This window comes from Sinorhizobium saheli, from assembly GCF_001651875.1.
GTDB classification, from domain to species: Bacteria; Pseudomonadota; Alphaproteobacteria; order Rhizobiales; family Rhizobiaceae; genus Sinorhizobium; species Sinorhizobium saheli.
Map to the genome: position 1 here is coordinate 115,343 of NZ_LNQB01000083.1, position 372,850 is coordinate 488,192.

A 372,850-nucleotide genomic window follows, 5' to 3' on the forward strand; every position below is an offset into this window, starting at 1 on the left:
CGATGCGGCGTAGCTCGAAGAGCCGTTTCTCGCTGGCAATCAGTTTCGCGACGTCTCCTTCCTGCATGCGCATGGCAAGCTCGGGAGCAACGGTCATCTGCTCGAGCCCATCGCGCTCGGCCCCGAGACGGGCTTTGCGCGCGTAGAGCTCGTCCAGGCTCTTCGCGACGAAAGCAAGGTTTGCTCTCGGAACGACGTCGCTGAGCTGGACCAGGAGATCACCGGCTTTGACGTGGCCGCCATCGCGCACGAAGATCTTGCCGACAATGCCCCCCGTCGGGTGCTGGACCTTCTTCTCGTTGTCGTCCACGACCACCGTCCCATAGGCGATGACGGCTTCCGAAATGTCGGTGGTCGCCGCCCAGCCGCCGACGACGCCGACGAGCAATGCAACAACCGTCGCTCCACCCAGCAGGTTGTGGCGGATGGATCGCCGCGTAGAATGGTGTGCTTTCACCCGGATCTCTGGCATCGTGCCGCTCGCTCTCTCACCGTCTTCAATTCGGCCGCTGTGGCGACATCAAAGCGGGCTTCAGACTGTCGTTGTTGGCGGCCTCCATGGGAAAGAGTTTCGCCAGCACCCGCTCTCGCGGTCCGAACATGTGCATCTGTCCATCCTTTATCGCCAGCAGGAGGTCCAGGGCGGCAAGGATGTTCGGCCGATGAGCGACGACCACGACGATACCATGACGCGCCTTTATTCCCCGGATCGCTTCGGCAAGTGCGGTTTCGCCCTCGACATCGAGATTGGAATTCGGCTCGTCGAGAACGACCAGGAAAGGATTTCCGTAAAGCGCGCGTGCAAGGGCGATGCGCTGGCGCTGCCCGGCTGAAAGCGCGGCACCGCCCTCGCCGATCTGGGTCTCGTAGCCGTTCGGCAGGCTGACGATCAGGTCATGAACGCCGGCCGCGCGCGCGGCCGCAACGACAGCCGTCGCGGTTGCTTCCGGGTCGAAGCGGGCGATGTTCTCGGCCACCGTTCCGGAGAAGAGTTCGACGTCCTGCGGCAGGTAGCCGATATGCCGCCCCAGTTGGTCTGGAGACCACTGGTCGAGCGCCGCGCCATCGAGCTTCACTCGCCCCGCCAAGGGTCGCCACGCACCGACAAGTGCGCGCGCCAGGCTCGATTTACCGGAGCCGCTCGGTCCGATGATGCCGAGGCCCGTACCCGCACCCAGACTGAACTCGATACCCTGAACCAGGATCCGCTGCGTGCCCGGTGCGCCGATTGCCACCCGGTCGACCGCCAGGCTGGAGCGAGGCGCCGGCAGGGCCATCGGCTGCGCCTCCTGCGGCAAGTGCGCCAGCAACTGGCTCAGTCGACGCCAGCTCTGGCGTGCGGCCACGAAGTTGCGCCAATGGGCAATGGCGAGATCGACGGGCGCAAGCGCCCGCCCGGCCAGGATCGAACCGGCGATGATGATTCCGGCTGTCGCCTCCCCGTGGATCACGAGCCATGCACCGACGCCCAGCATCGCCGACTGCAGCATCAGGCGGAGGGCTCGGGAAGCACTGCCGAGCCCGCCGGCGACATCGCTGACGCGCTGCTGCTGGGCGAGGCACTCCCGGCTCGCATTCCACCACCGGTCATGCAAGGGCCCTGCCATCGCCATCGCTGCAAGCACCTCGGCATTGCGGCGGCTGGCCTCGGCCAGGCTGTTGCGCCGAATGCCGGTCGATACCGCGGCACTCGAGGGCCTGCGGGTCAGAGCCTCGGTTGCAGCCGTCAGGATCACCAGCACGATTGCGCCGCAGATCGCGGTTATTCCGAGGATCGCGTGGAAGCTCCAGATGATCGCCAGGTAGAATGGCAGCCACGGCAGTTCGAAAAGCGCGTTGAGCCCCGGTCCGGAGAGAAATGTGCGGATGCCGTCGAGATCCCGCTGCGGCTGCAGCCCCTCCCCCTGCTGGCCGGTCATCAAGGGCAGCCGTGTCATTGCGGCGAACACCCGCCCTCCCACGGCCTCGTCCAGTTCTGTTCCGATGCGGGTCATGACGCGGCCACGCACGAGATCGATCGTGGCCTGCCCGACGAAGAGAATGGCAGCGAGTATCGCGAGACCCGTCAGCGTCGGCACGCTTCTGCTCGGCAGCACGCGGTCATAGACCTGGAGCATGAAGATCGCGCCGTTCAGCATGAGGATGTTGCTGACGCCGCTGAAGATCGCGACGCCGGCGAGCGCCTGCTTGCAGGACCCGAGAGCGCTCGCCAACTCTTTGCCAGGCGCCGGCCGGAAGCCGCCCGCGACGGATTGCGGACGCAGGGTCATGCGCCGTGCGGAATCCGCCGGCCTCCGCCTTGCCGGCGCGGCCACGAGCAGCAGCCCGAGAGCTCCTGCCGCCAGCCAAAGCGGGAGGCCATCCAGGGCGCTGAGCAGGTCTTTGTAAGGCGCCAGATCGGGCCATTGGCCCGTCAGCGCAACGAGAGCGCCAATGCCCTGCCTGACCAGCCGGGCGGGCAGAAGCTGTCCCCAGGAATCGGCCATCCCCCGCAGTCTGCCGATGTCGAACACCCGCGGCAGCAGCTCGAATGCGGCCCGCGCGAGGGTGAGGGCGATCAGTACGAAACCGGCGACCTGCCATTTCGTGACGGCGCGGCCTCGACGATGCCTGCGGCGCGGCGCCCGGCGGCGACCCCCGCCACGCAGAAGCGCCATCGGTTCCGGCTGCGCGACATCGGGCATCGAGCGCGCGCGGCGTGCGACGAGGATCAGGGCGGCTCCAGCGAGCATGACGCCGGCCGCGAGGACGAGATCGGCATCGGCAAAGCCGGCGACTCCTGCTGCCGTAAAATAGGACGTCAGGCGTGTCAGCATTGCCCCGGAAAAGTCGAAAAGCAGGCGCGGCTGAACCAGCGCAGCAAGCCCGGCCACAAATAGGATCAAGCCCGCGCTCGTGCCGAGCGCGGCGAAAGAAACCCGGCGCACGCGCTGCGCTCCTTTGGCTTTTATCGACATCCGCGACCGGTGGCGCCCTGCAAGGTGGCCGCCTGGCTGGCCCTGCAATTCGCATGCGTCGGCGCTCCCACGACTTGAGCGCCGTGATTGACGGCCGATATGGAGTTTCCACAGACCGCAGTACGCTGTTGCAAAATGTTCATTCTTTCTGATTATAATATTATCATAATGCGTTACTTGCGGATGGGCTTGCAGGCCGGTCGCGGTCGTAAGGAGCAGTCGGTGTTAGAACTCGCGGTCCTGTTGACGATCGGCTATCTGGGGGGACGTTTCCAGAGCGTTGCCTGGATCTTTCTTTCATCCGCCCTGGTGCTCGTCACAGCGCCCTTTTATCTGGTCGAGCGGATGGGGATCGCCAGTCCGCTTGCCTTGGTTTGCCTCACGCTCATCGCCATAGCGGCGATCCAGTCGGGCTCGTTGACGGGCCTGCTCAAGACGCACCATCAACCCGACTGATCGCAACGTCTTCATCGCCATTTCCCGAAACCGCTGTACGGGCTTGCGTCAGGTGATGCCCACCCTCGCGGCAAATGTCAGAGGCCGTTGACGCCCGCCTCATGCCCGGACCGATCGGCCTTGCCGGAACCGGCATCGGTTCCGGAGGCTCCCGGAGCGTAAAAGCCCTTGTTTGCGACGACCGAGACCTCGATCACGTCGCCGGCCTTCACTTCGGTGTTTTCGTCCGCCAGGATGTCCTGGCCCGTCTTCTGGCCGCGTCTGAAGATTGCGATCTTGACTGAGCCCTGCAGGTCCTCGAGCGTCCTGTGCTCGCCATATTCGAAGACGAACAGCAGCTTGTCGGTGATGTACCTCAACTGACTCGCAAGTTTTGCGAGCGCCACCTGGGTATCCTGGATATTGGCGATCAGTTCGGACTCGTGGGTCTGCCGTTTTCTCCGCAGCTCGCTCTCCAGATTGAGCATTTCCTGCTCGACGCGCGTCTGCTGCAGCTCGGCCTGGGCGAGGTCCACCCGGTAGTTGTTATGCGCCCGTTCCAGCGCCAGGACGTTGGAATTGGTCATGAGACCTTTTTGACGGAGAGTGCGGATGGAATTCAGCTCCTCAAGCTGGTTCTTGACAGCCTTTTCCCGCTCCTCCCTCGCCTCGGCGACCATGTCCGCTTCCTTCTTCAATCGAGACAGCGAGGCCTCGATGAATGAAACCTCGTCCTGGAAGGCGGAGAGCCGCGCCCTCAGTTGCGCCTGTTCCGAGGCGACGATGTCCGCGATCACCAACTCGCCGAGTTCGACCGGCGGATCCGCCGGGACGGAGAAGGACTTCTCCTGCCGGCTCTCGGCTCGAAGCCGGGCCAGCCGAACCTTCAGACGGTACTCTTCAATGGTGAGGTTTGCGCGTTCACTGCGCAGATCGGCGATTTTGAAGGCGGGTACGGATTCGCCGGCTGTCGTCGGACGGAAGCCGCCTGCCAGGGCAAGGGCATGGCGAACGGTGATGCCCGGCTGAAACGGGTAGGACCCGGGATGCGCGACCGCCCCGGCTATGAAGAATGGCCGGTACTGGCCGATCTCAACCTTGACAAAGGGCTCGAGGATCAGCTTCCGCTCCTTGAAAGCGCGCTGAATGTCCTTGGAAAGCGCGACTGGGGTGAGCCCGCGCGCGGGAACGTCTCCGAGCAGCGGAAGCGATATCGCTCCCCTGTCATCGATGACGACCTCCAGAGGATAGGCCGCTTCGCCGAAGACGGTCACGCGAACCATGTCGCCCGTGTCGAGCACGTACCCGTCTGCGCGAGAGGCGTCCGCACCAAGCAGCGCGACGATGAAGACGAGTCCCCGAAGCACCGCATGCAGGCGATTGACTGCGCTCCAGATGCCGCGCAGTCGCGCCACCGCTCTACCTGTTTGTTGTTGCCGCAGTTCTGCGACGTCGGGCGATTCCGCCCGACTGCAAAATGCTTTAGCGAACCAGTTCATAGCGGTCTTCCTCTGGGTTTCAGAGCTGCTCTGACGGCGGGGGCCTTCACGGGCGCCGGTGTCGACCGAACGGGGCACGTCAGAACGCATTGTCGTGCAGGAGGACCCGCAAGGTCCTGAAGATGATCGTCACGTCCAGCCACAACGACCATGTCCGGATGTATTCCAGATCGGCCGCGACCCGGTTCTCGATCTCGCTTCTCTTCTCGGTCGGGCCGCGATAGCCGCGGATCTGGGCGAGCCCCGTCAGGCCTGGCTTCATCGAGTGCCGTTGCCAGTATGCCGGAACGACCTCCCAATACAGCGCGCCTTCGGCCGATGCGCCGAGCGCGTGCGGGCGTGGTCCAACGAGACTCATTTCGTCGCGCACCACGTTCCAAAGCTGCGGCAATTCGTCGAGGCTGGTGTGGCGCAGGAAGTGTCCGAGCCGCGTGATGCGCGGGTCGTCCCGTTCGGTGAGGCGCGTGCCGGCCGCATCCGCGAGATCGGCCCGCATCGTCCTGAATTTGATGCAGTCGAAATATCTGTTGTTCGCCCCGATGCGCCTCTGCACGAAGAAGACGGGCCCGGGTGAATCGAGGCGAATGAGGATGGCCAGGATGCCGACAAGCGGCAGGACCACGGGCGCCGACACAAGCACCAGCATCAGATCGAACGCACGCTTGAGGGCGCGCTTGCGCAAGGTGAGCGGTTCGGCGGAGACCACCAATGTCGGCGTTGAGTCGAGATAGCGCAGCGACCGCGGATGCAGATCGGCGAGGCCGGGCTCGAGCAATTCGATCTCGAACCCGATCTCGATCAGGAGCCGCGCCCATTGCCGGCGTTCCTCGACATCCAGGAACGACAGGACGATTCGATCCGAACCGGCCACGGCCTCGGAGAGTTCGTTCAGGAAATTCGGATCGCTCTCGACCGGCTGCCAATTGCACGCCCGCACGTTGAAATCTGCGGCGACCCGCCGATCGCGATTCAAGCGGACACTCTCGTCGCCCAACAACACGATTCTCGGCTTCGTCTTCCCGTCCTTGCGCAACATCCCTGCTGCAACGCCCCAGCGCAGCAGTACGAGTCCGGCCGCGGCGAGGGCCGAGAAGAACAGCGTATCCTCGCGCCATACGCTGGCTGTCACGTTGAAGGCGAATGCGGCAAAGAGCGCGAGGCCGACGGCCGCGGCAAGGGACATGAGTGCAGTGCGAAGCGACAGCGAGACGGACCGCAAGGCCCCCAATCGGTAAGCCCCGAGCCGCCAGGCAGCAAGGAGATAGGCCGGCAAGACGACATGGGGCAGATTGGCGTCATCGATGTCGATCGCCCCTGCATGATAAAGTTCCGTGACGGTGGCCGCGGCAAGGATCATGCACAGGTCGCCCACCATAACCGATCCACGGAAGAGGCACCTGATGACATTGCGATTTGCGGCACGCCCGATGCCGAGCAGGCTCGCGTTCCGCGCAGCCCGCGCAGCTCCAATCGGCAATTGCGTATCACTCATGATACACCTCAGAGCCAGTCGATAAATGCCTCGGTGAACTCATCGCGCAAAGGGCATGAAGGCCGATGGAAGCGGCCGGCCAATTCGCGAGCACGCGTCGTTCATGCGTGTCTCGCGCTCACGGCCGTCACGCGAGGCTCGCGAGCGGATCGAAGGACGGAGTGGTAGACCGTCTCGACACTGTCGCACATGGCGTCGAGCCCCCAGGACGTGAGGTCGGTTCGTCTCGCACCTTCGGCCAGTCGGGCGCGATAGGCTCCGTTTTCAAGAAGATCGGCGACCGCTATGGCGGCGCCGCCCACGTCGCCTGCGGGCGTGACGATGCCGTTGACGCCGTGCCTGAGGACTTCCTCCAGCCCCGGCAATTGCGTGGCGATGCAGGGGCGACCGCCGGCAAGATACTGCATGATCACGCGAGGCAATCCTTCCCGCATCGACGTCAGGACGCATACGTCCGCCAGACTGATCAACCGCTCGGGTTCGCTGTGATAGCCGATCAGGTGAATATTGGCTTGAACCGGGGAACGCGCGATCGCCGCCTCCACGGCGGGTCGGGCCGGCCCTTCTCCGGCCAGGAGCAGTTGCACGTCGGGGATGCGCTCGACCACCGGCGCGAACGCCTCGATGAATTCGACATGGCGCTTCCTTGGCTCCAGTGCCGCCAGCATCAGCACCACAGGCGGCTTGGGCTGGTCGGGAGCGGTGCCGAGCAGCCTGTGCGCCTCGCTCGGCCAACGCGCCTCAGCGAAGCGCTTGAGCTCGAAGCCTGAGTGAACGACATGGTGCTGGTCGGGACTGCCGATATGATTGGCGACGCAAATGTCGCGCATCGACTGACTGACATCGATGAAGGCGCGCGTGAACCTCGCGACCACGCGCTCCGCCGCCAGAAACGCCACCTTCCGCACATTGCCGACGTGCAGGAAAGGCAGGATGTGAACGCCGTGAATGATCCCCGGCACGTTGGCCTTTCTTGCAGCGAGGCGGCCGATGATGCCGGCCTTGCTTTGATGCGTGTGCACGATGTCCGGCTGCCACTTGAGCAGCAGCCGCTTCAAATCCCTCAGGGCCAGAGCGTCCTTGGAAGGCGATAGCGGATGAACGAGTGCTTCGAGAGTCGTCACCGGCAGGCTTTCGGCAACCGAGGCCCGCAATGCCGCATCATATTCATTGCCATGAACCAACAGCACCTCGTGTCCGTGTCTCACCTGGGAGAGACAGCACGCAAGCGTATTCTCTTCGGACCCTGCCCGAAGAAGTCGGGTTAGCACGTGAACGATCCTCATTTTTTGATCTCCGCGAGCCTGCGAACGTGCGTGACCGCCCACGCGAAAGGCCGCGTTCGGGCGTCTGGTGTGGCGTCTTGGTGAAAGGGGATGGAGGGGTCGCCGTCCGCTACAGGGACAGCCAGATCTGCCTGAAGAGTTCCCGGTTTACCGCTTCCGCGCTGGCGCTCGCGTCAACGGCCCTGATGTCCTTGTCCCGGTTCCTGAGCTCGGTCATGAGCGCCATCCGCGCCTCAAAACCCTCTTTCCGGATTGCTCCCGGCTTGCGCTTCTCGGAGACGGAAAAATCGGAGACGAGGTGGAGGATCAGATGCGGTCTGCACGCCTCCATGTTGCGGTAAAGCCTTTGCTCGAGCCGGATCAAGGTCGCCAGACCGGGGAACGACGGGAGGTTCGACGGTATCATCGGCCCGTCCAGATATCCCTGGCGAACCATTTGCGGCCACCGGTCTGAGATGACGATCAGGCCGCGCGTTGCCCAGCGGCAGGCCCGTTTCACGACGACGTATCGCTCGACCGCAATGAGGACGCCCCACAATGCGAGCCCGAGCGCCAGCACTTTCCGCTTGGCCCCGCCTCGGGGAGTGGATTCCTCGCCGCCGCGCGCGATGACTGCCTTGAACTCGCGCCTGCGGGGAAAGACCAGTTGCTGCAGGCCTTTGCGGAACCACCATCCGCTCCCCTCACCGGTTCCGACATAGGCCCGCGCACAGCCGAACTTCCATCGAAATCTCCGTGTCAGGAGATCGACCTGGGTGCTCTTTCCCAGTCCATCCGGGGCGACGAGCGCCACGACGAGCCCGCCCGATGAAGGCCGTCTCTTTGGCGGGACGGCGCCGGGCATCAGGCGACCAAGCACCCTCAGCGCCAGGTAGGAAGTCTTGCGGACCAGATGAACCGCGGCGTCCGCCATGCCGCTGACGGTCGAGAAGCCGGCCCGCCGACGGATCGCGCGCCGGAGCCCGGCGAGATCTCCACCATGCACGAGCAGGCCGCGACCGCTCGGCCGCACTCTGCAACTGACGGCATCGCGCCCAAGTTTGAATTCGACGCGGTGGGGAGCGTTCCCGCCTGATGCCGACTCAAGGCGGGACAGTTGCTCTTTCCAGTTGCCGCCGATGGTCACCCATTGTTGCCAGGGCAATCTCCAAAGGCGAAACGCGAAGCGGGCAAGGGAAAGGCGGATCTCATCCTCCACGGAGACGAGGGGGACGGACACCCCGTCGGACGAAGTTCTCTCCCATCGCGCTATTGCCGGATAATCCAGGGCCAGATAGCGCTTGCGAAACTCCCAGCCGACACGAATGCCGACGTGCAGGTCGAGGTGGAGATAGGCGCCTCGCGAAAAATCGGGGACGAACCAGTCCTCTCTGCCGGCGCAGACATTGTCGTAGCAGGAAAGGCTCACGCCCCGCACGCCGTTCAGCTCAGCCATTATCGAACAGAACAGCTGGTAGTCCTGCTTATCGACGAGCAGGTCGATGTCGTCGCGGCCGGCAAGCGCTGCAGGCAGGCTCGCGAGATCCTGGATGATCCCGTAGCGCACGCCGGCGACATCCAGGGCGCCGAAGAGGACGGCTGCAACCGGCAGAGCGGCTGCCCGCTCTCCCATGCTTAAAGGGGCGCCTGTATCCATCCGAGAAGGCGCGGTGTCGTCGAGGGTGGCCGACTTCAAGTGCATCGTCGCCTCACCGAGTACCGTCATTTCTCGCCTGCAAGCTCATATCCCGGACCATTTTTTTGCAAGCTACCGCACCGAGGGTGAGTCGTATCACTCATCACCTGCGCCTTAACCATAAATATCTGCAAAAACGCAACAAAGAAATATAACTCTAGAACAATCTTAAGTTACTATCAAGAATTTATCGCGATCGATGTAGATCGGAACTGCACGGTTCATAATATCAATCAGAATCCTGACAGCACCTGATCGGCCAACGTAATCGAGTGTTCCCAGCTGATCTGTAAACGGGCCGTTAGTAACGCGAATCTTTTGACCAGGCTCCAGTAATTCTTTTGGATGAAGGAACCCCTCATCGTCCGTGGCCGCCAATAGGGACTCGACGACCCCATGGGGGACAGGCAGCGGCGCGTGCTCACTCATGACGAGCCGCCGCACGCCGACCGTCGAATTGATCGGCGACCATCTTTGCTGCCGGATATCCAGGGAAACAAAGAGATAGCAGTCGAAATAGGCGCTGCAGACCGTCCTGATGCTGTGCGCGTGCCGAATGGTACGGCGCCGTCGCGGCAGATAGGTTCGGAAGTTCTGCGACGACAGATGCATTGCAGCCAGGTTCTCGCAGCGCTGGTGCGTCTGAACCACGTACCAACGAGCATCGCCCGCGGCTTGGACGCCGTCCGGCCGCTCGAACACGGCCCCTTGCTGTAAGTCTTCCCTCCGCATCATTACCCCCAAATTTACGTGGGGTCGCATCGCGTATATCTTCTAGTTCTTTCGCAGACACGACCAATAATTACAGGAATAAAATGAATATGTATTTACATGTTTACTTTTGTTACAAAGACACTAAACAACTAAAACTTTGACACTCAGTTTCTGTAGTATCCGCTCGATGCATTCCCTTCGATGGATACGTAGCGGCCATATCTCGGCAGCTTTGGCTCGTCCACCATCGTGAGGGCGATGCCCGCAATTCTGGTCCGGCCGCCCAGGTGCCGAATTCCCTCGAACACCGCCTCGCGTGAGGTTTCACGCCACTTCACGACGAAAACCACCTTGTCGACATATCGCTCCAGGATCGATGCGTCGGCCGCCGGCCCGACGGGCGGGGCGTCGATGATCACCGTGTCGAAATTGCCCCGCAGCTCCTCGAGGACGGCGTGCATGCGCGTTGACGCGATGAGGGCAGGCGGATTGAGCGTCTTTGCGCCGGCGGGAAGAACGTGGATACCGGACCGCTCGTCGAGGTGAATCGCGTCCACCGGCTTCATCGGCAGAGACAGGAGATCGACCAGACCGACATTCTCTCCCATGCCGAAGAAGGCGGTCGCGGCTGACATTCGGAGGTCCGCATCGACGACAAGCACGCGTTCGCCATCCGCGACAGCGGAATAGGCAAGACTCAACGCGAGCGTCGTCTTCCCCTCGCCTTGCATTGCCGATGTGACGAGGATGAGCTGCGGCTGGGGTTCGGTCTCGGGGACTCCATCAATTCCAAGGCGGAGCCGTCGCACGGCTTCGCTGTATCTCGACAAGGGTTTACGCTCGAGATAGGCGACGGGCTGGGCCCTCGTCTTGCTGGCGCCGGACCACTCGGTCATTCGTGGCAGGGAGGCCAGAACCGGTACGGCCAGCGCCTCCTCCACCTGGCGCTTTGCCATGAAGCCGGGTGCGAACAGTTCGCGAAGAAGCGCGCCGGCACCTCCGATGGCGAAACCGAAGACCAGGCCCAACGCAGCAAAAAGCGGTCGGTTCGGGAAGCTTGGGCCGGCCGGGACTTCGGCGCGCGTGATCACGCGTACGCCACTGTTGAGCAGAGTCGATTTCTCCTCGGCGATCTTGGCGCGTGAAAGAAAGGTCTCGAAGAGTTCCTTGTTTGCAGCCGCAATCCTCTCCAGATCGCGCAGTTGCACGGCGACCTGGTCTTCGGCCTCGGACTGGTTGGAAACCGATGCAAGAGCGCGGCTGAGCGCGACTTCGCGCGCTTCCGCCGCTTCGACTTCGTTTTTCAGGTTTCCGATGAGCCGCTGAATTTCCGCGGAGATCTGCTCCTCGATATCGCGGCGCTCCGCCTGGGCAGCCGTCACCTCCGGATGCAGTTCGCCGTATTTCAGCGAAAGATCGGTTTCCTTGCGGGCCACCACCGCTTGCTGGGCGCGAAGCGCGGTGACGACGACCGATTGCAGCACGTCGGGTATTGTCTGCGTATCGCCCCCCGTCCGAAGGAGTTTCTCTGCCTGTTCATACTTGGCGCGTTTCGCCGCCAGCTCGGCGCGCGCGTTGATGAGGGCAATGTTCAACTCCGACAGCTGTTGCCCGGTCAGGCTTCCATGCGTCGTCGCCAGGAGGTTGTGCTCCATGCGGAATTTCTGCACCGCCTCCTCGGAGCGGCTGAGTTCCTCCCGCAGGACGGCCGCCCTTTCGCTGAGCCAGGTGGAGGCTTTCTTGGCGCCCTCATAGCGAGACTCGATGCGATCGAGCACATAGACATCGGCAACGGCGTTCGCGAGAGCCGTCGCCTGCTCCGGATCGTGCGAGGTCACCGACAGTTCGATCACGTCTGCAAGACCGACGCGCGAAACCTCGAGAGCGCCCTTCAGCCACTCGAGCGCGCTTCCGTCGATATTCTCGTCCTCCGTCAGTTTTTGACCATCGACGACCTTCTGGAGCAGCGATGCGGATCGGAGGACCGAAATCTGGCTCTCCACAAAGGTCGTATTGTCGCGAAATTCCGGGGCGAGCTCTTGAGCGGAGATGTAATCTTTGGGCGCGTCGAGCAGGATTTCAGCAACCGCCGTGTACGATGGCGTCACGACATAGGACGCTCCGACAAACGCACCCAGGGTGATCGCCGCAATACAGCTGATCAGTTTCCATCGCCGGAAAAGGAAGTCGATAATCTCTCGCAGATCGAGCAGCGCTGGTTCCGGGGGAACGGGAGTGGCAACCATGCGATCCGTCGAACTCTGCATGTCTTGGATCCCAAAAAAATGTCAACAACAATATATTTCAACGCTTCCGCGGCGGCCGAAGGGCCTGCAGCACACGATCGTTTTGAGAGCGAACCGCTAGCCACCGTCAGGCGCGTGGGCCTTTAAACATTTTGCGCATATTCAATTTCGATCGAGCCACTGCCCGGCTGAAAAACATAGCAGGTTCGCGGATAATCGTTCCATCAGCACTAGGACGTAGCGCGCTGAAGCAACACCGAGCCGACCGGCACCTTTTGCCGATCGACCCCCATGAAAAGGTACAATGGGGATACCACCACAGGGGGATCTGGGTGGAATAGTTACGCCGTTCGGGCCAGGCAGGCCCACGGGTGAACGATGCCGGCACCTAAAGCACGGGCGTGATCATGTGTATCCACGCGACGCGCTTTATGCATGTCGTTTTTCCCAAAACCGCCGCGCGCTTTTGGGAGGCATGCCTTGTCCGATGCCCACCCCCGCGGGTCACCTCCGGGGATCGGCTCGCATGACCATAAAGAGCGGCAGTGAAACTTTCATGACGGTTCGCAGATGGTGTCCCATGGAACTCCGGGGGCAAATGTGTAAAACTCCCGCCATTCATCGATCGGTAGTCGACATGGACACTCTCATCGAATTCACTTTGGAGAGCGCGGACTGGATCGCGAGCAAGGCCGGAGTCATCCTGGTGCTGCTGGCGACCTTGCCATGGGTGCCTTTCCTGAAGGGTGGCCGACTGCCGAGATATGGTGCCATCGCGGTGTTCGCTGGCGCGGCGACGGCGATCCTGCTTGGCATCGAAAGCCTCGCGGCAGCCGTCACCATCGTCATCGCCAATTCGCTCCTGCTTTCAATTGTCGTGCTGTCGACCTCGAGACGGCTGGCACGGGTGGAGGCGCATCTCAAGGAGGTCGCGGCGGCCGTGCAGAGCCTGGAAACCGCGGAACAGAGACGGCAGACCTTCGCCGTCAGGAACCCGCTCAAGGTCGCCTCTCGTCCTCATGCGAATGGTGGCGGCGAGCATCGCGGAAAATTCTGATCCGGGGCTCTTTAGATCGAGTTCGATCAAGGACAGGCAGCAATTCGAGCGCCGACAGGGTCTTTGCGCAAATCGACCCACGACGCTGCAGCAAATCTTATGAAGTCAGGAGTGATTATCGCCCGAAAAAAGGTCGTTCAACTTGCAGGCCACTTCGGTCCGGTTCGTAGCCTTCAGTTTCTTCATGATGTTGCGGATATGAACCTTGACCGTGCTTTCGCGAAGATTGAGTTCATGGGCGATTATTTTGTTTGCCTTGCCCCTTCGCAAGGCCTCGACCACTTCCGCTTGACGGAGGGTGAACATTCCCGCGAGCGGCGAAGCCTGCCGCTTCTCGGTCTCGATCAGGTGGCGCACCGCGAGAACGCTGCTTGCCGGCACGAAGACACCGCCCGCCATCGCCAAGCCGATCGCTTCAATGCACACGTCGACACCGACGGACGCCGGGATATACCCGTGCGCGCCGCTTTCGAGGATCTGCAGGATCTGTGCGATGTCGTCACTGTCGGAGAGGACGACGACGGGAGCGGGGTGAAGCTCGGATGCGAGCGCGGCAATGTCTGCCTTGACGTCCTGCGGGTTGCGGCCGCCTATATTGAGGAGGACGGCACCGACCGGAGGGCAGTCCTCCTTGTTCTCACGCCATTCGTCGATCGAACCGAAGGCGGCGACACTCATGCCGAGACCATGATCGATCAGCGTCCTCGCCAGGCATTCGCGGCCCAACGCCCTGTTATCGAAAATAAGCAGGCACGGTTTCGCTACATTCTCTACGGGCTGCCGTTCCGCTTCCCTTGCCGCTTGTCTGACGCCGTTCGCGCGGTGCGGCTTCTGCGCGGCTGCCGGCACTTTCGCGAAAGAAGCCATTGCCGAAACCCCATTGATCATCGCACACTGACAAACTCGTCCAGGAAGGCTAAGGACAATTTCTGCCGAAGCTGTCTGGAATACTTCTTTTACTGAATACCGTTCGATCTTTGCCCTTTGGGCGAGATCTCGTTAACTCAATTAATAGTTGTACTATCCAAAACAACTGCTCTTCGGAAAGAGAGCGGTCTCTCAAATATGCACCGCGAGGATCAACTACTTTATCCTCATCCTTCAGATTAAGTGATGCGGCGAACCGTTTTGCAATGGGCGAAATGAGAGGATGGCTATCACCTTGGAGGTAGACCATAACCCTTCGCTTCTCCTTTCGGGGGACGGCATCATCCTCCGCCCTGTCAGATCAGCTAGCTGATGCAGGTCTGCGCGAGGCTTTAAGCGATGGGCCCGGCCGAGCGCATCAGGCGCCAGACACCTGCAGCGGAATGGGCAATGGCGTGTGCGCCTGATCGAGGATCTCGAAGCGGTATCTCCCCTCCGGGTCGACGCTGACCGAGTAGCTCAGCCGGTCGCGTATATTGTTTTTCTCGTCGAATGTGAGCACCTTCGGCTTCAGCGAGGTGATCCGGCTTTCTTCGAGATAGACCGAGTTGCAGATGATGATCTGGTCGCCGGGTTGACAGGTGCGCGCCGCGGCACCATTGAGGATGCAGCATTTCGAGCCGCGTTCGCCAAGGATGACATAGGTGGAGATCCGCGCACCGGAATTCTTGTTCCAGATCTCCACGAACTCCATCGGCAGAATCCCGGCTTCCTCGCAGTGATCGGGATCCAGCGTTATCGATCCGTGATAGTTGAGGTTTGCCTCGGTCACATGGATGCCGTGCAACTTGCCTGCGACCAGCTTTCTCATATTCTCTCCCCGTCACTCTCGTCGCGCTTTATTAGAAAAAAGTCAGCCGGACGGGAAGAGCCCAACGTGCCACGGCATGGATCGGCGTGAAACCGGGCCGCTGGTGGCGGCGCCCTTGATTTCGCCTTGACCTTCCAACGGTTGGAAGCTCCATCCTCCTCTCATACCACTTCCGGGCGACATGCATTATATCTCCGGCATGTCCTGCCGCGATCGAAAGGTGATGTCATGAATATCGGCGATGTCGCACGCGCCTCCGGCGTCTCGGCCAAGATGATCCGTTACTACGAGACGATCGGCCTCATTCCGCCGGCCGAGCGCAGCGAATCCGGTTATCGCAATTACGACGACAATGACGTGCACCGGCTGCGCTTCATCCGCCGCGCCCGCGATCTCGGCTTCACCGTCGAGCAGATGGCAGACCTTCTGGCGCTGTGGCGCGACCGCTCGCGCGCCAGCAGCGAGGTCAAGAAGATCGCCCTTCAGCAAGTGGCCGTACTGGAGCGCAAGGCTGAGGAGCTCAAAGCCATGAGCCGGACGCTCAAGCACCTCGCCGCCCATTGCCACGGCGACGAAAGGCCGGACTGCCCGATCCTCGACGATCTTGCCGACGCTGCCGCCGATCCCGGAAAGGCGCCGGAACCGGCGCGGTTCGGTCCCGGCGGCATCGATCCAGTGCGCGTGAGATCATAACGACTGCAGATGCGCCTGCTTAGATGGGATACTACAGCGACCTTTACGCGTCTGACAGGACGCGCGGCGCTGTAGCTACAAAAAGCAGGTCGAAGCCCTTGAGTTCGCGCTTGGCGACGGATTTGCGAATTGCCGACCAGATCGCCGAAGGATTTTCCAGTCGAAATCCGCGGAAGCTCCGGATGAGCCGGAAGGTGGCAAGCGCGGTTCTGAGCAGCCGCAGGATGGCGGGCCCGGTGAGCGACGCGGCGAGGATCTGCGGGTGCACGGCCAGAAGCACGCCGGCGGTTTTCTTCCGATCGATCGCGCGGAACTGGTCTAGCACCTTGTATTCGTAGCCTTCGATATCGACCTTGAAACAGAGGCGCCCGGTCCGCGCCATCGCCTGAAGCGCGTGGATGCTGACCGTCTTCGCAGTGATCGACAGACCGGTGTCATCGGCGATGAGCGCCGAGGTCTCGGAACTGCCGAAGCCGCCGCCGACAGAGTTGAGGACGAGACTGGCATCCTCGGACAGCGCCGCGTTGATGAGCTGCACCTCACCCGCATTTTGACCCTTCATCTCGGAGAGGATGCCGAAGCACACCGGGTCGGGCTCGACGACGATGACGTCGTGCGCGATCTGCGCAGTCCAGTAGGGTGTCACGCCGATCCAGCCGCCGATATCGATGTAGGTCGTATTCTCGTCTACGAGGCGTGCAATGTTGCGAAAGGTGTCGGGCTCCCATTGTCCTGCCTGCAGCCGGGAGAAGAACCGCGCCTTTTCCGGCTTGTCGGGGAAGCAAACGGTCTTCTGGAAATAGGTTATGGCGCGCATCGCGCTTCTCTACCGCATAAGCGCCTGAATCGGAATCGACCTTGAGGAAAAAATTATAGGGCACGCAGAGCTTGGTGGTGCACAACGCCGCGAGGCACATCGTCCAGCCTCGCTGCGCGCGTTCTAAGCGGCGGCGAAAGTCGAATGACGAAGCGTGAGGGCCTCAGGCTTCCGCGCGTTGCGCTCGGCTGCGGGCTTCGGTGAGTTCGGAGGTTGTCTGGCTGAGGCGGTCGGCGAGGACCCGCATGATCTCGACGGCCATCTCCGGAAAGTCGGCGAGCAGTTTCAAAAAATCGTCTTTGCGGATGCGCAGGGCTTCCAGCGCAGTCGCCGTCCGGACGGTTGCCGTTCGCGGCGTATTGCAGAGAATGGCGATCTCGCCGACGATCGAATTCTCCTCCACCTCGGCGACCTTCAACTGGCCGTTCGGCGTCGCCACCAGCACATCGGCCCTGCCCGCAAGAATGACGTAGGCTGCGTCGCCGATATCGCCCTGGTGAAACAGGTTTTCTCCCGCGCTGTACATCACCCGATCGGAGGTGAAAGCCAGAAGTTTGAGCTTAGCAGGCGGCAGTCCGGAAAACAGCGTTATCCGGCGCAGCATTTCCACTTCGTCTTTTAGGAGCATAACAGTCCGTTTCTCCGAATTTCTCGCGGCCGCAACCACGTCCGATCCAAGGAAGCTGGCGATGTGCCATCCTCCTCACGTTATATTACATCAAGATGCCAGCTCCTTATAGTCGCTGTCTTTTGAAGGGATTTTTGGCTCCTGCTGCACCAGCCGCCCATTCTCGAAATGCGCGACGCGGTCGAAGTGTTCCGCAAGAGCCTGATTGGCGAGAACCCAGAGGATCGCCGGCTTGCGCTCGCGCGCCCTGAGAAAGTCGAGCACGTTGCGCATGATCTGGTCCTGCGTGCGCTGGTCGAGTGCCAGCAGCGGCTGATTGAAGATGTAGAAATCCGAGGTGCGGATCACGGCGCGCGCCAGATTGAGCTTTTGCCGCTGGCCGGCCGTCAGCCGCTTGCCACCGGCACCGACGTCGTAGTCGAGCCCAAATGCCAATACCTTGTTGTAGAGCCCGAGCGACTCGAAGAGATCGCGCACGATGGCCCTGATCCGCTCGGAACCGTCCGTATGCTTGTGACCGATACGGCCGAAGAGCACGTTGTCGATGATGCTCGCCGACGCCATGTAGCGGTTCGGCTCGTAGTGTTCGATGATGCCGACGAGGTCGGCCGGCAGTCCGTCGCTGAACTCGCGCCGCGCCACGACGATCTTTTCCATCAGGCCGTCGGTCAGGAGGCCGAAGCGGTGCCGGGGCTCGATATAGCCGAAGCACAGGCGGATGATCTTGATCGTGTCGTCTTCTGAAACCTCCTCGAGCGGTCGCCCCCTCACCTTCTGGAGAAGCGCCTCGTAGACGGGAATTTCCTCGGCGGTCATAAAGGTGAGTTGCTGGAAGAAGGGATGATCGGGCGGCAGGTCGCGGAACAGCTCGACGACGTTCTCGGCAATCTCCAATCCCATCTCGTAGAAGATCTCGTGCAGCCCCGCCCGCTTCAGGACGGTCTTGAAGAAGGGATGACTCTCCAGCGCCTGCTGCCAGCGCTCGGTGTTCGTGACTGTTCCGAAGAGCAGGTTTTCGCCGACCGTCGCCTCGATATTGTACGAGCCCGGCTCGAAGAACACGACGAGATCGCTGAGCTTCTCGGCCTCCAGACGCCGGCGAAGCGCCCCGCGCATCGCCACGATCTCGCCGGCGAAAGCCTCGTGCTCGGCGGGATTGATGGTCGCGCGGACGGCCAGGGCCATGATGTCGTTGGTGAGGAGCGTGACGTCGAGCACGGCCCTGACCTTTGCGAAGAGATCTTCAGGGCCGGTGGCGCCCGCCGCCTGATAATCGATCCAGTCGCTGTTGAGATCGAAACAGGGATTGCCGGCGAGCTTCGCCTCCATGAGCTCCCATCGACGGTGGGCGGCCTTGTCGCCGTCATAGACCACCTCGGTCAGCGGCGCATGCTTGAGCCCGTAAAGCAGGTTGTCGCCGAGGCTGCCCTGGAAGGTGTAGACCTCCGAGGAAGCGTAGGAAATCCGTCGTCCGGTGACGGATTCGGGCAGCGCGTGGAGATCGTCGTCACCGACGACGATCCTGCCGCTTGCGGGCCAGGTCAGCCGGCCGAAAGCCTCCGCCAGCGCCTCGCCACCGCCCGCGGTGCCGCCCGTGACGGCGACGGTCTCGCCGGGCTGGATCTGGATCGAGACGTGTTCGACCAGCCTCGACCCGCCGTCGTCGGCGACCGACAGATTGACGGCGGCAAGCGCGCCGGTGAGCGGTGCCGCCGGGGCCATGGAGATCTCCTGCACCTTGACGTCAATCAGCGGCTCGACGCTGAACTGCTCGACGACCTGGGCATATTTGACCTGCACGTCCTGGCGCGCCTGGTCCCAATCGATCAGTTCCTTCAGCGGACCCGGCAGGTCCTTGTAGGCGCCGATGACCGCGACGAGCTGACCGATGTCGAGTTGCCCCTGCAGCGCGAAATAGCCGCCGATCGAATAGAACAGGAAGGGCGTGACCTGCGCCAGGAAGTTGTTCAGGAACTTGACCAGGAACTTCCATTGATAGAGGTCGTAGCGGATCTTGAAGATCCGGCCGAGCCGCGCGGCGATGTCGGCCCTTTCGTAGTTGGACGTATCGTGACCGCGGATCGTGCCGATGCCGTCGACGATCTCGCTCACCCGCCCGGAGAGCTGGCGTGCCGTCAACTGCCGCTCGCGGCCAAGCACCAGGAGCCGCCGGCGCATGCGCGGAATGATGATCGCCTGCACGGCAACGATAACTGCGGCGACGAGCCCAAGCCAGAAGCTCTGGATGAGAATGAAGATCAGCGCCGTAAGCGCCTGGCCGCCAAGTAGAGCGGGCTGCACGAAGGCATCGCCCGTGAAGCCGCCCATGGGCTCGACTTCATCCTTGATCATCGTCGAGATCTCGGCAGGCTTCACGCGCTTCAAATGGCTGGGCGGGAAGCGCAGGACCAGGTCGACCAGTTCGAAGCGGATGCGCCGCAAGAGGCGTTCGCCGAGCCGGCCCTTGTAGGTGTTGATGTAGAACTTGAAGAGCCCGTTTATGATGACGAGCAGCAGAAACACGAGGCTCAAGCCGAGGAGCATCCCCTCGCGCCCGAGTTCGATGCCCGAGAACAGGTTGACCTCGCCGAAGAACGGCAGGTCGAAGGAGATCGGCAGGAAGGCCTGAGTCGCCTCGGGGCTGTCGAAACCCTCGCCCTGAATCGGTCCGTTGACGATCTGCTTCGGCAGGTCGAAGGACAGAAAATAGGGGACCATCGACAGGGCCACCACCAGCAGGATCCAGAGCTGCTGCTTGCGGGTGTGGCTCCAAATATAGCGGGAAAGACGTGGTTCCATGTGCCGGTAAAGGACCTAACTTGAAATTCGGGACCGTACGGCCGTGGGCTGGCCTCTGTCGCAGATGGTACCCGCACACCTCATCTTCAATGGCCCCGCGCCTAGTCCGCCAAATCGTCACTCACGAAATGAGCGCAGAGCCGTGCGCCATGTCAAGCACCTGACAAATATAAGCAAACGCTCAATTCTGGAAGCGATCGGCCTGTTTCGTGCGCCGCTTGCGCTCGCTCAGGCGCCAGCTTACAACAGCCGCATGATGCATGCCAGCCGCTCGCCGCATTCTGCCGAAGATTGGCGCGAAAACGCCTATGACCTTGCCCGGGGGCTCGCCGCCTATTCCGGCAGCAGGCTGGCGGAAGGCATAGCGCGGGTCATTGCGAGGCACCCGGATGCAAAGATCGCCAACGCCTTCAACCACAAGCAGGTCGGCTGCAAGATCTGGGCCCGCGACAAGCTCTTCGACAGTGTCGGCGCCTCCTGTCGCCGAGTCGTCGTGCTCGGCGGCTGGTACGGCATCTTGCCGGCGATGTTGCTCGAGGACCCGCGTTTCGACATCGAAGCGGCCGACAGCTACGACATCGATCCCGCGGTCGCACCGGTGGCCAGCACGCTCAATGCAGCCTTCGGCGACAGGTTTCATGCGGTGACGGCCGACATGCACGCGCTCGACTATCGCAGCCTGAATGCCGATCTAGTCATCAACACGAGCTGCGAACACATCGCCGACCTCGGAAACTGGCTGGGCCTCATCCCGACCGGCACCCGCGTCCTGTTACAGTCGAACAACTATTTCAGCGAGCCCACCCATATAAGCTGCGTCCCATCGCTTGATGAGTTCCGCGCGCGGGCAGGCCTCGCCAGGGTCGACTTCGCCGGGGCGCTGCCGATGAATAATTACACCCGCTTCATGCTGATCGGGACGGTCTGACGCGCTCGGTCGACAGCAGCCGCTCCTCGAGCACTCTCGCCGTTCCCGCCGCGCCCTCGAGATCGAGCGGCGGCATCGCCGGCTTCGGCCGCGCGAGCATAGCTTCGATCTTCCCGGCGAGAAGCGCGGGCGTGATCCCCTCCTCCGGCAGGACGCCGGCGAGGCCGAGTTTCTCGAGCCGTGCCGCGCGCGTCTCCTGTTCCGTCTCGCCGCCGGCGGTGAAAGGAACGAGGAGGCTCGCGCACCCGGCGCGCAGGATATCACAGACGGTGTTGTAGCCGGCCTGGGAGACGGAAAGACGTGCGCCGGCAAGGAGGCTCGCGAAATCCTTCCGGAACCGGAAGAGGCCGACGCCGTCTCCCGCGGCCGCCGCGAAGGCGTCGAAATCAGCCTCGGGCAGATTGGGGCCGGTCACCAGGCACCAGCGGAGCGTCGCCGGCACGAGCCTTGCGGCTTCGAGCGCCGCGCCGATCAGTTCCTTGCCGACCGCACCGCCACCGGCGGAAACGACGATGTCGTATCTTTCGGCCGGTTCGGCCGGCGGCGGTGGCGCGACGAGGCCCGTGTAGACGACCCGGTCTTCCACCTCGCCGGCAAGCAGAAAGGTCTCTTCAAGCCGTGCGAAGGCCGGGTCGCCATGGACGAGCACGAGATCGAAATGGGACTTGACGAGCTCCACCGTTTCCTCCGCCCGCCCGGGCTTGGTGCGCTCCTGCAGAATGTCGCGCAGCGACGTCGCCACCAGCGGGCGCCGCTCCATCGCCGCAATGGCATCGAGCAAGGGCAGCAGCTCGAAGCGCATCTGCCGGCGCCCGAACGGAAAGGCCTCGATGATGACGATGTCCGGGTCGGTCGCCCGAAGCGCCTCGATCAACAGGCCCTTGCGGCGCTCCTCGAAGGCACGGGTGACCGGATTGCCCTCGCCGTCGACGAGGCCGGAAAAGCCCTTGTCACCGGAAGTCACCGCCGGCAGGGCAATTGTCTTCACGCCTTCGCCGGGAAATCCCGGCACGGCCGTGCCGCCCATGACCATCGTGACCTCGAGACCGCGCTCCACAAGCGCCTTCGCGATGCGGCTCGCCCGGGCGAGATGGCCGATGCCGAGGAGATGCTGCACATAGAAGAAGACACGGCGTCCCATCAAAGGCACCTTTTCCATTCGCTTTCGAAGAGTTCGCCCAACTGGCGGACGCTCGAATGATGGTCGAACTCGGCGCGGACGCGCTGTTCCGCCGCGACGCCGAGCCGCTGGCGCAGCTCCGGATCGCGGATCAGCCGCTCGAGCGCCGCCGCGAAAGCGCGAGGATCCTCCGGCGGCACGACGAGGCCGTTCCGACCGTCTTCGAGCAGTTCCGGAACGCCGGAAACCGCCGTGGAGACGCAAGCGAGCCGCTGGCTCGATGCCTCGACCAGGACGTTCGGCAGGCCGTCGCGATCGCCATCGGCCGCTACCCGGCAGGCCAGGCCGAAGACGTCGGCCTCGCGGTAGCGCGCCAGCACGTCTTTCTGGTCGAGCGCGCCGTTCCAGCGAACGCGGTCGCCGAAGCCCCATCGGTCCGCAAGTTTCTCGAGTTCGCCGGCAAGCCCGCCTGCGCCGATATGCTCGAAGCGCCAGTTGAGATCGGCGGGCAGCAGCGAAAGCGCCTTGAGGAGGATGTCGTATCCTTTCTTGGGGACAGCGCGTCCGACGCTGACGATGCGAACCGGATCGCCCGGATCGGACCCGTCGCGGCGCGAATGATCGCCCGCAAAGGGCGGAAATCGGTCGAGATCGAGGCCGTGGTAGCTCAGATGCACCCTCGACTTCTCGCTGGCGAGGCTCTTCAGATGCTCATGGCCGTTTCGTGTGCAGGTCACGGTCCAGCGGGCGCGCCCCAGCTTTTCCGAAAGCTCCCAGTCGGGAGACGTCCAGATGTCCTTTGCATGGGCGGAACAGGTCCAGGGGACGCCGGTGATGAGGCTCGCATAGGCGGTCACCGAGGCCGGCGTGTGGATGAAGTGTGCATGCAGCCATTCGGCGCCTTCCGGCCATTCGGCGGCGAGCACCAGCGCCTGGCCGAACCGGCGGAAGCGGTTGCGCGTCCTGTCCCGCAGGAGATCCTTGGCGAACGGACCCAGCGCCCGCCAGAAGCCGGCCTTCGGTGCCGTCTTTACGAGCGCCCGCAGGACGCGCCAGGGCTCCTCGTGCAGATATTCCGGTAGGTAGTAGACGGCCGCGCGGACCTCGTCATGAACGGGATGGCGCTTGCGGTCGGTCGGCCGCCGCAAGGCAACGAGGACGAGCTCGTGCCCCCGTTTCTCGAGGCCGAGCAGTTCCTGTGCGATGAACGTCTCGGAAAGACGGGGGTAGCCTTTCAGGACAACGGCGATCTTCTTCTGCGGTGACACGGTTCAGTTTGTCTTTACGATGCTTAGGTGCTCTTTCGACCGGTGATCGAGCCAGTCGCCGACGATGTCGGATATATGGACGAGGCCTTCGAGCCTCAATCCGTTGGCATAGCGCGACGGCGGCGCGCGCCCGGGCAGCGCCTTCAAAGACGCGGCAAGCCGCAGCGGATCTTCCGCTTCCTGCGGTAGCAGCATCTCGACGAGGCCGAGAGCCGAGGCGCGCTGGGCGCGGATCAGTTGCTCCTCTCGCGGCTGGAGGCGCGGCACGATCAGCGCCGGCTTGTCGAAAGAGAGTATCTCGCAATAGGTGTTGTAACCGCCCATTGACACGACCCCCTTGGCGCCGGCGACCAGTTCCTCCATGCGATTGTCGAACTCGATCATCCGGATGAAGGGGATCTTGGCTCCCTTCCTGATCAGCTTGTTGCGCTGCTTGGCCGGCATGTAGGGGCCGAGCACCACCAGCGCGTTGTGCGTGAGCCCGGGGTCCTGCTGATAGGCATGGATCACGTCATGGATGAGATCGGCGCCGTCGCCGCCGCCGCCGGTCGTGACGAGGAGGTAGTCGCCCTCCGGCCTGTGGCTCGGAGCGCCGTCATGCGGGATGCCGCGTTGCAGGAAGCCGACGAAATTCATCCGGTCCCGCACGGCCGCCGGTACTTCCAGCCCCACCAGAGGATCATAGAAGTCGGGCGGCCCATAGACCCAGATCGAGTCATAGAACTGCTCGATCTTGCGCATCGTGTCGCGGCGCTTCCACTCGACCTCGAGCAGATGCGGCGCATCCATGATATCCCGCAGGCCCAGCACCAGCCTGGTGCCGTGCGTCTTCAGATAGGTCAGCGTGTCCTCGACCTCGCCGCGCAGCCCCATCGGTTCTTTGTCGACGATGAAGATGTCCGGCTTGAAGGTTTCCGCGGTCGAGCGGATGATCGACTGCCGCATCTTCAGCGTCTCATGCAGGTCGATATGGCGATCGAGCGAGGTGTATTCGCCGTTCCTGAGCTTGATGACGCTCGGTATCTTCACGAAGTCGACGCGGGCGCGATAATCGAAGGCGCCGGCGATGGTCGCGCCGGAAATGATGAGAATCTGCAGTCCGCTGTAGTCTTCCACCAGCGCATGGGCGATCGCCCGGCAGCGTCTCAAATGACCGAGGCCGAAGGTATCGTGACTGTACATGAGGATCCGGGCATCCTCGAAACGCCGTGTCATGCGAAGGACCTTTCGCTCATGAATGGAAGTATCCGGCCGATTGCAGCGGCTGCTTGCGGACCGCGGTATCGAGGCTATTTGTAGGGATCGGCGGCGTCGCGCAACCCATCTCCCAGGAAGTTGAACGCCAATATCACAAGAATGACCGGTATCGTGGGGAAAAGCAGCCACGGATAAAAGGCGATGACGCTGACGCTCCTGGCTTCGGTGAGCAGAATGCCCCAGCTCGTTATCGGCGGACGAAGCCCGAGACCGAGGAAGCTCAGCGCCGTTTCGCCGAGGATCATCCCGGGAATGGAGATCGTCGCCGTCGCGATCAGGTGCGACATGAAGCCGGGAACGAGATGCCGGCCGATGATGCGGCTGCTCCTGGCGCCCATCAGCTGCGCGGCGAGCACATAATCTTCCTCCCTGAGGGCGAGCAGCTTCGAGCGGACCGCGCGCGCGAGGCCGGTCCAGTCGAGGAGCCCGAGGATGACGGTGATGCCGAGATAGATGAGGATCGGGCTCCAGGTCGCCGGCATGATCGCCGCGAGCGAAAGCCAGAGCGGAATGCTCGGGATCGACTGGAGGACCTCGATCAATCGCTGCACGATGAGGTCGAACACCCCGCCGTGATAGCCGGCGAGCCCGCCGATGACGATGCCGAGCACGAAGCTGACGGTGATCCCGAGCAGGCCGATCGTCAGCGATATCCGCGCGCCATAGATGATGCGCGACAGCACGTCGCGACCGAGCCTGTCGGTGCCGAGGAGGAAGAGCTGGCCGCCTTGCGCGGGACAGACGAGATGCAGATTGTTCTCGAAGAGACCCCAGAAGCGATAGCTGTCGCCGCGACAGAAGAACCGGACCGGCTCGATGTCCGCGGGATTGTCCTGGTAGTTCCGCTTCAGCGTGTCCAGGTCGAGCGTCATTGTCCGGCCATAGACGAAGGGACCGACGAAGGATCCCTCATGGAAGAAGTGGACACGCTGCGGCGGCGTGTAGATGAAATCCATGTTGCGCGTGTGCAGGTTGTAAGGCGCCAGGAATTCGCAGATGAGGATCATGGCGTAGAGCACCGCCAGGAAAATGCCCGAAGCGAGCGCCACCTTGTGCCGCTTGAACTTCCACCACATCAGGCGAAGCTGCGACGCCTGGTTCACCCGCACCTGCTCCTCCGTCATCACCTCGACCGAATAGGGATCGAAGGGGGCGGTCGAAACGTAATGCGGCAGCGGCTCGCCGGGCGCAGGAATCGGTGACGTCACTTGGTGCTCCTGCCTTGCAGGCGAATTCTGGGGTCGAGGACGGCGAGCGCCAAGTCGGAAATCAGCACGCCGATGACGGTAAGGAACGCCAGGAACATCAGGAACGACCCGGCCAGGTACATGTCCTGGCTCTGCAGCGCCTTGATCAGCATCGGGCCGGTGGTTTCGAGCGAAAGCACGATCGCCGTGATTTCCGCGCCGGAGATGATCGCCGGCAGGATCGAGCCGATGTCGGAGATGAAGAAGTTGAGCGCCATGCGCAGCGGATACTTGAGCAGGGTGCGCGTGGGCGAGAGGCCCTTGGCCCTCGCCGTCACCACATATTGCTTCTGCAGCTCGTCGAGCAGGTTGGCCCTCAGCCGCCGGATCATGCCGGCCGTGCCGGCGGCGCCGACGATGATGACCGGAATCCAGATATGTTCGAGGATCGACTTCGCCTTCTCCCAGCTCATCGGCTCAGACAGGTATTTCTGATCCATTAGATGGCCGATCGAGGTTCCGAACCAGATATTGGCGAAATACATGAGGATCAGCGCCAGCATGAAGTTCGGGATTGCAATCCCGATCAGACCGACGAGCGACAGGCCGTAGTCGCCCCAGCTGTACTGGTGGGTGGCGGCATAGATGCCGATCGGAAAGGCGATGATCCAGGTGAAGATGATGGTGAAGAAGGAAACGAGGATCGTCAGCCACAGCCGGTCGCCCACCACCTCGCTCACTGGCAGCTCGTATTCGAAGGAATAGCCGAAGTCGCCCTGCAGCATACCGCCGACCCAGTAGACATAGCGCAGAAGCGCCGGCTGGTCGAAGCCGTACTGCTTGCGCAGCGCCTCGATCTGCTCGTTGTCGACGCCCTCGCCCTGGGCCCGCAGCTCGGCGACGTAGCTTTCGAAGTAATCGCCCGGCGGCAGTTCGATGATGGTGAAGACGAGCGCGGAAATGATGAGCAGCGTCGGAACCATGACCGCGATACGCCAGAGAATGTACCGGAGCATGTCAGGCGCCCTCTTCCAGCCAGAAGGTATCGGTCTTGTAGACGCCGAAGTAGCTCGTCGGGTCAAAGCCGTAGAGCCCCTTTTCGGGGAAATTGCGCAGCTTCGTCGTGTAGAGGATCGGCTGCAGCGACGAGTTGACGAGGCCGATCGAGAAGACCTGGTCCGTATAGATCGACAACATCTGCCTCCAGACGTCGGCGCGCTCGGCATCGTCGCTGGAAAGCCTCCAGCGCTTCAAGAGGGCGAGGAGCTCGATCGCCGGCGGCAGATCCGGTGCCTCTCCCATTTCGCCATGCGAGATATAGTTGAGCCCCCAGACCGGCCATTGCAGTTGATCGTCCGCCGTCGGGGCAAGCTGTCCCGGGTTCATGTCGGGCGTCGGCACGCCGTTGTCGATGCCGAACCACATGGACATGATGATCTCTCCGCCGACCGCGCGGCTGCGGAACGTGTCGCGTTGCGAGGTGCGGATGAAGAGCGATATGCCGACCTTCTGCCAATAGTCGGTGATGAGCTGAAGGACATCCGTATCGAGGTTGCTTTCGCCGGGCGTCTCCACGACGATCTGCGCCCGGCGGCCATCCGGCAGGATGCGGATGCCGTCGCTGTCGCGCCTGGCAAGGCCGGCCTCGTCGAGGAGCGCATTGGCCTTGTCCGGATCGTGGGCGATCCAGGCATTGGCAAATTCGGGACGGAACAGCGGGCTCTCCGGAAGCACCGTATCGGCGCTCTCCTTCGTCAGACCGTAGAAGACGGCCATGTTGATCTCGCGGCGGTCGATCGCCAGCGACAGCGCACGACGGACGCGCACGTCCCTCAGCAACGGACGCCAGACCGGGTCGGCGCAGTTGAGATTGGGGAGCAGCGCCAGGCGCGAACCCGAGGTCTTCTTCCAGAGCGTGACCTTCACCGGATAGCGCTTCTCGGCATCCTTGAGGAAGGTGTAGTCGACGAAATCGATGCCGTTCGCCTGGAAGTCGCTCTCGCCGGTACCGGCCTTCGCCGGAATGAGCGCGGACGAGCTGACGCTGAGCACGAAGCGGTCGATATAGGGCAGTTGCAAGCCGTTCTCGTCGACGCGGTGGAAATAGGGATTGCGTTCGAAAACGAACTGCTCGGCCGGCAGCGGCGTGGTGTTGCGCCATGGATCGAGCGTCGGCAGGTCCGGGTTTTCCGGCCGGTAGGAGCGCGCCATGCGCATGTGCAGCTGGGCCCATCTCTTGAGGCGCTCCTCCTTCAGGAGGGCCTTGAGCTTTCCCTCTTCCTGGTACTTCTCGTGGAACTGCTTGAGATAGGCGGACGGCATGGCAATCACCAGCGGCTGCGGTGCCGCCAGCTTCTGCAGGAAGTCCGGGTTGGGTTTCGACCAGGAGTAACGCAAAGTGCGCTCGTCGAGGACTTCGAATTTCGGCGCCTCGCCGTCGATGACCATCGCGGTCGGCACGCCGGCCGGCGACAGATCCTCGTTCTGGAGCACGTCCTCCCAGCAATAGCGGAAGTCCTCGGCCGTCAGCGGCGTACCGTCCGACCACTTGTGGCCCTCACGCAGATGGAAGGTGAAGACGCGATCCTCCTCCGTCTCGTAGCTTTCGAGAACGTCCGCGTGCAGGTTGAGGTCCTCGTCGTAACCGACCAGCCGGGCATAGCCGTAGATCGTCATGAGGCGGATGTCCTTCGCGCTGCCGATCAGGCTGCGGATCGTGCCGCCGTGCCGGCCGGGCTTGCGTCCCATAGCGGCGACGTTGATGACCCGCGGCGTCTTCGGCAGCCGCTCGCCGAGCGGCGGAAGCTTGCCCTCCTGGACGAGGGAGGCGAGCGCGTCGAGCTCGCCCGCGGCCGCAAGCATGGCCTTGGGGAATGCGGTCGACGCAAGCATGGCAAGCGCGATTCTTCGGGTAATCATGGGCGTAACTCCCTCGCGTCCGCCGACTTGCGGGCGAGGACGAGATGACCGCCGCCCAGATCGGCGGGAACCAGCGCATTTTCCTCGCCCCCGTCCGAGAACTGCGCGCCCCAGCGCTGCTGGTCCGACCCTCCGCTCGCCTGAAGCGACTCGAAATCGAGCTTGCGATCGAGATCGGGATAGGGCACCGCCGCCAGGAGCGACTTCGTATAGGGATGCACCGGATTGCGCATCAGCACCTCGCGCGGCGCCAGCTCGACGATCCGGCCGGCGCACATCACGGCGATCCGATCCGCCATGTAATCGACCACCGCGAGGTTGTGGGAAATGAACAGCATCGTTAGGCCGAGTTCCTTCTGCAGATCCTTGAGCAGATTGAGGATCTGGGCCTGCACCGAGACGTCGAGGGCGGAGACCGGCTCGTCGCAGATCAGAAGTTGCGGCACGAGCGCCAGCGCCCGCGCAATGCCGATCCGCTGCCGCTGGCCGCCGGAAAAACTGTGCGGATAGCGGTTGATGAAACGCTGGTCGAGGCCGACCGCCTGCAACAGCGAACGGACCGTTTCGACACGCGACCGCGGCGTTCCCCGCCCGTGGATTTCGAGCGGTTCGCTGAGGATGTTCTTGATCGTCATCCGCGGCGACAGCGACGAGACCGGGTCCTGGAACACCATCTGGATCTTCGCCCGCAGCGCCTTCAGTTCCGCCCCTTCGAGCTTCAGGACGTCCACCGCCCCCTCGCCGTCGTCGAAGGTGACTGTGCCCGTGTCCGGCGTCACCGCGCGCATGAGGATCTTGCTCACGGTCGTCTTGCCGCAGCCGCTCTCGCCGACGAGCCCCAGGCATTCGCCACGGCGAATGTCGAAGCTGACATTGTCGACTGCGCGATGCCTGAAGGTGGTGTCGGCGCCGAACCAGCCGGAACTGCGCGTCGAAAACGTCTTCGACAGGTGGCGGACGGAAACGAGGACCTCCGGCCCGGAAGCCTTTGCGGCGCGCCGGTCGCCGACAAGCGCGCCGGGCTTGACCGATACTTCCCGCAGCGCCTTCAGCCGCTCGCCCGGCTTCATGTCGAAATGCGGCACTGCGGCCATCAGCCCCTTGAGGTAGGGATGCTGCGGATTGCGGAAGATCGCGTCGACCGGCCCCGCCTCGACGATCTCGCCGTGATAGATCACGACGACCTCGTCGGCCATGTTGGCGACGACGCCGAGATCATGCGTGATCAACAGCATCGCCATGTTGAGCTTGCTCTGAAGCTCCCGCAGAAGCTGCAGGATCTGCGCCTGCACGGTCACGTCCAGCGCGGTCGTCGGCTCATCGGCGACCAGCAGCGCCGGGCGGCAGATCAACGCCATCGCGATCATCGCGCGCTGCCGCATGCCGCCGGAAAGCTCGAAGGGATACATGTCATAGGCCCGCTTCGGCTTGGCAAAGCCGACATAGCCCAGAAGCTGTTCCGTTCTCGCCCGCCGCTCGGCCTTGTCCGCGTCCGTGTGGATCTTCAGGACTTCGGAGATCTGATTGCCGATCGTATGGAGCGGCGACAGCGATGTCATCGGCTCCTGGAAGATCTTGCTGATGCGCGCGCCGCGGATCGCCTGGATCTCTTGTCCGTCGGTTTCCAGCCCCAGGAGATCGACCGGCTTCGTCCCGGCTGCCACGTCGTTGAACAGCACCCGGCCGCTGACCTGCGCGACGCTTGGCAGAATGCCCATGATCGCCTGGCTGATCGCCGACTTGCCGGATCCGGACTCGCCAACGAGCGCAGTCACCTTGCCCGGCAAGATCCGGAAATTCGCTCCCCTGACGGCTTCCACCTCGCCGCCGAGCACCGAGAATGTGATCCGCAGACCCTCAACCCGCAGCAGGTCCGCTCCTGACGTCATTGCAGCACGCTTCCCTCATTACCCCTCCTGCACAACCCAGACCCGAGGGGCGCCCGGATAAAAATCATGCAGCAATTCCCAAGCACTACAGCGGCGTTCTCGCTTCCTCACGGGAATGCATGATGCGCCTGCAGCGTCCGCCACGCAAAAACACTAGCGTAGGTTAAACGGGCTGTCCAGCATACCGCCGGAGGGGGTTGACGGGCGCCACCGGGGCGCCGGCGCCCTTTACGAAAAGGGGCAAACGCTCCCCGTCAGGACGTCGGCGCAACGCGGCGAGCGCCGAAAATCGTCGTAGTAGAGCGTCCAGTCGGTCGTGTCGGCGGCACGATAGGGGCCGAACTTGAAATACTGGTTCGCGCCGAGGCCCTTGTCCGCGTGGCCGATGCGCCCCTTGACGGTGACGATCGGCTGGCCGTTGGCAAAAATCTCGATATGGCCCGAACCGTCCGGCCCGGGTTTGGTAAAGACGGCGAAGTCGATCCAGCCGGATTTCGGATCGGGCAGCGGATTGCCGTGGCTGGTGACGGTGATGGCGTTGGTGCACGAATTGAAGAGGGCGCCGTCTTCGGCCTTCCAGGTTCCGTCGGTCGCCACCAGCATGCGCATCTGGTTGACTTCGGGGCGAACCCACACCGGCACTTCGCCCGCGGCGCAGCGCGCCGCCGCGTTCTCGGGGCCGGTTGAAACGGGCGGCAGATAGTTGGTCTCGACAGTCACGAAGAGCTTGCCGAAATTCATCCGGAAGGCCAGGAAGGGACTGAAGTCGCCATCGGCGCCGGCATCGATCTCACGCTTCCATTGGGCGATGAGGTAGCGGTGGTCGCCGCTCGGAATCGGGTCGGCGAACTTGATAGCAAAGCCGTACCACACGCCCTTGTCATAGGGCACGCGCAGTTCCGTCTTCTCCCAGATTTCCGCACGTTCGCTGCAGCCGTCATCCGTTGCGGGACAGTGGGGGACGATGCTCAGCTTCAAGCCGCCCTTGCCCGTGCGCTTGACAGCGTCCTGGAACTCATAGGTGCCGGCGCTCTGCTCGAAATTCTCGCGGTAGTAGAGCCCGCCCTCGGGGGCGAAGTCCCGCCCCTCGAAACCGTCGACCAACTTCCGTTCCACGGGCGGCTGTTCCGCCGATTGCGCGTGCGCCACACCCGGCGCCGCAAGCGCCGCAGCCAACAGTGCGATACGAAACATCGGGCTCCTCATTGAAGCATCTTGTCGATGAGACCACGCGGTGCCGGCGGTCGCTTGTTGTCGCGGTAGAGGAGCATGACATGCTCCGCCTCCGAAAGTCCATCCTCCGTCGCGTCATAGGCGCGTTCCTCGGCTATGGCCGCTAGGGCCGCGTCCTGCGGAAAGAGGACGGTGAATTTCTGGCGAACGCCGCGCAGCTTCTCCTGTCCGAGCGTCTGCCAATCGCCGCCGCAATAATTGACGAAGGATTCGCTCGCGACGACGCTGTGGGCATATTTCTTGGTGAGGTTCTGCAGCCGCTGCACCTCGTTCACCGCCGAACCGAAGACCGAGAAGGTCAGCCTGTCGCGAAGACCGACATTCCCGAACATCACGTTGCCGACATGGAGGCCGATACCGTAACCGATCGCATCGCGGCCCTGCCTCTTGCGCTCGGCGTTGAGCATCGCCATCCGCGCAGTCGCCGCGCCGACCGCAGCAAAGGCTTCGCGGCTCGCCATCTCCGAGGGCTCCCTGTGCCGGCCGCAGGGATAGACGGCGATGAACCCGTCCCCGACGAAACTCAGGATCTGTCCGCCGTTCCGGTTGAAGGGCGTGGCGATCGCGTCGAAGAAGCCGTTCAGCGATTCGATATAGGCCTGGCGCCCCTCCTTCTCGGCGAGCACCGTCGATTCGCGCATGTCGGCCATCACGAGGACCGCGCGCACAGTCTCGCCGTCGCCGCGCCGCACCTGGCCGCTCATTACCCGCCGCCCCGCATTAGCACCGAGATAGGTGGTCAGCATGTTGTCGGCGAGCTTGCCGAGGACCGCCACCTTGGCGGCGATCGCAAGGTGGTTCTGCAGCCGCAACAGCGCCGCGATGACATCATCGCTGAAGCCGCCGTGGCGGTCGGTGGTCCAGGAGCCCACCATGCCGTGTTCGGACTCCGCCCCGAGCGGCTGCATGAAGGCGATGTAGTCGGTCGCGCCTTGTTCCTTCAGTTCGTCGAAAATCGGAAACTCCGACGGCACCGCCGGATCGATGCGCCGTCTAACATGGTCGAGATTGTTGCTGAGCAGGTAATAGTAGGGGCTGCGCAGAAACCGTTCGGGATTGAGCGCCAGTTCCTCGTGACGCAGGCCGCTCACCTCTATGCCCTTGCCGCGCCACCAGGTGAAGCCGAGGGCGTCATAAAGCGGGTGAAGCATCGAGAAGGACAGATGGACGCGCATCAGCGGCAGGCCGGCCGCGGCCAGCCGCTCGCAGAAACCGCGAACGATGGTCTCCAGCGACTCGTCGCTGAGCGAGGTGCGCATAAGCCAGTCGGCGACCTTGTCCAGCAGGATTTCGGAAACATTGTCGTTGATCTGGCTCATGCCGTGTCCTCTTCGTGGCGGTGACGGGCGCCGCAACACGCCCTCCCGCGAAACCTGGCGATCAAGATCGCCGGCCTCGCGGGCCACTGGTGTGCGCACCCCTCGGTAAAACGGCCCTGCCGGCGGCCCTCTCTCGCAGCGAAGGCGTCGCCACGCTGCCGCCTGCAGATATTCACCGCCGAGCGGGTTTTCCAGAGACGCAACGCGATTTTTCATCGTCGCCCGATGGTACACACAACCGGCTTGTGCATTGCACCCTCAAATTGTCGGGGACGGGCGCCCCCGCGCTGTTTTGTCCCAGAAGCAGCCCTGAACAGCGCGCGAAAGGAGGCAGGCCGCGTTTGATCTGGGGCACGCTTGACTTGGCCGCGCTTTCTCGCCAACAAAACGGGATACATCCGGCGGCCGATGCGGTGAGAACCGCCGCCCGCCCTGAACCTGGAAACGCATCTTGACCTCCCCTCATCACGACAGGCTTCACGAATCGATTTTGGCGCGCAGCGCCCGCGTCGGCGTCATCGGCCTCGGCTATGTCGGCCTGCCGCTCGCGGTGGCCGTCGCGCGCTCCGGCTTCCCGGTGACCGGCTTCGACATAGACCCTGCCAAGATCGTCGCGCTCGACGCCAGCCGCTCCTATATCGAGGCGGTTTCGGACGAGGCCCTCGGCCGCGAGGTCGCCGCCGGCCGGTTCCGCTCGACGACCGATTTCGCCGAGCTGCGGCTTTGCGACGTCATCGTCATCTGCGTGCCCACGCCGCTCACCAGGCACCGCGACCCGGATCTCTCCTTTGTCGAGAACACGGCGCGGGCGATCGCCGCCTGCTTGCGGCCGGGCCAGCTCGTCGTTCTCGAATCGACCACCTATCCCGGCACCACCGACGGCGTCGTTCGCTCGATCCTGGAGGAAACGGGCCTCAAGTCCGGGACGGATTTCTTCGTCGGCTTCTCGCCGGAGCGCGAAGACCCGGGCAACCGCACGTTCGAGACCGCCAGCATACCGAAGGTGGTGGCCGGCGACGGTCCGCTTGCGGCGGCACTGATGGAGCGGTTCTATGCCGCCGTGGTCAAGACGGTCGTGCCGGTCTCCTCGAACGCCACCGCCGAGGCGGTCAAGCTCACCGAGAATATCTTCCGCGCCGTCAACATCGCGCTAGTCAACGAGCTCAAGGTCGTCTACGAGGCGATGGGCATCGACATCTGGGAGGTCATCGAGGCGGCCAGGACGAAGCCGTTCGGCTATATGCCCTTCTATCCGGGGCCCGGGCTCGGCGGCCATTGCATCCCCATCGATCCCTTCTATCTCACCTGGAAATCGCGCGAATACGAGCTGCCGACCCGCTTCATCGAACTTGCCGGCGAAATCAATTCGGCGATGCCGCGCCATGTGGTCTCGCGTCTTGCCGAGGCGCTCGACCGGCGGCAAGGCAAGGCGCTCAGCCGCTCAAACATCCTCATCGTCGGCCTCGCCTACAAGAAGAACGTGCCCGACATTCGCGAAAGCCCCTCCTTGAGGCTGATCGAACTCATCGAGGAGCGCGGCGGCAAGGCTGCCTTCTACGACCCGCACGTGGCGGAGGTCCCCGCGACCCGGGAGCATATGGCGCTCAAGGGCCGCCGCTCGATCGCCTTCGAGGAGGCGACGGTCCGCCGCTTCGATGCGGTGCTCGTCGCCACCGACCACGACGCGGTCGACTATGCGGCGCTCGCCGCCTGGGCGCCGCTGATCGTCGATACGCGCAACGTCTTTGCGCGCCGCGGCCTTGCGGCCGAGCACATCGTCAAGGCTTGACCGCCGTGGCAGCGTCCGCGCCTTGCTCGCGGGCCGCATCGAAAAGCGCAGCCTTGAGGTTTCGCGCCGCCATGGCATAGCCTCCGGCCGCACCATCGATGAAATGCATGTGGTCGCGGCTCATCGGCGAGGGAACGATGCAGGTCATCAGCGCCGAGTCCTGCCGGTGCAGCCCGTAGCGGCAGATGCCGGCGGCCGCCGCCTGGACGAGGCGCTCCTCGATGCGACGCAACCGGTCGGCGCCGATGTCGATCGTCATCTTCAGCCCGTCGTCGAACTTGCGGAAGTCGGAATTGCTGGCGAGGTCACGCGCGTATCGCTTGACGTCGAAGGGTCCGAGATTGATCCCGAGCCGGAAGCAGAGGAACAGGACCAGGCTCTGCACGGCGATGAAGGGCCAGGTGAGCAAGCGCCGGCCCCTCGGCGCGACGGCGCGCGCTTCGATGCTCACGCCTCGCATCGAGAGATGCGGTTCCGGGCCGTCCTCGGGCACCGGATGCCCGCCCCGCTCCTCCCCTTCGGCGAGCGCCACGATATCGCCGATCAGCGCCTGGAAGTCGGGGCCGTTGCCGCGCTCGCCGGGCACCGCGATGATCGACACGATCGCCCCGTGGCGGGCGACGATCGGGTTCCAGCGGCACGACAGGCCGGAGAGGTCCGGCCGCGTGCCCTGAGGGGCCGCCGTGATCTGGTAGCGCCCCGCCTTCATCTGCGCCTCCGCCCAACTGGCGCCGCCGCCGGAAAACATTGCGTAGGACACGCCCTCGCTCGCCCTGAAGCGAGCGACGCGCATGTCGTGGCCATTGGCGCGGACATCGGAAACAGGAACGAGCGCGGCGCGCAGTTCGAGGCCGAGTTCTTCCGCCACCCAGGTCTTGGCGGCGGCAAGCGCCTCGCGCGCCTTTGCCGCCAGTGCCGCCGGCACCGCGGCGAGCGCCCCGTCGCCACCGAACACGAAAGGCAGGTTGCGCTCGTCGAGACCGTTCATCAGCGCCGAGATGACGCTGGCGCCTGCCATGTTGACGCTCTTGTAGCGTCCTTCCGCGATCGCCCCCGTCGAGTTGACGATGTCCGCAACGGCAAGCCACCAGCCCTCCGGCAGGGGCCGGTAATTGGCCTCGTCGGCAACGCCTTCGAATGCCTCGAAAAGAGGAAGGCTCTCGTAGAACCGCATGTCCGGTGCCTGCGCCATGAATGCGAAACCTCTCGCCATGATCAATTTTTGAACTGCGGCGGAGCGACTTGCCGCGCCGGTGGTTGGATCACGTTAAACCTGAAGACAGCGTTTGACATGGGCTTTCTGCCTCGAAACAGGCAATCGACAACAAGGAGATGTTAATTGCATTTGCAGGACCCTCATGATCTGTGCTTGTCTAGGCATAACCCGCAGGCAAGGTGCCGGCGCGGGTAGGACGAAGCCGAAACGGGAATGCAGGAAAACACCTTTCGAGTGCGGTTCTGGGGAGTACGGGGCAGTTTGCCGGTTTCCGGCGAGCAATTCCTGCGCTATGGCGGCAACACACCATGCATCGAGGTCCGCTGCGGCAGCGAGGTCCTGATCTTCGATGCCGGATCCGGATTGCGCGAGGCCGGCCTCACGCTCAAGTCCGAGGGCATCGCCGAATTCGACGTCTTCTTCACCCACAGCCACTACGACCACATTATCGGGCTACCCTACTTCAAGCCGATCTATTCCTGTAGCAGCGCGGTCCGCTTCTGGTCCGGCCACCTTTACGGCACGATGTCCACCCGGGAAATGATCGGCGAGTTCATGCGGCCGCCCTGGTTCCCGGTCGGCCCGGGCATTTGCGAGGCGAGCCTTGACTGCCTCGACTTCCGACCGGGCGACGTGCTGACACCCCGCACGGGGGTTTCCGTCCGCACCATGAGCCTCGTGCACCCCGGCGGCTGCGTCGGTTACCGGATCGATTGGGGCGGGCGGGCGGTCGCGCTGATCTACGACACCGAGCACGAGCCCGGCATTCTCGACCCCGCCCTCCTCGACTTCATCGCCGGGGCAGACCTCATGGTCTATGATTGCACCTATCTCGAAAGCGAGATGCCCGCCTATCGCGGCTATGGACATTCGACCGGCATCCACGGGTCGAAGCTCGCCAAGGCCGCGGGGATTCCGCGGCTCGCCATGTTCCACCACGACCCTTCGCGCACCGATGCGGCACTCGCCGCCATGGAGCAGGAGGTCCAGACCTTCTTCCCGGGCGCCTTCGCCGCCCGCGATCGGCAGGTCATCGATCTATAAGGTCCACGACCTTGCGCCAACGGCAGGCCGGGTGCGCGGCGGTGAACTCGAAGAGCGTCGACAGGAACGCCCACACGCTCTCGTCATGCACGAGATGATGGGTCAGGATGCCGACGGTGCCGCCTTCGCCCAGCTGATCGATGCGCCGGACCGTATCCGCAACGATCGCCGCATGATCGCGGCAACCGCGCGTTCCGCGCCAGTCCATCACGTCCACATGCGTGTTGATGACCTTGATCTCCGCCCGGCGGAAGAGGGCTGCGTTCTTGCCGCTCGCTTCAGGGCCGAACACGGAAAGCGCCCGGAAGCCGATCGTCGGCAGTTCGCCGATGAAGTTCGGCTCGATCCGGTTCCACGGCGGAACAAGCAACGGCACGAAATGGGCGGGGTAAAGCCCGGCAAGGCGGACGAAGCCGGATCGGAGCTCTTCGACGACCGCTTCCCGCGGCCGGTGGGCGCCGAGCTCCTGGTTCTTTTCGCCCGCCGGCGCATGGCTTTGATGCGACCAGCCATGGACGGCGACCTCGATGTCGCCGCGGGCGCGAAGGCGATCGGAAAGGCGCTCGTCCGTATGCGCGGGGATGACGGCGAGCGTCGCCGGAACGGAGAAGCGCTCCGTCAGCTCCAGCAATCGGTTAAGCGCTCCCGTCGGCTCGATCGCATCGTCGTCGCGCAGCCAGAAATCGACCACCTCGCCTGCGGTCCGCCGCCGGTCCAGCGCGTCGACGAGCGGCTGCCAGATCGATGCCGCCGTCATTTTTCCACCCCTGCCAATTCACCGAGGATCTCGCCGAGACGCGCGGCCGCCGCGGAAATCGAACGCCGCTCGAACACGAAGCGCCGTGCACGCTCGCTAAATTGCGCCCTGAGCGCCGCGTCGCCGACAAAGCGCCTGAGCGCCGCGGCGAAAGACTCGATGTCTCCTTCCGCCGTCAGCAGTCCCGTTTCTCCGTCCTGGACGACCTCCGGCACGCCCGCCGTCCGTTGCGCGACGACCGGCAGGCCTGCCGCCTGCGCCTCCAGGTAGGAAAGTCCATAGGCCTCACCGCAGCCCGGCCAGACATAGACATCGCCGCCAGCGAGAATGGCCGGGATCGCCCTCGGCTCTACTTCGCCGCGCCAGTCCAGCCGTTCCGCGGGCAGCGCAGCGAAGGCTTCCACCACGTCCGCCCGGGCGGGACCGTCGCCGACGATCGTCAGCCGCCACGGCAGGCCGACAACGAGAGCGAGCGCGCGCGCGAGCATGCGGTAGCTGTCCGTCTTGTCGCCCGGACGCATCATCGCAACGGCCATGAGCCGGCACGCGTCGGCTGCTGTCCCGGGCGGCTTGCTGAACGGCGACACGTCGATGAAGGGAGGGAGCATCGCGCAGCGCACATTCGCGATCGCCTCTTCGAGACCCTCGCGGTCGCGGTGCGTGAAGCAGATGTTGACTACCGCCTGCCGTGCGCCGGCAGCGACTTCGTCCTGCGCAAGCTTCCAGCCGCCCTTGTTGCGCCGGTCGGAGTAGGAGCTTTCTGCGGTGAGGTAGGGGATCGAGAACTCCGCCGAGAGGCGGGGGCCGATGAGGTCCGGCGCCTTGTAATAGGGATGATAGCAAAACCAGGCGTCGGGTGGCCCGTCCTTCTGCCAAAGTCGCCGAAGGCGGGCAATCTCCTGCTCGGCTTCGTCGCGGCGCGCCGAGAACGCCGTCTCCGAAGCGTCGCGGGAAAACGTGCGCAAGGGCGAGGCGACCTCGGCGTCGTGACCCGCGAGCCGCAGCGCTTCGATCAGCATGCGCGCCATCTGCCTGTCGCCGGAGGGGACAGGATGGTCGGGCGATTTCAACGGCGCATGAAAGGCGATCTTCATTCGGGGGCGAGCTATCCCGCCTTCCTCTCTCCATGTCAACATGGGCCCGCAAGCGAAGCTATTCGGCGGCCGCCTCCCCGCCCTGCGCCGCGGCCGCGTTCTTTCTGGCGATCGCATCGCGGGTCGCGGCGGCGGCCGCCGTCGCCGATTGCGCCTCGTCGCCGGCGACCTGCACGGTTGGCGAGGCGAACTGGATGTTGTTCTCCTTGAAGGCTTCCTTGATCATCGCCTGGGCGCGGCGGCGGACCTGCGTCTGGTTTCCGGGTTTCGTCTTCATCGCGAAGCTCAGGGTCACGCCGTAGTCGCCGAACTGCTCGACGCCCTTCATCTTCACCGTTTCCAGGATCAGCGGCGCGAGTTCGGGATCCTCCAGCAAGGCCGCACCGACGCCCTTCACCACCTTCTTCACCCTGGCGACGTCGGTGTCGTAGGAGACGTTGATCCTGAACTTGTCGATGACCCAGTCGCGGCTCATGTTCTGCACGGCGCCGAGCGAGCCGAACGGCACGGTGAACACCGGACCGCGGTGGTGGCGCAGCTTGACGGAGCGGATGCTGAAGGATTCGACCGTCCCCATATAGCTGCCGCTCTGGATGTATTCGCCGACCCGGAAGGCGTCGTCCATCATGTAGAAGATGCCGCTGATGATGTCCTTGACGAGCGTCTGCGAGCCGAAGCCGATCGCAACGCCGAAGACGCCGGCGCCGGCGATCAGCGGGCCGATCTCGACGCCGAGACCGGAGAGCACCATCATGACGGCGACCACCGCGATGAAGGCCGCGAGGAAATTGCGCAGGATCGGCAGCAGCGTGCGCAGGCGCATGTCGCGGGCAAGCTGCGCCGGATCCGCGGCCTCCGCGGCCGCCTGTCTCATGCGCAGATCGATGAATTCCTTCGCCAGTTGCCAGACGAGATCGGCGGCGAGCAGGATGACGACGCCGGCGAGCACGCCGCGGAAGATGCGGTTGGCGACGTCATCCTGCATCATCGCCGTTCCGTTGAAGCGGAGCACAACGGCGAGCCACGCGGCCGCGAGCGCGATGATTGCGAGCCTTGCGCCGCGGTCGACCAGAACATTGCGCACCACGCGCACATAGTCGGCGGCTTCGGCGTCCCGCATCGACCTCGCCATTGTGCTCGTGAAGCGCAGCAGCGGCGGCAGGCCGAGAATGTAGACGCCGATCCAGAACAGCACTTCCATGCCCGCGACCCAGAGGAGCCAAAGGAGCGCCAGGAAGGCGACGGTCAAAGCGTTGCTGAGGAGCCGACGCGCCGGCGTCATCTCGGCACGCGGCCGTCGCAGCGCCGTATCGATCGCCAGCGCGAGGATGGCGATCCCGAGGACGGCCACCACCAGGTCGCGCACGTCCTCGGAGAATGCGAACGCCCGCATCACGTCGCTGACGGCGAAGACGAAGGCGAGCGCGCAGATGAACAGGACGGATCGCCTGAACCAGAAGCGTGCGGCGTCGGGGGCAAGGGACGACTGCGGCGGCGCGTCGGTCGGCGTGGCTCCCTCGATCGCGGGTTTCAGCGCTGCCGAGGCGATCGCAATCAGCAGGCGCGCCACGATCCAGGCGATCAGCATCGGCGCCACCGCAGCCTCCAACTGGCGCGGCCAATCGGCAAGCACGAAGGCAGCGACGGCGGCGACCGCGAAGACGACGAGCGGCGCGACCCGGACGAGGGCCGCCAGGCCGGCCCCCGCCTGAACCGCATTGCGCGCCGCGCTTCGCCTGAGAAGGTAGCCCAGCAGCAATTCGGCGCCATAGCCGACCAGCAGAACCACGGCAAAGCCCTTGAGGACCGGCATGTTTCCGTAACTCTGCATGTCGCCGGTCACCCGGTCCTTCGCCGCCTGCCATTCGGGCAGCACGCGTGGGACGGCGTCGCGAAGCCCGGTGAAGTGCCTTCTGATCTCCGCGATCCATCGCGAGGCAAATCCGCGCGGCTCACCGAGGACGGCCGGTGCCGGAGCCGCCTGCTTTGCCGCGAGCCATTGGCGCACTTCCGGGTCATCCAGCAACTGGATGAGCTGCTGGACCTTGGCCGGCGGCGCGCCCGCAACGGCGTCCTGCGCTGCCAGTGGTGTGGCGAGACCGAAAAGCGTCAGGAAAAAAAGGAGGGCCGATACGAGAACAGCGCTCCTCCCGGAACGTGTCGAACCTGTATTCATGCATACGGCCCCTGTCGCGCGCCGACTGTCGAAGCGCCATCGACACGTTTTACACGAATTTCATACGACCCGACAGCAGCAGGCTCCGGACGCGTTGTCCGAGATCGGCTCGGCACGACCGGCCCGCTCCAGCGCGGGCGCCTCGTCGGGGCGCACGAAGATCGCCGCCGCGCATCGCCGCATTCACGACTTTCGCCAGGCACGCAGGCGCGCGGCTTTCACCCCTCCGAGCTTTCGATTGAGGGTCGACTTCAGCGATCGAAGCAAGTTCGACACGCCGCGGCGCCAACCTTCACGCCGGACGGCGGAGAAGTTGACGAGAATGCCGGCGACGGGCGCCCGGTTGATGCCAAGGCGTTCGACCGCCTCCTTCAGATCCTGTTCCTGCGTCCGTTCCGCCGCGACGACGACCAGCACGGCGTCGACATGGGTGCACAGCCATACGGCATCGTCGTCACGATCGAAGCTCGGCGCGTCGACGATGATGAGATCAAACCGGCGGCGAAGCTCGTCGAACAGTCGGCCGTGATCATGAAGCCCCATTCGGGAACTGATGACGCGCAGGAAGGGGTACTCGGGCGCCACCGCGATCACCGCGTCGAGGTCTACCGTGCCCTCGGCAACCATTCCGAGCGACAGGCTCCTGTTGGCGATCCCGAGGACGCCCGCCGCCCCGTCCGGTTTCGGATCGATGTCCAATATCACGGAGCGCAGGCCGCTGGTCGTCGCCATCGCGGCCATGCCCAGTGCGCAAGTGGTCTTTCCTTCGCCGGCCGACGCGGAGGTGAGCATGAGGACCTTTGGTTCGGCGCCGGGCTCGAGCGCCCGCCAGGCAAGGCAGAGCGAGCGCATGGCCCGCGCGAAGGCGGCATGAGGATTGGCGAGCATGTGATAGTAGGGGCTCTCGCCCGGCATCAGCACCGATTGCACGTTCGGAACCGACACGAGGTTCGGGCGCTTGACGATCGCCTCGGCGGCACTGGCGGTCCTGACGCTCTTGTCGAGCGCATCCGAGGCGATGGCGACCATGACGGCGACCAGGAGCGATGCGATGGCGCCGACCGGGATGATCAATTCGGGTTGGGGGAAGGACGGCTCCGAAGGTACTTCGGCGAAGGAAGCCATGCGAGCGGTCGCCTTCACCTCTTCCTGCTCGGGGTCGAACGAGCCGAGCCGCAGCACCACCTCGTCATAGCGCTTCTGCTCTGCCAGCAGGTCGCGCTCTAATTCCCTTCGGCGGATCTCGTTCAAGTTGCGATCCTGCATCTCCTTCTGCAACCGGCCGACTTCCTGCTGGAACTTCTTGACCCGCACGCTCGCGACCTTGGCATCGTTCTCGAACTCCTGGACGATGCGCCTGACTTCCTCGTCGATCAGACGGCGGTTGGAGGCGATCTCCGCGTCCGCGTCCATCACCAGCGGGTGGTTCCTGCCGAACTTCGCCGTCAACTGCGCCCTCGTGCGCAGCAGCCGTCCTTCCTCCGTCCGTAAGGTGCTCAACAGATCCGAGGTCAATACGCGCCCGACCGAATCGACGCTGGTCGCGAGCAATTGCTGCGCCTCGTTGAACTTGGCCCATGCACCGGCCTCATCGACCCGCGCGAGCGTGAACTGCTCGTTCAGCTGCTCCATTCGCGCCCGCACCACGTCATCCCTCGGATCGAAGGTCAGATCGCTGCGCGTCGTGAATTCGGCCATCTCGCGCTCTTTTTTCGCGATCGAATCCGCGAGCGTCACCGCCTGAACCCGCAGGTAGCTCAACGTGTTCTTCGCCGCCCGCTCCTTCAGCCTCGACGTCCAGACGACGTAGTCGGATGCGACGCCGTTGGCGATCTCTGCGGCGCGCGCAGGAAGAGCGTGTTGAACGGAGATGGTCATTGCGAGGCTGTCGCCCCTGCGGGCGGCGGAAACGGAGCCGATCAGTCGCGTGATGGCGCGATCACGCTGCGCACCGCTCGCTGCAATTCGCTCGCGCAGGTCCTGGCGGCCCCTCGCGCTCTCGTCCGCGTCCCCGAATGACAGCCATGCCGGCAGCCATGACGACACGCCCTCGGATTGGGCGGCGGGGCGCGGGTTGAAGTAGGGATCCTCGAGGAGCCGCAGGTCGTCGACAACGAACCCCAGGAATTCGCGCGACTCGACCATGTCCATTTCGGTATCCATCGCCGATTTGTCGCGCTCGAGATTCTGCAGTTCCAGCACCGATTCATAAGGGCGCGTATCGTTGCGGTCGAACACCAGCGTGGAGGAGGCGGTATAGGTCTTCGTCAAGGAATACGTGGCGACGACCGACAGGAGCGTGCCGCAGACGGCGATCCCGATGATGAGCTTGGCGTAACGCAGGAATATCTCGAGGAGGTCGGCGAGCGTGTAAGCCGAAGGTTCGCGTGCCGCCACCGCCACGCTCGTCTCAACACCTTGGCGCAGCTGTTCGCGAGCTTCAAATTCCCGATCGAATACCAGCATAACGCTCACCCCCCGCCGGGCATCGACAAGGCCCGGCTCAAAGCTCTGAAAGTTTAGACCACCGTTACCCGCACTGGTTCACTCGGCGAAAGAAGGAACGCCAAGCAACTGAATTTCCTCAAGCTTCGTTACGGTCATCGCCGATAGTACAGCAATAATATTTCCCGTTGATACCGCCGCATTGCGCGGACGCCAACAACCCGCCGCACCGCGCATGCCGGTGCAAGAGCCTCTCCGTCCTGTCGGACGCCGATCCATGTGTTGATGGCAGAACGATCGAAAATGGCCGTATTCGCCTGGCGCACTGCGCACCGCGACCGATGCCGGCCAGCAGGGAGCCCGTCCAACCGAGGGGACAACCGGAGCATGACGAACGGTCCACGACGACTCGGTCATGACAAATCCACTCAAAAATCAATTGCCGACGGCGTTATCGAAATATCAAAACATAAAAAAATCGGAATGCCTTCTTTACCATGCGCGCCCGCCGGGAACAACAGAAACCGTCACCACCATACTGCCTGTCCGGGCACAATATCCGCAAGACTGTGAAATACTGCGCAATTTCTACATTCGAAGTTTAACCGGACGGGTCGCGCCAATTATTGCGGCGAGAACGAGCCTCATCAATGACGGCCGCTGCGGGCGGCAGCCTGCCGCGCTCGGGCGAATTCGAGCAGCAGCGGATACATCACCAGCAGCAGGGCCGTATACCGGTAGCGCTGATAGATATGCGCGTTGGCACTCGCCATCGCGACGAAGACGAGATAGTAGACAAAGACCGCCGTCCTGCTTTGCGCAGCAATGCCTGCGCGCCAGGCGAGCATCCAGAGGATCATCCCGATCGACGAAAGCAGGATCCAGCCGGCAAGGGACAATATGCCCCCTTCCGACCAGACAAGCAGGTAGCTGTTGTGAACCGGCGCTTCCTGCACGCTGTAGAGCCGGAACTGATCGGCCCCGATGCCAAGCCAGGTCACGCCCCTTTGGCCGATCAGATGCAGGGCCTCCACCATCAGCGCGCTACGGTCATTGAACGTGCCGGCCTCCGACAGGTCCCCGGAGACGACCGCTGGCATGACGCGCTTCTGGAAAGTCGCGGGAAGATAGTCGACGCCGCCGAATTGAAGAAACAGGGCCGCGACGATCGCGAGCGGCAGGAGCTTGACCAGGAGACCGACCCGGAACGTCAGCGTCATATAAACCAGGATACCGACCGTGGTCGCGATAAGGCCGGTATTCGAGCTCGTCAGCACCAGAGCCACGACCATGACGGCGAAGAAGCCGACGAAGGGCAGTACGGGCAGCCGCTTGATCGAGCGCAGCCAAAGCGACGCCACGATCGCCATGGCGTTCAAGCAGCCCGCCGCATTGGCATCCCCGACCAGCGTCGCGAGCCGCTTGCCTCCCGTCACCGTCACCGCACCGGGCACATAACCGACGGTATAGAACGTGATGATACCGTGAAGATCCAGGGCGAAGACGCCCAGAAGGAATACCAGAATGCGCCGATATGCCTCGTCCTCGTCGCCAACCATCAGAATATAGGGCAACACCAGGAAGCAGAAGGAATACTGAAGGAGCAACACCAGCCCGCGCACGGGATCGCCGACGAAGAGACTGCTCAAGAGAAGGCCGCCCACGGTCAGGACGAAGGCTGCGATCCAGAACGGCGCCGCCACGCCGAGCGGATCGCGCGGCAGGCGCCCCTTCAAGAGAAGGATTCCGAAGGCCAGGCAGTAAAGTGCGTCGCTGACGGTGAAGTACACGACTTCGGTCTTGAGGTTGAGGAACGGCGCCAGAAACACCGCGAGGTAGACGATGTAACGCTCGACGACGGACTCGGACGACGAGCGCGGCGGCGAGGCGGGAATTGCGGCGCTTGCGAAGCGACCGTTGGCGCGTCCGACAAACCCCTGTGCCATATCTGTCGCTCCCGTCCGACCTGTCACCCCGGTCCCGCGGCCTGTCGCTCAAGGGCCGACGCCGCCACGGCATCCCATTGCGAAAGGATCCGCTCCGGCGCGTATTTTTTCGCGCTCGCCGCGGCGCTGGCGGCAAGGCGCTTGCGCAACGGGGCGTTGCCGAGCACGCTGGAAAGCGCCTCGGCGAGTGCCTCGACGTCGTTGCCTGGGACCAGAATGCCATCCTCGCCGTTTTCCACCATGTCGGACGGCCCCCATTCGCAGGCGAAGGAAACGACAGGGAGGCCGGCGGCCATGGCCTCCAGCAGCACGATGCCCCAGCCTTCATAGCGAGACGACAGGACGAAAACGTCCGCGGTCTCCACCCACATTCCCGGCCGCTCGGTCACCCCGGGCATCTCGACCTTGCCCTCGAGGCCAAATGCATTCCTGAGCGCCTCCAGCGACTTCCTGGCCTCGCCTTCGCCCCAGATGACGAGCTTCCACTCGGGATGCCTGGCGGAAATCCGGGCGAAAGCCTCGATCAGCAGGTCGAAGCCTTTCTGATGGGTCAGGCGTCCGACGGCCGCCAGGATCTTCTTGCCGCGTCTCTTGCGCCATCCGGCCGGCAGATCGACGGCGTTGGCAATCACCCAGCCCCTGGAGCGCATCCTCTCGGGAAAGTAATCGAGTGCTCCCCGTGTCATCGTCACCAGCCCGAATGCGCGCGGATACAAGAGGCGCTGCAGCCATTTCCAAAAAGGGCCGAAGGGTTGCAATGCCGGATTGTTGCGCTCGGAAACGATGACGGGGAATGCCAATCCCATCGTGGCGATGAGCGTCAGTACATTCGTCCGCGTCAGGAAACTCATGACGAAATCCGGCCGGGAGCGCTCGATGGCGGCGCGCAGCCGGCGAATTCGCTGGAGAACGAGCAAGCCGGACCGCAGCTTCGACACTCTTTGCGGCGGCACGCCGAGCCGCTCGATGACGATCCCGGGATCGAAATTATAATACGGCCGGGCACCGGGCGGCTCCAGCGTGATGATCGTTACCGCGCAGCCGATGCTGGTCCAATGATTTGTGACCAGGTTGACGACATGCTCGGTGCCGCCCGCGCCAAGTGCCGGAACGACGATGGTCATCCGCGCGCCGGCGATGCTGGGCACGCCAACCGACCAGGAACTCGCACTCTCATTCATGTTCATGTCGAAATCGCCCTCCCCCGGCCGCCCGATGGCGGCCCGATCGCGTGCCTCGTCGGCGCAGACTCCGTCTGCGCGTCAGCGCATGCGCAGGCTCTTCCCCGCGACGCGCGCTTCAGTCGGTCTCAGGTTCGATGGCAAGTGCGTTATTGACAGGATGCGTGTTTTTCATTTCATATTCAACTTGCTAAAATGTTTTCAAGAAATCGACTTCAAAAGAGACACATTGCAGGCGACAGTTTACTGGAAGAATCCGGAGAATCAATATTAGTTTTCATTAGCATTTCCTGCTAAGACGGGCATTCGCTCGAGAATGGCGAAACCGCGCTGAACAATTGGCGCGACAGAATATTTTTGGCATGACGTCCGCTTGCGCACCGCAGTAGCAATCAAAGCTATTTTCGCCGCAACAATTCAATGGCGTTGCGGCTATATATGTATTTATATTTGGCCTGAGACAGGCGAGGGCAGAACAATGGCAAGCATTTTCGGTCGCGCGTGGCGTCGGATGGAGAAGCGGGTGCGGCTGACCGCGTACGCGGCTCGCGCCGACAGTTTCCTGATCTCCTATCCGAAATCGGGTCGCACCTGGTTCCGCTACGTTCTTTCGCACTATTTCGCCTCGGTTGCCGGCGTCTCCGGGCCGATCGACCTGCACAACATGTTCTCGGTCGTGCCGAATTTCGATCTCGACCCGACGCGCGGAATTCCCGCCTATCGCTTCCGCGACAAGAATGGCGTGATACCGACGGTCCTGGTAAGCCATCTCGGCTATCGCGCGAGCCTGTTTCTCAGGCGCCCGGTCGTGATGATGGTCCGCGATCCGCGCGATGTGATCGTGTCGGCCTATTTCCATGCAACCCGGCACAAACACCGTTTCGAGGGCAGCCTTTCGGATTTCATCAAAGATCGCGACCAGGGCATGCCTGCGATGATCGGCTATCTCAACCGCTGGGCAGAGGGCCTCTCGAACCGCGACCATTTCGTCCTGAGCTATGAGCGCCTCTCGGCCGATACGGAAGGGCAAACGGAAGCCGTTCTCGGGTTTCTTGGCTGCCGCATCGATCGCACGGCGCTTCGGGATGCAGTCGAGGCCGGACGCTTCGAGGCGATGCAGGACCGGGAGCGCGCAGAAGGAATCCCGGCCCACGACTATGATCGCAATGACGTGGAAAGCTTGCGCATGCGGCGCGGCAAGGCGGGGGGGTTTCACGACTATCTCGACGAGGCGCAGATCGCCGAGGTCGAGCGATTGTGCGCCACGCAACTGACGAGCGCCGCCAAGGGCCTTGTCGCGCGCACGGGATTGCATGTCTGACTGCGGAGAAACGGCCTCTCACGGTTTTGACGGAGAAGCCATTGCTTCGGTCTCAATTCTGCTCTACGAAGATTTCACAATATTTCTCACTTTATACAATCCTGTTTAAGATACCTTGGCCTCCTCTACGAGAGAGGCTTGCGTAAAGCTGAGCAAAATCAAGAATTTCCGATCGCGGCTCACCGTTAATCCATCAGGATGTGGCCCCAATGGTTATCGTCAATCGGGCGGGACAAGAGACTGCATTTGAATTCGACATCTGTATCATCGGGGCCGGGGCCAGCGGCCTTACAATTGCTTCTGCGCTCGCCGGCACGCATGTAACCGTCTGCGTGCTCGAAAGCGGCGGCGATGCCAATTTTACGGGCACGTCCGACCTCGCGACCGGCGAGTCCTCCGGGTTGCCTTATGCGCCGCTCGACACCAGCCGCCTGCGCGGCTTCGGCGGCAGTACGCGCGCGGGCGGATGGGGCGGCCTGTGCAAGCCGCTGGATGAGCAGGATTTCGAATATCGCCCTTGGGTGAACGACAGCGGCTGGCCGTTCGGCTACGATCATCTCCACCCATATTATGAGAGAGCCAAGGAGACGCTTGGCGTTCCGGATGTCGACGAGCTGCGTCCGCGTGATACCGTCTTTGCCGGCCGTTCGGCGAAGCTCGCGAGCGACAGGCTGGCGCTCTGCCGCAATTTCCGGCTCGGCGACAGCCTGCGGGCGACGATCGAACGCTCGCCGTCGACGACCATTTTTCTCCATTCGACCGCCCTCTACCTAGAATTCGACAGCGCCCGGCACGCGGTCGCCTCGGTTCTGTTCAACCAGGGTGACGACCGAACCCTGCGGGTCACCGCACATGCCTATGTGCTGGCCGCCGGCGGGCTCGAAAACGCGCGCCTGCTGCTCCTCAGCCAAGGACTCGAAGGTCCGCCGAAGCAACTCGTCGGTCGGTATTTCATGGACCATCCGCGCTTTTCCGTGGGCACGATCTACCCTCTGAAAAAAGATGCCTTCGCCGAACTCTTGAGTTTCGATCGCGTCCGCATCGCCCGCCGCCACACGGTGGAACGGTTGATCTGGCCGGGCTCGCGCCGTCACTTCAGGGTCAAAGGCCTGACGCTGTCCTTCGATGCCCAGAAAGAAGAGCAATTGCTCAACCACCGGGCCTGGGTGGAGCCCGTGTTCTCCGGTCAGGTAGACGAGACAATCGAGGCGCTCAAGTCGAAGATCCTCTCGCTGCGGGACTTGAGCCTGCAAGGACAGCGGCGCCCGCGCGTCTCGCACTCCATTCGCAACTTGCGGACCGTCAACTGGACGACGATCATGCATCTGGCGCGACCGGCGAGGCTCGCGCGCTGCTTCCGCCTACAGCACATCCTCGAGCCTGAGCCGTGCGCCGAGAGCGCCGTCAAGCTCTCGCGGCACCGGGACCGCTTCGGTCTGCGCAAGATCGACCTGCATTGGCGGCTCTCCGAGTCGACTTTGACGTCGCTGCGCCGAACTTTCCAGATCCTCCAGGCAGAGTTTCTGAGAACAGGCATCGCCCGGCTCGAAGCGACACCGGAGGAATGGGAACGGCTCGAGCGGCCGATGTGGACCTGGCATCACATCGGCACCACACGCATGCACGACGACCCCCGCCGCGGCGTCGTCGACGCCCAATGCAGGGTCCATGGTGTCAGCAACCTGTTCATTGCCGGCAGCTCCGTTTTTCCAACTGCCGGCAACGACACGCCGACATTCACCGCCGTGGCGCTTGCGCACCGCCTCGCCGACCATCTGATGGATATTGCTGCGGGATCATGTCCATGACGGCACGCGCTGCACCACCCTGCTCGTGAAACCATTCCCGCGGGATGGCGCGCGGGGGGGCAAAAAGAGAGGGCCTTTCGCCGAGAAAGGCCCTCCGACAACCTAAGGAACTAACAGCGTGCCCAAAATTGCATTTTGCGGAGTGTGCCGGATGTCATGCTACCTTGACGCGTGGCCGTCATCCGTGGTTTCCTCCTCCATGCTTTTCGGTGCCGCTCGCCGAGCGAGCCAGATATCGCCTGAACGGCTAGCGGTGCAGCACATTTGAATTCAACCCATCGCTCGCTTGTATTATACGTGGGCTGTTTTTATTTCGAATTCATATTTTAAATGGTGCTCAAAGGGATACTCAAATGGAGTACCGAAAGGATATTGACGGATTGCGGGCGATCGCGGTCCTGCCGGTCGTTTTCTATCATGCGGGCATTGCCGGGTTTTCGGGCGGGTTTGTCGGTGTCGATATATTCTTCGTCATCTCGGGCTTTCTGATCACGGGCATCCTCCAACGGGAGCTTGCATCCGGACGCTTTTCGCTCGTCAAATTCTACGAGCGTCGCGCGCGGCGGATTCTGCCGGCGCTGTTCACCGTCGTTGCGATCTGCCTCGCGGCCGGTGCGTTTCTCCTTCTGCCGGACATGTTCACCAATCTCGCGCGCTCGGCGTTAGCGACGATGGTGTTCGCGTCGAACATATGGTTCTGGTACTCGACCGCCGATTATTTCGCCCCGAGTGCGGACCTGGAACCTTTGCTTCACACCTGGTCGCTGGCGGTCGAGGAGCAGTTCTACATAGTCTTCCCGCTGCTCTTATGGTGGCTTTTCAGGAAACCTCGGAAGACTGCGGTCGGCGCGCTTGTCGGCTTGTGCATGCTGTCCTTCCTGCTGTCGGTGTGGGCGACGGGCGCCCATCCTCAGGAGAGTTTCTATTCCGCCCCTACAAGGGCCTGGGAGCTTGGTCTCGGCGTCCTTCTCGCGCTCGGCGTATTTCCAGCCAGTCGAAACGCGCGCCTCGTCGAGGCGATCGCCCTGGCGGGGCTCGCCGCCATCCTGGTGGCGGTCGTGTTCTATGGCGATGAGACGTCCTTCCCGGGTCTCGCTGCCGCGCTGCCCTGTCTTGGGGCGCTGGCGTTGCTGTGGTCGGGCGAGCAGCGAACGACGGTGGTCGGCCGCATGCTCTCGAGCCCGATCCCGGTCGCGATCGGGCTCGTCTCCTACTCGCTTTATCTTTGGCATTGGCCCCTCGTCGTCTATTTCAGGCTGACGCTCGGCACGCTGGATCTTCCCCTGGCGCAGGCCCTGCTTGCCGTTGGACTGTCCTTTGCCTGCGCCTTTGCAAGCTGGCGCTTCGTCGAAAGGCCATTTCGCCGACGCCCGCCGGTCGGGTTTTCGCCGCGCTTCATTCTCGTCTCTGCCCTTGCCGGTGTGGCGGGGCTGTCTGCGGTGTCGGCGGTGATAAACGCACGCGAGGGGTTTCCGGGGCGGCTTCCGAAGGATGTTTGGCTTGCCTATTCGGAAAGCCGCGACATCGACACGCGGCGCGGCCGATGCGACGGCAAATTCCCGAAAGACGGGCTCTGCCGCATCGGGGCCGAGGCCAGTGCGGGCGGGAAGCCGACGAACGACGTGCTTCTTTGGGGCGACTCCCATGCGGGAGCGATCATGGTTGGCCTCGATCGGCTGCTGGGCGGAAAGAACCGGGGTGGGGCGGTTGCCTTCAAGGGCGCATGCCCGCCGATCCTCGGCATACAGCGGCTGGACCAGAAAGAGAGCCACAATTGCGCCGCCTTCAACGCGGCCATCATGGCAATGCTGGAGCATGGCAACGATTTTCCGATTGTCATCCTCAGCGGCCGCTGGCCGCTGGTGGCGAGCGGCAAGCGCTATCCCGGGGAGACTGGGCGCGCCGCTATCCTCGACCGCGTCGATTTCGAGGAGACGAGCCACGGTACGGCGCAAAACTACGGAATCTTCAAGAGCGAGTTCTTGAAGACGGTGCGGGCCATTCGCAATACCGGCCGGCGCGTCGTCATCGTCGACGGGATTCCGGAGATCGGCTGGTCGGTCCCCCACGCGCTCGGCCTCAGCCGTTTCATCGACGCCGACCTGCCGCCCGCGCCAACGAAGGAGATGGTCAAGGAGCGGAGTGCCAAGGCGAATGCGGTGCTCGCGATTGCCGATGAGGATCCGGGCGTACAGCGTGTCAGCGCCGTGCCGCTTCTCTGCCGGCCCGTCTGCGCCGTGGAGAAAAACGGCATCCCGCTCTACTCCGACGACGATCATCTCAGCGTTTACGGTGCCATGACCCTGGTACCGATCATGATGAAAGACCTGATGCCGACAGCGGCCGATCGCGGTTTCCAGCCAGGCTGAAGCAGCGCACCGCATCCGTCGACCTTGAGCGCCGAGCGGTGATGTGCGTTCTCTGCAAGCGGCCCGCGGGTCAGCGGGCCTCCGAGGGAGCACTCGCCACAAGAGCGCGGTCGGCGGTTCACGCGGGCTGGTGCGCCACCTGCCCGGCACTTGCTTTTGCAAACACCGCCCTCAGGACATGAGCCGCCTTCTCCATCGCGGCCGTGTCGAGGGCGGGATCGACCAGGAACGTCAGGCTCGTCTCGCCCAGTTCCCGTGCATTCGGCAATCTTTGCGCGGGCGCCATGCCGATGTCGGCAAATGCCTTCTCCAGGTAAATTTCCGAGCAGCTACCGCTGAAGCACGAGACCCCGGCCCCGTTGATCTCCGCAATGATCCTGTCCCTGCTCCAGCCGGGCCTCAAAAACTCCGGACGAACGAAGGTATAGAACCGGTACCATGCGTGCCTTATGCCGCCTGACGGCAGCGGTGTGCGCAGCGCCTCTATCTCCGCGGCCGCCTTGGCGAGGATCCCCGCATTGTGCCCCCGGATGGTGTGCCATTGCGCCAGACGCTGCAATTGCCGCGAACCCAGCACGGCCTGTATCGAGGTCATCCGCCAGTTCGTCCCGATGGACCCGTGCAGCCAGCGGAAGCCCGGCGGGTGCTCTCTGTTGAAAACCGCGTCGTAGGATTTGCCGTGATCCTTCCGGCTCCAGGCCTTTTTCCAGAGCTCGTCGTCGTTCATCGCCACGAGGCCGCCCTCGCCGCCCGTGGTGATGATCTTGTCCTGGCAGAATGAGAAGGCGGCGATATCGCCGAAACTGCCGACCGGCCGGCCGTCGATTTCCCCTCCATGCGCCTGGGCGCAGTCCTCGATGACCCACAGCCCATGCTCGCGGGCAAGCGCCATGATCGCCGGCATGTCACAGGGCCAGCCGGCAAGATGCACGGCGATGATGCCCTTGGTCCTCGGCGTGAGCTTCGCCCTGATGGTCTCTGCCGTGATGTTCTGGCTGTCGCGATCGACGTCAGCGAAGACCGCCACCCCGCCCGCCATCGGCACGGTGGACGCCGAAGCGATGAAACTGCGCGGGGTCACGATCACCTCGTCGCCCGGTTCGAGCGCGAGCGCGAAGAGTGCGAGATCGAGCGCCACCGTTCCGTTCGCCACGGCGACGGCATGCCTGACGCCCAGAAATCGTTCATAGGCGGCCTCGAAGTTGCGCACGTGCGGCCCCGTCCAGGCGTTCACCTCGCCCGATCTCAACACGGACACGACGTCCTCGATCTGCTCCTCATCGTAAACCGGCCAGCGTCCCATCTCTCCCTCCAGGTCCTTGCCTCATTCTTCGCGCCGGGCGCCGTTATGACGCCGCAACAGGCGCAAGCCGCAGGAAAGCATCCCATGCCGGAAGGCGTCCGCCGGCCGGCCTCATCGAAACTCAAACGACGTGACGAACCAGAACGAAGGCCTCGGCCGCGCGCCGCAACACCGTGGCGCCGCGGAGCGTGGCGAGCGCGCTCAGCGTCTCGATCGAGCGCTCGTGCGGGGCCTCGCGCAGTTGCGAAGCGAACATCTGCATCGCCTTCAGCTTTGCTTCGCGATAATCGCTGATGTCGACAAAGACATTCGGCGCGAAGGCCGGAGACAGATAGGGTGCGTTCCAATTCGTCTCCGACAGGGTTTCGTAAGCGAGAATGAGCTTCGGGAATTCCGCCTGGTGCGGCCGGCAGGCGACCAGCGCCGAGGCGAAGGTCAATTGATGATCCATGTGCATGTCGCCGACGAAGGGCAACAGCACGGTTTGCGGCGCCAGGCGGCGAACGAGTTCGAGCAGCGCGGCGTTGACGGTCACGTGCGCCATTTCCGCAAGCTGCGCCGCCGGCAGCCGCAGCCAGAAGGTCTCCTTCACGCCGAGCGCGCGATGCGCCTCCTTTGCCTCCGCCTGCGTCCTCGCAACCTCGGCCGGATCGAAGGCCGGCGGCTTGCCCTCCGTCACGACCGCGACGAAGACCTCCTCGCCCTCCGACGCCAGCCTTGCGATGGTCCCGCCCGCGCCGAGCACTTCGTCATCGGGATGCGGCGCGAAGACCAGAGTGCGTCCGAAAGAAAGGCTCGAACCCGGCATGAAACCTCCTTGAATATCCTTGGTGCCTCACATGCGCTCCGTCGCCTATTGCGATCGGGAGCGCCGCTTGGCGAAATAAATTCAAAAAATACTGCCCGCCGCCGCAGGCTCCGCCCCCGCAGCGGCGCGACGCGCGAGGAACTCCTCGGCCATCTTCAGACGTCCCGCATGGACGCGCTCGCCGGTCACCAGCGTCTTCAGCGTCAACAGCAGGATCCATGCGTCGAGCCTGAGATTGGCATGCGCGACATACCAGAGATCAAGCGCGATCTTCTCCTCGTCCGAAAGCCGCGTGTTGCCGTTCACCTGGGCCCAGCCGGTCATGCCAGGGGCAACGAGGCAGCGCATGCGGCCCAATTCGCCGAAGGCCGCAATCGTCGCCACCGGAAGCGGCCGAGGCCCGACCATCGACATGTCGCCGGTCAGCACGGAAAGCAGTTGCGGCAGTTCGTCGAAGCGCAGCCGCCGCAACAGCCTGGTCGCAGCGGTCTGCCGCAATTCATCCGGCAAGAGCGTGCCGTCGGGGAAACGCGCATCCGTCATCGTGCGAAACTTGGCCACGGTGAAGACACGCATCCCCACGCCCGCGCGCGCCTGGGTAAAGAACAGCGGACGCCCGAGGCTCGCCCGGACCACCACCCCCGTCACAGCCATCAGCGGCAGGCAGAGCACGAAGACGAGCCCGGCGAACAGGCATTCGAGCACTCGCCTGAGGCGGTAGGACCCCAAGGCGGGCGGCAGACCAAGAACGGTGACGGCTTGCTCTCGATTGGGCTTCAACTCGATGTCCCTGGCGCGTCGAACGTGTTTTTCGATAGTGCTTCGAGTGGTCCTTACATCCCGGCAATGCCCACGACGACCACGTCGCCCGGCAGCAGTTCCGTCAGCTGGGAAGCCTGCATGCTGGTCGGCTTGCCGCCGACCGGGTTCCGACGAACCTCGTAGGTATAGGATATCTCGCTCTTCTCACTTTCTTCGGCTGCCACGGCGGCCATGAGGAGAATCTGCTCTTCGGCAGCGTGTTTCTGCGTAATCAGCTTCTTGATTTCGATTTCCCGCAACTGGAGCTGGGTCAGGATATCCTTCTCGCGGTCGGCGGCGAGCTTCGCCAATTGCAGCTTCAGTTCGCTCATCTCCTGGCGCGACCGTGCAAGCGTCGCGAAGATTTCAAGAAGCTGCGCCTTCTCCGCCGATGCGGTGTTCTTGGCACGGGAAAGCTCGCTCTCGGTGTTCAGCTCGCGCTTGCGCAGAGCACCGATGCGCTCCAGATCCTGTTCGCTGTTCTTGATGACTTCCTTCTGCTGCTTGACGAGCTCGTTCAGGATCTCGATCCCGCCCTCGGCCTGGACTATGCCTTCCGAAAGGATCTGTGCCTGGGATTTGTTGGCAGCCAGATCGGCCTTCAGAATCTTCTCCTCGATCTCGATGACGCTATCGAGCGGCACGCCCTTCACATATTCGCTTGCGATCTCCGGAACGTCGTTGAGGTCGATCTTGTCGCTGGACTTCAACTGCGCCGCGAGCCGTGCCGCGTAAACGGCCTCATGGATGATCTGCGCACTGGCGGACTCGATCTCGCCTCGAAGGCGCGCTCGGGCGACGATCCGGTCCGAAGCGTTCGCAGCAACGACCTGCATGCCGCCCGCCAGACCTATGGCCTGCTCGACCGTCAGGCCGTTATAGTAGGGGAACGAGCCGGGGTTCTTGACCTCGCCCAGGACAAAGATCGGCCGGAAGGTGGAGATGTTGAGAGAAATCTTCGGGTCGACCAGAATCTCGCGGCGACGATATTCGCTGCGGAGTTTCTCGAGCGCCTCGGGTATCGTGAGCCCTACGACGCTGACCGCGCCGATCAGTGGAAACTGCCCCTCACCGTCCCCCGAAATCGTGGCAGTCACCGGAAGCTCGGCATCATCCAGGAAATCGAACGTCACGACGTCGCCCGTCGTCAACCGGTATTCGCCGGCATAAGCGCGGGGCGCCAGCGCCACCGAGCATGCGATCGTGAACAGGGTGATCAGCAGCAGGCACATTGCCCAAAGGGTTGAGCTCGTCCTGAGCGTGGCCGGTGATATACCCATCCCGCAGCCTCCGGAAAACCAATAAAAGAAAACGCTACCAAAATATATGCGCCGACTATATTCTTCGACGCGCTACTACGTCAAAGGATTTTACTACTCCCGATGCCAGCAAATGGCGACGGGACGAAATTATGCAGTAATTCAACGCGTTGCAGCTCTTTGCGCAGATTGGGCGTATAGCGCTGAGGGGTTATTGAATCAATTTGTTCGGCAGGCGGACCTTTCGAGGCCTGCTGCAAAGGCCTTGGATGCCGCGGGGATGCAACGGCCGAAGCCCGTTTCAGGCGGACGCGCCGGAGAAGTAACCGACGCCGGCGTTCGAATGCATTTTCATGTGACGATGTCATTGGCGTTCGTGGGAAGGGTCCCATGGGATTTCAAAAGAAGCTTTTCAAGAAAATCAATGGATTGCAGAAAATCCTCAGCCGAGAGGCGAGCCTGCGGGAGCGCCTGCAGCATATTGCGCATCTGCTGACGGGGAACGTGCTGAGCTCGGTCATCGGTCTGGCCGGCTTTGCGCTGACGGCGCGGGCGCTCGGCCCCGAGGGCTATGGCGTCCTCGCCTTGTGCTTTTCCTATACGCGCGCGATCGAAAGGCTCGTCAGCTTCCAGTCCTGGCAACCGCTCATCAAATATGGCGCGGATGCGCAGGCGCGGGGGGCTGAAGGGACCGCCGAATTGCAGTCATTGCTCAAATTCGGCCTGCTGCTCGATGTTTCCGCGGCGGTGGCCGGATGGCTGATCGCCGTCCTGCTGGTGCTCATTGCCGCGCCCTGGCTCGGCATATCGAAGGAGATGTCCGGCCTCGTCATCCTCTATACGACCATCCTGCCGTTCCACATCTCCGGCATGGCCACGGCAGTGCTGCGCCTTTACGGACGCTTCATGGCGATCGCCTATGGCCAGGTCGTATCGAGCGTCGTGCGGGTTGTCCTCTGTGCGGTCGGCGTCGTCGTCGGTGCGGACCTCTTCGGCTTCGCACTGATCTGGATGTCGGCGCAGCTGATCGGCGCGCTCGCCCTCCTCTTCCTGTCGCTCTTCGAACTGCGTCGGCAAGGCCTGCTCGCGGGACTGCCGCGCGCTTCCCTCAGCGGCATCACGTTGCAATTTCCAGGTCTCTGGAAATTCGCGATCTCGGCCAATATCTCGCTCACCATTCGTTCGAGCGCCAACGAGGTCGACACGCTGCTGGTCGGCTATCTCGCCGATCCGACATCGGCCGGCCTTTATCACATTGCCAAGCGCATCGGCCGCATCGCCCAGCAGGCGGGCGTCCAGGTCCAGGCGGTCCTCTATCCGGAACTCGCGCGGGCATGGGCAGCCCGGGCGCTCGGCGCCTTCCACCAGGCGGTCAACCAGATGCAGGGACTGCTTCTCGCCTTCGGCCTGGCCTTGGTCGGCGGCCTCTATCTCCTGATCGGTCCGCTGCTCAACCTGGCCGTCGGCCCCGACTTCGCGGCCGCCGGCCCCCTGGTCATCGTCCAGTCGATCGCCGTCACCATGACGCTCTGCGGCGCGGTCATCCGGTCCGCACTACTGGCGATGGGGCGTGAAAACGAGATTCTCTGGAGCGTGCTGATCTCCACGGTCGCCTTTCACGCAACCGCGCTGACACTCATTCCGGCCATAGGCGCCATGGGCGCGAATATCGCCCACATCGTCATGGCCTCGATCTGGCTGTCGACCATGATGGTGAGCTATCGGCGGAAACCCAGCCTCGTGACCTGAGCACCTCTTGAGGCGCGTCGCATTCAAACCACTTCATGCGACACGCCTATCGCGCATCGGTGTTCCAAGGCCGTCATTGGGGATAGCGTCCGGCGACCCGCTCCTCGGAAAGCCATTGCATGAACTCGTCGAAATTGGTCCAGCCGTCCTCGTCGGAGTCCTCCCAGGCATCGTTCGCGCCGGGCTTGGCGCCGAATTGGCTCTCCACGCCGTCGGCCATCCCGTCCCCATCCGCGTCCACATAGGGCTCACCCTGAGCGATCTCCGGCAGTTCGCCCGGTTCGCGGACCATCTTTCCCCTTCCCTTGGTCCCGATGGGGGCCAGCCCCTCGATTAGCCGCTCGTCCACGCCATCGCGGGGGAAGGCCCCGGCGCGGCGGCTGACCTCCTCGTAGGCCTCTTCCGCGGAAGTGACTTTCGAGATGGCAAGCGGACAGGGCGGCTTGTCGACGAGGTGCTGCTCCGTGTCCGGAGCGATCAGCACGACGGATTTGCCTTTCGGGCTCCAGGTGACGTTCCCGGTCTGGTAGATCTGCGGCGCCGCGGCACTGTTCGTATCGTTCCAGTTGATCGCATAGGTCACGTCATTCGTGCTCGGTCCGGCCTTGAAGTAGTTGCCGACAAAGGCAATCGGCGTGCCGCCGGGGCGTTGCGAGAAGACCTCCCCCCACTCCGATGCCGCATTGAAGAAGACGTTGTTGACGATCTCGATGCAGGACTTGCCGTAGTGATTGTCGTCCGGGTTGCGGTCGCGATTGGAGATGCAGGCGTTGCTCCAGAAGCTGATGTTCTGCGGCATCCGGGGATCGGAACCGAGCAATGCGCATTTGCTGTGCTTGTTGAGGCCCTCGCCGAAAACGGAGTAGGCGACCGTCAGGTCGGACGTGTTCGAATAGGCGTTGAAATTCTCGTCGGTCGCCCAGGATGTGGAGACATGGTCGACATAGACACGCCGGCTGTCTTCGACCGTGAGGCCGTCGACATTGCGCACGGCATTGGAAAAGCGCGGCCGGACACGAATATGGCGGATGATGACGTCGTCGGCTCTCTTGACGAGCAGCGGCGTATGCTGCTTTGCGCTGTTAACCCGATCGATGGTCACGAGGACGCCGCCGCCGGGCGCCGTCTGTCCGAGGATCGAGAGCCGGCCATTGCCTTTGACGGCCAGCGTCTTGATCAGATGGATGACCCCGCTGACGCGAAAGACGCAATTGCGCGGCCCCGGCATTTCGACGCATTCCCGCAGGCTTCCGGGGCCGGAGTCATTGAGGTTGGTGACCGGCACGATCGCGCCGCCCCGGCCGCCGAGAGCCATCTTGCCGTAGCCCTCCGCGCCGGGAAAGGCGATCTGGGACTGCCCTGCTGCGTGGGCGGAGCCGCCAAGCGGGGAGAGGAACGCCACCAGCAGCCAGGCGCAGAGAGCGCGCCGCGAACCGGCGAGCCTCTCCGCATGCTTGCGCAGGCGTTTCTGATGGAGACATATTGAAACGCCAAAATTAGCGGAGTATGTTGCTTCCCGCGTGTTTTTCATGTGAAATCTCCCAAAAGAAATTTTTCATCTCAATTGTTGCTTAGGCTTAACACTTAAACTGAGGTCATTTTCCCTGAATTCTTAGCGCAGTTTCCGCCGCTCCGCCACTTAACAGTGCCAACCGACGCGTTCGCCTGGGCCGAACGGGAATAGCAGCGCTGCATTCGATTAGTAATTGTATTCGCTCGAAAGCAGGTTTGGGCTCGTATTCACCCTCAATCGAATTTCCGATAGGCGCCCAAGCGGACTTGAACTGGTTTCCGAGCGCAGCCTTTAGAAGGAACAGTTGCGTGAGTCTCAGGAAGATCGTCATCGCTTTTCCTTTCGTTGGAGACGACCTCGGCGGGAGCCACATTTCGGCGACGAGTTTGATCGCCGGTCTCGACAGGGCGAAATTCGAGCCCATCGTCGTTCTGCACAAAGGCGGGATGGTGCTGGAAGAGCACTTCAAGGCACATGGCCTCCCGGTCACCTTCGCACCGGACGTGACGGTACTCTCGCGCAGCGACGGCGGCAATACGCCGGCTCGTCTGGCTGCGGCACTGCGGTTCCCGCGGACAACCGCGAGGCTTGCCCGCTTCCTCAGCGATCACAAGGTCGATGTCGTGCACACCAACGACGGCCAAATGCATGCGACCTGGGCGCTGGCCGCGCGGCTGTCCGGCGCCAAGCTGGTGTGGCACCATCGGGGCGCCCCGAAGGCCTGGGGCGTCAACGTGATGGCGCCTCTGCTTGCCAATCACATCGTCACCGTGTCGAACTTCGTCGAGCCAGCCAATCCGATCACGCCGGTCAGGCACAAGATCACCGTGCTGCACAGCCCGTTCGAGCATCCGTCGGTGCTGCCGGATCGCGAGGCCTGCCGACGGCGATTCATCGAAGAGCTGCAGCTCCGCCCCGATACGCGCTTCGTCGGCTATGTCGGGACCCTGGTCGAGCGCAAAAGGCCGCTGCGGTTCGTCGAGGCGGTACATGCGTTCCTGGAGCGCCATCCCGATTTTCCGCTCGCCGGCCTCGTCTTCGGCGCATCCGTAATCAACCTGCCGCCGCTCGAAGGCGCCATCAGGAAGCGGGCGGAAGAGCTCGGCATCTCCGACAGAATCCACCTCATGGGCTTTCGCTCGCCCGTGGCGCCCTGCATCGGCGCGTTGGATGCCCTCCTCGTCACCGCGATCAACGAGCCCTTCGGCCGGACGCTGATCGAGGCGATGCTCCTTGCGACACCGGTGATCGCCACCGATCATGGCGGCAATCCGGAGGCGATCGAGGACGGAGCCACAGGCTATCTCGTGGAGGCGGAACGACCGGAAGCTTTCGTGGCGCCGCTCGAGAAGCTCTTGTTCGATCGTCGGGAATGGACGCGGATCAGCGGTTCGGCGCGGCAGCATGCGCTCGTGAAGTACGGCAGCCGGGCGCATATCGATGGGATCAGCGCGCCTTACGAGACACTCCTTGCGGGAAAGGCGGTGCATGACCATCGCCTTCAGCAAGTCGCTCTGCCCGACAATCCGGCAAAAGGGGCCTGAAGATGGAAATGCGCGACATCGACTTCCTGATCATCGGCGCAACGAAAAGCGCGACGACATGGCTGCAGCAATCGCTGCAGCAGGATCCGGACATATTCATGCCGGATCCCGAAGTGCATTATTTCAGCCGATACTACGACCGCGGCGACGAATGGTACCTTTCCAATTTCGCCGGCCAGGAGCACAGGCGGCTTCGCGGCGAGAAATCAAACTCCTACATGGACGTCCCGGAAGCCGCTGCGCGGATAAAGGAAAAGCTGCCGCACGCCCTGCTCATCGCCCAGCTTCGCAACCCCGTGGACCGGGCATATTCGGACTATTGCATGCTTTATCGCCGTGCGGAGGTCGGGCGCGACATCGCGCAGTACCTCGACCCGCGCAAGGGCGCAGGCGGACGCTTTTTGAACGGCGGCCTCTATTTCCAGCAATTGCAGGCCTATCTCGACCGCTTCCCCGCGGATCGGCTGCTCGTGCTGCTCTACGAGGACCTGAAGGCCGATGCCCGCACCCATCTCGGCCGGGTCCGAAGCTTTCTGAAACTCGAGGACAACCTGCCGCCGCAACCGCTCGCAAAGAAGGTGAAGGACAAGTCCGAACCGGTCGTCAACCCGGCGCTACGCCGTGTCCTGCGCCCGTTGAAGCCGGTCGTTGCACCTTTCAGGCAGAACGCCGGTTTCCGGAAATTGCGCTCGCTGATCGCCGGCGAGCTTCGATACGCACCGCTCAGCCGCGACCTGCGCGAGCGCATGGCTGATTATTACGCGCCCGAAACGGAAAAACTCGGCGCCCTTGTCGGAAGGGACTTGACCGGATGGCTGAGGAACCAAGGCCTTGAGAAATGACCTCATTCAAAGGGCGCGGCGTGCCAGACGACAATCAGGTCAAGCCGCGACGGTGCGCCATTGCCATCCGGAGCAATCACGCCGTTTTCGCGCCCGCCGCCCATTGCCCGAAACGGCGAAACTATCGTGCCCCGACGGACGTTTTCGCGTCTTGCGCCTTGAGGAGTTGAAGCATTGACGTCCTCGACCGTAGTGGATTTTCGCTCTCGAGAGGTCGAGAGCCAGTCGATCGGTAAAGGCGACGACCGGGTTGTCGTATGCTTTCCGTTCATAGGGGATTACGTTGGCGGCAGCCACCTGTCTGCGCTCGGACTGATACGAAACCTCCCGAGATCCCGCTTTCTGCCCCTGGTTGTGCTGCACGACACCGACGGGCCGGTCGCGGATCTGTTTCGCCGCGAGGGCATCGAGTTTGAAGCCGCTCCGGTTTCAAACCGCCTGGAGCGGGCTGGCGCACGCAACGGCGCCGCCGCCGTCAATGTCGTGCGGACCCTGCCCGCACTCGTGCGTTTCCTGCGGGCCAGGAATACCGCAATCGTGCACACGAATGACGGTCGCACACATCTCGTCTGGGGGCTTGCGGCGCGGTTCGCAGGCTTGAAGCATCTCTGGCACCACCGTGGCGATCCGTCTTCCTTCGGGCTCCGGCGCATCGCGCCCTGGCTTCCGAGCCGGGTCGTGGCCGTGTCCCGTTTCGCATCGCCGCGCCCCGGGCTTTTCTCGGCCGCGGACAAATGCAGCGTCGTCCACAGTCCATTCGACATCACGAAACTGCTCGGCGTGGAACGCGAAGACGCTCGCAGCAAGGTCATCGCCGAGGTCGGATGTCCCCCGGACACAAGGCTTATCGGATACGTCGGAACCCTGGTCGATCGCAAGCGGCCGCTCCTGTTTGTCGAAGCCCTTGCCGCCCTTCGACGGCGGGAACCGGAGATCCGGTTCGCGGGTCTGTTCCTGGGGAACGCGCTCAACGGACTTGACGCCGCCGCACGGGCGCGCGCCGAAGCGCTCGGCGTCGGCGAATGCATTCACTTCATGGGTTTCCGCCACCCGGGCGAGCCGTGGATCGCCGCGCTCGATGCCCTTCTCGTGACCGCCGTGAAGGAACCTCTGGGGAGAACCCTCATCGAAGCCATGCTGCTCGGTACACCCGTCATCGCCGCCGACTCGGGCGGCAATCCGGAAGTGGTCGTCGACGGCGAGACCGGCATGCTCGTTCGCCCGGACGACCCGGATGAATTCGCCAGGGCCTGTTCAGACTTATTCAACAATGCCGCCTATCGCGATCACATAGTGGAAACAGCTCGCGCCGAGGCACGCTCCCGCTTCAGTATCGAGCGCCACGTGCTGGCAATTACGGCGGTCTACGACGAACTCGTGGGGATGGGCGCAAGCCCAAGTCCCGCGGGCCTCGGGGCGGCATGAGGCGATCGTGTGGGAACCCGAGGCAATGCTAGCTCGACTTCATATTGAAGGCAGACTCGAACATCACGGAAGGCTTTAAGGATGCCCTCGCAATCGGTTCGCATTGCTTACGTCGCGGGTTACGGACGCAGCGGCACGACCATACTCGACATTGCGCTGGGACAGCATGCCGCCGTGATGGGAGCGGGGGAGATAACGGCGCTCACGCGACACGTCTGGCAGAACAACGAATATTGCGCATGCGGCCGGCCGGTTCGCGACTGTGACTTCTGGAGCGCAGTCGTCCAGGAGTGGTCCGAGGGATGGGATTCGAGACTGATGGCGGATTATTGTGCGCTTCAGGAAAAGTTCGAAGGGCTTCCCGTGTTCATGAAAGCTCTTGGCGGAGCGGAGCCCGGAGAACAACTCACGTCCTATGGACTTCATACGAAGCGGCTGTTCAGCACGGTGCTCTCGCGTTCCGGCAAGCAGATGATCGTCGATTCCTCGAAGTTGCCGGGAAGAGCGATGTCGCTCGCGAAGATCCCGGGCATCGACCTGCGCGTCATCCATGTGGTGCGCGACGGTCGCGGCGTCGCCTGGTCGATGATGAAAAGCTATGACCGCGACGTGAAATCAGGTTTGCAGAAGGAGCTCAGGCCCAAACCCGTGTTCAGGACGGCCTTGCGATGGAGCATCGTCAATCTGGCGGTCGAGTATCTCTCGCGGCAGTTGGGCCCAGATAGGGTCATGCGGGTAAGATACGAGGATTTCGCGTCCAACCCGGCTTTGGTCATGCAGCAGATCGGGGCGTTTCTCGAGCTTGACCTGAGCCAGATCGGTTCGTCGCTGGAAAACGGCGAGCCCATATGTCCGGGGCACCAGGTCGCGGGGAGCCGGTTGCGCATGAATGCATCGATCGCCCTCAGCAAGGACGAGTCCTGGCGAACGCGCATGCCGGCCCGCCAGCAGGTGTCCTTCCAGCGGCTGGGCAGTTGGATGCTGAGACGCTACGGCTATCTGTGAGCCGTCGCCGTTATATCAACAGGATATCGGGTCAACAGGATGTCGGGCAGCATGCGTATCGTTTTCGTTGGTGCCGTCGAAAGCTCGAGGATCGCTCTGGAGGCGCTCATCGAGGCGAAGCGCGCCCCGGCCCTGGTGATAACGCTCCCCCCGGAAGCGGCGGCACGCCATTCCGATTTCGTGGATATTGCCGCCCTGGCGCGGAGCGCCGGGATCGCGGTCTGCCACGTGACCGACATCAATGCTCCGGCGACGCTCGAAGCCATGACAGCGGTCGGTCCGGATCTCACGCTCGTCGTCGGCTGGTCACAAGTCTGTCGGCAGCCGTTCCGGGAGATCGCGCGAAAGGGGACCGTCGGTTTCCATCCGGCGGCGCTGCCGCGTTTCCGTGGTCGGGGCGTTATTCCCTGGACGATCCTTGAAGGCGAGGAGAAGACGGGGTCGACCCTCTTCTGGCTGGATGACGGGATCGACTCCGGGCCTATTCTTCTCCAGCGGCTGTTTGCCGTGGCGGCGGACGAAACGGCACGCAGCCTCTACGCCAAGCACACGGCAAATCTGGCCGAGATGGTCGTCGAAGCAACCGCTCTCGTCGAGGCGGACAGAGCCGGACGGACGGTACAGAACCACGCCGAGGCGAGCTATTGCGCCAAACGCACGCCGGAGGACGGGCTGATCGACTGGCGGCAACCGGCGGCGGCCCTGTTGCGCCTGATCCGCGCCGTCGGCGATCCCTATCCGGGCGCCTTCACGTTCAGGCGGGGTGACCGAATCCGCATCGATGCAGCGGCACAGGTTAAGAATTCCAGGCGGTTCATCGGGCTTGCCGGGCAGGTTCAGGCGCACACGGAGCAAGGCTTCATCGTGCTGTGCGGCGACCGGGAATGCATCGAGGTGCTGGCCTGGGATTCGCCATCCGGCAAACGACCGCCGGTCCATAGCAGGCTTGGCCCTCCGGGCTGATCGGGTTAGCGGGCCGGCCCAAATGCGTACCTATGACTGCATTATCGCAGACGCGCAATCGCCCCTCGAATGCCGCAAACTGCCTATGAAATTCACCTTGTTAGTAGAAAACTATAATTGGGGTGAAGCAGGAAAACTAGTTTACAACTGGTTAATTACGTGCTTTTTTATTATCGAAAACGAATATGCCAGTAAATTTTGCGTCCCGATCTAATCCATCGGGGTCGATTATGTTTTTTTGAATTCAATTTACCAGCCTTTCGAGTCAGTCGACGAGACAAACCAACCAGACGCACCATTCTCGGGCCACCATGGGACTTTGGGAAGGTGCGGTTTCGTTCGGCAGGACGGCAGGCTTAGGGATATTAGGAAGGGGCCGTCATGCAGCGTATTTACGCCGCCGCGAAGGCAGTTCGTGATCAGTTCCTAATGGCGCCGTCGATATTGCGGCGAGAAGGAGCCCGAACATCAGCCAAAGCACTCGGGGCATTATGCGGCGCGGCCATCGATATCTCCCGTCGGCGCATCCGTGCGGCCGTTCGTGGCGTTCAGAAATACGCGGCTCTCTATCTTGCCGATCTCACCTCCGCGGCCATAGCCCTCGCCTTGCCGTTGCTGCTGCGCTATGGCATCGACGGGCTCAAGGCGAGGCCGGACACGATCTCCGTGCTCGTCTGGTCCGGCACCCAATATCTCGCGATCTGCGCGCTCGTTTTCCCCCTGTCCGGCCTCTACAGCCGGAACTGGAAATACGGTTCCATTTCCGACCTCTTCATCATCCTGCGTGCGGTCCTGCTGACATCGCTCCTCCTGATCACACTCCTGTTCTTCTCGACCAGGCTCACCGACATGCCGCGCACGGTCCTGCCGCTGCAGTCGCTCCTGTTGCTTGCATGCCTCGCGGCCGCACGGCTGAGTTTTCGCGCTGAGGAACTTCCGCTGGGGCGGCCCGTCTTCAAGAACAGGCAGGAGGACCATCGCGTACCGGTGCTGCTGGTCGGCGCGGGCGATGCCGCCGAGCTCTATCTCAGGGCGCTCGCCAGGGATCCCAACTCCACACATCTGCCGGTTGCCTGCCTCGACAGGAACAGGGACCAGCTCGGCATGAGCCTTCGCGGCGTGCCGATCGCCGGAAGCGTCGAGGATTTCGAGCAGGTGGTGACCGAGTTGCAGCGGGCCAACAGGCAGCCGCGCCATGTCGTCTTCACGGAAGCGCCGGCGAATTTCGGCGAAAGCGCATCGGATGAGCTGCTGCGGTGCGCCGAGCGGCTCGGAATCGCCGTCTCGCGGCTGTCGCAGATGACCGAGCTCAAGCGCGCCAAGGGCGAGAACCCCTACGAGTTGCGCTCGATCGAACTGACCGACCTTCTGGAGCGGCCGCAGGCGGCCCTCGACCGCGAAGCGATTGCCCGGCTCGTGCGCGGCCGGCGCGTGCTGATCACCGGCGCGGGCGGCTCGATCGGCAGCGAACTGACGACGCAGGTCGCCGCCTGCGAGCCGGCGGAGATCGTCCTGATCGACAACACGGAATACAATCTTTACGCGATCGACATGATGCTTACCGAGGGCTTCCCGGACGTGCCGCGCTGGAGCTATCTCTGCAGCGTCCGCCGCAGCCAGCGGGTCGAGGAGATTTTCGAGCGGCATCGGCCCGAGCTGGTCTTCCATGCCGCGGCTCTGAAGCATGTGCCCATGGTTCAGATGAATCCGTGCGAGGGCATCCTCACCAATGTCATCGGCACCATGAACGTCGCCAATGCGGCGAAAAAATACGGCACGCTCGCCATGGTCCAGGTGTCGACCGACAAGGTGGTGAACTCGACGAGCGTCATGGGCGCGACGAAGCGCCTGGCCGAACTTTATTGCCAGGCCCTCGACCTCGACGGCCTCGAAACGGGCAAGGGCCCGCGCTTCATGACCGTTCGGTTCGGCAATGTGCTCGGTTCGAGCGGCTCGCTGATCCCGCTGTTCAAACGCCAGCTCGCAAGAGGCGGCCCGCTGACGGTCACCGACCCGTCCATGACGCGCTTCTTCATGACGATCCGCGAAGCCGTGGAGCTGACGCTGCAGGCTTCCGCCTACGGCTTCGAGATGCAGCTCGGGCAAGGCGAAATCTTCGTCCTCGACATGGGCGAGCCGGTCAAGATCATCGACATCGCCCGTCGGATGATCCGGCTCGCCGGCTTCACGCCGGACCAGGACATCGAGATCAAGATCATCGGCTGCCGGCCGGGCGAAAAGCTCTTCGAGGAGCTCTTCGATGAAACCGACAAGCGGATCACGTCCCCCGTGCCGGGGGTGCTCGGGGCGGTCCCGGAGCCGATCGCGTTGCCGACGCTGAGGGACGCGTTCGCGCGCCTGCAGCGCCACGCGGAGCGCGGCAACGAGCCGGCGGTCGTCGCGGTCATGCGCGAATTGCTGCCGCGCTACGAGCACGAAGGGAACCACAAGCCCCTTGCGGCAAAACGCCTGCCGCCCCGGGCGAAAAAAGAACAGAGAAGCCGCCTCAAGGCGCGTACGACCCCCGCGGCCTTTCCAAAGGGCAAGCGCAACCATCTCGGACTACCGGGCGCCTGATCGGCCGTCGCCCCCTCAACCGGGATGGTCTGGCCGGGCGGATACGGGCGCGAATGTGAACATTCTGCCCTCCGCCCAGGCAGCGTGCCGCGCCCCGGCAATGACTTTCGAATTGCCGCGGAGGGCGAGCGGAAGCCAGCAGGCTGCGGCTTGAAGAGGTAGGTTCGCCTTGAACGACATCCGCGTTCTCAATTGCATCACGGGACTGAATGTCGGCGGCGCGGAATACATGCTCGCCCGCTTCGTCAAGGGCCTGTCCGACAGCGCCTATCGACCTTCGGTGCTCTCGCTGATGCCGCCCGGGCGAGTGGCGGAATGCCGTGAACTTGCCGGCATTGACATCCAGTCGATCGGCATGCCGCAGGCGCATCCACGCTTCAATTCCCTGTGGCGGTTGTCGAAGGCAGTCCGGCGCGCCGACCCGGCGCTCTTTCACGGCTGGATGTACCACGGCAACATCGCCGCCTCGGTCGGCGCGCTCATGCACCGGCGGACACCGGTGATCTGGAGTATCCACCATTCCGTCGTCGACATCAAAGCGGAAAGGCGCATGACGCAGCGCCTGATTGCGCTCGCCGCGCGACTGTCGCGCTGGACCGCGGCGATTTCCTATTGCTCGCGCGTGTCGGCCGAACAGCATGAGGCGCTCGGCTTCGAGCCGTCGAAGCGGCATATCATCCCCAATGGGATCGACTGCGGCGAGTTCCGCCCGGCCGGGGAGGCCAGGAGCATGCTGCACCAGCTCTTCGACATTCCATCCGGGCGGCTGGTCATAGGGAATGTCGCCCGGGCGCATCCGATGAAGGATCATGCAAGCTTCGTGAAAACCTTGGCGATCCTGCTCGACCAGGGCCATGACGTGCACGGCCTGATCATCGGCGAAGGGCATGAGACTGGCGATGGGCGCCGGACCGCCCGGGCCCTTGGCATCGAAGACCGGCTCACGACTTCGCCCGCCCGATCCGATATCAGCCGGCTGCTGCCGGGCCTCGACGTCTTCATGCTCTCGTCGTCCTGGGGCGAGGCGTTCCCGCTCTCCGTCGCCGAGGCGATGGCCTGCGGCGTGCCGGCCGTGGCGACCGACGTCGGCGACTGCGCCTGGCTGGTCGGCGACGAGGACCTGATCTCGAAACCCAGCAGGCCCGAAGCGCAGGCGGCCATCGTCGGCAAATTGCTCTCCCTCGCCGAGAGTGACCGGCGACAACTGGGCATGGCGGGACGCAGACGCGTCCTCGAGAACTTTTCGATCGAGAACTATGTCGCGCGACATTTGGCGCTTTACGAACAGGCGCTTTACCGACGCACATGACGAAGGAGGGCTCCTTGGAACCGGCAAGCCAGACTTTGAGGTCCACAGCGGAAGTCGCCACCAGGGCTCTCCCCCATGCGGACAAGCCAACCATCTCGCACCCCTCCCACCGAAACAGGCGGGTGATTGCGGTGATCGCCAGTTTCACGCCGTCGTTGACGATCTTTCGGCTGGAGCTTTTGAGAAGGCTGGTCGCCGCCGGGCATCGGGTCGTGGCATTCGCCCCCGAGCAGGATGCAAGGGTCGAACATCAACTCGCCGGGATCGGCGTCGAATTCATTCGCATACCCATGGCACGCACCGGTCTCAATCCGCTTGAAGACGTTGCGACGCTCTGGTCGCTCGTCAAGCACTTCAGGCGGCTGCGGCCGGACATGATCCTGCCCTATACGATGAAGCCGATCATCTATGGCGGCATCGCCGCGCGGGCCCTGGGGATCAAGGACCGTTGCTTTCTCGTCACCGGTCTCGGCCACGTCTTCTCGGAGCAGGCGGACGGTTCGGCGAAGGCGCGGCTGGTGCGGCGTCTGTGCGTCTCGCTCTACCGGGTCGCTTTCGCCGGCGCAAAAGTGGTGTTCGTCTACAATGACGCGGATGATGCGGATATCCGCAACCACCGCATGTTGCGGGACAATGCACTCATCACGATGGTGCCGGGTTCCGGCGTCGATCTCGATCACTTCGCCTTTTCGCGGCCGCCACAGGGCGCACCGGTCTTCCTGATGGTGGCCCGGCTCCTGCGGGACAAGGGCGTCGTCGAATATGTCCAGGCGGCACGGATCGTCCGGCAATCGTTCCCCGAGGCGAGATTCCAGCTCCTCGGCCATTTCGACAGCAACCCGACCGCCATCTCCCGGGAGGAGATCGATGGCTGGGTCCGTGAGGGGGTCCTTGAATATCTCGGCAGCACCGACGACGTCCGGCCGTATCTCGCCGCCTGCTCGGTCTTCGTGTTGCCCTCCTACTATCGCGAGGGCATTCCGCGCAGCATCCTGGAAGCGCTGGCGACGGGCCGGCCGGTCATCACCACGGACCTCCCCGGCTGTCGCGACACCGTGGAGCCCGGCGCCAACGGCTTCGCCGTCAAGGCGCGCGACGCGGCCGATCTGGCGAAGGCGATGATCGCCCTCGCTGAAGATCCGGAACTGGTTGAACGGATGGGCGAGAAGTCACGCGAGATAGCGACGAGCAAGTTCGACGTCCATGCCGTCAACCGGCTGCTGTTCGAGCGCATGCAACTGGAATAGGAAGAACCGCTCACCGCCTGCGGGGAGAAGGTGGCCGACAGGCCGGATGAGCGACCCGACGCATTGCATTAGAAGGGGGATGCGTTCACATACATTAACGCGCAACTATAACTATTTGTTTTTCCCTGCATTTGCGCGACGCCAAGTGATTGCACCCGGCCGCAATATGCGTTAGCCGAAGTCCCCAAGCCCCGTCTCTGCCTTCCACGCTTCGATGCCCTCACGGAGCGAGCGGGGGCTGTATCCTAACTGCTCGACGGCCTTGGCGACATTCAGGGCCGCGAAGCCGATCATCGTCTTTCCCTCCCGCTCGCCTTCGATATTGACGAGGGTCGGCTCCGCGCCGAGGGCCGCGGCGACAATCCGAGCCGCATCCGACGAGTTGCAGGCCTCGCCACTGCCGGCGTTGAACACGCCGGCCTTTTCCTTCTCGACCGCCGCCAGCGCCAGCGAAACGACGTCGTCGACGTGGACGAGGTCGACGCGGTATCGCCCTCCGTCCCGTATGACCACGGAACGGCCGCTCGCAAGCGCGCGAATGAAAGTCGGCAGCATCCCCGTGGCATGCATGCCGGGACCATAGACGGAGGCGAGGCGGAGCACCGTCACAGGCATGGCGTTGGCCGCGCCGAAGGCGAGCAGGCAAATCTCTGCCGAGAGCTTGCTCGCGAGATAATAGCTCGCCCGCTCGACGGGAAAGGTAGGGCTCGTCTCCAGGGCCGGTTCCGCGGCGGGCGTATAAACCTGTCCCGATCCGAAGAAGACAAATCTCTTCACGCCGTGGGCCGCGGCACTCATCGCGACCTGCAGGGCCCCGTTGGTGTTGACCTCGAAGCACCTGGCGGCCTGGTGCGCGTCGCCGAAATCGGCAGGAATATAGGCGGCGAGATGGAAGATGGCATCCGCCCCCGCGACCGCCGGCAAGGGGTCGCCGATCGACCATTTCTCGACGACGAAACGAGAATCTTGTCGCGGCGCGACCCCGTCCGGGTCACGGGCCAGTGCCGTAACCTGGTGACCTCTTGAAAGCGCCTCGGCGATCAGCCTCGAGGCGATGAACCCTGTCGCTCCGGTGACAACGAGTTGCACGTCGAGCCCCGCCTTCCCTACCGTATGCAAAGTGCTGCAGAGACGCTGGCGCGTCTGATCGGACACGCGGCGCCGCAGCAAGCCGCCTACACTTCTTCCTGCAACCGCTCCTTGGCCGTTATCAATTCACCGGGTCTCACGACGGTTTCCGACCAGTGCCGCAAGATCGTCACCGGCACGATCTCCGGCTGCTCGACCGGCTCGCCGAAGAGGATGTGACGGATGCACATCTCGACCTCGTTGAACCCCGCATGGATCCGGACGGCCGTGGTCCCGGAGAACCGTGCATTGATCTCGAAAATACGGGGAACGCCGTCGTCGAGGCGGAACTGGAAGTTCGCAGGGCCATAGGCGCCGAGCGCATCGGCGGCCTGTGCCATCGCCGTATTCAGGGCGGGAAAGGCTTCGGCGAATGCCCTGTAGGTGTTGCCGTCCCGGAGATCCCGGCGCATGACGATCGTCGCGCGGCATTTGCCGTCGAAGGTGAGCGTACCCGCCGTGTATTCGGTCGTTTCGGAACCGACATATTTCTGTATGACAATACCGGGCTGCTCGGCGATCGCGCGCCTCAGTTGCTCCCGGTCGCGCACGATGCCGAAGCCGATCGATCGCGCGCCGACCCTCGGCTTGACCACGAGCGGAAAGCCGCACGCTTCGATCAAGTCCTCCTCGTCGCCCGGCAAACACGAAGGAACGAAACCGAGGCCCCGCTCCCGCAGGAACTCGGACGTGAGCCATTTGTCGTTCGCAATCGAGACCACAGATGGCGAACTGATGATCACCTTGGTCCCATAGGCCCTCTCTATCATCTCGCGATTGGCCGAGAGGATCGGAAGCTCGACATCGGTTCCGGGGATGAGGATATCCGGCCGTTCCGCCACCAGCAAGTCGCCCAGCCGGTCCAGATAGGCCGGGTCCTTCGCCATCGGCACGAGGTGGGCCGCATCCCCCCAGTAGAGCCCGGCCGAGAGCGGACTCGGATCGCCGACGATGATCGTCGCTTTCAGGCTCGAACGCCGCAAGGCGCGGATGATCCCTTGCCCGAGGAGGGCGCCCGCCCCCGTAATGAAGACCTTCATGATCGCCCTATCCCCAATTCAAGCAGTTGATCCCTGCAACGACCGAGTTCGCTCAACCTGTGTGCATCGGAACCGATCGAGACATAGGGATTGATCTCTTCGCAGAGCGCCAGGAATGCAGGCATGTCGACGAGATAGGACGAGTTGATCTCGATCGCGATCCGCCGTTCGAGCGTCGACGTCATCAGCGCGCGAAAATATTCTTCCGGGAAACGGCCATGCCGCCTCAGGCTCATCCCGCCTGGATGGCCCAGGACGTCGATGGGCGCCTTCGCAATCATGCCCAGCGACAGCCGGAACTCAATCTCGGCGGTCTCCTCGAAGGAAAGCTGCTTGAAATCGAGATAGCCGCCCTTGCCGTCCGGCAAACGATGGACGACGCCGAGAACGATATCGCATGCGTCGAGCACCGACTGCGACACATCCAGCCTGCCCTGGTCGTCCATGGCCTTGGTTTCACAGCCGACACAGACCCGTATGTCGTCGAACGCGCCCGCGGCCGAAAGAACCTCGGTCTTGAAATCGGGAAACCAGGCCGTGTCCTCGCGGACATGCTCGGTGAACGCCAGGGCGCCGAGGCCGCGTTCGCGGGCAGTCTGCAGGATTTCGAGGACCGTCGCCTGTCCGTCGGTCCAGGTGGTGTGAAGCTGAAGTTCGACATTCACTTGCTCCCGGCCGAGATCCCGGAACCGAGAGAACACATGCTTGCAGGTGTGCGTCTTGCCTTGCCCGTCCATGCTCAATAGGTCCTTCGATAAGCGCCGCGGCGAATTCCGCGAAGACCGCCGCTCTGCCGAGGCGTGAGCCGCGGAGGCTGCGGCATCAGGCCACCGGAACCGAAGCCATGTCCGCCCAGGCGATGAAATGCGGGTTGGCAAAGTCGCTGTCGCCGTCCTGCCGCGTCTTGCCATAGAGCAGGCGGGCGCCGTCCAAGCGCACCACCGATCCGCCGGCGGCCCTGAGCACGGCATCGCCGGCCGCCGTGTCCCATTCCATCGTCCGGCCGAAGCGCGGATAGACGTCCGCCTTGCCCTCGGCAAGCAGGCAGAATTTGAGCGACGAGCCGACGGATGTGCAGTCCGTGACGCCGTGGCCGACGAGGAAAGCCTCGGTCTCGCTGCTTCCGTGCGAGCGGCTGGCGACCGCCGTCAGCCTCTCGCCGCGTGTCCGCACGCGGATCATCTGCCGCTCCTCGACCGCGAAGGCTTGGCCGAGGACGAGCTTCTGCGCCCGGCCGCTATCGGCGACATAGGCGCAGCGCTGCGCCGGCGCGTAGACGATGCCGGCAATCGGCACATTGCCCTCGATGAGGGCGATGTTGACGGTGAAGTCGTCGCGACGGTTGATGAATTCCTTCGTCCCGTCCAGCGGATCGACCAGAAAGAACCGGCCGCCGTTGATATCGGGAACGCGGCCCGCAGCCACCGCCTCCTCGGCAACGACCGGGATCCCGGGAAAGGCGGCGGCAAGGCGCTCGAGGATGATGGCTTCGGCGCGCTCGTCGGCTTCCGTGACCGGCGACTGGTCGTGCTTGTAGCAAACGCTGGGCCCGGCCTCATAGACGTCGAGGATCGCCGCGCCGGCGTCGAGCGCGATGTGTTCGAAGAGTTCGCAAAGGGGCGTCATTTTTCGTCCATTCTCCCGTCGAGGAATTGCTCGATCCGGAGTGCGAGCTCGATCGGCTCATAGCCGACCGTCTCGAGGTGAAGTTCCGGTTTTTCGGGAGCCTCATAGGGCGAGGAGACGCCGGTGAAATTCGCGATCTTGCCGGCGAGCGCCTTTTCGTAGAGCCCCTTGGGGTCGCGGCGCGCGCACTCGTCAAGCGGCGTATCGACGAAGATCTCGATGAATTCGCCCTCCTCCATCAATTCGCGCGCCATGCGCCGCTCGTCGCGGAACGGCGAGATGAAGGATACGAGAACGATCAGGCCGGCATCGGCCATCAGCTTGGCGACCTCTGCGACGCGGCGGATGTTCTCGACACGGTCCTCCTCGGTGAAGCCGAGGTCGCGGTTGAGGCCGTGGCGGACGTTGTCGCCGTCGAGCAGGTAGGTGTGCTTGCCCCGCGCATGCAGGATCCGGTCGAGCGCATTTGCGATCGTCGACTTGCCGGAGCCGGAAAGCCCGGTGAACCAGAGCACGGCAGGGCGCTGGTGCTTCATCGCGCTGCGGGCGCCCTTATTCACCTCGAGCGCGTGCCAATGCACGTTGTCGGCGCGACGCAGCGGAAAATCGATCATGCCGGCGCCGACGGTGGCGTTCGTCACCCGGTCGACGATGATGAAATTGCCCGTCGCCCGGTTGTCCTTGTAGGCGTCGAAGGCGATCGGCGTCTGCGTCGAGAAGTTGCAGACGCCGACCTCGTTCATCTGCAGCGATTTTGCCGCCTCGCGCAGGAAGCTGTTGATGTTCACCTGATGCTTGAGCGCCGTCACCGTGGCGCTGACGCTGTCCGTCTCGGTCCTGAGAATATAGCTGCGCCCGGGAAGCATAGGGCTCGCGTCGAACCAGATCACATGAGCCTGGAACTGGTCGGCCACGAAGGGCCGCGCGGCGGGGGTGACGAGCATGTTGCCGCGGGAGGCATCGACCTCGTCCGCAAGCACGATCGTCACCGCCTCGCCCTCCGCCGCCGTTTCAAGATTGCCGTCATAGGTGACGATCGCCTTGACCGACGAGCGCTGCCCGGATTTCGCGACGACGACCGGATCGCCGACCGAAACGCTGCCGGAAGCGACCTGGCCGGCATAGCCGCGAAAATCCGCGTTCGGCCGCATCACCAGTTGAACCGGGAAACGGAAAGGCTTCTCCCCGTCGGTCGGATCGAGCTCGACCGTCTCCAGGTATTCGAGCAGCGCCGGCCCCTTGTACCAGGGCGTGTTCGCCGATGCCGAGATGACGTTATCGCCGTAGCGGGCCGAGATCGGGATCGGCTGGACGCTGGCGAAGCCCAGCTCCTTCGCAAAGACCGCGTAATCGGCGACGATCTCGTCGAAGACCTGCTCGCGGAAGTCGACAAGGTCGATCTTGTTGACCGCGAGCACCACGTGGCGGATGCCGAGCAGCGAGGCGATGTAGGAGTGGCGCCGCGTCTGCTGCAGGATGCCCTGGCGGCTGTCGATGAGGATGATGGCGAGATCGGCCGTCGAGGCGCCGGTCACCATGTTGCGCGTATATTCCTCGTGGCCGGGCGTGTCGGCGACGATGAACTTGCGCTTCGAGGTGGCGAAATAGCGGTAGGCGACGTCGATCGTGATGCCCTGTTCGCGCTCGGCCTCGAGCCCGTCGAGAAGCAAAGCGAGATCGATCTCCTTGCCGTTGGCGGCGCCGGGGGCGCCGACGCGCCCGAGATTTGCCAGTTGGTCCTCGAAGATCAGCTTGGCATCGTAGAGCAGCCGTCCGATCAGCGTCGACTTGCCGTCGTCGACCGAGCCGCAGGTCATGAACCTCAGGATCGACTTGTTGTCGTGCTCGGCCAGATGCGTCTCGATGTCATGGGGCGGTATGGATTGGACATAAGACATCAGAAGTACCCCTCACGCTTCTTCTTCTCCATCGCGCCCGCCTCGTCCTTGTCGATGAGGCGGCTCTGCCGCTCGGACGTGCGCACCGTCAACATCTCCCGCAATATGTCCGGAACCGTGGCGGCCTCGGACTCGATCGCGCCCGTCAGCGGATAGCAGCCGAGCGTGCGGAACCGCACCAGGCTTTCGACGACCTCCTCGCCGGGCCCGATCGGCATGCGCTCGTCATCGACCATAATCAGCATGCCGTCGCGGCGCACGATCGGGCGCCGTGCGGCGAAATAAAGCGGTACGATGGGAATGTCTTCACGCAGGATGTATTGCCAGATGTCGAACTCCGTCCAATTCGAGAGCGGAAACACCCGCATCGTCTCGCCCTTGCCGACCCGCGTGTTGAAGGTCTTCCACATCTCCGGGCGCTGACGCTTCGGATCCCAGCCGTGCTGGGCGTTGCGGATCGAGAAGATGCGCTCCTTGGCGCGAGACTTCTCCTCGTCGCGCCGCGCCCCCGCCAGTGCCGCATCGAAGCCGTATCGCTCCAGCGCCTGCCTTAGCGCCATCGTCTTCATGATGTGGGTGTGGACGTTGGAGCCGTGCGAAAAAGGGCCGACGCCCTGATCTATCCCGTCCTGGTTGACGTGCACGAGGAGGTTGAATCCGAGCTCCCGCGCCATCCGGTCACGGAACTCGATCATCTCCCGGAACTTCCATTTGGTGTCCACATGCAGGAAGGGGAAAGGCGGTTTGGCCGGGTAGAACGCCTTCATTGCCAGATGCAAGAGCACGGACGAGTCTTTTCCAATGGAATAGAGCGCGACCGGATTTGAAAACGTTGCAACGACTTCCCGAATGACATGGATCGCTTCAGCTTCAAGCCGCCGAAGGTGAGGAAGAGACATGTGACAATCCCTCTGATTTTAAATAATGAAATGACTTGCTATGCGATGAAAAACATTATCGCCAGCGAAATGCTTGCCGGCGCAATCAAGTAAGCGGCGGGAGCGGCCAAAATTCGCCGCCCGCTGGTATAGGCCGGCATTAAACCGCCTTATCACTAATATTTCAAGTAACAACAGTAACACGCGTTTCCGAACCCGATGCGGCCGCACCGAGGTCCGCCGCTCATCCGTCCATCTGGCGCCCTGCCCCTCGCCGTGGCGATCCCTTATGCTCGCCTTCGCCGACACACTGAGTCGAGAATGCCGGTGCGCCGGCCAGGTCCACACCCGGAGCGAATTGAAATGCGCCCACTTGCAGCCATCGGTAACGTCAATGTCGATCTCATCCTCGGCCCGGCCGAGCCCTGGCCGAAGGCCGGCACGGAGATCATCGTCGATCACGACGAGCTGCGCGTCGGCGGCTGCGCCGGCAACAACGCGCTTGCCTGGGACTCGCTCGGCGTCGATTACGCCATCGCCGCCAATGTGGGAAACGATCAGTTCGGCGCCTGGCTGAAGGAGGCATTCGGCGAACGCTCGCGCGACTGGCCGGTGGAAGCCGTCGCCACGACGCTGTCGGTCGGCATCACGCACCCGGACGGCGAGCGGACCTTTTTCACGACCCGCGGCCACCTGCCGCTCTTCAGCTTTCCGGAAGTGCTGTCGATGCTCGACGGCGACCGGCTCGGCGGCGGCTACGCGCTCGTCTCCGGCTCGTTCCTTACGGACGCGCTGACGCTCGCCTATGACGAGCTCTTCGCCTGGGCGGACGCGCACGAGATCGCCGTGGCGCTCGATACGGGCTGGCCGCTCGACGGCTGGACGGAGACGAACCGGCTGAGGACGCGCGCCTGGCTCAAGCGCTGCCATTGTGCCCTCTTCAACGAGGTGGAGACGACCACGCTGACCGCTGAGGCCGATGTGACCGTGGCCGCGCGCAAGCTGAAGGATGCGATGCCTGCGGACGCCATCGTCGTCGTCAAGCGCGGGCCGCGCGGCGCCTTCGCCCTCGACCGAAACGGGCAGGCGTTCTCCGTTGCGGCCCCACCCGTCGACGTCATCGACACGATCGGCGCCGACGACGTCTTCAATGCCGGATTCATGGCGGCACTTGCCGCCGATATGCCGCTCAAAGCCTGCCTGGAGACCGGCGTCGCCATCGCGTCCGAAGCGATTTCGACGCTGCCGCGCAGCTACGGCAAGCCCCTTACGGCTTTCCTCGAGGGAACCGGCCGATGAGCGCCGTGAACACCGCGGGGGGTTGGCGAAGCCGGAGATAACCGCCCGTATTCCGCCGTTGGGGTCAGCGGCCTGCGGCGGTCCTCGCCGATGGCGCGCGATCCTCGCCGTAGCCGAGCTTCTCCGAAAGCTCGCTTGCCCCATCGATGAGCACGCGAAGATAGGCGTCCCGATTGCGCAGGCCGTCCTCCTTCGGCGCAACGAGGCACAGTGTGGCGACGCAAATCCCATCGGCGTCATAGACCGGTACCGCAAAGCAATGGGTGAAGCTGTCGACGATGCTGTTGAAGGTGAAATAGCCATCCTTCTTGGCTTTGCGGACCTCGGCGATGAACGCGGGGGGATCGAGGCGCTCGCCGCTCGGCAGTACGAAATCCTCTTCAGGGATGAACGCTGATATCTCCTCGTCGCTCATATGGTCGACAAGGAGGCGGCCGGAGGCGGTCCACGGGATGGGGACCGGCTCGCCGATATTGGTGGAGATGCGGAAGGGACGGTTGCCCTCGTTCATGAGAACGACGGCATATTTCTTGCCATCGAGCTGGCACATCTGCGCCGTTTCACGCGTCTCTTCGGCAATCCTCGCCAAGAGATGCTCGCATTCGCGGATGAGATCGAACTGCTCGGCATAGGCGGCGCCGAGGAAGTAGAGCCTGCGGCCGAGAAACACGCGGCCGTCGTCACCACGGTACTCGATCACGCCCCGCCGCAGGAGCAGATTGACGAGCTCATAGACCGACGAGCGCGGCGCGCCGATTCCTTGAGCGATCTCGTTCGGGCGAAGCGGTTGACGCTGCAGGCGCAGGAAGTCGAGGATCTCGAACGCCCGATCGAGACCGCGTGCCCTGCGATTGATGCTGTCGTCCGCGCCCGCCATCGCGCCCTCCTTGCCGCCGAAACCGGCCCTTGCGAATTCTCCTCATTTAGCCTTGTAGGCAACGCAGTCAACTTCGACCTTGCAGTCGACCATCATGCGCGATTGGACACAGGCGCGGGCAGGCGGATGCTTGCCGAAATATTCCGCATAAACGCCGTTGAAGGTCCAGAAGTCGCGCGGATCATCGAGCCAGACACCGACCCGCACCACGTCCTCCACGCCGTAGCCCGCCTCGTGCAAGATGGCGATCATGTTCTCGATCGCCTTGCGGCTTTCAGCGATGATGCCGCCGACGACGATCTCGCCCGCCTCCATCGCGACCTGCCCGGAAACATAGAGCCAGCCATTCGCCTCGACGGCGCGCGCAAAGGGCAAGGCTTGTCTTCCGGCACCGGTTTCACCCGTTCCATAACGCTTGATCGTCACACTTCACTCCATTTCTGTAACTTGGTTGGTCAGTTGAACGTCGATGTCTTCAGGAATTCCGCCAGGCGCTCGGTCTTGGGTTTAAGGAACATTTCGCGTGGATTGCCCTCCTCGCCGATGCGTCCCTGATTCATGAAGATCACCCGGGAAGACACCTCGTAGGCAAAGCGCATCTCGTGGGTGACGATGAGCATGCTCATGCCGTCCTCGGCGAGCCCCTTGATCACCTGCAGCACCTCGTTCACGAGTTCCGGATCGAGCGCCGAGGTTACCTCGTCGAAAAGCATCAGCTTCGGATTCATGGCGATCGCACGCGCGATCGCGACGCGTTGCTGCTGGCCGCCGGAAAGCTGGCCGGGATAGTGATCCTTGCGCGAGAGCAGACCGACGCGGTCGAGCCATTTCTCCGCCAGTCCCCTTGCCTCGTCGCGGCTCATCTTCTTCACCTTGACGAGCCCCAGCATGACATTGCCTGCTGCGGTCATGTGCGGGAAAAGGTTGAACTGCTGGAAGGCCATGCCGGTGAGCGCGCGCTGGCGGGCGATCTCCCGCTCCGGCTTGCGGCGGCGCACGCCGCCCACCGTCTCGTAGCCGATTTCCTGGCCGTCGATCGAGATCGTGCCGCCCTGGAACTCTTCCAGCATGTTGATACAGCGAAGCATCGTCGTCTTGCCGGAGCCGCTGGAGCCGATGATGCTGATTACGTCGCCTTGGCGCATGGAGCAGTCGACGCCCTTCAGCACCTCGACTGTACCGTAGCGCTTGTGAAGGTCGCGGATTTCAAGAAGGTTGGTCATCGGATTGCGAAGCCTCACGACGGAACGGCGGTCTTGCGCTCGACATAACGGCCGAAGCGCTCGATGCCGTAATTGACGACGAAATAGAGAAAGCCTGCGAAGAAATAGAATTCGAGGCTCATGAAGGTGCGCGAGATCACTTCCTGCGTGCGCAGCAGCAACTCGCCGACGCCGATGATCGAAAGCAGGGTCGAGGCCTTGACCATCTCGGCGGCGGTGTTGACCCAGGCGGGCAGCGCCTGGCGCAGTGCCTGTGGGCCGAGCACATAGGCGAAGGTCTGCGGAAAGGTGAGCCCGATCGCCTTGGCGGCCTCGGTCTGGCCCTTGGGGATCGACTGCAGCGCGCCGCGCACCAACTCGCCGACATGCGAACTGCAGAAGACGGCAAGCGCCAGCACGCCTGCCTGGAACGGGCCGAGATCGATACCGACGGTGCTCAGCACATAGTAGCTCGCAAGCACCAGCACGAGCACCGGCGTGCCGCGGATGAAGTCCGTATAACCCCGCACCAGCCACTGAACCGGCCTATAGGCATAGATGAGTGCCAGTCCGACGAAGATGCCGAGGACCGTGCCGGCCACAATCGAGAGAAGCGAGATCGAGATCGATACGCCGAGGCCCTTGAGGAGTGGAATGCGGGCGACCCAGAGTTGATCGAGAAAACCGAAATCCATGGCGATCACCTCGGCACGGCGAGACGCCGCTCGACGGCGCGCATCAGCGCGGCCAGCAGCGAACAGGTTGCGACGTAGAGGCAGCTTGCGACGATCCAGGTCTCGATGACGCGGAAGGTCTCGACATTGATCTTGCGCGCCTCGAAGGTGAGCTCCGGCACGGCGATCGCCGCAGCGAGCGAGGTATCCTTGAACAGCGATATCATCGTGCTGCCGAGCGACGGCAGGACGTTGCGCAACATTAGCGGAATGATGATCGAGGTACGGATCTGCATTTCGGTGAGGCCGATCGCGAGCCCGGCCTCGCGCTGGCCCGGCGGTATGGCGATGAGGCCGCCGCGGAACACTTCCGCAAGATAGGCGCCGGAATAGATCGCCAGCGTCAGCACAAAGCTCTCGATCTTGCCCAGGCGAACGCCGAGTTCGGGAAGCGCGAAGTAACTGAAGAGGACAAGGACGAGGATCGGCGTGTTGCGGATGATCGTGACGTAGAGGCCGGCGGGTTTGCGGAAGAAGCCGCTTTTGGAAACAAGCCCAAAGGCCGTGATCAATCCGATGACGCAGCCGGCGAGGATCGCCACGACGGCGAGTCCCAAGCTAAGCGCCAACCCCTGTAGGAGGAGGTCGAACGAGCGCCAGACGGCCGCGAAGTTCAGTGAATAGGTCATGGGCGAAGCCATTCCAAGCGAAGCGGTCGGCAGCCCCAGCGGTCAAGCGTAGCTGCTGCCGACGGCAAAGGCTTAATTGTACTCGAGCGGAAAACCGATCTGCGGCGGGGCCAGGTCCTTACCGAACCAGGTCTTGAAGGACTTGGCGTAAAAGTCGAATTCGACCCCGGTCATCGCCTCGTGCAGCGCGGTGTTGACGAAGTTCAGCCAGTCCTGATCGCCTCGCTTGACGCCGCAGGCATAGGTCTGCGGGTTCCAGCCGTAACCCGCATCCTTGTAGCGGCCGGGGTTCTGGGTCATGTACCAGGCAAGCGACGACTGGTCGGTTGCGGCCGCATCGGCGCGGCCGGATTCGAGCGCCTGATAGATCAGGTCGACGGATTCATATTGATCGACGGTCGCCTCCGGCAAAGCGGCGTGCACCATGTCTTCTGCATAGACATTCTGCAGCACCGAGACGGTGACCGAGGAGCCCGCGACTTTCAACGCCTCATAGTCTGCATATTTGCCGTCGGCCTTGAGCATCAGGCCCACGCCCTCGCGGTAATAGGGGACGGTGAAAGCGATCTGCTGCGCACGTTCGCCCGTGACCGTCATGAATTGGCAGGTGATGTCGACCTTGCCGGTGGTGATGTTGGGAATGCGCGCATCCGACGACTGGTTGACGAACTCGATCTTCTCGGGATCGCCGAACAGCGCCTTGGCAATGATCCGCCCCATATCCACGTCGAACCCCTGCAGCTTGTCCTCGGCGCTCTTGAAGTGCCACGGCGCATTGGTGCTGCCGGTGCCGACGATCAGATGACCGCGCGCCAGGACTTCGTCGAGTTTGCTTGAAGGCTGCTGCGCCGTGGCCGGCACGGCCGCCAGGGCCGCGACGACAAGGCTCGCGGCAATGGTGAATGTCTTGACCATCGAAGATCTCCCCTGTTTTGTTCCCGTAAATCGTAGTCCACTATACTGGACATGCGTCCTGAATACTGGATTGACCTATCAAAGGCCTCGGTTCATAACTTGTCAAGCGGGATCGGCAAGAATCGCCATCTTCGCTTTCCGAGGAGGATGGAAGCCCCCATGACCCTACCGATCGAAACCCCCGCCGTGCTCGTCGACATCGATGTCGCGCGCCGCAATATCCGGCTATTCCAGGACTATGCCGACCGGCACGGCATCCGCGTGCGTCCGCACATAAAGACGCACAAGCTGCCGCAGATGGCCGAGCTGCAGCTCGATGCCGGGGCGATCGGCATCACCTGCCAGAAGGTGACGGAGGCGGAGGCGATGGTCGACGGCAGCGGGCGCATCACGGACGTGCTGATCACCTACAACATCCTCGGCGAGGCGAAGCTCGCGCGGCTCGCCCGCCTCAATGAACGCGTGAGCTTGAGCGTCGTCGCGGACAATGCAGCCGTGATCGACGGACTCGCTGCGCATTTCGCGCGCGCGCCGAGGCCGCTCACCGTGCTCGCCGAATGCAATACCGGGGCGGACCGCTGCGGCGTCGCGACACCCGTCGAGGCGGCCGCCCTCGCCCGCCGCATTGCCGGGGCCGCCGGCCTGCGCTTCGGTGGGTTGATGACCTATCCGCCGGCCGGCGGCACGGACCGGGTGCAGGCTTTCATGAGCGAGGCGAAGCGGTTGATCGAGGCGGACGGCATCGAGGTCCCGACCATCACTTCCGGCGGCACACCAGACATGATGCAGGCCGCAGAAGCGCCCGTGGCAACCGAGCACCGGCCGGGCACCTATATCTACAACGATCGCTCGCTCGTCGCCCGCGGTGTCGCGACCTGGGACGAATGCGCGCTGACCGTCCTTGCGACCGTCGTCTCCGTGCCTTCGGAAAACCGGGCGATCATCGACGCCGGCAGCAAGGTCCTGACCTCCGATCTTCTCGGTCTCTCCGGCTACGGCCACGTGCTCGGCCGCGACGACATCCGCATCGACCAGCTCTCGGAGGAGCATGGCCGGCTCGTCTCCGACGGCCCGATCGGACTTGCAGTCGGCGAGCAGCTGCGCATCGTGCCGAACCACGCCTGCGTCGTCACCAACATGGTGGACGCGGTTCACATCATCGAGGGTGGCAAGCCGAAAGGACAGTGGCCCATCGTCGCCCGCGGCCGCGTCCTTTGAAGTGCCGCCTCAAAGCATATTGCAGTCAGGCGGCGTCGCACAAATGCGGCAGAACAAGCAGATTGAGCGTTGGCGCGCGTGAAGGTGAGCGCATCCCGCTCTAACGATCGGTATATTTTACTGCACGCTATACCGTGCTATTTTCGCTCCGCGGGAGCCTCGAGGGACAGGATGGGCAAGATTATTCCCGCAAACAGCTGAAGAACGATAGGACATTTCACGAAGCCCGCCCTTGGCGTAATAAGTTTGCGTTGTGGTAGTCGACTAAATTGATAGTTTTATCTGGCAAAGGATGGAGGGTCGAGATGAGCTCGAATAGACTTGCCGGAATAGTGAAACTAGCATTCGTGGTCGGAAGCCTGCAGCTTGGCTCTATCGGCCTCGCTCAAGCGGATACGACGATCCTGAACGTGTCCTATGATCCGACACGGGAACTCTACAAGGAATTCAACGCGGCCTTTGCCGAAAAATGGCAGGCCGATACCGGTGAAACCGTGACGATCCAGACATCGCATGGCGGCTCCGGCAAGCAGGCGCGCTCGGTGATCGACGGCCTCGAAGCGGACGTGGTCACGCTGGCGCTCGAAGCCGACATCGATGCGATCGCCCACGCGACGGGCAAGATCCCGGCCGACTGGAAGGCCCGCCATGAAAACGATAGCGCCCCCTATACCTCGACGATCGTCTTCCTGGTGCGCAAGGGCAACCCGAAAGGCATCAAGGACTGGAGCGATCTCGTCCGCGATGACGTGCAGGTGATCACGCCCAACCCGAAGACCTCCGGCGGCGCCCGCTGGAACTTCCTCGCTGCCTGGGCCTGGGCGCGCGCCGCCAACAATGGCGACGATGCGAAAGCGCAGGAATATGTCGCGCAGCTCTTCAAGCATGTTCCGGTTCTCGACACCGGCGCCCGCGGCGCGACCACCACCTTCGTCCAGCGCGGGCTGGGCGACGTGTTGCTCGCCTGGGAAAACGAAGCCTACCTGTCGCTCGAAGAACTCGGCCCCGATAATTTCGACATCGTCACGCCGTCGATTTCGATCAAGGCCGAACCGCCCGTGGCGCTCGTCGACGGCAATGTCGACGCAAAGGGCACGCGCAAGGTGGCGGAAGCCTATCTGAACTATCTCTACAGCGACGTCGGCCAGAAGATCGCCGCCAAGCATTACTACCGGCCGTTCAAGCCCGAACTGGCGGACCCGGCGGACATCAAGCGCTTTGCCGATGTCAAACTGGTCACTATTGACGAATTCGGCGGTTGGAAGGAAGCTCAGCCGAAATTCTTCGCCGATGGCGGAATTTTCGACCAGATCTACAAGCCGGGACAATAATATTCCATGGCCTTTCGCAGCAGCAGTCGCAGGCGATGGCAGTTTCGGCAGCCGAGCGTCATTCCGGGTTTCGGATTGGCGCTCGGCGTGACGCTGACATGGCTAATCCTCATCGTTCTCATCCCCATTTCCGGACTGATCTGGCGCTCGAGCGGGCTCGGCTGGTCGCAATTCATTCAACTGACGCTCGACCCGCGCACCGTCAACGCACTGACGATCAGCTTCGGCACGGCGTTCATCGCGGCCGTCGTCAATCTCGTCTTCGGCGTCGTTCTCGCCTGGGTGCTGGTGCGCTATCGCTTCCCCGGCAAGCGGGTGATCGACGCCATGGTCGATCTGCCCTTCGCGCTCCCGACCGCTGTCGCCGGCATCGCGCTGACGACGCTCTATGCGCCAAATGGCTGGATCGGCTCGCTTCTCGAACCGCTCGGCATCAAGGTCGCCTTTACGCCCGCGGGCATCGTCGTGGCGCTCGTCTTCGTCGGCCTGCCCTTCGTGGTCAGGACGGTGCAGCCGATCATGGAAGAAATCGACAAGGAGGTCGAGGAGGCCGCGGCGACCCTCGGCGCCAACCGCTTCCAGACGATCAGCCGCGTCCTTCTGCCGGGCCTGTTGCCGGCCGGGCTGACCGGCTTCGCGCTCGCCTTCGCCCGCGGCGTCGGCGAATACGGCTCGGTGATCTTCATTGCCGGCAACCTGCCTTATGTCTCGGAGATTGCGCCGCTCCTGATCATCATCCGCCTCGAGGAGTTCAACTATGCGGCAGCGACGGCGATCGCATCGGTGATGCTGCTGCTGTCCTTCATCATGCTCCTGGTCATCAACATGATCCAGGCGTGGAGCAGAGGGAGGTATGGCAATGTCGCTTGATACCGGCTCCGCGTCGGCGGCGCTCGTCAGGGCGGCAACGTCGGAGACCCGACTTGCCCGCTCGATCCTGATCGTCGTTGCGCTCGGTTTCGTCGTCCTCTTCCTGCTCCTGCCGCTTGCCACGGTCTTCATCGAGGCGTTGCGCAAGGGGCCCGCCGAGTTCGTCGCGGCTCTCGGCGATCCGGAAACCCTTTCCGCGATCCTCCTGACGCTGACGGTTGCGGGGATTGCCGTCCCCTTGAACCTCGTCTTCGGCGTGGCGGCCGCCTGGGCCATCGCCAAGTTCGAATTCAAGGGCAAGGCGTTCCTGACCACCCTGATCGACCTCCCGTTCTCGGTGTCGCCGGTGATCTCCGGTCTCGTCTTCGTGCTGCTCTTTGGAGCAAACAGCGCGCTCGGCCCCATCCTGCAGAGCTACGGCATCAAGATTCTCTTCGCCGTTCCGGGCCTCGTGCTCGCGACCGTCTTCGTGACCTTCCCCTTCGTCGCCCGCGAACTGATCCCCTTAATGCAGGAACAGGGGACGAGCGACGAGGAGGCGGCGCTGTCGCTCGGTGCCACCGGCTGGCAGACCTTCTGGCATGTGACGCTCCCCAACATCAAATGGGGGCTGCTTTACGGGGTCCTGCTCTGCAACGCCCGCGCCATGGGTGAGTTCGGCGCCGTCTCCGTCGTCTCCGGCCATATCCGCGGCCAGACGAACACGATGCCGTTGCAGGTGGAGATCCTCTATAATGAGTATAACTTCGTCGCCGCCTTCGCGGTGGCGGCGCTCCTTGCGCTTCTGGCGCTGTTAACGCTCGTCTTGAAGACGGCTCTTGAACTTCGCTACAGCGACGAGATCGCTGCCAGCCGCAGGCACTGAAAGGTCCAGACCTCATGGAAGTCCGCGTCCAGAACATACGCAAGGAATTCAGCCGCTTCCCGGCGCTCGAAGACGTTTCGCTCAATATCGGCTCGGGCGAACTGATCGCGCTGCTCGGCCCCTCCGGCTCAGGCAAGACGACGCTGCTGCGGCTCGTCGCCGGGCTTGAAAGCCCGACCGAGGGGACGATCTTCTTCGGCGACCAGGACGCGTCGAAGAAGAGCGTGCAGGAGCGAAACATCGGCTTCGTCTTCCAGCACTATGCGCTTTTCCGCCACATGACCGTGCTCGACAACGTCTCCTTCGGGCTGAAGGTGCGTCCCGCCAGCCGCCGGCCGCCCGCCGCCGAGATCCGCCGCCGGGCGCTCGACCTCCTCGATCTCGTGCAGCTCTCGGGCCTCGAAAAGCGCTATCCGGCCCAGCTTTCCGGCGGCCAGCGCCAGCGCGTGGCGCTCGCCCGCGCCATGGCGGTCGAGCCCAACGTGCTGCTCCTTGACGAGCCCTTCGGTGCGCTCGACGCTCAGGTGCGCAAGGAACTGCGCAAATGGCTGCGGGAGATCCACGACCGCACCGGCCACACCACCATCTTCGTGACCCACGACCAGGAGGAGGCGCTGGAGCTTGCCGATCGCGTCGTCGTGATGAGCAAGGGCGCGATCGAGCAGGTCGGCACGCCCGACGAGATCTACGATCACCCCGTCTCGCCCTTCGTCTACGGCTTCATCGGCCAGTCCAACTGTCTCAACGTCACCCTCGCCAGCGGCGAGATCTGGTTCGAGGACCGGCCGATCGGCCTGCGCGCCGCGAACGAGCCGGACGGCGCGGCGACCCTCTACTTCCGCCCGCATGACGTCGAACTCATCGACGGCTGCGGCGGCTGCCTCGCCGGCCTCGTCACCGCGAGCCGGCGGGTCGCCGGCACCCGGCATCTCGAACTCGATCTCGGACGAGGCCACCCCGCCATCGAGATCGAGCTGCCGCCGGAACGCGCGGCCTCCGCCGACCACACCCGCATCGCCTTCCGGCCGACGAGATGGAAACTCTTCCGCAAGGCGGAAAGGCCGCAGGCGCCGTCGCAAAGCGTCGACACGCAAGCACACGAACTCGTGCGTGTCGGGGCCTGATAGGGCGCGCGTTTATGGAGTTGCCGCTCTCCTCGGGTTAGACCCAGGGTTAAACCCGAGGACCAACCCTCTCCCCGTTCTGACGGTGGTCAATAGGGTGGTCAGCGGACGTTCCGGTATATCCAGTACGTGACTGCCGTAAGTGCCAGAACCCACAATGCGGCAATCGCGACGGCTGCCGTAAGGCTTCGGGGGCGGCTTTCACGGAGAGCGGCTTCCCTCCTATATTCGGCCATGAGGTCATGCGGAACAAGGCGGACTGCGAGAGCTATTCCCAATGGAACAATCACGAGGTCGTCCAAATAACCGAGTACCGGGACAAAGTCCGGAATTAGGTCGATTGGACTGAGGGCGTAAGCTGCCACGGCTCCCGCCACAGCCTTCGCATACCAAGGGGTTCGCGGATCACGAGCAGCAAGCCAGAGAGCCAGGACGTCCCGCTTCAGAGCGCGAGCCCATTGTTTCGTTCTTTCCAGTCTGGTCTGCATAGTCAAGATATCCCACGCCGCTTGAACCGCCGCAACGGGCCGGAACAGGTAATTCGCACCGGTTCCAGGCGTCAGATTTTCACCGCCTGGTTCTGACGGGGAGAGGACTGAGGCTGCGCCGCGAGTCCCCTTCGCCCCGCCTGCGGGAGAAGGTGGCCGGCAGGCCGGATGAGCGATTATCTGATCAGGGAAAGTTTTTAGAGCCAGGAAGCGGCCGATTTCGGCAGCCGGGCCTCGGGATCGACGACGGCGAGCCGCGGGTCGCCGGCGCCGTTCCAATGCCAGAGGGCGACGCAGGTGCCGCCGGGCGACATGAAGGATGGGTAGACCGCGCCGTGAAAGCCGCGCGCCCGAAGCTGCGCCTGCAGCGCATGCGTGGGCGGCACGAGGCCCTTATCGAGCCAGTCGCGCCACTCGCACCGATGGATGGTCTCGTCGACGCCGACTTCGGCGAGGACGTTCGCATCCGTCAGATCCGCGAGGGCCGCACCACTGAGTTCCAGCCGCACGATCAGCGCCGGATGCTGGACAAAACCCTGATTGTACTCCGCCCAGGCCGTCGACAGTTCGCGCGCCGCGTAAATCGTCGGCTGGCCGACCGGATTCCACCGGCCGCCGAAACGGGCAGCGCCGTCGCCGGAAAGCGGCATATGCGCCCAGCGTGACACGAAGGCGCGCCACAACGCCACCGGTTCTGGGGCCATCAGGCATAGACGCCGGCGCGGACGGACTCGAGATAGGCGAGAACCTTGTCCGCCTTGCCTTCGCCGACGAGATCGAAGGCCGTCTTGCCGGCCCAGCCGGGGATCGGCTGGTGCTTGAACCAGATGACGGCGCGGGCCTCGTCGCCGGCCATTTCGGTTGCCATGGCAAGGATGCGGACGACCTTGCTCAAGGCACTGTCAACCTTCCGGGCGCCCGACTTCGCCGTCAGCGTGTTGCGGGCGACGCCGATCAGCCTGGCCAGTTCGGCAAGCGTCACGCCCAGCCGATCGGCGACCAGGCGCGCCGACAGGAAGGGTGAGTGGTCCTCCCCGAACTGCGCGGCGGGAATCTGAAAGTCAACGGCCATCATGACGAACCCTGAGCTTGATTTGATCGTCAGATCACAAAGATAGGCTCAATCCTCGATCAATTCATGCGCAGCCGCCGATTCACCGTTGCCACGACGGATCGCGGCGTTCGAAGAAGGCCGAGACGCCTTCCCGGGCCTCTTCGGTCTCCCAGGTATCGGCGAGCTGTTCGATCGTCCGAGCGATCACGTCGTCGGTGATCGCGTTCCCGAGCGATCGTGCCAGCCGCTTGGCGCGGCCGGCGGCGCCGGGAGCCGCGACGAGATAGCTCGCCACTTCGGCCTCGACCGCCGCGTCGAGGCCATCGCCGTCCACGACCGTCGTCACGAGACCGGAAGTGCGCGCCTCTTCGGCATCGAATATCCGTGCCGTCATGAACAGCGGCCGCGCCTTCCCCTCCCCGATCCGGGCGATGACATAGGGGCTGATCGTCGCCGGGATCAGGCCGAGGCGCGTTTCGGTAAGGCCGAATTTTACAGGCGACGCGGCAATGACGGCGTCGCAAACGCTGATCAGCCCGACGCCGCCGCCGAAGGCGTTGCCGTGGACGCGCGCGATCACCGGTTTCGGCACTTCGTTCAGCGCCTTGAACATCATGGCGAGCCGCGTCGCCTCGGCGACCCGCGTCTGCCGGTCGGCCGAGAACTGCTCGCGCATCCAGTCGAGATCGCCGCCTGCGCAGAAACTCTTTCCCTCCGCGTCGAGGATGACGACCCGGACCGTTGCGTCGACGGCGAGCCGGCCGGCCACGTCGGTGAGCTCGCCGATCATGGCGGCGGAGAGCGCGTTGTGCTTGTCCGGGCGGGCGAGCGTCAGCCTAGCAACGCCCCGTTCGTCGACGGCAAGACGGATCGTCCGGGACGTCATGGCTCGCTCCTCAAAGACCGCGCGAAGAGCGCCGCCTGCTCGAGCTTTTCCGCATCGAGCCCGGTTGAAAATCCCCGCGCCCGAAGAAAGTCATCGACCGCCACCGTGTCGACATTTCCCGCCGCACCCGGCGCGTAGGGGCAGCCGCCGAGACCGCCGGCGGAGGCGTCGAAGACCCTGACCCCGCGCTCGAGTGCGGCGGCGATGTTCTCCAGCGCACGACCGGAGGTGTCGTGGAAATGCCCGGCAAGCCCGGTCGCGACGATCTCGCCAAGCACGGCCGCCAGCATGGCGTCCACGGCCTCCGGCGTCCCGCGTCCGATGGTGTCGCCGAGGCTGACCTCGTAGCAGCCAAGGTCGGCAAGCAGCCGCGCGACCCGCGCCGCCGCAGCGGGTGCGATCGCGCCCTCATACGGGCATTCGACGACGCAGCTCACATACCCGCGCATGGGTATGCCTTGGCTGCGGGCGACCTCGGCGACCGGGCGAAAGCGTTCAATGCTCTCGGCGATCGAACAGTTGATGTTCTTCTGCGAGAAGCTCTCGGAAGCGGATGCAAAGATCGCCACCTCATCGGCGCGCGCCGCAAGCGCCGCCGTGAAGCCACGCATGTTCGGCGTCAGCACGGCATAGCGCGTGCCGGGGTGCCGGGCAATTCCGGCCATGACGGCCGGCGCGTCGGCCATTTGCGGCACCCAGCGCGGGCTCACGAAGCTCGTCACCTCGATGCGCTCGAAGCCGCAATCGGACAGGCGGTCGACGAGCCTGATCTTGTCGTCCGTGTCGACGAGCCGGGACTCGTTCTGGAGACCGTCGCGCGGCGCTACTTCGACGATCGTCACGTGCTCGCTTGCCGGCGCGGTCATTCAGCTGCCTCCTCGGTGAGCGTCACGAGCACCGTCCCCTCGCTCACCTGCGTGCCCTCGGCCACATGCACGCCGGCCACCGTCCCCTCACGCGACGCCGACAGCGTCAGTTCCATCTTCATCGCCTCCATGACGACGAGCGGCTGTCCCTTGGTGACGGCCTCGCCGGCGCCGACGCGCACCAGCTTGACGAGCCCGGGCATCGGCGCGACCAGCTCGTCGTCGGCGATCTCGCTCACGTGCCCGCCGCCGAGCGCATCCGGCAGGTGGAAAACGAGGCTCCCTCCATCGTGGAACAGCGTCAACGCCTCGCCCTCCTGCGCGAAGCGGACCGCGCGCTTCTGCCCGGCCACTTCCAGCCGCGCGCCGTTCTCGAAGCGCTCCAGCACCAGGATCGGCAGCGTGCTCGCGCCGGCGCGCACCGCGAACTGGTCGCGCCCGCGCGAGGCGAGCGTCACCGCCACGCGGCTGCCTGCATGGTCGATCGTGACCGTGCGATGGGCGTCGCCCCAGATCTGCCACGAACCGAGCGACGACCACGGATCGGTCGAGTTCATGGGCGCGAGCGCACCGGTCGCGATGACCGCCGCCAGCGCCAGCGCCTCGTCGTCGGGGGCGATCGGCGCCGTCAGCCGGTCGATCGCCCGGTCGATCAGTCCCGTGTCCGGCAGGCCGGAGCGGAAATCATGGTCTTCGGTCAGCCGGATGAGGAAATCGAGATTGGTTGTGGTTCCGGCGATGCGGCACTCCTTGAGGGCCGCCTGCAAGCGGCTGAGCGCCGCCGATCGGCTTGGCGCGTGAACGATGAGCTTGGCGATCAGCGGATCGTAATAGGGGGTTATTCCGTCCCCCTCACGGACGCCGGAATCGATGCGCACCTGGGCGTCGGGAAAGCTCAAATATGCGAGCCTGCCCGTTGCCGGCAGGAAGCCGCGCGCCGGGTCCTCGGCATAGAGCCGCGCCTCGAAGGACCAGCCGTTGATGCCGATGTCGCCCTGCTTCTTCGGCAAGGGTTCGCCGGCCGCGACGCGCAGCTGCCATTCGACGAGGTCGAGACCCGTGATCGCCTCCGTCACCGGATGCTCCACCTGCAGCCGCGTATTCATCTCCATGAAATAGAAATGGTCCGGCCAGAGGCCGTTCGTGACATCGGCGATGAATTCCACCGTGCCGGCGCCGACATAGCCGATGGCCTGCGCCGCCCGGACAGCCGCATCGCCCATGGCGCGGCGCACTTCCGCGGTCATGCCGGGCGCCGGCGCCTCCTCGATCACCTTCTGGTGGCGGCGCTGCAGCGAGCAGTCGCGCTCGAAAAGATGGATGATGTTGCCGTGCCGGTCGCCGAAAATCTGCACTTCGATGTGGCGGGGCTTCGACAGGTATTTCTCGATCAGCACCGCGCCGTCGCCAAAGGCGGCCTCCGCCTCCCGACGTGCCGTTTCCAGCGCCGCGCCGAAATCCTCCCGCCGCTCGACGCGCCTCATGCCCTTGCCGCCGCCGCCCGCCCGCGCCTTGATCAGCACGGGATAGCCGATTTCCCCCGCCTGCTGCTCCAGGAAGGCCGCATCCTGCCTGTCGCCGTGGTAGCCGGGGACGACCGGCACGCCCGAGCGCTCCATCAGCGCCTTGGCGGCATCCTTCAGGCCCATCGCCCGGATCGCAGACGGCGGCGGCCCGACGAACACCAGCCCCGCATCTTCCACGGCCTCGGCGAAATCGGCATTTTCGGAAAGAAAGCCGTAGCCCGGGTGGATGGCATCCGCGCCGACGCTCCTTGCCGCCTCGACGATGCGCGCGATTGAAAGATAGCTCTCGGCGGCGGGCGCCGGCCCGATCCGGATGGCCTCGTCGGCGAGGCTCACATGCAGCGCGTCACCATCCGCGTCGGAGTAGACAGCGACGGTGCGGATGGCGAGCCGCTGCGCGGTTCGGATGATGCGGCATGCGATCTCACCGCGATTGGCAATCAGGAGCTTTGCAAACATGCCTCTTTCCATCTATTGCGCCGCCACCACTTCGACTTCGAGGAGCCAGGCGGAATCGAAGATGCCGGTGATCACGACCGTCATCGCCGGCGCCAGGGAGCCGAGGTAATCGGTGCGGATCTCGCGGTTCGCGGCGACATGACGCCTGTCGGCGAGGTAGGTCGTCACCTTGACGATATCCGCCTTCGTCATGCCGGCGGCCTTGAGCTGGGCGTCGACATTCAGCCAGACCTGGCGCGCCTGCGCCTCGAAGCCCTCGGGCAGGACGTCATCCGACGTCATCGGTATCTGGCCGCTGACGAACAGCAGGCGCCGGAAGTTCTCGATGCTGACGGCTTGCGAATAGCCGCCGCGCGGCTGTGGTGCGTGTATGGCGTTGATGTTGTCGCGCTTCATATCAACCCCTCTCGCTACATCCTGAACAGTCCGAAGCGCGTCTCCTCTATCGGCGCGTTCAGAGCGGCCGAGAGCGACAGCGCAAGCACGTCCCGGCTCTTGCGCGGATCGATGACGCCATCATCCCAAAGGCGCGCCGACGCATAGAGCGGATGGCTCTGCCGCTCGAAAAGATCGAGCACCGGCTGGCGGAAGCGAGCCTCCTCCTCTTCGTTCCAAGGTGTTCCCGCCCGCCTCAAGGCTTCGCCGCGCACCGTCGAAAGCACGCCCGCCGCCTGTTCGCCGCCCATCACCGAGATGCGGCTGTTCGGCCAGGTCCAGAGGAAGCGCGGCGAGAAGGCGCGCCCGCACATGCCGTAGTTGCCGGCGCCGAAGGAGCCGCCGACGAGCATGGTGATCTTCGGCACCTTCACGGTCGCGACCGCGGTTACCAGCTTGGCGCCGTGCCTGGCGATTCCCTCGGTCTCGTATTTGCGGCCCACCATGAAGCCGGTGATGTTCTGCAGGAACACGAGCGGGATCTTGCGCTGGGCGCAGAGCTCGACGAAATGGGCGCCTTTTACGGCCGACTCCGAGAACAGGACGCCGTTGTTGGCGATGATGCCGACGGGCATGCCATGCACATGGGCGAAGCCGCAGACGAGCGTGGTGCCGAAACGCGCCTTGAACTCGTCGAAACGGGAACCGTCGACGATCCGGGCGATCACCTCGCGGATTTCATAGGGCGTGCGGAGGTCGGCCGGCACGATGCCCGTGATCTCCTCCGGGTCGTAACGCGGCGGCTCCGGCTTCACCCGTTCGATCGGCCACGGCTTTTCGCGGTTCAGGGCGGAAACGGCGCGCCGCGCCAGCGCCAGCGCGTGGGCGTCGTCGCGCGCAAGGTGATCGGCGACCCCCGAAAGCCGGGTGTGGACGTCGGCGCCGCCGAGGTCTTCGGCCGACACCACCTCGCCGGTCGCCGCCCTCACCAGCGGCGGGCCCGCGAGGAAGATCGTGCCCTGCTTTTCGACGATGATCGTCTCGTCGGACATAGCCGGCACATAGGCGCCGCCGGCGGTGCACGAGCCCATCACCACCGCGATCTGCGGGATGCCGGCGGCCGACATGTTCGCCTGGTTGTAGAAGATGCGGCCGAAATGATCGCGGTCCGGAAAGACCTCGTCCTGGTTCGGCAGGTTGGCGCCGCCGGAATCGACGAGATAGACGCAGGCGAGCCGGTTCTCGGCAGCGATCTCCTGCGCCCGCAAATGCTTCTTGACGGTGATCGGATAGTAGGTGCCGCCTTTGACCGTCGGATCGTTGCAGACGATCATGCATTCGCGCCCGGAAATGCGGCCAATGCCGGTGATGAGCCCCGCGCCGGGCGCCTCGCCGTTGTACATGCCGTGCGCGGCGGTGGCGCCGACCTCGAGGAAAGGCGTCCCCTGGTCAACGAGCGAGGCGATCCGATCGCGAGGCAGGAGCTTGCCGCGGCTGACATGGCGCTCGCGCGCCGTCTCGCCGCCGCCAGCGGCCGCGAGCCGCACCGCCTCCTCGATCGTCGAGATCGCTTCCCCCATGGCGGCGCGGTTCGCCTTGAACATCTCCGAGGATGGCGAGATATGCGATCGCAATATTGTCATGGTCCCCCCAGGATGCACTTCCGTCGGCCGGCGGCGCGGCTACTTGGTCTCGGCAAAGAGTTCCCGGCCGATCAGCATGCGGCGGATCTCGCTCGTGCCGGCGCCGATCTCATAGAGCTTGGCGTCGCGCAGCAGCCGGCCGGCGGGATAGTCGTTGGTGTAGCCGTTGCCGCCGAGCGCCTGGATCGCCTCGAGCGCCATGGCGGTCGCCTTCTCGGCCGCATAGAGAATGCAGCCGGCGGCATCCTTGCGCGCCGTCTCGCCGCGGTCGCAAGCCGCCGCGACGGCGTAGACAAAGGCGCGCGCGGCATTCATCGTCACATACATGTCGGCCAGTTTCCCCTGCATCAACTGGAATTCGCCGATCGGCTGTCCGAACTGCCTGCGCTCATGGAGATAGGGGACGACGACGTCGAGGCAAGCGGCCATGATGCCGAGCGGCCCGGCCGAAAGCACCACCCGCTCGTAGTCGAGGCCGGACATCAGCACCCTGACGCCCTCGCCGACCTTGCCGAGCACGTTCTCCTCCGGCACCTCGCAATCCGCGAAGATCAGTTCCGAGGTGTGCGAGGCGCGCATGCCGAGCTTGTCGAGCTTCTGGCCGGCCGAGAAACCGGCAAAGGTCTTTTCCACGAGGAAGGCGGTGATGCCGCGCGGGCCGGCGGCGGAATCGGTCTTGGCGTAGACCACCAGCACGTCGGCGTCGGGGCCGTTGGTGATCCACATCTTGCTGCCGTTGAGGAGATAACGGTCGCCGCGCTTGTCGGCACGCAGTTTCATCGAGACCACATCCGAGCCGGCGCCCGGCTCCGACATGGCGAGCGCCCCGACATGCTCGCCGGAAATGAGCTTCGGGAGGTACTTGGCCTTCTGGTCCGCATTGCCGTTGCGGTTGATCTGATTGACGCAGAGGTTTGAATGGGCGCCGTAGCTCAGGCCCACCGACGCGGATGCGCGGCTGATTTCCTCCATCGCGACGCAATGGGCGAGATAGCCCAGTCCCGCGCCGCCATGGGCCTCGTCGGCGGTGATGCCGAGCAGGCCGAGTTCGCCCATCTCCGGCCAAAGCTGCATCGGAAAGGCATTGTTGCGATCTGCTTCGTCGGCGAGCGGCGCGATGCGCTCGGAGGCGAACCGGCGCACGGTTTCGCGCAACGCATCGACCTCCTCGCCAAGAGCGAAGTTCAATCCACCTTGAAACATTCCATTCTCCTCCCGACACGCTGCCCGCGATCTCCTCATCGACAAGGCAGGGACGAACGGCGCGCCACCAGGACATGTTAGCGCTCAGCCGCCGTCGTCGCGAACGATAACATCGCCGCCGGCTAATTTCCTTCCAAAGAGCCGGGCCGCCAAGCACGATCTGCAAAGGCGGGCGCGGGCATGCCGCAACGCTTCCGCACGGGCAGCCGCTGCCCGTCGCGGCTCATGCTCGTGGGTCCGAGCCTTCAGAACTTCCGCGGCCAGATCTCCTGCGCCGCGTTGACGTCCGCCACGCCGCGCAGCGCGTCGCTGTTGCCCGTGGCCGCGACGGCCTCGAAGATGCGCTTCGCTTCGGCGAAACGCTTGAGGTTCATGTAGGCATAGCCACGCAGGACCATGAGGTCGGTTCGTTCCGAGGCGATCCGGCTCCGCTGATCGAGGTAGAGGAGCGCCTCCCTGTAGCGGCCGGCATCGAAGGCTGCGATCGCCCGGTCCGCGAGAATGGCCGTCTGCAGTTCCACGGCGCGGGCGCGGCTTTGCGGCGACTTCGTCGCCGCGACGGCCGCCTTGTTGGTGAGGCCCGCGCGCAGATAGGCCAGGCTCTGCCCGTAGGCGGCGTCCTGCCGCAATCGCGATGCCGGCGCCCGAAGCGCCACCGCAAACGCATCCGCCGCCTCTATCGGACGGTTCAGGTCCATCAGGCACCATCCTCGGGCGAGCGCCGTCTCGGGCGAAAGGCCGCTGGGGTCGAGCGTCGTCCGGCAGCCGGCCACGCCGCGTACGATCCTGCGCGGTGCCGTGCTCGCGGGCGCCGGGCGAACGGCCTCTCGCCTGATCGCCTCTCGGCTGATCGCCTCTCGCCTGGCCGCCTCGATCGAAACCGCCGGCCGCGGCTCGGCGGTCTTCGGCCGTTCCTTCGCCGGCTCCGGCATCGGCAAAGTCTCGTTCTCGGCCGTCTCCTCGGTCTCGCCCAGCCGCGCGATCCGCTCCGACCGCCCGGCCCAAAGGCGCTGGATTTCGGCAACGCCGGCGGCGTCTCCGACCTGATGGCGGGTGATCGCCAGGCCATAGGCCGATGGCTCGTCGTCGGGCTTCCAGCGCAGCGCCGTCGCGAACCATTGCAGCGCCGTTTGCGGCTGGCCGAGCGCGCGCGCATACCAGCCGAACTGCTGCGCGGTCGCCGGATCGCGCACCTTCACCGTTTCGGCCGCAATGCGCCGGAGCACGTCGCCGGACAATGGAACCGGCGGTTCGATCGCCAGCAGGTTGGCGGTCGCTGCCATATAGGTCGCATGGGCTTCCGCCGACGCATCGCGCCACGGATAAAGCACCCTTTCGGCCTCTTCGGGCGCCTTGCGATCGATCAGGGCCAGCGCAAGGCCTTGCGCGGCGGAGGCGGATTCCTGCTTCTCATAGGCGCTTCGGAACCATTGCTCCGCCGCCGCCATGTTCTTGCGGCGCAATTGGTACCAGCCGAGCAGCAGGGCGTCCGAGGCCGCTTTCTCCGTCTCGACCAGCCTCTCGAGGCGCCGCAGATATTTCGGATCGACCTCGATCGTCGCGTCGCGCTCGCCTTCGGCGACGAAACGTCGGGCGAGATCGTCGCGGATGCTTTCGAATTCGAGCGCGCCGGCCGCGTTGCTCTTCTCATAGGAAAGCAATTCCTGAACGGTCGCATAGGGTAGAAGCGCGGCCGCCTTCTGCACGGTCGCGAGACGCTCCGGCCCGTCGTCGCAATTCTTCAGTATATAGAGATAGGCGTCGCGCGCCCGCCCCGACCGGTTCGTCTCCGCAAAGGCCTCGGCGACGCGCCAGAGAATGTCGATCTCGCTGCAGGTGAGGAGGCTCGGCGTCCCTGCCCCCACCTCAATGACGGTTTCGTACTGCTTGAGATCGGATGCGTTGACGAGCCGCGCCCTTGCTTCGGCGACCTCGAGGCGTTCGATGAGGTCGGCAGGCGGCTGCCAGCCCGCGTCGCCCGCCTGCCGCTCGGCGATTGCCCGGCGGACCTCGGCATAGCGCCCCTCGGCGTAGAGCCGCCACATGGCCTCGAGCCCGTCATCCTTGTTGCGCGGAACGGCGAGCGGGTCCTTGGGCGGCGTCCAGTCGGGATAGAGCGCCCGCAGGCGCGAAATCTCCGCCTGCAGCCGCGCCGTGTCGCCCTTGCTCGCGAAATAGCGCAAAGCGGATTCATCGACGGCCGGCGGCTGCTCGGCCGGCGCCGGTTTCGTCTCCGCTGGCTCAGCCTGCGCGAACTCGGTTCCGGCGCCGCCGCTGCCCCTTGCTCCTTCGCCGCGGAAGGTGGCTGAGAGCTCCGGAGCCGTGCGGTCGATCATGTTTCCGAGACGCTCGCGCAGCTGGTCGCCGTCGGCGAACCCGGCAATGCCGACTGCCGCGACCGTCACACCCGCAAAAGCGATGAGCGGAAACTTCATAAGCACTCCGGATGCTTTTCCTCCACGAAAGACAGTCCCAGCAGATGCAGCGTCGAGGGGTAATATTGCGTCGGTCGAAACGTTGCCGCGCCGTCTGGCAGCTTCGTCCCATCAAGCACACAGGCCAGAATATGGTTAATAAACCGATAACCGGGGTCGGAGAGCGTGTCGTTCGCAGCCCCGGTCTCAAGGTCGCTGATGACGAGCGATCCGTCCGGCGCGAACATGCCGCGCTGCAACTGCAGGAGCAGGTCGCGATCCGCGCGGCCGGCTCTCATGAGATAAAGCGGGATGCGCAAGGCGTTGTAGCCGAAGGTGCGCGGGAAGCCCGCCGCCGGCTTGAGCGCGGTCCGGGCGCTCACCCAGTCCGCCGGCAATTGCCGCGGCCCGAACTTCAGCCGGGCGATCATCGCCTCGCCGTCGGCGGCGAGCGCCTGCCACTTCGGGGACGGGACCAGACGATCGAGGACCGGAAGCGCTTCGAAGATCCAGTAGGACGGGTTGATGACGGGCCCGTCGGCCCGATCGCTGGCGGAGAAACCCTCGACGCCCGGCATCAGCAACGTCCGCCCGCCGTGTTCGATCACCGTCTTGTCCAGGATTGCCCTCGCGACCGTCGCGGCGGCGCTCGAATAGTCGCTGCGTTCCCAGCGGTCGGCCGCCAGCGCGAGGGCATAGGCGATGAGGATATCGCCATCGGTCGCGTTGTTGACGTCGACGACATGCGGTGTGTCGGCGGGGCTCCACTTCCAGGCGGCAAGCCCGTCGTCGCGCAGGAGGAGCTCGCGGCGGGTGAACGACCATATCTGCTCGAAATCGGCGGGCTTATCGGCAAGGAATGCCAGCAGCAGGCCATAGCCCTGTCCTTCGCTGTGGCTGATGCCGCCATTGCCGTCGTCGACCACCCGGCCGGTCGGATCGAGGAAACTCGCCTTGTACGCCGCCCAGGCGCTGTCTTTCACGGCTGCCCGTCCTTCCTCGGCCCGGAGCGGACCGCTCGGGATCATCAACAGGGCGATCAGGCAAAGGAGGTATCTCATGAACGGCGCCCCAGCTTGCCGAGCAGGATCGCCGTCGCCAGCCCGAGCAGGGTGGCGAGGCTCACGAGCAGCACGGCGTAATAAAGAATGTTGGTCGACAGCCAGTTGGCGGCGATCAGGCGATAGTTCCAGAAAGAGGGCGGCGTCGTCGGCACGAAGTCGAGACGCTTCGCCGCGATTGCCGTCACCTTGTCGTTTGCCGGCTCATAGATCGAGATATGCCCGGCGAGCTGCCCCCATTTCGACACGTCGGCGATGGCAGAGACGCCCTCCCGCAACAGCTCCGGCGACGGCGCCGTCACGACCGTCCACGCAGCATTCGCCGTCGGATCGGCCGCTTGCGCCACGAGCAGGGTCGCCGTATCGGGCGGTGCGAATGGAGCTTCCTCGCTCGGTATGAGCTGCAATGAACTCAGTGAAATATCGAACCTGTCCTTGATCCATTGCTCGACTGAAAGGAGGACGCCTCCCCCTCCCTTGAGCCGCGTCTGCCATTCGTTGAAGGCCATCTGGGTCCTGCGGCCCGGGACGCCGGCCGCCGCGTTCCCCCAGGAAAGCTGGCTGTCCGTGTCGATGCCGGCCTGGGTCAGGAGCGCCTTCGGAAGCTGCGGGATCGCGCCGACGAACAATGTGTTCCTGTTGGCCGCCGCGAGCGGCGATGTAAGCGTCTCGATCGGGATAGGGCGACCGCCCGAAACGGCGAGGCGTGCGACGAAGGTTGCGGCCGCCGAAAGCGTGTCCGCGTCCGTCCGGTCGAGGTAGAGCGCGATCGGCCTGCCGCCGCCATATGGATAGGCGGATCCCGCGGTCGCCGCGAGGTCCGGGCGGCGGGCGATCCGGGCGAAGTCCGGCATCTCGAATTCCGAGCTGTCGAAGAGTGCGAAGCGCGGCTCCGGCGAGGCGGCGCTCCCCGGCGCGCAGGCACGGTCGGACTCGGTGAGAAGCACCGCTTCGAGCTCAATGAGATTGGGTCCGGGCCGGAAATGACGGAGCGTCACGTTGATCGGAAGGTGACGCATGATGCCGCCGCGGGCGGAATCGAAAGGCACGGTGGTGGCGATGCTGCCGTTGACATAGATGTCGATCCGGCTACCCGGACGGACCACGTCGGTATAGGCGGCGTCGAGGAGGACCCTGGCCTCGCCATAGGCGTCGGCATAGAAGTCGGAAGGAATGGCCACGGCGAATGCCGTGCGGAAGCGGCGGCCGGAGAACTCGCTGGTTTCGACGCCGAGTTCGGAGAAGGACAAGCGCTTGCCGGACAACACCTGCGGCGTCTCCGGCAGGCGCCAACGCTCCGTATTGATGACGTCGCGCGCGACACCGACCGGACGATCGGTCGCCTTGGCGATCATCTCGATGGCCTGCTCGACGCCCGGCCAGTCCGGCCCGCTCACCACGAGAAGCGGTGCGCGATCCGCGCCCTCGCGGACGAAGGCGGCAACCGGCGTCGTCGACGCCTCCGGGGGCAGTGAACGCAGGACGGGCGCGAGTTCGGAGGCGGTGCCGGCAAGAACCATGAGTTCGCCCGGTTCGCCGGCCGCCGGCAGGTCCTGCCGGAAAAGCACCGTTTGCGTGGGCATATGGCCGAAGAGGGCCAATCCCTCTGCCAGCCGCATCAGCGCCGCGGTGCGGCTCGGCTGCTCGAGCGCAGGCGCCACGATATTGAAGCGCGTGCGCCCGGCCCCGTCCTGGCCTACCGCCTGGATGTCCTCGAGCGCGGTGAGCGCCCGGGCTGCGCCGTTCCCGAAACTGATGAAGGCCGAATCCGAGGCGATTTCGGTCCACAGCTCATAGGTCGACTCGATCGTGCAGTCGGTGCGGTGGCGCTGGCGGACCTGGAACCGGATCTCGTTGGAGCCGGTGCGCAGAAGCCCCGCAGGAAGCGCGTAGCTGCGCATCTGCGGCGCGTCGGCCGCCTGCACGGGACCTTCGCCGATGAGTGTGCCATTGACGAAGACCGAAAGGAGCGACGTTTCCGGCGCGACGACGATCGCGTTCTGATAGGAAAAGGTAAGTGCCCTTGCGCCCGCCGCCTGCCCCGGCGTGAGATAGACGGACCATGTCCGCCTGTCGGTCTCGCCGGTGAGCGAGAGCGACCGAAATGGGATGATGTAGCGCCGGAATGCCTCGTCCGAGCGGTCGGGCTCTGGCGCCGTGGCGGCCGGGCGACCGGCGTTCCCGGCGTCCGGCTCGGCCGCTTCCGGGCGTTGCGGCGGAGCCGGCTCTTCGGCCGGTCGCTCGCCGGACATGTCGAAAGGCGCCGGCTGCGCGGCAAGCGACCCGCAGACGAGAAGCGCGATCAGGAATGCCAGCGCCCTCGTCATCGCGTCGCCCTCGCCTCGCGATCCGCCGCCATGCTGCGGAAAAAATAGGTGAGGCCACGGCTCGTCTGGTAGAACGCCAGCCAGAGGAACCAGAGCGTGCCGCGCAGCAGGCCGGGATTGTACCGGCGCATGTGCTGAAACTCGCTCCACTGCTCAGAGTTCGCGAAGATGAGGTCGGCAACCAGGCTGTGGTGGCGGGCAGCTTCCGGCGTGTAGCGGCAGCCGATGATCGTCAGGTCGCCGGAGACTTCGACATTCCTGATCGTAAGCGGCAGCGTCTCGGGCGTGCCGTCGCCGCTATAGGGCTCGAAGCGGATCCGCGCTCTCGTATCGATGGCAAGGCCATCGCCGGGCAGGCCGTAGACCTGGACGCGGGCGCCGTGCGCCGAGACGTCCTCGACCGTCGCGGGATACCATTCCTCGCCGACCGCGAACTCGCAGCGCCGGCTCACCTTGACGCGTCGCGAGGCTGCCCGCTCGCCGCGCTCGGAGACGACGCCGAGCGCGCAGCCGGCGAGAATGAGGTTGAGAAGGTTCCAGCCGCCGACCACGAGCGTCACATCCGCCTTGTCGGGCTCGCTGTAGACCCGGTAGACGGTGATCAGCACGGCGGCGAAGAGCACGGCGAAGATGACGAAGAACGGCCGGCTGATCTCCGACAGGCGGCTTTCGCGCACCGACTCGTCCTTTGCCGTCACCTTGAACGTGGGCTTGCGCGGGTTCGCCAGCACCGACACGACCGCCGGCAACAGGTGAACGGTCTGGGCATATTCATAAAGCTCGGAAATCCACGGCCACCGGAACGATCCGTAGAGATAATTCTGCATCGTCAGGTTCACGAGCATGTAGACGAGCGTATAGGCCAGGAATTCGCCGCCGGATGCGGTGAAGATCTGCAGGTCGAAGAACAGGTAGAAGAGCGGCGCGAACAGGAAGATCGTGCGCGAGAACGGGAACAGCCAGAACAGCGTCGACGACATGTAGCAAAGGCGCTGCGGGATCGACAGGCCGCCCTTGAACAGGGGCATGCGGAACATCAGGATCTGCATCATTCCCTGCGCCCAGCGGCTGCGCTGGCCGATGAAGCTCGCAAACGTCGCCGGCTGCAGCCCGGCGATCAGCGGGCGATCCACATAGACGCTCTTCCAGCCGCGGCTGTGCAGCGCCAGCGCCGTCTCGCAATCCTCGGTGATGCTGAGCCCGCTGAAGCCGCCCGTGTCCTCGAGCGCCTTGCGCCGCAAGACGGCGGCCGAACCGCAGAAGAAGGCGGCGTTCCACTTGTCGAGACCGCGCTGGATGATGCCGTAGAACATCTCGTTCTCGCTCGGCATCTTCTCGAAGGTCCTGAGATTGCGCTCGAGCGGATCCGGGTTGAGGAAGAAATGCGGGGTCTGCACCAGGAAAAGGCGCGGATCGTCCTCGAAATAGCCGACGGTTTCCAAGAGGAAGTCGCGGGCCGGCGCATGGTCGGCATCGAAAACCGCGATCAGGTCACCGTTGGAATGCTGCATGCCGTTGTTGAGATTGCCGGCCTTGGCATGCTCGTTGCGCTCGCGCGTCAGATAGCGAACGTTGAGGTCGGAGCAGAGCTTCTGCAGGTCGCGATGCCTCTGCGCGGCGCGCTGGGCCTCGATGAGATTGGTGGAATTGCGCTTCTGCAGCGTGCCGCCGTCGTCGAGCAGCCACACGGTCAGCTTTTCGGCCGGGTAATCCATGCCCTTCGCCGCCGCCAGGGTATTGGCCAGCAGGCCGATATCCTCGTTGTAGGACGGCACGAAGACATCGACCTTGGGATATTTGCCCGGCGTGGCTGCGCGCGAGGGCCGCGACGGCAGCGGCATGGCGACGACGAACAGGCTCAGCGCCAGCATCATCACGTTGTACAATTCGGCGAGGTAGAGCAGGAAGCCCGGAATGAAGTTTTCCGGCTGGTTGAACGGCGGCAGCGTCTCGGTCGTGCGCCAGTAGATATAGCGCAGCACCATCGCGCTGCCGAAGGCCAGAGCGATCAGCCGCCATTTGCCGCCCGCCTTCATGAGCTTGATCAGGGCCATGAACGTCACCACGAGGACGCTCGCGATCAATTGCGTCTGCAGATTGACGGGCAGCGTGATCAGCGCGACCAGGCAAAGGGCAATCAGAGCCCAGGCGGCAAGAGTAACGATCTTACTCATACATTCGCTTTCCAGCGGCGGCCTCATACCGCCGGCGTCGATTCAAGAGTTCTGCGTCCCTTGCGGACGCGGCCGCCTTACCAGAGGCTGGTTAGCGGCGGATTAAGGGCAGGCATCGCCTCCCTGCGGCACACAGGTCGGCATCGGAACGATCACGGCGCCGGCTCCACCGGCCGCAGTCGCGGGCGTGGGGAGCCCGCCCTGCCCCGCCGATACGGGCGGCGCTTCCCTCGGCTGCGCCGGCTGCTTGGCCTGAACGGCGGTCGGGCGCACGGCTTGCGCGCTCACCCGCGGCGCCGGCCGCCCGGCGGCGGGCCGCAAGTTGGGTTCGGCGAGAAGAGGTTCGCGGTAAATCGGATTGCCCGGGCGGCCGATACCGGCATCCACGGGCGGTGGCTCGCCGTAGGGGTTCCAGTCGGGATCGGCGAAGGTGCCGCTGATCGTGTAGCCGTAGACCGGCGCCAGAAGCTCGCTTTCCGTGGCGCCCGCCGCACAATGGCGCAGCCGCACCTGGATCGTGCCGTAATCGCGCAGCGGTCCCCGCTGGCTCGCGGGCGGACGTATCTGCTGCCAGCCATAGAGGCATGCATCGCCGCCGCGGCCATGACCGAAGGCGTAGCCGAACGGGCCGTAATTGTTCTGCAGGAAGTAGGGCGATTGCGTCAGCGCGACGCCCGGAAGGGCGCGCTGCGCCTCCCGCATCATGTCCGATGCGCGAACCGGAAGGTAGGCGCTCTTCTTTTGATCGATCCCCGCGCTCACCGGCCCGAACATCTGCACGCGGAGGAAATTCTGCCCGGGCGTCGACGCCGAGGTGTAGAGATAGACGTCCTGCTCGACCGCATTGGCGGAGCGGCGCTCGATGACGTTCAAGACTGCGGGCCCGCCGGGAGGCGGCAGGATCAGCGCGTTCTCCGCCGGAACCGTCGTCGCGGCGCTCGGTATGCGGACGCCTTCGCGAGCCGCGCAACCGGCGGCCGATACCGACAACAGAACAATCAAGCCAGCGGCCCTGCGCGTGCACAGCAATCCGGCGACCTCCAAACTTCGCCCCCGGCGGGATGAGAACATGGCAAGCAGCAATTCAAAGCGCGGCAACGCCACTCCCCAACTGCCTCATCGGTCGACGACCGAATCAGCAGTTCCGCCCTGCTCTCCGACTGCATAGTGCATCAGGGGTATTTCTCAAGTCCGGGCATCGCATGGCGGCGCCCGGATCAACCCGTTCCGACCGAAAGCTGTTGCGGCCGGGCGGGCCGCGCGCAGGGCATCGACCAGCGCATTCCCCTCTAACGCCGCCGTCTTGCGCCCGCCAGGCTCCCGCCCCTCGACAACCGATATGGGTACAATACGAAAATTTCCTCTGTACAGATACACTGTTTCAGCGTATTTTTCTGTTATGAACGACACTGACAGAAAAATCATCGAAATCCTCATAAGGGACGCGCGCACCTCCTTGACCGACATCGGCGCCATGGTGGAGCTCTCGCCCTCGGCGGTCAACGAACGCATCCGTCGGCTGGTGGCAAGCGGCGTCATCCGCCGCTTCACCCTCGACGTGGATCACCGGGCGCTCGGCCTCGACGTGCTTGCCTTCGTCTGGATCGCCCTTACCACCGAGGCCGACGAGGCCGAGTTCCGCACGTTCATGGCTCGCCATCCGGATGTCGCGGAATGCCACCACGTGACCGGGGGATGGTCTTATTGCGTCAAGGTCCGCATGTCGACACTCGGCGACATCGAGCAGTTCCTGGCAGAGTTGAAGGCGCGGCGCTATCTGGCGCGAAGCGAGACGGTCATCGCGCTTTCTACGGTCGCCGAGAATTCCGTCACCTTGCCCGGTGCAAAAGAGATGGAGCGCGAGACGCGATGACCACGTGGATTTTTGTCAAAGGCCTGCTCCTCGGCCTCGCCGTCGCCGCACCGCTCGGCCCGATCGGCACGCTTTGCATCAGCCGCACGCTGGAGCGCGGCTTCTGGGCCGGGGTCGCGGGCGGCCTCGGGACAGCGCTTGCCGATGCCACCTACGCGATGCTGGCGGCCGCCGGCTTCGCCGCCTTCGCCGCGCTCCTTTCGAGGCTCTCGCTTCCCCTCGGGCTGTTCGGCGGCCTCTTCATGCTCTGGCTCGGCTGGCGCGCCTTGCGCCCGAGACCGGTCGCGGCGGCAGCCGAGATCGGCGCGGGCGATCTCATCCGCACGACGATGGCGACCTTTCTCCTGACGATGGCGAACCCCGCCACGATCCTCACCTTCGCCGCCATCTTCGCGGGCTTTGGCCTCGCCGCCGTCGGCGATGGAGCGAAGGCCGCGGTCGTCGTCGCGGGCGTGTTTCTCGGCTCGCTCGCCTGGTGGTTCCTCTTGAGCGGCGGGGTCGCGCTCGCGAAGACACGGCTTCCGGACCGCTTCGCCGCCTGGACATCGCGCATTTCAGGCCTCGTCCTGATCGCCTTCGGCATCACCGCGGTGGTCTCCGCGGCCACCCGCCTGGGCGAACTCTGACCGCGCGCACGATCATTAAATCTGCACCCCCGGCGGCAGAAAATGGCGCGTCCTGATTGCATCCCGATGCCTATTCGAGCAGACTTATATGCGTGAGGTTGAATCGAGCGCGAGGAGAGTGCAGATGAACAAGAAGGATCCAAACCCGATCGATGCCTTCGTCGGGTCGCGTGTCCGCATGCGCAGGCTGATGGTGGGCCTCAGCCAGGAGAAACTCGCCGACGGTCTGGGCATCACTTTCCAGCAGGTCCAGAAATACGAGAAAGGCACCAATCGCATCGGCGCGAGCCGGCTGCAGGCGATTGCCGACATACTCGGCGTGCATCCGAGCTTCTTCTTCCAGCAGGAGGAAGGCCAGCCGCGCGAGACGGCGGCCGATATCCACGAGTCGCAGGAAATCTCGTCCTTCGTCGCCTCGAAGGAGGGCATTGCGCTCAACAGGGCCTTCCTGAAGATTGCCGACCCGGTCCTGCGCAAGAAGCTCATCTCCCTCGTCGCGGCCATGGCGAACACGCCGGAAGCGGAGCATACGCCGATGTCATCGGAAAGGCGCCGCGCCGAATCGCTCCATAACTGACGTCCCGCCGCGGGCCCGCCGCGCGCGTCGCATGGCGAGCCGCATGCCCTATCCGCGCCACGCCGCAGCCTACCGCGCTTGAGGAAGCGGCCGCGGTCTCCGCGGCCGGAGCGCAGGCGCCCTTTGCGGCTGCCCGCCTCGAATCGAGCCTGTCACCCCTCCGATCGGAACCGGGTCAGGCAAATTATCCGCACCGCGAAAGTGCTATAATAGCCCCTGCGCCCTTTACGGGCGTGTGCTGTGGCTGGCAGCACGCTGCACAAATTCACAGCGCAATGCCTATTAGATGAGCATATTATCGTCTCGCAAAATAATTAGGCATATGCGTATTGCGAAAATTGCTGCGCTGCAGGATGATGCGGCAATGACCCACCGCGACCTGACCATTCTTGTGATTGACGAGAACGCCATCCGCGCCTCGATCATCGAGGAAGGCTTGCGCGAGGCCGGCCATCGCAAGGTTACGGTCATCCATGAGGTCCAAGGTGTCGCGCGCATCATCGAGACACTCAAGCCCGACGTGATCGTCATCGATATCGAAAACCCCAACCGGGACATGATGGAGCATCTGTTCCAGCTCACCCGCACGGTCGGCCGGCCGATCGCCATGTTCGTCGACCGGTCCGACACCGCCTCCATCGAGGCGGCCGTCGAGGCCGGCGTATCCGCCTATGTGGTCGACGGCCTGAAGAAAGAGCGCGTCAAGCCGATCCTGGACATGGCGGTCAGCCGTTTCAACGCTTTCAGCCGCCTGCAGCGGGAACTGGCGGACGCCAAGTCCGCACTTGAAGAGCGCAAGCTCGTCGAGCGCGCCAAGGGCATACTCATGAAGATGCGCGGCCTTTCCGAAGAGGAGGCCTTCGCGCTGCTGCGCCAGACGGCGATGAACGAGAAGAAGAAGATTTCGGAAATCGCGCAGAGCATCGTGACCGCCGCCGGCTTGCTGATCCGATGAGCGGACGGGCGCCGCGCCGGCGACATGTCGGGAGACACCGGAAATGAAGATAGTGACGGACGCCGATAATTTCGCAGGCGCGAAACTCGCCCCGGGCGACGCCTTGCCGGCCCCGGTGAGCATCGGCCGCGAGGGAGCGCGCACGCTGCGCGCGGGCTTCATCCCGCTCGTCGATGCGGCCGTGCTGATCGTCGCCGCCGAATTCGGCTTTGCGCAGCGCGAGGGGATCACGCTCGATCTCGTCAAGGATGTCTCCTGGGCGAATGTGCGCGACAGGCTCGCCTTCCGCCAGTTCGACATCGCCCACATGCTCTCGCCCATGCCGGTCGCCGCGATCCTCGGCCTGGGCTCCAATCCCTCGCCGACGATCGCACCCTTTTCGCTCGGCCGCGGCGGCAACGCGATTACGCTGTCGAACCGCATATACGGCCTCATGCAGCGCGAAGGCGAACTTGCCGGCGACGAGGACGCGCTGGCGCATGCCAGGGCGCTGGCCACCGTCGTCCGGAACTTCAGGGCGAGCGGCAAACCGCCGCTGACCCTGGGCGTCACCTATCCCTTCTCCTCGCATAACTACGAATTGCGCTACTGGCTCGCCGCCGGCGGCATCGACCCGGACCGTGACGTCAAGCTGGTGGTCGTGCCGCCGCCGATGACCTCCGATGCGCTTGCTGCCGGTGCCATCGACGGCTTCTGCGTCGGCGCCCCCTGGAACATGGTCGCCTCCGAACGCGGCGTTGGCCGCATCGTCGCAACCAAGCAGGATATCTGGCCGTCGTCGCCGGAAAAGGTGGTCGGCATGCGGCCCGAATGGGCCGAGACGAACCCCGAAACCGTGTCGCGCCTTATCGTCGCGCTCGACCGCGCCGCCCGCTGGGCCGACGCGCCCGAGAACCGCACCGCGCTTGCCGACATGCTCGCCGATCGGCGCTATGTGGGGGCGCCGGTCGACATCATCCGCCGCGTGCTCGCCGGCGAGTTCACCATCGACCGCGAAGGCAATCGGCGCGTCGTCAAGGACTATTTCAGCTTTCACTCCGGTTTCGCCAATGTCCCGCGTCCGAACCAGGCGCTCTGGATCTACAGCCAGATGGCGCGCTGGGGACAGGCGCCGCTCTCGACGGCCGGAATCGAGGCGACCCTGTCCGCCTATCGGCCGGATCTTTATCGCGAAGCCCTCGGGAAGGAGGCGCCGCCGATCGGCTCCGATGCCGCGATCGAAGGAATTGCCCCGGGCGACCGCTTCATGGATGGCGCCGTCTTCGATCCAAAGGGAATGAAGGACTATGTCGCCTCCTTCGCGATCAGGGCGACGGGCCATTCGCAGCTGCCGTCCGAAGACATCTGAACCGAAGATGCTGCTTCTTTGAGCAGCACGACATGGCCGCCGACCATTGCGCCGCACAACAATTCATCACCGGCCAGCGGCAGCCAATTTTTTGGGCGCCTGCTGCACCGTGCATTTTCCTTCGAGACTTCAATGACATAGGTGAGAATAGCCGAGACTGGCACGCGGCTTGCTTTTATAGAATTGCTTCGATCAACGGCGATTGAAGCGGAATCAGGCGCCACAGCGCGCTTGCCGAAGACACCGACGTCGCAAGGACTTTGCCTCAGGCGGGACACCAATCCCGGAGCGCGATTTCCGAGCGGCGTTTATTTTTGCCCGTTTGGACCGGTCACAACCGAGGGAACCTAGGCATGACCCACACGTCGACCGGCGGCCTCGCCCGCCGCAGCCAGTTTAGGACGCAATGTCCCTCCGAGGCATCGCGATGATGACCAACGCGCCGTTTCCACGGATCGACGCGATCCTCGACATGCCTCTCGCCCGCCCGCACCGGCGGGTGAGGCTCGCCGCCGACCGAACCTACCTGAAATGCCGCGAACGCTGCTCCCGTCGCTCGACGAGCGCCCCGTCTCGCGAAGCTGCGGAGTGATTACCCAATGGCCGAACAAACCCCCGAAAAACTCGTCATCATCGGCAACGGCATGGCGCCGGGTCGCATGCTGGAAGAGCTCTTCGAGAAAGCGCCCGGGCGCTATCAGGTGACGATCTTCAACGCCGAGCCGCGCGTCAACTACGACCGCATAATGCTGTCGCCGGTGCTTTCCGGCGAAAAGGACTACGAAGAGATCATCATCCATGGTGACGGCTGGTACATCAAGCACGGCATCACGCTTTACAAGGGCCACAAGATCATCGGGATCGACCGGAACGCCAAGACGGTCACCTCCGACCACGGCGTCACCGAAAGCTACGACAAGCTGGTGATCGCCACCGGTTCGGTGCCCTTCATCATTCCGGTGCCCGGCAAGGAACTGCAGGGCGTCATCACCTATCGCGACCTTGACGACGTGCAGGCCATGCTGCTTGCGGCGCAGTCGCGCGAAAAGGCCGTGGTCATCGGCGGCGGCCTGCTCGGCCTGGAAGCCGCCGCCGGCCTCAAGGCGCGCGGCATGGACGTGACGGTGCTGCACGTGATGCCGACGCTGATGGAGCGCCAGCTCGACCCCGCCGCCGGCTATCTGCTCCAGAAGGCGGTCGAGGAGCGCGGCATCAAGGTCCTTACGAAAGCGAACACGAAGCGGATACTTGGCGAGACCAGGGTCGAGGGCATCGAACTCGAGGACGGCCGGATCATACCGGCGACGCTCGTCGTGATGGCGGTCGGCATCCGGCCGAATGCCGGCCTTGCCAAGGATGCCGGGCTTGCCGTCAACCGCGGCATCGTCGTCGACGCCGGCATGAAGACCTCCGACGGGGACATCATGGCGCTTGGCGAATGCGCCGAGGTCGACGGCATGGTCTACGGCCTCGTGGCGCCGCTCTACGAGATGGCGCGCGTTGCCGCATCCCACCTTGCCGGCGACCGCAAGGCCGCCTTCGTCCACTCGGATACTCCGACCAAGCTGAAAGTGACCGGCATCAACCTCTATTCCGTCGGCGACTTCGCCGATGGCGACGGGCGCGAGGAGATCGTGCTGCGCGATGCCACCGCAGGCATCTACAAGCGACTGGTGCTCAAGGAAAACCGCATCATCGGCTCCGTGCTCTACGGCGACACCGCCGACGGCGCCTGGTTCAACGACCTGTTGAAGCGCGGCACCGACATCTCGGAAATGCGCGATACGCTAATTTTCGGCCAGGCCTACCAGGGGGGTGCGCCCCTGGACCCTACGGCGGCCGTTGCAGCCTTGCAGGATGATGCGGAAATCTGCGGCTGCAACGGCGTCTGCAAGGGCAAGATCGTCTCGACGATCACGTCCAAGGGCCTGACCTCGCTCGACGAGGTGCGTGCCCACACCAAGGCATCCGCCTCCTGCGGCTCGTGCACCGGTCTCGTCGAACAGCTGATGTCGCTCACCCTCGGCGACAGCTACAATCCGACCGCGGTGCAGCCGGTCTGCGGCTGCACCGACCTCGGCCATGACGAAGTGCGCCGCCTGATCAAGGCGAAGGGGCTGAAGACCATTCCTGCCGTCATGCAGGAACTCGAGTGGAAGACCTCCTGCGGCTGCGCCAAATGTCGCCCTGCCCTCAACTACTACCTCGTCTGCGACTGGCCGGACGAATATGCCGACGATTACCAGTCGCGCTTCATCAACGAGCGCGTCCACGCCAACATCCAGAAGGACGGCACCTACTCCGTCGTTCCGCGCATGTGGGGCGGGGTCACGAATTCGCAGGAACTGCGCGCCATCGCCGACGTCGTCGACAAGTTCAACGTGCCGATGGTGAAGGTGACCGGCGGCCAGCGCATCGACCTGCTCGGCATCGAGAAGGAGGACCTGCCGGCCGTCTGGGCCGATCTCGGCAAGGCGGGCTTCGTCTCCGGCCAGGCCTATGCCAAGGGGCTCAGGACCGTGAAGACCTGCGTCGGCTCCGAGTGGTGCCGCTTCGGCACGCAGGATTCGACCGGGCTCGGCATCCGCATCGAGAAGTTCATGTGGGGCTCGTGGACACCGGCCAAGGTGAAGATGGCCGTTTCCGGCTGCCCGCGCAACTGCGCCGAGGCGACCTGCAAGGACGTCGGCGTCGTCTGCGTCGACTCCGGCTACGAGATCCACTTCGCCGGCGCCGCCGGCCTCGACATCAAGGGCACCGAGGTCCTGGGGCTGGTCAGGACCGAGGACGAGGCGCTCGAGCATATCGTCGCGCTGACGCAGATGTACCGCGAGCAGGCCCGCTATCTCGAACGCATTTACAAATGGGCGAAACGCGTCGGCCTCGACGAGATCCGCCGGCAGATCATGGACGATGCGGAAAAGCGCAAGGCCTATTACGACCGCTTCGTCTTCAGCCAGAAATTCGCCCAGGTCGACCCCTGGTCGGAGCGCGTCTCCGGCAAGGACAAGCATGAATTCAAGCCGATGGCGACGGTCGGCTTCAATCAGGCAGCGGAGTGAGATGATGACGATGAACTGGATTGCTATTGGCGACATCAGCGAAATCCCGCTGCGCGGCGCCCGCTGCGTCAAGACGCCGGTCGGCAAGGTTGCCGTCTTCCGCACCGCCGAAAACGAGGTCTTCGCGATCGAAGACCACTGCCCGCACAAGGGCGGCCCGCTTTCCCAGGGCATCGTACACGGCAATGCCGTCACCTGCCCGCTGCACAACTGGGTCATCTCGCTCGAAACCGGCAAGGCGCTCGGCGCCGACGAGGGCGCCGTGCGCACGATCCCGGTGAAGAACGACAATGGGGCGCTGTTCATCGCGCTTGAAAGCCTGGCACTGGCAGCGGCGGAATAACGATGGCGTGCGAGATCAAGACCACCTGCCCCTATTGCGGCGTCGGCTGCGGCGTCATCGCCCGTGTCGGCGATGACGGTGCCGTCAGCATCAAGGGCGATCCCGAGCATCCGGCCAATTTCGGCCGGCTCTGCTCCAAGGGCTCGGCTCTCGCCGAAACCCTCGACCTCGACGGCCGGCTCCTCCATCCGGAAATCGGCGGCCGCCGGGCAGGCTGGGACGAAGCGCTCGACCTCGTCGCCGAGCGCTTCTCGCAGGCGATCGCCGAACACGGACCGGATGCGGTCGCCTTCTACGTCTCCGGGCAATTGCTGACGGAAGACTATTACATCGCCAACAAGCTGATGAAGGGCTTCATCGGCTCGGCCAATATCGACACCAATTCCCGCCTCTGCATGTCCTCCTCGGTCGCCGGCCACCGCCGCGCCTTCGGTTCCGACACTGTGCCGGGAACCTATGACGACCTGGAGCTTGCCGATCTCGTCGTCCTGACCGGCTCCAATCTCGCCTGGTGCCATCCGGTCCTCTATCAGCGCCTCTCGGCGGCCAAGGCCAGCCGGCCGGAAATGAAGGTCGTCGTGATCGACCCCCGCCGTACGATGACCGCCGATATCGCCGACATGCATCTGGCGATCAAACCCGACGGCGACACGGCGCTCTTCAACGGCCTCTTCGCCCATCTCGTGACGAGCGGCGCGGTCGACCAGAACTATATCTCGGCCCACACCAGCGGTTTTGCCGAGGCCTTCGCAGCCGCCTCCGCGCTCGATCTCGCGGGCCTGTCCGCGGCATCCGGCCTCACGCAGAGCGAATTGCGCGATTTCTACCGCCTGTTCGAAACGACCGAAAAGGTGGTGACCTGCTACAGCCAGGGCGTGAACCAGTCGGCCGCCGGCACCGACAAGGTCAACGCCATCCTCAACTGTCATCTCGCGACGGCGCGCATCGGCCGGCCGGGCATGGGCCCCTTCTCGCTGACCGGCCAGCCCAACGCCATGGGCGGGCGCGAGGTCGGCGGCCTTGCCAATATGCTTGCTGCCCACATGGACATCGAGAAGGCGACGCACCGCGACCAGGTTCGCCGCTTCTGGGGCGCCCCGATGGTCGCGAGCAAGCCGGGCCTCAAGGCCGTCGACATGTTCCGCGCCGTGGCCGACGGGCGGATCAAGGCGCTCTGGATCATGGCAACCAACCCGGTCGTGTCGCTGCCCGATGCCGATGCCGTCGAAGCGGCGGTCAAGTTCTGCCCCTTCGTCGTCGTTTCCGACGTGCTGCGTGAAACCGATACCGCGCGCCATGCTCACGTGCTCCTGCCCTCGCTCGGCTGGGGCGAAAAGAACGGTACGGTGACGAATTCCGAGCGGCGCATCTCGCGCCAGCGCCCCTTCCTCGATGCGCCCGGAGAGGCGCGCGCCGACTGGTGGCAGCTCGCTCAGGTCGCGCGGCGCATGGGCTATGCCGAAGCCTTCGACCACGCATCCCCGGCCGCGATCTTCGCCGAGCACGCCGCGCTGTCGGACTTCGAGAACGAAGGGCGCCGCGACTTCGACATCGGCGCCCATGCGACGATCGACCAGCCGGGCTATGACGCTCTCCTGCCGTTTCAATGGCCGCAGCCGAAAGGGAGTGCGCCACAGGTACGGCGGTTCTTCGCAGATGGCGGGTTCTTCCATCCGGACGGCCGCGGCCGTTTCGTCGCCGTCGACGCGCCGAAGGTAAGGCCCATCAACGACGCCTTCCCGCTCACCCTCAATACCGGCCGGGTGCGCGACCACTGGCACACCATGACCCGTACCGGCAAGAGCGCCCGGCTCTCCGGCCATCTCGCCGAACCCTTCGTCGAGATTCATCCGTGCGACGCGCAGACGATCGGGGTCGCGGACGCCGATCTCGTCACGATCGAGAGCCCCTTCGGCGCGGCGATCGTGCGGGCGCTCGTCACCGAACGGCAGGCGCCGGGCAATCTCTTCGTGCCGATGCACTGGAACGACCAGTTCGCCTCGAAGGCGCGCATCGACGCGCTCGTCGCACCCGTCACCGATCCGGTCTCCGGCCAGCCGGCCTCGAAGAACGTGGCGGTCCGGGCCGCCCGCTTCGCTGCGAGCGCGTACGGATTCGCGGTCGCCGCGCAGAAGCCCCGGGCGCTCGACGCCGCCTATTGGGCGATCGCCAGGGCCGAGGGCGGGTGGCGGATGGAACTTGCCTTCACTGACACCGATGGCGACTGGATCGACTGGTGCCGGCGGGCCTTTTCCCTCCCGGCCGATGTCGAGCCGATCGGCTATAAGGATCGGACCTCCGGAGAGCTTCGCCTCGCCTTCTTCGAGGGCGACCGGCTGCTCGCCGCGCTCTTCCTTTCACCCCGGCCGGTCGCCGTCGCGCGCAATTGGGCGGTCTCGCAGCTCGGCGCCACGCATCAGAACCTCGGCCGGCGCTTTGCCGTGACCGCCGGTCGTCCGGGCGCCAACACGCCCGACCCGGGCGCGACCGTCTGTTCCTGCTTCAGCGTCGGCGTCAACCAGATCACCGCCGCCATTCGCGACGGCTGCCACAGCGTCGAGGCCGTCGGCCAGCGGCTGAGCGCCGGCACCAATTGCGGCTCCTGCCGCGCCGAGATCAGGGGGATCATCAATGCCTGCCTTGCCGCCGCTGCCGAATGATCAGGCCCCGAAGCCCCAGCGCGTGAGCGCGCTGGCGACGCTGCCGCTGTTCTGGACGCTCAAGGGCCGGCGCGTCGTCATCGCCGGCGGCAGCGATGCGGCCGCCTGGAAGGCCGAACTCATGGCGGCCTCAGGCGCGGAGGTCCATCTCTACGCGCCGTGTGCCGAACTTGGCGATGCCTTTCTCGACCTTTTCGCCCGTGGCGCCGCCCATGAAGAGGGCCGCTTCGTCCACCACGACGAGGTCTGGCACGCGAACATTTTTGCAGGCGCCGCCATCGCCATCGCCGATTGCGAGGACGATGCCGATGCCCGGGCTTTCTTCGAGGCGGCTCGCAGAGCGGGCGTCCCCGTCAATGTTATCGACAAGCCCGCCTTCTGCGCGTTCCAGTTCGGATCGATCGTCAACCGCTCGCCGGTCGTCGTGGCGATCTCCACCGACGGGGCGGCACCGATCCTCGCGCAGGCGATCCGCCGGCGGATCGAAACTTTGCTGCCGCCGGCGCTGAAGCGCTGGGCGACGGTCGCCCAGGCGATCCGCGAGCAGGTGAATATGCGGCTGAACCCGGGTGCGCCTCGGCGCGCCTTCTGGGAGCGTTTCGCCGACCGGGCTTTCCAGGACACACCGGAGGAGGGTGTCGAGGCGCGGCTGGTGGCGGAGATGGATCGTCTCGCGGCGCACCGTCCGGCCACCGGCCGCGTCACCATCGTCGGCGCAGGGCCGGGCGATGCGGAACTTTTGACCCTGAAGGCCGTTCGCGCCCTCCAGGCCGCCGATGTCATCCTCTACGACGAATGGATTTCGAACGACGTGCTGGAACTCGCCAGACGTGAAGCGAAGCGGATGCTGGTCGGCCCGCCTGCGGACGGCAGCCGGGATCAGAACCGCGACCTGCTGATCGCCCTGGCGAGGCAAGGCAAGCGCGTCGTGCGCCTTCATTTCGGGAACCCGACGGACGTGGAGGTCACCAAGCTCGAGGGCTTCGGCATCGCGGTCGAGATCGTCCCGGGCGTCGGCGCGGAGCCTCGACGGCTCGAGCCGCACGACGTCCCGATCGGCATGACCGAGCCTGGACAATGGAGCCGGTGCGCCGCCAGCCATTAGAGCGGATAAACAATGGCCGTAGAGTGCCGATCCCGATGCCGGCAACCTTTTTTGATCGCCATCAATGCCCTATCTAAAAACTCGCTAAGTATTGCCCTTGCGAGAGCGGGCTACCGTTACCTCGAGAGTGCCTGCTCCCCGCAAGACGAACTGTCTAACAAGGGAGTTCAACCATGGCTCAAGCTGCTCACAAGCAACCTGTCAAACTGGAAAAATCGGTTCCGGCCGAGCCGGCTCCGTTTTCCCTCTTCGAGAACCTCCGCCGCGAGATCGACCAGATCTTCGAAGACTTCAATCCACTAGGCTGGCGGTCCTTCCCGGCACACATGCGCGAGTTCGGCGTGCCGTCCTTCGAAAAGGCCTGGCATCTGTCTCCGGTCGTCGACGTGATCGAGTCGGACAAGGAATACAAGATCTCCGCCGAGATGCCGGGGATGGATGCCAACGAGGTCGAAGTGAAGGTCGCAAACGGCCTACTTTCGATCAGCGGTGAAAAGAAAGAGGAACGGGAAGAACGCGAAAAGGACCGCTTCGTCTCGGAACGCCGTTACGGCGCCTTCCAGCGGACCTTCCAGTTGCCACCCGGCGTCGACGCCGACAAGATCGACGCGACCTTCGCAAAAGGCGTCTTGACGGTGCACCTGCCGAAGAGCGCTGAAGCGGTGAGCAACGAGAAGAAGATCGCGCTCAAGGCAGCTTGAAGCTGCCTCGGCTGCCGAGCCGCTCGGCGCTCTTCGAGCTCAAGACACTCAGCGCGCGCGGCGGCTGCCGCCGCGCGCCTCGAGACGGTCGAGAAACGGCCGCTGCGATGGATTGATCTTCCCGCGCGCCTCCTCCAGCGTGAACCATCCGGCGCGGTCGACCTCCGGGAAGAACTGCATCTTGCCGCTGTGCGGCGGCCATTCCATCTCGAACATGTTGCTGCGCAGGCCGGAGATGTCGAAGTCGCTCTCGCAGGCATAGGCCGTCAAGAGCTTGCCGCTCTTCAGGCGCTCTTCGCCGAGAGACTCCAAAGGCCCGGGCGCCGCAATTCCGGTTTCCTCCAGGAATTCTCGCCGCGCCGCCGCTTCCGGCTCCTCGTCGGGCTCGTACTCGCCCTTGGGGATCGACCAGGCGCCAGTATCCTTGTTGCTCCAGAAGGGGCCGCCTGGATGAACGAGCAGGACTTGGAGCCTGTCGCCCTCATATCGATGGAGCAGGATACCCGCGCTTTTCTTCGGCATGTGCGATCCTCGGATCCCGCGCTGTCGCGATGAGACTACCATTGAAACCCAATAGCGCCGAATGCCCGCCCGCCAGCGTGCATGATATTTCGGCCGTCTCACTCTATTATGTTCGTCGACGACCGGGTGCGGCTTTTGCGAGGCGGATCGACAATGATGCGAGCGATGGTTCTCGAGGAGATCGGAAGCCCGCTGGTGCCGGTCGAGCGACTGCTGCCCGAGCCGCACGCCGGCGAGATACGGCTGAGGGTCGAGGCCTGCGCCGTCTGTCGCACCGACCTGCACGTGATCGACGGCGAGTTGCCCCGCCCGAAGCTGCCGCTCGTTCCCGGCCACGAGATCGTCGGCATCGTCGAGGCGGTCGGCGCCGGCGTGGACGAGGCGCGGATCGGTCGGCGCGTCGGCGTGCCCTGGCTCGGGCATACATGCGGGACGTGCTTCTACTGCCGCTCGAATGCGGAAAATCTCTGCGACGAGCCGCAGTTCACCGGCTATAGCCGGGACGGCGGCTTTGCCACGCATGTGGTTGCCGATGAGGATTACGCCTTCGAGCTCGATCCCGGCGCCGATCCCGTCTCGCTCGCCCCGCTGCTTTGCGCAGGCCTCATCAGCTGGCGCTCGCTGAAGCGGGCCGGCGACGGGCGCAAGATCGGCCTCTACGGATTCGGAGCCGCGGCGCACATCATCACCCAGGTCTGCGCCCGGCAGGGACGGCAGGTCTACGCCTTCACTCGCGCGGGAGACAGGAGCGGACAGCGTTTCGCCCGCGATCTCGGCGCGGTCTGGGCCGGCGGCTCGGACGAGGCGCCGCCGGTGCTTCTGGACGCCGCAATCATCTTCGCGCCGGTCGGCGCCCTGGTGCCCCGCGCGCTCAAGGCGGTGCGCAAGGGCGGGCGCGTCGTCTGCGGCGGTATCCATATGAGCGACATTCCCGCCATGCCCTATGCGCTCCTGTGGGGGGAGCGCGAACTTCTTTCCGTAGCGAACCTCACGCGTGAAGATGCCCGCGAATTCCTTGCCATAGCCGGGCAAGCGGGTGTGCGCACCCATACGACGGCCTACCGGCTTTCGGACGCGAACCGCGCGATTGCCGACCTTCGCACCGGCAAACTCAACGGCGCCGCCGTCCTGGTACCGTGAGCGCGCGAGGAGAAAAAGGAGTGTCCGCCGGATGGAACCAACCTCCTCTTCGCGCGTTCCGGTAGGCCGGTACGGTCTTTGATCGGGATCAACACCATCGCGCGGGATTCCCCTTAGGATTGAGCCACAACGCGACGGAAAAGGAATTTTCCCATGGCATACAGGACCATTCTCAGCGTGATTGGCATCGACCGTTTCGAGGACGATCTGCAGGCGGCCGCCGATATCTGCGGGGCGAGCAACGCTCACTTGTCGGCACTGGTCGTCAAGCTCGCCGCTCCGCCGCCGCTCGGCGACTATGCCGCGACGATGTCGCTTGCCTGGTTCGAGGAGCGGGAAAGGGACATCGCCGAACTTCGGGAAGGGGTGGAAAAGGCCAGGCGCCTGCTCTCGAACACCGGCATCTCATTCCAGGTCGACAGCAACTATACGGAATTCGCCTCGGCCGACTATGCGATAGGCGAGCGCGCCCGCTATGCGGACCTGACATTGGTCGGCGCCGGCCTCTCGGCCAGTCCCGACTTGCGCTCGCATGCCGTCAACGGCGCCCTCTTCAACTCGGCGCGGCCGGTGCTGCTCGTGCCGAAGAACGCGCGCGCCAATCTGGCGCCGAAGTCCGTGCTGCTTGCCTGGAACTCCCACATCGAGGCGGCGCGCGCCGCCCGGGAGGCCCTCGACCTGATGGCCGGCGCCGACATGGTGCACGTGACACTGGTCGATCCGGACGGCCTGCCCGGACGGAACGGCGAGGAGCCCGGCGCCGACATCGCCACCTATCTCGTCCGCCACGGCATCAATGCCACGGTCGATCGCCTGCCGAGCGCCGGCCGCCGTGTGGAGGAAGTCCTCAACCAGCACGCCCTCGACGTGGCGGCCGATCTTCTGGTCATGGGCGCCTACGGCCATTCGCGCATGCGCGAGCGGATTTTCGGCGGCGTCACCAAATCGATGATCGACGCGGCGGTCGTGCCCGTGCTGATGATGCATTGAGGCCAGCCGACCGCTGTAGCCCGATCGGATGCAGGGCGGTCGCGCGCCTCCCAATTCCTGTAGCACCGGCACCAATCCTCGCTTCAAGGGGACACCGGAATCGATTTGCTCGGGGTAAAGCTGCGGAAGGAGGAGTTGCTTTCATGTCCAAGGAGATAGCGGGGAGCCCCTTGGCGCCGTGCCTGCCACGGTGGCCGATGGGTGTCTATGCGCGAACGATGTTCCTGTCGATGGCGCGTATCCAGGCGGCGACGCTGCAATCGATGCTGCGCTGCCAGATCGAAACGCTGACCTTCGTGGAAGGCCGCAGCAAGCAGCACCTGAAGTTCTGGGAGGAGCTGCTCGCAGCCGACTATGCGCGCGACGGCTTCGACCTCTATTGCAGCTTCTGGCGTAACACGTTGCGCGATTATTCGGACGAGGCGGACCGCATGGCTGAAATCGGCAACGAATTGGCCGCCGAGATGGTAAAGCGCACGCGCGTGGAACAGGAAGTCCTCACCAACGAGGTCGCGACGCAGATGGTCATGTGAGCGACGATCCGGCCGCCGCCGGCAAGCCCCCGCACACTATTCGGACGAACCGCCCTTCCTGGCGAGGATCTCGGCGATCTCCATCGGGAAGGGGAAGATGATCGTCGAGTTCTTTTCGCCGGCAATGACGTTCAAGGTGCTCAAATAGCGCAATTGCATGGCCTGCGGCCGCTTGGCGAGAATCTCGGCCGCCTCGAGCAGTTTCGCCGCCGCCTGCTGCTCGCCCTCGGCATTGATGACCTTGGCACGGCGTTCGCGCTCGGCCTCCGCCTGGCGGGCGATCGCGCGGATCATCGACTCGTTGATGTCGACATGCTTGATCTCGACGGTCGCGACCTTGATGCCCCAGGCGTCGGTCTGCACGTCGAGGATTTTCTGGATATCGTCGTTGAGCCTGTCGCGCTCGGCGAGCATCTCGTCGAGATCGTGCTTGCCAAGCACGGAGCGCAGCGTCGTCTGGGCGAGCTGGCTCGTCGCCATCATGAAGTCCTCGACCTGGATGGTCGACTTCTCCGCGTCGATGACCCGGAAATAGATCACCGCGCTGACGCGGACGGAAACGTTGTCGTGCGAGATGACGTCCTGGCTCGGCACGTCGAGCACGCGGGTCCGCAGGTCGACGCGCACCATCTGCTGCACATAGGGAACGAGCAGGATCAGCCCGGGCCCCTTGACGCCGGTGAAGCGGCCGAGCGTGAAGATGACGCCGCGCTCATATTCCCTGAGGATCCTGATCGCATAGGGCAGGATGACCAGCAGGACCAGAAGTGCCGCGGCAAGCGGAGCGAGGCTTCCAAACCAGCCCATGATGTTCTCCTCGTTCAAGACCCCGTTTCACTGCCCCGGCGCGCGACTTTGAGCGTCAAGCCGTCGCGACCGACGACCATCACGTCCTCTCCGGTCGAAAGCGGCTCGGTGCTCACGGCCTTCCAGCGCTCTCCATGGGCGATGACATAGCCGGCAGCCCCGGCCCAGCTCTCGACCGTGCCGGCTATGCCGAGCATTTGCTCCGCGCCGGTCACGACCTTGTGCCGGCGCGAGATGAGAGCGAGCCGGGCGACCAGCACGCTGAAGACGAGACTGGCGATCGCGACGCCGCCGAGCATCGGCCAGGACACTTCGAGACCGGGTACGTCGGTATCGAACAGGATGGCCGCGCCGAGCACGATGGCGACGCCGCCGCCGACCCCGAGCACCCCGAAGGACGGCGCATGCGCTTCGGCCACGAGCAGCGCCACGCCAAGGAGGATCAGGCCGAGCCCGGCATAGCTCACCGGCAGCACCGCAAGCGCGTAGAGCCCGAGCAGGAGGCTGATGCCGCCGATCGTTCCGGGCAGCACCGTCCCCGGCGTCAGGAACTCGAAGATGAGCCCGTAGATGCCGACGATCATCAGCAGCAGGGCAACATTCGGATCGGTGATCACCGAGAGCAGGCGCGTGCGCCAGTCCGGCGGCACGTCCTCGACGGCAAGCCCGGCCGTGTCGAGGCGAATGTCGGCCTGGCCGACCCGAACGGTTCGACCATGGGCCTGCTTCAGCAGGTCTTCGATGGTGCCGGCGGTGAAATCGATGACCTTTTCGCGCACGGCCGCGGATGACGAGAGGCTCGCCGCCTCCCGCACAGCCCGCTCCGCCCAGTCGGCATTGCGGTTCCTGAGCTCGGCCAGTCCGCGAATATAGGCGACCGCATCGTTGATCAGCTTGGCCTCGCCGGCATTGGCGGGCCGCTGCCCGGCTTCCGGCTTTGCAGCCTCGTCGGGCGTGTCCTTGTCGCTCTCCTCGTCGCCGCCGAAAAGCCCGCCGCCGATGGCGATCGGTGTCGCCGCCCCCAGATTGGTGCCCGGCGCCATCGCCGCGACATGGCTCGCATAGAGAATATAGGTGCCGGCACTTGCCGCTCTGGCGCCGCTCGGCGCCACGAAGCTCGCGACCGGAACGGAGGAATCGAGGATGGCGCGGATGATGTCGCGCATGGAGGTATCGAGGCCGCCGGGCGTGTCCATCTCGAGGACGATCAATGCGACCCCGCGCTCATTGGCGCGCTTGAGCCCGCGCGTCACATATTCGGCCGTCGCCGGGCTGATGGCGCCGTTCACATGCAGCACCAACGCCACGCGCTCGGCCGCGGACGCAAGCGGCAGAGGAAACGCGAACGCCGACAGGAGCGTAAAGACCAGGATGAGGATCCGCGACATTCGCCGTCAACACCTCATGGTTCCATTCGCGACCGCTGGCGGGTGGACGGCGCATCGCCGCCCTCGCCCACACTACCTTTCGTCGCAAATAATTGCCCGCTAATCATATGCCAGAACTGCGAAAAGCGTAAGAGATCGATGGCGGGCGCTGCCGTGGAAGTTGAATCGTTGTTCCCCGCGCTTCCCCCTCATCCGCCTGCCGGCACCTTTTCCCCGCAGGCGGGGCGAAGGGATGACGCCGAGGGGCCAACCCGAGCCAAAGTTGTTCGGCCGCGCAGCGGTCCCGAGAGCCACCATTGACTCTGAAATTGTCCCAAGGTAAAAGTGAGTAATCGTTAACCCAAGGAAATTCCCTTGACCATCTCCCTGTCCGACATAGCCGCGCGCGCGGGCGTCTCCGTGAAGACGGTTTCCGGCGCGCTGCATGGCGGCTCGGCGCGCATGTCGGACGAGACGCGGCAGCGCATCAAGGAGATCGCCGAAGAACTCGGCTATGTCACCAACCTCGCCGCGCGCAGCATGCGCCAGGGCTGGATGCCGCTGATCGGCGTCGTCGCCGACGAGTTGATCACCTCGCCTTTCGCGACCGAGATCATCCGCGGCCTCGACGGCGCCGCACGGGCCTCGGACATGGCGGTCTTCGCCATGACGATGAGCGGCCGGCGCGACGTCGGCTCCGTGCTGGAGGAAGTCCGCCGTTTTCGCCCGCGGGCAATCGCTTATGCCGCCATGTACCACAAGGTCGTCTCGCTGCCCGAAGAATTCGCCGGCGCCGTCGGCGTGATGATCAACTGCCGCGAGGCCAACGACCGGGTCACGTCGCTGGTGCCGGACGAGGTCGGCGCCGCCCACGAGATCACCAGCTACCTGATCGAGGCCGGGCGGCGAAACATCGCCTTCATCAACCTGCCGGGCCTGCTCGCCGGCGAGTTGCGCGAAGCGGGGTTTCGCCAGGCGATGACCGAGGCGGGGCTCGACGGCACCGGCGCCCGAGTGCTGCCGGCGGTACGCAACGCGATCTACAGCGACCGCGCGCACAGCCTCGTTCCCTCCCACGTCACCGCGTTGATGAGCGGACCGGTTCGCCCAGATGCGATCCTCTGCGGCAACGATCGTGTCGCCATGGAGGTCTATGCGGCCCTGCGGCGGGTCGGCGCCGAAATCCCGGACGATGTCGCCGTTGCCAGTTTCGACAACCAGGTCGATATCGCCTCCCGCCTCGATCCGCCCTTGACGACCATGGCGCTCCCGCACCGTGCCATGGGCCGGCTGGCGGCCGATATTCTGCTCGCCGAAAAGGCCGTGCCGGGAGAGGTGCGCAAGCTGCCGTTCCAGTTGGTGGAGCGTTCATCCGTGTGAAATTCAGTGACAGCGTGAAAACCCGTTGTGGAGGAGTGATGATAATGGGTAATCGTTTACTTTCGATGCTGATGGCATCCGCCGTGCTCGGCGGCATCGCCGAAGCGAAGACAGTCATCCACGTGATGCATCAGGGCGACCCGGGCTGGGTCTCCACCTATGGCGAAGTCGCCAAGCGCTTCGAGGCCGCCAATCCGGATGTCGACATTGAGCTGATCTACGCACCGCACGACGCCTATAACGAGAAGTTCAGCGCTGCCGTCATGTCCAAGCAGCTGCCGGACGTGATGGAGCTCGACGCACCCTTCCTCGCCAACTACGTCTGGTCGGGCTACCTGCAGCCGATCAAGCCCTTGATCGACCAGGACATCGTCGGCGACATGACGGCGTCCAACATCGCCCAGGGCACCTATCCGGTCGACAAAGAGCTCTATGCCGTCGGCCTCACCGACTCATCAGTCGTGCTCTACGGCAACAGGAAATATCTGGAAGCGATCGGCGCCCGCATCCCGAAGGGAGTGGATGACGCCTGGACGCGGGAGGAGTTCGAGGGCTACCTCCAGAAGCTCTCGAAGCTCGAAGGTGTCAAATGGCCGATCGACACCTTCCGCGGCTACGGCATCAAGACCGAATGGATCACCTATGCCTATGGCCCGATCCTGCAATCAGCGGGCTGCGACCTAATCGACCGCAAGACCTGGAAATCCACGGGCACGCTCGACAGCGACGCTTGCGTCGACGCGCTGACGATGATGCAGAAGTGGGTTAAGAACGGCTGGGTCGTGCCGCAATCCTCCGGCACCAACCAGTTTTTCGCCGAAGGGCACCCAGCCGCGCTTGCGCTCGGCGGCCACTGGTTCTATGCGGAAGCCGCCGCCTCCATGAAGGACGACATCGTCGTCATGCCGCTGCCGAAGTTCGGGCCGAAGGGCGCGAGCCCGAACGGCACCTGGATCTGGGGCATCACCACCGCCTCCGAGCATCCCGACATCGCCGGCAAGTTCGTGAGCTTCATGCTCAAGGACAAGCAGCTCCGCGAGCATGCGAAGGAGACGTCGGGCTATCCCGGCTTGAAGAGCTTCGCCGCCGATTCACCGCTCTACGCCGCCGGCGGCCCGATGGCAGTGGCCTTCGAACAGGCCTCCACGACGGCGGTGGCGCGGCCGCCGCATCCGGCCTATCCGACGATCACCTCGGCCTTCATGGGAGCCGTCGACGAGATCTTCAACGGCGGCGACGTCAAGGCGGCGCTGACGGCCGCGGCCGAGAAGATCGACGAGGACATCGAGGAAAACGACGGCTACCCGCCCTTCGACGAGCAACAGTGATGAGCGAAGGCGGCTCCGCGGCGACTTTTCCCGCGGGGCCGCAGCGATAGCGTCATCGGACGACCATCGCCAGAGGACGCCAGCCCAAGTGGAGGAGATAATGACCTTGCAGCAACCGGCGCTGACCGCGACGGCAGCCCTGGCCCGCCCTGCCCGACGGAAAGGCAAGGGACGCAGGGACAGGGGCCGCCTGTTCCAGGAAATCGGAATGCTCGCGCCGGCGGTGGCGCTTTTGACCGTCTTCCTCATCGTGCCGTTCCTCCTGTCCTTCTGGACGGCGATGACCAACCAGCCGCTGGTGCCGCGCCCGACGCCGGTGCGCTTCATCGGCCTCATCAACTTCCTGCGCATCTTCCGCGACGACCTGTTCTGGACGTCGCTCTGGAACGTCTCGCGCTTCACCTTCTGGATCCTGCCGGTGCAATGCGGCCTCGCCTTTGCAACCGCGCTGCTGCTCCACCAGAAGCTGCCGTTGCGCAACTTCTTCCGCGGTCTGTTCTTCCTGCCCGCCATCACCTCGATGGTCGTCGTCTGCGTGATCTGGGGGACGCTGTTCCAATACCCGACGGGGCCGCTCAACCAGGTGATCGGCTTCCTTTCCGGCGGCCTCATCCAGCCCATCGACTGGCTCGGCGACCCGAACTGGGCGATGTTCTCGATCGTGCTGTTGTCCGCCTGGCAGGCCTACGGCTTCCAGATGATCGTCTATCTCGCCGGCCTGCAGGGCATCCCCGATGAGCTTTATGACGCCGCCAAGATCGACGGCGCCAATGCATTCCAGCGCTTCTGGCACGTCACCATGCCGGGGCTCAGGCCCACGCATGTCTTCGTGCTCGTCATCACCACGATCCAGGCCTTCAAGCTCTATACCCAGGTCGCGATCCTGACCCAGGGCGGGCCGAAGAGCAGCACCGAAACGGTGGTCCACTACATGGTGCGCGCCGGCTTCGAGGAACAGAAGCTCGGACTTGCCTCGGCCGTCTCGGTCATTCTCTTCCTGATCGTTCTCGTCATCGCGCTGTTGCAGCGCCAGCTCCTGAGGCGTTTCGATGTCTGATCTCGCTATTTCCACCTTGCCGGCGGAGGTGACGCGCAAGCGCTCCGCGATCGGCTCGCTGCGCCTCATCCAGACGGCCTCCATCCTCGTCATCGCCCTTGTGATCGTATCGCCGCTCCTGATGCTCATCGTCGCGAGCCTGAAGGACGATCGCTTCCAGATCCTCGCCGACATGGGCAGCTTCCGGGCCTTCTGGGTCCCGAACCCCACACTCGCGAACTTCGCCGAAGTCGGCAATCTCTCGGGCGAACTCGCCTTTGGCCGCTATCTCCTCAATTCGCTCTTCATCCTGGCCGCAACCGTCGGCGCCGGCCTGATCGTCAATTCGATGGCGGGCTTCGTGCTCGCCTGGGGGTCGCTGCGCGGCCGCGCCTTGATCCTGTCGCTCGTCATCGCGCTCTACGTGATCCCGCAGGAGAGCATCATCATGCCGCTGGTCATCATGGTGTCGCGCGCCGGCATGACCGACACTTTCGCCGTGCAGATCGTGCCCTGGATCGCGAGCCCGCTCTACATCTTCCTGTTCTACCAGTTCTTCGCCCAGCTTCCGAAGGAGCTTTTCGAAGCGGCGGAGATGGACGGCGCGTCGGTCTTCCGCATCTACCGCTCGATCTTCCTGCCCTTGAGCCTGCCGGCGCTTGCGACCGTCTCGATCCTGATGGGGATCGAGACCTGGAACCAGTATCTCTGGCCGATCCTGGTGACGCAGACCGCCTATGCCCGGCCAATCGCGGTCGCCATCGCCACCTTCTTCGGCCAGGACAGCATCTACTGGGATCGCGCCATGGCGGCGTCCGTCCTGATGATGCTCCCGATCCTCGCCCTCTACCTAGCCTTCCAGCGCTGGTTCGTCAGTTCCTTCGTTGGCAGTGCCGTGAAAGGTTGATCAATGACGAGCCATGCCAATCCCTCTTCGCTTTTGAACGGCAGCCGCAAGACGCTGAGTGCCGTCATGCCCGCCGGCGCCACACTGCACGCCTGGCTGAAGGCCGCCGGTGCGGAAAGGACCGCCGAGTTGAGAGCGGTCCAGGACGGACGGGAAATCGGCCTGCTGACCGCGCACAATCACGAGGAGTTTCAGTTCCGATCGCTGGTGGTCGAGACGGGCGGCGAGACGTCGTTCACCTTTGACGCGACGAACACGATCGTGTCGGTCGCCTACGTCTTTTCGGAAGAGGACGTCCTGGAGAAGGGCATCACCGTGCTCCACGTCGACGATGCCAATGCGGCGCCGGCCGTTCCGGAGGGCTACCATTTCCGCGCGCCCTTCGGCTGGATGAACGACCCGAACGGGTTCGGCCGGTTCGGCGAGGAGGTGCACCTTTTCTACCAGCACTATCCGCATAGCCTGCGCTGGAACACCATGCATTGGGGTCATGCGGTTTCCGACGACTACCTCCGCTGGCGGCACCTGCCGGTCTTTCTCTTTCCCTCGCCGGAGCTTTCGGTGCGCGCCGACGGCCGCGGCGGCGCCTTCTCCGGGTCCGCGACCCCGCTTCCCGGAGAAAAGCCCGGCATCCGCGTGTTCTTCACCGAACAGGTGAAAGACCGCGAGCCCGAGGAACAGATCCAGCTGACGGCCGTCAGCCACGACCGGATCGCGGCGGGTGCTGCCGAGATCATCCTTCCCGAGCGCCCGGCGGGGCTCGACCTGACGCTGGATTTTCGCGACCCCTATGTCATCAAGGGCCCGGACGGCCGCTGGAAGATGCTCGTCGGCAGCCGTGACCGGGCGGGCGGCGTCATTCTCCTCTACGAGACCGCCGATCCCGACGCTGCGGGGGGCTGGAGCTTCATCGGCATCCTGCATCGCGACAACCGCTTCGGCATGACGGCGGCCGAATGCCCCTGCCTCGTGCCGCTCGACGGCCCTGCCGACGATCCGCGGACCCGCTGGGCACTGATCTTCGGGCTCCTGACGAGCCGCGACCCGGCAACCGGGCGGCGCAACATCACGCTCGCGACCGTCGGCCGTTTCGACGGCCGAACCTTCACGAAGGAATTCGAGCAGGAGCTTGATTTCGGCACCGACGCCTATGCTTTCCAGGCCTTCGTGGACAATGCCGGGCCGGTCGGCATCGCCTGGCTGGCGAACTGGACGGAAATCTCCAGGAAGGTCGATTTTCCGACGGTCATGACGCTTCCCCGCCGTGTTCTCCTCAAGGACGGTGCGCTTCTGACGCCGCCGGTCGAGGCGGTCGAGGACCTGCGCCAGCGGCTTGTCGACGAGATGAGGCTCCTGACCGGCGAGACGGTCGATCTCGGCAACGGTGCGGTCGAGATCGTCATCGATCTCGCAGCCCCCGGCGCCGCCTTCGACCTCGAATTCGACCATCCGGAAGTCGAGCTCGGCGTCAGGCTCGACGACGAGGGCCTGAGCATCGTCTACGACATTCCGGAGGGCAAATCGTTGCCCCGCTATATCGCCGCCGGCGCGCGCCCCACGACGCTACGCATCTTTCTCGATGCCGGCTCGATCGAGATCTTCGCCGACAACGGCCGCTGGACGGGGACGAAGCGCCTGCCCGGCTTCGAGGGCGCGCGCTCGGCTCGCCTCGCGGCACCCGAAGGCAATGTCGCCGCCGCCGCCATCTGGCAGCTCAAGCTCTGACAGGACGAGACAGGGAGGAACCCATGGCATCCGTCACCATTGAACAGGTTCGCAAAGAGTACGGCGCCGTACCGGTCATTCACGGCGTCTCGATGGAGATCGAGGACGGCGAGTTCGTCACCCTCGTCGGCCCTTCCGGCTGCGGCAAGTCGACACTTCTGCGCATGCTTGCCGGGCTCGAGGACATCAGCGGCGGCGAGATCCTGATCGGCGGCCGCGTCGTCAACGACGTGGCGCCGAAGGAGCGCGACATCGCCATGGTCTTCCAGAGCTACGCCCTTTACCCGCATATGACCGTCGCCGAGAACATGGGTTTCGCGCTCAAGCTGAAGGGCGAGGGCAAGGCGGCGATCGACAGGCGCGTGCGGGAAGCCGCCGATATTCTGGCGCTTGGCCCCCTGCTCGACCGCCTGCCGAAGCAGCTCTCCGGCGGTCAGCGCCAGCGCGTCGCCATGGGCCGGGCGATCGTGCGCCATCCGCAGGTCTTCCTGTTCGACGAACCGCTCTCCAATCTCGACGCCAAGCTGCGCGTCACCATGCGGGCCGAGATCAAGGACCTGCATCAGCGGCTGAAAACGACGACCGTCTACGTCACGCACGACCAGATCGAGGCAATGACCATGGCGGACCGGATCGTCGTCATGCGCGGCGGCAGGGTCGAGCAGATCGGCAGGCCGCTCGAGCTATACGACCGGCCGGCCAACACCTTCGTCGCGACCTTCATCGGCTCGCCGGCGATGAACCTCTTCGAGGGCGCCATCGCCGACGGGCGCTTCGTCACCGCCAGCGGCGTCGCGCTGCCACTGCCTCCGGGCTACCGCGGCGAAGCACCGAAGGTCTACGGCATTCGCCCCGAACACCTGACCATTGCGGAGCGCGGCGTTCCCGCGACCGTCGTCGTGGTGGAGCCGACCGGCTCGGAAACGCATGTGCTCGTCAAGCTCGGATCGACCGACGCCAACCTCGTGCTCCGCGACCGGGTCGAGCTGGAGCCAGGCCAGCCGATCGCGGTCACCCCGGACCTTGCGAAAGTGCATCTCTTTTCGGAGCAGGGCATGCGCGTCAATTGAGAGGCAGTGGCTTCGGGGGCCGGCCGCGGAGGAGCGCACTCCTTTGACATTTTCGTTCGGAGCGTTGGCTCACAGCCCCGGGGAGGCTGGCAGGCCGCCTGACCTGCCGCTGTCTCTGCGGCAAGGCCGGCCTGCCGCTGCGTTTCAGTACTGCTTCGACACGTTCAGAAGCACACCATGGTCGGTGTCGCCTTCGCTGCCGAGCATGCCGCGATATTCGACGCGGATCGCGAAGTCCTGGTCGGTCCGAATATTGGCGCCCACGCCGATGATGAAGCGGTCGCGGTCGAGACCATCGATGAAGCCGCGGTAGGTGGGACCGCTGAAGATATCGGCGTAGTTCATCGTGACCGCGCTGTCTCCCTCGAAGTCATGCTGGTATTCGAGACGCAGTTCCGGCGAGACGATGCCGAAGCTGGTCGGCTGGTCGTAACGTATCGTCACGCCCAGGCTGCCCGTCGTGGTGGTGATGTCCTGTTCGCCATAATGGAGGGCCGTCGAAGGATCTCCCCTTTCGGTAAAGGCGTCGAGCGTGGCGCGTGCGATGTCGAGGCGGGCGTAGGGCGAAAGGTGCAGATCGTAGAAGTCGAAAAGCCCGCCGGCCGAAACCGAGACGAACCATTGCTCGCCATCCCGCTCTCCAAATGCGAAGTCCCCGGTCGATGTCACGTATCGCTTGGAGTCGAACGAAAGCCACTGATAGCCAAGCAAGCCATCGATGAAGAAGTTCTCCGCAGGCAGGTAGCTGCCGTAGATCGCCGCGGTGTAGCTGTCGCCCTTGCTGCGGCTCCCGTTGCTGCCGACGTCGCTGTCGTCGTGGCCATAGCCGAGGCCGACGCCGATCGCCAGATCGCGGGAGAGCCGGTAATCGACGCCGCCGCTCAAACCGGTCGTCTCGAACTCGAAGCCATCCGCGCCGTCGCGGTCGCCGACATTGATCGAACCGCCGGTCCAGATCGTCACCTTCGTCGCTTTCGGCTGGGCAGATTGACCGGCGGTCTCACCGGCAAGCGCCGTCTGGAATGGGGCGCTTCCCGGCGTCAACTGTCCTGCGCCGCATTCTCCGTCCCTGAACGCCAGTTCCCGCCCACGGCAGGCATCCGCGAAGGAAAGGGCAATCTCCGGGATGAAGCTGACGCCGTCCGCAGGCTCTTCCGCCCGCCCGCCGGCTTCATGCAGGGCTTCCAGCCGCTGATGGAAATTTTCGATCTGCGTCGTTGCAAAGCGTCGCGTCGCCTCCGTTTGCGCGTTCAATAGGCCCATCACTTCCGGATCGAGCCTCGGATCGGGCCTAGCGGACACATCGAGATAGATTGCCGTCGGCTCGGACGTCGCGAAGGCATTGCTGAGCGTGAATGTCGCCGTTGCCGTGCCCTCGAAATCCCGCTCGGCTGTGAAGGTCAACTGCTGACCGGATAGCGACGCGCTCCCGGCATCCGGCGGTGACAGGGAAATCAACGAGGCGCCGGTGAACGGCCCTCCGCTCGCACCCGCCGCAAGATCGATGGTGACCGTACCGCCCATCACGACATCGATCCGCCGCGATACCGGGATCGGACGCGGATTGACCTCGATCGTGACGGTCGCGGCCGACGAACTGCCCGCGGGCCCAAGCGCCCGGTAGGTGAGCGTATCCGTCCCGTCGAACGACGCCTCCGGGGTATAGGCGATCGCATTGCCGCTCAGGGCGGCGCTGCCATTCGCCGGGTCCTGGACGATCTCGATGGACGAGATCGCCCCCACGTCATTGGCGGTTACATCGATCGTCACCGATTGACCTGCGACGGCCGTCGCCGAGTCCGGATTGGCAACCGGGACCGCATCGGCGACGGTCACGCTGTAGGTGACCGAGCCCGTGAAATTCTGCGCATCTGTCGCAACGACGGTGAAGCCGTAGGTACCCGCCGCGGTCGGCGTTCCGGATATCTCCCCGCCGGCGGCCAGAGACAGTCCCGCGGGCAAGGTTCCGGCGCCGACACTGAAGGAATAGGGCGCGGTGCCGCCGCTCGCCGCAAGCGACTGGCTATAGGATTGTCCGACGACGCCGTTCGCGAGCGTCGCGGGTGTGACGGTAATGGTCGGGCTGGAGACCGCGAGCGTATAGGATACCGTTGCCGTCGACGGCGTGCCGCCGGTCGCGTCTGTAACGGTTACGTCGAAGTTGAAGGACCCTGCCGAAGCAGGCGTTCCGGAAAGCAGGCCCGAGGCGCTAAGGCTCACGCCCGCCGGCAGGGCGCCGCCGGTGACGCTGAAGCTATAGGGGGCGACCCCGCCGCTCGCCGTCAGCGCCTGGCTGTAGGCGACACCTGCAGTGGCCGCGGGCAGCGTCGTCGGCGAAATGCTGAGCCCGCCGGTGCCGACCGTCAGGCTGTAGGCTCTCGCCCCGGTTTGCCCATTCGCGTCGGTCGCCGTCACGGTAAGGCCGAATGTCCCCGACTCGGTCGGTGCGCCTGAGAGCACGCCCGCCGAAGAGAGGGTCAGCCCGGCCGGCAATGTGCCTGCCGTCAGCGCGAAACCATAGGGTCCAACGCCGCCGGATGCCGACAAAGCCGCGCTGTAAGCGGTGCCGGCAGTCGCGTTCGGCAGCGTTGCCGGATCGATGGCGATCGTCGGCGCTCCTACCTGCAGCACGTAGTTCGTGGTTCCGGAGAAGGGCGCCCCGGTTCCGGAAGAGCTGTCTTCCGCCGTCACCGAAATGGCAAAGGTACCTGCCTGAACCGGCGTTCCGCTGAGTGTCGCCGTAGCGGCGTCGAAGGACAGGCCCGTGGGCAGGGTGCCCGTCAGCGAGAAGCTGTAGGGCGCGGTACCGCCGCTCGCGCTGAATGACTGGTTGAACGCCGCCGCATAGGTCAGGTTCAGCGTGCCCGAGGATGGCGAGATGGCGATCGTCGGGGCGGAAACTGTGAGGGTAAACGGCTGCGCCGCGCTGAACGGACCGGTTCCCGTGCTGCTGTCGGTGGCGGTCACCGTCAGGCCGAAGCTGCCGCTCTCGCTCGGCGTGCCGGAGACCGTGACGCTCGTGGTGGAGGTGCCCGTCACCGCCAGGCCGGCCGGCAGGCCGGTGACGCCGATGCTGTAGGGGGCCGCCCCGCCGGAAGCGCTGAATGTCTGGCTGTAAGCGGTGCCGATCTGGGCCGTCAACGAACCGCCGGCGGCGATTGAAAGAGTCGGGTCGGAAACCGTGATGCTGACCGTCGCCGGCGCCGAGGTTCCGGTGCCGTTGGTGGCCGTATAGGTAAAGCTGTCCGCTCCGGCGTAGCCCGCATCAGGCTGATAGGTGATGGTGGTCCCGGAGGCGATCGCCGTGCCGTGCAGGGGTGCGGTGGCGACGGACACGGATGCCGCCGTGCCTCCGGTGATGTTGAGGGTGATCGGGTTGGCGCCGCTGCCATAGGCGACGGTCGCCGAGACCGGGTTTGCAACGGGGATCGCCTCGGCGATGGTAATCGCATAGGAGTTGGACGCCGTGTACGGTCCCGTGCCGGTGCTGCTGTCCGTCGCCGTGACGGTGAAGTTGAACGTTCCCGACGCGGTCGGCGTGCCGGTGATTTGTCCGTCGGTGGCGCCGAGCGCCAATCCGCTCGGCAGCGCTCCGCTCGTCAGCGCATAGGTATAGGGCGCGGTCCCGCCGGTGGCAGCATTGAGCGATCCCGAATAGGCGGTCCCTACGGTTCCGTCCGCAAGCGTCGTCGAAGGCAATGTCATCGCTGGCGCAGCGACCGAAAGCGTGTAGGCCCGTGCTCCGGATACCGACCCGGCATCCGTCGCGGTCACGGTGAAGTTGAAGGTTCCACCCGCCGTCGGCGTGCCGGATAAAGTGCCGGCCGAGGACAGGCTCAGCCCGGAGGGAAGCGCTCCGGCGGTAACCGCGAACGTATAGGGCGCCGTACCGCCGCTGGCAGAAATCGTCTCGCTGTAGGGACTGGCCACCGTCGCCGCCGGGAGCGTCGACGGGCTGATGGTGATCGTCGCGGCCGCGCCGATCGTGACGTTGACCTGAACGTCGTTTCCGAGGCCATCGTCGAAGACGAAGCTGTCGCTCGTCGCCGTGTCGCTGCCGCCGAAATGCGTGTAGGTCACCGACTGCGTTACGATCGTATCGATCGACACCGTGCCGTGGGCAGGCGCGGTCTTGAGCGTACCGATGCCGAAATCGTCCGGCCCGTCGCACATGCTGGCATCGATGGTGATGGAACCGCCATGGGCAACGCTGACATTGAAGGGACCGCAATTGGGCGACGGCGCTGCCGCGGCCGGTCCCTGTGACAGAAGGACAAACAATCCCAAGGTCAGAATTGCCGTCCAGACGGCGACGATCATTCGGCGTCCGGTGGCCCGGTGCGTCAGACCGGTGTGATGCATCGTTTCCCCCGCCAACTATCTTAGCGTGCTCTTAAATAAGTATTCACAACCGAAGCATGTATTTGTCACCTATAGAGACGTGCATCGATTTGCGCAATAACACCCCTGGGTGAATCCGGAAGTGATACGCCGATTAAGAGATTTTTACCCAAGGCCGGGGAGCACGGCTTGAAAGGCCGCATCCATTAGGAGAAGATGCCCGCCATCGGACAACCTGGAATACGTGACGGTTCGGAGGCAAGACCATGGCCGAAGTTTTTCTGGGGCAGATCATGATGGCAGGATTCGTGTTTGCACCGCGCGGCTTTGCTCTGGCCAACGGCGGCGTCCTCCCCATCAACCAGAACAGCGCCCTCTACTCGCTGTTCGGGACCGCCTATGGCGGCGATGGGACAACCAATTTCGCGTTGCCGGACCTGCAGGGGCGCACCCCGGTCGGCTTCGGCACCTCCGTCGATCCGGGCTGGAACCCGACGCCCTTTATCCTGGGCGAAACCGGCGGGTTCGAGAGCGTGACGCTCACGCTCGATCAATTGCCGATCCATGCGCATCAGGCAAACGGCACATCCGCCGCCGGCACCGGACGCAATCCGACGGACGATCTCTTCGCCACGAATTCCGCCGATATTTACGGCCCGGCAAGCGGACCGCAAGTGGCACTTTCCGGCGATACGGTGGCTCCGACGGGCGGTGGGCAGCCCCATGGCAACATGCAGCCATATGGCGTCATCAACTTCTGCGTAGCGATCGCCGGCATCTTTCCGTCGCAAGGCTAGAGCTTTTGCAGTCAGGTGGAATCACCTGACGCGGCACAAATGCGGGCAAAACGAACGGTAATTCAAAGCGCTACAGCGACCTGTGCGCTGTAGGTAACAGGGAGAAGCGGTGATGAGTGCACCCTTCATCGGAGAAATCCGTCTCTTCGGCTTCCCAAGGGTTCCAGATGGCTGGCTGCCTTGCGATGGGTCCAAGCAGTCGATCGCGGTCTACGAGCAGCTGTATGCGCTGCTCGGAACCACTTACGGCGGCGACGGCTTGACAACCTTCGCCGTCCCCAATCTTGCCGGACGCGTGCCCTTGCACTACGGGACCGGGAAGGGCCTGACCACGCGTACTATCGGCGAGACCGGCGGCACGGAAAACATCACGCTGCTCTCAAACCAGATTCCTTCGCATGGGCACGCAATAAATGCGACGACGTCGCCTGCAGCCGCATCCTCGATCTCGACCTCGGTCGAGTTTGGCGCGCTTACGGGCGACACGCTCTACGTCACCGACACCAGCGGATCGTCTCCGTTCGTCACCTCGCCCGCCTCCACGGGCGCAGCCGGCTACACCATGCCGCATGACAACACGATGCCGACGCTTGCCGCGCAATTCTGTATCGCGTGGGCCGGAATTTTCCCAATCCGCAGTTGACCGGACGATGGTCCGCCGCACCCTGCCCTGCTCCTTGCGAGGACACGACAATGACCACACCCTTCATCGGCGAAATCCAGCTTTTCGGCTTCAATTTCGCGCCGCGCGGCTGGGCCTTCTGCAATGGCGCGCTGTTGCTGCTTCGGCAGAACACGGCACTGTTCAGCTTACTGGGGACGGAATACGGCGGCGACGGCGTCACGAATTTCCGATTGCCGAACTTCGCCGCACGCGCCCCCTGCAACCAGGGTAGCGGCACCGGGCTGACCCCGCGCGTCGCCGGTGACGCCTTCGGCGAGGCCGCCGTCACGCTGACCCTCGAGCAGATGCCCTCCCACACGCATGCCTTTACTGTCTATAATCAGAATGACCCAACCAAGCGGGCCAGTTCACCGAGCGCGGGCAATTCGCTCGCTTCGCCGACATCGAGCTCACCATTTGCGAGCGGCGCGGAACCGGACGCGCAATTCGCGCCCGGCATGATCGGACCGGCGGGCGGCAACCAGGCCCATGAGAACCACCAGCCCTACCTCGCCGTCAACTTCAGCATCGCGCTTGCGGGCGAGTACCCTTCGTTCGGCTGATGACGATGGGCAGGGGCTCCGCTCTCCCGGATTTTCCGGCCAGCGAATGGGGGAAAGAAGCCTTGGCGCAAATGGCGGTGCGCCCCGCCTCTTCTGACGACATCCCTTTCCTGAAAGAGCTTTATCGTGCGCTCAGGTTCGATGAAGTAGCGGCCATTTCCTGGTCTCCCGAGGAACGGCAGGACTTCCTGGACAGCCAGTTCGATCTCCAGCACCGCCACTATGTCGCCGCCTTCCCCAGGGCTGATTTTCTCCTGATCCAGAAAGGCGCGGCGCCGGCCGGCCGCCTCTATGTCGATCGAAGCATCGACGCTTGGCACATTCTCGACATCGGCCTGCTGCCATCCTTCAGAAACCGGGGCATTGCCACAGCGCTTCTGACGAGGCTGCAGTCGCAAGCAAGCGAGACGCGCGCATCCGGCATCTCCCTCCATGTCGCTCGCGACAATTCCGGGGCGCTGCGCCTTTATCGGCGCCTGGGTTTCGTTGAGGACGGGGAAAGCGAGACGCACTTTCGCATGCGCTGGGGCGTCCGCTGCGTGTCACCTTGAACCAATCTCAAAGCGCTTCAGCCATCTCCGCGTCCGATAGGACGCGCGCCGGTGTAGGGTTCAGGCCGGCGTGCGGATCAATTGTAGATCGCCTGATAGAGGATGCCGCTCCTGTCGCGAGCGACCGGCACGAGAAACACCTCGATCGATCCGAGCCTGGCATGTTTCAGCCGGTATATCCGCTGGGGCAGCACGATGGGCGAACCGCTGCGGAACAACAGGGAAAAGGGGCTGCGCCTTGCCCTTGAGAGGTTGTGCGCCGGCAAGGGGCTCGCCTCGGCCAAGGTCAGCGCCAGCGACCCCGTACCCATGTCGAGGTCAAATCCCTCTCCCACACACGGCGCAAAGCGATCCAAGCTCACCACATCCATGCGCAACCTCCACAGCCACTTTGGACAGATGCCCTGCCGATGACAGGTCATCAGTTTTCCGCACTCGCGTAAAGTGTGCTTCCAAAAAACTTTCACCGGGACGGTTGCAACATCGTTAACCGCGGAAAAAGCGGAGTGCGCCAGAAGGCAGGGCTTTTGCGCGCCCCGTGCCCGCCAGACAAATACCCCAATCCGAACCAGATCGGCGATTGCGCGTTAATGGAGCGCCGAACTGCGGAGAACTTACAGTGAACCACTTTCTTTTTCGAATGGCCGATTTTCTTTCGCGCCCCCCGGGCTTCTACTTCGTGATCATGGCGATGGTGGGCTGTACCGCCCTGGTGCCGTTCGGGCTGACAAATGTGATCACCTACGCTCTCTCGGTCGCGGCGATCGTGATCACCAGCGTCGTTCTGATCCAAGGCTATCGCGACACGGCGGCGATCCACGCCAAGCTCGACGAAATCATCGTGTCGATGCGTGAAACCCGAAACGAGGTGGTCGGCCTGGAGCACGAGCAGCCGGAGCACATCGCGGCCGCCGTCAAGCAGCTCGAACAGGAAGCCGAAAATCAAGATGCGTGCGATCGCGAGAACACGATCCTGAGGCCTCGCGCGGGCACAAAACCGATTTGATGGGTCGCTTCGATCCCTGGAATTGATAATTCAGGCCTGTATTTCCGCAGAAACTGTGCGGAACCAAATCGCGCCGGATGGGTTACTAGGCGGGGGTCAATCCCGGTCCCCGCAAGAGGTAACCATATGAAAAATCTGACAATTGCCGCAGCAGCGCTGATCAGCGCTGTGGCTACGGCATCGTTTGCGCAAACGACGCCCTCCGCGGAGGGAGACACTCCTGCGGTAGCAACGCCGGACTCGCAGAATCCCGCGGCCCCCGTTGCCGGGGCAAACAGCTTTACCGAAGCCCAAGCCAAGGAACGGATCGAGGAAGCCGGATACACAGACGTCAAAGGGCTGAAGCTCGATGACAAGGGCGTATGGCAGGCAACCGCAATGAAGGACGGCAAGTCCGTTTCCGTCGCACTCGACTACCAGGGCAATGTGACAGCGCAATAAGTCTGCGCCCTCCAAACCAAAGGGAGAATGAATATGAGAACCGTGACAGGTCTCTTCGATGACTATGAGGCCGCCCGAGATGCTGTGAGCGATCTCGAAGCGGCGGGAGTGCCTTCCGAGGACATCAGCATCGTCGCGAACAATTCGGGTAATCGGTACTCGAACGACGGCTCCGACGCAGCCGAAGGTGCCGGTACGGGCGCTGGCCTCGGGGCCGCCGGAGGTGGCGTAATCGGGCTTCTTACGGGACTGGGCCTCATGGCCATTCCCGGAGTGGGACCCGTCGTCGCCGCAGGCTGGCTCGCTTCCACCGCCGCCGGCGCGGCGGCTGGTGCAGTCGCCGGCGGCGCAGCGGGAGGGATCATCGGCGCGCTGACGGACTCGGGTGTCGATGAAGAAGACGCCCATGTCTATGCCGAGGGCATCCGCCGCGGAGGCACCCTGGTGACGGCAAGGGTGGACGACAGCCTTGCGCTCAAGGCCGAAGCGATCCTGCAACAACGAAACCGAGTCGATCTTTCCGGCCGCAAGAGCATCTATGCCCAGGAAGGCTGGTCGCGATTTGACGAAAATGCGGATCCGTACACGCTGGATCAGGTCCAACGCGAGCGCGAGCGTTACCGCGCCATGATGCCGTAGCGGTCGAAATCGGTTTCCGCATCCCGCCGACAGGCGCGACGAAGGCGGCTTCCCGACGTCGGGGAGCCGCTTCCTCACGTGCTATCGTTCACAGAGCGAGCGGACAGCTCAAACCCCGCAGAAGTGCACGCGCCGCAACCGGATTCGCGGCTTTGGCGAAGGACATTTGAAGATAGGCGCGAGCGCCCTTCCCGCGCACGTCAACCAGAAAGCGGCGGCCGCCCTCGCGTGGCCGCAAGCGTGCCCCGTCCAGGAACCGCAGAAAGCCCCATGGGCCGGGTGCGCTCTTCTTCTCGATCGCCGTGCCGTTGTCGAAGGAAATCTCGAAGCCTCGCGCGGGTGCGGGCCCCGGCCAGTTCAACCTCACGGCGTCGCCGGACGTGACGACCGGAGCATGAGCACCGCCGATCGAAATGGTAGCCGCTCCTCTTTGAGCGAGCGCCTCCAGCGTGACCGCTACGTCGGGCTTCGCCCCCTTTTCAAAGAAGGCCTCGCCCACGGCAAGCGCCCTTTGGAAAAAGACCGCGCTTTCCGGTGTGTAGCCGGAAAGGCGCGCTTCCGGCTTCCAGCGCCACGGGGTTGTCGACGTGTCCATCAACGGCGTCAGTTGCGCACGATAATAGCTCGCCACAGGGCCGTCCGGCGCGAAGATCCGTGCCACCGCGTGCATATCCGCGTCGGGGCCATCGAAGAAAGGGTACCGGCCGCTCACGGCCGCCTGGCAGGCGGTCGCGATCTCGGAACCCCATGGCGTCTTCTGCTTCCCCTGTGGCCTTTCTTGCGCTTTCTCCTGGTCCCTCTCCTGGGCCCTCTCCTGCGGCGCAGGCTCCGCCGTAGCCTCAGGCTCCCTTGGCGCGGCCGTCTGGGCAATCACATCCTCGACTATCTGCACCACCAGAAGGGGGGCTTGCTGCAATGCCACGATCGAATTGGCGCGCTCCTGGGCATCCATCAGCGATTTCTTTCCAAGTTCGGCATCTGCATCGAGAACGGAAAGCGCCACGTTCAACGACACGAAGAGCTGAGAGATGTCCGACATCCGCCCCTGTTCGACAAACTGTATGGCCGGTCCCAATGCGGCCGCGACGCGGAGCTGGTTGGCGTGGCTTCGGCTGCGGTCGGTGCCCCCCGACTGGCGCCAGGCCTCCCGGATCAGCGCCGAAAGCGGTGAATTTCTGGCGCTTAGCGCACCGCTGATGACCACGGCGGTGGGTTGGTCGGAGAACGGCCGGACGCGAAGGTCACCGAGATACTGCGACCATTCCGCCAAAGTGCGTTTTTGAAGGAGATCCATGACGGCCTCGGTCGTCGTCGTGTCCTTGGCCGCGAGAAGCGCTGCAGCCTCCGTGCTCGCCCGCTGGATCGCCTGCCTTGCGCCGCCGGAACGCGCATAATTCCATCCAGCCTCCGTATACAGGCCCGATATCGCACGTTCTATCGCCAGGCCCGAACTGTGGATCAGAATCGAGTCAAGGCCAGGGATCGCCTTGTCGAGGGACCATCCCGGGAGCTCCGCCGTATCCTCGGCTCGGGCGAGCTCCAGCAAGGCGCGCTCGCTCGCCGGGCCTTCGGAAGCGAACTGCCGTGCCTGGGCGATCGTCTCGGGATCCGGAGATGGAATGGCGGGCAGCGCCCTGGACATAGCCGCGACGTGCGGGGCGAGATAAGCGAGTTCCGGAAAGGTCTGCGCCCGGTCGGCGACCCAGCCGGCCAGGAAACGCGGCTGCCAATCCGATGTGCCCTTCAGTATCGACCATGCCCGCAGGGAATCGTAAAGCGCGTTCGCCTCGCCTTCCGTGGCAAGCGCCACCGCGAGTGCCTCGGCGAGAGGTGCTGCAACAAGTGCATTCGCCGCCTCGCTGTAGCGGCGGCGCGCGGTCCGGCCGGGATCGACGCTCTCGACATGACGAATAATGCCGAGCGGTGAGTTCGACGCACCCTGCTCCACAAGCCGTACCGCCGCGGCAAAGGCGTCGAGCTGGTCCGCGCGCGCGGCCGGGGTTGCAGCCATGCCCGCTTCGACAACCCGTTCCACGTCTGGCAGTTGCGCCAACAACTGCTCGCGGAACCGCCATTCGGCCCATGCCGCCCAGCCCGCCAATATCGCGAAGAAGCACGCGACGCCTAGAAACACCAGGCCGCGATCCGCTCGCATCCTATGCTGCTCACCCGCCGAATGAGCGACTTGAACCGCTTCGTTGCAGTGACCGAGGAAGCGGGCGAGATCGCGCCGTGACGGACCGCCGCGGGCCGCCTCCGCCGCCCGTTCCGCGAGACGTCTCGACCCAAGCTCCCGGCTGATCGGCAGCGCGGCCGCAAAAGCACGCTCCCATTGTCGCACGGGCAGCGCCGGATTGTTGCGCGCACGGGCATCGAGCAAAATGACGAGCGCGTCGCGTGCGTCGAGAAGCCAGTCCGTCGGAACGTTCTCGCGGCGCGCTTCGATCTCGAAGGCTGCGACGAGCGTGCGCGCGGTCGCGGCCAACTCATTCGCGTCCGGCCGCTTCTCGCTTTCGGCGCGCTTTGCGAGCGCAAGCAGCGGCTGCGCCAATGCAGGGAGCACGTCCGCCCGCATTCCATCCTGACCGGGCGATCGGGCGTGGTCCTTCACAGCTTGCCCTCTGCGGCCCATTTGCGAAGCAGCGCTTCGCCGACTTCGAAATGCATGGAATCTTCGCGGCTGTACCCTGCGCCCCAGTACCAGCCGGCGTCATTGAAGAACTCTGCAAGCACGACGAGGCCGAACTGCGTGCTGCCATCTCCCATCCTGTCGAGGTTCCTCTTGAGGGTCAGGTCGACGGCCGCCCCCCAGGCGTGCGAGGAGACGGATTTGGCAGAACCGCGCACATAACGTGCGCAAAGCGCCCCGGCCGTTCCGATCGCGGCATAGATGTCCGGCTCCTCCTTTTTCAGGCGCGCCAATACCTGGCCCAAGGAGTCGAGTGCGGGCCGGATCATCGTCAGTCGGAAGTTGCCAAAATTGCGCGTCGCCAGCGTTTTGACCAGTTTCGGATTGGTCACCGGCTGGCAGGCCGTGGAATAAGCGGTTCGCGGCTCGCCCAGGATTTCGCGCAGCACCCCAGGCTTCGGACGGATAATGCCGTCATTGAAGCGCTTCTTTGCCAGTTGCATGGGTTCCGTCAGGCCTTCAGTTTCCTGTGGCGGCGCCATGCCGCCGAACTGATCCAGAGAGAACGACTGCTCGCTCGGCGGCTCTTCCGGTGGCGGCACCGGCGGCGATGGCGGAGCGGGTTCAGGGCGAGGGGCGGCCGCCAGTTCCGAAAGCTCTCTCTTGAGTGCGCTCAGTTCGGCGCGCAGCGCCTGAATTTCTCCGTCCTGCCGGGCAAGCCGTTCAGTCAGGCGGTCGATCTTTGCCGCGTTCGGGTCCGGCTCCGTGTTGCGGAGAAGATCAGCGACGAAAGCAAAGGTCGCCGCCGCAAGGACGATGCTCATGCCGATGACGACGGCTGCAATCGGGTTCAGTGGCCTCAAGGCGCTGCAGCTCCGTCAATGCGAACCACGACAACGGAGACGTTGTCCGGAGCACCGTGATCGAGCGCGGCGGCGATCAGCCGACGGCAGGCGGCCTCAGGCGTTGACGCCGCTTTCACGCATGAGGTGATCTCCCCCTCCGCAACGCAGTCGGTCAAACCGTCGGAACAAAGGATCAAGACGTCCCCGGGCTCCAGCGCGACCTCGGTCGTTTCCACATCCAGGCGGTCGCCCGCTCCGATTGCCCGCGTTACAACGTGAGCTTGCGGGTGCTGCCATACTGCGGCTGCCGTGAGGCGTCCGGCATCGATGAGTTCCTGCACCACCGAATGATCGCGTGTAAGGCGTGAGAGCTCCCCTCCCCGCAAGCGATAGGCGCGGCTGTCTCCCACCCACGCGATTGTCGCTGCCTGGCCGTCGACGAGTGCCGCCACCGCTGTTGCGCCCATCTGCTCGACATTGGCTGACGCCGCCCATCGCCGTATCGCGGAATTCGCTGCCTGGAGTGCTCCAACGAGATGAGCGGACGAGATCGGCGCGTGCGGGAGCAATGTCAGCTGCTCGATGACCATGTCGGCAGCGACATCGCCATGGCCGTATCCGCCCATCCCGTCGGCTACCGCCCAAAGCGCGCCCGAGGGATCGGTGAGAATTGCGTCCTCATTGCTGTCGCGCACCTGACCCGTGTGGCTCAGCCCCGCCCCTTCCGGCCTGCCCTGCCGGTTTGGCACACGCGTCGATGAACCGTCGCGCGAATCCTGGGTCATGAGCAGATGAACCCTCTCGTTCGCTCCATCGCGAAGCCGCTACCTCAAGAGTTGCCCCCCAAGTTATCCTATAGTAATTTTGTAGAAGGCGAAACCTCCTCGCCAAAGGGAGCCTTAAGATGATGCGCCCGCCGGCAGCGAATCTAACGGTGTTTCTTGCTCTATTCTTCGTCTCACAAAGTGACTTGGCGGCTCAGGAACTCACCGATTCTACGTTGAAAGAACGCTTTCAGCGCCAAATCCAGTTGTTCAAGGCGGCAGGGAATTCAAAACTCGGCGCCACGCGCGGCCTGGTTCTTACCAATCCCGGACCCAATGCCGTCACGCCGCTGGCAATCGATGCGCATGGGGAAGCAACAGCCGCTCCGCCGTCCCCTCCTGCCACGGCGACCCAAAACATCCAGTCCGCTCCCGATGAGAGCGAAGTGGCTCAGCCTCCGGCAACGGCAGCAAAGGAGGAGTCGCCTTCATCGGCAGCTTCGGCCGAGACGACCGCCGATCCGCAGACCTATTGGAAACTGCCGCCTTCCGACCAGATCAATGTGCGCGTGACCTTTGCCTTCGATTCCGCCGCCATCGCCATGGACCAGAAGCCGGCGCTGCGCCAGCTCTGCAGGATCATGAAGGAGATGGACATCAAGCTCGTTCGCGTCATAGGGCACACCGATGCCGTCGGAGGTGCGGCCTACAATCAGCAGCTGTCTATGCTGCGCGCGAAGGAAGTTGCGCGGTTTTTCACGGACGAATGCCAGGTCCCCCTCGAACGCCTGGAGGCAGTCGGCGTGGGCGAACAGTTTCTTCTCAACGCCAAAAACCCGAAGGCTGACGAAAACAGGCGCGTCGAGTTCCAGGCCGTTAGCTAAGGGTGCCGGCTCAATAATAATAGCCATCGCTATTCGAAGGCGTAGGTGAAGCCTTCCGCAGATGCGCCGACAGTGACCTTGGTCAGGCGCTTGCCTTCGAGCGCGGAATTCAGAATGCCTTTGCTCAAGGCCGGCAGAAGCGTGTTGGTCAGGATCGCGTCGATCATGCGACCTCCCGATTCAACCTCGGTGCAACGCGCCTTGACCAATTGCAGGACGCCGTCTTCGATGACGAGCTCGGCGTCGTGGCTGTCGCGCAGCCGGCGTGCGATCTTGCCGAGGTGATGTCGCGTGATTGCTTCGATCATCGCGTCTGAAAGCGGATAATAGGGCACGACGATAACCCGGCCGAGGAATGCCGGCGGGAACACCTTCAAGAGTTGCGGTCTCAGTACGGCGTCGAGCTCTTCAGGCGGCGGCCGCATCCGGCCGCCGTCGGTGAGCTTCATGATGGCCTCCGAGCCGACGTTCGACGTCAGCAGGATGAGGGTGTTGCGGAAGTCGATCCGCCGACCCTCGCTGTCGTCCATCATGCCCTTGTCGAAAACCTGGAAAAAAATCTCGTGCACGTCCGGATGCGCCTTCTCGACCTCATCGAGAAGAATGACCGAATAGGGTCGCCGCCTGACGGCTTCCGTCAGAACGCCCCCCTTGCCATAGCCGACATAGCCGGGAGGCGCGCCTTTGAGCGTTGAGACCGTGTGCGCCTCCTGAAACTCCGACATGTTGATGGTGATCAGATTCTGTTCGCCGCCGTAGAGCGCCTCGGCGAGGGCCAGGGCCGTTTCCGTCTTGCCGACGCCGGAAGGGCCGCAGAGCAGAAAAACGCCGACGGGCTTTTCGGGAGAGCTCAGTCCGGCCCGGCTTGTCTGCACGCGCCGGGCGATCGCCTCCATTGCCAGATCCTGCCCGACGACACGCGCTGCCAGGACGCCCGCGAGCTGCAGCGCCTTTTCAGTCTGGCTGGTCAGCATCCGGCCGACCGGTATGCCCGTCCAGTCCTGCACCACCGAGGCCACGGCATTCCTGTCGACGGAAAGCAGGATCAGCGGCGTTTCACCCTGCAACTCCGCAAGTTCCGCCATCAGCGTCTTGAGCCGCACGAGATCCGCGTCCCGGTCCGCAACCCCTTCATCGCTGCTTGCCCGCGACGGCTGATCCACGGGGACGTTTTCCGCGACGTTTTCGCCTGCCGCGTCGTCGGCCAATGCATGGTCGAGCTCGACGCCCTTCCCGCGCAGCCGCGCCCTGAGGTCGAGGATTTCCGAGACCATCGACTGTTCTTTTTCCCAGCGAGCCTCTGCTGCGAGCAGGGCGGTTTCGGTTTCGGCGAGAGCGGCCGCAACCTTGGCCTGGCGGTCCTGAGTGTCGATGCCGATCGCGCGCTCGCGCGCGATGATCCCCTCTTCGATCTCAAGAGACTGCTTGCGCCGCAGAAGGTCTTCCACCTCCGCCGGTGTGGCGTGCTGCGATACAGCCACGCGAGCGCAGGCGGTATCGAGGAGACTGACCGCCTTGTCGGGCAACTGGCGGGCGGGGATATAGCGATGTGAAAGGCTGACGGCCGTCTCGATCGCCTCGTCGAGAATCTGAACCTGATGATGCTTCTCCAGCACACCAGCGACGCCGCGCAGCATCAAGACGGCGCCCCCTTCATCCGGCTCTTCGACTTTGACCACCTGGAAACGTCGCGTCAACGCGGGGTCTTTTTCAATGTATTGCTTGTACTCGGCCCAGGTTGTTGCGGCGACCGTGCGAAGCTCGCCGCGCGCCAATGCGGGCTTCAAGAGGTTTGCGGCGTCACCCGTGCCCGCCGCACCGCCAGCCCCGATCAGCGTGTGCGCTTCGTCGATGAAGAGGATGATGGGCGTTTCCGATGCCTGGACCTCATCGATAACGGTCTTCAGCCGCCGTTCGAACTCGCCCTTGACGCTCGCCCCCGCCTGCATCAGGCCGATGTCGAGCATTTGCAGCGACACGCCCTTCAGCGGCGGCGGCACATCGTCCGCTGCAAGGCGCAGAGCGAAGCCTTCGACCACCGCGGTTTTGCCCACGCCGGCTTCGCCGGTCAGGATCGGATTGCTCTGTCGCCGGCGCATGAGGATGTCGACGATCTGGCGTATTTCCGGATCACGGCCCAGGACCGGGTCGATTTTTCCGTCGCGTGCACGTCGCGTGAGATCCACGGCATATTTCGCCAACGCAGAGTCGGCGCCTGCCGGGCGTCTTTTCCTGGATGGCTCCGGCGTCTCCTCCTTGCGGGCGCTTTCAAGCGAGCCAGCGAGCACGTCGTCGAGCCGAGCGACGACAGAATCCGCATCGATCCGATCGAATTCAGCGCTGATCTTCGAAAGGAGCCCGTCGAGCACTGGCACCTTCCTGCAGGCTATGAGCACATAGGCGCCACGCACCTCTTCGGATCCGAATTGCAGGCTCGCCAGGCTCCAGGCCTCCTGGATCGCGTGGAAGATGTGATCGGAAAATTCCTCGATGGAGGTCGCGCCATAGGGCAGCTTGTCTATCGCTCTCGCCATGTCGGCCGCAAGACGGCCGAGGTCGACGCCGGCGTCCCGGAGGATCGACTGAAAGTCGGCACGGTCGACAAGCGTCAGTTGTTCGATCCAGTGGACGAGTTCGACATAAGGATTGCCGCGTAGCTTGGCCGCGTCCGCGGCCGCCTTGAAGGCGCGTAGGCATATCGGGTTGAGCTTGCCGACAAGTTCCTTGCGCTTGAAGCTTGGAGAAGACATGTTCTGCTGCATGTCGGTCGGGCTCCTGCCGGTCTTTTGGAATAGGCGCCTCTGCTGCTCGTCTCCTTCAATCGACCTCAATTTGAGGACAAGGACATGCAGCATTTCAAAGTGCTACGGCGACTTTGCGGGTCTGCTAAGAGGCGCGGCGCTGTAATCTTACATCACTAGTCTCGCTAGTCACAGCGTGCCACATTATAGTATTCTTGACAAATAATCAGGCGGCGCGTTCTTGGTGAATATTGTGGTAGCTGGTTTCCATTGGGTGCGTTTGGAGACGCCATATGCTCGATCCACTGCCCGGGGACATCTTTCGCAAAGGCCAGGTGCTCAACAACACCTACGAGATTGAGGGCGTCCTGGGCCGCGGCGGAACGGGCGAGGTCTATCGGGCAAGCAACCGCATCACCGGCCGCGTGGTGGCGATCAAGGCCCTGAAGCGCGAGCTGTCGGCCAATGCCAGCTATCTCGAGCTGATGAAGCGCGAGGAAGAGGTGCGCAGCATCTCGCATGACGCGGTCGTCCGCTACACCGACTGCAGCCAGACCGGCGACGGCCACGTCTATCTGGTGATGGACTACATAGCAGGCACGCCGCTCAGCGAATGGCTCGAGCGCGGCGGGGCTTCTCCACGTGATCTGCTGGTGGTGGCGCACAGGGTGGCCGAGGGCCTTGTCGCGACGCATGAGCGCAAGATCGTCCATCGCGACCTTTCCCCCGACAACATCATCCTGCGTGACGGCAGACCGGAGGAAGCCGTCATTATCGACTTCGGCATCGCCAAGGACAGCACGGCAGGGGCCCGCACGATCGTCGGCAACGACTTTGCCGGCAAGTACGAATATGCCGCGCCGGAGCAGTTGCACGGCCAGGCGGAGCCGCGCTCCGACCTTTATGCCCTCGGAGCATCGCTGCTCGCGACGTTTCGCGGGAAGATCCCGGACGTCGGCAGGAGCCCGGGCGAGGTCATACGCCACAAGGAACGCCGGCTCGATACTTCCGGTGTTCCGGAACCGCTCAAGGCGTTGATCGACGATCTGACCCAGCCCGAGCCTGCCCACCGGCCGCCGGGTGCGGCCGCCGTCGTCAAGGAAATCGCGCGGTTGCTGCAGCCCGGTGCCGGCGGCGCGGCGCAGAAGGGGCGCTCCGCAAAGGCCGGCTGGAGACCATGGCTTCTGATCCTGCCCCTGGGGGCGCTGGCAGCAATCGCCGGGCTTTGGCTGTTTGGGGCATTCGAGGACTTGTCGACGACACGGCTGCCGATTGCTACGCCTTACAAGCTGGTTGCCGGAGTGGACGGACAAGGGCGCGCCACGCTCACCGGCTTTGCTCCTGATGCCGACCAGCAAGAGGCAATCCTTTCGAAATTCACCCAAGAGGTCGGGCACGCACCACCCGACGGCACCCTCACTCTTGCCGACGGTGCCCCGTCTCAACGATGGGCCGAGGACATGGCCGCCTTTTTCGCGCTCGCCGCTTCGCTCGACGAGTGGAAGCTGGAAGTCGCTGATCGAACGGTTCGCCTGACCGGACTTGCGGGCGATGTCAAAGGACGCGAAGCTGCGGTCGCCCGATTTGCCGAGGCTGCCAAAGCGGCCGGCTATCAGCCCGTCCTACGAATTGCCGCCGGTCCGCGCGATCTGTCGCCGGATCAATTGAATTCGCTGCTGGCGCCGCTCGAGACCTGCGGGCCACTCGTCATTCCGCCTCCGCAGACGGGGTCCTATCCTCTTGGAGCGATGGTCGCGATCCGGGGAAACGTCGCCTCGAGCAAGGACATCGAGGCCGTCCGACAGGCGCTTGCGCCGCATCTCGGGGATCGCGAGCTCCGCTTCGACGCCACGGTGCTCAACAGCCAGCTCTGCGTCGTTCAGGAGCTGCTGCCCGATGCGAGGCAGGGTCCGATGACAATCGTGCTCGGCTACGGGGACAAGTCCGAACCGAATATGTCCGGCATCTATTCGGTCGGCGACAACCCGGTCATCGACGTGCTGGCGCCCGCCGCGCTCGACGAGGGCTACCTGTGGGTCGCGATCGCCGACGTAACCGGCAATCTCTTCAACGTCCTTCCGAACATCAAGAGACCCGACCATGCGCTTGCCGACCTCGGAACGGTGTCCGAGGGAATGCGCACCATCCGGGTCGCCTATCCGACGGCCGAAGGTGCGGTCGACCCGGCGAAGCTCTCCTTCGCCGTCGACAGTACATTCGGCAGAAGCCTGATCATCGTCTTGCAGACGGATAAACCGCTTTTCACCGAGCTTCGGCCTACAACCGAGTCCACCAAGTCTTTCGCCGAAGACTTGCGTGCGGTGATCGCCGCAGGGCGTGTTTCGGTCCTCTCGATCGCTACGAGGCTGATCGATACCAGGAACTAGAAATTCAGTCGCCATCCAGTGACGTTGAAATAGAACAGCTTGAAAAACTGTGGTAAAAGTACAGTCGTGAGGAGAACATTAGTTGGTTACGGGGGGATCTGTTGTTCGACTCCGCTCTCTGGCTAAGTCCGCTGAATGGCAACAACCCCTCTGGCGAAAGCTTGCGGAACGACGGGCGATTCCATGAACTGGAACGCCTCATGCAACCTCAAATCGAGATCAGCCGAGACGAGCGGAACAATCCCGTAGCCAGGGCCGAAGTGCCTGTCGACTGGACAACCGTCCTTCGCAAATCGGAGGAGCTGCGCCAGCACGGGCGGGATCTGCGGCTGCTGGTGATCGTCACGCGCGCCCTTGCGAATGAACAGGGTTTTGCCGGCCTCGCCTCGGGGCTCGGCCTGATCGCCCGGACCTTCGACTTGCATTGGGAGACGATGCATCCGGAACTTCGGCCGGACTCCACGCCCCGGGATGCGGCGCTGCGCCGGACCAACGCGCTTCTCCAGCTTCAAAACGACAAGGACGGGCTGTTGGGCGATCTTCGGAAGATGACCTTTTTCGCGCCCCACGGTGTCGGCCCATTTACCGGCCGGGATCTGGAGCGCGGATCGGTCGACACCCGAACCGCTCTTGCCGAGGCGGCACCCGGACTGAGCGAGGCCGAGAAATCGTCACTCGTCGGCGAGCATGACCGCTTGTTGGATCGCATGAGAATTGGCTGCGCGGCATTTGCGGAGCAATCCTCGGCGGAAGCGGTCGAACTTATCGCCAACGCCCGTGCGGCGGCGGCGGCACTGGGGGACCTCGAAGCATCGCTCAACCGGCAGATGGGCGGCGATGTGCGCTTCACGCTGTCGGATTTGGGCCGGTTCCTCCAACGCGTGATTTCGACGCTCGAGCGGGCGCAACCGGGCTCGCGGCAGGAGGTCGCAAGCGAGGAGCCCATGGTTCGCGACACGACGCCCCCGAAAGCGAACTCCGGCGCGGATGCGACCTACAACGGACCTGCGGCAGCCTTCCCGTCGCGGCTCGCCTCGCGCGAGGAGGTGACGAGATGCATCGACCTTGTGATCGACTTCTACGACCGTACCGAACCGTCGAGCCCTATCCCTCATCTGGCGCGCAGGATCAAACGCATGGTGCCGATGAATTTTCTGGAACTGATGGAGGATCTGGCGCCCTCCGGCCTGAAAGAGTTCCGGCTCTTGGCCGGTGTGCCAGAAAACAAGAAATCCCGGGACGAGAGGTGACCTATGAGCGAAACTAAGGCGAAGGTAATTGAACGAAACCGGGCGCCTCGCGTCCAGATCGCCTATGAGGTGGAAACATACGGCAGCCCGACGACGATCGAACTGCCGTTCGTGATGGGCGTGATGGCCGATCTCGCCGGCGCCTCCGAGACGCCGGAGGCGCGGAAATCGATACGCGACCGTGCTTTCGTCGAGACGGACGCAAACCGGTTCGGCCGTTTCATGGAAGCCCTCAGCCCACGCGTCAAGGCGCGGGTGAAGAACACGCTTCCCCAGCCTCCCGGCGAAGAGCGCGATGAAGAGCTCGCGGTAGACCTGACCTTCACGAGCATGGCCGATTTCGCGCCGGATCGTGTTGCGGAACAAGTCCCCCAGCTTGCCGAACTCCTGAGGATGCGCCGCCAGCTCGAGGAACTGCTCGGCTTCATGGACGGCCGCATCGACGCGGAAAAGCGCATCGCCCAGCTTTTGAACAATGAGCCCCTCCTGGGAAAGATCGCCGACCAGGCGATCGAAGACAGCAGCAAGTCGGAGGTCTGAGCCATGGCCGAACAGGAAAAAGCCGTCGCTGCCGGTGTCGCGGAAGCGGAAGGAGTCGACCTCGGCGAATTCAGCGAGCTTTTGGAAAAGGACTTCAAGGTCAAGAAGGATGACAGCGAGAAGCTTCAGGCCCTCGTTCGAAATCTCGCCCTTGCCGCCCGGTCGCGCTCGGAATCGGCGGTCATCTCGTCGAACGCGATCAAGTCGATCAAGTCCTTGATCTCCGGCATCGACAAGCTTCTGACCGAGCAGGTCAATGAGATCCTCCATGCGCCCGAAGTGCTGCAGATGGAAGGGACGTGGCGCGGATTGTGGTACCTCGTCAACAACACGGAGACGGATCAGAAGCTGAAGATCCGCGTCATGAACATTTCGAAGGAGGAACTGGCCGATACGCTTGAGGATTACGAGGGCCAGATGTGGGATCAAAGCCCCATCTTCAAGAAGGTCTACACCGACGAATACTCGATGCTTGGCGGCAACCCGTATGGATGCCTGATCGGCGCCTACGAGTTCTCAAATCACCCGAAGGATGTCGCTCTCCTTCGCAACATGTCGGGCATCTGCGCGTCGGCGCATACGCCCTTCATAGCAGCCGCCTCCCCGCGCCTGTTCCGGATGGAGAGCTGGCAGGAACTGCCGAACCCGCAGGACCTGCAACAGATCGTGTCGTCCCCGGCCTATGCGTCATGGCAGTCGCTGCGCGAGAGCGAGGACGCGCGCTATATCGGGCTGACGATGCCCCGGGTGCTCGCGAGACTGCCTTATGGAGCAGAAACGGTCCCGGTGAAGGGGTTTGCCTTCGAAGAAGAGGTCCAGGGCGACCATCACCGCTATGTCTGGATGAACGCGGCCTTCCCGATGGGCGTGAACATAAACCGCAGCCACAAGCTCTTCGGCTGGGGCACGCAGATCCGCGGCGTCGAAAACGGCGGCGCCGTCATCAATCTCCCGGTCCACACCTTCCCGACCGACGACGGCACGGTGGCGATGAAGTGCCCGACCGAGGTCGCAATCGACGATCGGCGCGAGGCCGAGCTCGCCAAGCTCGGGCTGATGCCGATCCTGCATCGCAAGAACACCGATATTGCCGCCTTCATCGGTGCCCATTCGCTGCAGGACGATGAGACGCGAGCGGGCCGGCTGGTCGATCCGGACGCCCAGGCCAATGAAAGGTTGAGCGCGAACCTGCCCTATCTGTTCCCGGTTTCCCGCTTCGCCCATTACCTGAAGGCGATCGCCAGGGACAAGATCGGCTCATTCAAGGAACGCGCCGACATGCAGATCTGGCTGACGGAGTGGATCAACCGCTACGTGCTCGCCAATCCTGCCTTTGCCGATGAAAAGGCCCGCGCGAAGCGGCCGCTTGCGGCCGCCGAAGTCCAGGTTGACAGCGTGGAGGGCCGGCCGGGCTGGTACAATGCCCGGTTCTATCTCAGGCCACATTACCAGTTGGAGGGCATCAATGCCTCCCTCCGGCTCGTTTCGGAACTGCCGTCTATGAAGTCGTGAATACACCAGAGAGCCGATGGAGGTTGTTCATGAAAATTGATGGATTTCTCAAGGTCCCCGACATTACCGGGCCGAGCATTCGCGATGGCCACGAAGAAGAGATTGAAGTGCATGGCGTAGAGTTTGAAATGCAGGCCCCCTTCGATCCCAATTCGTTGTCGAGGCGGGGCCGCGTCAGCCTGGGCATGGTGAATTTCATCAAACACTACGACAAGTCTTCGCCGTATCTGAAGAAGGCTCTCTTCGACAACACGCTCCTCGACGAGGTCAAGTTTTCGGCGAGAAGAACGATCGAAGGCGAGACGAGCGACTACCTGGTCATCACCTTAAAAGACGCATCGGTGACCAGCTACATCATGAAGCCGAGTGAGGAAGAGCCGGACCTCATCGAGGAGCGCGTCGGCTTCGCTTACAAGAACATCAATTTCAACTACGACGACAAGGACGAGGTCGAGATGGATGTCTATGTCGGCAAGTGAAGGCTGGCAGAAGAAAGGATTTGGAAGGGAAGCGAGACCGCCCGGGGGGAACCTGCGGGCGACGCGCGAGGCGATCCAGCCATCCTTGTGGGATCGGCTGGTCAACGACCTGCCGGGGCTAAGCTCGGAAATCAAGCAGCTTCGGCAGGCCTTGCAGAACGAAATAGACGTCGAACGCCTCGACGCGCTGATTGCCGGCGGCATTCGCCAGATCGACGCAGCGACGGATCTGAGCGCCGAGCGGAAGAAGAGCCTGCACCGGCTGGTCTCGCTCGACCGGCGCCGGGCGGAACTGGAAAGCCGCGGCGTCGTCGTCTCGGCCGATGTGCTGCGTGAAGCGGTTCGGCGGGACATCGAGGCGCTCTTCAATGCGCAGCGCTTCGAATCCTCGCCGCTGCTGACGGACTTCGAGGTGGACCAGGCCGGGGACAACCCGCCCTCGCTCGAGGATTTTCCGGAGGTCCGCCGCAGCGTGGTCAATTATGGCGTGCCGCCCTTTTCCGGCCGATCGTCTCGCGATTTCGATCGCGACGAATTAGCCAAAGAAATCAGGAACGTGCTCGCGGCTTTTGAACCTAGACTTAAGGAAAGCGCGACGAAGGTGACCGTCAGTCTCGGCGACAGGTCCATTGGACTGAGGATCGACATCGACGCGCTGCTCCTCACCTCGCCAGCGCCCGAACGGCTCCGGCTTCGAACCGTGCTCGATCTCGAGAACGGTTCGGCCCGCACCGAGCTCAAGGACGCCTGAGATGGACCGGGTCTTCCTGGAATATTATGAGGAAGAACTCACACATATCCGCGCCCTCGCCGCCGAGTTTGCGGCCATGCATCCCTCGATCGCCCGCAATCTTTCCCTCGATACGGTGCCCTGCCCCGATCCCTATGTCGAGCGCCTGCTCGACGGTGTGGCCTATCTCGCCGCCCGCACCCGCCAGAAGGTGGACGCGGAGAGCGCCCGTTTCTCAAGAAGCGTGCTCGAGAATTTCTATCCCGATCTCGTCTGCCCCGCGCCGGCGATCGGCATGGCTTTGCTGAAGCCCGGCCAGCAGGTTCAAACGATGGCTGCGGGGCATCTCGTCAACCGTGGGACGCGGCTGGTTTCGAGCGCCCGGCCCGGGATTTCGACACGCTGCATCTATACCACTGCGCAGGACGTGACGCTCTGGCCGCTCACGATCAGCTCGGCCACCTACATCCAGGATCGAAGCGCGCTCGCAGCAGCGGGAATAGGTCCGATCGACGGACAATCCGGCGTGGCCGCGTTGAGCATCGTCTTCAGCCGCACCGGCAAGGGCAGGCTCGGCGATCTGGCGCTCGATCGCCTCGATCTCTATTTCGCCGAGAAGAGCAAGGCGGCCTCGCTCTTCGATACGCTCTTCGGCGGCTGTTGTGCCACGGGCGCTCGCCCGGAAGGCCGCGATCATCCGCTGAGCGCACTCGCCGGGCCGGAGATGGTCGGGATTTCGGACGACGAGGCCTTGCTGCCGCGCACGCGCGAGACTTTCGAGGGCTACAGGCTCTTGCGCGAATACTTCGTCGCGCCGGAGAGGTTCCACTACGTGCGGGTCAGAGGGCTGCAGCCGGTCGTCCGCCGCTGTGAGGCCGGGCTCGAACTGGTGTTTCTCCTGCGGCGTCCCGCCCCCGAGCTCGCCAATATGGCAGCACCCGACGTCGCGCTTTTCGCAACGCCGATCATCAATCTGTTCGAGCGGAGCTGTAACGTCATCGAACTCGACCCGCGGCGCACGCGGCAGGTGCTCCATGCCGATCGGACCCGCCCGAGCGATTTCGAAATCTATCGCCCGATCCGGGTCGAAGATGCTGACGTCGGGGGGCCGGACGCCGAGATACCGGCGCTCTTCAGCCTGGGTCAGGATCGTGGGAACGGCCATGTCTATTTCACCGAACGCCGCCCGCGGCGGCCGAACGAGGACGAACTGCGCCAGGGACAAACCCGGACCTCCTATACTGGCGACGATGTCTTCGTGACGCTTTCGCGTCCCGCCCATTCGAAGGCGGCGCGGCAACCGAAACGAATTGAGGTTACGGCGCTCTGCACAAATCGCGACCTGCCCATATTGGACGACACACCGTCGCTCTCTCTCGAAAGCGGCGATCCGGTCGAGACGATCCGGCTTCTCGGAGCCGTGCGGCCGCCGGTGCCGTCGATACCGGCGACGCTGCCGGCTGGCGCCGTGGATGCGACGCGCGCCGATGAGCTGGCCTGGAGGCTTGTGGCGCAGCTCTCGCTCAACTTTCTCAGCCTGGCAGAGGAAGGCCGAGGGGTGGACCCGCTTCACGCCATTCTCGAGCTTTACGCGCATCGCGGAGATCCGAGCCTCGGCCGGCATGTACGCGCGATTGAAAGGGTCGAGTCGCGGCCGATGATCGAACGCCTCCCCATACCGGGGCCGATGTGCTTCGGACGGGGCACCGAGGTTACCCTCCACATCGACCAGTCTGTGCTTGCCGGGCACAGCGCGTTGTTACTCTCAGGCCTGCTGTCGAAGCTTTTTTCCCGCTATGCGTCGATCAATGCGTTCGTGCGAACCCGCGCCCGCGTGATCCAGAAGCAGGAGGATGTGCCATGGCCAATGACGCCGGGCAATCGCAGCCTGATCTGAGCAAGGACGCCAATCCGCTCCCGACGGAGTTCGACTTTTTCGAGCTTCTGAGGCGCCTGGAAGAGGGCGGAAGGCTGTTCGGCCAGGCCGGTCGACCGGATCGGGAGCCGGCGCGCCTTGGACAGCATGTGCGGCTCGGTTTCGCGGTGCAGGACGTCGCAAGCGTCGAAATGGCGACCGACGAGGCGCCGGCCCGGGTTACCGTCACGAATATCGGGCTCCTCGGACCGGAAGGTCCGATGCCCCTCTACCTGACCCGCTGGGTGCTGGATCGCCTTTCACAACGCTGGTTCGCGACGGCCGACATGCGTGAAATCAGCGATACGACCTTCATCGACTTCGTGAATGTTCTTCAGCATCGAATGATCGCGCTCTTTTACCGCGCCTGGGCGGATGCTCATCCGGCGGTGCAGGTCGGGCGTTCGGGCGGCGGTCGCATCCGCGCATTGCGGGCGGCGTTGGCAGGGCTTGGGCTCAGTGGACAAGGACACAAGACGCCCTCCTTGATCGATGAAACCAAGCTGCGCCATGCGCCGGCGCTCGCCCATCAGATAGAAGGGCCCGAGAGGCTCACGCGATTTCTCGCCGACCTTTTAAAGGTGCCGGTTCGCCTGCGGGAATTTGTCGGCAGCTGGAACCCGATACCGGCAAGACTCCAGTCGCGGCTTGCCGACGCCCATGTTCGACTTGGCCGAAGTGCCACGATCGGCCCGCGCATATTCCAGCGCCAGCAGAGAATAGAGCTCGCCTTGGGGCCGCTGACGATTAGCGACTACATGGCCTTTCTCCCCGGCAGCGAACGGCGCGAAACCTTGAAGAGGGCAATCGGCGACCTGGTGGGATACGGGCTCGATGTCGACGTCAGGCTCGTGCTCAAGCGAGACGAAGTCCCTTCGGCACGGCTGGGAGAAGCGCGCGTCGGGCACACGGCATGGGTCGCTCCAGGGAAAGATCGGAGTGACGCGGACGATCTGTGCATGCGCACGGTCAATGGCTGGCGGCCCGAACTGCTGGAGGCTGCCGAATGCTGATCCTCACTCTCGAGCAGTCCCCGCAAATGCAAGCCGTTCGCCAGATGAGCCTCGTCGAGGGCGCGCTTGTCATCGGCCGCAGCGCCGAGGCCGATTGGCGGCTCGACGATCCCGACATGTATGTCTCGCGGGCTCATTGCACGATCGCCTGCGTCGGCGGTCAGTATCGCGTGACCGACACCTCGAGCGGCGGGCTGTTCATCGACGGCTCGCGAACACCGCTCGGGGCCGGAAATTCCGCCCCGCTGCACGATGGCGCCCGGCTGCAACTCGGCAATTACGTCATCCGCGTCGACTTCCAAACCGTCCCCGCAGAACGGGTTCCCGAACAACGGGCGTCGCCCCCCATCGGCTTCGAGAAGGACGCTTTCTTTTCCGAGCGCAGCGAGCCGCCGCCGTCTCCCCAACGACCGGCCGGGCTGCCGGATCCATTCGAACAACCGGCCGATACACCAGACGAAAGGGATGCGGCGAAACACCCGCCGATGTTTGACGATCCTTTCAGCCTCGACCCGGTACCGACATCGGGCCAGCACGAGCAATCCTGGGATTTTCCCTGGCCCGCTCCTTCACCGCAGCCGCTGGTCCCGGAACCCCGGGCGGCGGCGACGCCCGTCGCGCAAGAGCCGGCGAAGCCGGCACCGACGGTGGCGGGACCTTCCGAAGCCGACCTGCGCGAAGCCTTCCTGCGCGGGCTGGGGTTGAGCGCCGGCGAGTTTCCGGCCGCCGACCCGGTCGCCCAGATGGAGAATTTCGGCCGGGAATATCGGATGATGCTTGAGGGACTGATGCATCTCCTGCGCAAGCGTGCCGAGGAAAAGAATGAGGCGCGGGTCGTCCAGACGGTGGTCGGAGCATCCGACGTCAACCCTCTCAAGTTCCTGCCCACGGTGGACGATGTTATCGCGACCTTCCTGGCCCAACGCAGTGTCGGCTTTCTTCCTCCGCAGGCCGCGATCAGCGGTTCCATCCGCGACCTCGCCCACCACCATGTGAGAACGTGGCGCGGCGTCCAGGCGGCGCTTGCGAGAATGATCGAGCGCTTCGATCCGGCGACCCTCGAAGGCGAACTGAAGTCGCACTCTGCATTGGATGCGCTGCTCGCCGGTGGACGGCGGGCAAAACTCTGGGAGCTCTATGAGAACCGCTATCGAGAAATTGCCAAGAGCGCGACGACGCGCTTCCTCGGCGAGATCGGCAGCGACTTCCGGGACGGTTATGAAGAGAGGGAGAACGACTGATGCTGCATCGACGCGACTTTCTCATGGTGATCGGCGCGACAGGCCTGATATCGGGCTGCATGGGCGGTCCGCCGAAATCCTCGAACGTGACCGTCGCGGCGGTGGGACAGGCGGGCATGAACCTTGCCGCCGACGGCGGGGAGCGTCCGGTGACCCTGTTGATCCTCAGGCTCAAGGATGTCGGGAAGTTCAACGCGGCGGATAGCTTCGCGCTTCAAGACCCGGCGACCGCACTCGGCGCGGACCTCGTGGGGTCCGATCAACTGACGATCGCTCCCGGCAAGACCGCCTCGAAGACAATCGTCTTTCCGCCCGAGGCCACCTACCTCGGCGTCGTCGCTCTGTTTCGCGAACCGGGTGGTCGCACCTGGCGAAGGACCGCCCCGATCAAACCCGAATCGACCGTGACGGCGCAAGTGATCCTCAACCGCGGCGGTATGGCGCTCGCGCTCGCCTGAATGGAGGCGTTCAGCATGACGGACGCGAACAAGGTGGTATGGCTGGAGGGGCTCTTCCTCCGCACGCAGCATTTCCAGCAGCAGGATCGATATACCGAAGCGCTGATGCGCGGGGCGCTGCAGGCCGGCCGGCTCCAGACCTTCGGCTTCAGGTCTCTGACGCTCGATGCCACACAGCTCGAAGCCGGACGGGTTGCCGTGTCATCGGCGCGGGGCATCTTTCCGGACGGCACACCCTTCGCGATCCCTGAAACGATGGACGCCCCGACACCCTTGGCGATAACGCGCGACATGGGCGCCGGCGCGGTGCAGCTCGCTCTGCCGGTGGAACCTCCCGGCGAAGCCAGCTTCGACCCTGCTCACCGGGAACCGACCGGAGCGCGATATCGAGGGCGGATCGAATGGATCCGCGACGCCGTCCATGGCGGCGCCGATCCCGAAGAGATCGAGATCGCCCGGCCGCAAGCGCTGCTTCTGTCGCCGGCCCAGCCGACGGGCGGCTATACGGCAATGCCCGTAACGAGCGTCAATGGACTGCTCGCCGATGGCAGCGTTGCGGTCGCCGAGAACTTCCTGCCGCCGGCGCTGACGACCGGTGCCGTGCCCTTCTACGGCAAGCTCCTGCAGGAGGTCATTACCGGGCTCGACCGCATTGCGGAAGCGCATGGAAAGATGGTGCTCGGCGGCGCCGGCCGCAGCGTGGAAAATCTGCTGGTGCTCGATCTCGCCAATACGGCTCGACCCCGATTGGCACACATGCTGCCACAGGAGGTCTTTCATCCGGCCGAGCTCTTTCTCGAGCTCAGCGGCCTCGCTGGCCGGATGGCGACATACGGCTCAGGCTCCAGGCGACTGACGGAGCTTCCCACTTACGAGCACATGGCGCCCGGGCCGGCCTTTGCCGCGCTGGCGGACACGTTGCGCTCCCTCATCCTGAGCCTGCGTTACGTCGAGCCGAAGTCGAGGGCGCTGCCCGTGGTGAAGCATGCGACCAATGTATGGAAGGTGCGCATCGACAACCCAGAACTCTTGACGTCGAGCCGCATCGTTGTCCGCGTCGGATGCGATGTCTCCGAGGATACGCTCCGCAAGATCTTCGTCGACCAGGTGACCGTCGGCGCCGCGGACGAATTCGAGGCGCTGTGGAAGTCTCGGCTCCCCGGCATTCGCCTCAAGCCCCTTCACTCGCAGCCGCGGGAAATTCCCTATGACGGGGACCGCCTCTGCCTGGAGCTGGACCAGCGCAGCGAGCATTGGGAGTCCCTTCTGCGCTCGCCCGGCTTCGTGATTGGCGTCTCCGGCATTTTGCCCAGCGAGCCGCAGGTAGACTGCTATTCGGTCAGCAGGTAGTGCCATGGCCAGTGAGGACCCATTCGGCCTTTCGGAAGATCAGGGCCGCACGCGCATCCGCCCGCCGCCGGGCGCAATGCGGAGCGTTCCGAACGGCCCATTGACGAGGCGCGCGCGCTACCATCCCAATGCGTTGATCAACGCCTTCGCCATGCTGCTGGAATTTGCGCCGGAACTCGAGAATGCCCTGCCGCCGGGCAACCCCGAAGCGCTCAGGACAAGGCTGATGGAGGAACTGGTCACCGCACGCGATGCCGCCGTCGCCTCCGGGGCGAACCTTGCACGGGCGGACGCGGCCGCGTGGGCCGTCGCCTCGCTTCTCGACGATCTGGCGCTCAACACGCCCTGGGGCGGCTCCAGCGCATGGCCCCGCCAGCCGCTCGTCGTCATGCTTCGCGGCGACGTGGATGCAGGCGCACAGTTCTTCGCCCGGTTGGAGGAACTGGAACGTCATCCCGGCCGCGACCGTGAACTGCTCGAGCTGCACTACTTCTGCCTGGCGCTCGGCTTCCGGGGCAAATATCGCGTGCCGGGGCGTGCCGGTGATCGTTCCCTGAACGCCGTGCGCGCCGCGGCTGCCCGCTTCCTGCGGGACGCGGACGGCGAAAGTTCGAAGCTCTCGCCGCGGTGGGAGGGCGTCATCGCAGCCGACGAACCTTCCCGCTTTGCCGTTCCGATCTGGGTGCTCGCGGTCGTCGCGGTGATGCTCGCGACCGCGATTTACGTGCCGCTGTCGATGCGGCTGGGTTCCAAGGCGGAGGAGCTGGCAACCCTCGTTCGAGCGCTGCCGCCGCCCGAACGGGCCGAAATCTACCGGCCGAACAAGCGCACGCCGGCGCCGGATGCGCCGCCCGTGCAACCGGTCATCTTCGAGCTCTTGCCCGAGTTTCGGACCGCGGCGCCCGCCGCGCTGCGGCCTGCCTTGAAGGGAAACGAAACCGCCTCCTCCGTGACACTCCTGCTGCAATCGAGCAATCCGGAGCTTTTTCAGTCGGCGCGGGCCGAATTGACGAAAAACTTCGAACCGCTCGTCGCCTCGATCGCTGCGGTTCTCAAGGACAATGCCGAACTGATCGGCAGCGTCACCATCGTCGGCCACACCGATAATGTTCCATTGCAGGCTACCAATCCGCTCGCAAACAACCAGCGCCTGTCCGAGGCTCGCGCCGCGACGATTGCCGCCTTGCTGGTGGCCAGCGGCGTGCCGGCCCAAAGCCTGCGCTCGGAAGGACGTGCGGCGACGCAGCCCCTGGCGAAGAACAATACGCGCGAAGGTCGAGCCGCCAATCGCAGGATCGAGCTGCTAATCACAAAGAGGCTCTGAGATGAAGTTCTTCCGGTTCCTCTGGGCTATCCTTACCTCGCGCTGGCTCTGGACTTTCATCGGCCTGGTCCTGCTCTCCCTGATGATCTGGATATTCGGCCCGATCGTCAGTGTCGGGGAGAGCGCGCCGTTGGCATCGGAAACGGTGCGGCTGGTCGTGATCGGCGTTCTGCTCCTTCTGTTTCTCATCTGGTGGATCGCGGCGCAGCGCCGGGCAATCCGCGCCAATCGCATCTTCGTATCGGAGATCGCCGCGCAACCGGAAGCGGCCCCGAGCCCGGCGGAAGAGGGCGTCGCCGCCGTGGGTGCGAGATTTCGGGAGGTGATGGGCGAACTGAAGCGTAGCAAAGTGGGCGGCCGGAAGTTTCTGAGGGAAATGCCCTGGTACGTGATCATCGGCCCGCCGGCGACCGGCAAGACCACGGCGCTGCGGCAGTCGGGACTAAGCTTCCCCATCGACCTCACCGACGATCTGCACGGGGTCGGCGGGACGCGCAACTGCGACTGGTTCTTCTCGGAAGAGGCCGTACTGATCGATACCGCCGGGCGCTACGTTCAACAGGAGAGCCAGCCCGAGGTCGACGCAGCCGAATGGCTGGGGTTCCTCGATCTTTTGAAGAAGCACCGGGGTCGCCGCGCCCTGAACGGCGTCATCGTGGCGCTCTCCATCGAGACGCTTTCGGAAGGCGATGCGGCCATCCGCGCCCATGGTCGCCAGATCCGCAAGCGGCTGACCGAGCTTCAGGAACACCTGAAGATCCGCTTGCCCGTCTATCTGATGCTGACCAAGGCCGATCTGATCAAGGGCTTCGAGACCTTCTTCGGAGGGCTCTCGACCTCCGATCGCGAGCAGGTCTGGGGGGCGACCTTCCCACCCGGGGCACGCATCGACGGCAGTGACGTCTCACGGGAATTCGCGGCGCTGACCGGCGTGCTCGAGCGGCGTCTCATTCCGCTTCTCGAAGACGAGGACAACCTCGCCGCCCGGGCGGAGATCTTCCGTTTCCCTGCCCAGGTCGAGACCCTTTCCGAGCCGGTTCGCGTTCTGGTCGAGACCGTGTTCGGTGAGAGCCGCTATGCGGAAAGCGCCTGGTTGCGCGGTATCTATCTTACCTCCGCAACGCAGGAAGGCACGGCAATCGATCGACTGACGGCCGCCCTCGCATCGTCCTTCGGCCTGCCGGCACAACCGGTCACCCCCATGCCGCGGGTGGAAAAGCGCAGCTTTTTCCTCAAGGGCTTGCTTTCGAAAGTCATCTTCAAGGAAGCCGGCCTCGGGACTTTCGATCCCGCCGCGGAAGAACGGCGCATCTGGATATGGCGCGGCGCCGTTGTGGCCGCAGCCGGATTGGTGCTCGTCGCCGGTCTGGTCTTCACGATCTCCTATCGCAAGAACTACGCGGCGCTGGCTGCCCAGGCAGAACAGCTCGAGGCCTTGCAGCTGCCGCTCACCCCGGTTGCTGCCCGTCAGGCGCCCCTCGAACCACTCGATCTCGACATGGCGCTCGAGGCCGTCACCGAGGTTGCGAATGCCCGCAGCGCGCCGCCGGCCGGAGTTGCGGCGCTGATCGGCCCTTCCGCAGCGACAGAGATCCGGCAGGCTCAGGCTGACGCCTATGACCGCGCCTTACGCAACATACTGGAACCACGCATGGTCGCGCTGCTCGAGGCAACGATGTGGCGCCAGATCCGCGACCCGGAATTCCAGCTCGGCGCGCTCAAGACGTATCGCATGATGACCGGGCTGTCGCCGATGGACCCGGACTTCGCCGGACAATGGTGGACGGAGCAGCTGCCTGAATTCGCGCCGGTGCCGCCATTCCGGACCGAGACGGCTGCCGATCATCAACTCGCGGCGATCGCCAACATGGCTTCGGATCAGAGCCTGATCTCTCCCGACGAGGCGTTGGTCGGCGAGGCATTGCGCAGCATCTGCTCAATTCCGCTGCCGGTTCGCGCCTATAACGCCCTGCTCTCCGATCCGGAAGTCAGGGCGCTGAAGGAATGGATTCCCGCGGACCATGTCGGCCCGAACGGGCCGAAGGTCCTTGCTCGCCGATCGGAGAAGACCTTCCGGGTGGGGATCAGCGGCGCATTCACCTTTGAGGGCTTCCATAACGTGATCCTTGCCAGGCTTGAGGACGTCGCCGCGCAGGCAGCACTCGATCGTTCCGTCTTTGCGGGCGGCTGCTCGGAAAGCGCCAGCCCGTCGGTCGCTTCGCTCGCCCAGGACATTCTCAAGCTCTATTACGACGACTACGTCTCGCAGTGGGACAGCTTCCTGCGCGATGTCCGCCTCGCGCCGCTCAAGGACCTGCAGACGGCAAGCGAGAATCTCAAGGATCTCTCCAGCGCCGATTCTTCCATGAAGCGACTGCTGGACGCCATCGTGCATGAGACGGAACTCACCCGTTCCGAGGCCGACGGCGGCGGCAAGCCTCCGGCCGGAGCATCCAAGCTCCTGTCGAAGCTCGGCAAGATCGGCAAGCTCGCAAAAAAAGGCGTCAAGCTGATGCCCATCGCCGGCTCGAAGTCGGAAGTGGATCTCACGGGCGCAGTGGTCGCCGAGCATTTCAAACCTATCCGGGGCGCGATCGCCGAGGTCGACGGCCAACCGCCGGCACTCAATGATGCAGTCGCGGCGCTGACCGCGCTTTCGAACATGCTGCGGACCGTATCGGCGAGCCCCGATGCTCAGGATGCAATCAAGCGGCAAGGTGGCCTCGCCGAACTGACGGGTGCCGTCGCAAAGCAGGCCTCGACCCTGCCCGACCCGCTCGACGATTGGCTGGCGGGCATCGCCGGGGACACGAGCGGCCTCACGACGGAAGCGGTGACCTCGGAGCTCAACGCCATCTGGCGCGCCGACGTACTGCCCTTCTGCCAGGCTGCGCTCACGAACCGCTATCCGTTCGTTCCGGAGAGCGCAATCGATGTCAACGTCGTCGACTTTGCGCGTATCTTCAGTCCGGGCGGACTGATCGACAGCTTCATAAACAATCACCTGATCGGCTACATCGACGTGACGCGACACCCCTGGAAGTGGCGCTCGGATATCCGGCTCGATTCGTCGGCCCTGGCGGCGCTGGAGCAGAGTCGACTGATCCGCGACAGCCTCTTCCCGGGAGGCGCCGGGCCAATCCTGACCTTTACGCTCGAGGCCAAGGACCTTTCGCCGACCGTCGGCCGCGTCACGCTGAACGTCGACGGCCAAAGTCTCTCCTATTACAACAACCCGACCCGACCCCAGCCGATGACCTGGCCAGGCAAGGATGGCACCGGCGTGATCACCCTTGCCTTCCAGCCGGTCGACGGATCGCCCGAGGTCATGGTCAGCGAGACGGGAAGCTGGGCACTGCTCAGGATGCTGCGTGCCGGGCGCCTAACCAAAACCGAGCTTCCGGAACTCTACCGGCTGCGGCTTGCCGCTCAGGGTCATTACGCGGACTTCGAGCTTCGGGCCGCGAGCGTTGCCAATCCATATGACCTGAAAATGTTCGCGAGGTTCACGTGTCCGACGCGGCTTTGATCCTGCCGGGATTCTTCGGAAAGCTGCCGGCGACCGGAGATTTCGTCACGCGCGGACTGCCTGCCTCGTTTGTCGGCGCGTGGGATCGCTGGATCAGCCGGCATCTGGTTCACCGGTTTTCACCGAGTTCACCCCAGGAGCATCCCGTTCTGCGTTTCATCACCGGGCGCGAGGCCTTCGGGCCCATGACGGGCGTTGTGATGGCCAGTGCCGATCGTGCGGGCCGGCCGTTTCCGCTGACGATTGCTGCCCCGCCTCCGGTTGCAGCGAGCGACATTGCGACTGCGGCCAGGGAGTGGTTCGACGCGTTGGAGACCGCTGGAGCATCGGCGTGCGAGGGTAAACTCGACGGCGACGGCCTCGCCGCGCAGCTGCGCTCGCTACCCTTTCCGGCGGTCGCAGCCAAGGGCAGCCTCGTCCGGCGCATGGTGTTCTGGCTTCGGAGGTCCGAGCCGATCGAGGTTGATCCGGAGGAACCCGAACTGGTGCTCCGCGAGCTCCTTTGCGAAGATCTGAGGTCCGGCTGATGCAGATCTGGAACCAGACTGGCTTCCCGACCGAATTCACCATGGCCATGGACAAGGCCGGGCACGAATACGTCCTCGTCGTCGTCAAGGGGACGTTCGATTTTCCCGAGACGCCGGGCGGTCCTGTGTGCAAATCATCCGAGCAGGTGCCGCTGGTCATGGCCGATACGCATACCGGCAAACCGGGTTTTTCGGCCACGCTCTGGGAGACGGACTTTGCCTTCCGCAAGCCGCGCTGCGACGTGATCGCCAATGGGTGCGCCTATGCACCGGGCGGACGTCCCGCCGAGCGCGTCCGGGTCGGAGTAAAGCTCGGTGACTGGTCGAAGGCCTTCGACGTCGTTGGTCATCGCGAATGGCGCGCCCGCGGGCCGCTCTTTGCCGCAACGGCGCCGCAGCCCTTCCTTCGCCAGCCGTTCTCCTACGATACGGCCTGGGGCGGCACCGACCGCCTCGATCCCGATGATTTTCCGGCGAGCTATCAGCTCAACCCCGTTGGCACGGGATGGGCGCGGCCGAAAAACCAGCATCTGATCCCCGGGCTGAAGTTGCCCAACACGCAAGCCATCGGCGAGGAGATCCGCTCGCCTTTCGGCGACTACCGGCCAATGAGCTTCGGGCCCTATGGGCGCGGCTGGCCTGGCCGCATCGAACATGGCGGAACCTATGACGACAACTGGACCGAACATATCTTTCCCTTCCTGCCGCCGGATTTCGACGAACGCTATTTCCAGATGGCGCCGGCGGATCAGCAAACAGACTCACCGAAAGGTGGGGAAGAGGTGGTGCTCATGAACCTCACCCCGGCGGGCCGCGAGAGCTTTCGCCTCCCGAGCACCAGCCTGCCGATGACGTTGTTCAAGGGATCCGAGGCAGCCTTCGAGGGCGCGATACTGCCGGACACCGTCCTGTTCGATCCGGAGCAGCGGCGCTTCTCGCTCGTGTGGCGGGTCTCCCAGTGCATCCATCGGACGATCCTGGACTTTAGCGAATGCTGGGTCGGGCCGCCGACACAATCCATGCTGCGCGCGCGCGCCACGGGTCGACGCTACATCCGCGCCAATGGGATAGAGGAAATAGAGGACGAAACGGTTTGAGCATCCCGATCGACATCGTCTCTATCGGCATGGTGACCGCCGTCGGCCTCGACGCTCCTTCCGCTTGCGCGGCAATGCGGGCGCGTCTGGACGGCTTTCAGGAGACGCGCTTTCATGGATCTGGCAGCGAGTGGCTGGTCGGTGCGCCGGTGCCCCTGCCGCGCAACTGGATCGGTGAAAAGCGCATTGCCCATCTGGCGGCAGGTGCCATCTGCGAAGCCTTCGAGGCCGTGCCTGAAGCCCGCGGTAGGACCGCGCTCATTCTCTGCCTTGCCGAGGAGGTACGGCCCGGCCGCCCGACCGCCGACGGGACGCGCCTTCTCAACTTGATTGCGGAGATAGCGGAATGTCCACCGCACGGACGCTCGAGGATCGTTGCCCACGGGCGTCCATCGGGACATGTCGCCCTCGAGCAGGCGCGGCGGATGCTCGCGGCCGGCGAGGCTCCTTACGTGATGATCGCCGGCGTCGACAGCTATCTGACGGCAGGGGCAGTTACGCACTACCTCGCCGACAATCGCCTGCTGACCCCGGACAATCCGAACGGCTTTATTCCAGGCGAGGCTGCCGCCGCGGTCCTCTGCGCGCGCCACGGCGCCGGTCCCATCCGCCTCCTCGGCCTTGGCCTTTCCCGTGAAGCCGCCTACCTCTACAACCACGCCGACCTGCCCTTTCGCGGCGATGGCATGACGAGCGCCTACCGTGCCGCCCTCGCCGAGGCAGGCATCGAGATGAACGGCATCGGCTACCGGATATCCGACGTCATCGGCGAAAGCTACTTCTTTAAACAATCTGCACTTGCATCGCTGCGGCTCGTCAGGGGCCATCACGGCTTCCAGGATTTCTGGAGCCCGACCGAGAGCGTCGGCAATGTCGGGGCCGCCGTCGTCCCGTTGATGGCCGGAATGGCGATGACGGCCGCGCGCAAGGGCTATGATGCGGGCGACCCGGTCCTGATCGAAGCCTCGGGCGACGATGGCGCCTGCGGCGCGGCCGTGTTCACCACCGGCAAGGCCAGACGGAGATCGAATAGATGACGGTGTTCGCGAACGGGCTGGAGGTGTCCTGCAAGGCGCAAGCGAACAAGGTGATCGCAGCGTTTCCCTATGTCGCTTTCACGCCGCCGCAGACACCGGCCACCCCCCCCGGCGTGCCCGTGCCCTACCCGACATTCGGCATGGATTCGGACACCGACAAGGGTACGAGCACGGTCAAGATCGGGGGACAAACCGTCAACCAGAAGAACAAGTCCTACTATTCGAGGTGCACTGGAGACGAGGCCGGCTGTGCGCCGAAAAAGAACATCATAACTTCAAAGATAACAGGCAAGGAATACGCGCACGCCTGGTCGAGTGACGTGAAGATGGATGGGGAGCCGGTCAACCGCTTCTCGGACATCGCCTCGAACGACCACACCTCCCCGCAGGGTGGCGGACCACCCATGATCCGCGCAGGAAGGCCGGGCACGAAGGCCAACGCCGGCATAGAATGCATGGTCGGCAGCTACGACGACATCGCCGACAAATGCAACGAGGCCGGCGGCGAGGCCCATCACATCGTGCCCGACAAAGCCTACCGGACGGGCACACGGGACCAGGCCGACGACCCGAAGAAGCGCGTTGCCGGCGCGCCGACACTGGGCGAAGGTGTGTGCATCTGTCTGTCGCCGAAGAACCACGACAAGATCCATGAAGCGGAACGCGAGGGCATGGACGCGATCGGCAAGGCGGGGGCGGTCGACGCCAAGGGCAAGCCGCTCAAGGGCGAAGCGCTGAAGAAGAAAAAGCAGCAACTGAAGAAATCCGGCGAGTGGGGCACCGGCAGCTCGGAGGAGGTCCACGACGTAGCCAAGTCAACGCTCGACGAGCTCGATCTCTCGCCTGAATGCATCCGCAAGGCAAAGCGGGCCGTCACCAAGCAATCCAAGATGCTCGACGGCGACCAGACATTGCGGACGTCTAACGCGCTACCCAGCCGGGCCGCCAAAGGCCGGATGATGAATCGCTAGAGCATTTTGCAGCCAGGTGGATTCACCCTGACGTCGCTCGAATGCGGCAAAAACAAACAGATAGAGCGGTGGCGCGAACGCCTGTGAGTGCGTCCCGCTCCAGAGCATCTTAAAACGAGGAGGCAGCGAAGCTGATGATCAGGATATGGGCGGGGCATGCCGTGTCGCGACAACAGTTCGCGATCTCGATTGGCGAGCTCAGGGACGAAGACCCTCAGAGCATCGTCCTCATGTACAACGAGGGCCACGAGATCTTGTGGGGTTATGCGGAACTGCCGCGTACGATCAAGTCGATCACCTCGATCGTCGACCCCGGCGACGGCAAGCCGGTCTTCGTTCCGATGAGCAACGAGGGAGACGTATATTTCCTGATCGGCGACATCCCGGTCGAAAAGATCGCGGGCGCCGGCGTGCTCAGCGACGACGCCGAAGGCTATGGCGCCATGTCGCGGATCGCAAGCGACAATGGCCGTCTCTATGCCTGCGGTTATGGTTCGCAGCTTTATGAGCGCCGGCACGAGGACGACTGGGTGCGCTTGTGCGCTTCCGACATGCCGGGGGTTGAGGATTGCGCCTTCTTCGGAATGGCAATCCGCCCTGGCAGCGGTCCTCTGGCGCTTTGCGGCCAGAAGCGGGTCCAGTACAACGATCCTACGCCGGAGCAACAGGCACAGATCGACCGCGCGCGCAGGAGCGGCGATGCCGAGGGCGCCGATGCGCTCCAACAACGGTTCCGGACGATCCGCGTGCCGCCGTCAACGGCGCTGTACCTTCGCGATGGTGGCTGGACCGAGGCTCCGACGGACGCACGCGGCGGTCTGAACGACTGTATCGTCATGCCCGGCGGTGACATCGTTGCCGTGGGTGACCACGGGATCATCGTGCGCGCGGGCGGTGTCGCCGCAACGGAGGACCTCTCCTCCATCGGCCTGACCGACGATTTCTACACCATCAGCCCCTGGCAGGGCGAAATCGCCATCCTGGGTGAGGCGGGAATTCATGTCTTCGACACGGCATTCGCCTACAGGCGGTCGATAGAGCTGCCCGCCGATCTTACGACCCCGAACCGGATGGACGTAGTCGGACGCGATATCATCCTCTTCGACTATGGCGGCGTCGCTGTATTCAAGGAGGATCAATGGGAGCGCATCCCGATCCCGGACGACATGTGGCGCCTCGCCAGCGAGTAGCACCCGCTGCCCTCAGCGCGGCAAAGCCCCGTTCACCCTGAGATATTCCCTGACTTTCTCCAGGTCCAGTTGCCTGATCGGAATAGGCTGCGCAGCCTTGAGCATCCGGATCACGAACAACTCGCCAGCCTCCGGGTATTCGGCGTAGCGCTCGCTGGCGATTTCCAGCCCGGCCTCCCCCGCCACGCGCAGACCGTCGAGATGCGCCTCCAATCGCTCGATCAGCCGGTCGAGCCGCTCCTCGTCCATGTCCGGGTTCTCGTCCGGATGCAGCAGATGCCAGTCGTAAACGGTCCATAGGAATGCGGCCATTTCGGCATGCTGCCGGACAATTTCGCGAAGAACGGGTGCAGCGGGCATCAGTTGAGGTTCACCGATCCGCCACGAATGCGGTTTGCGGCGCTGGCGTGGCTGGTCACATAGGTGCCGCGGATGGTGATATGACCATCCTTTTCCATGATGATCGTCGCCTTGCCGCAACGAAGCTCAATGCGCTCCTCGCCGGTGATGCGCACGCGCTCGCCGTCCCGGACGATATTCGGTGTCGAAGCCTTGCGCGCCGGCTCGACGATCCGGCCTACGACGAGCGGCCGTGTCGGGTCGCCGCCTTCGAAGAGCAGCGCGACCTCGGCTCCGATCGTCACCGACGTCAGGTCGGCAAGGCTGCGCGCAGGCATCGCGGTTTCGCGGGGATTGCCGGGAAAGACCACCAGCGCCGCGCCCGCCTCGAAGCCGAGCAAAATCCCGATCACAACGCCCTCAATACGTTCCCGAGTGTCGGACATCTGATTGCCCCTCTAGTTCTGATTGATCTTGCTGCCCTTCCAGGTGACCTCGCCCGAGGCCTTGCCGACAAATTTTCCCTTGGCGTTGACCGAAACATCCTTGCCTTCGATCGTGATCGTGCCGTCCTTCTTCATCACGATCATCGCCGAGCCGGTCTTGATGGTAATTGCTTCGCCTGCTTCGATCACCAGCTTCTTCCCGACGTTCACACCACCATCCTGGCCGATTTCGACCAGGCTGCTCTTGGCAACCTTTACCGATCTCGCACCCCCGATCTCGGTCGCATCGTCATTGCCGATCTTGGCGCTACGGCCCTTGCCGATCTCGCTCGTCTGCCCGCCGCCGATCTGAACACTCTGGTCACTGCCGATTTCCCAGCTGTCGGAGGTTCCGATGTCATGGCTTTGGCTGCTGCCCACACTCACCGACCGCGTCGCGCCGATGGTGTTCATCTGTGCCGCCCCGACCGATCTGGTTTCCGCCGCCCCGACCGTGTCGACGCGGGACGCGCCCACGGTCACGGTCTGGACGATGCCGACGGTCTGGGTGTGGTTGGAGCCGATCGTCTCGGTGGAATTCGAGCCGATGCTGATCGTCTCATCGACTCCCACGGTGAGCGAGCGGTTGAGCCCGACCGTCTCGGTATCGTTGGAGCCGATATCGACCGTGCGGTCGACGCCGACCTTCGTCGTCTTGTCGTTGCCGACATCCTCGTCGAGGTTCACGCCAACGGAATGCTTGGCATTGTTGTCGATGCGGTCCGACTGGTCGTGCTGGACGAGCTTGCTGCGGTCGTTCTTGATCAGGAGGTTGTGGTCCTTCTGGGCCTGGAAGTAGACTTCCTCCGCTCCCGCCTTGTCCTCAAAGCGCAGCTCGTTCCAGCCCCCGCCGCCGGGTGAGGAATTCGTTTTCAGTCCGGATTGCGTGGCGTTTCCCGGCAGCTCGTAGGGAGGCATCTCCTTGCCGTTATAGACCCTGCCGGTGATGATCGGCCGGTCGGGGTCTCCCTCGAGGAAGTCGATGATCACCTCCTGGCCAATGCGTGGGATCTGGATGAAGCCCCAGCCCGCGCCCGCCCAGGTCTGGGAGACGCGCACGAAGCAGGAACTGTTCTGGTCTTTCTTGCCGAGGCGATCCCAGTGGAACTGCACCTTCACCCGAGCATATTTGTCGGTGAAGATTTCCTCACCCTTCGGACCGACGACGGTGGCTGTCTGCGGGCCACGCATGATCGGCCGAGGCGTGATGCGCGGCGGCCGGTAAGTCAGCGACGTCGGCGCGACCTTCAGGCTGGCGCGGAAGGTCTCCTCTTCCGCATAGGCGGCGGGGCGGTAGCCTGGGTCAAAGAGGCGGTAGTCGGCGCGAAGCACGAGATATTCGGCGTTCTGGTCCTTGCGAGGGAAGTCTTCCAGTTTGAACGTGCACCCCGAAGCGAGCCCGCGCACGGTGCCGGCGGCTGCGATCCGCTTGTGCGCAGCCTGAATTTCCTCGCGCCTTACGACGGCGACGGCATCGCCCCGACCGACGGTTAGGTGCGCGCCGGGATGACGGTAGTACTCGCCTTGCGATTCCGAGTGACTGAAGGGCTGCGCCGATTGCGCCATCAGATCGGCGGCGGGCTTTGTGAAATCGTAGTCCGTGTGGGCATAGGTGCCCGGGTGGACGGAGGCTGTTGCCACCCACTCGGTGATATATTCCTGGTCCCGCCGCATCGGCTCGCCTTCCGCGCGGAACTTGACCGTCGCATAGCCGGACGCAGGCTTCAGCTTGTTCATGGCATCGGCAAGGACAAGGGTGTGTTCGCCGTCGCCATATTCGAAGAAATACATGATGCCTTCATGCTCGAGCAGTCGTTGCACGAAGTCCAGGTCGGTTTCGTCATACTGAACGCAGTATTCCCGCGCCTCGTAGGACCCCTGCAGCCGCTTCTCGAACTTGGCAGGCTTGTATTTCGAGAAGATCTCCTCGGCGATTTCCGGAACGCTCATGTTCTGGAAGATTCGACAATCGGTTGTATTCCCCAGCAGCCAAAGCCACGGCCGTACCTCGGCTTCGTAGTAGGCGAAGCCTTCCTGTATCCGGACCAGGCGAAAATCCGTCACCAGCCCACTGAACCACCGCTTCGGATCCCCGGACTCGCCCTCGACCGAAACCGGTTTTCCGAGAAGTTTCAACGGGTCGACGTTCTCATCGGGGCTGACAAATCCAACGGTGAAGGCAAAGCAGCGGCTGATTTCGTCATGGCCGATGAGATGGGTGAAGGTCAGCGCCGCAGGGTCTAGTGGCGTCCGGACGATTGTCTTGCGGTCTTCGGCCATGCGGAGAGTGCCCCCTGTCCTCGTGACGCCGGCAGTCTTCGATGATCAACCTATCATAAACACCAGCCGCCTCGAAAGTCGCATGTCGTTGCATGGCTCTATACTCCCCGGCTGAAGTATCGAGCTCGAATTTCCGCTGCCAGTACTGAGGTCGGGCTACGAATTCATTTACCTTCGACATCCACCCGGAAATGCGGCGGGAGCAACCAGGCACATTGGAAACGCCCCCTCTTTTCCCGGCTGCGAAATTCGAAAATCTGCATTACTATGGCCATGCAAATATTCTCGCTAATCAATCCAACGAAGCAGCAATCAGGCTGACCGGCCAATGGCACAGGATATTTCTTCCTTTCGGCTGAAATGGATTTTCCTGATCCCGCTGGTGGCACTTTTCGTTGCCGCGTTCTCATCGACGGCCTATGCGGAACGGCGAGCAGCGATCGTCGTTGGGAACGGCGAATACGAGTTTGCGCCCCTTCCAAACCCCAAAAACGATTCCAAGCTGATTGCTGCGACGCTGACGGAGCTTGGGTTCGATGTCCTGCTCTTCTACGACATCAGGAAAGCAGCAGTCGACGACCTCCAAAGTGCCATCCGTACGCATCTCATCGGTGCCGACATGGCGATTTTCTACTATGCGGGACACGCCTTGCAGCATGAAGGGCGGAACCTGCTGCTACCCGTCGACGTGAGAACTGGATCGGCCAAGGAGGTTATCGATGACGCCATTGCGCTCAATTCCCTCATCGACATCGTCAAGGACGATCCGGTCGGCGTCAAACTGATCATCCTCGACGCCTGCCGCAACAATCCGCTCACCGCCCAGAAAGGACTGGAGGAAGGCCTGGCGAATATAGAGGCCGGCGCAGGCCAGGTTCTCATCGCCTTCGCTACAGGCGCCGGCGAAGTTGCATATGACGGCACGGGCGTGAACAGCCCCTATTCGTCGGCGCTCGCGAATGCGCTGCAGCAGCCGGGGCTCGACGTCTACGACACATTCAGGACAGTGCGCGGAGACGTCCGCCTCGCCACGAACGGATCTCAGATACCCTGGATCACCGGCTCGATCGAGACCAGGTTCGTCTTTCGCCCGGGAGACGGCAAATCGCCAGCGGGGAGCTCGGGCGAAAATGGGGAGCTGACACTCGATCGGGTGCTCTGGCACTTCATTCAGGACAGTTCCGACCCGAAAGATTTCGAACGCTTCGTCAAGGCGTTTCCCAAGAGCGAGCTTGCGGCGGAAGCACTTGACCGCAGCAAACTCCAGATTGCTGCCCTGCATGAGCGTGGGCTCTTTGTCACCGGCGCTCTCGCTGCCACGCCGATTTCCACCGAGGCGCCGTTGAGCGCGGAGACTGCAGCGGCCGATAAGGAGTTTGTATTTCAGCAAGCGGGCGAGCGCGCCGTAAGCGAGACTTTTCGTATCTGGCCGCGCGAAATGCCGGCGACCCAAAGCGGAATGAAAATGCTGGTGACGGATTGCGACCTCTACGCGGCCGATCCGAACGACCCGCAACGCGTTGTACCCGGTGTCACGAACGGGCTCGTCAATGTCCGCGATGGGCTGCGCGCCTGTGGCTTCGCGCTTGCTGCAGATTCCACAAATCCGCGCCTGCAGTACCAGTTCGGCCGGGTTCTGGAAATTGCCCGGCGCTATGACTGGGCCGAACACTTTTACGAACTCTCCGGCGAGCAAGAATACAGCGCCGCACTTGTCAATCTCGGATATATGGCGCGCGTCGGGATGGGCCGCGAGGTCGATTACAAGCGCGCCTTCGATCTGTACATGAAGGCGGCGTCTCTTGGAAATCTCAGAGCAAGGACGAACATCGGATCAGCCTACATTCGCGGCCAGGGCGTGCCGAAAATCCCCGAGGAAGGGATTCTCTGGTACAAACTTGCAGCATCAAGCGGGTGGTCGAATGCAATCAATGCATTGGGGGACAGCTTCCGCCGCGGCACAGGTGTGAAGCGGGATGATGTCGAAGCGGCAAAGCTTTATGCCGCCGCGGCCGATGCCGGGCAAATCGATGCGATCAATAATCTCGGTCGTGCCTATGTCAGCGGCCAGGGCGTGCCGAAGGACGTCAAACGGGGTCTTGATCTGATGCTCCGCGCAACGGAGATGGGCAACCAGTATGCACCGTTCTACGCTGCTCGCCTGCTCCTGAAGGGCGATGGCAAGGTGTCCCGCGATAGCAGTCGCGCGCTTTCTCTGTTCGAATTGTCCGCGCGCCGCGGCTTTGAAGACGCCTATCTTGAACTTGCGAAAGGCTACGCGCAGGGTTCCTTCGCCCGTGGAAAGCCGGACCTGCGACGGGCCTATTTCAACGCATTGCTGGCGACCCGTTTCAAGGTCGAAAAAGCGGAACAGACAATGACCTCAGTTGGCGAGAAACTTGATGCCGCCGCGCGAACAGCGGTCGAGGGAGAGGTCGAGTTGTTTGTTCAGCAAAACGGCCTCTGAGATTGAGATTAATCAGCAGGTACACCGAGGGGGTGACAGTGCGCGGGATTGTCGACGGAGCGCGATGGTACTTTTCGCTAGTCCGGCCTAAACCAAACACGAGCCTCATCGATGGGACCGCCGAAGAGACGAGCCTGAATTATGTCTTCGACGACGCGACCCTCCAGGCAAAACCAAGAAGCCTGATCTCGGTCCTCGGCACGATGCCCGCCAATCTTGCCGAGGTTCTTGACACGGCGGTGCAGGCTTGTCGGGCCAATGCCGAATTGCCGGTGGTCGTCCTGTCCGAGCTGCGCCTGGATCTGATGGCGGCACGTTCCGCTCCACTGGAATTCATCCCGACGCGCCGGCACCTGCCGTCGCTCCCGGAGGAAAGCTACGGCAGGTATGTTCGCCAGCGCTGGTCGCTGATCATGACAAAATGGGACATATCCCATGAAATCGCGCTGTCGCTGAGGATCGATGAATTTCTTGCAGAACAGGTCGGCGCCGAGATCACGCAGCAGCTTACGTGCGAGCAATCGAGGCATGCAAAGGACGGTCAGCCCGAATACTGAAGACGAGCTGCTCGATCGCCTTCGCGGCATCGACGGCGCCATTGACGAATCCTAACCTCTTTGATCGCCGGCGAACCTCGGCCTGGAAGGGTTCAGACAGCGCCAGGTCGAGGCTCGCCTCCACCCTGTTCAGTTCGGAGTGTCGCAAGCACAGGCCCAAACCCGCCGACTGGGCATAGACAGCGCGAAGGTGCTGGTCGTCCATTTCCGGGGCCTCATTGGGCACGAAAATCGAGGGCACTCCCCCAAAGATGCTTTCGTGGAAGCTGTTATATCCGGCATTGGTCACCAGCAGATCGATCGCCGAGAAACACTCCGCGAGTGGGTAAAGGCTCCTGCTTTGAACCCTCCACCTATCCTCCCTGCGGGGCCTGGCAAGCGGATTGAGGATCTGCACCGTCTGCACGCCCCGCCTTTCCAACCCGGCGAAAATGAGTTCGGGCAGGGCTGCAAAGTCGAAGTTGCGCTGCGAGCCCAATTGTACCGCCACAGTGAAGCGGTTTGGATCGACGCCCAGCTTGGCCGCGGCTTCGCTCCGGGGCAAGCCCGAGCCCGGCTCCAGGAGGAGCAAGGGCGAGACGGCAACCGCGCCGGGCAGTTCGCGTGTCGGCCCGTGGTCCTCGTCATGAGCAAATTCGCCCGGCTCTATCACCATGTCGAATGCGCCTTGGGCGTCCGGATTGAACGCATGATCGACACGCCACAAGGCACGGCGTACCCAAACCCAGGCAATATCAGGCCGGCTTTGGGCAACGGCGATCAGTCCCGGAAACGGCTTGTTCCCATCAAACACCACCGCCGAAACATCGAAAGCCTCCACCGCGCTCAGCAGCTCTTGCGCATACGCCTTGTTCCAGCTTTGGTCGGTAACGCCCAAGGCCAGGCCGCAAGGAATATAGTCCACGGCGTGACCGCGCGCAAAAACCAGGGCGGCTCCTGCTGATCTCGTGAAGAAAATAGGGTCGACGTCTTCGGACATACGCTCGGCGATGGCCATCAGGCGCGTGATGTGTCCCAGTCCTATGCCGTTCGTTGCAACGAAAAGTATCCGTCGCCTTTGGCCCAGACGCCTCGCCGGTGATCGGACCGCCCTGTCGTCGGCGTCGCTCCCATTCGAAAAACCAGTGACTGTCGTCCGGCTGTTTTTGAAGGCCGAAGGCGCGGGCAACTCCAGATCATCATAGAGGCGCCCCATGCGCTCCGGATATCGATCGATCGCAAATTTCCTCCGAACAAGTTCTCTCGCGGCATTCGATTGCTCGACATAAGCGTGAGGCGAGGCCATGAAGCGTTCGATGACGTCCGCCGTTTCAGCAATATCGCAGTAGGCCGCACCCTCTTCGAAGAGATCCTTGAATGAGGGATCGAGCACCGTCACCAGACCGCTGGCCATTGCTTCCGCGGCGCACAGCCCGAACGCCTCCACCCAATGCCTGCTGTGGAAATAGACGTAAAAGTCCAGGCGACTGAGAAAGTCGGGCACGTTGCTTGCCCCAAAGGCACGGATTTCCCAGTTCGAACCGATCCACTGCTGGACTGCGTCGGGAACACCGCCCAAGACTTTGATATTGAAATCCGCCCTCTCGGGATAGGCCGCGCGGAGGTCGCCTGCGCTATCCGGCCATTTCATCGCGTCGGCTCTCGTGTGACGCCCCAGGGTGATTGCGCCTGCTGGCGCCTTTCTCCGGTGTTGCGTCCATTCGGCGAGGTCGACCATGTTCCACAGATCGTGCCGAAGAAGCTTGGGCCCGTGAGGGCCAAGGCCCTCATACTGAGATCTGACCTTTGGACCGACGGGAGCAAACACGACTGGCGCGCCAAAAAGGCGATCCAGAACACGCTCGATCACAGCGGGATCGTATTGCTGAACGTGTTGACCGTTGAACAGAGGATGATGAACCACGCATACGACACGACGGGGTCTCAACCGCACCGGCGACTGCGGCATCCGCTCGAAGACGGCAGGATGGTGCGCCAGAAGAATGTCGCAGGTCGCCTGTTCTGATCCGGCCAGCCAATCGATGTTTGATTGCTCGATTGCCGCTGCCGTACGGCTGTCGAAGGCGCCTACCGGCGATCGTTGAGGTCCAAGAAACGGCAGCAGACCGCAGTTCAACTCCCAACGTCGCGCCGCCTTCAGTTCGGCTCTCAGTGCGCTCGACGTGCCGCCCTGAAATCGTGGATCGGCCGCATGGACAATGTCAAAGTGCATCAGCCAATCCGAAGGATGATTTGAACTCCTGAGGCAACCATGCGCTCCCTGTTGCCGCTCGGCATCGCTCATATTGAAGCAATCCGGTGAAGGGCACCGATCGCCGAATGCTAATAGGCCGTTTGTCCGGACAAAGTCCGCCGATATTGAACCGGCAATTTGCGTACGGCGACAGGTTTCTTTTGGACCGTCGTCTTCAACCGGCTCACGGCCGAAGCTGCGTAGCAACTGCGCGGATACCTGCCGAGGAACGCTCTGTAGGACTCGCGCGTATTCAGCCTTTGGGCACTACGCCAGGCCGCAGATTCGGCGGCAGTGGGAGGCGTGTTTTGACAGTTGGTGCTTTCGGGTAGCGGTGGTGTCGAAGGCCGCCAGGACGGCACGCAGGCCGTCAGAAAGACCGAGAGGAGGACGGAAACACGTTTCAACATACGAGAACGTCTCCTACCGACAATAGTAAAGCACAGGTGCTAAAACTTGAAGTCTAACAGTATAGAAAATGCCTTCGCAAAACAAGCGCCAACCCATAAGTAATGCCGCGACAGACGTCTTTATCCCGGCTGAGCATAGCGCAGTTGAACCCGGATCACCACCGGTGCTGGCAAGGTTATCCCGCTCCGGATGTCAAGCGCCGCAATTCGAATGGCGACCATAAAAAGAATACACCAAAATATACCGGGCGCGCAGCTCGCCGGGATCAGCGGCGACAACGTGCCAAGGGATGACGTTGCAGGCGGCGCGCTCCAACTTTCCCCTCTCTCAGGAAAGCCGCCGGAGCGGCGCCTCGGGCCGCGCCGCCGAATGTCCACGAGCGGAATTGAATCCCGGGGGTTATACGCTTTGAACCGTGCAGGCGTGACTCTCTTTCGCGCCCTTTAGCCGGGTGGCGAGACGCAGGATGTGCGACGCACCAACGCCGCAGCATCCGCCGATGATCGTCGCCCCGCTTTGAGCCCACTCGCAAGCGAAGTGGGAATAACGGTCGGCCGACAGGTCGTCGCGGATCGTGTGCAGGGTCTCATTGGCCGCGCCATCTTCTTCGGCCGCGAAGGCATTGGCATAGACACCGATCTCGATGCGGCGCCCTTCCTTCGCAAAGGCGGCGCTGGCCGCCTCGAGGGCGCGCCGCATCACCTCCGGCCGGCTGCAGTTGAAGAGCAGCGCCGATGCTTCCGATCCGGCGATCCAGCGCGCGGCATCTGCAACGCTTTCGCCGGAACGCAGCGACGCGGGCCGCATCTCCGCATCCGGGGCGTCCTCGAGCGTGAAGGAAATCCAGAACGGTTTGCCGCTTCCAGCCACCGCATTCTGCACCGCCTCGGCCTCGGCCACGAGGCTCAGCGTCTCCCCGACCCATAGATCGACGAAAGGGGCGAGTTCCTCGACCAGGACGCTGAGGTAATCCTGCACCAGATCCGGTTTGAACAGTTGCGGCTCATAGGAGCCGAAGACCGGCGGCAACGATCCGGCGACGAGCACCTTGCGGTCTGTCGCCGCGTCGGCGGCTTCGCGTGCCAGGCGACCGGCAAGGGCGATCAGCCTGCGTCCGTCGGTGCGAAAGCGCTCCTCGCCGATGTGGAACGGCACCAGCGCATAGCTGTTCGTGGTGACGACGTCCGCCCCTGCCGTGATGAATTCTTCATGCACCCGCCTGACGATCTGCGGGCTCTCCATCAGCGCAAGCGCCGACCATTCCGGCTGCCTGAGTTCTGCGCCGAGCCGGACAAGTTCGCGGCTCATGCCGCCGTCGAGGATTCTGATGGGGTTCATGGACTGCCCTTTCGTTTCAGTCAGCGCTATCGCCTGACGCCCTCTATTTGCGCGACAGATTGAGCTTCTTCGTCTCGACGCATTTGCGCCATGTCTTCCGCCCTGCCCGCCGTTCAGCCCGAAAGGGCCTGGTCGAGATCGCCGATCAGGTCGCCCGTCGCTTCCAGGCCGACCGAAAGGCGGAACACGCCGTCGCCGGCAAAGCGGCGGTAGTCCTCGAGCTGGTCGCCGGCGAGCTGATAGGTCGAGGTCATCATCTCCCGGGTGTCGAGCAGCACGACGATCGAACGCTGATGGCCGAGCGAGAAGGCGTAGTGGGCGAGCTCGAGGCGCCTCGCGAGCTGCAGGGCCATCTTGCCCGGTTCCTTCACCTGGAAGGTCAGCATGCCGCCGAACACGTCCATCTGCCGCTTCGCGAGATCATGCTGGGGGTGGGAGGCAAGGCCGGGATAGGTCACGCTCGTCACGCAGGGATGGCTTTGCAGGAAGGTCGCGAGCTGCGCAGCCGATTCCGAGATCGTCCGGATGCGCGGAAAGAGCGTGTCGATGCCGCGCATGATGAGCCAGGCATTCATCGCCGGCATCGATGCGCCGAGATAGACGCCCGCGCGCGAGCGGATTTTCTCCACCAGTTCCTTGCGCCCGCAGACAACCCCGCCCAGCGCATCGCCGTGGCCGTTGATGAATTTCGTGAGTGAATGGATGACGAGGTCCGCACCGAGCGACAGCGGCTGCGTGGCCACGGGCGTGGCCAGCGTCGAATCGACCGACATCAGCGCACCGTGGTTGCGCGCAAGCCCGGCGATCGCCGCAATATCCGTGAGACGCAGGATCGGATTGCACGGACTTTCGCAATGAACAAGCTTCGTGTTCGGCCGGAAGGCGGCCGCCACCTCCTCCGGGCGGGACATGTTCACCGCCGTCACCTCGATGCCGTAGTCCGGGAGGATGCGCCGGGCGAGTTCGTTGGCGCCGGCATAGCAGACATCGCTCAGGATCAGGTGATCGCCCTTCTTGAGGAAGGTGAGGAAGGTGGCGCCGATCGCCGCGACGCCCGTCGCCGTCGCGACCGCGTCGTCCGCGCCTTCGAGTGCGGCAAGCCGCTGCTCGAGCTGCCGCACCGTCGGGTTGGTCCAGCGCGCATAAAGAAAAGGCAGTGCCGTCAGGTCGTCGACACCATCGGCGGAAAAGGCGCCGTCGCCCGGAACCAGCACGTTGTTGACGGACATGGAGACGTTCGGTGCGATCGCCTTCGTCGCGGGGTCGATGACCAATCCGCCACTCAGCGCCAGCGTGTCACGGCTGAACCCGGCGGCAGGCACACTCCTGCGCCGGTCGTAACCGTGATCAGGGAGGTCTGAGAGTTTCGTTGCGGTCATCGGGTCCTCCTGCGATGTCGATCCCGGAATTCTAGGGACATGGCGTCGTTTTCAGCCGCGCAATCTCCCTGTCCGCCGCGGAACCGCGGCGCGGGACAAGCGATTTGCGCTTCAAATGAGCGGATCAGATAGGCGGCCGACCTGATCGGTCTCTGCCTCCACCCGCACGCGGGCGTCAGCGCCGTATCGGCACCTGCATCTCGACGCGGCGGAAGGCGCGCGTGATGATGAGGGTGAGGCAGACATAGAAGAGGGTGACGACGATCAGCGGCTCATAGACGAGCAGCGTGTCCTGCCGGACCTTGTAGGCGACAGCATAAAGATCCATCACCGTGACGGTGAAGGCGAGCGGCGTCGCCTTGAGCTGCAGCACCACTTCGCCGCCGATCGTCGGCAGGGCAATGCGGATCGCCCGTGGCAGCCAGATGCGGCGCAGAAGCGTAGCGGGGCTCATGCCGAAGGCGCGTCCGGCCTCCAGTTCGCCCTTCGGCACGGCGAGCAGCGCGCCGCGCAGCACCTCGGCCTCGTAGGCGGCATAGTTGAGGGTAAAGCTTACCGCCGCGAAGAAGAAACCCTCGCGCAGGACCGGCCACAGGACGCTTGCGCGCAGGCCCGGGATCATCGGGAGGAAGGACCCGACGCCGTAATAGAGCAGCCATAACTGGATGAGCAGCGGCGTGCCGCGCAAAGAGGTGCAGTAGACCTTGGCGCACCACCGCAGCCAGAAAGGGCCGCACACCAGCGCGAGCGCAAGTCCGATTGCCAGGATGAAGCCGAAGCCGACCGAAATGACCAAGAGCAGTACGGTCTGTATCGCGCCTGCGACGATCAGCGGCCAATAGGTGAAGACCCACGAGAAATCCATCGTCCGTCCCCTCAAGCGGCCTTCGGCTGTCCGCGCCGGAAATAGGTTTCGAGGCTGCCGAACACCATGTTCGAGACGAGCGTGATCACCAGGTAGATCACGGCGGCGGCGAAGAAGAACAGGAAGTAATGCTTGGTGTTGCCGGCGGCGAGCCGGGTGGCGAGCGCCAGTTCCTGGTAGCCGACGACGGCGATCAGCGCGCTGTCCTTGGTGACCGACATCCACAGGTTGGCCATGCCGGGCAGCGCGTTCGGCATCAATGCCGGCAGCACGATACGCCGGAAGCGCAGCAAGGGACGCATGCCGAAGGCGCTGGCGGCCTCGATCTGGCCGACGGGAATGGCGAGGATCGCACCGCGCAGCACTTCCGTCGCATAGGCGCCCTGGACGACACCGAGCACCACGACGGCCGCGAGAAAGCCGTTGATCTCGATCGGCGGAAAGCCGAGCGCGGACAACAGTCGGTTGATGCCGTCCGTGCCGGCATAATAGAGGCCGATGATCAGGATCAGTTCCGGAATGGCGCGCACCGCCGTCGTGTAGAAGTCGAGGAGAGCGACGACGGGCCGGCTGCCCTTGAGCTTGCCCGCCGCACCGGCGAGCCCGATCAACATGCCGAGCAGATAGGCGCCGAGCGAGATCAGGATGGTCGAGGCCGCGCCCGAAATGAGCACGCCGCCCCACCCCGGCGGATAGGGCGAGAGCAGTTCCAGGATGGATGGGCTCGTCGGCATGAAGCGGCTCCTCCCCGCATGTCTCCTTGGATCGACCTCGATCCAGGTGCAAAGAGACGGGCGGGCCGCCGTTCCGTCGTCCCGCCCGTCGCGATCATTCGCCGTAAGGGTCGAAGTCGAAGTATTTATTGGAGATTTCGGCGTATTTCCCGCTGGCCCGGACCGCTGCGATGGCGGCGTTCAGCTTGGCCAGAAGCTCGGTGTCCTCCTTGCGCAGGCCGCCGCCGATGCCTTGGCCGAGAACCGCCGGATCGTCCTTGACGTTGCCCTTGTCCTCGCAGCAGCCCTTGCCGAAATCGGACTGGAGGAAGGTCATCAGCGGGATGGAATCGCCGAAGACATAGTCGACGCGCCCGGCGGCGAGATCCTGGAACGCTTCGTCCAGCGTGGCATAGGTCTTTTCAGACGCCGCGCTCGCATAATGCTTCTTGTAATAGTCCGTCTGGATCGTCGAGACCTGGATGGCGATCGTCTTGCCGGCGACGTCGTCGGCGGTGGTGCCGGTCGTGCCATCCTGCGCACCGATCAGCTTGCTCGGCGTGTTGTAGTACTTGTCGGTGAAGGCGATCGTCTTCATGCGCTCGTCGGTGATGGACATGGAGGACCAGATAACGTCGAACTTCTTCGACTGCAGGCCGGGGATGAGGCCATCCCAGGACATGTCGACGATGGAGCAGGTCTCCTTCATCTCGGCGCAGATGGCATCCATCAACTCGATTTCCCAGCCGACCCATTTGCCGGTCGCGTCCTTGGTGAAGAACGGCGGGTAGGCTTCGTTCATGATGCCGAAGCGCACCTCGGCGCCCGCATTGGCGGCAGAGAGCAGGAGCGCGGCTCCGGCGGCAAGATAGATCGCAGTTTTCATGTCAGGTCCCCTTTCCTTTTTCGATTGGCGCGTTCAGTGGCGCGACGAACTGGTGAATTCGCGGCAACGGGCGCTGATGGGCGCGCCGAAGATCTGCTCCGGCCTGCCCTCCTCCTCCACCCGGCCCTGGTGCAGGAACATCACGTGGCTGGAAACGTTGCGGGCGAACTTCATCTCGTGCGTGACGAGCAGCATCGTCCGACCCTCTTCGGCAAGATCGCGGATGACCTTGAGCACTTCGCCGACGAGTTCCGGATCGAGCGCCGACGTCGGCTCGTCGAACAGCATGACGGCGGGATCGACGCAGAGCGCCCGTGCAATCGAGGCGCGCTGCTGCTGGCCGCCGGACATGAAGGCCGGATAGACATTGCGCTTGTCGTAAAGGCCGACCTTCTGCAACAGCGCCTCCGCCTTTTCGGTCGCCTCCTTGCGACTCATGCCGAGGACATGGACCGGCGCTTCGATAACGTTTTCCAGGACGGTCATGTGTGCCCAGAGATTGAAGCTCTGGAAGACCATGCCGAGGCCGGTGCGGATGCGCTCCACCTGCCGCCAACTGGCCGGATGGGCGCGGCCGTCCGCCCCCGTCTTCATCAGCACTTCCTCGCCGTTGACGACGAAGCGGCCCCGATCGGGAATTTCCAGGAAATTGATGCAGCGCAGAAAGGTGCTCTTGCCCGAGCCAGAGGAACCGATCAGCGAAATGACATCGCCCTTTTTCGCGGCGAGGGAGACGCCCTTCAGTACCTCATGGGTACCGTAGCTCTTGTGTACGTCGTCCACGCGCAACGCATGGGAGATATCGTTCGTCATTCCCTTCGTTCCCCACTTTGGCGTGGCTTGTACTGGCGGAGTTTATCGCCCGGCTGCGCCGTTCGGCCGCACAGTTCGCCTCTAATGAAGTTTTTTGCCGCACGGAAGTACGTTCTGCGCCGATTTTCTGCGCCCGAGACCCGAGTAGTGCAGCGGACGGGCGGACGGGTCACGCCTCGCAGGCACAAGCGCACGCCTTCGAGTCCCGAGCTGCGACGATGACTGCATTAGAGCATTTTGCAGTCAGGTGGAATCACCTGACGTCGCACAAATGCGGCAGAAACAAACAGATAGAGCGCTGGCGCGAACGCATGTGAGCGCATCCCGCTCTAGCAGCAGCGCCCCAGGGCAGCAATCGCAGGCTGTGCGGACTGGCGCTCCCGCCACGCAAGTGCGACGAGCGCGCAAAATCCACGTAAGAAATGCCTACGGGCGAGAATAAACGCACAGATCGGCGGATTCTGCAGCTTTGCCGCGCCATATGTGCATAACATGCGCGGAAGCGACCGAGAGGGATTGTACGATGGAGCCGATTGACCAATTCGACCGCAAGATTCTGAACATCATCCAGGTCGACTGCCAGATGAAGGCCGAGGCGATCGGCGACCTTGTCGGTCTTTCGGCCTCCGCCGTGCAGCGGCGCCTCAAGCGGATGCGCGATTCCGGCATCATCACGGCCGAGATCGCGCTCGTCGACCGCAAGGTGGCGGGCAACCCCATGACGTTCATCGCCGGCATGGAGATCGAACGGGAGAATTACGATGCGCTTTCCAAGTTCCGGATCTGGCTGGCCAGGCAGGAGCACATCCAACAGGTTTACTACGTCACCGGGTCGGTCGATCTGATTGCCATCATCACGGCGCGCGACGTCGGGCAGTATGACGAGATCACGGCCAACCTGATGTCCGAGAACCCGCAGATAAAGCGCATTCACACCAATGTCGTGCTGAAGGACGTCAAGCTCGGCATGTTCGTCCCGATTGCTTAGGGCGGGATGCGCTCACATGCGTTCGCGCCGCCCATCCGGGTCGATTGCGGCTGTCAAATAGGCAGCCTCAGTTTTGCACGATCCACGCCGTCACCGAGACCAGTTCCTGTTCGGTTGGCGCCCGCGGCAGGGAACTCCCGGCGTCGAGCATGTCCGCAAGGATTTCCAGCCGGGAACCGTCGATCTCGCGGCCGGAAAGCGATAGCTGGAACATGAGTTGCTTGTCAGGATCGGTCCTGCCGAAGGGGACGGCAGAACCGATGAGATGGCCGGCGGCGGTTCGAAAGCGGATTTCCGCGCCGAGCGGCAACGGGCCGGTGACGATATTGAGCCCCACGGTTTCGTTCGGCCGCGGCGCCCGCGGCAGGGTGATCACAATCTTGCGTCCTTGATCGGCCATCTCCGCTCAAATCCCGCAGCAGGCGCGCTGCCGCTATCCTTTGGAGGCATGCCAGAAACCCTGGGCCCTCTGCCTCGAGCGGCTCAGAACGACCCCACCTCAATGTCGGTCAGCTGTGCCTTGGCCGGCGTGCTGCCTTCGACCCGCTTGCCCGCTTCCGCGACCACAACGGCGAAGTCGATCGGTTCGCCCGCTTTCAGCCTACCATCGTCGATCAGCCTGTCGAGCGCCTGGTCGATCGGTATGGTGAAGCTGACCGTGTCGGTATGATGATGACGGACACCGAAGAACTCGAAACTGCCGGCGAAATCCGGTCCGTCCGGGTTGAGATCAGGCGTCGTTCCCTCGGGGAAAATGAAAACGAGGAAATTCAGTCCGCCAACGTCCATCGGCGGCTTGATGCTCACTTTCGCGAATTGGCGCGATTGTTCCGAAGGCTTGGCGGCGGCATCCACGAGCTCCTGCGAAACGGTGAGCTTGGCAGTCGCCGGTTCGTTTATGGCCACGGCCGCGGAGGTAGGCACGGCGGCTTCCAATGCCGGAATGGGGGCCGAGCGGACGGCGGTTGCAACCGGGATGACCTCTTCGCCGCTGCCAGGCTCGTAATCATAGTCAAAGGCGCCGACTGCGAGGTAATCGGCGGCCCTGGTCTTGTCGGTGACCGGGCTGCCGTCAGCCTTGACATAGAAGAGATAGGGTTCCGGATCGTACTGCGCCTGCTGGTCAGCCGTTGGCCCGATGGGCAGGCCCATCGCCTGCTGCTTGCGGGTCCAGACATCCCACAGCCGGTCGATGTTGCAATGATGCAGAAAGAAGATCGGGTCGATCGGCGACAGGTTCTGTGACATCAGCCCATAGGGAGCGCTCTGGCCGCCGACGCTCATATGCACGCGGTTATGCGGCTGGCCTTCGAGAATAGAGAAGCCGACCGGTGCCACCTGGTGGCTGGACGATACCGGACTGTTGAAAGCGAGACGCGGAGCGCCGCCCACGTCATCGGCGAATGTCGTCGGCGCCAGCGACGCCTTGATGGTGTCGATGTCGACGGCGCGTTGGGTGGCGGGATTGAGTTTCGGATTCTCCGCCGTCAGGAAGCGGGCGTTCGGCCGATCGGCGAAGCTCGCCATCGCGTCGCTCCACAGCGCATCGAAATCCGGGTAGCTGCGCAGCGTCTGCTGCTGCAATTGGGCAGGGCTGAGACTGTCCCAATAGGCCTTGATCGGCTCCTGCATGATCTCCTGGAAGCGGTTGTGGTCCGCAATATAGGCCGGGCTGTTGACGGGATCGAGAATCGTGCCGAACAGCGGCGGCAGCACCTCGGGATTGGCCGTCCAATCCCAATATGGCAGGGCGAAATCCGGATTGCCGCTCAGTTCGCGGCAGGTCTCCTCGAAATAGCCAAGATAGCCGCGGTGCCAGCTCGTGAACCACCAGTCGCCATGGGGGCAATCCATCAGGTGGATGAAGGCATTGCGGTACCAGTTGCGCGGGTCCGAAGGCGGAAGCTTCATCATCGCGGTGACGGCATCCATGTAGGTTTGCAGGTCCTTCTGCCCGCCGGCGCTGGTCATGTTCTTGCGCCTATGCTTGGTCGCCGCCCGCAGAATGCTCGGCGCGAAAAGGGCTGTACCGGCGACAGCCGCTGTGCCTTTGACGAAAGAGCGGCGTGAAACCGTCAGAAATCGCGTGCGTGTCATCGAGATTATCCCCTGAACAGGTGTTGGTCCGAATGTCTCAGCTTTAGGCGGTGTGGAGCATCACTGCCGAACGGCATACCAGGAGGCGACGTAGCCGGCCGTAGCAGTCCCGTGCGAATGGGCGACGTCGCGGACGATGCTGCCGACGATCGCATCTCGCTGGTCGACGCCGTTCGGCCAGTTCGGCACGAGGTAGCCGCGATAACTGTAGGCCCAGGGCTCTCCAGCCACCTCGCCCTTTCCGATGAATTTGAGTTCGACCGGATCGCCCATCCGTGCTGCGCCGGTCAGCTCCAACGACCAGCCGGGCCCGCCGATGGTTCCGCCAATTCTGCCGGGCGCCACCTCGGTCAGCACCAGCGTTCCCTGCCCGAATTCCAGGCTGCTGAAATCGGCCGACAGGTCGGGATTGTTGATCAGGCTGCGATAACTCCAGGTGCCGACGAAGCTCATAATATCCTCCCAAAGCGGTCAGCTTGCCTGCTGCATGTCTCCTTGAATCGACCTCGATTTAAGGCCGAAGACAGGCAGCGATTTCAAAGTGCTACAGCGACCCTCTGCGCGTCTGGCAAGACGCGCGGCGCTGTGGAGCGGATGCGCTCACAGGCGTTCGCGGTTCCGCATTTCTGCGACGGCAGCGATTCCACCTGACTGCGAAATGCGCTAGTGATGGCCGGTAACGGTGCCGCCATGGCCGTCCGGCAGGGTGATCCTGACGTTCTGCATCATTCCCTGGTCCTCATGGTCGAGAATGTGGCAATGCAGAACGAACTCGCCGATGTAGCGCTGGTAGCGTGTCCGCACGGTGATCGTGTAGCGCGTCGAAGGATCGGTGCCGGGATTCTTGATCCACAGCGTGTCCTTCCAGACATTCTTCAGCCCTGGATATTGCGGATCGCCGTCGTCGTCCGCCCCGAGGGCGCTGACATCATTGCCGGCCGCATCGACGATCTTGATGATCTGGAACGGATTGACATGGATATGGAAAGGATGGCTGACGAAATCCGACCTCAGCGTCCACTCGTCCAAGCCGTTCAACGGCAGCGTCCGGTCGATGCGGTTGGCATCATAGGGCTGGCCGTTGATCTCGAAGAAGGTGCCGCCCGGCTGCTTCACATCGATATTGAACACCAGTTGCTGCTGGCCCGTGACCTCGCCCGCTTCGATGTCCGGATGCGGAACAAAGCTTGAAAGCCGCATATCGTTCTTGAGGTCGTCGATGACCTTGCCGGCAACATCCGGCGCCATCGTGCGCTCGGCCGCCGAAATCAGCCAATCCTGCAGATATTTGGCAATCTCGCCATTGACGGCATCGCCGTCCACTGCCGTGACTATGCCGAGAAGTCGGCGGCTCGGAGCCTGCTGGTTGACGCTCGCCGCTGCCGGCGCGGCGGCATCGACGAGGCAGTAGTCACCGGCTGCGGGCAGCACCACCAACGCATCAACCCTGTAGCCCGGCTGCAGCACCGCCTGCTTCCGCATCTGCACCTGCGCCATTGTCAGCCCGTCCTGAGCCACCACGCCGTAGGGAATGACATCCTTGCCGCAATTCTGGTCGATCCATCGATCGGTGTCCGCCGCGGCAAGCGTGCCTAACGCGGCCGTGCCGATCTTCCGCCGGATCTCGAAATTGATGGTGTCGCGAACGCCGGCATGGACCATCCGCCAGCGTTCGACCGATCCCGCCACCGCCGGCGCCAACTGGCCCAGCACCTGGCCGTTGATGCTGGTAAAGCGGCCCGAGGCCGGCCAAGTGCCAGGTCCGAACTGATCGTAGCTTTCGATGCCCCCCACCTGCCCTGGCTGGCAATCATAGGTAATGTTGCCGTTGCTGTCGGTGCAGGCATATTGGATCTGCTGCAGCACCAGGACCCGCTCGGCGATATCGGAGCCGTCCGGCTGCTTCAGCAGGCGGTCGATGTCGCCGGTCTCCGTCGGGGTCGGCATGCGGTCGCCACGGATGATCAGCGCCCCGGACATGCCGCTCGATACCTGCAAAGCGGTCGATCCGTGCAGGTGCGGGTGATACCAGAAGGTGCCCGCCGGATGGTCGGCGGGAATGTTGTATTCATATTGGAAATCGATGCCGGGGCGGATCGAAACGAGCACATTGTCGCCATTGCCCGACGGATTCACCCAGAGACCGTGGGAATGCAGGTTCGTACCGTTGAAGCAATGGGGGGTGTTGGCACTGCCGCCGCCGATGCCGCAGGTCGAATCCTGAGGGAGCTTGTTGTTCAGCGTTACCCGCACCGTCTCGCCCGGGCGCACATCGATGGTCGGCCCAACCAGCGGCGTGTCGGCGCCGGATGGGTCCGTTTGGCGGGCGTCCTGATAGCCGCGGAGCCTCACCCGGTCATAGCGCGCGGTGGCCGGATTGTAGATCTGGCGGTCGAGATATGTGACGTTCATGTCGAGCAGAACCTCGCCCGGAAAAGCCGCCCGGTCCTGCGCGAAGCTTTCCAGTTGCGCCCGCCCCTTGGCGACCGGCTCCAATATGTAGGCCGGCGGGTTGCTCACGGCCCTCGCCTCTTGAGCGGCCGCCGATAGCACATGGGTGGCCGAAAGAATGCTCGCCACGCCGAAGAGCGCGATTTTGTGAGATGCAAACAAACAAACCTCCCCAAGCCTCTGCGTATAATGCGAGAGCGAGACGGGCAGCCTTGACCAAGACATCAGTGATACCGGCAGACCTTCCGCTCGAAGTCCGAATATCACTTGATATCTGCCTGTTTGCAGAAGGTGTTGCCCCACCTATATTCTCGCCGCGGAAAATGTTAGCCGCGAAACCATGGATGGTTACAGGCGCGTTTACTTTTCAGCCTCGCAAACTACATAGCGCAAAGCGGTGTCTGGCGCATCCCTGCAAAACTACTGGTTGCGTCAAAATCCGGCCTGCACATCTTTTAGGATTGGAATTGAGGCAAAGCGAGCTGCGCGGGAGCGGATGCCGGTTCTTCCTGGAACAGCGGTCGATTCAAGCAGACTTGCGGTCGAAGAACGCGCTCAGCGATGGGCCCGAACCTGGCATTTGGAAGGGCGCCGGATTGCCCGTCCGGCGCGTCGCCGGACGGGCGTCGTCGATCAGCCGCTTCGGCCGAATGAAGACCAATGGCGGTAAAGTGCCTCCACGTCACCGCTCGTCAGAATCGGCATCGACGCCTTCAGCTGTTCGTCGGACCAATTCCACCATTTCATCTCCAGGAGCCGGCCGACTGCATGTTCATCGAACCGTTTGCGGATCGTCTTTGCGGGGTTTCCGCCGACGATGGCATAGGGTTCGACATCCCGTGTCACCAAGGCCCGTGTGCCGATCACCGCGCCGTCGCCGATCTTGATGCCCGGCATGATGATCGCTTCCGAACCGATCCAGACGTCGTTTCCAATCACCGTATCCCCGGCCGGTTGGTACCCGTTTTGCGCGCCCGCGAACTCAGGCACTTCGGACATCCAGTAAAATGGAAAGGTGCTGACCCAATCATTCCGGTGGCCCTGGTTGCCTGCCATGATGAACGCCGCCCCTGACCCGATCGAGCAGAAGCTGCCAATGTAAAGCTTATCCGCATCCTCATCGGGGAGCAGATACCGGGCGCAATCGTCGAAGCTGTGTCCGTGGTAATAGCCCGAATAGTAGCTGTAGCGTCCAACGATGATGTTGGGGTTCGTAACCTGCTTGTCGAGCGTCATGCCCCTGAAGGGGCTTTCGAAATAGTTCTCCATCGAGTTTCTTCCTGCATGATCCCGTTGCCGCTCGCATCTGCGCAAGCGGAAGGAAGGCCAGAAGCCTTAAGCTCCTGACCGATGCTCCTCGCGTCAGCGCGGGAGCGAAATGCAGGTGGTACTCGGTGTCGATTTCATACCGTCCCAATAACCGACAATTGGCAAAAAGCCAACGGCCGTCGCGGCATTTTCGGGCTGCGACGCATGCGCCGGTTAGAGATGCGATCGCCGTCGGCTCTCGGTATAGAATGTTACAATGGAAGAAGGGGACGACGTGAAGCGTGGCTGAGCGGTGCCTCACGGGCCGGAGCCGGTTCTTGAAACGGCCCCCACTCGGGACGTCAAGTGCCCGCCACGCCGGGCAATCGCGCATTGAAGGCGCTCTTGACGGTACAATCGCAGCTGGCTATAGCAGCAATATCTTGAGTCTATTACTCAAGATTATATCCGATGCAAAGAGCGAGCGCGAGGCCGGGACCCTTATGGAATATTGCCTTCTCTCACCAGCACGACTAACCCCCACGGAAGAGGTGAGCCTCGACAGGGTCGATGCATTGCAGGCCCAAATCCTGCGAGCGGGCTCATGGACCGCGCCAATAGCGGTCGAGAAACACGCCCTGTTCGTGATGGACGGCCATCACCGGCTGACGGTTGCGCAGCGTCTCAGGCTCGCGATGGTGCCGGTCGTCCTCCTCGACTACGGTTCCGTGCGGGTGGAAGCTTGGCGCCCGGGCGAGAGCGTCTCGCCTGCGGAAATCTTTGCGATGGCCCGCAGCGGCCGCAAGTTTCCCTACAAGACGACCCGGCACATCTTCGCCGACGGCGCGCCGGCCTGCGATGTGCCGCTCGAGCTGTTGACCAGTCCCGCGCCGATGGACGTGGCGCCGCTCCGTTCCGCGGGGGCGCTCTCATGACGCTGCATCCCCACAAGATCGACTCGGGCCTGCCACCGATCCTGCGCGCGGCGACGGCGGACCTTCTCACCCGGCACGCGCCGCGTCTTCTCGACTGGGTCGCCCGCCACGGCTCGCCGCTCAATCTGGTCTGGCCGGACGCGCTCGAGGATAATCTTGCCGCCCTGAAAGACGTGCTGACCGGGCACCGTGTCGAGCACGTGATCTATTACGGGGCGAAGGTCAACAAATCGCCGGGTCTCATGCAGGCAGCGCTCAGAGCGGGCGCCGGCCTCGACGTCTCCAGCCTTTACGAACTCCGGGACGCAAGGAGGCTCGGGGCCGATGGCGCCCGGCTCGTGGCGACGGGGCCCGCGAAGACGAGCGAATTTCATCAGGAGCTGATCGCCTGCAACGCATTGATATCGGTGGACTCGCCGGAAGAGCTTGAGGACCTCATCGAAGGCCTGCCGGCAGACGCCCGCCCGCAGCCGATATTCCTGCGCCTGCGACCGCGGGACCAGAGGAAGAGCCGCTTCGGCATGCCGGCAGATGCGGTCGTTCATTGCCTCACGCGCCTTGCCGGCGAAAACAGGCTGCGCTTCGCCGGGCTGCATTTCCACGTCAGTGGCTATCGCTGGGAGACCCGCGTTGCCGCGCTGAGCGAGGCCGCCGACCTCGTCGCCGAAGCCCGGCGGATGGGATTTTCTCCGCGCATGATCGATATTGGCGGTGGCCTGCCCGTCCAATATGTCGACCAGGCGAGCTACGAAGCGCATCTCGCGGCGCAGGCGCCTGAGGACTACCGCACGGGGAAAAAACCGGACTCCTTCTATCCCTATGGCGGCCCTCTCTCGCCGGCCGATTGGCTGCACCGGCTCCTCGAGGCGGAGCTGCGCCAGGGGCGAAGCGTAGCCGACTATCTGAGGCGCGAAGGCCTCACGCTCGCGATGGAGCCCGGCCGGGCCCTCGCCGACCAGGCGGCGATCACCGTCTTCCGGATCTCGCGGGTGAAGGCGCTCGGCCCGGATTCGCACGTCATCTTTGTCGAAGGCAGCAGCTTCAGCGCCTGCGAAACCTGGTTCGCCTCCGAATTCCTGGTCGATCCGATCCTGGTGCCGGCCACGAGGCCGGCCGCCCAATCGCCGCCGATCCGCGCCTATCTCGCCGGCCACAGCTGCCTGGACGAGGACGTTCTCAGCAACAGATGGCTGCGCTTCCCCGCCGCACCAAACGCCGGTGACCTACTGGTCTATGCCAATACCGGCGGCTACCAGATGGATCTCCTTGAAAACGAATTCCATCGCCACCCCATGCCTGCCCGCCTCTGCGTCATGAAGGACGCGGAAGGTCAACCCATTCTCGTTCGCGACACAATTGGAGAGGTTTAGATGCTGCACACGACCGTAACGCAACTGATCGGCCAGACGCCGGTCATGTCGATCGACGTACCGGGCCGCAACGCCACCCTGGTCTTGAAGATCGAGAAGAACAATCCCGGCGGCTCCATGAAGGACCGCATGGCGCGCAGCATGGTGGTTGCGGCGCTTGAGGACGGGCGCCTCGCACCGGGCGGCACGATCGTTGAATCATCGTCCGGAAATACCGGCACGGGGCTGGCGCTGGCGGCGCTGGAATTCGGCCTGCGCTTCATTGCGGTGGTGGATCACCATGCGGCGCCCGACAAGATCCGAATGATGCGGGCGCTGGGGGCCGAGATCCGCTATGTCGAAGGCGACTTTCGCGAGGATGAGGTCGCCGTCGTCGAGCGCCAGCGCCTGGCCGCGCAGCTCGGGGCGCAGCTTCCGGGCGCGCTGTTCATGAACCAGTCCGACAACCCGGCAAATCCCGAAGGCTATGCCGGCCTCGTGGACGAACTCCTCGCCCAGCTTCCGAACGGCATCGACGCCTTTGTCGGCTGCGTCGGGACCGGCGGCTCGATGACCGGGATTTCCCAGCGCCTCAAGCGCCACAATCCGGCGGTGCGCACCATTGCCGTCGAACCGGCGGGCTCCATCGTCTTCGGCAAACCGGGGCACCCCTATTACCAGTCCGGAACGGGCACGCCAGCCGGCGACGAGGTCGGCAAGGTGCTCGACTATGGCTGCATCGACGAAGGCGTGCAGGTGACCGACACGCAAGCCTTCGAGACGGCACGGTATATCGCCCGGCGCAAGGGGCTGCTCGTCGGCGGCTCGACCGGCGGCGCCATCTACAAGGCACTGGAATTCATTGCTGCGGGCAAGCTCACCGGCACGGTCGTCACCACGGTCGCCGATGGCGGCGAGAAATATCTGGGCACGATCTTCGACGAGGAGTGGATGGCGAAGCGCCGCCTGCTCGATCCGGCAATCGCTGCCCAGCTGGATGGCTGGCTCCTCGCAGAGGCGCGGGCCGCATGAAGGTGACCATTTGCGGCGCGGGCCGCACCGGACATTTGAATGCGGTCCTGTTCAAGCAGGCCCTGGGGATCGAGGTTTCTGTCCTGACCACCTCCACTGCGGTCGCCTCGCGGTGGGCAAGCGGGGACGATCCCTGGCAAGCGGAGACGCGGGACGGCTGCGTCCTGAGTGCCAGGCCGGACTACGTCGGAACCGATCCGAGCGAGGCCCTCGTCAACGCCGACATGGTCCTCATAACGCAACCCGCCCAGGCAAGACCGGCGCTCTTGCAGCGCATGGCACCGTATTTGCCGACGGACAAAAGCGTCTATGTCGGCGCAATTCCCGGCTTTTGCGGCTTCGACTGGCTGGCGGCAAAGGCGCTGTCGGGGCGTGACAACGCGGTGATCTGGGGCATGAAGGACGTGCCCCATATCGCCTATGACCTGGTTGCAGGCCGGCGCGTGCGAATGGGCGGCGCCAAGGCGGAACTCTTCGTTGCCCTGCATCGCCGCGAAAGCGCGGCGAGCGGTGCCGCGCTCGTGGCGATGCTGAACCGCCTCTACGAGGCGCCCGTCACCCTGCTCAGGGACTATCTCGAAATCACGCTGACGCCGGGCAACGCGCTGATGCACCCGGCCGTGCTCTACGCGCTGATCGGCCCCGGCGCGCCTTTTGAAAAGAAACCGTTTGACGAACCCCTGTGCTGGTGGACCGACTGCCCGCAGGCGGGCGCCGAGCTCCTGGAAGCGTGCGACGCGGAAAACCAGGCGATCCGCCGGGCAAGCGAGGCGCGGCTCGGCATTGATCTCAGCTCCGTCAAGCCGCTTCGGCAGGAACTGATCGAGGCCTATGGCGACCAGATCGAGGATGACCGAACCATGTACACGCTTCTGCGCACCAATCGCGCCTATGCGGGCATTCTTGCCCCCCTCGTTCCGAACCCGAATGGCCAGGGGCTCGTCATCGATCGGGAAAGCCGCGCCTTCCATGAGGATATCGCTTTCGGGCAGGCGCTGCTCGTCGCGATGGCGGAGCGGCTCGACGTGGCAGTACCGGCGATCGCAAAGACCTATCGCTGGGCGCGCGACTACCACGGCCAGTTGGCCACGGGCACACCGGACTATGTGCCTGCCCGCTGGCCGGAGGCCGCGTGATGGACGAGAGGACTCCTTCCGTGACGACCCCCGTCGAGGGCGAAGAGCTTGCGCTTTTCAACCGGGCATCACGCAACGCGATCAACCGGTTGGTGCGCTGCCTCTTCGCCGAGCGCCTGCTCGAGCCGGAGGCATTGCTGTGGGCGCGGGACGGCCGCCAGGCCTGGTTCCCGCTCTGGGCCTCGCGGCGTGTGCTGCACTTCACCGATCTCAACCTCGCGCCCGCCGGAACCTTGCGGAACCGCGGGCAGATCGAAGTGTTTGACGGTACCGCAAGGCGGCAAAGGATCGATGGCCCCGCCGCCCTGATGCGCGAGGTCGCCCCCTCGCTTGCGATCATGCCTGCTCCCGATGGTTTGGAGCACCTGTTGCGCGACGTGGATGACAGCATCCGCAACGACATGCTGGCTCGCCGCGAGCGCGAGTGCTGGAGCGCCGCGCTGCGCGACAAGATCGCAGAAGCAGGTGCGTCCGGCTTCCTCGCCTATCTCCAAGTAAGCATGCGGCCGCATCTGGCCGCGATGACCCTCGACCAGTGGGGCGCCCTCGAAGGCCATCCCTTCTACCCGACCTGGAAGGCCAAGCCCGGCTTGCCGCCGCAGGAGGTCGCCGCACTCTCGCCCGAGTTCGGCGCGCGCGTGCGCCTGCGGATCGCGGCGCTGCGCAGTGACTGGGCTTACGTCGAGAAGATGCCGCATGTGCCAAGCTATTCGCACTGGTTCGCCGAGAACTTCCCGGACCTCTGGAGCGATTGGGCGGAGCGCCTGAAGGCGCGGGGCCGGTCGCCCGAGGGCTGGCTGCCGCTGCCCGTGCACGCCTGGCATCTGGAGAACTTCGTGCGGCGCGAATTCGCGGCAGAGATCGCGGCCGGCATCTTCGATCCGGACGGACCGGAGATCGTGACGTTGCCGTCCATGTCGTTCCGGACGATGCTGCCGGAGACCGAAGCGCCGCGCCCCTTCATCAAGCTGCCGGTTGCGATCTGGATGACGAGCGAGCAGCGCACGCTGCAGGCGAAGTCGATCCATATGGGGCCGCGCCTCAGCACGCTGATTTCCGACATTCTCTCGAAGGAGGATGATATTGGAAGCGGGCTGGAGATCTTCACCGAAGAGGTGGGCGCGATCCTGCACCATCCGGAGACGGGCGACGAGCATCCCGGCCGCTTCCTGTCGGTGGTCTATCGCCACACGGATGCTCTCGCCCGCGAGGACGGCCTGCTGCCGGTGACCGTCGCGGCGCTGCTGACGGCGGGCCCGCTCGACGGCCGACCGCTCGTTTGCGAGCTCATCGCCCGAAACGGCGATGAAAGCGAAGCGGCCGTCGCGGCCTTCTTCCGCGCCTATGCGCAGATCGTCGTCCGGCCGGTGATGGCCATGTATCTGCTCTACGGCATTGCCTTCGAGGCGCATCAGCAGAACAGCACGATCCTCTTCGACGATCGCGGCCTGCCGCGCAAGCTGCTGATCCGCGACTTCGGCGACGGCCGCAGTTTCGCGCCGCTCTTCAAGGAGCGCGGCTACGAGCTGAAGCCCTTCAGTCGCAAGGGCATTCTGCCGACCACCTTCGACGACGATATCAGCCTCGTGCGCTCCTTCGTCATCGATGCCTGCTACGTCTGCCACCTTCACGAGGTCGCGCTTTGCCTCACCGAGGAATACACGTTGGCCGGCGACACCCTGTGGGGCATCCTGCGAGAAGAGACGGAAGCGGCCTTCGAGGCGCTGCGGCCGCGCATGCTGTCGGATGCGTTCTGGACCGAGGAGCGCGAGGCCTTCCTCGAACGGCCCTGGCCGACGCGCTCGGTCCTGACCATGCATCTGGAGCGCTATCGCGATTACCGGGTGGAGCATCACCTGCCCAATCCGCTGGCGAGCGCGCAATGACGGGCACAGTCGCCGTCCTGCGCGGCTTCGGACCGGTCTTCGCGCTGCTTTTCGGCCTGCAGTTCATCTCCATGGGCGCGATGGAGATGAGCGGCCCGTTCTGGCCGATCCAGGTCAGGGCCTTGAGCCCCTCCGAAAGCGTCTTCGCCCTCGCCGGCATCGGCGTCTATGTCTGCCCCATGCTCGGCGTGTCGCTGACCAGCGCCTTCTGGGGCCGCATGGGCGACCGCTACGGCAACCGCCTGATGATGGTGCGGGCCCTGGCGGGATTGGCGGTCACGCAACTGCTCGTCGCCCTTGCGCAGGACGTCTGGACCATCCTGGCGTTGCGCTTTCTGCAAGGCGCCTGCGCCGGCTATATCGCCCCGGCCCAGGCCTACGGCGTCGAGGTCACCGCCGGGCGCGATCGGGCCGGCCTCTTCGCCTGGCTCCAGGTGGCGACCAATGTCGGATCTCTCGGCGGCGCCTTCCTCGGCGGCCTCATCCTCGATGCCCTGCCATTCGCGGCCGTCAATCTCACCGCGGGCGTGATCTGCGCCCTCTGCGCCGGCGTCGCCTGGACACGCCTTCCGGTTCCGCCACAAGGAGCAAGCGGCGCCGGACCGAGAAAGGCTGCGGCAGCATCCCGCGCCGCTTCGCCCGGCATATCCGTGCCCGGGATTCTCCTGCTGATGGGATTGCTGCTCATGAGCCGGATGGTGCTGCAGGTGCCGTTCGCCCTCTACATGACCGAGGTCTATGGCGCTCGGCATTGGATCACGGGCCTGAGCTACGGGCTCCTTGCCTTCGGCTTCGTGGTCGGCGCGCCGGTCTGGGCACGGCTGTTTTCGGGACGCGCCCCGGCCTTCGTGCTCGGGTGGAGCGTGCTGATCGCCGCCGCCTGCCTTCTGGTCACGGGCCTCGCCGGCGCGACCCGCGACCTTGGCCTCTTCGCCGCGCTTTATCTTGCCTGGGGCGCGCTTCTGGGGGGAACGACCCCAGTCCTCCTGTCGCTCGTTTCGGCCGCGACGCCGAGCGACCGGCAGGGCTCGATGCTCGGGCTCGCGCAAACCTGCCAGCAAGGCGCTTCCGTGGCGGGGATCATCACCGGCGTCGTCGCGACCCAGCATTTCGGGCTCGAGGTCGCATTCCCGCTCGTTTCAAGCCTCTACGGCCTGTCGGTTCCGGTGGCGCTCGCCCTTTGGCTCAACGCGCGCCGGTCAATAAACAAAGGAGAACAATCGTGAGGAGAATACGCGCGGCGTTTACAGCTGTGATCGCCGTCCTGGTCCTATGGGTCCCCATGGCCCTCGCCGACGAAAGCCAGGCCCCCATCACCGTTACCGACATCGCCGGCCGCGAGGTGACGATAAACGCGCCGGTCAAGCGCATCCTTCTTGGCGAGGGGCGGCAACTCTATCTGATCGCCTCGCTTGACAAGGAAGATCCGTTGTCGCGCGTCGTCGCCTGGCGCAATGACCTGATCGAGGCCGATCCGGCCACCTATACCCAATATCTCCAGGCCTTTCCCAAGCTCGCCAAGCTGCCGGCCTTTCCCGGGCAGGAGAACGGGTTGATCGAAATCGAGTCGACGATCGTCCACAAGCCCGACGTCGTCCTTCTCAATCTCGAGGCCATGCGCGCCAACGAGGATGCCAACTATATCGAGAAGCTGGCGGAGCTGAAGATACCCGTCCTCTACATCGACTTTCGGCATTACCCGCTGAAGAACACGGAACCAACGATCCGCCTGCTCGGCAAGATCATGGGGCGCGAGGCGCGCGCCGAGGAAATCATCGCATTTCGCCACGCGGCGATGGCCCGCGTCACCGACGTCATCGCCCGGGCGAAACCGGAGCGACCCAGGGTTTTCATCGAAAGGATCGGCGGCTATGCCGATGATTGCTGCCTTTCCTTCGGCGCGGAGAACTTCGGCAAATATGTCGAGCTCGCCGGCGGCCACAATATCGGCAGCGACGTCCTTCCCTCGACCTTCGGGCAACTCAACCCGGAGCAGGTGATCGCCGTCAATCCCGAGCATGTCGTCGTCACCAGCGCCGACTGGGAGGCCTATGTGCCCGGCGGCCATTGGATCCCGCTCGGCCCCGGCGCCGACCCGAAGGAGACGCACCGGAAGCTGGAATGGTTCACCACCCGCGACGCCTATACCGACATCGCGGCACAGAAAGCGCGGAATTTCCACGGTATCTGGCACCAGTTCTACAACAGCCCCTACGAGTTCTTCGCCGTCCAGCAACTGGCGAAATGGTTTCACCCGGAGCTTTTTGCCGATCTCAATCCGGACGCAACCTTTGCCGAGTATCACCGCCGCTTCCTGCCGATCCCCTACAGGCCCGGTTACGCCGTCAGCCTTTCCGGCAGCGCCGATTGACGGCATAGGCAAAGCCGAGCCAGCCCTGGTCAAACCCGGTGGGGATCGGGGTTGGGTACAAGCGGACACAACGGTCGCCAACGGGCGAGGTTCTCAATTCCGAGAGCCTCGCCCTTGCTTTGTGCGGCGGCGAGGCAGCGGCACTTTCAGGAAGTCGATGGCCTTCGATTCCCCGTCCATCAAACAGCAGGAAGCGCCGGCCACAGGCCGGCGCTTCCATGGAGATCACCAATAGGGGCCGGTCGCGGCGACCCCCACGATCAGAAATCAGTCGTCATCGATACCTTCACGGTCAGCGGCGCACCTTGCGATATCGTCCCGAAGCTCGCGACGCCGGACCAATAGTCGAGGTCGAAGACATTCTCGACCGACGCGCGGAAGGTGACGGGCTTCTCATGGATCTCGGTCAGGTAACGCGCGCCGAGGTCAAGCCGCGTCCAGGAAGGGATTTCCTGGGTATTCGCGGTGTTCACGAACTGCTCGTCCGTGTGGATGACATTGCCGGTGAGCGTCAGGCCCGGCATGAAGGGCGTATCCCACTCCGCACCCAAATTGACCTGCAGCGCCGGCACGCCGATCGGCGTATTGCCGCGCTCTGTATCGACATTCGTTTTCGTGATCTCGCCATGAATGAGGGTCACGCCGCCGAGTACCCGAACCTCCGGAGTTACTTCGCCGAACAGGTTCAACTCCACCCCGCGGTTGCGCTGTTCGCCGCCTTCGACGAAGACCAGACCGCCGCCGCGCGCCTCGAGCACGCCGAAGGGCTTTTCGATCTGGAAGGCGCTGACGGTCACCGCCACCCGGCCGAGATCGACCTTGGTGCCGATCTCGTACTGCCTGGACCGGTAAGGCGCAAGCGTTTCGCCTGAATTGATCGCCGTCGTCGGTGCGGTATCGCCGACGCTCAAGCCCTCGACGTAGTTGGCGTACAGCGCAACATTGTCCCACGGCTTGACGACAATGCCGGCGAGCGGCGTCAACGCGCTTTCGTCGGAGGAGGAGGAAACGGCGCCGGTGGCCGGGTTGTAGTTTTCGGTGTCGATGTGCTGCCAGCGGCCACCGAGCGTCAGTTGCACCCGCTCGTCGAGCATCGACATCGTGTCGGACAGCGCGAAACCATGGAACATGTTTTCCGATATCCTCGGCACATGCGTCGGCTCCGGCACGTCCTGCTCGGGGCGCGGGAGCGGATCGAAGATATTGGTCAGCTGCGCGGTTCCTGAATTCGAGCCGCGAGCGAGGCGCTGCTGAAGCCCGCTGACCTGGAATGTGACCGAATGGTCTATGGCCGCCGTCTCGAATTCGGCGCGCACGCCCGCCTCCGCCGTCAGTCGGTCGACATCGAAGACGAAATTCTGCGGCGTTACGCTGACGTCGCCGGCGGAGTTAAGAAGGAGTGGCGTGCCGAAAAGCCGTTCGACCCGCGAGTTGCCGCCACCAACGGCGCCGAAAACGGTGACGGAGTCGCTGACGTCGTATTCGACGCGACCCAGCCAGGACAGGTCCTCCGTCCTTGCCCATTCCCAGGATTCCTGGACATTCGAGCGGCCGTCCGGCGCATCGGGGATATCAAAGGTCCCAACGGGAAAGAACGGCCGCAGCGGAGCGTCGATATCCTGCCGCTGGCCGATGACATCCAGGGTCGCCCTGAAGTTCTCGCCCTCGTAGTCGAACGCAAGCGCCCCGACCGCGACGTCGAGCGACTGGTTGTCGATTGCTGTGTCGCCGCCGTGATAGCTGCCGTTGAAGCGGACGCCGAACTGGCGTTCGTCCCCGAAACGGCGGCTGACGTCCACATGGCCGCCGCCGTAAAGATCGGAAGCATAGTCGGTCGTCACGCGGGTCAGGTCGACGTCGGAAGCGCGCTTCGGCACGATATTGATGGTGCCGCCGACGCTGCTGTTCGGGGAGATGCCGTAAAGAAGCGCGGTGGGGCCCTTGAGCACCTCGACCCGTTCGGCATAGTCGGTGAACAGGCGGTAGGTGGGCGCGACACCGAAGACACCGTCGAAGGCGACTTCGCCGAAGTTCCCCTCATTGAGCGGAAAGCCCCTTATATAGAAGGAGTCGAGCATGCCGCCGGATGCGTGCGTGCTCCTGACCGACGGGTCGTTCGCCAAGACGTCGGCTACGGTCTTCGCGTTCTGGTTTTCGATCGTCTCGGCCGTATAGCCGGTGATGTTGAACGGCGTGTCCATGAAGTCGCGGTTGCCGAGCAGGCCCACGCGACCGCCGCGCGCCACCTGCCCCCCGGCATATGCTTCCGGCTCCGTGCCGATCGTCGCATTGGCGTCGCCCGCCCTCACCTCGAGCCGTTCCAGCACCGTCACATCTTGCGCCAATGCGGCGCGACTTACCGTCGCCAGCAAGACAGCCAGCAGTCCAACACGCAATTCCATACGGAGCCCCCTTTGAGAACAATGACCAAAACAGTCGGCTCGCCTGCGGATGCCGAGTGCGTTGGCACAAGGGGGTGTTAGTTAAGTTGATTTTTTGTGTCAAGATTTAGAACGCATTGGCTACAACAAATGCGTGTTGTCGCCGGCGGTCCCTAGGAGGGGTACCCGTCGGGTGCATTTCTCGGCCTTTGCCGGGCGAAACGCTGATCGATTTTTCTCATGCACTCTCTCAGATTGACCGAGAGGACGGTCAGATCATACTTCCATTCCAGGATGAGCAGACGCCACGTCATGCCTTCAGACGCAATGCCCTCGGCGGCGAGCTGCTCGTAAAGCAAATCCATCTTTGCCGTCGGCGAGCAAAAGACGGAGCCGCTGTGGCGACCCCATCCGCCTGCCAAACCGAGGTCTGCTTTCTGCTCAGCGATTTCTCGATGCAATGTGCCCATCTCACATTCTTCCTTTCCGCAGGAGCCAACCGGCCGAGATACAGGTCATCGGTTATATATCGTATTACGATATAAATTCAAGAAGAACAGCGACGCCGACGACGGCGCTTGCCCGTCGCGGCACGCGACCGGCCCGAGAAGCGTCATTCGCTGACGCCGGTCCCTATCTCTGCAAATCGCCGAGGAGTTCGATCAGGCGCGGTGCCATCTCGCGAATCTCGGTGAGGTGAACCGCACTCAACCGCCGCAGCACCTCATCCGCGCGCGCGGTGAGCATGAGCGTTTGCCGGCGCCTGTCGGCAGGGTCGGACTGGCGCCTGACGTAACCGCCGACGACAAGCCGCTCGACGAGCTCGGATGTGCTGTGCGGTGCGATCATCAGGCGTTCCGCCAGCAGGCCGATCGTGATTGGATCGTCGCCGCGATGGCCCTTGATCGCCAGCAAGGCCTGGTGCTGTTGGCTCGGAAGCCCCTCCTTCTGCGCCGCAGACGTCGAGAAGTCCATGAAGCGGCGCAGGATGTAGCGGAGATTGGCGAGTGCCTCGTAATCCGAATCCGTAAGCACGTCTTTTCGATGGGTCATGGCGCGGATCCGGTGTCTTTCGCTGCCATTCTCCATAGCGCTCCGGCCGCGGCCTGCCAACAGCCGCCTTGATTCATATCGTAGACCGATATATTGGCGCTTCCAAAGTTCCACCGGCCCATCGTCACACAGGACCATCGATGTCTCAGAACCTATCGAGCTCACGCCAGCGCGACTTCATGGGCGGCCTCGCCCGCCGCGAAGCGGGCGACTTCACCACCGACAGGCGGGTACTGCTCTTGATCGGCATGGCGCTGGTCGTCGGCACCGGCGGCGCCTTTGCCGCGAGGTTCCTCGTCAGCCTCATCGCACTCGTCACCAACTTCGCCTGGTTCGGACGGGTCAGCATCGAGGAAAGCTCGATCGCGCAGGTCGCCTTTTCTCCCTGGATGGCCTGCATTCCGGTGCTCGGCGGGCTCGTCATCGGCCTGATGGCGCGCTTCGGCTCGGAGAAGATCCGCGGCCACGGCATTCCGGAAGCGATCGAGGCGATCCTCATCGGCGGCAGCCGGATGTCCGCCAAGGTGGCGGTGCTGAAGCCGTTGTCCTCAGCCCTGTCGATCGGCACCGGCGGCCCGTTCGGGGCCGAGGGACCGATCATCATGACCGGCGGCGCGATCGGTTCGCTGTTTGCGCAATTCTTTCATTTGAGCGCTGCGGAACGAAAGACGCTGCTGGTCGCCGGCGCGGCGGCGGGCATGACGGCGATTTTCGGCTCCCCCATTGCGGCCGTCATGCTCGCGGTCGAATTGCTGTTGTTCGAATGGAAGCCGCGCAGCTTCATTCCGGTAGCCGTCTCGGCCTGCGTGTCGATCTCCTGGCGCCCGCTGCTCTTCGGCACGGGCCCGCTTTTCCCGACGCATTTCGAGGTGCAGCTTCCCTGGTGGAATGTGCTGCTGTGCGCGGGCATCGGTATCATGGCCGGCCTGCAGTCCGGCCTGCTCACGACGCTCCTTTACAAGCTCGAGGACATGTTCGAGCGCCTGCCGATCCATTGGATGTGGTGGCCGGCGCTCGGCGGGCTGGTGATTGGCCTTGGCGGGCTCATCGAACCCCGCGCCCTCGGCGTCGGCTATGACGTCATCGAGGGGCTCCTGCACGGCAGCATCCCGGCCCAGGGCGTACTCGGCATTCTCCTGGTCAAGGCCGCCATCTGGCTCGTTGCCCTCTCCTCCGGGACGTCGGGAGGCGTGCTCGCCCCGTTGCTTATCCTCGGCGGTGCGCTCGGATGGCTCGCGGGTCTCATGCTTCCCGGGGACCCCGGCTTCTGGGCGCTGCTCGGCATGGCCGCGATGATGGGCGGAACCATGCGGGCGCCCTTGACCGGGACCTTCTTCGCCATGGAGATCACCGGCGACATCGGCGCACTCATTCCCTTGCTCGCCGCCACCGTCGCGGCCTATGCGGTGACGGTGCTCTTGCTGCGGCGCTCGATCCTGACGGAGAAGATCGCCCGCAGGGGCCAGCACATCACGCGCGAATATGGCGTAGACCCCTTCGAGTTCGCGCGCGCCCGCGACATCATGGTCACCGCCGTCGACACCCTGCCGGCGGCAATGACCGTGACGGAAGCCTGCGCGCATCTGGCGTCAACCGACAAGGCGCATCGGATCTATCCGGTCATCGCAGACGGGGGCGTGCTCATCGGCGTCGTTTCGCGCGCCGATGCGCTCCGTTGGCAGCGTGAGGGCGATAGCGGAGCCGAGACATTGAAGGACAGGGTATCGGACACGTCCATACCGGTGGGCCACCCCGACGACACCGTCGGCCATATCGCCGACATCATGATCGCGGCCGACGCGGCACGGATACCGATCACCGACCTCGCTACCGGCGTTCTGGTGGGCCTCGTCGCCCGGAAAGACCTCCTGCGGCTCAGGCAGTCGCAGAAATCCGCTGAAGTGGAGCGCAGGCCGTATCTGGGGGTAAAGCGAGGAGCCTGATCGAAGCGTCCCTCTTGAAGAGCCGGCCGAAGCGATTTACGCCGCGCCCCTCAGCGAGACGCAAGGCAGGGAATCACATGGTAAAGCTTCTGGGGCTGCGCCAGGCTCAAGGCCAATTTCGGCAACGGTCTGCCATTCGGATGCCAGGCCGGCGACGGACAGCAATGGAAGTGACGGCCAGCGAACGCTGGCCGACTGCGAGCCTCCTTGATCGGCCGCGATTCAAGGAGACATGAGCGGCATGATCTGACCGCCGACCTGATCGGCTGGGCTCTCAGCCGATCTCGGCAAGTCTGCGAAGGCGGGCGAGCGACTCGACCAGCAGCGGCTCGTTCTCGAGCATTGCGCCCAGATGTCTCCGTGCCAGGACTTCCACGACCCTCTCGCCATGTTCGGTCAGGCCGACGAGCACGCTTCGCTTGTCGGAGACGGACGGGATCCGCCGGCAAAGGCCGGCCGCTTCAAGCCGGTCGACCAGTTGCACCGCGCCATTGTGCTGGATCAGCATTTCCCGCGCGAGTTCGCGAAGCATGATCTGGCCCTGCGGGGCGACCTTGATGACCAGCAAGGCCTGGTACTGTTGCGAAGTCACGCCCGCCTCGGAGACTGCCGCCTCGCTGAACGACAGAAACCGGCGCATTGCCAGCCTGACCCCGGCAAGCCCCTCGAAGATGCCCGGCGCGAGGGGCTCGCTGCCGTCAGGCGTTTCGGTGCCGGACTTGGAACTTCCGCCAGAAGGCATTCAATTCATCCTTTATTTATGTCATGGCATGATATACATTGCCGGAAACCCGTGGGGAGGAGGGTCGCGAGCGCGTCGCCATAATAACAAACGGCAAGGCCGTAAAATGTCGCGCTCGCGATTTTCATTGCCGAACGTTTCGCCACCCTCTCAACAGGAGCGGTAAGCTCGTCATTGCCGGAGGTCCAGTGACGGAAATTCACCATCGCGACGACAGCCCGGCGCCTGGCACCGCGCCCGATCCAGCATCATCGAGAAGATGGCCTTGAGACGCAGCCGGCGGCGGGGCCGGACCTCTCCCCTCCCCGACAACCTCCTTACAAAGGCCGATTACATCGCCGGCCAGTTCGGCCTGTCGGCGACCGACTTCGAGCGCTATCGACATCTCGGCCTGATCGTCGTGAGCGTCGAACACGACGGGGATGGCGAGAAAGGCATGAGCCGGGTCACCTGCCGTCTCGGCAATCGCGTATGGACAGCGCTCGTCGACGCCGAGGGGACGGTGCACCATCAGGAAACGACGTTCCTGCGCGGCAAATTGGCAAGGCTGAACAGGGCCGGCGACTGACCATGTAATCACGCATTCAGGCACGCGCTCCGTTGTCGAGGGAAACCGGCTTCAAGGGCGCTCGCCGCGCGGCAGATGTTGCTCGCTTACGAACCGGGCATCGGCCCTGAGCACTTCGGAATAGCCGCTGGCACAGAAGGCGATCTTGCCGCCCTGAGGCGCGTTCAGGCTGATCGTCCACCGCCAGAACTCGAAGGGTCGCGTCAGACGCTCGCGAGTGACCCGGTCGATCGAGAGTTCGGAGAGCGCGGTCCGCCCCTCGCTGTCGCCATGATCGATGGAAAGCTGCAGATCGGCGACGTCGTGGAAAGTCAGCGTGGCCGGCGCAACGCGGAAGCGAACCTCCCCGGCAACTCCACAAAGCCACTCGACGATGAAATCGATGTCGAGCACCAGGTCGCTGCGCCAATCCTGCTTTTCCGGATCGCCGACATCGAACCGTATCCCGTAGATGAGGTTGTCGTGCCACCGCCAGACGAGTTCGTCGTCACGAGTGTCGCCATGCTCGCCGTCAGTCGCCATCACACCGTCCCACACAGACGAGCAACATACATCGGGATGGGCCTACTCCGCCACCGGCGACCCTTCTTTCTGGCGGTCCCTGCTTCTGCGCGCCGGAGCGCGCCGGGCGATCTTCGGTTGGCCGAGCTTCAATGGTCGGGGTGCCTCATCGGAAAGAGCCTCCCGGACAGCATCGGCCATCGAAAACGCGACGAAATCTGCCTGCGTCTCATCGGCGAGTTCGGTCTTCCGCTCCTCTGTCGCCTCGCCGGCGTCCTGCCATAGCACGAGGCCGATCCGCGCCGCGGGCGCCAGGCGCTTCAGCCGGCGCGCCATGAACTTGGCGTGGCGGATCGACTCCAGACCGAGAAAGGTCAGCACGATGGCATGCCGCCCCTCGACCGAAAGGGCCCTGATCTTGGCCGGCTTGAGGGCTTCATGGTCCGCGGATGCAACGTCCGCGCCCTGTATCCACAATACCTGGGAGAGCATGGAGGCGGTCACGTCGTCGAGCGCACCACGCCCGCCGACGCAAAGGACGGACTTGCCGTCTCCGGACGGAAGGTCATATTCGTCGCCCTCGTCGTCGCTTTCGGGCGCGTCGGTGCTCGAATCGTCCTCCTCCCCTTCTTCCTCGGTGGCGATTTCCTCGAGGTTGGCAACGAGCGAACGAGCGCTCGCGACAATCTGCGTCGTCTGCGCTTCCGTCAGTGCGCTGCGCGCTCGATCCCGCTCCGCAAGCAGCAACGCGGGAATCGCCACGACGTCATAGAATTCGACCAGATATTTTTCCTCGAGCATCTCCTCCGCATTGTCCGTCGCCTCATCCGGGTCACCGGCGAGCAGACGCTGGTAGAGGCGCTCCGCCGGATCGAGCACCGGCTCGTTGCCCAGCAATATGTCCAGGAACTCGAACTGCGGCACGTGGCGACCGAGGACGACGAGGCATACGGTGAGTGGTGTCGACAACACCAGCCCGACAGGGCCCCAGAGCCAGGCCCAGAAGATCGCCGCAACGATGATCGCCAGCGGCGACAGCCCGGTGCGCGAGCCGTAGAGCCAGGGCTCGACGACGTTGTTGCTGAGGAGTTCGAGGACGACGAACAGCACCGCCGTCCAAGCCAGAAGGCTCCAGCCGGGTGCCGCCGCGAACGCGAGAAAGAGGGGCAGAGCCGCGGCGAGCACGGGCCCGATATAGGGAACGAAACGCAGCACGATGGCGAGCATCCCCCAGAGGATCGCATTGGGAATGCCCAGCCATGCGAGCCCGATCGCAAGCGGGATGCCGTAGGTGATGTTCACGACCAACTGCATGAGCAGATACCGGCCGACCCGAACGCCGGCATCCTGCAGCGCCTCCGTCGTGCGGTGCAGGTCGCCATAGCCGACCAGCCGGATGAAGCGGTCGCGCAACTCCTCCCTTTCGAACAGCATGAAGATAACGACCACGATGACGAGACCGGCCGTTGCCAAAGGGCCAAGCAATGGCGTGACGATATTAATCAGCGTCTCGATCGGCCGCTGCGGCGAGAAGATCTCGACGAGCAGCGGTTCCGGCTCGGGCCGCGGTTCGGGCGAGACGCGTGTTTCGGTTTCTGGCCGGCTGATCTCGGTACTGATCCTTTCCATCACGCGGCCGAGGCGCTCGAGGATCTGGCTTTCCGATCCGGCCTCCTTCAGGGTCCGGACCTTCTCGACGATGTTGTACTGGTAGGTCGGCAGGTTCTGCGCCACCTCGCTGACCTGCATCGCGACGACGACACTGAACGCGAACAGGAACAGGAAGGCCATCGTCACCGTGCCAATCACCGCGACAGAACGGGGGCAACCGGCCCTGCGCAGCCTCGAAACCAGCGGCGCGAGAGCGAAGGTGAGCAGGATGGCGATGGCGAGCGGCAGGAAGACGTCGCGAGCGAAATAAAGCACCGCTACGGTCGCGGCGCTTGCCGCCAGTGTCGGCAGCCTCGAGGGCGCCGCCTGCGCCGCCGCGCTGCGCGCCCAGGCTGCTGCGGTCGAGGGGCCGGCGGCATTGGCCGGATCGTGCTCAACTCTTCGCGAAAACTTCAGCATCGCACCTCCTGCGATCCTGCTGGCAGCAGGAGCCCCGGGTGCAGCGGTCTTGGGCCAACGACATGCATAAAAACAGGAACCTAAAGCGCGTCGCATTGAATATATTAGACTACATTTAACCGCGACCTGCTTTAAGAGGTAGAGCAGCGCTCACCGTTGAACAGCGGCGCCGCGTTTTTGACCATGCGGCTTGCCCCTCGCGCCCTCGCCGCAGTCGTATCTTCCGTCGCGAGGACCTTGACGATCGGGCAGTTGCTCTCGCTTTCGGTTCGTTGCCTCACCGCGAGGGCGTGCGCGCCGCGCCGAGTTCGGCGTCGCTCCGGAAGTAGCGTGACGCCGCTTCCGTCCGGTTGCGCACATTCATCTTCTTGTAGATGTTGCGCACATGCACCTTCACCGTGTTCTCGGAAAGCCCCAGACGAACGGCGATGATCTTGTTCTGCGTGCCCATGCAGACGAGATCGAGAATCTGGATCTCGCGCATCGTCAGGAGACCGTGACCAAAATCGGACCTGCGTTCCGGATCGGTGTCTTCCGAAAACGACTGTTTCTGGACGACGCCCCCGGAAAGCGCATTCGGCGCCAGGCGCCGGAGCAGCGCCGCGGGAAAATGCTCGCCCCCCTTCATCAACAGGTCGATGGCGGTGAGGCATACGTCGAGATTGATGTTCAAGGGCAGCACGCCGTGAACCAGCCCTTGATCGACAAATCCCGCAATCGACGGATCGAACTCGTCCGCGTTCTGCACCATCAGGCCGATCGCAGCCCTCGGATAACACTCGTGAATCGTCGTCATCACCGACGGAAAGGTTGCCACCGGCAGGCGGTAGAGCATGAACAGGCTGACGTCGCCAAGATTGCCGTCCAGAAGATCGTCGGCATCGGAAAGGCTTACGATGTCCTGATCCTGAAAACGCGCGCTGATCGCCTGCGTCAGACATTCGGCGAACAGGTCGGTCCTGGCGAGCATTACAATCTTGCTTTTCTTCGGCAATACCTTGTTGTTGTCTTCAAAATTGCTCAGGGTCGAGCTCGTGCGGTACATCTGGCCCTCCTAGGCAGTCACTATGTTTGTTGACTCCGTATCGCCGACTGGAATTGTCAAATTTACACTAAGAAAGTTCGTGATTATTTCTTTACATGAAATGCATTGTTACGACAATTCTCCAGTAGACGCCGAAATTGTTGACGTTTGATAAGTTCAGAACGGTAGATTAAGCATTGCAATACTTGGCATTCATTATGATTTATTGATACAACCATCGGGCGCCGCTGTCATTATCGCCCAGTTCAGATAGTTATCTCGCCGTTCATTTCTACTCAAAATGGACTAGCTCGGCTCGCCGAACAGGGTAGATCTCCTGAGTTGCAATGCTTCTTTGGTAGGCAGCCAATAGGCCCGGGCACCGGCCTTCGGCCGGAATGTCGCCTTGACACGGTAGTGTGCTGAAGGTTCTGCAAATTCTCTGGGAAGGGCGGTCGTGGCAGCTCGTGTATCCGGCACGGCACAAGGTCCAGCAATAATCATTCCTCCGCCAGATCCTCATTGACCCGAGTTCTGGCGGTCACCCCCTACCCACCAGCTATCGCTTTGCCCGGGTGCGTGCCGCACGCCGTCGGCCGCGGCCCGCGACATCGAGCGCGTGGGTGCTTTTGTTAACGTCCCTCTTAAGCCGACATTCAGGCGACATGAATTGTCGCGTTCAGGTGAAATGAGGCATGCTCCTGGCAGAGGCCCGCCCCCTGCCGCATGGCACTGTCGAGAGGTTCAAATGATGATCACCGAGCGAGGAAACCAGTTCTATATTGGTGGGGAGTGGCAAGAACAGGCGGACGCACCAAGTCTGCCCGTCGTTGATCCAGCCTCGGAACGAATTATTGGGCGTATCGCCGCCGGGAACGCTCGTCACGTCGATCTTGCGGTCGCGGCAGCGCGCAAGGCCTTCCCCGCCTTCTCTCGAACATCCGTGTCCGAAAGGCTCGAGCTTCTCGGCAGGGTGCATGCGCTGCTGAAGGAGAAAGCGGAACTCTTCGCCGAGACCCTCGTCATGGAGATGGGCGCAGCGATCAGCTTCGCGCGCGCCTCGCAGGTTTCTTTCGCTGCCGAGCACGTTCGCGTCCAGATGGAAGTTCTTCAGAACTATCCGTTCCTGACGATTGATGGGCGCACCGCAACCGCCAAGGAGCCGATCGGCGTTTGTGCTTTGATCACCCCGTGGAACTGGCCACTCTACCAGATCACCGCCAAGCTTGCCCCAGCGATCGCGGCGGGCTGCACCGTCGTCCTCAAACCCAGCGAGCTTTCTCCCTACAGCGCCTTGCTCTTCGCCGAACTGATGCACGACGCCGGTACTCCGCCGGGCGTGTTCAACCTCATCAACGGCACCGGAGAGAGTGTTGGTGCAGCGCTCTCCAGCCATCCGGATGTCGACATGATCTCGATCACCGGCTCGACGCGCGCGGGGGTGCTCGTCGCGCAGGCGGCTGCCCCGACGGTCAAGCGGGTGGTGCAGGAACTCGGCGGCAAGTCCCCGAACATCCTGCTCGATGATGCTGATTTCGCCGAGGCGGTGCCAAAGGGCGTCCTTGCCGGAATGCGCAATGTCGGCCAGTCATGCAGCGCCCCGACGCGCATGCTCGTACCCGTCCATCGGCTCGCCGAAGTCGAAGCTCTGGCCGGCAAAACCGCGGACGCCATCCGCGTCGGCGACCCGCGCGATCCCGAGACCGCCATGGGGCCGATTGCCAATCGCGCCCAGTATGAGCGGGTGCAGGCGATGATCCGGGCGGGAATCGATGAAGGCGCGAAGCTCCTCTGCGGCGGACTGGGCCGTCCAGCAGGTCAGGATCGAGGCTTCTTCACACAGCCGACGATCTTTTCCGAGGTTCGGCCGGACATGCGCATCGCTCGCGAGGAAATCTTCGGGCCGGTCCTGGCGATCATGCCGTACCGGGACGAAGAGGAGGCGATCGCAATCGCCAACGACACCGTTTATGGACTGGGCGCCCATGTCCAGTCCTCGGATCGGGAGCGGGCGCGACGGGTCGCCTCCCGGATCCGCGCCGGGCAGGTTCACATCAACTATCCGGCATGGGACGGGACGGCCGCGTTTGGTGGCTACAAGCGCTCAGGCAATGGCCGCGAATACGGCGTGCACGGGCTCGAGGAGTATCTCGAGACGAAGGCCATCCTGGGCTATTGACCCGGATCCGCGCGAGCGGCTTGCCATGGCGGCGGCTTCAGCGCCTGTCGAAGCATCGTCAGGAAGGCGGCAGTGCGGGCGCTTCGCCCGTGCCGCGAGCCGAGCATCGCGACGATGTCGGCCGGTGGGAGCTTCCAGCTGGGCAGCACCTGCCGCAGCCGTCCGGCAGCGAGATCTTCTGCGACGTTCCACTCGGAACGGATCATGATGCCCTGCCCGGCAAGCGCCCACTCGCGGATGACGGCACCATCGTTGCTCGACATGACCGGATTGACGCGCACCGTCGCAATCTCCTGCCGCGGCCCCTTGAAGCGCCACAGCGTCACGTCCTCGTCGTTTTCCCGAATGGCAAGGCAGCGATGCTGAGCAAGGTCGGCGGGCGCTGAAATGGGCGGTGCCGAGTCGAGGTATGTCGGACTTGCGCAGAGTATTCGAGGGTTCGGCGCCAATGTCGTAACGACCTGCTCCAGATGCCCCGGCGCCCCGATATGAACGACGACATCATAGCTTTCAACGAGCAGAGCCGCCGGGTGATCGGACAGTTGCAGGCTAGCGGTCGCGCCGCCGTGCTCTCGTGCGAACGCTTCGACGACCGGGGCCACATAGAGCCGTCCGAACCCGTGCGGTGCGGCGACCCTGAGGTGTCCGCGAACGACACCCCTGCGATCCGCCAGGGCTTCGGCAAGCGAATCGATGGCCTCGCTGACGATAACGCTGTGCGACGCGACCAGCGAGCCCTCTTCCGTGAGCCGCAGCCGCCGTCCGGACCGGTCGATCAGCCGCACCCCGACTTTCTCTTCGAGGGCGCGCAGGCGCTGTGTCACCGCCGGAGGGGTCACGTTCAGCTTTCTCGCGCTTTCCGCGAGAGATTTCGAGCCTGTCAGCGCCGAAAAGAAGGCAAGATCGTCAGACGTCAACATTAATCACCACCTGAAGCGAACATTCACCAGACATTAATTGTCATCTTCATGGTTTGACTGCAAGGTGAAATCCCGAATTGGAGATCAGATGATGGTCCTAGCGACGACCGACCCCATATCCCGGCTGGCCGCCTCGACAAGCCTCGAGGACCTGGAAACACCCTGCTTGGTCCTGGACGCCGACCGTATGGACAGGAATGTTCAGCGGCTCAGGAGCCGACTTGACGCCATGGGCGTGTCACTCCGGCCGCATTTGAAGACCGCCAAGTCGGTCGAAGTGGCACGGCGGGTGATGAGCTCGCCGGAGGGGCCTGCGACCGTCTCCACCCTGAAGGAGGCTGAACAGTTCGCGGCGGCAGGCGTCCGTGACATGATCTATGCAGTCGGCATCGCTCCAGCCAAGCTCGAGCGTGTCGCGGAGCTGCGGGCGAGCGGCGTCGATCTCGTAGTTACCCTGGATACTGTTCAGCAGGCACGGGCGGTGGCCGAGGCGTCCCGGCGGACCGGAGCGCCCATCCCGGCCATGATCGAGATCGACTGCGACGGCCACCGCTCCGGTGTGCGACCGACTGATCAGCCACAGCTGGTGGAAATCGGGCGGGCGTTGACGGAAGGTGCCGAGCTGCGTGGCGTGCTCACCCATGCCGGCGACAGCTATAAGGGCGGAGGCGTCGAGGCGCTGCGGCTTTACGCGGAGACGGAACGATTGGCCGTCGTCGAGGCCGCGCGCATCCTGCGGACCGCGGGGCTGCCCTGCCCGGTCGTCAGCGTCGGCTCGACGCCGACGGCCCATCACGCGACGGATCTCGCTGGAGTGACGGAAGTCCGCGCAGGCGTCTTCGTCTTCTTCGACCTGGTGATGGCGGGGCTTGGTGTTTGCCAAATCGACGACATCGCGCTCAGCGTGCTTGCGACCGTCATCGGACACCAGCGCGAGAAAGGCTGGATCATAACAGATGGCGGATGGATGTCGCTGTCGCGGGACCGTGGCACTGGCAAGCAGGCCGTCGACCAGGGCTATGGGCTGGTCTGTGACGTGGATGGCACGCCGTATCATGACATCATCGTTTCCGACGCGAACCAGGAACATGGAATCATAGCGGTGCGCCCCGGGTCGGATGCACGGCTCCCGGATCTCGCGGTCGGAGACCGGGTACGGATCCTGCCAAACCACGCCTGCGCGACCGCTGCGCAGCACGAAACCTATCACGTGGTCCGCGGCCGCTCGCACGCTGTCGAGACCCGCTGGACCCGCTTCGGAGGCTGGTGATGCCCGAGTCCAAGACTGTGAACACCGATCGAGTACCAAGCCCGGCGGGCCACTACTCACAAGCGAAGCTCGTCGGTCAGCACCTCTACATTTCGGGTCAGCTACCGATCCGACCGGGTGGAGAGGCCCTGGCGGACGACAGCTTCGAGACCCAGGCGGGGCAGGCGCTCGACAACCTGCTGGCGATCCTGGAAGCCGCAGGCGGAACCCCGGCCGATCTCGTCAGGGTGACGGCCTACATCGTCGGCGTGGCCAATTGGCCTCGCTTCAACCAGGTTTATGCGGCGCGACTGGGGGATTCCCGCCCGGCTCGCACCGTCGTTCCGGTGCCGGAACTTCACTATGGCTATCTCGTCGAAGTCGATGCGATAGCCGTCATTGCCTCAGATGCTCCTGCCGGAGGGGCAGGAAACAGCGCCGTATAGATCGGCCGCCAGAGTTCAGGTCAACCCCCATGTCTCCAATCGTCAAACGCATACACAGCGATCAAGAGCTTCCCGCCAAGGCGGATGTCGTCGTCATCGGCGGCGGCATCATTGGTGCTACGGCGGCATTCTTTCTCGCGGAGCGGGGACTGTCCGTCGCCCTGGTCGAAAAAGGCCATGTCGGTGGCGAGCAGTCGAGCCGCAACTGGGGTTGGTGCCGGCGGCAGAATCGGGATGCCCGCGAACTGCCGCTCTCGGGCATCGCTTTGCAAGCTTGGGATGAGTTTGCGGCGAAGATCGGTGAGGACGTCGGCTTTCGCCGCTGCGGTTTGCTCTACGCCACGGACAATCCCCAGCAGCTGGCGGAATGGGAAGCATGGCGTGAGTTGGCCCGCCCTTTTGACGTCAATACGAAGATGCTGAGCGCCAAGGAAGCGGCTGCGGCAATTCCGGCGAAAGGCCGCCAATGGCTCGGCGGCGTCCATTCGATCGATGACGGCAAGGGCGAACCCGCCATCGCCGCGCCGACGATCGCGAACGGCGCCCGCAAATTCGGGGCGACGATCCACCAGGAATGCGCTGCCCGGGGCCTCGAGCTGGTCAACGGTGCGGTGGCCGGGGTGATCACCGAAAAGGGGCTCATCCGGACACAAGCCGTCCTCTGCGCCGGCGGCGCCTGGACGTCGATGTTTTGTCGCCAATACGGCGTCCTGTTTCCGCAGGCGAGCGTGCGCCAGACGGCGCTTCGTACAAGGCCGACCGCGAATCTGGGTGAAGCGATCTATACGCCGGAGTGCGCGCTGACCCGCCGGTTGGATGGCAGCTACACGCTTGCGATCAGCGGCAGGGCGATGCTCGACATCACCCCGCAAGGCATTCGCTACGCCCGCTGGTTCATGCCGATGTTCCTGATGCGTCTGAAAGCGGTGCAAATAGGTATCGGCGGGTCCTTCTTTCATGGTCCGGAGGCATTCGCTCGCTGGAACAGCGACACGACGTCGCCGTTCGAGCGGATGCGCGTTCTCGACCCGGCGCCGAGCCGCCGGACGATGGCGGCTATTCTGAAAGGTGTCACAAAGCAGTTCCCTGCACTGAAGGGCATCGAAATCGCCGACAGTTGGGGAGCCTATGTGGATTGCACGCCAGACGCGGTGCCGGTCATCTCGCCGGCCGATGTGAAAGGCCTTTACATCGCCGCGGGCGGTTCCGGCCACGGCTTCGGCCTCGGGCCGGGCATCGGCCGGCTCGCGGCCGACCTGGTGGCCAATGATACGCCCTGCGTGGACCCCAGCCCCTTCCGCCTGTCGCGTTTCGTTGACGGTTCGAAGGTCAAAGTCGGAGGAATCTGATCGCCGAGCAGACCAGGAGCAAGCCGTCATGGCGACGCGCAGCAGGGGCCGAGGAGAATGCACTGCGATGCATCGGTTTCCTGACGACCACGCCGAGCCATTCACTCAGCTAAGAAAATGGAGAACCAGATGTCACTACTGAAAACCATCGACCCGAATCCATCGTTTGAACCGAAGCATAGGACTGCCGAGCCGGATCGCCTGATCGCCGGCAGCCCCGCTTTCAAGACCTGGTTGCAGGACACCGCCAAGGAGGGCAGAGTCAATACCGGCGTTTTCGAGGCGACGCCCGGTGAGACGCACTCCATCAAGGGCGAAACGTTTGAATTTTGCCACCTCGTCCATGGTGTGATCGAGTTGACCGAGAAGGGTAAGGAGCCGGTCATCTATCGCGCGGGCGACAGCTTCGTGATGAAGCCCGGCTATGTCGGGGTTTGGAAGACAATCGAGACGGTGCGGAAAATCTTCGTCACGGTCACCTGATCATTCGAGCGAGGGGATGCTGGTTCGACGTGCATAGTTCCTGATTCCAGGGCAAAACGCGATCCGGCAGACACGCCCTTCGATCGGCTCAATCCCGAAATCGGATGGGCGGTTTGTCCGCCCACGCCGTCTTGCAAATCCGGTTCGCGCTCGCAGCGAAAACCGCTTCAAGGGCTCGTGCATCGCTGCTGTCGCGGTACAGCCTGAGGCTCTTCAACGCTTCACCCGGTTTTGCGACAGCCCTTCTCTGCTGTTCCTAGGTGAGCTTAGAGACCAACGAAATGGATCAACCCATGCGAACGGAAACGGTCACTCTCGCGCCTTTCGAGGCTCACCATCTGGATGGTGCTCTGGCGCTGTCGCGGGCAGCGGGCTGGGCGCACAGGAGAGAAGACTGGAAATTGATTTGGTCGATAAGCGAGGGACGCGTTGCGCTCGCGGGTGACCGTGTGGTGGGCACGGCTCTCATGACTCCCTTCGGCGACACCTGCTCAGCCATCAACATGATCATTGTCGACGAAAGCCAGCGTGGCCGGGGACTGGGACGACAACTGACCACCGCCGTGATCGACCTCGCCGGGGATCGGGAATGCCGTTTGACGGCCACGAGTGACGGCTTACCTCTTTACGAGAAGCTGGGCTTCGTTGCGACGCATCAAATCGTCCGCCACCAGGGTGTTGTTGGACGAGTTGGTGCTCCCGAAAATGTTGAGTGGATCGGGGCCGACGCCATGCCGGCAATCAAAGCGCTCGACCGTGCGGCTTTCGGCGCCGATCGCGACGCGCTCCACGATGCGCTGGCGAAAGAGGGGCCGTTTGCCGTTGTCCGGAACGGTGACAATATCGTCGCCTTCGCGGCTACGCGACCTTTCGGGATGGGCGAAGTCGTCGGGCCAGTCGTGGCCGAAAACGCCGAACAGGCGAGGGATTTGATTGCCTTTATCCTCTCCGGCAAGGAGGGTCGGTTCGTGCGCATCGACGTCCCTGAACAGAGCTGCCTTTCGTCGTGGCTCGAAGGCTGGGGGCTGGTTCACGAGGGTGGAGTGATTGCGATGGTTCGGGGTGCTACAGGCGAATCGCAAACGCCGCAGGTTCGAACTTTCGTCCTGGCCAGCCAGGCGCTCGGCTGACTGATCTCCCGGGGATACTGCCGGAAGCACGAGCTTGGAGCGAATAATCCGCCCAAGCATTTTGGGCATTGCCGACCGACAGTCCTCCCCTGCCGGGTCGCCCCACAAGGTGAAACCACTTCATCAGACGGTCTGAGCGACGCCGCGGCGAGCCCGCCTTCCAAGCCGCTGCGGCCTTTCCGCTGCGTCGACCGCGATCTCGAGGCGGCCGCTTTTTAGAAAGACTTCTCCGCCGCTCTCGTGCTGGTATTAGTTCCCGGTCACAATAGTCCGTCGCTGCACCTATCAAACCAGAACTACTGATGGCCTTATTGGTGAACCTGCATCACCAAAAGCCGTCAGCAAAATTCGATAGTCCGGTGCGGTCGCTGGGGTGTATCACCAGGCAGCCGCAACGATGGATCTGGACTATGCAAACCCCTGTCATCCGCCTCGATTTCCGTTCCGATACGGTCACTCGTCCGACCCTTGGCATGCGAGCGGCGATGGCTGCCGCCGAGGTGGGCGACGATGTCCTGGGCGACGACCCCACGGTCAAGGCGCTCGAGGCCCGACTTGCCGCACTCCTCGGCAAGGAAGCCGGACTGTTCGTGCCAACCGGCACCATGTCCAATCTCGCTGCGATCATGAGCCATTGCCAGCGCGGCGAGGAATTTCTCTGCGCAACCGGCGCTCATACCTATCTGTGGGAAGCCGGAGGCGCTGCGGTGCTGGGCTCGGTCCAGCCGCAGCCCTTGCCGGTGCGCGCCGACGGCACGATCCCCCTCGAGGACCTTCACGCCGCGGTGAAGGACGACGATCCGCATTTTGCGATCACGCGACTGGTAACCATTGAGAACACGTTTGCCGGGCGGGTCCTGCCGCGCGATCATCTGGCCGAGGTTGCCGACTTCGCGCGGGAGCGGAAGCTCGCCACCCATCTCGACGGTGCGCGGCTGTTCAACGCGGCCGCGGCGCTCGGCGTTGACGTCGGCTGCCTGGCCGATGGCTACGACAGCGTGTCGCTGTGCCTGTCGAAGGGGCTAGGTGCGCCGCTCGGATCGGTACTGGTCGGGGATGCTCCCTTGATCGCGCGCGCCCGCCGGTTGCGCAAGATGCTCGGCGGAGGGATGCGGCAGGCAGGAATAATTGCAGCGGCTGGGCTGTACGCGCTCGACCATCACGTCGACCGGCTGGTCGAGGACCACGCCAATGCTCGGGTGCTTGCGCAAGCATTTGCGGGAATCGAGGGGATGAAGGTGACCCCGCCGCAGTCCAACGTGGTCTTTGTCGAGCTCGCGCCCGATCTGGCGACCCGGCTGTCCGAGGCGCTACGTGAGCTCGGCATCGCGGCGAGTTTCTGGCCTGGTGGGCGAATGCGCTGGGTCACCCATCTCGATGTGAACCGTGCCGCTGTCGACGAGGCCATCGCGGCAGTGCGCGACATCGCTGAGGGCCGGACGTGAGCCACAAGCTCGCCCGCAGGGTTGTCTATTCCGCCCGCTGGGCCTCGTCGGAGCGGCTCGACGATGCACGACATCGCCTTCGCCACTCCTCCTCGCCAGCAAACGGTCTCTTAGGTCGGAATCAGCCCACCTTGGTATCAGGCTTTAACGATGTCGCGAGTTCAGCTGCACGGTTTTCCGCAGCGACGATGCTTCCTTGTTGCGATCTTTGTGGTCACCTTTGAGCCCGCAGTCGGTGGGTGCCCGAACTTGAGCGCGACGCAAAGGCACGACCGGCTCAGCACTCGAACATTTTGCCGGCACTGAGTTCCTCAGCGCGCTGAAAGGCCAAGGTGGCAATTGCAGTGTCCTGAACACCTGTACCGGTAAGATCGGCTATTGTGATGTCCGCATCGCGACTACGTCCGACCTTCGCGCCTGCAATGATGTGGCCGAGTTCCGGAAAATCCGCGTCGCTCGCAACCACCCCAGCCTCTATTGCATGATGAAGCTCCCCGAGCCTCCGCGTCTGCTTCAGGCTGTCCGCCACATAAATATCTGCGCGCGCAATCGCCATCGGATCGATCTCGTTTTTATGTTCAGCGTCGGAGCCCATGGCTGTGACATGCTGCCCGGGTTCAAGCCAGGAGGCATCTAGGATCGGCCGGTCCGCGGGTGTCGTCGTCACGATGACATGGGAACCCGATACTGCCTCCTTCGGATCGGCGAATGCAGTAACCGGCACGCCGTGGTCGAGCTTCAATTGATCGACGAGCGCCTCCGCCTTGGAGTGATCACGCGCCCAAATACGGACTTCCTGGATCGGTCTCACCAGAGTGAGCGCTTGGAGCTGCAATCTCGCCTGAACACCGGCGCCGAAGACGGTTGCGATCGAAGCATCGTGTCGCGACAGGTGTTTTGCCGCGACTGCACCGGCGGCGGCTGTCCTGACGTCGGTTAGGTAACCATTGTCGAGAAGCAGTGCCTGAACCAGCCCGGTTTTGCTTGAAAGCAAGACCATCATCCCGTTTGTACTCGGAAGGCCGAGCTTCGGATTGTCGAAGAAGCCGGGGCTGATCTTGATCGCGAACCCGCTCAAGCCTGGAATATAGGCGGTTTTCACATCGACTTCGCCCCTGCTCTCCGGCACATCCAGACGCAGAATGGGCGGCATCTCCACCTGTTTGTCGACCGCCAGCGCGCGAAACGCGCCTTCCGTGCATTTGACCGCATCGGCGTCGAGCGGGATGATCTGTCTGAGCTCAGGCTCAGTAAGTATTCTGATAACAGGCATCACGCCACCTCAGTCGCTATATGGTTCCGTTGATGATTTTTCGATGCAACGTCATGTCGATATTCTGGCCCGACAATATGACTGCTACCGGGCCTTTGGGATGAGCCAGCTTGCCGGAAAGCAGCGCCGCGATACCGACTGCGCCAGCGCCCTCGACGAGCTCACGCTCGTGCTCGTAAGCGTGCCGGATACCGGCAGCTATCGCGCCTTCGTTGACGAGGACGATGTCGTCGAGAAGGGCTTTGCACATCCGAAAAGTCCAGCCGTTGCCCAACCCGATTCCGCCGCCGAGCGAGTCGGCCAGGCTGCGATACTCCTTCACTTGCACCGGATGGCCGGCGTCGATGCTAGCCTTCATGGCTGCCCCCCGATCCATGGTGACGCCGATTACCTTGGCCTCGGGCCGCATGGCCTTTACGGCTGCCGCGACGCCTGCGGCCAACCCACCTCCAGAGAGAGGAACGAGAACGGTCGCGACCTCTGGCACCTCCTCGACGATTTCGAGCCCGACCGTTCCCTGGCCGGCGATGACGTGGGGATGATCGAAAGGCGGGATCATGCTGAGCCCATCTTCTGCAACCAGCCGCTCGACTTCCTCTTGTGCGTCGTCCTGCGAAGAACCCACTATGCGTATAGTTGCGCCGAGCCGTCGGATTTCCGAGACCTTGTTTTCCGGCACCAGACGCGACATGCAGATGGTCGCGCAAGAACCGACTGCCCGGGCAGCATGGGAGAGTGCTCTTCCGTGATTGCCGGTTGAGGCTGCGATGACGCCGCGATCGCGCTCCAATCGGCTGAGTTGAAGAACTGCATTTGTCGCACCCCGGAGCTTGAAGCTACCGGTCAATTGGCGATGCTCGAGCTTCAGGCTGACCTGCGCGCCGATGCGTTCGGACAGTGACGTCGATCGCGTTAGAGGAGTACGGAGGACGTGACTGGCGATGCGCTCACGTGCCTGCTCGATCAGGTCTTGGCTAATCATTGCGTTATATTTCACCTGCTTCAAAACCGGTCATGATCGACGGAGTGGTCGCGTACCGGCTCCCCTTATCGGAGGTGCTCAGCGACTCGGCGCGGCGGCCCAGTTCATAGTACTGCACCGAGTCGATGGCACCGGCGAACAGCCAGTTGAGACGTCATCCAATCGGTAGCCTGCTAGCAGGCCAGGTCGTTGCGCGCGCCGCCTTTCACAAAGATGGCGGTCGCGCGCACTTCACCGATTTGCGAAGGATTTCGACGCGCTCAGTCGCGCGCGACCCAAAGTTTGCGCGTGGTCTCGATAACCCGCCATGTGCCGAGGAAGCCCGGATGCATCACAAAAGCATCACCGGCGCTGATCCGGCGGGGTTCGCCTCCATCCTCAGTGAGTTCGGACACGCCGGAAAGGATGACGCAGAATTCGAAGGTTTCGCCCTTGATCGAACGGTAGGCGCCCGGAGTTGCCTCCCATACGCCCGTCCGCATCTTTCCATCTGCGGTCGCGGCGATGTCCCAGGCAAGGAACTGCGGCTCACCGTCGACCAGCCGCTCGGGTGGCGGGGCTCCCTTTCGCGGCGTCGGGAGATTGTTCTGGTCGATGAAGGTCAGTTTTGACATATATCACCTTTCTACTGTAACGTTTATTTTCCGAAAGACAGTTTTCTCTCGATCAGCTTTAGAGAAGTTAAGCTGATCACGTTCATCATCAGGTAAAACGCCGATGTGATGATGAAGATGTCCATGATGGCAAAGGTTTCGCTCATCAACCGTTTGGCATAGCCTGTGATCTCGAGCACCGTGATCGTCGATGCGAGGCTCGATTCCTTGACGATGATGGCCACTTCGCTGCTATAGGCAGGCAAGGCTTGCCTGACCGCCAGCGGAAACTTCACATGGCGAAAGGTGGCCCACACCGACAGGCCGCAGGCTTGCGATGCCTCGATCAGACCCCGCGGAAGGGAAAGGAGTGCGGTACGGAAGATTTCCGCCGTATAGGCACCGGTGTTGAGTACGACGGCCAGGATCGCCGCATGCAGGCTGTGGCCGACGATCCACCAGATCACCGGGTTGCTGCGAATGGCGCTGATCTGGCCCAGCCCATAGTAGATCACGAAGATCTGCACCAGCATCGGCGTGCCGCGAAAGACCGCGCAGTAGATATCCGCGCTCCTGCTCAACATCCGGTTCTTGGATGCGCGGATGACGGCCAATGCAATGCCGAACGGCAATCCGAGAGCGACGCCGAAGACGCTGATCAGCAAGGTCGTCTTGGCGCCTGCCAAGAGGAACGGAACCGCGTATGTGACAAGATCCAGTTCCATCTTATCCCCGACTGAAGCCGCGGTTGAAGAACCGCTCCGTATGACTGAAGAGCGCCTGGCTGATTGCCGTCAGCGCAAAGAACATCCCGGCAGCAGCGCAGTAGAACAACAGCGGAGAGCGCGTAATCCCGGCCGCGATGGCCGCGGAGCGCATCAATTCCTGCATGCCCACGACCGACACCAGCGAGGTGTCCTTGATGGTCATCTGCCAAACATTGTTGAGGCCGCCGAGCGCCAGTCGCAGAGCGATAGGCAGCGTGACGTGGAAGAAGGTGACGTAGCGCGGCAGGGCAAGCGATTTTGCTGCTTCCAGCAAGCCTACCGGCACGGCCTCGAGCGCGCCGCGGAACACCTCGATCGAATAGGCACATGATATGGCCGCGATCGCGACAACGCCGATGACGAAGGGGTAAGCGCTGTCGGCGCTATTCTGGTATCCGAAAGCCGTTGCCAGCCTCTGAACCCACTCGATCGAGCCGAAGAACAAGAGGTAGATGACGAGCAGCCCAGGGACGCCGCGAACAAGAATGCTGTAGCCGTCCACCGCTTGCGAGAATAGGGGAAGGCGTCGCCATCGCAAAAGGGCCAGCGGCACCGCCACGATAACCCCGGCGAGCATCCCGAGGAGGCCGACCGCCAGTGTCACCGTGGCACCGCGGAGAAGGGCAAATCCCCACCCCTGCTCGACCAGAAGAACCCATAGGTCAAAAGACATCGGACATATCTCCCGTGACGTCGTCGCGACTTCGGCCGCGACGACGTGTCGATCTCAGCCTCACTTCGTGCAGGGAATGGTGTAATCGTCCTTGAACCAGCGAAGGCTGGCATTCTTCACCTTGCCTTCTGTGATCATCTTGCAGAGCGCCGCATCCAGTTTTGCCTTGAGCTCGGCATTGCCCTTGCGCATGCCGACGCCCATGCCGTGGCCGAGCGACGCCGGATCGTCCATCGCCATGATCTTGACGTCCACCCGGGTGAACCCTGTCCCGTCCGGAGTGGCGAGGAAATCCGCCCAGGTCGGGGAATCGCCGAAGGCGGCGTCAAGACGGCCGGCAGCGAGGTCAGCCGTCTGCTGCGTCGTTGCGTCGTAGGTTTTCAGATCTGCGCCGGGGACGTGCTTTTGGATGAATCTGGCGTATGTGGTTCCAGTCACCACTCCGAGGCTCTTGCCGTCGAGCGCCTTTACGATCTCATCCAGGCTCTTGAGACCGGCAAGGGGAGAGTCCTTCGCCACAACGAAATAGAGGGGCGTGGTGGCATACGGAATGGAGTAGTCGATTTTCTTCTGGCGTTCCGCCGTGATGCCCAGACCGGAGATGATGACGTCGAACCGGTCGCTGTCCATGGAAGGCACGAGCGTGCTGAAGGATTGGACAACGAACTTGCACTTCAACTTGAGTTCAGCGCAGATGCCGTTCGCTATGTCGGCATCGAAGCCGGTAACGTTACCGTTGGCGTCGGCCATGCTGAACAGCGGCGCGTCTCCTTCAGTGCCGATCCGCAGTACGCCTTCTTCGGCGTGCGATGCCACGGCTGAGACCAGGAAGAGTCCGGATGCGAGAACTGAGCGAAGTTTCGTGATTGTCGACATTGGAGTTACCCCTCTTTTTCGTTTGATAGCGGCCGTCAGGCGGCCAGTGGCATCACGCTGGAAAGGAAACGCGCCACAGCGTCCGACGCTGGGTTGCGAAGCAATTCCTCCGGCGTACCGTCCTGCTCAATTTCACCTTTGTGCAGGAAGATCATTCGGTTCGAGACATCTCTCGCGAACCGCATCTCGTGGGTGACGAGAAGGATGGTGGCTCCCTCATCTGCGAGCCCTCTGATGACCCTCAGAACCTCCCCGACCAGCTCCGGATCAAGCGCGGAGGTGGGTTCGTCGAAAAGCATGATCTTCGGGCTCATCGCGAGCACGCGGGCGATCGCGACACGCTGTTGCTGGCCGCCGGAGAGTTGATGGGGATATCGGTCGCGAAAATCGGCCATGCCGACCTTCGAAAGTGCCGAGAGCGCGATCTCCTTCGCGTCGCACTTGTTCTTTCCGAGCGCGTAGAGCAGCGCCAGGGTCACGTTGCCGAGCACAGTCTGGTGCGGCCACAGATTGAAATTCTGGAACACCATGCCGATGCGACGGCGGAAGTTGTGAATGTTGTGAGCACTGCGGACCACGGTCTTGCCATGATCGTCCACGACCGCCGAAACGGTGTCCGCCATGACCTCGATTTCACCGGAGGTGGGCGTCTCAAGGAAATTCACGCAGCGTAGCGCCGTGCTCTTGCCCGAACCCGACGATCCAACGAGCGAAATGACCTCGCCCTCTGTCATTCGAAAGCTGACGCCGTTCAAAACCTTGGTCGGCCCAAAGGATTTGCAGAGTTCACGGACCTTCAGCACGTTTGCCGTCATCACCAATGCCGTATCCTCAGCCTTTCACCGCACCCTGCGCGTAAAGTTCGCGCAGGACTTCATCCACCGCAGCCTTGGCGATGAAGACCATCTCGTCGATCTCCGCTTCGCTCATGGTGAGCGGTGGTGCGAAGCCAAGGATGTCGCCATGGGGCATGGCGCGAGCGATGAGGTTCCGGTTGCGCGCGGCCTGCGAAATACGCGCGCCTACCTTCAACTCCGGACTGAATGGCACTTTCGCGCCGCGGTCCGGGACAAATTCGATCGCCGCCATCATGCCCACGCCGCGCACTTCGCCGACTATTGGGTTCTGATCGAATTCGGCTTTGAGCCGGCCCAGGAGATAGGCCCCCTTCTTCGCCGCCTGTCCGGGAAGGTCGTCGCGCTCCACGATATCGAGCACTGCGTTTGCGGCTGCCGCGCCGATCGGGTGGCCGGAATAGGTGTAGCCGTGCGAGAAGGCGCCCACTTGAGGCGTAGCTTCCTGCATGACCTCGTAAACCTGTTCGGACACGATCGAGGCCGAAAGCGGCACATATGCCGATGTCAACCCCTTCGCGACCGTGACGAGGTCAGGCACCATGCCGTACAAATCGGAGCCGAACATTGCCCCCGTGCGGCCGAAACCGCAGATCACCTCGTCAGCAATCAACAGGACGTCGTACTTCTTCAGTACCGCCTGGATTCTTGGCCAGTAGCCTGACGGCGGCGGGATAATACCTCCGGTGCCGAGCACCGGTTCGGCGATGAATGCAGCCACCGTTTCCGGGCCTTCCGCCAGGATAAGCGCTTCAAGCTCATTCGCGCGACGTTCAGAAAACGCCTCTTCGGTCTCTCCCGGTAAGGCGCCGCGATAATGATGGGGCACGCCGGTGCGCAGTATGCCCGCTACGGGCAGATCCATGTGGTCGTGGTAGAAGCTGAGCCCGGTCATCGAGCCTGACACGACGGAGCAGCCGTGATAGCCCCGTTCGCGCGCAATGATCTTCTTCTTCGCGGGCTTGCCGCGAAGATTGTTGTAATACCAGACGATCTTAGCTTGCGTCTCGTTGGCGTCCGACCCGGAAAGGCCAAAGAAGACCTTGGACATGCGCCCGGGTGCCATTTTCACGAGCCTATCGGAAAGCCGGGCGAGTTCTTCCGTGGTATGGGCGGCGTAGGAGTGATAATAGGCCAGCTTGTACGCCTGACGGGCGATGGCTTCGGCCACCTCCGTTCGGCCATAGCCGACGTTTACGCAATAAAGACCCGCGAAACCATCGATATATTCGCGCCCGCTCGCATCCTTGATGCGAACACCCTTGCCGGTTTCCACAATGGTCGGCGCGGTCGCACCTTCTGCGTAGTCCTTCAGATATGTGAATGGATGCAGGACAGATCGCCTGTCCATTTCGCCTATTTCAACAACAGTTTTCATTGCAACTTCCTCAGGCGGCGACCGCCGAAACACATGTTTCAAGATTGATGAATGCCTTCTGGGGAGCCGATTGCTGCAAAAGCCAAAGGGATCGGTGCACGCGTCGCCGCGTTGCGGCGGCGCCACCCGACCCATGCCATCTCCCCGCGACAAAAGCCCGGGTGCGGAGAAGCGTCGGATTGCTTCTTGTTTTCAGCGCATTCAGCGCCGACGGCCCATTATTCAGCATATTTTCTCTCGGATTGGCGTGTCCAATGAGCGAGAGCTTATGTGCATCCGAGCGATCGATTTTAACGGACTGAGGGGCCCGCACGCAGGAATCCTGCTTTTGCAGCGCTCAAGCGAAGATAAACTGCATAGGGGAGTGTATGGTGGAACTCGACAGGCTGGACGCTCGCCTCCTGAGCGTTTTGCAGACAAACAACCGGCACAACTATGAGGCGCTCGGTGAAATGGTGGGGCTGTCGCCGACGGCCGTGCAGAGACGTGTAAGACGCCTGAGGGACCAGGGTGTCATCGAGGCGGATGTCTCGATCGTGAAGCCGAAGATGATCGGCCGGCCGATCGCGATGCTGGTGCTCGTGTCCCTGGAGCGGGAACGCGCCGACATAGTGGACCGCTTCAAGCAGTCGATCCGCCAAACACCGGAAGTGATGAACGGCTATTATATTACCGGCGAGTCGGACTTCGTCTTGATCGTGACCGCACGAAGCATGGAGGACTATGAGGTGTTCACCCGAAAGTTCTTCTATGAGAACCCGGACATCAAGGGATTCAAGACTATGGTGATCATGGACAGAGTGAAGGTCGGCTTTGCATTGCCGATCGATCTTACCGCCTTCTGAGTTCTGCTTCGGATCGGGGTAACCAGGTCGCCGGCCTGGTACTGCGGATGTTTCGCCAAATGCTTGATGAACAACGCTCCATCAGCGACTGGTATTCCCATCGCCACGAACCTGACGAGATAGTCGTAGTCGCCCGACATGACGTGGCATTCTATGACTTGCTCTCTATTCTGGATGGCGGGGCGATGTCGGCTCAGCGCCCCCCGGCTGCCACGACCTTTGCATGAGCGGTCGGAGTCTCGTCAGCGGACGAGGCTCGGTGACAATAATCCCTTGAGTCCAAACGGCAGCCGATCTAACGGCTACATCATTTCCGGTCTTCGGATCGCCGAGCCATCGCTGAACCGGTTCAGCCTGTAAGGCGAAATGTCGGTCAGTGGCTCCTTATTCAAGACGATCTCGCTCACCAGCCGGCCAGCCCCCGGTCCGATCGCGAAACCGTGTCCGCTGAAGCCCGCGGCGATCACGTAGCCGGGGAGTTCCTCCACTCTCGAGATAACCGGCACGAGGTCCGGAGAGGTATCGATAAGCCCGCCCCACGCGCGCTCGACGCCGATCCCTTTCAGCGCAGGGTATTCGCTTTCAAGGTTCTTCACTGCGAGCTTGACGAGTTCCGCGTCGGGCGCCGGATCCAGAATGCGGCTCTTTTCAAAAGGCGAGATCTCGTCGTTCTCCCAGCTGCCGAAGGCATCGGGGCCGTTCCAGAAACTGCTGTTGAGGCGGTATTTGAGCTTCTTGCCGATCTTGCTGCGATACATCTCGTAGAATTTGAACGCATACCGCATTCCGCGCGGCGTGATGTCGAGCGTACCATGTCCAGGTACGGCAATGGTGTAGGAACCGTCGATCCGACGCCGCAACACGAAGTTCGAAGCCGATAGGCAGCCTGCTTGAACGATTTCAGGCGCCGGGGTCGTCTTGATCGCCGTCCCCGCGATGTTGGCGACCGGAAGTTCGATGCCGTAGCGATGAGAAAAGCGGGAGGCCCATGCCCCGCCGGCGCAAACGACGGTGCTCGCTTTCACGATTCCCCGCTCCGTCCACACCCCCGTCACCCGGCCATTGGTAATGTCGAGGCCGCGAACGGCGCAGTTCTGATGGAGCGACACGCCGTTCTCCTTCGCTGCCTCGGCGATGGCAGGCACGGCAAGGCTCGGTTCCGCTCTCCCGTCGGTCGGAGACCAGACGCCGCCGACCCAGGAGGACGTGCCGCCCGAGGCCCGCTCGTTCGCCTCGGAAGCAGTGAGTATCTGGCTGTGGAACCCCTGGAGGCGTGCGGCCTGGCCCCACTTTTCCCAACGGGCGACATCCGCCTCGTTCTTGGAGCAATAGAGTATCCCGCTTCGGCGGAACCCGAGATCGCGGCCGATCTCGCTGCCCAGTTCCTCCCAGCGCCGCAGACTGTACATGGCGAGGGCAAGCTCATGGAGATCGCGGTTCTGCTGACGGACCCACCCCCAGTTGCGGCTCGACTGTTCGCCGCCGGCGATGCCCTTTTCGAGCAGAGCCACGGAGACCCCTTGGCGGGAGAGCTCATAGGCCGTGCATGTACCGACGATCCCTGCCCCGATGACGACGACATCCACCTGTGTTGGAAAAGAGGCGCTGTTGCGGACTTTCTGGACCTCGACCGGCATGATCTTTGTATTCCTCTGCAATCGTGTATGCGTTTCTCGAACAGCGCCCCCGGGAGCGCTGGAGTCCTCGAAGTTGATGCCCTCAGGCGGGCGCGGTAGAGTGCGAAGCGGTCCAGCGTCGGCGGTCCTGGATGATAGCCGCCCTTTGAGACTCCGCGGGCTTGGCTTTTCCCTGGTTGCGGCGACCACGCCCCGCACGCCCTTTTCCTCAGCCGTGATCCCCGCGCACATCGAGCGCATCCTGAGCCCGCGGCCGCGCTCAGCGCCACCCGCTACCAATTTCGGATTTGCCGTCCGATCAATATAGAATTGGTCTTGCAATTGGTGTCAACATAGATCAAATTGGTTGCGGCAATTATTTGCGAGGGCTCATGAGCGTGGTCTTGAAGGATTTTATTGAAGCGGAGGGTCTAGAGCCCGGGGATCGGTTACCGCCGGAGCGCGACCTGGCGGTCAAACTCGGGCTGCCCCGCACCGCACTTCGACGGATGCTTGCTTCCCTGGAGAAGGAAGGTCGGCTCATCAGGCATGTGGGCAGAGGCACATTCATCGCCGGCAGCGGGGTGACCTCGACGGCGCTGCGCCACCCGCCGGGGAGCACCGGAGATGCGTTGCGCACCTATCCGGCCGAAGTTTTCGAGACCCGGCTGATCATGGAGCCCAAGATCGCCGCCTTGGCGGCGTTGAGGGCGACCAGCCAGCAGATCGCTGGAATGCAGAAATCGATCGATCGGGGCAGCGCGGCAGAAACTCTGGTCGAATTCGAAAAATGGGACGCTGTCTTTCACCGCATCATCGTCGAAGCTGCCCGCAACGGCCTGCTCGCCTCCCTCTATGAAGGGATTCACGCGGTACGCGCGGGTAATCTCTGGGGGAAAATGAAGGAGCAGTCACTGACCCCTGAACGCATGAAGGCCTATATCGCCAAGCATCAGGCGATTCTTGAGGCGATCAAGGATCGCGACAGCGGGACGGCCGAGCGGAACATGCACGACCACATTGTCGAAGCGAGAGCAAACATACTTGGCCCAAATGGCTGAGCACGCGGTAGCGGTCGACGCTGGACCAATTCGGTCCATGCGCCCGCAACGCGCTCAAGACGCGGCATAGAAATCTTCTTGAATGGCAGCGAGAAGCCAGGACACAAACTGGTCGACCCCTGCCGTCTTCTTCGCCAGCGCGGACCGTATGACGCCGTAATGTGATCCATCCGGCTGAAAGCCGAGCGGCGCGGCGAGGCGGCCCTTGCGGATATCGTCGGTGGCAATGATCCTCGGGCACATGGCCACACCCAGACCGCCGGCGGCCGCCTCGACCATCAGGAAATGATGGTCGAGAAAGCGCGTCGAGCGCGGCTTCGGCGCCTCCGGATGGGCGGCGGACCACTTCTGCCAGCCATCCGGCCGGGTCTTCGCGGCAAGCGCGACATAATCACCGGCCGCGAACCGATCCGTCATGGCGGGATGCATGACTGGACCGACCTCCTCTTCGATCAGCCGTTCGACCTGCCAGTTCGCATCGATCGCGAAATCCAGCCTGCGGATCGCGAGCGTGATGCGGTCGCGGGCAAAATCGAAGCCTCCGCCCCCGACGGAAAGGTGGAGGTCGATCTCGGGATGGCGATCGTGGAACTCCGATAGGCGCGGAATCAGCCAGCGCATGGCGACCGACCGTTCGCAGGAAACGACGATCGGCGGTGACACGTCGACTTTGCGGATATCTTCCAAGGCCGACGCAACGAGCGCCAGCGCGTTCGTCGTCGCCTGCGCCAGGCGCGCGCCCTCCCCCGTCAGCCTCAGGCCGCGCCCATCGGGTTCCAGCAAACGGATATCGAGGTGTTCGGAAAGTTTCGAAACGCGACGGCTGACCGCGCCATGCGTCAGGTTCAACTCGGACGCGGCCGCACGCACGGAACCGAGGCGTGCAACGACCTCAAAGGCACGCAGATCATCGAGGGAAGGAAGGTCAGATCGTTTCATTGGTGACGCTATATCACCAATATCCGTCAGATCATATCGATTTTATTCGCGGAGTTTGCCGGATAGCCTTCAGTTCATGGCAGGCACTATTGACCAGATCAAACACATTGGCGTCGTCGCAGACGACCTGACAAGCGCGGCGGACGGGGCGATCGCTTTCCTGGAACGCGGCTATGTCCCTCGCATCTGCAGGGTGAGTTCGCTCGATACCCATGCCGGTCTCGTCTCCGTCGACACCGGCAGCCGCACGCTCTGTGCAACCGATGCCGCGCATGTGACGCGCCAGGCGGTAACCGCCCTTGCAGACAGACCGGTCCTCTACAAGACGATCGACTCCACCCTGCGCGGCCATATCCGCGTGGAGATTGCCGCCGCATTCCAGGCCAGCGGCCGGCCACGTCTGGTCATCGCACCTGCCTTTCCCGCTGCCGGGCGCACGACGATCGACGGCATTCAACTGCTGCGCGGCAAGCCGGTTGCACAGACCGACTACAGCCGCGACCCTGTCCATCCCGCCCACACCTCGCGCATCGAAGACTTGATCGAGCCCGGCCTCGGCCGGATCGCCAGAATTTCCGCCCGCGCCGAGGACGGCGATATCGGCAAGGCCATTGGCGACGCTCCGGTGGTCATCGTTGATGCATGCGACCAGGGGACGCTCAATCGTCGGATTGCGGGGATTGAGAAGCTCGGCCCGGCGCTTTGGGTCGGCTCGCCGGGCATGGCGGAAGCGTTGGCCTCGGCAGTCGCGCGGCGCACAGGCCAGAACATCTTTACGACCGAAGCCACGCCGAACCGTGTTCTCGTGCTTGTCGGCAGCGCCAACCCAGTCAGCCATTCCCAGTGCGAGACGTTGGCCGCGACAGGCGCTTCCGTCGGAATGCGTGCGACGGACGTCGACGAGGCAGCGTCTGTCGTCTGCATCCGCACACCCCACATCCGAACCGGCGACCCGGCGAAGGCTCTCGCCACTCTGGTGGACGAGGCAGAGATCGCTTTATCCCGGCATCGATACGACGCCATCGTCGCGACCGGCGGCGAAACGATGCACGCGCTTTTGGAGCGGCTCCACATTCACGGCTTCGATTTGATCCGCGAACTCGAGCCCGGCTTCCCGCTCGGCTGCGCTCGTCTTGCCGATGGACGAATGATGCTGATCGCCATGAAAGCAGGAGGCTTCGGTTCCGCCATGACGTTGCGCAATGCCGCCGACACCATTCGCCGAATTGGAAAGGAGCCCGCATGAACACCTCCCTGCCGCTTGCCGTCACCATGGGCGATCCATCCGGCATCGGGCCGGAGATCGTGGCAAAGACGATGCTTGCCTCAAGCGACCTCCGTCGCAATGTCGTCGTCGGCGACCCGGTCGTGATGACGAAGGCCATCGCCAGCCTCGGCGGCAACCTGCGCCTGAACGAGATCCATGACATCGACGACGCGAAGCCGGATGGCGCCCTGAACATCCTCGCCGCGTCCCGCATCGAAACCCCGCCGGCACTCGGCAAGGTAAGCGCCACCAGCGGCCGCATGGCCTATGATGCCGTCGTTGCGGCGATCGATCTCGCGAAGGCCGGCAAAGTCGCCGGTATCGTGACGGCGCCGATCCACAAGGAGGCGCTCGCCGCTGCGGGGCTTCCATACCCCGGCCACACGGAAATCCTCGCGGAGAAAGGTGGCGCCGGGCGCGTGGCGATGATGCTCGCCAATGACGATATTCGCGCCGTCCTGGTAACGATCCACTGTTCGCTGGCAGAGGCGATCCGCCAAGCGGATTTTCCGGCACAGATGTCCGCGATACGCCTCGCCCACCAGGGAGGTCGTGCGCTGGGAATCGCCCGCCCCCGCATCGCCGTTGCCGGGCTCAATCCGCATGCCGGCGAAGGCGGTCGCTTCGGAGACGAGGAAATCCGCATCATCGCGCCCGCCATCGCGGCAGCTCGCGCGGAAGGCATGGACGCCAGCGGCCCCTGGCCCGGCGATACGGTTTTCATGCAGGCGCGAAACGGCCGCTTCGACGTGGTCGTCGCGCAGTATCACGACCAGGGCCTGATCCCGGTCAAGTATCTCGGTCTGGAAAGGGGCGTGAACATCACGCTCGGCCTGCCCTTCGTGCGCACAAGCCCCGACCACGGCACCGCCTTCGATATCGCCGGCCGTGGCATTGCCGATCCGAGGAGTCTCGAAACAGCGATCGACTACGCCCGCCGACTGGCGACCGCACCGTGCCACCAGGAGAATTGAAATGCCCCCCATCGATTTCATCTTCATGCTGACCCGCAACGACCGGACAATTCCGGATGCGCTGGCGCAGCTTCCCCTGGTGCTTTCTGCGGGTGTCCGTCATATCGGCTTCAAGGATATCGGCCTGCCCTTCGAGGTGCTTTCAGAGCTCAACCGGGAAATCCGGGCCGCAGGCGCGAAGAGTTACCTCGAAGTGGTTTCACTCGACCGCGCCAGCGAAATCGCCTCGGTGCGCGCCGCCCTTACGCTCGGCGTCGACTATCTGCTTGGCGGCACCCATGTCGATGACGTCCTTCCCCTCCTCAAGGGAAGCGGTATCCGCTACTACCCCTTCCCCGGTCGCATTGCGGGCCATCCCAGCGTTCTGGAGGGGTCCACGACGGAGATCGTTGCAAGTGCAAGGGACCTGGCCGCCCGCGAGGGCGTCCACGGCCTCGATCTCCTTGCCTATCGCGCTGATGTCGACGTCGCAAACCTCATCCGGTCCGTCTGCGACGCCGTCGCCAAGCCCGTCATCGTCGCTGGTTCGATCGACCGCGCCGAACGCATCCACGCCGTCATCAGCGGCCGGGCCGCCGGCTTCACAGTCGGCACCGCCGCTCTCGAAGGCCGCTTCCCTGCAGCCGTTCCAGGCTTGACGCATCAGCTCCTGACGATCACGTCCATAAAGGACAAGGCGAATGCGTTAATCGAGCAGTAACGGAAAATGCAATTGGCGATCAGCTTGGCAACGACCGCTTGCGACCCCCACGATGGCGAATTGCCTGAATGGCGGCCGCGTTCATCTACGAAGCATCGACTGCCGGAAGCTTCGATCGGGTCCGGTGACCAACGGCGCCCAGGTTCCCCTATGCGCCTTTGAGGATGGAACCGCAACGCCCGCCTTTGCATCGGTTGCGGGACTTGCGTCGAATGCCGCAGCGTTCTCCCCTGATGCGAAAGGGAGAACGCGCGTCGACAGGTTTGACGAGTGCCGGGCCAAAGATCCGCTCAAGCCGGGCGTTCGGATGCGCTCGGGCGCCACTTGATGAGGCGTTTCTCTGCCATGTCCAGGATGCTGTCGATGATCAGCACGAAGATGGCGAGGATGAGAATGCCTGCAAAAACGCCAACTGCATCGAAATTGCCTTCCGCCTGAGCGATGAGGTAGCCGAGACCGGCGGATGAACCGAGGTATTCGCCGATGATCGCCCCAACAACGGCAAAGCCGACCGATGTGCGAAGAGAAGAGAGGATCCAGCTTGCTGCTGCCGGGAAGTAGACGTGACGGAGCAGGTCCGACCGCTTGGCACCGAGAATTCGGGCGTTCGACAGCACCACCGGGTTCACTTCACGGACCCCCTGCATCGCATTGAAGAAGGTGACGAAAAACACGAGCGTCACGGCCAGCGCCACCTTGGACCACAGACCCAGGCCGAGCCAGAGCACGAAGATCGGCGCAAGCACGACTCGGGGGATCGCGTTCAAGCCTTTGATGAAAGGGTCCAGGATGCGCGCCGCCGAACGGCTGAGACCGAGCCAAACGCCCGCCGCAACGCCGAGTGCCGTTCCGACCAGATAGCCGAGCACGGTTTCCGTCAGGGTGATCGCCACATGGCTATAGAAGCTGGCATCCATCACCCAGGAGACAACCTGGTTAAAAATGTCGACTGGCGCCGGGAAAAAGAAGACGTCGATCACGCCTGCCGCGACACCGAGCTGCCAGCCGCCGACAAGTGCCACCAGCAGCACGGCCTGGATTAAGCGTTCAGTCATGGCGTTCATAGCTCTTCTCCACTTCGCCGCGCAGCGATGACCAGATGTTGCGATAAAGATCCATGAAGCGTGGATCGAGCTTGATTTCAGCGACGTCGCGCGGGCGTTCGAGATCGACGGGGAAGCTGTCGATCACCCGCGAGCGCGGGCCGGCGGCAAGCACCACGACCCGATCCCCGAGAGCTATTGCCTCCTCGAGGTCGTGCGTGATCATCACCACGGCGCGCCGTTCCTCCTGCCAAAGCCGCAACAGCTCGTTCTGCATCAGGTGGCGGGTATGAATGTCGAGTGCCGAAAAGGGCTCGTCCATCAGGATGACCTTGGGGCCGGTGATCAGCGCCTGGGCCATCTGCACGCGTTTGCGCTGACCCCCTGAAAGCTGATGCGGATAGCGATGCTCGAACCCCTTGAGTCCGACTTTCGCCAGCCATCTCATCGACTGCTCACGACGTTCGGAGCCGCCAACACCCTTGAACATGGGACCGAGTTCGACGTTCTCGATCGCGGTCTTCCACGGAAGCAATGCATCCTGCTGGAAGAGATAACCGATGTCGTTCTGGATCCCGCGAACCGGCTGACCATCGATGGAGACGGTGCCGCTCGCAGGTTTCAGCAGGCCGGCAATCGCATTGAGTATTGTGCTCTTGCCGCAGCCGGTGGGGCCAACGATGGCGAGGAATTCGCCATCGGAGACTTTCAGATTCACATCCTGCACGGCCACATAGGCGCCGAAGGCCATGGTGACCGAGTCGAGGGAAACCATCGACTTTGCTTGATGCGGGTTGTCCGTCGGGGGTGCGGGTTTTACTACGGCCAATGCCATGACCTCCTCCTGTCAGTTGGCAGCGACGTTCGGGACCTTGCCGACGAACTCGTTCGTGTAGGTTTTCGTAAGGTCGATTTCAGCCGCGGCGACTTTTTCGTTGAAGCTCTTCAGGACGGCGAGCGGAGTCTTGATATCCTGCTCGTTGATATGCCCATCCTTTGAGAAGATTGCCTTCGCGTTCTCGACCGCCTTGATGTAGGTGTCACGATCGCCGGCGATGAACTCCTTCGGCAGCTTGTCGACGATCTCTTCCGCGGAGTGGCTGTTCATCCACTCGAGCGCTTTGACAGTCGCATTCGTGACTTTCTGGATGGTTTCCGGATTGTCTTCGATAAAGCTCTGCGTGGCATAGAGGACCGAGGTCGGGTAGATCCCACCGTAGATCGCCTTGGCGCCGTCGTCGCTGCGCCCGTCGATCAGGATCTTGCCGACGCCCTTGGCCTCGATGAAGGTCGCCGCCGGGTCGTAGTTGACGAGGAGGTCGACCTTGCCCTGTTCAAGCGCCGCGACGGCGGCAGACCCGGAGCCGACGCCGATCAAGGAGACGTCGTCCCCGGACAAGCCGTTGCGCTGCAGGTAATAGCGGACGAAGAAATCGGAAGACGAGCCCGGCGAGGTTATCCCGACTCTTGCGCCTTTGATCGTTTCCGGTCTTGCCGGATCGAAAGTGCTGTTCTTGCCGCGGGCCAGAACGAGCCCGGAATTGCGGGCGAGCTGCACGAAGGCCACGACAGCCTTCCTCTGCGACTGCATCTGAATCGTATGGTCGTAGAAGCCGACGGCGATATCCGTCGAACCGGCAACAAGCGCCTGAAGCGTCTTCGAGCCGCCCGATGCGAAGTTCTCCACCGTCACCTCCAGGCCTTCCTTCTCATAGAGACCGAGCCCCTGGGCGACGGGAAAGGGGAGATTGTTGAGATTATAAGAACCGACGCTGATGCGGACGGGGTCCGCCAGAGCCGAACCGGCGAAGGCGACGGTTGCCGCGAGGGCGAGCATGAGCTTGTGCATGATATTTTCCTCCTGTTGGTGGCGCCCTCCCGGCGGCCACGATCATTATGCCGCGCAACCGAAATGCGTGACAGGTTTAGCGAAGACATGTCCTTCGAACAGCCGCCGGGCGGTGCGAAGGATGCCGGCAACGACCTTGCCGTCCCTTTCATGAAGCTTGACGTCCAGGTGGCCGCTCGGGTGCTCAATCGAAAGAACCACCGGCGGTTCGCGCGTGCCGACGAGAAGGGAAGCAACGGTGCCTTCATTGATGCAGGCCGTGGCAATCCCCACGGCCCCGGTCGTCGCCAGCGAAGGGTGACATTGATGCGGCATGAAATAGCGTACGCTGATATCACCTCCCGACTTTGGCCGGGAAATGAGCACGGGCTTCGGGGTCACCTGGTTCCGCACGTCGCCAAGGCCCATCCGTTCGCCAGCAGCGATGCGCAGCTTTTCCAGCCATCCTAGCAATTCCTTGTCAGCGTTGAGTTCAGCGGCTGACGCGAAGCCGCTTGCGCCGATCGAGTCTGCCTCGACCAACATCATCGGCATGGCGCAATCGATGCAGGTGACAGCCACACCGTCGATCCAATCGATAGGCTTGCCGGTGGGGAAGAGCTGCCCGGTACGCGCCCCGCCTGCGTCCAGGAAGGTCAGTGCAATCGGCGCCGCACGGCCTGGTACGCCGTCGATCGCCGCTTCGCCGAGATAGGAGACGTTGCCATTCGGGGTTGGAACGTCGGCTTCGATCATCTTGCCGGTATTGACGTTGTGGATTCGGACGAGCGTCGTTTCACCTCTGGCCGGGACGAGACCCGCCTCGATGGCGAAAGGGCCGACCGCAGCAAGCATGTTGCCGCAGTTCGGTGAAGTGTCGACGAACTGTTGGTCGACCCGCACCTGGGCAAAGAGGTAATCCACGTCCGCACCGGGGATGGTGGCAGGTCCCACGATAGCCACCTTGCTCGTGACCGGGTTGCCGCCGCCGATGCCATCGATCTGCAACGGGTGACCCGACCCCATGACGGACAACAGGATCTTGTCCCGCTCGCTGACATCTGCGGGAAGATCGCTTGCCAGGAAGAACGGACCTTTCGAGGTGCCGCCTCTCATCAGGACGCAAGGGATCGCCAGCAGGTCGTTCATCGCTTGTGCTTCCATCGGAATTATGTCATCGCCGTATCAATCGGCCGGTTTGATCCAATTATCGGAAGTCCAGTTGATTTGTGAAATGCCAAGAATCGGGGAATTGATGCAAGATGAGCATTAATTGCGAGATCCTTGATCTTCGAGCCTTTCTGACCGTAGTCGAGTTGGAGAGCTTTCATCGCGCTGCCGATGCGTTGCATCTGTCGCAGCCCGCCCTGAGCCGCCGGATTCAGAAGCTCGAGCAGGCGATTGGAGCGCCACTCCTGGAGCGAACGACGAGGCATGTGTCGCCGACGGCGCTCGGAACAGAACTCCTTCCACTTGTGCGGCGCATGTTGGAGGAATTCGACGGCTCCCTGTTCGCCGTACGCGACATTGGTGCCAATCGGGGCGGATTGGTGACGATCGCCTGCCTCCCTACCGCAGCATTCTATTTCCTGCCGACTGTCATCCGCCAGTTCAACGAGGAGTATCCCAACATCCGCTTTCGTATCCTCGACCTGCCGGCAACCGACGGCCTCCAGGCCGTGGCTCGCGGTGAGGTCGAATTCGGGATAAATATCATGGGCACGTCGGATCCGGACTTGATCTTCGACCGGCTTGCGGAAGACCCATTCGTGTTGGCGGCGCGTAAGGATCACCCCCTTGCCGCCAAACCCTCAGTCGGCTGGGCGGAGCTTGAGCCCTACCACCTGATTACCGTTCATCGATCGAGCGGCAACCGAACCTTGCTCGACGCAGCCCTGGCAAAATCGAACATCAAGCTCCGCTGGTTCTACGAAGTGACCCATCTGTCCACCTCTTTAGGCCTGGTGGAGGCCGGCCTCGGAATATCCGTTTTACCGCGCATGGCGACCCCGCAGGACGACCATCCATTCTTGATTACACGGCCGATTGGCGATCCGGCGATATCGCGTACCATCGGCGTGGTCCGCCGTCGGGGGGGCATCCTGTCTCCGGCCGCCGAAAGGTTTCTCGAGATGCTGATGGGCGCATGGGGAAGTGTTTAAAGGACCTCCACAGGGCTTCAACAAACCACTTCACGCTGGCTTCCTTGGCAATGGTCTCGCCAACCGGCGGGGGATCGACCACGGCACTGAGTTGCGCCGAGGGCTCTGCCAGGACGTGCTGAATATGGCCCTTACCGATGAGGCTTGCCCCGACTACCGCCAGCTTGACCCGTTGGGTCACGGTCACCTCAGCCCTTGCCCGCCGCCTTGATCATGGTCGCCGCGCGCCGGATGCCGAGCTGGTATCCTTCCGTTCCAAGGCCGCAAATCACGCCGTCCGCGCGATGCGAAACGAACGAATGGTGTCGGAAGCTTTCGCGCTTGTGCACGTTGGAGATGTGGATCTCGATCACCGGCCCTTCAAATGTGTTCAGAGCGTCGAGGATGGCGAGTGAGGTATGGGTGAAGGCCGCCGGATTGATGACGATGCCCGCACCGTCCTCGCGCGCCTCATGAATCCAATCGATGATCTCGTATTCCCGGTTGCTCTGATGAAAACGGAGTTCATGGCCGAGTTCGGCTGCCAGTTTTCGGCAGTCCGCCTCTACGTCTGCGAGCGTTCCGTGCCCGTAGATGTGCGGCTGGCGTTTGCCAAGCAGATTGAGGTTTGGTCCATTGAGAACGTAGATCAGGCTCATAGCATAGTGTCCTTGTTGAGCACGCCGTCCTGGTCAGACGAACGCGATTGCTTGAACAGCAAAATCAGGGTCCGACTCGTAGAGGTCCGCACGCAAGCCGAGCCTCCCGGCTTCGAGGGCTGGCGCGGCGATCGCCCGCGCGGCGTCGATAACGGCAGTGAGAAGCTTCTGCTTGGTCTCTGGTGTACGGCCCGGTGCCATCCGCACGATGATTTGGATGAAATGATTATCGACATGCTCATCGCCCACGCAGGAGTATGTCGCCTCCCGCGCAAGCGTGCGCACGGCGGAAGGTTTCACAAGGCCGCCATCGCGAACGCAGCGATGGACGGCGAGCGTGAGCCGGTCCATGGCTACATGCTCGCCGGCACCCCGGCTATAGTCGATGACGATATGCGGCATTTGCGATCTCCCCATCAAGCCGACAGGCGGCACAAGTCCGTAAAGTGACGGGACATGCGCTCTGCGTCCGGTGCCATCCCGGTGAACAATTCGAAAGCCGCTGCTGCCTGGTAGACTGTCATGCCGCCGCCACGAAGGGTCCGGCAGCCTTTTCCTTCGGCGAGAGCAAGGAGCTCCGTGACGAGCGGCATATAGACGATGTCGGCGACCCAATGCCGCGGCAGAAGCCATTCCGGGTCGATCGGCAAACCAGGATGGCTCTTCATACCCGTCGGCGTCGCGTGGATAAGGCCGTCCGCGGAGTCGAGGGCCCTGCCGACATCCGTCGTGGCGCGCGCACAACCCCTTGAAAACCGATCGTTCAACTGCCCAGCCAAGGTTTCTGCCCGTTTCGAGTCCTGGTCAAAGATCGACAATGTCTCGATCCCGAGCTTGATTGCGGCATGCGCCACGGCGACACCGGCGCCGCCGGCGCCAAGCAGGACGGCATGCGACTTCGCGACGTCGGGAAGGCCGCGCTGGAAATTCTCGTAGAAACCGTACCAATCAGTGTTGTGGCCGATCCTCTCACCGTCACGAAAGACCACGGTGTTGACCGCACCGAGCATCTCGGCATCTTCGGAAAGGCGATCGAGGTGGGCGATCACCGACTGCTTGCACGGATGCGTAATGTTGCTCCCGGCAAAACCGCGCCGCTCTTCCTCATCGAGGAGGTCTGGCAGCGCCGAGGCGGGAAGGCCCCGCTCGGCCAGGTCGAGAAGCTCGTAGCGATAATCGAGGCCCTGATGTCGAGCCTCCGTTTCGTGGAGCGCCGGGGACTTTGACATCTGAATGTCGGCCCCGATCAGTCCCACGAGGAATTTTCTGTCGTGCATTGGTATCGCTTCCGACGTCAGTGGTGGGCAAGGATTTCGCCGAGGAAGGTTTTCGTGCGTTCGTGCTTGGGAGACTTGAAGAAGACCTCCGGCTCGGCCTCTTCGATGATTTCTCCGGAGGCCATGAAGATGACGCGATCAGCGACCTGACGGGCAAACCCCATTTCGTGCGTGACACAGATCATCGTCATGCCGTCACGGGCGAGCCCGATCATGGTGTCGAGCACCTCCTTCACCATTTCAGGATCGAGGGCAGAGGTCGGTTCGTCGAAGAGCATGACCTTCGGCTCCATGCAGAGCGCACGAGCAATGGCAACGCGTTGCTGTTGTCCGCCGGATAGCTGCGCAGGATACTTTTCCGCCTGATCGAGGATTCGAACGCGCTCTAGATATTTTCGAGCCAGTCGCTCTGCGTCAGTGCGGCTTGCGCCCCGAACACGCATCGGGGCAAGTGTACAATTCTGAAGCACGGTCATGTGCGGGAAGAGATTGAAGCTCTGGAAGACCATTCCCACTTCGCGACGTATCGCATCGATGGATTTGGTGCTTCCGTCGAGTACCTGACCCTCGACGACGATCGTGCCTTCCTCGATCGTTTCGAGGGCATTGATACAGCGGATCAACGTTGATTTACCGGAGCCTGACGGCCCGCAGAGGACGATTTTTTCGCCTTTGCGGACCGACAGGCTGATGGATTTCAAGGCATGGAAAGCGCCGTACCACTTCTGCACGTCCTCAAGGGAAATCAGCGGCGGGTGATCTTTTGCGGAATTGAGCACGGAACCCTCCATTGCAGCTTCAATTGACGGTGAACGGGATGTTCGGAATGGATTCCGGGAACTGCGGCAGGTCGATCGCCATCCACTTCTTCGTGATGGCGGCAAGCTCACCATTGGACTTGATCTTGTCGATGAAGGCGTTGACGGCTTCGTTCCAGTCCTTCTCGCCGAGACGGGTCCCGACGCCGTTGTAGGTCGTCAGAAAGTTAATCTTGCGCTCATAGGTGCCGGCACTCGCCGCATCCAGGCGCTGACCATAGAACTGGTTGCCGCCAACCGCCTTTACCTGCCCGGAGATCAGAGCCTGGATGGTTGCAGCGTCGTCATCAAAGCGGCGAACCGTTGCGGTGGATCCGACGGCGTCCGTTACTGCCTTGTCCTGCGAACTGGACTTCGGAACGCCGATCTCCCACCCCGCAATGTCTTCAGGCTTCGTAACCGTGTCGGACTTCGCGGCATAAAGCGAAATCGTGTTGGCAGCATAGGGCTTGCTGTATTGAATTGATTTCGCGCGTTCTTCCGTCATCGCCATCGTTGCGAACAGGATGTCGACCTTGCCGGTCGTAAGCGCCGGAATTCGGTTGGCAACGGCGAGCGGCTGGAATTGAACCTTCACGCCCAATTCCTTGGCAAAAAGGTTGGCGACGTCAGCGTCGAAACCGTCCTGCACGCCGCTTGTGTTGACGAAGCCCCATGGCGCATTGTCGCCCTGGATGCCGACCACAAGCGTGCCCTTTGCCTTGATTTCCTCCACACTTGCCGCGGAGGCGGTGGCAGCACCAACGGTTGCGAAGGCGACGGTTGCGAGGGCAAGTCCGAGAAAATTCCTACGATTGTTATGCATGCTTCTTCTCCTCCTCAAGAGTTTTGCTTCGAGCGAAGCGGTTAGCGGGCAGCTTTCGCCATCCGTTTTTCGAGGCCGCTTCCTACATGGGAGAGCGGCCAGCAAATGATGAAGTAGATTGCGCCGACGATCCCGAAGACGAGCAGCGGACGATAGGTCTGGTTTGAAATGATCTGGCCGACGCGAGTGAGTTCAATGAAGCCGACGAGTGCTGCGAGCGACGTGCCCTTGATGAGCTGGACAAGGAAGCCGATCGTGGCCGGCAGCGAGATTTTCAGGGCCTGCGGCAAGATGACGTCTTTCATCCGCGAGCCATAATGCAGACCGAGGGCGTTGGCGGCTTCCGTCTGGCCCTTCGGCACAGCCTCGATGGAGCCGCGCCAGATCTCGCCCAGGAAGGCACTGGCATGGAGCGTGAAGGCGATCGCGACCGCGATCCACGCGTTGACCTCGACGCCCAACAGCGCAACGCCGTAATAGACAACGAAGAGCTGCATCAGAAGGGGCGTGCCCTGGAAGATGCCGATGTAGCCTGCGGTGATCGTGCGGGTGACCTTCTTCTTCGAAGTGCGCAGCAGCGCGATCAGGATTCCGAATATCCCCCCGCCGATGAAGCCCACGATCGCGAGCAGCACGGTCCACTTCAGACCCTGCATCAAAAAGAAGAGTTCATCTTCGCCGATGGGACCCATGGCTGCCTCCTATCGCGTCGGGTAGTTGAAGTAATGACGAGAAATGAGGGCAAAGAGGCCCATCATCATCGTCGAGATGACCAGGTAGATAGCGGTCACCATGAAATAGACTTCGAAGCTGCGGAAGGTGTCCGATTCAATGCGCTGAGCGGCCGAGGTCAGTTCGTAGGCGGCGATTGACGTGCAGACGGACGTTGTCAGTGTCAGCATGATGAACTGGCTCGTGAGCGAGGGATAAATCGCCCGCAGCGCCGGCTTGAGCACGATGAGCCGGAAGACATCCGCCTTGTGCAGTCCAAGTGCGAAACCGGCCTCGATCTGGCCGCGCGACACGCTCTCGACCCCGCCTCGGATGATCTCGATTGCGTAGGCCCCACCATTGATGCCGAGGGCCATGATCGCCGTGACGGTCGGATTGAGGCGGATGCCCATGAGAGGAAGGGCAAAATATATGAAGAAGATCTGCACGAGGAATGGCGTGTTGCGCACGACCTCGACGAAGACGATCACTGGAGTGCGCGCGATCTCGCTCTTGGAAGTCCTTGCAACAACGCCGAGGATTCCGATGACGAGTGCGAGGAGCATCCCAGCCAACGCAAGGCCAAGCGTTCCAAGCGAAGCCCATAGCAATTCCGGGGCGCGGTCGAGGACCGCACCGAAATCAAACCTGTAAGACATGTAAGACTTCCTCCCTCCGACCGGCTTACGCCGCGTCGGGCCGGATCACTGATCCGGTTTCAAAATCCCCAGTGCGCTGTCATGCAGATGTTTTAGATGTGCCCCCGGGTCCACCGACCCGACGAGCGGCACTTCGACCGAGACAGCGGTGCCGTATTCGGTTGCAGCCAAGAGCTCCTTCAATGGCAGTTCGCCTTCTCCAGGAGCAAGCCTGCCGCTTCTCGCCTCGGCGATCATTGCGTCCGATGTTTCGGGAGCGGGCCCGCAAACGTCGCAAAGCTGGACGTGTTTTACCTTCCCTGCATTTCCGTGCAGCTCGTCGACCGAAGCGCCGTTGCGGAAGAAGTGAATCCCGTCAACGAGGGCACCGGCGTTCTCTGCTCCACAGGCTTTCACGACCGCCAAGCTGTCGCGGAAGGTCCTAACCGTCCGCCAGCCCATGTTTTCGATGTCGACCGACATGCCATATCGCGCCGCGAGGGCGCAAAACGCAGAAAAGTTTGCGGCAAGGCGGCCGCCGTCTCGATCATCGCCGCAAACACTCAGCCGGCGCGCCCCTATGTTCGCAGCGGCTGCCACGGTCGCCTCATGGGAGACCGCAACGAAGCTCCCGTCGATCACGAAGAACTCGATATCGAACACCTTGACGCCTTCGCCGTCGGCAATTGTCTTGAACTCCCGGGCACTCTCACTGCCCACCGGCAACTCGTAGAAAGGGGCTCCGGGAAAGGCGGGGTGCAGCCGCAGACCTATCGACGCAAAACCCGCCCGAGCAGCCGTCACGGCGAATTCCCTGGGCGGCAGCGCGATGGATGAAAAATGCGCCACGCCAAGTTCAAGGCCCGGTCCTGGCGGCGCGACGGTCATCACAAGATCCCCTTTGTCGCGAGATGATTGCGCAGATTGGTTCCCGTGCGGTGGATATGCTGACGCAACATGTCGCAGGAATAGTCCAGATCCCGCGCGACGGCTCCCTGAGCAATCTCACTGTGCTCCTGGCTGACGTTGCGGTCACCCGACGTGCGGGTCAGGAAAACCCGGCGATAACGGTCGTTGAGATTAAGAAGCAATCTGCAGAAATGGAGCAGGATCGGCTTCCCGCAGCCAGAGATGAGTGTCAGATGAAATTCGCGGTGGAGCTCTTCCCAGCGCTCCAATGTCTCCGGCCGAGCCGCGTCGCGCTCGGTGCGGTTAAGGCGATGCAGCGCGCGCATGACGTTGCCCTCCCACTCCACATCGCCGAGCCGCATGGATTCGCGAAGCGCAAAGACTTCAAACTCTTCGCGCAGGGTGGTGATCTCTTCCAGATTGGCCAGGGAAATTGGTGAAACGCGATAGCCGCGATTGTCCTCGAACTCCACCAGGCCGTCGGATATCAGTCGCGCCAATCCTTCACGCAGCGGACTGAGGCTTACGTTGAACGTCTTGCGCGCCTTGTCGAGATTGATCTTGCTGCCGGCCTGAAGCTCGCCGGAGATGATAGCCTCACGAAGACGGGATGCAAGCTGGCTCCCAATCGTGTTTTTGCCGTCGTCAAGAAAGCCAGAAGACGATGGGGCATCTTCTGTCGTCGGAGCAAATGCGCCGTCGTCATCCGGTACCATTGTTCCTCCCAAGGCTCCCCCGACCCAATTGTCGATGATCGATACAATAAACGATTATTTATGTCAACTTGGGAGCGCCGAAATCTGCAGCAAGTCGAGGCCTCAACTAATTCTTGCGACCAATATCTAGTAAAATCAATGTCGTATGCTGCCAAGTCCTCTTCCTGCCGGCTATTGGCGGCCGCAAGAATATACGACGGCCTTGACAGATAATCGATTATTTGGATAGTCCGGAACCGGGAGGTAGCCCACATGGTGATCAAAACCGAGAGCGATCTGACGCCAGCCGTCCTCGCTGTGATGAATCGCACTGAAGACCCCCGCCTGCGAGAAATCCTCGTCGCGATGGTCAAGCATCTTCATGCCTTCGTGCGAGAGGTTCGACTGACGGAGGTCGAGTTTCGGGAGGCGACAGCCATGCTGAATGAGATCGGGAGGCTGCATACCGATCAACACAACGAGTTTGTGCTGATGGCCGGTTCCCTTGGCGTGTCTTCACTTGTCTGCCTGCTGAACAATGGCGACAGAGGACAGACCGAGACCTCCCAGTCGCTGCTGGGCCCGTTCTGGCGCCTCAACTCTCCGCGAATCGAAAATGGCGGGACGATCATCCGATCCGAGACGCCGGGCACTCCCTTGTTCGTGCATGCCAAGGTCGTTGACCGCGACGGCAAGCCAATTGCCGGCGCCGAAGTGGATGTGTGGCATGCATCTCCGGTCGGTCTTTATGAAAACCAGGACCCGGACCAGGCCGAGATGAACTTGCGCGGCAAATTCATGACCGACGAGCAAGGTCGGTTCTGGTTCAGGACCGTCAAGATGGTCGGGTATCCGATACCGGTCGATGGCGTGGTCGGACGCCTGCTCAAAGCCCAGGGACGCCATCCGTACCGACCGGCGCACCTGCATGCACTGATCTTCAAGCACGGATACAAGACGCTGATTTCCCAGGTCTTCGACCCCAGCGACCCGAACATCGACTCCGATGTTCAGTTCGGTGTCACAGCAGCGCTCACCGGCGACTTCATTCGCCATGAGGAGCCCCATCCGACCGAAGCGGATATTCCCGGTCCATGGTTCTCGCTCGACTACACCTATGTCATGGAGCCCGGCGAAGCAGTCTTGCCGCGTCCCCCGATTAAATAAATCACGATCAGCAGAGCAAACGATATGATCACCGAAGAAGAACGCCGGGCCGCGGCAGACGCGCTGCTCAAAGCTGAAATCGAGCGGAAGCCGATCATACAGCCAAGCAAGACCTACCCGAACCTCGAACTCGAGGACGCCTACCGGATTCAGGCTTTATGGGCGGAGGCGAGGGTTGCCAAGGGCGCACGGATCGTCGGGCATAAGATCGGCCTGACGTCACGCGCAATGCAGATGGCTTCGAAAATGACGGAGCCGGACTACGGCTGCATTCTTGACGATGCGCTCTACAACGACGGAGCGCAGATCAGGGCTGACCTGTTTATCAAGCCGCGCCTCGAGGTCGAGCTGGCCTTTGTCATGGGTGAGGATCTCGTCGGGCCCGCCGTCAGGATCTATGACGTCATGCGTGCGACCGAGTTCGTTGTCCCGGCGCTCGAGATTATCGACTACCGGACCGAAGTCCCTCGGGCGATCACCGATACCATTGCGGACAACGCGGCTTTCGGCGCCCTCGTCGTTGGCGGCCGCATAATTCGCCCGATGGACATCGATATCCGTTGGGTCGGAGCCACTCTTTCCAAGAACGGCATCATCGAGGAGTCCGGCGTGTCGGCGGCGATCATGGGACATCCGGCAGCCGGCATCGCCTGGCTGGTCAACAAACTTCATGCCGTGGGCGGTGGCCTGAAGAAAGGACAAATAGTCCTTGCCGGCTCCTTCACGCGTCCTGTCGATATCGCGAGAGGTGATGTCATTCAGGCCGACTACGGCCCTGTTGGCTCCATCGGCGTGTCGTTCGTGTGAGGTGCTCGATGGAACATCCCGTCAATCGTTTCAAGCAGAAGCTTCTTGCCGGTCAAAGCCAGATCGGCCTCTGGTGTGGCCTGCCGGGAAGCTACGCCGCGGAAATCGTCGCGCCTTCGGGTTTCGATTGGCTCCTGTTCGACACGGAACATTCTCCGGGTGACGTTCTGACCGTCCTGCCACAATTGCAAGCGGTTGCACCATACGAGGTTTCCCCAGTCGTCCGCCCGGCCATCAACGACCCCGTTCTCATCAAACGTTTCCTCGATATTGGCGTTCAGACCCTGCTCGTTCCCTACGTTCAGAACGCGGTCGAAGCGAAAGCCGCAGTCGCGGCCGTGCGATATCCTCCGGATGGAATTCGCGGTGTTTCTGCCCTGACGCGCGCCACTCGTTTCGGCCGAGTTGCAAACTATGCGCAAGATGCGGAACGCGAAATCTGCCTGTTGCTGCAAGTTGAGACGCGGGAAGCGCTTGGCAACCTCGAGTCGATCGGGTCGGTGGAGGGGGTGGACGGCGTATTCGTAGGACCGGCAGATCTGGCAGCGAGTTTCGGACACAGGGGCCAACCGAGCCACCCGGAGGTGGTCGATGCAATCGTCGACGCGATTGAACGCCTGAAAGCATTGGGCAAGCCTGCGGGCATTCTTACCCCGGATGAGAAGTTCGCGGCGCGGTGCATCTCGCTCGGAACACTATTTACGGCCGTTGGTGTCGATGTCGCTGTTCTGGCAAGGGGATCGGAAGCACTCGCGGCACGATTCGCATCGCAAGGAGCGGACCGCGGTGTCGGAACGCGATGAAATCCTCGCTGAAATCGCACCGACGGGAGTGATCAGGGCGGCGGTCAACATGTCGAATGCCGCACTTGTCCGACTCGATCCAGTGACAGGCTCTCTGACGGGGCCGAGCGCGCAGATCGCGCTCGAACTTGCAGCAGAACTCGACTGCGGTTTGTCGCTGGTTCAATACGGATCGGCCGCCGACATTCTTGCGGCTGCCGAAGGCAACGAGTGGGACGTTGCATTCATTGCTTCCGATCCGTCACGTGTCGACAGGTTCTCCTTCTCGCCCTCCTATACCACGGTGACCGCCAGCTTTCTGGTGTCAGACGGTAGCGCGCTCGGCAGCGTGGGACATGTCGATGTCGAAGGGGTGCGCATCGCCGCCGCCAGAACCGCTGCGTATACAAAGCAGCTTGAGCGACGGATCAGAAAAGCAATCCTCCTCCATACCGCAAATCCCGCCTCCGCCCTGGACATGCTTGTATCCTCGCAGTGCGATGCGGCTGCGGGCTTGACCGAGTCCCTGTCCCGTTTCTGCAAAGAGAATCCAGGTTTCCGCGTTGTTGAGGGGTCATTCTCGAAAGTGCCTCAGGCGATCGCCGTGCATCGGAGGTGCGTTCACGCTTCAACCTTCCTGTCGGACTTCGTCCAGCAGCATTGCTGTGCGGACAAGACGGGTAACTGAAGCTGGCGGGACGAAAGCCCCAGGCAGGCAGTCACTATATTTGTTGACTCCGTATCGCTGACTGAAATTCAAATTACACTAATAAATCTTTTGAGCCGAGCACCGGCCTTCGGTCGGAATGTCGCCTTGACACTCGCCTCCAGATCACACGGGCATTGCCATCCCGACGCCTTGGGGAAGGCGCAGCGTGTGCCGCGCAACGGCGCCGTGCGTCGTATCAGACGCGACGCTACACAACGGCGCCCATGGCTGCCTCGGCGGTTCAGTACCGCGATGCTCGCCTCCCATCTTCATTCCTGTGCTTGTCACAGGAATCCAGTCAGCTCAGTCCTTGGACTGAAAAGACCGATTTAGGAAGACATGCAGCAGGCACCGTGGCTCAACGGGTAGAAGACATATATTGCACGTGAAGGGCTGCGAGCGTTGCGCGGTTGCTGATATCGAGCTTCCGGAAAATATTGTGCAAGTGGATGCCGACCGTACCTTCGGATGTTCCGAGTTTCGATGCGATCGTTCTGTTGGACAGACCGCCGCAAATGAGCGCAGCGATCTCGCGTTCGCGCGGCGTAAGAAGGCTGAATTTCTCCAGCGTGGCATCGTGATTGACTTGAGATGCGCTTGCCACGAGGTCGGCCGGAATCCACTTCCCGCCGATCGCCACCTCGCGCATGCAGTCCAGCAGCGCTTCGGGTGCATATTCCTTGAGGAGAAGACCGGAGAGACCCAGCTTCAGCGCTTCGGCGATCTGCGGCCCACTGATCGTTGCGGTCAAGAATATCGCCTTCGTCAGACGCCGGCCGATGCGGATCGCCCTCAGGATGTCCAGGCCTCCCACGCCGGGCATGGCCACATCAAGAACGGCGATATCGGGCTGAAGACGGGACATGAGCGCAATGGCCTCGGTGCCGCTCGCCGTTGCGGCGACAACGTTGAAGTCCGGTGCGCCGGCAATGATGTCCTGCAGTCCCCGCAAGAGCAACGGATGATCGTCGACGAGAAGCACCGAATGCATCACCTCTACTCCGCGTTCAAAGGCAGCGTGACCTGAAGTTGTAAGCCCGGCGAATGCCTGCAAATCGCCAATTTGCCGCCAAGTCGCTCGATCCTTTGCGATAACGAGAAAGGTCGCCTGGCCGCAGATCCATCGGGCATTCCCCTGCCATTGTCGTCGATCGAGAGCTTCAGCAGCCGGTCGCTGCGCTCCAGCGCCATTCGCACCCGTGTGGCCCGCCCATGGCGCACTGCATTGGCGACCGCCTCGGAAATCAACTGCATCAGTTCATGAAGCATCCATCGGGGAAGTGCGAGGTTCGCAGAGGACATCTCGATTTCGCAATTCCATTGTGCTTTCAGCAGATCGAGAAATTCCGGCAGGGCCTCATCGAGCCGGGCGACATTGCCGTCTTCCGCCACCCGGTTTTCATCGACGAATTTGCGGACGCACTGTTGTTGCTCCAGAATGATTGCGCCCACCTCTTCCAGTTCTTCCTTGGCGAGCGCCGGAACCCGTTCGCCGACGAGCTTCAACTTGAAGCGCGCGGCGGTGAGGTTCTGCAGCACGCCATCGTGCAGATCCCGGGCAAGGCGCATGCGCCCTTCGGCTCGGGCCGCCTGGATGAGAGCGACCCGCTCGAGTTCCGTCCCCACGCGCGTGGCGATGATTTGCGTCAAGTCCTTCGTGTCTTCGGCCGGGTTGGCGGCACTGATCACAAAAACGCACCCACGGTATCGCACACTGGAAAATTCGGCCGAGAAGACCTTGCAATCTGCCGGAATATGTCCCGAGAGCTGCGGCAGGTCGGCCAGGAGCCCGCTGAGGGCTTCCCCGCGATCGGGCAGCCGTCCACCTGCGTGGTCGGGATCGTGCCGGCGCCAGAATTCATTGTCCCTGATGTCTACCAACCGGAGCGCGGCATTCGTCCAATAGGCGACGCATCCGGCTTCAAACTCCTGCTCTCGCCAGATGACGAGCAACTGGGCACCTCCAAGAACGCCCGAAGCATGGGCCAAGAGCGCGCTTAGCCAGGACAACCGGTCCTCGGCTATGACGCCTGGCGGCCATTGAGCGAGCTGCGCCAAACGTTGCCGGCTTCGTTCTCTGTAGGCTCCAAAATAGCCGAGCGTCGCCGCGGCGAGCACGAAGTAGATGGACCGCATTATGAAGATGTTGAGCTCGGAATCCCCGTCGAAAAGATCGGGGAGGCCGACGACGAGCTGGACGGCAAGGGCGATAAGCGCTCCAAACGCTGCCCCCTTCAGCCCCCAGCGCATCGTCATCGCCAGGATCACGAATGGGAGTATCGTGAAGAAGGGGCTGGCAAGTTCGTTTGTCAGGAACGTGAGCCAGCCGACGATCGCCGCATCGAGACTGTGAATGACGAGGTGCAGAGGACTGACGAAAGAAACACGTAAGGGAAAAATGACAAGAGCGATGGCAAGGAGAAGGTAGAAGCCGAGCACAATACGGGACTCGTAAAGGAGCGAATTCGGCCGCGTGGGATCGAGATAAATGGCGAGAATTGCGAAAACCGCCGTGATCACTCGACCCAGGCAGATCAGCCGCTCGGGATCCGTACGCAGGAGCCACTCGCGCGCCGAGCCGGCAACGCCCTTACCGGGCCAGTGCGCGTCCGTCAGCGCGCCATTCCTATGCCACCTAATGCTCGCCATGCGCAACTCCGGCACTCGCGAGAGTGGGAAAAATTTATATTAGTATCCTGAAATCTTTCCGCATGATTGGGCGCAGAGTCAACCGCCGGCGCAGATCGATTGCCCGATACATTGGTGCCGCCCGCCCCCCAAACCCCGACGTCGCTCCATCGTGCAGCAGATGCTTCGGTTATTCAGATCGTTGCCGCCCTATACAGTACGATATATTTCAGCTGCCGTCCTTCAGTGGCAATATTGTGCCTATCACAGATAGAGCGGGAGGGGGACGTTCATGTCCGAGATGCCACAAAAGGGACCATCCAAGAGCGAAGAAGACCGTCGAGAATTCCTGAAGAATTGCGGTCGTTTCGCCGTTGTGACACCTCCCGCCGTGACGATGCTGCTTTCTACCAGCCTTACCTCGAAGGCGATCGCCAAGTCTGGGGGCGGCGGCGGCGGAAAAATCAAAGGCAACAATGGTTGGGGCAATGGCGCAGATCCAAGCAACCCCGGCAGCTCCCACGGTAAGGGCGTGGCAAAGGGTGGCCGCGGCGATGGACTGTCGCAAGGCAGCTCCAAGAGCGGTGGCGGCCGCTGAGCCGATCGTTTAGCTTCTGACCCGTCGCTTGTCTCTTGCGCCGCGCGTCGTTCAGACGCGCGGCGCTTTCGCGTTGCGTAATCCCCGCCCTGCCCTCACCAGCACACTCGCGGTAAGGGGTGCACCGCGGAACTTTGCCCCGGAAGAACTGTTTAGCTACGCTTGCACCTTCACGAAAGACCCGCAGACCTCTCGAGACGCCGCCGAGGCGCTCATGGGGTGGGCCCGGTGGCGATTCGAGGAGGTGAGGAATGCGCGCAGGACGGGGCGACCCTTGCGGTAACCCGCCAGGTACGCGTTGACGCGATGGCAGACGCCGCGAACGGCCGCCCACGATTTCCGCGGCAGCCCGATCGCACTGCATCCATCGTTTCAGCGGTGCCCTACACTGACCGGCGCGCATTCATTGTCTGAACTTCGCTTGATCATGGGAGGTCTTCATGAAGATCGCGCAGATTGCACCGCTCTTCGAACGTGTCCCACCGAAGCTCTACGGCGGAACCGAGCGGGTCGTCTATAACTTGACGGAAGAGCTCGTCCGGCAAGGCCACGAGGTCACGCTCTTTGCGAGCGGAGATTCAATGACGTCGGCAAAGCTCGTTGCGTGCTCGAACATGGCGCTGAGACTGGACCCGAGTGTCCAGGATCCAATCCCCTATCATGTCATGATGCTCGAAGAAGTGCGCAGGCAGGCGGCAGACTTCGATTTCCTGCACTTCCATATCGATCTCCTGCATTTCCCGCTCATCCGGGACTTCGCCAACAGGACGGTGACGACGCTGCACGGCCGGCTCGATCTTCCCGACCTCAGGCCATTCTATGCCTCCTTCCCGGATATTCCCCTGGTTTCGATTTCGCACGACCAGCGAAAGCCGATGCCGCCCGTCAACTGGATCGCGACGGTGCATCACGGATTGGCGCTGGACGTGCTACCCTTCACGGACCATCCGAAGGGTGGCTATCTCGCCTTCCTCGGGCGCATCTCGCCGGAAAAGCGGCCGGATCGCGCAATCGAGATCGCTACGCGGCTCAGCGTGCCGCTGAAGATGGCCGCCAAGGTCGACAAGGTAGACGAACCGTACTGGCGCAGTAAAATCGAACCGCTTGTGCGACGAAATCCGAATGTCGAGTTCATCGGAGAGATCGACGAGCGGCAGAAGGCCGAATTTCTCGGAAATGCGCTCGCCCTGCTCTTTCCGATCGACTGGCCGGAACCCTTCGGACTGGCGATGATCGAGGCCATGGCCTGTGGCACTCCGGTGGTCGCCTTCCGCTGCGGCTCGGTCCCCGAGGTCATCGACCACGGTGTCTCGGGCTTTGTCGTCGACAGCATGGAGGAGGCGTTGAAGGCGGTCGAGGATATCGGCCGCATCGACCGCCGCTCCGTCCGGGCCACCTTCGAGAGACGCTTCACCGCACGACGCATGGCGAACGACTATCTCGATATCTATCACGGCCTGGAAGGCGGACGCCAAAGGGTCATGGCGATCCATCCGACCAGCGAAAGCGGCGCCCGCACCGCCTTCACCAGGGTCGCCTGAACCGGACACAACGGAGGCCGAACCTATGGGAGCCGACATTTACGGCGGACCGGCCGAGGCCGGTCCCGACGAAACGAATACGGGCATCCTGGCGCCCGCTGCCGTCTCGCGTTACGAGCGGAGCTCGCGATCCCTTAAGCACGGCGACACCTTCGCCGTGTTCGACCATCTCTGTGATGCGCTCGCCTCTTCGGGCAATCCCGAGGGGATTTTCCACCGCGACACGCGCCATCTGTCACAGTTCGTCCTGACACTCAACGGCGCGCGCCCGCTGTTATTGAGTTCGACGCTCAGGGACGACAATGCCACGCTCGAGTGCGATCTGACCAATCCGACGCTGGTGCTTGATGATGCCGGCGGCGAAGTGCTGAAGCACGACCTCATTCACGTGCGGCGTACACGCTTCCTTTGGAATGAGGCCTGCTACGAGCGCCTCGTGCTGCGCAACTACGATGAGGTGCCGCGGACGCTGAAGGTCGAGGTACAGTTCGCAGCCGATTTCGCCGACCTCTTCGAAGTGCGCGGGACCGCACGGCCTCGCCGCGGGAGACATCATGGCGCGCGCGTGGCCAAGGACCGGGTCCTGCTCGCCTATGACGGTCTCGATGGCCGGACGCGCAGCACGGCGCTGCGCTTCGAACCGGTACCGCAGACACTCTCCGGCGCGAAGGCGAGCTTCGTCGTCGCACTCGCGCCCCATCAGGCGCAATCGATCTTCATCGAAATCGTCTGCCATGACCGGCGGGAGAACCGCAATCCTGCCTCTTTCAACTTCTTCCTGGCGCTGCGCGACGCCAGGAGGGCGCTGCGCTACTCCTCGACGCGCGCCGCCAGGATCGTCACCTCCAACGCGGTGTTCAACGAGGCGGTGAGACGCAGCGTCGCCGACCTCTACGTGCTGCTCACGGAAACGCCTGAAGGCCCCTATCCTTACGCGGGCATTCCCTGGTTCAGCACCGCCTTTGGCCGCGACGCGCTCATCACCGCGCTCGAGACCTTGTGGCTGGACCCGGAAATCGCCAAAGGCGTGCTTGGGCATCTCGCGGCCAACCAGGCCACGGACTTCGACCCATCCGCCGACGCGGAACCCGGCAAGATCCTGCATGAGATGCGCTACGGCGAAATGGCCGAGCTCGGCGAGGTGCCCTTCCGGCGCTACTATGGCAGCATCGATTCGACGCCTCTCTTCGTCATGCTTGCCGGCGCCTATCTCGATCGGACCGGCGATCTGCAGACGGTGCGAAGCCTCTGGCCGAACTTGCTCGCCGCCCTCGACTGGATCGATCGTTTCGGCGACCGCGATGCGGACGGCTTCGTCGAATATGGAAGCCGGACCGCAAAGGGGCTGGTGAACCAGGGCTGGAAGGACAGCCACGATTCGATCTTTCATGCCGATGGAAGGCTGGCCGAGGGGCCGATCGCGCTTGCCGAGGTGCAAGCCTATGTCTTCGGCGCCTGGCAGGCGGCCGCCGGCCTATCGCGCAAGCTCGGCCATGCCGACGACGCGCTGAAGTTCGAGCAACGGGCAGCCGATCTGCGTGCCCGCTTCGACAAGGCCTTCTTCGACGACGACCTTGCCACATACGTCCTCGCGCTCGATGGCGACAAAAAGCCCTGCCGGGTTCACTCCTCCAATGCGGGACATGCGCTCTTCACCGGCATCGCCCTCCCCGAGCGCGCCGGAAAGGTCGTCTTGGCCCTGATGGCGCAATCCTCCTTCTGCGGGTGGGGCGTGCGCACGATTGCGGCCTCCGAAGCCCGCTACAATCCGATGAGCTACCACAACGGCTCCGTCTGGCCGCACGACAATGCGCTGATCGCATCGGGCTTCGTGCGCTACGGATTCCGCGCCGAAGCGTCCAGCATTTTCGAAGGCCTGTTCTCGGCGTCGACCTATATCGACCTCAGGCGCCTGCCGGAGCTCTTCTGCGGCTTCGCCCGCCAGCGCGCCCGCGGACCCACCTTCTACCCGGTTTCCTGCGTGCCGCAGGCCTGGGCGGCGGCGGCACCGCTCTATCTGCTTCAGTCGATGATCGGCCTCGGCTTCGATCCCGACAAGGGACACGTGACCCTGAGCGAGCCGACGCTGCCGCCCTTCCTCGACGAGGTGGTGCTAAAGCACCTGCGTATCGGCTCGGGCGAGGTCGACATAGCGCTGAGGCGCTCGCGATCGCAGGTCGTCGTCGACGTCCTGGAGCGGAAGGGCCGCGTGAAGGTAACGACCACGCACTAACTAATTTAAATGTAGAGACGAGCCGCAATCAACGATATCGGCGATGCAGGGACAGCCAGCCGTCTTCGCCGATGCGGGCCTCGACGTCCGAATAGTGTTCCAGGGTGACATCGGCCGCGCCGCGTCCCACCGCATGCGCCCCGGTGACGACGGCGACCTGTGCGCCTGCCGCGATGCCGGCGAGGACGCCGGCCGGGGCATCCTCGAAAACCAGGCAGTCCGCCGCCCGGACGCCGAGCCTTTCGGCCGCAAGCAGATAGCCCTGCGGATCGGGCTTGCCGCGCGATACGTCTTCGCCGGTTATCATCAGCTGCGGCATCGGAATGCCCGCCGCGGCGAGGCGGCGTCTTGCCAGCGCCAGCGGCGCGGAGGTGACGATGGCCCAGCGCTCCGGCGGCAGCGTATTCAGGAAGGCAACGGCGCCGGGGATTTCCACGACCCCGTCGACATCGGCGATTTCCGCCTCGGCAAGTGCGCGCGCCTCCCGCTCCGGATCGACCGGCAGGCCCAGCCCGCGGATGATGTCGACCGCCCGAACACCATGCGCGGTTTTCAACAGATCCTCGCGGTCGATGCCGAAGCGCGCCGCCCAGGCGGTCCAAACCTTTTCGACCACGGCCATCGAATTGAGCAGGGTGCCGTCCATGTCGAACAGGAGGGCCGCGAAATTCTTCGCAAAGATTGCGGAGGTCGAACTGTCCAAACGGATCCCCCGTGACTGGTGCATTGGCGGAAGGATGCGAGACACGCGCCCGCACCGCGCAGTCCTCATGAAAGCGCGCCGCTACTCGTACCCGTCGGTGACTAGAAAGTCGATCGGCCCACCCGGCACATCATCGTCGAAAACGGCGCAGGAAAGCGCACCGTTGAAGACGGCGCCGGAATCCACATTCGTCCGGCTGCCGACCGTGCGCGGATTCCTGCTGCTCGGGGTGTGCCCGTGGCAGAGATGCTTGCCCCAATAGGTACCGGAATAATCCGGATCCGTCCGCATCCAGAGCAGGATGTCGTCGTCCTGCTCGTCCAATGGAATAGTGTCGTCGACGCCGGCATGCACGAAGATGCGATAGCGCTCGACGATGATCGACGGCAGTTCGGCCATCCACACGAGGTGGCTCAGGGGTATCGCGCCCCCGTAGGAGGCCATGGTTGCGTCGCCGCCGTTCATGAGCCAGAGACCCATATCGGCGTAATCCTTGCGCGCCGACAGCAGCATCGCCTCGTGATTGCCCTTGAGCGTGATCCATTCCCAGCCGGCCTTGCGCGGCCCGGCCATGATCCGCTCGACGACGCCGCGGCTATCCGGGCCGCGATCGACCAGATCGCCGAGGAAGATGACCCTGCCGCCCGGCGCGGCCGCTTCGATGCTCGCCAGCAGGGCTTCGAGCTGCGCAAGACAGCCGTGAATGTCGCCGACCGCGAAAGTGAGGCGCCGTCCGTTCATGAATCGCTTCTCTCGTGCACGTCCAAGACGGCTCTCTCCTTTTTATCCAGCAATTCAAAATGCTACAGCGACCCTTGCGCGTCTGATAGGACGCGCGGCGCTGCAGGGCAACCTCTGCGCGTTTGTCGCACGGCGCTGGAGGGCTCTTCCGGCTGTGTCCCATGCCCATGAAGCGTCGGCTTCACAATGAGCTCTATCGCATTCTTATGGCGAGCGAAATCGCTTTCGGGACAAAGGCGGAATTTCCAGGAAAGGTTAGCTTGGGGCCGGCGCTGCCGACGAGCGCGATTGCTGCGGGATTGGAAAGATGCGCGCCCTTCCTCCCGCTTCAGTGGTGCGGTGACCCCTTCGGGATTGCCGAACTGGTGATGGAGACCGGATCGCTTGCCGGAAAGGTATCTTCGAGCCCCTCTTCCAGTTGCTCTTCCATCGTGTCCCGGTCGTGTGCTTGGCGCGCCGTTGCCAGTGTACCTTCAACGGTGAGATGCGATCGCTTCGTGCCTGTGATGCCGGGGAGCGCTTCGTCCGCCTCGATTGCCGCGGCGAGTATCTCTTTTGCCCGTGCGACCGCGTTCATTCTGTTCAGGGTGCCCTCGGCGTTCTGCGGACAAAAAACCGAAACGATCTCGCCGGTCGTGCCGACGAATTCGACGGCGAAACCCGCCCTGCCGCCGCGCTCCGGATAGACTTGAATCCCGACGAACTGCATCGGTCCCTCCCTGCAGCAGCGAGCTTTGCGCGTCCGATAAGACGCGCGGCACTGTCGTGGGCAGCCGCCGCTACAGAACCCTGATGGCAGCGGCTCCACCCGTCAGCCTAGCAGATTTGGCAGATTGCCGACAGCGTCCCTCAGAGAAGGCCGCTCGACACCCTCGTCCATTCCGGCACGTCGTCGGACAATGGCCGGCCGGAATTTTCGACCGCGCGGTATGTCGGCGCCGTTTTCCTCTCCTCGGGAGCGGGCCGCGTGCACAGGGCAAAGGCGTCGAGCTCGCGGTTGTAGACCTTCGTCTCCACATCCATCATGCCGAGGACGGTGTGGAACAGGTTGTCGTGCGATCGCGGCTTGTTGGCGTCCTTCGCAAGGCAGGCGGTGTCGACGCCCATCGCCGCTTGGTAAGATTGCGAGAACCAGGCAAGGAAAGGCACCTCGGTCTGCTCCTTCGGCGCGATCGCATAGGGCGCACCATGCAGATAGATGCCGTTCTCTCCGAGTGACTCGCCGTGGTCCGACATATAGATCATTGCGCCGGCGATGCGATCCTGATGCTTCTCGAGAAGGCCTGCGACGCTTGCGAGAATGTGGTCGGTATAGAGGATCGTATTGTCATAGGCATTGACGATCTCCTCCGTCGTGCAGCGCATCAGCTCCGCCGTGCGGCAGTCGGGCCTGAAGCGACGGTACGCCTCCGGATAGCGCTGGAAATATGAGGGGCCGTGGCTCCCGAGCTGATGGAGGACGATGACGCTGTTTCCCGTCGCCGCACCGAGTTTCCTGTCTAGCTCATCGAGAAAGATTTCATCAAGGCATTCGCCGTTGTTGCAGAGCCGGCTGTTCCTGCGGCCGGTCATGCTGGCGAAGTTGATGAGGTCGGCGATGCCCTTGCTCCCCGTGTTGTTGTCCCACCAGGTGACGGAGACGCCGGCATGCGTCAGGACGTTGACGAGGTTTTCGGTCGAGCGCGCCTTCCAGTCGCTGTACTCCCGGCGCGGATAGACGGAGAACATGCAGGGAAGCGATACGGCGGTCGCCGTGCCGCAGCTTGTCGTGTTCTGGTAGGCGACGACGCCGAGCGCCTTCAGCTCGGGGTTCGTCTCGCGGGGATACCCGTTGAGCGAGAAATTCATGGCACGCGCCGTCTCTCCGGCCACCACGACAACCACGACCGGCTTGCCGACGGCGGCAATTCGCGGGCCCTGTCGCGCATCGGTTCCGAGCGGCTGCACGACCAGGTTGCGCTCGCGATAGGTGGAGAGCGCGTAGCGTACCGCCGAAGTGACCGGGCCAGCCGGATTGAACCGCACCATCAGGTCACGATGCTCCCGCAGAGCGTAGGCGATGGTGGCGAAGTTGGCGTAGATGAGCGCGCCGCTCAGAACCAGTGCCGGCGCGATGAAGAGGAAATTGACTACGGCCTTCGACAGGAAGCGGCGATGCCTCACCTTGACCCAGGCGATCAGAAGCGACGGAACGATGGCGTAGAGCGCGAGGTGAAGCGCGAGACTGCCCGTGAGGAGGTGGCTCGCCTCGGCCTCGGTCGTGACCGCGGCATTGGCGATCATGCCCTTGTCGATGACCACACCGAAATTGTCGGTGAAGTAGGAGGCCGCGGCCGAAATCGCGATCAGGAGGATCAGCGCCGGCTTCATGACGTATTTGACCGACAGCGACGTCAACACCGCAAATGTCGTGAGGCCGAGCGCGGCACCAAGCGACAAGAGGCCGAGCCAGGCGCGGTCGAAATAGGCCACGGCATGGCCCCAGAAGGCGTTGTTGGTGACAAGCAGCAAATAGAGGGTGGCGATCGCGCTCAGCGTGATGCTGCCGATCTCCGGCCGGGGAATTCTCTTCAAGGCACTCATCTCCAAGGACGCGTGCCCCCTGCTCCTCCACTCTGCCGGGTGCGGCGTCGACTTCAGGTTCCGCCCCGGGCGCAAGGTCGGTGCTCGAATCGACAGCAAACCGCGGCGGCTTCCGGCACTAGCCCGGCCCGGCTGTCGAAATCCTGTCGGGAAAAGGTGGAGCGGTGCGCGCGGCAGAGCGCAATTGCGGCATCTGCGCAAAGACAGCTGTTCGACAGCATCGAGAGTCCAGGCTCCGTTCGCCACTGCTCCGGTGGCTGCAACCGAGGGAGATACCCGTGAAAACGCAACTGATGCTTACGATGGCCGCCGTAATACTGCCGGGCCTTGCCTTTGCCGACGACGACAACGCCTCTTGCACCAAGGAGCCGCAATCGGCGTGGATGAAGCCGCAAGACGCGGCCGCTCAGCTTCAGGAGGCCGGCTATTCCGAAGTGCGCGATATCAAGGTGTCGGGGACCTGCTACGAAATCTACGCATTCACCGCCAAGCATGAACGCGCAGAGGTTTACATGAATCCTGTCACCGCGGAAATCGTCAAGGCGGAGGTCGACGACTGATGCTGAACCTTGCGGCCGGCGGCCGCGGCGTCATTGCCTCCCGCAGGGACGTTCGTGTCTGGGACCCGATCGTCCGGCTTTTCCACTGGGGCGTGGTTGCGTGCTGCACGCTCAACCTCTTTCTCCTGCAGCCGGGAAAGGCAGCGCATCGTTACGTCGGTTATACCGCGCTGGGGCTGGTATCTTTGCGCGTCGTCTGGGGCTTCATCGGCACCAGACACGCCCGCTTTGGGGACTTCGTACGCGGACCGGCGGCCGTGCTGCGATATGTGCGCGCCCTTCCGACCGGGAAGGCGGAGCGATATGTCGGGCACAATCCTGCAGCCGGGTGGATAATGGTCCTCCTGATGGCGCTGCTTGCGGCGGTAGGGCTTTCGGGCTGGCTGACCACGCTCGACGTCTTCTGGGGCAACAGGCTGCTTGAGGAGACGCATGAGTTCCTTGGCAACGCCATCATAGTCATGGCCGGGTTGCATGCCTCGGCTGCGCTTTTTGAAAGTTGGCACCTCAAGGAAAACCTCATATGGTCCATGATCACGGGCCGCAAGAGGGCCTGACCCTGGAAACCAGATGCGCTTGCTCCTCGTCGAAGACAGTCCCCGCCTCATCGAGCTCGTGAGCGAGACCATGCATGAGGCGGGCTGGCGGCTTGACGCGGTGTCGACCCTTCGCGACGCCGAAGCCGCGATCGCCTCCCGGGAGCATGATCTCGTACTTCTCGATCTCGGGCTTCCCGATGGCGACGGACTCGGCCTGTTGAAGTGGCTCCGACAGGAGCATGCCGGCTTGCCGGTGCTGATCATCACGGCGCGCGGCTCGGTCGACGAACGGATCGAGGGACTCGATGCCGGCGCCGACGACTATCTCGTCAAGCCCTTCCATCATCGTGAGCTCCTGTCGCGGTGCCGGGCGATGCTGAGGCGCAATCCCCAGGCGATCCAGCCGGTGCTGGAGGCGGGTTCGCTGCGCTACGACCCGGCGACGGCGGATCTCACCTGCGGCGGCGAAGTCGTGCCGCTGCCGCCGCGCGAGCGTTCGTTGATGGAGATATTGATGCGCGAGGTCGGGCGCGTCGTCCCCAAGCGTCGGCTTGAGACGGCACTTTCGGAATACGGGCAGGAACTGAGCTCGAACGCGCTTGAGCTCGCCGTTTCACGGGTGCGCAAGAAGCTGCAATCGCTGAAGACCGGCGTGCAGATCGAGACCGTTCGCGGCATCGGCTACCTGTTGCGGACGAATTCATGACGCGCGCCAACCCGTCGCTCATCGGCATCGTGGCGCGGCGCATCATCGCCTTCTCACTCTTTGCGATGCTGCTGCAGATCGGCGTGGTCTTCGCCGATTACTGGTTCGACGACGACAAGCTCAGCGTGATGATGCTGCAGCAAGAAATGGGACAATTGTCGCGCGGGATCACGAAAAACGACGGGGTTCTGACCTACCGGCCGGACCACGAACTGCGCGAGCGGTATCTCGACCTCCACGGCGCCGAGGGTGCGATCTATGTCAGGGTCCGCACCGCCTCCGGCTCCGTGCTCTTCTCCAACTGCTCGACAGATTGCGCGGCCCATTTCCTGCCGCTCAGCGTCAACCTGCCGAATTTCTGGAAACGCCTGATCGCGCCCGGCAAGCCTTTCAGCGTCGCCGGCGGCCAGTCCTTCGAGCGCGACGGCGAGGCGGTGCTCGTGGAACTCGCGATCCTCAAGGATCCAAACGGGTTCATGTACAGCGCTCTTCTTCACGAGATGTTCGATTCGATGATCGTGCCGATGACGCTGATGTTCTGCCTCGTCATCGGGGCGACGATCTGGTCGATCCGCAAGGCACTGAAGCCCGTGGCAATGGCGGTGCGAGCCGCCGATGCGCTCGACCCGCGCGACCGGGACGCCCGCCTGCCTTCGGCCCGCATGCCGCAGGAAGTCGAGCGCCTCGTCGCCGCCGTCAACCGCCTGCTCATGCGCGTCGCCGACCTTATCCAGTCGCAGAAGGTCTTCGCCTCTTCGATCGCCCACGAAATCCGCACGCCGGTTTCGATTGCCAAGATGGAATTGAGCCGCATCGCCGACCCCCGGGCGCGCAATGCCGAGCGCGACCTCGACGCGCTGACGCATATCCTCGAGCAATTGACCGCGCTCGCTCGTGCCGACGCGGTCGATCCGGCCGCCTATCAACGCTCCAGCCTTTCGCTGATCGGGGCCGAGGTGACGCAGGCGACGGCGCCGTTCGTCTTCGACCATGAGAAGTCGATCGAATTCGTCGACCATGGCACGCCGCCGGTGACGGTGATTCCGGCTCTCGTCGAGAACATGCTGCGCAACCTGATCGAGAATGCGGTGAAGCACAATCTGCCCGGAACCCGCATCGTCGTGACCTGCGGGCCGGGCCCGCTGGTTGCGGTCGAGGACGACGGCAAGGGTCTCGTCGATCTGCCGGAGCACACCGAGGATCTCGGCTACGTCAAACACTCGGGCCAGATCGGACTGGGGCTCAGGATCGTCCACCGGATCGCCGAGCTTCACAAGGCGAAGATCGCACTCGATACGGCCCCCGGCAAGGGAACCAGGGTGGCGATCGACTTTGCCGCGGCGGCATAGAGGCAAGGCGCTGGTTTCCCGCTAATGCAGCGTCGGAGGCCGCAAAGGGGCTTCCGGTCGAAGATCTCGAAACGATTCGCGGCGACACGCTGCGTCGAACGCGGATGCTGAAGAGCACACGTGACCCTATGGCGCGGTGGCGGTCTCCAGACGCTATGTCGTCGCATAGAACCGCTCTCCCTTTCGCCGCCGGACAGAGCCTGCGCAGTTCGCCCATTCGATAGGCGCGATGCATATTTTTTAATCCGGCGCGTTTTCTTGGGTGTGCGTTTCGTGCCCACCGCGTGATCATGTGCTATTGCCGCGTGCAATTTCCGCCGCCCCCAGCTCTTCCGCCCCGACCCTCCTGCGAGCATCCATGACCAAAGCCACGGCCTTCTTCCGGCGCCTCCTCCCGTCGCTTGCGCCGATCAGCCATTGGGAACGCCTGCGCGCATCCTGCGGCGCGCTCGTCGGAGTGCTGTCGACCGGCTTCATCAGCACGGTGGCCGTCGGCGCCGACGCGAGCCTGCCGCTGCTCATCGCACCGATGGGCGCCTCGGCCGTGCTGCTCTTCGCCGCGCCGTCGAGCCCGCTTGCCCAGCCCTGGTCGATCATGGGCGGCAATATCGTTGCGGCGACCGTCGGCGTGACCTTCGCCTTGCTCATCCCCAATCCGGTGGTGGCGGCCGCCGTCGCCGTCGCCGTGGCGATCGGCATGATGCTGCTCCTCGGCTGCCTGCACCCGCCGAGCGGTGCCGTCGCCCTCACCGCCGTTCTCGGCGGTCCCGTCATCCGCGACGCCGGCTATGGCTTCGTACTCTCGCCCGTCGCCATCAATTCGCTGGTCATCGTCATCGCCGCGCTGGTCTTCAACAATCTCACCGGACGGCGCTATCCGCACCTGGCGCCGGCAGCAAACCCGCACCAAACGCAGGATCCGCTGCCGAGCCAGCGCCTCGGCGTCGTGCCCGAAGACCTGCAGGCCGTGCTGGCGCAATACGGCGAGGTCGTCAGCGTGAGCCCGGAGGAACTGGACGCGTTCATCCACCAGGCGCAGACGCGCGCCTTTACCCGGCGGTCGGGCGAGACCACCTGCGCGGAGATCATGTCGCGCGACGTCCTGACGGTCGCCCCGGATGCGCCGCTGCGCAAGGCCTGGAGGATGCTGCTCGAACACCGCATCAAGGCGCTGCCGGTGGTCACGGATGCCGACGGCCTGGTCGGCATCGTCACCCAGACGGATTTCATGAAGCATCTCGCCATGGCGCCCGACGGCCGGCTGCAGGTCGGCCTGCGGGAGCGCCTCGGCAATATCATCGGGCTTCGCGCCAAATCGCCCCGCCTCGTTTCCGACATCATGACGCGACGCGTGCAGTCCGCCTTGCCGGAAACGATGATCGCGAAGCTGGTGCCGCCCATGGCCGACATGGGGCTCCATCACATGCCCGTCGTCGACGCCGACAACCGTGTCATCGGGATCGTCACACAGTCGGACCTCATCGCAGCCCTCTTCCAGCGTCGCCTCGAGGCCGCGCGAAAGGTCGCCTGACCCGCTTCCTTGGGGAGGCCCGTCCATCGTTTGGTGAGACCAGCCCAAAGGAACGGCCGAACGCGCCAACCGCCTTCGGACGCCCGTTGTCTCTTGTCGAACGCATTTCATTCTTTCGATTGACTTATTCGATCGAATGGCGTAGTGTCGATTTATGGCAAGAAACAACGACAGATCCCCACAGCTTCGGCCCGACCGCGGTGACGCGACACGGGAGAAGCTTCTGAACACCGCCATCGACGTCTTCGGGCGCTATGGTTTCGACGGCGCGACAACCCGGAAGCTCGCCGATGCGGCGGGCGTCAACCTTCAGGCGATCCCCTATTATTTCGGCGGCAAGGAAGGGCTTTTCATTGCCGCGGCCGAACACCTCGCCTCGATCATCGGCGGCCATGTCGGCGACCTGCGCGCGGCGATCCTCACCCGTTTCGCGGAGCTCGACGCCGACGGCGCAAAGATGACCGCCGCGGAGGCGCGGCAGTATCTCACCCTGATCGTCCAACGGATGGTTGTCCTCTTCGTCAGCGAGGAATCCGAAAGCTGGGCGCGGTTCATCATTCGCGAGCAGATGGAGCCGACCGAGGCGTTCAGGCGCATCTACGGCCATATCATGCGACCGATGATCGAGATGGCGCGGCGGCTGATCGGCACGATCCTGGACGACGACCCGGCCTCGGAACACATAGGCCTGAGGACGCTCTCCTTCGTCGGAAGCATTCTGATCTTCCGTACGGCCCATGCCGCAGTCTACGCGCAGCTCGAATGGGAAACCGCGGGCCCGCGCGAAATCGAGATATTGCAGCGTCATGCCGCCGAACTCGTCGCCGTGCTCGGCGCGGAGAAGGACCGCCAATCATGAGGAAAATCGCGATCTTCGTCCTTCTCGTCGCCGCGGCGCTCGCCGGCGGCTGGTGGTTCGACGTGCCGGCGCGCCTCGGCTTCGCGCGTGAGGACCGGCGGGCCGTGCTCTACGGCAATGTCGATATCCGCCAGGTGTCGCTCGGCTTCCGCGTCAGCGGTCGCATTGCGGAACTCCGCGTCGACGAGGGCGATACCGTAAAGGCAGGCGACGTCATGGCACGGCTCGACGCCGAACCGTTCCAGCAGGCGCTCGATGCCGCCGCGGCGGAGGCGGAGGCACTGAAGGCGACGCTGGCAAAGCTCAAGGCCGGCGCCCGCGCCACCGAGATCGCCCAGGCGCGTGCCACGCACGAGGAGCGTCTTGCCGAACTCCGGAATGCCGACCTCGCCTACCAGCGTGCGAAGCAGTTGCGGCCGAACGGCACGATCTCGCAGGCCGAGCTCGACCAGACGAGCGCCAGCCGCGCCGCCGCCGTCGCCCGCGCCGCCGTCGCCCGCGAGGCCCTGGCGCTTCTCGAAGAGGGCAACCGCGTCGAGGACATAGCCGCGGCAGAGGCCCAGCTCAATGCCGCCACCGCCAAGGTCGCGAGCGCCAGGACCTCGCTCAAGGATACCGAGCTCCTTGCCCCGAGCGCCGGCGTCGTTCTCTCGCGCGTGCGGGAAACGGGCGCAATCGTCTCGCCATCCGATACGGTCTATGTGCTTTCGCTGACCGAACCCGTCTGGGTCCGCGCCTATGTCGCCGAGCCGGATCTCGGCCGCGTTCACCCGGGCATGAAGGTCAAGGTGACCTCCGACACCGCGCCCGCCCGTGCCTATGAGGGAACGGTCGGCTTCATCTCGCCGGTCGCGGAGTTCACGCCGAAATCGGTGGAGACGCCGGAACTCAGGACCGACCTCGTCTACAGGCTGCGCGTCGTGATCCGCGATCCGGGTCCGGATCTTCGCCAGGGCATGCCGGTCACCGTGCATCTGCCGCAGGCGGAGGAAAGCTGATGACCGCAAGCGCCAAAGCCGAGCCGGCTCCCTTTGTTCGGCTGACGGCCGTCACCAAGCGGTTCGGCACCGCGGCCCCTGCCCTCGACGCCATCGAAGGCGTCATCATGGGGGGCCGGATCACCGGCCTCGTCGGCCCGGACGGCGCCGGCAAGACGACGCTGATCCGGCTGATGACGGGCCTCATGCTCCCGGACCAAGGCAGCGTCCAGGTGCTCGACTACGACACGCGCCGGAATCCGGGCGCGATCCAGGCGGCGATCGGCTACATGCCGCAGCGCTTCGGCCTTTACGAGGACCTTTCGGTCCAGGAGAATCTCGACCTCTATGCCGACCTGCGCGGGCTGCCGAAGAGCGAGCGCCGCCGCACCTTCAGCGAGCTGCTCGAGTTCACCGATCTCGCCCGCTTCACGACGCGCCTTGCCGGCAAGCTCTCCGGCGGCATGAAGCAGAAGCTCGGGCTTGCCTGCGCACTTCTGCGCAAGCCCCGCCTGCTCCTCCTCGACGAGCCGGGGGTGGGCGTCGACCCGATTTCGCGGCGCGACCTCTGGAAAATGGTCGAGAACCTGACGGCGGAAGGCATCGGCGTCGTCTGGTCGACCGCCTATCTCGAGGAAGCCGAGGCCTGCGATCATGTCTTTCTGTTGAACCAGGGCAGGCTGCTCTTCTCCGGTCCGCCGCAGGAGATGACCGGCCGCGTCGAGGACCGCGTCTATCGGCTCTCCGGCATCGACGGGAGGCGTCGCGAAAGGCTCGCGCGCTTTCTCGACCATGAGGGGGTCGTCGACGGCGTCATCCAGGGCGAGGCGATCCGCCTGGTGATGAAGTCGGGGGCCGTGCCTCCGCCGCTCGGCAAGGGCGACGGCACGTCGTCCGCTCGCGCCGCCGTCACGCCGCCGCGCTTCGAGGACGCCTTTGTCGACATGCTCGGCGGGGGCCCGGGCGGCCGCTCGCGGCTTGCCGAAACGCAAAGGACTTTCGCCGGCGACGCCGGCCGGCCGGTCATCGAGGCGCGGGGACTGACGAAGCGCTTCGGCGATTTCACCGCCGCCGACGGCATCACCTTCGATATTCCGCGCGGCGAGATTTTTGGACTGCTCGGGCCCAACGGCGCCGGCAAGTCCACGACCTTCAAGATGCTGTGCGGGCTCCTGAAACCTACCGCCGGCGAAGGCCGGGTCGCCGGCTTCGACTTGCGGCGCGATGCGCCCGAGGCCCGCAACCGGCTCGGCTACATGGCGCAGAAATTCTCGCTCTACGGCGACCTGAGCGTCATTCAGAACCTGAATTTCTTTGCCGGCGTCTACGGGCTTTCCGGCGCGAAGAAGCGGGAACGGATCGTTCTCATGACGGAGATCTTCGATTTCCGCCCGATCCATGACATGTCCTCCAAGGACCTGCCGCTCGGCCTGAAGCAGCGCCTCGCGCTTGCCTGCGCGGTGCTGCACGAGCCGGAGGTGCTTTTCCTCGACGAGCCGACCTCCGGCGTCGACCCGATCACGCGGCGCGAGTTCTGGACCCATATCAACGGGCTCGTGGAAAAGGGCGTGACCGTTCTCGTCACCACCCACTTCATGGACGAGGCGGAATATTGCGACCGTATCTCGCTCATCTATCGCGGCCGGTCGATCGCGCTCGGCTCGCCGGACGAGATGAAGGCGCGTGTCGCAAGCAAGGACCTGCCCGATCCGACGATGGAGGACGCCTTCGTCGCACTCGTCGAGGGCTCGGAGGCGAGGGAGGCAGCATGAACGTCATGCGCAAGATCGACCTCGAGGCGGAGCGGGCCGGCCGGGCACGGCGCTTCGCCGCCCTGGTCCGCAAGGAAAGCTATCAGATCGTGCGCGATCCGAGCAGCATCCTGATCGCCTTCATCCTGCCGATGATCCTTCTCTTCCTCTTCGGCTATGGCGTTTCGCTCGACACGACGCGGACACGCGTCGCCCTCGTCGTCGAGGAGGCGACGCCGCTGACGCGCGATCTTGCCGCGAGCTTCGAGGCCTCGCGCTACTTTTTTGTCGTCAGCGGCCGTGACCGGCGCGAATTCGAGGACGATCTCGCTCTCGGCCGCGTCCGCGGCATCCTGGTCATCCCCGCAGGCTTTGCCGCCGACCATGCGGCGGGGCGTCATCCGTCCGTGCAGGTGATCGTCGACGGCTCCGATCCGAACACCGCCAATTTCGTGCAGAACTATGCGCAAGGCGCAGTTGCCAATTGGGAGCGTCAGCGCGCCAACGAGGGGCGGAGCCCGCAACCGGCGATCGCCGCCGAACAGCGCTTCTGGTTCAACCCTGAGCTGACGAGCCGCAACTTCCTCGTTCCGGGCTCGATCGCCATCGTCATGACGCTTGTCGGGACGCTGCTCACCTCGCTTGTCGTGGCGCGCGAATGGGAGCGCGGCACGATGGAGGCGATGATGGCGACGCCGGTTTCGGCCGCCGAGCTCCTGGCCGGCAAACTGCTCCCCTATTTCGTCCTCGGCCTGACCTCGATGACGCTTTGCGTCTTGCTCGCCGTCTTCCTCTTCGGCGTGCCTTTCCGCGGCTCGGTCGCGGCGCTCTACGCGCTTTCGGCAACGTTCCTGATGCCGGCCCTCGGGCAGGGCCTGCTGATCTCCGCCGCCACCAAGAACCAGTTCCTCGCCTCGCAGCTCGCGCTGATCTCGGCCTTCCTGCCGGCCTTCCTCCTGTCTGGCTTCCTTTTCGAGATCAATTCGATGCCGACCGTCATCCAGTGGCTCACCTATTTCGTCCCGGCACGCTACCTGATCCCCAGCCTGCAGATGGTGTTCCTCGCCGGCGACATCTGGCCGATGTTCGCCAGGGCGATCGCGGTGATGTTCCTGATCGGCTGCGTCTTCTTCGCGCTTGCGGCGCGCAGCACCAGAAAGAGGATCGGCTGAGCATGTGGTGGACGCGACTGAAAGCGCTGATCGTCAAGGAGCTGCTGGCGGTGCTGCGCGATCCGAAGGCGCGGCTGATCCTGGTCGGTCCGCCGATCGTCCAGCTTCTCGTCTTCTCCTATGCGGCAACGCTCGAGGTGAAGAACGTCGATCTGATGGTGCTCGATCGCGACAATGGTCACTGGAGCCAGGAGCTCATCCAGCGGATCGGCGGATCGCCGACCTTCCGCAGCGTCACGCTGGCCGCCAGCCCGGCGGAAGTCCGTCTCGCCATCGACACCCAGAGCGTGCTCGCGGCACTGGAAATCGGTCCAACCTTCTCCCGCGATATCGAAGCGGGGCAGCCGGCCGAGGTGCAGGTGATCCTCGACGGGCGGCGCTCCAATGCCTCGCAGATCGTTTCCGGCTATCTCGGCCGCATCGTCGGCACGCTCGCCGCCGAAACGCCCGCCGGCAAGCGCACGGGCTCCGAGGCGATCCGGATCGAGCCGCGCAACTGGTTCAACCCCAATCTCACCTATCAGTGGTTCATGGTGCCGAACCTCGTCGCGAGCATCGCGCTCCTGATCGGGCTCATCGTCACCGCCCTCTCCGTCGCCCGCGAGCGGGAGCTCGGCACCTTCGACCAGTTGATCGTCTCGCCCTTGCGCACGCACGAGATCCTGCTCGGCAAGCTCATCCCGCCGATGATGATCGGGCTCTTCCACATCAGCATCTATATCCTTGCGGCGGTCTTCATCTTCGGAGTGCCGCTGCGCGGCTCGCTCCTGCTCCTCTACGGCAGCGCGGTGTTCTATCTCGCCGCGGTCGTCGGCGTCGGCCTCTTCATCTCCGCGCTATCCATGACGCAGCAGCAGGCGATCCTCGGCGCCTTCCTCTTCATGGTGCCGGCAATGCTGCTCTCCGGCTTCGCGACACCGATCGAGAACATGCCGGCATGGCTGCAGCCGGTGACGCTCATCAATCCGCTGCGCTACTTCCTGGTGATCGTAAAGGGAGTATTCCTCAAGGATATCCCGCTCGCCGAGGTAATCCGCCAGACCGTGCCGCTCTGCCTGATCGCCATCGTCACGCTCTCCGCCGCCGCCTGGCTCTTCCGCCGCCGGCTGGAGTGAAGTTCACGCGCTCACGAACCGCTCGGCCGCAGCAATCTCGTTCTGGCGGATCTCGTGGCCGCCGGAATGCCACTCGAGGGCGACGGTCGCCTTCTGCGCCTTGAAGTAATCGGCGAGCGTCTGCGTCAGCGGTGCCGGACAGATCGGGTCGCGTTCGCCGGCGGTGATCAATATCCGGCGGCCCGCGAGCGCCGGATTGTCCCCCGGCCGGAAAGGGATCAGCGGGTGCATGAGCACAGCCCTGTCGAAGACCCCTTCCTCGATCAGCACGTTGGCAAGGATATTGGCGCCGTTCGAGTAACCGACGCCGATGATCTCCGAGGCTTCGTGCTCGCGGGCAAGGGTTTTCACGAAGTTAGTCATCTTCTGCGTGGCGCGGGAAAGGTCCGCCATGTCATAGACCCCCTCGCCGGTTCGCCGGAAGAAGCGGGCGGCCCCGCGCTCGGATACGTCACCGCGCGGCGAGACGACCGTCGCTTGCGGAAGCAACCCCGTGCCGAGATCGAAGAACTGCGTCTCGTCCCCGCCCGTGCCGTGGAGAACGAAGAGGATCGGACGGCCGGGCTCGCCGGCCTTCAACTTGTAAACATAACCATGATCGACCATGGAATTCTCCTTTATCATCAACTGGTCAGACGACGACTATCTCATTTGACTTTAAGACCTTTCGCCTCAGGAAGATGCCTCTACTACGGCCTAGTCCTCGAGTTTCTGCAAATGGCTTTCGAGGATCGGCCGCAGGTGCTTGTGCTGCTGCGGCAGCTTCAGCGCCGAGCCGAGATGGGCGACATCCTCGTCGCGGTCGAAGCCCGGTTCGTTGGTGGCGACCTCGAAGAGCACGCCACCGGGCGTGCGGAAGTAGATCGCCCAGAAGTAATCGCGATCGATGACCGGTGTCACATGGTAACCGGTGTCCATCAGCGCCCTGCGCACCTCGAGCTGCTTCTCGCGGTTGTCGACGGCGAAGGCGACATGGTGCACGGAGCCCGCGCCTTGCGCGGCACGGTTGACGTTCGGCAGCGTCTCGAGGTCGACGAGGCTCGCGCCATTGCCGTCCGGCACGATGAGCCGCGTGACGCCGTCCTTGCGGTCGAGCTCCTGGTAACCCATGAACTTGAGCAGTTCCGCCGTCGCGCCCTCGTCGCGCAGCCGCATGGCGACCGAGTGGAAACCGCGGATCGCGTGGTCCTCGGAAATGCCGCCCGCGGTCCAGGGCGTGCGCGGATCATTCCTGACCTCGACGAGCGCGAATCCGTCACCATCGGGGCCGGCAAAGTACAGCCGTTTCTCGCCGAAGGTCTCCTCTTCCTTGAGACCGGTCACGCCGAGCGCGTGAAGCCGATCGCGCCAGAAACCGAGCGAGCCTTCCTGAACGGAAAAGACCGTCGTGCCCACCTCGCCCGTCCCGGCACGCCCGCGCGGCATCTGCGGAAACGGAAAATAGGTCATCACCGTGCCCGGCGTGCCGATTTCGTCGCCATAGTAGAGATGGTAGACATCCGGCGAGTCGAAGTTCACGGTCTTCTTGACCCGGCGAAGGCCGAGCGTGTTGGTGAAGAAATGGTTGTTCATACGGGCGTCGTCCGCCATCGACGTTACGTGATGCAAGCCTTTGATCTGGTCGAGCATGGTTGGCTACCTCTCTGCCCCGCGTCGATGCGGGCGCTGCTGCCGATTAGATGCGCTCTCGACGCCGATTGCGAAAGGCCGCTGTGGACAACGCATTGTCAACGCCGCATTGACGACTTCTCTTCGCCGTTGAGCACGGCCGCTACGGCTTGCCACGGCTCGGGCCGCCTTTTACGATCTGAGCGCAAGCGCCGTCGGCGCCACGCGCAGACTTTCGGAAAGACGCGAGGGAGGAGGAGCCCGGGCATCCCGTGAAATACCGTTTCCTGCTCGTGCTCTCACTCCTGCCGATCGCCGCGACGATGGTCGCCGTGCAGGGAACGGCGCTCGCCACGCGCAGCTACATGCAGGAGGCATCGGCGCAGGCGAATACGGCGCTCAGGCTCGCCGTTTCCGCCCTCAGCGGCCATCTCAACCGCTATCAGGCCCTGCCGGCGCTGATCGCCGACCATGACGATGTCAAGGAACTGGTCACGCGTCCGCGCGACCGCCGGCTGCGCGCGGCCGTCAACGATTATCTCAAGGAGATCAACGGGCTCCTCAGATCCTCCGACATCTACGTCATCACGCCGGATGGCGACACGATCGCCGCCAGCAACTATGACGGCCCGGCAAGCTTCATCGGTGAGAACTTCAGCTACCGGCCCTATTTCCAGGATGCGCTGCGCGGGGAGCAGTCCCGCTTCTATGCGCTCGGCACGACCTCGCTGAAGCGCGGCTACTATTTCGGCTCGCCGGTCCGCGTCGGCGGCGAGATCCGCGGCGTCATCGTCTTCAAGGTCGACATCGAAACCATCGAGGCGTCCTGGCGGGGCGGCGAATACAGGATCTTCGTCTCCGATCCGGAAGGCATCATCTTCATGAGCGGAAACCCGGAATGGCTCTATGCCGGGATCCTGCCGCTGACGCCGGATCGCCTTGCCCGCACCGAAGCCTCGCGCCGTTATGCCAATGCCGTTCTCCACCCGCTGCCGGCGGCGCGAAGCGTGCTTTCCGGGCACCGGTTGATGACGATCAACACCGGCGGCGAACGCGAATACCTCGTCCTCTCGCACTACATGCCCGAAGCGGACTGGACCGTGAACGTGCTCACCGACACCGCCTCCGTCCGGACGCAGGCGCTGACCACCGTTGCAGCCGCGATGCTGTTCCTCTGCCTTGCCGGCCTTGCCGTCGCGATCATCGTCCAGCGGCGGACGCGGCTCCGCGAGCGCATCCTGATGCAGGAGCAGGCCCAGGAGGAACTCGAGCGCCGGGTCGAGGAACGCACCGCCGACCTCGCGCGCGTCAACGTCCGGATCGAGGCGGAGGTCGCCGAGCGGCGGCTTACCGAGCAGCAGTTGCGCCAGACCCAGGCGGACCTTATCCAGGCGGGCAAGCTCGCCGGACTGGGCCAGATGTCGGCGGCGCTTTCGCATGAATTCAACCAACCTTTGGCGGCGGCCAAAACCTATGCCGACAGCGCCGCCCTGCTGATCGAGCGCGGGCGCACCGCCGAGGCGAGCGACAATGTCCGGCGCATTTCCAGCCTCATCGACCGCATGGCGTCGATCAGCCGGCACCTGCGCAATTTCGCCCGCAAACCCAACGAGAAGCTCGGCGCCGTTCGCGTCGAGGAGGTGATGCGCGACACGGTGGAGATCGTCGCCGCGCGCCTGAAGGCGGCAGGCGCGACGCTGGACATCGATCTCGGGGCCGAGCCGCTCATCGTCCAGGCCGGTTCGGTCCGCCTGCAGCAGGTGCTCGTCAACGTCATCTCCAACGCCGCGGACGCCGTCGAGGGGCTCGACGATCGCCGCATCTCGGTCGAGGCGCGGCGCGAAGACGAAAGGGCCGTCCTGACGGTGCGCGATCACGGCCCCGGCGTCGCAGCCGCAATCGCCGAACGGATATTCGATCCGTTCTACACGACCAAGGGCGTCGGCAAGGGGCTCGGCCTCGGTCTTTCGATTTCCTACAACATCGTCAAGGACTTCGGCGGCAGCCTGGCGGTATCGAACCATCCCGAAGGAGGCGCCGTGTTCCGCATCGAACTGCTCATCACCGACCCGGCCGAACGAGAGGCCGCCGAATGAACGACAGCCGTGTCCTGCTCGTCGACGATGAAGAAGAACTGCGCCGCTCGAGCGCGCAGGCGCTGGAGCTTGCGGGCTTCCGCGTCGACACCTTCGCGAGTGCGGAACACGCGCTGGAACTGATCGGCTTCAGCTTCCCCGGCGTCGTCATCAGCGATATCCGCATGCCCGGCATGGACGGGATGACCTTCCTGCAGCGCATCCGCGAAATCGATGCTGAGGTGCCGGTGATCCTGGTGACCGGCCACGGCGACGTCCAGCTCGCGGTCCGGGCGATGCGCGAGGGCGCCTATGATTTCGTCGAGAAGCCCTTTACCGCACAGGCGCTCGCCGGGACCATCCGCCGCGCGCTCGACTGGCGCGGCCTCGTCCTCGAAAACCGCCGCCTGAGGGCCGTCGCGGGCAAGCGGGACGACATCGAACACCGCCTGCCGGGACGCAGCCAGGTGATGGTCGATCTGCGCTACCGGGTGCGGGCCATCGGCGCATCGGACGCCGACACGCTGATCATCGGCGATACGGGCGTGGGCAAGGAGGTGGTCGCCCGCGCGCTCCATGATCTGAGCAGCCGTGCCAGCGGCCCCTTCATCGCCATCAATTGCGCCGCGCTTCCGGAAAACCTGATCGAGAGCGAGCTCTTCGGCCACGAGCCCGGTGCCTTTCCGGGGGCGATGCGGCCACGCTACGGCAAGTTCGAGCATGGCCGCGGCGGCACGATCCTGCTCGACGAGATCGGCTCCATGCCCTTCGATCTGCAGGCGAAGTTCCTGCGCGTGCTGCAGGAGCGAGTAATCACCCGGCTCGGCTCCAACGAGACCGTGCCGCTCGACGTGCGCTTCATCGCCACCAGCAAGGTGGACCTGGAACGCGAGGTCGCGGCCGGCCGCTTCCGCGCCGACCTGCTCTACCGCCTCAATGTCGCGACGCTGCGCGTGCCGCCGCTTTCCCAGCGCCGCTCCGACATCCCTCTCCTCTTCATGCAACTCGTGCGCGAATCCGCCGCGCGCTACGGCCGCGGCGAGATCGAGGTCTCGCCGTCGCTTGCCTCAGAAATGGCAGCCCGCGACTGGCCCGGAAATGTGCGCGAACTGCGCAACGCCGCCGAGCGGCTGGTGCTCGGCCTCGATGTAGAACGGGACGAGGTCTTGCCGCCGGCCGATACCCAGCGCCTCGCCGACAAGGTGGCCGCCTTCGAAAAAAGCGTCATCGCCAGCGCGCTCGCAGCCCATGGCGGAGCGCTGAAGCCCGTCTACGAAACGCTCGGCATTTCCCGCAAGACGCTCTACGAAAAGATGCAGAAGTTCGGGCTCGACAAGAGAGCACTGACGGACGAGCCGTGAGTGGCGGATCGTGGCAAGGCGGCCCAAGCCATCGGGTTTGGGATGACGAGGCGCCGCCGCGAGTGCCTTCTCCCCATTCACGATGGGGAGAAGGTGCCGGCAGGCGGATGAGGGGCGCTCGCCGGTGAAAACGAACCGACTTACACGTGGAACGCCGCGCCGATCAGCGTCCTCGTATAGGTCTCCTTGGGTGCCTCGAAGATCGCGTCCGTTTCCCCTTCCTCGACGATGCGGCCGTTCTTCATCACGATCACATAGTCCGACATCGCCTTGACGACCGAAAGGTCGTGGCTGATGAAGATGTAGGAGAGGCCGTGCTTTTGCTGCAGGTCGCGCAGGAGTTCGATCACCTGCCCCTGCACGGAGCGATCGAGCGCCGAGGTCGGCTCGTCGAGGATCACCACCTTGGGCTTCAGGATCATCGCGCGGGCGATCGCGATGCGCTGGCGCTGACCGCCGGAAAATTCGTGCGGATAGCGGTTGCGCGAAGCGGGATCGAGGCCGACCTCCTTCAGTGCGGCGATCGCCCGCCGGTCGCGCTCGGCGCGGCCGAGGTCCGGCTCATGCACATAGAGGCCCTCGGTGATGATCTCGCCGACCGTCCGGCGCGGCGACAGGGAGCCGTAGGGGTCCTGGAAAACGAGCTGGAGTTCGCGACGCAGCGGCCGCATCGCACCCCGATCGAAACCGGAAATGTCCGTCGCGCCGAAACGGTAATGGCCGCTGCTCGGCAAGAGCCTCAGCAGCGCCCGTCCAAGGGTCGATTTACCCGAGCCGGATTCGCCCACGATGCCGATTGTCTGGCCTTGCCTGAGGCGCAGATTGACACCGTCGACCGCCCGGAAGACGGAAGCGGCGCCGCGGAAGAGTCCACCGGGGATGCTGTAGTCCACGGCCACGTTGCGCCCCTCGAGGATGATCGGCGCGTGGTCGGCGGGCGGCGCCTTGCGGCCGCTCGGCTCGGCCGCGAGCAGCATCCTCGTGTAATCGGCCTTCGGTCGCTCGAAAATCTCCGCGGTCGTCCCCTCTTCGACGATCTCGCCGCGGCGCATGACCGCGACCCGGTCGGCGAAATGCTTGACGATGCCCAGATCATGCGTGATCAGCACGATCGCCATGCCGAAGCGCTTCTGCAGCGATTTCAGCAATTCAAGGATCTGCGCCTGGATGGTGACGTCCAGCGCCGTCGTCGGCTCGTCGGCGATCAGGATGTCCGGTTCGTTGGCGAGCGCCATGGCGATCATGACGCGCTGCCGCTGGCCGCCGGAAAGCTCGTGCGGATAGCTGTCGATACGCCGCGCCGGCTCCGGAATCCCGACGAGTTCCAGGAGTTCGAGGACGCGCTTCCTCGCCTCCTTTGACGTGCTGTTGCGGTGGTGCACGATCGGCTCGGCGATCTGGCGGCCGATCGTGTAAAGCGGATCGAGCGAGGTCATCGGCTCCTGGAAGATCATCGTGATCTTCGAGCCGCGCACCTTGTTCAGCGCCTTCGGCGCCAGGCCGACGAGTTCCTGGCCGCGATACCGCGCCGAACCGACGACGCGGCCGTTCTTGGCCAAGAGCCCCATGATGCCCATCATGGTCTGGCTCTTGCCGGACCCGGATTCGCCGACCACGGCCAACGTCTCGCCGGAGCGCACGTCGAGGTCTATGCCCTTGACCGCCTCGACCGTTCCGTCCGGCGTCGAGAAATCGACCTTGAGGCCACGCACGGCCAGGATGGAATCGTTGATCTCTGTCATGTCAGCGGTCCTTCGGGTCGAGCGCATCGCGCAGGCCGTCGCCGACGAAATTCAGCGAGAACAACGTGACGACGAAGAAGATGGCCGGGAAGATCAGGAGCCATGGCGCCGACTGGATATTGTTTGCCCCTTCGGAGATCAGCGCGCCCCAGCTCGTCAGCGGCGCCTGCACGCCGAGGCCGAGGAACGACAGGAAGCTCTCGAGCAGGATGACTTTCGGCACGACGACGGTGACGAAGACGATCACCGGGCCGATCGTGTTCGGGATGATGTGCCGGCGGATGATCTGCCAGTCGGTCAGGCCGAGCGCCTGCGCCGCGCCGACGAATTCGCGCCGTTTCAGGGCCAGCGTCTGGCCGCGCACGATGCGCGCCATGTCCAGCCATTCGACTGCGCCGATCACCAGGAAGATCAGGATGAAGCTGCGGCCGAAGAAGACGACGAGCACCACGACGAGGAAGACGAAGGGCAGCGAATAAAGGATCTCGACGAGGCGCATCATGACATTGTCGATGCGCCCGCCGATATAGCCGGAGGTCGCGCCGTAGACGACGCCGAGGCCGAGCGAAACGAGGCTCGCGAGCAGGCCGACGGCGATCGAGATCTGCCCTCCCAGCATGACGCGGACCAGCAAGTCGCGGCCGTTGGAATCGGTGCCGAACGGGAAATATTCGCGGTCGACCTGGCCCTCGACCCTCAGCCTGCGGCCGTCATCCTCGGTGGCGACGACCTTGGTGTTCTCGAATTCGTTCGCCCGGTCGAAATAGCGCGTGGCCCGCGGGTCGATCGGCTGCTCGGACGTCACGGTGGCGGTGAAGGTTTCGCCTTCGACATTGAACTCCTGCAGCGTCACGCGGGCACGTGTCGCCACGCCCTCCATCACGTCCCGGAGCGTCGAGGTATCCGGCCGCGGCTCGAGGCTCGGGCCGATCGAGACATAGGACGGGAAGACCTGGTCGTAGGTATGCGGCGAGAAGAACGGCCCGATGAAGGAGAAGAGCGCGATCAGCGCCAGCATCACGCAGCCGGCCATGGCGGCACGGTTGCGGCGGAAGCGAAGTGCTGCAAGCTGGAAGAGGCTGCGGCCCCTAGTTTCGGGCGCCGATACGGGGGTCTGGACGATCTCAGTCATGGCGAACCCTCGGATCGAGCAGGCCGTAGAGAATATCGACCACGAGATTGAAGACGATGACGAAGATGGCGATGAGGATGACGGTGCCCATCACCAGTGTGTAGTCGCGGTTGATCGCGCCCAGAACGAAATAGCGGCCGACCCCCGGAATGGTGAAGATCGTCTCCACCACGGCCGAACCGGTGAGAAGGGCCGCGGCGCAGGGCGCCAGGTAGGAGACGACCGGCAGGAGCGCGCCGCGCATCGCATGCGTCACCACGACGGCCCGCGGCGGCAGGCCGTAGGCACGCGCCGTACGGATATGGTCGGTATTGAGCGCCTCGATCATCGAGCCGCGGGTAAGCCGCGCGAACACGGCGAGCTGCGGCAGGGCGAGCGCGATCATCGGCAGGATCAGGAAGCGCAACGATCCGTCTCCCCAGCCGCCGGCGGGCAGCCAGGCGAGCACGATGGCAAAGACGAGGGTCAGCACCGGGCCAACGACGAAGTTCGGGACGGTGACGCCGATCGTCGCCACCGACATGATCGTGAAGTCGAGAAAGCTGTTCTGCCGAAGCGCCGCGATGGTGCCGGCGACGACGCCGCCGACCACGGCCAGGACCAGCGCGTAGAAGCCGAGCTCCATGGAATAGGGCAGGCCCTTGCCGATCAGCTGCGCGACATTGTTGTCATGGTAGATGTAGCTCGGACCGAAGTCGCCCGTCACCGCATTGCTGAGATAGGTGATGTATTGGCGCCAGAGCGGCTGGTCGAGGTGATAGGTCCTCATCAGGTTCTCCATCGTGGAGGGGGGGAGAGGACGCTCGAGATTGAAGGGGCCGCCGGGCGCAAAACGCATCAGGAAGAAGGATATGGTGACGACGATGAACAGCGTCGGCACCGCGCTCGCCAGTCGGCGAAGGATGAAGGCGATCATGGACTTGCTCCGGAAACGACGCGCGGGAACCGGTGCCCCGCGCGTCGCTTCAGTTCGTTATTCGGCGATCGACAGGAACTTGCTCAAGTGCGCGTTCGGCGCATTGTCCTGCCAGCCCTTGACGCGGTCCGAGACGAGCCAGAGGTCCGCCTGGGTCAGGAACGGCGCAATCGGCTGTTCCTTCATCAGGAGGGCTTCGGCCTCGTGCAGGATCTTCGCGCGTGCCGCCGGATCCTGTTCCTCATAGGACTTCTTCATCAACGCGTCGTATTCGGCGTTTTCGAAGTGGCCGTAGTTGAAGGTCTTGTTGGTGCTGAGGCTCAGCGCCAGGAAGTTCTCGGCGTCGGCATAGTCGGCCACCCAGCCGGCGCGCGCGACGTTGAACTTGCCGCCTTCCTGCAGGTAGGCATAGTGCGAGGAGACGTCGAGGTTCACGAGCGAGACCTTGGCGCCGAAGGTGTTCTTCCACATGTCGGCTACCGCCGTCGCAACGCGCTCGTGGTTCGGGTTGGTGTTGTAGCGGATTTCGATGTTGAGCGGCTTGCCGCCCTCGCCGTAGCCCGCTTCCTTCATCAGCTCGATCGCCTTGTCCTCGCGGTCGAGCTGCGACATGTCTGCAAAGTCGGCCTTGGCGGGTTCGCCGTAGCTTTCGATGCCCGGCGGGACCATCGAGTAGGACGGCAGCTGCGAGCCGCTGTAGATCTCCTTGGCGAGGAAGTCGCGGTCGACCGCCATCGAGAGCGCGCGGCGGACGCGGACGTCGCTATAGGGCTCCTGGCGCGTGTCGAAGGCGTAATAATAGGTGGCGAGCGTCGGCGAGACGTGCACCTGGTCGTTATAGGACTTGCGCAACCGGTCGATCTGGTCGGCCGAGAAGTTGTAGACGAGGTCCATCTCCTTCGCTTCGAAGCGACGCACCGAGGCGGCCTGGTCGTCGATCGGGTAGAAGATTACCTTGTCGAGCTTGACGTTGGCCGCGTCCCAGTAGTTCGTGTTCTTCTCGACCGTCAGGCTGTCGTTCGGCACATGCGCCATCAGCTTGAAGGCGCCGTTGGAGACCATAACGCCCGGCTTGACGAAGTCGGCGCCATTCTTTTCGACGCTCGCCTTGCTGACCGGAAGCGCGGTCTGGTGCGCGAGCAGCTCGAGGAAGAACGGTGTCGGGCGCTCGAGGGTGACCTCCAGCGTCTTCTCGTCGACGGCCTTGACGCCGAGCTGGTCGACCGGCAGCTCACCCTTGTTGACCTTTTCGGCATTCTTGATCGGGAAGAGGATGTTGGCGTATTCGGCGGCCGTCTTCGGGTCCTCGACGCGGCGGAACGAGAAGGCGAAGTCCTCGGCCGTCACCGGCGAGCCGTCGGACCACTTGGCATCGGCGCGCAGCTTGAACTTGTAGACGAGGCCGTCATCCGAGAGTTCCCAGGTTTCGGCCGCACCGGGCACGATCTTGCCGGCGGCGTCGTAGATCGTCAGGCCCTCATAGAGGTCTTTGAGGATGAACTCCTCGATGTTGATCGAGGTGTGCGCCTGGTCGAGCGTCTGCGGCTCGCCGGCATTGCCGCGATGAAGCACGTTCTCGGCGAGTGCCGGGCTTGCGCCGACGAGCAGCGAGCCGATGAGCGCGGCGCTGAGTGTGAGTTTCAGTGAAGCCATTTTTCTTCTCCTTCCCCTCGTTTTGCGTGTGGTTGATTGCAGGAGAGAAGTGCAATTTCGCAGGAAAGGCAAGGCGATTTCTGCACCCTCCTTTATAAAACGAAATTCTGATTAGCGCTATGGTTGCGGCTCCTTCGCGACGATTTCCAGACGAGGGGGACCGGAGAATTATGCGCCCTGCGCGGCCAACTGCAACGTTTTAGATTTTTTCGAACGGTCACGCCGCGGCTCCCCCGAATGCGATGGTCAGGCTGTCATGCAAACATCATGAAGGGAATCGGCACTTTACGTAATATGCAGAAAAATTCGCCGCCTCTTTCGCAATGATTTTGCGATCCGGGGCTGCGCACGTCTTGAGCCACGACCCGCCGCAGGATCGATCCCGGCCATTTCCGCGACGTCTGGCTCCGCCGAATTTTTCCGTTGGCGAGCACTTCGCGGAAGTCCGACGCCACCAACCAGAAAGCGAGTAGGGCAATCTTCAACGGAACGGCTTTTCATCCACAGCAATTCCGCTGACGCACGTTCATCAACGACACGGCCCCTGCCCGGCGCCGGTTGCCAAAAGGCTTCCATAGATTATTGTGCCCTTGACTTGGGTCCGGCGCACCGGTTTCAGAGGCACTCGAGCGCGTTCACACGCCTCCTCGGGGCCGGTGCGCGGCCCGCTTACCGGCGGCGTCGACCGCTCATCTTGGCGCCTGGAGTGGGCGCGCAGCATCAGGGAGATTTCGAATGGCATTGATCACATTGCGGCAACTGCTCGACCACGCGGCGGAGAACAATTTCGCGCTTCCGGCCTTCAATGTGAACAATCTCGAATACATCCAGGCCGTCATGCGGGCGGCGGACGCGACCGACTCTCCCGTGATCCTCCAGGCAAGCCGCGGTGCGCGCGCCTATGCCGGCGATGCCTTCCTGCGCCACCTGATCCTCGGCGCGGCCGAGGAATATCCGCATATCCCCGTCTGTCTCCATCTCGATCATGGCGATCAGCCGTCGACCTGCATCTCCGCCATCACCAACGGCTTCACCTCGGTGATGATGGACGGCTCGCTCGAAAAGGACGGCAAGACCGTCGCGAGCTATGAATACAATGTCGCCGTCACCGCCGAGGTGGTGAAGATCGCGCATGCGGCGGGTGTTTCGGTCGAGGGCGAGCTCGGCTGCCTCGGCAACCTCGAAACGGGCGCCGGCGACAAGGAGGACGGGCACGGCTTCGAAGGCAAGCTGTCGCGCGAGGAATTGCTGACCGATCCCGACCAGGCCTTCGATTTCGTCTCCAAGACCGGCGTCGACGCCCTTGCGGTGGCGATCGGCACCAGCCACGGCGCCTACAAGTTCACGCGCGAACCCGACGGCGAGATCCTGTCGATCGAGACGATCGCCAAGATCAACAGACGCCTGCCGAACACGCACCTCGTCATGCACGGGTCGTCTTCGGTGCCGGCCGACCTGCAGGAGCTCTTCAATGCCTATGGCGGCAAGATGAAGAAGACCTGGGGCGTGCCGGTCTCGGAAATCCAGAAGGCCATTCCGCTCGGCGTGCGCAAGGTCAACATCGACACCGACCTGCGCCTCGCCTTCACCGGCGAAATCCGCAAGCATCACCTCGAGCATCCGGAGAATTTCGATCCGCGCAACTATCTGAAGCCGGCGATCGCCCACATGACGGAGGTCTGCAAGGAGCGCTTCGAGGCCTTCCGCGCCGCCGGCCAGGCATCGAAGATCCGGGTGCTGAGATTGCCGGAAATGGCGAAACGCTACGCGGCCGCCTAAAGCATTTTGCAGTCAGGCGGAATCACCCGACGTCGCACAAATGCGGCCAAAACAAGCAGATAGAGCGGTGGCGCGAACACATGCGGGCGCATCCCGCTCTAGGTCTTTGTTTCTTACGCATGTCGTTGTCGCAAAACCGCTGAACACTTTTGCGCGACATGCCTGATGCATGTCGCCTCAGGCAAACGACAAGCGATTGCGAGCGCGGTGTACCCGGATGGGTGCACCGCGTTCGCCTTTGCGCGTCCTAACTCCTGGCCCTAACCCTGCCGCTCCATCCGCGTCTCGTGCTCGTAGAGCTGATCCATGCTGAGGGAGGCGACATCGGCGAGCGACGCCCGGCCTTTGACGCGGCCGGAGCCGAGGACAACGACGTCGTCGCAGAACGAAATCGTGCTGCGGTGATGGCTGATGACGATGGTCGTGCGGCGGCCGGCCCTCAATCTCAGCGTCTCGACGATCGCCGCTTCGGAAAGCCCGTCGACCGCATTCGTCGCCTCGTCGAGGATCAGGATTGCCGGATCACGCACGAGGGCTCTGGCGAGCGCGATCCGCTGCCGCTGCCCGGCCGAGAGGCTTGCGCCCCGGTAGCCGACCACCGTCTGATAGCCTTGCGGCAGTTTTTCGATGAAGCCGTGCGCCTCCGCCAGCCTCGCCGCGCGCTCGGCTTCCGCAAGGGTCGCGCTCTGACCGTAGGTGATGTTCTCCAGGATGCTGCCGTCCACCAGTTCGAGATCCTGGCTCGCGACCGCGATCTGGCGCCGCCACGCCCCAGGATCGATCTGGTCTAGCGGCACTCCGTCGATCAGAATGCGCCCCTCGTCGGGCTCGACGAAGCGGCAGAGCATATTGACGATCGTGGTCTTGCCGGCGCCCGAGCGGCCGATGATCGCCGTCGAACGACCGCTGAGGACGTCGAAGCTCACCTCGCGCAGCACCACGGGACGCGCCTCCGATCCGGGATAGCGGAACGTCACGCGATCGAATTTGATGCCCTCGCCCAGGCCGTCGACCGGTTCGCTGCCCGAAGGCGGCTTCGGCTTGTCGGACGAATCCAGCAGCCACCGCACCTCTTCGAGCGAACCGCTCCAGCCCTGGATCTGGCTCCACGACATCTGCAGGGCCCGCATGTGCGGCTGCAGGCGATAGAGCAGCACCACGAAAGCGACGATCACCGGGAAGCTCACGCCGGAGAGCCAGGCGCCGACCACCGCCGCCAGGAACAGCGCGGAATGGAGCACCTCCGTCATCGGCGGCAGGGCGCCCTGGCGGGCCTGCAAGGCAAAGCCCGCACGGCGAACCGCGTCCGAGGCTCCATCGAAGGTGGCCTTCTCGCGTGCCTCCTGGCCGAACACCCGAATGAGCCGCCCGGCATGGACAAGATGCAGCATCCTGGCGGCGAGCTCGCCATTGAAGGACGTCACCTCACGGCTCGGACGCCTGAGCGTTGCCGAGACTGCGGCATGGGCGAGCTGGACGAGAACGAGGCCCAAGGCGACGAACAGGGTCATCTGCCACGACAGGAGAAGCAGGAAAGAAAGCAGGATGACGGCAGCCGAGCCGTGCACGATCGCCGCGAGCACGGTCTGGATCGCGTCGGAGGCGCGCCATGACTCGTTGGAGATGATGTTGAGCAGGCGGCCGGGGCTATGCTGCAGGAAAAACGGATAGCCGATCCGCAGGAGCTGATCCGAAAGGGCGCTGCGGATGGAATGGCTCGCCTTGCCGTAGATGAAGGTCGTAAGCAGCGTGTTGGCGAAGGCGAGCACATTCTTGAGCGTGATCAGCGCCAGGACGGCAGCGGCGATCACGAGCAGGCGCTCGCCGTCGCCCAGCCCTTCGCCGATCTGCTGGAAGACCGCGGAAATCCCGCTCAGGCCGGCCGGCTGGTCATCGCCGGCGATGATCCCGAGCATCGGGATGATGAGGCCGATGCCGGCGCCCTCGAGCGCGGCGCTGGCAAGACCCAGCACGACCACCGCCGGCAGCAGGCGCAATTGCCGCCCCAGCGCGTCGCGCAGCAGTTGCAGACCGGGCACCAGGAATTTGAGCATGGCCCTCACCTCGGTTTTGCCGCTGCCTGGTCGATCGGACAGGCTTCTGCCCGCGGCGCCGGCCCGGTCATGGCAAGGCGCACGAAACGGGCGGCGCCGAGCAGGTTCATCGAAACGATCGGCCAGTGCGACAGTTGCAGTTCGGGGTCGAATCTCGCTCCGCCGCAGGCTTGGCAGCAGGCCGATCTCACCGTCCAGCAGAAATGCTTTAAAAGCCAGGGCGCGGTGAAAAGATGCTTCAGGCACAATCCGCCATTGCCGAGACTATAGTCGCGGTGAAGCCTTTCGATTGCCGCGCGCGCCCGCCGGCCGTGGTGATGATGGACGAGCATGTCCGGTACGTATTCGACCGGGATGCCGAGATTATAGGCGCGCACCAGGTAATCGGTGTCCTCCGCCGCTTTCAGCGGTGCGCCGGCGCCGAAGCGTGTGTCAAAGGGGCCGATGAGTGCGGCCACGTCGCGGTGCATGGTCATGTTGCATCCAAGCACGAAACCGCCGGGATGGATATCCGGGCTCAGACGCGCCGCCACTCTCGACCGTTTGACGGTGAACGGCAGGTCCAGGGAATTGCCGAGTTCGACGCGACCGCCGCGGATGACGCGCTCTTCGCCGTGGCCGTAGTGCCGCTGCAGGTCGGCGAGGTAGTGTGCGTCCACCTCGCAGTCGTCGTCAATGAAGACCAGCACTCGGCCGCGTGCCCGCGCCATGCCGGCGTTGCGCGCCCCGGCCAGTCCCGGGCGCGGCTCGGCGACGAGGGCGACGGCAATCGGCGACGCGGCTGCGATGCGCACCAGTGCCTCCGCAGTGCCGTCCGTCGAACCGTTGTCGACGATCACGAGCTCGCTCATGACGGCCGGGTGGGCGCGACATGCGGCCTCGATCGAGCGGATGCAGGCTCGAAGCGCAGACACGCGGTTGCGCGTGCAGACGATGAAGCTCGCGAACGGCCGTGAGCCGCTCGACACGGCAGCGACCGAGACCGGCCGCGCGGCCGTCGGCTCCCTTCGCCTTTGCGTTGTTGCGGGATGATCAATCATTTCAGGTTGAGCCTGTCCTGGAAAGCACGCTCGCGGCGGGCACGGATCGCAGGTAGCGCGCCAGGCGATCCACCCGCTGCGCCGCCGCCAACGAAAGGCGGCTGCACCAGGGCGCGCGCGCGCCCGCGAACAGTCCGTATCGTTCGCGGCGGCGGATGAGGCCCCACCGTCCCGTCCGCGTCAGGAACAAGTGCGTCAGTTGCGGCCGCCCCTCATCGGCGATGAGCTGGTAGAGGAAATAGAAGAAACACCGAGCGCCCTCCTCGTAGACGCGGCGCAGCTCACTCGGCCGCGACGCGATCTCCCGCTCGAGCGCGAGCACCCACTCGGCGGCGCACTCGACCGTCTCCTTCGTTACCGCGAAACCTATTTCGTCGAGCGCGCCGGTATCGTCGAGGAGGCCGTCCCGCTCCAGGTTTTCCGCCACGATGCGCAAATGGGTGCGGCGCATCTGCCGCTTGTGCTTGTTGGTGACGCTGCCGTCGTGGATCCGGTAGGCGACCAGCGCATCGTCGATCATCGCGGCCGGGAAGCGATCGGTGATCCGCCTGAAGAGGTCGAAATCTTCCGCGTGCACATAGTTCGCGTCGTAGCGGAGCAAGGCCTCCGGTATCACTCTCCGGTCGTAGACGACGGTCGGATGCATGAAGACGGTGAAGAACATCGACAAAATGCGCAGGCTGCCCAGCCGGTAGATCGGGTTGGGCTCGCCGCGGACGATGCGGTTGCCGATCAACATATCGACGCCGCTGCCGCAGAGCGCGAGGCCGGGTTGCTCGGAAAAGAGCGCGACCTGCCGCGACAGGCGCGACGGATAGGCGATGTCGTCGGCATCCATGCGGGCCACGAGTTCGCCGCTTGCGAGCTCCAGGCCCTCGTTCAGGGTCGCTATGAGACCACGGTTCTCCCGGGAAACGATCAAGACGCGGCGATCGGACTTGCCATAGCGCTCGAGGATGCCGAGCGAGCCGTCGGTCGAGCCGTCATCGATCGCGATCACTTCCAGGCGTTCATGGTCCTGCCGCAGGATGCTTTCGAGCGCGGCGGCCAGATAGGGTTCCGCGTTGTAGATCGGCAGCAGGACGGAGACGAGTGGTATCGGCATGGTTCGGCTCCCGCGCTATTGAAGGTCCGAGGTGCGGAAGGATTTGCCGCCGCCGACCGGATCGCCGAGATAGGCGGCGTAGCGATCCGCGCGCGCCTCTCTTCCGAGGATCGGACGGACATAGGGAAAATGGCGCTTCAGGGCATTGAGCGGCTTTTCGAAGAAGAGCCATGACAGGCAAGCGACGACCAGCGTCAGCGCTCCGGCGACGACGAACCGCCCGATGCCCTGCTGCGAGACATTGACGGGAATGAAGCGCTGCGCCTCGACGACAAGGGCGAGGATCACCGCATGAAAGAGATAGACGCCATAGCTGATGCGTCCGAGCGCCGTCAGCGGCGGCAGCTCGATCAGTCGTCCGAGCGACCCGCCACGCCCCCTGGAACAGGCGCCGACCAGCATCGCGAGCGGCAGGATCGGAAAAACCTCCAGTCCGACCCATGCGAGCCATGCCAGCGACGGCGTCATGGCAGCGGGTTTAAGCCACAGCAGGGCGAGTGAGAGGAGCGACAGCGGCAACCAAGAGAGCTGCGCCCAGCGCGGCCAGCCCTTGCGCCAGGACGGACTGGCAGCCAGGAGCGCGCCGGCGCCGAGCGCATCCATCGAGGCCGGAGGCAGGAGGTCGCGTGCGAGCGACGGCGTGGCCGTGAGCGGCCAATAGAGGCGGAAGGCAAGCGAGCAGGCGATGACGCCGACGCAAATCCGGGCGATCGACCGGCGCGGCGCCAACAGGATGATGAGCGGCCAGGCGAGGTAGAACTGCTCCTCTATGCTGAGGCTCCAGGTGTGACAGAGAACCCAGGGCACCCATTCGTTTTGCAGCGCGTACCAGAAGTTCGAGAGGTAGAGCGCGTGCCACGCCAATACCTTTTCGGAGCGCTCGAGATCGAGGAGCCAGACGAGGCCCAGGACCAGGAAATAGGGAGGAAAGATGCGCAATGCCCGGCGGATGTAGAAGGCCTTCAGCACGGTCCCCGATTCAAAGGGGGCGGCATCCCGCGCGTCGAGCAGCAGCCGGGTAATCAGGAAACCGCTCAGGACGAAGAACAGCCGCACGCCGATGTGGCCCCAATGCGAGCCGTCGACCGCCAGGAAATGCGCGTAGAGCACCAGCATGACGGCGACGGCTCTCAGGCCATCCAACTGGCGGTCGCGCAAAATCCGCATGGTCATCCCCTCTCCCCGTCAATCATCGCGGGGTCCTCTGCGACGGCGCCTGAAACAGCGATGCCTCGCCGGGTTCTCTCTGGCAAAAGGCCGTGGACCGGGTAGGTGAAAGAACGCTTAAACGTCGTAAAGGTAAATCGGGCTAAACTTTGGCCGCCCGATCACAAGCATTTCCCACCCGCGCGGAAGGCGATGCATGTGTGCCTCTTTGGCAATACGACATGACAAATGCCGATCGACTTGAACGCCGCGCCCGGCGATCATCCGCATTAGTTGTATTAAATGTGGAACTACATCAAAAAGACTGCAATCGGAGAGAAGTAATTCAGTTCGATTGCGCGCCGCAAGCGCCCCGTATCGCTTGCTAAAAGGTCGGCGGCGTGTTGATCCACAACAGGACCGTCTCGCCGTCATGCCTGTTCGACCAGGCATGGCGGCGGCGGCTCTCGAAATAGAGAGAGTCGCCCGGATTTAGATCGTAGAACTGATCGCCATCGAGCACGAACTCCACATGGCCGGAGAGCACATAGACGAATTCCTCGCCCTCGTGCCGGTAGGCGCCCTCGCTCGAGGCGCCGGGTGCCAGCACGAAGCGATGGCAATCCATCTGGTTGTTGCCTTCGGCAAGCAGCTGCACCGTGACGCCGGGCGTCGTGCGCGGCCAATTGTGCCATTCGCCGGCACGGACGAGCGCCCGCACTTGCGGCTGCTCTTCCCCGGAGAGGCTCGACACGGTCGTTCCGAAATATTCCGCGAGGTTGTGCAAGACGGCGACGGAGACACCCTGGGAGGTCCGCTCTAGCGTCGACAGGACCGATGCGGCGATTCCGACGTCACCCGCCACCTGCTCCAGCGTCTTGCCCGCCGCATGCCTGAGGCTGCGCAGCTTCCGCCCGACCTGCACGTCGGCGCTGTTTTCCGGCGCTGCTGCCGCGTTGTTCTCGTCGGCTGCACTTTCCGCTTCGAGCGCCTGCCGTATCGCCGCCGGGTTCAGGCCGCGTTCGGCACGGAACCAGGAGATGCGCTTCAGGCGCGCGAGATCGGCCTCGGTATATTGCCGGTGGCCGGTCGCCGAGCGCTCGGGCACGACGAGTCCCTGCGCTTCCCACAGCCGAAGCGTCGAGGCCGATACGCCGGCGAGCCTTGCCGCCTCGGCAACCTTGTAGCGTACGGTATCGGCACCGCTCATTTTTTCCTGTCCTCATTCCGGCTTCGGGTGCGACGCGGTTCGGAGCCCCCTGTCGCTGCCCGGCAATCTACCCGTGCGGCTCGCCGCTTTACAAGGAGCGCCCGACGGCTTCGGCTCTCATTAGCTCTGCCTCGCATTAGCCTCGGCTGTGTCCCGATCAGCAAATTTGATTTGCATTCCATTCCAAAAGATGTACCACTTCCGAGGAAAAGTTGCAGAAAAAATGCAAACTATTCCTCTCGAAAACAGGACGACGACGATGACGAGCCTCCCCGATCGCAAGAACGCAGCCATCTCCCGCGGCGTTGGAATGACCACGCAGATTTACGCCGAGCGCGCCGAAAACGCCGAGATCTGGGACAAGGAAGGCAACCGCTACATCGATTTCGCCTCCGGCATCGCCGTCGTCAACACCGGCCACCGCCATCCGAAGGTGATCGCCGCCGTCAAGGCGCAGCTCGACCGCTTCACCCACACCTGCCATCAGGTCGTTCCCTACGAGAACTACGTTCACCTGGCGGAGCGCCTGAACGCGCTCGCGCCCGGCAAATTCGCGAAAAAGACGATCTTCGTCACGACCGGCGCCGAGGCCGTGGAAAACGCGGTGAAGATCGCCCGCGCCGCGACGGGGCGCCAGGCGATCGTCGCCTTCGGCGGCGGCTTCCACGGCCGCACCTTCATGGGCATGGCGCTGACCGGCAAGGTCGTGCCCTACAAGGTCGGGTTCGGCGCGATGCCGGGCGACGTCTTCCATGCCCCCTTCCCGATCGAGCTCCACGGCGTCACCGTCGAGCAGTCGCTGGCGGCATTGAAGAAGCTCTTTGCCGCCGACGTCGACCCTGCCCGCGTCGCTGCGATCATTCTCGAACCCGTCCAGGGCGAAGGCGGCTTCTATCCGGCGCCGACCGCCTTCATGAGGGCGCTGCGCGAAATCTGCGACCAGCATGGCATCCTGCTCATCGCCGACGAGGTGCAGACCGGCTTTGCCCGCACCGGCAAGCTCTTCGCCATGGAGCACCATGACGTCGCGGCGGACCTGATGACGATGGCGAAGAGCCTCGCTGGCGGTTTCCCGCTTGCCGCCGTGACCGGACGCGCCGAGATCATGGATGCACCCGGACCGGGCGGACTTGGCGGCACCTATGGCGGCAACCCGATCGGCATCGCCGCCGCCCATGCCGTGCTTGACGTCATAGAGGAGGAGAAGCTCTGCGAGCGCGCCAACCAGCTCGGCAACCGGCTGAAGCAGCGCCTCGCCGCCATTCGCGAAAAGGCGCCGGAGATCGCCGACATTCGCGGCCCGGGCTTCATGAATGCCGTCGAATTCAACGACGCGACGACGAACCTGCCGAGCGCCGAATTCGCCAACAAGGTCCGCCTGATCGCCCTCGACAAGGGTCTCATCCTGCTCACCTGCGGCGTCCATGGCAACGTCATCCGCTTCCTGGCGCCGATCACCATCCAGGACGGGGTCTTCGCCGAGGCGCTCGACATCCTCGAGGCATCGATCCTTAAAGCCCGCGGTTGACGGCGGGCCGGACGGCCGCTATCGCGGTCGTCCGATGCCCAGGGGGCGCCCACGATGCGGCGCGCTCCCAACACAACAGAAAAGAAGCGAGGCTTGCGGCCGCGGCAGGCGTCGCCGGAGGACGCTGATGGCCTTGACGCCCGCACTGACCAAGCATCTCAGGGCTGCCGAGCGCTTCGCTGCGCTCGACCGTGTCACCCGGCCCGCCGGCGATTGGTCCGGTGCAACCTTCGACGTCTTCAATCCGTCGACCGGCGAATTGCTGGCGACGCTTCCCGACATGGGGATCAACGACGCACATCGTGCGATCGAAGCCGCTGCCAAGGCCCAGCCGCTGTGGGCGGGCAAGCCCGCCAAGGACCGCAGTGCCATCCTGCGCCGCTGGCACGACCTGATCGTCGAGCACGCCGACGATCTCGCCGCCATTCTGACGGCCGAAATGGGAAAGCCGCTCGGCGAGGCCAGGGGCGAGGTCCTCCATGCCGCCTCTTACGTCGAGTGGTATGCGGAAGAGGCCAAGCGCGTCTACGGCGAGACCTTTCCGGCGCCGGCCAATGACCGCCGCATGCTCGTCATCAAGCAGCCGGTCGGCGTCGTCGGCACCATCACGCCGTGGAATTTCCCGGCCTCGATGGTCGCGCGGAAGATTTCGCCGGCGCTCGCCGCGGGCTGCACGGTCGTGCTGAAGCCGGCGGAGCAAACCCCGCTCGTGGCCGGCGCGATGTTCGTGCTTGCGCAAGAAGCGGGGTTCCCGGAGGGCGTCCTCAATCTCGTCTACGCCTCGGAAGGTGCGCCGATCGGACGCGAGCTCTGCAGCAACCCCAAGGTGCGCAAGATCAGCTTCACCGGATCGACCGAGGTCGGCCGGCTGCTGATGCGGCAATGCTCCGACCAGATCAAAAAGGTGAGCCTCGAACTCGGGGGCAATGCCCCCTTCATCGTTTTCGACGACGCGGATATCGACGAGGCCGTCGACGGCGCGATCCAGGCGAAGTTCCGCAACGCCGGCCAGACCTGCGTCTCGGCGAACCGCATTTACGTGCAGGCGGCGGTTCATGATGCTTTCGCCGAGAAGTTCGTGGCCGAGGTGCGCAAACTCACCGTCGGCGACGGCTTCTCCCCCGGGATCACGATCGGCCCGATGATCGACAGCCATGCGATCGAGAAGATCGAGGCGCATGTCGCCGACGCGCTTGCCAAGGGCGGCAGGCTGCGCTGCGGCGGCAGGCGGATCGGAACGAACGGCACGTTTTTCGAACCGACCGTGCTCACCGGCATCACGCATGACATGCGCGTCGCCCAGGAAGAGACCTTCGGCCCGATCGCCCCGATCATCCGCTTCGAAAGCGCCGAGCAGGTGGTGGCCGAGGCGAACGACACGATCTACGGCCTGGCCGCCTATTTCTACGCCGAGAACCTGAAGCGGGTCTGGCACGTCGCCGAGGCGCTGGAATACGGCATGGTCGGCATCAACACCGGTCGCATGTCCTCCGAGGCCGCCCCCTTCGGCGGCATCAAGCAATCCGGCATCGGCCGCGAGGGCTCGCGCCACGGTCTCGAGGATTATCTCGAGATGAAATATCTCTGCATGGGGAACATCTGAGCGCCCGACGTCGATCAGCTCTTACGGCCACGGATCTCGCAGGCCAGGCACGCCGGCATCCTCGCATCGAAGCCGCAACGCGACCCTTGAAATTCAGGCTGCGGCTTGCCAACTGGGGGCAAATATCAAAGGAGGTCCGCAACACGATGAGCGAAGTCGAAATGTCCGTCGAGAAACATGTCTTTGAAGCCGATGTGGCGAAGCTGCTCCATCTCATGGTGCACTCGGTCTATTCCGACAAGAACGTCTTTCTCCGCGAACTGATTTCGAACGCGGCGGACGCCTGCGAGAAGCTGCGCTACGAGGCGATCGTCGCACCCGAGCTGCTCGGCAGCGATCCGGCCCCCCGCATCACGCTGACGCTCGATGAAGAAAACGCCCGCCTCATCGTCGAGGACAACGGCATCGGCATGAGCCGCGACGAGCTGGTCGAATCGCTCGGGACGATTGCGCGCTCCGGCACGCGGGCCTTCATGGAGCGGATCGAGGCGGCGCAGGGCAAGGACGGCGCGCAGCTCATCGGTCAGTTCGGCGTCGGCTTCTATTCCGCCTTCATGGTCGCCGACAATGTCGACGTCGTTTCCCGCCGCGCCGGCACGGACAAGGCCTGGCACTGGGCATCGGACGGCAAGGGCAGCTACACCGTCTCCGCGGTCGAGCTTGCCGATGCGCCGGCACGCGGCACCCGCATAACGCTGCATCTGATGGACGACGCCAAGAACTACACGTCGCGTTGGACGGTCGAGCGCATCGTCAAGGATCAGTCCGGCCATGTGCCCGTCCCGATCTCGATCGTCGAGAAGCCCGGCGCCGAGCCGGCCCAGGTCGCCGACGGCACCGCCCTCTGGACGAAGCAGAAGAGCGACATCAGCAAGGAGGACTATGCGGATTTCTACCGCGGCGTTGCCGGGCAATATGACGAACCGGCATTGACGGTGCACTTCCGCGCCGAGGGCCGCCACGAATACACCGCGCTTGCCTTCGTGCCCGGCTCCAAGCCCTTCGACCTTTTCGACCCCGACCGCAAGGGGCGGATGAAGCTCTACGTCAAGCGCGTCTTCATCACCGACGAGGCGGAATTGCTGCCGCGCTACCTGCGCTTCGTGCGCGGCCTCGTCGATACGGCCGATCTGCCGCTCAACGTCTCGCGCGAGATGATCCAGGAAAGCCCGCTCCTCGCCAGCATTCGCAAGGGACTGACGAACCGCGTCCTGACGAGCATCGAGAAGCTTGCGGAAAGCGACCCGGACACCTTTGCCAAGCTCTGGGACAATTTCGGCAGCGTGATCAAGGAGGGCATCTACGAGGATTTCGAGCGCCGCAACCAGCTGCTGGCGCTGTCGCGCTTCCGTACGACCGCCGCAGATGACAAGCCGCGCGCCTTGAACGACTACGTCAAGGCGATGAAGGACGGCCAGACGGCGATCTACTATCTGACGGGCGACAACCTCGCGCAGTTGCAAGCCTCGCCGCAGCTCGAGGGTTTCCGCGCGCGTGGCATGGAGGTGCTGCTGCTGACCGACCCGGTCGACAGTTTCTGGGTGACGACGGCGCCCGATTTCGAAGGCAAGCCGTTCAAGTCGATCACACAAGGGACAGCCGATCTCGCCGGCATCGCCAAGGAGGATGGTGCGTCTGCCACCGAGCCCGAAGCGGCCGCCTCGGTGACCGAATTCGTGAGCTTCGCCAGGACGACCCTTGGCGAGGCGGTGTCGGACGTCAGGGCCTCCGATCGTCTCACGGAAAGCGCCGTCTGCCTGGTCGCGCCGGAACACGGTCCCGACCGCCAGCTCCAGAAGATGTTGCAGGGCGCCGGGCGCATCGACAGCGCGGCGAAGCCGGTTCTCGAGATCAATCCCGGCCACCAGCTGATCGCCGCGCTCGCCGCATGCCCGGCGGAGGACAAGACCTTCCGCGAGGACGCGGTGAAACTGCTGCTTGACCAGGCGCGCGTTCTCGACGGCGACAAGCCCGAGGACCCGCGTGCATTCGCCGAGCGGCTATCACGTGTCTTCGACCGGGCCTTGAAGGGCTGAGGGACGTCTCCGCCCATAGCCGGCGCGGCAAAGACAAACAGATAGAGCGGTGGCGCGAATGCATGTGAGCGTATCCCGCTCTATAGGAGTTCCGGGGGCGGCGGCTTCGCCGCCGGCATCGTGCCAGATGAGCGATAGATATCGGATGGAGCTCGTTGCCGCCCGATCCTACGAGCCGCTGACGCCGGCGGATCTCGAAGCGATCGCTGCCGTCGCAGTGCGCACGCTCGCCGACATCTTCGATCGTGCGCCGGTCGCCGGTCTCTATCGCGATCGCCTCGTCCTGCTGGCGCTGGCCCAAGGCAGCGCCCTTCACTATCTCGACGGCAAGAGCGGGATCAAGGACTTCGACGTCTGGGCCTTCTTCGAAGGCGGGCCGCCGAAACCGTTCCCGCATCGGAAGCGATGGTCCGTCGATCTCGGGCCCTCGCGTTTCGGCCGACACCCGGACGATAGAGGCTATTCCGGCCGTCGCCTGGACATCATGGGCCGCTCGATCGCCGTCATCGGCGGCGAGGCGGCGGAAGATGCCGTGCGGCGCTGGCTGGGTTCCCGCGCGAAGTCGGCCATTGCCCTTCGCAGGAAGCCGATGTTCTGCCTTCTCCCCCACCGCGCCTTCGGTGAACGGATCATTTGAGCGTGACCGAAGCGCAAGCGCGCTTCAGTTAGAGCGGGATGCGCTCACATGCGTCCGCGCCATCACTCTATCTATTTGTTTCGGCGGCATTGCGACGTCAGGTGGTTCCACCTGACTGCAAAAATGCTCTAATCGCGACGCGCTTCAGTCATCCTCATGCTGGCACGGCCATTTGGCCGGCGTCGAAAGGCCGGCCGGCAGTTTGGTCGCCGCATCGCCGCAGGCAAGGTCGACCTGTTCTTGCGTGAGACCGGTCGCGGCCGAGAGGTCGAGGCCCTCGATCCGTGTCAGGAAAAGGAAAGCCCGGTCGAAGCCGATCGGCCCTTCAAAGACGGCGCCGCTCAGGTGGGCGCGCGAGAGATTGGCCATGGAAAACCGCGTGCCGGTCAGGACCGCCCTGGTAAAATCGGCGCGGCCGAGTTCCGCTTTCTCGAAATCGGCACCGGTCAACCGTGCACCGGTGAAGTTCGTGCGCTGCAGTTCGGCACTGACGAAGGAGGCGTTTTCGGCCGAAATCGCCGAAAAGTTGCCGCGATAGGCCTCGACCCTGGTGAAGTTCGCCTTGTTGGCCTGGGCGCCGGCGAGCGAAGCGCGCACCAGCGTCGCCTTTTCGAGATCTGCCGAGGTGAGATCGGCACCGCGCAGGTCCGTCATCGTAAAATCCGTGTTTACCAGATTGCTCCCCTGCAGATCGCTTCCGCCGAGCATCAGCTGCCTCTTGTTGCAATCGTGCCAGTCGGTTTCCGGTCGCGACGAACTCTTGCAGTCCGCGGCATCGGCGGCGCTGCCGGCGAAGGCGGTTACTGCGATTGCCACCGCGAAGCCCGCGGCGCCGAGCGTGAAAGACGTCGTGCCGATCGAACCATGCCCTGCCCTGCCAGGCTTCCTCATCTCATCGCTCCCCGGCTCCCAGCACCGGTCTGCCCTAAAGGAACCGTCCTTGATTTCAATATGTTACGTCGCCGACGCGACTCTGAAAAGAGCCGCAAAGCCCCGCACCGTCAAGATCCGGCCCGTGCGATTCACCCTTGAAGATGGCGTCGGAACAAGGACAAGGGCGAGCCGGCCCTCGCTCACAGGAAAGGGACACGCGCCTCCCGCACCCCGTCGGGTCAAACAGCCGTGCCCTGGATGGCCGAAACCTGCCAGTCCGTACCGGGCTTGCGCTGGAAAGTCCAGACCTCAACCGCTTCGGTCAGCCTGTCCGCCTCGCCGCTGACGACGCGCCCGGTCGCCCGCTCGCGCATCACGTCGACGCTTTCGTAGCGCATGGCGACGGTCGCGTAATCGGCACCGTTCTCCCTCCAGGCCTCGGCCACGTCGCCCTGGACGAGATGGACGTCGCGCACTTCGTTCTTGAGCCCCCTGGTCGCGTTCTCGCTTAGTTCCTCCGCGAGATAGGACATGGCCTCAGGCGTCGTCAGCCGGCGCAGCGCCGCATAGTCTTCTGCTCCATAGGCCGCCTGCACCTCCTTCAACATCGCCTCGAAACGGTCGAGGTCGCGCTGGTCGATGCCGATTTCCTCCGCCCCGCCCACGGCGGCCGAGGTCGCCGTCGCAGCCGCAGCCGCTCCGCCGATCCCCTCGCCGATGCGCGGGATTCGGAAAGACGGCGCCCCGCTGGTCGCGGCCGACGAGCGCGGCGATCCCGACGGCGCCGAATAGGCCGGGCTCCCGCTGCGGCCGAAGAACCGCATCGCAAACGAAATCAGCAGGACGACAAGCCCGACCTGCAGCAGCAGGCCGAGGAAGCCGATGCCGCCCCCGAGACCATGGCCAAGCAGCATGCCGACGAGCCCGCCCATCAAGAGGCCGCCCAGCATGGAGCCGCCGAACCCGTTGAAGAAGCCCGGTCGCGGACCGGTCGGCCGGTTCTGCGCTGCCGGATTCGTGATTCCCGGTTGCCCGCTGTTCGGCCGCGGCGTCATGGTTCGATCGATCGGCGCAGCCGGCGCCGGCGCCGTGCGGGTCACCGGCGGCGTCGAAAAGGTCCGGCTCCCGCGCGAACCGAAACCGCCACCCGCGCGCCTTGCCTCGGCGACATCGACCACCGTCAACATCACCATGAGACCTACCGCCACTGTCGCCAGAACCCGTCCGAAACGCTGCATTCCATCAATTCCCTCTATCATTCCCGGCCGCAAGCAGCCGCCAGGGGCATATAGAGCTTGCGGCGCGGAAGTTTAAGGGCACGGCGGGATTAATTGCTTGTACCGGAGCGCGACCCGGCCACCGGCTAAAGCCTTCCGAGAATGTAGTAACCAGTCTTGCGTCGGGCGTCGTTCCAGCACATGAGCCAAAAGCGCGAGCGCCCATACCAGGACATCGGCGGCAGCCTGTCGCGGAGCCGGTAGCAGCCCATGGTATAGATCCAGCGCTGCTGCAGCTTGTCCCGCAAGGTTTTGGCTGCATGAATATTTTCAGAACCGGAACCGGCGAAGAAGTGGTAGGCGGGCCCGTCGACATAGGCGGCGAGGTCGCGAATGACGAATTCGGCAATGGTGTAGGAGGCCGCGCACCACGCGCGTCCGAGTTCCCGCCATCGTCTCATAAGGATTTCCGTCGCGCCGTTGGAGCGGAAGAGCCCGTATAGCCATTCGGCCGGAAACGTCAGGTTGCGCGGCAATTGGCCGGAGGCGGCCTTCTGCGCAAAGTCGAAGATGTTTCCGTTCGGCTTTACGAGCCGGACATCGTCGCCATCGATCCGCTTCGTCGCGCCAGCCGCCAGCATTTTCGAAGGCTGCGCCTCGAGGGCAGCAAGAAGCTTCGACAGGTAGTCGGGCGTCGACAGGTCATCGCAAGCCCTGAGGCAGAAATATTCGCCGCGCTCGCTCGCAAGCGTGATCGCATTTGCGAAATTATCGAGCGCGTTTAGATGTTTGGAGTTTTCGATGATCTCGAACCTGTCATCCTTCTCACAAAAGGCTCGGGCGACTTCGAGGGTGTTATCGGTCGACTTGTTTTCGACGATAATGGCGCGAAAGTCCCTATAGTCCTGATCGGCGATGCATTGCAGGCTCTGTTCGAGCGTCCTTGCACCGTTATAGACAGGAAACGCCACGACCAGTTTGCATTTCGTCATTGTGTCCACCCCAAAGGCCGCGATCTCGCGTTTCCGAACTGCTTCTCCATATCACCGCCTGTTCGCCTCGGCGAAGGCAATGGGCGCGATAAAACCCAATTCGCGCAATTGCTCAGACCCCGAAAATCGCAGCGAATGCTCGTTGGCGAAATCGAATTCACCGGTCTTCTGCAGATCCTCGAGCATCTTGCGATAAGCGGCGGCGCCGTCGAAATATTGTCCGTCGACCACCGCCTGCTCGATCTTTTCCTTGTAGTCGGAGAAGAACTTGAAGTGCAGCAGCACCCCGGAGACGGCGAGGAAGTTTCTTTCGCACGGCAGCGGCTGGTGGATGCTGACGCTGAGGCTGCAGTCCTTGTCCCAGAAGATCACGGGATATTTGATAAGTTCCAGCTCATGCGCGAACTTGCGCTTGCGCGGGCCGCCCGTGATGCTGATTGCCCGCTTCGTATAGGTTATCTCGTATCCGGAACCGTCGAAATGGTCGGCAATTTCCCACGGCATGCGCTGGTCGTCATCGTCGAGCGTCGCCGCACCGAGCGACCCGACCGGGTACATGTCGAGCATCGGCGCCGCCAGCCGCCTCTCGCCGCGGCTCTCCAGAGCCTGGAGAAGGTCCCTGAGCGGCCGACGCTCACAATCCTCGTAGATCAGGAATTCGTCGGAATCGACGTTGAGATACCACCGATCGGTGCCGTAGCGCCCGAAGAGGGCCTCGCGCCATTCCCGCCCGCGCCGGGCATCGCGATAGCGAAGCGGCGAGCTCCACACGTCGACGTCCGCTTGCGAGAGCAGATATTCGCGCGTGCCATCGGATGAAATGTCGTCGACGCAGATGAAGCGGGACACCCCGAGCCTGCGGTAGTGCGCCAGAAACGACGGCAGGAGCTTCCGGTCGTTGCGCGTATTGAACACGAGCGGGATATCTTCCGGGCCGAGCGGCCGCTGTCCGCCTTCCGTCAGGCACGTCATTTCGATCGCGCGCTTCCGCTTGCGGACGCGTGCCTGCAGCTTGTAGGTCTCGTATCGCGTTATCAGTCGATCGAGAACCCCCCTGCGGACCCACCCACTCTCGATTTCCGAAAGGCGAAAAGGGTAATGTAGCTCTTTCAAAATGCGCTCCAATCGACCGCCGCGAAGCTCGCGTTTATCGGCACCAACGCGGGAATTCAACTCTGCAAAAGGGCGTTCCGGTCGCCGCTTGGCCGCGGCGATCTCAAAATGCGAAAGGATATCGCGGCTGGAGGCTCCGGGTCGCCAGCTTGTAGAAGTTCTTGATCTTTCCGGGTATGTGCTCGCGGCGGTCGTAGGCGCCAAGCAGATCCGCCGATCGGCTATCCTGACGAAAGCGGGCGATCCATTCCTCGGTCAATTCGTCGCGCTGCACCGCCATCGACGTTCGCAATTCCGCCGGAGGCGCTACCTGCAGATGTTCGGCTATGTGGCCAACGAAAGGAGAAGGGTCTGCAACGAGATCCTCGTAGACGAATTGGGCGAACGGAAGCCCGGTCAGTTCCAGATAGCTCTGCCAGAAGACGTAGCTGTCGCGAATGTAGAAGAAGCATCGCGCGATCTGTTCGAAATCATATACCGGCTCAGCCTTGCCCCCGATATGCGCGGCAAAGCTGCGCGTTTGCCTCGCGCGCGCATAGGAAATGGCCTGCCTCAGCGTGTCGCTGCGCCGCAGGAAGACGAGCGCCACGTCATGGACGGAAAGGCAATGTCGAATAAAGTCCTTTCCATAGATTTCGCGCGTCAGGAAGAGGTGGTTCGGAAATATCTTCGAGCCGAAGTTGCCATTTGGCGTGGAGCTCTTCTTGATGATTTCGGCGAAGAATGCCTCCCACGACAGGGCGCTCATATCGAGACAATGGATCTTCGGCGACAGCCATTCGCTCGATTGACCCATGTTCCCCGCATGATTGATGAGCGAACCCAACCAGTTGGACCCGCTTCTCGCTTCGGTCAGAAGTAAATAGCCGCGCATAGATTCTCCGCTCGGTCTGCCCCTGCCCAGCCGAACGGTTCGTTAGAGAGGAATATGGGCCTTTTTTAGCGCTAAATAAGCATCCTCTATTTCTCCCTGCTCGCGGACCCTGCCATGCCGATCTCCGCCAGCACCTCGGCGGTATGCTCGCCGAGCCGCGGAACGCCGCGCTCGATCGCCAGGGAAGCTCCGGAGAAGCGGACGGGAGTCCTGACCCCGGGGGAAGTACCGTTTGCCGCGCCGGTATGAGGCGTATCCACCCGCATCTGCCGGTGCAGGATCTGCGGATCGGCGAAGACATCGGCTACCGTATTGATCGGACCGCCCGGCACGCCGGCCGCCTCGAGCTTCGCAAGCAGCACATCCCGCTCGAACTTCGCCGTCTCCGCCGCGAGTTCCGGCGTCAGGCTGTCCCGGTGCTGCACGCGCCCGGCATTGGTGCGGTAGCGCTCGTCGGCGGCGAGGTCCGCGCGGCCGAGCACGTCGCAGAACTTCGCGAATTGCCGATCGTTGCCGACTGCGACGATCAGGTGGCCATCGGCAGCCGGGAAAACCTGGTAAGGCGCAATGTTCGGATGGGCATTGCCAAGGCGGCGCGGCGCCTTGCCGGAGACGAGGAAATTCAATGCCTGGTTGGCAAGCACGCCGGTCATGCAGTCGAGGAGTGCCATGTCGATCTGCTGCCCGCGGCCGGTGCGTTCGCGCTGCGCCAGCGCTGCCTGCACGGCGATCACGCCGTAGAGACCGGTGAAAATATCGGCGAAGGCAACGCCGATCTTCTGCGGCTCTCGGTCCGGCTCGCCGGTCAGGTCCATGATGCCGCTCATGCCCTGGATGATGTAGTCGTAGCCTGCCCGGCTCGCATAGGGTCCGTCCTGGCCGAAGCCGGTGACGGAGCAATAGATCAGCCGCGGATTGATCTTTCTCAGGCTCTCGTAGTCGAGCCCGTATTTGGCGAGGCCGCCGACTTTGAAGTTTTCGAGCAGCACATCGGATTGCGCCGCCAGCCGGCGCACGGCCTCCTGCCCCTCCTCCGTGGTGAAATCGAGGACGACCGAGCGCTTGCCGCGGTTGCAGGCGTGGAAATAGGCGGCATCGAGCTTCTTGCCGCCTTCCCCTTCCACGAAGGGCGGCCCCCAGCTCCTCGTGTCGTCGCCGGCCGGGCTCTCGACCTTGACAACGTCGGCGCCGAGGTCGGCGAGCGTCTGGCCGATCCAGGGCCCGGCGAGAATGCGGGCGAGTTCGAGGACGCGGATACCCTTGAGCGGCGCTTCCATCGTCGTGCCGCTCAGAAGAAGGCCTGCAGCCCGGTCTGGGCGCGGCCGAGGATCAGCGCATGGACGTCATGCGTGCCTTCGTAGGTATTGACCGTCTCCAGATTCAGCATGTGGCGCATGACCTGGTACTCCTCCGAAATGCCATTGCCGCCGTGCATGTCGCGGGCCTGCCTCGCGATGTCGAGCGCCTTGCCGCAATTGTTGCGCTTGACGATCGAGATCATTTCCGGCGCCATCCGTCCCTCGTCCATGAGCCGGCCGACACGCAGCGAGCCCTGCAGCCCGAGCGCGATCTCGGTCTGCATATCGGCGAGCTTCTTCTGGAAGAGCTGGGTCTGGGCAAGTGGCCGGTTGAACTGCTTGCGATCGAGGCCGTATTGACGCGCGGCATGCCAGCAGAATTCGGCAGCGCCAAGCGCACCCCAGGAGATGCCGTAACGGGCGCGGTTGAGGCAGCCGAAGGGACCTTTCAGGCCTTCGACATTCGGCAGCAGCGCCTCCTCTCCCACCTCGACATTGTCGAGCACGATCTCGCCGGTGATCGAGGCGCGCAGCGAAAGCTTGCCGACGATCTTCGGTGCCGAAAGCCCCGCGAGCCCCTTCTCGAGCACGAAGCCGCGAATGGCGTTGCCGTGCGCCTCCGACTTCGCCCAGACGACGAAGACATCGGCGAGCGGCGCGTTCGAGATCCACATCTTCGAGCCGATCAGGCGATAGCCGCCCTCGATCTTCACCGCCCGCGTCTTCATGCCCGCCGGATCGGAGCCGGCATCGGGCTCGGTAAGCCCGAAGCAGCCGATCCATTCGCCGCTGATGAGCTTCGGCAGGTATTTCCGCTTCTGCTCCTCCGAGCCATAGGCGAAGATCGGGTGGATCACGAGCGAGGATTGCACGCTCATCATCGAGCGATAGCCGGAATCGACGCGCTCGACCTCGCGGGCAATGAGCCCATAGGCGACGTAGGAGGCGCCGACGCCGCCATAGGTTTCGGGCACGGTGACGCCGAGCAGGCCGAGATCGCCCATCTCGCGGAAAATCGCCGGATCGGTCTTCTCCTCGCGATACGCTTCGATCACCCGCGGCTGCAGCTTTTCCCGGGCATAGGCGCGCGCCGTGTCGCGGATCATCCGCTCGTCCTCGGTCAGTTGATCCTCTATGAGGAACGGATCGTCCCACTGGAATTGGCTCTTGCCGCCCATGTCTCTCTCCCGTCGGAATTTCGCACCCTTGTTATCGCAAGCCGACTCCAGGCTTTCAAACGAAATTGAGACACTGCCTCATGCGTGGGGGGAATGGACCTTGCGGCCCGCTCGCCCGCGCCCCGCGAAAATGTCGCCCGACTTTTGCTTTTGATCTTGATGGTTGTCTTCATTTTCGACAGCATCTCGAACGCGTGCCGATCGCCCTTGCGGGGTGGCGGCATTTTGCGCGGCCGATCATGATGTTGTCACGCGAATCGGATAGCTCGCGCATCTTGCCCCTCGATTGGCCGAGCAGCCGCATCGGCGGCCTGGCTGGAAAGAAAGTGAGACCCGTGCGCTACGCAATCTACTTCGCGCCGCCGGCGGATGATCGGCTGTCGCAGACCGCGGCGCGTTGGCTCGGTCGGGACGCCTTCAATAACGGCGCGCTCGCATGGCCGGAAAGCCCCGCGCTCGAGCGTGAACGGCAGATGGCGCTTACGGCCGAGCCTCGCCGCTACGGCTTTCACGGAACGTTGAAGGCGCCGTTCGAGTTGGCGGCCGGGCGAAGCGAAGGCGATTTGATCGCAGCCTTCGACGAATTCGCGGCGGAGATCGAGCCTTTCGAAGTGCCGGAGATCACGCTCAGTGAGATTGGGCCCTTCTTCGCGCTCGTGCCGACCCGGTATTCTGCGCCGCTGCAGGAGCTGGCGGAGCAGGCGGTTCGCCGTTTCGAACCATTTCGCGCGCAACTCGCGGAGACCGACATCGCCCGCCGCAATCCCGAAAGGCTGACGCTGCGTCAGCGCGAGTACCTTACGGCATGGGGCTACCCTTATGTCTTCGAGGAATTTCAGTTTCACCTGACGCTGACCGGCCCGGTGCCGGACGATATGCGCAGCATCATGCGAAGGACGCTCGAAGCCGCCTTCGATGATTTCATCGGCAAGCCGCTTGCCGTTTCCACGGTTGCGCTTTTCGTCGAGCCGCATCGCGGCGCCCCCTTCACCGTCCGTTCCCTGCTGCCGCTTGGCAGCGCGTCCACACGAAAGATAGCGTGACATGAGCAGCGAACAGGTTCTGACCAACGCCCGCATCGTTCTCGAAGACCGTATCGTCGACGGCTCGGTGCAAATCCGCGACGGCAGGATTGCCGACATCTCGGAAGGGACAAGCCGCGCCGGCGAGGACTTCGAGGGCGACTATCTCTTGCCCGGGCTGGTCGAACTCCACACCGACCATCTGGAGGCCCACTACTCTCCGCGCCCCGGCGTCCGCTGGCTGAAGATCGCGGCCATCCAGGCCCATGACGCCCAGGTCGTCACCTCCGGCATCACCACCGTGTTCGACTGCCTGCGTCTGGGCTCGGACGCGGACAGCGGCTTCCCGAAGGGCGAGATGCGCAGCATGGCCGACGCGCTGGCCCAGGCCAAGGACGAAGGCCGCCTACGGGCCGACCACTTGATCCACCTGCGCTGCGAGGTTTCCACTGCCGACGTTCTGGAGCATTATGAGGACTTTCGTGACGATCCGCAGGTGCGTCTCGTCTCGCTGATGGACCACGCGCCCGGGCAGCGCCAGTTCCAGACGATGGATCAGTACACGCTCTACTACAAAATCAAGCGCGGTCTCTCGGACGAAGCCTTCGCTGCCTTCATCGAGCGTCAGCAGGCGCTTTCCGCTCGCTACGCCACGCCGCACCGCCGGGCGCTCGCCGAGGCCTGCGCCGAACGCGGCATCACCATCGCCAGCCACGACGACGCCACGCTCGCGCATGTCGAGGAGTCGATCGGCTACGGTATCCGGCTGGCGGAGTTTCCGACGAGTTTCGAGGCCGCCGAGGCGTCGCACCGCGCCGGCTTGAGCGTTCTCATGGGAGCGCCGAATGTCGTGCGCGGCAAGTCGCATTCCGGCAATATCGCCGCGCGCGACCTCGCCAGTCGCGGCGTCCTCGACGTCCTTTCCTCCGATTATGTTCCCTTCAGCCTGATTCATGCGCCCTTCATTCTGGCGGACGAGGTCGAGGCGATCGATCTTCCCGCGGCGATCGCCATGGTCACCGCGACGCCGGCGCGCACCGTCGGGCTCGACGACCGCGGCCGGATCGCCGTCGGCCTGCGCGCCGATATCGCGCGCGTCCATCGGCCCGAAGGCATTCCGGTCGTCCGCTCCGTGTGGCGCGAAGGGCGGCGTGTCGCATGACGGCGCGCGATGAGACGCCGGGCACGCTCATCGTCGTCGTCGGGCCGAGCGGGGCCGGCAAGGACAGCGTCATGGGCTTTGCCGCCCGTCATTTCGTTGAACAGCCGGACATCCTCTTCGTCCGACGGGTAATCACGCGCCCCTCGGACGCCGGCAGCGAGGTGCACGAAAGCGTGTCCGCTGCCGAGTTCGAGGACATGCGCCGCGCCGGAGCCTTTGCCATTTCCTGGCAGGCACATGGCTTGAGCTACGGCATTCCGGTCGAGATTGCCGGCAAGGTCGCGAGCGGCATGACGGCGATCGTGAACGGCAGCCGCGCCGCGCTGCCCGCCATTCGCGCGGCGTTTGGCGACATCGCTGTCGCAGTGATCACCGCTGACACGCTGGTCTTGGCGAGGCGCCTTGCCCAGCGCGGGCGGGAGAGCGAGGAGGAGGTGCTGCGCCGGCTCACACGGCAGACGCCCGATATCCTCGCCGGCCCCGACGTGACCCTGATCGACAATAGCGGCCGACTGGACATCGCCGGGCGCGACTTCATCGCACTCGTCGAACGCCATCGCGCGAAGACCCATCACTCCGCCTGAGTGCATGTCTTTCGCATTATTCATGTGAGCCCCGGACCGGCGGTCCGGGGTTTTTTCGTTCCGCTTGCTGGCGGTTGCAAGCGCGTTACCTCACCGGTGCCGCGATTTTTTGCTTGTCACCCCGAATATTATGTATATACATTATCTTCAATGAAAGGCGGAGCGGATGAACGGAAACGACACCTTCAACGGCGAACGGACCAGCCTCTGGCGCAATGCGCGGCTTGCAACGCTCGAGGATCTGGGGTCGCTCGGGATTGTCGAGAAAGCTGCGGTCGCAATCCGTGGGGAACGGATCGTCTTCGCGGGCGCTGAGAGCGAGCTGCCCGCCGACCTCGCCAAGGCCGACCAGGTGATCGACTGCGACGGCCGCTGGATCACGCCGGCGCTGATCGACTGCCACACTCATCTCGTTCACGGCGGCAACCGAGCCCGTGAATTCGAGCTGAGGCTCGAAGGGGCGACCTATGAGGACATCGCCCGCGCCGGTGGCGGCATCGTATCGACGGTAAAGGCGACCAACGCGCTCTCCGTAGACGAACTGGTGCAAGCCGCGCTTCCGCGGCTCGATGCGCTGCTTGCCGAGGGCGTCTCGACGGTCGAGATCAAATCGGGCTATGGCCTCAACATCGAGGCCGAGTTGAAGATGCTGCGCGCCGCACGCGTCTTGGGACACGTCCGCCCCGTCCGCGTCGTCACGAGCTATCTCGCCGCCCACGCGACGCCGCCGGAATATAAGGGCCGTCACGGCGATTACATCGCTGACGTCGTTCTGCCGGGCCTCGCCCGGGCGCATGCCGAAGGCCTCGTCGACGCCGTCGACGGTTTTTGCGAAGGCATTGCCTTCTCGCCGGCCGAGATCGCCACTGTCTTCGACAGGGCCAGGTCGCTCGGCTTGCCGGTGAAGCTCCATGCCGAACAGCTTTCCAACCTCGGCGGTGCCAGGCTTGCCGCCTCCTACGGTGCGCTTTCGGCCGATCATCTCGAATATCTCGACGCCGAGGGCGCAGCGGCGATGGCAAAGGCCGGGACGGTCGCCGTGCTCCTGCCCGGCGCCTTCTACACGCTCCGGGAAAAGCAATTGCCGCCGGTCGAGGCGCTGCGGACGGCCGGAACGCGGATCGCCGTCGCCACGGACTGCAATCCGGGCACCTCGCCGCTGACCTCTCTGCTCATGACCATGAACATGGCGGCGACGCTCTTCCGGCTGACGCTGGAGGAATGCCTCGCCGGCGTCACCCGTGAGGCCGCCCGCGCGCTCGGCATACTCGACCAAACCGGCACGATCGAACCGGGCAAGTCGGCGGATCTGGCGATCTGGGACATCGAGACGCCGGCGGAACTGATCTACCGCATCGGCTTCAACCCACTCTCCGAGCGGATTTTCAAGGGCAAAAGGATTCCCCGATGACCATTGTTCTCAAACCCGGTTCCGTTCCGCTCAAGGATCTGGAAACGATCTACTGGACGGGAGAGCCGGCGCGGCTCGACCCCGCCTTCGACGCCGGCATCGAAAGGGCCGCGGGGCGCATCGCCGAGATCGTCGCGGGCGATGCGCCCGTCTACGGCGTCAACACCGGCTTCGGTAAGCTCGCCTCGATCAAGATCGACAGCGCCGATGTGGCGACCCTCCAGCGCAACCTCATCCTCTCCCATTGCTGCGGCGTCGGACAGCCTCTGCCGGAGAACGTCGTGCGCCTCATCCTGGCGCTAAAGCTGATCTCGCTCGGGCGCGGCGCCTCCGGCGTGCGCCTCGAACTCGTGCGCCTGATCGAGGCGATGCTGGAAAAAGGCGTCGTCCCGCTGATCCCGGAAAAGGGCTCCGTCGGGGCTTCCGGCGACCTCGCGCCGCTTGCCCATATGGCCGCCGTGATGATGGGGCACGGCGAAGCCTTCGTCGCCGGCGAGCGCATGAAGGGCGAGGCCGCCCTGGACGCCGCCCGACTGTCCCCGGTCACGCTCGCCGCCAAGGAAGGCCTGGCACTGATCAACGGCACCCAGGTTTCGACGGCGCTGGCGCTCGCCGGCCTCTTCCGCGCGCATCGTGCGGCGCAGGCGGCGCTCATCACCGGCGCGCTCTCGACCGATGCGGCCATGGGCTCATCCGCCCCGTTCCATCCCGATATCCATACGCTGCGCGGCCATCGCGGGCAGATCGACACGGCCGCCGCCCTGCGCCGGCTGCTTGAACACTCGGCGATCCGCGCCAGCCACATCGAAGGCGACGAGCGGGTGCAGGACCCCTATTGCATCCGTTGCCAGCCGCAGGTCGATGGCGCCTGCCTCGACCTGCTGCGGTCCGTCGCCGCGACGCTGACGGTCGAAGCCAACGCCGTGACCGACAATCCGCTGGTGCTCTCTGACGACGCCGTCGTCTCCGGCGGCAATTTCCACGCCGAGCCGGTCGCCTTCGCAGCCGACCAGATCGCGCTTGCGATTTGCGAAATCGGGGCCATCGCGCAGCGTCGCATCGCGCTGCTCGTCGACCCGGCTCTGAGCTACGGCCTGCCGGCCTTCCTTGCAAGGAAGCCCGGCCTCAATTCGGGACTGATGATCGCCGAGGTCACCTCGGCCGCGCTGATGTCGGAGAACAAGCAGCTCTCGCATCCCGCTTCCGTCGACTCGACGCCGACCTCGGCAAACCAGGAAGACCACGTGTCGATGGCCTGCCATGGCGCCCGCCGCCTCCTGCAGATGACCGACAACCTGTTCTCGATCGTCGGCATCGAGGCGCTCGCCGCCGTGCAGGGCATCGAATTCCGCGCACCGCTTGCGACCAGTCCGGAGCTCCAGAAAGCTGCGGCCGCGGTGCGGGCGGTCGTCCCGGCACTCGAGGAAGACCGGTATATGGCCGACGATCTCAAGGCGGCGGGCGCGCTCGTCGCCTCCGGCCGTCTCGCTGCCGCCGTCTCGAGCGGAATCCTCCCGGGCCTGGAGCGCTGAGATGGCTGTCGTCGAAGTCCGGCAAGGCACCTCGCCCGTCATTCTCGGCTTTCCGCACACGGGCACCGACGTGCCCGCGACGATATGGGAGCGGCTGAACGATAACGGCCGCTTGCTTGCCGATACCGATTGGCAAATTCACGAGCTCTATGAAGGCCTGTTGCCGGAGGCGACCACCGTCCGCGCGACCTTCCACCGCTACGTCATCGACGCCAACCGCGACCCGGCAGGCATCAGCCTCTACCCCGGCCAGAACACGACCGGTCTCGTGCCGGAGACGGACTTCGACGGCGTGTCGATCTGGAAGGAGGGCGAAGGCCCGATGGCGGCCGACATCGCCGCAAGGCTCAGGGACTTCCACGCCCCCTATCACGCGGCGCTTGCCGCCGAGATCGCCCGCGTCAAGGCGATCCATGGCGTGGCCGTGCTCTATGATTGCCACTCGATCCGCTCGCGCATTCCCTTCCTCTTCGAGGGCAGGCTGCCGGACTTCAATATCGGCACTGATATGGGCAGGACCTGCGCACCGGCGATCGAAAAGGCAGCCGTCGAAATCGCGGCAAATGCAGATGGTTACAGCCACATCCTCAACGGTCGCTTCAAGGGTGGCTGGACGACGCGCCACTATGGCCGGCCGCAGGAAGGCATGCACGCGATCCAGATGGAACTGGCGCAATCGACCCATCTCGCAAGCGAAGCGCCACCCTTCGCGCTCGATGCGGTCAAGGCCGAACGGCTGCGCCGTCATCTCAGAGGCATTCTCAAAGCCATCGAAACACAGGCATTCGACCTAAAACGGACAGGAAGCGAGGCATGAACATGGACAACCCGCGCCACAATATCCGCGAAGTGCGCAGCCCGCGCGGAACCGAGCTCAGCGCCAAGAGCTGGCTGACCGAAGCGCCGCTCAGGATGCTGATGAACAATCTCGACCCGGACGTCGCCGAGAATCCGCACGAGCTCGTCGTCTATGGCGGCATCGGCCGGGCCGCCCGCACCTGGGCGGATTTCGACCGGATCGTCGCGACGCTGAGGGACCTCAACGAGGACGAAACGCTTCTCGTCCAGTCCGGCAAGCCGGTCGGCGTCTTCCGCACCCACAAGGATGCGCCGCGCGTCCTCATCGCCAATTCCAACCTGGTGCCGCACTGGGCGACCTGGGACCACTTCAACGAGCTGGATAGGAAAGGTCTTGCCATGTACGGCCAGATGACCGCCGGCTCCTGGATCTATATCGGCACGCAGGGCATCGTCCAGGGCACCTACGAGACCTTCGCCGAGGCCGGCCGCCGGCATTATGGCGGCAACCTCAAGGGCAAGTGGATCCTGACCGGCGGTCTCGGCGGCATGGGCGGCGCGCAGCCGCTCGCGGCCGTCATGGCCGGCGCCTGCTGCCTGGCGGTCGAGTGCAATCCCGACTCGATCGACTTCCGCCTGCGCACCCGCTATCTCGACGAAAAGGCGGAAACGCTCGACGAGGCCCTCGCCATGATCGACCGCTGGACCAAGGCCGGCGAGGCGAAGTCCGTCGGTCTCCTCGGCAATGCCGCGGAGATCCTGCCGGAAATGGTTCGTCGCGGCATCCGCCCGGATATCGTCACCGACCAGACCTCCGCGCACGATCCGATCAACGGCTACCTTCCGAAGGGCTGGACGATCGCCGAATGGAAGGCGAGGCGCGAGAGCGATCCGAAGGCGGTCGAAAAGGCGGCACGCGCCTCGATGCGCGACCACGTCGAAGCGATGCTCGCCTTCTGGGATGCCGGCATCCCGACGCTCGACTACGGCAACAACATCCGCCAGGTGGCGAAGGACGAGGGCCTGGCCCGCGCCTTCGACTTCCCGGGCTTCGTCCCGGCCTATATCCGCCCGCTCTTCTGCAAGGGGATCGGCCCGTTCCGCTGGGCGGCGCTCTCCGGCGATCCGGAGGATATCTACAAGACCGACCGCAAGGTGAAGGAACTGCTGCCCGACAACGAGCACCTGCACAACTGGCTCGACATGGCGCGCGAGCGCATCGCCTTCCAGGGCCTGCCGGCGCGCATCTGCTGGGTCGGTCTCGGCGACCGCCACCGCCTCGGCCTCGCCTTCAACGAGATGGTGCGCACCGGCGAATTGAAGGCGCCGATCGTCATCGGCCGCGATCATCTCGACTCGGGCTCGGTGGCCTCGCCGAACCGCGAGACCGAAGCGATGCAGGACGGCTCGGATGCGGTTTCCGACTGGCCGCTCCTCAACGCTCTCCTCAACACCGCCTCGGGCGCTACCTGGGTGTCGCTCCACCACGGCGGCGGCGTCGGCATGGGCTTCTCGCAGCATTCCGGCATGGTGATCTGCTGCGACGGCACCGACGATGCGGCCCGGCGTATCGAACGCGTGCTCTGGAACGATCCGGCAACCGGCGTCATGCGCCACGCGGATGCGGGCTACGACATTGCGCTCGGCTGCGCCAGGGACAAGGGATTGCGGCTGCCCGGCATTCTCGGAAACTGACAAGAGCGCTGCATGTCACCTCAAATCGACCCTGGTTCAGGGGCAAGACATGCAGCAATCCCAAAGTGCTGCAGCGACCTCCCGCACTTGTTCAAATGCAATTAGTGCGGGAGAGTCTTTCCTTTGGACATTCCCTCCATAGTTAAAGCCTTGTGGCCGCAAGGCATTCATGGGAGTGGGGATAAATGTCCGTATTGATCAGCATACTGATTACGTTTCTGGTCGTCGTTCTGGTGCTTTACCTCGTCAACCGCCTGCCGATGGACGGCCGCACCAAGCAGATCGTCCAGGTCATCGTCATCATCATCGGCATCCTCTCGCTGCTGAGATATCTCGCCGTATTCTGATCAGGAGAACATTCAGGTCCAGCGCGCCGAAAGCCGTGCGCGCGGCTGAAAATCGAAATCCCGATCGAAGGGAAAGACCGGTCGCCGCCGGCGCTCGCTCGGCAGGTGCTCGATGTCCTGATTGACGACACCTTCGGTCAGCGCCATCAGGTTGGGGTTGGCGATCGGCGCGAGTTCCGGCGAAAGATAACCGGACTTGACGACGAGCAGGCGCACACTCTCCGGGTCGAGACCGAGGCGGCGGAAGTCGTCGATAGCGTGATAGGGGCGCCGCCGCGCCGCCAGCACGGCGACGATGCCGCCGACTTCAACCACGGCCTGGCGTTCGGCCGCTGGTCCCGGATCGTCGAGGCGGATGACCTTTGCCGTGACGTCCACGGCCGGGCTCGACGGGTCGAGACTGCCGCCAATTCTCAACGTCAGCGATCCCCCCGCGCCACTCGCGAAGCATGCCTCGACCGCCGGCCGGTCGGTAATGCCGGCGATCAGCGCATCCCTCCAGCCGCGACTGATGAGCGCCTTCAGCACATCGGCGCGGTCGCCGACGCCGCCACCCGTCGGGTTGTCGCCGGAATCGGCGAGGATGACGGGCTTGGTCGTCGCCCGTTCGGCGACATCGAGCATGGCGTCGAGCGATCCGGCCACCGGCCCGAAACGGAATTTTTCCCGTGCATTCCAATAGGCTGCGGCAATTTCCTCCGCCGCTTTCGAGGCTGCCGCCATGTCCGTTCCGGTCACGACAGCAGCGGCCGTCGCCCGCGGCTCGTCCGCCCAAACATAGCCCACCATCAGGCTTGCATCGAGAATGCCGGGGCGGCGGTCGAATTCCGGCAGGGCGAGGTAAAGGCTCTTCGCCGGCTCGTCCTCGGTCGAGGTGCGCTCGCCCGGCAGAAGCAGCGGCACGGGCACCCAGGCGATACCGGGCCGCGTGCCGGTGCGCAGCGCCTCGACGACCATCGACCATGCCCGAACCATGGTTTCGTGCGTATCGATATGCGGCGCAGTGCGGTAGGCGGTGAAGATGTCGATCTGGTCGATGATCCGCTGACTGACATTGCCATGGAGATCGTAGCTGACCGCCAATGGACAATCCGGCCCGACGACGGCGCGCGCGGCCGAGATCCAGTCGCCCTCGGCGTCGTCCATGCCATCGACCTTCACCGCTCCGTGCATGGCGAGATAGAGCCCGTCGAGCGGCAGGGCTGCCTCCAGCAAGGCAAGGAACTCCGCCTTGAAGGCGTCGTAGGCGGCGCGCGAGACCGGCCCGCCCGGAACGGCGCGCGCATGAAGGAGCGGAACAGGCTCGATCGCCTCCGCCGACAGAAAGCTGAAGTAGTCCGACCTCAGGAGGTCGCTCCCTTCAAGAACCCGGAAATCGTCGACCGTCATCAGGACGGGCGAATAGGTGCTGCATTCCGTATGGATTCCGCCGACGGCGATCCGCATGGTTCTGCGCCTCACAGCATGGGGCCCAGGGGCGCGATTGCGGCGAAGCGCAGCCAATCCTTCTGCGCCTTCGGCGTCCAGGCCGCCTCGGCGATCGCCGGCAGGCGGGGGAAGACCAGGCGGTTGAAATAGTCGCGCGACAGGAAATGCTCCGACCAGATGCAGGCCTGCACGCCCTTCATGCGGCTCTTCAGTTCTTCCGGGAACTCACCCTCCGCCTCGTAAGCGTAGGTATGCTCCGGCGTCGCCGTGCCGGCCCAGCTGGCACCCGGCTCCTGCCAGGCATCGGCCTGCGCCATATCGAGGTAATAGGCCTGGCCCGGCGTCATCACCACGTCGTATCCCTCGCGCGCGAGTTCGATCCCGACCCTGGGGTTCTCCCAGGCCATCAGCAGCGTGTCCTCGGTGCCGACGCCGCCGCCATGGGCGACCTCGTTCCAGCCGACGAGCTTGCGGCCGCGCGCCGTCAGCATCTGCTTCACCTTCTTCAGGAAGTGGGATTGCAGCGCGAAGGTGCCGGAAATGCCCTGCACTTCCATGAGCTTGCGCGCCAGCGGCGAAGCAAGCCATGAACCATTGGCCACCTCGTCGCCGCCGACATGGACGTAGCGGCTCGGGAAGAGCGCGACCATTTCGTCGAAGACCTTTTCGAGGAACTCGTAGGTAAACGGCACCGCAGGATTGAGCGCATTGTTGGGGTAGCCCTGGACCGAATGGTAGCTCTCCGGCGCCTCCTGCCCGTCCGCAAGCTCGGGAAGCGCCACGAGGGCCGCGGTGCTGTGGCCGGGAATGTCGATCTCCGGAACCACCTCGACATTGAGTGCTGCGGCATGGGCGACGATCGCCTTGACCTCCTCCTGGGCGTAGAAGCCGCCGACCGGCGCGGCGCCATTGCCGAGTTGCGGCAGCAGCGGCTCGTCCGGCCCGCGCATGACGCCGAGCGTCGTCAGCGTCAGAAAGGCCTTGATCTCCAGCCGCCAGGCCTCGTCATCCGTCAGATGCCAATGGAAGACGTTGAGCTTGAACCAGGCAAGGATGTCGATCAGCCGCATCACGTCGGCGGTCGGATAGAATTGCCGCGCAACGTCGAGATGGCAGCCGCGCCAGCCGTAGCGCGGCTGATCGGCGATCGTGCCCGCGGCGGGAAAGCGGAACCTCGCCGCATGACGGCGGGCGCCGTCGAGAAGCTGCGCGAGCGTCGTCAACCCATATTGCCGTCCGGCGGCTTGACCGTATTCGAGCCGGATTTCCCGGCCCGAGAAGGCAAGCCTGTAGGCTTCGCCACCAAGCTCACCGCTCTTGGCGAAGACGATCGGCCGGCCCTGCCCGGACGGTGCCAGGCTGAAGGGGGCGTGGCCGGCGGGGAAAAGGCGATGGTGGAGCGCGAGCACATTGTCGATCGCCTCCATATCCTCTGCGCTGCTTCCGGCGGCCGGAAAGAGCACGTCGGGCAGGCCTTCTCCGGCCACCGCATCGATCTTCGCCGGCCAGGGCTGCAACGCGAAGGGCAGACCGACCCGCCCCTCCGGCAGCCGCGCCGGCGGCGGCTCGCTCGTGGCTCCTTCCAAACGCAGGTCCGACACGGCGACCGGCACGTGCCGCCCATCGGAAAGCGTCAGATAGGCCGATTTCGCCCCGTCGGTGCAGTGCCTCGCCTCCCGGTTCAGGCCGCTGACGGAGAAGGTCCAGCTCTCCCCGCGCGCAAGAACCAACCCTTCAGGCGGCGCGAACTCATGGAAATTGGCGTTGCGGCGCAGGAAGGTTGCATTCTGGCAGGCGGCGGGATCAACGACGCGGGTGAGCGAGGTGTAGACCAGGCGGAAGCCGCTGAGGGGCAGTTCCGAAAGGTTGAAGAGCACGAAGGTGAGGCGCCCTTTGGGGCCGCCCTCCGGCTGCCACGCGGATTCAAGGCGATAAGAGACCGGCTGCATGGGAATCCTCCCGAAAGGGATTGGTCAATAATGGCTGGATTGCGAGAAGGTGCGGGCGATTTCCGCCTGGCCGGCGGTCAGGCCGCAATCGACCGGCAGGCAGACACCGGAAATGGCGCTCGCCTGCGGGCCGGCCAGGAAGTGAACGGCATTGGCAACGTCCTCCGGATCGACGATGCGCTCGAGCGGATACCAGCGCTTCGCCTCATCGAAGACCTGCGGATTGGCCGCCGCACGCGCCTTCCAGGCCTGCGTGCGGACCGTGCCCGGCGCAACCGCATTCGCGCGGATGCCGAACTTGCCGTATTCGACGGCGATCAGCCGCGTCAGATGCAGGAGCCCCGCCTTGGCGGCGCTGTAGGCCGGGTGGCCAAAGACGGCCATGCCGTTGACGGAGGCGATGTTGACGACCGAACCCCGGCTCCGCTTCAGCATCTCCTCGACCGCTCGGAAGCAGAGGAAGGCCGCCTCGAGATTGAGCGCATTGTCCATGCGCCAGATCTCCGGCGTCGTATCGTGCAGGCTGACGGCGCGTGCCGCTCCGGCATTGTTGACGAGCGTGCGGACGAGGCCGCGCGACGAGGCCGCCTCCGCCATCGCCGCGACGCTACGGGCATCCGTCACGTCGCAGGCAACGGCGACAAAACGCGCCTCGTCCCCGAGATCGCGCGCCGCCCTTTCCGCGGCCCCGCCATCGATGTCGGCGAGCACGACGACGTCGTGCCCCTCGGCGAGGCGCCTGGCAATGGCGCGGCCGATATCCCCGGCGGCCCCGGTGACGATCGCGATGGCTTTGGGCGCAGGCGTTTCCTGTGGCACGTCAGTCTCCGAGTAGCTGGCGATCGTCGCCGTCCCTGTGCACGACGAGCTGCTGCTTGATCCGCCGGAGCGTCGCCGTCGCCTGCGGCTGGACGCGGTAGGCGACGAGGCTCGCGACGATATCGAGCAGCGCCACATAGGCGATGCGGGTGGAGGTCGGTCGATAGATGTTGTTGCCTTCCGGCAGGTCGACCGGAACGGTGATATCGGCGGCGCCGGCGACGGGACTGCCGCTCTGCGTCAACGCGATCGTCGGCACCTGTGCCTCGCGGGCGAGCGTGAAGGCGCGCACCAGTTCCGTGTTGCGGCCCGAAAACGACGAGCCGATGATGACATCGGCGGGCCTGGCCGCCGCCGCCATCATCAACTGCATGCTGTGGTCGGAACTGGCGGTGATGCGCAGCCCCAGGCGGAACAGCCGGTTCTGCAATTCCCCGGCGATCATCGAGGAATTGCCGCCGGAACCGAAGGCGTAGATCATTTCCGCCTGCGCCAGCCGGTCGGCCGCCTGCTCGATCGCCGCGAGGTCGAGCGAGCGGTGAAGCAGAAAGAGTGCGTTCTGCGCCTTGGTGATGATGTCCTGCGCCACGTCGCCGGGCTCCTGGCTCTTCGGCTCGGGCTTCAGGTAGCGCATGCCGATATACGGCGTGCGCGCCAGTCGAACCTTGAAGTCGGAAAAGCTTTCGCAGCCGAGCCGCCGGCAGAAGCGCGTGACCGTCGGCGGCGAGACATCGGCCTTGGCCGCGAGCTCGATGATCGATGCATTGACGGCGAACTCGAAATCATTGAGCAGGATGTCGGCGATGCGGCTTTCAGATGGGGACAGCCGCCCCTTCTCCTCCTGCAAGGTCGCGAAAATATCCATCGAACGGCGCCCCTCTTCCCTCAGGCGTCCTTCGGCTTGTAGGCGACGCAGTCGATCTCCACCTTGCAGTCGACCATCATGGAAGATTGCACGCAGGCGCGTGCCGGTGGATGAGCTCCGAAATATTCCTGATAGATCCTGTTGAAGCTCCAGAAATCGCGCGGATCGTCCAGCCAGACGCCAACTCTTACCACGTGCTCGACACCGTAGCCGGCCTCCTTCAAAATGGCCAGAACATTGCCGATCGCCTTGTGCGTCTGCACCACGATGTTGCCGTCGATGACCTCGCCATTTTCCATCGCCACCTGTCCGGAGACGTGGAGCCAGCCGCCCGCCTCGACGGCACGCGCGAATGGCAGTGCTTTTCCGCCCGCGCCAGCCTGTTCGGCGCCATAGCGTTTGATCGACATGAGAGCCTTCTCTGCAAATTATTTTCTTTATCCGTTGACAAGTCACCACAGAACGCGGAATTTTGCCAGAGAAAATCCTGATTTATGAAAAGAATTTAAATCCGGCGGACACATGCGCGATCCCTTCCACAATCCCTTTCCCGCAGCGGACACGGCCCGGCACTCGATCTGGGAAATGCTGGTGACGCGGGATATCGACGCCTTCCTGGCCGCCGACTGGTCGATGGTGGCCGGCGATTTCATCGAAGAGGGCTTCATCGGCATCGACGGAAGAGCGGAGACAAGCCCGGATGAATGGCGGCTGGCCTTCCCCTCGCTCGCCGCCTATCGTGACGAGTGGCTGCGCCAGGCGCGCGACTTCGCCGGGGAGTCCTTTGCCGAGGATCCAAGGGCGGCGATTTTCAAGACCACCAGGCTCGAGGACATCGAAATCAATGGGGAGCGCGCGCTTGCCCGCAAGAAGTTCGACGGGGGCCTCAGGAAATCGGACGGCACTTTCGTCGCCATGAAGTGGCAGACGGTCTATTATTGCCGCTTGCAGGAAGGCCGCTGGAAGATCTGCGGCTTCACCGGCTATCTCCCGAACCCGATGGGGTCGAACTGAGGTGAAGGGAAAGCCATTGCGCATCTTCACCGCGGCGCTCGCGACCGAAACCAACACCTTCTCCCCGATCTGCATCGACCGGCGCGCCTTCGAGGCCTCGCTCTACGCGCCGCCCGGCAAGCATCCGCAAACGCCGACGCTCTGCACCGCGCCGATCACCGTCGGCCGGCGCGTGGCGGCGAAAAAGGGCTGGCAACTGATCGAGGGCACGGCCGCCTGGGCGGACCCGGCCGGCCTCGTCAACCGGCAGACCTACGAAGACCTGCGTGACGAGATTCTCGGTCAACTCCGCGCAGCGCTGCCCATCGATGCCGTCGTTCTCGGCCTGCACGGGGCGATGGTCGCGGACGGATACGAGGATACCGAAGGCGACCTGCTTCAGCGCGTGCGCGAGATCGTCGGTCCGGAGGTGCTCGTCTGCGCCGAACTCGACCCGCACAGCCACCTCACTGAGAAAAGAGTCGCGGCAGCGGATTTCTTCGTCTTCTTCAAGGAATTTCCGCATACGGATTTCGTCGATCGCGCCGAAGACCTCTGGCGGATCGCGGTCGACACGCTCGAGGGTCGGGCCACACCGGTGATGTCGATTTTCGATTGCCGCATGATCGACGTCTTCCCGACATCGCGCGAGCCGATGCGCAGCTTCGTCGACAAGCTCGTGCGACTGGAACGGGACGACCCCGATCTGCTGTCGCTCTCGGTCGTGCACGGCTTCATGGCCGGCGACGTGCCGGAGATGGGCACGAGGATGCTCGTCGTCACCAACGGCAAGGCCGAGAAAGGCGAGGCGCTCGCCCGCGAATTGGGACTCGAGCTCTTCGCCGGACGCGGCACCTATCGCATGCCGGAAATCGACGAGCGCCGGGCCGTCGCGCAAGCGATCGCTGCGCCGGCAGGCCCGGTGGTGATCGCCGACATGTGGGACAATCCGGGCGGCGGCACGGCGGGCGATGCCACCGTGGTGCTGGAAGAGCTGCTCGCCAACAACGCCACCGATGCGGCGATCGGCACCATCTGGGACCCGATGGCCGTACAGATCTGCATGGCCGCCGGCGAAGGGGCGGAAATCCCCTTGCGCTTCGGCGCGAAGTCGGCGCCCGACACCGGCCGGCCGATCGACGGCATCGTCAGGGTCGTCAGGCTCGTGCGCAATGCCGAGATGCGCTTCGGAGAAAGCTTCGCCCCCTTCGGCGATGCCGCGCATATCAAGTTCCGCGGCATCGACATCATCCTGAACACGACGCGCGCCCAGAGCTTCGACCCCAGCCTTTTCTCGGTCATGGGCATCGACCCGCTGTCGAAGAAGATCCTCGTGATCAAATCCACCAACCACTTCTTCGCTTCGTTCTCGAAGATCGCCTCCGAGATCATCTATTGCTCGGCGGGAACCCCCTACCCCAACGACCCGGCGAGGACGCCCTATCGGCGGGCAAGACGCGACATCTGGCCGATGGTCGCCGACCCGCATGGGGCGGAGCGCTGAGGGCTTGAGGATCGCCCCTGACGTGCAGAATCTCAATGGTTTAAAGAGCTCCGCCCCCTCCCCGCACGCGGCCGCACGCGGGGAGAGGGAGTCGAGCGGCGCCGCGACTCTCCTTCGCCCCGCTTGCGGGGAGAAGGTGGCCGGCAGGCCGGATGAGGGGCGATCGCGCGTCCGCCAGTCAATTGACGATGCGCTTCGCCATCAGCACATCGTCGACTTCCCGGCCGTCACGAATGCAGCCGCCCGGGATGCGGCCAATTTCGGTAAAGCCCATCCGCTGATAGAACCGGATCGCAGCCTCATTCTCCGCGCTTGCGGCAAGCTCCAGCTGCCGGACGCCGATCTCTCGCGCATGATCCGTGGCGGCGTCCAGGAGACGCGAGGCGAGGCCGCTGCCGCGCAAGTCGCGGCGTACATAGACCATGACCAGCGTCGCGCGGTGCGCCATTTTGCTCGGCCGCTGGCGCAGCAGGCCCATGAGGCCGACCGGGACCTCGTCATCAAGGGCCACGAAGACGGGATTGTCGAGCATCCGCCGCCGCCATTCGTCCTCCGGCAGGCTTTCCCAATCTTCGGCACTGCTGGCAAAGGAATCGGGTTCGGCCCTGAGCGATTCCAGCCGGATAGCACGAAAGGTGTCGAGATCGCCGAGACCGAGCAGCCGGATGGTTGCAGCCATGATCAAGCCACCGCCGGATCGAACAGGCTCATGTCGAGGTCCGTCATCTTCACCCGACGCTCGAACGCGGTGCCGTTTTCGTCGAAGAGGTGGCAATCGCCGGCGCGGATGCCGGTCAGGACCTGCTGGTCGGCGCGGATGGCGATATTCCCCGGCAGCATGGCGCAATAGTTCTCGCCTTCACCGCCAAGCGAAGCATAGGCAACGGTGTGCGCGCCTAGGCGCTCGATCACCGAGGGCGTCACCGTCAGCGTCAGGTCGGCGGCGCCCGTCTGGACGTGCTCGGGCCGGACCCCGAGCGTCAGCGTGCGGCCGGCCATGCTGCCGCGCGGGACGACCGGAATGCGTGCGGTGTGACCGCGATAGTCGACCTCAACCCCGGCATCGTTCACGCCGGTGCAGACGACCGGAAGGAAATTCATCTTGGGATGGCCGATGAAGCCGGCGACGAAGACATTGGCCGGCTTGTGGTAGAGTTCGAGCGGCGCTCCCGTCTGGGCGATCTCACCGGCATTCAGAACGACGATCCGGTCCGCCATCGTCATCGCCTCGACTTGGTCGTGCGTGACGTAGATCATCGTCGCCTTCAACTGCCGGTGCAGTTTCGCAAGCTCGATGCGCATGTCGGCACGCAGCGCCGCGTCCAAGTTCGAGAGCGGCTCGTCGAAGAGGAAGATCTTGGGCTCGCGCACGATCGCCCGGCCGATCGCCACGCGCTGGCGCTGGCCGCCCGACAGCATGCCCGGTTTCTGCTGCAGGCGCTGGTCGAGATGCAGGATGCGTGCTGCATGCTCGACCCTGGCCTTGAGCTTATCCTCAGGCATCTTCTCGACCCTGAGCGGAAAAGCGATGTTCTCGAATACGCTCATATGCGGATAAAGCGCATAGGACTGGAAGACCATGGCGATGCCGCGCTTTACCGGCGGCAGGTCGTTGACGCGCTTGCCGTCGATGACGATGTCGCCCGCCGTCGTCTCGTCGAGGCCGGCGATCATCCGCAAAAGCGTGGACTTGCCGCAGCCGGAGGGGCCGACGAAGACGACGAACTCGCCGTTCTGCACCTCGAGCTCGATGCCCTTCAGCACCTCGTAGGTGCCGTAGAATTTCTGAACCTTGCTGAGTTTGAGCTGTCCCAAGAACTGTCTCCGGCAACACAGGAGGGGACCGCGAGCCGTCCCGCTCGCGGTCCCTATCGGTTTACTTATACTGCTCGAGGTCGGCGGCCGCCTTCTTCAAGGCGTCGGCCGGCTCGGCCTTGCCGGTGACGACCGACTGGACCATTTCGATCATGGTATTCTGCAGGCCCTTGTAGTCGGTGAAAAGCGGCTCCGGCCCGCCGAAGGAAATGCCGTCGATGAACGGCTTCCAATAGGGATTGGCGGCGACCATCTCGTCGACGGCCTTGCCCGGACGCAGCGGCGTCAATCCTTCCTGTGCCTCGTAGATCGGCTGGTTCTCCGGATTGGTCAGGAACTTGGCGAACTCGATCGCCTTTTCCTCGACGCCGGTGCCGCTGAAGACGGCAAGGCTGTCGGTGATCAGGAGCGTGCCCGGACCCTTGGCGCTCGGACCGAGCGGCAGCGGCGCGACGCCCCATTCGATCTTGGTTTCCTTCAAGCGGTTCACCGCGCCGACCGACGCATGGATCATGCCGAGCTTGCCGTCGAGGAAGATCGCACGCACCTCGTTCTGCTCGTAGGAGGTCGGGCCCTCCTCGGCATAGGGCGTGATGTCCTTCAGCGCCGTCAGCGCCTCGAGGTTCTCCTTGCTGTCGAGGGTGATGTTGCCTTCGGCGTCGATCACCGAACCGTTGTTCGTGTAAACCCAGTGCAGGAACTGGTGCATCGTGTTGTCGAAGGTCTTGGCGACCACGCCGAAACCCGGAATGCCGGTCTTCTCCTTGATGATCCTGGCGTATTCGAGCTCCTCCGCCCAGGTCTGCGGCGGCTTTTCCGGGTCGAGACCGGCCTGCTTGAACAGCGCCTTGTTCCAATAGAGCGACTTGGTGGAGAAGGCGACCGGCACGCCCCATTGCTTGCCGTCGGACGTCACCGTGTCCATGATGTAGGGATAATAGGATTTCTTCTCCTCGTCCGTGAAGGGGATCGGCACGATCAGCTCGTTCTCGGCAAATTCCTTGAGCGTGCGCGAGCCGACATAGGCGAGCGCCACCGGCGTGCCGGAGGCGGCAAGCGTCGTCACCTTGTCCTGGCACTGGCCCCAGCCGACCACTTCCGAGGCGATCTTGTAGCCCGGATTGGCTTCCTCCCATTTCTTGATGAACTCGGCGTGCGCCGGCTGCATCTTGTCGCCGCAGGCGAGGAAGGTGATTTCGGTGTCGGCGAGCGCCGGCAGTGCGGTCGTGGCGAATAGCGCAAAAGTCCCGGCAATCAATGAGGCATGCTTTGTCATGGTTATTCCCCTCGCTTGTGAAGCTCGTTGTTGCGGTTACTGTTTCACGGCGCCGGCGGTCAGGCCCGCGACGAGATAGCGTTGCATCAGGAAGATGAGAATGACGGCCGGCGCGATGCCGACGAAGCTTGCCGCCATCAGTTCGTTCCAGATCACTTCCTGCCTGCCGAAATAGGCGTAGAGCCCGATCGGCAGCGGCATGTATTCGGTCTTCGAGTTGAAGGTCAGCGCAAAGATGAACTGCTGGGCATAGGAGCCGATGAAGGTGGTGATCGCGACCACGGTGATGCCGGGCATGGCGATCGGCAGGATCACCCGGCGCAGCGTGTAGAAATGGCTGGCGCCATCGACGAAGGCGGCCTCGTCGAGCTCGCGCGGGATGCGCATCATGTAGGTGCGCAGCAGCCAGATCGCCGACGGGATGAGAAAGGCGACGCCCGGCACGATCATCGCGAAATAGGTGTTGAGCACGCCCATGCTGCGCATCAGCCGGAAGAGCGGGATGAGAAGCACGGCGCCGGAAAACATGTTGACCGCCAGGAAGGCCGCCAGCAACGCGCCGCTGCCGCGGAATTGGAAGCGGGCAAAGGCGTAAGCCGACGGCACCACCAGCACCAGCACCACCGCCGTGACGATGGTTGAGATGAAGAAGGAGTTGAAGATATAGCGGGCAAAGCCCGGCACGCTGACCCACATGGTGCGGTAGGCCTCGAAGGAGCCGTTCTCCGGCCAGAACCGGTAGGGCGAGGAAAACAGCAGCCCCAGCGGTTTCAACGACACCGAGAAGCCTTCGACGAAGGGGGCAAGGATGAAGGCCAGGAAGACGAAGATGCCCGCATAGATGCCGACGAGTTCGTACCAGCGATAGCGGTTGATCATGGCGGGCTGGCTCATCGGCTTTCCCCGGAGGCGAGGCGATGGGTGACGCGGAAATAGACGATGCAGAAGATCGACAGGAAGATGCAGATGAGCACGGCCCGGGCGGCGCCCTCGCCGTATTTCTTCGAGCCGATCGCGGTCCGGTAGGTGTCGATGATCATCGTCGTCGTGTCGCCGTTCGGGCCGCCCTGGGTCAGGATCCAGATGATGTCGAAGGAGTTGAAGGTGGCGATCAGCGACAGCATCGACATGGTGATCATCGCCGGCACGAGCAGCGGCAGGGTGATGCGGCGGAACCGGTAGAAGCGCCCTGCCCCGTCCGTCCAGGCGGCCTCGTAGAGGTCCTGCGGGATCGCCTGCATGGAGGCGAGCATATAGAGCGTCACCATCGGCACGCCGATCCAGACGTCGGTGATGATCGTCGCCCAGAAGGCGGTGGAGCCGTGGGCGAGGAAGGCGACGGGGCCATCGACGAGGCCCCAGTTCTGGAGCATGCCGGAGATCATCCCGAACTGGCCGTTATACATCCAGCCCCACATGAAGATGCCGATCGCCATCGGCACGATCCAGGGCGGCATGGTGAGCACGCGGAAGAGCGCCCGCCCGGGCACGGCGGCGTTGAGCATGACGGCGCCGAAGGTGCCGATGATCATCTTGATCGCCACCGAAAAGGCGGTCCAGACGAAGGTTCGGATGATGACTTCGGCAAAGGTGGCGTTGAAGATCTTGTCGTAATTCGCCGTGCCGACCCATTTGGTGGTCTTCTTGAGCGAGGCATCGGTGAAGGAGAGGATGAGCGTATCGACCAGCGGATAGGCGACGATCACCGTCACATAGAGAACGGCTGGAAAGAGAAGGATCCAGGCGAAGACGACGGTGCTGCGCCGAACACTCATGCCCCTCCCCCTCAGGCCGCCCGGGCGTGCAATGCTTCGTCGAAGCTATCCCAGAGCGGCCTGAGATCGACGACCGCCTTCTTCGTCCGCGCCTCGTCCATGGAGAGCGCCAGGATGCCGGCCTCCAGCGCATCGAGCGGCGAGACCGGCAGCGGACCGCCATCCCTCACGTGGGCAATGATCTCCGCCGCCATCTGTTCATCGGCGCCGTAATGCTGCGAGAGCGCCGTCTCCTTGACGTAGCGCTTCTCGACGACCCTCCTGCCCGAGAGCGCCTCGTGCACGTCGAGGTAACCGCGGATGAAATCGCCCTCCGCCATGCCGCGCGAACCGATCACGCAGAAGCGGCGGAACTGGTCCGGCACGTTGAGATTGGTGTGGAAGTTCATGGCGACGCCGTTGGCGTATTCGATGAGCGCGACCTGGTAGTCGATGATGTCGCCGTCGCTGTCGAAGACCTTGTCCGTGGCATTCCAGCCGCTCGGCTTGCGGTGGAAAAGCTCCAGGTCGTTGATGCCCTCGCGGGCCGGATCATTGGCCGGGGTGAAACTCTTGCGGCCGCCGAAGCTCGCCACCCGCTCGGGCCTCGCGCCGACGACGCCGTTGTAGAGGTCGAGGTCATGGCAGCATTTCTCGAGCATGAAGCTGCCGGCGTAGCGCCCGTAGCGGCGCCAGTCGCGCATGAAGAAGGCACCGTGATAGGGTTCGATGTGCTCGGCCGCCTCGATCGAAACGATCTCGCCGAGCGTCCCCGCCGCCTGGGCGGCACGAAGGTCGCGATACATCGGTGCGTAGCGCAGCACGAGGCCGACCATCAGCCGGTCGTGGCCATGTTTCGCGAGCAGCGCCGCGAGCTCCAGGCTCTGCTCGATGGTGCTGACGATGGGCTTCTCGCAAAAAACCTTCAGCCCCGCCTCGAGACCGATGCGGATATGGTCGAGATGCATGTGGTTCGGCGAGCCGATCATCAGGAGATCGAGCTTCTCGTTGGCAATCAGTTCCTGGGGCGAGGCATAGGCTTTGCCGGCGGAGATGCCCTTGTCCGCGAGCGTCGAAAGACCGGCCGGCGCCGGGTCGACATAGCCCGCGACCTCGAAACCCTCATCGATCGCCTTGAAGACATATCCCAGATAGCCCAGGCGGAATCCGAGTCCGATTATCCCGACTCTCATGCTCTCGCTGTCCCCTTGCCTTTTTGGCGTAATTTATTTTCGTAGACTGAGATAGAATTCGCGCTGCGTCAACCGCAATCCGAATATTTCGGCAAAATGTGAAATTCATTTTCATGGCCCTTGCGTCACGCGACCGAACGGCGACGGCAGCGCTGTGAGCACGCGAAGCGAACCGTCTTGCTGAATCAGAATATCTTTTGCGTCGTGGCCGGTTCCTTGGGTCCACGTGTGCACCTAACACGGCCGACTTTTTGTGCCTGGCAACAGAAACGAGCCCGCTAAAGCTCCATTGACTCTGGTAGCGGGCACAATCTACTCGTGCAAAGCGCGCCCCGGGGGCGACAAAGTTACCGCGACGAAAACTGCCCGGCACTTTCGTGACGATAATGAAAAATGGCATCAGCAAGCCCTCTGTGCAAAGGGCGCGAGGGACCTATGACCGGAGAGTTGGCGGTGTGGGCAAAAAACGCGTTGAATTCGACCTTAGCGCGTGTCGATGGCAAAATATTCGCACATCGGGAAAGTCTCGATTTTGCGCGTCCTCAGGCTGTGCGGCTCCGGTTCAGCGGAACGGAGGGAATTACCTTCTTTTGCCACAGGGACGGCGAAACCCTGACGTGGGATACGTCAGAATTGTCGGACGTCAACTTGGGTGAGTATGGCAAAGAACTGGTGGTGAATCTCGCAGATCACACCCCTTGGTGCCGCTTGATTGGAAGGACGCTCGCGAGCGTTAGCGACATTGTCTCTCCAGATGGCCATGTCGCTGGGTACGAGTTCACCTTCAAGCCTGATGGGTATGTTCTATTGTTGAACCTGGGCACGACATGGTCGTGTTCGAAGAACCGCAGGACGTTCTTTGTAAGGAGGAGTCGTTCCTTAGCCGGCGGTTGGCTTAGGTACCAGATGGAGTTTCCTCCACCAACGACGGCGCACGAAGTCTTGACGCACTTCGGTATTTCTGTCGTCTCCGTCGTTCAAGCGGCTGAACTCAAGAGCGCTGAACACGCTCTCAGACATGCGCGCGGCCGGCGAGGGCCCGCTCCAGGCCTTGGAGCGCGTCATGGATGAGAACGGCGAGGACGGCGACGATGAGGCCGCCCTGGAGCACGAAGGCGAGATTGTTCGACTGCAGCCCGGCGATGATCACCTCGCCGAGCGTTCTCGCCGCCACCGTCGAACCGATCGTCGCGGTGGCGAGGCTGATGACGACGGAAAGGCGGATGCCGGTGAGGATGACCGGCAGCGCCAACGGCAGCTCGATCTTGAAGAGTCGCTGGCGTTCGGTCATCCCCGCGCCGCGCGCGGCCTCCATCACCGCCGGCGGCAGGGTCGTGAGCCCCGTCAGCGCATTCTCGAAGATCGGCAGCAGGCCGTAGAGGAAGAGCGCGATCAGCGTCGGCTTCTCGCCGAAGCCGAAGATCGGGACGGCAAGCGCGAGCACCGCTACCGGCGGGAAGGTCTGGCCGATATTGACGAGGCTGCGCGACAGCGGCAGGAACTCGGCGCCGGCCTCGCGCGTGACGAGGATGGCGAGCGAAACGGCGACGAGCGCCGCGGCGAGCGTGGCGACGAAGACGGTGCGAAGGTGCAGCATCGTCAGCCAGAACAGATTGCCGCGGTCGTAGATCGCCGGCGCGTTCGCCTGCACCAGCGGCCTCAAGAGCGGCTCGAACCAGGCTGGCTGCAGGAAGAACGCCAGCAGGACGAGAAGCGCCGCCAGTCGAAGGAGAGTGGCGAGCGATGGCATCAGCGCGGCCTCGCAGCGCGCTTCACCAGGCCTTCGAGGCTGACCTTGCCGAGGATCGCGCCGTCGGCCGCGGCGACGGGCAGCGCCGGCCGGCCGGACCACAGCAGTTGCGAAAGCGCGTCGCGCTGGCTGAGGCTTGCCGGGATCGGCGTACCTTCGGCCGCTCCCGGCTCGACCGCATCCCCGGCCCTTTCGATCGCCAGCAATCGAAAGGGCCTCTCGCTGGCGCCGATCAAGGCCTCCACGAAAGGGGTGGCCGGCCGCACCAGCATTTCGGCCGGGTTCGCATATTGCAGCACCTCGCCCTTGTCCATCACGGCGATCCGGTCGGCGAGGTGGAACGCCTCTTCCATGTCGTGGGTCACCAGGATGATCGTGGTGCCGAAATGTTTCTGGATCGCCAGGAGGTCGTCCTGAGCCTTGGCGCGGATGATGGGATCGAGCGCTCCGAAAGGCTCGTCCATCAGGAGCAGGTTCGGTTCCGCCGCAAGTGCCCGGGCGACCCCGACCCGCTGTTGCTGCCCCCCGGAAAGCTCATGCGGATAGCGCTCTGCGAAGAAAGACGGATCGAGCTGGAAGAGCGTCAGCAGTTCCTCGACCTTGGCCTTGACCCGCGCCTTCCCCCAGCCAAGCAGGATCGGGACGGTGGCGATGTTCTGCGCGACGGTGCGGTGGGGAAAAAGCCCGTGACCCTGGATCGCATAGCCGATGCGGCGGCGCAGTTCGAAGGCCGGTATCGAGCGGTTGTCCTCGCCATCGATCCTGATGACGCCGGATGTCGGCTCGACCAGGCGGTTTACCATCCTGATCAGCGTCGTCTTGCCGGAACCGGAGGTGCCGACGACGACGGTGATCGTGTGCGGCTCGACGGTGAGCGAGACGTCGCTGACCACTTCCGTATCGCCGTAGTGTTTGGTGATCTGGTCGAATTCGATCATTGAACCTTGCCCCGGCCACGGGTCGCCTCGACAAGCGCATCGAGCACGATGGCGGCGACGAAAGCGAGGACGACGGTCGGCACCGCTCCGAGAAGCACGAGATCCATCGCCGTCTGGCCTATACCCTGGAAGACGAAGACGCCGAAGCCGCCGCCACCGATGAGGGCGGCAATGGTGGCGAGCCCGATGTTCTGGACGAGCACGATGCGAATGCCCGCGAGGATCACCGGAAAGGCCAGCGGAAACTCGATGGCGACAAGCCGCTGCCGATCGGTCATGCCGAGGCCCCGGGCCGCATCGTTGGCGGCATGCGGGACCCCGGCAAGCCCGACCACCGTGTTGGCCACCATCGGCAGCAGTGAATAAAGGAAAAGCGCGACGAAGGCCGGAGCTACGCCGATGCCGCGAATGCCGATCGCCGCCGCACCGGGGACCTGCGCGGCGATCCAGCCGAGCGGTGCGATCAGAATACCGAAAAGTGCGAGCGACGGGATCGTCTGGATGGCGTTGAGCACGCCCAGCACACCGGCGCGCAGGCGGTCGACGCGATGGCATAGTATGCCGAGCGGCAAGCCGATGGCGGCCGCCGCGGCGAGGGACCCGAGCGCGAGCGTCAGATGCCGCCCGGCCTCCGCCCGGAAGCTGGCCGCCCGGCTCGCATATTCCCTCATGATCGAAAGCCCGTCCCAGTGGCCGGAGGCCAGCATTGCCCCGAGGAGCGCCAGGATGCCGACGAGAAGGAGGACCCGGACGCCCGGCCCGGGGTTCAGCCGCGTCAAGGCGTCCGCAAGGAGCAGCGCGAAGGCGAAGACGAGCAGCCAGAAGCCGGAAGCCGGCGAAACCCGTGCATAGCTGCTGCCCGGCGGCGTGAGGCTGTCGGCGGCGATGCCGATCAGCAAACAAAGCGCGACGAGCGTCGCGAGGGCCGCAGCGACACGCACCGACACGGAACTTTTCACGAACGCAAGGATCGCGGCCAGTGACACGAGGGCGAGCAGCCCGTAGCCGAGCGCCGTCGGCAGGGCCTCCCAGATGGCCTTCGCCTCGCCCTGCACGATGCGGTTTGCCTTGAAGGTGGCAAACGGGGCAAGAAAAGCGCCGTAAGCCGCGAGCGCGGCGATGATGATGCCGAGCTTGTCGAGACGGAGGCCCGAGCGTTCCTTTTCCTCAATAGTGCCGATCGCCATGGAGCCGTCCGTTCGACGCAAGATGGGAGAAAGCGCGGTCCGGCGCCATCGGACCAGCGCCCTCTCCTCCCGTCAAGCTATTTAAGGAAGCCGTTCTTCTTGAGGAAATCCTCGGCCACGGCCTTCGCCGGCTCCCCGCCGACCTGTACGCGGCCGTTGAGCTCCTGCAGCGTCACCAGATCGAGCTTTTCAAACACGGGCTTCAGGAGGCTCTCGATCTCCGGATTTTCCTTCAGTACCGCCTCGCGGATGATCGGCGCCGGCTGGTAGACCGGCTGGACGTTCTTGTCGTCCTCGAGAACGACGAGACCGGAGGGCGCGATCCCGCCGTCGGTGCCGTAGACCATCGCCGCATTGGCGCCATTCGTCTGGTTTGCGGCAGCCGCAATCGTCGCGGCAGTATCACCGCCCGAAAGCGTGATGAGCTGTTCCGGCTTCAGCTTGAAGGAATAGGCCGTCTGGAACGCCGGCAGGGCGGCAGCCGAATTGACGAACTCGGACGAGGCCGCGAGCACCACTTCGCCGCCGTCGGAGACATATTTGCCGAAGTCGCTGAGCGTCATGAGGTTGTTCTTCTCGGCAACCTCCTTGCGAAGCGCGATCGCCCAGGTGTTGTTGGCGGGAGACGGCGTCAGCCAGACGATCTTGTTGGCGTCGTAATCGAGCTTCTTCGCCTGTTCATAGGCCTTGGCGGCATCCTTCCAGGCCGGATCGTCGGCCTTTTCGAAGAAGAAGGCGGCATTGCCGGTATATTCCGGATAGATGTCGATCTCGCCGGCGGTGATCGCCTTGCGCACGACCGGGGTGGCGCCGAGCTGAACCCGATCCGTGGTCTTGATGTCGTTGGCGTTCAGCACCGCAAGAATGATGTTGCCGAGGACGCCGCCCTCCGTATCGATCTTGGAGGAAACGACGACGTCCGCCATGGCCGCGGCGGAACTGAGCGCAAAGGCGAGCGCGGTACCGATAAGTGTCTTCATCAGGCGCATGATGTTCTCCCTCGATGGTCCGACGACCGGTCGCGGATTCCCCGGCTGCGTCCGGTCTGACCATCCCATATATGTCAGGGTTCGGCAAAGAATAGAGCGGGACCGCATATAGGAACCATCGGTTGAACTCCGGCGGCGCCCGAGGTCGCGCGGGCGTTGCAGGTTGCAATCGGCTTGGAAGTCGGTCACTCTTCACCCGGGTTCCGCCGCCGCAGTCGAGGTCCGCCGGACCTTGTTCGATCGATCCGCCACTGTTTCTTTTTGCAACGCGTGCATGATCCGCCGGCTGAAAGCCCGCGTACTTGACCAGCAGCCGTGCGTGCAGTCCTTTGAAACCGCTCGGGGGCACAGGATGTCGACCTATATTCTTGCGCTCATGATCGGCGTCGTCGCGGGTCTGCGGGCGATGACCGCGCCGGCGGCCGTGAGCATCGGTGCCGCAGCCGGCTGGTTGCCGGTCGCCAACAGCTGGGCGGCCTTCATGGGCTTCCGCTTCACGCCGTATTTTTTTGGCCTGCTGGCGCTCGTCGAGTACGTAACCGACCAACTGCCGCGTACGCCGAGCCGCAAGGTTCCGCAGCAGTTCGGCGCACGCATCGTCAGCGGGGGTTTTAGCGGGGCGGTGATCGGTACCGCTCAAGGCTCGCCGGTCGGCGGCGCAATCGCCGGGGCCGTCGGCGCTGTCATCGGCACGCTCGGCGGCTATGAAGCGCGCAAGCGTCTCGCCGCAATGATCGGCAAGGACCTGCCGGTCGCGCTTCTCGAAGACCTCGTCGCCATTCTGCTGGCGCTTTGGGTGGTGTCATCATGAGCAGGCATTTCGACGCGATCATCATCGGCGCCGGCCAGGCGGGACCATCGCTCGCCGGTCGCCTGACGCAAGTCGGCAAGTCCGTTGCACTCATCGAACGCAAGCTCTTCGGCGGCACCTGCGTCAATACCGGCTGCATGCCGACCAAGGCCATGGTCGCAAGCGCCTACGCCATTCACACGGCCCGGCGCGGCGACGAATACGGGATGACGACCGGTCCCGTTTCCGTCGATTTCGCCCGCGTCATGGCGCGCAAGGAAAAGGTTCGCCTCGATGCCCGCAAAGGCGTCGAGACCTGGCTCAAGGGCATGACGAACTGCACCGTCTTCGAGGGTCATGCGCGCTTCGAAAGCCCGACCGAAATCCGGGTCGGCGACGATCTGATTTCCGGCGAGCAGGTTTTCCTCAATGTCGGCGGACGTGCCGCCATACCCGATTTTCCGGGCGTGAACGACGTGCCCTTCCTCACCAACAGTTCGATCATGGAGCTCGGCCATCTGCCACGCCATCTCGTGGTCATCGGCGGAAGCTATGTCGGGCTTGAGTTCGCCCAGATGTTCCGCCGCTTCGGCTCCGAGGTGACCGTCATTGAAAAAGGCCACCGCCTGATCGCACGGGAGGACCCCGACGTTTCCGATGCGATCCGCGCGATCCTCGAGAACGAAGGTATCCGCATTCGCCTCGGCGCCGAATGCATCCGCTTCGCCAGGCACAAGGACGGTGTCGCCGCCGGTGTCGACTGCACTTCGGGCGCGCCGGAGGTGATCGGTTCCGACGTGCTGCTTGCCACCGGACGGCGCCCCAATACGGACGATCTCGGGGTCGACAAGGCGGGCGTGAAGACCGATGGGCGCGGCTATATCGAGGTCGACGATTTCCTGCGCACCAGCGCGCCGCATATCTTCGCACTCGGCGACTGCAACGGCCGCGGCGCTTTCACCCACACTTCCTACAATGACTTCGAGATCGTTGCCGCCAATCTCCTCGACAACGACCCGCGCCGGGTGAGCGACCGCATCCAGGCCTATGCGCTCTATGTCGATCCCCCGCTCGGCCGCGCCGGCATGACGGAAACGGAGGCGCGCAAGATCGGCCGCAAGCTTCTGATCGGCACCCGTCCGATGACGCGTGTCGGGCGCGCGGTCGAGAAGGGCGAGACGCAGGGCTTCATGAAAGTGATCGTCGATGCCGTGACCGAAGAAATCCTCGGCGCCTCGATCCTCGGAACGGGTGGCGACGAAGCGATCCAGAGCATCCTCGACGTCATGTATGCGAAGAGGCCTTACACGACGATCACCCGGGCGATGCATATACATCCGACCGTGTCGGAGCTGATCCCGACCGTGTTTGGCGACCTGTCGCCGGCGACGTGATGGCGAAGGCCATTGGCTGACCCGGCACTATCAGGCCGGTCACCTCAAACTTCCGGGCGCGAACTGCCGTCTGCGCCCGCGAGCTTCGCAATCGCTATTTCACCGGTATCATGAGGTGGGCGTAGGGCGTGCCTGCCCACATGACATATGGCCGGGACGTATCGGGCTTGGGATCCGTCGGATAGCCTTGCATCATGTCCATCGCATTGACGATCATGACATGCGGTCCGGTCTCCACCCAGTTGTTTCCCTCTTCGGGTTTGGTCGCGTAAGGATCGGTGTTGCTGGCGTCAGTGCCGCCGGCCAGCATATACATGAAGCCCACCTTGCCCTTGGGCGGCTCCTTTTTCTGGATCCATGCCATCGCCCATTCCATCGCGTTGGCATCTCCGCACATCGGGTCGGGGCCCGGCGTTGCCGGATTGTCCGGCATGCACCAGAAGCCGTTCGTGCCCTCCCTCAAGGTGCGCATGCTGCCCTTCTCGTCGATAGCGTGGATCGCAGCGCCGCTGCCTACCCCAGCGGGCGCGGCGGATTCAGCGCTCTTGATCAGTGCCGCGTCGTCGGCGGCCCTGCCCTGCCCTGCAACCAGACTGCTCGCTGCCAATAGTGCCGCCACCGTCAGAAGCCGTTTCATGGCCGTTCTCCCGGATCGCGTTCATCGTTGTCATTATATCCGCCGGCGGCCGTCTCCAGCCGCATTAGCCGAAACTAAAATGATAGCAGATCGGGCGCACCTGAACAATTGAAGGGCGCGGCTCAGCCGGTCTACGGCTCGTCGGAGACGCCGACCCGGTGGCGGTAAACCATCTCCCAGCCCTGCCAGCCGGTGAAGAGGAAAATTCCGACGACGACGAGGGAAATCAGCAGTCCCTCCGGAACCACCGCCTGGTCGCCGTTCGCATACCGCAGATAGAAGTTGATCGCCGTCAGCACGATTGCCGCCGCATTGCCGATGAAGTGGTACCAGGCGGCCGTCAATCTCCGCACGAGCGGTTCGCCCACGAAATCCGTCAAACCGGCGAGTGCTGCCAATGCACCGAACACCAGCGCTCCTCCCAGCAACCACAGCGCCGCGGCGGACCAGGATGACGAACCGGTCTGCCAGAAGGCGAGATCGCAGAAGAACGCGGTCACCACGAAGACGACCGGAAACGGAATGAGCATCGGGTGGATCGGATGGCCGGCAATCTGCAACGTGCTGCGGGGGTTGCGGGTGGCACGCGCCATTTCCGGCGTTGACGCGACTTCTTGAGCCGCGGTCGACGTTTCACTGTTGCCCAAGGTCATGGCGCTGCCTCCTCAAGCGGGACGGCGGCGGGCGTCGACGCCGCGGTTCAATTCGGCTCGGGGCCGGAACCGCGTAGAGGTGTCCGTTGAAACGCTCGACAACCTCCCGAAGATCGCTGCACCTCCGTTTCCGCGGCCGCGGATTGCCCGCAGTCGCGAAAATCGCAGGCAGCGACTACAAACGCCGCTTGATAGGGGAAGGTTCCCACGACCGCAGGTACGCTCTCCTGCGACCCCGCCCGAGGCAGGGAATGTTCGCTCTCAGGCCGATTCCGGCGGGATGACGCCCTTGGTCAGGAGGAAGCAGCCGTAGAAGCGCGTCTCGCCCGTGGTGATGACGCAATAGGCCTTCTTCGCTTCCTCGTAAAAGGCGAAGCGCTCGATGCCGTACATGGGGGCGGGCTTGCCTTCGGCGCGGTCGATCTCGGCCTGCACCTCCCGCTGCACCGGCGGGATTTCGTCGGGGGCTCCCATGACTTCCATCCGGCCCACGGAAGGTTGAAGCGGCGTGTCGAGGGGCAGCACCGAAAGGATCGCCCTCATCGCCCGCGCGGCCGAGACATTGTCGATGTGGAGCAATTTCCCGAGCGTCGTCTGCCGGGCAATCGAATCCGATGGGAAATTGGTGTCGGAAATCACCAATGTGTCGGCGTGGCCCATGGACCGAAGCGCATGCAGCACGTCGGCGTTCAGAGCCGGGTCGAGGTTCTTGAGCATTCCTGTTCTCCTGCAAGCCACCGCCGGCAATATCCCGGCAGCGCGGATCGCATCAGGCCGTTTCCGGCACCGCTCGTCAACAGGTTGCGCGACTTTCTCCACGCTTCCGGCGGTTCCCGCCGCCGCAAGAATGAGATCCCCTACTCGCCATAGGGAATCCAGATGTTCTTGACGTCGACCGCCCGGCGCAGGAACGCGAGCCCCTCGGCGGCCGAACGATCCATCCAGTCGATCGCCTTGCCATAGTCGACAAAGGTGCGCTTCAGATTGCCGACCGACAGCTTTTCGACCAGCGTCGAGAGTTCCGCCGAGCCGAAGGCCCAGACCGCGTCGACGTCATTGTGGGCAGCGAGCGTCTTTGCGAGGTCGATCACCGAGCCGGTGACGATGTTGATCACGCCGGCCGGCACGTCGGAGGTTTCGAGCACCGAGTAGAAATCGGTGGCGGCCAGCGGATGTGGTTCGCTCGGGACGGCAATCACACGGTTACCCATGGCGATGAGCGGCGCAACGAGGCTGACGAGCCCGAGCAGCGGCGCCTCCGGCGGGCAGACGACGCCGACGACCCCTTGCGGCTCCGGCATGGCGAGCGCGACGCCGCGCAGCGGCGGCTGGTGCACGACCCCCTCGTATTTGTCCGCCCAGGCGCCATAGCTGAAAAGGCGGGTGATCGAGGCGTCGACCTCGGCTTTCGCATGCGCAGCCGTTGCTCCGGTCATCGCGGCGATGCGATCGGCGAATTCCGCGGCGCGGCCGCTCAGATTCTCGGCGATGTAATAGAGGATCTGCGCGCGGTTGTGGGCCGTGGCCGACGACCAGGCGGAGGCGGCACCGGCGGCGGCGACGGCGTTTCGGATGTCCTTGCGGTTACCCTCGCCGACCTCGCCGATCGCCTTCCCCTTGGGCGAAAGCACGGGCCGCGAATAGTTGCCGTCCGGCCGCGCCTGCTTGCCGCCGATGAAGAGCTTGGCGGTGCGGTCGAGCGCCGGAATGGCGAAATCGCCCGCAACCGGCTTCAGGACCGGCGGGCTCTGTTCGGCGCGGAGCTTGCGGCCGGTCCAGGCCTTCGGCTTCAGATATTCGTAGCAGCCTTCCTTGCCGCCTTCGCGGCCGAAGCCGGATTCGCGCTTTCCCCCGAAGCCGCTCGAAGCATCGAAGAGATTGGTGGCGTTGACCCAGACGACGCCGGCCGCAAGCCGCGCCGCCACATGCAGCGCCAGTCCGATCGTCTCGCTCCAGACGCTCGCGGCAAGGCCGTAGCGGCTATGGTTGGCAAGCTGGATCGCCTCTTCGGGTGTGCGGAAGGTCATGGATACGGCAACAGGCCCGAAGATTTCCTCCGTCGCAACGACGGAGGTCGGCTGGACGTTGGTCAGCAGCGTCGGCGGATAGAAGCTGCCGCCTTTCGGCAGCTCGATCTTCGGCTGGTGCAGCGACGCGCCTTCGGCGACGCCCTTTGCGACGAGACCCTCGATCCGCTGCAATTGCACCGGCGCGACGATTGCCGCCATGTCGATTGCCTTGTCGAGCGGATGGCCGACGCGCAGCGTTCCCATCCGTCGCGCCAAGCGTTCATGGAAGAGCGGCGCCACGCCCTCCTGCACCAGCAGGCGCGACCCGGCGCAGCAGACCTGACCCTGATTGAACCAGATCGCGTCCACGACGCCCTCGACAGCGCCGTCGATATCGGCGTCGTCGAAGACAATGAAAGGCGACTTGCCGCCAAGCTCCAGGGTCAGCGACTTGCCCGAACCGGCGGTCTTCTCCCGGATCAGGCGACCGACCTCGGTCGAGCCGGTGAAGGCGATCTTGTCGATGTCCTCGTGCTCGACGATCAGCGCACCCGTCTCGCCCTCGCCCGTCACGATGTTCAGAACACCCGGCGGAAGGCCTGCCGCAGCGGCAAGTTCGGCAAAGAGCAACGCGGTCAGCGACGTGAATTCCGCCGGCTTCAGGATGACGGTGTTTCCGAGCGCCAGCGCCGGCGCGACCTTCCAGGCGAGCATCAGGAACGGGAAATTCCAGGGAATGACCTGGCCGACGACGCCGACCGGCACCTGATCGGCGAATTCCGTCTCCTGCAACTGCGCCCAGCCGGCGTGATGGTAGAAATGGCGGGCGGCAAGGGGGATATCGATGTCGCGTGTCTCGCGGATCGGCTTGCCGTTGTCGAGCGCTTCCACCACCGCTATCAGGCGGGCATGACGCTGGATCAGGCGGGCGAGCGCGTAGAGATGGCGGGCTCGCGCGTGGCCGGGCAATTTCGCCCAGGGATCCTGTGCCTTGCGGGCCGCGGTGACGGCCGCGTTCACGTCCTCGCGGCCGCCGATCGCGACTTTCGCAAGCAGCGCCCCCGTGGCCGGCTCGAACGTGTCGAAGGTCGTGCCCGAGACCGGATCGACGAAGCCGCCGTTGATGAAATGGCCGAACCTGCCCTTGTGCCGCGCGAGCCACTGGCGCGCTTCCGTGTCGGCTTCGGGCGCGGGCCCATAGGACATTTCGTCGAAGAATTTGGCGACGCTCATCGGATTATCCAATCGGGTGTCTGTTGAGGGCGGAATAGGCACCGCTGACATGATGTTCGAGCTGGCGCTCGATGTCGGCGAGCAGGCTCGATGCACCGATGCGGAAGAGGTCGGGCTCCAGCCACTCCCGCCCGAGCTCCTCCTTCATGAGCAACTGATAGTTGAGCACGTCCTTGGCGGCGGAAATGCCGCCAGCCGGCTTGTAGCCGACCTTGATGCCCGTGCGCTCCTCGAAGGCGCGGATCATCCGGAGCATCACCAGGGTGACGAGCAGCGTCGCGTTCACCCCCTCCTTGCCGGTCGAGGTCTTGATGAAGTCGGCGCCGGCCATCATGCAGACGAGCGAGGCGCGCGCCACGTTGCGGAGCGTCTTCAGGTCGCCGGTGGCGAGGATTGCCTTGACATGGGCATCGCCGCAGGCGGCGCGGAAGTCGCGCATCTCGTCATAAAGCGCCTGCCAGTTGCCGGTCAGCACATGCTCGCGGGTGATGACGATGTCGATTTCCCGCGCCCCGTCGGCGACCGAAGCCTCGATTTCGCGGAGCTTGACCTCATGCGGCACGAGACCGGCGGGAAAGCCGGTCGAAACCGCGGCGACCGGAATGCCGGAACCTTCCAGCGCCTCGGCCGCGGTCGAGACGAAACGATGATAGACGCAGACCGCGCCGGTGGTGATGCCGCGATCGCCCATGCCGAGCGCGTCGAGAATGTCCTGGCGCACCGGCTGGCGTGCCTTGGCGCAAAGCCGCCTGACGCGCTCCGTCGTGTCGTCGCCGTTGAGCGTGGTGAGATCGATGCAGGTGACCGCCTTCAGCAGCCAGGCGGCCTGCGCATCCTTCTTGACCGTGCGCCGCCCCGGCAGCGTGACGACCCGCCGCTCGGCGGCCGAGAGATTGACGCGCTGGTCGAGCACCCAGGAAAGGTCGAGGTCGAGGCCGTCGTTGCGCGGCCAGTTGTGGCCCGCGCCGGCGGGCTCATCGGCCATCGCCGTCGCGCTTTTCACAGCAAGGTCTGCCAACCGTTTTCTCCTCCTTGGATCGCGAGACTTGGACGCTGCGCCCGGAAGGCGCGACAAGCTGTTAACTTTGTGACGCGAACAATGTTAGGATTTCAACATTTCTCCGGTTATGTCAAGCAAAGGCGCGCGCTCCGTAGTAAACTATCATATCCGTCCGGAGAGCGGCATCAAATCGCCGACGGGCGAGGTCTCGCCGTCCTCCGTGATCACCGAGCGGAACGCATCCAGCGGCGCGAAAAAGGCCGCCTTCAGCCGGCCGATCTTGCTCTTGTCAACGACCAGGTGGTTTTCGCGCGCGAGCGATATGACCCTTTGCTTGACCGGCACCTCATGGAAATGGACGCAGGTCGCCCCCCTTGCCGGATCGACGCCGGCCGCCGAGAGGAACGCGACGTTGATCCCCAGTTCGTTCAGCGTGTCGAGCCCGGAGCCGCCGGAAAAGGAAGCCGAGGACGGATGATAGACGCCGCCGAGCATGACGATCCGGACATTCGGCCTGCGGGTCAGCCGCTCGGCCGCGTTCAACGAGTAACATACCGCGGTAATTGAATAATTTTCCGGTATCAGATCGACGAGATATTCGAGCGTCGTGCCGCAATCGATGAAGATCGTCTCATCGGGGCGGATGTGTCTCGCGGCATGGGCGCAGGCCTCCCGCTTGGCCGCGGCATGGCTGTCGGCCGCGCGCGCAAGCTCGTAGGGCGCATCGCCCTCGATCTCGGCGGCCGAAACGATATGGCCGCCCAGGTATCCAAAGAGACCGGGATTGTCGGCCACGTCGCGTCGGATCGTCATTTCCGATACGCCGAGCAGCGCTGCCGCCTCTTTCAAATGCAGCACCCGTCGCGCCGAAAGCGCGTCGGCCAATGCGATGATGCGTGTCGACTTGCGATTGGCCATGGTTTTACCGTACCAGCGACTTGCGAACGTGGCGCAACATTTTTGTGAGAAATATCACAAATCGAGCTCCGCCCGCAAGGCATGCGCCGGCACAACGGTCGAGAGAGTGCCAATCAACAGGCCGCGCACCGCGCGCCATCACAACTGCAGGGCGTCCCTGAGATCGCCGCCCTTCTTCGTCGTTCGCAAGTCGAGATCCGCCTCGATGTGATCGATATGCTTGAGCATCAGCGCGCAGGCGCTTTCGACGTCCTTTTTCTCCAGTGCATCGACGATTTCCTGATGTTCGTTGTGGCCGCAGCTCGAGATCACCGACTGGCCGTAGAGCGCGATCACAAGGGAAGAACGCGCGATGAGTTCGTCCATAAACCGCTTCAGAATGGCATTGCCGGTGATGGCGGCGATCGCCAGATGGAAATCGCCCGACGCCTTGATCTCGGCCCGGCGAGCGGTGGCGCCGCGCTGGTTCGTCAATCGCTCCTCTTGCGCCAGCAGCTCTCGCAAGTCTTTGATCTCAGCCTTTTGGATGTGACGCGCCGCATCCCGGATCACACTGGGTTCGATAAGCCGGCGCGTCGCGAAGATCTGCTGCGCCTCGGCGACGGAAGGATGGGCGACGAAGGCGCCGCGGTTCTTCTCGACATTGACGAGCCCTTCATATGCCAAGGCCTGAAGGGCGGCACGCACGAGCGTGCGGCTGACATTGAACAGGCTGCCGACGTCATTTTCGGAAAGCTTCGTCCCGGGCGCCAGACGTCTTTCAACGATCGCCTCGCGCAACGCGTCGCGAATCTGCTGGGCGCCGAAGTCGATGGCGTTTTCCGCCGCGGTGAAGTTGGCTGAAGTCATGAGGCTGGGAATCCGAACAGTAGCGACACTCTAGCGCGCGGCACGCTCGAAGTTAACTACTAATTGTGCTCAACTCCTGCCTAGATTGTATACGATAATAGGCATTCTTTGCTGACAAACGCCCATTAAATGTGCAGGCAATTTCGGCTGCGGGCGCGACGGACCGGCTCGTTCGACGAAGTTAGCCGCGAAATCAGCCTTTTAGCAAAACTGGCATGCTTGATGCTTCTTGTCCGCTGCAAGGAGAAAGCGGGCATGTCCAAAGCAGCAGAAATCGATATCGCCTCCGTTTCAAAGGTCTATGGCGCCACGACTGCTGTTCACGCCATCAGCCTGAAGATCCCGGCCGGCAGCTATTGCTGCCTTCTCGGTCCCTCGGGCTGTGGCAAGACTTCGACGCTGCGCATGATCGCCGGACATGAAAGCATCTCGTCGGGCGATATCCGCCTCGGCAACGTCGTCGTGACCGACTTCCCGCCGGCAAAGCGCGGCACCGCGATGATGTTCCAGTCCTACGCGCTCTTTCCCCATCTCGACCTTGTCGACAATGTCGCCTTCAGTCTGAAGATGAAGGGCGTCGAAAAGCAAGAACGCCGGGCCAAGGCGCTCGAAATGCTCAAGCTGATGCAGATGGAGGCCTATGCGACGCGCCGTCCAGCACAGCTTTCCGGCGGCCAGCAGCAGCGCGTGGCGCTCGCTCGCGCTCTCATCACCGATCCGGAGGCGCTGCTCCTCGATGAGCCGCTCTCAGCGCTCGATCCCTTTCTGAAGATCCGCATGCGCGCGGAACTCAAGAAACTGCAGAAGACGCTCGGCATCACCTTCGTGCACGTCACGCACAGCCAGGAAGAGGCGATGGCTCTCGCCGACGCCGTCGTCATCATGAACAACGGCCGGATCGAACAGGCGGCAGCGCCCCGCACCGTCTTCGAAAGGCCGGCGACCGCCTTCGTCGCCCGTTTCATGGGCGACCACAACGTGCTTTCCGGCCGCGTGACCGCGATTGAGGATGGCGTTGTCACACTGGCTGTGCCGGAAGGCCAGACGTTCGCGGTTCGCGATATCGCGCAGGAGGTTGGGAAGCCCATCGATATCGGCATCCGTTCAGATCGTGTGCGGCTTGGGCCCGCTTCGGAGAAATCGCTCGGCTTTGAGGGCGTCGTTTCGAATGTCGAATATCGCGGCGCCTCCGTGAAGATCACCGTGATCGGAGCCGGCAGCGACGACTTCACCGTCCTCGTCTCCGACGCCGAATACTTCAAGAAACCCGTGTCGACCGGCGACGCAGTATCGCTCAGTTGGGCCTTGGAGGATGTCATCCCTCTCGGCCGCATGTCCGCCTGAAGCGGGTTGAAAAAAGCGGCTAACCGCCGGTCTGTTCAAGAATAAATAGATCAAGCACCACCAAAAGGGGAACGAAAGCATGACCACTGAAACAAAGACTGCCACGCCCGGAAAGGGCATCTCGCGGCGTTCGTTGCTGAAGACCGGGGCGGCCGCCGTCGGCGCCATTGCCGGTTCGGGCGCGATCACTGGCTTCCCGACCATCTGGGCGCAGAACCCGATCACACTCCGCCAGTTCGGCACCGGCGTCTCGAACATCAATGCGATCGCGGAGAAGTGCAAGGAAGACCTCGGCATCACGCTGGAGATGACCGCGACCGATTCCGACGCGGCTGCACAGCGCGCTGTCACCCAGCCGGACTCCTACGACATCGCCGACATCGAATACTGGATCGCCAAGAAGGTCTTCCCGACGGGCGTCATGCAGCCGATGGATGTTTCGAAGATCAAGTATTACGACAAGATCGTGCCGCTCTTCATTAATGGCAAGCTGAAGCCGGATAGCGTGGTCGCGCAAGGGACGGCGCCGCACACGGTCGGTTTCGTGGATGCACAGGACTCCAAGACCTTCGCCAAGGAGCCGACGCAGTGGATGACGCTGATCCCGACCATCTACAATGCCGATACGCTGGGCATCCGCCCGGATCTCGTCGGCCGCGAGATCACCACTTGGGCCGACATCATGGACCCGGCCTTCAAGGGCAAGACGGCGATCCTCAACATTCCGTCGATTGGCATCATGGACGCCGCGATGATCATGGAGGCCATGGGCAACATCAAATATGCCGACAAGGGCAACATGACCAAGGACGAGATCGACCAGACGATCGATTTCCTCATCAAGGCCAAGCAGGACGGCCAGTTCCGTGCCTTCTGGAAGTCCTTCGACGAGAGCGTCAACCTCATGGCCTCGGGCGAGGTCGTCATCCAATCCATGTGGTCGCCGGCCGTCGCTGCCGTCCGCTCGAAAGGCATCGCCTGCAAGTACCAGCCGCTGAAGGAAGGTTACCGCGCCTGGGGCGGTGGTCTCGGCCTTGCCGCTCATCTCCAGGGCGCGCAGCTCGACGCGGCTTATGAATATATCAACTGGTATCTCTCCGGCTGGGTCGGCGCCTACCTCAACCGTCAGGGCTACTACTCTGCAGCCATGGAAACCGCGAAGGCCCACATGTCCGAGGACGAATGGGGCTTCTGGGTCGAAGGCAAGCCCGCCAAGGGCGACATCCTCTCGCCGGAAGGCAAGGTTATGGAAAAGGCCGGCGCCGTGCGCGACGGCGGCTCCTTCGAGGAACGCATGGGCAAGGTCGCCTGCTGGAACTCCGTGATGGACGAAGACCGCTATATGGTACGCCGCTGGAACGAGTTCATCGCGGCTTAGGCTGCACCATCGCATTCCCCTCCCCAACCCTCCCCACAAGGGGGAGGGAGTCCGGCGAGGGCGCGGCACGAAAGCTCCCTCCCCCTTGTGGGGAGGGTTGGGGAGGGGTCTTCGACTTCTCCTCCATAGAGATTTCTGCAATGTCTGGAAGAATGGCAGATGGCAACGGTTGCTTCAACAGAACCAAATGAGACGAGCGGACGAACGCGAAGCCGCAGCCTTGGATGGCCAGTTGCCGCCATATCCTATCTCCAGGCCACTCCCCTTCTCCTAATCCTCGGCTTCTTCTTCATCCTGCCGATCCTGACCATCGTCGTCGTCAGCTTCTGGGACTACGACTTCGCGGGCCTCTACCCCGATTTCCTGACGATGAACTATACTGACACGCTCGGCTCCTGGGTGACCTGGAAGACCTATCTCAACACGCTGAAGTTCACCGTCCTTACCTGGGCGCTGACGCTCGTGATCGGCTTCTGGGTCGCCTATTTCCTCGCCTTCCATATCCGCACGACCACGATGCAGATGGTGCTGTTCCTCGTCTGCACCGTGCCGTTCCTCACGTCGAACATCATCCGGATGATCTCCTGGATCCCCGTTCTCGGACGCAACGGCCTCGTTAATTCGGCTTTGATCAAGCTCGGCGTCATTCCCGAACCGATCGAATGGCTGCTCTATTCCGATTTTGCCGTGGTCCTCGCCCTAGTGCATCTCAATACGCTCTTCATGGTGACGCCGATCTTCAACACGCTGATGCGCATCGACCGTTCGCTGATCGAGGCCGCGCGTGACTGCGGCGCAAGCGGCTCGCAAATCCTCTGGAACGTGATCCTGCCACTCGCAAAACCGGGCATGGCGATCGGCTCGATCTTCGTCGTGACGCTGGTCATGGCCGATTTTTCGACAGTTCAGGTCATGTCCGGCGGCCAAAGCGCATCCGTCGCGCTGATGATGAAGAACCAGATGTCCTTGCTGCAGTATCCGGCAGCCGCCGCCAACGCGGTCGTGCTCTTGGTCGTGGTCCTTCTGATGGTCGCGGCGATCCTGAGGGTCGTCGATATCCGCAAGGAGCTCTGACATGAATCGCGAAGCACGATCCAAGGAATTCTACGTACTTGCCGCCTTCTTCGCGCTCTTCGTCCTGTTCCTCTATGGACCGCTCTCGGCCGTCCTGATCCTCTCCTTCCAAGGGCCGGATGGCGGCCTAACTTTCCCCATGAACGGGGTTTCGCTGCGCTGGTTCTACAATCTCTTCGAGAAGCAGGCGGTCGGCGATTTCGGCGCCTCGTTCCGCCGCTCCTTCATGCTCGGACTGATGGTCATGGTGGTGAACGTGGTCGTGGCGCTCCTTGCCGGGCTTGCCTTCCGCCACCGTTTCCGCGGCTCGACAGCGCTGTTCTACATGACCGTCGCGAGCCTCGTCGTGCCTTCGATCATCATCTCGCTCGGCATCGGCGTCGTCTTCCAGCAGTTCGGGCTCAAGCCCGCCTGGTATTCCTCGGGGTTCGGCGCGCACCTAACCTGGACGCTGCCCTTCGGGGTACTGATCATGTTCGCGGTCTTCAACCGCTTCTCGCCTGCCTATGAGGAGGCCGCGCGCGATCTCGACGCCTCGTCCTGGCAGACGTTCCGCTATGTCGTGCTGCCGATGATCGCTCCGAGCCTCGTCGGCGTCGGCCTCTTCGGCTTCACCCTCTCCTATGACGAGTTCGCCCGCACGCTGATGACGTCCGGCACCTACAATACGCTGCCGCTCGAAATCTATGCGATGACCACCAATGTGACGACGCCGGTGCTCTATGCGCTGGGCACCGTCACGACGCTCTTCTCCTTCACAATCATTCTCATCGCACTCGCCGTCATCCTGGTACTCAGGCGCCGGCAGGCAAGAATAAGCTGACATCCATGCGCATTCTGATCGTCAATCCGAATACAACCGTCTCGATGACCGAGAAGGCAGCGGCAGCGGCGCGCGGGGCGGCCGGGCACGGCACAGAAATCACCGCCGCCACGTCGAAGGGCGGACCGGCCTCGATCGAGGGGCACTATGACGGGGCGATCGCCGTGCCCGGCCTGCTTATGGAAATCCGTGATGGTCAGGCGGCCGGGGCTGATGCCGCGATCATCGCCTGTTTCGACGACACCGGGCTGGAGGCAGCCCGCACACTTGCCGCCATTCCCGTGCTCGGCCTTTGCCAGTCTGCCGTGATGACGGCCGCGCTGCTCGCCGAGCGCTTCACCGTCGTCACAACTCTCGAGCGCTCCCGCGTGCTCATCGAGAACCTAGTGCGCCGTTACGGCGCGGGCGAACGGGCGAAGGTCCGCGCCGCCGACGTTCCGGTGCTCGAACTGGAGCACAAGGCGTCCGCGGCGCTCTTCAAGCTGAAACGCCAGATCGAACTCGCCCTCGATCAGGACGGCGCCGAGGCGATCGTTCTCGGCTGTGCCGGCATGGCCGACCTCGCCCAGTCGCTCCAGCGCGAATATGGCGTGCCGGTCATCGACGGCGTATCGGCCGCCGTCAAGCAGGCCGAGGCGCTGGTGGCGCAGGGACTAAAAACCAGCAAGCGCGGCTCCTACGCCTCGCCGCTCGCCAAGCCCTATAGCGGCGCGATGAGCGCCTTCACGCCGATACTCGCCTAAGCCTTCGAACGAGTGCCTCCGGTTGCAGCACCGATCGGTCGGCGGGCTATTCCCTCCTCCTCGCTGCTCGGTTGACAACGCCGGAGGAAGGTTGAAAGAGTGATGCTCATTCGAAACGGGCAGCGTTGGGGAGGACTTCATGTCTATGCGCGCGTCTTTCGGCCTTTCGACCCTTCTTCTCACGCTCGTTTCCCTTGGAACGCCCGCCGCGGCGGCTGAAACCGACCGCAGGATCGAGGTCACGCGCGATGCCGACTATTTCGGCTTCGACCTCCGCACTGAGCAGAACGTCTCGCTCGATCAGTGCCAGAACGCCTGCGTTGCCGATCGATCCTGCCGGGCCTTCACCTACAATCCAAAGGTGAAGTGGTGCTTCCTGAAATCCGACTTCAATCAGTTGAACAGCTTCAAGGGGGCGATTGCCGGCAAGATCGTCGAGACGGCGACGGGCGAGCCCGACATCGGCGCCCCGCCTAGCCTCTCCTTCGTCTCGGACGACCTCCTGCAGCAGGCCCGCGACGTCAAGGCGAACCTCGCATTGGCCGACGACCAGCTCGGGTTCGGCGTCGGTGGATTGATCGAAACCGCCCGCAGGGAAACATCCTCAGGGAACTTCGTCCAAGCGCTGAAGGCCTACCGCGGCGCGCTGGCGATTACGCCCGACGACGGCGCGCTCTGGCTGGAGACCGCCGAAACGGCCAACCGCTTCAGCAACGGTGCGGACGTGGCAAGCGAGGCTGCCCTTGCCGCCCTCAATGGCTATCAGCTGACGCGGACGACCCAAAGCCGGGCGCATGCGCTTGGCGTTCTCGCTCGCGCGCTCGAAAACCTTCAGAACTACCGCGCCGCGCTCAGCGCCTACAAGGCAAGCCTCGACCTCGTGCAGGCCAAGACGGTCGAAACCGCCTATCTCGATCTGAAATCCCGGCAGGGCTTCCGCGTCACCGGCCACACGATCGATGCCGACAGCGCGAGCCCGCGCGCCTGCGTGCAATTCTCCGAACAACTTCTGAAGAACGGTCCGGATTATGCCTCGTTCGTGACGCTCGACGGCACCGCGCCGAAGGCGGTCGAAGCCAAGGGCAGCGAAATCTGCGTCGAAGGCCTGTCGCACGGTGACCGATACAAGCTAGTCCTGCGGCAGGGCCTGCCTTCCTCGGTCGACGAAGTCATCGAAACGCCGGTGAGCCTCGACATCTACGTCAAGGATCGCGCGCCGATGGTACGCTTCACCGGCGACAGCTTCGTCCTGCCATCGACGGCGCGCCGCGGCATCCCGATCGTCTCGGTCAATACCGAGAGCGCCAATCTCAAGCTCTACCGCATCGGCGACCGCAACATTCCGTCGCTTCTCACCAATTCGCAGTTCCTGACCCAGATCGACGGTTACAACGAAGAGCTCATCCGGGACCAGAGCGGCGAGCTCGTCTGGCAGGGCAGCATCGACATCGATACCGAAATCAACAAGGAAGTGGTGACGAGCTTCCCGGTTGACGAGGTTCTGCCCAAGCGCAAGCCGGGCGTCTACGTGCTGACGGCGAGCACGGGCACGGGTGTCACCCAGGACTGGGATGCGCGGGCCACCCAATGGTTCGTCGTCTCCGATGTCGGCATCTCGACCTATGCCGGAACGGACGGGCTCACCGTCTTTGCCCGCTCGCTCGCGAGCGCAAAGCCGCTTGCGGAGGTGGAGCTGCAGCTGGTTGCCCGGAACAACGAGGTGCTCGGCACCGCGACGACCGACGCGGAAGGCCGGGCGACCTTCGCCGCCGGGCTGATCCGCGGCACGGCCAGCATGACGCCCTCCGTCATCACCGCGCGGAAGGGCGAAGACGACTACGTCTTCCTCGACATGACGCGCGCCGGCTTCGACCTCTCCGACCGCGGCGTCACCGGCCGCCCCGCACCGGGCGCGATCGACGTCTTCGCCTGGACCGAGCGCGGCATCTACCGCGCCGGCGAAACCGTGCATGCGGCGGCACTCAGCCGCGACGTCAGCGGTCAGGCGATCGAAAACCTGCCGCTCACCTTCGTCTTCCTGCGCCCCGACGGCGTCGAAGACCGGCGTCTCGTCAGCAGTGGCGGCAGGCTCGGCGGCCACACGCTCGATCTGCCGGTCCCGGAGAACGCCATGCGCGGCACCTGGACGATGCAGATCTTCACGGACCCGAAGGGGACTGCGATCAGCGAGAAGCAGTTCCTGGTCGATGATTTCGTCCCCGACCGCACCGAGTTCGAATTGACCAGCGCGGCCAAGGCGATCGAGGTCGGAACGCCGATAGAGGTCGCCGTCGACGGCCGCTTCCTCTATGGCGCCCCGGCCGCGGGCCTGACGCTCGAGGGCGAGGTTTCCGTCAAGCCGACGCGCGAGGCCGAGGCCTTCAAGGGCTATTTCTTCGGCCTTGCCGACGAGGAGGCGAGCGAGGACACCCGCCTGCCGCTCGAAGCGCTCACGCCGCTCGACGAGAACGGCAAGTCCGTTTTCGACGTCGACCTCACCGAGGTCCCGGCAACGACGCAGCTCCTCAACGCCAATGTGACGGTCCGCATGCGCGAGTCCGGTGGCCGGGCGGTCGAGCGCAGCCTGACGCTCCCCGTCAGGCCGGAAGGACCGATGATCGGGATCAAGCCGGAGTTCTCCGGCGACCTCGCCGAAAACGCCGTAGGCAAATTCCATGTGATCGCCGTCGATGCGGACGGGGCAAAGGTCGCGCTCCCCGGCCTCACCTGGAAGCTCATCAGCGTCGAGCGGAACTATCAGTGGTACCGTGACGGAACCGCCTGGAAATACGAGCCGGTCATCTCCACGAAACAGGTGGCGAACGGCAAGGTGGACGTGACGCAGGACGGAGCGGAGATCGCCGTGCCGGTCGGCTGGGGCCGCTACCGGCTGGAGGTCGAGACGTCGGCGGTGGATGGCCCGGCCTCCAGCGTCGAGTTCGACGCCGGCTGGTATGTCGAGGCCACCTCGACGGAAACGCCGGACGGGCTCGAGATCGCTCTCGACAAGGAGAACTACGCGGTCGGCGAGACCGCGAAGCTCAAGGTGTCGCCGCGCTTTGCCGGCGAACTCCTGGTGACCGTCGGCACGGAGAACCTGATCACGACGACGACCGCAAGCATCGATGAAGGCGGCGGCGAGATCGACCTGCCGGTCACCGCCGACTGGGGTGCCGGCGCCTACGTCACCGCGACGCTCTACCGGCCGGGCGATGCGGAGCAGAGCCGCATGCCGATGCGGGCGATCGGCGTCAAATGGCTCGCCGTCGACCCGGCGGAGCGCAAGCTCGCGGTGACGCTCGACACGCCGGAGAAGACGCAGCCGCGCCAGCCGCTCGACATCAACCTGAAAGTGCGGGGCGCCGGCGCCAACGAAGACGCCTATGTCACCATCGCCGCCGTCGATGTCGGCATCCTCAACCTCACCCGTTACGAGGCGCCCGACCCGGACGGCTGGTATTTCGGCCAGCGGCGGCTCGGCCTCGAGATCCGCGATCTTTACGGCCGGCTGATCGACGGCTCGCTCGGGGCCACGGGGCGGCTGCGCACCGGCGGCGACGGCGGGCAGATGCCCCTGCAGGGCAACCCGCCGACGGAAAGGCTGGTCGCCTTCTTCTCCGGTCCGGTGAAGCTCGATGCCGACGGCGAGGCGAAGGTCAGTTTCGACATTCCGCAGTTCAACGGAACGGCGCGCGTCATGGCGGTCGCCTGGACGCGGTCCGGCGTCGGTCACGCCGCGAAGGACGTGGTCATCCGCGATCCGGTCGTCGTGACCGCGAGCATGCCGAAGTTCCTTGCACCCGGCGACCGGGCGGACCTCAGGCTCGATGTCGCCAACACGGACGGGCCGGCCGGTGACTACCGGTTGCAGGTGACGACCAACGGCGCGCTCACCCTCGAACAGACGGGCACGGAAACCATGCATCTCGAAGCCGGCGGCAAGTCCGCCCTGACGCTGCCGCTCGTCGGCCAGTATCCGGGCAGCGGCCTCGTGACCGTGACGCTCGCCAGCGCTGGCGGCCGGTCCCTCGAACAGACGCTGGACATTCCGGTGCGCCCGGCGGCGCTTCCGGTCACCGCGCGCCAGGTCGTCAGCATCGCCGCCGGCACGAGCCTGACGGTCGATGACCAACTGCTCGCCGATAGCGTCCTGCAGGGCGCTTCCGTCAGTCTCAACGTCACGCGTTCGGCCGCCTTCGACATCCCGGCGCTGTTGATGACGCTCGACCGCTATCCCTATGGCTGCGCCGAACAGACGACGAGCCGCGCCATGCCGCTTCTCTACCTCAGCGAACTCGCGAAGCAATCGGGGCTTGCCGACGACGAAGGCGTGAAGCAGCGGGTGCAGGAGGCGATCTATCGCGTGCTCTCCTACCAGTCCTCCTCCGGCTCCTTCGGCCTCTGGAGCCCCGGCTCCGGCGATCTCTGGCTCGATGCCTATGTGACCGATTTCCTCACCCGCGCGCGGGAGCAGAAGTTCGAGGTGCCCGAGCAGGCGATGGTGCAGGCCCTCGAAAACCTGCAGAATGCGCTGAGCTACGAGGTGAACGTCAAGGATCAGGGCGACGAGATCGCCTATGCGCTCTACGTGCTCGCGCGCAATCGCAAGGCGGCGATCAGCGACCTGCGCTATTACGCCGACACGATGCTCGGCGAGTTCCCGACACCGCTCGCAAAGGCCCATATCGCGGCAGCGCTTGCGCTCTATGGCGACGCCGACCGGTCGCAGCAGATCTTCGCCGCCGCCGCCGACATGTCGACCGGGCTCGTCAATGTCAGCCTCGCCCGCTCCGACTACGGCTCTTCGCTGCGCGACGACGCGGCGGTATTGGCGCTTGCCGCCGAAAGCCGGCCCGTGCCGCCGATCATTCCGGAGTTGTCGAAGATCGTCGCCCAGGAGTGGCAGCAGGCGCGATATACGAGCACCCAGGAACAGACCTGGATGCTGCTCGCCGCACGCGCCATACAGGGCGGCGACGAAGACATGCGGCTCGAGATCAACGGAGCGAAGCGCAGCGGCAGCTATGCCGCGCGGATTGCCGGCGACGCCCTCATCGAACATCCGGTCGTCATTCGCAACGAAGGCAGCGACCCGGTCTCCGCCGTGGTCACTACCGTCGCGGCGCCCGCCCAGCCGCTCTCGGCCGGCGGCGAAGGCTTCGCTATCGAGCGCACCTACTACACGCTCGACGGCGCCGAGGCCAATGTCAGCGAGGCGCGGCAGAACGAGCGCTATGTCGTCGTGCTCAAGGTGACCGAAAGCAACGACTGGCCGTCACGTGTGCTGATCACCGACCTGCTGCCCGCCGGCTTCGAGATCGACAATCCGAGCCTGGTGGACAGCGCCCAGCTTTCCAACTTCGAGTGGATCGGCGATGTTGAGGCCGCCCATACCGAGTTCCGTAGCGACCGCTTCGTCGCCGCCTTCGACCGGCGGACCGGCGACAACCGCGAGATCACGCTCGCCTATGTCGTGCGCGCGGTGACGCCCGGCACCTACGACCATCCGGCCGCGAGCGTCGAGGACATGTACCGGCCGCAATTCTCGGCGCGTACCGCGACGGGCCGCATGGAGGTGCTGGCAGCGCAGTAAGTGACAATGGTCCTGCGGCGAAAACTTGGGCAGTTGCTTGAACGTCGACGGGTGCGCCGCAAAGGCGCGGTCGGGGCGGCACACCCTCCAGCTTCACGTCTCAAAGCGACCGTCCTGGTCACCCTGCCGACCGCCCTGGTCCTGGCTGGCCTCGCAGTCCTCGGCCTCGAATGGGCGGACAAGGCCTTCCCGCCGCCGCTCGACAAGGCCGAAGACGTCTCGGCCGAGGTCCTCGACAAGGACGGGCATCTGTTGCGCGCGTTCGCGACGAAGGACGGCCGCTGGCGGCTGAAGACGACTGTCGGCGATGTCGACCCGCGCTTCGTCGAATTGCTGATCGCCTATGAGGACCAGCGCTTTCGCGAGCATAGCGGCATCGATCCGCTGGCGCTTGGCCGCGCGGCGCTGCAGTTCGTCACCAACGGCCGCATCGTCTCCGGCGCTTCGACGCTCTCGATGCAGGTCGCAAGGCTGATCGAGCCGCGCGAGCGGCGAACACTGGCGGCGAAACTGTTGCAGGTGGCGCGCGCGATCCAGATCGAGCGCCGCCTCAGCAAGAATGAGATCCTCAACCTCTACCTGACCCACGCCCCCTATGGCGGCAATCTCGAGGGCGTGCGCGCCGCAAGCCTCGCCTGGTTCGGCAAGGAGCCGCGCCGTCTCTCGGTTGTCGAGGCCGCCCTGCTCGTCGCCTTGCCGCAATTGCCGGAGAAACGCCGCCCGGACCGCAACCTCTCCGGTGCGCAAGCGGCCCGAAAACGCGTGCTCGCCCGCGCGGCCGTCGCCCGGGTGATCGGCGAAGGCGAGGCGGAGCGGGCCGCGACGACCGCCATCCCGGCTCGCCGATTGCAGCTCCCGGCCCATGCCGCGCATCTCGCCGAGGCGGCCTTGCGCAAGGAGCCGAAGGTGCTCCGGCATCAGACGACGCTCCGCCGCGACATTCAGCGCGCGCTCGAAGACGTCGCGCGCGAAGGGGCCGCACGGCTAGGCCCCAGAGTTTCGGTTGCGATGGTGATGGCCGATGTCAGAACCGGAGAGATCGTCGGCGAAGTAGGATCGGCGGACTATTTCGACGCCAGCCGCTCCGGCTGGATCGACATGACGCGGATCACCCGCTCGCCCGGATCGACGCTGAAGCCTTTCATCTACGGCCTTGCCTTCGAGGAGGGGCTGGTCGCGCAGGAAACGATCATTGAGGACCGCCCGGCCGATTTCTTCGGCTATCGGCCGCGCAATTTCGACATGACCTACCAGGGCGACGTCAGCGTGCGGCAGGCGCTGCAGTTGTCCCTCAATGTGCCGGCGATCCGGCTGCTCGACGCGGTCGGGCCCGCCCGGCTGATGGTGCGTTTCCGCCGCGCCGAGGTCAGGCCGAAGCTGCCGCCGAACGAGGCGCCCGGCCTTGCGATCGGCCTCGGCGGCGTCGGCATCACGCTGCGCGAACTCGTCCAGCTCTATGCCGGCCTTGCCAATCGCGGCTGGCCGGTGCGTCTCGGCGACGGCATCGAGGGCAAGGCCGGGCTGATCGACGGCGAGCCGATCCTCTCGACCGTTGCCGCCTGGCACGTCGCCGACATCCTGTCCGGTGTTCTGCCGCCCGCCGGCAGCCGCCAGCGCGGCATCGCCTACAAGACCGGAACCAGCTACGGCTACCGCGATGCGTGGTCCGTCGGCTTCGACGGTCGCCATGTGCTTGGCGTCTGGGTCGGCCGGCCCGACAATGGCGCGGTGCCGGGCCTCACCGGCTACGGCGCGGCGGCACCGATCCTGTTCGAGGGCTTCGCCAGGAGCGGCATCGCCATCGCCCCGCTGCCCGACGCGCCCGGCGGCGCGGTCCGTCTTTCCCAGGCCGATCTGCCGATCAGCCAACGGCGCTTTTCCATGACCGCAAGCGGCCTGCTTTCGGCGTCGATCCGCGAAGCGGCACCGCAGATCGTCTTCCCGCCGGAAGGTGCACGGGTGGAACTTGGTGCCAGAGGCGGCGCGATGATGCCCCTGACGCTGAAACTGCAGGGCGGTCGGGCGCCCTTTCGCTGGCTTGCCAACGGACGGCCGCTGCCGGACGTCACCCGTCGCCGCGTCAGCCAGTGGCTGCCCGACGGCGGCGGCTATTCGACGCTGACGGTCATCGACGCGCTCGGCCGCGCGGCCAGCGTTCGCGTGTTCGTGGATTGAACGGCATTCCGCTGGATTTGGAAATGGGTGAGGAGCCCGCCAGTCCACCGATCGGATGTACCCACATCCGACCGGTGGACGGTCGGTCCGATCAGGCCGTCCGCGCCGCTTCCGGCCCGGTATCCTTGCTCTTCTGCTTATAGGGCGTCATGACGACGGGCATGCCCGCCTCCAGGCAGGCGGCAACGAAGGCCTCGCGCGCAACGGCTGCCGGCGTCATTCGCTTCAGCGCACGCCGGCACGTGCGCACTGCCCGCTCATAGCGTTCACCCTTACGCTGGGGCCATTCATGTCCCAGAAAGTCGAGAGCCTCGTAAACCGAGGTGAAGGTGCGCATCAAGCCGTTCGAGAGACGCACGGTGAGAGGGATCGCCCACGGAATCTCATTGAGAAGCATGTTTCCTCCTTTCCCCTGCTATCAATGGATTACACATGGCTGAGATATTGGCGCCGAACCCTGAAATTCAAGGGGTCAGAAATGGCCCGGCCGGCAAGAAGTCGGCCGGCCCTGAACTTATGGGCTTCGGCCCCTCGGAACGGCGTTTCCGGCACGGCCGAAAAGGATGAGAATCGGCGCAAGAGACCCCTTGAATCGACGGTTCGCCTGACTAAATCGTTTACGGGAGCCGCCTCGCGAGGGGCCCCAGTCGAGGAGCCCGCCTCTTCGGCGCTCCTCATCGTCATGTTGCTCAAGGAGGATATGGCTATGAGAACAACGATCGATTTCTCGCCTCTGTCACGCTTCAGCGTCGGCTTCGACCATCTGTTCGACGTGCTCGATGCAGCAAGTCGCATGGCGCCGGCCGATATATGGCCGCCCTACGACATCATGCGGCTCAATGAGAACGAGTATCGCATCGTCATGTCGGTGGCTGGCCTTACGCCGGACGAAATCACCATCACGCATGAACCGCCGTTGCTGACCGTCAGCGGTGAGAAGGCTGGAGAGGACAAGACCGAGTACCTCTATCGCGGCATTGCGGGCCGCAATTTCGAGCGCCGCTTCCAGCTGGCCGACTACGTGACGGTGACTGGCGCGAACCTCGCCAACGGTCTCTTGACGATCGATCTCGTGCGCGAACTTCCCGAGCAGATGAAGCCGCGCCGGATCGAGATCCAGCAAGCCGAGGCATTGCCCTCGGGCGATGCGAAAAAGCAGATCGAGGGCAAGAAGCACGCTGCGTAGCAGCGGCGCATCCGGTCGATCCAGAAATGTGGCGAAAACAAACGATAGAGCGGTGGCGCGGACGCATGCGAGCGCATCCCGCTCCAGGGGGCCGGGCAGCCGGCCCTCCTGCCGATCGGACAGCCGGGCTGCCGGCCTCGCCGTGGGGGCTATTTCTCGATCCTGCGCCCCAACCAGTGGACGAAAGCCGTTGGAGAACAGTCTTTTAGCACTCTCCGTACTAGAGTGCCAAAATTCTGCGCGCGACCTCTTGAATTCAATTTTCCGCGCAACCAGATCATCATCGCCAGTTGCTCACACCAGTTGCTCACAAGGGGGCTGGCCCGTCCGGACTCCGGTCCGGCGGAGCGGATTTTGTTTGTCCAGGAGGAAGACATGAAGTTCCAACCGCTCCATGATCGTATTCTCGTCCGCCGCGTCTCGTCCGAAGAGAAGACCAAGGGCGGCATCATCATCCCCGACACAGCCAAGGAGAAGCCGCAGGAAGGCGAAGTTATCGCCGCCGGGCCGGGTGCGCGCAACGAGCAAGGCCAGCTCGTCGAACTCGACGTGAAGGTCGGAGATCGGGTGCTCTTCGGCAAATGGTCCGGCACCGAGATCAAGATCGATGGTGAGGACCTGCTTATCCTGAAGGAGGCTGACGTGCTGGGCGTCATCGAGGCCGTGGGCATTGAAGAGAAGGCGGCGTAAGCCGCTTCGTTGACGAGGACCAGTCGTAGCCAGCTGCTGACGAAGGAGTGAACCATGGCTGTCAAAGACGTAAAATTCCATTCCGATGCCCGCGAAAGGATGCTGCGCGGCGTCGACACGCTTGCCAATGCAGTGAAGGTGACGCTCGGCCCCAAAGGCCGCAACGTCGTCATCGACAAATCTTTCGGGGCGCCGCGCATCACCAAGGACGGCGTCACGGTCGCCAAGGAGATCGAGCTCGAAGACAAATTCGAGAACATGGGCGCGCAGATGCTGCGTGAAGTGGCATCGAGGACGAGTGAAATCGCCGGCGACGGCACGACGACCGCCACCGTACTCGCACAGGCGATCGTCAAGGAAGGCGCCAAGGCCGTCGCCTCAGGCATGAACCCGATGGACCTCAAGCGCGGCATCGACCTTGCCGTCGATACGCTCGTCGCAGAGCTGAAGGCCAATGCGCGTCAGGTTTCCAAGAACGAGGAAATCGCCCAGGTCGGCACGATCTCGGCCAATGGCGACGCAGAGATCGGTCGTTATCTTGCCGAGGCGATGGAGAAGGTCGGCAATGAAGGCGTGATCACGGTCGAGGAGGCAAAGACCGCCGAGACCGAGCTCGAAGTGGTCGAAGGCATGCAGTTCGATCGCGGTTACATCTCGCCCTATTTCATAACGAACCAGGATAAGATGCGGGCAGAATTCGAGGATCCCTACATTCTGATCCACGAGAAGAAGCTCTCCAATCTCCAGGCGATGCTGCCGGTCCTCGAAGCGGTCGTGCAATCGGGCAAGCCGCTGCTGATCATCGCCGAAGACGTCGAGGGCGAGGCCCTGGCGACGCTCGTCGTCAACAAGCTGCGCGGCGGCTTGAAGGTGGCGGCCGTCAAGGCCCCCGGCTTCGGCGACCGGCGCAAGGCGATGCTGGAGGATATCGCGATCCTGACCGGCGGCTCGGTAATCTCGGAAGACCTTGGCATCAAGCTCGAGAACGTCACGCTCGACATGCTGGGCCGTGCCAGGAAGGTTTCGATCGAGAAGGAGAGCACGACCATCATCAACGGCGCCGGCGCGAAGACCGACATCGATGGCCGCATCGCCCAGATCAAGGCACAGGTCGAGGAGACGACCTCCGACTACGACCGGGAGAAATTGCAGGAACGGCTGGCGAAGCTCGCCGGCGGCGTCGCCGTGATCCGCGTCGGCGGCTCGACCGAGGTCGAGGTGAAGGAACGCAAGGACCGCGTCGACGATGCCCTGCATGCAACCCGCGCGGCAGTCGAGGAAGGGATCCTTCCGGGCGGCGGCGTTGCGCTGTTGCGTTCGGTCAAGGCACTCGACAGCGTCAAGACCGCCAACGACGACCAGCGCGTCGGTGTCGACATCGTCCGCCGGGCAATCGAGGCGCCGGTCCGCCAGATCGCGGAAAATGCAGGCGCCGAGGGTTCGATCATCGTCGGCAAGCTGCGTGAAAACACGGACTTCTCCTGGGGCTGGAACGCCCAGACGAGCGAGTTCGGCGATCTCTTCACCATGGGCGTGATCGATCCGGCCAAGGTCGTCCGCACCGCGCTGCAGGACGCCGCCTCCATCGCCGGCCTGCTCGTCACGACCGAGGCGATGATCGCCGAGAAGCCCAAGAAGGAAGCCCCGCCCGCAATGCCGCCCGGCGGCGGGATGGACTTCTAGAGTTGCGCCCCTCATCCGGCCTGCCGGCCACCTTCTCCCGCGAGCGGGGGGAAGGGGTATGCCGCGCCGCCTCAGCTCCCTCTCCCCGCCTGCGGGGAGAGGATTATGGTGAGGGGCAATGTTACGATAAATCAGCCTCTTAAGCGATATTCTTTATCCATTTGAAGAAGCTGTCCGCGTCCTTCATGCTAGGCCATCACCAGTGCCGTTGACGACTCGCCGCCTGTCTTCGCCCGGCTTCCCTTCATCGCACGCCCGGCGACATAGACCTCCGCCACCGAGCGGTCATCGCCCATCGTCTGCAGCACGAAGAGCTCCTCCCCCAAGGTGGACGCAACCTGCATCCTGAGTTCCATCGCCGGTTTCGCGCGACTGTCGAGCACGACGATGTCGGCGTCCGCACCGACATGGAGCGAGCCGATCCGATGATCGAGTTCGAGCGCGCGGGCATTGCCGAGCGTCATCATGTAGAAGGAATGGAGCGGCGAGAGCCGCTGGCCCTGCAGGTGGAGCACCTTGTAGGCCTCGTCCATGGTCTCGAGCATCGAGAAGCTCGTGCCCGCGCCGACGTCGGTTGCGACCGCATGGCGGGCGCCGTGCCTTGCGAAGCGGTCACGGTCGAAGAGGCCGCTGCCGAGGAAAAGGTTGGAGGTCGGGCAGAAGACGCCGACGGCGCCGGTTTCGGCGAGCACCGCTATCTCGCGATCGCTCAGATGGATGCAATGGCCGAGCAGCGTCTTTCGGCCAAGCAGTCCGTAGCTCGCGTAGATATCGGTATAGTCCTTCGCCTCCGGGTAAAGCGAAGTGGCGAAGGCGATCTCGTCGAGGTTCTCGGAAAGATGTGTCTGCACGTAGCAGTCCGGATGCTCGGCGACGAGCGCGCCGCTCATCTCCATCTGCTCCGGCGTCGAGGTGATGGCGAAGCGCGGGCTGATCGCGTAGTGGCCCCGGCCGCGACCGTGCCACTTCTCGATGAGCCGCTTCGTCTCGTCATAGCCCGTCGCAGGCGTGTCGCGCAGCGCCTCGGGAGCGTTGCGGTCCATCATCACCTTGCCGCCGATCATCAGCATGTTGCGTTCGGCGGCGGCCGCGAAGAAGGCATCGACGCTTTGCGGGTGTACCGAGCAATAGGCGACGGCCGTCGTCGTGCCGTTCGAAAGAAGCTCATCCATGAAGCGGCCGGCGATGAAGGCGGCGTGCTCCGGCGCCTTGAACTTCTGCTCCTCGACGAAGATGTAGGTATTCAGCCATTCGAGAAGCTGGGCGCCGTAGGAGGCGATCGCCTGCGTCTGAGGGAAATGCAGGTGGGTGTCGATCAAGCCGGGCAGCACGAGATGCGGCCGGTGGTCGGCGATCCGCACGTTGCCGCCCGCCTGTTTCGCCACCTCGCCATAGGCGCCGAGACCGGTAATCTTGCCATCGGCAACGAGAACGGCGCCGTCCTCGTGGAAGCGATAGGCGGCGGTGTCGTCGATGCCCTCCGGCTCCCGAACGAAGGTCAGCACGCGGCCGCGGATCAGCAAATCGCTCATTGAATTTTTCCTTCCTTGACGGCCGTTTCATACCAGGTGGCGAGCAACTGCCGTTCTTTCTCGGTGACACCGGTGACATTGGCCGGCGGCATGGCATGCGAGCGCCCGGCCTGCAGGTAGATTTCGCGGGCATGGGCGACGATATCGCCGTCGCTTTCCAAAACGACCCCTCTTGGCGGCACGATGATGCCCTCCCAGCCGGGCTCCCGCGCATGGCACATGGAGCAGCGGCCGAGCACCGTGTCGCGGACTTTCGAGAAGTCCGCCGATGCGACGACGGCTTGCGTCGCCGTCGAAGCCCTCGCCTCCCCGCCCTCGGAAAGCACCTTCGGCACGGTGGAAAGCCACATGATGACGATGAAGAGGAGAACGGTGACGAGCCAGGTCCAGGTCGGGCTGCCGTTGCGGGCGTGGCGGGTGTTGAACCAATGGCGGATCGTGACCCCCATCAGGAAGACGAGCGAGGCGATGATCCAGTTGTACTGCGTGCCGAAGGCGAGCGGATAGTGGTTCGACAGCATCAGGAACAGGACCGGCAGCGTCAGGTAGTTGTTGTGCGTCGAGCGCTGCTTCGCCTGCTTGCCGAGGGCCGGATCGGGCGCGCGGCCGGCGATCAGGTCGGCGACGACCTTCCGCTGGTTCGGGATGATGATGAAGAAGACGTTCGCCGACATGATCGTCGCCGTGAAGGCGCCGAGATGCAGATAGGCGGCGCGGCCGGTGAAAAGCTGGGTGTAACCCCATGCGACGGCGACGAGAATGAAATAGAGGAGCACCATCAGCCGTGTATTGTCCCTGCCGAGCGGCGAGCGACAGATCGTGTCATAGGCGAGCCAGCCGAAGGCGAGCGAGGCGAGCGAGAGGGCGATCGCCGTCGGCTTCGACACATCGAGCACGCTCGGGTCGATCAGGTAGAGGTCGGCGCCGGCATAATAGACGAGCGCCAGCATGCCGAAGCCGGAAAGCCAGGTGACATAGGATTCCCATTTGAACCAGGTAAGGTGCTCGGGCATGTTTTCCGGCGCCACCAGATATTTCTGGATGTGGTAGAAGCCGCCGCCGTGCACCTGCCATTCCTCGCCATAGGCGCCGACCGGCAGGTCGGGGCGCTGCCTCAGGCCGAGGTCGAGCGCGACGAAATAGAAGGAGGAGCCGATCCAGGCGATGCCGGTGATGACATGCAGCCACCTCACCGCAAATGTCAGCCAATCCCAGGCGATGGCGTATTCGTACATGCGTCTCTCCCATTTCGCCAAGGCGCGTCGCGTTCGACGCGCTTTGGTTCGTTCCCTTTTTGCATGTCGTGCCCCGAGAACCGCTGTAGAGTTCCGGCGACATGCATCGGGCGGCATTATGTGTCATTGCTCGAGGGGACGAGAACGGCGCGAGATCACCAACTCTTTCAAAAAAAACTATAAAATGGCCGCGCCGGGAGTACGGTAATTTAGGCCCGGAGGAGCAGAGGCGGGAGCATGTCCTATCTCGATAATGTGCGCGTCTTCGTGCGCGTCGTGGAACTTGGAACGCTGTCGGCCGCGGGCCGCGACCAGCGCGTGACGCCGGCCGTCGCCAGCAACAGAATCAAGGAGTTGGAGCGGCACATGGGGGTGCGCCTCTTCAACCGCACCACCCGCAAGCTGACGCCGACGGAACATGGCCGCGTCTTCTACGCGGGCGCCGTCAAGATCCTCGAAGCAGTCAACGAGGCCGAAAGTGCCATCGCCGATCTTTCGCGCAATCCCAAGGGCGCGTTGAAGATCACCGCTCCGCTCGGCATCGGCCGGCGACTGATCGCCCCCGGCATCCCGGAATTTCACGACCGCTACCCGGACATCGAGGTTCGGCTGCGGCTCTCCGACCACAATGTCGATATCCTGAACGAGGGCGTCGATGTCGCCTTCAAGCTCGGCATCCTCGAGGACTCCAACCTGCGCATGCGCGGCATCATGAACTGCGATCGCGTGCTCTGCGGGTCGCCCCGTTATTTCGACCGGCGCGGCGTGCCCTCGACGCCCGACGAGCTCATCACAGAGCGCCACGACTGCCTGCTGCTGCGCTATCCGGGCTCGAGGGAATATTACTGGACGCTGCAGACGCCGGAGGGCGCGCAGAAGCTCGAGGTCGCCGGACCTTACGATTCCGACGACGGCGACGTGCTGACCCAATGGGCGCTCGATGGACGCGGCATCATCAACAAGCCGCTCTTCGAAGTGAAGCCCTATATCGACGAGGGTTTGCTCGTGCCGATCCTCCAAGAGACGCCGCCCTTGAGCGCGCAACTCGCGGCCATCTATCCGCACAAGCGTTTTCAGGATCCGAAGGTGCGGTTGATAATCGACTTCATGGCGGAGCGCTGCCAGCGGCTGATCGGCAAGATCCTGGCCGAGCCTGATGCGCTGCGCGAACAGTCGAGTGCCCTGTAGGAGCCCGCGCCCCTTTCTGATTGTCTTTGCCGCATGATGCGACGTCGGGCGATTCCACCTGACTGCAAAATGCGCTACCCCGCCTTCGCCTCCTCCGGTCCACGCAGCATGCGGATCAGCGCCGAGAAATCCTCGCCGCCATGGCCGAGCTTCTCGAACAGCGCGTAGAGCTGCGCCGCCTGGGCGCCCATCGGCGTCGCCGCACCGCTGGCGCTTGCCGCCTGCTGCGCCAGCTTCAGGTCTTTCAGCATCAGGCTTGCCATGAAGCCTGGTTTGTAGTCGTTGTTGGCGGGCGAAGTCGGCACGGGACCGGGTACCGGGCAATAGCTCGTGAGCGACCAGCACTGGCCGGACGAGGTCGAGGCGACGTCGAAGAGCGCCTGATGGGAAAGGCCGAGCCGCTCGGCAAGCACGAAGGCCTCGCAGACGGCCGCCATGGAGACGCCGAGGATCATGTTGTTGCAGATCTTGGCGGCCTGGCCAGCGCCGGTATCGCCGCAATGGACGATCTTCTTGCCCATGGCCTCCAGAATGTGCTTGCCGCGCGAGAAGGCGCCGTCGCTGCCGCCGACCATGAAGGTGAGCGTGCCGGCCGCCGCCCCCGCCGTGCCGCCGGAAACCGGCGCGTCGAGCGAGGGGCAGCCCGCCTTTTCGGCAAGGCCGTGGACCTTGCGCGCGCTTTCGACGTCGATGGTGGAGCTATCGATCAAGAGCGTGCCCGGATCGACGAAGCCGAGCAACTCGTCCCAGACGTAGAGGACATGCGAGCTTGCCGGCAGCATGGTGATGACGCATTCGGTCTCGCGCACGACCTGGGCGATCGAGCCGGCGATCGAAACGCCCGTCCTGGCGGCGGCGTTGCGCGAGGCTTCCGAAAGGTCGAAGCCGGTGACCGCGTGACCCGCCTTCACCAGATTTGCGGCCATCGGCCCGCCCATGTTGCCAAGCCCGATAAAGGCGATCTTCGTCATCTTGCCTCTCCTCCTTGCATCTACCGTAGAGGCGCGTGCCGCGCCCAATTTGAAAATAATCGTCACCGCTCGCCAAAGAGTGGCGCGCCATCGTGCCGCTCGAAACGCGCAAGCGCTTGCGGCCTCACCTCATCGAGTGCGACCGACCATTTCGGATTGCGGTCCTTGTCGATCACCGCGGCGCGCACCCCTTCATAGAAATCAGGATTTGAAAGCATGCCGATCGTCGCGGCATATTCCCTTTCCAGGCATTCGTTGAGCGTCGCGCTCGCGCGACCGGCCCTGAGCAACGACAGCGTCAGTTTGAGGCTGATCGCGGAGCGGCTGCGCAAGAGATCGAGCGTTTCGCGCGCGAAGTCCGAGCCGTCCTTCTCGAGCGCGCCGAAGATCTCCTCGACCGTGTCGAAGGCGAAGCAGCGATCGATGAGCGCCACATGGTCGAGGAGGGCCGAAGCCGGTGCCTCGCTGGAGAAGGTAGCGATGGTCGCCGAGATATCCTTCGCTGTGGCGGAGACGGAAAGCGAGGCAAGCGCTGCAACGAGTTCGTTGAGCCTGTGCGAGGAGACGAAACTGTCGGCAAGCCGCGCATGGATCGCCGCCGCCGCGCCGATGTCGCGTCCGGTCAATCCGAGATAGGTGCCGAACTCGCCCGGCGCGCGCGGCAGGAGCCAGGTGGCGCCGACATCGGTGAAATAGCCGATCCCCGTCTCCGGCATGGCGAGCCGCGTCTTCTCGGTGACGACGCGATGGCTGCCATGGGCGGAGACGCCGACGCCGCCGCCCATGACGATGCCGTCCATGATGGCTACATAGGGCTTGGAATAGGCCGAGATGCGGCTGTTGACGATGAACTCCTCGCGCCAGAATTGCGCCCCCTCCTCCGGTCGTTCGCGCCCGCTCTCATAGATCATGCGGATATCGCCGCCGGCGCAAAGCCCGCGCTCGCCTTCGCCGGTGATGAGCACGGCGGCGATCGTCGGGTCGCGTTCGAAATCGGAAAGTGCCGCGGCAATCGCCCGGACCATCGCCAGGTTGAGGCTGTTCAGCGCGCGCGGGCGATTGAGCCGGAGCCTGCCGATCGCGCCCTGGCGCTCGACGATGACCTCCGGAAGCGTGGTCTGCATCTCCATGGAATCCCCTTCCTACTTCCGTCCCATGATCGCGCGCGAGACGATCAGCCGCATGATCTCGTTGGTGCCTTCGAGTATCTGGTGCACCCTCAGGTCCCTGACAATCTTCTCGACGCCGTAATCGGCGAGATAGCCGTAGCCGCCATGCAGTTGCAGCGCGTCGTTGGCGACGGCAAAGCAGCGGTCCGTGACGAAACGCTTGGCCATGGCGCAGAGCTTGGTCGCCTCCGGGTCCGCCGCGTCGAGGGCTGAGGCCGCCCGCCAGAGGAAGGTGCGGGCGATTTCGAGATCGGTCGCCATGTCGGCGAGGCGGAACTGCAGCGCCTGGAACTCGCCGATCGCGCGCCCGAAGGCTCGCCGTTCCTGGGCATAGGCGAGCGCCTTGTCGAAGGCGGCCTGCGCGCCGCCGAGCGAGGCGGCGGCGATGTTGAGCCTTCCGCCGTCGAGGCCGGCCATGGCGATCTTGAAGCCCTCGCCTTCCGCTCCCAGCCGGTTTTCCGCCGGCACGCGCACATTGTCGAGCATCACCGCACGGGTCGGCTGGGCGTGCCAGCCCATCTTCTTCTCATTGGCACCGAAAGTGAGCCCGGCCGCATCCTTCTCGACGACGAAGGCGGAGATGCCCTTCGGCCCCTCCTCTCCCGTCCGCGCCATGACGACGTAGAGGCCGGATTCGCCGGCACCGGAGATGAACTGCTTCTGGCCGGTAAGGAGATAGGCGTCGCCCTCGCGCAGCGCCCTGGTCTTGAGCGCGGCCGAATCCGAGCCGGAGCCGGGCTCGGTCAGGCAATAGCTCGCCAGCGTCTCCATGGTCAAAAGCCGCGGCAGCAGCCGCTGGCGCTGTTCCTCCGTGCCGTAGCGGTCGATCATGCCGGCGCACATGTTGTGAATCGAGACGAAGGAGGCGATCGCGGGGCAGCCGGTCGCCAGCGCCTCGATGATGATCGCGGCGTCAAGCCGCGTCAGCCCGGTGCCGCCGACGTCGTCGCGGACATAGATGCCGGCCATGCCGAGGGCGGCGGCGGCGCGCAGCGTCTCCACCGGGAAGTGCTTCCGCTGGTCCCAGTCGACGGCGTGGGGTGCAAGCTCGTCCCGCGCGAAATCGAGCGCCATCGTGCGGATGGCCTCCTGCTCCTCCGACAGGCTAAAATCCATATGCATGTCCTCCCTGCATACTGATGGTGTGGCGTGTAGTTACACCAAATCCCGTACAGGCACAGGCGCAAATTCTCACAAGCTCTGTTCAAAAACGAACAGGGCGTGAGGGTCACACCTCGCTTAGACGATACGGCAGGGCGCCGCGCATGTCATGATCGACGATCAGCTTGCGCTTCAATGGCGGTACGGCACGGCTTGCGCATTTGGTGCGCTCGCAGATGCGGCAGGAGATGCCGATCGGGTCGAAGGCGGCGCGGTTGCCGAGATCCATGTCGTCGGCATAGACGAAGGCGTCGGCGTAGGAGATCTCGCAGCCGAGCGCGAGCGCATAGCGCGGATGGGTGGCGCGATAGCCGCCGCCGCCCTTGGTGATCTGGGTCGCGAGACAAAGGTAACGCACGCCGTCCGGCGTCTCGGCGAGCTGGCGGATGATCCGGCCGGGCGCCTCGAAGGCCTGGTGCACGTTCCAGAGCGGACAGGCGGCGCCGAAGCGGGCGAACTGCAGCTTGGCGGCGCTGTGGCGCTTGGTGATGTTGCCGGCCCGGTCGATGCGGGCGAAGAAGATCGGAATGCCCTTCTGCCCCGGCCGCTGCAGCGTCGAAAGCCGGTGACAAACCTGCTCGAGCGAGGCCCCGAAGCGGGCGGCGAGGAGCTCGATATCGTGGCGCAGCTCGCGCGCGGCTCTCAGGAAGGACTGGTAGGGCAGGATCAGCGCGCCGGCGAAATAGTTCTGCAGTCCGATGCGGCAGATCTCATAGGCTTCTTCGGTGCGGAAGCCGGCGCTGCCGGCGACCCGTTCGATCTCTTCCCGGGCATGGAACTGCGCGATCTGCAGCGCCAACTGGAAGTCGCGCGTCGCCGCCGGCGCATAAGGGTTGAGGGTGAGGATGCGGGCGCGCGGATCGAAGCGGCGGATCGCCTCGTCGCCGGCCGCTCCGCGCACGACGCGCACGCCGTGGCGTTCTTCGAGATAGGCTGCAAGCGCCGCATGGTTGTCGCCGTCGCCGAGCCCGAGCTCGCCGGCCAGCGTCTCGGCAAGCACGTCGATTTCGTGGATGTAGTTGTCGACGAAGTGGAAGAAGTCGCGCACCTCCTCGTAAGGCGTCGTCTCGACGAAGGAGGCGCCGCGGCCGATCGTGTCGTCGATGCTGGCGAGCTGCTCGCTATTGCGGCGATAGGCCTGGTGGCAGCTGATCAGCGCATGCGCCAGCCCCGGCGCGTTTTGAGCGACGAGCTTCAGCTCCTGCAGGCTCGGCGAATAGGTCTCGAACAGGGGATCGCTCAAGGCCTCCGCCAGCGCCGAAAGAAGCCGGTCGCTCTCGCCGGATGAGAGCTCGGCGATGTCGATCTGGAACTTTTCGGCCAGCGCCAGGAGCACCGCCGCCGAGACCGGCCGCTGGTTGTTCTCGATCTGGTTCAGGTAGCTCGTCGAGATACCGATGCGCTCGGCGAACTGGCCTTGGGTCAGCCGTTTCGTCTCCCTCAGATCCCTGACCTTGCGGCCGATATATAGCTTGCCGATCGCCATGTTCGCAAATTCGCAAATCGCGTTTCACATTTTTATATATTCCACATTTGCACATCATCGACCGTTTTGCCAGCCGGCCTTCAGCGCTATTGCGATCCTACAGCGCCGCGCGTCTGATCAGACGCGCGAAGGTTGCTGTAGCACTTTTGAATTGCTGCATGTTTTTATCCGTAAATCGGCTACGATTTAAGGAAGCATGCAGTAGAGGACCCTCTGCACAATCAGCAAAAACCGGGAGGAGACCGATGCGCGCGATACTGGAACAGGTGGAGGCCCGCCGGGCCGAGGCCAGGGCCGGCGGTGGCGAACGGCGCGTCGCCGCACAGCACGCCAAGGGCAAGCTGACCGCGCGCGAGCGCATCGACGTGCTGCTCGACGAGGGCTCCTTCGAAGAATACGACATGTATGTGACGCACCGCTGCGTCGACTTCGGCATGGAGAACCAGAAGGTGGCGGGCGACGGCGTCGTCACCGGCTGGGGTACGATCAACGGCCGCCAGGTCTATGTCTTTTCCCAGGACTTCACCGTGCTCGGCGGCTCGCTCTCCGAGACGCATGCGCAGAAGATCTGCAAGATCATGGACATGGCGGCGCGCAACGGCGCGCCGGTGATCGGCCTCAACGATTCGGGCGGCGCGCGCATTCAGGAAGGCGTCGCCTCGCTCGCCGGCTATGCCGAGGTCTTCCGCCGCAATGCGGAGGTCTCCGGCGTCATCCCGCAGATCTCGGTGATCATGGGGCCCTGCGCCGGCGGCGCGGTCTATTCGCCGGCGATGACCGACTTCATCTTCATGGTGCGCGACAGTTCCTACATGTTCGTGACCGGCCCGGACGTCGTGAAGACGGTGACGAACGAGATCGTCACGGCGGAAGAACTCGGCGGCGCCCGCACCCATACGACGAAATCCTCCGTCGCAGACGGTGCCTACGAGAACGACGTCGAGACCCTCGAGCACGTGCGCCTGCTCTTCGACTTCCTGCCCCTGAACAACCGCGAGAAGCCGCCGGTGCGGCCCTTCCATGACGATCCGGCACGCACCGAGATGCGCCTCGACAGCCTGATCCCCGACAGCGCCACCAAGCCCTACGACATGAAGGAACTGATCCTCGCGGTGGCCGATGAGGGCGACTTCTTCGAGCTGCAGCCGGATTTCGCCCGCAACATCATCATCGGCTTCGTCCGCATCGAGGGCCAGACGGTCGGCGTCGTCGCCAACCAGCCGATGGTGCTCGCCGGTTGCCTCGACATCGATTCATCGCGCAAAGCCGCCCGCTTCGTGCGCTTCTGCGACGCCTTCTCGATCCCGATCCTCACCCTCGTCGACGTGCCGGGCTTCCTGCCGGGCACGAGCCAGGAATATGGCGGCGTCATCAAGCACGGCGCCAAGCTCCTGTTCGCCTACAGCCAGGCGACCGTGCCGATGGTGACGCTGATCACCCGCAAGGCCTATGGCGGCGCCTATGACGTCATGGCCTCGAAGCACATCGGCGCCGACGTCAACTATGCCTGGCCGACGGCCGAGATCGCGGTAATGGGCGCCAAGGGCGCCACCGAGATCCTCTACCGCTCGGAACTCGGCGATCCCGAAAAGATCGCCGCGCGGACAAGGTCGTACGAGGAGCGCTTCGCCAACCCGTTCGTCGCCGCCGAGCGCGGCTTCATCGACGAGGTGATAATGCCGCACTCCTCGCGCCGCCGCATCGCCCGCGCCTTCGCGTCGCTGCGCAACAAGCAGGTGGACACCCGCTGGCGCAAGCACGACACGATTCCGCTCTGAGGGAGCGCGCCATGGAACCGGCACGACAAACAGAGATGACGCCCGAAGCCGCCCGCCGCGACCACCGGCAGATGCTGCGCTACATGGCCGTCAACAGCCTTTACGGCTTGCTCGTCGGCGTGGCGACGGCAGGCGCGCTGATCGCAATCGACATCGGCACGGTCGGCACGCTGATCGCACGCTCGAACGATCCCCTGCTTGCCACGGCCATGGTGGTTGTCCCTTTCGCCGTTGTTTTTGGCGGCGCCGCGGCAGCCTCCTCGATTGCCTTGCTGCCCTACCGGCGGAATTCAGGCGCTGACGCGACGGAAAGGGTTGAAAGAGAAACGCATGTTCAAGAAAATCCTCATCGCCAATCGTGGCGAAATCGCCTGCCGCGTCATCCGCACCGCCAAAAAGCTCGGAATTGCGACCGTCGCGGTCTATTCCGATGCCGACCGTGACGCCATGCATGTGCGCATGGCGGACGAGGCCGTGCATATCGGCCCCTCGCCTTCCAGCCAGTCCTATATCGTCATCGAGAAGATCCTGGGCGCGATCCGCAAGACCGGCGCGGATGCCGTTCATCCCGGCTATGGCTTCCTCTCCGAAAACGCCGCCCTCGCCAAGGCGCTGGAGAAGGAGGGCGTCACCTTCATCGGCCCGCCGGTCAAGGCGATCGAGGCGATGGGTGACAAGATCACCTCGAAGAAGCTCGCAGCGAAAGCCGGCGTTTCCACCGTCCCCGGCCATATGGGGCTGATCGAGGACGCGGACGAAGCCGTTCGCATCGCCGCATCGATCGGTTTTCCGGTGATGATCAAGGCGTCGGCCGGCGGCGGCGGCAAGGGCATGCGGATCGCCTGGAACGAACGGGAGGTGCGCGAGGGCTTCCAGTCGTCGAAGAACGAGGCGAAAAGCTCGTTTGGCGACGATCGCATTTTCATCGAGAAATTCGTGACCGAGCCCCGCCATATCGAGATCCAGGTGCTCGGCGACAAGCACGGCAACACCGTCCATCTCGGCGAGCGCGAATGCTCGATCCAGCGGCGGAACCAGAAGGTCATCGAGGAGGCACCCTCGCCCTTCCTCGACGAGAAGACGCGGCGCGCCATGGGCGAGCAGGCGGTCGCGCTCGCCAGGGCGGTCGGCTACCATTCGGCCGGCACGGTCGAGTTCATCGTCGACGCGGAGCGCAAGTTCTACTTCCTCGAGATGAACACAAGGCTGCAGGTCGAGCATCCGGTGACGGAGCTCGTCACCGGCCTCGATCTCGTCGAGCAGATGATCCGCATCGCGGCCGGCGAGAAACTAGCTTTCGGCCAGGACGACGTGAAGCTCGCGGGCTGGGCGATCGAAAGCCGGCTCTATGCCGAGGATCCCTATCGCAATTTCCTGCCCTCGATCGGCAGGCTGACGCGCTACCGCCCGCCGGAAGAAGGCCGGCAAGACGATGGCACGGTCATCCGCAACGACACCGGCGTCTTCGAGGGCGGCGAGATCTCGATGTATTATGACCCGATGATCGCCAAGCTCTGCACCTGGGGACGGGATCGGACGACTGCGGTCGAGGCCATGGCGGACGCGCTCGACGCCTTCGAGGTCGAAGGCATCGGCCATAACCTGCCCTTCCTCTCGGCCGTCATGCAGCAGGCGCGGTTTCGCGAAGGGCGGCTGACGACCGCCTATATTGCCGAGGAATTCAAGGACGGCTTCCAGGGCGTGGCGCCGGACGAGCCCGCGGCCCTGAAACTCGCCGCCGTCGCGGTGACGATCAACCAGGCGCTGCAGGAGCGCGCCAGCCGGATCTCCGGCACGATCGGCAACCACCGCCGCATCGTCGGCCATGAATGGGTGGCGACCCTCGGCGAACGGGACTTCGCCGTCACCGTCGAGGCCTCGGCCGACGGCACCTATGTGCGCTTCGCCGACGGGACATCCGTTTCGGTCGCAACGGACTGGATGCCCGGCCGCACCGGCGCCATCTTCAACATCGACAGCCAGCCGATCAACGTGAAGATCGACCTTGCCGGTACCGGCATCCGGCTACGCTGGCGCGGTATCGACGTCGTGGCGCGGGTCAGAAGCCCGCGCGTCGCCGAGCTCGCCCGGCTGATGCCGAAGAAATCGCCGCCGGACACGTCGAAGATGCTGCTCTGCCCGATGCCCGGCGTGGTGACATCGATAGCCGTCAAGGCCGGCGACACGGTCGAGGCAGGCCAGGCGATCGCCGTCGTCGAGGCGATGAAGATGGAGAATATCCTGAGGGCGGAAAAGCGCGCGACGGTAAAGCGCGTCGCCATCGATGCCGGCGCAAGCCTGGCGGTCGACGAGTTGATCATGGAGTTCGAGTGATGGGGGCGGATTGGGCGGAGATCGCGATGGGCTCGTCGATACCCCTCGACCGCACCGTTGCCGGAGAGCCGTGACTGCCCCTCACCCTAGCCCTCTCCCCACAAGCGGGGAGAGGGGAGCTGGACGGCGCGACATCTCCCTTCTCCCCGCAAGCGGGGAGAAGGTGGCGGCAGCCGGATGAGGGGCCGTCCGCCCAACAAACCGGCTGGACGACGAAAGGTCCCGTGAAGAGCGCGCCCGACGAAACGTAATGCGGAGCAATGCGATGACCGAGAGAAAGACCATCAACGACTGGGAAGCCCTCGCGGCGAAGGAGCTGAAGGCCGCCCCCGCAAGCCTCGCCTGGCACACGCCGGAAGGCATCGAGGTCAAGCCGCTCTATACCAGGGACGACCTTGAAGGCATCGGCCATCTCGACTCGCTCCCCGGCCTCGAGCCTTTCCTGCGCGGCCCCCGCGCCACCATGTATGCCGGCCGGCCCTGGACGCTCCGGCAATATGCCGGCTTCTCGACCGCCGAGGCCTCGAACGCCTTCTACCGCCGGAACCTTGCTGCCGGCCAGCAGGGCGTCTCGGTCGCCTTCGACCTCGCCACCCATCGCGGCTATGACAGCGACCATCCGCGCGTCGAGGGCGATGTCGGCAAGGCCGGCGTTGCGATCGACTCGGTCGAGGACATGAAGATCCTCTTCGACGGCATCCCCCTCGACAGAATCTCCGTGTCGATGACCATGAACGGCGCGGTGATCCCGATCCTTGCCTCCTTCATCGTCGCCGGCGAGGAACAGGGCGTGTCGCGGGAAAAACTCTCCGGGACCATCCAGAACGACATCCTGAAGGAGTTCATGGTCCGCAACACCTATATCTACCCGCCGGAACCCTCGATGCGGATCGTCGCCGACATCATCGAATATACGGCGAAGGAGATGCCGAAGTTCAATTCGATCTCGATCTCCGGCTATCACATGCAGGAGGCCGGCGCGACGCTGGTGCAGGAGCTCGCCTTCACGCTCGCCGACGGGCGCGAATATGTGCGCGCGGCGCTCGCCAAGGGGCTCAACGTCGACGATTTCGCCGGCCGGCTCTCCTTCTTCTTCGCGATCGGCATGAACTTCTTCATGGAGGCGGCGAAGCTTCGCGCCGCGCGGCTCCTCTGGACGCGGATCATGAAGGAGTTCAAGCCGCAGAAGCCGTCGTCGCTGATGCTCCGCACGCACTGCCAGACCTCGGGCGTCTCGCTCGCCGAACAGGACCCCTACAACAACATCATCCGCACCGCCTTCGAGGCGATGTCGGCGGTGCTCGGCGGCACGCAGTCGCTGCATACCAATTCCTTCGACGAGGCGATCGCGCTGCCGACGGATTTCTCCGCCCGCATCGCCCGCAACACCCAGCTGATCCTGCAGCACGAGACCGGCGTGACGAAGGTGGTCGATCCGCTCGCCGGCTCCTACTATGTCGAGAGCCTGACCAACGAGCTGGCGGAGAAGGCCTGGGTCCTGATCGAGGAGGTTGAGGCGTTGGGCGGCATGACCAAGGCGGTCAATGCCGGCCTGCCGAAGCGGCTGATCGAGGAGGCGGCGACACGCCGGCAAGCGGCCGTCGACCGCGGCGAAGAGGTCATCGTCGGCGTCAACAAATACCGGCTCGAAAACGAGCACCCGATCGACATCCTGCAGATCGACAACGGCGCCGTCCGCTCGGCACAGATCAAGCGAATCGAGGAGACCAGGCGCCGCCGCGACTCGCAGAAGGTGAAGGAAACGCTGGATGCGCTGGCCGAGGTCGCGCAGACCGGCAAGGGCAATCTGCTGGCCGCCGCGGTCGAGGCCGCACGGGCGCGCGCAACCGTCGGCGAGATCTCCGACGCGATGCGACGGGCCTTCGGCGACTACACCGCCGTCCCGGAAGTCGTCACCGATATCTACGGCAAGGCTTATGACGGCGATCCGGAGTTCGGCGTCCTTTCAGGGCGGCTCGACGCAGTCACCAGGCAGCTTGGCCACAAGCCGAAGATCATGGTCGCCAAGCTCGGCCAGGACGGGCACGACCGCGGCGCCAAGGTGATCGCCTCGGCCTTCGGCGACATCGGCTTCGACGTCGTTGCCGGGCCTCTGTTCCAGACGCCGGACGAGGCGGCCGATCTTGCGCTTGCCGAAGAGGTCACGGTGATCGGCGTTTCCTCGCTTGCCGCCGGTCACATGACGTTGATGCCGCAACTGGCAGAAGCGCTGAAGAAGCGTGGCGGCGAGGGCATCATCCTCGTCTGCGGCGGCGTCATCCCGCGGCAGGACTATCAGTTCCTGAAGGACAACGGCATCTCCGCCGTCTTCGGCCCCGGCACCCACGTCCTCGACGCCGCCCGCGCCGTGCTCGACCTGATCGAGGGCAAGCGGCGGAACGTCTAGTCAGGTCGGGGCCGGTGCACGACATCCAATGCCGCCCGCGCCCCGCATTGCCACTTGCCTTCTCTCCAGCAGAGGAGAGAATCGAATCCAGCCGCACACCCATGGGGCTGCGACGGGATCATCAGGGAGGACGGCAATGCGAAAGCTTCAGTCGCAAGGGGTCCATCACATCACGCTCGTCGGCGCGGACCGGCAGACATCGATCGATTTCTGGGAGGGCATTCTCGGTATGCCCTTCATCTTCGAGCAGCCGAACCTCGACAGGGCGTCGGAAAGCCATCTCTATTTCGACCCGGGCGACGGCCGGCTCATCACCGTCTTCACCGACGAGACGCGCAAGCCGGACCCGAAGCGGACCGCGACGGATATCGGCTGCGTCCATCACATCGCCTTCGCCGTCTCGCGCGCCACGTTCCAGCAGACGGTCGAGCGCCTTGACGAGCGGGAGATCAGGCACAGCGGCGTCAAGGATCGCGGCTTCATGGACTCGATCTATTTCGAGGACCCGCTCGGCCTCCTGATCGAACTCGCCTCCTATCGTTTCGAGCCCCCAGCCGGCCACAGCCATGCCGAGGTGCTGATGGAGGCGCACAAGATCCGCGTGGCGCGCGGCGACTACGCGATCGCCGAGGTGCATCTCGCCGATGCGATCGAGGCGCTCATCGAACGCTCGCGTCCGACGCTGTCGCCCGACCGCATGCCGAAAAACCCCTATTAGAGCGGGATGCGCTCACATGCGTTCGTGCCACCGCTCTACCGTTTGTTTTTGCCGCATTTGTGCGACGTCAGGTGATTCCACCTGACTGCAAGGCTCTAGCAGGCTGCTGAAAAAGCCCTCTGGCTTTTGGGTTTTCGCCGTGATTCCCTACGGCTGCAACAGAGGGACTGATTTGC

Annotated in this window: 317 protein-coding genes (1 of these 317 only partly in view); 147 read left to right on the forward strand and 170 right to left on the reverse strand. The window is 63.8% G+C overall.

What is annotated here, in order from left to right:
* Both ATB98_RS20375 and ATB98_RS20380 read right to left on the reverse strand, forming a co-directional pair.
* Positions 1–472, reverse strand: partial view of an HlyD family type I secretion periplasmic adaptor subunit gene (locus ATB98_RS20375; protein WP_066876816.1) — the beginning only. Its footprint begins 848 nt before the window's first position; only the first 472 of its 1,320 coding nucleotides appear in the window; the start codon lies at positions 470–472; its stop codon lies beyond the left edge, outside the window.
* A 25-nt stretch (positions 473–497) separates the two neighbouring features.
* The gene (locus ATB98_RS20380; RefSeq protein WP_066877393.1) at positions 498–2,270 is read right to left on the reverse strand and encodes a type I secretion system permease/ATPase; all 1,773 of its coding nucleotides are present in this window, start codon (positions 2,268–2,270) and stop codon (positions 498–500) included.
* A 909-nt stretch (positions 2,271–3,179) separates the two neighbouring features.
* Between ATB98_RS20380 and ATB98_RS20385 the strand changes: the two genes are divergently transcribed.
* Complete coding sequence (locus ATB98_RS20385) at positions 3,180–3,413, forward strand: hypothetical protein (RefSeq protein WP_153435414.1); 234 nt, start codon at positions 3,180–3,182, stop codon at positions 3,411–3,413.
* A 77-nt stretch (positions 3,414–3,490) separates the two neighbouring features.
* On the opposite strand, the gene ATB98_RS20390 is transcribed toward ATB98_RS20385, so the two are convergent.
* The 6 genes from ATB98_RS20390 to ATB98_RS20415 form a co-directional block, all read right to left on the reverse strand.
* Positions 3,491–4,807, reverse strand: coding sequence for a polysaccharide biosynthesis/export family protein (locus ATB98_RS20390; protein ID WP_234781958.1), 1,317 nt, complete (start codon positions 4,805–4,807; stop codon positions 3,491–3,493).
* A gap of 163 nt (positions 4,808–4,970) precedes the next feature.
* Positions 4,971–6,248, reverse strand: coding sequence for an exopolysaccharide biosynthesis polyprenyl glycosylphosphotransferase (locus ATB98_RS20395; RefSeq protein WP_192933981.1), 1,278 nt, complete (start codon positions 6,246–6,248; stop codon positions 4,971–4,973).
* Between the two features lie 236 nt (positions 6,249–6,484).
* Entirely contained in the window at positions 6,485–7,669 is a 1,185-nt protein-coding gene (locus ATB98_RS20400) for a glycosyltransferase (RefSeq protein ID WP_066876820.1), read from the reverse strand.
* Between the two features lie 109 nt (positions 7,670–7,778).
* The gene (locus tag ATB98_RS20405; protein WP_174551911.1) at positions 7,779–9,374 is read right to left on the reverse strand and encodes a hypothetical protein; all 1,596 of its coding nucleotides are present in this window, start codon (positions 9,372–9,374) and stop codon (positions 7,779–7,781) included.
* 138 nt (positions 9,375–9,512) lie between these two features.
* Entirely contained in the window at positions 9,513–10,076 is a 564-nt protein-coding gene (gene nusG, locus ATB98_RS20410; protein ID WP_153435413.1) for a transcription termination/antitermination protein NusG, read from the reverse strand.
* A 146-nt stretch (positions 10,077–10,222) separates the two neighbouring features.
* Positions 10,223–12,325, reverse strand: coding sequence for a GumC family protein (locus tag ATB98_RS20415; RefSeq protein ID WP_084435628.1), 2,103 nt, complete (start codon positions 12,323–12,325; stop codon positions 10,223–10,225).
* Between the two features lie 616 nt (positions 12,326–12,941).
* Here ATB98_RS20415 and ATB98_RS20420 point away from each other — a divergent pair.
* Positions 12,942–13,361 (forward strand): hypothetical protein, encoded by a 420-nt coding sequence (locus ATB98_RS20420; RefSeq protein WP_066876822.1) that lies wholly within the window; start codon positions 12,942–12,944, stop codon positions 13,359–13,361.
* Between the two features lie 105 nt (positions 13,362–13,466).
* On the opposite strand, the gene ATB98_RS20425 is transcribed toward ATB98_RS20420, so the two are convergent.
* Both ATB98_RS20425 and panD read right to left on the reverse strand, forming a co-directional pair.
* A complete protein-coding gene (locus ATB98_RS20425; protein WP_066877401.1) occupies positions 13,467–14,228 on the reverse strand; it encodes a LuxR C-terminal-related transcriptional regulator in 762 nt (253 codons plus the stop codon).
* Positions 14,229–14,646: 418 nt separating this feature from the next.
* Complete coding sequence (gene panD / locus ATB98_RS20430; protein WP_066876823.1) at positions 14,647–15,099, reverse strand: aspartate 1-decarboxylase; 453 nt, start codon at positions 15,097–15,099, stop codon at positions 14,647–14,649.
* Between the two features lie 228 nt (positions 15,100–15,327).
* On the opposite strand from panD, the gene cueR reads away from it, so the two are divergent.
* Positions 15,328–15,792 (forward strand): Cu(I)-responsive transcriptional regulator, encoded by a 465-nt coding sequence (gene cueR, locus ATB98_RS20435; protein WP_066876824.1) that lies wholly within the window; start codon positions 15,328–15,330, stop codon positions 15,790–15,792.
* 43 nt (positions 15,793–15,835) lie between these two features.
* On the opposite strand, the gene ATB98_RS20440 is transcribed toward cueR, so the two are convergent.
* From ATB98_RS20440 to ATB98_RS20450, 3 genes are all read right to left on the reverse strand, one after another.
* A complete protein-coding gene (locus ATB98_RS20440; protein ID WP_066876825.1) occupies positions 15,836–16,609 on the reverse strand; it encodes an FkbM family methyltransferase in 774 nt (257 codons plus the stop codon).
* A gap of 163 nt (positions 16,610–16,772) precedes the next feature.
* The gene (locus tag ATB98_RS20445; protein WP_066876826.1) at positions 16,773–17,237 is read right to left on the reverse strand and encodes a cyclic nucleotide-binding domain-containing protein; all 465 of its coding nucleotides are present in this window, start codon (positions 17,235–17,237) and stop codon (positions 16,773–16,775) included.
* 90 nt (positions 17,238–17,327) lie between these two features.
* A complete protein-coding gene (locus ATB98_RS20450; protein WP_066876827.1) occupies positions 17,328–20,036 on the reverse strand; it encodes an ABC transporter ATP-binding protein in 2,709 nt (902 codons plus the stop codon).
* A gap of 253 nt (positions 20,037–20,289) precedes the next feature.
* Here ATB98_RS20450 and ATB98_RS20455 point away from each other — a divergent pair, with 253 nt between their 5' ends.
* Positions 20,290–20,964: a hypothetical protein gene (locus ATB98_RS20455; RefSeq protein ID WP_066877403.1), complete on the forward strand. Its 675-nt coding sequence runs from the start codon at positions 20,290–20,292 to the stop codon at positions 20,962–20,964.
* Here ATB98_RS20455 and ATB98_RS20460 read toward each other — a convergent pair.
* The 9 genes from ATB98_RS20460 to ATB98_RS20500 form a co-directional block, all read right to left on the reverse strand.
* On the reverse strand, positions 20,942–22,123 hold the full coding sequence (locus ATB98_RS20460; protein ID WP_066876828.1) for a glycosyltransferase family protein: 1,182 nt from the start codon (positions 22,121–22,123) through the stop codon (positions 20,942–20,944). The two genes, ATB98_RS20455 and ATB98_RS20460, sit on opposite strands and share 23 nt — an antisense overlap.
* Positions 22,105–23,352: a glycosyltransferase family 4 protein gene (locus ATB98_RS20465; protein WP_066876830.1), complete on the reverse strand. Its 1,248-nt coding sequence runs from the start codon at positions 23,350–23,352 to the stop codon at positions 22,105–22,107. The genes ATB98_RS20460 and ATB98_RS20465 overlap by 19 nt, the downstream gene beginning before the upstream one ends.
* 3 nt (positions 23,353–23,355) lie before the next feature.
* Positions 23,356–24,567 (reverse strand): glycosyltransferase family protein, encoded by a 1,212-nt coding sequence (locus ATB98_RS20470; protein WP_066876831.1) that lies wholly within the window; start codon positions 24,565–24,567, stop codon positions 23,356–23,358.
* A 74-nt stretch (positions 24,568–24,641) separates the two neighbouring features.
* Complete coding sequence (locus ATB98_RS20475; protein ID WP_066876832.1) at positions 24,642–25,817, reverse strand: ABC transporter permease; 1,176 nt, start codon at positions 25,815–25,817, stop codon at positions 24,642–24,644.
* On the reverse strand, positions 25,814–26,812 hold the full coding sequence (locus ATB98_RS20480) for an ABC transporter permease (RefSeq protein WP_066876833.1): 999 nt from the start codon (positions 26,810–26,812) through the stop codon (positions 25,814–25,816). The genes ATB98_RS20475 and ATB98_RS20480 overlap by 4 nt, the downstream gene beginning before the upstream one ends.
* Before the next feature lies 1 nt (position 26,813).
* Positions 26,814–28,715 carry an ABC transporter substrate-binding protein gene (locus ATB98_RS20485; protein ID WP_066876834.1) on the reverse strand — a complete coding sequence of 634 codons (1,902 nt, stop codon included), beginning with the start codon at positions 28,713–28,715 and terminating at the stop codon, positions 26,814–26,816.
* Positions 28,712–30,604 carry an ABC transporter ATP-binding protein gene (locus ATB98_RS20490; RefSeq protein ID WP_066876835.1) on the reverse strand — a complete coding sequence of 631 codons (1,893 nt, stop codon included), beginning with the start codon at positions 30,602–30,604 and terminating at the stop codon, positions 28,712–28,714. The genes ATB98_RS20485 and ATB98_RS20490 overlap by 4 nt, the downstream gene beginning before the upstream one ends.
* Positions 30,605–30,832: 228 nt before the next feature.
* Positions 30,833–31,798, reverse strand: coding sequence for a polysaccharide lyase (locus ATB98_RS20495; protein ID WP_084435630.1), 966 nt, complete (start codon positions 31,796–31,798; stop codon positions 30,833–30,835).
* Positions 31,799–31,806: 8 nt separating this feature from the next.
* Positions 31,807–33,156 carry an adenylate/guanylate cyclase domain-containing protein gene (locus tag ATB98_RS20500; RefSeq protein ID WP_066876837.1) on the reverse strand — a complete coding sequence of 450 codons (1,350 nt, stop codon included), beginning with the start codon at positions 33,154–33,156 and terminating at the stop codon, positions 31,807–31,809.
* Between the two features lie 451 nt (positions 33,157–33,607).
* On the opposite strand from ATB98_RS20500, the gene ATB98_RS20505 reads away from it, so the two are divergent.
* Positions 33,608–34,945, forward strand: a complete 1,338-nt coding sequence (locus ATB98_RS20505; RefSeq protein WP_066876838.1) for a nucleotide sugar dehydrogenase — start codon at positions 33,608–33,610, stop codon at positions 34,943–34,945.
* Here the strand turns inward: ATB98_RS20505 and ATB98_RS20510 are convergent.
* Complete coding sequence (locus ATB98_RS20510; protein WP_066877404.1) at positions 34,935–36,137, reverse strand: DUF3095 domain-containing protein; 1,203 nt, start codon at positions 36,135–36,137, stop codon at positions 34,935–34,937. The genes ATB98_RS20505 and ATB98_RS20510 overlap by 11 nt on opposite strands.
* Positions 36,138–36,374: 237 nt before the next feature.
* Between ATB98_RS20510 and ATB98_RS20515 the strand changes: the two genes are divergently transcribed.
* The gene (locus ATB98_RS20515; protein ID WP_066876839.1) at positions 36,375–37,205 is read left to right on the forward strand and encodes an MBL fold metallo-hydrolase; all 831 of its coding nucleotides are present in this window, start codon (positions 36,375–36,377) and stop codon (positions 37,203–37,205) included.
* Here ATB98_RS20515 and ATB98_RS20520 read toward each other — a convergent pair.
* The 6 genes from ATB98_RS20520 to ATB98_RS20545 all read right to left on the reverse strand — a co-directional run bounded on the left by ATB98_RS20520 (position 37,192) and on the right by ATB98_RS20545 (position 46,804).
* The gene (locus ATB98_RS20520) at positions 37,192–37,962 is read right to left on the reverse strand and encodes a polysaccharide deacetylase family protein (RefSeq protein ID WP_066876840.1); all 771 of its coding nucleotides are present in this window, start codon (positions 37,960–37,962) and stop codon (positions 37,192–37,194) included. The two genes, ATB98_RS20515 and ATB98_RS20520, sit on opposite strands and share 14 nt — an antisense overlap.
* On the reverse strand, positions 37,959–39,056 hold the full coding sequence (locus ATB98_RS20525) for a glycosyltransferase family 4 protein (RefSeq protein WP_066876846.1): 1,098 nt from the start codon (positions 39,054–39,056) through the stop codon (positions 37,959–37,961). Before ATB98_RS20525 ends, ATB98_RS20520 begins: the two co-directional genes overlap by 4 nt.
* Positions 39,057–39,114: 58 nt before the next feature.
* Positions 39,115–41,232 (reverse strand): mechanosensitive ion channel family protein, encoded by a 2,118-nt coding sequence (locus ATB98_RS20530; protein WP_066876847.1) that lies wholly within the window; start codon positions 41,230–41,232, stop codon positions 39,115–39,117.
* A 183-nt stretch (positions 41,233–41,415) separates the two neighbouring features.
* On the reverse strand, positions 41,416–43,698 hold the full coding sequence (locus ATB98_RS20535) for a GumC family protein (protein WP_066876848.1): 2,283 nt from the start codon (positions 43,696–43,698) through the stop codon (positions 41,416–41,418).
* A gap of 626 nt (positions 43,699–44,324) precedes the next feature.
* Positions 44,325–45,623 (reverse strand): O-antigen ligase family protein, encoded by a 1,299-nt coding sequence (locus ATB98_RS20540; RefSeq protein WP_084435632.1) that lies wholly within the window; start codon positions 45,621–45,623, stop codon positions 44,325–44,327.
* A 23-nt stretch (positions 45,624–45,646) separates the two neighbouring features.
* Positions 45,647–46,804, reverse strand: coding sequence for a glycosyltransferase family 4 protein (locus ATB98_RS20545; RefSeq protein WP_066877406.1), 1,158 nt, complete (start codon positions 46,802–46,804; stop codon positions 45,647–45,649).
* A gap of 478 nt (positions 46,805–47,282) precedes the next feature.
* Between ATB98_RS20545 and ATB98_RS20550 the strand changes: the two genes are divergently transcribed.
* The 3 genes from ATB98_RS20550 to ATB98_RS20560 all read left to right on the forward strand — a co-directional run bounded on the left by ATB98_RS20550 (position 47,283) and on the right by ATB98_RS20560 (position 52,302).
* Positions 47,283–48,125 carry a sulfotransferase domain-containing protein gene (locus ATB98_RS20550; RefSeq protein WP_066876850.1) on the forward strand — a complete coding sequence of 281 codons (843 nt, stop codon included), beginning with the start codon at positions 47,283–47,285 and terminating at the stop codon, positions 48,123–48,125.
* Between the two features lie 209 nt (positions 48,126–48,334).
* Complete coding sequence (locus tag ATB98_RS20555; protein WP_066876852.1) at positions 48,335–49,933, forward strand: FAD-dependent oxidoreductase; 1,599 nt, start codon at positions 48,335–48,337, stop codon at positions 49,931–49,933.
* A 353-nt stretch (positions 49,934–50,286) separates the two neighbouring features.
* Positions 50,287–52,302 carry an acyltransferase family protein gene (locus ATB98_RS20560; protein WP_066876854.1) on the forward strand — a complete coding sequence of 672 codons (2,016 nt, stop codon included), beginning with the start codon at positions 50,287–50,289 and terminating at the stop codon, positions 52,300–52,302.
* Between the two features lie 118 nt (positions 52,303–52,420).
* On the opposite strand, the gene ATB98_RS20565 is transcribed toward ATB98_RS20560, so the two are convergent.
* The 4 genes from ATB98_RS20565 to ATB98_RS20580 form a co-directional block, all read right to left on the reverse strand.
* Positions 52,421–53,605, reverse strand: a complete 1,185-nt coding sequence (locus ATB98_RS20565; protein WP_066876857.1) for a DegT/DnrJ/EryC1/StrS aminotransferase family protein — start codon at positions 53,603–53,605, stop codon at positions 52,421–52,423.
* Positions 53,606–53,726: 121 nt separating this feature from the next.
* The gene (locus tag ATB98_RS20570) at positions 53,727–54,413 is read right to left on the reverse strand and encodes a PIG-L deacetylase family protein (protein WP_066876859.1); all 687 of its coding nucleotides are present in this window, start codon (positions 54,411–54,413) and stop codon (positions 53,727–53,729) included.
* Positions 54,414–54,494: 81 nt separating this feature from the next.
* Positions 54,495–55,193 (reverse strand): sugar transferase, encoded by a 699-nt coding sequence (locus ATB98_RS20575; RefSeq protein WP_066876861.1) that lies wholly within the window; start codon positions 55,191–55,193, stop codon positions 54,495–54,497.
* Between the two features lie 53 nt (positions 55,194–55,246).
* A complete protein-coding gene (locus ATB98_RS20580) occupies positions 55,247–56,494 on the reverse strand; it encodes a polysaccharide biosynthesis/export family protein (RefSeq protein ID WP_066876863.1) in 1,248 nt (415 codons plus the stop codon).
* 369 nt (positions 56,495–56,863) lie between these two features.
* Between ATB98_RS20580 and ATB98_RS20585 the strand changes: the two genes are divergently transcribed.
* On the forward strand, positions 56,864–58,222 hold the full coding sequence (locus ATB98_RS20585; protein WP_066876864.1) for a lipopolysaccharide biosynthesis protein: 1,359 nt from the start codon (positions 56,864–56,866) through the stop codon (positions 58,220–58,222).
* Positions 58,223–58,295: 73 nt separating this feature from the next.
* On the opposite strand, the gene ATB98_RS20590 is transcribed toward ATB98_RS20585, so the two are convergent.
* Positions 58,296–59,753 carry a pectate lyase family protein gene (locus tag ATB98_RS20590; RefSeq protein WP_084435634.1) on the reverse strand — a complete coding sequence of 486 codons (1,458 nt, stop codon included), beginning with the start codon at positions 59,751–59,753 and terminating at the stop codon, positions 58,296–58,298.
* A gap of 290 nt (positions 59,754–60,043) precedes the next feature.
* Here ATB98_RS20590 and ATB98_RS20595 point away from each other — a divergent pair, with 290 nt between their 5' ends.
* The 8 genes from ATB98_RS20595 (at position 60,044) to ATB98_RS20630 (ending at position 70,647) form a co-directional block, all read left to right on the forward strand.
* Positions 60,044–61,279, forward strand: a complete 1,236-nt coding sequence (locus ATB98_RS20595) for a glycosyltransferase (protein ID WP_153435395.1) — start codon at positions 60,044–60,046, stop codon at positions 61,277–61,279.
* 2 nt (positions 61,280–61,281) lie between these two features.
* A complete protein-coding gene (locus ATB98_RS20600) occupies positions 61,282–62,121 on the forward strand; it encodes a sulfotransferase family protein (RefSeq protein ID WP_066876866.1) in 840 nt (279 codons plus the stop codon).
* A 174-nt stretch (positions 62,122–62,295) separates the two neighbouring features.
* Positions 62,296–63,546 (forward strand): glycosyltransferase family 4 protein, encoded by a 1,251-nt coding sequence (locus tag ATB98_RS20605; protein WP_066876868.1) that lies wholly within the window; start codon positions 62,296–62,298, stop codon positions 63,544–63,546.
* A gap of 81 nt (positions 63,547–63,627) precedes the next feature.
* Positions 63,628–64,551, forward strand: coding sequence for a sulfotransferase (locus ATB98_RS20610; protein ID WP_066876870.1), 924 nt, complete (start codon positions 63,628–63,630; stop codon positions 64,549–64,551).
* A gap of 51 nt (positions 64,552–64,602) precedes the next feature.
* A complete protein-coding gene (locus tag ATB98_RS20615; RefSeq protein ID WP_066877411.1) occupies positions 64,603–65,514 on the forward strand; it encodes a methionyl-tRNA formyltransferase in 912 nt (303 codons plus the stop codon).
* Positions 65,515–65,943: 429 nt separating this feature from the next.
* Positions 65,944–68,091, forward strand: a complete 2,148-nt coding sequence (locus ATB98_RS20620) for a polysaccharide biosynthesis protein (RefSeq protein WP_066876872.1) — start codon at positions 65,944–65,946, stop codon at positions 68,089–68,091.
* A gap of 169 nt (positions 68,092–68,260) precedes the next feature.
* Positions 68,261–69,400 (forward strand): glycosyltransferase, encoded by a 1,140-nt coding sequence (locus ATB98_RS20625; RefSeq protein WP_084435640.1) that lies wholly within the window; start codon positions 68,261–68,263, stop codon positions 69,398–69,400.
* A 92-nt stretch (positions 69,401–69,492) separates the two neighbouring features.
* A complete protein-coding gene (locus ATB98_RS20630) occupies positions 69,493–70,647 on the forward strand; it encodes a glycosyltransferase family 4 protein (RefSeq protein WP_157111061.1) in 1,155 nt (384 codons plus the stop codon).
* Positions 70,648–70,818: 171 nt separating this feature from the next.
* Here the strand turns inward: ATB98_RS20630 and ATB98_RS20635 are convergent, their stop codons facing one another.
* The 6 genes from ATB98_RS20635 to cysD all read right to left on the reverse strand — a co-directional run bounded on the left by ATB98_RS20635 (position 70,819) and on the right by cysD (position 77,238).
* The gene (locus ATB98_RS20635) at positions 70,819–71,736 is read right to left on the reverse strand and encodes an NAD-dependent epimerase/dehydratase family protein (RefSeq protein WP_066877416.1); all 918 of its coding nucleotides are present in this window, start codon (positions 71,734–71,736) and stop codon (positions 70,819–70,821) included.
* 86 nt (positions 71,737–71,822) lie between these two features.
* The gene (locus ATB98_RS20640; RefSeq protein ID WP_066876876.1) at positions 71,823–72,815 is read right to left on the reverse strand and encodes an ATP-grasp domain-containing protein; all 993 of its coding nucleotides are present in this window, start codon (positions 72,813–72,815) and stop codon (positions 71,823–71,825) included.
* On the reverse strand, positions 72,812–73,552 hold the full coding sequence (locus tag ATB98_RS20645) for a PHP domain-containing protein (protein ID WP_066876878.1): 741 nt from the start codon (positions 73,550–73,552) through the stop codon (positions 72,812–72,814). The genes ATB98_RS20640 and ATB98_RS20645 overlap by 4 nt, the downstream gene beginning before the upstream one ends.
* Positions 73,553–73,637: 85 nt before the next feature.
* Positions 73,638–74,441, reverse strand: a complete 804-nt coding sequence (cysQ, locus tag ATB98_RS20650; RefSeq protein ID WP_066876880.1) for a 3'(2'),5'-bisphosphate nucleotidase CysQ — start codon at positions 74,439–74,441, stop codon at positions 73,638–73,640.
* Positions 74,438–76,339 (reverse strand): bifunctional sulfate adenylyltransferase/adenylyl-sulfate kinase NodQ, encoded by a 1,902-nt coding sequence (nodQ, locus tag ATB98_RS20655; RefSeq protein WP_066876882.1) that lies wholly within the window; start codon positions 76,337–76,339, stop codon positions 74,438–74,440. Before nodQ ends, cysQ begins: the two co-directional genes overlap by 4 nt.
* Entirely contained in the window at positions 76,339–77,238 is a 900-nt protein-coding gene (gene cysD / locus ATB98_RS20660; protein WP_066876884.1) for a sulfate adenylyltransferase subunit CysD, read from the reverse strand. The genes nodQ and cysD overlap by 1 nt, the downstream gene beginning before the upstream one ends.
* 342 nt (positions 77,239–77,580) lie before the next feature.
* Here cysD and ATB98_RS20665 point away from each other — a divergent pair, with 342 nt between their 5' ends.
* The gene (locus ATB98_RS20665) at positions 77,581–78,516 is read left to right on the forward strand and encodes a PfkB family carbohydrate kinase (RefSeq protein WP_066876885.1); all 936 of its coding nucleotides are present in this window, start codon (positions 77,581–77,583) and stop codon (positions 78,514–78,516) included.
* 64 nt (positions 78,517–78,580) lie between these two features.
* Here the strand turns inward: ATB98_RS20665 and ATB98_RS20670 are convergent, their stop codons facing one another.
* The 6 genes from ATB98_RS20670 to ATB98_RS20695 all read right to left on the reverse strand — a co-directional run bounded on the left by ATB98_RS20670 (position 78,581) and on the right by ATB98_RS20695 (position 82,873).
* A complete protein-coding gene (locus ATB98_RS20670; RefSeq protein WP_066876887.1) occupies positions 78,581–79,393 on the reverse strand; it encodes an IclR family transcriptional regulator in 813 nt (270 codons plus the stop codon).
* 42 nt (positions 79,394–79,435) lie between these two features.
* On the reverse strand, positions 79,436–79,819 hold the full coding sequence (locus tag ATB98_RS20675) for a RidA family protein (RefSeq protein WP_066876889.1): 384 nt from the start codon (positions 79,817–79,819) through the stop codon (positions 79,436–79,438).
* A gap of 29 nt (positions 79,820–79,848) precedes the next feature.
* On the reverse strand, positions 79,849–80,616 hold the full coding sequence (locus tag ATB98_RS20680) for an amino acid ABC transporter ATP-binding protein (protein WP_066876891.1): 768 nt from the start codon (positions 80,614–80,616) through the stop codon (positions 79,849–79,851).
* Positions 80,617–80,630: 14 nt separating this feature from the next.
* A complete protein-coding gene (locus ATB98_RS20685; protein WP_066876893.1) occupies positions 80,631–81,290 on the reverse strand; it encodes an amino acid ABC transporter permease in 660 nt (219 codons plus the stop codon).
* A 5-nt stretch (positions 81,291–81,295) separates the two neighbouring features.
* Positions 81,296–81,958, reverse strand: coding sequence for an amino acid ABC transporter permease (locus ATB98_RS20690; RefSeq protein WP_066876895.1), 663 nt, complete (start codon positions 81,956–81,958; stop codon positions 81,296–81,298).
* A 72-nt stretch (positions 81,959–82,030) separates the two neighbouring features.
* Positions 82,031–82,873 carry a transporter substrate-binding domain-containing protein gene (locus ATB98_RS20695; RefSeq protein WP_066876897.1) on the reverse strand — a complete coding sequence of 281 codons (843 nt, stop codon included), beginning with the start codon at positions 82,871–82,873 and terminating at the stop codon, positions 82,031–82,033.
* A 159-nt stretch (positions 82,874–83,032) separates the two neighbouring features.
* On the opposite strand from ATB98_RS20695, the gene ATB98_RS20700 reads away from it, so the two are divergent.
* From ATB98_RS20700 to ATB98_RS20720, 5 genes are all read left to right on the forward strand, one after another.
* On the forward strand, positions 83,033–84,091 hold the full coding sequence (locus ATB98_RS20700; protein ID WP_066876899.1) for a D-TA family PLP-dependent enzyme: 1,059 nt from the start codon (positions 83,033–83,035) through the stop codon (positions 84,089–84,091).
* Between the two features lie 305 nt (positions 84,092–84,396).
* Positions 84,397–85,422 (forward strand): sulfate ABC transporter substrate-binding protein, encoded by a 1,026-nt coding sequence (locus tag ATB98_RS20705; protein WP_066876900.1) that lies wholly within the window; start codon positions 84,397–84,399, stop codon positions 85,420–85,422.
* Between the two features lie 6 nt (positions 85,423–85,428).
* Positions 85,429–86,292, forward strand: coding sequence for a sulfate ABC transporter permease subunit CysT (gene cysT, locus ATB98_RS20710; protein WP_066876901.1), 864 nt, complete (start codon positions 85,429–85,431; stop codon positions 86,290–86,292).
* A complete protein-coding gene (gene cysW, locus ATB98_RS20715; RefSeq protein ID WP_066876902.1) occupies positions 86,282–87,157 on the forward strand; it encodes a sulfate ABC transporter permease subunit CysW in 876 nt (291 codons plus the stop codon). Before cysT ends, cysW begins: the two co-directional genes overlap by 11 nt.
* A 14-nt stretch (positions 87,158–87,171) precedes the next feature.
* Complete coding sequence (locus ATB98_RS20720; protein WP_066876903.1) at positions 87,172–88,281, forward strand: sulfate/molybdate ABC transporter ATP-binding protein; 1,110 nt, start codon at positions 87,172–87,174, stop codon at positions 88,279–88,281.
* 101 nt (positions 88,282–88,382) lie between these two features.
* Here the strand turns inward: ATB98_RS20720 and ATB98_RS20725 are convergent, their stop codons facing one another.
* The 14 genes from ATB98_RS20725 to bcsN all read right to left on the reverse strand — a co-directional run bounded on the left by ATB98_RS20725 (position 88,383) and on the right by bcsN (position 105,861).
* Positions 88,383–88,769, reverse strand: a complete 387-nt coding sequence (locus ATB98_RS20725) for a YkvA family protein (RefSeq protein WP_066876904.1) — start codon at positions 88,767–88,769, stop codon at positions 88,383–88,385.
* A 197-nt stretch (positions 88,770–88,966) separates the two neighbouring features.
* Entirely contained in the window at positions 88,967–89,473 is a 507-nt protein-coding gene (locus tag ATB98_RS20730; protein WP_066876909.1) for an RES family NAD+ phosphorylase, read from the reverse strand.
* A complete protein-coding gene (locus ATB98_RS20735; RefSeq protein WP_066876914.1) occupies positions 89,473–89,844 on the reverse strand; it encodes a DUF2384 domain-containing protein in 372 nt (123 codons plus the stop codon). The genes ATB98_RS20730 and ATB98_RS20735 overlap by 1 nt, the downstream gene beginning before the upstream one ends.
* Positions 89,845–89,923: 79 nt before the next feature.
* Positions 89,924–90,709 (reverse strand): crotonase/enoyl-CoA hydratase family protein, encoded by a 786-nt coding sequence (locus tag ATB98_RS20740; RefSeq protein WP_066876917.1) that lies wholly within the window; start codon positions 90,707–90,709, stop codon positions 89,924–89,926.
* Complete coding sequence (locus ATB98_RS20745) at positions 90,706–91,575, reverse strand: hydroxymethylglutaryl-CoA lyase (protein ID WP_066876918.1); 870 nt, start codon at positions 91,573–91,575, stop codon at positions 90,706–90,708. The genes ATB98_RS20740 and ATB98_RS20745 overlap by 4 nt, the downstream gene beginning before the upstream one ends.
* On the reverse strand, positions 91,572–93,560 hold the full coding sequence (locus ATB98_RS20750; RefSeq protein ID WP_066876920.1) for an acetyl/propionyl/methylcrotonyl-CoA carboxylase subunit alpha: 1,989 nt from the start codon (positions 93,558–93,560) through the stop codon (positions 91,572–91,574). The genes ATB98_RS20745 and ATB98_RS20750 overlap by 4 nt, the downstream gene beginning before the upstream one ends.
* Before the next feature lie 12 nt (positions 93,561–93,572).
* The gene (locus tag ATB98_RS29665) at positions 93,573–93,956 is read right to left on the reverse strand and encodes a RidA family protein (RefSeq protein WP_066876922.1); all 384 of its coding nucleotides are present in this window, start codon (positions 93,954–93,956) and stop codon (positions 93,573–93,575) included.
* Between the two features lie 14 nt (positions 93,957–93,970).
* Positions 93,971–95,578 carry a carboxyl transferase domain-containing protein gene (locus ATB98_RS20760; RefSeq protein ID WP_066876924.1) on the reverse strand — a complete coding sequence of 536 codons (1,608 nt, stop codon included), beginning with the start codon at positions 95,576–95,578 and terminating at the stop codon, positions 93,971–93,973.
* Between the two features lie 39 nt (positions 95,579–95,617).
* Positions 95,618–96,781: an isovaleryl-CoA dehydrogenase gene (locus ATB98_RS20765; RefSeq protein ID WP_066876925.1), complete on the reverse strand. Its 1,164-nt coding sequence runs from the start codon at positions 96,779–96,781 to the stop codon at positions 95,618–95,620.
* A gap of 245 nt (positions 96,782–97,026) precedes the next feature.
* Positions 97,027–99,216, reverse strand: a complete 2,190-nt coding sequence (locus ATB98_RS20770; protein WP_066876936.1) for a hypothetical protein — start codon at positions 99,214–99,216, stop codon at positions 97,027–97,029.
* A complete protein-coding gene (locus ATB98_RS20775) occupies positions 99,213–100,256 on the reverse strand; it encodes a glycosyl hydrolase family 8 (RefSeq protein ID WP_066876938.1) in 1,044 nt (347 codons plus the stop codon). Before ATB98_RS20775 ends, ATB98_RS20770 begins: the two co-directional genes overlap by 4 nt.
* Entirely contained in the window at positions 100,253–102,583 is a 2,331-nt protein-coding gene (locus ATB98_RS20780) for a cellulose biosynthesis cyclic di-GMP-binding regulatory protein BcsB (protein WP_066876943.1), read from the reverse strand. The genes ATB98_RS20775 and ATB98_RS20780 overlap by 4 nt, the downstream gene beginning before the upstream one ends.
* Positions 102,580–104,757: a UDP-forming cellulose synthase catalytic subunit gene (gene bcsA, locus ATB98_RS20785; RefSeq protein ID WP_066876945.1), complete on the reverse strand. Its 2,178-nt coding sequence runs from the start codon at positions 104,755–104,757 to the stop codon at positions 102,580–102,582. The genes ATB98_RS20780 and bcsA overlap by 4 nt, the downstream gene beginning before the upstream one ends.
* Before the next feature lie 102 nt (positions 104,758–104,859).
* The gene (bcsN, locus tag ATB98_RS20790) at positions 104,860–105,861 is read right to left on the reverse strand and encodes a cellulose biosynthesis protein BcsN (protein WP_234781965.1); all 1,002 of its coding nucleotides are present in this window, start codon (positions 105,859–105,861) and stop codon (positions 104,860–104,862) included.
* 295 nt (positions 105,862–106,156) lie between these two features.
* Here bcsN and ATB98_RS20795 point away from each other — a divergent pair, with 295 nt between their 5' ends.
* The 11 genes from ATB98_RS20795 to ATB98_RS20840 all read left to right on the forward strand — a co-directional run bounded on the left by ATB98_RS20795 (position 106,157) and on the right by ATB98_RS20840 (position 118,007).
* Positions 106,157–106,630, forward strand: coding sequence for an Lrp/AsnC family transcriptional regulator (locus ATB98_RS20795; protein WP_066876948.1), 474 nt, complete (start codon positions 106,157–106,159; stop codon positions 106,628–106,630).
* Positions 106,627–107,256, forward strand: a complete 630-nt coding sequence (locus ATB98_RS20800; RefSeq protein WP_066876951.1) for a LysE family translocator — start codon at positions 106,627–106,629, stop codon at positions 107,254–107,256. Before ATB98_RS20795 ends, ATB98_RS20800 begins: the two co-directional genes overlap by 4 nt.
* Positions 107,257–107,380: 124 nt before the next feature.
* Positions 107,381–107,833 (forward strand): helix-turn-helix domain-containing protein, encoded by a 453-nt coding sequence (locus tag ATB98_RS20805; protein ID WP_066876953.1) that lies wholly within the window; start codon positions 107,381–107,383, stop codon positions 107,831–107,833.
* 364 nt (positions 107,834–108,197) lie between these two features.
* A complete protein-coding gene (locus tag ATB98_RS20810) occupies positions 108,198–108,788 on the forward strand; it encodes an ANTAR domain-containing response regulator (protein ID WP_066877418.1) in 591 nt (196 codons plus the stop codon).
* A 43-nt stretch (positions 108,789–108,831) separates the two neighbouring features.
* The gene (locus tag ATB98_RS20815) at positions 108,832–110,136 is read left to right on the forward strand and encodes a CmpA/NrtA family ABC transporter substrate-binding protein (protein ID WP_066876958.1); all 1,305 of its coding nucleotides are present in this window, start codon (positions 108,832–108,834) and stop codon (positions 110,134–110,136) included.
* 406 nt (positions 110,137–110,542) lie between these two features.
* On the forward strand, positions 110,543–110,728 hold the full coding sequence (locus ATB98_RS29105; RefSeq protein WP_210178137.1) for a hypothetical protein: 186 nt from the start codon (positions 110,543–110,545) through the stop codon (positions 110,726–110,728).
* A 7-nt stretch (positions 110,729–110,735) separates the two neighbouring features.
* Entirely contained in the window at positions 110,736–113,198 is a 2,463-nt protein-coding gene (gene nirB, locus ATB98_RS20820; RefSeq protein WP_066876960.1) for a nitrite reductase large subunit NirB, read from the forward strand.
* Between the two features lie 4 nt (positions 113,199–113,202).
* On the forward strand, positions 113,203–113,541 hold the full coding sequence (nirD, locus tag ATB98_RS20825) for a nitrite reductase small subunit NirD (protein ID WP_153435926.1): 339 nt from the start codon (positions 113,203–113,205) through the stop codon (positions 113,539–113,541).
* A gap of 2 nt (positions 113,542–113,543) precedes the next feature.
* Positions 113,544–116,201 (forward strand): nitrate reductase, encoded by a 2,658-nt coding sequence (locus ATB98_RS20830; protein WP_066876962.1) that lies wholly within the window; start codon positions 113,544–113,546, stop codon positions 116,199–116,201.
* The gene (locus ATB98_RS20835; protein WP_084435642.1) at positions 116,173–117,306 is read left to right on the forward strand and encodes a siroheme synthase family protein; all 1,134 of its coding nucleotides are present in this window, start codon (positions 116,173–116,175) and stop codon (positions 117,304–117,306) included. The genes ATB98_RS20830 and ATB98_RS20835 overlap by 29 nt, the downstream gene beginning before the upstream one ends.
* A gap of 173 nt (positions 117,307–117,479) precedes the next feature.
* Entirely contained in the window at positions 117,480–118,007 is a 528-nt protein-coding gene (locus ATB98_RS20840; RefSeq protein WP_066876964.1) for an Hsp20/alpha crystallin family protein, read from the forward strand.
* A 48-nt stretch (positions 118,008–118,055) separates the two neighbouring features.
* Here ATB98_RS20840 and ATB98_RS20845 read toward each other — a convergent pair whose 3' ends face one another.
* Entirely contained in the window at positions 118,056–118,529 is a 474-nt protein-coding gene (locus tag ATB98_RS20845) for an NUDIX domain-containing protein (RefSeq protein ID WP_066876966.1), read from the reverse strand.
* 156 nt (positions 118,530–118,685) lie between these two features.
* Between ATB98_RS20845 and ATB98_RS20850 the strand changes: the two genes are divergently transcribed.
* The 3 genes from ATB98_RS20850 (at position 118,686) to ATB98_RS20860 (ending at position 121,192) form a co-directional block, all read left to right on the forward strand.
* The gene (locus ATB98_RS20850; protein WP_066877422.1) at positions 118,686–119,669 is read left to right on the forward strand and encodes a zinc-dependent alcohol dehydrogenase family protein; all 984 of its coding nucleotides are present in this window, start codon (positions 118,686–118,688) and stop codon (positions 119,667–119,669) included.
* Positions 119,670–119,822: 153 nt separating this feature from the next.
* A complete protein-coding gene (locus ATB98_RS20855) occupies positions 119,823–120,659 on the forward strand; it encodes a universal stress protein (protein ID WP_066876971.1) in 837 nt (278 codons plus the stop codon).
* A 143-nt stretch (positions 120,660–120,802) separates the two neighbouring features.
* Positions 120,803–121,192, forward strand: coding sequence for a hypothetical protein (locus ATB98_RS20860; RefSeq protein WP_066876973.1), 390 nt, complete (start codon positions 120,803–120,805; stop codon positions 121,190–121,192).
* 36 nt (positions 121,193–121,228) lie between these two features.
* On the opposite strand, the gene ATB98_RS20865 is transcribed toward ATB98_RS20860, so the two are convergent.
* Positions 121,229–121,999, reverse strand: coding sequence for a slipin family protein (locus tag ATB98_RS20865; protein WP_066877424.1), 771 nt, complete (start codon positions 121,997–121,999; stop codon positions 121,229–121,231).
* A 14-nt stretch (positions 122,000–122,013) separates the two neighbouring features.
* Positions 122,014–123,387, reverse strand: a complete 1,374-nt coding sequence (locus ATB98_RS20870) for an NfeD family protein (RefSeq protein ID WP_066876975.1) — start codon at positions 123,385–123,387, stop codon at positions 122,014–122,016.
* A 354-nt stretch (positions 123,388–123,741) separates the two neighbouring features.
* Between ATB98_RS20870 and ATB98_RS20875 the strand changes: the two genes are divergently transcribed.
* The 6 genes from ATB98_RS20875 to ATB98_RS20900 all read left to right on the forward strand — a co-directional run bounded on the left by ATB98_RS20875 (position 123,742) and on the right by ATB98_RS20900 (position 130,812).
* Complete coding sequence (locus tag ATB98_RS20875) at positions 123,742–124,746, forward strand: LacI family DNA-binding transcriptional regulator (RefSeq protein WP_066876977.1); 1,005 nt, start codon at positions 123,742–123,744, stop codon at positions 124,744–124,746.
* A gap of 44 nt (positions 124,747–124,790) precedes the next feature.
* A complete protein-coding gene (locus ATB98_RS20880; protein WP_066876979.1) occupies positions 124,791–126,074 on the forward strand; it encodes an ABC transporter substrate-binding protein in 1,284 nt (427 codons plus the stop codon).
* 100 nt (positions 126,075–126,174) lie between these two features.
* The gene (locus ATB98_RS20885) at positions 126,175–127,131 is read left to right on the forward strand and encodes a carbohydrate ABC transporter permease (protein WP_066876981.1); all 957 of its coding nucleotides are present in this window, start codon (positions 126,175–126,177) and stop codon (positions 127,129–127,131) included.
* Positions 127,124–128,017 carry a carbohydrate ABC transporter permease gene (locus ATB98_RS20890; protein ID WP_066876983.1) on the forward strand — a complete coding sequence of 298 codons (894 nt, stop codon included), beginning with the start codon at positions 127,124–127,126 and terminating at the stop codon, positions 128,015–128,017. The genes ATB98_RS20885 and ATB98_RS20890 overlap by 8 nt, the downstream gene beginning before the upstream one ends.
* A gap of 3 nt (positions 128,018–128,020) precedes the next feature.
* Positions 128,021–129,742 (forward strand): beta-fructofuranosidase, encoded by a 1,722-nt coding sequence (locus ATB98_RS20895; RefSeq protein WP_066876985.1) that lies wholly within the window; start codon positions 128,021–128,023, stop codon positions 129,740–129,742.
* Positions 129,743–129,765: 23 nt separating this feature from the next.
* The gene (locus ATB98_RS20900; RefSeq protein WP_066876987.1) at positions 129,766–130,812 is read left to right on the forward strand and encodes an ABC transporter ATP-binding protein; all 1,047 of its coding nucleotides are present in this window, start codon (positions 129,766–129,768) and stop codon (positions 130,810–130,812) included.
* A gap of 144 nt (positions 130,813–130,956) precedes the next feature.
* Here ATB98_RS20900 and ATB98_RS20905 read toward each other — a convergent pair whose 3' ends face one another.
* Positions 130,957–135,174 (reverse strand): putative Ig domain-containing protein, encoded by a 4,218-nt coding sequence (locus ATB98_RS20905; RefSeq protein WP_066876989.1) that lies wholly within the window; start codon positions 135,172–135,174, stop codon positions 130,957–130,959.
* Positions 135,175–135,419: 245 nt separating this feature from the next.
* On the opposite strand from ATB98_RS20905, the gene ATB98_RS20910 reads away from it, so the two are divergent.
* The 4 genes from ATB98_RS20910 (at position 135,420) to ATB98_RS20925 (ending at position 137,728) form a co-directional block, all read left to right on the forward strand.
* Complete coding sequence (locus ATB98_RS20910) at positions 135,420–135,950, forward strand: phage tail protein (protein WP_066876991.1); 531 nt, start codon at positions 135,420–135,422, stop codon at positions 135,948–135,950.
* A gap of 112 nt (positions 135,951–136,062) precedes the next feature.
* Complete coding sequence (locus tag ATB98_RS20915) at positions 136,063–136,593, forward strand: phage tail protein (protein ID WP_066876993.1); 531 nt, start codon at positions 136,063–136,065, stop codon at positions 136,591–136,593.
* A 50-nt stretch (positions 136,594–136,643) separates the two neighbouring features.
* Positions 136,644–137,177: a phage tail protein gene (locus ATB98_RS20920; RefSeq protein ID WP_066876995.1), complete on the forward strand. Its 534-nt coding sequence runs from the start codon at positions 136,644–136,646 to the stop codon at positions 137,175–137,177.
* A gap of 71 nt (positions 137,178–137,248) precedes the next feature.
* Positions 137,249–137,728 carry a GNAT family N-acetyltransferase gene (locus ATB98_RS20925; RefSeq protein WP_234781977.1) on the forward strand — a complete coding sequence of 160 codons (480 nt, stop codon included), beginning with the start codon at positions 137,249–137,251 and terminating at the stop codon, positions 137,726–137,728.
* Positions 137,729–137,805: 77 nt separating this feature from the next.
* Here the strand turns inward: ATB98_RS20925 and ATB98_RS20930 are convergent, their stop codons facing one another.
* The gene (locus ATB98_RS20930; RefSeq protein ID WP_066876999.1) at positions 137,806–138,099 is read right to left on the reverse strand and encodes a DUF6916 family protein; all 294 of its coding nucleotides are present in this window, start codon (positions 138,097–138,099) and stop codon (positions 137,806–137,808) included.
* 248 nt (positions 138,100–138,347) lie between these two features.
* Between ATB98_RS20930 and ATB98_RS20935 the strand changes: the two genes are divergently transcribed.
* From ATB98_RS20935 to ATB98_RS20945, 3 genes are all read left to right on the forward strand, one after another.
* A complete protein-coding gene (locus tag ATB98_RS20935) occupies positions 138,348–138,734 on the forward strand; it encodes a low affinity iron permease family protein (protein ID WP_066877001.1) in 387 nt (128 codons plus the stop codon).
* 126 nt (positions 138,735–138,860) lie between these two features.
* Positions 138,861–139,175 (forward strand): PepSY domain-containing protein, encoded by a 315-nt coding sequence (locus ATB98_RS20940; RefSeq protein WP_066877002.1) that lies wholly within the window; start codon positions 138,861–138,863, stop codon positions 139,173–139,175.
* A 33-nt stretch (positions 139,176–139,208) separates the two neighbouring features.
* A complete protein-coding gene (locus ATB98_RS20945; protein WP_066877004.1) occupies positions 139,209–139,814 on the forward strand; it encodes a general stress protein in 606 nt (201 codons plus the stop codon).
* Between the two features lie 88 nt (positions 139,815–139,902).
* Here the strand turns inward: ATB98_RS20945 and ATB98_RS20950 are convergent, their stop codons facing one another.
* Genes ATB98_RS20950 through ATB98_RS20960 form a run of 3 tightly spaced genes read right to left on the reverse strand, consistent with a single transcriptional unit; the run spans position 139,903 to position 144,073 of the window.
* On the reverse strand, positions 139,903–142,389 hold the full coding sequence (locus tag ATB98_RS20950; RefSeq protein ID WP_066877006.1) for an ImcF-related family protein: 2,487 nt from the start codon (positions 142,387–142,389) through the stop codon (positions 139,903–139,905).
* Positions 142,390–142,421: 32 nt separating this feature from the next.
* Complete coding sequence (locus tag ATB98_RS20955; protein WP_066877426.1) at positions 142,422–143,267, reverse strand: M15 family metallopeptidase; 846 nt, start codon at positions 143,265–143,267, stop codon at positions 142,422–142,424.
* Positions 143,268–143,302: 35 nt separating this feature from the next.
* Positions 143,303–144,073, reverse strand: a complete 771-nt coding sequence (locus ATB98_RS20960; protein WP_066877008.1) for a PP2C family protein-serine/threonine phosphatase — start codon at positions 144,071–144,073, stop codon at positions 143,303–143,305.
* A 119-nt stretch (positions 144,074–144,192) separates the two neighbouring features.
* Here ATB98_RS20960 and ATB98_RS20965 point away from each other — a divergent pair, with 119 nt between their 5' ends.
* On the forward strand, positions 144,193–144,936 hold the full coding sequence (locus tag ATB98_RS20965) for an OmpA family protein (RefSeq protein WP_066877010.1): 744 nt from the start codon (positions 144,193–144,195) through the stop codon (positions 144,934–144,936).
* Between the two features lie 29 nt (positions 144,937–144,965).
* Here ATB98_RS20965 and tssH read toward each other — a convergent pair whose 3' ends face one another.
* Complete coding sequence (tssH, locus tag ATB98_RS20970) at positions 144,966–147,698, reverse strand: type VI secretion system ATPase TssH (protein WP_066877428.1); 2,733 nt, start codon at positions 147,696–147,698, stop codon at positions 144,966–144,968.
* Positions 147,699–147,970: 272 nt separating this feature from the next.
* On the opposite strand from tssH, the gene ATB98_RS20975 reads away from it, so the two are divergent.
* The 18 genes from ATB98_RS20975 to ATB98_RS21060 all read left to right on the forward strand — a co-directional run bounded on the left by ATB98_RS20975 (position 147,971) and on the right by ATB98_RS21060 (position 170,227).
* Positions 147,971–150,064, forward strand: coding sequence for a serine/threonine protein kinase (locus tag ATB98_RS20975; protein WP_066877012.1), 2,094 nt, complete (start codon positions 147,971–147,973; stop codon positions 150,062–150,064).
* 101 nt (positions 150,065–150,165) lie between these two features.
* Positions 150,166–151,314 (forward strand): type VI secretion system protein TssA, encoded by a 1,149-nt coding sequence (locus tag ATB98_RS20980; protein WP_066877014.1) that lies wholly within the window; start codon positions 150,166–150,168, stop codon positions 151,312–151,314.
* Positions 151,315–151,317: 3 nt separating this feature from the next.
* Complete coding sequence (gene tssB / locus ATB98_RS20985) at positions 151,318–151,854, forward strand: type VI secretion system contractile sheath small subunit (RefSeq protein ID WP_066877017.1); 537 nt, start codon at positions 151,318–151,320, stop codon at positions 151,852–151,854.
* Positions 151,855–151,857: 3 nt separating this feature from the next.
* The gene (gene tssC / locus ATB98_RS20990; protein ID WP_066877019.1) at positions 151,858–153,366 is read left to right on the forward strand and encodes a type VI secretion system contractile sheath large subunit; all 1,509 of its coding nucleotides are present in this window, start codon (positions 151,858–151,860) and stop codon (positions 153,364–153,366) included.
* A 29-nt stretch (positions 153,367–153,395) separates the two neighbouring features.
* A complete protein-coding gene (locus tag ATB98_RS20995) occupies positions 153,396–153,845 on the forward strand; it encodes an Hcp family type VI secretion system effector (RefSeq protein ID WP_040962197.1) in 450 nt (149 codons plus the stop codon).
* Complete coding sequence (gene tssE / locus ATB98_RS21000; RefSeq protein WP_066877021.1) at positions 153,832–154,596, forward strand: type VI secretion system baseplate subunit TssE; 765 nt, start codon at positions 153,832–153,834, stop codon at positions 154,594–154,596. The genes ATB98_RS20995 and tssE overlap by 14 nt, the downstream gene beginning before the upstream one ends.
* A gap of 1 nt (position 154,597) precedes the next feature.
* The gene (gene tssF / locus ATB98_RS21005; RefSeq protein WP_066877023.1) at positions 154,598–156,472 is read left to right on the forward strand and encodes a type VI secretion system baseplate subunit TssF; all 1,875 of its coding nucleotides are present in this window, start codon (positions 154,598–154,600) and stop codon (positions 156,470–156,472) included.
* Positions 156,436–157,503 carry a type VI secretion system baseplate subunit TssG gene (tssG, locus tag ATB98_RS21010; protein ID WP_066877025.1) on the forward strand — a complete coding sequence of 356 codons (1,068 nt, stop codon included), beginning with the start codon at positions 156,436–156,438 and terminating at the stop codon, positions 157,501–157,503. Before tssF ends, tssG begins: the two co-directional genes overlap by 37 nt.
* Positions 157,497–158,744, forward strand: a complete 1,248-nt coding sequence (gene tagH, locus ATB98_RS21015) for a type VI secretion system-associated FHA domain protein TagH (RefSeq protein WP_066877027.1) — start codon at positions 157,497–157,499, stop codon at positions 158,742–158,744. Before tssG ends, tagH begins: the two co-directional genes overlap by 7 nt.
* Positions 158,744–159,202 carry a type VI secretion system lipoprotein TssJ gene (gene tssJ / locus ATB98_RS21020; RefSeq protein ID WP_066877029.1) on the forward strand — a complete coding sequence of 153 codons (459 nt, stop codon included), beginning with the start codon at positions 158,744–158,746 and terminating at the stop codon, positions 159,200–159,202. The genes tagH and tssJ overlap by 1 nt, the downstream gene beginning before the upstream one ends.
* Before the next feature lie 15 nt (positions 159,203–159,217).
* Entirely contained in the window at positions 159,218–160,552 is a 1,335-nt protein-coding gene (gene tssK, locus ATB98_RS21025) for a type VI secretion system baseplate subunit TssK (RefSeq protein ID WP_066877430.1), read from the forward strand.
* A 4-nt stretch (positions 160,553–160,556) separates the two neighbouring features.
* Positions 160,557–161,876, forward strand: a complete 1,320-nt coding sequence (gene icmH, locus ATB98_RS21030; RefSeq protein WP_066877031.1) for a type IVB secretion system protein IcmH/DotU — start codon at positions 160,557–160,559, stop codon at positions 161,874–161,876.
* A 1-nt stretch (position 161,877) separates the two neighbouring features.
* Positions 161,878–165,405, forward strand: coding sequence for a type VI secretion system membrane subunit TssM (tssM, locus tag ATB98_RS21035; RefSeq protein ID WP_066877034.1), 3,528 nt, complete (start codon positions 161,878–161,880; stop codon positions 165,403–165,405).
* A complete protein-coding gene (tagF, locus tag ATB98_RS21040; protein ID WP_084435644.1) occupies positions 165,387–165,932 on the forward strand; it encodes a type VI secretion system-associated protein TagF in 546 nt (181 codons plus the stop codon). The genes tssM and tagF overlap by 19 nt, the downstream gene beginning before the upstream one ends.
* Positions 165,932–167,029, forward strand: coding sequence for a DUF2169 family type VI secretion system accessory protein (locus tag ATB98_RS21045; protein WP_066877036.1), 1,098 nt, complete (start codon positions 165,932–165,934; stop codon positions 167,027–167,029). Before tagF ends, ATB98_RS21045 begins: the two co-directional genes overlap by 1 nt.
* Complete coding sequence (locus ATB98_RS21050) at positions 167,026–168,066, forward strand: beta-ketoacyl synthase N-terminal-like domain-containing protein (protein WP_066877038.1); 1,041 nt, start codon at positions 167,026–167,028, stop codon at positions 168,064–168,066. The genes ATB98_RS21045 and ATB98_RS21050 overlap by 4 nt, the downstream gene beginning before the upstream one ends.
* Entirely contained in the window at positions 168,063–169,037 is a 975-nt protein-coding gene (locus ATB98_RS21055) for a PAAR-like domain-containing protein (RefSeq protein ID WP_066877040.1), read from the forward strand. The genes ATB98_RS21050 and ATB98_RS21055 overlap by 4 nt, the downstream gene beginning before the upstream one ends.
* A 134-nt stretch (positions 169,038–169,171) precedes the next feature.
* Positions 169,172–170,227, forward strand: coding sequence for a hypothetical protein (locus tag ATB98_RS21060; RefSeq protein WP_234781967.1), 1,056 nt, complete (start codon positions 169,172–169,174; stop codon positions 170,225–170,227).
* A gap of 12 nt (positions 170,228–170,239) precedes the next feature.
* On the opposite strand, the gene ATB98_RS21065 is transcribed toward ATB98_RS21060, so the two are convergent.
* From ATB98_RS21065 to ATB98_RS21075, 3 genes are read right to left on the reverse strand one after another with little or no spacing between them, the layout of a single operon-like run.
* Positions 170,240–170,587 carry a hypothetical protein gene (locus tag ATB98_RS21065; protein ID WP_066877042.1) on the reverse strand — a complete coding sequence of 116 codons (348 nt, stop codon included), beginning with the start codon at positions 170,585–170,587 and terminating at the stop codon, positions 170,240–170,242.
* The gene (locus tag ATB98_RS21070) at positions 170,587–171,012 is read right to left on the reverse strand and encodes a DUF6484 domain-containing protein (protein WP_066877044.1); all 426 of its coding nucleotides are present in this window, start codon (positions 171,010–171,012) and stop codon (positions 170,587–170,589) included. The genes ATB98_RS21065 and ATB98_RS21070 overlap by 1 nt, the downstream gene beginning before the upstream one ends.
* 12 nt (positions 171,013–171,024) lie before the next feature.
* The gene (locus tag ATB98_RS21075) at positions 171,025–173,331 is read right to left on the reverse strand and encodes a type VI secretion system Vgr family protein (RefSeq protein ID WP_066877046.1); all 2,307 of its coding nucleotides are present in this window, start codon (positions 173,329–173,331) and stop codon (positions 171,025–171,027) included.
* 328 nt (positions 173,332–173,659) lie between these two features.
* Here ATB98_RS21075 and ATB98_RS21080 point away from each other — a divergent pair, with 328 nt between their 5' ends.
* Both ATB98_RS21080 and ATB98_RS21085 read left to right on the forward strand, forming a co-directional pair.
* Positions 173,660–175,798 carry a caspase family protein gene (locus ATB98_RS21080; RefSeq protein ID WP_066877048.1) on the forward strand — a complete coding sequence of 713 codons (2,139 nt, stop codon included), beginning with the start codon at positions 173,660–173,662 and terminating at the stop codon, positions 175,796–175,798.
* A 203-nt stretch (positions 175,799–176,001) separates the two neighbouring features.
* Entirely contained in the window at positions 176,002–176,355 is a 354-nt protein-coding gene (locus ATB98_RS21085) for a hypothetical protein (RefSeq protein WP_234781968.1), read from the forward strand.
* Here ATB98_RS21085 and ATB98_RS21090 read toward each other — a convergent pair.
* The 7 genes from ATB98_RS21090 to ATB98_RS21120 all read right to left on the reverse strand — a co-directional run bounded on the left by ATB98_RS21090 (position 176,306) and on the right by ATB98_RS21120 (position 184,993).
* On the reverse strand, positions 176,306–178,639 hold the full coding sequence (locus tag ATB98_RS21090) for a glycosyltransferase (protein WP_234781969.1): 2,334 nt from the start codon (positions 178,637–178,639) through the stop codon (positions 176,306–176,308). The genes ATB98_RS21085 and ATB98_RS21090 overlap by 50 nt on opposite strands.
* A 759-nt stretch (positions 178,640–179,398) precedes the next feature.
* Positions 179,399–180,337, reverse strand: a complete 939-nt coding sequence (locus ATB98_RS21095) for a homocysteine S-methyltransferase family protein (protein ID WP_066877056.1) — start codon at positions 180,335–180,337, stop codon at positions 179,399–179,401.
* A gap of 113 nt (positions 180,338–180,450) precedes the next feature.
* Complete coding sequence (locus ATB98_RS21100) at positions 180,451–181,716, reverse strand: trans-sulfuration enzyme family protein (RefSeq protein WP_066877058.1); 1,266 nt, start codon at positions 181,714–181,716, stop codon at positions 180,451–180,453.
* 175 nt (positions 181,717–181,891) lie between these two features.
* Complete coding sequence (locus ATB98_RS21105; RefSeq protein WP_066877060.1) at positions 181,892–182,581, reverse strand: ABC transporter permease; 690 nt, start codon at positions 182,579–182,581, stop codon at positions 181,892–181,894.
* Between the two features lie 11 nt (positions 182,582–182,592).
* Positions 182,593–183,315 (reverse strand): ABC transporter permease, encoded by a 723-nt coding sequence (locus ATB98_RS21110; RefSeq protein WP_066877062.1) that lies wholly within the window; start codon positions 183,313–183,315, stop codon positions 182,593–182,595.
* Between the two features lie 94 nt (positions 183,316–183,409).
* Complete coding sequence (locus tag ATB98_RS21115; RefSeq protein WP_066877065.1) at positions 183,410–184,180, reverse strand: transporter substrate-binding domain-containing protein; 771 nt, start codon at positions 184,178–184,180, stop codon at positions 183,410–183,412.
* A 33-nt stretch (positions 184,181–184,213) separates the two neighbouring features.
* Complete coding sequence (locus ATB98_RS21120) at positions 184,214–184,993, reverse strand: ABC transporter ATP-binding protein (protein WP_066877067.1); 780 nt, start codon at positions 184,991–184,993, stop codon at positions 184,214–184,216.
* A 523-nt stretch (positions 184,994–185,516) separates the two neighbouring features.
* Here ATB98_RS21120 and ATB98_RS21125 point away from each other — a divergent pair.
* On the forward strand, positions 185,517–185,981 hold the full coding sequence (locus ATB98_RS21125) for an Lrp/AsnC family transcriptional regulator (RefSeq protein ID WP_066877069.1): 465 nt from the start codon (positions 185,517–185,519) through the stop codon (positions 185,979–185,981).
* A 67-nt stretch (positions 185,982–186,048) separates the two neighbouring features.
* Here the strand turns inward: ATB98_RS21125 and ATB98_RS21130 are convergent, their stop codons facing one another.
* The 5 genes from ATB98_RS21130 to catB all read right to left on the reverse strand — a co-directional run bounded on the left by ATB98_RS21130 (position 186,049) and on the right by catB (position 191,798).
* Positions 186,049–186,381, reverse strand: a complete 333-nt coding sequence (locus ATB98_RS21130) for a hypothetical protein (RefSeq protein ID WP_066877071.1) — start codon at positions 186,379–186,381, stop codon at positions 186,049–186,051.
* Positions 186,382–186,464: 83 nt separating this feature from the next.
* On the reverse strand, positions 186,465–188,078 hold the full coding sequence (locus ATB98_RS21135) for a tyrosinase family protein (protein ID WP_066877073.1): 1,614 nt from the start codon (positions 188,076–188,078) through the stop codon (positions 186,465–186,467).
* A 60-nt stretch (positions 188,079–188,138) separates the two neighbouring features.
* Positions 188,139–188,531, reverse strand: coding sequence for a hypothetical protein (locus ATB98_RS21140; RefSeq protein WP_066877075.1), 393 nt, complete (start codon positions 188,529–188,531; stop codon positions 188,139–188,141).
* Between the two features lie 210 nt (positions 188,532–188,741).
* On the reverse strand, positions 188,742–190,691 hold the full coding sequence (locus ATB98_RS21145) for a multicopper oxidase family protein (protein WP_153435924.1): 1,950 nt from the start codon (positions 190,689–190,691) through the stop codon (positions 188,742–188,744).
* Between the two features lie 471 nt (positions 190,692–191,162).
* Positions 191,163–191,798 carry a type B chloramphenicol O-acetyltransferase gene (catB, locus tag ATB98_RS21150; protein ID WP_066877077.1) on the reverse strand — a complete coding sequence of 212 codons (636 nt, stop codon included), beginning with the start codon at positions 191,796–191,798 and terminating at the stop codon, positions 191,163–191,165.
* A 482-nt stretch (positions 191,799–192,280) separates the two neighbouring features.
* Here catB and ATB98_RS21155 point away from each other — a divergent pair, with 482 nt between their 5' ends.
* From ATB98_RS21155 to ATB98_RS21185, 7 genes are read left to right on the forward strand one after another with little or no spacing between them, the layout of a single operon-like run.
* Entirely contained in the window at positions 192,281–192,712 is a 432-nt protein-coding gene (locus ATB98_RS21155) for a ParB N-terminal domain-containing protein (protein WP_066877438.1), read from the forward strand.
* The gene (locus tag ATB98_RS21160) at positions 192,709–194,082 is read left to right on the forward strand and encodes a Y4yA family PLP-dependent enzyme (protein ID WP_066877079.1); all 1,374 of its coding nucleotides are present in this window, start codon (positions 192,709–192,711) and stop codon (positions 194,080–194,082) included. Before ATB98_RS21155 ends, ATB98_RS21160 begins: the two co-directional genes overlap by 4 nt.
* A complete protein-coding gene (locus ATB98_RS21165; protein WP_066877081.1) occupies positions 194,083–195,093 on the forward strand; it encodes a PLP-dependent cysteine synthase family protein in 1,011 nt (336 codons plus the stop codon).
* Complete coding sequence (locus ATB98_RS21170; RefSeq protein WP_066877083.1) at positions 195,090–196,229, forward strand: NAD/NADP octopine/nopaline dehydrogenase family protein; 1,140 nt, start codon at positions 195,090–195,092, stop codon at positions 196,227–196,229. The genes ATB98_RS21165 and ATB98_RS21170 overlap by 4 nt, the downstream gene beginning before the upstream one ends.
* Complete coding sequence (locus ATB98_RS21175) at positions 196,229–198,115, forward strand: IucA/IucC family protein (RefSeq protein ID WP_066877085.1); 1,887 nt, start codon at positions 196,229–196,231, stop codon at positions 198,113–198,115. Before ATB98_RS21170 ends, ATB98_RS21175 begins: the two co-directional genes overlap by 1 nt.
* On the forward strand, positions 198,112–199,341 hold the full coding sequence (locus ATB98_RS21180; RefSeq protein WP_066877087.1) for an MFS transporter: 1,230 nt from the start codon (positions 198,112–198,114) through the stop codon (positions 199,339–199,341). Before ATB98_RS21175 ends, ATB98_RS21180 begins: the two co-directional genes overlap by 4 nt.
* A gap of 56 nt (positions 199,342–199,397) precedes the next feature.
* Positions 199,398–200,486: an ABC transporter substrate-binding protein gene (locus tag ATB98_RS21185; protein ID WP_084435669.1), complete on the forward strand. Its 1,089-nt coding sequence runs from the start codon at positions 199,398–199,400 to the stop codon at positions 200,484–200,486.
* A 260-nt stretch (positions 200,487–200,746) separates the two neighbouring features.
* On the opposite strand, the gene ATB98_RS21190 is transcribed toward ATB98_RS21185, so the two are convergent.
* The 3 genes from ATB98_RS21190 to ATB98_RS21200 form a co-directional block, all read right to left on the reverse strand.
* A complete protein-coding gene (locus tag ATB98_RS21190; protein WP_066877091.1) occupies positions 200,747–202,888 on the reverse strand; it encodes a TonB-dependent receptor in 2,142 nt (713 codons plus the stop codon).
* Positions 202,889–203,040: 152 nt separating this feature from the next.
* On the reverse strand, positions 203,041–203,337 hold the full coding sequence (locus ATB98_RS21195; protein WP_066877093.1) for a hypothetical protein: 297 nt from the start codon (positions 203,335–203,337) through the stop codon (positions 203,041–203,043).
* A 163-nt stretch (positions 203,338–203,500) separates the two neighbouring features.
* Positions 203,501–203,920: a MarR family winged helix-turn-helix transcriptional regulator gene (locus ATB98_RS21200; RefSeq protein WP_066877440.1), complete on the reverse strand. Its 420-nt coding sequence runs from the start codon at positions 203,918–203,920 to the stop codon at positions 203,501–203,503.
* A gap of 140 nt (positions 203,921–204,060) precedes the next feature.
* On the opposite strand from ATB98_RS21200, the gene ATB98_RS21205 reads away from it, so the two are divergent.
* The gene (locus tag ATB98_RS21205) at positions 204,061–205,863 is read left to right on the forward strand and encodes a chloride channel protein (protein WP_066877095.1); all 1,803 of its coding nucleotides are present in this window, start codon (positions 204,061–204,063) and stop codon (positions 205,861–205,863) included.
* A gap of 274 nt (positions 205,864–206,137) precedes the next feature.
* On the opposite strand, the gene ATB98_RS21210 is transcribed toward ATB98_RS21205, so the two are convergent.
* Positions 206,138–206,605: a MarR family winged helix-turn-helix transcriptional regulator gene (locus tag ATB98_RS21210; RefSeq protein ID WP_066877097.1), complete on the reverse strand. Its 468-nt coding sequence runs from the start codon at positions 206,603–206,605 to the stop codon at positions 206,138–206,140.
* Between the two features lie 265 nt (positions 206,606–206,870).
* Here ATB98_RS21210 and ATB98_RS21215 point away from each other — a divergent pair, with 265 nt between their 5' ends.
* A complete protein-coding gene (locus tag ATB98_RS21215) occupies positions 206,871–207,173 on the forward strand; it encodes a DUF6522 family protein (protein WP_153435819.1) in 303 nt (100 codons plus the stop codon).
* A gap of 51 nt (positions 207,174–207,224) precedes the next feature.
* Here ATB98_RS21215 and ATB98_RS21220 read toward each other — a convergent pair whose 3' ends face one another.
* The 3 genes from ATB98_RS21220 to ATB98_RS21230 form a co-directional block, all read right to left on the reverse strand.
* Positions 207,225–207,695, reverse strand: a complete 471-nt coding sequence (locus tag ATB98_RS21220) for a hypothetical protein (protein ID WP_066877101.1) — start codon at positions 207,693–207,695, stop codon at positions 207,225–207,227.
* A 42-nt stretch (positions 207,696–207,737) separates the two neighbouring features.
* A complete protein-coding gene (locus ATB98_RS21225) occupies positions 207,738–209,744 on the reverse strand; it encodes an AI-2E family transporter (RefSeq protein WP_066877104.1) in 2,007 nt (668 codons plus the stop codon).
* 277 nt (positions 209,745–210,021) lie between these two features.
* A complete protein-coding gene (locus tag ATB98_RS21230) occupies positions 210,022–210,789 on the reverse strand; it encodes a helix-turn-helix domain-containing protein (RefSeq protein WP_066877106.1) in 768 nt (255 codons plus the stop codon).
* A gap of 730 nt (positions 210,790–211,519) precedes the next feature.
* On the opposite strand from ATB98_RS21230, the gene ATB98_RS21235 reads away from it, so the two are divergent.
* A complete protein-coding gene (locus ATB98_RS21235; RefSeq protein WP_066877442.1) occupies positions 211,520–212,947 on the forward strand; it encodes an aldehyde dehydrogenase family protein in 1,428 nt (475 codons plus the stop codon).
* Here ATB98_RS21235 and ATB98_RS21240 read toward each other — a convergent pair.
* Complete coding sequence (locus ATB98_RS21240) at positions 212,941–213,867, reverse strand: LysR family transcriptional regulator (RefSeq protein ID WP_066877108.1); 927 nt, start codon at positions 213,865–213,867, stop codon at positions 212,941–212,943. The two genes, ATB98_RS21235 and ATB98_RS21240, sit on opposite strands and share 7 nt — an antisense overlap.
* Before the next feature lie 91 nt (positions 213,868–213,958).
* Here ATB98_RS21240 and ATB98_RS21245 point away from each other — a divergent pair, with 91 nt between their 5' ends.
* From ATB98_RS21245 to ltaE, 6 genes are all read left to right on the forward strand, one after another.
* The gene (locus ATB98_RS21245) at positions 213,959–215,137 is read left to right on the forward strand and encodes a DSD1 family PLP-dependent enzyme (protein ID WP_066877444.1); all 1,179 of its coding nucleotides are present in this window, start codon (positions 213,959–213,961) and stop codon (positions 215,135–215,137) included.
* Complete coding sequence (locus ATB98_RS21250; RefSeq protein ID WP_066877110.1) at positions 215,137–215,562, forward strand: RidA family protein; 426 nt, start codon at positions 215,137–215,139, stop codon at positions 215,560–215,562. The genes ATB98_RS21245 and ATB98_RS21250 overlap by 1 nt, the downstream gene beginning before the upstream one ends.
* Positions 215,563–215,591: 29 nt before the next feature.
* Positions 215,592–216,911, forward strand: a complete 1,320-nt coding sequence (locus tag ATB98_RS21255; protein ID WP_066877112.1) for an NAD(P)/FAD-dependent oxidoreductase — start codon at positions 215,592–215,594, stop codon at positions 216,909–216,911.
* A 129-nt stretch (positions 216,912–217,040) separates the two neighbouring features.
* A complete protein-coding gene (locus tag ATB98_RS21260) occupies positions 217,041–217,394 on the forward strand; it encodes a cupin domain-containing protein (protein WP_066877114.1) in 354 nt (117 codons plus the stop codon).
* Positions 217,395–217,687: 293 nt separating this feature from the next.
* Positions 217,688–218,524 (forward strand): GNAT family N-acetyltransferase, encoded by an 837-nt coding sequence (locus ATB98_RS21265; RefSeq protein WP_066877117.1) that lies wholly within the window; start codon positions 217,688–217,690, stop codon positions 218,522–218,524.
* A 410-nt stretch (positions 218,525–218,934) separates the two neighbouring features.
* Positions 218,935–219,969, forward strand: a complete 1,035-nt coding sequence (ltaE, locus tag ATB98_RS21270; protein ID WP_066877119.1) for a low-specificity L-threonine aldolase — start codon at positions 218,935–218,937, stop codon at positions 219,967–219,969.
* A 277-nt stretch (positions 219,970–220,246) separates the two neighbouring features.
* Here ltaE and eutC read toward each other — a convergent pair whose 3' ends face one another.
* The 8 genes from eutC to ATB98_RS21310 form a co-directional block, all read right to left on the reverse strand.
* On the reverse strand, positions 220,247–221,242 hold the full coding sequence (eutC, locus tag ATB98_RS21275) for an ectoine utilization protein EutC (RefSeq protein ID WP_066877122.1): 996 nt from the start codon (positions 221,240–221,242) through the stop codon (positions 220,247–220,249).
* Positions 221,243–221,258: 16 nt separating this feature from the next.
* The gene (gene eutB, locus ATB98_RS21280; protein ID WP_066877123.1) at positions 221,259–222,224 is read right to left on the reverse strand and encodes a hydroxyectoine utilization dehydratase EutB; all 966 of its coding nucleotides are present in this window, start codon (positions 222,222–222,224) and stop codon (positions 221,259–221,261) included.
* A 260-nt stretch (positions 222,225–222,484) separates the two neighbouring features.
* Positions 222,485–222,838, reverse strand: coding sequence for a cupin domain-containing protein (locus ATB98_RS21285; protein WP_066877126.1), 354 nt, complete (start codon positions 222,836–222,838; stop codon positions 222,485–222,487).
* A gap of 23 nt (positions 222,839–222,861) precedes the next feature.
* Positions 222,862–223,542, reverse strand: coding sequence for an ABC transporter permease (locus tag ATB98_RS21290; protein WP_066877128.1), 681 nt, complete (start codon positions 223,540–223,542; stop codon positions 222,862–222,864).
* Between the two features lies 1 nt (position 223,543).
* Positions 223,544–224,257 (reverse strand): ABC transporter permease subunit, encoded by a 714-nt coding sequence (locus ATB98_RS21295; protein WP_066877130.1) that lies wholly within the window; start codon positions 224,255–224,257, stop codon positions 223,544–223,546.
* A gap of 60 nt (positions 224,258–224,317) precedes the next feature.
* A complete protein-coding gene (locus ATB98_RS21300) occupies positions 224,318–225,133 on the reverse strand; it encodes a transporter substrate-binding domain-containing protein (protein ID WP_066877132.1) in 816 nt (271 codons plus the stop codon).
* A gap of 35 nt (positions 225,134–225,168) precedes the next feature.
* Positions 225,169–225,948 (reverse strand): amino acid ABC transporter ATP-binding protein, encoded by a 780-nt coding sequence (locus tag ATB98_RS21305; protein ID WP_066877446.1) that lies wholly within the window; start codon positions 225,946–225,948, stop codon positions 225,169–225,171.
* 16 nt (positions 225,949–225,964) lie between these two features.
* Complete coding sequence (locus ATB98_RS21310; RefSeq protein WP_066877134.1) at positions 225,965–227,365, reverse strand: aspartate aminotransferase family protein; 1,401 nt, start codon at positions 227,363–227,365, stop codon at positions 225,965–225,967.
* A 371-nt stretch (positions 227,366–227,736) separates the two neighbouring features.
* Here ATB98_RS21310 and ATB98_RS21315 point away from each other — a divergent pair, with 371 nt between their 5' ends.
* Positions 227,737–228,210 (forward strand): Lrp/AsnC family transcriptional regulator, encoded by a 474-nt coding sequence (locus ATB98_RS21315; protein WP_066877448.1) that lies wholly within the window; start codon positions 227,737–227,739, stop codon positions 228,208–228,210.
* Here ATB98_RS21315 and ATB98_RS28120 read toward each other — a convergent pair.
* Both ATB98_RS28120 and ATB98_RS21320 read right to left on the reverse strand, forming a co-directional pair.
* A complete protein-coding gene (locus ATB98_RS28120; protein ID WP_234886650.1) occupies positions 228,114–228,407 on the reverse strand; it encodes an Lrp/AsnC ligand binding domain-containing protein in 294 nt (97 codons plus the stop codon). The two genes, ATB98_RS21315 and ATB98_RS28120, sit on opposite strands and share 97 nt — an antisense overlap.
* Positions 228,408–228,512: 105 nt before the next feature.
* On the reverse strand, positions 228,513–229,847 hold the full coding sequence (locus tag ATB98_RS21320) for an NAD(P)/FAD-dependent oxidoreductase (RefSeq protein WP_066877136.1): 1,335 nt from the start codon (positions 229,845–229,847) through the stop codon (positions 228,513–228,515).
* A gap of 371 nt (positions 229,848–230,218) precedes the next feature.
* On the opposite strand from ATB98_RS21320, the gene ATB98_RS21325 reads away from it, so the two are divergent.
* Entirely contained in the window at positions 230,219–230,887 is a 669-nt protein-coding gene (locus ATB98_RS21325) for a FadR/GntR family transcriptional regulator (RefSeq protein WP_066877138.1), read from the forward strand.
* Between the two features lie 54 nt (positions 230,888–230,941).
* Here the strand turns inward: ATB98_RS21325 and ATB98_RS21330 are convergent, their stop codons facing one another.
* A complete protein-coding gene (locus ATB98_RS21330) occupies positions 230,942–231,826 on the reverse strand; it encodes a LysR substrate-binding domain-containing protein (protein WP_066877140.1) in 885 nt (294 codons plus the stop codon).
* A gap of 76 nt (positions 231,827–231,902) precedes the next feature.
* Between ATB98_RS21330 and ATB98_RS21335 the strand changes: the two genes are divergently transcribed.
* From ATB98_RS21335 to ATB98_RS21345, 3 genes are read left to right on the forward strand one after another with little or no spacing between them, the layout of a single operon-like run.
* A complete protein-coding gene (locus ATB98_RS21335) occupies positions 231,903–233,072 on the forward strand; it encodes a four-carbon acid sugar kinase family protein (protein ID WP_066877142.1) in 1,170 nt (389 codons plus the stop codon).
* Positions 233,069–234,067, forward strand: a complete 999-nt coding sequence (pdxA, locus tag ATB98_RS21340; RefSeq protein WP_066877145.1) for a 4-hydroxythreonine-4-phosphate dehydrogenase PdxA — start codon at positions 233,069–233,071, stop codon at positions 234,065–234,067. The genes ATB98_RS21335 and pdxA overlap by 4 nt, the downstream gene beginning before the upstream one ends.
* 1 nt (position 234,068) lies before the next feature.
* Positions 234,069–234,767, forward strand: a complete 699-nt coding sequence (locus ATB98_RS21345; protein WP_066877147.1) for a nitronate monooxygenase family protein — start codon at positions 234,069–234,071, stop codon at positions 234,765–234,767.
* A gap of 290 nt (positions 234,768–235,057) precedes the next feature.
* Here the strand turns inward: ATB98_RS21345 and ATB98_RS21350 are convergent, their stop codons facing one another.
* Genes ATB98_RS21350 through ATB98_RS21365 form a run of 4 tightly spaced genes read right to left on the reverse strand, consistent with a single transcriptional unit; the run spans position 235,058 to position 238,787 of the window.
* A complete protein-coding gene (locus tag ATB98_RS21350; protein ID WP_066877149.1) occupies positions 235,058–235,831 on the reverse strand; it encodes an ABC transporter permease in 774 nt (257 codons plus the stop codon).
* On the reverse strand, positions 235,815–236,645 hold the full coding sequence (locus tag ATB98_RS21355; RefSeq protein WP_066877152.1) for an ABC transporter ATP-binding protein: 831 nt from the start codon (positions 236,643–236,645) through the stop codon (positions 235,815–235,817). Before ATB98_RS21355 ends, ATB98_RS21350 begins: the two co-directional genes overlap by 17 nt.
* A 12-nt stretch (positions 236,646–236,657) precedes the next feature.
* Positions 236,658–237,659, reverse strand: coding sequence for an ABC transporter substrate-binding protein (locus tag ATB98_RS21360; protein WP_066877154.1), 1,002 nt, complete (start codon positions 237,657–237,659; stop codon positions 236,658–236,660).
* A 45-nt stretch (positions 237,660–237,704) separates the two neighbouring features.
* Positions 237,705–238,787 carry a 4-oxalomesaconate tautomerase gene (locus ATB98_RS21365; protein WP_066877156.1) on the reverse strand — a complete coding sequence of 361 codons (1,083 nt, stop codon included), beginning with the start codon at positions 238,785–238,787 and terminating at the stop codon, positions 237,705–237,707.
* Between the two features lie 113 nt (positions 238,788–238,900).
* On the opposite strand from ATB98_RS21365, the gene ATB98_RS21370 reads away from it, so the two are divergent.
* Complete coding sequence (locus ATB98_RS21370) at positions 238,901–239,800, forward strand: LysR family transcriptional regulator (protein ID WP_066877158.1); 900 nt, start codon at positions 238,901–238,903, stop codon at positions 239,798–239,800.
* Between the two features lie 188 nt (positions 239,801–239,988).
* On the opposite strand, the gene aroQ is transcribed toward ATB98_RS21370, so the two are convergent.
* The 9 genes from aroQ to ATB98_RS21415 are packed head-to-tail and all read right to left on the reverse strand — an operon-like array spanning position 239,989 to position 246,312.
* The gene (aroQ, locus tag ATB98_RS21375; protein WP_066877160.1) at positions 239,989–240,438 is read right to left on the reverse strand and encodes a type II 3-dehydroquinate dehydratase; all 450 of its coding nucleotides are present in this window, start codon (positions 240,436–240,438) and stop codon (positions 239,989–239,991) included.
* A 33-nt stretch (positions 240,439–240,471) separates the two neighbouring features.
* Positions 240,472–240,840: a tautomerase family protein gene (locus ATB98_RS21380; protein WP_066877162.1), complete on the reverse strand. Its 369-nt coding sequence runs from the start codon at positions 240,838–240,840 to the stop codon at positions 240,472–240,474.
* Between the two features lie 14 nt (positions 240,841–240,854).
* On the reverse strand, positions 240,855–241,715 hold the full coding sequence (locus ATB98_RS21385) for a shikimate dehydrogenase (protein WP_066877164.1): 861 nt from the start codon (positions 241,713–241,715) through the stop codon (positions 240,855–240,857).
* A 17-nt stretch (positions 241,716–241,732) separates the two neighbouring features.
* A complete protein-coding gene (locus tag ATB98_RS21390) occupies positions 241,733–242,494 on the reverse strand; it encodes an amino acid ABC transporter ATP-binding protein (RefSeq protein WP_157111058.1) in 762 nt (253 codons plus the stop codon).
* Positions 242,495–242,513: 19 nt separating this feature from the next.
* Entirely contained in the window at positions 242,514–243,338 is an 825-nt protein-coding gene (locus tag ATB98_RS21395) for a transporter substrate-binding domain-containing protein (RefSeq protein ID WP_066877168.1), read from the reverse strand.
* A 41-nt stretch (positions 243,339–243,379) separates the two neighbouring features.
* Positions 243,380–244,030 carry an amino acid ABC transporter permease gene (locus ATB98_RS21400; RefSeq protein WP_066877170.1) on the reverse strand — a complete coding sequence of 217 codons (651 nt, stop codon included), beginning with the start codon at positions 244,028–244,030 and terminating at the stop codon, positions 243,380–243,382.
* Between the two features lie 9 nt (positions 244,031–244,039).
* Positions 244,040–244,708 carry an amino acid ABC transporter permease gene (locus ATB98_RS21405; protein WP_066877172.1) on the reverse strand — a complete coding sequence of 223 codons (669 nt, stop codon included), beginning with the start codon at positions 244,706–244,708 and terminating at the stop codon, positions 244,040–244,042.
* A gap of 45 nt (positions 244,709–244,753) precedes the next feature.
* Positions 244,754–245,575: a sugar phosphate isomerase/epimerase family protein gene (locus ATB98_RS21410; RefSeq protein ID WP_066877173.1), complete on the reverse strand. Its 822-nt coding sequence runs from the start codon at positions 245,573–245,575 to the stop codon at positions 244,754–244,756.
* Complete coding sequence (locus ATB98_RS21415; RefSeq protein ID WP_066877175.1) at positions 245,575–246,312, reverse strand: GntR family transcriptional regulator; 738 nt, start codon at positions 246,310–246,312, stop codon at positions 245,575–245,577. Before ATB98_RS21415 ends, ATB98_RS21410 begins: the two co-directional genes overlap by 1 nt.
* A 252-nt stretch (positions 246,313–246,564) precedes the next feature.
* Between ATB98_RS21415 and ATB98_RS21420 the strand changes: the two genes are divergently transcribed.
* From ATB98_RS21420 to ATB98_RS21435, 4 genes are read left to right on the forward strand one after another with little or no spacing between them, the layout of a single operon-like run.
* Positions 246,565–247,458 carry an intradiol ring-cleavage dioxygenase gene (locus ATB98_RS21420; RefSeq protein ID WP_066877177.1) on the forward strand — a complete coding sequence of 298 codons (894 nt, stop codon included), beginning with the start codon at positions 246,565–246,567 and terminating at the stop codon, positions 247,456–247,458.
* A 24-nt stretch (positions 247,459–247,482) separates the two neighbouring features.
* Positions 247,483–248,265: a 2-oxo-hept-4-ene-1,7-dioate hydratase gene (hpaH, locus tag ATB98_RS21425; RefSeq protein WP_066877179.1), complete on the forward strand. Its 783-nt coding sequence runs from the start codon at positions 247,483–247,485 to the stop codon at positions 248,263–248,265.
* A gap of 8 nt (positions 248,266–248,273) precedes the next feature.
* Positions 248,274–249,068 (forward strand): 4-hydroxy-2-oxoheptanedioate aldolase, encoded by a 795-nt coding sequence (gene hpaI, locus ATB98_RS21430; protein WP_066877182.1) that lies wholly within the window; start codon positions 248,274–248,276, stop codon positions 249,066–249,068.
* Positions 249,052–249,735, forward strand: a complete 684-nt coding sequence (locus ATB98_RS21435) for a type 2 periplasmic-binding domain-containing protein (protein WP_066877185.1) — start codon at positions 249,052–249,054, stop codon at positions 249,733–249,735. Before hpaI ends, ATB98_RS21435 begins: the two co-directional genes overlap by 17 nt.
* Positions 249,736–250,114: 379 nt before the next feature.
* Here ATB98_RS21435 and ATB98_RS21440 read toward each other — a convergent pair whose 3' ends face one another.
* Both ATB98_RS21440 and ATB98_RS21445 read right to left on the reverse strand, forming a co-directional pair.
* Positions 250,115–250,747, reverse strand: a complete 633-nt coding sequence (locus tag ATB98_RS21440; protein ID WP_066877187.1) for a response regulator — start codon at positions 250,745–250,747, stop codon at positions 250,115–250,117.
* Between the two features lie 5 nt (positions 250,748–250,752).
* A complete protein-coding gene (locus tag ATB98_RS21445; protein WP_066877190.1) occupies positions 250,753–252,405 on the reverse strand; it encodes a sensor histidine kinase in 1,653 nt (550 codons plus the stop codon).
* A 271-nt stretch (positions 252,406–252,676) separates the two neighbouring features.
* Between ATB98_RS21445 and ATB98_RS28125 the strand changes: the two genes are divergently transcribed.
* The 3 genes from ATB98_RS28125 to ATB98_RS21455 all read left to right on the forward strand — a co-directional run bounded on the left by ATB98_RS28125 (position 252,677) and on the right by ATB98_RS21455 (position 256,756).
* Entirely contained in the window at positions 252,677–252,982 is a 306-nt protein-coding gene (locus tag ATB98_RS28125) for a hypothetical protein (protein WP_084435648.1), read from the forward strand.
* A gap of 440 nt (positions 252,983–253,422) precedes the next feature.
* The gene (locus ATB98_RS21450; protein WP_066877193.1) at positions 253,423–254,523 is read left to right on the forward strand and encodes a glycosyltransferase family 4 protein; all 1,101 of its coding nucleotides are present in this window, start codon (positions 253,423–253,425) and stop codon (positions 254,521–254,523) included.
* Between the two features lie 25 nt (positions 254,524–254,548).
* Positions 254,549–256,756, forward strand: coding sequence for an amylo-alpha-1,6-glucosidase (locus tag ATB98_RS21455; protein ID WP_066877195.1), 2,208 nt, complete (start codon positions 254,549–254,551; stop codon positions 256,754–256,756).
* A gap of 28 nt (positions 256,757–256,784) precedes the next feature.
* Here ATB98_RS21455 and ATB98_RS21460 read toward each other — a convergent pair whose 3' ends face one another.
* From ATB98_RS21460 to ATB98_RS21475, 4 genes are all read right to left on the reverse strand, one after another.
* Positions 256,785–257,459: an HAD-IA family hydrolase gene (locus ATB98_RS21460; protein WP_066877197.1), complete on the reverse strand. Its 675-nt coding sequence runs from the start codon at positions 257,457–257,459 to the stop codon at positions 256,785–256,787.
* 81 nt (positions 257,460–257,540) lie between these two features.
* Positions 257,541–258,200, reverse strand: coding sequence for a metallophosphoesterase family protein (locus tag ATB98_RS21465; RefSeq protein ID WP_066877200.1), 660 nt, complete (start codon positions 258,198–258,200; stop codon positions 257,541–257,543).
* A 328-nt stretch (positions 258,201–258,528) separates the two neighbouring features.
* Positions 258,529–258,909, reverse strand: coding sequence for a hypothetical protein (locus ATB98_RS21470; protein WP_066877202.1), 381 nt, complete (start codon positions 258,907–258,909; stop codon positions 258,529–258,531).
* A 140-nt stretch (positions 258,910–259,049) separates the two neighbouring features.
* A complete protein-coding gene (locus ATB98_RS21475) occupies positions 259,050–260,783 on the reverse strand; it encodes a phosphoethanolamine transferase (RefSeq protein ID WP_066877204.1) in 1,734 nt (577 codons plus the stop codon).
* A gap of 278 nt (positions 260,784–261,061) precedes the next feature.
* Between ATB98_RS21475 and ATB98_RS21480 the strand changes: the two genes are divergently transcribed.
* The 10 genes from ATB98_RS21480 to ATB98_RS21525 all read left to right on the forward strand — a co-directional run bounded on the left by ATB98_RS21480 (position 261,062) and on the right by ATB98_RS21525 (position 271,342).
* Positions 261,062–261,343, forward strand: a complete 282-nt coding sequence (locus ATB98_RS21480; RefSeq protein ID WP_234781972.1) for a PepSY domain-containing protein — start codon at positions 261,062–261,064, stop codon at positions 261,341–261,343.
* Positions 261,343–261,900 (forward strand): cytochrome b/b6 domain-containing protein, encoded by a 558-nt coding sequence (locus tag ATB98_RS21485; RefSeq protein ID WP_066877207.1) that lies wholly within the window; start codon positions 261,343–261,345, stop codon positions 261,898–261,900. Before ATB98_RS21480 ends, ATB98_RS21485 begins: the two co-directional genes overlap by 1 nt.
* 13 nt (positions 261,901–261,913) lie before the next feature.
* Positions 261,914–262,588 carry a response regulator gene (locus ATB98_RS21490; protein WP_066877209.1) on the forward strand — a complete coding sequence of 225 codons (675 nt, stop codon included), beginning with the start codon at positions 261,914–261,916 and terminating at the stop codon, positions 262,586–262,588.
* Positions 262,585–263,937 carry a sensor histidine kinase gene (locus ATB98_RS21495; protein WP_066877211.1) on the forward strand — a complete coding sequence of 451 codons (1,353 nt, stop codon included), beginning with the start codon at positions 262,585–262,587 and terminating at the stop codon, positions 263,935–263,937. Before ATB98_RS21490 ends, ATB98_RS21495 begins: the two co-directional genes overlap by 4 nt.
* Before the next feature lie 358 nt (positions 263,938–264,295).
* Positions 264,296–265,468 (forward strand): HPP family protein, encoded by a 1,173-nt coding sequence (locus tag ATB98_RS21500; RefSeq protein WP_066877215.1) that lies wholly within the window; start codon positions 264,296–264,298, stop codon positions 265,466–265,468.
* A gap of 154 nt (positions 265,469–265,622) precedes the next feature.
* Positions 265,623–266,327, forward strand: a complete 705-nt coding sequence (locus ATB98_RS21505) for a CerR family C-terminal domain-containing protein (RefSeq protein ID WP_066877217.1) — start codon at positions 265,623–265,625, stop codon at positions 266,325–266,327.
* Entirely contained in the window at positions 266,324–267,325 is a 1,002-nt protein-coding gene (hlyD, locus tag ATB98_RS21510) for a secretion protein HlyD (protein ID WP_066877219.1), read from the forward strand. The genes ATB98_RS21505 and hlyD overlap by 4 nt, the downstream gene beginning before the upstream one ends.
* Positions 267,325–269,076 (forward strand): ATP-binding cassette domain-containing protein, encoded by a 1,752-nt coding sequence (locus ATB98_RS21515; RefSeq protein ID WP_066877222.1) that lies wholly within the window; start codon positions 267,325–267,327, stop codon positions 269,074–269,076. Before hlyD ends, ATB98_RS21515 begins: the two co-directional genes overlap by 1 nt.
* A gap of 5 nt (positions 269,077–269,081) precedes the next feature.
* On the forward strand, positions 269,082–270,227 hold the full coding sequence (locus tag ATB98_RS21520) for an ABC transporter permease (protein ID WP_167354102.1): 1,146 nt from the start codon (positions 269,082–269,084) through the stop codon (positions 270,225–270,227).
* Positions 270,228–270,229: 2 nt separating this feature from the next.
* Positions 270,230–271,342, forward strand: coding sequence for an ABC transporter permease (locus ATB98_RS21525; protein ID WP_066877226.1), 1,113 nt, complete (start codon positions 270,230–270,232; stop codon positions 271,340–271,342).
* Between the two features lie 3 nt (positions 271,343–271,345).
* Here the strand turns inward: ATB98_RS21525 and ATB98_RS21530 are convergent, their stop codons facing one another.
* Both ATB98_RS21530 and ATB98_RS21535 read right to left on the reverse strand, forming a co-directional pair.
* On the reverse strand, positions 271,346–271,948 hold the full coding sequence (locus ATB98_RS21530; RefSeq protein WP_066877228.1) for an alpha/beta hydrolase: 603 nt from the start codon (positions 271,946–271,948) through the stop codon (positions 271,346–271,348).
* Positions 271,949–272,038: 90 nt separating this feature from the next.
* The gene (locus ATB98_RS21535; protein WP_066877230.1) at positions 272,039–272,971 is read right to left on the reverse strand and encodes a VOC family protein; all 933 of its coding nucleotides are present in this window, start codon (positions 272,969–272,971) and stop codon (positions 272,039–272,041) included.
* A gap of 251 nt (positions 272,972–273,222) precedes the next feature.
* On the opposite strand from ATB98_RS21535, the gene ATB98_RS21540 reads away from it, so the two are divergent.
* Entirely contained in the window at positions 273,223–275,046 is a 1,824-nt protein-coding gene (locus ATB98_RS21540; protein ID WP_066877232.1) for a sensor histidine kinase, read from the forward strand.
* Positions 275,043–276,386: a sigma-54-dependent transcriptional regulator gene (locus ATB98_RS21545; RefSeq protein WP_066877234.1), complete on the forward strand. Its 1,344-nt coding sequence runs from the start codon at positions 275,043–275,045 to the stop codon at positions 276,384–276,386. Before ATB98_RS21540 ends, ATB98_RS21545 begins: the two co-directional genes overlap by 4 nt.
* Positions 276,387–276,526: 140 nt before the next feature.
* Here the strand turns inward: ATB98_RS21545 and ATB98_RS21550 are convergent, their stop codons facing one another.
* The 5 genes from ATB98_RS21550 to ATB98_RS29115 form a co-directional block, all read right to left on the reverse strand.
* Positions 276,527–278,128: an ABC transporter ATP-binding protein gene (locus ATB98_RS21550; RefSeq protein ID WP_066877236.1), complete on the reverse strand. Its 1,602-nt coding sequence runs from the start codon at positions 278,126–278,128 to the stop codon at positions 276,527–276,529.
* Position 278,129: 1 nt separating this feature from the next.
* The gene (locus ATB98_RS21555; protein ID WP_066877238.1) at positions 278,130–279,260 is read right to left on the reverse strand and encodes an ABC transporter permease; all 1,131 of its coding nucleotides are present in this window, start codon (positions 279,258–279,260) and stop codon (positions 278,130–278,132) included.
* On the reverse strand, positions 279,253–280,176 hold the full coding sequence (oppB, locus tag ATB98_RS21560; RefSeq protein WP_066877240.1) for an oligopeptide ABC transporter permease OppB: 924 nt from the start codon (positions 280,174–280,176) through the stop codon (positions 279,253–279,255). The genes ATB98_RS21555 and oppB overlap by 8 nt, the downstream gene beginning before the upstream one ends.
* Positions 280,177–280,233: 57 nt before the next feature.
* Entirely contained in the window at positions 280,234–281,829 is a 1,596-nt protein-coding gene (locus tag ATB98_RS21565; RefSeq protein ID WP_066877241.1) for a peptide ABC transporter substrate-binding protein, read from the reverse strand.
* A gap of 254 nt (positions 281,830–282,083) precedes the next feature.
* Positions 282,084–282,314 carry a hypothetical protein gene (locus ATB98_RS29115; RefSeq protein ID WP_153435823.1) on the reverse strand — a complete coding sequence of 77 codons (231 nt, stop codon included), beginning with the start codon at positions 282,312–282,314 and terminating at the stop codon, positions 282,084–282,086.
* Between the two features lie 250 nt (positions 282,315–282,564).
* Between ATB98_RS29115 and fba the strand changes: the two genes are divergently transcribed.
* A complete protein-coding gene (fba, locus tag ATB98_RS21570) occupies positions 282,565–283,608 on the forward strand; it encodes a class II fructose-bisphosphate aldolase (protein WP_066877243.1) in 1,044 nt (347 codons plus the stop codon).
* 260 nt (positions 283,609–283,868) lie between these two features.
* Here the strand turns inward: fba and ATB98_RS21575 are convergent, their stop codons facing one another.
* From ATB98_RS21575 to ATB98_RS21595, 5 genes are all read right to left on the reverse strand, one after another.
* Positions 283,869–285,662, reverse strand: a complete 1,794-nt coding sequence (locus tag ATB98_RS21575; RefSeq protein ID WP_066877245.1) for an ABC transporter ATP-binding protein — start codon at positions 285,660–285,662, stop codon at positions 283,869–283,871.
* Between the two features lie 5 nt (positions 285,663–285,667).
* The gene (locus ATB98_RS21580; RefSeq protein WP_066877247.1) at positions 285,668–286,702 is read right to left on the reverse strand and encodes a glycosyltransferase family 2 protein; all 1,035 of its coding nucleotides are present in this window, start codon (positions 286,700–286,702) and stop codon (positions 285,668–285,670) included.
* Between the two features lies 1 nt (position 286,703).
* The gene (locus ATB98_RS21585) at positions 286,704–287,807 is read right to left on the reverse strand and encodes a glycosyltransferase family 2 protein (protein WP_066877249.1); all 1,104 of its coding nucleotides are present in this window, start codon (positions 287,805–287,807) and stop codon (positions 286,704–286,706) included.
* Between the two features lie 15 nt (positions 287,808–287,822).
* Positions 287,823–288,974 carry an acyltransferase family protein gene (locus tag ATB98_RS21590; protein ID WP_066877452.1) on the reverse strand — a complete coding sequence of 384 codons (1,152 nt, stop codon included), beginning with the start codon at positions 288,972–288,974 and terminating at the stop codon, positions 287,823–287,825.
* A 364-nt stretch (positions 288,975–289,338) separates the two neighbouring features.
* Complete coding sequence (locus ATB98_RS21595) at positions 289,339–290,163, reverse strand: MerR family transcriptional regulator (protein WP_066877253.1); 825 nt, start codon at positions 290,161–290,163, stop codon at positions 289,339–289,341.
* A 259-nt stretch (positions 290,164–290,422) separates the two neighbouring features.
* Between ATB98_RS21595 and ATB98_RS21600 the strand changes: the two genes are divergently transcribed.
* The 4 genes from ATB98_RS21600 to ATB98_RS21615 all read left to right on the forward strand — a co-directional run bounded on the left by ATB98_RS21600 (position 290,423) and on the right by ATB98_RS21615 (position 295,967).
* A complete protein-coding gene (locus ATB98_RS21600) occupies positions 290,423–291,691 on the forward strand; it encodes a 4-aminobutyrate--2-oxoglutarate transaminase (RefSeq protein ID WP_153435828.1) in 1,269 nt (422 codons plus the stop codon).
* Positions 291,692–291,818: 127 nt separating this feature from the next.
* Positions 291,819–293,294 (forward strand): NAD-dependent succinate-semialdehyde dehydrogenase, encoded by a 1,476-nt coding sequence (locus tag ATB98_RS21605; protein WP_066877257.1) that lies wholly within the window; start codon positions 291,819–291,821, stop codon positions 293,292–293,294.
* 146 nt (positions 293,295–293,440) lie between these two features.
* Positions 293,441–295,330 carry a molecular chaperone HtpG gene (gene htpG, locus ATB98_RS21610; RefSeq protein WP_066877260.1) on the forward strand — a complete coding sequence of 630 codons (1,890 nt, stop codon included), beginning with the start codon at positions 293,441–293,443 and terminating at the stop codon, positions 295,328–295,330.
* 127 nt (positions 295,331–295,457) lie between these two features.
* Positions 295,458–295,967, forward strand: a complete 510-nt coding sequence (locus tag ATB98_RS21615; protein ID WP_153435824.1) for a hypothetical protein — start codon at positions 295,458–295,460, stop codon at positions 295,965–295,967.
* Positions 295,968–296,111: 144 nt separating this feature from the next.
* Here the strand turns inward: ATB98_RS21615 and ATB98_RS21620 are convergent, their stop codons facing one another.
* The 7 genes from ATB98_RS21620 to ATB98_RS21650 form a co-directional block, all read right to left on the reverse strand.
* Positions 296,112–296,858 (reverse strand): pentapeptide repeat-containing protein, encoded by a 747-nt coding sequence (locus tag ATB98_RS21620; RefSeq protein ID WP_066877264.1) that lies wholly within the window; start codon positions 296,856–296,858, stop codon positions 296,112–296,114.
* Positions 296,859–297,079: 221 nt separating this feature from the next.
* Positions 297,080–298,078, reverse strand: a complete 999-nt coding sequence (locus ATB98_RS21625) for a Tim44 domain-containing protein (RefSeq protein ID WP_066877265.1) — start codon at positions 298,076–298,078, stop codon at positions 297,080–297,082.
* Positions 298,079–298,203: 125 nt separating this feature from the next.
* A complete protein-coding gene (locus ATB98_RS21630; protein ID WP_066877267.1) occupies positions 298,204–299,049 on the reverse strand; it encodes a glycosyltransferase family 2 protein in 846 nt (281 codons plus the stop codon).
* A 51-nt stretch (positions 299,050–299,100) separates the two neighbouring features.
* Positions 299,101–300,087 (reverse strand): glycosyltransferase family 2 protein, encoded by a 987-nt coding sequence (locus tag ATB98_RS21635; protein WP_066877454.1) that lies wholly within the window; start codon positions 300,085–300,087, stop codon positions 299,101–299,103.
* Positions 300,088–300,265: 178 nt separating this feature from the next.
* The gene (locus tag ATB98_RS21640; RefSeq protein WP_066877270.1) at positions 300,266–301,036 is read right to left on the reverse strand and encodes a Stf0 family sulfotransferase; all 771 of its coding nucleotides are present in this window, start codon (positions 301,034–301,036) and stop codon (positions 300,266–300,268) included.
* Between the two features lie 86 nt (positions 301,037–301,122).
* Positions 301,123–302,313, reverse strand: a complete 1,191-nt coding sequence (locus ATB98_RS21645) for a CaiB/BaiF CoA transferase family protein (protein ID WP_066877272.1) — start codon at positions 302,311–302,313, stop codon at positions 301,123–301,125.
* An 11-nt stretch (positions 302,314–302,324) separates the two neighbouring features.
* Positions 302,325–303,512 carry an acyl-CoA dehydrogenase gene (locus ATB98_RS21650; protein ID WP_066877274.1) on the reverse strand — a complete coding sequence of 396 codons (1,188 nt, stop codon included), beginning with the start codon at positions 303,510–303,512 and terminating at the stop codon, positions 302,325–302,327.
* Positions 303,513–303,847: 335 nt separating this feature from the next.
* Here ATB98_RS21650 and ATB98_RS21655 point away from each other — a divergent pair, with 335 nt between their 5' ends.
* From ATB98_RS21655 to ATB98_RS29120, 8 genes are all read left to right on the forward strand, one after another.
* Positions 303,848–304,555, forward strand: a complete 708-nt coding sequence (locus ATB98_RS21655) for a DUF1045 domain-containing protein (protein WP_066877456.1) — start codon at positions 303,848–303,850, stop codon at positions 304,553–304,555.
* Position 304,556: 1 nt separating this feature from the next.
* Entirely contained in the window at positions 304,557–305,696 is a 1,140-nt protein-coding gene (locus ATB98_RS21660; RefSeq protein ID WP_066877276.1) for an alpha-D-ribose 1-methylphosphonate 5-triphosphate diphosphatase, read from the forward strand.
* Positions 305,693–306,280 (forward strand): phosphonate metabolism protein/1,5-bisphosphokinase (PRPP-forming) PhnN, encoded by a 588-nt coding sequence (gene phnN / locus ATB98_RS21665; RefSeq protein WP_066877278.1) that lies wholly within the window; start codon positions 305,693–305,695, stop codon positions 306,278–306,280. The genes ATB98_RS21660 and phnN overlap by 4 nt, the downstream gene beginning before the upstream one ends.
* Positions 306,281–306,446: 166 nt before the next feature.
* Positions 306,447–307,691 carry an imidazolonepropionase gene (hutI, locus tag ATB98_RS21670; protein WP_066877280.1) on the forward strand — a complete coding sequence of 415 codons (1,245 nt, stop codon included), beginning with the start codon at positions 306,447–306,449 and terminating at the stop codon, positions 307,689–307,691.
* Positions 307,688–309,223 carry a histidine ammonia-lyase gene (gene hutH, locus ATB98_RS21675; protein WP_066877282.1) on the forward strand — a complete coding sequence of 512 codons (1,536 nt, stop codon included), beginning with the start codon at positions 307,688–307,690 and terminating at the stop codon, positions 309,221–309,223. Before hutI ends, hutH begins: the two co-directional genes overlap by 4 nt.
* A 1-nt stretch (position 309,224) precedes the next feature.
* Complete coding sequence (gene hutG, locus ATB98_RS21680; protein WP_066877284.1) at positions 309,225–310,040, forward strand: N-formylglutamate deformylase; 816 nt, start codon at positions 309,225–309,227, stop codon at positions 310,038–310,040.
* A 2-nt stretch (positions 310,041–310,042) separates the two neighbouring features.
* Positions 310,043–311,716, forward strand: coding sequence for a urocanate hydratase (gene hutU / locus ATB98_RS21685; RefSeq protein ID WP_066877458.1), 1,674 nt, complete (start codon positions 310,043–310,045; stop codon positions 311,714–311,716).
* Positions 311,717–311,901: 185 nt separating this feature from the next.
* On the forward strand, positions 311,902–312,063 hold the full coding sequence (locus ATB98_RS29120) for a Thivi_2564 family membrane protein (protein WP_153435826.1): 162 nt from the start codon (positions 311,902–311,904) through the stop codon (positions 312,061–312,063).
* A 12-nt stretch (positions 312,064–312,075) separates the two neighbouring features.
* On the opposite strand, the gene ATB98_RS21690 is transcribed toward ATB98_RS29120, so the two are convergent.
* The 5 genes from ATB98_RS21690 to ATB98_RS21710 are packed head-to-tail and all read right to left on the reverse strand — an operon-like array spanning position 312,076 to position 317,534.
* Positions 312,076–313,509, reverse strand: a complete 1,434-nt coding sequence (locus tag ATB98_RS21690) for a M81 family metallopeptidase (protein ID WP_066877286.1) — start codon at positions 313,507–313,509, stop codon at positions 312,076–312,078.
* Between the two features lie 11 nt (positions 313,510–313,520).
* Complete coding sequence (locus tag ATB98_RS21695) at positions 313,521–315,440, reverse strand: beta-N-acetylhexosaminidase (protein ID WP_066877288.1); 1,920 nt, start codon at positions 315,438–315,440, stop codon at positions 313,521–313,523.
* A 24-nt stretch (positions 315,441–315,464) separates the two neighbouring features.
* Positions 315,465–316,259: an SDR family oxidoreductase gene (locus ATB98_RS21700; RefSeq protein WP_066877290.1), complete on the reverse strand. Its 795-nt coding sequence runs from the start codon at positions 316,257–316,259 to the stop codon at positions 315,465–315,467.
* Position 316,260: 1 nt separating this feature from the next.
* Positions 316,261–317,124: a MurR/RpiR family transcriptional regulator gene (locus ATB98_RS30115; RefSeq protein ID WP_066877292.1), complete on the reverse strand. Its 864-nt coding sequence runs from the start codon at positions 317,122–317,124 to the stop codon at positions 316,261–316,263.
* Between the two features lie 20 nt (positions 317,125–317,144).
* On the reverse strand, positions 317,145–317,534 hold the full coding sequence (locus ATB98_RS21710; RefSeq protein WP_066877297.1) for a RidA family protein: 390 nt from the start codon (positions 317,532–317,534) through the stop codon (positions 317,145–317,147).
* A 112-nt stretch (positions 317,535–317,646) separates the two neighbouring features.
* Between ATB98_RS21710 and ATB98_RS21715 the strand changes: the two genes are divergently transcribed.
* Positions 317,647–318,138: a hypothetical protein gene (locus ATB98_RS21715; protein ID WP_066877298.1), complete on the forward strand. Its 492-nt coding sequence runs from the start codon at positions 317,647–317,649 to the stop codon at positions 318,136–318,138.
* A 16-nt stretch (positions 318,139–318,154) separates the two neighbouring features.
* The gene (locus tag ATB98_RS21720) at positions 318,155–319,621 is read left to right on the forward strand and encodes a M81 family metallopeptidase (RefSeq protein ID WP_066877300.1); all 1,467 of its coding nucleotides are present in this window, start codon (positions 318,155–318,157) and stop codon (positions 319,619–319,621) included.
* A gap of 178 nt (positions 319,622–319,799) precedes the next feature.
* Here the strand turns inward: ATB98_RS21720 and ATB98_RS21725 are convergent, their stop codons facing one another.
* The 10 genes from ATB98_RS21725 to osmF form a co-directional block, all read right to left on the reverse strand.
* A complete protein-coding gene (locus ATB98_RS21725) occupies positions 319,800–320,300 on the reverse strand; it encodes a GNAT family N-acetyltransferase (RefSeq protein WP_066877303.1) in 501 nt (166 codons plus the stop codon).
* A 2-nt stretch (positions 320,301–320,302) separates the two neighbouring features.
* The gene (locus ATB98_RS21730) at positions 320,303–321,436 is read right to left on the reverse strand and encodes an ABC transporter ATP-binding protein (RefSeq protein WP_066877305.1); all 1,134 of its coding nucleotides are present in this window, start codon (positions 321,434–321,436) and stop codon (positions 320,303–320,305) included.
* Between the two features lie 61 nt (positions 321,437–321,497).
* Complete coding sequence (locus tag ATB98_RS21735; protein WP_066877307.1) at positions 321,498–322,712, reverse strand: ABC transporter substrate-binding protein; 1,215 nt, start codon at positions 322,710–322,712, stop codon at positions 321,498–321,500.
* 36 nt (positions 322,713–322,748) lie between these two features.
* Positions 322,749–323,606, reverse strand: coding sequence for a carbohydrate ABC transporter permease (locus ATB98_RS21740; RefSeq protein WP_066877309.1), 858 nt, complete (start codon positions 323,604–323,606; stop codon positions 322,749–322,751).
* Positions 323,603–324,487: a carbohydrate ABC transporter permease gene (locus ATB98_RS21745; protein WP_066877311.1), complete on the reverse strand. Its 885-nt coding sequence runs from the start codon at positions 324,485–324,487 to the stop codon at positions 323,603–323,605. The genes ATB98_RS21740 and ATB98_RS21745 overlap by 4 nt, the downstream gene beginning before the upstream one ends.
* Positions 324,488–324,498: 11 nt before the next feature.
* Positions 324,499–325,659, reverse strand: coding sequence for a Gfo/Idh/MocA family protein (locus ATB98_RS21750; RefSeq protein WP_066877313.1), 1,161 nt, complete (start codon positions 325,657–325,659; stop codon positions 324,499–324,501).
* Between the two features lie 1,012 nt (positions 325,660–326,671).
* On the reverse strand, positions 326,672–327,409 hold the full coding sequence (locus ATB98_RS21755) for an ABC transporter permease (protein ID WP_066877315.1): 738 nt from the start codon (positions 327,407–327,409) through the stop codon (positions 326,672–326,674).
* Positions 327,409–328,347 carry an ABC transporter ATP-binding protein gene (locus ATB98_RS21760; protein ID WP_066877317.1) on the reverse strand — a complete coding sequence of 313 codons (939 nt, stop codon included), beginning with the start codon at positions 328,345–328,347 and terminating at the stop codon, positions 327,409–327,411. The genes ATB98_RS21755 and ATB98_RS21760 overlap by 1 nt, the downstream gene beginning before the upstream one ends.
* A complete protein-coding gene (locus tag ATB98_RS21765; protein ID WP_066877319.1) occupies positions 328,344–329,534 on the reverse strand; it encodes an ABC transporter permease in 1,191 nt (396 codons plus the stop codon). The genes ATB98_RS21760 and ATB98_RS21765 overlap by 4 nt, the downstream gene beginning before the upstream one ends.
* 77 nt (positions 329,535–329,611) lie before the next feature.
* On the reverse strand, positions 329,612–330,523 hold the full coding sequence (osmF, locus tag ATB98_RS21770; RefSeq protein WP_066877321.1) for a glycine betaine ABC transporter substrate-binding protein OsmF: 912 nt from the start codon (positions 330,521–330,523) through the stop codon (positions 329,612–329,614).
* Positions 330,524–330,875: 352 nt separating this feature from the next.
* Here osmF and ATB98_RS21775 point away from each other — a divergent pair, with 352 nt between their 5' ends.
* On the forward strand, positions 330,876–331,334 hold the full coding sequence (locus ATB98_RS21775; RefSeq protein WP_066877323.1) for a DUF4126 domain-containing protein: 459 nt from the start codon (positions 330,876–330,878) through the stop codon (positions 331,332–331,334).
* Complete coding sequence (locus ATB98_RS21780; protein ID WP_066877326.1) at positions 331,331–332,707, forward strand: FAD-containing oxidoreductase; 1,377 nt, start codon at positions 331,331–331,333, stop codon at positions 332,705–332,707. The genes ATB98_RS21775 and ATB98_RS21780 overlap by 4 nt, the downstream gene beginning before the upstream one ends.
* 94 nt (positions 332,708–332,801) lie before the next feature.
* Here the strand turns inward: ATB98_RS21780 and ATB98_RS21785 are convergent, their stop codons facing one another.
* The 7 genes from ATB98_RS21785 to ATB98_RS21815 all read right to left on the reverse strand — a co-directional run bounded on the left by ATB98_RS21785 (position 332,802) and on the right by ATB98_RS21815 (position 340,006).
* Entirely contained in the window at positions 332,802–333,344 is a 543-nt protein-coding gene (locus ATB98_RS21785) for a hypothetical protein (protein ID WP_066877328.1), read from the reverse strand.
* A gap of 131 nt (positions 333,345–333,475) precedes the next feature.
* On the reverse strand, positions 333,476–333,997 hold the full coding sequence (locus ATB98_RS21790) for a DUF2231 domain-containing protein (RefSeq protein WP_327197934.1): 522 nt from the start codon (positions 333,995–333,997) through the stop codon (positions 333,476–333,478).
* A gap of 261 nt (positions 333,998–334,258) precedes the next feature.
* A complete protein-coding gene (locus ATB98_RS21795) occupies positions 334,259–334,714 on the reverse strand; it encodes an RbsD/FucU family protein (RefSeq protein WP_066877330.1) in 456 nt (151 codons plus the stop codon).
* Between the two features lie 140 nt (positions 334,715–334,854).
* On the reverse strand, positions 334,855–337,239 hold the full coding sequence (locus ATB98_RS21800; protein WP_066877332.1) for an aldehyde dehydrogenase family protein: 2,385 nt from the start codon (positions 337,237–337,239) through the stop codon (positions 334,855–334,857).
* Positions 337,240–337,243: 4 nt separating this feature from the next.
* Complete coding sequence (deoC, locus tag ATB98_RS21805) at positions 337,244–338,257, reverse strand: deoxyribose-phosphate aldolase (RefSeq protein ID WP_066877333.1); 1,014 nt, start codon at positions 338,255–338,257, stop codon at positions 337,244–337,246.
* Positions 338,258–338,401: 144 nt separating this feature from the next.
* Positions 338,402–339,157 carry a DeoR family transcriptional regulator gene (locus ATB98_RS21810; protein ID WP_066877334.1) on the reverse strand — a complete coding sequence of 252 codons (756 nt, stop codon included), beginning with the start codon at positions 339,155–339,157 and terminating at the stop codon, positions 338,402–338,404.
* Positions 339,158–339,295: 138 nt separating this feature from the next.
* A complete protein-coding gene (locus tag ATB98_RS21815; RefSeq protein WP_066877336.1) occupies positions 339,296–340,006 on the reverse strand; it encodes a GntR family transcriptional regulator in 711 nt (236 codons plus the stop codon).
* 255 nt (positions 340,007–340,261) lie between these two features.
* Between ATB98_RS21815 and ATB98_RS21820 the strand changes: the two genes are divergently transcribed.
* The 7 genes from ATB98_RS21820 (at position 340,262) to pbpC (ending at position 353,136) form a co-directional block, all read left to right on the forward strand.
* On the forward strand, positions 340,262–341,350 hold the full coding sequence (locus ATB98_RS21820) for an ABC transporter ATP-binding protein (protein ID WP_066877462.1): 1,089 nt from the start codon (positions 340,262–340,264) through the stop codon (positions 341,348–341,350).
* 79 nt (positions 341,351–341,429) lie between these two features.
* Positions 341,430–342,728 carry an ABC transporter substrate-binding protein gene (locus ATB98_RS21825; protein WP_066877338.1) on the forward strand — a complete coding sequence of 433 codons (1,299 nt, stop codon included), beginning with the start codon at positions 341,430–341,432 and terminating at the stop codon, positions 342,726–342,728.
* A gap of 159 nt (positions 342,729–342,887) precedes the next feature.
* Positions 342,888–343,802, forward strand: a complete 915-nt coding sequence (locus ATB98_RS21830; protein WP_066877340.1) for an ABC transporter permease — start codon at positions 342,888–342,890, stop codon at positions 343,800–343,802.
* A gap of 1 nt (position 343,803) precedes the next feature.
* The gene (locus ATB98_RS21835; protein WP_066877342.1) at positions 343,804–344,625 is read left to right on the forward strand and encodes an ABC transporter permease; all 822 of its coding nucleotides are present in this window, start codon (positions 343,804–343,806) and stop codon (positions 344,623–344,625) included.
* Positions 344,626–344,630: 5 nt separating this feature from the next.
* Positions 344,631–345,368 carry an aspartate/glutamate racemase family protein gene (locus tag ATB98_RS21840; protein WP_066877343.1) on the forward strand — a complete coding sequence of 246 codons (738 nt, stop codon included), beginning with the start codon at positions 344,631–344,633 and terminating at the stop codon, positions 345,366–345,368.
* A 145-nt stretch (positions 345,369–345,513) separates the two neighbouring features.
* Entirely contained in the window at positions 345,514–350,961 is a 5,448-nt protein-coding gene (locus tag ATB98_RS21845) for an alpha-2-macroglobulin family protein (RefSeq protein WP_084435653.1), read from the forward strand.
* 33 nt (positions 350,962–350,994) lie between these two features.
* Positions 350,995–353,136: a penicillin-binding protein 1C gene (gene pbpC, locus ATB98_RS21850; protein ID WP_234886618.1), complete on the forward strand. Its 2,142-nt coding sequence runs from the start codon at positions 350,995–350,997 to the stop codon at positions 353,134–353,136.
* A gap of 91 nt (positions 353,137–353,227) precedes the next feature.
* Here pbpC and ATB98_RS21855 read toward each other — a convergent pair whose 3' ends face one another.
* A complete protein-coding gene (locus ATB98_RS21855) occupies positions 353,228–353,533 on the reverse strand; it encodes a DUF982 domain-containing protein (RefSeq protein WP_066877349.1) in 306 nt (101 codons plus the stop codon).
* 309 nt (positions 353,534–353,842) lie between these two features.
* Here ATB98_RS21855 and ATB98_RS21860 point away from each other — a divergent pair, with 309 nt between their 5' ends.
* From ATB98_RS21860 to groL, 3 genes are all read left to right on the forward strand, one after another.
* Positions 353,843–354,322 carry an Hsp20 family protein gene (locus ATB98_RS21860; protein ID WP_153435643.1) on the forward strand — a complete coding sequence of 160 codons (480 nt, stop codon included), beginning with the start codon at positions 353,843–353,845 and terminating at the stop codon, positions 354,320–354,322.
* Positions 354,323–354,697: 375 nt separating this feature from the next.
* Complete coding sequence (groES, locus tag ATB98_RS21865; protein WP_066877353.1) at positions 354,698–355,012, forward strand: co-chaperone GroES; 315 nt, start codon at positions 354,698–354,700, stop codon at positions 355,010–355,012.
* Between the two features lie 54 nt (positions 355,013–355,066).
* Positions 355,067–356,695: a chaperonin GroEL gene (gene groL / locus ATB98_RS21870; RefSeq protein ID WP_066877355.1), complete on the forward strand. Its 1,629-nt coding sequence runs from the start codon at positions 355,067–355,069 to the stop codon at positions 356,693–356,695.
* Between the two features lie 188 nt (positions 356,696–356,883).
* Here the strand turns inward: groL and guaD are convergent, their stop codons facing one another.
* Together guaD and ATB98_RS21880 are read right to left on the reverse strand one after the other, a co-directional pair.
* Positions 356,884–358,227 (reverse strand): guanine deaminase, encoded by a 1,344-nt coding sequence (guaD, locus tag ATB98_RS21875; protein ID WP_066877357.1) that lies wholly within the window; start codon positions 358,225–358,227, stop codon positions 356,884–356,886.
* Positions 358,224–359,462, reverse strand: coding sequence for a urate hydroxylase PuuD (locus tag ATB98_RS21880; RefSeq protein ID WP_066877359.1), 1,239 nt, complete (start codon positions 359,460–359,462; stop codon positions 358,224–358,226). The genes guaD and ATB98_RS21880 overlap by 4 nt, the downstream gene beginning before the upstream one ends.
* A gap of 237 nt (positions 359,463–359,699) precedes the next feature.
* On the opposite strand from ATB98_RS21880, the gene ATB98_RS21885 reads away from it, so the two are divergent.
* Positions 359,700–360,650 carry a LysR family transcriptional regulator gene (locus tag ATB98_RS21885; protein WP_066877361.1) on the forward strand — a complete coding sequence of 317 codons (951 nt, stop codon included), beginning with the start codon at positions 359,700–359,702 and terminating at the stop codon, positions 360,648–360,650.
* 74 nt (positions 360,651–360,724) lie between these two features.
* On the opposite strand, the gene mmsB is transcribed toward ATB98_RS21885, so the two are convergent.
* From mmsB to ATB98_RS21905, 4 genes are all read right to left on the reverse strand, one after another.
* On the reverse strand, positions 360,725–361,621 hold the full coding sequence (gene mmsB, locus ATB98_RS21890) for a 3-hydroxyisobutyrate dehydrogenase (RefSeq protein WP_066877363.1): 897 nt from the start codon (positions 361,619–361,621) through the stop codon (positions 360,725–360,727).
* 62 nt (positions 361,622–361,683) lie between these two features.
* Complete coding sequence (locus ATB98_RS21895; protein WP_066877365.1) at positions 361,684–362,751, reverse strand: enoyl-CoA hydratase/isomerase family protein; 1,068 nt, start codon at positions 362,749–362,751, stop codon at positions 361,684–361,686.
* A 12-nt stretch (positions 362,752–362,763) separates the two neighbouring features.
* On the reverse strand, positions 362,764–363,906 hold the full coding sequence (locus ATB98_RS21900; RefSeq protein ID WP_066877367.1) for an isobutyryl-CoA dehydrogenase: 1,143 nt from the start codon (positions 363,904–363,906) through the stop codon (positions 362,764–362,766).
* A 112-nt stretch (positions 363,907–364,018) separates the two neighbouring features.
* Complete coding sequence (locus tag ATB98_RS21905; protein WP_066877369.1) at positions 364,019–365,437, reverse strand: helix-turn-helix domain-containing protein; 1,419 nt, start codon at positions 365,435–365,437, stop codon at positions 364,019–364,021.
* A 245-nt stretch (positions 365,438–365,682) separates the two neighbouring features.
* Between ATB98_RS21905 and ATB98_RS21910 the strand changes: the two genes are divergently transcribed.
* From ATB98_RS21910 to ATB98_RS21925, 5 genes are all read left to right on the forward strand, one after another.
* Positions 365,683–367,215 carry an acyl-CoA carboxylase subunit beta gene (locus tag ATB98_RS21910; RefSeq protein WP_066877371.1) on the forward strand — a complete coding sequence of 511 codons (1,533 nt, stop codon included), beginning with the start codon at positions 365,683–365,685 and terminating at the stop codon, positions 367,213–367,215.
* 11 nt (positions 367,216–367,226) lie between these two features.
* Positions 367,227–367,658, forward strand: coding sequence for a hypothetical protein (locus ATB98_RS29670; protein WP_174551912.1), 432 nt, complete (start codon positions 367,227–367,229; stop codon positions 367,656–367,658).
* Complete coding sequence (locus ATB98_RS21915) at positions 367,546–369,549, forward strand: acetyl-CoA carboxylase biotin carboxylase subunit (RefSeq protein WP_066877373.1); 2,004 nt, start codon at positions 367,546–367,548, stop codon at positions 369,547–369,549. Before ATB98_RS29670 ends, ATB98_RS21915 begins: the two co-directional genes overlap by 113 nt.
* Positions 369,550–369,814: 265 nt before the next feature.
* Positions 369,815–371,956: a methylmalonyl-CoA mutase gene (gene scpA / locus ATB98_RS21920; RefSeq protein WP_066877464.1), complete on the forward strand. Its 2,142-nt coding sequence runs from the start codon at positions 369,815–369,817 to the stop codon at positions 371,954–371,956.
* 136 nt (positions 371,957–372,092) lie between these two features.
* A complete protein-coding gene (locus tag ATB98_RS21925) occupies positions 372,093–372,674 on the forward strand; it encodes a VOC family protein (RefSeq protein WP_066877375.1) in 582 nt (193 codons plus the stop codon).
* The last annotated feature ends 176 nt before the right edge of the window (positions 372,675–372,850 follow it).

Excerpts from the sequence above, each read along its gene's own strand:
- hpaH (WP_066877179.1), top strand. The coding sequence starts at position 247,483 with ATGATCACCGAAGAAGAACGCCGGGCCGCGGCAGACGCGCTGCTCAAA.
- pdxA (WP_066877145.1), top strand. The coding sequence starts at position 233,069 with ATGAACACCTCCCTGCCGCTTGCCGTCACCATGGGCGATCCATCCGGC.
- ATB98_RS21895 (WP_066877365.1), bottom strand. The coding sequence starts at position 362,751 with ATGGAGATGCAGACCACGCTTCCGGAGGTCATCGTCGAGCGCCAGGGC.
- ATB98_RS20665 (WP_066876885.1), top strand. The coding sequence starts at position 77,581 with ATGCGCCCACTTGCAGCCATCGGTAACGTCAATGTCGATCTCATCCTC.
- ATB98_RS21405 (WP_066877172.1), bottom strand. The coding sequence starts at position 244,708 with ATGTCTTACAGGTTTGATTTCGGTGCGGTCCTCGACCGCGCCCCGGAA.
- ATB98_RS21255 (WP_066877112.1), top strand. The coding sequence starts at position 215,592 with ATGTCTCCAATCGTCAAACGCATACACAGCGATCAAGAGCTTCCCGCC.
- ATB98_RS20685 (WP_066876893.1), bottom strand. The coding sequence starts at position 81,290 with ATGGATTTCGGTTTTCTCGATCAACTCTGGGTCGCCCGCATTCCACTC.
- hutH (WP_066877282.1), top strand. The coding sequence starts at position 307,688 with ATGACCATTGTTCTCAAACCCGGTTCCGTTCCGCTCAAGGATCTGGAA.
- ATB98_RS21205 (WP_066877095.1), top strand. The coding sequence starts at position 204,061 with ATGTCTCAGAACCTATCGAGCTCACGCCAGCGCGACTTCATGGGCGGC.
- ATB98_RS20450 (WP_066876827.1), bottom strand. The coding sequence starts at position 20,036 with ATGGAACCACGTCTTTCCCGCTATATTTGGAGCCACACCCGCAAGCAG.
- ATB98_RS21345 (WP_066877147.1), top strand. The coding sequence starts at position 234,069 with ATGCCCCCCATCGATTTCATCTTCATGCTGACCCGCAACGACCGGACA.
- ATB98_RS21125 (WP_066877069.1), top strand. The coding sequence starts at position 185,517 with ATGGAGCCGATTGACCAATTCGACCGCAAGATTCTGAACATCATCCAG.
- ATB98_RS21925 (WP_066877375.1), top strand. The coding sequence starts at position 372,093 with ATGCGAAAGCTTCAGTCGCAAGGGGTCCATCACATCACGCTCGTCGGC.
- ATB98_RS29105 (WP_210178137.1), top strand. The coding sequence starts at position 110,543 with ATGTCCCTCCGAGGCATCGCGATGATGACCAACGCGCCGTTTCCACGG.
- ATB98_RS21410 (WP_066877173.1), bottom strand. The coding sequence starts at position 245,575 with ATGACCGTCGCGCCGCCAGGACCGGGCCTTGAACTTGGCGTGGCGCAT.
- ATB98_RS20730 (WP_066876909.1), bottom strand. The coding sequence starts at position 89,473 with ATGGCCCCAGAACCGGTGGCGTTGTGGCGCGCCTTCGTGTCACGCTGG.
- ATB98_RS21715 (WP_066877298.1), top strand. The coding sequence starts at position 317,647 with ATGCGCGATCCCTTCCACAATCCCTTTCCCGCAGCGGACACGGCCCGG.
- ATB98_RS21360 (WP_066877154.1), bottom strand. The coding sequence starts at position 237,659 with ATGCACAAGCTCATGCTCGCCCTCGCGGCAACCGTCGCCTTCGCCGGT.
- ATB98_RS21155 (WP_066877438.1), top strand. The coding sequence starts at position 192,281 with ATGGAATATTGCCTTCTCTCACCAGCACGACTAACCCCCACGGAAGAG.
- ATB98_RS21735 (WP_066877307.1), bottom strand. The coding sequence starts at position 322,712 with ATGACAAAGCATGCCTCATTGATTGCCGGGACTTTTGCGCTATTCGCC.
- ATB98_RS21825 (WP_066877338.1), top strand. The coding sequence starts at position 341,430 with ATGACCACTGAAACAAAGACTGCCACGCCCGGAAAGGGCATCTCGCGG.
- ATB98_RS20950 (WP_066877006.1), bottom strand. The coding sequence starts at position 142,389 with ATGCGGGCGGACGTGCTCCCTGCATTGGCGCAGCCGCTGCTTGCGCTC.
- ATB98_RS21625 (WP_066877265.1), bottom strand. The coding sequence starts at position 298,078 with ATGCAGCGTTTCGGACGGGTTCTGGCGACAGTGGCGGTAGGTCTCATG.
- ATB98_RS21915 (WP_066877373.1), top strand. The coding sequence starts at position 367,546 with ATGTTCAAGAAAATCCTCATCGCCAATCGTGGCGAAATCGCCTGCCGC.
- ATB98_RS20965 (WP_066877010.1), top strand. The coding sequence starts at position 144,193 with ATGATGCGCCCGCCGGCAGCGAATCTAACGGTGTTTCTTGCTCTATTC.
- ATB98_RS21615 (WP_153435824.1), top strand. The coding sequence starts at position 295,458 with ATGAGCGATAGATATCGGATGGAGCTCGTTGCCGCCCGATCCTACGAG.
- ATB98_RS21440 (WP_066877187.1), bottom strand. The coding sequence starts at position 250,747 with ATGCATTCGGTGCTTCTCGTCGACGATCATCCGTTGCTCTTGCGGGGA.
- ATB98_RS21900 (WP_066877367.1), bottom strand. The coding sequence starts at position 363,906 with ATGGATTTTAGCCTGTCGGAGGAGCAGGAGGCCATCCGCACGATGGCG.
- ATB98_RS21165 (WP_066877081.1), top strand. The coding sequence starts at position 194,083 with ATGCTGCACACGACCGTAACGCAACTGATCGGCCAGACGCCGGTCATG.
- ATB98_RS21250 (WP_066877110.1), top strand. The coding sequence starts at position 215,137 with ATGCCCGAGTCCAAGACTGTGAACACCGATCGAGTACCAAGCCCGGCG.
- ATB98_RS20940 (WP_066877002.1), top strand. The coding sequence starts at position 138,861 with ATGAAAAATCTGACAATTGCCGCAGCAGCGCTGATCAGCGCTGTGGCT.
- osmF (WP_066877321.1), bottom strand. The coding sequence starts at position 330,523 with ATGCGCCTGATGAAGACACTTATCGGTACCGCGCTCGCCTTTGCGCTC.
- ATB98_RS21160 (WP_066877079.1), top strand. The coding sequence starts at position 192,709 with ATGACGCTGCATCCCCACAAGATCGACTCGGGCCTGCCACCGATCCTG.
- ATB98_RS21585 (WP_066877249.1), bottom strand. The coding sequence starts at position 287,807 with ATGCCGATACCACTCGTCTCCGTCCTGCTGCCGATCTACAACGCGGAA.
- tssB (WP_066877017.1), top strand. The coding sequence starts at position 151,318 with ATGAGCGAAACTAAGGCGAAGGTAATTGAACGAAACCGGGCGCCTCGC.
- cysW (WP_066876902.1), top strand. The coding sequence starts at position 86,282 with ATGTCGCTTGATACCGGCTCCGCGTCGGCGGCGCTCGTCAGGGCGGCA.
- ATB98_RS21175 (WP_066877085.1), top strand. The coding sequence starts at position 196,229 with ATGGACGAGAGGACTCCTTCCGTGACGACCCCCGTCGAGGGCGAAGAG.
- ATB98_RS20580 (WP_066876863.1), bottom strand. The coding sequence starts at position 56,494 with ATGGGTATATCACCGGCCACGCTCAGGACGAGCTCAACCCTTTGGGCA.
- ATB98_RS21575 (WP_066877245.1), bottom strand. The coding sequence starts at position 285,662 with ATGCTCAAATTCCTGGTGCCCGGTCTGCAACTGCTGCGCGACGCGCTG.
- ATB98_RS20500 (WP_066876837.1), bottom strand. The coding sequence starts at position 33,156 with ATGAGCCAGATCAACGACAATGTTTCCGAAATCCTGCTGGACAAGGTC.
- ATB98_RS20910 (WP_066876991.1), top strand. The coding sequence starts at position 135,420 with ATGGCCGAAGTTTTTCTGGGGCAGATCATGATGGCAGGATTCGTGTTT.
- ATB98_RS20890 (WP_066876983.1), top strand. The coding sequence starts at position 127,124 with ATGTCTGATCTCGCTATTTCCACCTTGCCGGCGGAGGTGACGCGCAAG.
- ATB98_RS21750 (WP_066877313.1), bottom strand. The coding sequence starts at position 325,659 with ATGAGAGTCGGGATAATCGGACTCGGATTCCGCCTGGGCTATCTGGGA.
- ATB98_RS21290 (WP_066877128.1), bottom strand. The coding sequence starts at position 223,542 with ATGGAACTGGATCTTGTCACATACGCGGTTCCGTTCCTCTTGGCAGGC.
- ATB98_RS21305 (WP_066877446.1), bottom strand. The coding sequence starts at position 225,948 with ATGACGGCAAACGTGCTGAAGGTCCGTGAACTCTGCAAATCCTTTGGG.
- guaD (WP_066877357.1), bottom strand. The coding sequence starts at position 358,227 with ATGAGCGATTTGCTGATCCGCGGCCGCGTGCTGACCTTCGTTCGGGAG.
- ATB98_RS21085 (WP_234781968.1), top strand. The coding sequence starts at position 176,002 with ATGCCCGCCAATCTTGCCGAGGTTCTTGACACGGCGGTGCAGGCTTGT.
- ATB98_RS20565 (WP_066876857.1), bottom strand. The coding sequence starts at position 53,605 with ATGGGACGCTGGCCGGTTTACGATGAGGAGCAGATCGAGGACGTCGTG.
- ATB98_RS21365 (WP_066877156.1), bottom strand. The coding sequence starts at position 238,787 with ATGAACGACCTGCTGGCGATCCCTTGCGTCCTGATGAGAGGCGGCACC.
- ATB98_RS20740 (WP_066876917.1), bottom strand. The coding sequence starts at position 90,709 with ATGACGTCCCGGACGATCCGTCTTGCCGTCGACGAACGGGGCGTTGCT.
- ATB98_RS21230 (WP_066877106.1), bottom strand. The coding sequence starts at position 210,789 with ATGTACCGCACGAGCTCGACCCTGAGCAATTTTGAAGACAACAACAAG.
- ATB98_RS21645 (WP_066877272.1), bottom strand. The coding sequence starts at position 302,313 with ATGGAAGCGCCGCTCAAGGGTATCCGCGTCCTCGAACTCGCCCGCATT.
- ATB98_RS21415 (WP_066877175.1), bottom strand. The coding sequence starts at position 246,312 with ATGGTACCGGATGACGACGGCGCATTTGCTCCGACGACAGAAGATGCC.
- mmsB (WP_066877363.1), bottom strand. The coding sequence starts at position 361,621 with ATGACGAAGATCGCCTTTATCGGGCTTGGCAACATGGGCGGGCCGATG.
- ATB98_RS20885 (WP_066876981.1), top strand. The coding sequence starts at position 126,175 with ATGACCTTGCAGCAACCGGCGCTGACCGCGACGGCAGCCCTGGCCCGC.
- tssK (WP_066877430.1), top strand. The coding sequence starts at position 159,218 with ATGACGGACGCGAACAAGGTGGTATGGCTGGAGGGGCTCTTCCTCCGC.
- ATB98_RS20975 (WP_066877012.1), top strand. The coding sequence starts at position 147,971 with ATGCTCGATCCACTGCCCGGGGACATCTTTCGCAAAGGCCAGGTGCTC.
- ATB98_RS20840 (WP_066876964.1), top strand. The coding sequence starts at position 117,480 with ATGGCTCAAGCTGCTCACAAGCAACCTGTCAAACTGGAAAAATCGGTT.
- hpaI (WP_066877182.1), top strand. The coding sequence starts at position 248,274 with ATGGAACATCCCGTCAATCGTTTCAAGCAGAAGCTTCTTGCCGGTCAA.
- cysQ (WP_066876880.1), bottom strand. The coding sequence starts at position 74,441 with ATGACGCCCCTTTGCGAACTCTTCGAACACATCGCGCTCGACGCCGGC.
- ATB98_RS21225 (WP_066877104.1), bottom strand. The coding sequence starts at position 209,744 with ATGCTGAAGTTTTCGCGAAGAGTTGAGCACGATCCGGCCAATGCCGCC.
- ATB98_RS20525 (WP_066876846.1), bottom strand. The coding sequence starts at position 39,056 with ATGAAGATCGCCTTTCATGCGCCGTTGAAATCGCCCGACCATCCTGTC.
- ATB98_RS20610 (WP_066876870.1), top strand. The coding sequence starts at position 63,628 with ATGCCCTCGCAATCGGTTCGCATTGCTTACGTCGCGGGTTACGGACGC.
- ATB98_RS20760 (WP_066876924.1), bottom strand. The coding sequence starts at position 95,578 with ATGACAATATTGCGATCGCATATCTCGCCATCCTCGGAGATGTTCAAG.
- ATB98_RS20490 (WP_066876835.1), bottom strand. The coding sequence starts at position 30,604 with ATGACGTCAGGAGCGGACCTGCTGCGGGTTGAGGGTCTGCGGATCACA.
- ATB98_RS20480 (WP_066876833.1), bottom strand. The coding sequence starts at position 26,812 with ATGCTCCGGTACATTCTCTGGCGTATCGCGGTCATGGTTCCGACGCTG.
- ATB98_RS20570 (WP_066876859.1), bottom strand. The coding sequence starts at position 54,413 with ATGCCGGGTTCGAGCCTTTCTTTCGGACGCACTCTGGTCTTCGCGCCG.
- ATB98_RS29670 (WP_174551912.1), top strand. The coding sequence starts at position 367,227 with ATGGAACCGGCACGACAAACAGAGATGACGCCCGAAGCCGCCCGCCGC.
- ATB98_RS20510 (WP_066877404.1), bottom strand. The coding sequence starts at position 36,137 with ATGGCGCAGGCACCGGACATGCGGTTCTACGAGAGCCTTCCTCTTTTC.
- ATB98_RS20735 (WP_066876914.1), bottom strand. The coding sequence starts at position 89,844 with ATGATGGCCGTTGACTTTCAGATTCCCGCCGCGCAGTTCGGGGAGGAC.
- ATB98_RS21775 (WP_066877323.1), top strand. The coding sequence starts at position 330,876 with ATGTCGACCTATATTCTTGCGCTCATGATCGGCGTCGTCGCGGGTCTG.
- ATB98_RS21470 (WP_066877202.1), bottom strand. The coding sequence starts at position 258,909 with ATGCAGTTCGTCGGGATTCAAGTCTATCCGGAGCGCGGCGGCAGGGCG.
- ATB98_RS20745 (WP_066876918.1), bottom strand. The coding sequence starts at position 91,575 with ATGACCGCGCCGGCAAGCGAGCACGTGACGATCGTCGAAGTAGCGCCG.
- ATB98_RS21505 (WP_066877217.1), top strand. The coding sequence starts at position 265,623 with ATGGCAAGAAACAACGACAGATCCCCACAGCTTCGGCCCGACCGCGGT.
- ATB98_RS20775 (WP_066876938.1), bottom strand. The coding sequence starts at position 100,256 with ATGAGATACCTCCTTTGCCTGATCGCCCTGTTGATGATCCCGAGCGGT.
- ATB98_RS20470 (WP_066876831.1), bottom strand. The coding sequence starts at position 24,567 with ATGACACGGCGTTTCGAGGATGCCCGGATCCTCATGTACAGTCACGAT.
- nirD (WP_153435926.1), top strand. The coding sequence starts at position 113,203 with ATGACGATGAACTGGATTGCTATTGGCGACATCAGCGAAATCCCGCTG.
- ATB98_RS21130 (WP_066877071.1), bottom strand. The coding sequence starts at position 186,381 with ATGGCCGATCAAGGACGCAAGATTGTGATCACCCTGCCGCGGGCGCCG.
- hlyD (WP_066877219.1), top strand. The coding sequence starts at position 266,324 with ATGAGGAAAATCGCGATCTTCGTCCTTCTCGTCGCCGCGGCGCTCGCC.
- ATB98_RS21515 (WP_066877222.1), top strand. The coding sequence starts at position 267,325 with ATGACCGCAAGCGCCAAAGCCGAGCCGGCTCCCTTTGTTCGGCTGACG.
- ATB98_RS30115 (WP_066877292.1), bottom strand. The coding sequence starts at position 317,124 with ATGGATATTTTCGCGACCTTGCAGGAGGAGAAGGGGCGGCTGTCCCCA.
- ATB98_RS21465 (WP_066877200.1), bottom strand. The coding sequence starts at position 258,200 with ATGAACGGACGGCGCCTCACTTTCGCGGTCGGCGACATTCACGGCTGT.
- ATB98_RS20855 (WP_066876971.1), top strand. The coding sequence starts at position 119,823 with ATGGCATACAGGACCATTCTCAGCGTGATTGGCATCGACCGTTTCGAG.
- ATB98_RS21060 (WP_234781967.1), top strand. The coding sequence starts at position 169,172 with ATGATCAGGATATGGGCGGGGCATGCCGTGTCGCGACAACAGTTCGCG.
- ATB98_RS20880 (WP_066876979.1), top strand. The coding sequence starts at position 124,791 with ATGGGTAATCGTTTACTTTCGATGCTGATGGCATCCGCCGTGCTCGGC.
- tssC (WP_066877019.1), top strand. The coding sequence starts at position 151,858 with ATGGCCGAACAGGAAAAAGCCGTCGCTGCCGGTGTCGCGGAAGCGGAA.
- ATB98_RS21455 (WP_066877195.1), top strand. The coding sequence starts at position 254,549 with ATGGGAGCCGACATTTACGGCGGACCGGCCGAGGCCGGTCCCGACGAA.
- eutC (WP_066877122.1), bottom strand. The coding sequence starts at position 221,242 with ATGCCTGTTATCAGAATACTTACTGAGCCTGAGCTCAGACAGATCATC.
- ATB98_RS21725 (WP_066877303.1), bottom strand. The coding sequence starts at position 320,300 with ATGGCTGCAACCATCCGGCTGCTCGGTCTCGGCGATCTCGACACCTTT.
- ATB98_RS20680 (WP_066876891.1), bottom strand. The coding sequence starts at position 80,616 with ATGACCAACCTTCTTGAAATCCGCGACCTTCACAAGCGCTACGGTACA.
- ATB98_RS21565 (WP_066877241.1), bottom strand. The coding sequence starts at position 281,829 with ATGGCTTCACTGAAACTCACACTCAGCGCCGCGCTCATCGGCTCGCTG.
- ATB98_RS21070 (WP_066877044.1), bottom strand. The coding sequence starts at position 171,012 with ATGTCCGACACTCGGGAACGTATTGAGGGCGTTGTGATCGGGATTTTG.
- ATB98_RS20615 (WP_066877411.1), top strand. The coding sequence starts at position 64,603 with ATGCGTATCGTTTTCGTTGGTGCCGTCGAAAGCTCGAGGATCGCTCTG.
- cueR (WP_066876824.1), top strand. The coding sequence starts at position 15,328 with ATGAATATCGGCGATGTCGCACGCGCCTCCGGCGTCTCGGCCAAGATG.
- ATB98_RS21690 (WP_066877286.1), bottom strand. The coding sequence starts at position 313,509 with ATGCGGATCGCCGTCGGCGGAATCCATACGGAATGCAGCACCTATTCG.
- cysT (WP_066876901.1), top strand. The coding sequence starts at position 85,429 with ATGGCCTTTCGCAGCAGCAGTCGCAGGCGATGGCAGTTTCGGCAGCCG.
- ATB98_RS21055 (WP_066877040.1), top strand. The coding sequence starts at position 168,063 with ATGACGGTGTTCGCGAACGGGCTGGAGGTGTCCTGCAAGGCGCAAGCG.
- ATB98_RS21525 (WP_066877226.1), top strand. The coding sequence starts at position 270,230 with ATGTGGTGGACGCGACTGAAAGCGCTGATCGTCAAGGAGCTGCTGGCG.
- ATB98_RS20400 (WP_066876820.1), bottom strand. The coding sequence starts at position 7,669 with ATGAGGATCGTTCACGTGCTAACCCGACTTCTTCGGGCAGGGTCCGAA.
- ATB98_RS21140 (WP_066877075.1), bottom strand. The coding sequence starts at position 188,531 with ATGAGCTTCGTCGGCACCTGGAGTTATCGCAGCCTGATCAACAATCCC.
- ATB98_RS20425 (WP_066877401.1), bottom strand. The coding sequence starts at position 14,228 with ATGGCTTCTTTCGCGAAAGTGCCGGCAGCCGCGCAGAAGCCGCACCGC.
- ATB98_RS21555 (WP_066877238.1), bottom strand. The coding sequence starts at position 279,260 with ATGACTGAGATCGTCCAGACCCCCGTATCGGCGCCCGAAACTAGGGGC.
- ATB98_RS20835 (WP_084435642.1), top strand. The coding sequence starts at position 116,173 with ATGCCTGCCTTGCCGCCGCTGCCGAATGATCAGGCCCCGAAGCCCCAG.
- ATB98_RS20720 (WP_066876903.1), top strand. The coding sequence starts at position 87,172 with ATGGAAGTCCGCGTCCAGAACATACGCAAGGAATTCAGCCGCTTCCCG.
- ATB98_RS21400 (WP_066877170.1), bottom strand. The coding sequence starts at position 244,030 with ATGGGTCCCATCGGCGAAGATGAACTCTTCTTTTTGATGCAGGGTCTG.
- ATB98_RS21830 (WP_066877340.1), top strand. The coding sequence starts at position 342,888 with ATGGCAACGGTTGCTTCAACAGAACCAAATGAGACGAGCGGACGAACG.
- ATB98_RS21795 (WP_066877330.1), bottom strand. The coding sequence starts at position 334,714 with ATGCTCAAGAACCTCGACCCGGCTCTGAACGCCGACGTGCTGCATGCG.
- ATB98_RS21600 (WP_153435828.1), top strand. The coding sequence starts at position 290,423 with ATGACGAGCCTCCCCGATCGCAAGAACGCAGCCATCTCCCGCGGCGTT.
- ATB98_RS21485 (WP_066877207.1), top strand. The coding sequence starts at position 261,343 with ATGCTGAACCTTGCGGCCGGCGGCCGCGGCGTCATTGCCTCCCGCAGG.
- ATB98_RS20995 (WP_040962197.1), top strand. The coding sequence starts at position 153,396 with ATGAAAATTGATGGATTTCTCAAGGTCCCCGACATTACCGGGCCGAGC.
- ATB98_RS21210 (WP_066877097.1), bottom strand. The coding sequence starts at position 206,605 with ATGCCTTCTGGCGGAAGTTCCAAGTCCGGCACCGAAACGCCTGACGGC.
- ATB98_RS20405 (WP_174551911.1), bottom strand. The coding sequence starts at position 9,374 with ATGACGGTACTCGGTGAGGCGACGATGCACTTGAAGTCGGCCACCCTC.
- ATB98_RS21090 (WP_234781969.1), bottom strand. The coding sequence starts at position 178,639 with ATGAGCGATGCCGAGCGGCAACAGGGAGCGCATGGTTGCCTCAGGAGT.
- ATB98_RS21495 (WP_066877211.1), top strand. The coding sequence starts at position 262,585 with ATGACGCGCGCCAACCCGTCGCTCATCGGCATCGTGGCGCGGCGCATC.
- oppB (WP_066877240.1), bottom strand. The coding sequence starts at position 280,176 with ATGATCGCCTTCATCCTTCGCCGACTGGCGAGCGCGGTGCCGACGCTG.
- ATB98_RS21370 (WP_066877158.1), top strand. The coding sequence starts at position 238,901 with ATGAGCATTAATTGCGAGATCCTTGATCTTCGAGCCTTTCTGACCGTA.
- ATB98_RS21260 (WP_066877114.1), top strand. The coding sequence starts at position 217,041 with ATGTCACTACTGAAAACCATCGACCCGAATCCATCGTTTGAACCGAAG.
- ATB98_RS21755 (WP_066877315.1), bottom strand. The coding sequence starts at position 327,409 with ATGCCATCGCTCGCCACTCTCCTTCGACTGGCGGCGCTTCTCGTCCTG.
- ATB98_RS21640 (WP_066877270.1), bottom strand. The coding sequence starts at position 301,036 with ATGCGCGGCTATTTACTTCTGACCGAAGCGAGAAGCGGGTCCAACTGG.
- ATB98_RS21180 (WP_066877087.1), top strand. The coding sequence starts at position 198,112 with ATGACGGGCACAGTCGCCGTCCTGCGCGGCTTCGGACCGGTCTTCGCG.
- ATB98_RS20830 (WP_066876962.1), top strand. The coding sequence starts at position 113,544 with ATGGCGTGCGAGATCAAGACCACCTGCCCCTATTGCGGCGTCGGCTGC.
- ATB98_RS21240 (WP_066877108.1), bottom strand. The coding sequence starts at position 213,867 with ATGTTGACGTCTGACGATCTTGCCTTCTTTTCGGCGCTGACAGGCTCG.
- ATB98_RS29665 (WP_066876922.1), bottom strand. The coding sequence starts at position 93,956 with ATGAAGCGCGACAACATCAACGCCATACACGCACCACAGCCGCGCGGC.
- ATB98_RS21530 (WP_066877228.1), bottom strand. The coding sequence starts at position 271,948 with ATGGTCGATCATGGTTATGTTTACAAGTTGAAGGCCGGCGAGCCCGGC.
- tssH (WP_066877428.1), bottom strand. The coding sequence starts at position 147,698 with ATGCAGCAGAACATGTCTTCTCCAAGCTTCAAGCGCAAGGAACTTGTC.
- ATB98_RS20960 (WP_066877008.1), bottom strand. The coding sequence starts at position 144,073 with ATGACCCAGGATTCGCGCGACGGTTCATCGACGCGTGTGCCAAACCGG.
- tagH (WP_066877027.1), top strand. The coding sequence starts at position 157,497 with ATGCTGATCCTCACTCTCGAGCAGTCCCCGCAAATGCAAGCCGTTCGC.
- ATB98_RS20915 (WP_066876993.1), top strand. The coding sequence starts at position 136,063 with ATGAGTGCACCCTTCATCGGAGAAATCCGTCTCTTCGGCTTCCCAAGG.
- ATB98_RS21550 (WP_066877236.1), bottom strand. The coding sequence starts at position 278,128 with ATGACAGAGATCAACGATTCCATCCTGGCCGTGCGTGGCCTCAAGGTC.
- ATB98_RS21835 (WP_066877342.1), top strand. The coding sequence starts at position 343,804 with ATGAATCGCGAAGCACGATCCAAGGAATTCTACGTACTTGCCGCCTTC.
- ATB98_RS20815 (WP_066876958.1), top strand. The coding sequence starts at position 108,832 with ATGAAGATAGTGACGGACGCCGATAATTTCGCAGGCGCGAAACTCGCC.
- ATB98_RS21100 (WP_066877058.1), bottom strand. The coding sequence starts at position 181,716 with ATGACCGCAACGAAACTCTCAGACCTCCCTGATCACGGTTACGACCGG.
- ATB98_RS21120 (WP_066877067.1), bottom strand. The coding sequence starts at position 184,993 with ATGACGAACGATATCTCCCATGCGTTGCGCGTGGACGACGTACACAAG.
- ATB98_RS29120 (WP_153435826.1), top strand. The coding sequence starts at position 311,902 with ATGTCCGTATTGATCAGCATACTGATTACGTTTCTGGTCGTCGTTCTG.
- ATB98_RS21335 (WP_066877142.1), top strand. The coding sequence starts at position 231,903 with ATGGCAGGCACTATTGACCAGATCAAACACATTGGCGTCGTCGCAGAC.
- ATB98_RS21235 (WP_066877442.1), top strand. The coding sequence starts at position 211,520 with ATGATCACCGAGCGAGGAAACCAGTTCTATATTGGTGGGGAGTGGCAA.
- ATB98_RS21310 (WP_066877134.1), bottom strand. The coding sequence starts at position 227,365 with ATGAAAACTGTTGTTGAAATAGGCGAAATGGACAGGCGATCTGTCCTG.
- ATB98_RS21885 (WP_066877361.1), top strand. The coding sequence starts at position 359,700 with ATGTCCTATCTCGATAATGTGCGCGTCTTCGTGCGCGTCGTGGAACTT.
- ATB98_RS21780 (WP_066877326.1), top strand. The coding sequence starts at position 331,331 with ATGAGCAGGCATTTCGACGCGATCATCATCGGCGCCGGCCAGGCGGGA.
- ltaE (WP_066877119.1), top strand. The coding sequence starts at position 218,935 with ATGCAAACCCCTGTCATCCGCCTCGATTTCCGTTCCGATACGGTCACT.
- ATB98_RS20780 (WP_066876943.1), bottom strand. The coding sequence starts at position 102,583 with ATGACGAGGGCGCTGGCATTCCTGATCGCGCTTCTCGTCTGCGGGTCG.
- ATB98_RS20515 (WP_066876839.1), top strand. The coding sequence starts at position 36,375 with ATGCAGGAAAACACCTTTCGAGTGCGGTTCTGGGGAGTACGGGGCAGT.
- hutI (WP_066877280.1), top strand. The coding sequence starts at position 306,447 with ATGAACGGAAACGACACCTTCAACGGCGAACGGACCAGCCTCTGGCGC.
- scpA (WP_066877464.1), top strand. The coding sequence starts at position 369,815 with ATGACCGAGAGAAAGACCATCAACGACTGGGAAGCCCTCGCGGCGAAG.
- panD (WP_066876823.1), bottom strand. The coding sequence starts at position 15,099 with ATGAGAAAGCTGGTCGCAGGCAAGTTGCACGGCATCCATGTGACCGAG.
- ATB98_RS21815 (WP_066877336.1), bottom strand. The coding sequence starts at position 340,006 with ATGACTTCAGCCAACTTCACCGCGGCGGAAAACGCCATCGACTTCGGC.
- ATB98_RS20725 (WP_066876904.1), bottom strand. The coding sequence starts at position 88,769 with ATGCAGACCAGACTGGAAAGAACGAAACAATGGGCTCGCGCTCTGAAG.
- ATB98_RS20860 (WP_066876973.1), top strand. The coding sequence starts at position 120,803 with ATGTCCAAGGAGATAGCGGGGAGCCCCTTGGCGCCGTGCCTGCCACGG.
- ATB98_RS21220 (WP_066877101.1), bottom strand. The coding sequence starts at position 207,695 with ATGGCGACTGACGGCGAGCATGGCGACACTCGTGACGACGAACTCGTC.
- icmH (WP_066877031.1), top strand. The coding sequence starts at position 160,557 with ATGGCCAGTGAGGACCCATTCGGCCTTTCGGAAGATCAGGGCCGCACG.
- ATB98_RS20905 (WP_066876989.1), bottom strand. The coding sequence starts at position 135,174 with ATGCATCACACCGGTCTGACGCACCGGGCCACCGGACGCCGAATGATC.
- ATB98_RS20800 (WP_066876951.1), top strand. The coding sequence starts at position 106,627 with ATGACCACGTGGATTTTTGTCAAAGGCCTGCTCCTCGGCCTCGCCGTC.
- ATB98_RS21590 (WP_066877452.1), bottom strand. The coding sequence starts at position 288,974 with ATGCGGATTTTGCGCGACCGCCAGTTGGATGGCCTGAGAGCCGTCGCC.
- ATB98_RS20795 (WP_066876948.1), top strand. The coding sequence starts at position 106,157 with ATGAACGACACTGACAGAAAAATCATCGAAATCCTCATAAGGGACGCG.
- ATB98_RS21300 (WP_066877132.1), bottom strand. The coding sequence starts at position 225,133 with ATGTCGACAATCACGAAACTTCGCTCAGTTCTCGCATCCGGACTCTTC.
- ATB98_RS21710 (WP_066877297.1), bottom strand. The coding sequence starts at position 317,534 with ATGTCGATCAAACGCTATGGCGCCGAACAGGCTGGCGCGGGCGGAAAA.
- ATB98_RS20380 (WP_066877393.1), bottom strand. The coding sequence starts at position 2,270 with ATGACCCTGCGTCCGCAATCCGTCGCGGGCGGCTTCCGGCCGGCGCCT.
- ATB98_RS20485 (WP_066876834.1), bottom strand. The coding sequence starts at position 28,715 with ATGATTACCCGAAGAATCGCGCTTGCCATGCTTGCGTCGACCGCATTC.
- ATB98_RS21395 (WP_066877168.1), bottom strand. The coding sequence starts at position 243,338 with ATGCATAACAATCGTAGGAATTTTCTCGGACTTGCCCTCGCAACCGTC.
- ATB98_RS21355 (WP_066877152.1), bottom strand. The coding sequence starts at position 236,645 with ATGGCATTGGCCGTAGTAAAACCCGCACCCCCGACGGACAACCCGCAT.
- ATB98_RS20845 (WP_066876966.1), bottom strand. The coding sequence starts at position 118,529 with ATGCCGAAGAAAAGCGCGGGTATCCTGCTCCATCGATATGAGGGCGAC.
- hutG (WP_066877284.1), top strand. The coding sequence starts at position 309,225 with ATGGCTGTCGTCGAAGTCCGGCAAGGCACCTCGCCCGTCATTCTCGGC.
- ATB98_RS21475 (WP_066877204.1), bottom strand. The coding sequence starts at position 260,783 with ATGAGTGCCTTGAAGAGAATTCCCCGGCCGGAGATCGGCAGCATCACG.
- ATB98_RS20415 (WP_084435628.1), bottom strand. The coding sequence starts at position 12,325 with ATGCAGAGTTCGACGGATCGCATGGTTGCCACTCCCGTTCCCCCGGAA.
- ATB98_RS21080 (WP_066877048.1), top strand. The coding sequence starts at position 173,660 with ATGGCACAGGATATTTCTTCCTTTCGGCTGAAATGGATTTTCCTGATC.
- ATB98_RS20930 (WP_066876999.1), bottom strand. The coding sequence starts at position 138,099 with ATGGATGTGGTGAGCTTGGATCGCTTTGCGCCGTGTGTGGGAGAGGGA.
- ATB98_RS21650 (WP_066877274.1), bottom strand. The coding sequence starts at position 303,512 with ATGGGCGGCAAGAGCCAATTCCAGTGGGACGATCCGTTCCTCATAGAG.
- ATB98_RS20560 (WP_066876854.1), top strand. The coding sequence starts at position 50,287 with ATGGAGTACCGAAAGGATATTGACGGATTGCGGGCGATCGCGGTCCTG.
- ATB98_RS20920 (WP_066876995.1), top strand. The coding sequence starts at position 136,644 with ATGACCACACCCTTCATCGGCGAAATCCAGCTTTTCGGCTTCAATTTC.
- ATB98_RS21185 (WP_084435669.1), top strand. The coding sequence starts at position 199,398 with ATGGCCCTCGCCGACGAAAGCCAGGCCCCCATCACCGTTACCGACATC.
- ATB98_RS21200 (WP_066877440.1), bottom strand. The coding sequence starts at position 203,920 with ATGACCCATCGAAAAGACGTGCTTACGGATTCGGATTACGAGGCACTC.
- ATB98_RS21605 (WP_066877257.1), top strand. The coding sequence starts at position 291,819 with ATGGCCTTGACGCCCGCACTGACCAAGCATCTCAGGGCTGCCGAGCGC.
- ATB98_RS20645 (WP_066876878.1), bottom strand. The coding sequence starts at position 73,552 with ATGGACGGGCAAGGCAAGACGCACACCTGCAAGCATGTGTTCTCTCGG.
- ATB98_RS28125 (WP_084435648.1), top strand. The coding sequence starts at position 252,677 with ATGTCCGAGATGCCACAAAAGGGACCATCCAAGAGCGAAGAAGACCGT.
- tssE (WP_066877021.1), top strand. The coding sequence starts at position 153,832 with ATGTCGGCAAGTGAAGGCTGGCAGAAGAAAGGATTTGGAAGGGAAGCG.
- ATB98_RS21195 (WP_066877093.1), bottom strand. The coding sequence starts at position 203,337 with ATGGGCACATTGCATCGAGAAATCGCTGAGCAGAAAGCAGACCTCGGT.
- eutB (WP_066877123.1), bottom strand. The coding sequence starts at position 222,224 with ATGATTAGCCAAGACCTGATCGAGCAGGCACGTGAGCGCATCGCCAGT.
- ATB98_RS21115 (WP_066877065.1), bottom strand. The coding sequence starts at position 184,180 with ATGAAAACTGCGATCTATCTTGCCGCCGGAGCCGCGCTCCTGCTCTCT.
- ATB98_RS20545 (WP_066877406.1), bottom strand. The coding sequence starts at position 46,804 with ATGAATGAGAGTGCGAGTTCCTGGTCGGTTGGCGTGCCCAGCATCGCC.
- ATB98_RS21595 (WP_066877253.1), bottom strand. The coding sequence starts at position 290,163 with ATGAGCGGTGCCGATACCGTACGCTACAAGGTTGCCGAGGCGGCAAGG.
- catB (WP_066877077.1), bottom strand. The coding sequence starts at position 191,798 with ATGGAGAACTATTTCGAAAGCCCCTTCAGGGGCATGACGCTCGACAAG.
- fba (WP_066877243.1), top strand. The coding sequence starts at position 282,565 with ATGGCATTGATCACATTGCGGCAACTGCTCGACCACGCGGCGGAGAAC.
- ATB98_RS21620 (WP_066877264.1), bottom strand. The coding sequence starts at position 296,858 with ATGAGGAAGCCTGGCAGGGCAGGGCATGGTTCGATCGGCACGACGTCT.
- tssJ (WP_066877029.1), top strand. The coding sequence starts at position 158,744 with ATGCTGCATCGACGCGACTTTCTCATGGTGATCGGCGCGACAGGCCTG.
- ATB98_RS21520 (WP_167354102.1), top strand. The coding sequence starts at position 269,082 with ATGCGCAAGATCGACCTCGAGGCGGAGCGGGCCGGCCGGGCACGGCGC.
- ATB98_RS21910 (WP_066877371.1), top strand. The coding sequence starts at position 365,683 with ATGCGCGCGATACTGGAACAGGTGGAGGCCCGCCGGGCCGAGGCCAGG.
- ATB98_RS21810 (WP_066877334.1), bottom strand. The coding sequence starts at position 339,157 with ATGGCCAATCGCAAGTCGACACGCATCATCGCATTGGCCGACGCGCTT.
- ATB98_RS20495 (WP_084435630.1), bottom strand. The coding sequence starts at position 31,798 with ATGTTTCGTATCGCACTGTTGGCTGCGGCGCTTGCGGCGCCGGGTGTG.
- ATB98_RS21905 (WP_066877369.1), bottom strand. The coding sequence starts at position 365,437 with ATGGCGATCGGCAAGCTATATATCGGCCGCAAGGTCAGGGATCTGAGG.
- ATB98_RS20810 (WP_066877418.1), top strand. The coding sequence starts at position 108,198 with ATGACCCACCGCGACCTGACCATTCTTGTGATTGACGAGAACGCCATC.
- ATB98_RS21820 (WP_066877462.1), top strand. The coding sequence starts at position 340,262 with ATGTCCAAAGCAGCAGAAATCGATATCGCCTCCGTTTCAAAGGTCTAT.
- ATB98_RS21855 (WP_066877349.1), bottom strand. The coding sequence starts at position 353,533 with ATGCTTCTCAATGAGATTCCGTGGGCGATCCCTCTCACCGTGCGTCTC.
- ATB98_RS21535 (WP_066877230.1), bottom strand. The coding sequence starts at position 272,971 with ATGCTCGACCAGATCAAAGGCTTGCATCACGTAACGTCGATGGCGGAC.
- ATB98_RS21420 (WP_066877177.1), top strand. The coding sequence starts at position 246,565 with ATGGTGATCAAAACCGAGAGCGATCTGACGCCAGCCGTCCTCGCTGTG.
- ATB98_RS21330 (WP_066877140.1), bottom strand. The coding sequence starts at position 231,826 with ATGAAACGATCTGACCTTCCTTCCCTCGATGATCTGCGTGCCTTTGAG.
- ATB98_RS20690 (WP_066876895.1), bottom strand. The coding sequence starts at position 81,958 with ATGACCTATTCACTGAACTTCGCGGCCGTCTGGCGCTCGTTCGACCTC.
- ATB98_RS20460 (WP_066876828.1), bottom strand. The coding sequence starts at position 22,123 with ATGGAAAAGGTGCCTTTGATGGGACGCCGTGTCTTCTTCTATGTGCAG.
- ATB98_RS21245 (WP_066877444.1), top strand. The coding sequence starts at position 213,959 with ATGGTCCTAGCGACGACCGACCCCATATCCCGGCTGGCCGCCTCGACA.
- ATB98_RS21450 (WP_066877193.1), top strand. The coding sequence starts at position 253,423 with ATGAAGATCGCGCAGATTGCACCGCTCTTCGAACGTGTCCCACCGAAG.
- ATB98_RS21285 (WP_066877126.1), bottom strand. The coding sequence starts at position 222,838 with ATGTCAAAACTGACCTTCATCGACCAGAACAATCTCCCGACGCCGCGA.
- hutU (WP_066877458.1), top strand. The coding sequence starts at position 310,043 with ATGGACAACCCGCGCCACAATATCCGCGAAGTGCGCAGCCCGCGCGGA.
- ATB98_RS21630 (WP_066877267.1), bottom strand. The coding sequence starts at position 299,049 with ATGACGAAATGCAAACTGGTCGTGGCGTTTCCTGTCTATAACGGTGCA.
- cysD (WP_066876884.1), bottom strand. The coding sequence starts at position 77,238 with ATGTCTCTTCCTCACCTTCGGCGGCTTGAAGCTGAAGCGATCCATGTC.
- ATB98_RS20550 (WP_066876850.1), top strand. The coding sequence starts at position 47,283 with ATGGCAAGCATTTTCGGTCGCGCGTGGCGTCGGATGGAGAAGCGGGTG.
- ATB98_RS21785 (WP_066877328.1), bottom strand. The coding sequence starts at position 333,344 with ATGAAACGGCTTCTGACGGTGGCGGCACTATTGGCAGCGAGCAGTCTG.
- ATB98_RS20535 (WP_066876848.1), bottom strand. The coding sequence starts at position 43,698 with ATGCTGGTATTCGATCGGGAATTTGAAGCTCGCGAACAGCTGCGCCAA.
- ATB98_RS21740 (WP_066877309.1), bottom strand. The coding sequence starts at position 323,606 with ATGAGCCAGCCCGCCATGATCAACCGCTATCGCTGGTACGAACTCGTC.
- groES (WP_066877353.1), top strand. The coding sequence starts at position 354,698 with ATGAAGTTCCAACCGCTCCATGATCGTATTCTCGTCCGCCGCGTCTCG.
- ATB98_RS20530 (WP_066876847.1), bottom strand. The coding sequence starts at position 41,232 with ATGAATACAGGTTCGACACGTTCCGGGAGGAGCGCTGTTCTCGTATCG.
- ATB98_RS20695 (WP_066876897.1), bottom strand. The coding sequence starts at position 82,873 with ATGGTCAAGACATTCACCATTGCCGCGAGCCTTGTCGTCGCGGCCCTG.
- ATB98_RS21445 (WP_066877190.1), bottom strand. The coding sequence starts at position 252,405 with ATGGCGAGCATTAGGTGGCATAGGAATGGCGCGCTGACGGACGCGCAC.
- ATB98_RS20805 (WP_066876953.1), top strand. The coding sequence starts at position 107,381 with ATGAACAAGAAGGATCCAAACCCGATCGATGCCTTCGTCGGGTCGCGT.
- nusG (WP_153435413.1), bottom strand. The coding sequence starts at position 10,076 with ATGCGGAGGGAAGACTTACAGCAAGGGGCCGTGTTCGAGCGGCCGGAC.
- ATB98_RS21095 (WP_066877056.1), bottom strand. The coding sequence starts at position 180,337 with ATGAACCCCATCAGAATCCTCGACGGCGGCATGAGCCGCGAACTTGTC.
- ATB98_RS21295 (WP_066877130.1), bottom strand. The coding sequence starts at position 224,257 with ATGTCTTTTGACCTATGGGTTCTTCTGGTCGAGCAGGGGTGGGGATTT.
- ATB98_RS21075 (WP_066877046.1), bottom strand. The coding sequence starts at position 173,331 with ATGGCCGAAGACCGCAAGACAATCGTCCGGACGCCACTAGACCCTGCG.
- ATB98_RS20765 (WP_066876925.1), bottom strand. The coding sequence starts at position 96,781 with ATGTTTCAAGGTGGATTGAACTTCGCTCTTGGCGAGGAGGTCGATGCG.
- ATB98_RS20955 (WP_066877426.1), bottom strand. The coding sequence starts at position 143,267 with ATGAGCATCGTCCTTGCGGCGGCGACCTTTGCTTTCGTCGCTGATCTT.
- ATB98_RS20945 (WP_066877004.1), top strand. The coding sequence starts at position 139,209 with ATGAGAACCGTGACAGGTCTCTTCGATGACTATGAGGCCGCCCGAGAT.
- ATB98_RS21695 (WP_066877288.1), bottom strand. The coding sequence starts at position 315,440 with ATGCAGCCGGTCTCTTATCGCCTTGAATCCGCGTGGCAGCCGGAGGGC.
- ATB98_RS20540 (WP_084435632.1), bottom strand. The coding sequence starts at position 45,623 with ATGGCACAGGGGTTTGTCGGACGCGCCAACGGTCGCTTCGCAAGCGCC.
- ATB98_RS21065 (WP_066877042.1), bottom strand. The coding sequence starts at position 170,587 with ATGCCCGCTGCACCCGTTCTTCGCGAAATTGTCCGGCAGCATGCCGAA.
- ATB98_RS21170 (WP_066877083.1), top strand. The coding sequence starts at position 195,090 with ATGAAGGTGACCATTTGCGGCGCGGGCCGCACCGGACATTTGAATGCG.
- ATB98_RS21380 (WP_066877162.1), bottom strand. The coding sequence starts at position 240,840 with ATGCCGCATATCGTCATCGACTATAGCCGGGGTGCCGGCGAGCATGTA.
- ATB98_RS21790 (WP_327197934.1), bottom strand. The coding sequence starts at position 333,997 with ATGACCTTGGGCAACAGTGAAACGTCGACCGCGGCTCAAGAAGTCGCG.
- ATB98_RS21580 (WP_066877247.1), bottom strand. The coding sequence starts at position 286,702 with ATGATTGATCATCCCGCAACAACGCAAAGGCGAAGGGAGCCGACGGCC.
- ATB98_RS20925 (WP_234781977.1), top strand. The coding sequence starts at position 137,249 with ATGGCGGTGCGCCCCGCCTCTTCTGACGACATCCCTTTCCTGAAAGAG.
- ATB98_RS21385 (WP_066877164.1), bottom strand. The coding sequence starts at position 241,715 with ATGCACGACAGAAAATTCCTCGTGGGACTGATCGGGGCCGACATTCAG.
- ATB98_RS20395 (WP_192933981.1), bottom strand. The coding sequence starts at position 6,248 with ATGATCCTTGCCGCGGCCACCGTCACGGAACTTTATCATGCAGGGGCG.
- ATB98_RS21350 (WP_066877149.1), bottom strand. The coding sequence starts at position 235,831 with ATGAACGCCATGACTGAACGCTTAATCCAGGCCGTGCTGCTGGTGGCA.
- nodQ (WP_066876882.1), bottom strand. The coding sequence starts at position 76,339 with ATGTCTTATGTCCAATCCATACCGCCCCATGACATCGAGACGCATCTG.
- ATB98_RS20670 (WP_066876887.1), bottom strand. The coding sequence starts at position 79,393 with ATGGCGGGCGCGGACGACAGCATCAATCGCAGGGCACGCGGTCTCGAT.
- ATB98_RS20590 (WP_084435634.1), bottom strand. The coding sequence starts at position 59,753 with ATGAAAAACACGCGGGAAGCAACATACTCCGCTAATTTTGGCGTTTCA.
- ATB98_RS20585 (WP_066876864.1), top strand. The coding sequence starts at position 56,864 with ATGGGATTTCAAAAGAAGCTTTTCAAGAAAATCAATGGATTGCAGAAA.
- ATB98_RS21880 (WP_066877359.1), bottom strand. The coding sequence starts at position 359,462 with ATGTACGAATACGCCATCGCCTGGGATTGGCTGACATTTGCGGTGAGG.
- ATB98_RS20900 (WP_066876987.1), top strand. The coding sequence starts at position 129,766 with ATGGCATCCGTCACCATTGAACAGGTTCGCAAAGAGTACGGCGCCGTA.
- ATB98_RS20620 (WP_066876872.1), top strand. The coding sequence starts at position 65,944 with ATGGCGCCGTCGATATTGCGGCGAGAAGGAGCCCGAACATCAGCCAAA.
- htpG (WP_066877260.1), top strand. The coding sequence starts at position 293,441 with ATGAGCGAAGTCGAAATGTCCGTCGAGAAACATGTCTTTGAAGCCGAT.
- ATB98_RS21845 (WP_084435653.1), top strand. The coding sequence starts at position 345,514 with ATGCGCGCGTCTTTCGGCCTTTCGACCCTTCTTCTCACGCTCGTTTCC.
- ATB98_RS21500 (WP_066877215.1), top strand. The coding sequence starts at position 264,296 with ATGACCAAAGCCACGGCCTTCTTCCGGCGCCTCCTCCCGTCGCTTGCG.
- ATB98_RS21765 (WP_066877319.1), bottom strand. The coding sequence starts at position 329,534 with ATGGCGATCGGCACTATTGAGGAAAAGGAACGCTCGGGCCTCCGTCTC.
- ATB98_RS21190 (WP_066877091.1), bottom strand. The coding sequence starts at position 202,888 with ATGGAATTGCGTGTTGGACTGCTGGCTGTCTTGCTGGCGACGGTAAGT.
- ATB98_RS21760 (WP_066877317.1), bottom strand. The coding sequence starts at position 328,347 with ATGATCGAATTCGACCAGATCACCAAACACTACGGCGATACGGAAGTG.
- phnN (WP_066877278.1), top strand. The coding sequence starts at position 305,693 with ATGACGGCGCGCGATGAGACGCCGGGCACGCTCATCGTCGTCGTCGGG.
- ATB98_RS20700 (WP_066876899.1), top strand. The coding sequence starts at position 83,033 with ATGACCCTACCGATCGAAACCCCCGCCGTGCTCGTCGACATCGATGTC.
- ATB98_RS20420 (WP_066876822.1), top strand. The coding sequence starts at position 12,942 with ATGGACACTCTCATCGAATTCACTTTGGAGAGCGCGGACTGGATCGCG.
- ATB98_RS21800 (WP_066877332.1), bottom strand. The coding sequence starts at position 337,239 with ATGAGCGTCGCCAAATTCTTCGACGAAATGTCCTATGGGCCCGCGCCC.
- ATB98_RS20440 (WP_066876825.1), bottom strand. The coding sequence starts at position 16,609 with ATGCGCGCCATAACCTATTTCCAGAAGACCGTTTGCTTCCCCGACAAG.
- ATB98_RS20445 (WP_066876826.1), bottom strand. The coding sequence starts at position 17,237 with ATGCTCCTAAAAGACGAAGTGGAAATGCTGCGCCGGATAACGCTGTTT.
- ATB98_RS20870 (WP_066876975.1), bottom strand. The coding sequence starts at position 123,387 with ATGTCGCGGATCCTCATCCTGGTCTTTACGCTCCTGTCGGCGTTCGCG.
- ATB98_RS21840 (WP_066877343.1), top strand. The coding sequence starts at position 344,631 with ATGCGCATTCTGATCGTCAATCCGAATACAACCGTCTCGATGACCGAG.
- tssG (WP_066877025.1), top strand. The coding sequence starts at position 156,436 with ATGGCCAATGACGCCGGGCAATCGCAGCCTGATCTGAGCAAGGACGCC.
- ATB98_RS21860 (WP_153435643.1), top strand. The coding sequence starts at position 353,843 with ATGAGAACAACGATCGATTTCTCGCCTCTGTCACGCTTCAGCGTCGGC.
- ATB98_RS20705 (WP_066876900.1), top strand. The coding sequence starts at position 84,397 with ATGAGCTCGAATAGACTTGCCGGAATAGTGAAACTAGCATTCGTGGTC.
- groL (WP_066877355.1), top strand. The coding sequence starts at position 355,067 with ATGGCTGTCAAAGACGTAAAATTCCATTCCGATGCCCGCGAAAGGATG.
- ATB98_RS20895 (WP_066876985.1), top strand. The coding sequence starts at position 128,021 with ATGACGAGCCATGCCAATCCCTCTTCGCTTTTGAACGGCAGCCGCAAG.
- ATB98_RS21265 (WP_066877117.1), top strand. The coding sequence starts at position 217,688 with ATGCGAACGGAAACGGTCACTCTCGCGCCTTTCGAGGCTCACCATCTG.
- bcsA (WP_066876945.1), bottom strand. The coding sequence starts at position 104,757 with ATGAGTAAGATCGTTACTCTTGCCGCCTGGGCTCTGATTGCCCTTTGC.
- ATB98_RS20640 (WP_066876876.1), bottom strand. The coding sequence starts at position 72,815 with ATGAAGGTCTTCATTACGGGGGCGGGCGCCCTCCTCGGGCAAGGGATC.
- ATB98_RS20750 (WP_066876920.1), bottom strand. The coding sequence starts at position 93,560 with ATGTTTGCAAAGCTCCTGATTGCCAATCGCGGTGAGATCGCATGCCGC.
- ATB98_RS20865 (WP_066877424.1), bottom strand. The coding sequence starts at position 121,999 with ATGGGCTGGTTTGGAAGCCTCGCTCCGCTTGCCGCGGCACTTCTGGTC.
- tssF (WP_066877023.1), top strand. The coding sequence starts at position 154,598 with ATGGACCGGGTCTTCCTGGAATATTATGAGGAAGAACTCACACATATC.
- ATB98_RS21105 (WP_066877060.1), bottom strand. The coding sequence starts at position 182,581 with ATGGATTTCTCGTGGGTCTTCACCTATTGGCCGCTGATCGTCGCAGGC.
- ATB98_RS21045 (WP_066877036.1), top strand. The coding sequence starts at position 165,932 with ATGCAGATCTGGAACCAGACTGGCTTCCCGACCGAATTCACCATGGCC.
- ATB98_RS20850 (WP_066877422.1), top strand. The coding sequence starts at position 118,686 with ATGCGAGCGATGGTTCTCGAGGAGATCGGAAGCCCGCTGGTGCCGGTC.
- ATB98_RS21320 (WP_066877136.1), bottom strand. The coding sequence starts at position 229,847 with ATGCCGGTCGAGGTCCAGAAAGTCCGCAACAGCGCCTCTTTTCCAACA.
- ATB98_RS21490 (WP_066877209.1), top strand. The coding sequence starts at position 261,914 with ATGCGCTTGCTCCTCGTCGAAGACAGTCCCCGCCTCATCGAGCTCGTG.
- tssM (WP_066877034.1), top strand. The coding sequence starts at position 161,878 with ATGAAGTTCTTCCGGTTCCTCTGGGCTATCCTTACCTCGCGCTGGCTC.
- ATB98_RS21545 (WP_066877234.1), top strand. The coding sequence starts at position 275,043 with ATGAACGACAGCCGTGTCCTGCTCGTCGACGATGAAGAAGAACTGCGC.
- ATB98_RS21325 (WP_066877138.1), top strand. The coding sequence starts at position 230,219 with ATGAGCGTGGTCTTGAAGGATTTTATTGAAGCGGAGGGTCTAGAGCCC.
- ATB98_RS20520 (WP_066876840.1), bottom strand. The coding sequence starts at position 37,962 with ATGACGGCGGCATCGATCTGGCAGCCGCTCGTCGACGCGCTGGACCGG.
- ATB98_RS21745 (WP_066877311.1), bottom strand. The coding sequence starts at position 324,487 with ATGAGTGTTCGGCGCAGCACCGTCGTCTTCGCCTGGATCCTTCTCTTT.
- ATB98_RS21110 (WP_066877062.1), bottom strand. The coding sequence starts at position 183,315 with ATGCCGACGAGCCCATCCATCCTGGAACTGCTCTCGCCCTATCCGCCG.
- ATB98_RS20455 (WP_066877403.1), top strand. The coding sequence starts at position 20,290 with ATGATGCATGCCAGCCGCTCGCCGCATTCTGCCGAAGATTGGCGCGAA.
- nirB (WP_066876960.1), top strand. The coding sequence starts at position 110,736 with ATGGCCGAACAAACCCCCGAAAAACTCGTCATCATCGGCAACGGCATG.
- ATB98_RS21660 (WP_066877276.1), top strand. The coding sequence starts at position 304,557 with ATGAGCAGCGAACAGGTTCTGACCAACGCCCGCATCGTTCTCGAAGAC.
- ATB98_RS20555 (WP_066876852.1), top strand. The coding sequence starts at position 48,335 with ATGGTTATCGTCAATCGGGCGGGACAAGAGACTGCATTTGAATTCGAC.
- ATB98_RS20600 (WP_066876866.1), top strand. The coding sequence starts at position 61,282 with ATGGAAATGCGCGACATCGACTTCCTGATCATCGGCGCAACGAAAAGC.
- aroQ (WP_066877160.1), bottom strand. The coding sequence starts at position 240,438 with ATGAGCCTGATCTACGTTCTCAATGGACCAAACCTCAATCTGCTTGGC.
- ATB98_RS20770 (WP_066876936.1), bottom strand. The coding sequence starts at position 99,216 with ATGAAGTTTCCGCTCATCGCTTTTGCGGGTGTGACGGTCGCGGCAGTC.
- ATB98_RS21135 (WP_066877073.1), bottom strand. The coding sequence starts at position 188,078 with ATGACACGCACGCGATTTCTGACGGTTTCACGCCGCTCTTTCGTCAAA.